The 449,618-nt window shown below is 67.9% G+C and carries 435 protein-coding genes, 5 tRNA genes, 1 pseudogene and 1 riboswitch (1 of these 442 running past the window's edge); of the genes and pseudogenes, 181 read left to right on the top strand and 260 right to left on the bottom strand.

Annotated elements, in window-relative coordinates:
• Positions 1-31: 31 nt before the first annotated feature.
• The 6 genes from AB0L70_RS00005 to AB0L70_RS00030 all read right to left on the bottom strand — a co-directional run bounded on the left by AB0L70_RS00005 (position 32) and on the right by AB0L70_RS00030 (position 10,644).
• A complete protein-coding gene (locus AB0L70_RS00005; RefSeq protein WP_363678237.1) occupies positions 32-2,545 on the bottom strand; it encodes a carboxypeptidase regulatory-like domain-containing protein in 2,514 nt (837 codons plus the stop codon).
• A gap of 2 nt (positions 2,546-2,547) precedes the next feature.
• The gene (locus AB0L70_RS00010) at positions 2,548-3,738 is read right to left on the bottom strand and encodes a hypothetical protein (RefSeq protein ID WP_363678238.1); all 1,191 of its coding nucleotides are present in this window, start codon (positions 3,736-3,738) and stop codon (positions 2,548-2,550) included.
• An 8-nt stretch (positions 3,739-3,746) separates the two neighbouring features.
• Positions 3,747-4,976 carry a S53 family peptidase gene (locus AB0L70_RS00015; protein ID WP_363678239.1) on the bottom strand — a complete coding sequence of 410 codons (1,230 nt, stop codon included), beginning with the start codon at positions 4,974-4,976 and terminating at the stop codon, positions 3,747-3,749.
• A 29-nt stretch (positions 4,977-5,005) separates the two neighbouring features.
• Positions 5,006-7,441, bottom strand: coding sequence for a hypothetical protein (locus AB0L70_RS00020; RefSeq protein WP_363678240.1), 2,436 nt, complete (start codon positions 7,439-7,441; stop codon positions 5,006-5,008).
• Positions 7,442-7,458: 17 nt separating this feature from the next.
• Entirely contained in the window at positions 7,459-7,608 is a 150-nt protein-coding gene (locus AB0L70_RS00025) for a hypothetical protein (protein WP_363678241.1), read from the bottom strand.
• A 99-nt stretch (positions 7,609-7,707) separates the two neighbouring features.
• Complete coding sequence (locus AB0L70_RS00030) at positions 7,708-10,644, bottom strand: AAA family ATPase (RefSeq protein WP_363678242.1); 2,937 nt, start codon at positions 10,642-10,644, stop codon at positions 7,708-7,710.
• Positions 10,645-11,349: 705 nt separating this feature from the next.
• Here AB0L70_RS00030 and AB0L70_RS00035 point away from each other — a divergent pair.
• The 8 genes from AB0L70_RS00035 (at position 11,350) to AB0L70_RS00070 (ending at position 16,018) form a co-directional block, all read left to right on the top strand.
• Positions 11,350-11,425, top strand: a tRNA-Pro gene (locus AB0L70_RS00035).
• A 92-nt stretch (positions 11,426-11,517) separates the two neighbouring features.
• Positions 11,518-11,591: transfer RNA gene (locus AB0L70_RS00040), tRNA-Arg, on the top strand.
• 2 nt (positions 11,592-11,593) lie between these two features.
• Positions 11,594-11,667, top strand: a tRNA-His gene (locus tag AB0L70_RS00045).
• Positions 11,668-11,781: 114 nt separating this feature from the next.
• A complete protein-coding gene (locus AB0L70_RS00050) occupies positions 11,782-12,228 on the top strand; it encodes an HNH endonuclease (protein WP_363678243.1) in 447 nt (148 codons plus the stop codon).
• 63 nt (positions 12,229-12,291) lie between these two features.
• Positions 12,292-12,364 (top strand) — tRNA-Gln (locus AB0L70_RS00055).
• 82 nt (positions 12,365-12,446) lie between these two features.
• Positions 12,447-13,592 carry an RtcB family protein gene (locus tag AB0L70_RS00060; protein WP_363679927.1) on the top strand — a complete coding sequence of 382 codons (1,146 nt, stop codon included), beginning with the start codon at positions 12,447-12,449 and terminating at the stop codon, positions 13,590-13,592.
• Between the two features lie 243 nt (positions 13,593-13,835).
• Entirely contained in the window at positions 13,836-15,770 is a 1,935-nt protein-coding gene (locus tag AB0L70_RS00065) for a heparinase II/III family protein (RefSeq protein WP_363678244.1), read from the top strand.
• 53 nt (positions 15,771-15,823) lie between these two features.
• Positions 15,824-16,018: a hypothetical protein gene (locus AB0L70_RS00070; RefSeq protein ID WP_363678245.1), complete on the top strand. Its 195-nt coding sequence runs from the start codon at positions 15,824-15,826 to the stop codon at positions 16,016-16,018.
• Positions 16,019-16,072: 54 nt separating this feature from the next.
• Here the strand turns inward: AB0L70_RS00070 and AB0L70_RS00075 are convergent, their stop codons facing one another.
• From AB0L70_RS00075 to AB0L70_RS00110, 8 genes are read right to left on the bottom strand one after another with little or no spacing between them, the layout of a single operon-like run.
• Positions 16,073-17,392 (bottom strand): alpha-L-fucosidase, encoded by a 1,320-nt coding sequence (locus tag AB0L70_RS00075; RefSeq protein ID WP_363678246.1) that lies wholly within the window; start codon positions 17,390-17,392, stop codon positions 16,073-16,075.
• A complete protein-coding gene (locus AB0L70_RS00080; protein WP_363678247.1) occupies positions 17,389-18,762 on the bottom strand; it encodes an FAD-linked oxidase C-terminal domain-containing protein in 1,374 nt (457 codons plus the stop codon). The genes AB0L70_RS00075 and AB0L70_RS00080 overlap by 4 nt, the downstream gene beginning before the upstream one ends.
• Positions 18,759-19,625, bottom strand: a complete 867-nt coding sequence (locus tag AB0L70_RS00085) for a U32 family peptidase (protein WP_363678248.1) — start codon at positions 19,623-19,625, stop codon at positions 18,759-18,761. Before AB0L70_RS00085 ends, AB0L70_RS00080 begins: the two co-directional genes overlap by 4 nt.
• Positions 19,622-20,941 (bottom strand): DUF2088 domain-containing protein, encoded by a 1,320-nt coding sequence (locus tag AB0L70_RS00090; RefSeq protein WP_363678249.1) that lies wholly within the window; start codon positions 20,939-20,941, stop codon positions 19,622-19,624. The genes AB0L70_RS00085 and AB0L70_RS00090 overlap by 4 nt, the downstream gene beginning before the upstream one ends.
• Complete coding sequence (locus AB0L70_RS00095) at positions 20,941-22,812, bottom strand: IlvD/Edd family dehydratase (protein WP_363678250.1); 1,872 nt, start codon at positions 22,810-22,812, stop codon at positions 20,941-20,943. The genes AB0L70_RS00090 and AB0L70_RS00095 overlap by 1 nt, the downstream gene beginning before the upstream one ends.
• Positions 22,809-24,260 (bottom strand): aldehyde dehydrogenase (NADP(+)), encoded by a 1,452-nt coding sequence (locus AB0L70_RS00100; RefSeq protein WP_363678251.1) that lies wholly within the window; start codon positions 24,258-24,260, stop codon positions 22,809-22,811. The genes AB0L70_RS00095 and AB0L70_RS00100 overlap by 4 nt, the downstream gene beginning before the upstream one ends.
• A complete protein-coding gene (locus tag AB0L70_RS00105; RefSeq protein ID WP_363678252.1) occupies positions 24,257-25,147 on the bottom strand; it encodes a fumarylacetoacetate hydrolase family protein in 891 nt (296 codons plus the stop codon). The genes AB0L70_RS00100 and AB0L70_RS00105 overlap by 4 nt, the downstream gene beginning before the upstream one ends.
• Positions 25,148-25,177: 30 nt before the next feature.
• A complete protein-coding gene (locus AB0L70_RS00110) occupies positions 25,178-27,925 on the bottom strand; it encodes a UxaA family hydrolase (RefSeq protein ID WP_363678253.1) in 2,748 nt (915 codons plus the stop codon).
• A gap of 117 nt (positions 27,926-28,042) precedes the next feature.
• Between AB0L70_RS00110 and AB0L70_RS00115 the strand changes: the two genes are divergently transcribed.
• The 3 genes from AB0L70_RS00115 to AB0L70_RS00125 are packed head-to-tail and all read left to right on the top strand — an operon-like array spanning position 28,043 to position 29,832.
• Entirely contained in the window at positions 28,043-28,747 is a 705-nt protein-coding gene (locus AB0L70_RS00115; protein ID WP_363678254.1) for a GntR family transcriptional regulator, read from the top strand.
• Positions 28,744-29,151 carry a hypothetical protein gene (locus AB0L70_RS00120; RefSeq protein ID WP_363678255.1) on the top strand — a complete coding sequence of 136 codons (408 nt, stop codon included), beginning with the start codon at positions 28,744-28,746 and terminating at the stop codon, positions 29,149-29,151. The genes AB0L70_RS00115 and AB0L70_RS00120 overlap by 4 nt, the downstream gene beginning before the upstream one ends.
• Positions 29,152-29,190: 39 nt before the next feature.
• Entirely contained in the window at positions 29,191-29,832 is a 642-nt protein-coding gene (locus AB0L70_RS00125) for a hypothetical protein (RefSeq protein ID WP_363678256.1), read from the top strand.
• A 3-nt stretch (positions 29,833-29,835) separates the two neighbouring features.
• Here the strand turns inward: AB0L70_RS00125 and AB0L70_RS00130 are convergent, their stop codons facing one another.
• Genes AB0L70_RS00130 through AB0L70_RS00155 form a run of 6 tightly spaced genes read right to left on the bottom strand, consistent with a single transcriptional unit; the run spans position 29,836 to position 36,432 of the window.
• Entirely contained in the window at positions 29,836-30,588 is a 753-nt protein-coding gene (locus AB0L70_RS00130) for an SDR family NAD(P)-dependent oxidoreductase (protein ID WP_363678257.1), read from the bottom strand.
• Positions 30,585-32,030 (bottom strand): ABC transporter substrate-binding protein, encoded by a 1,446-nt coding sequence (locus AB0L70_RS00135; protein WP_363678258.1) that lies wholly within the window; start codon positions 32,028-32,030, stop codon positions 30,585-30,587. Before AB0L70_RS00135 ends, AB0L70_RS00130 begins: the two co-directional genes overlap by 4 nt.
• Before the next feature lie 26 nt (positions 32,031-32,056).
• Positions 32,057-32,926: a carbohydrate ABC transporter permease gene (locus AB0L70_RS00140; protein WP_363678259.1), complete on the bottom strand. Its 870-nt coding sequence runs from the start codon at positions 32,924-32,926 to the stop codon at positions 32,057-32,059.
• Positions 32,923-33,873: a sugar ABC transporter permease gene (locus AB0L70_RS00145; RefSeq protein ID WP_363678260.1), complete on the bottom strand. Its 951-nt coding sequence runs from the start codon at positions 33,871-33,873 to the stop codon at positions 32,923-32,925. The genes AB0L70_RS00140 and AB0L70_RS00145 overlap by 4 nt, the downstream gene beginning before the upstream one ends.
• A gap of 22 nt (positions 33,874-33,895) precedes the next feature.
• Complete coding sequence (locus tag AB0L70_RS00150; protein WP_363678261.1) at positions 33,896-34,720, bottom strand: aldo/keto reductase; 825 nt, start codon at positions 34,718-34,720, stop codon at positions 33,896-33,898.
• Positions 34,717-36,432 (bottom strand): glycoside hydrolase, encoded by a 1,716-nt coding sequence (locus AB0L70_RS00155; RefSeq protein WP_363678262.1) that lies wholly within the window; start codon positions 36,430-36,432, stop codon positions 34,717-34,719. Before AB0L70_RS00155 ends, AB0L70_RS00150 begins: the two co-directional genes overlap by 4 nt.
• A 223-nt stretch (positions 36,433-36,655) precedes the next feature.
• Between AB0L70_RS00155 and AB0L70_RS00160 the strand changes: the two genes are divergently transcribed.
• The gene (locus AB0L70_RS00160; protein WP_363678263.1) at positions 36,656-37,336 is read left to right on the top strand and encodes a GntR family transcriptional regulator; all 681 of its coding nucleotides are present in this window, start codon (positions 36,656-36,658) and stop codon (positions 37,334-37,336) included.
• Between the two features lie 14 nt (positions 37,337-37,350).
• A complete protein-coding gene (locus AB0L70_RS00165) occupies positions 37,351-37,692 on the top strand; it encodes a VOC family protein (protein ID WP_363678264.1) in 342 nt (113 codons plus the stop codon).
• On the opposite strand, the gene AB0L70_RS00170 is transcribed toward AB0L70_RS00165, so the two are convergent.
• The 15 genes from AB0L70_RS00170 to AB0L70_RS00240 form a co-directional block, all read right to left on the bottom strand.
• Positions 37,689-38,885, bottom strand: coding sequence for a Gfo/Idh/MocA family oxidoreductase (locus AB0L70_RS00170; RefSeq protein ID WP_363678265.1), 1,197 nt, complete (start codon positions 38,883-38,885; stop codon positions 37,689-37,691). The genes AB0L70_RS00165 and AB0L70_RS00170 overlap by 4 nt on opposite strands.
• A gap of 78 nt (positions 38,886-38,963) precedes the next feature.
• Positions 38,964-39,638: a glycerophosphodiester phosphodiesterase family protein gene (locus AB0L70_RS00175; RefSeq protein WP_363678266.1), complete on the bottom strand. Its 675-nt coding sequence runs from the start codon at positions 39,636-39,638 to the stop codon at positions 38,964-38,966.
• Complete coding sequence (locus AB0L70_RS00180) at positions 39,635-40,951, bottom strand: ABC transporter substrate-binding protein (protein ID WP_363678267.1); 1,317 nt, start codon at positions 40,949-40,951, stop codon at positions 39,635-39,637. The genes AB0L70_RS00175 and AB0L70_RS00180 overlap by 4 nt, the downstream gene beginning before the upstream one ends.
• 2 nt (positions 40,952-40,953) lie before the next feature.
• Positions 40,954-41,766: a carbohydrate ABC transporter permease gene (locus AB0L70_RS00185; RefSeq protein ID WP_363678268.1), complete on the bottom strand. Its 813-nt coding sequence runs from the start codon at positions 41,764-41,766 to the stop codon at positions 40,954-40,956.
• Positions 41,763-42,713, bottom strand: coding sequence for a sugar ABC transporter permease (locus tag AB0L70_RS00190; RefSeq protein WP_363678269.1), 951 nt, complete (start codon positions 42,711-42,713; stop codon positions 41,763-41,765). Before AB0L70_RS00190 ends, AB0L70_RS00185 begins: the two co-directional genes overlap by 4 nt.
• Positions 42,710-43,522, bottom strand: coding sequence for an inositol monophosphatase family protein (locus AB0L70_RS00195; RefSeq protein ID WP_363678270.1), 813 nt, complete (start codon positions 43,520-43,522; stop codon positions 42,710-42,712). The genes AB0L70_RS00190 and AB0L70_RS00195 overlap by 4 nt, the downstream gene beginning before the upstream one ends.
• Before the next feature lie 97 nt (positions 43,523-43,619).
• Positions 43,620-44,318 (bottom strand): MgtC/SapB family protein, encoded by a 699-nt coding sequence (locus AB0L70_RS00200; protein WP_363678271.1) that lies wholly within the window; start codon positions 44,316-44,318, stop codon positions 43,620-43,622.
• A 19-nt stretch (positions 44,319-44,337) separates the two neighbouring features.
• Complete coding sequence (locus AB0L70_RS00205; RefSeq protein ID WP_363678272.1) at positions 44,338-45,357, bottom strand: 2-hydroxyacid dehydrogenase; 1,020 nt, start codon at positions 45,355-45,357, stop codon at positions 44,338-44,340.
• A complete protein-coding gene (locus AB0L70_RS00210) occupies positions 45,354-46,817 on the bottom strand; it encodes an FGGY-family carbohydrate kinase (protein WP_363678273.1) in 1,464 nt (487 codons plus the stop codon). Before AB0L70_RS00210 ends, AB0L70_RS00205 begins: the two co-directional genes overlap by 4 nt.
• A 243-nt stretch (positions 46,818-47,060) precedes the next feature.
• Positions 47,061-47,861 (bottom strand): DeoR/GlpR family DNA-binding transcription regulator, encoded by an 801-nt coding sequence (locus tag AB0L70_RS00215; RefSeq protein WP_363678274.1) that lies wholly within the window; start codon positions 47,859-47,861, stop codon positions 47,061-47,063.
• Entirely contained in the window at positions 47,858-48,475 is a 618-nt protein-coding gene (locus AB0L70_RS00220; protein WP_363678275.1) for a histidine phosphatase family protein, read from the bottom strand. The genes AB0L70_RS00215 and AB0L70_RS00220 overlap by 4 nt, the downstream gene beginning before the upstream one ends.
• A complete protein-coding gene (locus AB0L70_RS00225) occupies positions 48,472-49,839 on the bottom strand; it encodes an FGGY-family carbohydrate kinase (RefSeq protein WP_363678276.1) in 1,368 nt (455 codons plus the stop codon). The genes AB0L70_RS00220 and AB0L70_RS00225 overlap by 4 nt, the downstream gene beginning before the upstream one ends.
• Before the next feature lie 168 nt (positions 49,840-50,007).
• Positions 50,008-50,241, bottom strand: a complete 234-nt coding sequence (locus AB0L70_RS00230; protein WP_363678277.1) for a hypothetical protein — start codon at positions 50,239-50,241, stop codon at positions 50,008-50,010.
• Positions 50,242-50,530: 289 nt separating this feature from the next.
• Positions 50,531-53,161, bottom strand: a complete 2,631-nt coding sequence (locus AB0L70_RS00235) for a hypothetical protein (protein ID WP_363678278.1) — start codon at positions 53,159-53,161, stop codon at positions 50,531-50,533.
• 66 nt (positions 53,162-53,227) lie between these two features.
• A complete protein-coding gene (locus AB0L70_RS00240) occupies positions 53,228-53,461 on the bottom strand; it encodes a hypothetical protein (RefSeq protein WP_363678279.1) in 234 nt (77 codons plus the stop codon).
• Between the two features lie 168 nt (positions 53,462-53,629).
• Between AB0L70_RS00240 and AB0L70_RS00245 the strand changes: the two genes are divergently transcribed.
• Positions 53,630-55,042 (top strand): glycoside hydrolase family 43 protein, encoded by a 1,413-nt coding sequence (locus AB0L70_RS00245; protein WP_363678280.1) that lies wholly within the window; start codon positions 53,630-53,632, stop codon positions 55,040-55,042.
• On the opposite strand, the gene AB0L70_RS00250 is transcribed toward AB0L70_RS00245, so the two are convergent.
• From AB0L70_RS00250 to AB0L70_RS00265, 4 genes are read right to left on the bottom strand one after another with little or no spacing between them, the layout of a single operon-like run.
• The gene (locus AB0L70_RS00250; protein ID WP_363678281.1) at positions 55,014-58,808 is read right to left on the bottom strand and encodes a hypothetical protein; all 3,795 of its coding nucleotides are present in this window, start codon (positions 58,806-58,808) and stop codon (positions 55,014-55,016) included. The two genes, AB0L70_RS00245 and AB0L70_RS00250, sit on opposite strands and share 29 nt — an antisense overlap.
• A 2-nt stretch (positions 58,809-58,810) precedes the next feature.
• Positions 58,811-59,632 (bottom strand): carbohydrate ABC transporter permease, encoded by an 822-nt coding sequence (locus AB0L70_RS00255; protein WP_363678282.1) that lies wholly within the window; start codon positions 59,630-59,632, stop codon positions 58,811-58,813.
• On the bottom strand, positions 59,629-60,558 hold the full coding sequence (locus tag AB0L70_RS00260; RefSeq protein WP_363678283.1) for a sugar ABC transporter permease: 930 nt from the start codon (positions 60,556-60,558) through the stop codon (positions 59,629-59,631). Before AB0L70_RS00260 ends, AB0L70_RS00255 begins: the two co-directional genes overlap by 4 nt.
• A complete protein-coding gene (locus AB0L70_RS00265; protein ID WP_363678284.1) occupies positions 60,555-61,835 on the bottom strand; it encodes an extracellular solute-binding protein in 1,281 nt (426 codons plus the stop codon). The genes AB0L70_RS00260 and AB0L70_RS00265 overlap by 4 nt, the downstream gene beginning before the upstream one ends.
• A gap of 311 nt (positions 61,836-62,146) precedes the next feature.
• Here AB0L70_RS00265 and AB0L70_RS00270 point away from each other — a divergent pair, with 311 nt between their 5' ends.
• Together AB0L70_RS00270 and AB0L70_RS00275 are read left to right on the top strand one after the other, a co-directional pair.
• Positions 62,147-62,854, top strand: a complete 708-nt coding sequence (locus AB0L70_RS00270) for a hypothetical protein (RefSeq protein WP_363678285.1) — start codon at positions 62,147-62,149, stop codon at positions 62,852-62,854.
• A 136-nt stretch (positions 62,855-62,990) separates the two neighbouring features.
• A complete protein-coding gene (locus tag AB0L70_RS00275; protein ID WP_363678286.1) occupies positions 62,991-63,755 on the top strand; it encodes a hypothetical protein in 765 nt (254 codons plus the stop codon).
• On the opposite strand, the gene AB0L70_RS00280 is transcribed toward AB0L70_RS00275, so the two are convergent.
• Positions 63,715-64,443, bottom strand: coding sequence for a winged helix-turn-helix domain-containing protein (locus AB0L70_RS00280; protein WP_363678287.1), 729 nt, complete (start codon positions 64,441-64,443; stop codon positions 63,715-63,717). The genes AB0L70_RS00275 and AB0L70_RS00280 overlap by 41 nt on opposite strands.
• A gap of 65 nt (positions 64,444-64,508) precedes the next feature.
• Between AB0L70_RS00280 and AB0L70_RS00285 the strand changes: the two genes are divergently transcribed.
• Positions 64,509-65,642: an MFS transporter gene (locus AB0L70_RS00285; protein ID WP_363679929.1), complete on the top strand. Its 1,134-nt coding sequence runs from the start codon at positions 64,509-64,511 to the stop codon at positions 65,640-65,642.
• A gap of 159 nt (positions 65,643-65,801) precedes the next feature.
• Here the strand turns inward: AB0L70_RS00285 and AB0L70_RS00290 are convergent, their stop codons facing one another.
• A complete protein-coding gene (locus AB0L70_RS00290) occupies positions 65,802-67,382 on the bottom strand; it encodes a serine/threonine-protein kinase (RefSeq protein WP_363678288.1) in 1,581 nt (526 codons plus the stop codon).
• 95 nt (positions 67,383-67,477) lie between these two features.
• Here AB0L70_RS00290 and AB0L70_RS00295 point away from each other — a divergent pair, with 95 nt between their 5' ends.
• From AB0L70_RS00295 to AB0L70_RS00315, 5 genes and pseudogenes are all read left to right on the top strand, one after another.
• Complete coding sequence (locus tag AB0L70_RS00295; protein ID WP_363678289.1) at positions 67,478-68,038, top strand: sigma-70 family RNA polymerase sigma factor; 561 nt, start codon at positions 67,478-67,480, stop codon at positions 68,036-68,038.
• A gap of 44 nt (positions 68,039-68,082) precedes the next feature.
• The gene (gene dhaK, locus AB0L70_RS00300) at positions 68,083-69,087 is read left to right on the top strand and encodes a dihydroxyacetone kinase subunit DhaK (protein WP_363678290.1); all 1,005 of its coding nucleotides are present in this window, start codon (positions 68,083-68,085) and stop codon (positions 69,085-69,087) included.
• A 2-nt stretch (positions 69,088-69,089) separates the two neighbouring features.
• Positions 69,090-69,713 carry a dihydroxyacetone kinase subunit DhaL gene (gene dhaL, locus AB0L70_RS00305; protein ID WP_363679931.1) on the top strand — a complete coding sequence of 208 codons (624 nt, stop codon included), beginning with the start codon at positions 69,090-69,092 and terminating at the stop codon, positions 69,711-69,713.
• A pseudogene (dhaM, locus tag AB0L70_RS00310) lies at positions 69,710-70,090 on the top strand (dihydroxyacetone kinase phosphoryl donor subunit DhaM); the annotation flags it as partial. The gene dhaL and the pseudogene dhaM, both read left to right, overlap by 4 nt.
• 72 nt (positions 70,091-70,162) lie before the next feature.
• The gene (locus tag AB0L70_RS00315; RefSeq protein WP_363679933.1) at positions 70,163-72,019 is read left to right on the top strand and encodes an HPr family phosphocarrier protein; all 1,857 of its coding nucleotides are present in this window, start codon (positions 70,163-70,165) and stop codon (positions 72,017-72,019) included.
• Here AB0L70_RS00315 and AB0L70_RS00320 read toward each other — a convergent pair.
• Together AB0L70_RS00320 and AB0L70_RS00325 are read right to left on the bottom strand one after the other, a co-directional pair.
• Positions 71,998-72,654, bottom strand: coding sequence for a hypothetical protein (locus AB0L70_RS00320; protein ID WP_363678291.1), 657 nt, complete (start codon positions 72,652-72,654; stop codon positions 71,998-72,000). The two genes, AB0L70_RS00315 and AB0L70_RS00320, sit on opposite strands and share 22 nt — an antisense overlap.
• Positions 72,651-73,193, bottom strand: coding sequence for a GNAT family N-acetyltransferase (locus tag AB0L70_RS00325; protein ID WP_363678292.1), 543 nt, complete (start codon positions 73,191-73,193; stop codon positions 72,651-72,653). The genes AB0L70_RS00320 and AB0L70_RS00325 overlap by 4 nt, the downstream gene beginning before the upstream one ends.
• Before the next feature lie 152 nt (positions 73,194-73,345).
• Between AB0L70_RS00325 and AB0L70_RS00330 the strand changes: the two genes are divergently transcribed.
• Complete coding sequence (locus AB0L70_RS00330; RefSeq protein WP_363678293.1) at positions 73,346-73,948, top strand: sigma-70 family RNA polymerase sigma factor; 603 nt, start codon at positions 73,346-73,348, stop codon at positions 73,946-73,948.
• Positions 73,935-74,774: a hypothetical protein gene (locus AB0L70_RS00335; RefSeq protein WP_363678294.1), complete on the top strand. Its 840-nt coding sequence runs from the start codon at positions 73,935-73,937 to the stop codon at positions 74,772-74,774. The genes AB0L70_RS00330 and AB0L70_RS00335 overlap by 14 nt, the downstream gene beginning before the upstream one ends.
• On the opposite strand, the gene AB0L70_RS00340 is transcribed toward AB0L70_RS00335, so the two are convergent.
• The gene (locus tag AB0L70_RS00340; RefSeq protein WP_363678295.1) at positions 74,760-77,078 is read right to left on the bottom strand and encodes a beta-L-arabinofuranosidase domain-containing protein; all 2,319 of its coding nucleotides are present in this window, start codon (positions 77,076-77,078) and stop codon (positions 74,760-74,762) included. The two genes, AB0L70_RS00335 and AB0L70_RS00340, sit on opposite strands and share 15 nt — an antisense overlap.
• Positions 77,079-77,248: 170 nt before the next feature.
• Between AB0L70_RS00340 and AB0L70_RS00345 the strand changes: the two genes are divergently transcribed.
• A complete protein-coding gene (locus AB0L70_RS00345; RefSeq protein ID WP_363678296.1) occupies positions 77,249-78,223 on the top strand; it encodes a LacI family DNA-binding transcriptional regulator in 975 nt (324 codons plus the stop codon).
• Here AB0L70_RS00345 and AB0L70_RS00350 read toward each other — a convergent pair.
• Positions 78,212-78,685: a DUF1707 domain-containing protein gene (locus AB0L70_RS00350; protein WP_363678297.1), complete on the bottom strand. Its 474-nt coding sequence runs from the start codon at positions 78,683-78,685 to the stop codon at positions 78,212-78,214. The two genes, AB0L70_RS00345 and AB0L70_RS00350, sit on opposite strands and share 12 nt — an antisense overlap.
• Before the next feature lie 59 nt (positions 78,686-78,744).
• Positions 78,745-82,635 (bottom strand): hypothetical protein, encoded by a 3,891-nt coding sequence (locus AB0L70_RS00355; protein ID WP_363678298.1) that lies wholly within the window; start codon positions 82,633-82,635, stop codon positions 78,745-78,747.
• Positions 82,636-82,856: 221 nt separating this feature from the next.
• Between AB0L70_RS00355 and AB0L70_RS00360 the strand changes: the two genes are divergently transcribed.
• Positions 82,857-83,480, top strand: a complete 624-nt coding sequence (locus AB0L70_RS00360; RefSeq protein ID WP_363678299.1) for a hypothetical protein — start codon at positions 82,857-82,859, stop codon at positions 83,478-83,480.
• A gap of 42 nt (positions 83,481-83,522) precedes the next feature.
• On the opposite strand, the gene purL is transcribed toward AB0L70_RS00360, so the two are convergent.
• From purL to purS, 4 genes are read right to left on the bottom strand one after another with little or no spacing between them, the layout of a single operon-like run.
• Complete coding sequence (purL, locus tag AB0L70_RS00365) at positions 83,523-85,784, bottom strand: phosphoribosylformylglycinamidine synthase subunit PurL (protein WP_363678300.1); 2,262 nt, start codon at positions 85,782-85,784, stop codon at positions 83,523-83,525.
• Between the two features lies 1 nt (position 85,785).
• Entirely contained in the window at positions 85,786-87,873 is a 2,088-nt protein-coding gene (locus AB0L70_RS00370) for a hypothetical protein (RefSeq protein ID WP_363678301.1), read from the bottom strand.
• Positions 87,873-88,544: a phosphoribosylformylglycinamidine synthase subunit PurQ gene (purQ, locus tag AB0L70_RS00375; protein WP_363678303.1), complete on the bottom strand. Its 672-nt coding sequence runs from the start codon at positions 88,542-88,544 to the stop codon at positions 87,873-87,875. The genes AB0L70_RS00370 and purQ overlap by 1 nt, the downstream gene beginning before the upstream one ends.
• The gene (gene purS, locus AB0L70_RS00380; RefSeq protein WP_363678305.1) at positions 88,541-88,792 is read right to left on the bottom strand and encodes a phosphoribosylformylglycinamidine synthase subunit PurS; all 252 of its coding nucleotides are present in this window, start codon (positions 88,790-88,792) and stop codon (positions 88,541-88,543) included. Before purS ends, purQ begins: the two co-directional genes overlap by 4 nt.
• A gap of 116 nt (positions 88,793-88,908) precedes the next feature.
• Between purS and AB0L70_RS00385 the strand changes: the two genes are divergently transcribed.
• The 5 genes from AB0L70_RS00385 (at position 88,909) to AB0L70_RS00405 (ending at position 92,649) form a co-directional block, all read left to right on the top strand.
• Positions 88,909-89,430 carry a PadR family transcriptional regulator gene (locus tag AB0L70_RS00385; protein WP_363678307.1) on the top strand — a complete coding sequence of 174 codons (522 nt, stop codon included), beginning with the start codon at positions 88,909-88,911 and terminating at the stop codon, positions 89,428-89,430.
• Complete coding sequence (locus AB0L70_RS00390) at positions 89,427-90,110, top strand: ABC transporter ATP-binding protein (protein ID WP_363678309.1); 684 nt, start codon at positions 89,427-89,429, stop codon at positions 90,108-90,110. Before AB0L70_RS00385 ends, AB0L70_RS00390 begins: the two co-directional genes overlap by 4 nt.
• A complete protein-coding gene (locus AB0L70_RS00395; RefSeq protein ID WP_363678311.1) occupies positions 90,110-91,435 on the top strand; it encodes a hypothetical protein in 1,326 nt (441 codons plus the stop codon). Before AB0L70_RS00390 ends, AB0L70_RS00395 begins: the two co-directional genes overlap by 1 nt.
• Entirely contained in the window at positions 91,435-92,052 is a 618-nt protein-coding gene (locus AB0L70_RS00400) for a CDP-alcohol phosphatidyltransferase family protein (RefSeq protein WP_363678313.1), read from the top strand. Before AB0L70_RS00395 ends, AB0L70_RS00400 begins: the two co-directional genes overlap by 1 nt.
• Before the next feature lie 108 nt (positions 92,053-92,160).
• Complete coding sequence (locus tag AB0L70_RS00405; RefSeq protein ID WP_363678315.1) at positions 92,161-92,649, top strand: hypothetical protein; 489 nt, start codon at positions 92,161-92,163, stop codon at positions 92,647-92,649.
• Here the strand turns inward: AB0L70_RS00405 and AB0L70_RS00410 are convergent.
• Both AB0L70_RS00410 and AB0L70_RS00415 read right to left on the bottom strand, forming a co-directional pair.
• A complete protein-coding gene (locus AB0L70_RS00410; RefSeq protein WP_363678317.1) occupies positions 92,646-93,515 on the bottom strand; it encodes a phosphoribosylaminoimidazolesuccinocarboxamide synthase in 870 nt (289 codons plus the stop codon). The genes AB0L70_RS00405 and AB0L70_RS00410 overlap by 4 nt on opposite strands.
• Positions 93,512-94,597, bottom strand: a complete 1,086-nt coding sequence (locus AB0L70_RS00415; protein WP_363678319.1) for an FAD-dependent monooxygenase — start codon at positions 94,595-94,597, stop codon at positions 93,512-93,514. The genes AB0L70_RS00410 and AB0L70_RS00415 overlap by 4 nt, the downstream gene beginning before the upstream one ends.
• A gap of 53 nt (positions 94,598-94,650) precedes the next feature.
• Here AB0L70_RS00415 and AB0L70_RS00420 point away from each other — a divergent pair, with 53 nt between their 5' ends.
• Complete coding sequence (locus tag AB0L70_RS00420) at positions 94,651-95,232, top strand: TetR family transcriptional regulator C-terminal domain-containing protein (RefSeq protein ID WP_363678321.1); 582 nt, start codon at positions 94,651-94,653, stop codon at positions 95,230-95,232.
• On the opposite strand, the gene AB0L70_RS00425 is transcribed toward AB0L70_RS00420, so the two are convergent.
• From AB0L70_RS00425 to AB0L70_RS00465, 9 genes are all read right to left on the bottom strand, one after another.
• A complete protein-coding gene (locus tag AB0L70_RS00425) occupies positions 95,216-95,638 on the bottom strand; it encodes a hypothetical protein (RefSeq protein ID WP_363678323.1) in 423 nt (140 codons plus the stop codon). The genes AB0L70_RS00420 and AB0L70_RS00425 overlap by 17 nt on opposite strands.
• A 158-nt stretch (positions 95,639-95,796) precedes the next feature.
• Entirely contained in the window at positions 95,797-96,114 is a 318-nt protein-coding gene (locus AB0L70_RS00430) for a hypothetical protein (protein WP_363678325.1), read from the bottom strand.
• An 18-nt stretch (positions 96,115-96,132) separates the two neighbouring features.
• Positions 96,133-98,223: a glycosyltransferase family 39 protein gene (locus tag AB0L70_RS00435; protein ID WP_363678327.1), complete on the bottom strand. Its 2,091-nt coding sequence runs from the start codon at positions 98,221-98,223 to the stop codon at positions 96,133-96,135.
• A gap of 1 nt (position 98,224) precedes the next feature.
• On the bottom strand, positions 98,225-99,457 hold the full coding sequence (locus tag AB0L70_RS00440; protein WP_363678330.1) for a bifunctional glycosyltransferase family 2/GtrA family protein: 1,233 nt from the start codon (positions 99,455-99,457) through the stop codon (positions 98,225-98,227).
• Between the two features lie 63 nt (positions 99,458-99,520).
• Positions 99,521-99,913 carry a hypothetical protein gene (locus AB0L70_RS00445; protein ID WP_363678331.1) on the bottom strand — a complete coding sequence of 131 codons (393 nt, stop codon included), beginning with the start codon at positions 99,911-99,913 and terminating at the stop codon, positions 99,521-99,523.
• A complete protein-coding gene (locus AB0L70_RS00450; protein WP_363678332.1) occupies positions 99,910-100,266 on the bottom strand; it encodes a hypothetical protein in 357 nt (118 codons plus the stop codon). The genes AB0L70_RS00445 and AB0L70_RS00450 overlap by 4 nt, the downstream gene beginning before the upstream one ends.
• A gap of 3 nt (positions 100,267-100,269) precedes the next feature.
• On the bottom strand, positions 100,270-101,256 hold the full coding sequence (locus tag AB0L70_RS00455; RefSeq protein ID WP_363678333.1) for an LLM class flavin-dependent oxidoreductase: 987 nt from the start codon (positions 101,254-101,256) through the stop codon (positions 100,270-100,272).
• A 74-nt stretch (positions 101,257-101,330) separates the two neighbouring features.
• On the bottom strand, positions 101,331-102,767 hold the full coding sequence (purB, locus tag AB0L70_RS00460) for an adenylosuccinate lyase (RefSeq protein WP_363678335.1): 1,437 nt from the start codon (positions 102,765-102,767) through the stop codon (positions 101,331-101,333).
• Positions 102,768-102,800: 33 nt separating this feature from the next.
• The gene (locus AB0L70_RS00465) at positions 102,801-103,229 is read right to left on the bottom strand and encodes a glutaredoxin domain-containing protein (protein ID WP_363678337.1); all 429 of its coding nucleotides are present in this window, start codon (positions 103,227-103,229) and stop codon (positions 102,801-102,803) included.
• 54 nt (positions 103,230-103,283) lie between these two features.
• Here AB0L70_RS00465 and AB0L70_RS00470 point away from each other — a divergent pair, with 54 nt between their 5' ends.
• A complete protein-coding gene (locus AB0L70_RS00470) occupies positions 103,284-103,796 on the top strand; it encodes a TIGR04222 domain-containing membrane protein (RefSeq protein WP_363678339.1) in 513 nt (170 codons plus the stop codon).
• Between the two features lie 6 nt (positions 103,797-103,802).
• Here the strand turns inward: AB0L70_RS00470 and AB0L70_RS00475 are convergent, their stop codons facing one another.
• From AB0L70_RS00475 to purD, 3 genes are all read right to left on the bottom strand, one after another.
• Positions 103,803-104,732: a hypothetical protein gene (locus AB0L70_RS00475; protein WP_363678341.1), complete on the bottom strand. Its 930-nt coding sequence runs from the start codon at positions 104,730-104,732 to the stop codon at positions 103,803-103,805.
• Positions 104,729-105,301: a sigma-70 family RNA polymerase sigma factor gene (locus AB0L70_RS00480; protein WP_363678343.1), complete on the bottom strand. Its 573-nt coding sequence runs from the start codon at positions 105,299-105,301 to the stop codon at positions 104,729-104,731. The genes AB0L70_RS00475 and AB0L70_RS00480 overlap by 4 nt, the downstream gene beginning before the upstream one ends.
• A 143-nt stretch (positions 105,302-105,444) precedes the next feature.
• Complete coding sequence (gene purD, locus AB0L70_RS00485) at positions 105,445-106,722, bottom strand: phosphoribosylamine--glycine ligase (RefSeq protein ID WP_363678345.1); 1,278 nt, start codon at positions 106,720-106,722, stop codon at positions 105,445-105,447.
• A gap of 76 nt (positions 106,723-106,798) precedes the next feature.
• Between purD and AB0L70_RS00490 the strand changes: the two genes are divergently transcribed.
• The 3 genes from AB0L70_RS00490 to AB0L70_RS00500 are packed head-to-tail and all read left to right on the top strand — an operon-like array spanning position 106,799 to position 109,968.
• Positions 106,799-107,707 carry a sugar ABC transporter permease gene (locus AB0L70_RS00490; RefSeq protein WP_363678347.1) on the top strand — a complete coding sequence of 303 codons (909 nt, stop codon included), beginning with the start codon at positions 106,799-106,801 and terminating at the stop codon, positions 107,705-107,707.
• Positions 107,704-108,546, top strand: a complete 843-nt coding sequence (locus AB0L70_RS00495) for a carbohydrate ABC transporter permease (RefSeq protein ID WP_363678349.1) — start codon at positions 107,704-107,706, stop codon at positions 108,544-108,546. The genes AB0L70_RS00490 and AB0L70_RS00495 overlap by 4 nt, the downstream gene beginning before the upstream one ends.
• A gap of 15 nt (positions 108,547-108,561) precedes the next feature.
• The gene (locus AB0L70_RS00500; protein WP_363678351.1) at positions 108,562-109,968 is read left to right on the top strand and encodes an ABC transporter substrate-binding protein; all 1,407 of its coding nucleotides are present in this window, start codon (positions 108,562-108,564) and stop codon (positions 109,966-109,968) included.
• Positions 109,969-109,995: 27 nt separating this feature from the next.
• Here the strand turns inward: AB0L70_RS00500 and AB0L70_RS00505 are convergent, their stop codons facing one another.
• Complete coding sequence (locus tag AB0L70_RS00505; protein ID WP_363678353.1) at positions 109,996-110,673, bottom strand: hypothetical protein; 678 nt, start codon at positions 110,671-110,673, stop codon at positions 109,996-109,998.
• Between the two features lie 90 nt (positions 110,674-110,763).
• Between AB0L70_RS00505 and AB0L70_RS00510 the strand changes: the two genes are divergently transcribed.
• The gene (locus tag AB0L70_RS00510; RefSeq protein WP_363678355.1) at positions 110,764-111,621 is read left to right on the top strand and encodes an SMP-30/gluconolactonase/LRE family protein; all 858 of its coding nucleotides are present in this window, start codon (positions 110,764-110,766) and stop codon (positions 111,619-111,621) included.
• Here AB0L70_RS00510 and AB0L70_RS00515 read toward each other — a convergent pair.
• On the bottom strand, positions 111,551-111,859 hold the full coding sequence (locus AB0L70_RS00515; RefSeq protein ID WP_363678356.1) for a hypothetical protein: 309 nt from the start codon (positions 111,857-111,859) through the stop codon (positions 111,551-111,553). The genes AB0L70_RS00510 and AB0L70_RS00515 overlap by 71 nt on opposite strands.
• Before the next feature lie 2 nt (positions 111,860-111,861).
• Entirely contained in the window at positions 111,862-112,572 is a 711-nt protein-coding gene (locus AB0L70_RS00520) for a hypothetical protein (protein WP_363678358.1), read from the bottom strand.
• Positions 112,573-112,712: 140 nt separating this feature from the next.
• Between AB0L70_RS00520 and AB0L70_RS00525 the strand changes: the two genes are divergently transcribed.
• The 4 genes from AB0L70_RS00525 (at position 112,713) to AB0L70_RS00540 (ending at position 115,770) form a co-directional block, all read left to right on the top strand.
• Positions 112,713-113,588, top strand: a complete 876-nt coding sequence (locus AB0L70_RS00525) for an alpha/beta hydrolase (RefSeq protein ID WP_363678360.1) — start codon at positions 112,713-112,715, stop codon at positions 113,586-113,588.
• A gap of 133 nt (positions 113,589-113,721) precedes the next feature.
• Entirely contained in the window at positions 113,722-114,192 is a 471-nt protein-coding gene (locus AB0L70_RS00530; protein WP_363678362.1) for a hypothetical protein, read from the top strand.
• Positions 114,193-114,494: 302 nt separating this feature from the next.
• Positions 114,495-114,866 (top strand): FKBP-type peptidyl-prolyl cis-trans isomerase, encoded by a 372-nt coding sequence (locus AB0L70_RS00535; protein WP_363678364.1) that lies wholly within the window; start codon positions 114,495-114,497, stop codon positions 114,864-114,866.
• Between the two features lie 286 nt (positions 114,867-115,152).
• Positions 115,153-115,770, top strand: coding sequence for a hypothetical protein (locus AB0L70_RS00540; protein ID WP_363678366.1), 618 nt, complete (start codon positions 115,153-115,155; stop codon positions 115,768-115,770).
• Between the two features lie 36 nt (positions 115,771-115,806).
• On the opposite strand, the gene AB0L70_RS00545 is transcribed toward AB0L70_RS00540, so the two are convergent.
• The 5 genes from AB0L70_RS00545 to AB0L70_RS00565 form a co-directional block, all read right to left on the bottom strand.
• Positions 115,807-120,951: an AAA domain-containing protein gene (locus AB0L70_RS00545; protein ID WP_363678368.1), complete on the bottom strand. Its 5,145-nt coding sequence runs from the start codon at positions 120,949-120,951 to the stop codon at positions 115,807-115,809.
• Positions 120,948-122,111, bottom strand: coding sequence for a M48 family metalloprotease (locus AB0L70_RS00550; RefSeq protein WP_363678370.1), 1,164 nt, complete (start codon positions 122,109-122,111; stop codon positions 120,948-120,950). The genes AB0L70_RS00545 and AB0L70_RS00550 overlap by 4 nt, the downstream gene beginning before the upstream one ends.
• A gap of 67 nt (positions 122,112-122,178) precedes the next feature.
• Positions 122,179-123,069 carry an ABC transporter ATP-binding protein gene (locus AB0L70_RS00555; RefSeq protein WP_363678372.1) on the bottom strand — a complete coding sequence of 297 codons (891 nt, stop codon included), beginning with the start codon at positions 123,067-123,069 and terminating at the stop codon, positions 122,179-122,181.
• A gap of 3 nt (positions 123,070-123,072) precedes the next feature.
• Positions 123,073-124,110 (bottom strand): iron chelate uptake ABC transporter family permease subunit, encoded by a 1,038-nt coding sequence (locus AB0L70_RS00560; protein WP_363678374.1) that lies wholly within the window; start codon positions 124,108-124,110, stop codon positions 123,073-123,075.
• The gene (locus AB0L70_RS00565) at positions 124,107-125,174 is read right to left on the bottom strand and encodes an iron chelate uptake ABC transporter family permease subunit (protein ID WP_363678376.1); all 1,068 of its coding nucleotides are present in this window, start codon (positions 125,172-125,174) and stop codon (positions 124,107-124,109) included. Before AB0L70_RS00565 ends, AB0L70_RS00560 begins: the two co-directional genes overlap by 4 nt.
• A 110-nt stretch (positions 125,175-125,284) precedes the next feature.
• Here AB0L70_RS00565 and AB0L70_RS00570 point away from each other — a divergent pair, with 110 nt between their 5' ends.
• On the top strand, positions 125,285-126,106 hold the full coding sequence (locus AB0L70_RS00570; RefSeq protein WP_363678378.1) for a siderophore-interacting protein: 822 nt from the start codon (positions 125,285-125,287) through the stop codon (positions 126,104-126,106).
• 53 nt (positions 126,107-126,159) lie between these two features.
• On the opposite strand, the gene AB0L70_RS00575 is transcribed toward AB0L70_RS00570, so the two are convergent.
• The 3 genes from AB0L70_RS00575 to AB0L70_RS00585 form a co-directional block, all read right to left on the bottom strand.
• On the bottom strand, positions 126,160-127,371 hold the full coding sequence (locus AB0L70_RS00575) for an alginate lyase family protein (protein WP_363678380.1): 1,212 nt from the start codon (positions 127,369-127,371) through the stop codon (positions 126,160-126,162).
• A gap of 212 nt (positions 127,372-127,583) precedes the next feature.
• Positions 127,584-127,979, bottom strand: a complete 396-nt coding sequence (locus AB0L70_RS00580) for a PPOX class F420-dependent oxidoreductase (RefSeq protein ID WP_363678382.1) — start codon at positions 127,977-127,979, stop codon at positions 127,584-127,586.
• 25 nt (positions 127,980-128,004) lie between these two features.
• Positions 128,005-128,595, bottom strand: a complete 591-nt coding sequence (locus AB0L70_RS00585) for a TetR/AcrR family transcriptional regulator (RefSeq protein WP_363678384.1) — start codon at positions 128,593-128,595, stop codon at positions 128,005-128,007.
• An 89-nt stretch (positions 128,596-128,684) separates the two neighbouring features.
• On the opposite strand from AB0L70_RS00585, the gene AB0L70_RS00590 reads away from it, so the two are divergent.
• The gene (locus tag AB0L70_RS00590) at positions 128,685-129,389 is read left to right on the top strand and encodes an SDR family oxidoreductase (protein ID WP_363678386.1); all 705 of its coding nucleotides are present in this window, start codon (positions 128,685-128,687) and stop codon (positions 129,387-129,389) included.
• On the opposite strand, the gene AB0L70_RS00595 is transcribed toward AB0L70_RS00590, so the two are convergent.
• Positions 129,376-129,972, bottom strand: a complete 597-nt coding sequence (locus AB0L70_RS00595; protein ID WP_363678388.1) for a DJ-1/PfpI family protein — start codon at positions 129,970-129,972, stop codon at positions 129,376-129,378. The two genes, AB0L70_RS00590 and AB0L70_RS00595, sit on opposite strands and share 14 nt — an antisense overlap.
• A 111-nt stretch (positions 129,973-130,083) precedes the next feature.
• On the opposite strand from AB0L70_RS00595, the gene AB0L70_RS00600 reads away from it, so the two are divergent.
• Positions 130,084-132,093 carry a sialate O-acetylesterase gene (locus tag AB0L70_RS00600; RefSeq protein WP_363678390.1) on the top strand — a complete coding sequence of 670 codons (2,010 nt, stop codon included), beginning with the start codon at positions 130,084-130,086 and terminating at the stop codon, positions 132,091-132,093.
• Here the strand turns inward: AB0L70_RS00600 and AB0L70_RS00605 are convergent.
• Complete coding sequence (locus AB0L70_RS00605; RefSeq protein ID WP_363678392.1) at positions 132,086-132,406, bottom strand: DUF1330 domain-containing protein; 321 nt, start codon at positions 132,404-132,406, stop codon at positions 132,086-132,088. The two genes, AB0L70_RS00600 and AB0L70_RS00605, sit on opposite strands and share 8 nt — an antisense overlap.
• A 113-nt stretch (positions 132,407-132,519) precedes the next feature.
• On the opposite strand from AB0L70_RS00605, the gene AB0L70_RS00610 reads away from it, so the two are divergent.
• Complete coding sequence (locus AB0L70_RS00610) at positions 132,520-134,457, top strand: serine/threonine-protein kinase (protein WP_363678394.1); 1,938 nt, start codon at positions 132,520-132,522, stop codon at positions 134,455-134,457.
• 18 nt (positions 134,458-134,475) lie between these two features.
• Here the strand turns inward: AB0L70_RS00610 and AB0L70_RS00615 are convergent, their stop codons facing one another.
• Together AB0L70_RS00615 and AB0L70_RS00620 are read right to left on the bottom strand one after the other, a co-directional pair.
• Positions 134,476-135,756: an adenylosuccinate synthase gene (locus AB0L70_RS00615; protein WP_363678396.1), complete on the bottom strand. Its 1,281-nt coding sequence runs from the start codon at positions 135,754-135,756 to the stop codon at positions 134,476-134,478.
• 301 nt (positions 135,757-136,057) lie between these two features.
• Positions 136,058-136,543, bottom strand: a complete 486-nt coding sequence (locus tag AB0L70_RS00620; RefSeq protein WP_363678398.1) for a VOC family protein — start codon at positions 136,541-136,543, stop codon at positions 136,058-136,060.
• A gap of 63 nt (positions 136,544-136,606) precedes the next feature.
• Between AB0L70_RS00620 and AB0L70_RS00625 the strand changes: the two genes are divergently transcribed.
• Entirely contained in the window at positions 136,607-137,419 is an 813-nt protein-coding gene (locus AB0L70_RS00625) for a helix-turn-helix domain-containing protein (RefSeq protein WP_363678400.1), read from the top strand.
• Here the strand turns inward: AB0L70_RS00625 and AB0L70_RS00630 are convergent.
• The 3 genes from AB0L70_RS00630 to AB0L70_RS00640 form a co-directional block, all read right to left on the bottom strand.
• On the bottom strand, positions 137,406-138,611 hold the full coding sequence (locus AB0L70_RS00630) for an MFS transporter (RefSeq protein WP_363678402.1): 1,206 nt from the start codon (positions 138,609-138,611) through the stop codon (positions 137,406-137,408). The two genes, AB0L70_RS00625 and AB0L70_RS00630, sit on opposite strands and share 14 nt — an antisense overlap.
• A 152-nt stretch (positions 138,612-138,763) precedes the next feature.
• Positions 138,764-139,510 carry a 2-phosphosulfolactate phosphatase gene (locus AB0L70_RS00635; protein ID WP_363678404.1) on the bottom strand — a complete coding sequence of 249 codons (747 nt, stop codon included), beginning with the start codon at positions 139,508-139,510 and terminating at the stop codon, positions 138,764-138,766.
• Positions 139,511-139,553: 43 nt separating this feature from the next.
• Positions 139,554-139,961, bottom strand: coding sequence for a DUF3151 domain-containing protein (locus tag AB0L70_RS00640; protein WP_363678407.1), 408 nt, complete (start codon positions 139,959-139,961; stop codon positions 139,554-139,556).
• Positions 139,962-140,106: 145 nt separating this feature from the next.
• Here AB0L70_RS00640 and AB0L70_RS00645 point away from each other — a divergent pair, with 145 nt between their 5' ends.
• The 3 genes from AB0L70_RS00645 (at position 140,107) to AB0L70_RS00655 (ending at position 142,361) form a co-directional block, all read left to right on the top strand.
• Positions 140,107-140,556, top strand: coding sequence for an HNH endonuclease (locus tag AB0L70_RS00645; RefSeq protein WP_363678409.1), 450 nt, complete (start codon positions 140,107-140,109; stop codon positions 140,554-140,556).
• 12 nt (positions 140,557-140,568) lie between these two features.
• Positions 140,569-141,318, top strand: coding sequence for a GNAT family N-acetyltransferase (locus AB0L70_RS00650; protein ID WP_363678411.1), 750 nt, complete (start codon positions 140,569-140,571; stop codon positions 141,316-141,318).
• A gap of 68 nt (positions 141,319-141,386) precedes the next feature.
• A complete protein-coding gene (locus tag AB0L70_RS00655; protein WP_363678413.1) occupies positions 141,387-142,361 on the top strand; it encodes a type IV toxin-antitoxin system AbiEi family antitoxin domain-containing protein in 975 nt (324 codons plus the stop codon).
• A 61-nt stretch (positions 142,362-142,422) separates the two neighbouring features.
• Here AB0L70_RS00655 and fbaA read toward each other — a convergent pair whose 3' ends face one another.
• Together fbaA and AB0L70_RS00665 are read right to left on the bottom strand one after the other, a co-directional pair.
• Positions 142,423-143,448 (bottom strand): class II fructose-bisphosphate aldolase, encoded by a 1,026-nt coding sequence (gene fbaA / locus AB0L70_RS00660; protein ID WP_363678415.1) that lies wholly within the window; start codon positions 143,446-143,448, stop codon positions 142,423-142,425.
• Between the two features lie 180 nt (positions 143,449-143,628).
• Positions 143,629-144,348, bottom strand: a complete 720-nt coding sequence (locus tag AB0L70_RS00665) for a GntR family transcriptional regulator (RefSeq protein ID WP_131363764.1) — start codon at positions 144,346-144,348, stop codon at positions 143,629-143,631.
• Between the two features lie 139 nt (positions 144,349-144,487).
• On the opposite strand from AB0L70_RS00665, the gene AB0L70_RS00670 reads away from it, so the two are divergent.
• The 4 genes from AB0L70_RS00670 to AB0L70_RS00685 all read left to right on the top strand — a co-directional run bounded on the left by AB0L70_RS00670 (position 144,488) and on the right by AB0L70_RS00685 (position 147,758).
• Entirely contained in the window at positions 144,488-145,507 is a 1,020-nt protein-coding gene (locus AB0L70_RS00670; protein ID WP_363678418.1) for an SIS domain-containing protein, read from the top strand.
• Between the two features lie 93 nt (positions 145,508-145,600).
• Positions 145,601-146,020 (top strand): VOC family protein, encoded by a 420-nt coding sequence (locus AB0L70_RS00675; RefSeq protein WP_363678420.1) that lies wholly within the window; start codon positions 145,601-145,603, stop codon positions 146,018-146,020.
• An 82-nt stretch (positions 146,021-146,102) separates the two neighbouring features.
• Positions 146,103-146,534: a MerR family transcriptional regulator gene (locus tag AB0L70_RS00680; protein WP_363678422.1), complete on the top strand. Its 432-nt coding sequence runs from the start codon at positions 146,103-146,105 to the stop codon at positions 146,532-146,534.
• Positions 146,535-146,780: 246 nt separating this feature from the next.
• Complete coding sequence (locus AB0L70_RS00685) at positions 146,781-147,758, top strand: aldo/keto reductase (protein WP_363678424.1); 978 nt, start codon at positions 146,781-146,783, stop codon at positions 147,756-147,758.
• A 334-nt stretch (positions 147,759-148,092) separates the two neighbouring features.
• Here the strand turns inward: AB0L70_RS00685 and AB0L70_RS00690 are convergent, their stop codons facing one another.
• Positions 148,093-148,875, bottom strand: coding sequence for an IclR family transcriptional regulator C-terminal domain-containing protein (locus AB0L70_RS00690; protein WP_363678426.1), 783 nt, complete (start codon positions 148,873-148,875; stop codon positions 148,093-148,095).
• 134 nt (positions 148,876-149,009) lie between these two features.
• Here AB0L70_RS00690 and AB0L70_RS00695 point away from each other — a divergent pair, with 134 nt between their 5' ends.
• The 3 genes from AB0L70_RS00695 to AB0L70_RS00705 are packed head-to-tail and all read left to right on the top strand — an operon-like array spanning position 149,010 to position 152,844.
• Positions 149,010-150,200: a maleylacetate reductase gene (locus AB0L70_RS00695; RefSeq protein ID WP_363678428.1), complete on the top strand. Its 1,191-nt coding sequence runs from the start codon at positions 149,010-149,012 to the stop codon at positions 150,198-150,200.
• Positions 150,197-151,117, top strand: a complete 921-nt coding sequence (locus AB0L70_RS00700; RefSeq protein WP_363678430.1) for an intradiol ring-cleavage dioxygenase — start codon at positions 150,197-150,199, stop codon at positions 151,115-151,117. The genes AB0L70_RS00695 and AB0L70_RS00700 overlap by 4 nt, the downstream gene beginning before the upstream one ends.
• Complete coding sequence (locus tag AB0L70_RS00705) at positions 151,114-152,844, top strand: FAD-dependent monooxygenase (protein WP_363678432.1); 1,731 nt, start codon at positions 151,114-151,116, stop codon at positions 152,842-152,844. The genes AB0L70_RS00700 and AB0L70_RS00705 overlap by 4 nt, the downstream gene beginning before the upstream one ends.
• A 41-nt stretch (positions 152,845-152,885) precedes the next feature.
• On the opposite strand, the gene AB0L70_RS00710 is transcribed toward AB0L70_RS00705, so the two are convergent.
• The 3 genes from AB0L70_RS00710 to AB0L70_RS00720 all read right to left on the bottom strand — a co-directional run bounded on the left by AB0L70_RS00710 (position 152,886) and on the right by AB0L70_RS00720 (position 155,473).
• On the bottom strand, positions 152,886-153,074 hold the full coding sequence (locus tag AB0L70_RS00710) for a hypothetical protein (RefSeq protein WP_363678434.1): 189 nt from the start codon (positions 153,072-153,074) through the stop codon (positions 152,886-152,888).
• Positions 153,075-153,207: 133 nt separating this feature from the next.
• Positions 153,208-154,455, bottom strand: a complete 1,248-nt coding sequence (locus tag AB0L70_RS00715; RefSeq protein ID WP_363678436.1) for an alpha-amylase family glycosyl hydrolase — start codon at positions 154,453-154,455, stop codon at positions 153,208-153,210.
• Positions 154,445-155,473 carry an FUSC family protein gene (locus AB0L70_RS00720; protein WP_363678438.1) on the bottom strand — a complete coding sequence of 343 codons (1,029 nt, stop codon included), beginning with the start codon at positions 155,471-155,473 and terminating at the stop codon, positions 154,445-154,447. The genes AB0L70_RS00715 and AB0L70_RS00720 overlap by 11 nt, the downstream gene beginning before the upstream one ends.
• A gap of 49 nt (positions 155,474-155,522) precedes the next feature.
• On the opposite strand from AB0L70_RS00720, the gene AB0L70_RS00725 reads away from it, so the two are divergent.
• Positions 155,523-155,954 (top strand): MarR family transcriptional regulator, encoded by a 432-nt coding sequence (locus AB0L70_RS00725; RefSeq protein WP_363678440.1) that lies wholly within the window; start codon positions 155,523-155,525, stop codon positions 155,952-155,954.
• On the opposite strand, the gene AB0L70_RS00730 is transcribed toward AB0L70_RS00725, so the two are convergent.
• Positions 155,936-156,601: a TrmH family RNA methyltransferase gene (locus tag AB0L70_RS00730; protein WP_363678442.1), complete on the bottom strand. Its 666-nt coding sequence runs from the start codon at positions 156,599-156,601 to the stop codon at positions 155,936-155,938. The genes AB0L70_RS00725 and AB0L70_RS00730 overlap by 19 nt on opposite strands.
• 24 nt (positions 156,602-156,625) lie before the next feature.
• Here AB0L70_RS00730 and AB0L70_RS00735 point away from each other — a divergent pair, with 24 nt between their 5' ends.
• Positions 156,626-157,330, top strand: coding sequence for a DedA family protein (locus tag AB0L70_RS00735; RefSeq protein WP_363678444.1), 705 nt, complete (start codon positions 156,626-156,628; stop codon positions 157,328-157,330).
• 1 nt (position 157,331) lies between these two features.
• The gene (locus tag AB0L70_RS00740; RefSeq protein ID WP_363678446.1) at positions 157,332-158,075 is read left to right on the top strand and encodes a nucleoside phosphorylase; all 744 of its coding nucleotides are present in this window, start codon (positions 157,332-157,334) and stop codon (positions 158,073-158,075) included.
• On the opposite strand, the gene AB0L70_RS00745 is transcribed toward AB0L70_RS00740, so the two are convergent.
• The 6 genes from AB0L70_RS00745 to AB0L70_RS00770 form a co-directional block, all read right to left on the bottom strand.
• A complete protein-coding gene (locus tag AB0L70_RS00745; RefSeq protein WP_363678448.1) occupies positions 158,072-158,461 on the bottom strand; it encodes a hypothetical protein in 390 nt (129 codons plus the stop codon). The genes AB0L70_RS00740 and AB0L70_RS00745 overlap by 4 nt on opposite strands.
• Positions 158,462-158,593: 132 nt before the next feature.
• On the bottom strand, positions 158,594-161,575 hold the full coding sequence (locus AB0L70_RS00750) for a BTAD domain-containing putative transcriptional regulator (RefSeq protein ID WP_363678450.1): 2,982 nt from the start codon (positions 161,573-161,575) through the stop codon (positions 158,594-158,596).
• A gap of 220 nt (positions 161,576-161,795) precedes the next feature.
• Positions 161,796-162,641 (bottom strand): LemA family protein, encoded by an 846-nt coding sequence (locus tag AB0L70_RS00755; RefSeq protein WP_363678452.1) that lies wholly within the window; start codon positions 162,639-162,641, stop codon positions 161,796-161,798.
• 64 nt (positions 162,642-162,705) lie between these two features.
• Positions 162,706-163,407, bottom strand: coding sequence for a hypothetical protein (locus AB0L70_RS00760; RefSeq protein ID WP_363678453.1), 702 nt, complete (start codon positions 163,405-163,407; stop codon positions 162,706-162,708).
• A complete protein-coding gene (gene pyrE / locus AB0L70_RS00765) occupies positions 163,407-163,952 on the bottom strand; it encodes an orotate phosphoribosyltransferase (RefSeq protein WP_363678455.1) in 546 nt (181 codons plus the stop codon). Before pyrE ends, AB0L70_RS00760 begins: the two co-directional genes overlap by 1 nt.
• 31 nt (positions 163,953-163,983) lie before the next feature.
• Positions 163,984-164,601, bottom strand: coding sequence for a class E sortase (locus tag AB0L70_RS00770; protein ID WP_363678456.1), 618 nt, complete (start codon positions 164,599-164,601; stop codon positions 163,984-163,986).
• Between the two features lie 84 nt (positions 164,602-164,685).
• Here AB0L70_RS00770 and tdh point away from each other — a divergent pair, with 84 nt between their 5' ends.
• The 6 genes from tdh to AB0L70_RS00800 all read left to right on the top strand — a co-directional run bounded on the left by tdh (position 164,686) and on the right by AB0L70_RS00800 (position 169,666).
• Positions 164,686-165,735 carry an L-threonine 3-dehydrogenase gene (tdh, locus tag AB0L70_RS00775; RefSeq protein ID WP_363678458.1) on the top strand — a complete coding sequence of 350 codons (1,050 nt, stop codon included), beginning with the start codon at positions 164,686-164,688 and terminating at the stop codon, positions 165,733-165,735.
• A complete protein-coding gene (locus AB0L70_RS00780; protein ID WP_363678460.1) occupies positions 165,735-166,922 on the top strand; it encodes a glycine C-acetyltransferase in 1,188 nt (395 codons plus the stop codon). The genes tdh and AB0L70_RS00780 overlap by 1 nt, the downstream gene beginning before the upstream one ends.
• Before the next feature lie 40 nt (positions 166,923-166,962).
• Entirely contained in the window at positions 166,963-167,238 is a 276-nt protein-coding gene (locus AB0L70_RS00785; protein WP_363678462.1) for a ribbon-helix-helix protein, CopG family, read from the top strand.
• A complete protein-coding gene (locus AB0L70_RS00790) occupies positions 167,238-167,648 on the top strand; it encodes a type II toxin-antitoxin system VapC family toxin (protein WP_363678464.1) in 411 nt (136 codons plus the stop codon). The genes AB0L70_RS00785 and AB0L70_RS00790 overlap by 1 nt, the downstream gene beginning before the upstream one ends.
• A gap of 45 nt (positions 167,649-167,693) precedes the next feature.
• On the top strand, positions 167,694-168,779 hold the full coding sequence (locus tag AB0L70_RS00795) for a winged helix DNA-binding domain-containing protein (protein WP_363678466.1): 1,086 nt from the start codon (positions 167,694-167,696) through the stop codon (positions 168,777-168,779).
• Positions 168,780-168,841: 62 nt separating this feature from the next.
• Positions 168,842-169,666 (top strand): aldo/keto reductase, encoded by an 825-nt coding sequence (locus tag AB0L70_RS00800; RefSeq protein WP_363678468.1) that lies wholly within the window; start codon positions 168,842-168,844, stop codon positions 169,664-169,666.
• 4 nt (positions 169,667-169,670) lie between these two features.
• Here AB0L70_RS00800 and AB0L70_RS00805 read toward each other — a convergent pair whose 3' ends face one another.
• A complete protein-coding gene (locus tag AB0L70_RS00805) occupies positions 169,671-170,561 on the bottom strand; it encodes a LysR family transcriptional regulator (RefSeq protein ID WP_363678470.1) in 891 nt (296 codons plus the stop codon).
• Between the two features lie 346 nt (positions 170,562-170,907).
• Here AB0L70_RS00805 and AB0L70_RS00810 point away from each other — a divergent pair, with 346 nt between their 5' ends.
• Positions 170,908-171,807, top strand: coding sequence for a LysR family transcriptional regulator (locus AB0L70_RS00810; RefSeq protein WP_363678472.1), 900 nt, complete (start codon positions 170,908-170,910; stop codon positions 171,805-171,807).
• Between the two features lies 1 nt (position 171,808).
• Here AB0L70_RS00810 and AB0L70_RS00815 read toward each other — a convergent pair whose 3' ends face one another.
• Both AB0L70_RS00815 and AB0L70_RS00820 read right to left on the bottom strand, forming a co-directional pair.
• A complete protein-coding gene (locus AB0L70_RS00815) occupies positions 171,809-172,564 on the bottom strand; it encodes a hypothetical protein (RefSeq protein ID WP_363678474.1) in 756 nt (251 codons plus the stop codon).
• A 110-nt stretch (positions 172,565-172,674) separates the two neighbouring features.
• Entirely contained in the window at positions 172,675-173,442 is a 768-nt protein-coding gene (locus AB0L70_RS00820) for an SDR family oxidoreductase (protein WP_363678476.1), read from the bottom strand.
• 53 nt (positions 173,443-173,495) lie between these two features.
• Between AB0L70_RS00820 and AB0L70_RS00825 the strand changes: the two genes are divergently transcribed.
• Complete coding sequence (locus tag AB0L70_RS00825; RefSeq protein WP_363678478.1) at positions 173,496-174,137, top strand: pyrimidine 5'-nucleotidase; 642 nt, start codon at positions 173,496-173,498, stop codon at positions 174,135-174,137.
• 44 nt (positions 174,138-174,181) lie between these two features.
• On the opposite strand, the gene AB0L70_RS00830 is transcribed toward AB0L70_RS00825, so the two are convergent.
• Positions 174,182-178,366 carry a S8 family serine peptidase gene (locus AB0L70_RS00830; protein ID WP_363678480.1) on the bottom strand — a complete coding sequence of 1,395 codons (4,185 nt, stop codon included), beginning with the start codon at positions 178,364-178,366 and terminating at the stop codon, positions 174,182-174,184.
• Positions 178,367-178,535: 169 nt separating this feature from the next.
• On the opposite strand from AB0L70_RS00830, the gene AB0L70_RS00835 reads away from it, so the two are divergent.
• The 3 genes from AB0L70_RS00835 to AB0L70_RS00845 all read left to right on the top strand — a co-directional run bounded on the left by AB0L70_RS00835 (position 178,536) and on the right by AB0L70_RS00845 (position 182,386).
• On the top strand, positions 178,536-179,525 hold the full coding sequence (locus AB0L70_RS00835) for a helix-turn-helix domain-containing protein (RefSeq protein WP_363678482.1): 990 nt from the start codon (positions 178,536-178,538) through the stop codon (positions 179,523-179,525).
• Positions 179,526-179,633: 108 nt separating this feature from the next.
• A complete protein-coding gene (locus AB0L70_RS00840; RefSeq protein ID WP_363678484.1) occupies positions 179,634-180,338 on the top strand; it encodes an FCD domain-containing protein in 705 nt (234 codons plus the stop codon).
• 89 nt (positions 180,339-180,427) lie between these two features.
• Entirely contained in the window at positions 180,428-182,386 is a 1,959-nt protein-coding gene (locus tag AB0L70_RS00845) for a glycosyl hydrolase family 28-related protein (RefSeq protein WP_363678486.1), read from the top strand.
• On the opposite strand, the gene AB0L70_RS00850 is transcribed toward AB0L70_RS00845, so the two are convergent.
• A complete protein-coding gene (locus AB0L70_RS00850; protein ID WP_363678488.1) occupies positions 182,383-183,921 on the bottom strand; it encodes an MFS transporter in 1,539 nt (512 codons plus the stop codon). The two genes, AB0L70_RS00845 and AB0L70_RS00850, sit on opposite strands and share 4 nt — an antisense overlap.
• Before the next feature lie 111 nt (positions 183,922-184,032).
• On the opposite strand from AB0L70_RS00850, the gene AB0L70_RS00855 reads away from it, so the two are divergent.
• Together AB0L70_RS00855 and AB0L70_RS00860 are read left to right on the top strand one after the other, a co-directional pair.
• Complete coding sequence (locus AB0L70_RS00855) at positions 184,033-184,464, top strand: MarR family transcriptional regulator (RefSeq protein ID WP_363678490.1); 432 nt, start codon at positions 184,033-184,035, stop codon at positions 184,462-184,464.
• Between the two features lie 10 nt (positions 184,465-184,474).
• Complete coding sequence (locus tag AB0L70_RS00860; protein ID WP_363678492.1) at positions 184,475-185,626, top strand: pyridoxal phosphate-dependent aminotransferase; 1,152 nt, start codon at positions 184,475-184,477, stop codon at positions 185,624-185,626.
• A gap of 126 nt (positions 185,627-185,752) precedes the next feature.
• Here AB0L70_RS00860 and AB0L70_RS00865 read toward each other — a convergent pair whose 3' ends face one another.
• The 4 genes from AB0L70_RS00865 to AB0L70_RS00880 form a co-directional block, all read right to left on the bottom strand.
• Positions 185,753-186,358: a hypothetical protein gene (locus AB0L70_RS00865; protein WP_363678494.1), complete on the bottom strand. Its 606-nt coding sequence runs from the start codon at positions 186,356-186,358 to the stop codon at positions 185,753-185,755.
• Positions 186,359-186,446: 88 nt separating this feature from the next.
• Positions 186,447-186,797: an ArsC/Spx/MgsR family protein gene (locus AB0L70_RS00870; RefSeq protein ID WP_363678496.1), complete on the bottom strand. Its 351-nt coding sequence runs from the start codon at positions 186,795-186,797 to the stop codon at positions 186,447-186,449.
• A gap of 11 nt (positions 186,798-186,808) precedes the next feature.
• Entirely contained in the window at positions 186,809-187,363 is a 555-nt protein-coding gene (locus tag AB0L70_RS00875) for a hypothetical protein (protein WP_363678498.1), read from the bottom strand.
• Between the two features lie 67 nt (positions 187,364-187,430).
• A complete protein-coding gene (locus AB0L70_RS00880) occupies positions 187,431-188,033 on the bottom strand; it encodes a hypothetical protein (protein ID WP_363678500.1) in 603 nt (200 codons plus the stop codon).
• Positions 188,034-188,108: 75 nt separating this feature from the next.
• Here AB0L70_RS00880 and AB0L70_RS00885 point away from each other — a divergent pair, with 75 nt between their 5' ends.
• Complete coding sequence (locus tag AB0L70_RS00885) at positions 188,109-188,669, top strand: dihydrofolate reductase family protein (protein WP_363678502.1); 561 nt, start codon at positions 188,109-188,111, stop codon at positions 188,667-188,669.
• A 45-nt stretch (positions 188,670-188,714) separates the two neighbouring features.
• On the opposite strand, the gene clpB is transcribed toward AB0L70_RS00885, so the two are convergent.
• Positions 188,715-191,297, bottom strand: coding sequence for an ATP-dependent chaperone ClpB (gene clpB, locus AB0L70_RS00890; RefSeq protein WP_363678504.1), 2,583 nt, complete (start codon positions 191,295-191,297; stop codon positions 188,715-188,717).
• A 100-nt stretch (positions 191,298-191,397) separates the two neighbouring features.
• Positions 191,398-191,913 carry a carbonic anhydrase gene (locus AB0L70_RS00895; RefSeq protein WP_363678506.1) on the bottom strand — a complete coding sequence of 172 codons (516 nt, stop codon included), beginning with the start codon at positions 191,911-191,913 and terminating at the stop codon, positions 191,398-191,400.
• Positions 191,914-191,994: 81 nt separating this feature from the next.
• Here AB0L70_RS00895 and AB0L70_RS00900 point away from each other — a divergent pair, with 81 nt between their 5' ends.
• Positions 191,995-192,600 carry a TetR/AcrR family transcriptional regulator gene (locus AB0L70_RS00900; RefSeq protein ID WP_363678508.1) on the top strand — a complete coding sequence of 202 codons (606 nt, stop codon included), beginning with the start codon at positions 191,995-191,997 and terminating at the stop codon, positions 192,598-192,600.
• A gap of 1 nt (position 192,601) precedes the next feature.
• Here AB0L70_RS00900 and AB0L70_RS00905 read toward each other — a convergent pair whose 3' ends face one another.
• Both AB0L70_RS00905 and AB0L70_RS00910 read right to left on the bottom strand, forming a co-directional pair.
• A complete protein-coding gene (locus AB0L70_RS00905) occupies positions 192,602-193,249 on the bottom strand; it encodes a response regulator transcription factor (protein ID WP_363678510.1) in 648 nt (215 codons plus the stop codon).
• A complete protein-coding gene (locus AB0L70_RS00910) occupies positions 193,246-195,135 on the bottom strand; it encodes a sensor histidine kinase (RefSeq protein ID WP_363678512.1) in 1,890 nt (629 codons plus the stop codon). Before AB0L70_RS00910 ends, AB0L70_RS00905 begins: the two co-directional genes overlap by 4 nt.
• A gap of 167 nt (positions 195,136-195,302) precedes the next feature.
• Here AB0L70_RS00910 and AB0L70_RS00915 point away from each other — a divergent pair, with 167 nt between their 5' ends.
• The gene (locus AB0L70_RS00915) at positions 195,303-196,472 is read left to right on the top strand and encodes a glycosyltransferase 87 family protein (RefSeq protein WP_363678514.1); all 1,170 of its coding nucleotides are present in this window, start codon (positions 195,303-195,305) and stop codon (positions 196,470-196,472) included.
• Between the two features lie 79 nt (positions 196,473-196,551).
• On the top strand, positions 196,552-200,253 hold the full coding sequence (locus AB0L70_RS00920) for a S8 family serine peptidase (RefSeq protein WP_363678516.1): 3,702 nt from the start codon (positions 196,552-196,554) through the stop codon (positions 200,251-200,253).
• 68 nt (positions 200,254-200,321) lie between these two features.
• On the opposite strand, the gene AB0L70_RS00925 is transcribed toward AB0L70_RS00920, so the two are convergent.
• The 5 genes from AB0L70_RS00925 to dnaK form a co-directional block, all read right to left on the bottom strand.
• Positions 200,322-200,858 carry a GNAT family N-acetyltransferase gene (locus AB0L70_RS00925; protein WP_363678518.1) on the bottom strand — a complete coding sequence of 179 codons (537 nt, stop codon included), beginning with the start codon at positions 200,856-200,858 and terminating at the stop codon, positions 200,322-200,324.
• 249 nt (positions 200,859-201,107) lie between these two features.
• Entirely contained in the window at positions 201,108-201,563 is a 456-nt protein-coding gene (locus AB0L70_RS00930) for a helix-turn-helix transcriptional regulator (RefSeq protein WP_363678520.1), read from the bottom strand.
• Positions 201,563-202,741, bottom strand: coding sequence for a molecular chaperone DnaJ (dnaJ, locus tag AB0L70_RS00935; protein ID WP_363678522.1), 1,179 nt, complete (start codon positions 202,739-202,741; stop codon positions 201,563-201,565). The genes AB0L70_RS00930 and dnaJ overlap by 1 nt, the downstream gene beginning before the upstream one ends.
• Positions 202,742-202,771: 30 nt before the next feature.
• Positions 202,772-203,473 carry a nucleotide exchange factor GrpE gene (grpE, locus tag AB0L70_RS00940; RefSeq protein ID WP_363678524.1) on the bottom strand — a complete coding sequence of 234 codons (702 nt, stop codon included), beginning with the start codon at positions 203,471-203,473 and terminating at the stop codon, positions 202,772-202,774.
• Positions 203,470-205,332, bottom strand: a complete 1,863-nt coding sequence (gene dnaK, locus AB0L70_RS00945) for a molecular chaperone DnaK (protein WP_363678526.1) — start codon at positions 205,330-205,332, stop codon at positions 203,470-203,472. The genes grpE and dnaK overlap by 4 nt, the downstream gene beginning before the upstream one ends.
• Positions 205,333-205,593: 261 nt before the next feature.
• Here dnaK and AB0L70_RS00950 point away from each other — a divergent pair, with 261 nt between their 5' ends.
• Together AB0L70_RS00950 and AB0L70_RS00955 are read left to right on the top strand one after the other, a co-directional pair.
• Positions 205,594-206,064 (top strand): GNAT family N-acetyltransferase, encoded by a 471-nt coding sequence (locus AB0L70_RS00950; RefSeq protein ID WP_363678528.1) that lies wholly within the window; start codon positions 205,594-205,596, stop codon positions 206,062-206,064.
• Between the two features lie 122 nt (positions 206,065-206,186).
• Positions 206,187-206,549: a hypothetical protein gene (locus AB0L70_RS00955; RefSeq protein WP_363678530.1), complete on the top strand. Its 363-nt coding sequence runs from the start codon at positions 206,187-206,189 to the stop codon at positions 206,547-206,549.
• Between the two features lie 62 nt (positions 206,550-206,611).
• Here the strand turns inward: AB0L70_RS00955 and hutI are convergent, their stop codons facing one another.
• The 9 genes from hutI to hutH form a co-directional block, all read right to left on the bottom strand.
• Positions 206,612-207,775 carry an imidazolonepropionase gene (gene hutI / locus AB0L70_RS00960; protein WP_363678532.1) on the bottom strand — a complete coding sequence of 388 codons (1,164 nt, stop codon included), beginning with the start codon at positions 207,773-207,775 and terminating at the stop codon, positions 206,612-206,614.
• Positions 207,772-209,082: a formimidoylglutamate deiminase gene (locus AB0L70_RS00965; protein WP_363678534.1), complete on the bottom strand. Its 1,311-nt coding sequence runs from the start codon at positions 209,080-209,082 to the stop codon at positions 207,772-207,774. The genes hutI and AB0L70_RS00965 overlap by 4 nt, the downstream gene beginning before the upstream one ends.
• Positions 209,079-210,059: an allantoate amidohydrolase gene (locus AB0L70_RS00970; protein WP_363679935.1), complete on the bottom strand. Its 981-nt coding sequence runs from the start codon at positions 210,057-210,059 to the stop codon at positions 209,079-209,081. The genes AB0L70_RS00965 and AB0L70_RS00970 overlap by 4 nt, the downstream gene beginning before the upstream one ends.
• Before the next feature lie 293 nt (positions 210,060-210,352).
• Entirely contained in the window at positions 210,353-211,282 is a 930-nt protein-coding gene (locus tag AB0L70_RS00975) for an ABC transporter substrate-binding protein (protein ID WP_363678536.1), read from the bottom strand.
• 79 nt (positions 211,283-211,361) lie between these two features.
• Entirely contained in the window at positions 211,362-212,012 is a 651-nt protein-coding gene (locus tag AB0L70_RS00980) for an ABC transporter permease (protein WP_363678538.1), read from the bottom strand.
• Between the two features lies 1 nt (position 212,013).
• The gene (locus AB0L70_RS00985; RefSeq protein WP_363678540.1) at positions 212,014-212,670 is read right to left on the bottom strand and encodes an ABC transporter permease; all 657 of its coding nucleotides are present in this window, start codon (positions 212,668-212,670) and stop codon (positions 212,014-212,016) included.
• Positions 212,667-213,668 (bottom strand): ABC transporter ATP-binding protein, encoded by a 1,002-nt coding sequence (locus AB0L70_RS00990; RefSeq protein ID WP_363678542.1) that lies wholly within the window; start codon positions 213,666-213,668, stop codon positions 212,667-212,669. The genes AB0L70_RS00985 and AB0L70_RS00990 overlap by 4 nt, the downstream gene beginning before the upstream one ends.
• A gap of 136 nt (positions 213,669-213,804) precedes the next feature.
• Complete coding sequence (hutU, locus tag AB0L70_RS00995) at positions 213,805-215,460, bottom strand: urocanate hydratase (RefSeq protein WP_363678545.1); 1,656 nt, start codon at positions 215,458-215,460, stop codon at positions 213,805-213,807.
• Between the two features lie 16 nt (positions 215,461-215,476).
• Complete coding sequence (gene hutH, locus AB0L70_RS01000) at positions 215,477-217,096, bottom strand: histidine ammonia-lyase (protein ID WP_363678547.1); 1,620 nt, start codon at positions 217,094-217,096, stop codon at positions 215,477-215,479.
• A gap of 32 nt (positions 217,097-217,128) precedes the next feature.
• Here hutH and AB0L70_RS01005 point away from each other — a divergent pair, with 32 nt between their 5' ends.
• Genes AB0L70_RS01005 through AB0L70_RS01015 form a run of 3 tightly spaced genes read left to right on the top strand, consistent with a single transcriptional unit; the run spans position 217,129 to position 218,995 of the window.
• Positions 217,129-218,025, top strand: coding sequence for a GNAT family N-acetyltransferase (locus tag AB0L70_RS01005; RefSeq protein WP_363678549.1), 897 nt, complete (start codon positions 217,129-217,131; stop codon positions 218,023-218,025).
• Positions 218,025-218,213 (top strand): hypothetical protein, encoded by a 189-nt coding sequence (locus AB0L70_RS01010; protein WP_363678551.1) that lies wholly within the window; start codon positions 218,025-218,027, stop codon positions 218,211-218,213. The genes AB0L70_RS01005 and AB0L70_RS01010 overlap by 1 nt, the downstream gene beginning before the upstream one ends.
• Before the next feature lie 23 nt (positions 218,214-218,236).
• Positions 218,237-218,995, top strand: a complete 759-nt coding sequence (locus AB0L70_RS01015; RefSeq protein WP_363678553.1) for an IclR family transcriptional regulator — start codon at positions 218,237-218,239, stop codon at positions 218,993-218,995.
• 22 nt (positions 218,996-219,017) lie between these two features.
• Here the strand turns inward: AB0L70_RS01015 and AB0L70_RS01020 are convergent, their stop codons facing one another.
• Positions 219,018-220,013, bottom strand: a complete 996-nt coding sequence (locus AB0L70_RS01020) for a DUF5937 family protein (RefSeq protein WP_363678555.1) — start codon at positions 220,011-220,013, stop codon at positions 219,018-219,020.
• A 57-nt stretch (positions 220,014-220,070) separates the two neighbouring features.
• On the opposite strand from AB0L70_RS01020, the gene AB0L70_RS01025 reads away from it, so the two are divergent.
• A complete protein-coding gene (locus AB0L70_RS01025) occupies positions 220,071-221,045 on the top strand; it encodes an NADP-dependent oxidoreductase (RefSeq protein WP_363678557.1) in 975 nt (324 codons plus the stop codon).
• Positions 221,046-221,047: 2 nt separating this feature from the next.
• On the opposite strand, the gene AB0L70_RS01030 is transcribed toward AB0L70_RS01025, so the two are convergent.
• The 4 genes from AB0L70_RS01030 to AB0L70_RS01045 form a co-directional block, all read right to left on the bottom strand.
• Positions 221,048-222,469, bottom strand: coding sequence for an aromatic amino acid lyase (locus AB0L70_RS01030; protein WP_363678559.1), 1,422 nt, complete (start codon positions 222,467-222,469; stop codon positions 221,048-221,050).
• Between the two features lie 21 nt (positions 222,470-222,490).
• Positions 222,491-223,342, bottom strand: a complete 852-nt coding sequence (locus AB0L70_RS01035; protein WP_363678561.1) for a hypothetical protein — start codon at positions 223,340-223,342, stop codon at positions 222,491-222,493.
• A 65-nt stretch (positions 223,343-223,407) separates the two neighbouring features.
• Complete coding sequence (locus AB0L70_RS01040) at positions 223,408-223,653, bottom strand: type B 50S ribosomal protein L31 (protein WP_325024287.1); 246 nt, start codon at positions 223,651-223,653, stop codon at positions 223,408-223,410.
• On the bottom strand, positions 223,650-224,744 hold the full coding sequence (locus AB0L70_RS01045; RefSeq protein WP_363678564.1) for a GTP-binding protein: 1,095 nt from the start codon (positions 224,742-224,744) through the stop codon (positions 223,650-223,652). The genes AB0L70_RS01040 and AB0L70_RS01045 overlap by 4 nt, the downstream gene beginning before the upstream one ends.
• Before the next feature lie 124 nt (positions 224,745-224,868).
• On the opposite strand from AB0L70_RS01045, the gene rpmG reads away from it, so the two are divergent.
• Positions 224,869-225,036, top strand: a complete 168-nt coding sequence (gene rpmG / locus AB0L70_RS01050) for a 50S ribosomal protein L33 (RefSeq protein ID WP_363678566.1) — start codon at positions 224,869-224,871, stop codon at positions 225,034-225,036.
• 51 nt (positions 225,037-225,087) lie between these two features.
• On the opposite strand, the gene AB0L70_RS01055 is transcribed toward rpmG, so the two are convergent.
• Positions 225,088-225,930 carry a hypothetical protein gene (locus tag AB0L70_RS01055; protein ID WP_363678568.1) on the bottom strand — a complete coding sequence of 281 codons (843 nt, stop codon included), beginning with the start codon at positions 225,928-225,930 and terminating at the stop codon, positions 225,088-225,090.
• A 138-nt stretch (positions 225,931-226,068) separates the two neighbouring features.
• Between AB0L70_RS01055 and AB0L70_RS01060 the strand changes: the two genes are divergently transcribed.
• Complete coding sequence (locus AB0L70_RS01060) at positions 226,069-227,895, top strand: APC family permease (RefSeq protein WP_363678570.1); 1,827 nt, start codon at positions 226,069-226,071, stop codon at positions 227,893-227,895.
• 4 nt (positions 227,896-227,899) lie between these two features.
• On the opposite strand, the gene AB0L70_RS01065 is transcribed toward AB0L70_RS01060, so the two are convergent.
• The 6 genes from AB0L70_RS01065 to kdpF all read right to left on the bottom strand — a co-directional run bounded on the left by AB0L70_RS01065 (position 227,900) and on the right by kdpF (position 235,652).
• On the bottom strand, positions 227,900-228,577 hold the full coding sequence (locus AB0L70_RS01065; protein WP_363678572.1) for a response regulator: 678 nt from the start codon (positions 228,575-228,577) through the stop codon (positions 227,900-227,902).
• Positions 228,574-231,153: a DUF4118 domain-containing protein gene (locus tag AB0L70_RS01070; RefSeq protein WP_363678574.1), complete on the bottom strand. Its 2,580-nt coding sequence runs from the start codon at positions 231,151-231,153 to the stop codon at positions 228,574-228,576. The genes AB0L70_RS01065 and AB0L70_RS01070 overlap by 4 nt, the downstream gene beginning before the upstream one ends.
• 12 nt (positions 231,154-231,165) lie before the next feature.
• Positions 231,166-231,795: a potassium-transporting ATPase subunit C gene (locus tag AB0L70_RS01075; protein ID WP_363678576.1), complete on the bottom strand. Its 630-nt coding sequence runs from the start codon at positions 231,793-231,795 to the stop codon at positions 231,166-231,168.
• A gap of 31 nt (positions 231,796-231,826) precedes the next feature.
• Positions 231,827-233,839 carry a potassium-transporting ATPase subunit KdpB gene (gene kdpB, locus AB0L70_RS01080; RefSeq protein ID WP_363679937.1) on the bottom strand — a complete coding sequence of 671 codons (2,013 nt, stop codon included), beginning with the start codon at positions 233,837-233,839 and terminating at the stop codon, positions 231,827-231,829.
• Between the two features lie 62 nt (positions 233,840-233,901).
• Positions 233,902-235,563: a potassium-transporting ATPase subunit KdpA gene (gene kdpA, locus AB0L70_RS01085; protein WP_363678578.1), complete on the bottom strand. Its 1,662-nt coding sequence runs from the start codon at positions 235,561-235,563 to the stop codon at positions 233,902-233,904.
• Positions 235,563-235,652: a K(+)-transporting ATPase subunit F gene (kdpF, locus tag AB0L70_RS01090; RefSeq protein ID WP_131363646.1), complete on the bottom strand. Its 90-nt coding sequence runs from the start codon at positions 235,650-235,652 to the stop codon at positions 235,563-235,565. Before kdpF ends, kdpA begins: the two co-directional genes overlap by 1 nt.
• A 247-nt stretch (positions 235,653-235,899) precedes the next feature.
• Here kdpF and AB0L70_RS01095 point away from each other — a divergent pair, with 247 nt between their 5' ends.
• Positions 235,900-236,523 (top strand): hypothetical protein, encoded by a 624-nt coding sequence (locus tag AB0L70_RS01095; RefSeq protein WP_363678581.1) that lies wholly within the window; start codon positions 235,900-235,902, stop codon positions 236,521-236,523.
• On the opposite strand, the gene AB0L70_RS01100 is transcribed toward AB0L70_RS01095, so the two are convergent.
• Positions 236,520-237,329, bottom strand: a complete 810-nt coding sequence (locus AB0L70_RS01100) for a PhzF family phenazine biosynthesis isomerase (protein ID WP_363678583.1) — start codon at positions 237,327-237,329, stop codon at positions 236,520-236,522. The two genes, AB0L70_RS01095 and AB0L70_RS01100, sit on opposite strands and share 4 nt — an antisense overlap.
• 62 nt (positions 237,330-237,391) lie before the next feature.
• Positions 237,392-237,787 carry a RidA family protein gene (locus AB0L70_RS01105; RefSeq protein WP_363678585.1) on the bottom strand — a complete coding sequence of 132 codons (396 nt, stop codon included), beginning with the start codon at positions 237,785-237,787 and terminating at the stop codon, positions 237,392-237,394.
• A gap of 132 nt (positions 237,788-237,919) precedes the next feature.
• Between AB0L70_RS01105 and AB0L70_RS01110 the strand changes: the two genes are divergently transcribed.
• Complete coding sequence (locus tag AB0L70_RS01110) at positions 237,920-239,023, top strand: TIGR03118 family protein (RefSeq protein WP_363678587.1); 1,104 nt, start codon at positions 237,920-237,922, stop codon at positions 239,021-239,023.
• A 122-nt stretch (positions 239,024-239,145) separates the two neighbouring features.
• Here the strand turns inward: AB0L70_RS01110 and AB0L70_RS01115 are convergent, their stop codons facing one another.
• The 6 genes from AB0L70_RS01115 to AB0L70_RS01140 all read right to left on the bottom strand — a co-directional run bounded on the left by AB0L70_RS01115 (position 239,146) and on the right by AB0L70_RS01140 (position 243,980).
• A complete protein-coding gene (locus AB0L70_RS01115) occupies positions 239,146-240,024 on the bottom strand; it encodes a helix-turn-helix domain-containing GNAT family N-acetyltransferase (protein WP_363678589.1) in 879 nt (292 codons plus the stop codon).
• Between the two features lie 24 nt (positions 240,025-240,048).
• On the bottom strand, positions 240,049-240,534 hold the full coding sequence (locus tag AB0L70_RS01120) for a MarR family transcriptional regulator (protein WP_363678591.1): 486 nt from the start codon (positions 240,532-240,534) through the stop codon (positions 240,049-240,051).
• Between the two features lie 40 nt (positions 240,535-240,574).
• Positions 240,575-241,438, bottom strand: coding sequence for an NAD(P)H-binding protein (locus AB0L70_RS01125; protein WP_363678593.1), 864 nt, complete (start codon positions 241,436-241,438; stop codon positions 240,575-240,577).
• Between the two features lie 75 nt (positions 241,439-241,513).
• Positions 241,514-242,326 (bottom strand): methyltransferase domain-containing protein, encoded by an 813-nt coding sequence (locus tag AB0L70_RS01130; protein WP_363678595.1) that lies wholly within the window; start codon positions 242,324-242,326, stop codon positions 241,514-241,516.
• 176 nt (positions 242,327-242,502) lie between these two features.
• Entirely contained in the window at positions 242,503-243,066 is a 564-nt protein-coding gene (locus AB0L70_RS01135; RefSeq protein ID WP_363678597.1) for a cysteine dioxygenase family protein, read from the bottom strand.
• Positions 243,063-243,980, bottom strand: coding sequence for an amidohydrolase family protein (locus AB0L70_RS01140; protein WP_363678599.1), 918 nt, complete (start codon positions 243,978-243,980; stop codon positions 243,063-243,065). The genes AB0L70_RS01135 and AB0L70_RS01140 overlap by 4 nt, the downstream gene beginning before the upstream one ends.
• Positions 243,981-244,096: 116 nt before the next feature.
• On the opposite strand from AB0L70_RS01140, the gene AB0L70_RS01145 reads away from it, so the two are divergent.
• Positions 244,097-245,104 carry a LacI family DNA-binding transcriptional regulator gene (locus AB0L70_RS01145; protein ID WP_363678601.1) on the top strand — a complete coding sequence of 336 codons (1,008 nt, stop codon included), beginning with the start codon at positions 244,097-244,099 and terminating at the stop codon, positions 245,102-245,104.
• 178 nt (positions 245,105-245,282) lie between these two features.
• Here the strand turns inward: AB0L70_RS01145 and AB0L70_RS01150 are convergent, their stop codons facing one another.
• Together AB0L70_RS01150 and AB0L70_RS01155 are read right to left on the bottom strand one after the other, a co-directional pair.
• Positions 245,283-248,213: a M36 family metallopeptidase gene (locus AB0L70_RS01150; protein ID WP_363678603.1), complete on the bottom strand. Its 2,931-nt coding sequence runs from the start codon at positions 248,211-248,213 to the stop codon at positions 245,283-245,285.
• A gap of 274 nt (positions 248,214-248,487) precedes the next feature.
• On the bottom strand, positions 248,488-249,708 hold the full coding sequence (locus tag AB0L70_RS01155) for a hypothetical protein (RefSeq protein ID WP_363678605.1): 1,221 nt from the start codon (positions 249,706-249,708) through the stop codon (positions 248,488-248,490).
• Between the two features lie 319 nt (positions 249,709-250,027).
• On the opposite strand from AB0L70_RS01155, the gene AB0L70_RS01160 reads away from it, so the two are divergent.
• The 7 genes from AB0L70_RS01160 to AB0L70_RS01190 all read left to right on the top strand — a co-directional run bounded on the left by AB0L70_RS01160 (position 250,028) and on the right by AB0L70_RS01190 (position 256,842).
• Positions 250,028-251,326 carry a sugar ABC transporter substrate-binding protein gene (locus AB0L70_RS01160; protein ID WP_363678607.1) on the top strand — a complete coding sequence of 433 codons (1,299 nt, stop codon included), beginning with the start codon at positions 250,028-250,030 and terminating at the stop codon, positions 251,324-251,326.
• On the top strand, positions 251,245-252,189 hold the full coding sequence (locus AB0L70_RS01165; RefSeq protein WP_363678609.1) for a sugar ABC transporter permease: 945 nt from the start codon (positions 251,245-251,247) through the stop codon (positions 252,187-252,189). The genes AB0L70_RS01160 and AB0L70_RS01165 overlap by 82 nt, the downstream gene beginning before the upstream one ends.
• On the top strand, positions 252,174-252,998 hold the full coding sequence (locus AB0L70_RS01170; RefSeq protein ID WP_363678611.1) for a carbohydrate ABC transporter permease: 825 nt from the start codon (positions 252,174-252,176) through the stop codon (positions 252,996-252,998). Before AB0L70_RS01165 ends, AB0L70_RS01170 begins: the two co-directional genes overlap by 16 nt.
• Positions 252,995-253,627 carry a hypothetical protein gene (locus AB0L70_RS01175; RefSeq protein ID WP_363678613.1) on the top strand — a complete coding sequence of 211 codons (633 nt, stop codon included), beginning with the start codon at positions 252,995-252,997 and terminating at the stop codon, positions 253,625-253,627. Before AB0L70_RS01170 ends, AB0L70_RS01175 begins: the two co-directional genes overlap by 4 nt.
• A complete protein-coding gene (locus AB0L70_RS01180) occupies positions 253,611-256,085 on the top strand; it encodes a GH116 family glycosyl-hydrolase (RefSeq protein ID WP_363678615.1) in 2,475 nt (824 codons plus the stop codon). The genes AB0L70_RS01175 and AB0L70_RS01180 overlap by 17 nt, the downstream gene beginning before the upstream one ends.
• 17 nt (positions 256,086-256,102) lie before the next feature.
• Positions 256,103-256,288, top strand: a complete 186-nt coding sequence (locus tag AB0L70_RS01185; protein WP_363678617.1) for a hypothetical protein — start codon at positions 256,103-256,105, stop codon at positions 256,286-256,288.
• 398 nt (positions 256,289-256,686) lie between these two features.
• On the top strand, positions 256,687-256,842 hold the full coding sequence (locus AB0L70_RS01190) for a hypothetical protein (RefSeq protein WP_363678619.1): 156 nt from the start codon (positions 256,687-256,689) through the stop codon (positions 256,840-256,842).
• Positions 256,843-256,910: 68 nt separating this feature from the next.
• On the opposite strand, the gene AB0L70_RS01195 is transcribed toward AB0L70_RS01190, so the two are convergent.
• Both AB0L70_RS01195 and adh read right to left on the bottom strand, forming a co-directional pair.
• Positions 256,911-257,288 (bottom strand): DUF779 domain-containing protein, encoded by a 378-nt coding sequence (locus tag AB0L70_RS01195; protein WP_363678621.1) that lies wholly within the window; start codon positions 257,286-257,288, stop codon positions 256,911-256,913.
• 2 nt (positions 257,289-257,290) lie between these two features.
• Positions 257,291-258,814 carry an aldehyde dehydrogenase gene (adh, locus tag AB0L70_RS01200; RefSeq protein ID WP_363678623.1) on the bottom strand — a complete coding sequence of 508 codons (1,524 nt, stop codon included), beginning with the start codon at positions 258,812-258,814 and terminating at the stop codon, positions 257,291-257,293.
• An 84-nt stretch (positions 258,815-258,898) separates the two neighbouring features.
• Between adh and AB0L70_RS01205 the strand changes: the two genes are divergently transcribed.
• The 8 genes from AB0L70_RS01205 to AB0L70_RS01240 all read left to right on the top strand — a co-directional run bounded on the left by AB0L70_RS01205 (position 258,899) and on the right by AB0L70_RS01240 (position 267,985).
• Positions 258,899-260,350, top strand: coding sequence for a GAF domain-containing protein (locus AB0L70_RS01205; RefSeq protein ID WP_363678625.1), 1,452 nt, complete (start codon positions 258,899-258,901; stop codon positions 260,348-260,350).
• Between the two features lie 31 nt (positions 260,351-260,381).
• Positions 260,382-260,978: a TetR/AcrR family transcriptional regulator gene (locus AB0L70_RS01210; RefSeq protein WP_363678627.1), complete on the top strand. Its 597-nt coding sequence runs from the start codon at positions 260,382-260,384 to the stop codon at positions 260,976-260,978.
• A gap of 19 nt (positions 260,979-260,997) precedes the next feature.
• On the top strand, positions 260,998-261,342 hold the full coding sequence (locus AB0L70_RS01215; protein WP_363678629.1) for a DUF6204 family protein: 345 nt from the start codon (positions 260,998-261,000) through the stop codon (positions 261,340-261,342).
• A gap of 52 nt (positions 261,343-261,394) precedes the next feature.
• On the top strand, positions 261,395-262,327 hold the full coding sequence (locus AB0L70_RS01220; protein ID WP_363678631.1) for a hypothetical protein: 933 nt from the start codon (positions 261,395-261,397) through the stop codon (positions 262,325-262,327).
• Between the two features lie 110 nt (positions 262,328-262,437).
• A complete protein-coding gene (locus AB0L70_RS01225) occupies positions 262,438-264,585 on the top strand; it encodes a (Fe-S)-binding protein (protein ID WP_363678633.1) in 2,148 nt (715 codons plus the stop codon).
• 87 nt (positions 264,586-264,672) lie between these two features.
• The gene (locus tag AB0L70_RS01230) at positions 264,673-265,455 is read left to right on the top strand and encodes a hypothetical protein (protein WP_363678635.1); all 783 of its coding nucleotides are present in this window, start codon (positions 264,673-264,675) and stop codon (positions 265,453-265,455) included.
• A gap of 119 nt (positions 265,456-265,574) precedes the next feature.
• The gene (locus AB0L70_RS01235) at positions 265,575-267,146 is read left to right on the top strand and encodes an alkaline phosphatase D family protein (RefSeq protein WP_363678637.1); all 1,572 of its coding nucleotides are present in this window, start codon (positions 265,575-265,577) and stop codon (positions 267,144-267,146) included.
• Complete coding sequence (locus AB0L70_RS01240) at positions 267,143-267,985, top strand: hypothetical protein (protein ID WP_363678639.1); 843 nt, start codon at positions 267,143-267,145, stop codon at positions 267,983-267,985. Before AB0L70_RS01235 ends, AB0L70_RS01240 begins: the two co-directional genes overlap by 4 nt.
• Here AB0L70_RS01240 and AB0L70_RS01245 read toward each other — a convergent pair.
• Entirely contained in the window at positions 267,982-268,776 is a 795-nt protein-coding gene (locus AB0L70_RS01245) for an SDR family oxidoreductase (protein WP_363678641.1), read from the bottom strand. The genes AB0L70_RS01240 and AB0L70_RS01245 overlap by 4 nt on opposite strands.
• A gap of 132 nt (positions 268,777-268,908) precedes the next feature.
• On the opposite strand from AB0L70_RS01245, the gene AB0L70_RS01250 reads away from it, so the two are divergent.
• The 4 genes from AB0L70_RS01250 (at position 268,909) to AB0L70_RS01265 (ending at position 272,613) form a co-directional block, all read left to right on the top strand.
• On the top strand, positions 268,909-269,712 hold the full coding sequence (locus tag AB0L70_RS01250; protein WP_363678643.1) for a toxin-antitoxin system HicB family antitoxin: 804 nt from the start codon (positions 268,909-268,911) through the stop codon (positions 269,710-269,712).
• Positions 269,700-270,539 carry a DUF4097 family beta strand repeat-containing protein gene (locus tag AB0L70_RS01255; RefSeq protein ID WP_363678645.1) on the top strand — a complete coding sequence of 280 codons (840 nt, stop codon included), beginning with the start codon at positions 269,700-269,702 and terminating at the stop codon, positions 270,537-270,539. Before AB0L70_RS01250 ends, AB0L70_RS01255 begins: the two co-directional genes overlap by 13 nt.
• A gap of 122 nt (positions 270,540-270,661) precedes the next feature.
• Entirely contained in the window at positions 270,662-270,898 is a 237-nt protein-coding gene (locus AB0L70_RS01260; protein ID WP_363678647.1) for a hypothetical protein, read from the top strand.
• Between the two features lie 209 nt (positions 270,899-271,107).
• The gene (locus AB0L70_RS01265) at positions 271,108-272,613 is read left to right on the top strand and encodes a PQQ-binding-like beta-propeller repeat protein (protein ID WP_363678649.1); all 1,506 of its coding nucleotides are present in this window, start codon (positions 271,108-271,110) and stop codon (positions 272,611-272,613) included.
• 48 nt (positions 272,614-272,661) lie between these two features.
• Here AB0L70_RS01265 and dcd read toward each other — a convergent pair whose 3' ends face one another.
• Together dcd and AB0L70_RS01275 are read right to left on the bottom strand one after the other, a co-directional pair.
• A complete protein-coding gene (gene dcd, locus AB0L70_RS01270) occupies positions 272,662-273,237 on the bottom strand; it encodes a dCTP deaminase (RefSeq protein WP_363679939.1) in 576 nt (191 codons plus the stop codon).
• A 285-nt stretch (positions 273,238-273,522) separates the two neighbouring features.
• Positions 273,523-273,963, bottom strand: a complete 441-nt coding sequence (locus tag AB0L70_RS01275; protein WP_363678651.1) for a MarR family transcriptional regulator — start codon at positions 273,961-273,963, stop codon at positions 273,523-273,525.
• Between the two features lie 323 nt (positions 273,964-274,286).
• Here AB0L70_RS01275 and AB0L70_RS01280 point away from each other — a divergent pair.
• A tRNA-Gly gene (locus AB0L70_RS01280) sits at positions 274,287-274,360 on the top strand.
• Between the two features lie 263 nt (positions 274,361-274,623).
• Here AB0L70_RS01280 and AB0L70_RS01285 read toward each other — a convergent pair.
• Positions 274,624-275,205, bottom strand: coding sequence for a helix-turn-helix domain-containing protein (locus tag AB0L70_RS01285; RefSeq protein WP_363678653.1), 582 nt, complete (start codon positions 275,203-275,205; stop codon positions 274,624-274,626).
• A gap of 180 nt (positions 275,206-275,385) precedes the next feature.
• Between AB0L70_RS01285 and AB0L70_RS01290 the strand changes: the two genes are divergently transcribed.
• On the top strand, positions 275,386-277,470 hold the full coding sequence (locus AB0L70_RS01290; protein ID WP_363678655.1) for a hypothetical protein: 2,085 nt from the start codon (positions 275,386-275,388) through the stop codon (positions 277,468-277,470).
• Between the two features lie 86 nt (positions 277,471-277,556).
• Complete coding sequence (locus tag AB0L70_RS01295; RefSeq protein WP_363678657.1) at positions 277,557-280,073, top strand: polysaccharide lyase family 8 super-sandwich domain-containing protein; 2,517 nt, start codon at positions 277,557-277,559, stop codon at positions 280,071-280,073.
• Here the strand turns inward: AB0L70_RS01295 and AB0L70_RS01300 are convergent.
• Both AB0L70_RS01300 and AB0L70_RS01305 read right to left on the bottom strand, forming a co-directional pair.
• Entirely contained in the window at positions 280,051-280,527 is a 477-nt protein-coding gene (locus tag AB0L70_RS01300; protein ID WP_363678659.1) for a MarR family transcriptional regulator, read from the bottom strand. The two genes, AB0L70_RS01295 and AB0L70_RS01300, sit on opposite strands and share 23 nt — an antisense overlap.
• Positions 280,524-281,123 (bottom strand): DJ-1/PfpI family protein, encoded by a 600-nt coding sequence (locus tag AB0L70_RS01305; RefSeq protein WP_363678661.1) that lies wholly within the window; start codon positions 281,121-281,123, stop codon positions 280,524-280,526. The genes AB0L70_RS01300 and AB0L70_RS01305 overlap by 4 nt, the downstream gene beginning before the upstream one ends.
• Before the next feature lie 81 nt (positions 281,124-281,204).
• On the opposite strand from AB0L70_RS01305, the gene AB0L70_RS01310 reads away from it, so the two are divergent.
• Positions 281,205-281,645 carry a GNAT family N-acetyltransferase gene (locus AB0L70_RS01310; protein WP_363678663.1) on the top strand — a complete coding sequence of 147 codons (441 nt, stop codon included), beginning with the start codon at positions 281,205-281,207 and terminating at the stop codon, positions 281,643-281,645.
• Here AB0L70_RS01310 and AB0L70_RS01315 read toward each other — a convergent pair.
• The 4 genes from AB0L70_RS01315 to AB0L70_RS01330 are packed head-to-tail and all read right to left on the bottom strand — an operon-like array spanning position 281,642 to position 285,550.
• Positions 281,642-282,814, bottom strand: coding sequence for an MFS transporter (locus AB0L70_RS01315; RefSeq protein ID WP_363678665.1), 1,173 nt, complete (start codon positions 282,812-282,814; stop codon positions 281,642-281,644). The genes AB0L70_RS01310 and AB0L70_RS01315 overlap by 4 nt on opposite strands.
• Complete coding sequence (locus AB0L70_RS01320; protein WP_363678667.1) at positions 282,811-283,830, bottom strand: MerR family transcriptional regulator; 1,020 nt, start codon at positions 283,828-283,830, stop codon at positions 282,811-282,813. The genes AB0L70_RS01315 and AB0L70_RS01320 overlap by 4 nt, the downstream gene beginning before the upstream one ends.
• Positions 283,831-283,863: 33 nt before the next feature.
• Positions 283,864-284,382, bottom strand: coding sequence for an AAA family ATPase (locus AB0L70_RS01325; protein WP_363678669.1), 519 nt, complete (start codon positions 284,380-284,382; stop codon positions 283,864-283,866).
• A 16-nt stretch (positions 284,383-284,398) separates the two neighbouring features.
• Positions 284,399-285,550, bottom strand: a complete 1,152-nt coding sequence (locus tag AB0L70_RS01330) for an anhydro-N-acetylmuramic acid kinase (protein WP_363678671.1) — start codon at positions 285,548-285,550, stop codon at positions 284,399-284,401.
• Between the two features lie 137 nt (positions 285,551-285,687).
• Between AB0L70_RS01330 and AB0L70_RS01335 the strand changes: the two genes are divergently transcribed.
• From AB0L70_RS01335 to AB0L70_RS01345, 3 genes are all read left to right on the top strand, one after another.
• Positions 285,688-286,194, top strand: coding sequence for a SigE family RNA polymerase sigma factor (locus AB0L70_RS01335; protein WP_363678673.1), 507 nt, complete (start codon positions 285,688-285,690; stop codon positions 286,192-286,194).
• Positions 286,191-287,003: a hypothetical protein gene (locus AB0L70_RS01340; RefSeq protein ID WP_363678675.1), complete on the top strand. Its 813-nt coding sequence runs from the start codon at positions 286,191-286,193 to the stop codon at positions 287,001-287,003. Before AB0L70_RS01335 ends, AB0L70_RS01340 begins: the two co-directional genes overlap by 4 nt.
• 144 nt (positions 287,004-287,147) lie before the next feature.
• The gene (locus AB0L70_RS01345) at positions 287,148-288,059 is read left to right on the top strand and encodes an endo-beta-N-acetylglucosaminidase H (RefSeq protein WP_363678677.1); all 912 of its coding nucleotides are present in this window, start codon (positions 287,148-287,150) and stop codon (positions 288,057-288,059) included.
• Here AB0L70_RS01345 and AB0L70_RS01350 read toward each other — a convergent pair.
• A complete protein-coding gene (locus AB0L70_RS01350) occupies positions 288,056-288,571 on the bottom strand; it encodes a histidine phosphatase family protein (RefSeq protein WP_363678679.1) in 516 nt (171 codons plus the stop codon). The genes AB0L70_RS01345 and AB0L70_RS01350 overlap by 4 nt on opposite strands.
• A 109-nt stretch (positions 288,572-288,680) precedes the next feature.
• Here AB0L70_RS01350 and AB0L70_RS01355 point away from each other — a divergent pair, with 109 nt between their 5' ends.
• From AB0L70_RS01355 to AB0L70_RS01380, 6 genes are all read left to right on the top strand, one after another.
• Positions 288,681-290,540 carry an acyl-CoA dehydrogenase gene (locus tag AB0L70_RS01355; protein ID WP_363678681.1) on the top strand — a complete coding sequence of 620 codons (1,860 nt, stop codon included), beginning with the start codon at positions 288,681-288,683 and terminating at the stop codon, positions 290,538-290,540.
• Between the two features lie 264 nt (positions 290,541-290,804).
• Positions 290,805-292,022 carry a hypothetical protein gene (locus AB0L70_RS01360; RefSeq protein ID WP_363678682.1) on the top strand — a complete coding sequence of 406 codons (1,218 nt, stop codon included), beginning with the start codon at positions 290,805-290,807 and terminating at the stop codon, positions 292,020-292,022.
• Positions 292,019-292,684 (top strand): hypothetical protein, encoded by a 666-nt coding sequence (locus tag AB0L70_RS01365; protein WP_363678684.1) that lies wholly within the window; start codon positions 292,019-292,021, stop codon positions 292,682-292,684. Before AB0L70_RS01360 ends, AB0L70_RS01365 begins: the two co-directional genes overlap by 4 nt.
• The gene (locus tag AB0L70_RS01370; RefSeq protein ID WP_363678686.1) at positions 292,681-293,940 is read left to right on the top strand and encodes a hypothetical protein; all 1,260 of its coding nucleotides are present in this window, start codon (positions 292,681-292,683) and stop codon (positions 293,938-293,940) included. Before AB0L70_RS01365 ends, AB0L70_RS01370 begins: the two co-directional genes overlap by 4 nt.
• Positions 293,941-294,061: 121 nt before the next feature.
• Positions 294,062-294,832 (top strand): DUF4097 family beta strand repeat-containing protein, encoded by a 771-nt coding sequence (locus AB0L70_RS01375; RefSeq protein ID WP_363678688.1) that lies wholly within the window; start codon positions 294,062-294,064, stop codon positions 294,830-294,832.
• Between the two features lie 113 nt (positions 294,833-294,945).
• Positions 294,946-295,194 carry a DUF6458 family protein gene (locus AB0L70_RS01380; RefSeq protein WP_363678690.1) on the top strand — a complete coding sequence of 83 codons (249 nt, stop codon included), beginning with the start codon at positions 294,946-294,948 and terminating at the stop codon, positions 295,192-295,194.
• Here AB0L70_RS01380 and AB0L70_RS01385 read toward each other — a convergent pair.
• The 9 genes from AB0L70_RS01385 to paaN form a co-directional block, all read right to left on the bottom strand.
• Positions 295,184-296,968, bottom strand: a complete 1,785-nt coding sequence (locus tag AB0L70_RS01385) for an NHL domain-containing thioredoxin family protein (protein ID WP_363678692.1) — start codon at positions 296,966-296,968, stop codon at positions 295,184-295,186. The genes AB0L70_RS01380 and AB0L70_RS01385 overlap by 11 nt on opposite strands.
• A 292-nt stretch (positions 296,969-297,260) precedes the next feature.
• Positions 297,261-298,895 (bottom strand): hypothetical protein, encoded by a 1,635-nt coding sequence (locus AB0L70_RS01390; RefSeq protein ID WP_363678694.1) that lies wholly within the window; start codon positions 298,893-298,895, stop codon positions 297,261-297,263.
• 144 nt (positions 298,896-299,039) lie between these two features.
• The gene (locus AB0L70_RS01395) at positions 299,040-299,948 is read right to left on the bottom strand and encodes a carbohydrate ABC transporter permease (protein WP_363678696.1); all 909 of its coding nucleotides are present in this window, start codon (positions 299,946-299,948) and stop codon (positions 299,040-299,042) included.
• Positions 299,945-300,844, bottom strand: coding sequence for a sugar ABC transporter permease (locus AB0L70_RS01400; RefSeq protein WP_363678698.1), 900 nt, complete (start codon positions 300,842-300,844; stop codon positions 299,945-299,947). Before AB0L70_RS01400 ends, AB0L70_RS01395 begins: the two co-directional genes overlap by 4 nt.
• Positions 300,845-300,887: 43 nt before the next feature.
• A complete protein-coding gene (locus AB0L70_RS01405) occupies positions 300,888-302,168 on the bottom strand; it encodes an ABC transporter substrate-binding protein (RefSeq protein ID WP_363678700.1) in 1,281 nt (426 codons plus the stop codon).
• A gap of 194 nt (positions 302,169-302,362) precedes the next feature.
• On the bottom strand, positions 302,363-303,394 hold the full coding sequence (locus AB0L70_RS01410; RefSeq protein WP_363678702.1) for a zinc-dependent alcohol dehydrogenase family protein: 1,032 nt from the start codon (positions 303,392-303,394) through the stop codon (positions 302,363-302,365).
• Positions 303,395-303,403: 9 nt separating this feature from the next.
• Complete coding sequence (locus AB0L70_RS01415; protein ID WP_363678704.1) at positions 303,404-303,922, bottom strand: flavin reductase family protein; 519 nt, start codon at positions 303,920-303,922, stop codon at positions 303,404-303,406.
• A 13-nt stretch (positions 303,923-303,935) separates the two neighbouring features.
• Positions 303,936-305,318, bottom strand: coding sequence for a serine hydrolase domain-containing protein (locus AB0L70_RS01420; RefSeq protein ID WP_363678706.1), 1,383 nt, complete (start codon positions 305,316-305,318; stop codon positions 303,936-303,938).
• Positions 305,311-306,978, bottom strand: a complete 1,668-nt coding sequence (gene paaN / locus AB0L70_RS01425) for a phenylacetic acid degradation protein PaaN (RefSeq protein ID WP_363678708.1) — start codon at positions 306,976-306,978, stop codon at positions 305,311-305,313. The genes AB0L70_RS01420 and paaN overlap by 8 nt, the downstream gene beginning before the upstream one ends.
• Positions 306,979-307,050: 72 nt before the next feature.
• On the opposite strand from paaN, the gene paaI reads away from it, so the two are divergent.
• From paaI to paaK, 3 genes are read left to right on the top strand one after another with little or no spacing between them, the layout of a single operon-like run.
• The gene (paaI, locus tag AB0L70_RS01430) at positions 307,051-307,476 is read left to right on the top strand and encodes a hydroxyphenylacetyl-CoA thioesterase PaaI (protein ID WP_363678710.1); all 426 of its coding nucleotides are present in this window, start codon (positions 307,051-307,053) and stop codon (positions 307,474-307,476) included.
• Entirely contained in the window at positions 307,473-308,672 is a 1,200-nt protein-coding gene (pcaF, locus tag AB0L70_RS01435; protein WP_363678712.1) for a 3-oxoadipyl-CoA thiolase, read from the top strand. Before paaI ends, pcaF begins: the two co-directional genes overlap by 4 nt.
• Before the next feature lie 18 nt (positions 308,673-308,690).
• Positions 308,691-309,992 (top strand): phenylacetate--CoA ligase PaaK, encoded by a 1,302-nt coding sequence (paaK, locus tag AB0L70_RS01440; protein ID WP_363678714.1) that lies wholly within the window; start codon positions 308,691-308,693, stop codon positions 309,990-309,992.
• 4 nt (positions 309,993-309,996) lie between these two features.
• Here the strand turns inward: paaK and AB0L70_RS01445 are convergent, their stop codons facing one another.
• Entirely contained in the window at positions 309,997-310,686 is a 690-nt protein-coding gene (locus tag AB0L70_RS01445; protein WP_363678716.1) for a DUF433 domain-containing protein, read from the bottom strand.
• Positions 310,687-310,917: 231 nt separating this feature from the next.
• Here AB0L70_RS01445 and AB0L70_RS01450 point away from each other — a divergent pair, with 231 nt between their 5' ends.
• The 3 genes from AB0L70_RS01450 (at position 310,918) to AB0L70_RS01460 (ending at position 312,709) form a co-directional block, all read left to right on the top strand.
• A complete protein-coding gene (locus AB0L70_RS01450) occupies positions 310,918-311,454 on the top strand; it encodes a DinB family protein (RefSeq protein ID WP_363678718.1) in 537 nt (178 codons plus the stop codon).
• Entirely contained in the window at positions 311,451-311,948 is a 498-nt protein-coding gene (locus AB0L70_RS01455) for a DinB family protein (RefSeq protein WP_363678720.1), read from the top strand. The genes AB0L70_RS01450 and AB0L70_RS01455 overlap by 4 nt, the downstream gene beginning before the upstream one ends.
• A gap of 134 nt (positions 311,949-312,082) precedes the next feature.
• Positions 312,083-312,709: a TetR/AcrR family transcriptional regulator gene (locus AB0L70_RS01460; protein WP_363678722.1), complete on the top strand. Its 627-nt coding sequence runs from the start codon at positions 312,083-312,085 to the stop codon at positions 312,707-312,709.
• Here the strand turns inward: AB0L70_RS01460 and AB0L70_RS01465 are convergent.
• Positions 312,696-315,926 (bottom strand): BTAD domain-containing putative transcriptional regulator, encoded by a 3,231-nt coding sequence (locus tag AB0L70_RS01465; RefSeq protein ID WP_363678724.1) that lies wholly within the window; start codon positions 315,924-315,926, stop codon positions 312,696-312,698. The two genes, AB0L70_RS01460 and AB0L70_RS01465, sit on opposite strands and share 14 nt — an antisense overlap.
• Before the next feature lie 103 nt (positions 315,927-316,029).
• Between AB0L70_RS01465 and AB0L70_RS01470 the strand changes: the two genes are divergently transcribed.
• A complete protein-coding gene (locus tag AB0L70_RS01470; protein ID WP_363678726.1) occupies positions 316,030-317,379 on the top strand; it encodes a serine hydrolase domain-containing protein in 1,350 nt (449 codons plus the stop codon).
• Here the strand turns inward: AB0L70_RS01470 and AB0L70_RS01475 are convergent.
• The 5 genes from AB0L70_RS01475 to AB0L70_RS01495 all read right to left on the bottom strand — a co-directional run bounded on the left by AB0L70_RS01475 (position 317,376) and on the right by AB0L70_RS01495 (position 321,797).
• Positions 317,376-317,819, bottom strand: a complete 444-nt coding sequence (locus AB0L70_RS01475; RefSeq protein WP_363678728.1) for a VOC family protein — start codon at positions 317,817-317,819, stop codon at positions 317,376-317,378. The genes AB0L70_RS01470 and AB0L70_RS01475 overlap by 4 nt on opposite strands.
• Positions 317,820-317,887: 68 nt before the next feature.
• On the bottom strand, positions 317,888-318,703 hold the full coding sequence (locus tag AB0L70_RS01480) for an ABC transporter permease (RefSeq protein WP_363678730.1): 816 nt from the start codon (positions 318,701-318,703) through the stop codon (positions 317,888-317,890).
• The gene (locus AB0L70_RS01485; RefSeq protein ID WP_363678732.1) at positions 318,700-319,689 is read right to left on the bottom strand and encodes an ATP-binding cassette domain-containing protein; all 990 of its coding nucleotides are present in this window, start codon (positions 319,687-319,689) and stop codon (positions 318,700-318,702) included. Before AB0L70_RS01485 ends, AB0L70_RS01480 begins: the two co-directional genes overlap by 4 nt.
• 99 nt (positions 319,690-319,788) lie before the next feature.
• Complete coding sequence (locus AB0L70_RS01490) at positions 319,789-321,105, bottom strand: MFS transporter (RefSeq protein WP_363678733.1); 1,317 nt, start codon at positions 321,103-321,105, stop codon at positions 319,789-319,791.
• The gene (locus tag AB0L70_RS01495) at positions 321,102-321,797 is read right to left on the bottom strand and encodes a GntR family transcriptional regulator (protein WP_363678735.1); all 696 of its coding nucleotides are present in this window, start codon (positions 321,795-321,797) and stop codon (positions 321,102-321,104) included. The genes AB0L70_RS01490 and AB0L70_RS01495 overlap by 4 nt, the downstream gene beginning before the upstream one ends.
• A gap of 348 nt (positions 321,798-322,145) precedes the next feature.
• Between AB0L70_RS01495 and AB0L70_RS01500 the strand changes: the two genes are divergently transcribed.
• Positions 322,146-323,579: a S8 family serine peptidase gene (locus tag AB0L70_RS01500; protein WP_363678737.1), complete on the top strand. Its 1,434-nt coding sequence runs from the start codon at positions 322,146-322,148 to the stop codon at positions 323,577-323,579.
• 57 nt (positions 323,580-323,636) lie between these two features.
• On the opposite strand, the gene AB0L70_RS01505 is transcribed toward AB0L70_RS01500, so the two are convergent.
• Together AB0L70_RS01505 and AB0L70_RS01510 are read right to left on the bottom strand one after the other, a co-directional pair.
• A complete protein-coding gene (locus tag AB0L70_RS01505) occupies positions 323,637-324,467 on the bottom strand; it encodes a DMT family transporter (protein WP_363678739.1) in 831 nt (276 codons plus the stop codon).
• 66 nt (positions 324,468-324,533) lie between these two features.
• Positions 324,534-325,568 carry an RNA polymerase subunit sigma-70 gene (locus AB0L70_RS01510; protein WP_363678741.1) on the bottom strand — a complete coding sequence of 345 codons (1,035 nt, stop codon included), beginning with the start codon at positions 325,566-325,568 and terminating at the stop codon, positions 324,534-324,536.
• On the opposite strand from AB0L70_RS01510, the gene AB0L70_RS01515 reads away from it, so the two are divergent.
• Positions 325,550-326,263, top strand: a complete 714-nt coding sequence (locus AB0L70_RS01515; protein ID WP_363678742.1) for a DUF899 family protein — start codon at positions 325,550-325,552, stop codon at positions 326,261-326,263. The two genes, AB0L70_RS01510 and AB0L70_RS01515, sit on opposite strands and share 19 nt — an antisense overlap.
• A gap of 3 nt (positions 326,264-326,266) precedes the next feature.
• Here the strand turns inward: AB0L70_RS01515 and AB0L70_RS01520 are convergent, their stop codons facing one another.
• The 5 genes from AB0L70_RS01520 to AB0L70_RS01540 form a co-directional block, all read right to left on the bottom strand.
• Positions 326,267-327,217 carry an NAD-dependent epimerase/dehydratase family protein gene (locus AB0L70_RS01520; RefSeq protein WP_363678744.1) on the bottom strand — a complete coding sequence of 317 codons (951 nt, stop codon included), beginning with the start codon at positions 327,215-327,217 and terminating at the stop codon, positions 326,267-326,269.
• A gap of 133 nt (positions 327,218-327,350) precedes the next feature.
• Positions 327,351-328,697, bottom strand: a complete 1,347-nt coding sequence (locus tag AB0L70_RS01525) for a dihydrolipoamide acetyltransferase family protein (protein WP_363678746.1) — start codon at positions 328,695-328,697, stop codon at positions 327,351-327,353.
• Positions 328,697-329,674 (bottom strand): alpha-ketoacid dehydrogenase subunit beta, encoded by a 978-nt coding sequence (locus AB0L70_RS01530; protein WP_363678748.1) that lies wholly within the window; start codon positions 329,672-329,674, stop codon positions 328,697-328,699. The genes AB0L70_RS01525 and AB0L70_RS01530 overlap by 1 nt, the downstream gene beginning before the upstream one ends.
• Positions 329,674-330,741, bottom strand: coding sequence for a pyruvate dehydrogenase (acetyl-transferring) E1 component subunit alpha (gene pdhA, locus AB0L70_RS01535; RefSeq protein ID WP_363679941.1), 1,068 nt, complete (start codon positions 330,739-330,741; stop codon positions 329,674-329,676). Before pdhA ends, AB0L70_RS01530 begins: the two co-directional genes overlap by 1 nt.
• A gap of 431 nt (positions 330,742-331,172) precedes the next feature.
• On the bottom strand, positions 331,173-332,384 hold the full coding sequence (locus AB0L70_RS01540) for a phytase (protein ID WP_363678750.1): 1,212 nt from the start codon (positions 332,382-332,384) through the stop codon (positions 331,173-331,175).
• 165 nt (positions 332,385-332,549) lie between these two features.
• On the opposite strand from AB0L70_RS01540, the gene AB0L70_RS01545 reads away from it, so the two are divergent.
• Positions 332,550-333,488, top strand: a complete 939-nt coding sequence (locus tag AB0L70_RS01545; protein WP_363678752.1) for an EamA family transporter — start codon at positions 332,550-332,552, stop codon at positions 333,486-333,488.
• Positions 333,489-333,642: 154 nt separating this feature from the next.
• On the opposite strand, the gene AB0L70_RS01550 is transcribed toward AB0L70_RS01545, so the two are convergent.
• The 3 genes from AB0L70_RS01550 to hisC all read right to left on the bottom strand — a co-directional run bounded on the left by AB0L70_RS01550 (position 333,643) and on the right by hisC (position 336,507).
• Complete coding sequence (locus AB0L70_RS01550; protein WP_363678754.1) at positions 333,643-334,233, bottom strand: hypothetical protein; 591 nt, start codon at positions 334,231-334,233, stop codon at positions 333,643-333,645.
• A 472-nt stretch (positions 334,234-334,705) separates the two neighbouring features.
• Positions 334,706-335,431: an SDR family NAD(P)-dependent oxidoreductase gene (locus AB0L70_RS01555; RefSeq protein WP_363678756.1), complete on the bottom strand. Its 726-nt coding sequence runs from the start codon at positions 335,429-335,431 to the stop codon at positions 334,706-334,708.
• Positions 335,428-336,507: a histidinol-phosphate transaminase gene (gene hisC / locus AB0L70_RS01560; RefSeq protein WP_363678758.1), complete on the bottom strand. Its 1,080-nt coding sequence runs from the start codon at positions 336,505-336,507 to the stop codon at positions 335,428-335,430. Before hisC ends, AB0L70_RS01555 begins: the two co-directional genes overlap by 4 nt.
• 177 nt (positions 336,508-336,684) lie before the next feature.
• Here hisC and AB0L70_RS01565 point away from each other — a divergent pair, with 177 nt between their 5' ends.
• Positions 336,685-337,557 (top strand): arginine deiminase family protein, encoded by an 873-nt coding sequence (locus AB0L70_RS01565; RefSeq protein ID WP_363678760.1) that lies wholly within the window; start codon positions 336,685-336,687, stop codon positions 337,555-337,557.
• A 4-nt stretch (positions 337,558-337,561) separates the two neighbouring features.
• On the opposite strand, the gene AB0L70_RS01570 is transcribed toward AB0L70_RS01565, so the two are convergent.
• Both AB0L70_RS01570 and AB0L70_RS01575 read right to left on the bottom strand, forming a co-directional pair.
• Positions 337,562-338,170 (bottom strand): S-layer protein, encoded by a 609-nt coding sequence (locus AB0L70_RS01570; RefSeq protein WP_363678762.1) that lies wholly within the window; start codon positions 338,168-338,170, stop codon positions 337,562-337,564.
• Positions 338,171-338,183: 13 nt separating this feature from the next.
• A complete protein-coding gene (locus AB0L70_RS01575; RefSeq protein WP_363678764.1) occupies positions 338,184-339,773 on the bottom strand; it encodes a phage tail tip lysozyme in 1,590 nt (529 codons plus the stop codon).
• Positions 339,774-339,955: 182 nt separating this feature from the next.
• Between AB0L70_RS01575 and AB0L70_RS01580 the strand changes: the two genes are divergently transcribed.
• On the top strand, positions 339,956-340,624 hold the full coding sequence (locus tag AB0L70_RS01580) for a GntR family transcriptional regulator (RefSeq protein WP_363678765.1): 669 nt from the start codon (positions 339,956-339,958) through the stop codon (positions 340,622-340,624).
• Between the two features lie 29 nt (positions 340,625-340,653).
• On the opposite strand, the gene AB0L70_RS01585 is transcribed toward AB0L70_RS01580, so the two are convergent.
• From AB0L70_RS01585 to AB0L70_RS01620, 8 genes are read right to left on the bottom strand one after another with little or no spacing between them, the layout of a single operon-like run.
• On the bottom strand, positions 340,654-342,690 hold the full coding sequence (locus tag AB0L70_RS01585; RefSeq protein ID WP_363678767.1) for a hypothetical protein: 2,037 nt from the start codon (positions 342,688-342,690) through the stop codon (positions 340,654-340,656).
• Positions 342,687-343,901 carry an enolase C-terminal domain-like protein gene (locus AB0L70_RS01590; protein ID WP_363678769.1) on the bottom strand — a complete coding sequence of 405 codons (1,215 nt, stop codon included), beginning with the start codon at positions 343,899-343,901 and terminating at the stop codon, positions 342,687-342,689. Before AB0L70_RS01590 ends, AB0L70_RS01585 begins: the two co-directional genes overlap by 4 nt.
• A gap of 32 nt (positions 343,902-343,933) precedes the next feature.
• Positions 343,934-344,695: an SDR family oxidoreductase gene (locus tag AB0L70_RS01595; protein WP_363678771.1), complete on the bottom strand. Its 762-nt coding sequence runs from the start codon at positions 344,693-344,695 to the stop codon at positions 343,934-343,936.
• 10 nt (positions 344,696-344,705) lie between these two features.
• Positions 344,706-345,515 carry a carbohydrate ABC transporter permease gene (locus AB0L70_RS01600; protein ID WP_363678773.1) on the bottom strand — a complete coding sequence of 270 codons (810 nt, stop codon included), beginning with the start codon at positions 345,513-345,515 and terminating at the stop codon, positions 344,706-344,708.
• A complete protein-coding gene (locus tag AB0L70_RS01605) occupies positions 345,502-346,422 on the bottom strand; it encodes a sugar ABC transporter permease (protein ID WP_363678775.1) in 921 nt (306 codons plus the stop codon). Before AB0L70_RS01605 ends, AB0L70_RS01600 begins: the two co-directional genes overlap by 14 nt.
• Positions 346,419-347,702, bottom strand: a complete 1,284-nt coding sequence (locus AB0L70_RS01610) for an extracellular solute-binding protein (RefSeq protein ID WP_363678777.1) — start codon at positions 347,700-347,702, stop codon at positions 346,419-346,421. The genes AB0L70_RS01605 and AB0L70_RS01610 overlap by 4 nt, the downstream gene beginning before the upstream one ends.
• 16 nt (positions 347,703-347,718) lie before the next feature.
• A complete protein-coding gene (locus tag AB0L70_RS01615) occupies positions 347,719-348,426 on the bottom strand; it encodes an FCD domain-containing protein (RefSeq protein ID WP_363678779.1) in 708 nt (235 codons plus the stop codon).
• Positions 348,423-349,517: a DUF4185 domain-containing protein gene (locus AB0L70_RS01620; RefSeq protein ID WP_363678781.1), complete on the bottom strand. Its 1,095-nt coding sequence runs from the start codon at positions 349,515-349,517 to the stop codon at positions 348,423-348,425. Before AB0L70_RS01620 ends, AB0L70_RS01615 begins: the two co-directional genes overlap by 4 nt.
• 147 nt (positions 349,518-349,664) lie before the next feature.
• Here AB0L70_RS01620 and AB0L70_RS01625 point away from each other — a divergent pair, with 147 nt between their 5' ends.
• Both AB0L70_RS01625 and AB0L70_RS01630 read left to right on the top strand, forming a co-directional pair.
• Positions 349,665-350,051: a phage holin family protein gene (locus tag AB0L70_RS01625; protein WP_363678783.1), complete on the top strand. Its 387-nt coding sequence runs from the start codon at positions 349,665-349,667 to the stop codon at positions 350,049-350,051.
• A gap of 11 nt (positions 350,052-350,062) precedes the next feature.
• The gene (locus AB0L70_RS01630; protein ID WP_363679943.1) at positions 350,063-350,473 is read left to right on the top strand and encodes a low molecular weight protein-tyrosine-phosphatase; all 411 of its coding nucleotides are present in this window, start codon (positions 350,063-350,065) and stop codon (positions 350,471-350,473) included.
• Here AB0L70_RS01630 and AB0L70_RS01635 read toward each other — a convergent pair.
• Both AB0L70_RS01635 and AB0L70_RS01640 read right to left on the bottom strand, forming a co-directional pair.
• On the bottom strand, positions 350,464-351,675 hold the full coding sequence (locus tag AB0L70_RS01635) for a pyrophosphate--fructose-6-phosphate 1-phosphotransferase (protein ID WP_363678785.1): 1,212 nt from the start codon (positions 351,673-351,675) through the stop codon (positions 350,464-350,466). The two genes, AB0L70_RS01630 and AB0L70_RS01635, sit on opposite strands and share 10 nt — an antisense overlap.
• Positions 351,676-351,798: 123 nt before the next feature.
• On the bottom strand, positions 351,799-352,257 hold the full coding sequence (locus AB0L70_RS01640; protein WP_363678787.1) for an Lrp/AsnC family transcriptional regulator: 459 nt from the start codon (positions 352,255-352,257) through the stop codon (positions 351,799-351,801).
• Between the two features lie 63 nt (positions 352,258-352,320).
• Between AB0L70_RS01640 and AB0L70_RS01645 the strand changes: the two genes are divergently transcribed.
• Positions 352,321-353,229 (top strand): DMT family transporter, encoded by a 909-nt coding sequence (locus tag AB0L70_RS01645; RefSeq protein WP_363678789.1) that lies wholly within the window; start codon positions 352,321-352,323, stop codon positions 353,227-353,229.
• On the opposite strand, the gene AB0L70_RS01650 is transcribed toward AB0L70_RS01645, so the two are convergent.
• Positions 353,170-354,162 (bottom strand): acetamidase/formamidase family protein, encoded by a 993-nt coding sequence (locus AB0L70_RS01650; protein ID WP_363678791.1) that lies wholly within the window; start codon positions 354,160-354,162, stop codon positions 353,170-353,172. The genes AB0L70_RS01645 and AB0L70_RS01650 overlap by 60 nt on opposite strands.
• 284 nt (positions 354,163-354,446) lie before the next feature.
• Here AB0L70_RS01650 and AB0L70_RS01655 point away from each other — a divergent pair, with 284 nt between their 5' ends.
• From AB0L70_RS01655 to AB0L70_RS01680, 6 genes are all read left to right on the top strand, one after another.
• Positions 354,447-355,139: a response regulator transcription factor gene (locus AB0L70_RS01655; RefSeq protein ID WP_363679945.1), complete on the top strand. Its 693-nt coding sequence runs from the start codon at positions 354,447-354,449 to the stop codon at positions 355,137-355,139.
• A complete protein-coding gene (locus AB0L70_RS01660) occupies positions 355,136-356,755 on the top strand; it encodes a HAMP domain-containing sensor histidine kinase (protein ID WP_363678793.1) in 1,620 nt (539 codons plus the stop codon). The genes AB0L70_RS01655 and AB0L70_RS01660 overlap by 4 nt, the downstream gene beginning before the upstream one ends.
• A gap of 101 nt (positions 356,756-356,856) precedes the next feature.
• Positions 356,857-358,242: a trypsin-like peptidase domain-containing protein gene (locus AB0L70_RS01665; protein WP_363678795.1), complete on the top strand. Its 1,386-nt coding sequence runs from the start codon at positions 356,857-356,859 to the stop codon at positions 358,240-358,242.
• A 100-nt stretch (positions 358,243-358,342) separates the two neighbouring features.
• Entirely contained in the window at positions 358,343-358,849 is a 507-nt protein-coding gene (locus AB0L70_RS01670) for a DinB family protein (RefSeq protein ID WP_363678797.1), read from the top strand.
• 4 nt (positions 358,850-358,853) lie between these two features.
• Positions 358,854-359,552: a pirin family protein gene (locus AB0L70_RS01675; protein ID WP_363678798.1), complete on the top strand. Its 699-nt coding sequence runs from the start codon at positions 358,854-358,856 to the stop codon at positions 359,550-359,552.
• 46 nt (positions 359,553-359,598) lie between these two features.
• The gene (locus AB0L70_RS01680; RefSeq protein ID WP_363678800.1) at positions 359,599-360,501 is read left to right on the top strand and encodes a TIGR03620 family F420-dependent LLM class oxidoreductase; all 903 of its coding nucleotides are present in this window, start codon (positions 359,599-359,601) and stop codon (positions 360,499-360,501) included.
• 3 nt (positions 360,502-360,504) lie between these two features.
• On the opposite strand, the gene AB0L70_RS01685 is transcribed toward AB0L70_RS01680, so the two are convergent.
• Positions 360,505-360,834 (bottom strand): L-rhamnose mutarotase, encoded by a 330-nt coding sequence (locus AB0L70_RS01685; protein WP_363678802.1) that lies wholly within the window; start codon positions 360,832-360,834, stop codon positions 360,505-360,507.
• A 242-nt stretch (positions 360,835-361,076) separates the two neighbouring features.
• On the opposite strand from AB0L70_RS01685, the gene AB0L70_RS01690 reads away from it, so the two are divergent.
• Both AB0L70_RS01690 and AB0L70_RS01695 read left to right on the top strand, forming a co-directional pair.
• Positions 361,077-362,984 (top strand): penicillin-binding transpeptidase domain-containing protein, encoded by a 1,908-nt coding sequence (locus AB0L70_RS01690; RefSeq protein WP_363678804.1) that lies wholly within the window; start codon positions 361,077-361,079, stop codon positions 362,982-362,984.
• 108 nt (positions 362,985-363,092) lie between these two features.
• Positions 363,093-363,434 carry a zf-TFIIB domain-containing protein gene (locus AB0L70_RS01695; protein WP_363678806.1) on the top strand — a complete coding sequence of 114 codons (342 nt, stop codon included), beginning with the start codon at positions 363,093-363,095 and terminating at the stop codon, positions 363,432-363,434.
• 3 nt (positions 363,435-363,437) lie between these two features.
• Here AB0L70_RS01695 and AB0L70_RS01700 read toward each other — a convergent pair whose 3' ends face one another.
• Positions 363,438-363,851, bottom strand: a complete 414-nt coding sequence (locus AB0L70_RS01700; protein WP_363678807.1) for a PaaI family thioesterase — start codon at positions 363,849-363,851, stop codon at positions 363,438-363,440.
• Positions 363,852-363,908: 57 nt separating this feature from the next.
• Between AB0L70_RS01700 and AB0L70_RS01705 the strand changes: the two genes are divergently transcribed.
• From AB0L70_RS01705 to AB0L70_RS01715, 3 genes are read left to right on the top strand one after another with little or no spacing between them, the layout of a single operon-like run.
• The gene (locus AB0L70_RS01705; RefSeq protein ID WP_363678809.1) at positions 363,909-364,373 is read left to right on the top strand and encodes a GNAT family N-acetyltransferase; all 465 of its coding nucleotides are present in this window, start codon (positions 363,909-363,911) and stop codon (positions 364,371-364,373) included.
• A gap of 11 nt (positions 364,374-364,384) precedes the next feature.
• Positions 364,385-365,506 (top strand): DNA polymerase IV, encoded by a 1,122-nt coding sequence (locus tag AB0L70_RS01710; protein WP_363678811.1) that lies wholly within the window; start codon positions 364,385-364,387, stop codon positions 365,504-365,506.
• 37 nt (positions 365,507-365,543) lie between these two features.
• A complete protein-coding gene (locus tag AB0L70_RS01715; protein ID WP_363678813.1) occupies positions 365,544-366,386 on the top strand; it encodes an alpha/beta fold hydrolase in 843 nt (280 codons plus the stop codon).
• A gap of 3 nt (positions 366,387-366,389) precedes the next feature.
• Here AB0L70_RS01715 and AB0L70_RS01720 read toward each other — a convergent pair whose 3' ends face one another.
• The 7 genes from AB0L70_RS01720 to AB0L70_RS01750 are packed head-to-tail and all read right to left on the bottom strand — an operon-like array spanning position 366,390 to position 373,559.
• Positions 366,390-366,926: a DUF664 domain-containing protein gene (locus tag AB0L70_RS01720; RefSeq protein ID WP_363678815.1), complete on the bottom strand. Its 537-nt coding sequence runs from the start codon at positions 366,924-366,926 to the stop codon at positions 366,390-366,392.
• Positions 366,927-366,973: 47 nt separating this feature from the next.
• Entirely contained in the window at positions 366,974-367,813 is an 840-nt protein-coding gene (locus AB0L70_RS01725) for an amidohydrolase family protein (protein ID WP_363678817.1), read from the bottom strand.
• Positions 367,810-369,327 (bottom strand): sugar ABC transporter ATP-binding protein, encoded by a 1,518-nt coding sequence (locus AB0L70_RS01730; protein ID WP_363678818.1) that lies wholly within the window; start codon positions 369,325-369,327, stop codon positions 367,810-367,812. The genes AB0L70_RS01725 and AB0L70_RS01730 overlap by 4 nt, the downstream gene beginning before the upstream one ends.
• Positions 369,324-370,319, bottom strand: a complete 996-nt coding sequence (locus tag AB0L70_RS01735; RefSeq protein ID WP_363678820.1) for an ABC transporter permease — start codon at positions 370,317-370,319, stop codon at positions 369,324-369,326. The genes AB0L70_RS01730 and AB0L70_RS01735 overlap by 4 nt, the downstream gene beginning before the upstream one ends.
• Entirely contained in the window at positions 370,316-371,389 is a 1,074-nt protein-coding gene (locus tag AB0L70_RS01740) for an ABC transporter permease (protein ID WP_363678822.1), read from the bottom strand. Before AB0L70_RS01740 ends, AB0L70_RS01735 begins: the two co-directional genes overlap by 4 nt.
• Positions 371,386-372,477 carry a mandelate racemase/muconate lactonizing enzyme family protein gene (locus tag AB0L70_RS01745; RefSeq protein ID WP_363678824.1) on the bottom strand — a complete coding sequence of 364 codons (1,092 nt, stop codon included), beginning with the start codon at positions 372,475-372,477 and terminating at the stop codon, positions 371,386-371,388. The genes AB0L70_RS01740 and AB0L70_RS01745 overlap by 4 nt, the downstream gene beginning before the upstream one ends.
• Positions 372,474-373,559 carry a substrate-binding domain-containing protein gene (locus tag AB0L70_RS01750; protein ID WP_363678826.1) on the bottom strand — a complete coding sequence of 362 codons (1,086 nt, stop codon included), beginning with the start codon at positions 373,557-373,559 and terminating at the stop codon, positions 372,474-372,476. The genes AB0L70_RS01745 and AB0L70_RS01750 overlap by 4 nt, the downstream gene beginning before the upstream one ends.
• 121 nt (positions 373,560-373,680) lie before the next feature.
• On the opposite strand from AB0L70_RS01750, the gene AB0L70_RS01755 reads away from it, so the two are divergent.
• Genes AB0L70_RS01755 through AB0L70_RS01770 form a run of 4 tightly spaced genes read left to right on the top strand, consistent with a single transcriptional unit; the run spans position 373,681 to position 376,279 of the window.
• Positions 373,681-374,391, top strand: a complete 711-nt coding sequence (locus AB0L70_RS01755) for a GntR family transcriptional regulator (RefSeq protein WP_363678828.1) — start codon at positions 373,681-373,683, stop codon at positions 374,389-374,391.
• Between the two features lie 22 nt (positions 374,392-374,413).
• Positions 374,414-375,262: a fumarylacetoacetate hydrolase family protein gene (locus AB0L70_RS01760; RefSeq protein ID WP_363678830.1), complete on the top strand. Its 849-nt coding sequence runs from the start codon at positions 374,414-374,416 to the stop codon at positions 375,260-375,262.
• 33 nt (positions 375,263-375,295) lie between these two features.
• Positions 375,296-375,892: a class I SAM-dependent methyltransferase gene (locus AB0L70_RS01765; RefSeq protein ID WP_363678832.1), complete on the top strand. Its 597-nt coding sequence runs from the start codon at positions 375,296-375,298 to the stop codon at positions 375,890-375,892.
• Between the two features lie 9 nt (positions 375,893-375,901).
• The gene (locus AB0L70_RS01770) at positions 375,902-376,279 is read left to right on the top strand and encodes a VOC family protein (protein ID WP_363678834.1); all 378 of its coding nucleotides are present in this window, start codon (positions 375,902-375,904) and stop codon (positions 376,277-376,279) included.
• Here the strand turns inward: AB0L70_RS01770 and AB0L70_RS01775 are convergent, their stop codons facing one another.
• The 4 genes from AB0L70_RS01775 to AB0L70_RS01790 all read right to left on the bottom strand — a co-directional run bounded on the left by AB0L70_RS01775 (position 376,280) and on the right by AB0L70_RS01790 (position 378,253).
• Positions 376,280-376,663, bottom strand: coding sequence for a hypothetical protein (locus AB0L70_RS01775; protein WP_363678836.1), 384 nt, complete (start codon positions 376,661-376,663; stop codon positions 376,280-376,282).
• 83 nt (positions 376,664-376,746) lie between these two features.
• Positions 376,747-377,298, bottom strand: coding sequence for a histidine phosphatase family protein (locus AB0L70_RS01780; protein WP_363678838.1), 552 nt, complete (start codon positions 377,296-377,298; stop codon positions 376,747-376,749).
• The gene (locus AB0L70_RS01785) at positions 377,295-378,050 is read right to left on the bottom strand and encodes a CbtA family protein (protein ID WP_363678840.1); all 756 of its coding nucleotides are present in this window, start codon (positions 378,048-378,050) and stop codon (positions 377,295-377,297) included. Before AB0L70_RS01785 ends, AB0L70_RS01780 begins: the two co-directional genes overlap by 4 nt.
• Before the next feature lie 5 nt (positions 378,051-378,055).
• Entirely contained in the window at positions 378,056-378,253 is a 198-nt protein-coding gene (locus tag AB0L70_RS01790; RefSeq protein WP_363678842.1) for a CbtB-domain containing protein, read from the bottom strand.
• 31 nt (positions 378,254-378,284) lie between these two features.
• Positions 378,285-378,431, bottom strand: a riboswitch (cobalamin riboswitch).
• 79 nt (positions 378,432-378,510) lie between these two features.
• Between AB0L70_RS01790 and AB0L70_RS01795 the strand changes: the two genes are divergently transcribed.
• Positions 378,511-379,152, top strand: coding sequence for a LysE family translocator (locus AB0L70_RS01795; protein ID WP_363678844.1), 642 nt, complete (start codon positions 378,511-378,513; stop codon positions 379,150-379,152).
• Here the strand turns inward: AB0L70_RS01795 and AB0L70_RS01800 are convergent.
• Genes AB0L70_RS01800 through AB0L70_RS01815 form a run of 4 tightly spaced genes read right to left on the bottom strand, consistent with a single transcriptional unit; the run spans position 379,142 to position 382,241 of the window.
• Positions 379,142-380,518: an MFS transporter gene (locus AB0L70_RS01800; RefSeq protein WP_363678846.1), complete on the bottom strand. Its 1,377-nt coding sequence runs from the start codon at positions 380,516-380,518 to the stop codon at positions 379,142-379,144. The genes AB0L70_RS01795 and AB0L70_RS01800 overlap by 11 nt on opposite strands.
• Before the next feature lie 47 nt (positions 380,519-380,565).
• Complete coding sequence (locus AB0L70_RS01805) at positions 380,566-380,934, bottom strand: DUF1304 domain-containing protein (RefSeq protein ID WP_363678848.1); 369 nt, start codon at positions 380,932-380,934, stop codon at positions 380,566-380,568.
• Positions 380,935-380,949: 15 nt separating this feature from the next.
• Positions 380,950-381,858, bottom strand: coding sequence for a hypothetical protein (locus AB0L70_RS01810; RefSeq protein ID WP_363678850.1), 909 nt, complete (start codon positions 381,856-381,858; stop codon positions 380,950-380,952).
• A complete protein-coding gene (locus AB0L70_RS01815) occupies positions 381,855-382,241 on the bottom strand; it encodes a carboxymuconolactone decarboxylase family protein (protein ID WP_363678852.1) in 387 nt (128 codons plus the stop codon). The genes AB0L70_RS01810 and AB0L70_RS01815 overlap by 4 nt, the downstream gene beginning before the upstream one ends.
• Positions 382,242-382,303: 62 nt before the next feature.
• Between AB0L70_RS01815 and AB0L70_RS01820 the strand changes: the two genes are divergently transcribed.
• Positions 382,304-382,855, top strand: a complete 552-nt coding sequence (locus AB0L70_RS01820; protein ID WP_363678854.1) for a CGNR zinc finger domain-containing protein — start codon at positions 382,304-382,306, stop codon at positions 382,853-382,855.
• 23 nt (positions 382,856-382,878) lie between these two features.
• On the opposite strand, the gene AB0L70_RS01825 is transcribed toward AB0L70_RS01820, so the two are convergent.
• On the bottom strand, positions 382,879-384,567 hold the full coding sequence (locus AB0L70_RS01825; RefSeq protein WP_363678856.1) for a DEAD/DEAH box helicase: 1,689 nt from the start codon (positions 384,565-384,567) through the stop codon (positions 382,879-382,881).
• A 205-nt stretch (positions 384,568-384,772) separates the two neighbouring features.
• Here AB0L70_RS01825 and AB0L70_RS01830 point away from each other — a divergent pair, with 205 nt between their 5' ends.
• A complete protein-coding gene (locus tag AB0L70_RS01830; protein WP_363678858.1) occupies positions 384,773-385,315 on the top strand; it encodes a DinB family protein in 543 nt (180 codons plus the stop codon).
• Here AB0L70_RS01830 and AB0L70_RS01835 read toward each other — a convergent pair.
• The 3 genes from AB0L70_RS01835 to AB0L70_RS01845 are packed head-to-tail and all read right to left on the bottom strand — an operon-like array spanning position 385,302 to position 386,803.
• Entirely contained in the window at positions 385,302-385,970 is a 669-nt protein-coding gene (locus tag AB0L70_RS01835) for a TetR family transcriptional regulator (protein ID WP_363678860.1), read from the bottom strand. The genes AB0L70_RS01830 and AB0L70_RS01835 overlap by 14 nt on opposite strands.
• On the bottom strand, positions 385,948-386,352 hold the full coding sequence (locus AB0L70_RS01840) for a DCC1-like thiol-disulfide oxidoreductase family protein (protein WP_363678862.1): 405 nt from the start codon (positions 386,350-386,352) through the stop codon (positions 385,948-385,950). The genes AB0L70_RS01835 and AB0L70_RS01840 overlap by 23 nt, the downstream gene beginning before the upstream one ends.
• A gap of 4 nt (positions 386,353-386,356) precedes the next feature.
• Positions 386,357-386,803, bottom strand: coding sequence for a hypothetical protein (locus tag AB0L70_RS01845; protein ID WP_363678864.1), 447 nt, complete (start codon positions 386,801-386,803; stop codon positions 386,357-386,359).
• A 99-nt stretch (positions 386,804-386,902) separates the two neighbouring features.
• Here AB0L70_RS01845 and AB0L70_RS01850 point away from each other — a divergent pair, with 99 nt between their 5' ends.
• From AB0L70_RS01850 to AB0L70_RS01860, 3 genes are all read left to right on the top strand, one after another.
• Complete coding sequence (locus AB0L70_RS01850; protein ID WP_363678866.1) at positions 386,903-387,940, top strand: amidohydrolase family protein; 1,038 nt, start codon at positions 386,903-386,905, stop codon at positions 387,938-387,940.
• Positions 387,941-387,943: 3 nt separating this feature from the next.
• On the top strand, positions 387,944-388,300 hold the full coding sequence (locus tag AB0L70_RS01855; RefSeq protein WP_363678868.1) for a nuclear transport factor 2 family protein: 357 nt from the start codon (positions 387,944-387,946) through the stop codon (positions 388,298-388,300).
• 244 nt (positions 388,301-388,544) lie between these two features.
• Positions 388,545-389,888 (top strand): ankyrin repeat domain-containing protein, encoded by a 1,344-nt coding sequence (locus tag AB0L70_RS01860; RefSeq protein ID WP_363678870.1) that lies wholly within the window; start codon positions 388,545-388,547, stop codon positions 389,886-389,888.
• Here the strand turns inward: AB0L70_RS01860 and AB0L70_RS01865 are convergent.
• On the bottom strand, positions 389,854-390,951 hold the full coding sequence (locus AB0L70_RS01865) for an ionic transporter y4hA (protein ID WP_363678872.1): 1,098 nt from the start codon (positions 390,949-390,951) through the stop codon (positions 389,854-389,856). The genes AB0L70_RS01860 and AB0L70_RS01865 overlap by 35 nt on opposite strands.
• Here AB0L70_RS01865 and AB0L70_RS01870 point away from each other — a divergent pair.
• On the top strand, positions 390,848-391,513 hold the full coding sequence (locus AB0L70_RS01870) for a GNAT family N-acetyltransferase (RefSeq protein WP_363678874.1): 666 nt from the start codon (positions 390,848-390,850) through the stop codon (positions 391,511-391,513). The genes AB0L70_RS01865 and AB0L70_RS01870 overlap by 104 nt on opposite strands.
• The gene (locus AB0L70_RS01875) at positions 391,510-392,352 is read left to right on the top strand and encodes a hypothetical protein (RefSeq protein WP_363678876.1); all 843 of its coding nucleotides are present in this window, start codon (positions 391,510-391,512) and stop codon (positions 392,350-392,352) included. Before AB0L70_RS01870 ends, AB0L70_RS01875 begins: the two co-directional genes overlap by 4 nt.
• Here the strand turns inward: AB0L70_RS01875 and AB0L70_RS01880 are convergent.
• Entirely contained in the window at positions 392,349-392,924 is a 576-nt protein-coding gene (locus AB0L70_RS01880) for a TetR/AcrR family transcriptional regulator (RefSeq protein WP_363678878.1), read from the bottom strand. The two genes, AB0L70_RS01875 and AB0L70_RS01880, sit on opposite strands and share 4 nt — an antisense overlap.
• A 99-nt stretch (positions 392,925-393,023) precedes the next feature.
• On the opposite strand from AB0L70_RS01880, the gene AB0L70_RS01885 reads away from it, so the two are divergent.
• The gene (locus tag AB0L70_RS01885; RefSeq protein WP_363678880.1) at positions 393,024-394,238 is read left to right on the top strand and encodes an FAD-dependent monooxygenase; all 1,215 of its coding nucleotides are present in this window, start codon (positions 393,024-393,026) and stop codon (positions 394,236-394,238) included.
• Here the strand turns inward: AB0L70_RS01885 and AB0L70_RS01890 are convergent.
• Positions 394,180-395,076 carry a LysR family transcriptional regulator ArgP gene (locus tag AB0L70_RS01890; RefSeq protein WP_363678882.1) on the bottom strand — a complete coding sequence of 299 codons (897 nt, stop codon included), beginning with the start codon at positions 395,074-395,076 and terminating at the stop codon, positions 394,180-394,182. The two genes, AB0L70_RS01885 and AB0L70_RS01890, sit on opposite strands and share 59 nt — an antisense overlap.
• Before the next feature lie 87 nt (positions 395,077-395,163).
• On the opposite strand from AB0L70_RS01890, the gene AB0L70_RS01895 reads away from it, so the two are divergent.
• The 3 genes from AB0L70_RS01895 to AB0L70_RS01905 all read left to right on the top strand — a co-directional run bounded on the left by AB0L70_RS01895 (position 395,164) and on the right by AB0L70_RS01905 (position 397,655).
• Positions 395,164-395,760, top strand: coding sequence for a LysE/ArgO family amino acid transporter (locus tag AB0L70_RS01895; RefSeq protein WP_363678884.1), 597 nt, complete (start codon positions 395,164-395,166; stop codon positions 395,758-395,760).
• A gap of 121 nt (positions 395,761-395,881) precedes the next feature.
• A complete protein-coding gene (locus tag AB0L70_RS01900) occupies positions 395,882-396,841 on the top strand; it encodes an Abi family protein (protein WP_363678886.1) in 960 nt (319 codons plus the stop codon).
• A gap of 172 nt (positions 396,842-397,013) precedes the next feature.
• A complete protein-coding gene (locus AB0L70_RS01905) occupies positions 397,014-397,655 on the top strand; it encodes an MBL fold metallo-hydrolase (RefSeq protein ID WP_363678888.1) in 642 nt (213 codons plus the stop codon).
• Positions 397,656-397,667: 12 nt separating this feature from the next.
• Here the strand turns inward: AB0L70_RS01905 and AB0L70_RS01910 are convergent, their stop codons facing one another.
• Positions 397,668-398,579, bottom strand: coding sequence for an SDR family oxidoreductase (locus AB0L70_RS01910; protein WP_363678890.1), 912 nt, complete (start codon positions 398,577-398,579; stop codon positions 397,668-397,670).
• A gap of 50 nt (positions 398,580-398,629) precedes the next feature.
• On the opposite strand from AB0L70_RS01910, the gene AB0L70_RS01915 reads away from it, so the two are divergent.
• Positions 398,630-399,325 carry a TetR/AcrR family transcriptional regulator C-terminal domain-containing protein gene (locus AB0L70_RS01915; RefSeq protein ID WP_363678892.1) on the top strand — a complete coding sequence of 232 codons (696 nt, stop codon included), beginning with the start codon at positions 398,630-398,632 and terminating at the stop codon, positions 399,323-399,325.
• On the opposite strand, the gene AB0L70_RS01920 is transcribed toward AB0L70_RS01915, so the two are convergent.
• The 3 genes from AB0L70_RS01920 to AB0L70_RS01930 all read right to left on the bottom strand — a co-directional run bounded on the left by AB0L70_RS01920 (position 399,244) and on the right by AB0L70_RS01930 (position 402,241).
• Positions 399,244-400,176 carry a DMT family transporter gene (locus AB0L70_RS01920; protein WP_363678894.1) on the bottom strand — a complete coding sequence of 311 codons (933 nt, stop codon included), beginning with the start codon at positions 400,174-400,176 and terminating at the stop codon, positions 399,244-399,246. The genes AB0L70_RS01915 and AB0L70_RS01920 overlap by 82 nt on opposite strands.
• Before the next feature lie 35 nt (positions 400,177-400,211).
• On the bottom strand, positions 400,212-401,591 hold the full coding sequence (locus AB0L70_RS01925) for an MFS transporter (RefSeq protein ID WP_363678896.1): 1,380 nt from the start codon (positions 401,589-401,591) through the stop codon (positions 400,212-400,214).
• 80 nt (positions 401,592-401,671) lie between these two features.
• The gene (locus AB0L70_RS01930; protein WP_363679947.1) at positions 401,672-402,241 is read right to left on the bottom strand and encodes a DUF4865 family protein; all 570 of its coding nucleotides are present in this window, start codon (positions 402,239-402,241) and stop codon (positions 401,672-401,674) included.
• Positions 402,242-402,341: 100 nt separating this feature from the next.
• On the opposite strand from AB0L70_RS01930, the gene AB0L70_RS01935 reads away from it, so the two are divergent.
• Entirely contained in the window at positions 402,342-403,217 is an 876-nt protein-coding gene (locus AB0L70_RS01935) for a hypothetical protein (protein ID WP_363678898.1), read from the top strand.
• Here the strand turns inward: AB0L70_RS01935 and AB0L70_RS01940 are convergent.
• Genes AB0L70_RS01940 through AB0L70_RS01955 form a run of 4 tightly spaced genes read right to left on the bottom strand, consistent with a single transcriptional unit; the run spans position 403,204 to position 405,820 of the window.
• Complete coding sequence (locus tag AB0L70_RS01940; protein ID WP_363678900.1) at positions 403,204-403,596, bottom strand: GNAT family N-acetyltransferase; 393 nt, start codon at positions 403,594-403,596, stop codon at positions 403,204-403,206. The two genes, AB0L70_RS01935 and AB0L70_RS01940, sit on opposite strands and share 14 nt — an antisense overlap.
• A complete protein-coding gene (locus AB0L70_RS01945) occupies positions 403,593-404,363 on the bottom strand; it encodes a phosphotransferase (RefSeq protein WP_363678902.1) in 771 nt (256 codons plus the stop codon). Before AB0L70_RS01945 ends, AB0L70_RS01940 begins: the two co-directional genes overlap by 4 nt.
• A 41-nt stretch (positions 404,364-404,404) precedes the next feature.
• Positions 404,405-405,382 (bottom strand): pyridoxal-phosphate dependent enzyme, encoded by a 978-nt coding sequence (locus AB0L70_RS01950; protein ID WP_363678904.1) that lies wholly within the window; start codon positions 405,380-405,382, stop codon positions 404,405-404,407.
• A 3-nt stretch (positions 405,383-405,385) separates the two neighbouring features.
• Entirely contained in the window at positions 405,386-405,820 is a 435-nt protein-coding gene (locus AB0L70_RS01955; RefSeq protein WP_363678905.1) for a helix-turn-helix transcriptional regulator, read from the bottom strand.
• A gap of 47 nt (positions 405,821-405,867) precedes the next feature.
• On the opposite strand from AB0L70_RS01955, the gene AB0L70_RS01960 reads away from it, so the two are divergent.
• Positions 405,868-406,467, top strand: coding sequence for an ATP-dependent Clp protease proteolytic subunit (locus tag AB0L70_RS01960; RefSeq protein WP_363678907.1), 600 nt, complete (start codon positions 405,868-405,870; stop codon positions 406,465-406,467).
• On the opposite strand, the gene AB0L70_RS01965 is transcribed toward AB0L70_RS01960, so the two are convergent.
• Positions 406,403-407,554, bottom strand: a complete 1,152-nt coding sequence (locus AB0L70_RS01965; protein WP_363678909.1) for a PLP-dependent aspartate aminotransferase family protein — start codon at positions 407,552-407,554, stop codon at positions 406,403-406,405. The genes AB0L70_RS01960 and AB0L70_RS01965 overlap by 65 nt on opposite strands.
• 146 nt (positions 407,555-407,700) lie before the next feature.
• Here AB0L70_RS01965 and AB0L70_RS01970 point away from each other — a divergent pair, with 146 nt between their 5' ends.
• Complete coding sequence (locus tag AB0L70_RS01970) at positions 407,701-408,201, top strand: Lrp/AsnC family transcriptional regulator (protein WP_363678911.1); 501 nt, start codon at positions 407,701-407,703, stop codon at positions 408,199-408,201.
• On the opposite strand, the gene AB0L70_RS01975 is transcribed toward AB0L70_RS01970, so the two are convergent.
• Genes AB0L70_RS01975 through AB0L70_RS01990 form a run of 4 tightly spaced genes read right to left on the bottom strand, consistent with a single transcriptional unit; the run spans position 408,188 to position 411,478 of the window.
• Entirely contained in the window at positions 408,188-409,207 is a 1,020-nt protein-coding gene (locus AB0L70_RS01975) for an LLM class flavin-dependent oxidoreductase (RefSeq protein WP_363678913.1), read from the bottom strand. The two genes, AB0L70_RS01970 and AB0L70_RS01975, sit on opposite strands and share 14 nt — an antisense overlap.
• A 30-nt stretch (positions 409,208-409,237) precedes the next feature.
• Positions 409,238-409,765: an NAD(P)H-dependent oxidoreductase gene (locus tag AB0L70_RS01980; protein ID WP_363678915.1), complete on the bottom strand. Its 528-nt coding sequence runs from the start codon at positions 409,763-409,765 to the stop codon at positions 409,238-409,240.
• A gap of 34 nt (positions 409,766-409,799) precedes the next feature.
• Entirely contained in the window at positions 409,800-410,237 is a 438-nt protein-coding gene (locus AB0L70_RS01985; protein WP_363678917.1) for a hypothetical protein, read from the bottom strand.
• A gap of 8 nt (positions 410,238-410,245) precedes the next feature.
• Positions 410,246-411,478, bottom strand: coding sequence for a M4 family metallopeptidase (locus tag AB0L70_RS01990; protein WP_363678919.1), 1,233 nt, complete (start codon positions 411,476-411,478; stop codon positions 410,246-410,248).
• 155 nt (positions 411,479-411,633) lie between these two features.
• On the opposite strand from AB0L70_RS01990, the gene AB0L70_RS01995 reads away from it, so the two are divergent.
• On the top strand, positions 411,634-413,871 hold the full coding sequence (locus AB0L70_RS01995) for an AAA family ATPase (protein WP_363678921.1): 2,238 nt from the start codon (positions 411,634-411,636) through the stop codon (positions 413,869-413,871).
• On the opposite strand, the gene AB0L70_RS02000 is transcribed toward AB0L70_RS01995, so the two are convergent.
• From AB0L70_RS02000 to AB0L70_RS02010, 3 genes are read right to left on the bottom strand one after another with little or no spacing between them, the layout of a single operon-like run.
• The gene (locus tag AB0L70_RS02000) at positions 413,868-414,041 is read right to left on the bottom strand and encodes a DUF5808 domain-containing protein (protein WP_363678923.1); all 174 of its coding nucleotides are present in this window, start codon (positions 414,039-414,041) and stop codon (positions 413,868-413,870) included. The genes AB0L70_RS01995 and AB0L70_RS02000 overlap by 4 nt on opposite strands.
• A 21-nt stretch (positions 414,042-414,062) precedes the next feature.
• On the bottom strand, positions 414,063-414,647 hold the full coding sequence (locus tag AB0L70_RS02005; RefSeq protein WP_363678925.1) for a hypothetical protein: 585 nt from the start codon (positions 414,645-414,647) through the stop codon (positions 414,063-414,065).
• A gap of 25 nt (positions 414,648-414,672) precedes the next feature.
• On the bottom strand, positions 414,673-414,852 hold the full coding sequence (locus AB0L70_RS02010) for a hypothetical protein (RefSeq protein WP_363678927.1): 180 nt from the start codon (positions 414,850-414,852) through the stop codon (positions 414,673-414,675).
• A 373-nt stretch (positions 414,853-415,225) separates the two neighbouring features.
• Here AB0L70_RS02010 and AB0L70_RS02015 point away from each other — a divergent pair, with 373 nt between their 5' ends.
• Entirely contained in the window at positions 415,226-415,675 is a 450-nt protein-coding gene (locus tag AB0L70_RS02015) for a M23 family metallopeptidase (RefSeq protein WP_363679949.1), read from the top strand.
• Here AB0L70_RS02015 and AB0L70_RS02020 read toward each other — a convergent pair.
• From AB0L70_RS02020 to AB0L70_RS02045, 6 genes are all read right to left on the bottom strand, one after another.
• Positions 415,629-416,228: a hypothetical protein gene (locus AB0L70_RS02020; RefSeq protein WP_363678929.1), complete on the bottom strand. Its 600-nt coding sequence runs from the start codon at positions 416,226-416,228 to the stop codon at positions 415,629-415,631. The two genes, AB0L70_RS02015 and AB0L70_RS02020, sit on opposite strands and share 47 nt — an antisense overlap.
• Before the next feature lie 61 nt (positions 416,229-416,289).
• On the bottom strand, positions 416,290-416,943 hold the full coding sequence (locus tag AB0L70_RS02025; RefSeq protein WP_363678931.1) for a response regulator transcription factor: 654 nt from the start codon (positions 416,941-416,943) through the stop codon (positions 416,290-416,292).
• Positions 416,940-418,070 (bottom strand): histidine kinase, encoded by a 1,131-nt coding sequence (locus AB0L70_RS02030; protein WP_363678933.1) that lies wholly within the window; start codon positions 418,068-418,070, stop codon positions 416,940-416,942. Before AB0L70_RS02030 ends, AB0L70_RS02025 begins: the two co-directional genes overlap by 4 nt.
• Before the next feature lie 89 nt (positions 418,071-418,159).
• Entirely contained in the window at positions 418,160-418,513 is a 354-nt protein-coding gene (locus AB0L70_RS02035; protein ID WP_363678935.1) for a hypothetical protein, read from the bottom strand.
• On the bottom strand, positions 418,513-418,962 hold the full coding sequence (locus AB0L70_RS02040) for a YdeI/OmpD-associated family protein (RefSeq protein WP_363678937.1): 450 nt from the start codon (positions 418,960-418,962) through the stop codon (positions 418,513-418,515). The genes AB0L70_RS02035 and AB0L70_RS02040 overlap by 1 nt, the downstream gene beginning before the upstream one ends.
• Positions 418,959-419,603 (bottom strand): DUF998 domain-containing protein, encoded by a 645-nt coding sequence (locus AB0L70_RS02045; RefSeq protein ID WP_363678939.1) that lies wholly within the window; start codon positions 419,601-419,603, stop codon positions 418,959-418,961. The genes AB0L70_RS02040 and AB0L70_RS02045 overlap by 4 nt, the downstream gene beginning before the upstream one ends.
• 55 nt (positions 419,604-419,658) lie before the next feature.
• On the opposite strand from AB0L70_RS02045, the gene AB0L70_RS02050 reads away from it, so the two are divergent.
• Positions 419,659-422,253, top strand: coding sequence for an alpha/beta fold hydrolase (locus tag AB0L70_RS02050; protein ID WP_363678941.1), 2,595 nt, complete (start codon positions 419,659-419,661; stop codon positions 422,251-422,253).
• An 84-nt stretch (positions 422,254-422,337) separates the two neighbouring features.
• Positions 422,338-422,703, top strand: coding sequence for a VOC family protein (locus tag AB0L70_RS02055; protein WP_363678943.1), 366 nt, complete (start codon positions 422,338-422,340; stop codon positions 422,701-422,703).
• A 243-nt stretch (positions 422,704-422,946) separates the two neighbouring features.
• On the opposite strand, the gene AB0L70_RS02060 is transcribed toward AB0L70_RS02055, so the two are convergent.
• Both AB0L70_RS02060 and AB0L70_RS02065 read right to left on the bottom strand, forming a co-directional pair.
• A complete protein-coding gene (locus tag AB0L70_RS02060) occupies positions 422,947-423,177 on the bottom strand; it encodes a hypothetical protein (RefSeq protein WP_184800512.1) in 231 nt (76 codons plus the stop codon).
• Between the two features lie 206 nt (positions 423,178-423,383).
• Positions 423,384-424,151, bottom strand: a complete 768-nt coding sequence (locus AB0L70_RS02065; RefSeq protein ID WP_363678945.1) for an SDR family oxidoreductase — start codon at positions 424,149-424,151, stop codon at positions 423,384-423,386.
• A 94-nt stretch (positions 424,152-424,245) separates the two neighbouring features.
• Here AB0L70_RS02065 and AB0L70_RS02070 point away from each other — a divergent pair, with 94 nt between their 5' ends.
• Together AB0L70_RS02070 and AB0L70_RS02075 are read left to right on the top strand one after the other, a co-directional pair.
• Entirely contained in the window at positions 424,246-424,848 is a 603-nt protein-coding gene (locus tag AB0L70_RS02070) for a MarR family transcriptional regulator (RefSeq protein ID WP_363678947.1), read from the top strand.
• Positions 424,849-425,521: 673 nt separating this feature from the next.
• Complete coding sequence (locus tag AB0L70_RS02075; protein ID WP_363678949.1) at positions 425,522-425,887, top strand: VOC family protein; 366 nt, start codon at positions 425,522-425,524, stop codon at positions 425,885-425,887.
• On the opposite strand, the gene AB0L70_RS02080 is transcribed toward AB0L70_RS02075, so the two are convergent.
• Positions 425,878-426,699, bottom strand: a complete 822-nt coding sequence (locus AB0L70_RS02080) for a DUF3152 domain-containing protein (protein ID WP_363678951.1) — start codon at positions 426,697-426,699, stop codon at positions 425,878-425,880. The genes AB0L70_RS02075 and AB0L70_RS02080 overlap by 10 nt on opposite strands.
• Before the next feature lie 175 nt (positions 426,700-426,874).
• Here AB0L70_RS02080 and AB0L70_RS02085 point away from each other — a divergent pair, with 175 nt between their 5' ends.
• Complete coding sequence (locus AB0L70_RS02085) at positions 426,875-428,665, top strand: protein-arginine deiminase family protein (RefSeq protein ID WP_363678953.1); 1,791 nt, start codon at positions 426,875-426,877, stop codon at positions 428,663-428,665.
• Here AB0L70_RS02085 and AB0L70_RS02090 read toward each other — a convergent pair.
• A complete protein-coding gene (locus AB0L70_RS02090; protein ID WP_363678955.1) occupies positions 428,622-429,101 on the bottom strand; it encodes a GNAT family N-acetyltransferase in 480 nt (159 codons plus the stop codon). The two genes, AB0L70_RS02085 and AB0L70_RS02090, sit on opposite strands and share 44 nt — an antisense overlap.
• Before the next feature lie 105 nt (positions 429,102-429,206).
• Here AB0L70_RS02090 and AB0L70_RS02095 point away from each other — a divergent pair, with 105 nt between their 5' ends.
• The gene (locus tag AB0L70_RS02095; RefSeq protein WP_363678957.1) at positions 429,207-430,730 is read left to right on the top strand and encodes an LCP family protein; all 1,524 of its coding nucleotides are present in this window, start codon (positions 429,207-429,209) and stop codon (positions 430,728-430,730) included.
• On the opposite strand, the gene AB0L70_RS02100 is transcribed toward AB0L70_RS02095, so the two are convergent.
• The 3 genes from AB0L70_RS02100 to AB0L70_RS02110 all read right to left on the bottom strand — a co-directional run bounded on the left by AB0L70_RS02100 (position 430,731) and on the right by AB0L70_RS02110 (position 433,463).
• Positions 430,731-431,840 (bottom strand): lipase family protein, encoded by a 1,110-nt coding sequence (locus AB0L70_RS02100; protein WP_363678959.1) that lies wholly within the window; start codon positions 431,838-431,840, stop codon positions 430,731-430,733.
• A 71-nt stretch (positions 431,841-431,911) separates the two neighbouring features.
• The gene (locus AB0L70_RS02105) at positions 431,912-432,679 is read right to left on the bottom strand and encodes an SDR family oxidoreductase (RefSeq protein WP_363678961.1); all 768 of its coding nucleotides are present in this window, start codon (positions 432,677-432,679) and stop codon (positions 431,912-431,914) included.
• A 181-nt stretch (positions 432,680-432,860) separates the two neighbouring features.
• A complete protein-coding gene (locus AB0L70_RS02110; protein WP_363678963.1) occupies positions 432,861-433,463 on the bottom strand; it encodes a TetR/AcrR family transcriptional regulator in 603 nt (200 codons plus the stop codon).
• A 46-nt stretch (positions 433,464-433,509) separates the two neighbouring features.
• Here AB0L70_RS02110 and AB0L70_RS02115 point away from each other — a divergent pair, with 46 nt between their 5' ends.
• From AB0L70_RS02115 to AB0L70_RS02130, 4 genes are all read left to right on the top strand, one after another.
• Entirely contained in the window at positions 433,510-434,361 is an 852-nt protein-coding gene (locus tag AB0L70_RS02115; RefSeq protein ID WP_363678965.1) for a virginiamycin B lyase, read from the top strand.
• Between the two features lie 153 nt (positions 434,362-434,514).
• A complete protein-coding gene (locus tag AB0L70_RS02120; RefSeq protein ID WP_363679951.1) occupies positions 434,515-435,420 on the top strand; it encodes a UbiA family prenyltransferase in 906 nt (301 codons plus the stop codon).
• Positions 435,421-435,471: 51 nt separating this feature from the next.
• Complete coding sequence (gene pip, locus AB0L70_RS02125) at positions 435,472-436,419, top strand: prolyl aminopeptidase (RefSeq protein ID WP_363678967.1); 948 nt, start codon at positions 435,472-435,474, stop codon at positions 436,417-436,419.
• Between the two features lie 82 nt (positions 436,420-436,501).
• A complete protein-coding gene (locus AB0L70_RS02130) occupies positions 436,502-437,344 on the top strand; it encodes a phytanoyl-CoA dioxygenase family protein (RefSeq protein WP_363678969.1) in 843 nt (280 codons plus the stop codon).
• Here the strand turns inward: AB0L70_RS02130 and AB0L70_RS02135 are convergent.
• From AB0L70_RS02135 to AB0L70_RS02160, 6 genes are all read right to left on the bottom strand, one after another.
• Entirely contained in the window at positions 437,341-437,664 is a 324-nt protein-coding gene (locus tag AB0L70_RS02135; RefSeq protein ID WP_363678971.1) for a YdeI/OmpD-associated family protein, read from the bottom strand. The genes AB0L70_RS02130 and AB0L70_RS02135 overlap by 4 nt on opposite strands.
• A 259-nt stretch (positions 437,665-437,923) precedes the next feature.
• A complete protein-coding gene (locus AB0L70_RS02140) occupies positions 437,924-438,889 on the bottom strand; it encodes a WYL domain-containing protein (RefSeq protein WP_363678973.1) in 966 nt (321 codons plus the stop codon).
• 39 nt (positions 438,890-438,928) lie between these two features.
• Complete coding sequence (locus AB0L70_RS02145; RefSeq protein ID WP_363678975.1) at positions 438,929-439,438, bottom strand: SigE family RNA polymerase sigma factor; 510 nt, start codon at positions 439,436-439,438, stop codon at positions 438,929-438,931.
• Positions 439,439-439,475: 37 nt separating this feature from the next.
• Positions 439,476-440,240: a hypothetical protein gene (locus AB0L70_RS02150; protein WP_363678977.1), complete on the bottom strand. Its 765-nt coding sequence runs from the start codon at positions 440,238-440,240 to the stop codon at positions 439,476-439,478.
• A gap of 62 nt (positions 440,241-440,302) precedes the next feature.
• Positions 440,303-440,938: a hypothetical protein gene (locus AB0L70_RS02155; RefSeq protein WP_363678979.1), complete on the bottom strand. Its 636-nt coding sequence runs from the start codon at positions 440,936-440,938 to the stop codon at positions 440,303-440,305.
• Between the two features lie 215 nt (positions 440,939-441,153).
• A complete protein-coding gene (locus AB0L70_RS02160) occupies positions 441,154-441,999 on the bottom strand; it encodes an NAD(P)H-binding protein (protein WP_363678981.1) in 846 nt (281 codons plus the stop codon).
• 91 nt (positions 442,000-442,090) lie between these two features.
• Here AB0L70_RS02160 and AB0L70_RS02165 point away from each other — a divergent pair, with 91 nt between their 5' ends.
• Positions 442,091-443,023: an AraC family transcriptional regulator gene (locus AB0L70_RS02165; protein WP_363678983.1), complete on the top strand. Its 933-nt coding sequence runs from the start codon at positions 442,091-442,093 to the stop codon at positions 443,021-443,023.
• 39 nt (positions 443,024-443,062) lie between these two features.
• Positions 443,063-443,590: a putative immunity protein gene (locus AB0L70_RS02170; protein WP_363678985.1), complete on the top strand. Its 528-nt coding sequence runs from the start codon at positions 443,063-443,065 to the stop codon at positions 443,588-443,590.
• Here AB0L70_RS02170 and AB0L70_RS02175 read toward each other — a convergent pair.
• Genes AB0L70_RS02175 through AB0L70_RS02185 form a run of 3 tightly spaced genes read right to left on the bottom strand, consistent with a single transcriptional unit; the run spans position 443,587 to position 446,326 of the window.
• Complete coding sequence (locus tag AB0L70_RS02175) at positions 443,587-444,276, bottom strand: dienelactone hydrolase family protein (protein ID WP_363678987.1); 690 nt, start codon at positions 444,274-444,276, stop codon at positions 443,587-443,589. The two genes, AB0L70_RS02170 and AB0L70_RS02175, sit on opposite strands and share 4 nt — an antisense overlap.
• Before the next feature lie 25 nt (positions 444,277-444,301).
• Positions 444,302-445,132: an aminoglycoside phosphotransferase family protein gene (locus tag AB0L70_RS02180; protein WP_363678989.1), complete on the bottom strand. Its 831-nt coding sequence runs from the start codon at positions 445,130-445,132 to the stop codon at positions 444,302-444,304.
• A 9-nt stretch (positions 445,133-445,141) separates the two neighbouring features.
• A complete protein-coding gene (locus AB0L70_RS02185) occupies positions 445,142-446,326 on the bottom strand; it encodes an MFS transporter (protein ID WP_363678991.1) in 1,185 nt (394 codons plus the stop codon).
• Between the two features lie 158 nt (positions 446,327-446,484).
• Here AB0L70_RS02185 and AB0L70_RS02190 point away from each other — a divergent pair, with 158 nt between their 5' ends.
• Complete coding sequence (locus tag AB0L70_RS02190) at positions 446,485-447,387, top strand: LysR family transcriptional regulator (RefSeq protein ID WP_363678993.1); 903 nt, start codon at positions 446,485-446,487, stop codon at positions 447,385-447,387.
• An 11-nt stretch (positions 447,388-447,398) separates the two neighbouring features.
• On the opposite strand, the gene AB0L70_RS02195 is transcribed toward AB0L70_RS02190, so the two are convergent.
• Complete coding sequence (locus tag AB0L70_RS02195; RefSeq protein WP_363678995.1) at positions 447,399-448,229, bottom strand: SRPBCC domain-containing protein; 831 nt, start codon at positions 448,227-448,229, stop codon at positions 447,399-447,401.
• Entirely contained in the window at positions 448,226-448,786 is a 561-nt protein-coding gene (locus tag AB0L70_RS02200; RefSeq protein ID WP_363678997.1) for a helix-turn-helix domain-containing protein, read from the bottom strand. The genes AB0L70_RS02195 and AB0L70_RS02200 overlap by 4 nt, the downstream gene beginning before the upstream one ends.
• A 197-nt stretch (positions 448,787-448,983) precedes the next feature.
• Between AB0L70_RS02200 and ugpC the strand changes: the two genes are divergently transcribed.
• A protein-coding gene (gene ugpC / locus AB0L70_RS02205) for a sn-glycerol-3-phosphate ABC transporter ATP-binding protein UgpC (RefSeq protein WP_363678999.1) crosses the window boundary here: on the top strand, positions 448,984-449,618 show its 5' portion. It continues 445 nt past the right edge of the window; the window shows 635 of its 1,080 coding nt (coding positions 1-635); it begins with the start codon at positions 448,984-448,986; its stop codon lies off the right edge, out of view.

Here is a 449,618-nt window from a genome sequence, read left to right on the forward strand (position 1 = left end):
ACCTGGGGTCGCCGCCCGGCGGGGGGAGGGGTTATTTCAGGGTGAAGTCGAGGTGCGTGGTGCGGTCGACGGAGACCGTGGCGGTCATCGTCCGGGTGGCACGGCCAGGTGCGGAGGCTGTGAACTTCGGCTGGCCGACGGCCGTCGTGAAGAGCTGGTAGTAGCCGTCGCCAAGCTTCGGATCGTCCGGCGTCGCCACTGTGAGCGTGTGCTCATCGGGGTGTGTGACCCCGGCCACAAGCGCGCCGTTCACGGCACCCGACGGGCCGTTGACCTGACCGACGACGAGTCCGCCCGCGGGCGCTTCGCAGGTGCGGTTGCCGAGGAAGACATCGTCCACGGCCCACCACTGCGACCAGTTGCCCAGGTAGTGGAAGCGGACCTGCACCTTCTTCTGGTGAGCGGCCTGCGGCAGCGGCACAACTTGTACGCCGGTTGCCGCCGACATCCCGGTCCGCCGCCAGACCGTCGTCCAGGTACGTCCGGCGTCCGTACTGACGTCGACCGTCGCAGTCGAGTTCACCGCCGGCACCAGCTCGGTGCCGAACTGCAGCGCCGGCGCCGCACTGCTCGTCAGATCCGTGACCGGTCCGGTCAGCACCGTGTCCTGGACATGGGCCGGACCGCTGCGATCCGAGTCGACGATCGCGTAGTTCCCGGTGCCGCCCGTGCGGTTGGCACGCTGCCCCGGATTCGTGAACTGCCACCCTGGCTGATGGGCGTACCCAGACAGACCCGGATTCGCGTTGACAACGGTCCAGCCGGCCGGCGTGGTTTTACCGGTGAAGGACTGCGTCGTACCGGCGTACTTGGCCTGGTAACCCGGCGCCGCACAGCTCAGCGCAACCGCGACCCGGGAGTCGTGTGTCACGTCAGTAGTGCCGAGCGTGACCTTGTCCGAGCGACTCGAGTAGCCGGTACCCACGGCATTGATCGTCAGCGTGTAATCGCCCTCCTGCGGCAGCGTCAACCGGTAGCGCCCCGTCGCCGGATCCGTGTACGTCGTCGTACCGTCCGAGGCGGTCACCTTCGCGTACAGCGGCCAGCCGTGACCTGATCCATCGGCGACCACCCCACTGATAGTTGCCGTCGGCCTCAAAGTGAGGGTGAAGTCCTGCGTCACCGGACCGTTGGGAACAACCACAGTTGAGGTCACCGGCTGGTACGGGTACTTGGTCGCGGTGATCTGGAAGGTCCCCAGCGGAAGGATGAGGCTGTAGCGGCCGTCGGCATCGGTGTGCCCGACCGCCGAGCCCACGGTCACGTCGACCCCGGACACCGGCTTGCCGGTCGCGGCATCTGTGACCACGCCGGTGAGCTGACCGTGGTCATGGTGTTTGAACCCGTACTCGCTCAATGGGGTGCCCAGCCCGGTCGGACCGTCGTACCCCACACCGGCCGTGCACAGGTAGGACGCCGGGCAGGATCCATTGGACCCGACGGTCACGTCGTTCATGTTCGTCGGCTGCGCAACGGCGGTCTCGTACAGGTATGAGGCTGGATTGGTGTCGGCAACCGGCGGACCGGCCAGGGCGTAGACCGCGGCGATCAGCGGCGCCGATGCGCTCGTACCACCGAATACCGTCCAGCCACCCAACGTGCTGGTGTAGACCGCGACCCCGGTGCTCGGGTCCGCCACAGCGGAGATGTCGGCGGCGCTGCGCCGGCTGCAGCCGGTGTCGGTCTGCCAGGCCGGCTTCGGCTCGACGATCGAACAGCCGCTGCCGGCCCCCGCCCATGCGGTCTCGTAAACGCCCCGAGGGCTGAAGGGGTCCGTGAACATCGATGTTCCCCCGACCGCGGTGACGTACGGCGACGCGGCCGGGTACGACGTGCCATAACCAGAGTCCCCGGTGCTGGCTGTCACCGCGACACCTGGGTGGTTGAAATGATGGTCGACCTCGACCTCCGTCGGGTCCTCCGGAGCGCCGTAACTGTTCGACACATACTTGGCGCCTAGCTCGACCGCCTTGTCGACGGCGATTCCGAGACTTTCGAGCTCGGGGTCATCTGCCTCGACCAGCAGGATCGAGCAGTTCGGGCAGGCCGCGGACACCATGTCCAGGTCGAGGGAGATTTCCTGGGCCCAGCCGGCGTCAGGCGCCGGATAGTCGGTGCCACCGCGCTGATCCACCTTGCGGAAACACCCCGAAGCGCTCGTGCACGCAGGCAGTCCGAACTGGGCCCGGTACGTCGCCAGGTCCGACTCCGCGGTCTGGTCGTCGTACGCATCCACAATGGCGACCGTCTCGCCCATGCCTTGGGTGGTGCTGGGTAGGTTGTAGGCGCTCCACAGTTTGTCCGGACCGTAGCCCGCCGGAGTTGCGGCTACCAAGCCCTTCTTGGCCGCTACGTCGGTACGCCGAAGTGCCAGGCAGGACGCGACACCGGGCTTCGTCGGCGGCGGGCACACCTCGACCGACGGATGTATGACCGGACCGGACTGAGCTGCCGCGGGCAGCCGGGTTGGGCCGACACTGGCGACCACGGTCACCAGCGTCAGCACGACCGCGCCGGCTGTTCGGGAGATGGTTCTGCTGATCACGATTACCGTCCTCCGCAGCTCAGGTGGGCGATCTGTGCGCTGTAGTACGACGAGAGGTCGAAGATGGCACCGGTGGCCCAGATGTCGGCCGGCCCGCTACCGGCAATCGCGTTGTAGGCGTGGCCATAACCGACCCCTTGCGGACCAGGGACCGGTACCTTCGTCCAGGACTTGCCGTCCCAGTGCAGGAATCCGTCGCTCTGTGGGTGCGGCAGCCCGTACTGCGCTGTGACCCAGACGTCTGTGGGAGATGACGCGAAGGCCGCGGTCGCCTTTGCGTTGCCGACGTCGGGCAGATCCTCGACGGTCCAGCTGGTTCCGTTCCAGTGCTCGACCAGTGGCGCTGCCAGGCCGGGACTCCCCGGCAGCTGCTGCGAACCGACCGCCCAGACATCGTCGCCCGACCCGGAAACGCCGTAGAACGCCGACGGTGCCGCGGCGGCCGGCGCGTCGTTGACCCGCCACCGGGTGCCGTCGAAGTGTTCGGCGAACGGCACCGTCGTACCGTCACCGTCGAGCTGCCTGCCGACAGCCCAGATGTCGGATGCGGAGAAGGCGGTGATCGACTGCAAATACGTTTGTTCTTGTTCCGCCGCCGGGTTGTCCACGATCTGCCAGGCCGTGCCGTCCCAGTGCTCGATCAACGCGCCGATTGCTCTGAACTCGTTGTTCCGGTCGAAGTACCCGCCCACCGCCCAGGCATTCTGGGCGGACACGGCGGCAACGTTGTACAACCGCACCTGTTTCGTCTCGGGGGCCGGCGACACGGGCAGCGGCGTCATCGACCACCGGCCGCCATGCCATCGGTCCGCGACCTGCAGGTGCGCTACACCGAGCTCGAGGAGGTTCCAACCATCGGTGGCGGAGTCGAAGTCGGCTGCGACTTCCGGCGCAGGCGTCAGTGGACTCAGGGGTATCTGTTGTGCGGACAGGCTGAGCTTCTGGCCGTTCCACTCCAGCTGAGCGGGCGCGTCAGGGACTGCCAGGGCGCCGGGCAGGAACGCCTTCGTGGCCGAGAAGACGGCCGGTTTCTCCAGATATTCAGCGACTCCGAGCGGCAGTGGCGAGTCGACGAGCTTCCAGGTCGGGGTACAGGACTGGGCGGCTGGTCGTGCATCGGCCGTCGCCGGCGTGGTGCCGGCCACGAGCAGTGCCGTGACCGCGAGCGCGGCGGTGATTCTGCTGGTATGCATCACATCTCCTAGAAGGCGCCGATGCCGTTGGGGGTGCCGAGACCGGTGGGGCCGTCGTACTTCCGGACCGCGGTGCAGAGGTAGCTGCCGCCACAGTTGCCCGTGGCCCCTGTCGTGACGTCGAAGAGCCCGGTGCTGTGGGCGTACAGGCGAGAGCTGGTGTTGACCACTCCGGCGTTGCCGGCCAAGGCGTAGACACCAGCAAGGAGTGGCGACGCCGCACTGGTTCCGCCGAGCGCGATCCAACCGTTGAAGCCGAAGGTGTCGTAGACCGCGACCGGAGTGTGCGGGTCGGCGACAGCGGCCACGTCGGCAACCGTGCGCTTCCCACACGCCCGATCCTTCTGCCAGGCCGGCTTCGCGACGTATGCCGAACACCCGGAACCTGCCCCGGCCCAAGCGGTCTCGCTCCATCCGCGAGCGTTGGAGTCCTCGTACAGAGTCGTCCCACCGACGGCGACCACCGTGGACAAGGCCGCCGGTACTGCGACCCCATAACCGGAGTCGCCGGTCGACGCCAGGATCGTTGTGCCGGGATGGTTGTAGTGGTCGCCGGCCTCCACCAGCTCGGACGGGTACTCCGGAGCGCCGTAGCTGTTCGAGATGATCGTCGCCCCGAGCCGCACGGCCTCGTCCACCGCCGCGCCGAGGTTGGCAGTGTCGTTGTCGTCGGCTTCGACCAGGAGCAGCCGGCAGTTCGGACAGGCCGCCGACGCCATGTCGAGGTCGAGCGAGATCTCGGCCGCCCACTCGGTGTTGGCCTGCGGCGGAGTATCCCCGCCACGTTGGTTCACCTTGCGGAAGCAGGGGTTGTCGGCATCGCACGCGGGCAGGTTGTTCGCCGCCCGGTACACGGCCAGGTCCGACTCGGCGAACGGGTCGTCGAAGGCGTCGATGATGGCGATCGTCTGCCGGCCACCAAGCAGTGCGGACGGCAACTTGTAGGCGGACTGGAGGTCGGCCGCCATGAACGGATGCAGGTCGAGCGCCCGCGCCGCTGCGGGCGTCAGCGCCGCACCGTTCGCGTCCCGATCGAGAATCGCCAGGCACGCGGCGTGATGCGCCGCGGGCTCCGAGCACACTCGTTCAGGCTTGATCGGGCCGGCCTGGGCCGAACCGGACCGGGCGGAAGCAAGTTGTGGAGCGGCGGAGGCGACCAGGCAGAGCGCGGCCGCTACCACCAGCCCGTGGCCGAGCCGACGCCGGACGCGGTCTCGAAGATGATTGGTGTGCTGCATCAGAAGGCTCCCTTCGGGGCCATGACCGATCAGTTGGTCAGTGCGTAGGCGTGGATGTTCGTCTGCCGCACCGTGTTGCCGGCGGCATCGCGCGCGGTCACCCGGAGGGAGACGAACTGCTCGCCGTCGGTCCGGGCGGGATGCGTGATCGTCGTACTGAACTTGCCGTTGGCACCGGCCTCGGCGGGCTGTTCGGATGTCCAGGTCTTCCCGTCGTCGAAGGACGCGGAGACCGTCGCCGTGACACCCTTCGGTGCGGGCGCGTTCTGCTGGGCACCAACCCCGAACGCGATGCGGAACGGTACGCCCGCCTTCGCCCGGGACATGGTGTCGAGCGCCAGGTCGTAGCTGATGAAGAGCAAGGGCAGGAACGAACAGCCACGAGACCGGTCGGGTGCGCAGATCTCGCCCGCCGGCAGCGTGGAGGTGTCGGTGCGGGCGGAGTGGAAGGTCCACTGCGTCTCGCTGCGCTCGGTCTCGTCTCGAGCAGGGCTCGCCGTCCAGGCCAGCTCGTAGTCCGCCGGCTCCGCCAGCATCGGCAGCGGCAGGTTGCTCGGGTTCTGCGGGATGCTGAGCGCCAAAGTTCCGTTGCGAAAGAAGCGCACCAACGAGTTCGCCGCCGTCCGCTCGATCTCACCGTGGTGGCTCGGATCGGAGTCGCCGAACGGTTGCAGGAAGAGGAAGGCGTTGTCGTCCTGACGGCAGGCCGGGCACACCGTCGTGATCCTGTCGTTGAGGCCCGCTCCCTGCCCCGCCTCGTGGGCGGCGGCCACAGCCGGTGCGGGCGTATACGGAGCCCGGCTCCAGCTCTCGTCGAGCTGCTGACCGGGTACAAGGGCGCTACGGGCGCCGTAGATCCGCATGCAGTTCGGCGCGTCGTCGTACGCCGTCTGCCAGCGATCCAGGGTGGGGTCACTCGAGTACCGGTACTCGGTGTAGTCGCCCGGCTGAACGTAGTCGTACGGCAGAGTCGTCGGGGACAGGCTCGAGCCCCACGGCATCGTGATGACCGGGTGCAGGTCCGAGGCGTCGTACCCGCAGGCAGCAGCCGCGCCGGAGTGGTCGTAGACGTGGTGGTGCACCGTGGTGAGATCGGCGGCCCGCACTCGATAGCTCAGCACGGACGGCACCGTGCCGGTGTGCGGGAAGTTCAGGAAGTAGCTGGCCGGTGGGGTCGCCGGTTCGGCGTCCGAGCGGGCCTGGAGCAGTCCTGTGGTCACCGCGAAACCGAGCGATCCCTTGGTGACCGGTGTGGTCGTCGGCGTGGCCAGGAGCTTCGCGAACGGCCAGTTCGGCGCGCTCTCCGTGATCAGGCCCATCGTCAAGTTGAAGAGGTCGGCGCCGCCGAAGCCGCCCCCGGTCGCACTGACACGGCTCAGATCCAGCCGCTCCAGCCTGAGCCCGGGGGTGACATCGCGGTCCATCGTCACCTCGACCGGCTCGGCCGTCCGCGCGTCCAGAGTGATGGTCTGGTCGGACGTGACCGTGACCTGCGGCTTGACCACCAGTGCTGTGTCGATGCGATCGTCGTTCGCGTGCGGGGTCATGACGCTGAATGCGACGCTGTAGGTACCTTCCGGGACGCTGAAGCTGACCGGCCCGGAGTCGCCACCGACCGAGTTCCCGAACTCGGTGAACCCGGCGTTGGCGTCGTCGACGTTCTGCAGCCAGCCGGCCGCCGCCCCGGGATCGCCGTTCAGGTCGATGAAGTTCAGAGTGACGGTGCGGTAGCGGGCGCCTGCCTTGTGCGGTGTCGCCTGCGCAGTGCCCGCGCTCGGAAGTGCCGCCGGCAGGGGCGGCGCCGAGGCGGCCGGAGCAAGCTCGATCCGTCGGACGCCCTGCAGGTGGCCGGCCGGGACGGTGGACTTTCCGGTCCGGGTCAGTCGCGCTTGATCGGTCAGCAGTTGTCCCAGCTTCGGCGCCTCCGAGCTGATCACCGTCGCAGTGGCCGTGACTCCCGACCTGGAGATCACGTGGACTCCTGGCAGGGCGGGCACCGGTCCGCTACCGCTGTATGTGATCTTGATCGGAAGCGCGGCACTGTGGGCCTGGTCGAGACCGGCACGGACCAGGTAGCTCACGTCGAACAGCCGTGGATCCAGCGTCGTGTTGAGGTAGCCCACCGCCGCTGCGGGAACGGCGTACTCGTCCCCCGCTGAGGTGAAGTGGACGAGGTTCTCCCCCTGTCCTCCGGTGGTCACGCTCTGCGTGCCGGTCTCGTCGACGTCGAGCCGGACGTGGTCTCCGGTCGCGAGTACGACGTCGGACCTGTCGGGGAGCTTCATCTGCGCCGCCGGCCGGGCGCCGACACCTGATCCGGCGGGATCGTCCCCAGGTCCGGGGACTCGGACCGAGCCCGGACCGGGGGTGACAGCCCCTGGCGAACCGGTACTGGCCAGGACGTCGGAACTCGCGAGGACCGTCAGTACGGCGGCCACGGTGACGACTGCTATCCGGGTCTTCATGGATCTCCTCACTCGACCTAGAGGGGTTCGTACACGTCGGGCGACTCGGGCCCCGGGCCGGAGTCGCGGACGGGCGCGTGCTCCGTCCTGTCGGCAGCCGGTTTGTCGGCGCCGGGCTCGGGAGATGGTGCCGGCTCGTCCGGCGAGAGGGTGGGCGGTTCAGTCATCGGCTCTGCTCCGTGGGTCGCCTGAACCCGAAGTCTCGATCGGCCGATGCGGCGCTGACGATTGGTCAGATGATGGAATTAACTGCGCGAGTACCGGGTTTACCGCTTCCGGTCGGTCGTTCCGCGGCGGTCGAGGACCTCATCGCGTTCGACCACGGCGACGGCCAGAGCCGTCCGTGAGGAGACCTGCAGCTTGCGCATCGCAGAGTGCAGGTGACTGGCGACGGTCTGGACGGACACCACCAGCGCAGCGGCGATCTGGCGGTTGGTCAGACCGTCGATGACCAGGGCAACGACGTCCAGCTCACGGGGCGACAGCTGATCGCCGTAGCTGGGCCGACCGCCACGAGCCGGTCTCCGGGCAACGACGCCATGCTCGCGGAGATCGCGTTGCACGATCCCGGCCGCATGGGTGGCGCCCAGGTCAGACAGTTCCTGGTAGGTCTCGACGAGCGCCGGCAGTGCTGACTCGTCCTCGATGGCGAGTAGACACCTCGCTGCCCGTTGCCTCGTCAACGCAGCCTCGTAGGGCCGGGGCAACGAACGCCATGCTGTCGAAGCGCGGTGGAAGAGGCTGGCCGCCAGCGGATAGTTGCCTCGTCCTTCGGCCAGCATCGCCCGGCACACCACAAGTGCCGCAACCGGCGCCGGGGCGTGCCGCGTGCCCAGCCCATGGGCGAAAGATTCCACGGTACGCGCGGCCTCGTCGAAACGCCCCGCGGTCACCAGGGCCTGGACGCGGGCCGGCGCGAGATCCGCCGCCCAGACCCAGATGTGCTTGCGCGTCATCACGTCGATCGGTTCCGCGGTCACCGCCAGCGCGGCCTCGACGTCGCCCTCGATCAGCGCCAGCCGCGCCAGCCCTGCCGCCGGCGTCATCGAGGTCGACACCGCACCGCGCCGGCGCGTCTCACCCAGCACCGTCTGGAGAACATCCCGGGCCGGACCGAGATCACCGGTCGCCGAATGCAGCAATCCTCGCACCATAAGGGATTCCAGCCGATTCCCGGTCTGGATGTCTCGGTCGGCTGCGAGCTCGTCCACGCGCTCGGCCAGCCCGGTCCAGGCACCGGTGAACCAGTCCAGGGTGCCTGTGGTCACCAGAATCATGTCCCGGAATCTTCCGTACTGGTATCGCTCGGCCAGCTCCAAGGCCTGGCCGAGCCGTTGCCGGGCCTCGTCGTACCTGCCCCACATGATCGCCATGTCGCCGACGTTCAGGTGGAACAGGGTGAAGCAACGCCGTTCGCGCGCAGTCTCCTCGTCGGCGCGGATATGGTCCGCCTCGGCCCAACCGGCCTCGGAGCCGAGCATCAGGAGACCGGTCACCCGGTCCACGGCGAGCTTCGCCCGCTCGGCCGGCGGCATCTCGGCTGTGATGGTGGCCGCAGCCCGGTTCAGCCAGTGCTGGTGCCGCGTCGAGGGCCAGGACGTTCCGCGTGGCCAGCCGAGCAGAGTCATCGCCCGAGCCGCGACCACTGGAGTGTGGGCGAGATCGGGGATCGCCCGCTCGATCTCGGCGCGGGCCAGTTCGTGCTCGTCCATCAGCAACAGCACGCGGCCGAGCTGGAGCCGCACCTCTCCCTGTTCGGCCCGGTCGAGCGTTGCCGATTCCAGCACCGACCGCAGCGCGCGCACCAGGTCACCGAACCGGTCGTCGCCGGTGAACGAACTGAACGGGATCTTCCCGGCGAGCCGGACCAACGTCGAGGCAGGCAACTCAGCGTTGGCCACCAGGTCGTGCAGCAAGGTGGTGGCGGTCGCCTCGTCTCCCGAGGCAAGGGCGAGATCGGCTGCGGCCTCGGCGTACTGGCTCCAGTTCGCGATCTGTCCGGCCTCCCGATAGTGCCGGGCGAGCTGGGTGACAGGCTGCGGGCTGAGCGGCTCGAGCATCTGACCGGCGACCAGGTGCAGGGCACGTCGCTCGGGTCCCGGGATCGCGTCGTAGACCGCACGGCACGCCAGGACGTGCCGGAACGAGACCAGTCTGCCCTCGTCTTCCTGCAGCAGCCGGGATCCGAGGGCAGCCGTGAGCGCGGCGGTCCACCGTCGCGGTGGCAGGCCGGCGACAGTCTCCAAGGTGTCCTCGCCGGTCGGCGCGCTCGCGACCGCAGCCGCTCTCAGGACCGCTCGCGCGTCCTCGTCCAGCTGCCCGGCGCGCTCCAGAACCGCGTCCCGGACAGTCGGTGGGACATCGATGTCGACCAGGTGCCGGCGTACCCAGCTACCACCACGGTGGTACAGGTCGGCACGGTCGTGCATCAGCCGCACCAGTTCCTCGACGACCAGCGGGACACCGCCGGTCCGCTCGTGCAGGAACGACGCGAACTCGCCGGAGATACGCTCGCCACCAACCATCGACGAGACGAACGCCGCGGTCTCGGCGACGTCCAACGGGCTCAGTGTGATCCGGGCCTGAGTCCAGCCGCGAGCCGCGCGCGACGACAGCCGGAGCAGCAGCGAATCCGCCGCGACGTCTTCCGGTCGATACGTCAGCACCAGGCTAAGCGCCGCGGATTGCTGTGACACGAGGTAGAGCAGGAACTCCAGCGTCGCCTCATCCGCCCAGTGGAGGTCTTCCAGGACCAGCACGGACAACTCGAGGCGTTCGAGCACTTCCGCGATTGCGCGAAACAGCCGATGTCTGGCGGCGGTCGCGTCCTCGGCCGGATCCGGCAGCGGCGGCAGATCGGCGTTCCACTCGGGGAACAACGGCCGGAGCACTCCAGCGAGTGCGCTCAGCCCAAGTCGACCGACGTCGTCGGTGACCTGCCGCAGAGCGTCGACCACCGGGCCGAGCGTGTAGGGGGCGCGGAACGGCGGACAGGCAGCAATCACAGAGGTTTCGGGCAGAGTCTCGTGCAGCAGTCTGCTCTTCCCGATCCCGGCCTCGCCCTCGATCAGCACCAGGGCCGGTGGGCGGCCAAGGGCCTCTTGGAAGGCAGCCAGTTCGCGATCCCGGCCGGTGAAACCAGGCGACGAAATGGTGGGAGCCTGCTCCAGGCTCCCACCATTCTGCGCGGTCCCGCCGGTCATCCTGCCTCCCCGTCGAAGCGCATGTGTCTAGACCGCATTCTTGCCCGGACCTCTCATCTGTGACCAGCCCTTTGCCAGGGGTTACGGCCGGCGACGTGGGAACCTGCGTGGTTCGGCGTACGTCGGAGAATTGCGTCGGAACAAATGGTTGAGGAAATGCGTTGACGGAAGTGTGCGGGGTGGGTCAGACTATTTCCCGCAAGGACTACTGACTCTGGGAGACATCGTGTACGGGATGCGGAACGTGACAAAGGACTGGCGGCCTGAGCCGAGTGCTTTGTCGGCGTGCCTGCGAACTGTGGACGAGGACCGATTCCATCACCAGCTCGGTATTGAGCTGAGCCCGCGAACGGGCGGCCCACCTGGGTGATCTCCGCACGGGAGAGTCTCCCAGGAGCCGTCTGAGCCGGGTATCCGGTCGCAGGCGGCTCCTTTTTCTATGTCTCATGACACCACGTCGGTGCGCAATGGTTGCGGACCGGATTCCAAACCCGCGTCACGAGGGTTCGACTCCTTCCACCGATGCCTTTTCCGGTATTCACGAATATCGGTACGAACAATTGACAACTGGACATCAATTCGCATTTCTCCCGGGTTTCCGACAAGCCCGGGAGGACTTCCCTGCGGCGCCGCCCGTGCGCCGGGGAAGAGGCCCGGGCACGCCCCGGGCAGCCGTCCCCGGGGCCGCAACCCCGGGGACGTCGACCAGCTGTAGGCCAGCGGCCAGGCCGCCTCATTTGGGTTGAGGACAACGGAGGTTCGAGTCCTCCCAGCTGGACCAGGCGCCCGCAGGATGCTCAGCTACCGGCCGAGCGGGCGCCACGAACGTGCTCTGCGTCGGAAATCCGCATGACATCCGGCGCAGGGCGCTCTACGCCCGTGGCTCAACTGGAGAGAGCACCGGTTTACGAAGCCGGGGAGTGCAGGTTCGAATCCTGCCGGGCGTGCTGTGTCCGAAGCGGAAGTGGGCGATGCGCCGGGATGTGGACCCGGAGGAAGCGGGTTCGAGCCCCGCCGGACACCCGTTGGTACGACGACCAGCCGTACGACGACCGTCGTACGGGACGAAACCACCGACACCGAGATCACCGACCTGGCAGCGTCCGGTCGGGCACACTGGAGGGGAGGAGGAACCACATGAGCGGTGTGATCGTCCTGAACGCGTCGTACGAGCAGCTGCATGTCGTGTCGATCCAGCACGCCATCCGGATGCTCGTGCGCGAGGTCGCCGTCGTCGAGGAAGCACATGACGGCGCGAACATCGGCCCGTTCCCCCTCCCCCGCGTACTGCGCTTGGTCCGGTACGTGGTGACGAAGTGGCGGTACGCGTCCGGCCGGCTCCAGTACACGCGGGCTGGCGTACTGAAGCGGGACAAGTACACCTGTGCGTACTGCGGCAAGCCCGGCGCGACCACCATGGACCACGTGGTGCCGCGATCCCGTGGTGGCCGCGGCGAGTGGCTCAACGCCGTCGCCGCGCACGCAGCCTGCAACGAGAAGAAAGGCTCGCGTACGCCGGAAGAGGCCGGTATGCCACTGCGGTGGCAACCGTGGATCCCTTCCCGTGCCGAGATAGCGCTCTGACGCGACACCACTCCACGCGCGCCCAAAGGACGCGAGGGTGAACGGTGTCGCGGCGGCGCGCGATGCCAGGTGGGCGACGGTGACCCATCCTCGGTTCTGACCCGAGGCCTCGCAGGTTCGAGCCCTGCCCTGGCAGCCGCATGCACACAATCGAGGAGAGTGGGGAGATGAACGTGGAGTTTCCGGTGGAGCTGAGTGGGGCCAAGAGCTCCACCCTGATGTGGGCTCAGGAGTACGAGGTCGGGGCCCAGGCGCTCCAGCAGCTGCGGAACATTGCCGCACTGCCCTGGGTGCACGGCGTACGGGTGATGCCGGACGTGCACCTTGGCAAGGGTGCGACGGTCGGGTCGGTGATCGCGATGAAGCAGGCGGTGTCGCCGGCCGCGGTCGGGGTCGACATCGGGTGCGGGATGGAAGGTGTACTGACCTCGCTGACGGCCGCGGATCTGCCGGACGACCTGTCCGCGATCCGTTCCCGGATCGAGGCCGCCGTACCGGTCGGGTTCCGGGCGCACAACGACCCGGTCGGCGTACGGCGGCTCGGGCTCGACCCGCGGCCGTGGGACCGGCTGTGGGGTGGGTTCACCAGCCTGCACGACGGCGTACAGGACCGGGAGCGGAAGGCCAAGCAGCAGATGGGTTCGCTTGGCGGCGGCAACCACTTCATCGAGGTCTGCCTCGACGACGAGGACCGGGTCTGGCTGATGCTGCACTCGGGCAGCCGCAACATCGGCAAGGAGCTCGCCGAGCGGCACATGCGGATCGCCCGCGACCTACCGCACAACGCGGATCTGCCGGACCGCAATCTCGCGGTGTTCCTCTCCGGTACGCCGGAGATGGTCGCGTACCGGCGGGACCTCACCTGGGCACCGGACTACGCCGCCCGGAACCGCGCGGTGATGCTCGCACTGGTGATGCAGGCGGTGCGGGAGTCGTTCGCGCTGGAGGTGCGATTCGAGCAGCCGATCTCGTGCCACCACAACTACGTGGCCGAGGAGCAGATCGACGGGCTCGACCTGCTTGTCACCCGCAAGGGCGCGATCCGGGCCGGTCTCGGGGATCTCGGGCTGATCCCGGGGTCGATGGGGACCGGGTCGTACGTCGTCCGTGGGCTCGGCTCGGAGCGGTCCTTCTACTCGGCCTCACACGGGGCGGGCCGGCGGATGAGCCGCACCGAGGCCAAGCGCCGCTTCACCGTCGACGACCTGGTCGCACAGACGGCGGGCGTCGAGTCCCGCAAGGACGCCGGGGTGATCGACGAGATCCCAGCGGCCTACAAGGACATCGAGTCCGTCATCGCCGCCCAGTCCGACCTCGTCGAAGTAGTAGCCCACCTCAACCAAGTCATCTGCGTCAAGGGCTGAGGTGGCGGTTGTACCGAAGAACGGGGAGTAGTGGGAGCTGTCAGGCGTGATCGGACGACCGGATGGCCCGAAGAAGGCACCACTACCCGTTCTTCGGTACGCAAGACTACGGAGAGATACACACCACCTACTCGGCGAGGTTGTTGGGGCCTGGTGCAACTTTTTCTTACTGCTGACCATCGTGCGAGGTGACGGGGTTGATTACCGCCGCCGGGGGGCGCGGGTTAGTGGTGGGGGAAAGACATGGTTCGGTGGGTTTTGGTGCTTGCGCTGATCTCGGGCGCAGCGGTCGCACAAGGCGGGGTTGCGACGGCGGGGACGACCGAGACCCGGCCGGGCATCGCGATTGCCGAGGATCTGCCGGAGCCGGCCGGGGCGCAGTTCGTGCCGGGGGCAACGAATGTGATTCCGGCGGCCGGCAAGGCCGCGACGGACATCAGGACGCGCAGCGAGGCCAAGACCCTGGCTGCGGCCGGCACCTACACGTGTCCGGGGTTCAGCACAGTGGACGACGCGACGCCGTTGTCCTCGATCCTGCAGGACACCTACACCTGGGGTGGCTTCAAGCCGTACAAGGTCGGCAACGGCAGCGGAAACATCAACTGGAAGCTCAACCCGTACGGCAATCCCAGCTGGTATATGTGGTTCCACTCACTTCGTTGGCTGGGGCAAGGAATCACCGCGGCCGGCCAGGGTGACACCAACGCGCTCCAGCACGTGACCGCGATCGTGCATGACTGGGTGCTCGACAACCCGTACTCCTGGAAGGCGAATGTCGGCGCCTGGGAGTCGACGATGCACCGCACCAACGTACTCATTTGCACCCGGCAAGCAGTGCTCGCCGGACTGCAGGTCGACACGCTCCCGGCGCAGTACCAATGGCTCGACTCCGCCCTGCTCAACCACGCGACGTTCCTGGTCAACAACTGGAGCGGCGCCTGGAACCACGGCACCGATGAGAGCATCGCGTTGTTCGGAGTCGGCTGCACGCTGAGCCGTCAGGACTACAAGACGCTCGCCCAGCAGCGTCTCGCCGCCGGTATCACCACCGCGATCGACACCCAGGGCTCGACCAACGAACAGTCCACGGCGTACGCGCAGTTCAACTACTCCCTCTGGGGCCGTGCCGTCGACGTACTCAAGGCCTGCGGCGCAGACCCCGGTACGACGATCAACACCCGACGTGCCCTGATGGCGAACTGGCTCGCCCTGGCCACGAACTCCCTGGGCAACCTCCACCAGATCGGCGACTCCGAGGTCGTGCGTACGGCGCCAGTCGTCGGCACCCCACTCGAGTACGCCGGAAGTCTCGGAGCGACCGGGATCGCGCCGACCGATCGGGTCGGCATGTACTCCGCCGGCTACGTCTTCGGCCGCTCCGGCTGGGGCACGTTCGCCAACCAGGCGTCGTACAGCATCAGGTACGGCCCGGGACGGCAGCTGCACGGACACAGCGACCACACGTCGCTCACGTACACGGCCCGTGGGCGGGACATCCTGATCGACGGCGGCCATGCCGGCTACCAGAACGACGTCTGGCGAACCTGGGCGAAGGGTCCGTTCGCCAGCAGCGCGATGACGACCCCGCTGTCGGCCGACAAGCTGCCGGCGACGAAGCTGACCCGGTCGCTCCTGAAGCCGAACGCCGACTTCTACGAACTCTCCGACGTACCCGGGACCGGGATCAGCCGCGTCCGCGGCGTACTGGTCCTCAACAACCCGGACCTGATCGTCACGCTCGACCGCGCGTCGTCCAAGACTGCCCAGCAGTTCCAGACGCTGTGGCACCTGCCGGCGGACCAGAAGGCGACCGTGTACTCGCGGACCACCGCGCTGGCGGCCAAGCCCGGCGAGGACACCCGGACGATCCTCTTCCAGGTGCCCTACCGGCAGGCACTGCCGGCCGGGGCGATCCTGCTCAAGCAGGCGCAGACCAAGCCGATCCAGGGCTGGACGTACCCGAACATCAACACCCGGCTCTCCGCGCCGACCTTGATGTTCGCGCGGTCCGGAACGACAGCGTCGATCCTGTCGTTCATCGCGCCGGTGAAGGCCACTGGTGCAGTCACATACACCACGCGCTGGTCGGGGACGACGTACGTCGTCGACCTGAGCGTGGCCGGCGTTCGTACGTCGGTCGGAATCACCGCAGGCGGCTCACTCGTCCGCCTCGCCTGATTCCGAGCAATGATGCCTCAAGCAACTATCGGAACAAGAGAGGAGGACCGGCTATGGCCGACCTCAAGAACAGAAAGCGAGTGCCCGGCGGTAGGACCGGTGCTCCGGTCCAGCCAGGCCACTCGCTGCGCCGCGTACTGCTCGCCTGCGGGCACGTACAGCGCGATCGCATCGCCCATCCGGGTGATCACGTGTGGTGCGAGGCCGACTGCTCCGACTGGATCCGCGTGGTCTCGGTCGAGGAGTAGGCGGTCAGGTACGCCGTTCAGGTAGGCGGCGTACCGAACCCTCTGGTGACGGATTCACGCCGGGCCCTCCGAAGGCCCGGCTCCTGGTTCGACTCCGGGCAGGGGGACCGTCGGGTCGTGGTGCACGGTCAACTCGACCGGAACCTCGGCCCGGGACGACAAGATCCGGACGCGTACGTCGTCAGCCGTGGTCGACTCGGGCAGCGGCAACAGTCGCCGGTGCCCGATCGTCGTACCACCAGCGATCTGCGTCCACTCTCCCCCGACCAATGCGTCGACGGCGAAGGACTCGACCTGTTGTCCGGCCTCGATGTTCTCGCGCAGGGAGACCACGTTGAATGCCCCGGGCAACTCCACCGCGGTGCCGTAGTACTCCCGCACCGCCGCACCGAACTCGGTCAACCGCTCGACGTCGGGTGCGGCGAACAACCCACGCCGGTCCGGCGGGATGTTCAGCAGCAGGACCGCGTTCCGGCCGACCGATTTGCGATAGATGTCCAGAAGCTCCGGCAACGACTTCACCGCGGAGTCCTCGGCCGCGTGATAGAACCACCCGGGCCGAATCGACACGTCGACCTCGGCCGGATACCACCGGAGCTCGTCAGCCTGCTGCAACAGCGAAGGACCAGCCACGTCCACCGCCGTCTGCTCGGCAACCATCTGCCCGCCGGCGAACGGCACGACGCTCCACTCGGTCTCCCGCGCGAAGCCGTCCTCGTTGCCGACCCACCGCACATCTGGTCCGCCGACCGCGATCGTCGCATCGGGCGCGAGTCTCCGGATCAGATCGAACCAGGCGTCGTACGCGTACTCCTGAGCCGTGCTCGTCGGATTGGCGCCGTCCAGCCAGACCTCGGCCACCGGCCCGTACTGCGTCAGCAGCTCATGCAGCTGGTTGAGGTAGAACCGGTTGTAGTCATCCACCTCATAGGTGAACGGACCTATCTCCGACGCGACCACGGGACTTCCGTTGCCGTAGTACCCGCCATCAGCCTTCTCCTGGTACAGGTCCGCCGGCGACAGGTAGAACCCCAACCCGAGCCCCGCCGCCTGGCACGCGGAGGACAACGAAGCCAGGACGTCACCGCGATAGGGGCTCGCGGCAACAGTGTGCGACAGGAACCGGCTGGGCCACAGACAGAACCCGTCGTGGTGCTTCGCCGTCAGAATCACACTCTTGAAGCCTGCGGCAACCAACGTGTCCACCCACTGCGAGCAGTCGAGCGCCGACGGATTGAATACCGCCGGATCGTCCACACCGGTCCCCCACTCCAGATCGGTGAACGTATTCGGTCCGAAGTGCACGAAGGCGGTCAGCTCTTGCCGCTGCCAGGCGACCTGCCGCGGCGACGGCCGTACCTCCGAAGGCTTCACCGCAGCACCTTGCCCGGATTGAGCAGGTTGCCCGGGTCGAAGGCCTGCTTGATCCGGCGATGCAGGTCGAGACTGACCGGGCCGAGTTCGGTCTCCAGCCAGCGGGTCTTGAGCGTCCCGATCCCATGCTCGCCGGTGATCGTCCCGCCCAGCGCGAGCCCGAGCTCCATCACCGCACCGAACGCCTCCAGCGCCCGTGCCTCGGCGGCCGGGTCGTCCCGGTCGAAGACCACGGTCGGGTGCATGTTCCCGTCACCCACATGCCCAGGGCAACAAATCAGCACATCGTACTTCGCGCCGATCTCCGCGATCCCGCGCAGCAACGCGACCAGCTTCGACCGCGGGACGGCGACATCGTCGATCAACGTCACCCCGAGCGGTTCGAGCGCCGAGTTGACCAGCCGACGGGCCTCGAGCAGCATCCGCGACTCCTCCGCGTCCGACGCCTCGGCGACATCGACAGCACCGTGCGACGTGCAGATCGCGGCGATACGCGCGACGTCCTCCGCGGCCCGCGGGCCCCGGTCGGACTGCGCGATCAGCATTGACCCGACATCCTCAGGAAGACCCATATCGCGGTAGTTCTGGATCGCCCGCAGCGTCGGCCCGTCGAGAAACTCCAGCAGCGAAGGCCGCAGCCCGGACGCCATCACCGCCGCTGCGGCCGCGATCCCCTCCTCGATCGACAGGAAGGTCGCCGCTGCCGTCAACCCAGCCTCGGGCGCGGGACGCAGCGCGAGCGTCGCCTCCGTCACGACGCCCAACGTTCCTTCGGAGCCGACGATCAACCGTGTCAGGTCATACCCGGCGACGCCCTTCGCCGACCGGCGGCCGGTCCGAACGACCTCACCCGACGCCAGCACCACCTCGAGACCGCGGACGAAATCCGCGGTCACGCCGTACTTCACGCAGCACAAGCCACCGGCGTTGGTCGCGATGTTCCCACCGACCGTGGACATCTCCCAGGACGACGGATCCGGCGGGTAGAACAAGTCCTGCGCCAACACGGCCCGGGACAACTCTGCGTTCACCACGCCCGGCTGGACAACCGCGACCTGGTCCTCGACCGAGATCTCGAGGATCTGATTCATTCGCGCGGTCGACAACAACAGACAGCCATCAAGAGCGTTCGCCGCGCCCGACAAGCCGGTCCGAGCGCCCTGCGGCACCACCGGCACGCCAAACGAGCCGGCGGCCTTCAGTACCTCGACCACCTCGGCCGTCGACCCCGGTCGCACCAACACCCGCGGCACTCCAGCCGTGCAGAACGTCGCGTGATCGTTCCGATGGCTGTCCAGTACGTCGGGATCGTCGACAACCGCGCTGTCTCCGAGCGCCGAGCGCAACCGGGCTACCAGCGGATCAGTCATCCTTCATCCTGCTCGGCCAGCAGCCGCAGAATCAACTCCGCCCGACGGACCCGCTCCCGTCCAAGGGCTTCCGCCGTACCGGCGAGGTGTGCCCCGACCGGGTAGATGTTCGGCGCGTTCCGCAGGCCCATCTTCAGGTACACCGGCGCCGCGACCCGGACGATCTCCGGTACGTCGTAGAACCGGACGTGGCCGCCTTGATCGTCCGGCACCTCGATGTACATGTCGATCGGCACCGACGTCACCGACCGGATCTCCGCCAGAACCGGGACCGGCAGATCGGTCGACACGTTCAGGCTCGTCGCACCCAGCCGCTCGTACAGCCGGGCAGTCGGTGCGTTCGGCAACGGCATCAAGACCGAGGTCTTCAGCACGAGGTCCGAAGGCAGCTCCCCCTCGACCTTCAGCTGACCCAGCAACTCGAGTACGCCGATGTCGCCCACCAGCAGACTCCGTACGCCGAGCTCCACCGCGCGGTACGCATCACACAGCGACGCGGCAACCATCTCGTTGCCCCGCGCAACCCCACCGACCGCGGCCGACACCTTGGCCTGCCCACCGATGTCCCAAGCACCTCGGGGACCGAGGAACAGGCAGACCTCGACACCGTTCGACGCACCGAGCGAGAGCATCTCCTCGATCTCGGCGTCGGTCAGCATCATCACGCCACTGCCCTGCGAGATCCGGTCGATGCTCACACCACGGGTCTTCGCCTCCTCCAGCACCGCGGTCATCACCCGCGGCCCTTCACAGGAGGGGATCTCCACCCGGTACGGCGATCCGCCCGGGAACGTGGACGTGGACGTCTCGCCCGGGCGGAAGCCACGATCGGCCAGCAGTGCGCGTGCCTCGCGAAGGTTCATCTCTCACTCCAGGGTCCGAGCCGTCCGGCCGACGTCAGGTCCCGCGCCGTACCGGTGATCTCCAGGTCGAATCGGTCACTTGCCTCGGCCAGCAGGGCCGGCGTCACCATCAACTCGTTCGGGGACAGCGTGTCCTTGATCCGGGCCAGCCGGAGCTCGGACCAGTCCCGCCGGCCGCACATCGTCACGGCGGCGAGGACGGCGGCCTCGTCGTCTTCCATCACCATCGGCAACCGGGACCGGCGCGCTCCACCGGCGCCCGAGGTCAGTGCGTTCACGTAACTCGTCCGCAGGTCGATCTGGGACAGCATCTCGGCGGGGATCACGTCGGCCAGGCCCAGGCCGGACGCGTTCCCGTGCGAGGCCGGGGACAGCGAGTGCACGCTGATCGCCGCGATCGACGGCGACTCGAACTCCGGGATCCCGTGCACCCAGCACCGGCCGATCACGTTCGTGTCCATGCCGGCGCCGGACTTGTCCTTACCCATCTCGTCCACGACCAACACGTCCAGCTCGTCGAACGGCAGTCGGCCGAGCAGGCCGCCGGCCCTTCGCAGCAAGGCGTTCTCGGCCGGTCCGGCGATCCCGTCGGGCTCGAGCAACTCCACACCGGCGGTGTGCTCCTGCGCGTTCTCGAGGATCGCGAGGCCGCCGAGGATCTTGCCCTGCGCAACGACCATCCGGGCGGCCGCCTCGATGTTGCCGCCGAGCGACGGGATACCGCCGGCGTGCAGCGATGCAGCGCCGACATGGTTGCCGAGCCCGATCGCGAGAACCTTTGCGATCCCGCTCTCGATCGGGCCGCGGAAGTCGGTGTGCGGCTTGACCCGGTTCACCAGGAGTACGCCGTCCGCCTTGGCGGCGATCGCGTCGTGGTGGATCGCCGTACCGTCCTCGAGGGTCCCGATGAGGACGGTCTCCATGGTCGCCTCGATCGGGCAGCCGACCGACTCGGGCGTGATGCCGAGGCCGGCCAGCATCTCGCGCTGGCCGTCCGCGGTGGCGCCGCCGTGTGAACCCATCGCTGGTACGACGAAGGGTTGTGCGCCGATAGTTGTGAGCCAGTCGACGGCTGCCTTCACCACGGGGACGAGGTCGTGGATGCCTCGACTGCCTGCTGTTACGGCGATGCGTGCGCCGGGTTGGATGCGGTCGCGCAGGGGTGCGAGAGCTGCCTGCGCGTCGGCGTACGGGTCCTTCGAGGTCGGGAGATCCGAGAGCACCCGGCGGACCGGGGTGACCTGCGGGAGCACCCCAGACGGCCGCAACCCACGGATCGCCTCGAAAGGACCCCAGTCGGGGGAAGCAGCCGGCATCAGTGGCTCTGGCGGGCTACGGCTGAGCCGGTGCGGCCGATGAGGAAGTCGAGGTCGCAGCCCTGGTTGGCCTGGGTGACGTGGTCGACGTACAACCGCGCCCACCCACGATCCGTCGGCGGAACCGGCGGCTGCCAATCAGCTCGCCGCTTCTCCAGCTCCTCCTCCGACACATCCAGGTGCAACCGCCGCGCGGCGACATCGAGCTCGATCCAGTCACCCGTCCGCACCAGCGCCAACGGCCCACCAACAGCCGCCTCCGGCGTGACATGGAGTACGACGGTGCCGTACGCCGTACCGCTCATCCGCGCGTCCGAGATCCGCACCATGTCGTCGACACCGATCTCCGCCAGCTTGCGCGGGATCGTCATGTTCCCGACCTCCGGCATCCCCGGGTACCCACGCGGTCCCGAGTTCTGCAGCACGAGCACGGTGTCCTCGTCGACATCGAGATCCGGGTCGTCGACCGCCTTGTCGTACTCCTCGATGCTGCTGAACACCAGCGCCTTACCGCGATGCTGCAACAACCGCTCCGACGCCGCGGACTGCTTGATCACCGCACCGTCGGGAGCCAGGTTCCCCTTCAGTACGGCGGTCCCCGCACCACTGCCCAACGGGTCACCGACCGGGCGGATCACCGCAGTAGCCGGCTGACCCTCTTGCCCACTCCAGTCGGTCCGCTCGGCGTTCGCGACGTTCTCGCCCATCGTCTTGCCGGTCACGGTGATCGCGTCGGCCTTGATCAGCGGCAGGATCTCCTTCATCACCGCGGGCAGACCGCCGGCGTAGTAGAAGTCCTCCATCAGATACTTGCCCGACGGCTGCAGATCCACCAGCCACGGCACCCCACGAGCCCACTCGTCCATGTCGTCCAGCGTCAGGTCGACCCCGACCCGGCCCGCGATCGCCAGCAGGTGGATGACGGCGTTGGTCGAACCACCGATCGCCGCGTTCGCCCGGACCGCGTTCGCGAAGGCGTCCCGGGTAAGGATGTCGCTCGGCTTCAGGTCCTCCTCGACCATCTTAACGATCCGCTGACCAGCCTGCTGCGCGATCGAGTACCGGCGCGAGTCGACGGCCGGGATCGCTGCGGACCCGGTCAGTTGCAGCCCGAGTGCCTCGGCCATGCAGGCCATCGTGGACGCGGTCCCCATGGTCATGCAGTGTCCGTTGCTGCGGGACATCCCGGACTCGGCGGCCGCGTAGTCGGCCTCGGTCATCCGGCCGGCGTTGCGGTCCTGCGTGAACCGCCACACCGCCGTACCCGAGCCGATGTCGCAGCCGCGGAATTTACCGTTCAACATGGGACCGCCGGTGACCACGAGGGTCGGCAGGTCGACGCTGGCCGCGCCCATGATCGAGCCGGGCGTGGTCTTGTCGCAGCCGGTCAGCAGGATGGCGCCGTCGATCGGGTTGCCGCGCAGCGACTCCTCGACGTCCATGCTGAGCAGGTTGCGGAACAGCATCGCGGTCGGGCGCAGCATCGTCTCACCGAGCGACATCACCGGGAACTCGAGCGGGAACCCACCGGCCTGCCAGACACCGCGCTTCACCGAATCGGCCAGCCTGCGCAGGTGCGCGTTGCACGGGGTGAGCTCGGACCAGGTGTTGCAGATGCCGATCACCGGGCGGCCGTCGAAGACCTCCTCGGAGAAGCCCTGCGCCCGCATCCAGGACCGGTGGATGAACCCGTTCCGGTCCTTCTCACCGAACCAGTGGTCGAAACTCCGCCGCCCGATCGGCGCCTCGGGACGCCCCGGCTCACCGGTCGTCCCCGTCTTCTCCGGGGTCGGCTCACCGGTGGGGTCGGCCGTGAGACCGGCCGGTACGTCAGCATCGACGGGGTCGTTGGTCGGGGGCAGATCACTCATCGAGACACCTCACCTGTGGTCACGGTCCCGTTCACCCGGCGGCTGATACCGGCCGGGTTCGAGTCCTTCAGTACGTCGGGAAGCACGGCATCGGGAGCGTCCTGGTACGCGACCGGCCGCTGGAACCGGCGAGCCGCGGTCATGCCGACGCTGGTGTGGATCGAGCCGACGGTCGACGGGAACGGACCGCCGTGGTGCTGCGCCCAGGAGACCGCGACACCGGTGGGCCAACCGTTCCACAGCACTCGGCCTGCCCTTGCCGTCAGCAACGGCAGCAGCTCGCGGGCCAACTCGGCGTCGGATTCCTCGGCGTGCAGGCCGGCGGTGAGGTTGCCCTCAAAGGCTTCGACAGCGGCACGCAGTTCGTCGAGACCGTCGTACTCGACGACGATCGAGACCGGGCCGAAGCACTCCTCGAGGATCTCGTCGCGGCGGGCGAGCAGTTCGGGCACGGTGGTCTGGAGCAAGGTGGCCGCGCCGGATGACCAGACGCGGACGCCCTCGACCTTCTGCAGCCGATCGAGGCCGGAGCTGAAGCCGTCCTTGATCCGGTCGTTCAGCATCGGCGCCTCGGCGACCCCGCCGGTCGCCTCGGTCAGCTGCTCCTGCAGTCCGTGACCGGTCGGCAGGAAGAGCAGGCCGGGCTTGGTGCAGAACTGACCGACGCCCAGCGTGAAGGAACCGACGTACCCGGTGGCGATGTCCTTGCCGCGGGCATCGATTGCGGCCTGGGTGACGAAGACCGGGTTGAGGCTGCCGAGCTCGCCGTAGAACGGGATCGGTTCGGGCCGGGTGACCGCGATCTCGTGCAGCGCCTTGCCGGCCGGGACCGAACCGGTGAAGCCGGCCGCGGTAATGCGTGGGTCCTTCAGCGCGGTGACACCGACATCGAAGCCCTGGATCAGACCGAGCGATCCATCGGGCGCACCGGCTGTCCGCAGAGCCTCGATCATCACCTCGGCCGTACGCACGGAGAGGTCGGGGTGACCGGGGTGCGCCTTGACGATCACCGGGCAACCGGCCGCGAGTGCGGAGGCGGTGTCACCACCGCAGACGCTGAACGCGAACGGGAAGTTGCTCGCGGCGAACACCAGCACCGGCCCGAGCGGGACCAGCACCCGCCGGAGGTCCGGCCGCGGCACCGGCTTGGCCTGTGCGTCGGCGGTGTCGATGATGACCTCGAGCGCGGAGCCTTCTTCCAGCACCTCGGCGAACAACCGCAGCTGTCCACTGCTGCGCGCGACCTCGCCGCGCAGGCGGGCTTCGGGCAGCGACGACTCGCGCATCGCGATCGGCACCAGCTCGTCCGCGGCCGCATCGAGCGCGTCGGCGACAGCGCGGATCCAACCGGCCCGGACAGCGGGCTGCGAGGCACCCAGCGCCGGCGCGGCGGCGGCCGCGGCGACCAGAGCCTGCTCGAGCTCGGCGGGCGTGGTGTCCGGGATCATCGCTTGTCCTCCAGATTGTCGGTTGCCAGGAATGCGAACGGTTCCCGGCCGGTGGCGACCGTATTCGTCAGTGTGCCGACGTCGGCGATCGTGATCGTGATGACGTCACCCTCGGCCAGCGCGAAGTCCAGCTCGGGCACGATCCCGGTGCCGGTCGCGAGGATCACACCGTCCGGGAAGTCGTTCGGCAGGAACAGTGCGTCGATCAGATCCTGGAGCTCACGCACCAGCTTCGCGGTGGACGTCGTACCCGCGAACACCTCGTTGCCGGCGCGCTCGATCACCACGTCGATGGTCAGGTCCTTCGGGTTCTCGACCTCCCAGACTGGCCGGATACCGGCCGCAAGGGCACAGCCACCGGCGAATAGCTTGGCCTGCGGCACGTAGAGCGGGTTGACGCCTTCGATCGACCGCGAGCTCATGTCGTTGCAGACCGTGAAACCGACGATCTCACCGTGGCTGTTGGCAACGACCGCGAGCTCCGGCTCGGGTACGTCGTGGCCGGAATCGGTGCGGATACCGACGGGCTCACCGTCGACGACCACCCGCCAGGCCGGTGCCTTCTGGAACAGCTCGGGCCGATCGGCGGTGTAGACCTTGTCGTACACGGACTGCTCGGTGCTCTCCTCCATCCGCGCACCCCGCGACCGCTCATAGGTCACGCCCGCACACCAGACCTCACCACGCCCGTCGAGCGGCGGGAGGGACTTGACACCGACCACCGAGACCGGCTCACCCACCTTGAGGACCGTGGCCTTCAGCTCGTCCAACGTGAGCCGCAGCAGCTCCGCGAAGCTGTTGATGCCTTCGACCGGCGCCACCGTGTCATCGGTTCTGACACCGACCACCGGGCGGCCCTCTGGGGACTGGTAACGGACCAGGTGCATGTGTGAGCCCTTCATTTCAATGAAACACAGCTACATCGAGGTGCCGAGAAGACCACGGGTGATCTGGAAACCAACGTTGCCGGAAGCAACCGCCTTGGGGACGAGCTGGCGGCTGGCGACCGCCGCGATCGTCTCCAATCCGGTCCGCGCCTGCTCCTCGGCCGAGCCGGTCGCCACCGCGTCGAGGTCGTCGCCGTACGTCGCGACCGTGGACGCGTCGTTGCTGAACTCAACCACCGGCACGAACCGCTGCGCCGACAAGGTGCCACCGGCAACATGCGCAAGGATCTGCTGGACGCCGGAAGCCCCGAACCCGGTCGCCGTCTCCATCCAGTCCGTCCCCGGCATCCGCATCACGTGCCACCCGGGCTGGGCGAGCCGCTGCCCGTGCGCGATGGTCGGACCAACCTCGTCGGCGGACCCGAAGGCCGCCGTCCGGAACCCGGCGTCAGCGAGCAGTGCACCGCGCGACGACAGTACGACGGAACCGCCGGAGCCGACGATCTCCTGGCCGATCAGGGCCATCACCGCAGCCGTCTCATCGGTCAGTCGGCCGCGTGCCTCCAGACCGACGGTGAGGGAGCCGAGGTTCCCGCGCTGCTCGACCGGCTTGTCCAGGTCGAAGCTGTTGAACCAGTCCTTGACCTTGATGCCGACGGCATCGAGACCACCGTCGGCCTGGATGCTGGCCCAGCCGAACCGGGACGGATCCTTGCCTGCTTCGACCAGGCGCGAACGGAAGTAGTCGTTGTGGGTCTTCTCGCAGCCGTGCTCCAGCAGCAGAGCCATCCGCGTGTTCGGGTGCAGGAGGTAGCCGACCATGATGCGGGCGAACGTTTCCTCGGACGCGCCGCCACTGCTGCCGCACCCCTCGGTGTGCGGGAGGGCGACCATCCGGGTGACCGCGTCACCGGCCCATTTCTCCAACTCTGCCTGGGCTGCGAGTCGCAAGGCGATCTGCCCGGAGCACAGACTGGTCGGCAGGATCAGGCCGACCGCCTCGGGCACGAGCCGGTCGTCGACCTGCAGCAGCCGGGCTGAGGTCCGGCCCGGACCCACCAGGCCGGTCAGAGGAAGACCGTCGAGCGGTGCGTCGCTATCCTCGGCCGGCAGGTCGGTGAGCTTGCGGCTCATCCGGCCGTCGGTGGTGATCGAGATGCCCTCGCGCGGGCCGCTCTGCTTCCAGTTCCGCCAGATCGACACCTGGCTGTGTCCGGCCCGCTCCCCCGCACTCAGTTCGCCGGATGCGACCCGGACGGTGAGGTCGAAGGTTTCTGCGGTCAGGTCGGTCATCGGCGTACCGGTGAGGTACTTGCCCGCATTCACGTCCATCTCCGCGTGCAGGCGCTCGTACCGGGCGGTGGTCGTGACGAACTTGAGCGTCGGGACGAACGGGAAGTTGGTGATCGAGCCGTTCCCGGTGGTGAAGAAGATCAGGTTGCAGCCGCTACCGATCTGACCGGCCACGGACTCGAGGTCGTTGCCGGGGCTGTCCATGAAGATGTAACCGTTGCAGCGCCCTGCCTTCGGCCCCTCCCCATCCCACCCAGGCAGCAGTTCGCCGTAGTCGATCACGTGGTCGAGCCGGACCTCGCGCGGCAGCTTGCGAGCGGCACCGATCGACTTGAGGACGATGTTGTAGAGACCGCGGTACACGTTGCCGCCGGACGGGTTGCCCTCGGCGGTGTGGCCGTGCCAGCCGACGCGCTCCTTGAACGAGCGGACGATCGACAGGAAGCGCCGGGCAGTCGCCAGGTCGCGGACGTTCTTCAGCACGTACGGCTCGGCGCCGATCAGCTCGTCGGTCTCCGCGAGTACGGCGGCGCCGCCGTGCTTGATCACCTCCGCACCGACCAGACCGGCGAGCGGGTTGGCCGAGATCCCGGAGAACGCGTCGGACCCGCCGCACTGCAGGGCGATCTTCAGATCCGCGAGCGGAACCTCTTCGCGAGTCTGATTGTCGACAGTCGGCAGCCAGGGCTCGACGAGTGCGCCGGCCGAGGTCAGGTCGTGCTCGAACCCGGCCTGCCGGGTGAAGAAGGCATGCGGCACCTTGATCGACGGGTAGTCGTGCTCGGCCATGAAGTCCTTGATCGCCTGACCCGAGACCACGTCGTCCTCGGTGTCGACGATCAGAACCGCGCCGACGTTCGGGTTCAAGGTGAAGCCGGCCAGCGTGGCGAGCAGGAAGTGCAGGTTGTTCGGGACCTCGTCCTCGCCACCTTCGGTGTGAGCCACCGGTACGACGCCGTCACCGGCCGCAGCGCCGTCGAACCGGCGGGCAAGCTCGGTGACGAAGCCGCTGCTGCGCGAGCTGGTCGCCATCAGGACGACGTGGTTGCGGGTGCCGGCCGGTCCTTGCTCACGGGGGTAGCCGAGGAAGGTGCCGGGCTGTTCGACGCTGGTCACCTGCTGACCGAAGTTCAGCGCGGACTCGTCGAGCTCGTACGGGTCGAGGGGCTCGTTCGTCGCGGACGGCTCGTCCGGAAGGCCCTCGACACCACGGGCGGTGACGGCGGCGAGACTGGTCGGCGTACAGACGTAGTCACCTGGGACGAGGTCGCGGGAGGCGCGCGCGAACGGGGTGTTCCACGAGGTGAGCGCGTCGCCGGGTGCGACCGGGGCGATCACGAAGCGGTGCCCTTCGAGCACGGTGTGTGGCAGCGTGACCGCCGTACCGTCCAGGTCGATCTCGGTGCCGGCCTCGAGGCGGCGGGAGGCGATCGCGACGTTGTCCCCCGGCTCAGGCAGGACACCGACTTCTTCGAACCTCACCATTTCTGCCTTCCCGTAGCTTCGCCGGGGTCGAATCGTGCATGATGCATGATTACTAGTGCCACCCTGCCGAAACCCGACCGGCAAATCAAGACCGCGACCAGGATCCGGAGAGAGCCGATGACGGAACCCACGACTGCGCGTCTCGCTGGGACCGAGGCGGCGCCGGACCGGCGGCTGCTCCGGCGGCAGATGCTCGTCGACGACGTCTACGAGGCGATCAAGACGATGCTGATGGACCACGTCATCCGGCCGGGCGCGCGGATCTCCATCGACGGGCTGGCGCGCGACTTCCAGGTCTCGTCGACTCCGGTCCGCGAGGCGCTGGCGCGGCTGGAGTCGGAGGGACTGGTGGTCAAGGAGCCGCTCAAGGGCTATCGGGCCACGCCACTGCTCACGCTGGCGGAGTTCGACGACCTGTATCGCTTCCGGCTCCTGCTCGAGCCGTGGGCGGCGCGACGGGCGGCCGAGTTGATCGACGACGACGGGCGCGAGCGGCTGCGGACCGAGCTGGCGACCGCGGTCGAGCCGACCTCGGTCGACTACGCCGGCTACAAGTCGCTCAGCGTGCACGACACCCGGTTCCACTCGCTGATCGCCGGGCTGTCCGGGAGTGAGCAGGTCCGTTCGGCTTTCGAACGGACGCACTGTCACCTGCACATCTTCCGGCTGCACTACGAGCGCGAGATCGGCCCCGAGGTCCTGACCGAACACCACACCCTGGTCGAAGCCATCACGTCCGGCGACCCCGCGGCGGCCGAATCCGCGATGACAAGACACATCGAGAACTCGATGACCCTGCGGCTCCGCAAGATCTACGAGTGACCCGCCGTCCGTTCCCACTAGCCATCCCTCCGGAGCTGACGGCGTACATCCTCGATCTCCACTGGGACCTCGGCCTCCTGCACCGTCTGGACCTGCTCACGATCAGCGTCCGGGTCGCGGACCTGGCCCATCATCTGGACCGGCCGTTCTGGCAGTACGACGGCCGCCCGTTCCAGCTCACGCCACGGCAGGTCGCCGCCGATCCGGCCAAGTACCAGGACCAGTACGCGCGGACCTTGGCCGCGGACCTCCGGCATCCGTTGCACGTCGTACGCCGCTGGGACGGGCGGCTCACGATCCTCGACGGGGTGCACCGGTTGCTGAAGGCCGAGCTGGAAGGTCGTACGACGGTCGTCGTGCGGGTGTTGCCGTGGGAGGACCTGGACGAGATCGCCGTGCGGTAATGGCGTTTTGGAGTGCCGGACTGCGGGCACCTCGTTGATGTGAAGGCACTGGAGCTGCCCGCCCCGCGGCCGGTTCTCTGGCCGCTGCGACCGCTGGAATCGGCCGCCGTGTCGACCTCGTCGGACGAGAGCCGGACCATCGTCACGATCACACACGCGCCGCTCGAGCAGGTCACGCCGGAGATGCTGGCCTGGTGGTACGGCCACATCCCCGGGACGATGCAGTACGCCGGCAAGACCGTGCCGCGGTACCTCGTCTGGCACCCGCTGGACCACATCTCGTACGAGCTGATCGGTCCTGGAGAGGTGGTCACCCCGGGGTCGCTGGTGCGCCTGACCGAGGCTCCCGGACGTGAACTCGACAAGCTGGTCGACCTCGAGGTCACGGTCGAGACGATCGACAGCGAGGTCGCGATCATCACCAAACGCCTCCTGGGCAGTTCGATCGTGCGGTTGGAGAACGAGTTCACGCCGACCAACGTGGGCAGCCGCTACACGACCCGCCTGACTCTCGGCGATACCACCGCTCTAGGACGCCTCCTCCTCAACTCGGTAGCCCACAACCGTGCCTTCCCCACCCCCAAACTCACCGCCTGGATCCGCCACCACATCGAAGAAGTAGGCAACCTGGAGAACTTCCTCCCCGACCTGTTCCACTACCGCGCCGCCCACGAACCGTGAGGTCTAGTGCATGTAGAGGCCGCCGTCGACGTTGAGGGTGTGGCCGGAGATGTAGCCGGAGTCTTCGGAGGTCAGGAAGGCGATGGCGGCGGCTACGTCGTGAGGTTCGCCGACTCGGTTGACGAGGAGTTCGTCGACCATGGCTGCCCGGCGTTCCGGGGTTAGCGGGCCGCCCATGATGTCGGTGTCGATCGGGCCGGGGGCGACCGCGTTGACGGTGATCCCGTACGGGCCGAGTTCTCGCGCCAGTGCCCGGGTCAGTCCGATCACGCCCGCTTTCGCTACGGAATAAGGGGTTTTGCTGTAGGTGCCGCCCCCGCGCTGGGCCGAGATCGACGAGACGCTGACGATCCGGCCGTAGCCGTGGCGCACCATGCTTTCGGCGACCCGCCGGGTCACGTAGTGCACGCCGTTCAGGTTGATGTTGATCACCCGGTGCCACTCGTCCGACGTCAGTTCCAGGTACGGAACCGGCGAGCTGACCCCGGCGATGTTGGCGAGCGCCGCCAATGGTGGAAGTGCGGCCTCCAACTCGTCGATCGCCGTACGAACATCCTCTTCCTTGGACACGTCGGCTACGACCGCACAGGTTTTGACGTTGTGCTTCTCGGCGATCTCGTTGGCGAGTGCCTGGCCGCCCGCTGCGTCGATGTCGAGGATGCCGATGTTCCATCCCTTTTCGGCGAGCAGCATCGCCGTCGCCCGGCCGATCCCGCGAGGTGATGCCGCTCCGGTCACAACCACCGTACGGCTCATTTCGCGGCCCCGTAGTCCTGCCCTGGCTTCCAGTCACTGAAGACGTAGTCGGCCTCCGAGACCTTGGCCCCGGCCGCCTTCGCCTTCTGCAGCGCCTGGGCCCGATCGGCCGACGTGGCGTCGCTCAACTTCTTCAGCTCGGCCTTGAGATCCTTGATCGATCCGCCCAGATAGCCCTGGACGATGTTGCCGACATGCGGGGTGACCGGCTTGCGCAGTGCGTCCACCTTGGCCTGCGCCGGGTTCTTCACGATCGCCTGCGGCATCAGGAACACGTTCGCCTTACAGAAGTCGACGCCCTTCTTGTACGCGTCGGACGCGTTCGACGACGCGACCAGATCGAGGTTCAGCGGCGGCTGATCCATCGCCTCGATCATTCCCTTCTGGTAGTCGTCGGACATGAACGACGCGATCAGCTTCCCGGCCGCTTCGGGGTTCTTGCTGTCCGCCGACACGAAGTACCCCGAGCTCGGCCGACCGCGGTAACACCATGCATTCGCACCGGACTCCGGCACGAGCACCTGCCCGGAGGCGAGCTTGTCGACAATCGTCGGCGCCAGCGCCTTCGATCCACCGGCGCACCAGATCCCGTCGATGAACGTCCCGACCGCCCCGGACGCGTACCGGGTCCGGGCATCCACGACACCGAAGTTGTTCGAGCCGGGCATGATCAGCTTGGCGTCGTTCAGCTCCTTGAGGTACTCGATCACGGTGACGTACGCGTCGTGGTGATAGGCGTACTCGCCGGTGGTGAACTGCAGACCCTGGTAGCCGGGGAACCCAGCAGTCTGCGCCATGTCGTCCACTTGGTCACGGATCCGCCCACCATCAGCGCCGATCGCCAACGTCAGCGGCTGGATCCCCGCGGACTTCAACTTGTTGAGGGCGTCCTTGAAGCCCGCGTAGTCCTTCGGCACGTTGTTCGGATCGAGTCCGGCCTTGGACCAGTGGTCCTTGTTCACCCACACCAGCGTCGAGCTCTGCCGGAAGCTGAACATCGGGAACCCGTAGAGCTTGCCGTCCAGCTGGGTGATGCCCTCGGTGAAGGCATCCTTGGGAAGCTTGGCCTTGACGTCCGCCGGGATCGTGATCTCGTGCACCCATTTGCCGCTCACCAGAGCCGGCAACGGCAACCCGATCACGTTGGAGTAGATGTCCGGCATCTTGTTGGCCTGATGCGCCAGCTGGAACGCCTGCGGTGCCTTGGACGCGTCGTAGTACGTGTGGGCGACGTTGGTCTTGAGCGTGGGCGACTGGTTCTTCGCCCAGTCGTCGTTGAGTTTCTTGAACGAGCTGAAGTGATCCCACCAGTCCAGCGTTCCGGTGGCACCGCCACTCGCCGCGCTGCCGGCCTTGTCGCTCGAGCTGCTGCATCCGGTGGCGGCGCCGATGGCGGCGAGTGCCGATGCACCGAGCAGAGTGCGACGTGTCAATCCGGTCATGATCGTTTCCATTCCTTCGGGTGTTGCTAGGACTTGACTGCTCCGGAGATTCCCTCGACGAAGGAGCGCTGCAAGATGATGAAGAGGACCACCACGGGCACGATCGAGATCACGCCGGCCGCGGCCATCCCGGACCAGTCGGTAGCGGTCTCACCGACGAACGCCTGCATACCGACACTCACGGTCCGCAGCTCGGGCCGGCTGAAGGTGAACACCAGCGGCAGGAAGAAGGCGTTCCAGGTGGTGATGAACGTCAGCACCGCGACGCTCGCCGTGACCGGCATCGCCAACGGCAGCATCACCGAGAAGAACGTCCGGAAGAAGCCCGCGCCGTCGACGACCGCGGCCTCCTCCAGCTCCCGCGGGATCTGCCGGAAGTAGCCGTAGTAGATCAGGATCGCCGACACGTACGCCCCGCCGCTGAGCGCCAGGATCATCCCGCCCAGTGAGTCGATCAGGTGCAGCTGCATCGAGATCTTCACCACCGGGATGATCGTGTAGCCGGTGGGGACGAACAGCGTCGCGACCAGGATCCCCAGGAAGACCTTGGACCCGCGGAATCGATAGCGGGCCAGGACATAGCCGGCGGTCGCACACCGAATGGTGACGATCACGACGGTGATCACGGTGACCAGCACGGTGTTGATCAGGTACCGGCCGAAGTGCGCGTCGTTCCAGGCCCGCGCGTAGTTGGCCCAGACGAACTTGTCCGGCCACAGCTTGAGGCCGCCGGTGAACATCTCCATGTTGTCCTTGAGCGATGCCGACAGCATCCACAGGAACGGGAAGATCCACAGCAGCGCGATACCCACCAGAACGATCGCGGCGATCCACCAGGGCAGCCGGCGCAGCACATGCCGCTGCCGATCCGTGCGTACGGTCAGTTGCGCGGTCATCGTTGTTCTCCTCTGAGCCGGCGACCGGCGTACACGCCCCACAGTTGGACTGCGCCGACGATCGCCACGAGCAGCCCGAAGATCACCGCGGCCGCGGAGGCGTGCCCGAGTTGGGGGATCGGGGCGGCGAACGCCCACCGGTAGATGTAGATCTCGATGATCTCGGTGTGGAAGTACGGTCCACCCGCGGTCAGCGTGTACATCAGATCGAAGTTGTGGAACGTCTCCTCGACCGTCAGCACGCTGATGATGATCAGGAACGGCTTGAGCATCGGCAGCGTGATGTACCGGAACAGCTGCCAGGTGCCGGCGCCGTCGATCTTGGCCGCCTCGTACAACTCGTACGGGATGGTCTGCAGGGCGGCGAGCCAGTAGATCATCGTGACGCCGAAGAACTTCCAGATGTACAACACCGCGGCGGTCGGCAGCGCCAGGTGCTGACCTCCCAGGAAGTCCACGCCGCCACCGCCGAGCTTGATCAGCAGCGAGTTGATCGGGCCGGTGGCCGGATCAAGGATGAACCGCATCACCACGCCGATGATCGCCGTTGTGGTCACCACCGGAATGAAGAAGGCCGATCGCAGTACGCCGATCAGCGGCAGCTTCGGGTTGTTCAGGATCATTGCCACCAGCAACGTGAGCAACACCCGGGCCGGCACCACCAGCACCATGAAGATCAGCGTGACCTTGAACGAGTTCCAGAACAGCGGATCCGCGAACACCTCGCGATAGTTGCTGATGCCAACGAACTTCTGGTTCGAGTCGAACCCGTTCCACTCGACCAGCGAGTACCAGTAGCTCGCGATGATCGGATAGATGGTGTAAACGCCGTACAGCACCACCGTCGGCAGCAGGAAGATCCAGATCCAGGTGGTCTTCTGCCAACCGTGGCGCGGCAGCTGGTCGACGGCCTTCGAACGGCGGGTCTGCCGTCTCGTCAGTGGCACCGCTTTGATCGTCATCGCCCGGCTACCTGATCTGGCTGATCGCGAACGTGCGGGGATCGTTGCCGAGCCGGTTGCCGTTCTCCAGCGCGGTGATCGACGCGACCTCGTCGTCGGACAGGTCGAAACCGTCAAGGTCGAAGTTGGCGCGGATCCGCTCGGGATTCACCGACTTGGGGATGACGACGTGCCCGCGGTGCAGATGCCACCGCAGGACGACCTGGGCCGGCGTCACCCCGTGATCGCTCGCGATCGACGCCAGCACCGGATCATCGAGGTCGCCGCCCTGACCGAGCGGCGAGTACGCCGTGACCGCGATCGACCGCTCGCGGCACAGCTCGGTCAGTTCGCGCTGCTGATAGGTGGGGTGCAGTTCGATCTGGTTGATCGCCGGGACGATCTCACCCTCCTTCGCCAACCGGTCCAGGTGTTCGGGCAGGAAGTTCGACACCCCGATCGCCCGCACTCGTTCATCGATGTAGATCTGCTCCAAAGCACGCCAGCTGTCGACATAGCGATCGGCGGCCGGATTGGGCCAGTGCAGGAGATACAGGTCGGCGTAGTCCAACCCCAGGCGCTGCAGAGTTTCGTCGTACGCCGTCAGTCCAGACTCGTAGCCGTGCTCACCGTTGCGCAGCTTGGTGGTGACGAACAACTCCTCGCGCGGAATCCCGCTCGCCCGTACGGCGGCACCCACCCCGGCCTCGTTGTTGTACGCCGCCGCCGTGTCGATGTGCCGGTACCCGATCTCGAGCGCCTGCTCGACCGCGGCCTGGGTGTCGTCCGGCGGGACCTGGAAGACACCGAAGCCACGCTGCGGAATCTGTACGCCGTTGTTCAGCGTGATCACGTCGGCTCCACCATCAGTAACGATGCCGACGGCAACGGCAGGGAGACGTCCAGCGAGAGCTCACCGTCCACCTCGACCTGTCGTTCCGGCTCGAACTCCTCGAGACCCTGCCGGTCGTGGATCGCGGCCAGCTGTTCGGCGGTCGGGTCCTGCGGCGAACCGAGCTGCTGCCAGACGGTGAAGGCGTTGCTGTGGTCGGCGTCGATGCGCAGATGCCGCAGCCGGTAGGAACCGGCCGGCAGGTTGCGGATCGTCACGCTCGCCGGGGTCAGTTCCTCGCTGGTCTGATACTGGTCATCGATGTGCCGCCAGAGCATCACGGCGACACTTCCGTCCTCCGACCGCGAGGCGATCGCGTCGACTTCCTCCGGCATGCTGCTGCCGTCGGTGTGGTCAAGGTCGCCGACCTGCCAGGCGGCGTCCGACGTCGTACGCAGGCGCTCAGGACCGAGCAGCGACAGCATCCGATAGGCGTTGAGGAACGGCTTCTCGACACCACCGGCGGTGAGGAAGGACCGGGTGCCTTCGAAGTAGCGCTCGGCCTCGAAGTAGAAGCTCCACGAGGTGGCGTAGGCGACCTTGGCCGGCTCGGTGGCGTTCAGGTCGAGGATCTTCTTCATCAGCTTCGCCTGGAAGACCGGGTAGTACTCGGTGTTCTGGAAGCTGTAGTTGCGGTTGTCGTAGCGCCCGAAGTGTGCCGGTACCGCTGCGTCGCACTCGTCGACGATCACCGGGAGGTCGCCGTACGCGTCGTACGAACCGATCAGCCGGTTGAACTCGCGGAGGTCGTACAGCATCTTCGTCGACGACGGGCTGAGCAGCTCGGACGCCGGCTCGGAGAACGGCCGGTAGTCGCGGGTCGGGAAGTGGCAACCCTTGGTGTGGTACGAGATGAAGTCCAGCGGCTCGTCACGTTGCGAGGTGTAGTCGAGGAAGCCGCGCAGGAAGTTCAGTCCGCCGCTGGTGACAGCCGGTCCGCCGACCTTTGCCTCGGGCAACACGGCCCGGATCGCTTGCACCGTTGCGGTGTAGAGCTCGTTGTACTGCTCGAGAGTGCCACGCCAGTAGAAGATGTCCGGCTCGTTCCACAGCTCCCAGAGCCAGGTCTTCACCTCGTCCTCGCCGTACCGCTCGATGCAGTGCTGAACGGTGGCGCTGATCAGGCCGGCCCATCTTGCGTTGTCCTTGGGCGGGTATCCCCAGGCTCCTGCCTCGTAGTTGGTGTACGCGGTGGGACTGGATACGACGGTCAGTTCGTCGGCCTCGGGTGGGAGGAGGTCTCGTGGGGTGAAGCCGAGCTCGACCAGCAGGTGGTGGCCGGCGCCGACGATCGCGTCGTACGCCTGGTCCAGGAGCGAGAAGTCGTAGTACGGGTTGCCGTCGGCGTCCTCGTGGTAGACGTTGCCGGAGCTCCAGTGCGGGATGCCGAAACCGCTGCCGGAGCAGTACATGTAGTGCGGGCGGACGAAGTAGGCGGTGCCGGAGAAGTCGGCGAAGGTCTGCAGCAGCCGCTTCCCGGTGGGCATGTACGTCCAGTTGAACTCGTCGTACCCGAAGCTCTCCCAGATGCGCGCGAGCGGGCCTTCGCTCTGCGCGGCGTCGACCTCGATCGTCGCCGCGGTGACATGCGGTGCGTCGGGAATCCGGGGAGCGGCCGGCGGGAACGGGCCGAGGGACGTACGTCCGGTGTGAACCGCTGTCTCGGTGGTCATCGTCGTCGTGACCTCTCTCTGCCCTGGTGATCGGGCTGCCTCACGGTCGGCCGACATGGCGCCGGCGCTGTGCCGCTCTGCCTGAGTGGAGGTTCCGAGTCTGCTCTCGTCATTCATTTACTGTCAATGACTTACTGTTTACAATCTACAGAGAGGTGCGAGAGGGGTTAGAGTCGTCCTGCTTTCGAGTACTGGCGGTAACTGCCTTGAGGAGGTGGTCGGCATGAACTCCGACGACGCTGTGCCCGCGCTGCCGTCGCAGCGCGCTCTGGGCGATCTGGTGACCGACGTGCTCCGGGAGATGATCACCGGCTCCAAGTTCCAGCCCGGCCAGCACCTCAAGGAGACCGAGTTGGCCGAGGCCCTCAAGGTCAGCCGGGGGCCGATCAGGCAGGCGCTGTCGCGGCTCGAGGAAGAGGGTCACGTCGAGCTCCGCCGGCACCGCGGCGCGTTCGTCAGCACGCTGACGAAGACCGACGTGGAGGAGGTGCACACCCTCCGCGGCGCGATCGAGAGACTGGCCGCCGGCCGGGCGTGCACCCGGATGCAGGGTGATGGATTCGCCGAGATGGACGCGGTCCTCGAGCAGATGAAGAGCGTCGATACGAAGATCGCCCCGGAGGACGCCGTACGGCTCGATCTCCAGTTCCACGACATCATCTACGCGTACAGCGATCACGCCCGCGTGCAACGGGTCTGGGAGTCGATCCGGGGCCAGGTGACAGTCTTCCTGCGAGCCCGCAACGTCAACTTCCCGGACTTCCTCGACGTCGGCTACAGCGAGCACAAGGAACTACGCGACGCGTTGGCCCTGGGCGATCCACAAGCCGCCCAGGACGGAATCGACAAACACATCCTCGGCGCCTACCAACGCCTCAAGCGGCTGAACCTTCCGGACCGCTGACGTTACGATCGCGTATGGACCTGTTTGCCGGTATCTCGGTCAGCGACTACGACGTCGCCCTCGCCTGGTACGAGAAGCTCCTCGGCTCACCCCCGAGCTTCCTACCCAACGACATCGAAGCGGTCTGGGAGCTCGGTGAGCACCAGTACATCTACATCGAGGTAGTCCCCGAGCACGCCGGCCACGCCCAACACACCCTCTTCGTCGAGGACTTCGAGGGTGTGCTCGGCGCCATCGCGGACCGCGGCCTAGAACCCGCCGCCCGCGAAACCTACGAAAACGGCGTCCGCCACGCCACCTACTACGACCCCGACGGCAACGAAGTCTCCTACGGCGGTTCGCCCACGGACGGTTAGACGGGGGCGTCTCCGTGGTCGGGGATTTCTAGTTGTACGCCGCCTTGGAGGGCGGACTGGTGGGCGTAGATGCCGGGGAGGGTGTAGCGGGCTGATACCCAGGCGTTGATCGGGGGCAGAGTCTTGTCGGATACCGCGCGGACGAAGTCGTCCGCCAGGAAGTGGTGGGAGCCTTCGTGGCCGTTGTGCAGGCCGTCGAACTCGGCGGGGAGGCGGCTGCGGTCGTGGACCGGGGAGAGGCCGGAGCGGAACGCGTCGCGCAGCGCCGGGTCGACGTTCGCGAGGTCGGGGTCGTCGAGTGAGCCGCTGGGCTTGGTCTCCATCAGCTGGCTGACGTCCTCGACACCTTCTTTGGTCTGCCAGAGCGTGGTCGTCGCCAGCTGCTCGAAGCTGCCCTCGGTGCCGAACACCCGCAGCCGGGACTCACGGATGTGCGACGGGTACCCGACGCGGCGCATCTCGTTCGTCCGCATCACCCCGCCGTCCGCGAGCTTGAACAGCGCGGTCGCGTTGCTGAAGTCGTTGTCGAACTGGCTGACGTCCTTGTCGAACACCCCGTCGCCACGGTCGTCCTGCACACCGATGCAGGAGACATGCGTCGCGTGCTGCCCGGTCACCGAGAGAACGTTGCCCACGGCATGCGTCGGGTAGAGCATGGGCGGGAACGACGCGGTCTTCTTCCAGTCCTCGCCACCGCTGTACTGGTACGCGGCGTAGAACCCTAGATCCATGTCGTGGACGTAGTCACCCTCGGCGTAGAACACCCGGCCGAACGCACCGTCGGCCAGCTTCTGCCGGCAGTACACCGACGACGGGTAGTAGAAGCTGGTCTCACCCATCATGTAGGTGAGGCCGGTCTCCTCGACCAGCTCGATGATCCGCGCGATCTGGTCCGCCTGGATCGCCATCGGCACGGTCGAGTAAACGTGCTTCCCGGCCTCCAGCGCGCGGATCGCCATCTCGCCGTGCAACCACCGCTGCGTGAAGATCGCGACCGCGTCCACGTCGGACTCGAGCATCTCCTCGAACGACTGGTACGTGAGCGTGACCCCGTGCTTGGCCGCCATCTCGGCGGTCCGTTCGGGTACGACGTCAGTCAGCCGCACATCGGCGACATCCGGGTGCGCGGACCACAGCCGCAGGAACGAAGGAGCGAACTGGCCGGCGCCGACCACACCGATGCTGATTCCCATGAACCAAGGCAATCACACATTTATGTTCTACGGAAGAACAAATTCACACGTTGGAACGTGTGGCCGGGCGGCCAGGCGTCACGGGGCTCGCAAGAGATGCGGGTTGTCCGTCGTGACGCCGTCGACCTCCAGAGCGAGGGCTTCGGCGAAGGTCGACTGGTCCGGGACAGGCCAGGCGGTGACGGCCAGGCCGGCTGCGTGCAGGTCGGCGACCGCCGCCGCGGTCAGGTCGGCGATGCCGCAGAGGGATGCGTTGGCTTCGGCGGCCTTCGTACGGGCGATGACCTCAGCGGCAGGTGGTGTGCGGCCGATGATCAGACCCGTTGACGCGGCGGGGAACGCGGCCCGCATCGCCAGCAGCATCTCGGGGTGGAACGACGTGATCAGCGTCCGCTCGGCCAGGGCCGGATCGGACTTCAGCGACTGGGCCAGCATCGGAATCGCCTCGGCCGCCTTCACCTCCGCCTGGAACCGGATGTCGATCGCATCAACCGTCTCCGCCCACGTCGGGACCTGCTCGCCGAGACCGGCGTCGAGCGATCGGATCTCGTCGTACGTCAGGCCGGCGACCTCGCCGGACCCGGAAGTGGTCCGGTCGACGGTCGCGTCGTGCATGATGACGAGCTCGCCGTCGGCCGTGACGCGGAGGTCGAGTTCGATCTCGTCGCAGCCGTCGGCGACCGCGCGACGGAAGGATCGCAGCGTGTTCTCGGGTTCCGTCCCGAGCGCACCGCGATGGCCGGTGATGATCACAGCACCTTCTCCTCGTAGAGCCGTTTGACCTCGGCGCCGATCGCCTCGAGCCGCCGCGCGACCGAACCGAACACCTTCTTCGGGGCCGCGTTGTCCGCGTAGATCTGCTGCAGACCGGTGTAGATCTGCACGTTCGCGTTCCGCCCGTAGAGCCGGATCGGATCCTGCTGCCGCGCGTTCTCGAGCTGCGCGATCGCGACCCCGTAGTTCGGCTGCTCGGCGATCAGCTTCTTCAGCTCGGGATCCTCCCGCGCCGCATTCACGACCGGCAGATACCCGGTCTGCGTCGTCCACCAGGCCGAGTTCTCCGGCCGGGCCAGGAACGCGAGGAACTTCGCAGCCGCCTGCTTCCGCTCGTCGGAGATGTTTCGCAGCATGCCGATCCCGCCACCACCGGTCGCGAGCCCGGACGCCACCTCCGACGGAATGAACCCGGCGCCGACCTTGAACTTCGCCTTGCCGCTGATGGTCTTCATGCCACCGGTCGATTCCTGGATGACGCCGACCAGCCCGTTCGCAAAGTCCGTGCTCGGGCTGCTGGCCATGTACGCCGCCCCGAGATCGTGCACCATCGACCGCTGCCACTCCCCCGCCGCGACCGCGCCGGCCTCGTCGATGGTGACGTCGAGACCCTTCGAGTACGCACCGCCGAACTGCCACACGTTCCCCTGGAACTGCCAGTCGCCGTCGATCTTCGCGAACGCGATCGTCCGCAGCGAACGCCCGCCCGACTGCACCTTCGCCAACGAAGGCACCCAGGACCGCAGCTCGCTCCAGGTCCGCGGCGCGCGGTCCGGCAGCCCGGCCTTCGCGAACGCATCACGGTTGTAGTAGAGGATCGGCGTACTCCGGGCGAACGGAACCGCCCAGCTCTGACCCTTCACGACGTACTCACCGAACAGCTTCGGCTGGAAGACGCCCGGGCCGAAGCCGTCGTTGAAGTAGTTGTTCAGCGGCTCGAGCGCCTCGTTCAGGAAGAACCGCTCCCAGGTGACATCGGACAGGATGGCCAGGTCCGGCGCCTGCTTGGCGACCAGAGCGGCCGCGACCTTCTGGGCCACGTCGTCGTAGCTGCCCTGGAACTGGACCTCGACATACACGTCCTGCTGGGATTCGTTGAACTTGGCAACGAGCTTGTCGACCGCCTTGCCGTTCACCCCGCCGTACGACGTCCAGAAGACGACGCGGACACGGTTCGCGTACTGCTTCGGCACGGCTCCGGCCGGCTGGGAGTAGATCGCGTCGACCGAGCGATAGCCACAGCCCGCGAGCGAAACACCCACTCCGAGCCCAAGGAACATCCTGCGTCGCATCGTCATCCCTTCAACGCTCCCTGGGTGATACCGCCGACGATGTAGCGCTGGGCGATCAGGAAGATCAGCAGCATCGGCGCGAGGACGAGCAGCGTGCCGGCCATGATGGTGCCCCAGGCGGCCAGCCCTTCCTCGTCCTTGAGGATCAGCAGACCGACCGGCAGGGTCCGCATCGACGCGGTGTTGGTGACGATCAGTGGCCAGACGAAGTTGTTCCACTCCTCGACCGCGGTGATCACGACGACGGTGATCAGCATCGGCCGTGACATGGGCAGCACCACCCGCCACAACGTGCGCAGATGTCCGGCGCCGTCCACTGCGGCCGCATCGGTCACCTCCGTCGGCAACGTGAGGAAGTGCTGGCGCATCAGGAACGTCGCGAACGCCGACCCGATGCCGGGGATGATCAAGCCGGCATACGTGTTGATCCAGCCGAGTGTTGCCACGGTCAAGTAGTTCGGCAGCAACGTCACGTGGCCCGGCACCATCATTGCCCCGAGCACCAAGAAGAACAGCACCTTCTTGAACGGGAAGCGTAGATAAGCGAACGCGTACGCCGTGAGTACGGCGTTGGCCACCTTCAGCACCGTCCCGGCGACCGTGATGATCGTCGAGTTGAGGAAGAACCGGTCGAACGGCGCGGCCTTCCACGCCAGGCTGAAGTTCTCCCAGGTGAAGTGCGGCCACCAGGCCGGCGGCCACTGATAGATCTCGGCCGGCTGCTTGAACGCGGTCGACAACAGCCAGTACAGCGGTCCGAGGAAGACGGCCGCCACCCCGACCAGTACGACGTACTGCAACGCGCGAACCTTCATCGGTAGTGCACCCGCCTCTCCATCACCCGGGCCTGCACCGCGGTGACGACCAGCAGGATCACGAACATGATGATCGACAACGTCGCCGCGCGACCTGCGTTGAAGGCCTGGAAGCCCTCGTTGTAGATCGACCAGCTCAGCGTGGTGGTGGCATCACCAGGGCCACCACCGGTCATCACCGCGATCACATCGAAGGCCTGGAAGGTCCCGATGACGGTGGTGATGAGCAGGAAGAAGGTGATCGGGGCAAGTAACGGCAGCTTGATCGCCCGGAACCGGGTCCACGTCGAAGCCCCGTCGATCGCGGCCGCCTCGTCGAGCTCCTTGGGCAGTCCCTGCAGACCGGCCAGGTAGATGAGGGCGGCGAAGCCGACGTTCTTCCACAGGTAGACGATGACGAGGCCCGGGAGCGCCCAGTCGGAGTTGTTCATCCAGTCTGGCGGTTCGGCGCCGAACGGCTCGATCAGCGCCCGCATCAGGCCGTAGCCCGGGTCGAAGATGAACAGCCAGATGGTCGCGACCGCGGCACCGGACAGGATGTGCGGCGCGAAGGCGATCGTCCGGACCGCACCGCGTCCCTTCAACGGCAGGTTGAAGAGGAACGCGAGCGCCAGCCCGATCACCAGGCTGCCGACCACGATCAGGCCGGTGAAAACGATGGTGATCCACAAGGTCTTGTGGAAGGCGGGATCGGTCAGCGTCCGGCCGTAGTTCGCGAGTCCGACGAACTTCGGCCGGGCCGCGATCATGTTCCAGTCGGTCAGGCTGAGGAACGCGTTGTAGATGATCGGCCAGTACGCGAAGACGGCGATCACCAGCAGGTTGGGCGCGACGAGCAGGGCGAACAACCCGTACTCACGCCGCCGCCGGCGCCTTCGCTGATCATTGCCAACGGCAACCTTGCGTTCGTCCGGATGGGTCCGGACCGGCAGGTCCAGTGCAGTCACACCGGCCTCCTCGGGATGGGTTGGGAGAGCAACTCGGTCAGAGCAGAGGCCAGTCCGGGCTCGGCGGCCAGAACGCCTGCTGGGAAGGGAGTTCCGGGCCCGGCGATGACCTGGGCACCGGCCTCACGTGCGATCAGGGCACCGGCGGCGATGTCCCATGGCTGGATCACGTGTTCGTAGTAGGCATCCGCCGTACCGTCGGCGACCGAACACAGATCAAGGGCGGCGGACCCACCCCGCCGTACGTCCCGTACGGCGGGCAGCACGCGGCGAAGGTGATCGGCTTGTTCGGCGCGACGGTCCGACAGGTACGAGAAGCCCGTGCTCACCAACGCGGCGGCGAGCTCGACCTCCCGCGGCGGACCCAGTACGACGTCGTCGCAAAGAGCACCACCGTCACGGACCGCAGACCAGGTCGTGCCGGTGCGAGGCTGGTGAACCACGCCCACCAGTGCACCGGCTTCGTCTCGCACCGCGATGGAGACACACCAGTCGAGGCGGCCGTAGAGGTAGTTCACCGTGCCGTCCAGCGGGTCGATCACCCAGGTCAGGCCGGTGTCGGACGACCGTACGGCGCCCTCTTCACCCAGGAGGCCATCGCCTGGCCTGGCCGCGCTCAGACCGTCGGTGATCAGCTTCTCGGACGCCCGGTCGGCGACGCTGACCGGATCACTGGCAGAGGTCTTCGTCTCGACACCCGGGGCGTCGATCGACAGACTCGACCGACGGGCCATCAGTTCCTCGCCGGCCGCGATCGCCAGCCGGGTGGCCAGCGCGCGGAGGTCGGTGAGCAACGAAGAGTTCGGCACGTCGGTGAAATTATCACCGATTCATGGTGTCGTATAGAGAATCCGTGTGATTTTCTCATCGAAATCACACAAAGATCACATCCGGCCTGGGTGGGGCTCAGTCTTCATCGTCGTCGTTGCGCAGCCGGACGCCGGTGACGCCGTCGAGATCGTCGAGTGCGATCACAAGGTTCTGCAGCGGCGGCCGGCCGGTGAACCGCATCGAGGCGCGCACCTGCGGCCGCGCGCCGTCGCGATGGACCTCGGTGCCGAGCACCGAGGCCTCGAAGCCCATCGACGTCGCAGTCGCCAGGATGGACCGGAGTACGCCGGCGCCGTCGTCGTACCGCACTGTCACGATCCGCCGCCGGTCCGGCGACGGCAGGAACCGGCCCAGCCGGCTGAACGGACCGACCGCGATCAGATGCAGCAAGGTCGCGGCGACCGCGAGCACCGGCATCCCTGCACCGCAAGCCATCCCGATCGCCGCGGTCATCCAGATCGTTGCCGCGGTGGTGAGCCCGCGGACGACATCGCGGCGCATGAAGATCACCCCGGCGCCGAGGAAGCCGACGCCGGAGACGACCTGCGCCGCGATCCGGGACGGGTCGAGGTTGACATCCGTACCGAGGACGGCGTCGAAGCCGAAGCCCGAAACAAGCGTGAAGAGCGCGGCCCCGGTGCCGACCAGCGTGTGCGTCCGCATCCCCGCGCTCTTCTGCCGCACCTGCCGCTCGATGCCGATGACCATCGACAACACGAACGCGATCAGAAGCAGCAGCAGCTCGGTCCAGGTGGTGGATGTTGCCAACTTCATGGAGTCTCCTGTGCCCCGACTAGGCGGAGACCAGTCCTACCGGGTCCTTCCCGGCGAGGTACGCGGCAACCGCTTCGGCGGCGATCGAGCCGGCTCGAAGGGCGGTCTGCTTGGTTGCACCGGCCAGGTGCGGGGTCATCACAATATTTGGTGCCGTCAGCAACCGACTCCCCGCGGGCACCGGCTCGGCCGGGAAGACGTCGAAGGCGGCCGCACCGAGCTGGCCGGACTCCAGCGCATCCACGGTCGCATCGTAGTCGAGCAGGCCGCCGCGAGCCGTGTTCACGAGTACGGCGCCTCGTGGCATCAGCGCGATCTGGTCGGCTCCGATCATGCCGCGGGTCTGGTCGGTCAGCCGGGCGTGCAGGCTGACCACGTCGGACCTTCGCAGCAGGTCCTCGAGTTCGACCAGCTCGATACCTTCAGGAGCCTTGTCGACAAAGGGATCCGCGACGAGGACCTGCGCGCCGAAGGCAAGCATCACCCGGGCGACTCGTTGCCCGATCGCGCCGTACCCGATCAGGCCGACCGTCGAGCCGTCGAGCTCGAGGCCGCACTCGTCGTACGCATAGAGGTCACTGCGCCACTCCCCCTGCTCGAGGGTGCGTTGCAGCCGAGGGAGGTTGCGTAGGGCACCCATCGTCAGCGCGATCGCATGTTCGGCGGCGGCGGTTGCGTTGCGTCCGGGCGTGGAGGCAACCATGATCCCGCGTTTGGTTGCCGCCGGCACGTTGACGTTGACCGGCCCGCCGCGGCAGACGACCAGGAACTTGAGGTCCGGTGCGGAGCCCAGCACCCGCTCGGTGAACGGACCCATCTGGGTGATCGCCAACTCGACCCCGGCCAGGGCCTCGATCAACTGGTCCTCGGCATCACTCGCCTCGTCCACCTCGGCGACCCGTCCGTACGGCGTGAGCGGCCAGGGCAGCGTGACCTCGCGGAAGTCGAAGCTGACGTCCTCGAGGGAGGACAGCGCCTTGACGAGAAGTTCGTTCCGGACGAAGTGGTCACCCGCGAGCAAAGTCGTGACGGTTCTCATTGAACTCCTGGAGTAAAAGTGGGTGCTGGGTCGGACCAGCGCGGGCGGGCCGCCTCGATCCGGCGCAGGTAGTGGTCGTATCCCTCGGCGTAGAAGGCTGCGTGGGTCGGGTCGGGATCGACCTGACGGGTCTCCGCGATCCATCCCGGTCCGGCGCTGTCCGGGTCGATCGCGCGGCGGGCGCAGATCACTGCACCACGCGCGGCTACCTGCTCGGCCTCTGCAGTGTGGAGGGGCGCGTTGAGGACGTCCGCGAGGATCTGGGTCCATTCCTTGCTGCGGGCACCTCCGCCGCAGACGGTCACCCGGCCGGTCCAGCCCGCAGCGTCCAGGCAGTGGCGGGCGGCGTACGCGATGCCTTCGCAGGTGGCGCGGATGAGGTCGGCCGTTGTGGTGGAGACGGAGAGGCCGTCGATGGTGCCGCGAGCGCGGGTGTCTACGAAGGGGGCTCGCTCGCCGGCTTCGGAGAGGTAGGGGAGGACGGTCACGCCGTTTGCGCCGGGTGGGCTGTCGGCCAGGAGTTTGGGTAGGTCGTCGGTGCCGACCCCTACTAGGGCGAGAACTCGGTCGAGGGCCGCCGTACCAACCATGGCGGGCATGGCTCGGAGCCAGACGCCTGGGGTCCAAGTGCCTAGGAAGAGGCCGGCGGGTTCGTCGTCGACGGGTAGGTCGCGGGTGACTACCTGGCAGGCGAGGGTGGTGCCTACGGTCAGGAGGGCGTCGCCGGGTTGGTCGACGCCTACGCCGGCGGCCGCGGCCGGGAGGTCGTACGGTCCCGCGGAGACTCTGGTGCCTGGGGCCATGCCGGTTTGCTGGTTGCGAAGCTCGCCGACGGGTCCCGTTGGTGCGACGGGAGCCAGGAGGTGTTTGAGGTTGGCGAGGCCGGTTGCTGTCAGGGCCTCGTCGTCGTACTCGTTGGTGCGTGGGTCGAGGAAGGGCGCGGAGGCGTCTGACACGTCGGTTGCGCGGACGCCGGTCAGTTGTTGCATGACGACGTCTTTGCAGTACGCCGCGGTGCCGGCTCGGGCGATGACGTCGGGCTCTTCCGCGAGTACGGCGGCTAGGAGAGGGCCCGAGGCGCCGGGGAACATGCGGTTGCCGGAGCGCCGGAAGACGTGCTCGGCTACGCCATCGGTGGTCCAGCGGCCGAGGATGGTGCTGCTGCGGGCGTCCAGCCAGGAGATGGCCGGGCGGGTGGGGGTGCCGTCGGGGTCGAGTAGCCAGAGGCCGTCGCCTTGGGCGGTGATCGCCAGTACGCCGGGATTGGTTCCTACTGTGGCGGCCAGCTCGGCGATCACTTCGTTGACTGAGGCAACGACCTCCTGGGTGTCGTGTTCGAAGCGGCCGGTTGACGGGCGGACCAGGCGGGTGGGCCGGGATGCCTCGGCCAGTGGGCGACCGGTCTCGTCGAAGGCAACAGCTTTCGTGACTGTGGTGCCAACATCCACCCCAACGTCCATACGCCCCTCCTCCACTACCTCAACCAGCTGTCCGTGGGTTCACATGAAAGAAAGAAGAAGCCGCCTCGGAGGTAGCTGAGCTGAGCTTGCCGGGCGCAGAGGCGTGCGGCGAGCTGAGCTTGCCGGGCCCAGAGGCGGGCGGCGAGCTGAACTTGACGGGCCCAGAGACGGGCGGTGAGCCGAGCTTGCCGGGCCCAGAGGCGGGCGGTGAGCCGAGGCGATCTCGGGCGGGGTTGGGCGCGGTCATAGTTTGGCTACTTCTACGTTGGCGCCGGCGTCGCGTAGGGGGGTGATCAGGTCTTCGGGCGTTTTCTCGTCTACTACGACTACGTCGAAGTCCGTCAGCGGGGCCAGGCGGTGTAGGGCGGTGCGTTGGAGTTTGGCGTGGTCGACCAGGAGGACCTTGGTTTTGGCGGCTCGCAGCATGGCGCGTTTGACCAGGACTATTTCCTCTTCCTGGTGGAACGCATGGGTCGGCGACACCGCGGAGACCGAGCAGAAGAGAAAGTCGGTGTGCAGGGCCTCGACGGCTTCCGCGCACGGCATGCCGCCGAAGGAGTCGTGGGTTGGTGAGTAGATCCCGCCCAGAGCAAGGAGAGTGATGTCGCGGAGCTCGGCCAGCTTGCTGATCGCGGGGAGGAAGTTCGTTGCCACCGTCAACGGAGTGATGCCCTCGAAGAGCTCGACCAACGCGAGTGCACTGGTCGAGTCGTCGAGCATCACCGACATCCCGGGCTCGATCATCGCGCGGGCGTGCCGGGCCAGCGCCGCCTTCTCGGCGGTCGCGGTGTTCAGCCGGTACGCCACGTTGCTCTCGAACACGCTCGTCGGCTGCGCGCTCACCCCGCCGCGGTACTTGCGCACCACGCCTTGGCGCTCGAGTTCGTCCAGGTCGCGGTGCACCGTCATCACGCTCACCCCGAACGCCTCGACCAGATCGTTGGCCGAGACCGAGCCGTGCTCGACGACGTACGCCGCGATCTCTGCCTGCCGGCGGGCGGGTCGGCTCAGTTCGGTGGTGTCACCGTCGACATCCGATGTCATGCCAGGGTCTCCAAACGTCGTGCTGGAAGGTTGTACGCCTCGAGACCCACTGTGCCGTCCTGCCACCGGAAACGCACCAGCGCCGCGGGACCGAGCGCAGGAAGCAGTCTGCGGTAGTCGTTCAGCCGCAGCCCCAGCACCCTGCACACGAGCAGCCGGATGAGCGTGTTGTGAGCGACGACGAGCACCTTCTGTCCCTCGTGCCGGCGCCCGATCTCCGCGAACACCTCATGCGCCCGATCAGCCGCTTCGGCCGGATCCTCACCACCAGGAAAGTGGTCGCGGACCGGGTCGAGCTGGAACGCCTTCGCCACCGCCGGCGGCAGTTCGCCCAGCATCTTGCCCTCGGCCGAACCGAAGTCGACCTCCCGCAATCGCCCGTCGACGGTCGGCTCCAGGTCGAGCGCCCGCGCGGTCGGCGCGACACTCTGCCGAGCCCGGAGCATCGGTGAACACCACAACGCGTCCGGCCCGAAGTCGGCCGCCCACTCCCTCAGATGCTCCGCCTGCCGTACGCCGACCTCGTCGATCGGAAGGTCCGTGGAGCCGGTGTACCGGTTGCCGTGGTGCCATTCGGTTCGCCCATGCCGGGCCAGCACGATCGTGGTCCTCATCCGCGGTACCCCCGCCGGTCCAGCTCGGCAACGAACTCGCCGTACAGCTCATCAAGCGATTGTTGGCGCGGTTCGAGTACGTGATCCACGCGGACCATTCTTCTCGCCGTCTCGGTGAGCCCGGCGCCGGCAGCTGCGGCCAGGACGGCCATGCCGAAGGCCGGGTCCGGCACAGCCGGGAGCTCCACCGGTACGCCGAGGACGTCGGAGCGGAGCTGATTCCAGTAGCCGCTGCGGGTTGCGCCACCGGTCAGCGAGACCGAGCGGACCGGGTCGGCGCCGAGGCTGACCAGGTGCTCGAAGGCGAGTCGCTCGATGAACGCGACTCCTTGCAGCACACCGGCGTACGTGTGCAGGTCGTCAGGAGTCGCGCCGAGGGTGAAGCGTTCGGCCTGGGGTGCGACGAAGGGGAACCGTTCGCCGGTCTTGGTGATCGGGTAGATCGCCGCGTCGATCGGGCCCAGGGCGCGGGCTGCCTGGTCGAGCGCGTCGAGGTCGGCGCCGGGCAGGAGCTCGGTGAGTACGCCGGCGCCCGTGCTGGACGCGCCGCCGGGAAGCCAGCCACCGTCCGGGTGGCGGTGGCTGTAGACGGCGCCGGTGGGGTCAACGAGCAGGTCTTTACTGACGCCTTTGAGGACGAGTGTCGTACCGAGGACCGAGTTCCAGGCGCCGGGAGTGAGGGCGCCGGCGGCGATCTGGGCGGCACAGCCGTCGGTCATGCCGGCGTAAACCGGGACGCCGGCGGGGGTGCGGCCGAGTTCGGTTCCGGGGAGGACGACGTCGGGGAACGCGGTGCTCGGGAGACCGAGCTTGTCGAAGGCGGCGGTCGGCCAGGTGTTCGCGATCAGGTCGTACCCGGTTTTGAGCGCGTGACTGGTGTCGGTGGCGACCGGATGGCCGACGAGATGGGCTGCGACGAAGTCGGCGCTGTGAACGACTCGATGGTTCGCGAGGTCATAACCGTCCGCGACCAGGTCGAGGATCTTCGGGAGCGCCCAGGTCGGTTGCATCGCGGTCGCCCAGCGGTCCGGGTCGGCGTCCACGATGCGATCGCGACGGGCGGCCGCGCGGGCGTCGTCGTACATGAGTGCCGGGGTGACCGGGCGGCCGGCGAGGTCGGTCAGGAGGAAGGTGCCGGACGTGGAACAGATGGAAAGGCCCTCGATCGGGCCTGACGTAACCTCGGTGAGGAGCACATCGACGGCGTCGAGCCAGGACTGGGGGTCCTGCTCATGCCGTGCGCCGCCGCGGTGGCTGGTGAGTGGACGGCTTGCGTGCGCGAGGACGGCACCATCGACGTCGGCCAGTACGGCGCGCACACTTTGCGTGCCGAGGTCGATGCCGATCCAGCCAGGTCCCACCACGCAACGCCTCCCAGATCAGTGTTATCTACGCTGATAACATAACACCAGAAGACGATAAGAACGCGCCACCCTTCGACCGAACCCGGCCAGCCCCATCGCTACAACTACCCCGGACGTGGTTCGGCTCCCGCTGCTGGGTAGCAGGCGGGAGCCGAGGGAAGCGGTGTGTCAGGAGTGCATGAGGACCATGGCGGGATCGACGGCGGCGAGCTCGAGGCGGCCGGCGTCGACAGCCCCGTAAGCGCCGATCGGACCGATGGCCGGGCGACCGTTGCGGTTCAGCCAGAAGCCCCAGCCGACCGGCGCGTCCGGCCACTCAGGGTCGGGCTCCCAGCCCGGCGGCGGGCGCCAGGTGTCACTCGGCGGCTCAGGCCAGTCGGGTGGTGAGTTGAATCGGTGCACGAGCGGGTCCCTCCGGATTCCCCAGCGATCCGCTGATCGAGAACTGTCTGACAGATCAACGACCTGGCTCGCCGGGTGTTACGGCTAAATCTTCGTAAAGTTTCACCCGGCTCACAGGGACACATCACACCATCAGCATCGTGGTACGGCAAGCATCCGCTCACCAGGCGGACTGCACGTGCATCCGCATCGGCTTTCGTTGCCTCGTCCACAGATCACAGCGGTTATCCACAGATAAAGGGCATTCCGCTCGTTGCCTACGGCGTGTAACTGGAGCACATACCGCGCGTCACAGGTCTGCCAACCGATCGGCGACCCGGTGGTGATCGGTGAGCGCCTGGGTCAGCTCGTACCCCAAAGCTCGATAGGCCTCGAAGTCCCACTCGTCGTAGAACTGGTCGCCGGTGGTCCGCCGCGGGAAGTCCGCGTGCTCGACGGCGTACTGCTCCAGGTCCCACTCGAGGTGACCGGCCAGCACCGCCTTCACGAAGAAGATCTCGGTCTTGTACGGCTTCTCGTCACCGTCGACCAGCGGATGCGTCGCGATGCCGTAGGCCCAGGGCCGGTCCGCCCGCGGCTTCGACCCGCGGATCATCGGCGCCGGGTCGATGTCGACCTGGATCCCGTGATCCATCCGCGCGGTCGCGATCGCCTCGGCCAGTGCGGTGAACCGGTCCTCGGCGTCGTTCGACGCGTCGATCACGATCACCTGCGCGGGCTTGCGACGCAGCGCCTCGACCAGCCCGAGGTTGTCGTAGTGCCCGCCGTCGGTGACGTAGATCCGGCGCTCGTACATCGACGGTGAACCGACCGCCTCGTGCAGCAACCGATACGGACCGGGCTTGTCGATCACGCTTCCGACGTACCGGCGGATCTTCGGGAAGAAGCCTTGGACGTCGGGGAACGCGGGCTGGTCGTGGTTGTTCCAGTACGGGTTCGGCAGCCACACACCCAGCCGCGCATTCAGTACGGCGAGCAACAGCCGGACCGGTCTGGTCCGCCCGTTCACCCGACCGGTCAGCGGGCTGAGTGCGGCACCACTGATCGCCATCGCGGCCGGCACCGTCACTTCGCGCTTCAGTACGTCGGCCTCCCGCTCGTAATCGTCCGTGAGACGACGCCCACCGTCCGGCAGCGACCTGTCCCCCACGATCCCGATCCGCTCGGCGTCGAAGATGAACGGGACGCAGTCGCGCTGCGTCGGTACGAAATCCGCGTCCTCGACGTTCGCGACGCCGGCGATGACGAGCTGTGGACCGCCCTCGACCGGCTTCGCCCACTCCGAGTACCGCAGCCGCAGGTGATAGTCGAGCGCGACCGCCGGACCGTTCGGCTTCCGCTCGACCAGGAACGCCCGCGACAACCGCTCCCGATAGAAGGAGTGCAGCGAGGTCCGGTTCGCGTCGGTGAGCACCTTGATCGCGACGGCGATCCCGGCCAGGATCCAGGCGACGTTCCAGTCCTGGTACGTCGGGTCGATCGCGTAGCCGCCGGTCCAGCGCAGCAGAACGATGATCGCGGCGATCACGATGATCGCGCTGCCGGCCCATGGCGCGAGCTTGGTCCGCGCGAACGAGAGCAGCCGGGCGCGGATCCCGGTCGCCGCCTTCCCCTCGACCGCGAGCCCGTTCCACACCGACCGGCCGAGACCGATCAGGACGATGACCAAGGCACTGAACGACGCGACACCCTGTTTCGTTGGATCGACCAACGCCAGCAAGGCGGACGGCAGACTCGAGTCGCCGGGCAACTGGCCGAGCAGGTAGAGACCACCCGGTACGCCGAGCAGCAGGACCGCGACGGGTACGCCGTACTTGAGGGTGAAGTTGCCGATCGTGGTCAGGATCGTGCGGACGACATCGGGCATCCGCGCCCAGCGATCCCACACCTTCTCGATCACGAATGTCGCCGCACTGACCGCGAGCAGGAACACCGACAGGATGATGAAGGACCAGGAGCCGTCCGGCCGCCAGTAGACGTGGATCTCGGTGTACCCGCGGGTGATCACCTTCTGATCGGCGAGGAACCAGCCGAGCACCCACGCGATCGCGCGCAGCGTGATGCCGATCAGCAACAGGTTGACGACCAGTCCGAACAGCACCGACAGCGCGGCCCGGAACATCGCGCGACCGCCCGCCAACAGGTAGCGGGTCTGCCGCCGCAGCCTCGCCAGCTCTGGGGATCCGGACGAGAACGGATCCGTGCAGGTACGGCGCAGGACATGGAAGGCGGCCGCCATGTAACCGCCGCCGCTGACACCGATCACCGTCGATGCCTTGTCGTACAGGCCTCGCTCGCGGAGGAGCTGGAGTGCGCCGAGACAGAACGACGCCGACCGGATGCCACCACCCGAACACGTGATCACGAGCCGGCCGGTGTCCTTGCCGTCGATCGGAGGCCGCCGGAAGGTGGCCGGCGGCTCGGGCTCAACGCCGTACAACTTCTGCTGGCCGAGGCGGCTCGTCGCGAACAGGGACACCGCGAGTACGAGCGCACCGACCAGACCGAGCGCCCGCATCAGCCAGGTGATCGTGCCGATCGAGAGATCGGCGCAGGATTGGTTGAGGTCGTTCCACAGGGTGAGGTCTTCGACCACGTCGAGGATGGCGGCGGCGATGACCAGCAGCGCCCCGACTGCCGCGATTCGCTGCCAGGATTGGCGATTGACGAACTTGACGTACTTGTAGGCCCGGTACGCCGCGTAGACGTAGGCCATGATGAACAACCCGTCGACCAGCAGCGAGAGCCGACCGGGCACCTCACAGACGGCCCCCGGCACGGCTTCGTGCACTGCGGAGCGCATCGGCCATTGGACGACCGCGAGTACGACGGCGATCTGAAGGGTCCTGGTGAAGGTCCGGCGCCGGCCGATCTGCTCGATCGTCGCGTTGCCGGTGGTGCCGCCTGATTCCCCGAGCATCGCCCCATGATGCCGGTCGCTCACCCGCCCGGCCAGGGATCGCGCCCAGTAGTTGCCGAGCCTTGATCAGGCGGCGGCGGTCTGCGCGCTGATCCGGGCCGGGAGGGTGCCTGCGGCAAGCGCCTGGTCGAGGGCGGCCAGTTCGGTGCACGCCCGGGACAGCGCTTCGGCCTGCGTCCGGCAGCCGTCGGCGTACCAGAACGGGTCGTCGGGCTGACGGTCGTCAGCGTCGTCGATATCGGCATACCAGCAGTCGCGCCCCTGACAGTGGTAGTGCACGACCCGGACCTTGAGCTTCATGTGCCCTACGACGCCGGTCGGTGAGTGGCGGTTCCGCGGGGTGTTTCGATCCTGATGTGAAGGGTTTACAACGATGGTAAATGTGGCATAGAACAGCAAACCCAACCAACCCTCGCTTCACCCGGGGTGAGGGCTTGGACCGACGCCCCACGGTTCGAGAGGTGTGCCATGAGGTTTCTTCGCGCTGCTCTCTGCACGATGCTCGCCGTCCTGCTGACCGGCGTACTGGCCGGTCCGGCACCTGCCGTCGAACCACAGGAGCATGTGGTGGCTTCACAGAACTTCCGGAATCCGGTGAATCCGTCGGCGGATCCTTCGCTGATGTTCTACAACGGGAAGTACTACGTTGCGACCACTCGTGGCGACCGGATCGGGATCTGGTCCTCGACGAGTCTCGCGACGCTGCTGGTGCAGCCTGAGCAGGTGGTGTGGCGGGACTCGGACACGAGCCGGAACACGCAGATGTGGGCGCCGGCGTTCCGCCATGTCGGGAGCCGTTGGTACATCTACTACACCGCCTCTGACGGCGTTGATGCCAACCACCGGATGTACGTGCTCGAGTCGGCCGGCGACGACCCGCTCGGCCCGTACACCTTCAAGGCGAAGATCGCCGACTTCGGCGAGTATGCGATCGACGGCGAGCCGATCACCGTCAACGGGCAGCAGTACTTCGTCTGGACCGGACCGGGCCGTGGTCAGGGTGGACCGGCGCAGCTGTACATCGTCCGGATGAGCAACCCCTGGACGGCCACCGGCGACCGGGTCGCGATTCCGGCCGACGGCGGCTGCACCGAAGTGCGGGAAGGGCCGACTCCGCTGTACGGCGCCGCGCGTACGTTCCTCACCTACTCGACGTGTGACACCGGCAAGCCGGACTACCAACTGTGGATGAAGAGCATCGCGAACGGCGCCGACCCGATGGTCGCGTCGAACTGGGTCCAGCATCCCGGCCCGATCTTCTCGCGCAACGACGAGACCGGCGTCTGGGGACCTGGCCACCACTCGTTCTTCAAGTCGCCGGACGGTAGCGAGGACTGGATCGCGTACCACGGCAAGAACACCAGCACCTACACGTACTCGTACCGGACGACGCGCGTACAGAAGATCACCTGGAACGCCGACGGCACGCCCAACCTGGGCCGCCCGTTGGCAGCCGGCGCCACCCAGACCCTGCCCTCCGGCGATCCGGGTTCCTCCAACTACTGGATCAACGACACCGACGCGACGGTTGCGTACGCCGGTGCCTGGAGCTCCGGCTCGGGCTGCGGCAATCAGTGCTTCTGGGGCAACGACCACTGGAGCAACGCGGTGAACGCCACGGCAACCATCAGCTTCACCGGCACCCGGGCCGCCCTCCTCAGCGTCGCCGATGTCGGCAACGGTATCGCCGCCATCTCCGTCGACGGCGGCGCCGAGCAACGCATCGACTACTACAGCTCGATCCGCGTCGGCGAGCAGCTGATGTACATCACCCCGGTCCTGCCCGCCGGCCCGCACACCTTGAAGGTCCGCGTCACCGGCGACAAGAACGCCGCCTCCAGCAATACCGTCATCAGCCTCGACCGGATCGAGGTGTACTGACCAGCGCTACCGGGCCGAGCAAACCTGAGGTGGTTTGGCCGGGGAAGACGAAATGCGTCGGGCTGACGGCGTTCAGGTACGGCGCTGCGGTGTTGAACACCTCGATCGCGAGGGTGTGGCGCCCTGGGGTGAACGAGGTCAGATCGAAGGTGTACGGCGAACAGAAGCGGTCGCCTGCGCTCACCCCGTCCACGAAGACTTCGGCGGTTCCTCGCACCCGGCCGAGGTCCAGGTGGAGGGCTTCGGCGGTGGGGAGATCGACCTCGCGCACGTAACGAACACCGCCGCTGAACTCGGACAGGCCGTGGTCTTCCCAGTTGCCCAACGGCATCCTCCCTCGACCGACCGTCGCCCGGATCGGGCCGTTGAGGGCGGCCCCAGCTTCGTGACCGGGCGTGGTCAGGACCGTCAGTACGCAGACCTGACCACCGGCGCTCACCGCGGCGGTCAGCCGACCTGATCCGCTGGCCACCTGAGTCCCGTCGATCGCCAGAACGGCCTCGCCCGCGACGTCGAGTTCGACCGTGGTCGTGCCGGGTGGCAGGTCGAAGCGCAGGTGTTCGATCCGGTCCGGCGACGTCCGAGGTACGGCGAAAGTGACAGCCTCGACCGTGGAAACCTGCGGCTCGGTCGTGGTGGGCGTGGCGTCGAGCCAGGCGGCTGCGGGGAGTGGATGTGGGCGGCGGGTGAGGTACAGATCGGCCGGCGCGCGGTGCTGTGGCCGGCGTCGTACGGTCGGGAGGGCCGCGCTATCGACGGACGCCTGCCAGTCGTGGTCGGAGAACACCAGCCCGTCGACCAGGATCGGAGTTGGCCTGGTGACCTCGATCGTCACGGTGTTCTCGATCCCCGGTCGCAGCGCCGCGGCTGCGTCGTACCGGCGTACTCGCGGAGTCGTGCGCTCGTACGGCATGAAGCCGCCTTGACGGCCGACTTCCGTGCCGTTGACCAGCAAGCGGGCGGCGCCCCAAGCGGTGAGCGTCAGCTCGGTCTCCTCGGTCGGTACGACGGTAGTGCTGAAGCGGATCGCGGTTCCGGGGGCTGGTGGCTCTGCGGCTACGATCCATTCGGGCCGGCGGTAGGCTGCCGGATCGCGGACGAAGGCGACGTTGGCGCGCAGCGGGATGTCTTCCGAAGGGGTCAGCCGGAGTTCGAGCTGATGTATGCCGGCTCGAAGGTCAGTCTGGACCGAGCCGAAGTTGCCGCCCGCGTCGGAGATCGGCAGTGGCTGACCGTCGATCAGCAGCTCCTTGGCCGCGGGAGCTCCGACCACCACGGTCGACACCAGGTCCACTGCCAGCGTGAAGGTGGCAGTAAAGGAGACCGTGTTGCCTGCGGCAACCATACCGAAGTCCAGGAAGTCCTCCGGGACATGGCCCTTCGGTCCGAGGGCGTGGTGGTGGATGTGGTCCTTGTGGATTCCCAGCCGCTCGGAGTACTCCACCGGCTGACCCTCGATCAGACCATGCGGACCGAAGGTGGCCTGCGCCGGCAGCCAATCGGCTGATCCCTCGACTCGATGCTGGAGCGCCCACCGTTCGACGACAACCTCATCCGACGGGGACGATGCCGGCCAGGCGAAGTCACCCCAGGTGTTGTCCAGCGTGGGAATCAGCGCGACATCCCAGTCGCCATCCAGCGACGTCCGGCTCCACTCACCCGGCTCCTCGGCCACGGCCTCAGCGTTGCCCTCGGCAAACACGACCAGCGCGGCCGGACCAGCCTCAAAAGGCACGACGACCGACATGAACCCGCTATCCAGCTTATAGACAAGGGGTTTCGGTGTACCACCGAAGGGATCCACCAGAAGTGGCGGGCCTGGCGCGGCATCGACCCGGAGCGTCACCTCGCGGTGGTAGCGGTCGGGATCGAAGTCGTAGCCCACGCTCGCCCACTCGTGGCTGATCCCGCGTCCTACCGGTCCGCCGGCGATCCGGGTGGCACCCCACTCGGCGGCCGGCACGAACACGACCAGGGCGCCGTCGACCTCGCGGGTGAGGACCGGCACGTCCGCCTCGACCCGGCGCTGCACCCGGCTCAGCGCGGCCGGCACGTCGGCGGCCTCGGCCACCAGCACGACGTCGCCGCGATCCAGACGATCGGGAACGGTGCCGACAGCAACTACCAGACCTCCGGCGGCAACGAACTCTGCCAGCCGTTCCACCACAGCGTTCTCGAGAACGGTCGTCGCAGGCAGCACCACAGCCGAATAGGCCTCATCGGCAATGAACAACCGAGGTCCGTCGCCCACCTCGGCACCGGCCAGCGAGTCGTCATCGATCACGTCCGCGTCGATCCGCGCCCGATCGAGCACCCCGAGCTCGGGCGCGAACCAGGTGGCGTCGCCGATCAGCTCCCGGTACACCTCCTGCGCCCGCACACCGTCCGGGCCAGGCCCGTCCAGCCCGAGATCGGCCTGCGCCGTCGCGTTCGGGAACAGTACGGCGACCTCGCACACGTGCCGCCCCAACGACAGGGCAGCGCACAGCCGCGTCACGGCATCCGCGAACGACTTGTGGTGACGCCAGTACGGCTGTCGCCAGTCCGTCGAAGGCGGCGCCCACTCCCACCACCCGGCCCGGGTCGTGTAGTAGACCGCGTGCGGGTTGTAGAGCGTCGCCCCGGTCCGCAACCACGGCAACAGCCAGTCGAACGTCTCCTCCAGCGTCCCGCCCCACCCGGTCGAGTGGAACGCCTCGATCCACGTCCGCGGCCGCTCGTACAGATGGGCCAGGGACGAGTGGATCCGCGCATCCCCGTGGTGGTCCGAGCCCGGGGCACTGAACCACCGGTGCGTTCGCGCGTAGTCGGCGTACAGCTGGACGCCTTCGACCGGCCGCCCCGCCCGCGCCGGGTCCTGCTGGTCGCACCCGACGACCAGCCCGTGCTTCTCGTGCCACGCGTGCAGCGGCTGGAAGAACGCCTCCTCCGCCAACGCGGCCCGCAGCGCGTGATAGTCCCGCCGAACCTGACCGGCATCGGGTACGGCGGAATCCCACAGGGCGCCGAGCCGGTCCCGGAGGTCGTACCGGTAGCGGGTGCCGAACCGGTCGAGGAAGTCGGCCGACCAGTTCGGGACCGACGGTAGTTCGTCCTGGAACGACCCGACGACCACGCGGCCGAGCCGGTCCCCCAGCCGCCGCTCGAATTCCCCGTGCACCTGGTCGAGTAACGCCGTACAGGCTGTCGGGCTCAGGTAGTCGAACCCGTGGTCCGTCTCGTAGAACAAGGACAGCCGCGACTCCATCGGTGCCTCGCACTCCACGCCGTCGTCGGCGCAGGCCGTGACGGACGAAGCGCCGCCGTCCGTAGGCTCCAGCAACGCCGAGATCGCACGACCGCCGGCAGGACACCTCAGCTCCAGCCGCCCGGTCCCCGTCACGGTCAGCCGGTCGAGCCGTCGACCGGCGTACGCCGGCTGTCTGGCCACCAACCGTGCCTGGATGTCCGCGCCCGAGAACCCCAACTGGTCGTAGAACCACAGCGAGACGCCCAGCTCGGCCGCGTCGTCGCAGACCCCGAGGAAGATCTCCCACCACCGCTCGGAGAAGAACGCCGGATCGTCCGCGTCGCACCCGTGGTCTGTCCCGGCCGGCGCCAGATTCAGTACGACGAGTTGGTATACGCCACCCTCGACGAACCGCTCCAACTGCCACCGCAACCGCGCCGGGTCGAGTGGTTCACCGCTCCACCACCAGATCGGCGCGGGTGAGTATGCCCTGGGCGGATCGGCGAGGACCGCCGCCAGGCGGGGTGGGAGGGCCACAGTTATCCCTTCAGGCCACTGGAGAAGCCACGGATGACGTACCGCTGGAGGATCAGGAACACGACCAGGATCGGCAGGGCCGCGAGGACCAGGCCGGCCGCCACCAGGCCGTAGTTGGACGTGTATTCGTTGACGAAGGCAAAGACCCGGACCGGGACCGTCTCGCGGCCGGATCCACCGAGGTAGAGCAGTGGAGTGAAGAAGTCGTTCCAGATGTGAACGGCGTTGAGGATCAGCACGGTGCCGGTGATCGGGCGCAACAACGGGAAGATCACATGGGCGAACGCCTGCAGATGCGAGGCTCCGTCGATCAGGGCCGCGTTGGTGTAGTCGGCGGGCAACGAGCGGATGAAGCCGGTGTACAGGAAGACCGTGAAGGGCAGCTGGATCCCGGTGTAGAAGAGGATCATGCCCTGGTACGTCCCGAGCAGACCGAGGTTGTTGACCAGCTGGTACAGCGGAATCATTCCGAGCTGGAACGGCAGGATGATGCCGACCAGGAACAGGATGTAGAGGCTGTAGCTGAGCCGCGACGCCGTCCGGGCCAGGAAGTACGCCGCCAGTGAGCCGAGCGCGATCAGCACCAGCACACTGGTCACGGTGATCAACGTGCTGTTCAGCAGCGCGGACCCGAGGTCGGCCGACTGCCAGGCCTCGCCGAAGCTCCCGAAAGAAGGAGGCGAAGGCAACGACAGCGGCTTGTTCGCGATCTGTCCCGGATCCTTGAACGCCAACGTGACCAGCGCGTACACCGGGAAGAGGAACGCGATCGCCACCGCGATCATCAGGATCTCGAGTGCGAAGGTGCGCGGGCGGTACTTCATGCCGTCGTCTCCCTCGATCGCAGGTACCCGATCTGGATGAACGACACCGCCGCGACGAAGATCGCGAGTACGAGCGCGACTGCCGTGCTGTAGCCGAACTTCCCGAAGACGAAGGCCTGTTTGTACAGGACCGTCGACAGGGTGTCCGTCGCGTAGCCCGGCCCGCCGTTCGTCATCGCGATGATCTGCGTGAACAAGGTCAGCCCGCCCACCGTCGACAGCATCACGTTGATCGTCACCGCCGGTGCGAGCAACGGCCAGGTGATGTGCCGGAACCGCGCCAGGATCCCGGCGCCGTCCACCATCGCGGACTCGAGCAGCTCCTGCGGGACGCCTTCCAGACCGGCCAGGAAGATCACCATCGAGTACCCGGCGCACTGCCAGATCACCGTGAACGCGACCGACCAGATCGCCAGCGACGGATTACCGAGCCAGTCCTGTCGCAACGAGCCGAGCCCGATCGCGTTCAGCGCGGCGTTGAGCCCCGCGTCCGGAGCCGGGTTGTAGACGTACTTCCACAGGAACGACACCATCACCGGACTGACCACGACCGGCGCGAAGAAGATCACCCGCAACACCATCCGGCTCTTGATCCCGGTATGGACGCCGAGCGCGAGCAGCAACCCGATCCCGTTCTGGACGACGACGATCGCGATGGTCAGGAACAACGTGTTGCGCAACGCCCCGAGAGCCTGGTCGTCGTGGAACAACTGCGTGAAGTTGTCCACGCCGACGAACGAACGCTGGGCGCCGACGCCGGACCAGTCGGTGAACGCCGACCCCGCACCGGACAGCGCCGGATACAGCACCACCAGCGCATAGACGAGCAACGCCGGCACCGCGAACCACCAGGGCGGCACGATCCCGCTGCGACGCCGGGGGGCTTTGACGGCGTCGCGGCGTACGACCTGTGCGGTTGCCGTCATGCGGACTTCCGGTAGGCCTCGTCCATCTTCTTCAACGCACCCTGGACCGTGGTCTTGCCGCCGAGCAGCTCTTGTACGACGGCGAAGTGCGTCGGCTGTACTTCGGCATTCGGCCAGCGCTGGTCCATGAACGGAACGGCCTTGTTGTCCTTCAGATACGGCAGGAACGACGTCAGCACCGGGTCCACCTTGGCGTCACCCTCGGAGTACAGCGGCACGCACGCGACCGCTTCGGCCCAGGCATTGACGTTCTCCGGCTGTCCGCAGTACTCGATGAACTTCTTCGCCTGCTCGGCCTTCTTGCTCTTCGCGCTGACCGCGATCCCGACCACCACGCCGCCGGGGATCCAGTTGTCGGCGGCAACATCCGTCGCCGGGAACGGGAACATGCCCAGGTCGTCCGGCGTCGGCGACGCGGCCCGGAACGCCTGCAGGACGGCGGACACCTGGACGGCCATCGCGGCCTTGCCGGTGCCGACCATCGAGGTCGCCTGCTCGTACGTCGTACCGTTCGGGTTGTCGTTGAAGAAGCCCTTCTTCTGCAGCTCCAGGTACTTGTCCATCGCGTCGGCCCAGCCGGAGTCGGCGAACGACGCGCTGCCGGCGGTCATCTTGTCGTCGAAGTCGGGCGTCTTCGCATAGACCGTGCCGGGGACCAGCGCATAGTCGATCAGCTGCGTCACCCACGGCGTCTGTGCGCCGAGGGCGATCGGCACGATGCCCTTCTTCTTCAGCTTGTCGCAGACCGACAGCAGCTCCGACCAGGTCGTCGGGATCTCGACGCCGGCGCTCGCGAACGCCTTCTTGTTGTAGATCGCGCCGAGCACGCTGGTGCCGGGCGAGAAGATGAACGTCTTGCTGTCCTGCTGGAAGGCGCCCTTGAAGCCGGTCGGGATCTTCTGCGTCCAGGACTGGGAGCTGAGGTCGGCGAGCAGGTTGGCCTTGCTCAGCTGGACCATCGACATCGCGCTGCCGTTGCCCGGGTAGACCGCGTGCAGGTCGGGTGCGTTGCCGGCCGCGAGTTGTGCCCGGAGCGCGGTCTGCAGCTGGTCGGCGGGTGAGAACGAGAGGTTGAAGTCGAAGCCGGAGTTCGCCTTCTTGTAGTCGTCGAGCGCCTCGCGCAGGCCGGCCTCCTGGCTGCCGGCGCCGATCACCTTGAGCGTGCCGCCGGACGACGACCCGCCGTTGCCGCCGCAGGCCGCCAGTGTGCCGACCGCGGCGGCGCCACCCATGAGTTGGAGGAGACGCCGCCGGCTGACGGATTGATCGAGTGCCATGGTTCCTCCTGAGCGTCCAGCGCTGAGATACCGCCAGAGAGTGTGAAGTAACCGCGAGATCGTGTTACTTTTGTCACGCGGGACGCTACGGACGGCCCGGGAGGGTGTCAAGACCTTCTTGAAAGGATTCAGTCGGACTCGACGCGAAGACCGGCGTGTCCCGGTTTTTGGGCTCGTGCCCGCCTGGCCTGAGAAGATGGCGCCGTGCCCGTCACCGCCACTCTCGATCCGGCCAGTACGCCGTACCCCGTGCTGCCGACCGGCGGTCCCACCACGGCCTCCCCGCGTCCGAAGCAGGGAGCGGTGCCCAGGTGAAACGTGTACTCCTGACCGGCCTGCTCGTGCTGGCCGTCGCTCTTGGCGTTGGCGGCGGCTATTTCGCCGGCGACTACCTGGACCGCCCGCTCCCCAGCGCCTCCGGCGACGCCTCGCCCCTCGGCAACCCACCGACGCCGAGCCCCAGCGAGCCGTCCCTACCGGTCAAGACCCCCATCGCCAGCAACGTCCCACCCCTGGAAACCGGCCTCGACTACGTCCGCCACCTCTTCACCGTCACCCCGAAGGGCCAGCCATCGGTCCAGCTCTCCCTCAAAACCCCTGAAGGCTGGACCATCAGCCGCAACCCGAAGGAACCCGGCGAGGTCAAATACCTCGATCGACTGAAAGAACGCGGCGTCCGCGTCGAGGCGGTCGAACCACTGGCCCTGACCCCCGCGGCCGCACAGCAGAAGTTGATCGTCGGCCTGCGTCAGAGCCAGCCGCCGGAGAACGACCTGAAGATCCTCAGCCGGACCACCGAGGAGATCGAGGGCGAGGACGGCGGGCCCCGGACAGTCGCGACGCTGATCTACACCTACATCCCGATCCAGACCCTCCGCTACGTGGTCGTCCGCTGGATCGCGCTGCCCGGCGACGAACGTGCCGCGGTGGAGATGAGCATCACCGGCCTCCCCCAGGACGCCGACGGGCTCGCGGAGGTTCTGCGCGAGGCCACCACGACGGTTCACCCGACGGGCTGAAACCGGCGCGACGCCGACCGGGGCGGCCTGGGAGAATAACGTCGGGTGTTTGACGAAATTGTTACCTGGGCGACGCAACCTTGCCGGGGGCCCGAAGGTCAACTTGTCGTAGGGAAACTGGGGAGGTGGGGCAGGCGTGGCTCGTCGGGGGACTGTGGGCGCTTTGCTGACGTCAGGGCTGGTCGCGATGATCGCGATCGGCGGAGCCGGTGGGTACGGCGTCGGTCTCTTGACGACGACCGATCAGTCGGCGGCCGCGACGGGGACGGCGGCGGCACCGCTCGGGGGACCCGGATCCTCGAGCCCGACGCCGACCGCGACCCCCTCGCCGACACCGCCGCGCAAGGTGACGTACGACGACTCGCCGGCCCTGAAGGCGGACGACCTCAAGTACAAGACCCGGTCGTTCACCGTGAAGAACGTGGTGAAGTCGGCGGTCTCGGTGCGCGTGCCGTGGAACTGGGACTTCACCCAGCCCGATCCGCCGACGACCGGACGCTTCACCGACCCGACCCACAAGCGCTGGCTCCGGCTCGAGGCCGGCTTCACGATCAGGCGTCCGCCGGCCGAGTCGATGCAGGTCCGGATCGGCGAACTGAACCGCCTCCCCGCCGACCAGAGCCTGAACATCCTCTCCCAGGACGTCGAGGGCAACGCCGCCACGCTGGCCTACACCTACGTGCCACCCAAGGAGCAGTCGCCGGAAGGCGTCCTGCGGTACGTCGTGGTGCGCTGGGTCGCCGACGACAGCGGCAACTGTGCCGTCGAGATGAGCTCCACCGGCCTCCCGCAGGACAAAGAAGCGCTGCTGGCCGTCCTCGACCGCGCCGCCGACAGCGTGCGCCGCGAGGACAGCCCGCTCACAGCAGGTGGGACATCCCGGTTCGGCCAGCGTCCGTGAGGTCCACGGCTCGTTGGCGCGGCCTGCGACGTACCCAATCGCGTTCCAGCAAGGAATGAGCGACCGCGGCGCCGAGCCCGCCGGCCAGGTGGTGTCGTTGCTCGCTCCAGTCCACACAGAACCTCAGGAGCTTCCGGCGCGACCCCTGACTCGACAGGTCGACTCCCAGCTCACCGAAGACCTCTGTGGCTGAAGGGCCAAGGACATAAGGGCCATCGGGTAGTTGCTGGGCCAGCGGGTCGTCCGGGCGGCGCTCTGTTCCTGCGCCGCCATCCGTGCGCTTCAACGCGTTCCGCCGTACCAGGCCTTCCAGCAGGGTCACGCCGAGGCGACCGGCCAAGTGGTCGTAGCAGGTGCGGGCCTCGCGGAGGGCTGCGGCCTTGGTGCTCTGGCGGAGGGACTTGATCGGCTGCGGCCTCGCGATCCGGGCTACGGCCTCGACTGCTTCGGCTACCTCAGGTCCGGCGAGTCTGTAGTACCTGTGTCGGCCGGACCGCTCCATCTCGAGCAGTCCGCCGTCCAGCAGCTTGTGCAGGTGCGCACTGACCGTCTGCGGCGACACACCAGCCTCAGTCGCGAGCAGTGAGGCCGGCAGCGCCCGCCCGTCGGCCAGCGCGATCAGGACCTTCGCCCGCGCAGGCTCGGCCAGCAAGGCCGCCGCACGGGCTACATCGGCATCTCCGTCCATGACTCCATGCTCACACCACCACACTTCGACACAACCCGAAGTTTTCCGATGAAAGCGTGGAAAGCATGTTGCTCGCCCTGCTCTGCGTCGGAATCTTCCTGGTCCAGCTGGACGTGACAGTGGTCAACGTGGCCCTGCCGTCGATCCGGACCGGACTCGACACCAGCCTGGCCGGGCAACAGTGGGTCGTCGCCGGGTACATGATCACTCTGGCCGGGCTGCTCCTCGTCTGCGGTTGGCTGGGCGACCGGATCGGTCACCGGCGTGTAGTCCTCACAGGGCTCGCCGTCTTCGGTCTCGCGTCACTCGGCTGCGGTGCGGCCACGAACATCGAACTACTCGTCGCAGCACGCGCCGTACAAGGCGTCGGCGCCGCACTGCTCCTCCCGGGCACCCTGGCCGTCATCACCGACCTGTACGTCGACAGTGGGTCCAGAGCACGCGCGGTGGGCATCTGGGCGGGCGCAGGTGCCCTGGCACTCCCCTCTGGCCCGTTGCTGGGTGGCGCTTTGGTCAGTGGGTTGGGCTGGCGGGCTGTCTTCCTCATCAACCTGCCGATCATCGCCGTCGGGCTACCCCTCGCGTGGCGACTCGTACCTCATGCGCAGAAGACGCATCAGCAGGCCAGGACCCGACTGCGGATCGGTGCGGACTTCATCGGTGCCAATGTGATCGCCGGACTGATGAACTTCGTCGGCCTCGGCACAGTCCTCGTGCTGACGCTCTACTTGCAGGAACACCTTGCCCACAAGGCATTCCAGGCCGGTCTGGAGCTCATCCCGCTGTTCCTGCCACTCGCGATTCTCGGACCGGTGTCCGGCCGGATCACCGCCCGCTACGGGCCTCGGCTGCCGATGACGATCGGGCTGGCCCTTGGTGCGATCGGTTCGGCCGGACTGCTCGCCGTACGCGATGACTCTGGTTATGCGGCCGTCGTACCGGTGGAACTCGGGCTGGGGCTCGGCATGGGGTTCCTGACCGCTGCCGTCGTACACGCCGCGGTCGCCTCGCTCCCGCCGGACCGCGCCGGCCTGGCCAGCGGGGTGAACAACACCTGCCGCCAGGCCGTGGGCGCTTTGGGCGTCGCGGTGTACGGCGCGACCGTCAGCCAGCACATGGTCAGCGGCCTGCACACCCTCGGCTGGATCGGGAGTGGACTGTGGTTGGTCGGGCTGGCCACCACGTGGTTGGCCGTGTAGCTCAGTCGATCGGCCAGATGGCCCGGAAGATCGTGGACCGGAGGCGGTAGAAGCGCCGCCAGGCCGACTGGATCAGCGCAGGGGACGGCCGGAACCGTTCCGTCGGGATACGCACCAGGGATACCTCAACCGTGCTCGGGATAACTGGGCCGGCGCTCATCAACCAGTGAACCGGACCGATTCGGCGATCTCGACGGCGCGGGCGCTGTCGGTTCCCGGCATCAGGACCTGGATGAGCATCGAGCCGGTGGTCCCCGTGTCCACGACTCGTTGCAGGAGCATACCGTCACCATCGCCACAGCCAGTGAAATACTGATCTGTCAGGGTTCTGCCCTCGGCGTTCGAGACCATCGGGTTGCCCTTGCCCGCGCACTGGCCGGTGTCGACGCCGGCCGCGGCCTTGGTCTTCCCGGTCTCGAGGACGCCGACGAAGACACCCGGGGTCCGCGCCGACCAGTCCGCACTCTCACTGACCCGGAGTGCCGGGAACGCCTCGATGCTGCCGGGCGGCTGCCATTGCGACTCGGCCACCGACTTCACCCAGCCCCGTGGGAGCTCCAGCGAGAAGTTGCCGTACGAGACGCCGATCAGTTCACGCGCGGCCAGGTACCGCTGGCCGAAGAAGCCGGCGCCACCGCCGACGACGAGCGCGAGCAGCGCGGCGATCACCCACCGGCCGCGCCGCCGCTTCCGGGGCGGCGCTGGTGTCGCCGGCGCCTGAGCGACGGGCTCGGCTGTTGCGGCTGCTTCGACAGACGGCTCGACGGATGCCGCCTCGGCGCTTTCGGTGCTCGCGGCTTCAGTGCTTGCGGCGCTCTCGGTGATTGACGAGTCAGCGAACTTGAGGATCGTCGGCTTGTTCGCATCACTGAGTGCCGTGTTCTCGCCGTCGTCCTCTCCCTCGCCGGTCGGGACGGAGACCGTCACCGACTCGCGGATCGAGAGCGGGAAGTCGTGGGTGGTCTCGTCCAGCCCGCCGACGAGCTCACGGGTGAAGGACAGCACGTCCGGCCAGCGCTTCTCCCGATCCGGGTCGAGCGCGCGAACGATCGCGGCGTCGACCATCTCGGGCAGTTCGAATCCGAGCGAGCTCGGCGGCGGTGGGGCTGCGACCCGGCCCGCGGCGCCCAGCCCGTCGACCTGATGCGGTGACCGCCCGGTCAGAGCGGCGTACGCGACGGCTCCGAGGGAGTACTGGTCGGCGCGCTGGTCCAGCCGCTCACCCATGGCCTGTTCGGGCGCGACGTACGACGGGGTGCCGCCGGGCATTGTGATTCGTGACACCTCGTCGAGGGCCTTGCCCAGACCGAGGTCGGACAGTACGGCGCGCTCGCCGTCGTCTGTGCTGCGGAACAGGACGTTCGCCGGTTTCACGTCGCGGTGCAGCAGGCCGCGACGGTGCAGGGCCTGCAGGCCACGGCCGACCTGGACGACGACGTCGACGGCCTCGGCCAGCGGCAGTGGTTGCTTCTTCAACCGGTCGGCCAGCGTGCCGCGATCGGCGTACGTGAGCACGAGGAACGGGCGTCCGTCCTCGAGTTCGCCCACGTCGTGGACCTGGACGACGTGCTCGGACTCCACCCGGCGCAGGAACCGGCCCTCCTCGAGGAACCGCTGCCGGACCGAGTCGTCGTGGCCCCAGTTGTCCGCGAGGACCTTGATCGCGACCTCGGCATCCAGTTGCTCATCGTGAGCGAGCCATACCGTAGCGAAACCGCCAGAGCCCAGACGTCGTCGCACGACGTAACGGCCTAGTCTGGTTGGGACCCCCATAGAAGGCATTATGGAGTACTGGAGTGTCCCGTGCCGGGGGCCGATCGAGAGCAAAGGCGCAGATGAGCGAGAGCACCAGCCCGACCGACGACCTCGGAACCCTGGCCGAGCGGGCCCAGGCCGGCGACAAGCACGCGATGGACGACCTGCTGCGGCTGGTTCATCCCCGTGTTCTGCGAATCTGCCGCAGCGTCCTGCCGTACTCGGCGGACGCCGAGGACGCGGCCCAGGAGGCCCTGCTCAACATCGCCACCAAGATCAACACGTACTCCGGCCGGAGCAGCTTCTCCACCTGGGTCCACTCGGTCGCGGCGAACTCGGCCCGCTCGACGTACCGCAAGCTGAAGCGGACTGCCCAGGCCGCGCACAACCCCGAGGCGATGGAGAAGCCGGACCCCCGGACCACCAGCGTCATCGCCGGCACCCGGCTGGACCTGCTCGAGGCGCTGGAGACCCTGGAGCGCGACCGCCCACAGATGGTGACCCCGCTGGTACTGCGCGACGTCTACGGCCTCTCGTACGAGGAGATCGCCGCCGAGGTCGGCGCCCCGCTCGGCACGGTCAAGTCCCGCATCCACGACGCCCGTGAGGTCGTCCGCCCCCTGCTGCGCCCGAAGGACTGATCGAGGGACTCCCGTTCGGGTCGGGCGTGTGCTCAGATGGGGGCATGAAGAAGCTCATCAACGACCCTGGCGATGTTGTGAGTGAAGCGCTGCAAGGTATGGCGCTGGCGCATCCGGACCGGTTGCGCGTGGATCACGAGAACCGGATCGTGTACCGCAAGGACGCACCGAGATCCGGGAAGGTCGGGCTGATCTCGGGTGGTGGCTCCGGCCACGAGCCGATGCACGGCGGCTTCGTCGGCCTGGGGATGCTGGACGCCGCCTGTGCGGGTGAGGTGTTCACCTCACCGGTGCCGGACCAGATGATGGCCGCGACGAAGGCGGTCGACGCGGGTGCCGGCGTACTGCACATCGTGAAGAACTACACCGGCGACGTGATGAACTTCGAGATGGCCGCCGAACTGGCCGCGGCCGACGCCGGAACCGAGGTGCTGTCGGTGGTGACGAACGACGACGTCGCCGTCCAGGACAGCCTCTACACGGCCGGTCGGCGCGGTGTCGGCGTGACCGTGCTGCTGGAGAAGATCGTCGGCGCGGCCGCCGAGGAGGGCCGCCCGCTGCAGGAGGTCGGTGACCTGGCGAAGAAGGTCAACGACAACGGCCGCAGCATGGGCATGGCGCTGACGTCGTGCACGGTCCCGGCAGCCGGCAAGCCGACGTTCGACCTGGCCGACAACGAGATGGAGGTCGGCATCGGCATCCACGGCGAGCCCGGCCGGCAACGGTTGCCGCTGGCCCCGGCCAAGGAGATCGCCGCGATGCTCGTCGACCCGGTGGTCACCGATCTGCCTTACCAGCAAGGCGATTCTGTGATTGCCTTCGTCAACGGCATGGGCGGTACGCCGCTCCTCGAGCTCTACCTCATGTACAACGAGGTGGCCCAGCTGCTCGACCGGGCCGGTATCACCGTGGCCCGTTCGCTGGTCGGCAACTACATCACCTCACTGGAGATGGCCGGCTGCTCGGTCACCCTGCTGAAGGTGGACGACGAACTGGTACGCCTCTGGGACGCACCGGTGAACACCCCGGGCCTACGCTGGGGCGCGTGAGCATGGGAGTGGACAACTTCGTTGCCTGGTTGCGGGACACGGCCCGGTCGCTGCACGAGAACGCGGCGTACCTGACCGAGCTGGATTCCGCGATCGGCGACGCGGATCACGGCGCGAACATGGATCGTGGCTTCCAGGCGGTGGTCGCCGTCCTGGACGAGACCAGCTTCGCGTCGGTCGACGAGCTGATGAAGAAGGCCGGGATGACGCTGGTCAGCAAGGTCGGCGGGGCGAGCGGGCCGCTGTACGGCACGTTCTTCCTCCGCTTCGGGACCGCGCTGCCCGGCGCCACCGACGTCACCCCCGAGCAGCTCGGCGAGGCGTTCAAGGCCGGTGTCGGCGGGATCCTCCAGCGCGGCAAGGCCGAGCTTGGCGACAAGACCATGTACGACGCCTGGGCACCGGCTCTGGAGGCGTACGACGGGGCCGTGGCTGGCGGCTCGGATCTCGCCGGGGCGCTGACGGCCGCTGCGGAGGCAGCGGCCAAGGGCCGGGATGCGACCGTGCCGCTGGTGGCGCGGAAGGGTCGCGCGAGTTACCTGGGCGAGCGGAGCGCGGGTCACCAGGATCCGGGCGCGACGAGCACCACGTTGCTGTTGGAGTCGGCTGCTCGCACGCTCGCATGATCGGGATCGTGGTCGTCTCCCATAGTCACGCACTGGCTGTGGCGGCGGTGGGGTTGGCCTCCGAGATGGTTGCCGAGGACAACCGGCCGGTGATCGCGGTCGCGGCCGGGCTGGACGAGACCACGTTCGGCACGGACGCGATGGCGGTGTCGGAGGCGATCACGACCGCCGACAGTCCGGACGGCGTACTGGTCTTGCTTGATCTTGGTAGCGCGATCCTGAGCGCTGAGCTGGCCTTGGAGTTCCTCGATCCTGAGGTCGCGGAGCGGGTGCGGCTGTCGAGCGCACCGTTGGTCGAAGGGCTGGTGGCCGCTGCGGTGACCGCGTCGACGGGTGCTTCCCTTGATGCGGTGGTGGCGGAGGCTGAGCGCGGCCTGCTGGGGAAGCAGGATCATCTCGGAACTGGTGAGGCTGCGGGGCCGACTTCGGCGGTCGTAGCTGATCAGACCGTGGAAGTTGCTGTCGGCAACGAGCATGGGTTGCATGCGCGGCCGGCGGCTCGGCTGGTCGGGTTGGTGAATGGGTTCGACGCCACGGTCACGATCACTGATCTGGATACCGGGCGTGGGCCGGTGGATGCGGGCAGCCTGAGCATGGTTGCGACGCTGAACGCCCAGCAGGGGCATCGATTGCGGGTGGGTGCGAGCGGGCCGCAGGCTGCCGAGGTGTTGGAGGCGGTCAGCAAGCTCGCGGCGGAGAACTTCGGTGATGCGGAGACGCCGCCCACCGCGCCGACACCCGGTGGATCCGGTTTGGATGTGGCGATCGGGCCTGCGGTCCTGGCTGGGGAAGCAGTCGACCTGAGTGCGTATGTTGCCGGGGACGACGAGTTGGGCCGGCTCGACGAGGCATTGGCGACAGCTGGGGACGAGCTGCGTGGGCTGCGGGACAGCAGCCCGGATCACGGTGAGATCTTCGAAGCGCATCTCGCATTGCTGAACGATCGGAAGCCGCTCGACGAGGTGCGGGCCGCGATCTCCGCGGGTGCCTCGGCGGCGGACGCGTGGAAAGAGACCTACGACCAGCTCGCCGGTACCTTCGAAGGGCTGGATGATGCCTACCAGCGAGAGCGGGCGCAGGACGTCCGCGCTGTCCGGGATCGGGTATTGCGAGCGCTGACGGGTGCGCAGGAGCAGCTGACTGAGGGCATCCTCGTCGTCCCCGAGCTGGATGCGGCGACGGCTGCCACGCTCGACACCTCTCGCGTGACCGGGATCGCGGTCCGGGCGGCCGGGACGACGGGTCACGGTGTGATCGTGGCGCGGTCGCGCGGGATCCCCTTGATCACGGGGATCGGGGAGGTCGACGTACCGGCGGGGGCGACGGTCGCGTTCGATGCGCGGATCGGGTCGTTCGAGGTCGGGCCGGACGAGGACGTCGTACGAGCGACGATTGCCGAGCGGGAAGGTGAGCGGGACCGGGCGCTCACCCGAGCCGACGAGCCGGCCACGACCGTGGACGGGCGGACGATCGACGTGCTCGTCAACGTTGGCGTCGTACAGGATGCGGTGGATGCGCGGGGTGCGGACGGGTCCGGGCTGGTGCGGACCGAGGTACTGTTCGGCGATCGGCGGACCGCGCCGACCGTCGACGAGCAGGTCGAGGTGTTCCGGGCGATAGCACGGGCATTGGACGGTAAGCCGATCACGATCCGGACGTGGGACATCGGTGGCGACAAGCCGCTGCCGTTCCTCCAGCAAGCGCACGAGGCGAACCCGTTCCTCGGCGAGCGTGGGCTGCGGGTCTTCCGGCGGCGTCCGGAGCTGCTGCGCGATCAGCTCGAGGCCATCCGGCGGGTCGGGGCCGAGACGCCGGTGCACGTGATGTTCCCAATGGTGACGACCGCGGACGAGGTCGCGTGGGCCTTGGAAGAGCTCGGTCCGCGGGGAGACCTCGAGGTCGGCATCATGGTCGAGGTCCCGGCCGCGGCGCTCCGGATCGGCACCCTCACGGGCGACCTGGATTTCGTCAGCATCGGGACCAACGACCTCACCCAGTACACGACGGCCGCCGACCGCACCAACGCCGCGGTCGCGCCACTCGCCGACGGTCTGGATCCCGCTGTACTGCAGCTGATCGACCACGTGGTCCGCGCCGCCAACGTTCGCGTAGCCGTGTGCGGCGACCTGGCCAGCAGCCCGGAGGCCGCCGTACTGCTGGCTGCCCTTGGCGTGCAAGAACTCAGTGCGGTCGGTCCGCAGGTCCCACTGGTCAAGGCCCGCCTACGACAGGCAGACCTATCTCAGGTCAACACGGCCGCTGTGTTGGCGGCGCGAGACGGCGATCAGGTGCGTGGGTTGCTGTAGTAGCGCAGTTCGACCAGGTTGAAGCCGGAGGTGCGTTCGGGCTTGGTGGGGAGCGTGTAGGACTGGCCTGGCTCCAGGTAGGTGACGTCTGGGCTGGAGAGGTCTAGGTCGACCACCAAGGCTGGGTACGCGCCGGTGTGCCAGGTGTAGGACTCGCCTGCGTCGGGGGTGACGTGCTGCACGCGTACGTCGTCCTCGTCGACGACCACCTTGGCAGGGATCTCCCCGACCTGTTCGAACCCGGCTTCGGCCGGGACGCCCTGGACGGCGAAGTGCGGGTCGCCGGAGGCCTCCTCACCCAGGTCGAGGACCTCGATCAACCGGTTGAGGTACAGCGCGGCACCGTCGTTGGTGAGCATGTGTACGGGCGACACCGGCCGGTAGACCGAGCCACCGACGGTCTCACTCAGCTGCCGGGCCGGACTGCCGTCGAGCCAGTCCATGTGGCACGGAGACGTGGACAGGCACAGGACGACGTACGGGTTGTGGTGCAGGTGCCAGCCCTGCGCCTCACCTGGCTGCAGTGACACCTCCCAAACGCGGACACGGGAGTTCTTCAGCAGCACCCGGGTCCCGATCTCGCCGAGGACGACGTCGGTGCCGTCAGGAGCGGTCACGGTCGTGCCTGCAGTCATGCGGTCTCCTCCAGAGCTCGTTCCATCGCGACGCCACCGAGGATGACGCCGTCCGGCATGGGCAGTTCGACGGCCTCCACCTCGGTGAAGCCGAAAGCCTTGTACAGCGGTACTCCGGGCAGTGTCGCCATCAGTGCGAGCTGTGTGAACCCCTCCACCCGGGCGGCGTCCACACAGGCGGTCAGGATCGCCCTGCCGAGACCACGGCGGGTCCAGTCCGCCCGGACGAACATGGCCCGGATCCGGGCCGGCTCGGTCGCCGGGTCCAGCAGCCGCGTGTCAGCACCCGCCGTACTCGCGTTGAACAGCTTGTTCCGCCGGCTCCACCCACCGCACGCGACGATCTCCCCACCCGCCTCGCACACGTAGTAGGTGCCGTCGTCGATCAGCGCGGTGTCGAAGGTGGTGATGTGCTCGGCAGCACTCGCCGTCTGCACGTCGTCGTAGTACGCCGGGAAGATCTCCTGCACCGACCCGCGAGCCAACTCCGCGATCGCCGCCCCGTCTCCCGGAACCGCAAGCCGCAACCTAGCCTCCACGCCCCACAGGTTAGTTCACTGCCGGCCACGTGCTCTGGCCCAGTCGCGATTGTCGCAGCGGAGGCGGTCATTCAAACCACATGGAAAGGTGCGAGAAGTTGCAATGTGGGCGGGGTGAAATGGGTGGGCGGGGTGCTGGACATCTAGCGGGTATGACGTTGATTCCGATCGAGGCCCGGAGTGGGCCGGTGAGTGAGGGAGTTGTGCGCGGCTCACCGCCGTACGATCGCCGGCAGCGGTTCGAAGAGGTGTTCTCGGCGCATCGGGAGGCCGTGCTCGGCTACCTGCGGCGGCGGACCGACAGTGGGCACGACGCCGCGGACCTGCTCGCCGACACGTTCCTGGTGGCCTGGCGCCGGCTGGACGACGTACCGCTCGATCCACAGACCAGACCATGGTTGTACGGCGTAGCCCGCCGCGTGCTCGCGAATCACCGCAGAGGTGAGGGCCGTCGGCATGCATTGGCGACGAAACTGCGAGACGAGCTGGATAAGCCGGAGAGCTCGCTGCCGGACGATTCACCGACAGCCCGGGCGTTCAGTGCCCTGCCGGAACAGGACCGGGAACTGTTGTCCCTGGTCGCGTGGGAAGAGCTCGACACCGCTCAGATCGCCACCGTGCTTGGTGTCTCGCGCAACGCCGTACGGATCAGACTGCACCGGGCCCGGAAGCGGTTCGCGAAGCTGCTCACCGCTCCCCTGGCGAACCGGAACCTGGTCGCCCCGACCGAGGAGGCCTCTCATGAAGACGCATGACATCGACGCGGCCGTCCGCGACCTCGACCCGAACCGGACCGAAGTCCGGCCAAGCGACGCGGCCTGGGCCGAGCTCGCCGACGCGATCGTTGCCTCGGACACCGGTCCGGTGGTCGGCCTGGACCGCCGCCGTCGCTCGGCCCGCCCCCGCGTCCTCCTGGCCGCCGCCTGCAGCCTGGTGGTCGTGGGAGTGGTCGCGGCGGCGCTCGTGAACCAGTCCGGTCAGGACCAGCCACAGGCGCTGTCGTTCACCGAGCGTGGCGACAAGCTGATCATCCGCGTGGTCGACCCGAAGGCCGACCCGAAGCAGTACAACGCCGAGTTCAAGAAGATGGGCCTGAACATCAAGGTCAACGCCGTACCGGTCAGCCCGCCGTTCGTCGGCGTGATGGTCGACTTCTCGGCGCAGAACGACAAGCAGATGCAGCAACTGCACCTGCTCGAGCCGGGCGAGAAGTGCAACGGCACGCTGACCGCCGCGGACCCCGGTTGCCAGGAAGGCCTCGAGGTACCGAAGGACTACGACGGCAAGACCGTGGTCAACTTCGGTCGCGCCGCCAAGCCCGGTGAGATGTACCACCACACGTCGTCCTCGGCGACCGACAAGGGTGAGGTGCTCGCCGGACTGACACTGAAGAACAAGACCGTCGACCAGGCCCTGCCGCTGATCAAGGCCCGCGGCGTGCAGCGGATCACCTACCTCACCGGCGACGGACCGCAGTTCGACTCCAAGGACTCCGTGCCTGGTGACTGGTACGTCCACGACACCTCGACGTACGCACCAGGTGAGGTCAGCTTGTACGTCGGCCCGTCACCGGAAAAGTAGGTTCAGCACACCCCCGGAGAACGCCGGGCGCAGTACGGCCTCCACTCGGACGTACTGCGCCCGCACCGGCGTGAACGTCGTTGTGTTCAGCTCGTCGGTAGCCACGTCGTACGGCGTGGTGTTCTCGACCGGTCGCCAGGTCTCACCGTCGAGCCAGAGCGCCCGCCACGACTCCGGCACGCGACACTCGCCAGAGCCGGTGTCGTCGAACCAGTAGACCGACACCTCCGACAACGCACGGACCGCGCGCAGGTCGTACTCGATCCACTCCGTCGTCCCGCGCCGGTCCCACCAGGTGAAGCGCGGAATCGACGTGTCCGCAGACGATGCGGGGATGCGACCGTCGTCCACGGCCTCCAGCGAGTCCCCGGTGTTCACGTGCGAAGCGGTGATCCGGGTACGGCGAATCCACTCGGTGCCGTCCGGTGACACCTGCGGGAACGAGGCGATCCGGAGCCGGGCCGCACCCATCGGGATGAGCGTCACCGTCTCGACCGGCTCCACCGACCGGGCCGGACTCGGCTGCAGTTGGCGGACGACGTCCTCGGTGTCGGTCTCCCACTCCGGGATCCGCCGGGCCTGTGTGGTCAGAGCGACCGGTACTCCGTCAGTGGTGAACGGGTTGTCGCCGGCATCCCGCCGTACGACGTCGAACTCCGCATCGGGGAGCAGGCCGTAGTTCCACGGGGACTCCGGGTAGACGGCGAGCTCGGGCCAGTCCTCGGTGCCGCCGATGCGCTCGTAGCGCTCGTCGATCTGCAGCGAGTAGGTCAACGGACCGCGGTCGACGGAGATGGAGTCGTTGTTGTCGTTCCACACCCGGGTGCTGGTCCGCATCGGCAGCACCAGCTCGACGCGGTCGCCCGGATGCCAGGTGCGGTCCACCTTCATCCAGTCGCCGTCAGCCTCGACAGTCTGGCCGTTCACCTTCACCGTGACGTCCTGCGCCCAGCCGGGACGCCTTAAATACAAGGGGAATCGTGTCGACGCATCGACTGTGAAAATGATCGTGTCGGAGAACGGGTACTCGGTGTCCTGCGTGATGCTGACTGTCTCCCCCGCCCCGACCTGGGCAGTGACCTTGCTGGCGGCGTACAGCGAGGCGGCCAGGCCGTTGTCCGTCGTGGCCAGCCATAGCTCCTGCGCGTAGTACGGCCAGCCCATGCCGTAGTTGTGCGGACAGCACCGGTACTGATGGACGCCGTACTTATAAGCGAGCATGGCGAACGGGTTCTCGAACTGCCCGTGTTTCACCCGGTCGTCGAGCTGCACGCTGTTGGCACAGGTGATGTAGTGCATGACCTGCTGCTGCGCGTCGTACGACGCCGGCAACAGGTTGAACGCCAACTCCTCACACCGGTCCGTCCAGGCGATGTCACCGGTGAAGCGGGTCAGCAGCTCACAGCTGTGCATCAGCTCGACGATCCCGCACGTCTCGAACCCCTGCCGCGGATCATCGAATCCGGGCCGCGAGTTCTCGTCACCGGCGAACCCACCGCCGGGGAACTGGCCGTACTGCGCCATCACCGTCGCGTAGTTCCGGTACGTCGCCGCCCGGTGCTTCTCGTCACCACTCAGAAGCCAGTACTGCAACGGTTCGCGGAACCCCTGGGCCAGATTGACGTTGTGCCAGGTCGGAATACCGTCCACATAGTCGGCCGAGCCGGTGTGCATCTTCGTGACCAGATCCAGCAGCCACTCGTCGCCGGTCCGGTTGTAGAGCCAATACGCGCTGTCGATGTTGTCGCCCCACCGGAACGCACCCCACGAGCGGTTGAAGACCTCGGCGGGCTGCGTGTTCTGGAACTGCAGGTACGTCGTCATGAACGGAATCACCCGCTCGTCGCCGGAGTACTCGTACCAGGACCGGAACGCGGCCAGCAACGGCATCCCCGGCCAGAAGTCCGGCCCGTTCTCCAGCGAGGTCCGCAGCCGCCCCGGCCCGAACCAGCCGTCCGGAGTCTGCGTCCTGATGATCCCGTTCATCCACCGCTCGGTGCGGTTGAGTACGCCGGTATCCCCGGTGACGTAGCCGAGATCCCCGAAGCCGCGGAGCCAGTACGGCAGCTCTTCCCAGGCGCTCTGGGCCGGATCGACCCAGCCGTTGGTGTCGTAGCCGAGGAAGTCCGAGATCTCGTCGTACCGGCCGCAGAGGCCCTTGACCTGCAGGTCGAGCTGCTGCGCCAGCCACCCGCGCGGCTCGATCGCACCGGGCGGGAGCTTCTGGAACGGGACCGGTCGCAGCGGCGCGCGCTGCGGGACGTAGTGCCCACCGCGGGTGGCTTCGGGGAGGGAGTTGGGCATCGACGGCTGCCTTTCCGGGTGGGGGGCACGGAAAGACCGCACACGTTTTCCGTCGTGACAACGTAAGACACGAGGGCCGCTCGGTCAAGGCTGAACCTCTGGAATACAAGGAGATCTGCGATCGCCTTGATAGGCTGCCGCGACAGTCTCGAGGGACCCGGAGGAAACGGATGAGGACCCGGATCACGGACGTCGCCGCGCTGGCCGGGGTGTCCGCCGGGACGGCGTCGAAGGCGCTGAACAACACCGGTCAGCTCAGCCAGGAGACCCGCGCCCGGGTACGCCGTGCCGCCGCGCAGCTCGGGTTCACCCCGGACGCCCGTGGCCGCGCACTTTCGTCCGGCCGGACGTACACGGTCGCCCTGCTCACCACGGACAGCTCCGGGCGCTTCAGCATCCCGATCATGCGGGGTGTGGAGGACGTTCTCAGTGCGGGCGAGCTGGCCACCGTCCTCTGCGATACCCGCGACGATCCGCTCCGCGAGCAGAGCTACCTGCGCACGCTGGTGGCCCGTGGCGTCGACGGGATCGTGGTCACCGGTCGCCGGACCGAGCCCCGGCCGTCGATCGACGTACCGCTTCCCGTTGTCTACGCATTGGCCGCTTCAGCCGATCCCGCGGACGCATCAGTGATCGTCGACGATGCGTCTGGTGCCGCCGCTGCGATCACCCATCTGCTCGGACTGGGCCGGTCGAGGATCGCGCACATCACCGGACCGGCTGACCACAGGTCCGCCGCCGAACGTGCCCAGGCCGTCGCCACCACCGCCGGTCAAGCCCTCTGTGGCGAGGCGCTCTTCGGCGAGTGGAGTGAACGCTGGGGCCGGCAGGCGACCGACTTGGTACTGCGTCAGGACCCGGACGCGATCAGCTGCGGCAGCGATCAGATCGCCCGTGGCGTGTGCGACCGGCTTCGCGAACTGGGCCGCTCGGTTCCGGACGATATCGCCGTCACCGGCTACGACAACTGGCCGATGATGGCGCTGGCCAGCCGGCCACCGCTCACTTCGGTCGACCTCCGCCTCGAGGATCTCGGCCGTCGCGCGGCGAACCTCCTGCTCGACGCGATCGCCGGCTCCCCGCATCACGGCGTACTCGAGCTTCCGGCACAACTGGTGCCGCGGGAGTCGACGCTAGGTCCGTGAGCCCCGGCGAGCCCAGCGGTAGGTGAAGAACACCCACGCCAGCGCGGGCAGCCCGAAGATCGCGGCGGCTATCTCGCGGCCGAAGACCAACATCACCAGCCCGACCAGGGCGAACGGCAAGGCCATCCAGACGGCGCCGACGAACGCGGCCCACCGCCACTTGCCCGGTTTGCGCGGCTCAGGCTTGTACAGCGAAGGCGTCGGCAGCCCGGCGAAGATCGGCTGCAGCTCCGCATGCGTCACCGCCTCGTTCAGCCGGTCCACCCGCCGATGCAGCTCATTCTCGTCCAGCCGCCCGATCGCGAACTGCTCGGCCAACTCATCGGTCGCGACCCGCCGTTCCTCATCCGTCAATCGCAGCGAAGCCATCCGCCGCCGAGCCGCCGCAACCCGAGCCTCCTGCCCGGCCGCAGCCGCCATCCCCATCAGCTCAGACGGTTTCACCGGCCGCCGTTCCACCATCCGCCTCACCTCACACTCGTCCTTCGAGTGTGCCAGACCCCCGGTCATGCCCAACCCGCTCAGCCGCCGGCGCTAGCCCGCCGCCGCCCCACCAGCCCGATCACCTCATCCGCCAACCGCGCGAACCCGCCCGGATCCAGCCGTGCCAACGGCTCCAGCGGCACGTACCAAGGCCCGTCCACCAATGCCCGCGCCACCAGCCGCCGTGCCCGCACCGGCTCAGCCACCGCCGCAATTTTGCTCAGCGCCTCGGCACGATCGCCGAAGAGCGAGTACGCGCTGGTCGCGGCCGCGGCCTCCGCCCGGTCGAGCCAACCCGCAATCAGTCCTTCGCTCACCGCACGGTCCGCCGACCTGATCATCGCGCACCACAGCTCGACCGGGAATTCCGCCGAGTCGGCACGAGCGATGACGGTCTCGGCGAACTCGAAGTCCCCGGCGGTGGCCGCAGCCTCGACGACGGCGACGGCCGCATAGCGGGGGCGGTGCTCCGTCACCCGGCCGGCGAACTCGTCCGCCCGGCGATAGTCACCGGCCTGGGCCAGCTCGGCGGCCGCGTAACCCCACGCACGATCACTGGCGCGGTCACCCTCGAGCCAGCCGATCAGCTGTTCGATCGCATCCGTATCCCCGGCGGCGGCCACGTCCGTGACCCAGTCACTCACCACCCCGTCGCGATCCACTCCGTCGGTCATCCGATGGAACGTCGTCTGCGCCTCGGCCGTCCGGGACAAACGGCGGTAGCCGGTCACCAGGACGCCCAGCGCGCGATTGCGGACGGGGTCCGTCAGCGACGCCACTGCTGCCTCGATCCGCTCGAGGACGCCGGTCACCTGGTCCTCGAGATCCGCGGCGAGGGCCGCTCTGACGATCCGTTCCCAGGCAAGGACTCGGCTGTCGTCCGCATCGATGGAATCGGTGGTCGTGATCGCCTCCGCGAGTACCGCACCTGCCTGCTGCGCATCGTCGCTCGCGGCCTCGCGCGCCATCGCGACCAGCTCACTGACCCGCTCGGCCGGCCCGGTCACGCTGTCTGGCGGAACGAACACGTCAAGCAGCTCGCCCTGGTTCTCACGGGACAACGCGGTGGCAATCGCGTCGGCACGCGCCGCATCACCGACGCGATCCAGCACATAGCCCAGCACCCGGAGGCCGTGGCCGCCCGGGTAGTCGACGCTGCGTGCCGCGCTGCGCTGTACGAGGTTGGCCAGTTCGGCGGCCTGGTTCGTGCGGCCGATCTCGACACACAGCTCGGCCAGTCGCACGATCGACCGGTACAAGCTGCGCTCGTCGCGCACGAGCTGACCCGAATCGGCCAGGACTCGATCCGCGAGCCGCGACCACTCGTCGATGATCGCCTGAGCTTCGGCGTCATCACCCGCGCGATGCTTGCCCTCCGCGAGTCCGGTCAGGGCCTCGAGCCGGTACTCCCCCTCCGGTAACCGGTCGATGAGATCACGCGCGCGCGTCAGCTGCTGATGGCGGACGGCCGAGTCGACGACATCGAGCAGCAGTTCGGGTGGCACCTCGGCATCGTCGAGCCGGCTCAGCAGTCCGAGCGCGACCTCGAACTCCCCGCGGTCGGCAATCCGCATCGCGAGCAAGCTGACCTCGCGCGCCAGGTCGGTCCGGGCGAGCCCGAGACGAGCGCTGCCACTCTCGGCCAGCTCCCAGATCCGGGTGAAATTGCCGCGCGTCGCCAGAGCGTGTGAGACCCGACCGAGGGACTGCCAGTACGACGAACTGGTATCGAGCTGCATCAGTAGCGGCACGGCCCGGTCGATGAGTTGATCGATCTGCTCGGAGTCGTCATCCGAGAGAGACGCTGCCCTGTCCATGATGAACGCGATCAGCTCGCCGGGTTCCGTCGGCTCGGGAGGCGTCGGCTGTTCACTGTCCGCCGATTCACGATCGATCCAGGCCGGCCCAGCAACCGCCTGGTCCCGCCACCGTCCTCCGGCCCAGATCGACAGCTCGCTGAGCACGTCCCGCCGAGATCTGTCCGGGAGCTCGTTCGCGAGTTGCTCGACGTCGTCGGCCAGCCTGTCGGCCAGGTCCTGGTCGGGGCGATGGCGAGCCGCCCTGATCCTGCCGATCCCCGCGAAAGCACGCAGCAGCGGATCCCGCAGCATCCCCTGGACCCGCTCTGCTCCCGCGTCGTCGGTCTGCGCAACTGCCTGGACCGCGGTCAGGACGTCGTACCGCCATGTTGCCGATGGCAACAATTCCGTCATCTGCGCAGTCAGCGCCTCGACCCGCTCAGGATTCCCGGCCCGGCGGGCTACCGTCCACTGCGCCTCGAGCACCCGGAGCACCTGGTTCGGGTCGGCGCTGGTCCGCACGACCTGTTCGAGGCGTTGCTCGTCACCGGTCCGGATCAGTGCGTCGGTCATGCTTTCGACAGCGCCACGCCGATCACGCTCGGAGCTGAGCCCACGCGCGAGGGCGTCGGCCCGGTCGTCGTCACCGATCTTCACCCACAGGGCCGGAAGGTCGGTCGGCAACCGGGAGTTGCGTTCGTCGATGTACTCGCGGTGGAGGGCGAGCCGGGCCAACAGGCCGAGGTCCGGAGTGGCAACGGCCATGAGCGCTGCGGTGAGTTCGGCGATCTCCAGGCGGGCCGCGTGGTCGCCACCGGTGCTGGCGAACATGCGCTCGCGGCGAGTGCCGTCGGTCGCGACGTCGACGGCCTGATCGAGGTGACCGTTCTCGATCAGTTGGCCGAGGTACCCGCGGAGGAGGTATTCAGGGGTGGTCGAAGGCCAGCCGTCGGCGGCGACGGCGGCGGACCAGGTGGTGAGGGACTCGCGATACCTGGTCAGCGCGGACAGGTCGAGGGAGCGGAGCGTCTCACGGCGGAGCTCTTCGTGGGCAAGGCCGAAGGTGTAACGCTCGGTGCTGTGGCGCCAGCGGGCCGGGCGGCTGATGAAGGTGCGGCCCACCGATGACTCCACCAGTTGGCTGACCTCGTGGCGAGGACGCCGGGTCAGGACGGCGAGGTCGGCGATGCTCAGGCCGCCGCCGGCCGCCACGAGCAGACCCAGGACCGGGCGCCCGAGCGGGTCCGCGAGCAGTCGCCGCAGCTCGACCCGGGCGGTCGCCTCGTTCGCCAGCGCGTGCGCGGAGGCACTCAGCTGGTGGATGTTCCGGTTCTGCCGGAGCGGATGGTTGGCGCCGAGCTCCGCGGGCAGCGGCGGATGCGGGCGGCCGGCAACTATCACCTTCAGGCCGGCAACCGGCTCGACCGGGAGGAGAGCGGCAACCGTGTACGTCTCGGAGTCGATCACGACGCCCCGGTCCTCGTCGAGGCCGTCGACGACCAGGACGAGGTGGCGTCCGTTCTGGCGACTGAGTTCCGCGGCCTCGGCCAGCCGGGCCTGGAGATGACGCGCGCGGATCGGTGTCCGGTCGTCGTACGACGATCGCCGTCCGATCAGCGTGTCCAACTGCTCGGACACCGCCTCGATGAACGCGTCCCGGTTGCCGTGCGGGTTGAACCGGGTGGTGATGAAGAACGAGATGACGTCGGCGTTCTCGGGCGGGTGCAGAACGAACCAGGCGAGCAGGGCGGTCTTTCCTGACCAGGCGTCCGCGACCCATCGCCAGTACGACGAGTTGTCGTCGGAGCAGAACGCCGCCAGCTGCGCCAGTTCGTCCTCACGATCGCGGAGGACGGGCGGCGCGAGCTGGTCGACGTCTTCGAGATAGGGCATCCGGCCAGTCGGCGCCGCGGCGGGTGGCTTCGGTGGCTCGGGTGTTGGCGTGGCGGGCTGCCTGCGCCAGAGCAGGGAGACGACCACAGCGGCCACCGCGAGGACCCCGCTGATGATGCTGCTCAGCTTGTCGGCCTTGTCGAGGCCGACGGAGATCAGGTAGATCACGAGCGCGAGGATGATCACCGCGCCGAGGACAGCGAGCAGCCAGCGCACGATCCGGCGTCGCACAGCCAACCCGCCTCCCGATCCGGATACCTGGCTCCGCAGACTAGCCCAGATCCTGGGCCCATACCGGCCACCGCCCAGAAGAGGGTTGGACGCTGGCGTTCGCGTGGTTGGTTTGCCGGTCGGCCGGAGAGCTTGCTCACAAACTTTGCGCTCAACCTCGCAGGAGTGCCGAGCCATCTCAGGTCGCGTAGGGCCGAACGGAGCCCCTGACCACGAAGGAAAACACCATGAAGAAGATCTCTGCTCGTGTACTGGCCGGCACCGCGATCCTCGTGGCCGCGGGACTGCTGGTGGGCATCGCGCCGAGCGACGCCGCCGTACCGGCCCGGACCGTGGCCACCGCGCACGCCAAGCCCGCGCTGAAGCCGGGGAGCTTGTCGTACGGGTTCAAGTGCTGGGGACACGTCGGCAACTGCAATGTCGCGGTCCACGCGCCGAAGGGGTGGAAGTTCAGCAAGCTCAGCCTGCACGAGGCGAAGTTCACCGACAGCTCGAACACCTGGATGCTCCGGGTCGACGGCGGCCTGAGCGGCAAGAGCAGCACGGCCACGGCCGCGAACCAGCGGGTCAAGGCCCTGCACGGCGTCCGTGACCTGAAGATCGTGTCCCGGGCCCACGGCACCGTGAAGTCGACGGCGGCGGGTATGTCCAACACCGCTTACACGTCGCTCACCTACACCTACACCGACGGCGCCCGCGGCAAGCGACTGGTCTCCACCCGTTTCCTCGACATCTACGGCAACGGCCGGCACGCCTACATCGAGGTCACCGTCAGCGGCCGCCCGCAGGACCAGGCCGGCCTCAACAGCCTGATGGCCAAGGCGACGCAGACCGCCACCCTTGTCGGCTGACACGCGTTGACCCGGGCACGCGAGGTGCCCGGGTCATCGAAGTCAGTTGAGGACCGACGGGAGGGTCTGCGTCCACGCCGTACGAAGCTCGGTCAGCGGGACCTCGAACTGGTCCTGGACGTCGAGAGTGTCGCCGGTGATGACGCCGATCTTCGCGTGGGGAAAGCGGCGGGCGGTGCACATGTCGGTGAACCGGACCTCTTCGGTCCGCGGTACGGCGACCACCGCGCGGCCGGCCGACTCCGCGAACAGGAACAGGAACGGGTCGAGTCCGTCCGGAGCCCACACCCGCGCACCAACACCGGCGCGGAGAGCCGACTCGACCAGCGTCTGCGCGACACCGCCGTCACTGACGTCGTGCGCCGCGTCGATCAGACCGTCGCGGGACGCGTTGATCAGGATGTCGGCCAATTGCTTCTCCGCCTCGAGGTCGACCGCAGGCGGCCGTCCACCGAGGTGACCGTGGATGACGTGCGCCCACTCCGATCCGGACAGCTCCTCCTCGGTCTCCCCGAGCAGGTACAGCTGGTGGCCCTCCATCTCGGCGGTGAAACCGATCGGCGTACGGCGGGTGACGTCGTCGATCACGCCCAGCACACCGACCACCGGGGTCGGCAGGATCGGGGTGTCACCGGTCTGGTTGTAGAACGACACGTTGCCGCCGGTGACCGGGATACCCAGCTCGATGCACCCGTCGACCAGACCGCGGATCGCTTCGGTGAACTGCCACATCACGCCCGAGTCCTCCGGCGAACCGAAGTTCAGGCAGTCCGTCACCGCGGCCGGGCGGGCACCCGTGGTGGCCACGTTCCGGTAGGACTCGGCGAGCGCCAACTTCGCACCGGTGTACGGGTCGAGCTTGGCGAACCGCCCGTTGCAGTCGGTCGAGACCGCGACGCCGAGGCCACTGGTCTCGTCGACGCGGATCATGCCGCTGTCCTCGGGCTGCGCCAGTACCGAGTTGCCCAGCACGTACCGGTCGTACTGGTCCGTGACCCAGGACTTGTCACACAGGTTGGGCGAGGCAACCAATCGCAGCAGGGTGTCCCGCAACTCCGCACCCGTGGTTGCCCGCGGCAACTTCTCGGCGCCGTCGGCCTGCAGGTCGTCCTGCCAGTCCGGCCGAGCGTACGGGCGGTTGTAGACCGGGCCCTCGTGCGCGACGGTCTCCGGCAGTACGTCGACAACCCGCTCACCGTGCCAGTCGATCTCGAGCCGGCCGGTGTCGGTCACCTCGCCGATCACATCGGCCTGGACATCCCACTTGGCGCAGATCTTCAGGAACGCCTCGACGTTGTCCGGGGTGACGCAGGCCATCATCCGTTCCTGCGACTCGCTCATCAGGATCTCTTCAGGTGACAGCGAGGCGTCCCGCAGCGGCACCTTGTCCAGCGACACCCGCATGCCACCGTCGCCCGCACTCGCGAGCTCCGAGGTCGCACAGGACAGTCCGCCGCCGCCGAGGTCCTGGATGCCCTCGACAACGTTCGCGGCGAAGAGCTCGAGCGTGCACTCGATCAGCAGCTTCTCCATGAACGGGTCGCCGACCTGGACCGCCGGCCGCTTGGTCGGACCGCCCTCGGCGAAGGTCTCCGACGCGAGCACCGATACACCGCCGATCCCGTCGCCGCCCGTCTTGGCGCCGTACAGGATCATCTGGTTGCCGACGCCGGTCGCGTTCGCGAGGTGCAGGTCCTCGTGCCGCATCACGCCGATGCAGAGCGCGTTCACCAGCGGGTTGCCCAGGTACGTCGGGTCGAAGACGACCTCGCCGCCGATGTTCGGCAGGCCGAGGCTGTTCCCGTAGCCGCCGACGCCGGACACGATCCCCGGCAGTACGCGCTTGGTGTCCGGAGCGTCCAGTGGGCCGAAGCGCAGCGGGTCCATCACCGCGACCGGGCGGGCGCCCATCGCGATGATGTCGCGGACGATGCCGCCGACCCCGGTGGCCGCGCCCTGGTACGGCTCGACGTACGACGGGTGGTTGTGCGACTCCACCTTGAAGGTGACGGCGTACCCCTCGCCGATGTCGATCACGCCGGCGTTCTCACCGATGCCGGCCAGCATCTTCCCGGCCGGTGTCTCCTGCGGGATCTCGCCGAAGCGCTTCAGGTGCACCTTGGAGGACTTGTACGAGCAGTGCTCGCTCCACATCACCGAGTACATCGCCAGCTCGCAGCTGGTCGGACGCCGGTCCAGGATGTCGCGGATCCGCTGGTACTCGTCCGGCTTCAGGCCGAGCTCGGCCCAGGGCTGCTCGACCTCAGGCGTGTTGGTGGCGTTGGTAACGGTGTCGGTAGACACTTCAGGACTCCTGCACTAGGTGGGACTCAGGTGAAACGGTAGCGGGCTGCTGACTGGCCAGCAGATGCGCCGCCAGCAGTGGTAGGGCGAAACCGGCCATGATCGCGGGCAGTGCGACCCCGGCGTCGTTCAAAAGCATGCCGACCAGACCACAGGTCGACAGTGCGAGCAGAGTCGGCCGGACCATCGGCCGACTGGTGTAGAAGCTCCGGTACGCCGGGAACGGGACCCGGTCCGGCAGCACGGTGGCAAGCATGCACACCACGACCCCGACCAGCATCCCCCAGCCGGACGGACCGGTGAAGAACTGCACGGCCATCTGCAGTTTGCGGATCAGTACGTCGCTCACGTCCCCGTCCAGCAGCCGGGCGACGAAGGCGCCGAAGTGACTCCGCTGGTCCGGAGGCCGCAGGTAATCGAGGAACGCGACAGCAGACACAGCCAGTACGCCGACAACGCCCACGCCGATCAACGCACGCAGGGAGATGCTGCCGCGCCAGGTCATCCAGGCCAGGAGCAGCACAGCCGGGGTCAGCGCGATGATGCCGCCGAAGTCGGTCCCCCAGCCCGGTCTGCCGTCCACCACGATCGCAGCGCCGCCGATGGCAAGCACTGCGAGCGCAGCCTGCACCCGGCTCTTGTCGATCAGCTTCTGCGCGGCGAACCCGGCAAGGACGAGCGCTGCGACCGCCAGGGTCGCAAAAGTGGAGTTGCCGAAGCCATAGAACCGCCCACCGATCACAGGACCGTCGGCGAACATACTGCCGAACTGCAGCGGTGTCCCCAGTACGCCGTCCACCAGCAGGATCAGGTAGGCGGCTCCGGTGATCCCGAGGAACGCATAGCGCTTCAGAACCAGCTGCGACACCGCTGCGAACAAAGCGCTGATGCCGAGAACCACGCAGTACAAGGAGAATCCAGGCGACGGCCACCGCCACCACACTGTCGCGGTGGACAGGAACACCGCGATGAAGAACCCGCCCTGCGTCAGCAGCGTGAAGGTGAGGGTACGACGAGCCCGCGGGCTGCGGGTGATCCAGAACCAGGCCAGTGCGAGGAGCTCCGCGGCCAGGATCGTCATCGAGACCACGATCAGCATCGGGCGCGGCTGCTCGAACCGCTGGTTCGCATCCAGCCGATCCTCGATCACGGCCGCAGCATCTGTATGCAGGTCGCCGGCGAAGTGGATCTCGTTCCCGTCCAGCGGACCGGCCTTCTCGGCCCCGGCCGGATCAACCTCCGCGGCAGTGCGTCCGCGCAGGATCGTCGCCGTCACATCGGTCAGCTGGATCAGCCCGGGACGGCGGGTGCTGTCGCTGGTCAGCCAGCGCGGACCGTTGTCCGGCGGGAGCTGCATCGCGACCAGCGGCTCCTGATGCGAGTCGGCGAGCTCTTGGCTCACGCCAACCAGCAAGACCCAGCCTCCGGCCGCACGCGCCTGTGCGACCAGCTCCGCGACCTTCTGCCGGGCCTCGGCTCGGCCCTCGCGTGGCGGGAGTACCCCGGCGTCGACGATCGCGTCACCACAGTCGTTGCTCGCGAGTCGGGCCGGGTCGAACTCAGGCTGCCAGTTGGTCACCGAACCGTCGGTGCGGGCCAGCGCGATCGCCGCACCCGGTCCGAAACCGCACATCGGGTAGCCGGCCGCGCCCAGGCGGCCGATGGGTGCGCCGGTGTGGTGCTCGGCCTGGCGGTCGGCGTACGTCTGCCAGTTGGCGACCTTGCCGTCAGCAACCGCCGGCAGGGCACCGCAGGGCTCGTCGGGGACACTCCCCCACGACCGCGACCCGGCGCTGATCGTCAGCCAGCCGTCGACCGGGCAGGTGTGCGGACCGGCCGTCTTCACGCTGATCGAACCCACGTGCGACTGGTTCACCAACGCGGTCAGCTCCGGCGACGCCTTCACGTCACCCCAGGTCAGACCCGATACGCCGATCACCACGACCTTCGCGAGCAGCGACTGCGCCTGCGTCGGTGCGGGACCCGCCTGCGCCGGCACCGCGGTCACTCCGGCCGCCGTAGCAGTAGCCGCCACGACGATCGCGGCGGCACGGAGAAGTGCCCACTTCCCCGCCCGCAACAGCTTCATCAGCCGGCGACGACGGCCTTCAGCACCGAGGTGAAGAAGCCCAGGCCGTCGGTGCTCGGGCCGGTCAGTGTCTCGACGCAGTGCTCCGGGTGCGGCATCAGGCCGACCACGTTGCCGCGCTCGTTGGTGATACCGGCGATGTCGCGGTACGAGCCGTTCGGGTTCTCGGCCAGGTAGCGGGCGACCACGCGGCCCTCGCCCTCCAGCCGGTCCAGGGTCGCCTCGTCGGCGACGTACGAACCGTCCTGGTTCTTGAGCACGATGGTGATCTCGTGGTTGGCGTCGTAGTCACTGGTCCAGGCGGTGCGGTTGTTCTCGATCCGCAGCGGCTGGTCCTTGCAGATGAACTTACGGTGGTGGTTCTTGATCAGCGCGCCGGGCAGCAGGTGCGACTCGCACAGCACCTGGAAGCCGTTGCAGATCCCCAGCACCGGCAGGCCCTCGCCGGCCTTCTTGATGATGGTCTCCATCACCGGGGCGAACCGGGAGATCGCGCCGGCGCGGAGATAGTCGCCGTACGAGAAGCCGCCCGGCAGGACGACCGCGTCGACACCGTGCAGGTCGGCGTCGCCGTGCCAGAGCGCGACCGGCTCAGCGCCGGCGACCGCGGCCGCGCGCCGGGCGTCGACGTCGTCGAGCGAGCCGGGGAAGGTGACGACCCCGATCTTCACTGACCGTTCTCCACGTGCAGGGTGTAGTCCTCGATCACCGGGTTGGCCAGCAGCGTGTCCGCCGCCTTCCGGATCTCGGCGACCTGTTCCTCGGTCGCCTCACCGTCCAGGGTGATCTCGAACCGCTTGCCCTGACGGACATCGGCCACGCCGTCGAAGCCGAGCCGGCCGAACGCGCCGTGCACCGCCTTGCCCTGCGGGTCGAGGATCTCGGGCTTGAGCATGACGTCGACGACAACGCGAGCCACTGACTTACTCCAGGTCTGGTTCCGGGGTGACGCCCTGAATCCTACCGATGCGGGGCCAGAACACAGCATCGCACGACTATTCACTGAGTACATACACGCAGTGTATAGTTCTGGTCATGGCCACTGCAGAGCTCGTCCTCGGGCTACTTTCCGCCGGCCCGGCCCACGGGTACGACGTGAAGCGCGGCCACGACACGTGGTTCCCGGACAGCCGGCCGCTGGCGTTCGGGCAGGTGTACACAACCCTCGGGCGGCTGGAGCGGGACGGCCTCGTCGAGGTGGTCGACAAGACCTCCGGTAGCGGCCCGGACCGGACTGTCTACGCACTGACAGGCAAGGGCCGCGATCACCTCGCGGACTGGCTGACCGACCCGGTGCCACCGGCCTGGGGCAGTGCGGACGAAGTCCTGCGGAAGCTCGTGGCCGCGATCCGGACCGGTGGAGACGCGGCAGCGTTCCTGGCCCGGCAGCGCGCCAGCCACCTGCGCCGGATCCGCGAACTGCGGGAGACACCGGCCGAAGACGATCCGACCTCGCCACTCGTCCGCGAGTACATCGTGGCTCATCTCGACGCGGACCTGCGCTGGCTGGACAGCGCCCTCGACCACATCTCGGAGCAGAAGGAGGCACGGTTATGACCACGCTGCAGCCTGCGCTGGCCTTGGAGCACGTGAAGTACTCGTACCGCCGCAACACCGCGCTCCGAGGAGTCTCTCTACAGCTCAAGCCCGGTGAGGTGGTCGCAGTGACCGGAGCCAGCGGGTGCGGCAAGTCCACTCTGCTGCACTGTGCCGCCGGCATCCTCAGTCCGGACGAGGGCACGGTCCAGGTGGACGGTCAGGACCTGGCCGCCCTCCCGGAGGAGCAGCGCACCCGGCTCCGGCGTACGAAGGTCGGCATCGTGCTGCAGTTCGGTCAGCTGGTGCCGGACCTGCCGTTGATCGACAACGTCGCGCTGCCGCTGCTGCTGGATGGTCATGAGCGTGGCGAGGCCCATGTGGCCGCGCGGGACTGGCTGAAGCAGGTGGGGATCGCCGACGAGGCCGATGCGGTTCCGGCCGAGCTGTCCGGCGGTCAGACCCAGCGGGCCGCGGTGGCGCGGGCGTTGATCACCGGACCGGCCGTCGTACTCGCGGATGAGCCGACCGGCAGCCTGGACAGCCGGGCCGGGCAGGAGCTGCTCGAGGTGCTCCTGCAGGCCGCACGACACCGCGGCGCGGCCCTGCTGATGGTCACCCACGACAACCTGGTCGCCGCCGAGGCGGACCGGGAGATCCGGCTGCGGGACGGCGTGATCCAGCACGAGGTGACGCTCTGATGACCCTCGAGACGCTGGTGCGGTTGGCTCGCTCCCGGACCCCCGCTGACCGCGGCCGGATCCGGCTGGCCACCGCTGCGCTCGCGCTGAGCGGCGCACTGCTCCTGGGTGCGATCCGCATCACCCGGCTGGGCAGCGCCGAGCTGTCGGAAGACGTCTACAGCAACTACGTCGCCGAGAGCGGACTGCGCTCCGGACTGATCGCGATCCTGGTCATCCTCGCCACACTCACCGGAGGCCTCGCCGTCCAGGCGTTGAGGCTGGGTACGGCGGCTCGCGAACGGCGACTGGCCGCACTGCGACTCGCCGGGGCCTCGCGGAAGCAGGTGCGGCAGCTTTCGGTCACTGACTCGGCCATGGCCGGGTTTGCTGGTGGACTGCTCGCCGGCCCGCTCTACCTGCTGCTCAGCCTGCTCCTGGGACTGCTGCCGCGGATGGCCCAGATCCTGCCCGGCGCGGAGCTGTGGGACGCGCTCATCTGGATTCCGGTGGTGGTGACGATGACGGCGGCCGGTGCGGTGATCGGCAGCCTGCTGCACGGGGACGCACCGCCGGCCCGGGACGAGCGGCCGGCGGACCAGCGCCGTACCGGCATCATCGCCGGTCCGGTGATGGTCGTCCTCGGTCTGATCACGGCCCATGTGATCGGGTACGTAGGCTCGACACTTGTGGTCGTCGGAGTGGGACTGTCGATCCTCGGCCTCGGACCGGTGTGGATCGGGGCGCTCGGTCGTCGGCTCACGCGGTCCGGTGACCCGGCCAACCTGCTCACCGGGGTCCGACTGGTCACCGACGCCCGGCCGTCGGCGCGGATGGCGTCACTGCTCGGCTGCTGCGCGTTCCTGGTCGGCACTCTGGTCCAGGGGCTCGTGGGCGTGTTCGCAGAGCCTGGTGCCTACTACGAGACCGACTTCTACGCCGCCGGCTTCGCGATGAGCGCTCTTGGCCTGCTGCTCGTCGCACTGACCGCGATGGGCGCACTGATCGTCGGCGTGTCCGATCAACTGGTGGATCAGCGGCGTCAGCTCGCGTGCCTCACCGCACTCGGGGTGGACGTCCGATTCCTTCGTCGCGTCATCCGTCGCCAGCTGACCGCGATCGCCGCACCGGCGATCGCGGGCGGTCTACTGCTGGGCGGACTGCTCGGGCTCGGCCCGCTGATCGGTGGAGCCAACGATCCTTTCCAGGTGCGCATGCTGATCGCGGCCGTCGTACTGACTGCCGGCGGCTGGCTGCTCGGCCTGGTCGGTGGCGCTGCTGCCGGCTTCCTGCTTCGCAACCAACTCCGGGACGCACTGGATCCCGAGAATCTGAGGGCAGCCTGATGGCCCCGATACCTCTGTCCGTCCGGCCCGCTCTGCTGCTGGGCATCCCCAACCGCATCACGCTGGTCCGCACCGTCATCGCGATGGTGATCGCCGCGATCGCGTTCAAGACCGGCATGCTCAGCTGGCTGGTGATCGGGTACGCCGCCTACTGGTTCGGCGACATGGCCGACGGCGCGGTCGCGCGGCGCCGGAACGAGGAGTCGGTGGCCGGTGCGGTGTTCGACATCGTCTGCGATCGGGCCTGCTCGTTCCTGCTGGCGGCCGCGTTCATGGCGACGTTCCGGGAGACCATCGGGCCGCTGGCGATCTTCCTGGTGCAGTTCGGCGTACTGGACACGATGCTGTCGCTGGCGTTCCTGCTCTGGCCGGGGACACTCAGCCCGAACTACTTCTACAAGGTCGACCGGCCGATCTACGTCTGGAACTGGTCCAAGCCGGCCAAGGCGGTGAACACCGCGGCCGTGGTGATCTCACTGATCATCGCCCACCACACCGGCGCGCAATGGCTGCCGTACACGGTCGCGATCGCGGCGTGTGTGGTCAAGGTGGTCTCGGCCTGCCGGCTGAACTCGATCCTCCGCGGCCGGCGGCCCGCGGAACCCGGGCGGCCCTGACATGGATGTCAAGGGTGCGAGGGACCGTCCTGGGTGGGACCCTGGTTCACCCCCGGAGTGGGGCTGAGTTGCGTGGCAACGTTGCTGATGGCGCATAACCTCGAGGTCATGTGGGTGTGGCAGCTCGTGCTGGCGGTGGGCTTCGGAATCGGGTCCGCCGTCATCCCGGTGATGAACGCTGAGGCGTACGTCCTCGGCGTGGGCGTCTCCGGCGCGCTGAACCCGGTCGTCGCGGCGGTCGGGGTCGCGATCGGCCAGACCATCGGCAAGCTCGCGATGTTCCTCGCCGTGCGCTACCGGCCCGGGTACGCCGCGCGGAAGACGAAGGAGCCGAAGCCGGTCGACCTCGACACCCGCCGCGGCCGCCTGATCCAGTGGAACCGCGACATCAGCAAACGCCTCCTGGACGCCCTGAGCGACCGCAAATGGGGCATCCCCGTCACCTGGCTGAGCGCCTTCGTCGGCATCCCGCCCCTGTACGGCGTAGCCATCATCGGCGGCGCCTCCCGGATGGGCATCGCCACCTTCACCCTCTCGGTCCTGACCGGCCGAGCCGCCCGCTTCGTCCTGTTGGCCCTGGGCGTCGGGCTCTTCTAGAACTTCCGCCCGGTCAGCTGCTCGTAGGCGTTGATGTAGGCGGTTCGGGTGCGGTCGGCCACCTCGTCGGTGAGCGGCGGTGGGGCTTCGCCGGAGTGGCGGTCCCAGCCGGACTCGAAATCCAGCCAGTCGCGGACGATCTGTTTGTCGTACGACGGTTGCTGTTTGCCCGGGGACCATTGGTCGGCGGGCCAGAAGCGGCTGGAGTCCGGGGTCAGGACCTCGTCAGCCAGGACGATCGTGCCGTCCGCGCGGGCGCCGAACTCGAACTTCGTGTCGGCCAGGATGATCCCGCGCTCCTCCGCCATCGCCCGGGCCCGGGTGTAGATCGAGAGAGTCGTGTCCCGGAGAGCCGCGGCGATGTCCGCACCCACGGTCGCCACGACAGCGTCGTACGAGACGTTCTCGTCGTGCTCACCGAGCTCGGCCTTGCTCGCCGGCGTGAAGATCGGCTCGTCCAACCGGGACCCCTCGACCAGCCCGGTAGGCAACGGGATCCCGCAGACCGCGCCGGTCGCGTTGTAGTCGACCAGACCTGTCCCACTCAGGTACCCGCGGACGACGCACTCGACCGGGAAGATGTCGAGCTTCTCGCAGATCACCGCCCGGCCCGCGACCTCGTCCGGCACATCCGTGGAGATGATGTGGTTCGGCACATCCAGCTGCTCGAACCACCACAGGCTCATCGCGGTGAGCACCTTGCCCTTGTCCGGGATCGGCGTCTCCAGGATCCAGTCGAACGCACTCATCCGGTCGCTCGCGACCATCAGGAGATCACCGGACTCCAGCTCGTACAGATCCCGGACCTTGCCGGAGTGGAGGTGCTTCGCACCACGGATCTCGGGCGCCTGCGGAAGTGTGGTCACGCCCGCGATTGTTTCACCTGGGCCTTCGGCCGCCGCAGGGACATCAGCTTCCCGCCGAAACCGAACAGCCCGTCACGGATCGCGCGGATCACCGGATTCTCCACCTGCCCGACCCGCCCGATGCTCCGGGACCGCTTCACCAGCTTGGTCGCGGCCGGCCGCCGCTCGGCGTCGTACCGAGTGAGCGCGGCGCTCAGGTCAGGGCCTTCCTCCAGGCACCGAGCCAGTGCGCCCGCGTCCTCGATCGCCGTACACGCACCGCGCCCGAGGTTCGGCGTCATCGCATGAGCGGCGTCTCCGAGCAGGACGATCCGGCCGTGCGTGAACGGGACCAGCGGGACCGACAGGTCGTAGATGTCGTTCTGCAGCACGTCCTTCGTCGCGGCGAGGAGAGCCGGAATCGGATCATGCCAGTCACTGAAGGCATCCGGGCCGCTGCTCTGACCAGCCGGCTGGTTGGCGGTCGCGTACCAATAGATCCGCCCGTCGATCAGCCGCGCGAAGCCGAACCGCTCCCCCTTGCCCCAGGTCTCCCCGCCGCCATCCGTGGTCGCGACCTCAGCAATCCCCCGATACGCCGTATAGCCCGAATACCGAGGTCCTTCGTACGCCGGAACGAGCGCCGACCGGATCACGCTGCGGATCCCGTCCGCGGCGACGACCAGGTCCGCCCGGAGCTCGTCGTTGATCGTCACGCCGGCGTCGTCCTGACTGATCGTCCTGACCTGGTACCCGGTCCGGACCGTGATGGCCGGGCCGAACTCCGCGGTGATCAGGTCGTGCAACTGGGCTCGATGAATCATCACCGGCACCTCGACGCCGAGATCCGCCGCCGCGACGATCACGCGTCCGTCCGGCCTGCGCATCGAGGCCGGCGCGGACACCGCGGACGCCTTCTCGACGCCCTTGACCCCGAGCTGCTCGAGGACGGCGACCGCTGACGGCCAGACGGAGATCCCCGCTCCCACTTCGCCCAACTCCGGAGCTCGCTCCAGAACCGTGACCTGCCATCCGCACTGTTGCAGCGCGACGGCCGCCGTCACCCCGCCGATACCCGCTCCCACCACGATCGCCGTGTTCATGACCTAGACTCTACATCTGTAGAGTCGACTTGAGAAGTGCGAGACTGACCGCCGTGACGAAGCAGGTTCCGCTCGGCGCGGATCGCCGGGACGCCATCGCCGACGCCGCGATCCACCTGGTCGCGACCCGCGGCCTGCGCGGCCTGACCCACCGCGCGGTCGACACGGAGGCAGGTCTCCCGCCCGGCTCGACGTCGTACTACCTCCGCACCCGGAGCGCGCTGCTGACCGCCTGCGTGACCCGCATGCTCGCCCGGGACGTCAGCGGCATGCCGCCGAACGTGGATCATCCGCCGCTCGAACTCGTGGTCGGGATGCTCGTCCGTCTCACCGAGGATCGGCCGGACGATCTGATCGCGCGGTACGAGTTGTCGCTGGAAGCGAGTCGTCAACCCGAACTGCAGGCCGCGATCGTCGAGGGCGGGCGGCAACTGCGGACGATGCTGGCCGGGTTCCTGGAGAGTCTCGGCGTACCGGATCCGGCCGGGGCCGCGTGGCCGGCGGCGGCGATGATCGACGGACTGATGTACGACCGGGTCGCCGGGGCCGGGTCGACGCTCTCACCGGAAGCGTTCGAGGCCGCCGTACGGCGTTCTGTCACGGCATTGATCGAGGGGCTCAGAGCCGATCGGTGATCGTGACGAAGGTGAAGTAGCCGACGCCGACGACCATGCCGACATGACCCAGGACCGAGAGGCCGGCGCCGGAGCCCCAGGAATCGCCTTGGGTGTCCTCCGAGTGTTTGCCGCCGCTGGGCAGCCAACGGGCCAGAAGCAACAATCCGATCAGTGCCAGCAGCCACCATCCGGCCAGGGCCACGAAGGCGATCTCCCGCTGACCGGTGGCCAGGGCAACAATCCAGCCGAGCAGGGTGATCACCCCGACGAGGGTGTGAACTCGCAGCAGGGCAGCGGAGTACCCGTGTCTGCCCGCGCCGTGACCGGTGCCGTCGACCACGGTTCCGCCGAGGCGGACGCGCGTCAGCAGTACGACGACCGCACCGAGGGCGGTCAGGAACCAGGTGACGTTCGACCATTCCACGCCCCGATCCTTACCCCACCTCACCACCGCGCCAACCGTTGCCGCGTGTCGTAACGCTGCGTTGCCGAAATATCGAGGCCACTTGAACGATCCGGAGACAAGGGGCCCGGCGGGCCGAGTGTCCGCTCGGGGCCCGCCGGGCTGCTCTATCCAGTTGGTCAGCCCTGTCCCGGAACCGTGCCCTGCTGGCCATTACTGCCTTGGCCCTGCCCGAAGCCGTTCTGCCCGGTGCCGTTCTGCCCGGTGCCGCGCTGGCCCGGGAACTGACCGCCGCCGGGTCCACCGAACTGGTTCTGCTGAGTAGAGGTTCCGTCCCACGAGTGGCCGACTGCCATGCCACCAAGGAACGCGAGTACGGCGAGCACCGACCCCGCACCTGCCAGCACCACGGTGCTCGGCCGCTTTCCAACTGTTGCAGGCGCCGCGGTCGCGGAAGGCGATACAGGGCCGGGGTTGAAGGTGGGATTCTGCGTCATGGTCGTGTCTCCGATTTCTCAGCTGGTCGTGCTGGTGGTGAGGTCGTAGACGGTCGTACTGCCGACGGTCTGGGACTGGAAGTTCGCGGCCACCCAGGTGGCGATCTCGCTGGAGCTGCCGTCGCGGCCGCCCATCATTCCGCTGCCACCGCCGATGAAGTAGTGGACTTTGCCCTGCGCAACCAGTTCCTTGAACTCGGCAAGGGATGGCGCCGGGTCGGTGCCGTTGAACCCACCGATCGCCATGATCGGTTCACCGGACGCGATCTGTAGTGGTGCGGCTCCGTTCGCCGTCACCGCCGCGGCCGCCCAGGTGTAGCCCTTGGATCCGTTCTGCAGCAGGGTGACCAGCTCACTCGACACTCCACTGATCCCGCCACCGCCAAGGAACCCGCCAACACCGCCGGTCCCCATGCCGCGCCCGGTAGTCCCGTTCCCTTGCGTCCCCGTCGTACCGTTCCCAGTCCCCGGGGGCCCTGTCGTACCGTTCCCCGTCGTACCGTTCCCGGTCGTGCCGCCGGTTGTCCCGCCGTTCTGGCCAGGCGGTGTACCGAACCGGCCCATGCCACCACCGCCGGGTCCGCCGCCCATCCCACCGGCACCCGAAGGCCCGGCAGACGGAAGGGCTCCGGTGTGCGCGGCGTTGATCGTCGCCACCGAGTACGCCGTCGGCCCGGTCAGCGCGCTCACCACAAGCAGCGCACCCGCGAACACCCCGGCCCGCCGAGCCGCGGTCCGATGCAGCTTCAGCTCCGGCAGCAACATCAACGCACCCGCGCCGGCCACACCGCTGATCAGCACGATCCACCGCACCCACGGGTGCCACGAAGGAGTCGCGTTCAGCAACGAGAAGCTGAACCCGGCCGTCAGCAGGATCCCACCGGCTAGCGTTGCCCGTGGCAACCACTCTGCTCGCCGCCGCCACAGCACCGCCATCGCCGCACCGATCAGCGCACCGATCGCCGGCGCCAACGCGATCATGTAGTAGCTGTGGATGATCCCCTGCATGTAGCTGAAGGTCAGCCCGGTGACGACCAGCCAACCGCCCCACAGAATCGCGAACGCCCGAGTCTTGTCGGTCCGCGGGGCCTTGCCCGCAGCAACGACCAGCACGATGGTCGCCAGCAGCGCGGCCGGTAGCAACCAAGCGATCTGCGACCCGAACTCACCGCTGAACAACCGCTGCAGACCGGTCGCACCACCCCAGCCCATGCCACCGCCGTTGCCGCCACCACCGCCACCGACCGAGCCGGTCTCGTTGCCGCTCAACCGGCCCAGACCGTTGTAGCCCAGCGTCAGCTCGAGAATGCTGTTGTTCTGCGACCCACCGATGTACGGCCGGGCCGACGCCGGCATCAGCTCGACGATCGCGATCCACCAACCTGCGCTGACGATCATCGCCACCAGCGCGAGCACACTGTGCACCAACCGCTTGCCCAGCTGGGGCTTGCCGGCGATCAGGTACGCCAACCCGAAGGCCGGAAGAACCAGGAACGCCTGCAGCATCTTCGTCAGGAACCCGAATCCGACCAGTGCCCCGGCCAGCATCATCCAGCGAGCAGCATGTGACGTGGAGTCGATCGCCCGCGTCACCGCCCAAGCACCCGCGGCCAGGAGCAGGACCAGCAGCGCATCCGGGTTGTTGAAGCGGAACATCAGTACAGCGACCGGCGTCAGCGCGAGGATCGCGCCGGCCAGCAATCCGGCGTTCGCCGAGAACCACCGCCGTACCGACACATACACGAATCCGACGCTCGCGACGCCCATCAGCGCCTCGGGAACCAGCATGCTCCAGGTGTTGAACCCGAAGATCCGGCCGGAGAGGCCCATCACCCACAGCGCCGCCGGGGTCTTGTCCACGGTGATGAAGCTGGACGAGTCGAACGACCCGAAGAACCAGGCCTTCCAACTCGTCGACCCGGCCTGGACCGCGGCCGCGTAGTACTCGTTGGCGTAGCCGTTCTTCGACAGGCCCCACAGGTAAGCGATGGCGGTGAGGGCCAGCAGTCCGCCGTACAGGATCTTGTCGCGGCCGATCGTGTACTGGGTGGAGATCGACCGAGGGCCGGCCCGGCGTGATGCTTCGACGGGATCAGTGACGGTTGCCATATCAGTTGCTCCGGGTGTTCTCAAGAACCGGCGGTTCGAAGGCGGGCAGAGTCGGGGCGTCGTCGTCGAACACCCAGGCCTGGAAGAGGCTGAACCGGACCACGGTCGCGGCCAGGTTCGCGGCGGTGAGGATGGTGACCTCGACCGCCTGATGCGGTACGGCGACCGCGGCGTGCAGCAGCCACAACGATGCGGCGGTCAGGCTCCAGCCGATGCCGAAGGCAACCAGTCCACGTAGTTGATGGCGCCACCGGTTCTCGATCCCGCGGACCCCGAAGGTGACTCGCCGGTTGAGTGCCGTGTTGCCGACGGCCGTGACGAGCAACGCCAGTACGTTCGCCACCTGGGCCGGCATGCCCTGCCGCAGAACGAGATAGAGCAATGCGTACGCCGCTGTGCTCAACACCCCGACCGCGCAGAACCGCAGTACCCGCGCGGCCATCGCCGTACGAGGATCCAGGATGCGAGGGCGCCCGTACGCCTGCCGGACCGGCTCGAGGTCGATCCGGTCGCGCCCGAGATCGCGCATCAGTCGGGCGATCCCCCGCAGATCCTCGCCCACTGTCTTCGCGATCGCGACCCGCGAGTCCAGGTCGTCGACCCAGTCGACCGGGACCTCGTGGATCCGCAGGCCGGCCTTCTCCGCGAGGACCAGCAACTCGGTGTCGAAGAACCAGCTGGTGTCCTGCACCAGCGGCAGCAACTCCCGCGCGACATCGGCGCGGATCGCCTTGAAACCGCACTGGGCATCGGAGAAGTGCGCGCTCAAGGTTGCCCGCAGCATCAAGTTGTACGACCGCGAGATGAACTCCCGCTTCGGTCGCCGGACCACTCGCGAACCGTTCGACAATCGGGTGCCGATGGCAACATCACTGTGCCCGGCGAACAGCGGCGCGACCAATGGCAGCAGCGCGTTCAGGTTGGTGGAGAGATCGACGTCCATGTAAGCGAGCACGTCAGCGGTGCTGTCGGACCAGACCCGCTTCAGTGCACGGCCACGCCCGGACTGCTCGAGCCGGACCACCCGGATCCCGGACAGCTCGGTGGCGAGCAGCATGCCGATCTCGTAGGTCGCGTCCGTACTTCCGTTGTCCGCGATGCAGACCTCGGCCGGGAACGGGAAGGCGGTGTCCAGGAACTCCCGCAGCCGCCTGATATTCGGACCGAGGTCGTTTTCCTCGTTCTTGACGGGTACGACGATCTCGACCCGAGGATGGTGACCTGGAATCTGCATGTCACCGATGCTGTCCGGTGAACCTTGGGCAGTCCCTGTGCGTCGCTGGCAGTTACCTGGCAGTCAGCGAGTACGACGCAACCAGAGCAGACCGAGCACCGGCAGCACCACCGGAACGAAGCCGTAGCCCTGGCCGAAGTGCGACCACACGGTCGCGTCCGGGAAGTCGTCCGGTGCGGCGTAACTGAGCGCACCGATCCCGAGAACGCCGACGAGCTCGACCACGATCGCCGCTGTCGCCACCTTGCGGGACACCTTTGTTGCCTTGGCCAACGCATAGGTCGCCGCGCAATAGATCACCGCGGCGACCGCCGACAGGATGTACGCGATCGGAGCATCGCTGAACTTGGTCGCGATCTGCACGGCCGCCCGGCCGGTGGCCGACAGCGCGAACACGCCGTACACCGCGATCAGGATCCGCCCAGGACCGTGCCGCGTTTCCGCCGGATCGGTCATGCGGTCCACACCTGATACAGCCGCAGCTCGAGGATCGGGATCACGAAGCACGCGACGGCCAGCGCACCCGCACCCCATCTGCTGCTCTCCGCCAGCGCCCACAGCGCGCCTACCGGCAGCACGAGCAGCGAGCCGATCAGGTACCCGATGAAGAACGGTCCGGAGACGTCTCGCGAGGTCCCCGCCAGTTGCACGATCCCGATCACCAACTGGGCCAGCAGTCCGACCTCGACCACACCGAGCACGCCCAGCAACGTCCAGTTGATCCGCTTGTCCCGCGCGGCCAGCACGATGGCGAACACCATCGCCGCCAGCGACAGCGCAACGAGCGCCCAGGTAAGTGGCTCAAACACGAACTAGAGGATGTCACCGACCAGGCCGCGCCCGCTCGCCGGGTCCAGCACCTCGGTGGCGAAGCGCTCGATCTGCTCGGTCAGACGCGCCGGCGGGAACAGCCAGAGGCCGAGAGAATCCGCACCCGCGGCGAGCAGCGCCTTCAGCCGGGCCGCGACCTGATCCGGGTCTCCGGCAACGGCGAACTCGTCGACCCAGTGGTCCGGCACCGTCAACGACTCCCCCGGCGCCAGTGCGTCCACAGCCGCCCGGATTTCCTCGGCGTACGGCGATCGGCTGACCAGAGCGGACCGTGATTCCGCTTGCAGGAAGAAGGCGACCGGCCCACGGACCGCGTCCCGCGCGACCGACGGGTCGTCGTCGACAGCCGCCAGTACGTACGCCGTCAACGGCACCGACCCGGTCAGCTCTCGCGCCCAGCGGACGTAGCTCGGCCCGGCCAGGACCGACAGCAGTACACCGTCCGCGATCTCTCCCCCGGCCTTCAGCGCTCGCTCGTTCACCGCACCGAGCCAGAGCTCCGGCTCCTCGGCCGGCGGCAGATCGAGCTTCACCTGCTGGAACTCGTGCACTGCCGTCCGCCCGTCGACCACCTTCCCGGCCAGCAACTCCCGCAGTACGGCGATGGTCTCGCGGACGACCGTGAGCGGACGTTCCGGCAGCAATCCCATCTGCCGCAGCCAGTGCTCGTTGCCCAGTCCGACGACGGCTCGCAGTCGCCCGGGATGCATCCGCGCGAGACCGGCCAGCTCCATCGCCAGTACGGCGGGATGGCGCGTGACCGCACTCACCAGACCGAGCCCCGCGGTCGTCTGCTCGGTCGACGCCAGCAACTGCGCGACCCCGGACAACCCACCGCTGAAGAAGCAGTCCTCCGAGAACCACAGCTGCCGGAAACCGGCCCGCTCCGCTGCCCGGGCACCGCGTGCCAACTCCTCGGCGGGCGTGAGACTCCCGAACACGACCCCGACCTGCTGCTGCCAACTCATCTGAACGCACCCCACTAACCGGACTGTAGTCCCATTAACTTAATGGACCACGGTCCGGTTATCAAGGCGAGGAGTTAGAGGATGTCCCCCGGCGCATACGCGGCAGCCTCGGGGTAGCGCTTCGCGAGGTCGTCGATCTGGCCGACGATCGTGGCGACCTGGCTCAGGGCGGCACCGGTGAACGACAGCGGCTCGCCGACGATGCCGACGATCTGGTCCTCGGTCAGCCCGAGCCGGCCGTCGTCGCCAAGGCGGTGGAACAGGTCGTTGTCGGCCAGACCCTTGCGCAGGTCCAGTGCGGTCGCGACCGCGTGCTCCTTGATCACCTCGTGTGCGGTCTCCCGGCCGACACCGTTCTTGACCGCGGCCATCAGCACCTTCGTCGTGGTCAAGAACGGCAGGTACCGCTCCAGCTCGCGCGAAACCACCGCCGGGTACACCCCGAACTCCTCCAGCACGGTCAGGAACGTCTCGAACAGCCCGTCCAGCGCGAAGAACGCGTCCGGCAGGGCAACCCGTCGTACGACGGAACAGAAGACGTCACCCTCGTTCCACTGGTTGCCGGCCAGCTCGCCCGCCATCGAGGCATACCCGCGCAGGATCACCGCGAGACCGTTGACCCGCTCGCAGGACCGGGTGTTCATCTTGTGCGGCATCGCCGAGGACCCGACCTGGCCCTCCTTGAACCCTTCGGTGACGAGCTCGTGCCCGGCCATCAACCGGATCGTGGTCGCCAGGCTCGACGGCGCCGCGGCCAGCTGCACCAGCGCGGAGACGACCTCGTAGTCGAGCGACCGCGGGTAGACCTGACCGACGCTGGTCAGCGTCTTGCTGAACCCGAGATGCGTGGCGATCTCGGTCTCCAGCTTGTCCAGCTTCGCCGGGTCACCGCCGAACAGATCCAGCATGTCCTGCGACGTACCGACCGGGCCTTTGATGCCGCGCAGCGGATACCGCTCGAGCAGCTCCTCGATCCGCGCGATCGCGACCAGCAACTCATCGGCGGCGGACGCGAACCGCTTGCCCAACGTGGTCGCCTGCGCAGCGACGTTGTGCGACCGGCCCGTCATCACCAGCGCCGCGTGGTCGGCTGCCTTCTGGCCGAGTCGTACGGCGGTTGCCACCGCGCGATCCCGGACGAGCTCGAGGCCGGCCCGGATCTGCAGCTGCTCGACGTTCTCGGTCAGGTCGCGGCTCGTCATCCCCTTGTGGATGTGCTCGTGCCCGGCCAGCGCGCTGAACTCCTCGATCCGCGCCTTCACGTCGTGCCGGGTGACCCGCTCGCGGGCCGCGATCGACTCCAGGTCGACCTGGTCGATCACCCGTTCGTAGTCCTCGACAACGCCGTCTGGGACCGCGACTCCGAGCTCCTTCTGCGCCGTCAGCACCGCCACCCAGAGCTTCCGCTCGAGCACGATCTTGTGCTCCGGCGACCACAGCTGAGCCATCGAGAGGCTGGCGTAGCGGGACGCGAGAACGTTGGGAATCCGGGGCTTGCTGGGCTTCGACACGCCCCTATTCTCCCTGGTCCGGCGGAGTGGCTCCTAAACGGTCCCGGATCGCAACCGCTCGCGCACCCAGCGCGGGTCCGGGTTCACCCGGCTGTCGCCACCGGCCACCACCGTGGGAACCGTCTCGTTCCCCTGGGCGATCGCCCGCACTGCTGCCGCGCCCTCCGGATCGCGCCAGATATTCACCCACGAGGCCCGCCCCGCAAGCCCGAACGTCGTGAACCGCAGCCGCAGGCAGTACGGGCATCCGGGCCGCCAGTAGACGACCGGCTTCTCCCGTCTCGCTGCCTCGGCCGCGCTCACCGACCGCGGAAACAGCAACGGCGAGTAAATGAAGGCGAGTACGGCGAACAACACCAGCTCGGCGACCGCCGTCCCTCGCGATCCCCCCAGGGCCAAGAAGCTCGCAAGCGCGACCCCGAGCACCAGCATCGACAGGGCCAGTCTCCAACTCCGCAGCACGCCCCTATCCTCCCAGAAATCGCCAGTGACCCTCTGTGACGAGACGATGGCGCTATGAGTGGGCTGACGACGTACGAGACCGCCTATTTGGTGGGTGGCAGGGGCCGGGCGGCACTCGTCGCGTTCATCGCGCTCGCGGCCGACGGCCGGCTCGACGTCGCGTACGGCCGCCAGCGGGTGAAGGTGGCGCGCGATGAGGCGACCGACCGGATCGAGACCGCCGCGCTCGCGCTGGTGCCGGAGAGCGGGCTGACGGTGGCCGAGTTCATCGAGCAGGTGGCGGCGACCGAGCCCGTAAAGGCCCTGAACGCGGCCGTCGTGGCGAAGGGTCTGCTCCGGCCGCTGCGCTGGTTCAGCCCGGCGTACCGCGAACTTGTCGCCCACCCCGGCACCGGCCTGCATCGCGTGGCGGTGCTCGGTGTGCCGGGGATCGAGGACGAGCGCCTGCGCGACGTCCTCGAGCACCCTCGCCCGGAGGTGCCGAAGGTCGCGCGGCACAAGTCCGTGACAGACAACACGACCGACGGCACCATCGGGCCGAACCAGAACAGCTTCTACGGCCCGTAGCGCGGGTCAGCGCGCGACGGGATGGTTGTCCCAGGCCACCATCTTGAGGCAGTTCGCGGTCGACGTCGGCTTGGGCGACATGTAGTAGGCCAGCTCCCCGTCGGGGCCGACCCAGCACCTGGACCTGGCCTCCCTGACCTCTCCGAGGGTCGTGTGGCTGGTGTAGACCAGCGTGCCGTTGGCGTCGTACCCGCGGGTGACGTACGGCAGCGGTGTGCTGGACGGACCGCTCACGACGTCCTTCATCGCTCGCACCGGGGCGTAGTAGTACCCGTCGCGCAGGATCGCCTCGACCGGCTGACCACCATGCGGCGTGACGGTGATCCGGCGGATCGACTTGAGGTACATGCCCGTGCCCGTTGCCGACGGATCGACCACGCCGTACATCGGCTGACCCGGCCCCGCCTCCAGCCCGGTGACCCGCCGACCCTTCTGGTCGAAACCGCAGGCGAACCACTCGCCGACCTTCTTCTTGACCACCCACTGCGTCGCAGCGGCGTCCGTCGGCGCGTTCGTGTACCGGAAACCGTCGAGGATCTCCTGGTCAGGTTTCGCCGGTTTCGGATCGGCGGTCCTGCCCCCGCTCGTCACCCGGCCGGGGATCTTCTTCGTCTGGTCGAGCTCGGGGGCGCACTTGGCCGCGAGTTGCTCACGCTCGGCGGCACTCAACGGCTCGAGCTGCCAGCCCGAGGGATCGAGCCGACCGACGGCACCCCCGACCGGCGGCTGACCCTTGTCCGGGCGGAGCGCCGGTACGGCGATTGCGACGCCGGCGACGAGTACGACGGCAGCCGCAGCAGCCAGCGGGACCAGCCGACGGCTCACGGTCCTGGTCGTGGTCTCGTGCTCGAGAATCGCGATCAGCTCGTCGCGCTGACGCTCGCGGGTGGCCGGGCGGAGATCGCGGTCCGGCGGAATAGTGGGAACGGTGTTCACGGTCGGACCTCCACAGCAGAAGGATGATTCAGCTCACGCAGATGCTTGCGCGCGCGGGACAGGCGGGACTTCACGGTCCCGATCGGGACGTCGAGCGCGACGGCCGCCGCGGCCTGGTCCAGGCCGGCCCAGACGCACAACTCGATGATTTCGCGCTCGTGCCGAGGCAGCCGCTTCAGCGACTCCCGGGCGGCCTTGATCCGCTCGTCGTCGTCGATCCGGCCGGCCACCGCGTCCGCATGGTCGTCGACCTCGGCGTGCAACTGACGCGCGGCGGCCAGGGCCTTCCGGTAGCGCAGCTTCGACCGCCACTCGTTGCGCACCGTGTAGTCAGCCGTCCGGAGCAGCCAGGGCAGCGCCGAATCGCGGTCGAGAACGACCTCGGACCGCCGCCGCCACGCCTGCAGGAACACCGCCGAGGTCAGGTCCTCGGCATCACTCCAGGACGCGGTGCGCCGATGCAGGAAGTTGTAGACCGCGCGGGCATGCCGGTCGTACAGCTGCGCGAACGCGTTCGCATCGCCACCGGCGCCCCGGTCCCACAGTTCCTGGTCCGATCTCGGCGACACCCGTACTCCGTTCTGAACCGCCAGGAGGGCGCTCACCCGACCGGTCCTCTCGCCTCGCGACACATATGTGTTCCTTCCGACTCACGATTGGCCTGCAGTCGTGTTGTGTCGGGCGGAACGCGATGGTTCCCGCGAGGCGTGACCTAGACGGTGATCTCCCCGCGGGCCGCCTTCAGGGCGATGTCCGTGCGGTGCTGCGATCCCTTGATCCGGATCTGGCCGACCGCGGCGTACGCACGCTGCCGGGCCTCGTCGAGGTCCTTGCCGGTGGCGCTGACCGCGAGCACCCGGCCGCCCGAGGTCACGAGGTCGTCGCCGTCGAGCGCCGTACCCGCGTGGAAGACCCGGACCGTGTCGCCCTCGGCCTGGGCGACGCCACTGATCACGTCGCCGCTGCGCGGGCTGGCCGGGTACTTCTTCGCCGCCACCACGACCGCGACCGCGGAGGCGGTCCGCCAGCTCAGGTCTCCGTGATCGGCCAGCTTGCCGGTCGCCGCGGCGTACAGGAGACCGCCCAGCGGTGTCTTGAGCAATGGCAGCAGCGCCTGCGTCTCCGGGTCGCCGAAGCGGCAGTTGAACTCGATCACCCGGACGCCACGCGAGGTCAGGGCGAGACCGGCGTACAGCAGGCCGCTGAACGGCGTACCGCGGTGGCGCATCTCGTCGACCGTTGGCTGGAGCACCTTTTCGGTGATCTCCTCGACCAGGTCTTCCGGTGCCCAAGGCAACGGTGTGTAGGCGCCCATACCGCCGGTGTTCGGGCCTTCGTCGTTGTCGCCGAGACGCTTGAAATCCTGCGCGGGCTGCATCGGCAGCACGGTCTGGCCGTCGGTGATCGCGAACAGCGACACCTCGGGACCGTCCAGGAACTCCTCGATCAGGACCTGCTCGCAACCAGCGGCATGCGCGAGCGCCTCGTCCCGATCGGACGTGACCACGACACCCTTGCCCGCGGCCAGCCCGTCGTCCTTCACGACGTACGGCGGCCCGAACGCGTCGATCGCCTCCGCGGCCTGCTCCGGCGTCGTACACACGTACGCCCGGCCGGTCGGCACGCTCGCGGCGGCCATCACGTCCTTCGCGAACGCCTTCGAGCCCTCGAGCTGCGCCGAGTCCTTGGACGGGCCGAACACGGCGATCCCGGCGTCTCGCAGCGGGTCGGCCAGGCCGGCCACCAGCGGCGCCTCAGGCCCGACCACGACCAGATCGGCCTCGACCTCTTTGGCCAGCGCGACGACCGCATCGTGGTCGGAGATGTCCACCGAATGGCAAACGATCGTTTGCCCGTCGTACGCCGGTTGCAACACGGCGATGCCAGGGTTGCCCGGGGCCGCCACCACCTGCTCGACATCCTCGTCCTGGGCCAGTGCCCAGACCAGTGCGTGCTCGCGGCCGCCGGAGCCGATCACCAAGACCTTCACGGGCGCTCAGCCTAGCGTGCCCTGGTCCAGAAGGCCCCCGGCGGTGTAAGACTGCGCATCTACTGGAGGTAAGCGATTGACTACCCGAACCACAGCTGCGCGCCGCCCCACGCCCGCATCACTGCTCTCCTGGCTGATGCTCGTGCCGTGTCTGGCGGTGTTCGCGCTGTTCATCGTCTGGCCGCTCGGCAAGTCCGTTTCGCTGTCGCTGCACGGCTCCGACCTGTTCGGCCGCCCGGACGCGTTCGTCGGGCTGCAGCACTACCGCGACATGCTCGGATCCGGTGAGTTCCGGCACATCCTCTGGGTGACGTTCGCGTTCGTGCTGCTCACCGTGATTCCCGGCGTACTCGGTGCCCTGGTGGTCGTCCTGCTGCTCGAGCAGCACATCAAGGGGATCCGGATCTTCCGGACCGCGTTCGCGCTGCCGTTCGCGTTCTCGGTCGCCAGCGCGTCCGTCATCTTCGCGACCATCTACAACCCGGCGATCGGGCTCGCGAACGGCCTGCTCGGGCGGTTCGGGGTGGATCGGATCGGCTGGCTGACCGATCCGTCCTGGGCGCTGATCAGCGTCGCGATCACGACGGTCTGGATGAGCATCGGCTACAACGTGCTGGTCCTGTCCGCGGGCATCGGCGCGATCCCGACCGAGCTCAACGAGGCGGCCACGCTGGACGGCGCCGGCGGCTGGCGGGCGTCCTGGCACATCACCATCCCGCTGCTCGGCCCGCAGCTGTTCTTCCTGATCGTGATCTCGACGATCCAGTCGCTACAGGGCTTCGGGCAGATCAAGATCCTCACGCCGGAAGGCGGCCCGGAGCAGTCGACCAAAACGCTCGTCTACTCGATCTACCACACCGCCTTCGCGAACAACGCCAGCGACTTCGGCGCCGCGTCGGCCCAGGCGATCGTGCTGCTGGTGATCCTGCTGATCTGCACGGGGATCCAGTTCGGCGTGCTGGAGAGGCGGGTGCACTACAAGTGAGACCAGGCAGAGTTGTTACGTACGTCGTACTGATCCTGGCCGCGCTCGCGGTCATCTTCCCGGTGTACTACGTCATCGCCGGGTCGATCATGTCGCCCGGCCAGATCTCGTCGTACCCGCCGGACCTCTTCCCGCACGGGATCTTCACCGGCAACTACCAGCACGCGTCGTCGTCCGGGACTCCGATCGGGCAGCAGTACCTGAACTCGATCCTGCAGACGTCGATCATCACGCTGTCCCAGCTCGTCACCAGTGTGCTGGCGGCGTACGCGTTCGTCTTCATGAAGATGTGGGGACGGACGGTGCTGTTCGGGCTGTTCCTGGCCACGCTGATGGTGCCGTGGGAGTCGATCGTGCTGCCGAACTACCTGACCATCACCGGCTGGTCGCTCGGTGGTGAACGGCTCACCACGTCGTACGCCGGAACGATGATCGCGCTCGTCCTGCCGTTCCTGGCGAACGCGTTCGGGGTGTTCCTGCTGCGGCAGTCGTTCCTACAGTTCCCGGTCGAACTGCGGGATGCAGCCACGATCGACGGGTGTGGGCACTGGCGGTTCCTGCGCCGGATCCTCATCCCGCTGAACAAGCCGGCCCTGATGGCGGTCGGGCTGTACGTGTTCCTGTCCGCGTGGAACCAGTTCTTCTGGCCGCTGCTGATCGGCGACTCGGCCTCACGCCGGACCCTGCAGATCGGTATCAGTCAGCTCAACGACGCGGAGGCTGCCGATCCCGGGCTGATCCTGGCCGGCGTGACCCTGTCCATCCTGCCCACGCTGGCCATCGTCATCTTCGGCCAGCGCTTCATCGTCCGCGGGCTGACCGCGGGCGCGATTCGCTAAGAAAGGTTGGTTGTCATGCGCATCAAACAACGTACGGCGGCCGCTGCGTCCCTGCTGGCGGTGCTGGCTCTGGTCGCCGCCGGTTGTGGTGGAAACTCCTCGGACTCCTCGAAGTCCGGCAGCGGTGGTCAGGACGCACCCGACGCGAGCGCGCTCGACAAGGCGACCGGCGTCACCAAGATCACCTTCTGGCACGGCATGAAGGGCGCCAACGGGACGGCCGTCGAGAAGCTGGTGAAGGCGTTCAACGCCGCGAACACCGGCAAGATCGAGGTCACCGCGGTCTACCAGGGTGACTACGACGAGACGATCACGAAGTACAAAACCTCGGTGCAGCAGGGGAACACGCCTTCGGTCGTACAGATCTACGACATCGGGTCGCGGTTCATGATCGACTCCAAGCAGACCGTGCCGGTGCAGAAGTTCGCCGACAAGGACGGCTACTCGCTGGACTCGATCGAGCCGAACATCGCGAACTACTACTCGATCGACAACGCGCTGAACTCGATGCCGTTCAACACGTCGATGCCGCTGCTGTACATCAACAAGGAAGCCTTCGTGAAGGCCGGCCTCGACCCGGCGAAGCCGCCGACGACGCTCGACGAGATCATGACGGCCGCGAAGAAGCTCACCGTCGAGCAGGGCGGGAAGACGGTTCAGTACGGCTTCAACGCGGCGATCTACGGCTGGTTCCTGGAGCAGTTGATCGCGCAGTCGGGTTCGACGTACTGCGACAACGACAACGGCCGCAAGGACCTGGCCTCGAAGGTGAACTTCGCCGACGAGCAGGGCGTCAAGGTCGCGACCTGGTACCAGCAGATGGTCAAGCAGGGCCTGATGCCGAACACCGGCAAGAAGACCGACGACGCGCAGGCCGTGTTCAAGTCCGGTACGTCGGCGATGCACCTGGAGTCGACTGGTTCGCTCCGCGGTTACCTGGACGCGGCGAAGGGCAAGTTCACCGTACTCACGGCGCCGTTCCCGCACCTGACTGCGTCGGACAGCGGCGGCCCGATCATCGGTGGCGCCTCGCTCTGGGTCGACGGCCCGGGGCACTCGGATGCTGAGAAGCGCGCATCGTGGGAGTTCGTGAAGTTCGCGTCGTCGCCGGAGCAGCAGGCTGCCTGGCACACCGGCACCGGGTACTTCCCGATCAACAAGAAGGCGCTGGATCTGCCGGACGACAAGGCGTGGGTGGCGCAGTACCCGCAGTTCACCACCGCGATCACCCAACTCCACAACACCAAGCCCACCAATGCCTCCTCCGGCTGCATCCTCGGCGTCATGCCGCAGGCCCGGAAGGCGTCCGAGGACGGCATCGAGAAGGCAGTCCTGGGCACTGACCCGACCCAGGCCATGCAGGCCGCGGCCGACTCCATCAAGCCGCAGATCGACCAGTACAACAAGACGGTCAAGAAGTAGTCGCTGTTGGCGGGTGGTTGGGGTGGTTTACCCCACCACCCGCGCGTCCGCTGCGGCGAGTCCGGCGCGCATCGCCTCTCGAACCTCGGGGGCCCATGCGCCGGTGTTTGTCAGCGGGAGCTCGGTCATGAAGCGGCGGGTGGATTCGGGGAATTGGGTGACGACCAGGTCGGGGTTGTCGGCAACGGCCGCGTAGAGGTTCGGGCCGTCGACTCCGAACAGGTCTATTGCCACGAGACGCCCATCCGCCGCACGCATGATGTTGTCGGGGTTGTCGTCCAGCTTCGACCTGAACCACGGCAGCTCTACCCGAGCCTGTTCGTGGATCCGGCGTACAACCGCCGCCAGCTCAGCCACCTCCGGCGCTCGCTCGGCGATCGCGCGGTGAAACGCAACCGCCTCGGGCTCAGGCACCGGCCGGAGCCATTCGAGGATCTGGAGATCGCCTCCCCCGGTCAGACGACGGTGCGCGAACACCTCCGGGACCTGCCTGGTGTGCGCAGCCTCCCGGTACAGCGCCACCGCATACGGGCTGGCCGGATCGAACGGGCTGATCCGCGCCACCGCCGTACCCTCCGGGGAGCGAAGCGCGATCGCCCAATCACCAGCTCCGCAGCGGCTCCACCCAGCCGCCAGAAACGCCCGCTCCGCCTCTCGGTGATCCGCATGCGGCTCCACAAGCGCAGCCGCGTCCTCCGGTCTCATGCCGCCGAGCGTAGGCGACCGGTCCATGCCATTCGGTGTCGATCCAGGCCTGCTCCGTTCGTGTAGAGGTAAATGCGGAAGGAGAGCGAGATGCCTGAGGTACTGCTGACCGACCTGGTGATCGGCGAGTCTGCACGCTGGCACGACGGGCGGCTGTGGCTGTCCAACTGGGGCGCCCAAGGGGTCCTGGCGGTAGACGCGACGGGCAAGAGCGAAGTCATGGCCCACGTCCCCACCACCCTGCCGTTCTCTATCGACTGGCTGCCCGACGGCCGCCTGCTGGTCACGTCCGGGCCCGAGGGTCTGGTGCTCCGGCAGGAGGCCTCTGGCGAGTTGGTGGTGCACGCAGACCTCTCGGCGTACGGCGGTCTGAACGAGATCGTGGTCGACGGCCGAGGCAACATCTACGTCAACGGGGGTTGTGACTTCGATCCCGACGAGGGCGAGGCCCCCGGCTTCATCGCCCTCATCACCCCCGACGGTTCCGTACGCCGGGTTGCGGACGAACTGGCGTTCCCGAACGGCATGGTCGTCACAGCCGACAACTCGACCCTGGTGATCGTCGAATCGTTCGCCGCCCAACTCACGGCGTACGACGTCGGTCCCGACGGCACGCTCTCCAACCGGCGCGTCTGGGCACCACGCACCGGTGACGGCATCTCCATCGACGCGGACGGCGCCATCTGGGCCCCGAGCTGGACCGGCGGCCACCCGTCCTGCGAACGCATCGCCGAGGGTGGCGAGATCCTCGAGACCGTCCTCCTCGACCACGCCTGCTTCGCCTGCGCTCTCGGCGGTGACGACGGCCGGACCCTGTACATGCTGACCGCGGACTGGCACATGCAAGAACCGTTCAGCGACAACCTCGACCGCCTACTCAACGGCCCCCGAACCGGCCGCGTCTGGACCCACCGAACGACCACGCCGCGCCGACGAGCCAGCCGGTAACGCCAACCGCCAGCCCGATGGTCGCACCGACCCCGGTGGCACCGAGGAAGTAGCCGGCGAACGCACCGACTGTCGATCCCATCAGCAGAACCGTCACCAGCAAGAACGTCGCATCGCCCCCGACACCGAACTCGCGAAGACGCTTCCGCAACGGGACTCCGCGGTCCATGAGGACCAGAAGCTGCGCACTGATGAGACCTGCCAGGACAACCAGCAGCAGGTAAGCGACTGCACCCATGCTCAGTAGTGCCAGTAGTAGCGGCCGTCCGCGTTCCACGTGACCGGGACGGTGGTGCGGTTGGTAAACGCCATGCCGAGACCGCGGGCGATCTCGAGGGTGCGGGAGAGCTGCAGCGAGTACGGGTGCGCGTTGTCGTCCCACCACTGCTCGAACTGGGTGATGCAGGTCTGGCCGGACAGGTACGGGTTCGAACAAGGGTGTGGCGGCAACCATTTTTGCAGGTGCCGGAACTTGACCGTGGTGGAGCCGTTCGGCGGCTTGATCGTGCCGGACGCGTCCAGACAGTAGCCCTTGGCCGGGATGTTCCACTTGACGTAGTGCTGACGGCCGCCGGAGGACGGGAGGTCGGTCATGCCGTTGCAGCTGGCGTCGCCGATCTTCTCCGAGGTGACGCGTTGGATCTGCGTCAGTGGCCGGCCCGCGCCGTCGTTGTACCCGTCGAGCAGCACCCACTCGCCGTCGTGGACGAAGTGCTCGGCGGACTTCGGTGGCCAGGTCTTCGGGTCGCCCCAGGAGATGTCGGACTCGGTCGCACTCAGCGGGGTCCACGACCATTGACCGGCCGCCGCCTGACCCGCCCAGTACTGCCCGGCCGACTTCTCGAACATGAGCGAGTACTGCCCATAGTTCTCGGTCGTCGCACTCGCGTCGGACGTACGTGGAGCAATGACGGCGACGGCAGCGGTTAGGACCGCAGCCACTGTTGACACGACAGCGAGTTTCTTCACCACGAAGTGCGAGATTAGTGCCTGCTGGGTGCAGGTTGAGGTCCTGGTCGGGGCACCCGGGGCGGTCTAGGCTCTCGAACACGAGCCCAATCGAGGGGGATGGGCGGACCAGAGGAGCCTCCATGACGGACCCCATCACCCGCACGCTCGACGTACCCGGAGCCACCCTGACGTACGACGTTCGCGGCGACCTCACGGATCGGGACCAGCCGGTGCTGCTGATGATCGGTTCACCGATGGCTGCCAGCGGATTCCCGACTCTGGCATCGCACTTCACCGACCGGACAGTCGTCACCTACGACCCACGTGGCACGGAGCGGAGCGTCCGCACCGGAGAGCTGACCGAGGTGTCGCCGGACGATCACGCCGCCGACCTCGCAGCGCTGATCGAGGCGCTCGACGCCGGTCCGGTCGACCTGTTCGCCAGCAGCGGCGGCGCGGTCAACTCCCTGGCCCTGATCGCCAAGCGGCCCGATCTGATCCACACCCTGGTCGCGCACGAGCCGCCGCTGGCCGCGATCGTTCCGGACAGCGAGGCCGCGCTGGCCGTGGTCGCGGACATGTATGCGACCTACCAGCGTGACGGGATGGGCGCCGGGATGGCCAAGTTCATCGCGTTCGTCAGCTACGAGGGCGAGGTCCCGGCCGACTACACCCAGCAGCCGGCTCCTGACCCGGCCATGTTCGGTCTGCCGACCGAGGACGACGGCTCCCGCGACGACGCCCTACTCGGTCAGAACCTGCGCAAGTGCACGTCGTACCAGCCGGACTTCGACGCCCTCACCAAGGCCAGGGACTCGATCGTCATCGGCGTCGGGGAAGAGTCCGGCAACCAGCTCGCCGCGCGTGGGGGCAAGGCAACCGCCGCCCGTCTCGACCTCGAGCCGGTCGTCTTTCCGAGCAACCACGGCGGGTTCCTCGGCAACGAGTACGGCCAGCCCGGCAAGCCCGAGGAGTTCGCCACCAAACTCCGCGAGGTCCTCACCACCCGCGCCTAACACTCATCCGATCGCGTCTCGCAACGCCATCTCGCGTTGTACTGAGATCGCGCTGAATGCGGATTGAAAGTCGGTCCACGTTGACTGCTGGCGACAGCTCTTCGGAGCACTCGCTCGTCATTCGGGAGGACCGATGTTCAGCTCTTCAGCCGTAGTGAGGCGTTCGACCGGCCGCACGAAACGCGCGCTCGCAGCAGTTGCCGCCGTACTCGGGGTGACAGTCGGCGGTGCGGTCGTGACCGCGCCGCCGGCCAGCGCGGCGACCTGCAACTCGGGAAGCACTTGTTATTACTGGTACAACGCCAACGGCACCAGCACTCTCAAGCGCCAAGAAGCCGGCAACCTTTCAGGTCAGCTCCACCCCGGCAACTACGGAGCCTGGGTCTGGAACCACGGCGTCCGCTACCCCGGCGCCGACCACATCACGTTGACCACCAGCCTCAACGGCATGCGGTACCGCATCTGCCTGCACTACGGGGCCGTCAACTTCGCCCTCGGAAGCGGCGTCACCACTGCCGCCAGGATCGCGCAGGGAGAGATCGTCACCGGTTGGACCTGGCGCGGCGAGTGCGCACCCGGCGAGGACACCTGGGGCAGATACTGACCTGCCCGGGCCGCAGTAAGGGCCAATCGGGTCAGGTATTCACCTTGCCTGGGTCGCGGTAACGGCAACTGGGCCAGGTACTAACGCTGCCTGGGTCCTGATGAGGGCAGCTGGGCCAGGTGCCGACGCTGCCTGGGTCCTGATGAGGGCAGCTGGGCCAGGTGCCGACGCTGCCTGGGTCCTGGTGAGGGCAGCTGGGCCAGGTGCTGATCCTGCTTGCTGTGCGGTGGGCTGGGCTGATCGTGGCGTTGTCGGGTGGGTCCACGTGAGGTTGGCGCGGTGGGTCTGGTTAGCTGGAGGGTATGACTGAGAAGCCAGAGATCGACTTTCCAGACGGCCCGCCGCCGGCGGATCTGGAGATCACCGACATCACCGAAGGTGACGGCGACGAGGCCAAGGCCGGCTCGCGGGTGAACGTGCACTACGTGGGCGTGGCCCACTCGACCGGCGAGGAGTTCGACGCGTCGTACAACCGCGGCGCCCCGCTCGCCTTCCAGCTCGGTGTCGGCCAGGTCATCCAGGGCTGGGACACCGGCGTCCAGGGCATGAAGGTCGGCGGCCGGCGCAAGCTGGTCATCCCGCCGCACCTCGGCTACGGCGACCGCGGCGCCGGCAACGCAATCAAGCCAGGCGAAACCCTGATCTTCGTAGTAGACCTAATCAGCGTCAGCTAACCCGATCAGCACCAGCTGACCCGCTCCGGGTCAACTGACCTGATCAACGTCCGCCGACCTAATCAGCGTCAGCCGACCCGATCCACGTCAAGCGACCTGATCAGCGTCAGCTGGCCCGATCCACGTCAAGCGACCTGATCAGGGTTGGCTGACCGGTCTGGGGTCGACACGAGGGGTTGATGCTTCTCGGGGCCCCCGCGATCCGCCACAGTGGTGGATATCGCGGGGGTCCTTCGCGTAGTTGTACTCATCCCGCCTCGCCCAGCGGTCGGTTTGACTGGGAGGTATGACGACGATGGTTGCCACGACGGTCCCGGCCGCGCGGGTGAGCTGGGTGCGGTACGCCGACCTGGCCGCGAAGGTGCTGCTCTTCGGCTTGTTGCTCTCGGCCCTGATCTGGCCGGACCTCAGCGGGATCAAGGGAAAGGCGTCGACCGCCCGCCTGGTCGTCTACCCGATCGGGGCGATGGTCCTGCCACTGTGGTGGTGGGCGTACGGCCGCACCAGGAGCAAGCTGCACTCCAGCTTCCCGTGGCACGCAGACCTGCTGATGACGCTGCCGTGGCTGATCGATCTGATCGGCAACCGCCTCAACCTGTTCGACACGATCACCTGGTGGGACGACGCGATGCACTTCGTGCTCTGGGGTTTCCTCACCGCCGGCGTCCTGCTCGCATTCGCCCCGCGGAACCTCTCTCGCGGCCTCACCACCTTCGTAGCCCTCGGCTTCGGCGCCACCGCCGCCGTCGTGTGGGAACTCGGTGAGTACGTCGCCTTCGTCCGCAACTCGCCCGAACTCCAAACCGCCTACACAGACACCCTCGGCGACCTCGCCCTAGGCAGCCTCGGCGCCCTCCTAGCCGGCCAAATCCTCTACCAAGTAACCACCCGCAAAACCCTCTGACCCAACCGCCCGTCCGCCGAGGGAGCGGTCGGTCGGTTAGCTGTCGATTGGGCGGTGAAGGGCTTCTAGGAGTTGGGTTATGACTGTTTCTGGGGTGCGGATCCAGTCGGCGGATAGTACGTGGTGGACGCGCCAGCCGGTTGTGGTGAGGGCGCGCGGGTGGGTGGTCAGCCGCTCGAGGAGAGTGTCCGCGGCGACCCGCTCCCGCGTGTCCACGAGAACAGCAACCCGATGCCCCTCATCCTCAGGCAACTTCAACGCCAGATCACACCGAAACACCGATTCCCCTACAGCCGTATCCACCTCCACCCCACGAGCCTCCAACGCCACCCGGAGCTGCTCGACAACTGAACCGCTTACCCCCACCGAACTGCCCGTGGGCCTAGAGGAAACGGATGGGCCGACCAGGACACCCCCACCGGCTGAGGTGGTGGACATGGAGCCGGGGGTGGAACTAGAGGTGGTGGATGGGATGCGGGTGGTGGTGCGGGAGAGGTTGTAGGGGGTTAGGGCGGATTTGGCGGCGGGGTGGTTGCCTTGGGAGATGGCTGTGGCGTAGGTGAGGAAGCGGCGGAGGGTGTTGGCGCCGTCGTTGTAGGTGTTGGTGATGGACTCGGGTTCGATGCTGCTGACGACGACCATGTGCTGCCGGGCGCGGCTGAAGATGACGTTGAGGCGCTTCTCGCCGCCCGAGGTGTTGATCGGGCCGAAGTTCATCAGCATCCGGCCGTCGGGACCGGCGGCGTAGCAGACGCTCATCAGGATGATGTCGCGCTCATCGCCCTGCACGTTCTCCAGGTTCTTCACGAACAACCCGGCGTCCTGGTCGTCCTGCGTCCGGACCTGCTCCGCCTCGTACCGCGCCCCGAAGACCGGATCCGTCTCCGCCAACTCGTCGAGGGCTCGCTCGATCTCCCCCTGCTGGGCCTCGGAGAACGCAACGATCCCCAGACTCTGTCCCGTCTCCCGAGCAAGCAACTCCCGAACCAACTCCGCGATATACCGAGCCTCACCAGGATTGGTACGCCGTACATAAACACCGTCGACGAGCCGCACCGCCGTGATGCTGCCGGCGAGCACACCATCGCAGACGTCACCCACAGGCGAGTCGGACCGCACGGTCCACGGCGGCGCAGCAGCAGCCGGCAACCGATCCGGGATCGTCGCCAACCGCCCCTGATAGAACGCCGCGTTGCTGAACGAGATCAACGCCTCCGACCGACTCCGGTAATGCCACGTCAGCATCGAGGACGCCAACCGCAACGCACTGATCGAAAGGAAACTGTCCTCGGTCAGTACGACGCCAACCTGCCGATCATCCACTCCGGAACTCGACTCGACCGCCTCAGCGGCAGCCTCCGGATCCGTGCGCACCCGGAAGTACTGCATCGGCGGCAACTGCATCTGGTCGCCGACCACGATCACCTGCGGCGCCCGATGCAACGCCGGAATCGCTTCCTCCACAGGGATCTGACTCGCCTCGTCGTACACGACGACGTCGAACGCGTCAGTCAGCGGCAACGTATCCGACACCGACGACGGACTCATCAACCACACCGGCCGCAGCTTCGACACCACGGAACCCGGTGCCCCCGACGCGAGATCGCGGATCGACCGGTACCGCATCACCTTGCCGAACTCGTGCTCCAACTCCCGCCGCCCGGCAGCGAACGTCTTCTTCCGCTCCCGATCCTCCGGCGACATCCCGGTCACACTCTGCTCGGAGTGCGCCACCTCGACCAGGAACCGACGCCGCACCTGCGCAACGACAAGCTCAGCATTCACCGAAGTCAGCTCGTCGTAGACCACGCCCAGCTCACCAACGATCGAGTCCACCCGCGCCGACGAGAGCTGCAGCGACGCAACCGCCACGGACCGCGCCCACTCCGCCGCACACACGGCGTACTCCACCTGATCCGGCGAAGCATCCAACCGCCGCATGGCCGTCCACACCGACGCAGGCGCGTCCCCCAGCTCCCGCACCACCGGCCCAACAGCCCGTACGACGGCATCCGCGGACCCCAGCCGCTCCGCCAGCTCACGCACCCCATCGACCGTCAGCGACTCGTACTCCGGCGCCAGCAACTCCTCCGACGGCCCGGAAGCGCGATCCAACGCATCCGCCACCCGGGCCAACGCAGCCGGAGCCTCATCGTCCAAGACCAACCGCCAGTCCGGCAGCAGCGGATTCTTCCGCAATGACGCCAACTGCTCCGCGAGTACGACGGGATCGTCCGCACCCCAATGCCGCCGGGTCTCCTCGACATGCGATACGACCGCCGCCGACGCCGACTGCGCGGCCACCAATTGCGTCAGCAACTCGACCACAGACGGCTGCACAGCTCGCGTCGTACCGTCGAACCGACTCCGCACCAACCCGCGAACCCGTCGCCAATCCCCACTCAGGAAGGAGAACAACCCACCTTCCTTGCCCTGGGCAATCTTCAAGGCCGACTGCGCATCGGCCGGCTCCAACGGCTCACGCCACCCCGCCGCGGCCGACCAGGCAGTCCGCTCGGCCGCCACCAGTCGCTCCCGCTCGACGCAGGCAGCCTTCAACTCCTGCCCATCCCCCGACCGTGGCTGCAGCGCGTCCACCCGATCCCGCGACGCCAGCGGCGCAACCACGCGCCCAAGCTCGGCCAGTACGCCGACCTGTCGCACAGACCACCCGCCATCCGGGCCGTCGGCACCAACCTCAGCCACCGCAGACGCCACCGAATCCCAAGCAGCACGGACAATCCCAGCCCGCTCCGGCACATCCCCCGAACCCCACCGCTCGACCGCAAGGAACGCCAGCGGACTCCGCGCGAGCACCCCACCGGTCGCCGGATCAGCAGCGGCCAGTTCCCGCGCGATCGCCCGTACACCGGACCGCGACGACCACCACTCACCAACCGACGGAACGAGCAAAGGATCCGGCTCATAGCGATGATCCCGCAGCTCAGCCAGCCGATCCACGACCTCCCGAAGCCGAGGCTCGCCAAGGCTCAACCGCTGCTCGAACTCACCAACCATGTCCAGCAGCCGATCCACCCGACCGACCAACTCATCCCGTCGTACGGTCAACGAATCCAGATCGTCCTCAGCCGCGAGCCACGTCTCGTACGTCTCCCGCAACCCATGGACGAACGCCTTCTTGTCGGCCTGCGAGTCGTGGATCAACGCACACAACCCGTCCAGTCGCCGGCTCGCCAGCCGCGCATGGACAACATCCAGCGCAGCCCGCTTCTGACACACGAACAGCACCCGCCGCCCGCGTGCGACGAAGTCCGCGATCATGTTGGTGATCGTCTGCGACTTACCCGTCCCCGGCGGTCCCTGGATGACGAAACTCTCACCGCGCCGCGCCCGCGCGATCGCCGCCACCTGCGAACCGTCCGCCGGCACAACCACATGCCGATCGGCCGTCGGCAACTCCGGCGGCGCACTGCTGATCGGCCGCGGATGATCGGAGAACAGCTGGTCGAACGCGGCCGACGAGTCCCCGCTGACCAGCAGCTCGTCGTAGTCCCGGACCAACCCGAGCGTGCGGTAGTTGAAGTTCGCCAGCGAGACCGCGCACAGGTCGACGTCCCACGAGTACGGCCCGCCCTCGGTGTCGAGCGAGTACGTATCAGTCTCGATCGCTCCCGGCTGCCGCGGCGCCTCACCCAGCGCGATGCCGATCGGGAGCGTCTGCTGCGCGATCTGCGTCCGGAAGATCTGCACACCAAGCGGTTGATAGTCGGTACGCCGGTACGAGTACGCGTAATGCTTCCCGCCGAAGTCGCCGGCGAGGTTGCCGTGCTTGCGGCGTTGGTAGTTCCGCAGCTTGACCATCGCCCGCTGCCGAACCAGATCGATCCGCGGCTTCTCCCGCAGGTGCAGCCGCAGACCGGGCTCGGTCGCCTGGATCTCCTTCGCCAGCCGCTCATGCAACTCACGAAGGGCATCCGGCGATGACAGATCCACGGTCTCAGGCAGCGTGATCCCGTACAGCTGCCGAAGGTGCTGCCGCAGCGTCGGGTTGACCTCGGCGACCGGATCAGTGACCCGCAGCGTGTACGAGTCCCGCACACCGCGCTTCTTCGTCAGCTCGACCTTCGCCAGCACCAGCGGTGACGCCAGCCGGGTCTCCGGATCGTTCTTCAGGTCGTGCCAGCGAAGGAACGCCGGCACCAGCCGGAGCTGATCCTGCCCATAGTCGGCCCGATCCCGCCGAGCCGTCGCAATCAGCTTGTCCAACGTGTTCGCGGCGTACGGCGCCTCGTCGTACCGGACCCATTTCCCCAAGGGTTGCGCCTTGCCGAGGAGCTGTTTCACCAGGTCCTCACGCCAGGTGAAGAGGTGCTCGTCCCGGATCGTCCGGACGTCGAGCATGAGTGGCACCGACACCTCGGTGAGGTTCAGCGTCTGGGCGGTCGGGCGGAAGTTGATCAGCCGGTTCCGCCGGGACAGATCGAACAGCCGGTCGCGCAGTGCGCCGAGCACCGCCGTACGCCGGTCCGTCGCACCACGGATGATCGCTTCGACGTCGAAGTCGAGAGGCTGGTCGCGGTAGTTCTCGAGCTGGTCGATCAGCGAGTGCAGGTCCTGGGCGCGCTGACGCCGGTCCGGCTCGGCCATCTGGGCGGCGACCGACGCGATCACCGGATGCAGGCTCGGCCCGAGACGGTGGAAGTTGCCGTGGGCATCGATCAACTCGGCGAGGTCCGCGGTCCGGGAAAGGTCGAGTCCGCAGCCGAGCGCGACCAGCAGCTGGCCCAGGCTGAAGATGTCGGTGAGTGGGTCGTGATGGCCGACGACGTGTTCCCAGCTCTGCCAGCCGGGGACGTACACAGGAGCGGTGATCGCGTCGGGGACCGGCTCGGTGACGACGGTCGTCGCCCGGCCGCCGCTCTCGCCGAGATCGAGGTCGGTCTGCCGGTGCGCAACCACCTCGACCGCGGTCGGTCGCGAGCCCTGCCGGGCAGCAAGAGCAACCGGCGCAAACGTTGGCCGGGTAGCGTCCTCGGGCCCGAAGCCGAGCCGATGCTGCTCGTCGACGGTGATCCGATCGAGGCCGCGCAAGGGCGCAACCAGTCCACGCTCATGCACTTCGGCCGTCGCATGGAACAACGGCAACACCGCCGCCAGCAGGGCATCGTTCCCGAGCCCGCCCGTGGAGACAGCCAGAGCGACCAGATCTTCAGCGCTCATCCGACCACCTCATCGGCCGCACGCACGAACCGCGCGCGCTCCTTGTCTGTCCAGCCCAGCTCGTCGTCGGCGACATCGGCGTACCCAGTCAGGCCGGCCCGCCGGGCGACCACGAGGGCCGCGACCAGCCCGTCATCACCCGTCTCCGGATCGGTGGTGGCCAGGTCGAGCAGCAGGTAGGACAGGTAGCGCTTGGTGGCGTCGGTCAGCGGGCGCGGTCGGGGCAGTGGCGCGCCATCGACCGGCCGGATCGACAGCGGCTCGTCGAAGCGCACCGCTCCCCCAGGTACGCCGAGCGGCCCGGGCGGATCCGCGAAACCGGCAGCAGCCGTCGCAACCGCGTCCGTGCGCAGACCGTCGGCGTACGCGATCGCCGCAGCGAAATCACGGCTCAACTCGCGCAGCAGGGCCGCGTCGAGCAGGTCCGGCGCGTCTACGTCGAGTGGTCCGGTCACTAGCGCCTCAACGTTCTCACCGGCCAGCCAGTTCCGCAGTGCCCATGCGCGCCCGACGGCCTCCGGGTGCGTGGTCCCTCGACTGCCGGAGCTCAGATCGAGCCCGTCCGCCTGGCGAAGGTAGGCCTCCGGATCCGCAGTGCTCAGGCCGGTCTCGAGCTTCAGCAGCGCGCGGATCGCCGTACTCAGATCACCGCACGCCGTCAGCGCACCCCGATCGGCGAAGAGTTCAGTCGCGAGGGACCAGCGCCTGTGCGTCTCCAGATACTGCTGCGGCGTACGAGCGTCACCCGCGGCGGCATCGAGCAGCCGGTCAACCGCCAAGTACCCGCCGTCCTCGGCCAACCAGAGCAGCCGGTGAGCGAGCTCGTGCCCGATGACGGCGGTCAGCTCGTCCGAATCCAGCCGATCGAGCAGCGGTCCCTGAAAGACGATGACCGGCTTCTCCTGATGGAGATAGGCCGCGTTCGGCTCGCCGTTCACCTGGAAGTAGTCGATGTTCCCGTCCAGCTCGAGCGCCTCGGCCGCGCGCCGCCCAGCCGCGTGCACGTCCGGATGCGCGTCAGCCGACAGGCGGTACGCGTTCCGCAACAGTACGTCGCCGACGTCATCGACCGGTCCGCCCCCCAACGCCGTCCAGGCGTGCTCGTCCTGGCGGCGGACAACCGCGAGGACGGCTTGGTGGTACCCCAGGACGGACAACATGGCGCCACCCTAATCACCCCGACCGACGAAAACCGAGACCGATCAGCGATGCCTGTGGACAACCACCTCAGCGATCGGCAGGCCGGCAGATCCCGTTCGCCGCGGCGGAGGCAGCCAGCGCGGCCGCGGCCGGAGACGCCACGACCTTGTCGTTGCGGGTCGTATGGCGGCCCAGCGGCACGACCATCGGCGTACCGGCGACCGGGTCGGGGATGACCTTCACGGCCAGGCCGAAGATGTCGTGGACGACCTCCTCGGTGATCACCTCGCGCGGGTCGCCCTCACAGACGATCGCGCCGTCCTTCATCGCGATCAGGTGGTCGCCGAACCGGCACGCCTGGTTGAGATCGTGCAGAACCAGGACGATCGTCCGGTCGGCGGACTTGTTCAGATCGACCAGCAGATCGAGGACCTCGAACTGGTGGGTCAGGTCGAGGAACGTCGTCGGCTCGTCCAGCAGCAGGATGTCCGTCTCCTGCGCGAGCGCCATCGCGATCCACACCCGCTGCCGCTGTCCACCCGACAGCTCGTCGATCGGACGATCGGCCAGCGACAGCACGTCCGTCGAGGTCATCGCCTCCGCGACCGCCTCGTCGTCCGACTTGGTCCACTGCCGGATCCACCGCGTCCGTGGGTACCGCCCACGCCCGACCAGGTCGGCGACCGTGATCCCCTCCGGCGCGGTCGGCGACTGCGGCAGCAGCCCGAGCTTGGTCGCGACCTCGCGGGTCGGGATCGACTGGATCCCCTTGCCGTCCAGCAGCACTGTCCCGTGCGACGGCTTGAGCAACCGGGCAAGCGTCTTCAGCAGCGTCGACTTGCCACACGCGTTGGCGCCGACGATGACGGTGATCTTGCCGGTCGGGATCCGCACGGACAGGTCGTGAATGATCTCCCGCTGGTCGTAGCCCACCGCCAGGCTCTCAGCGGCCAAGGTGTGCTCCACAGAGTTCTCCATCTCTCAGCCACCACTCCCGACGCGGTTGGTCCGGGCCAGCAGGAACATCAGGTACGGCGCACCGACAACGCCGGTCACCACACCGACGGGCAACTGCATGTCGCCGAACGCGTGCTGCGCGATCAGGTCCGACAACGCCACCACCAGCGCACCGAGCAACGCGGACGCGATCATCGCGGGCCCCGGCGACCGGGTCAGCCGCCGCGCGATCGGCGGTGCGACGAACGCGACGAACCCGATCGGTCCGGCCGCCGCCGTCGCCACCGCGGCCATCAGCACCGCGATCACGATCAGCCCGAGTCGCGAGCTCTCCACCCGCAACCCCAGTCCGTACGCCGTCTCGTCGCCGAGCTGCAGAATGCGCAACCGGTGGACGAGGATCGCTGTGAGTGGCGCCAGTACGACGAGGGTGATCGCCAGCGACCGTACGTTCGACCAGTCGCGTCCGTTCAGGCTTCCGGTCAGCCAGATCAGCGCCTGCTGGGCGATCTCGACCCTTGCCTTGGTCAACAAGTACGACGTGACGCTGGTCGCGATCGCACCGATCCCGATGCCGATCAGGATCAGCCGGTAACTCGACACGCCATGCCGCCAGGCCAGTACGTACATGATGAACGCGGTCAGCACAGCACCGACGATCGCGAACGCCGACACCGCGACCCCGGTCACCCCGAGCGTGATGATGGCGAACACCGCGAACGCACTCGCGCCGTACGTGACACCGATGATGTCCGGACTGGCCAGCGGGTTGCGGGCGATGCTCTGGAAGATCGCACCGGACATGCCCAGCGCGGCGCCGACGAGCAGCCCGGTGAGTGCCCTGGGCAACCGAAGCCGGTTGACGATGAACTCGGTCGCCTTGTCGCCGCCACCGAATAGCGTCTTCACCACATCGAGGACCGGGATCTTGAAGTCGCCCAGCGACAACGAGACGCAGAACGTGACGAAGACGATGGCCGCGAGTACGACGAGCACGACCAGCGACCGTGCCTGCCGGGCCGCGCGGGCCCGCGCGACGATCTGGATCGCTTCGGCGGTCATAGATCCGCCAACTTCCGTCGCCGTACGAGCGCGATGAAGAACGGCGCACCGATGACCGCGGTGACGATGCCGACCTGCAGCTCACCGGGCTGCGCGACGATCCGGCCGAGTACGTCGGAACCGAGCAGCAGGATCGGGGCGAGCAGCATCGAGTACGGCAGGATCCAGCGGTAGTCCGGCCCGGTGATGAGCCGCGCGACGTGCGGAATCGTCAGACCGATGAAGCCGATCGGTCCCGCGGCTGCCGTGGCGGCACCACAGAGCACGACGACGACCACCGCGACGAACAACCGAGCCAGTCCGACTCGCTGTCCGAGCGACTTGGCCACCTCGTCACCGAGCGACAGAGCATTCAGCAGCCGCCCGGAGACCAGCGCCAGCGCGATCCCGATCAGGATGAACGGCGCGACCTGTCCGGCGATGTCCGAACCACGGCCGGCCAGCGAACCGACCGACCAGAACCGGAACTGGTCGAAGGTGTCGACATCGCCGATCAGCAAAGCGGTCGTGAGCGACCCGAGCATCGCCGTCATCGCCGCGCCGGCGAGCGCCAGCTTCACCGGCGTCGCGCCTTCCCGCCCGAGCGACCCGAGCAGATAGACGGCAACCGATGCAGCCGCGGCACCCACGAATGCGAGCCAGACGTACGCCGTCAGACTCGTCAGGCCGAACCAGTAGATGCCGCCGACAACGAACAGCGCGGCACCACCGTTCACGCCGAGGATGCCGGGGTCGGCCAGCGGGTTCCGGGTGACGCCCTGCATCAGCGCGCCGGACAGACCGAGGGCGGCACCGACGAGCAGGCCGATCACGGTCCGCGGCACCCGCAGCGAGCGGACGATCACGTGGTCGGTGTTGGCCTCGTTGTAGTGGCGCAAGGCGTCGAGCACGGTCGACAAGGGGATCTGCTTCGAGCCGACCGCGATGCTGAGCAACGTCACCAGCACCAGCAGGGCGAAGCAGACGATCAGCCCGAGAACGAGCGTGGACCGCCGGGTCCGGCGCGGGCGCGACCGGACGGCGGCATCAGGGCTGGCTTCAGCCACAGCACTGGGCGGGGGCATTGGACTTTGGGATCCTCTTAGGTAAGGCTAACCTCTAGACGCCTCACAATAACCCGGCCGTCCTCGGGTCCGCACCTGCGTCTCCGCTGAATAGTTTATGGAGAAACTTGATGACGACTGTGCTCGAGCGACCGATCGTGTTCGATTCGGTCCTCGCCACCGTGGCGGCCGTCGACGACCTCAGCCCGCACCTGCGCCGCGTGACCTTCGTCGCACCGCGGATCGCCGAGTCGGTGACGGCAGGGCCTGACCAGCGGATCAAGGTCCTGCTCACGCCGCCCGACGGCAGCGAGATCAAGCTGCCAACCGGCCCTGAGTGGTACCCGGAATGGTGCGCACAGCCGGTCGAGGAGCGTTTCATCATGCGGACCTACACCGTCCGCGCACTCCGTCCCGAGGTCGCCGAGCTCGACATCGAGTTCGTCCTGCACGGCGTCAACGGCCCGGCCTCCGCCTGGGTCAGCGAGGCGCAGCCGGGCGACCAGGTCGGCCTGCTCATCCCGTTCGCGGTCGACACCACCAGCACCAAGGGCCTGCTGCACTCCGGCGTCGACTACGTCCCGCCGGCAACGAGCGTGCGCCGGATCCTGGTTGCGGACGAGACCGCTCTGCCGGCGGTCGCGGGCATCCTCGAGCAGCTGCCCGCGGCCGTGCACGCCACCGTGTTCGTCGAGGTCCCGGACGCCGGCGACATCCGGCCGCTGCCGACCCCGGGCTCCGCCGACGTCACGTGGATCACCCCCACGAGTGAGCTGTCGTTGCTCGAGGCTATTGAATCCGCCGAGCTGCCGTACGACGCCGACTACGCCTGGGTCGCCGGCGAATCCTCGATGATCAAGTCGGTACGTCGCCATCTGGTGAACGCGGTCGGGATGCCGAAGTCCGCTATCTCGTTCCAGGGCTACTGGAAGCGCGGCGAAGCCCAGGTGTGAACTGCTCCGGGAGAGCTGAAGGGCAGAGTTCCAGCCCTCCCGGAAGCCTTGTGCTACGAGGGATTCTCGGCGTGCGTGAGGGTCTCCCACGCGACGAAGAGGTTGTTGGAGCCGGCCGGGCGGCGGGACTCCGTCAGGGCCTGGGTGTTCGCCATCGCGATCCCGAGCCGCGTGTGCAGAGCGTTGTAGCCGACCTCGGTGATCGGGCCGAGACCACGGTTGACCGCACCCTTGCAGAGCCAGGACGGCACCGGCTCCAGGTTGCGCTCCCAGCGCGACTGGAAGCCGAGCGCCTGCCGCAGCCGCTCCCCGAACTCCGGGTAGAGGTCGATGCCCTGGATCCGTGACGTCTCCAGCACGTGCGAGATCGACGAGATGCCGTAGCCGGTGTGGGTGAAGTCGCGACAGGTCTCCTGAGTCAGACCTGTCACGAACGTCCCCTGGCCCTGCCAGTAGCTGACGATCTTGTCCCGGGTGTTGAGGTTCTGGCTCGGCACCGTCTTCGGCAGCGCGCCGTCGGACTCCAGATATACGTACGCCGGAACCCGCAGCCGGTAGAGCGCGATCGCCTTGTCGTACACGGTCTTGTCCTCGAGGAACACACCGATGCCCTGGAGGGCTTCGATCATGCTCAACTCCCAGTTCCCGTTGGAGTTCGAGCCGTTGATCATCTCGGGCACGTAGACGTTGCGCAGCATGGTGGCGAAGCGGCCGGAGTTCGGCCAGTTGCCGTACACGTGCTTGATGATCTCCGCGGCCTTCGGCCACGAGGAGGACGCCCACGCGGTCTGCAGCGGCGCGTTGCTGTTGGTGTGATCGCGGATGGTGGCGGACCACGCATCCATCAGCTGGATCGCCTTCTGTGCATAGCGATCGTCACGGGTGATGTACCAGAGCAGCGCGTCGGTGTACGCCGCGATCGCATCCTCACGCTCGTCCGTGCAACCGAGGTTCGGATCCGAGTACGGGCCGCATTCCACCACCGCACGCGGTTTCGGCGTACGGGACAGGGATGCGTAGGCGCTGTTCTTGGCCTGGTTGAACGCGTTGGTCCACGGCTGGGCGCCGGCCTGCACCTTGGCCCGGACGAAGTCCAGCTGGGCCTGGCTCGACCCGACTCCAGGATGGGTGAATGCGGCAGGTGCGTTCACGGCGCTCGGCTCGGCTTTCGGTGCCGCGGTCGAGGCGGCGACTGCTGGGCTGCTGAGGGTCCCGGCGACCAGCGCGGCGCACGCGGCGGCCAGGACCAGGGGTTTGGCTCTCATCGGCGGATGTCCTGTCTTCGGGGGCGGAAGGACACTGCGCTCCCCCGCGTGCCGGAGCACTAGCGCAGGGTCTTTGCGAAAGTTTGACGACGGACGGTGAGCACGTCAATACCCCGACAACGACGGAACAATTGCGGAACTTCTCCCAGCTCAGTGGAACAAAGTGAGGATCTGTCCCATAAAGCGCCGAGCCTCAGAACTACCCAGCGTGACTAGTGGCCGAGCTGGCTGGTGATGCGTTCGACCAGGACGCTCGTGCTGAAGCGCTGCGTGCCCGGCGGCTCCACATCGGTCCAGTTGCCGGCGTACTTCGTCGCGATCGCCTGCTCCAGGACGTATTCCGGATCGGGCACCAGCTCGTCGATCTGACCGCGCAGTTCGATGTACGTCGTCGGCTGCGCGGGATCCATGACCACCACGGAGATGCGCGGGTTCCGCCGGAGGTTGCGGAGCTTCTGCCGACCGTCGACCAGGCTGAACCGGACCCGCTCGCCGTCCCACAGGAACCACAACGGCGTCACCTGGGGCTCGCCGTTCTTGCCGATCGTCCCGACCAGCGCGATCGCCTTCGAGGACAGCAGGTCATGAAACGTCGCCGGAATCTCCACACGGGGAGAGTACGTCGAAGTGGGCTCAGCCCAGCTGGCTTGCCAGCTCCCCCGAACGCACCCCGGCCGCATCCATCAACGCAGCCGCGGTGCTGACACCGAGACCAGCCAGCGGCTGCGCCCGCACGACGGCCCGCGCACTCGCGCCGTCGAAGACCATCGTCAGCTGGATCGCCAACGTACCCGGGTCGTCCGCGCCGGCCTTCACCAGCTCGCGGTGGAAGAAATCGGTCAGCTGCTGCTTGAAGTGCCGCGCCACCACCGACCCCGGGTGCTCCGGATTCTTCAGCTCGACCGCCGTACTCACATAGGGGCAGCCGAGGAAGTTGCCCTCAGCAACCACAGCGTCCTGCCGCTCGAACACGGTCAGGATCCGATCCCGGGCCGGCCGGTCGTCCGACGCGTCCGGGTGCAGCAGGGTCTGGTACGCCGGGCCGCGGCTGGCCAGGCTCTCCGCGATCAGCTCGTCCTTGGACCGGAACAGCTGGTACATGGACTTCTTCGACACCCCGGCCGCCTTGCAGAGCGCGTCCACTCCGATGTTGACGCCGTCGCGGTAGAAGAGTTCGCCCGCGGCGTCCAGGAGCCGCTCACGGGGTGTCGCCGAGGAGGTCATGAGACGAGGGTACCGGCTGGATTTGCTTATGGAAACCGATCGGTTTACTGTTCGATGAAACAGATCAGTTTCCTCCTTAGGAGTTTCACATGACCTCACTCGCAGGCGCAGTTGTCCTGGTCACCGGCGGACAGCGCGGGATCGGCCAGGCGTTCGTCAAGGATCTGCTCGATCGCGGCGCCGCCAAGGTCTACGCGACCGCCCGCGACCCGAAGCCGAGTTCCGACCCCCGCGTCGTCCCGCTGCCGCTGGAGATCACCGACCAGGCCTCGATCGACGCTCTGGCCACCGCAGCGCCGGACGTGACCGTGCTGATCAACAACGCCGGCGCCAGCTCACCGGACAACTACCTGAACGCTCCGGCCGAGGAGATCCGCGCGGTCTTCGACGCGAACTTCTTCGGTCCGCTCGAGGTGACCCGGGCCTTCGTGCCGATCATCGAGCGCAACGGCGGCGGCCACATCCTGAACGCCCACTCGGCCCTGTCCTGGGTCGCCCGCCACGGTGCGTACTCCGCGACCAAGGCCGCTTTCTGGCTGCAGACCAACGCGATCCGGCTCGAGCTGCTCGACCGCGGCATCGGCGTCACCGGCCTGCACATGGGGTACGTCGACACCGACATGACCACCGCGGTGACGGCTCCGAAGGTGCAGCCCGAGGACGTCGCCAAGCAGGCCCTCGACGGCATCGAGACGGGCGCCTACGAGGTGCTGGCCGACGACACCGCCCGCGGCGCCAAGGCCGCCCTCAGCGGTGACCTGACCGCGCTGTACCCGGAGCTCACCGCCCGCTGACGTGAACGTCGCGGTCACGGGTGTACTCCATCGTGGCCGCGATCCCGTCGGCCACTTCCAGGCCGTACTCGCGTTCGACGATGTACAAGGCCAGGTCGAGACCTGAGGTGATGCCGCCGGCGGTGATCAGCGTGCCGTCGTCGACGACGCGGTTGGTCTTCAGCTCGGCACCGAACGCTTCGAGCTCGGCCCAGGCGTTGCGATTGGTTGTGGCCGCGCGGCCCTTCACCAGCCCGGACTCGGCGAGCAGCATCGAGCCGGTGCAGACGGCGCCGATCCAACGCAGCGACGGGGCGAGCTCGGCGATCCGTGCGGTCATCACACCGCGCCGGGCCTCGGCCCAGGAGCCCCTCTCGGCCCGGTTCATCCAGCCGCCACCCGGGACGAAGAGTGCGTCCGGCGTACCGAGTCCTTCCGGGGCCTTGAACTGCAGGCCGTTCATCCCGGTCACCTCGACCGGACCGTCCAGACCGACCAGGGCGAGCTCGAGGTCGGTCCGCCGCGACGCGCTGCTCCACACCTCGAACGGACCCATCAGGTCCATCTCGTCCACACCGTCGAACACCAGCATCTCGATTCGCATGCGATCAACCCTCTCACCGCAAAGGTCCTGCCGTTGAGCGCATAACGCTCGTACCCGAGGTGAGGGATCGGCTACACCTGGTGGCGAGAGCCCGCCCCCAGGAGGTCCGTCATGCCTCGTCCTGTTCTCGTCCTCGCCACAGTCCTCTGCGCAGTTGCTGCCGGGACCGTGCCCACGAGTGCTTCCGCCGCAGCAGGGTGTGATGCGGCAGCGGCCGGTTTCACACCGGTCCTGCAGCTCGACCTGCCCCAGCAGGCCAACTACCTGAACACGACTCCGCCGTACAGCCTCGACCGGACCGCGGAGATCGGTACCAACTTCGACCGCGTCGGCTACTGCCTCGAGCTGAACGGCCCGAGCGGACCGCAGTGGGTGTGGACCGCGATGGAGCCGTTCAGTACCGACGCCCGCCGGATCGGACTGCCGACCCGGCCGGGCGAGCTGGTCCGCCAGCGCGTCGGTGATCTCGACGTGCGCTCCAACGTGCCCGGTGTGACCCAGGGCGCCAACCAGTCCGGCTATCTGGAGATGTGGCCGAACCAGTACGCGCAGACCGCCAGTGCGCAGGTGGCGAACGGATCGGCTTCGGCGTACGACGTCGACGACAGTCCGACCACGCCGCTCGGCTACGGCTCGTTCCAGGTCTCGCAGGTCGGGCCGACGCGGCCGTCCTCGGTGCCTGCCAAGCCGGTGTTCGCGATCAACACGTTCACGGAGGGCGGCGCCAATCCGCTGTCACTCGGCATCGGTACGAATCCCAGTGGTCAGCCGGACTGGACCTTCGCCGGCAATGCCGCCCAGTACACGCAACGCCGTCTGACCGCCTACGTCCGTACGTCGCTCGTCGCGCTGACCGAGTCACCACAGGACCGCCAACTGGTGCCCCGCGACGCCAAGGGTGGCGCGAACGTACCGGTAGCCGGGCGCGTCACCGATCCGCGGGTCAAGAGTGTCCAGCTCAAGGTGATCGGCAACGGCCGGACCGACACGTACACCTCGACGTCCAGCCAGTTCCGGTTCACACCGCGGATCACCGCCGGGCTGCACGAGTACACGTTCGAGCTACGTGCCCTTGGCCGGGTGGTGGCCCGTCGCGAGGGCATCGTCTCCGGTGACGTGTACGTCGTACAGGGCCAGTCCAATGCGGAAGCGTCGATGTACAACGGGGCGGCCAGTGGCGAGGAATCGCCGTACCTGCGGAGTTTTGGCAGTCCTGTGGCCGACGGGTCGATCTCCGGCGCGGACCATGTCTGGAACTACGCGACCGGCGATGTCTCGCGGGAGTCGGGCTCGATCGGGCAGTGGGCGATCCGGATGGGCCGGCAGATCGTCAACAAGTACAAGGTCCCCGTGGCGCTGTTCAACGGCGCGCACGGCGGCCAGCCGATCAGCTTCTTCCAGCGCAACGACGCGAACCCGAACGACCTCAACACCAACTACGGCAGGCTCCGGCAGCGTCTGGTCGCCGCAGGTGTGATCAGCCACCTCCGCGGAGTCCTTTGGTACCAAGGCGAATCCGACAACGACAACGCCGCCGTACACGTCAGTGGATTCACCTCACTGCTGCAGGACTGGCGCTCAGACTTCGGTACGCCGAGGTACTACGTCTACCAAGTCCGTACGTCGCCCTGCGGCAACACGACCGCTATGAACCTCCGCGAGGCCCAGCGCGCGATGGGCGACACCCTGGGCGTCACAGTGCTGTCGACGACCGGACTGTCCGGCCACGACGGCTGCCACTACGCGTACGCCGGCGGTTATCGCGACATGGGCGACCACACCTTCGCCGTACTCGCTCGCGACCTGTACGGCGGTCCCGCTGCCGGGGTGGCTCCGCCGAACCCGCGCACTGTGACCGCAAGCGGTTCGCAGCTGACTGTGCAGCTGCGGTCCAACGACCCACTCACCGTCGGCGCCGGGGTGGCGGCCGACTTCCGGGTCGACGGTGCCGCGGTCACAGTGACGTCCGTGGCCTACCAACCGGGCAAGCTCGTACTGACGCTGTCCGGGCCGCCAACCGGAGCCACAACCCTCACCTACCAAGGCCATCTGGGCTCAGGCCCCTGGATCACCAACGCCATCGGCACCGGCCTGCTCGCCTTCACCACACCGATCACGTGAGCACATCAGTCGCCTTGTGAGTGCGGTCGACTCCCTCGACGAAGATCACCACACCGTCGGAGTTCTCGGTGCGCAGCGGGAGGATCTTGCGGTAGTTCTCGGACTCGTACCAGCTGTACAGGCTGGTGCGGTCCGGGAACTCGATCACGATCGGAGCGCCCTCCCACTCACCCTCGATGGACTCCGGCTGGGCGCCGTGCACGATGAAGTGCCCGTCGTACGGCGCCAGCGTCTCGTCGATGCGCTCCAGGTACTCGACGATGTCCGCACCCATCCGGACGTTGCGCAGGTAGGCAATCGCGTAGTGCTTCATCTGTTTGTCCTCTCGGTTTCGATGCCCTCAGCTTCGAGCACGGGGAGAATTCAGACGATTACCTCTGAGGTCATCACGGTCGCTTGGTCTGCTGCCGACGTACCGTAGATGGCATGTCAGTCTCAGGGGGACCGCCTTCCACCGGCGTCGAGGAGGTGGAGGAGCGGGTCGGGCCGTACCGGTTGATCCGGCGGCTCGGTCAGGGCGGCATGGGTGTCGTCTACCTGGCCGAGGGATCGGAGCACCAGGAGGTCGCGCTCAAGGTTCTGCGTCCGCACATCGCGCACGACCCGACCGCACGGGCTCGGTTGCAGCGTGAAGCGACCACCTTGCAGAAGGTGAACCACCCTGGCGTCGCCGGCATCCTCGACCACGACCTGACCGGCGACCAGCCGTACCTGGTGACACGGTTCGTCCCGGGCCGGCCGCTGGACGAGCAGGTGGACGAACGCGGGCCGCTGACCCCGCGCAAGTGGTTGCCGCTGGCCGGCTGCCTGGCCGAGTCACTGCAGGCGATCCACCTGGCCGGGGTGATCCACCGCGACCTCAAGCCGGGCAACGTGATGATGTTCAACGGCAAGCCGGTGATGATCGACTTCGGCATCGCCCAGGCCGCTGACGACCTCCGACTCACCCAGACGGGCCTCGTGATCGGTACGCCGGGCTATCTTGCGCCAGAGCTGATCGAGGGCGAGACGGTGTCCGAGTCCGCGGACTGGTGGGGCTGGGCGGCCACTGTGTCGTTCGCCGCCACCGGACGCCGGCCGTTCGGCAAGGGACCCTTCGAAGCGGTGCTGCACCGGGTGCACACCGGTCAGGCCGACCTGGACGGTCTGGACCCGCGGCTGAAGTCCCTGCTCGCAGCGGCACTCTCACCCGCCAAGGGCGACCGTCCGACCCAGGACGAGATCATGACCGGCCTCAGCCGGTACGCCGAGGGTCGCGACGCCCTGCCGCCCCGCGAGACGCCTACGGTGGCGGCCGTACCGCCGACGAAGCTGGTCACCAAGGTCATGCCGACCGAGGAGCCCAGCGACCCCACGCCCACGCAGGTGGGTCAGCTGGTGCCACAGGTGATTCCGCCGCTGTCGGCCTTCTCACCGCTGCGCGACAAGCTTCGCGACGCGGCTGCGGCCAAGAAGGCGGCTGCGGCCGCTGCGGCTGCCACTCCGGTGCACCCCGCGCTCTACAGTCCGGCACCGAACGCCGCCGCGCCGGCCGCGATGCCGTTGCCGTATCAGTCTGGTCCAGTCGAGCCCTACCCCTACCAGGGCACCCCTGCTCCCTACCCGTATCAGCAGCACGGCCGGCCTGGCCAACACGTGCAACCTAGTGGGCAGCCTGGTCAGCACGGGCAGCCTGGGCAGCAGGTGCAACCGGCGAAGCCTGCGAAGGAGCCGCCGACCGGTCGCCGGACCGCGGTCATCATCGGTCTGATGATCGCCTTGACCGGTCTGGTCGCACTCTCCCCCGGACTAGGCGCTGCCATCGCGATCATCCTGCTGGTGATCGCCCGGACCGCTGACCGCACCAGCACAGCGCTGATGCGTCGCCGCCAGGTCCGTGGCCGGTCCGGTCGCTCAGACAGTCTGGTAGCCGTGGCCTCCAGCCCTCTGCAGCTTGCGACCGCCGCCTTGGTGACGCTGCCCTGTCTGATCCTGCCGCTCACCATGGCCGTGGTCATCGGCGGCATCGTGACCGGCGTGGCAGCGACGGCGTACGGCCTGGACTGGGAGCCACTGTCCGCGGTCGGCTTCGGCACCGCGACACTCACCGCACTCTTCACGGCCTGGTGGGGTCCAGGCGGCAGTTCACTTCGCCGCGGCGCTCACATCGCCGCCCGCAACGCGTTCCGCCCACAGTGGCTGTCCGCGACGCTGGCCGTCGTCCTGCTGGCCATCGGCGCCTTCACGTTCTACCAAGCGACGCAGGGCGCAGGCGCCGCATGGGCTCGCAACCCGATCGAGACCCCCAACATCGAGCGTCCGACGCTGGGCGACCTGCGGCAGGCCCCGTTCATCCGGGACCTCCCCATCATCGGTATCAACTGACGGGGAGGCCGGATCGGGTCAGAGCTGGACGATCTGGCTGCGCTCGGGGCCTACACCGATGGCCGAGATACGTGCGCCGCTGAGGGACTCGACAGCGCGTACGTAGGCCTGCGCCTCCTTCGGGAGGTCTTCGAAGTTACGGCAGCCGGTGATGTCGTCGGACCAGCCGTCGAACTCCTCGTAGACCGGGACCGAGTGGTGGAAGTCGGTCTGGGTCATCGGCATCTCGTCATGCCGTACGCCGTTGACGTCGTACGCGACGCAGACCGGGATCTTCTCGCGCCCGGTCAGGGTGTCGAGCTTCGTGAGGACGAAGTCGGAGACACCGTTCACGCGAGCGGCGTACCGGGCGATGACCGAGTCGTACCAACCACAGCGACGTGGCCGGCCGGTCGTCGTACCGAACTCGAAGCCCTGCTGCCGCAGCCACTCGCCGTCCGCGTCCAGGAGCTCGGTCGGGAACGGGCCTTCGCCGACGCGGGTGGTGTACGCCTTGACGACCGCCATCACGCGGTCGATCCGCGTCGGCGGGATGCCGGAGCCCGTGCATGCACCGGCTGAGATCGCGTTCGACGAGGTGACGAACGGATACGTGCCGTGGTCGACGTCCAGCAAGGTGGCCTGACCGGCCTCCATCAGCACGGTCTTGCCCTCGTCCAGCGCCTTGTTCAGCAGCAGGCTGGTGTCGGCCACGAGCGGCTTGAGGCGGTCGGCGTATTGGAGCAGCTCGTCCAGCACCTCGGAGATCTCCACCGCGCGCCGGTTGTACACCTTCACCAGGAGCTGGTTCTTCTGCTCCAGTGCGCCGGTGACCTTCTGCTCGAGGATCTTCTCGTCGTACAGGTCCTGCACCCGGATGCCGACCCGGTTCATCTTGTCGGCGTACGTCGGTCCGATGCCACGGCCGGTCGTCCCGATCTTGCGGCTGCCGAGGAACCGCTCGGCCACCTTGTCGAGGGTCCGGTTGTACGGCGGGATCAGGTGCGCGTTCGCGCTGACCAGGAGCCGCGAGGTGTCCACCCCGCGGGCGTCGAGGGCGTCGAGCTCCTCGAACAGCACACTCAGGTCGACGACGACCCCGTTGCCGATCACGGGGGTGACCCCCGGGGTCAGGATGCCGCTCGGGAGCAGGTGCAGCGCGTACTTCTCGGAGCCGATCACGACCGTGTGGCCGGCGTTGTTGCCGCCGTTGAACTTCACCACGTAGTCGATGACCTCGCCCGTGTTGCCGAGCAGATCGGTCGCTTTGCCTTTGCCCTCATCGCCCCACTGGGCGCCGACGAGCACGATTGCGGGCATCTCAGCCCTCCTCATCACGCGCCGGCACAGACGGCCTCACACCCCGTGGCGGCCGACGCTGGAAACGGTGAAGCCCGGAGACGTTCACCGGACATTCATCCGGCAACGCATCCAGGCTCTTGCGACCAAAGCCTACCGGACCTGCGGGCCGATGTTTCGGGCCTGTCCACAACGCCGAAACGATCATTTCAAGTGTCTGACGGGTTGCCATCCAGCGTGATCACGTGCACACTCTTAGTCAGCGGCCCGCCGAAACTGCCGCAGGGGACGGTTCCGGCGGGCCGCTGACCTATGTAATGGTCTACTCCAGACCCTCGGGGTTGGACGCGAGCCATTCCTTCACCCGGCGGTCCGCTTCCTCGCGCGAAACGTCCTCGACCTTGGTCAGAATCGCCCAGCGGTGGCCGAACGGATCGATGACCGTGCCGAACCGGTCACCGGTCATGAACGTCTGCACCTCTTCGACCGGCTTCGCCCCGGCCGCGACCGCCTTCGCGTACGTCGCGTCCACGTCCGGCACGTAATGCACCAGCGAGGAGTGCACCCATTCGCCGTTCGGCGCGCGCAGCCCGATCTGCGGCATCTGGTCGCTGAGCTGCAGCATCGAGTTGCCGAACTTCAGCTCCGCCTGCCCGACCCGCCCGTCCGGCATGTCCTGCCGGGTGATCACCTCCGCCCCGAACACCGACTGGTAGAACTCGATCGCCTTCGCGCCGTCGGGTACGGCGAGATACGGGGTCAGCGAGTGATAACCGTCGGGGATGGGGTCTACCGTGTTCGTCGTCATGACTCTTAGTCAACGCGCTGACCGCCATACCGGTCTTGTAAGAAAGCGACAGCCTCGGTGAGCATGCCGTCCGACAGCGAGAAGGGCATCCTGCACCCGCGGGAACAGGCCCGGCATCGCTCGCTGAGCCGGCTCGCTCCGGGGCCTGAGATCGGCCGCTTCGTGGAGTGGTACTGGATCGTCGAGTGGGACCTCGACGAGCCGTACACGGCCGAGGTGCTGCCGTTCCCCTCGGTCAACGTGACGTTCGAGCAGCCGGGCGGGGCGTTCGTGAACGGGGTCTGCACCCGCAAGTTCGAACGTGAGCTGGTCGGCCGCGGTCGAGCCTTCGGCGTGAAGTTCTGGGCCGGCGGGTTCGGTGCGGTGACCGGGCTGGACGTCGCGTCCTTCCGTGACGAGGTGCTGCCCCTGATCGCGGTCTTCCCGGACGCCGACCGGCTGGCGGACCTGGTGTTCGCCGAGGAGTCCGACGTACGGCGTCGTGCGGTGTTCGAGGCGTTCCTGCGTGACCACCTCGCGCCGCCGGATCCGTCGTACGAACTGGTCCGGGAGATCGTGACGGCGATGGCCGCCGACCACTCGGTGGCCCGGGTGGACCAGATCACCGAGCGGTTCGACATCCCGATCCGGACCCTGCAACGACTGTTCCGCCGCTACGTCGGCGTCGGCCCGAAGTGGGTCCTCCGGCGTTACCGGCTGCACGACGGTGCCGAACTCCTGGCCCAAGGCGAAGTTGCCGAGCTGGCGGAGCTCTCCGCGTCCCTCGGCTACTTCGACCAGGCTCACTTCTCCAAAGAGTTCAAACAGCAGATCGGCCTGACCCCGGCCGAATACGCAGCCAGAGCAGCCGCCGAACGCCAGATCACCTATCACTGACCTTCACGACCACAGCCATCGCAGTCGCGACGAGTGTGGCCAGTAGGGCTACAGCAAAGCCGTACTGGGCTGGGTGTGCGTCGACGATCCGGCCCGCGACGGCTGCACCCAGGGCGATGCCGGCGGCTGCACCTGAGTTCAGCCAGGTGAAGGCTTGAGTGAGTACGACGGATTCCACGGACGACTCGGCCAGCACCGCCGAGAGCGTCTGGAACGGCGCGATCGCCAAGCCAGGCAGGGCTAACGCAAGACCGGCTGTGAGTGCGCTGTTGGCAGCGAGCAGTGGAAGGCAGGTCAAGGTAAGACCCGCCAGCACGATCACCAGCTGAGTCGGCGCCGGTGTCCGCCAACGCCTTGCACCGTAGACGATTCCGGCAACGAGACCGACCGCACTGGTGATGCTGTACAGCGGTCCTGCCAGACCCGGCGTACCCCTCGCGACCGCGAAGGCAGTGACCGACACCTGCATGCTGCCGAAGAACAGTCCGATGCCTATGTTCGTGCCGATCAGACCCACGAAACGCTTGTGCAGCAGGCGACTCGAGCTCTTGTGCTGACCACGCTCGGCCGGCGGAGGCGCCGTACTGCGTTGTGCTGCCACCAGGAAGCCGCCTGCCAGCAGGAGGCTCGTGGCGAGCACAGACCCGGCCACCGGACTGCCTAGCGCACTGACTACGCCGATGAGGGCTGGACCGACCATGAAGGCGATTCCAGTGCTCAAGGACTCCAGTGCGAACGCTGAGGACAGCAGTGATGTGCCGCGCAGTGCATGCGACCAGCGAGCACCAGTCTGCGCGCCCAACTGTGGGAGCGATCCGCCCGCCAGAACCCCTGCTCCGATGAGGGCCGGTAGGGATGCGTCGCTGACTGTCAGGCTGATCAGCGTCGCTATGGCCAGAGCGTGGGCCAGGAGGGTGATGGGCAGCATCCGGGTCTGACCGAAACGGTCGATGAGCCGGGCCACTTGTGGACCGGCCATGGCTTCGGCGACTGCGAATCCACCGGTCACGCTGCCGGCTGCGGCGTACGAGCCAGTGGATCCGTGGACCAGCCAGACGATGCCGAGGCCGGTCATGGCGATACCGATCCGAGCCGGTGCCGCTGCTAGGTAGAACTTCCACGCCCCGGGCGTACGCAGGACCTCTGCGTAGGTGTTGATGGGCGTGCTGATCCGTCCGGTGAGTACCGGCACGGTGATACCTTCCGCTGCCCGAAGGGGCGGGGACCCGACCGTGGGCGTCCTGCTTCACCGGTCTGCCTGATCCGCCTACAACCGTCCATGTTCGGCAGGAAGCGGGGACGCGCGCCGCCTACCGGCTCTGTCAACGGGCAGAAACTCGCGCTTCAGGTTGACGCGCTCAGCTTACCGTCTTTCAGCACCGGCACGGAGGAGCTGCTGTCGAGCTCCGCCGCGATCGCCACGTCCTGCGCGAAGCCGTACTGGGTGAGTTCGCGGCCGCCGGCACAGTCGTGCAGCATCGCCGGGAGCTGTGGCTGGGCATCCCGGTAGGCCGCTGCCGCCGCGCGTGCTTCCGGCGAGAGGCTGTCTGATTGCAGCGCGCTGAGGAATCCACCGGCGCCCCAGAGATCCTCGACTGCTGGCCTGAGGGAGCCGTCCTTCCAACGCTCACCCGCTGCGATCGCGACGACCTTCAGGTCAGGGTCTGCGGCTAGTCGTGTGTTGACCCAGTCCGCGGCGGCTTGCCGGTTACGCAGGGATACCGCGATGACGGTGGCACCGCTGTCGCTCAGTTGCTGGGAGATGGTCGAGCCGTTGGGTGACGGGAGTACCAACCGCTCGACGCCTTGGGCCTGCCGGATGGTCGCCGGGGACAGGCTGATGTCGCCCGGGCCGGCCTCGGAGCGGCCGACCGCGAGGGTTGCGTCGTACTGCTTGGCGTAGGCAACGGCCGTCTCGTCGCGCCAGCGGTACGGGTACACATCGATGCCGAGGTCAACGGCTACCGTCACCGCGGTGGTGAAGGAGAGGACGTCGACGACGGCCACGATCGAACCGGGCACGGCGGCAGCACCCGTCGGACCCCAGTCGAATCCGACGCGGAAGCCGTCCTGCGCATAGGGGCTGGTCATTCGACGGATCCTTCCGTGCCGGGACCAGCCCCGCAACGAGGATTCAGCTCAGTGCGTCCGCCGCGGTCGGCGACGAGTCACGCAGGAACGTGGTGCAGCGCTCGGCCTCGTCCTTCTCATCGATCGCCGCGGCGGCCTTGCCGAGCACGGCCAGGCAGCGCAGGAAGCCGCGGTTCGGCTCGTGCTCCCACGGAACCGGGCCGTGACCCTTCCAGCCGTTGCGCCGGAGCAGGTCCAGGCCGCGGTGGTAACCGGTCCGGGCGTACGCGTAGGCCTCGATCGTCCGGCCGTCGGCCAGGGCGGCCTCGGCCAGCTCGGCCCAAGCCAGCGACGACGTGGGGAACTTGGCGGCGACGTCCACCGCAGCTGCCCCGGCGGCGAGTTCCGCCGCGGCCGGGTCGACTGGGAGTAGTGTCTCGGGTGGACCAGACAGCAGATTGTTCAATTCCATAGGCACATCTTCGCCGATCACGCAGCCGTACCGGCACGTGACCGTCTGACGAAATCCGTTGACCGTTCACCGACCGGCCACGGATGCTTGAGACCCTGCGTCAAGACCGCCGTGGTTCCCAGCTACGGCCGGAAGGAGGCACCGGATGAGCGTCATAGTCCTGAACGCGTCATACGAGCCGCTGCACACCGTCTCGATCCAGCACGCCATCCGGATGCTGGTCCGAGAGGTCGCAGTGGTGGAAGAGGCGCACGGAGAGCGGACGATCGGCCCTTTTCCGGTCCCACGGGTGCTGCGCCTGGTCCGGTACGTCGTCACCCATTGGCGCTACGCCGCCGGCCGGATGAAGTACAGCAAGCACGGTGTGCTCCGGCGGGACAGGTTCCGGTGTGCCTACTGCGGTCTCGAGAACGCCGACACCATGGACCATGTCCAACCCAGATCCAGGGGCGGCCGCACCGAGTGGCTGAATGCCGTGGCCGCCCACGCCTCCTGCAATGAGCGCAAAGGCAACCGCACTCCCGCAGAGGCCAACATGCCGCTCCTCTGGCAACCCTGGGTTCCAACTCGCGCCGAGCTCGTCATAACCACATGACGAGCTTTTTTGATGCCCCGACGTCCTGACGACCACCCCGTCGAAATCACCACCGTCGCCGCCCGCCCGGACCTCGCCGGCGCGGACGTCGACGCCGGCCCCTGGCCTGAGTTCATGCGCCACAACCGGGTGTCCGAGGCCTACTTCTGGCAGACCCTCGAGACCTTCCCGACAACCTGTCTGGTGGCGACCACCGCCGACGGCAAGGTCGTCGGCGACGCCCACGCCGTACAGCTGTCGGCCCGTCCGGAGCTGCCGACGGGTGGCTGGGAGCAGGCGGTTGTCTGGGCCTTCGCGGACGCCCGACGAGGGATCAAGCCAGACGTGGCCTGTGCACTCAACATCAGCGTCGCCCGGGACTTCCAAGGACAGGGCCTGGCAGGACGGCTTCTGGCTGCTCTGCGGGATGCCGCTGCGGACCTGGGGTTCGACTGTCTGGACGCTCCTGTGCGACCGACGTCGAAGCACGTCGAGCCACAGACGCCGATGACTGCCTACGCCCACCGGGTCCGCGAGGACGGGCTTCCGTTTGATCCCTGGCTCCGGACACATGTCAGAGCCGGCGGGGAACTCGCCGGCGTTGCGCCTGCCTCTTGGGTGATCGTGGGCTCGCTGGCGGAGTGGCGCCGCTGGACCGGACTGCCCTTCGATCGGAGCGGTTCGGTCGAGGTGCCCGGGGCGTTGGTTCCGGTGCGGTGCGATGTCGAGGGGGATTGCGCAACCTACGTCGAACCGAACGTCTGGGTTCGGCATCGGTTGTGATCCCCAGGTTCTCCACAGGTTGGAAATTGTTGGTCGAAGCGGGGGTCGATCGCGGCAGGTTCTAGGGCATGAATCCTCAACTGTCCGTGATGGCCTCGATCAGGGGTGGCGTGTTCACCCGTGCCGACGCGCGAGCCTGTGGCTACCCCGATCCGTACATCGATTCCCTGCTGGACACCGGCGGCTGGCGCCGGATCCGGCCCGGCACGTACGCCGAACGTCGTTCCCTGATCCTGATCACCGACGAAGTCCTCCACCTCCGGAAGGTGACTCGCGTCCTCCGCTCCGGCGGATCCAACGTCTACGCGAGCCACCAGTCGGCCGCGGCCCTGCACGCCCTACCGCTCTGGGGCCTCGACCTGTCGCGCGTCCATGTCACCGCACCTACCGGCCGACCGGGCTGCGTCGGCGGCGTGCACCGCCACATCCGCGATCCAGTCGGCCCGGGCATCCAGCTCTGGAACAAGCTGCGGATGGTCTCCCCCGCCCGCGCCGTCGCCGAGGTCGCCGCGACCGCACCCACCACCCCGGCCGTCGTCCTCGCCGACGCCGCCCTGTACGCCGGACTCGTCACCAGGCGCTCGTTGAAACGAGCGGCCCACGACCATGGCAACGAGCGTGCCGTCGAAGTCGTGGCCCAGGCCTGCACGGACTCGGGGTCGGTGGCCGAATCACGCCTCCGCTACATCCTCGCCGAAGCCGGCTTCCCACCCCCGTCTCCAGCACCGGTGCCAGACCTCAACGCACCTGCCCATGACCAGCCGGATACGACCTCACTGTGGTTCCCGGAAGAACGCACGGTGGTCGAGTTCGAGCCGCGTTTCCCCTTCTGGTGCGACGAATTCGAGCCTGACGAAGACGAGCCACCCGCACCCGTCCCACTCCCCGACCCGGCCGCGCCGCTACCCGTCGAGCATTGCTGGATCCCCTGGGCCGACCTAAATGACCCACCCGCGGTCATCGACCGCGTCCGTACCACCTTCACGCGGGCATCCCGCCGTACCGGCGTCCGCCAGTTCGACCTCGCCCGTGCCCGCATATGAGCGAGAGGCCCACCGCAGGTAGCGGTGAGCCCCTCGAAAGACCCCTTAGGAGGATCCGATGTCAGGCGTTCAGCGACGTGCCCGTGGAGCGGAGGCTCTCGCAGGCTTCGCCGACGCGGGCGGCCATGCCGGTCTCGGCGGCCTTGCCCCAGGCGCGCGGGTCGTAGGCCCTCTTGTTGCCGACCTCACCGTCGACCTTCAGCACACCGTCGTAGTTGGAGAACATGTGCGCCGCCGCCGGCCGGGTGAACGCGTACTGCGTGTCGGTGTCGACGTTCATCTTGATCACACCGTGGTCGACCGCGGCGCGGATCTCCTCCAGCGTCGAGCCGGAACCACCGTGGAAGACGAGGTCGAACGGGCGCTCCTTGCCGAGCTTGGCGCCGACCTGGTCCTGGATCTCCTTCAGGATCTCCGGCCGCAGCTTGACCGAGCCCGGCTTGTAGACGCCGTGCACGTTGCCGAAGGTCAGCGCGGTGATGTAGCGGCCGTTCTCACCGGTGCCGAGGGCCTCGACCGTGGCCAGGCCGTCCTCGACGGTGGTGTAGAGCTTGTCGTTGATCTCGTTGGCGACACCGTCCTCCTCGCCGCCGACGACACCGACCTCGATCTCCAGCACGATCTTGGCCGCGGCCGTCTTGGCCAGCAGGTCCTTGGCGATCTCCAGGTTCTCCGTCAGCGGCACCGCCGAGCCGTCCCACATGTGCGACTGGAACAGCGGGTTCTCGCCCCGGGCGACGCGCTCGGCCGAGATCTCCAGCAGCGGCCGGACGAAGCCGTCCAGCTTGTCCTTCGGGCAGTGGTCGGTGTGCAGCGCGATGTTCACCGGGTAGTTCTTGGCGACCTCGTGCGCGTACGCCGCCAGCGCGACCGAACCGGTCACCATGTTCTTCACGGTCGACCCGGACAGGTACTCCGCACCGCCGGTGGAGACCTGGACGATGCCGTCCGAGCCCGCTTCGGCGAAACCGCGGATCGCGGCGATCAGCGTCTGCGAGGAGCTGACGTTGATGGCCGGGTAGGCGAAGCGGTTCTGCTTGGCCTTGTCCAGCATCTCGGCGTAGACCTCAGGGGTGGCAATAGGCATGTCTCGCGGTACTCCTCACAACACAGTTCATGGGGGTTGAGCTCCAGTATGGCCACCGGCTACTTCGTCGGATCCGGCGGCCCGCCTGCCGGACCGGCCCTGTGGCCGGGGAGCAAGTGGCAGGGTTTCAGACCAGTTGATGAACAGGACAGATCCAGTTCATTGCGGTCTGGTGTCGGCTCAGGCCGACCCGGTTCTCGGGCCGCGGGGCGTCAGAGCCATGTGCAGCCGGTACCGATCGGCCCGGTAGGCCGACCAGGACAGCTCGACGACCTTGCGGCCGGCGAAGGTGGTGCGCTCGAGGACCAGCAGGGGTGCCCGCCTGGCCACGCCGAGCACCCGGGCGACATGACCGTCGGCGTTGTCCGCCCGGACGGTCTGCTCACCGGAGGTGACGACGACGTCGTACTCGCTGGCAAAGACGTCGTACAGAGTGCCGAGCTCGCGGCCGAGCAGGCCGGGGAAGAGCGCGGACGGGTAGTAGCCGACCTCGTAGGCCATCGGCGAGGCGTCCGCGGTGCGGAGCCGCTCGACCCGGATCACCTTGGTGCCTTTCGCGACCCGCAGGCCCTTCGCGGTCTCGTCGGAGGCCTCGATCTCGGTGGCCGACAGCACCACCGTGCCGGGCTCCAGGCCACGGGCCCGCATCTCCCGGGAGAACGAGGTGAGGTGCAGCTGGGAGTCGACCTGGGGGCCGGTGACGAAGGTGCCCTTGCCGTGCACGCGCTCCAGCGCGCCGGACTCGACCAGGTCGCTGATCGCCTGCCGGACGGTGACCCGGGAGACGTTCAGCTTGTCCACCAGGGCACGTTCGGACGGGATCGGGTCACCCGGGTGCAGCTCGACGTCGATCAGTCGTTCCAGCACCGATCGGACCTGGGCCCGCTTGGTCGCCACCATCGAATCTCGATCCTCCAGACCTGGGCGGGACTCGGGGGTGCCCCGGGACGCCGCTCACTGCTATCGTGCGCAGCATACCTGTTAAGACCAGATAGGACCAGTGATCGTAGTGGTGTCTGTCCCCGCGCACGAAACCCAGATGGCGCGCGAGATCGCCGAGCAGCCGGCCGCCCTCGCGGCCACGTTCGAGCAAGTTCTGCCGCTACGGCACGACATCACGCGGTTGGCCGCGGGTCGCCGGAACGTGATCTTCGTGGCCCGGGGATCCTCCGACAACGCAGGCGTCTACGGCCGCTACCTGACCGAGATCCACGCGGGCCGGCAGGCATCCCTGGCCGCCCCGTCGGTGGCGACCTTGTACGGCGCCAACCTCGACCTGTCGAACTCGTTGGTCGTCGCGGTCAGCCAGTCCGGTGCGACCCAGGAGATCGTCGACACGGCCGAGTGGGCCAAGCGCAACGGCGCCGCGGTCGTCGGCATCACGAACGACGGCAACAGCCCGCTGGCATCGACAGCCGACGTCGCCCTGATCACGCAGGCGGGCAAGGAACTCGCCGTACCGGCGACCAAGACGTACACCACCCAGCTCGCCGCGATCACCGTCGCGGTCGATGCGCTGGCTCAGCGTCCTGGGACGCTCGACGCGGACATCGCCCGGGTCCCGGACGCGGCGTCCAAGATGCTCGACGGGTCGGTCGAGGCCGCTGCGGACCTGCTGGCCGGTGCACACGATGTGCTCGCGAGTGGTCGCGGGCTCACGTTCGGGACGACGCTCGAGGTTGCTCTCAAGCTGGAGGAGACCTGCCTGCAGCCGGTCCGCGGTCTGTCGTACGCCGACCTGAAGCACGGGCCGATCGCGGTCGTCGACTCGGACCTGGTGACGATCCTGGTCGCAGCCGCCGACGGTCCTGCCCTGCCTGGCATGACCGAGCTGGCCGGCCTGGTCCGCGAGAAGGGCAGCAAGATCCTGGGCATCGGCGGCGACCCGACCTTCGCCTCCCGTTGCGACGTCGACCTCCCCGGTCCCGACCTCCCGGAGACCCTCGCTCCGCTCGCCCTCGTCATCCCGGCCCAGCGAGCCATCGAGTCCCTCGCCCGCAAACTCGGCCTGGACCCCGACGCTCCCCGAGGCCTCCGCAAGGTCACCCAAACCGACTGACAACTTCCCGATCAAAGTGCTCATTCGGTGAGCACTTTGACTGGAAAGGTGGTGGTCATCAACCGGGGAACACCGAGGAGAAGGACCACCACCATGATGCGAGGATTCGCCACTGTCAGCTTCTACGCCGCCGATGTGAAGGCCGCCCGGGAGTGGTACTCGAAGCTGCTCGGGATCGAGGCGTACTACGCGGTCCCGAGTGTCGAGGAGCCGGCCTACGTCGAGTTCCGGTTCGGCGATTTCCAGTGCGAACTGGGGATCATCGACGCGAAGTACGCGCCGCACCCGGTGGACAACGGTCCGGCCGGCGCGATCGTCTCCTGGCACGTCGACGACCTCGAGGGTCAGCTCGAGCGCCTGGTCGAGCTCGGCGCCACGGTCCTAGAGGGCATCGTCGAGCGCGGGAACAACACCGGCTTCCGGACCGCGTCGGTCGTCGACCCGTTCGGCAACATCATCGGCATCATGAACAACCCCCACTACCTGCAGATCCTCACCGACCTGAAGGCCTGACCAGCCGGGTTCGGTCGGGACGGTGGGGTGTTTTCGGAATGGCCTTGACTTGGAGTGCACTCCAGCAGGAAGTCTGGTGGGCGTGAACGATGAACCGGACGTGGAAACCTGTGGCATCGACGAGCTTGTCCCGGACGGCGACGGCCCGTTGCCGATCAGCCGGGTCGCGGAGCTGACCGGGCTGTCACCCGACACGCTCCGTTGGTACGAGCGAGTGGGTCTCCTGGAAGAGGTGACCCGCGACAGTGCCGGGCGGCGGCAGTACGTGCCGAGAGATCTGCGGCGACTGACGCTGCTGATGCGCCTGCGCGCGACCGGCATGCCGGTCAGCGAGATGCAGCACTATGCCCAGCTCGCGAAGGCGGGCGATCCCACAGAGCCGGAACGCAAACAACTACTGGAGGAGCACCGCAACCGGGTGCTGAGCCACATCGCCGATCTCCACCGCGATCTCGAGATCATCAACCGCAAGATCGCGAGCTACCGCGGTTCCCAGCGATCAGTCCCGGCGTAACGCCTCGCACCAAGTGGCGCACTCGGATCACGCAGCACCTCGCATCAAATGGCGCCTGGGGCCACGTGGCGCCTCGGACACGTAGTGGCTCGCATCAGTTGGCGCCCTCGGATCACGTAGTGCCTCGCATCAAGTGGCGCCACGGACCATGTGGGACCTCGCAATGCGTAGCACTCGGACCACGTGAGGACTCGGAGCAAGTGGCATCTCGGATTGCGTAGTGACTTCAAGGTAAGGGAGTAATTGATGCTGTACAGAACTATCGGTGGCCGGCGGACCGTCAGCGGGCTGTGCCTGGGGACGATGAACTTCGGTACGTCGACCGACCCGGACACGGCCGCCACCATCCTCGACCGTTTCGTCGAAGCCGGCGGGACCTTCATCGACACCTCCAACAACTACGGGCAATGGGGCAAGGAGGCCGGCCTGAGCGAAGAGGTGATCGGGCAATGGCTGCGATCGCGAGGCACCCGGGATCAGGTCGTCATCGCCACGAAGTGCGGCGCCCGGACGACCAAGCCGGGCGACCCGGGCGACGCCCATTGGGAGGGGCTCAGTGCGGCGGTCGTCGAGACCGCCGCCAAGGAGAGTCTTGGCCGGCTGGGCATCGACCGTATCGATCTCTTCTACGCGCACATCGACAACCGGGCTACGCCGCTCGAGGAAACAGTCGGCGCGTTCGGACGGCTCGCTGCCGAAGGTGTGGTCGATGTGATCGGCTGCAGCAACACCACTAGCTGGCGGGTGGAACAAGCGCGCCGGCTGGCACAGGACCAGGGCGTCGAGCAGTACTCGGTGCTTCAGCAGCGCTACACCTACCTCTGGCCGAGCCCGTTGCCGTTGACCGGTGTCGACCGCCTCGGCACTCCGCATTTCTCACACGCGGGGATCGAGCACTTCGACTACCTGAGCGAACACCGGGACATGACATTGGTTGCCTATAGCCCCCTTCTGGCCGGCGCGTACAGTCGTCCTGAACGGCCACTCCCGGCGGTCAGCGGCTATGCGCATCCCAGTGCATCCATGCGTTTCGAGGTACTTCGCCAGGTAGCACAAGAGCTCGGCGCCACCACGAACCAGGTCGTCCTGGCCTGGATGCTGCACCAGGACCCAGTCGTCATCCCGTTGTTCGGCGCCTCGTCCGTCGCGCAGCTCGACGAGGCCCTCGGCGCCCTCGAGATCGACCTGGACACCGACCTCCTGGAACGACTCAACAACGCCTAACAAGGACAACGCGCCGCGGACGCTGTCCGGTCACGGGATGCCGACGGATCCGGGTAGGACGCACGCTCGCGAGCACTCCAGAGCTCACGAGCCCTGGGGCATAGCCGACCTGCTCGCGAGCACTCCGAGGCTTGCGAGCACTCCGGGGCTCGCGAGCGCCGGGGGCCACAGCTGACCTGCCGTACTTCGCGGGATGCCGACGGATACGGGTACGACGTGTGCTCGCCAGCGCTCCAGGGCTTGCGAGCGCCGGGGCACAGCCGAGTTGTAGTGCTTCGCGGGGCGCTGGTGGGCTGGAGTTGGTTGTGCGGTTTACGACGGCGGATCGCGGTTGTTATAGGTGGCCGCGGTGGGTTAGGGCTGTGGTGATCTGATCAGCTGCAGCTTGGAGATGCGGCAGGACCTCGGCGCGCAGTGACGCGGGCGTCGAGCGAGACGCGTGAGCCGAGACGTTGAGGGCGGCGATCGTGCGCCCGCGGGAGTTCCGGATCGGCGCTGCGATTGAGCGGAGACCCAGTTCCAACTCCTGGTCGACCAACGCGAACCCGTCCACGCGGGCCCGGCTCACCGTCTCGCGCAGCTTGTCCGGAGCCGTGACCGTGCGGGCGGTGAGCGACTCGGCCTGAAGAGTCGCGAGGTACGACGTGAGTTCGTCGTCGGTGAGGTCCGCGAGCAGGACCCGGCCCATCGACGTCGGGTACGCCGGAAGCCGGGCGCCGACCCCGAGTGCCACTGTCATGATCCGGCTGGTCGGCACGCGAGCGACGTACACGATGTCGGGAAGGTCGAGGGTTGCGATCGAGCAGGACTCGCGCGTTTTGGCGCTGAGCTCCTCCATGAACGGACCGGCGAGTTCGCCGAGGTCGAGCGAGGACAAGTACGCCCAGCCGAGCGCGAGGACGCGCGGGGTCAGCGAGAAGCGGCGGGTGTCGCTGCGGACGTACCCGAGCTCCTCCAGCGTGAGCAGGATCCGGCGCGCTGTCGCTGGAGTAATCCCGACGGAGCGCGCGACCTCGCTCAAGGTCAGCGACGGTGCGTCGGCCGAGAATGCCCGGATCACCGCGAGCCCGCGCTCCAGCCCTTGCAGAAACGTCCCTGTAGACGCCTCACCCGCCATCGGCTAGCCTACTTTTCGTTGAAAGAAGAACTATTCGCTCAGCGAAATCCTAGCGGAGCAGCCCATGCCAGGTCCAGTTCCCCGTGCGTGCCTGATGACTGTCGCGCGCCGACGCGGGCCGCGGGAGGTACCAGATGCCTGAGTCGGAGTTCGTGCACACGTTTCTGCCCGGGCGGGTGGTGTTCGGGGCGGGGTCGCTGGATCGCGTGGCGGCCGAGGTCGAGCTGCTCGGCGTACGGCGGGTGCTGCTGATCGCGACCAACTCCGCCCGGGACGCGGCCGATGTGGTCGAGGTCGAGTTGGGCGACCGCTTCGCCGGGCGGATCGACGGCGTCGCGCAACACGTCCCGACGAAGGTCGCGGAGGACGCGCGGGCAAAGGCCCGCGAGATCGGCGCCGACGGGATAGTCGCGATCGGTGGCGGATCCGCCATCGGCCTGGCAAAGGCAGTAGCCCTGACAAACGCCCTCCCCGAGCAAGCAGCAAGCAACCCGCAGGCGGAAGCAGCAGGCGGGCTGCGAGCAGAAGCGGCAGGCAGCCTGCGGGCGGAAGCGGCAGGCGGGGTGCCGGAGGGAGCGGCCGGTGGGGTGCCGATCGTGGCGGTGCCGACGACGTACGCGGGGTCCGAGATGACGCCGGTTTGGGGTGAGACGTCCGGTGGGAGCAAGACCACCGGCACAGATCTGAACGTGCTGCCGAAGGTCGTCATCTACGACCCGGTGCTCAGCCAGCACCTGCCGCTGAAGGTGACAGCGGCGAGCGTCGCCAACGCGATCGCGCACTGCGTAGAAGCAGTCTGGACACCGAAGGCCGACCCCATCACCGAAACCACCGCAGTGGAAGGCCTACGCGCGCTATCGACGGGACTCACCAAGGTCCTCGAGAGCCCAACAGATCTAGATGCCCGAAGCAACCTCTTGTACGGCGCCTGCCTCGCCGGATCCGCCCTCGCAACAGCCGGCACCGGACTCCACCACAAGCTCTGCCACCTCCTCGGCGGCACCTACAACCTCCCGCACGCCGAGACCCACGCCGCAGTACTCCCCCAGGTGGCCCGCCTCAACGCCCCCGCCGTACCAAAAGCCAAAGCCCGCTTGGAAGACGCGCTGCAAACCGACGACCTGGCCACCGGCCTCTACGACCTGTTCACCACAGCTGGCGTCCCGACGAGCCTCCACACCCTAGGGCTGAGCGAGGAGCAGGCGAGGGAAGCGGCCCACGCCTTCCAGCCGACAGCGAACCCGATCCCCGTGACCGAAGAACTGGTGCAGGAGATTCTCACCCGCGCCTGGGCCGGCACCCGACCCGACAGCCTGGAGCTATGAGGAGCGACCGGATGGACCTGCAAGGCGACGCCCTGACCGACGCGGTCGTGGCGAGCTTCGACGGCAGCAAGGACGAGCGGACGAAGACGGTCATGAGCGCCCTGGTGCGTCATCTGCACGCGTTCGCGCGGGAGGTGAACCTGACCGAGGCGGAGTACTTCACCGGGATCGACTTCCTCACCCGTACCGGCCAGATCTCGACCGAGACCCGCCAGGAGTTCGTGCTGCTGGCCGACGTACTCGGGCTGTCGATGCTCACCGTCGGACTCGGCAACCCCAGTACATCGGGTGCCACCGAGTCGACCGTGTTCGGGCCGTTCTTCGTCGAAGGTTCACCCGGAGTCGAGCTGGGCGCAGACATCGCGAACGGCGCCCCCGGACAGCCGTGCCTGGTCAGCGGGCGGGTACTGACCACGAAGGGCGAGCCGATCGCCGGAGCGCTGGTCGAGACCTGGCAGGCCGACGAGGACGGGTTCTACGACGTCCAGAAGGAAACCGACGGCCCCCAGAACCGGGCCCATCTGACAACTGATGCTGACGGCAACTATTCGTTCTGGGCGGTGAAGCCGGTCGCCTACCCGATCCCGGACGACGGCCCGGTCGGCGAGCTCCTCCGCGCCGGTGGCCGCGGTCCGATGCGTCCGGCTCACATCCACTTCATGGTCACGGCTCCCGGGTACGCGCGCCTCATCACCCACGTCTTCGCTCAAGGCGACCAGTACCTGGAGAGCGACGCGGTCTTCGGCGTCAAAGACTCGCTGATCGCCGAGTTCACCGAACACCCGGCCGGCACCACAGCACCGGACGGCAGCACAGCACCGGACGGCAGCACAGCGCCGGATGGCAAGACCCCCGACAAGCCCTACTACTCCGTCAGCTACGACCTGGTGCTGGCCAGCGAGGAGACGCAGCAGTGATCACCACAGACGTGCTCATCGTCGGCAGCGGCCCGGCCGGCGGTGCCGCCTCCCTCTTCCTGTCCACGTACGGCGTCGACAACGTCGTACTGTCCCGCTACGGGTGGACCGCGAACACGCCCCGCGCGCACATCACCAACCAGCGCACGATCGAACTGATGCGGGACATGGGTATCGAGGACCAGGTGGTCGACAAGGGCACCGCGCATCACCTGATGGGCGAGACCGCGTTCTGCACCAGCCTGGCGGGCGAGGAGATCGGCCGCATCCGTACGTGGGGTACGCATCCGCGCCGGCTGGCCGACTACACCGAGGCCAGCCCGACCCTCCCCTGCGATCTGCCGCAGACCCTGTTCGAGCCGATCCTCGTCAGTACGGCGGCCAGCCGGGGCGCGCGACTCCGGTTCAACACGGAGTACCTCTCCCTGGAGCAGGACGAGGACGGCGTCACCGCCACGGTCCGGGACCGACTCAGCGGAGAGACCTTCCAGATCCGCGCGAAGTACCTGATCGGCGCCGACGGCGGCCGCAGCAAGGTGGCGCAAGACATCGGGTTGCCGATGGCGGGCGCGATGGACATCGAAGGCTCGATGAACATCGTCTTCGAAGCCGACCTGAGCCGGTACGTCGCCCATCGCCCGAGCGTCCTGTACTGGGTCCTCCAGCCCGGCGCGCAGATCGGCGGGATCGGCGCCGGCCTGATCCGGATGGTCCGTCCGTGGAACGAGTGGCTCATCGTCTGGGGCTACGACATCAGCCAGCCGGCGCCGGTGGTCGACGAGGCGATGGCGACCGAGATCGTGCACAACCTGGTCGGCGACGACACGATCGACGTGAAGCTGAAGGGTACGTCGGTCTGGAGCGTCAACCACATGTACGCCGAACAGGCCTCGAAGGGCCGTGTGTTCTGTATGGGCGACGCGATCCACCGGCATCCGCCGAGCAACGGCCTTGGCTCGAACACGTCGATCCAGGACGCGTACAACCTGGCCTGGAAGCTGGCGCTGGTACTCAAGGGCCAGGCGGCGCCCGAACTGCTTCAGACCTACGACGAGGAACGGACGCCGATCGCGAAGCAGATCGTGGACCGGGCGAATCTGAGCCGGACCCAGTTCGGCCAGATCTTCCGGGCGCTCGGGATGACACCTGACGCCCCCGCCGGGCGGACGATCGAGTCGCGTAAGGACGACACCCCGGAGGGTGCCGCCCAGCGCGAGGAGCTACGGACCGCGATCGAGCTGAAGGACTACGAGTTCAACGCCCACGGCGTGGAGCTCGGTCAGCGCTACCGCTCAGCGGCCGTCGTCCCGGACGGCACAGCCGCACCCTCCTACGATCGCGACGAGGAGCTGTTCTACCACCCGACGACCTGGCCGGGGGCCCGGATCCCGCACTGCTGGCTGACGCGCGGATCGGAGACGGTCAGCACGCTCGATGTTGTCGGGAAGGGACGGTTCACGCTGCTCACCGGGATCGGTGGCGAGGCGTGGGTCAAGGGAGCACAGTCCGTGTCCGAGCAGCTCGGCGTACCGATCGAGGCGTTCGTGATCGGCCCCGGCCACGAGCTCGAGGACCTGTACGGCGACTGGTCCCGGGTGCGCGAGATCCCGGACGGCGGCTGCCTGCTGGTCCGGCCGGATCAGCACATCGCGTTTCGGGCCTTCGCGCAGCCCGCCGACCCGACCGAGTCCCTCCGCCAGGCTCTCAGCACGTTGCTAGGCCGCTGAGAGCATGACCGTGCCCGCCCGCTGAGAGTGAGCGGGCACGGTCAAGCAGCGGAGGATTGCCGGTCCTCGCGGAGGATCTGATCGAGAATCGCCGAGATCTCGGCGGTCTCCGCGTCCAGCAACGTGATCAGGGCGACCCGGGACACCTCGGTCCGCGCCTCCAGGGCGGCGGCGCTCAAGGCACGCACGGTCCCTAACTCGTGAATCAGTTCGTCCCACAGCGCGTTCATCAACAACCCCCATGATTCCGTCACAAACCCGTACGACGTACTTGATGCACATCGAGCCCCCCGAGTTGGGGCTGACTTTGATCGAGAAGCCTCACTTCTGTCGTACGGGACAACGCGGCACCCGGCCCCGGGGTTACGGACGCGTCAGGAATCTCCAGCTGTGCGCCGGCACGAGCAGCGGGTCACCGACCGGCTCGCCGTCCTCCGGTTGCGCACCGACCGTCAGCCCGCTCGAGTCCACCGGGAAGCGCTCAGCCTGGTCCGAGATGTTGAGCAGCAGCAGTACAACGCCCTCGTCGCCGACCGTCCGTAGGGCGACCAACTGGTTGGTCAGGTGCTCGACCGTCGTCCGGCCCCGGGTCAGCCACGCGTTACGCCGCCGTACGCCGATCAACCGTTGATGCAACCGGTAGGTCGGCCAGCCGTCCGGTGACAGCTCGGCGGGCGCAGCCGGGAAGGCAGGCCGGATCGCGTCGTCCCCACCGATCCGGTCCTCCTTCAGGCCGCGGAACGCCTGCTCGTCGCCGTAGTAGATGCTCGGTACGCCGCCAACCGCGAACAGGATCGCGAGCGCGTGACCGAGGTGCCGCTCGTCCGCCAGCTGGGTCGCGATCCGGGTCACGTCGTGATTGCCGACGAACGTCTGCGGCACGAACGTGTCGAGCAGCTCGTCGTGCCGCCCGAGGGCGTAGGCGAGCTCGAAGAAGTTGCCGTCGTTGAGCGAACTCCAGATCGCCTTCCAGAGCTCGTACTGCGTGACCGAGTCGAGGCCGCTACCGGCGACGTACCCGGCGTAGTCGCCGTGGATGACCTCGCCGAAGAACCAGGCGTCGGGATAACGCTCGCGTGGAAGGACCGCCCGCCAGAACTCGGCCGGTACGGCGTACGCCGCATCGAGCCGCCACCCGTCGACACCGCGATCGAGCCAGTGGCTCAACACATCGGAAACGTACTGCGACACTTCGGGCCGGCTGTGGTCCAGCGCGACGAGCTGCTCATGCCCCTCGAAGGTGTCGAGCGTGCCGTCCGGGCGATGGCGGAACCAGTCGGCCGGACCGTTGAAGGACCGCGCGACATGGTTGAAGACGCCGTCGAGAGCGACCCGGAGACCGCGAGCGTGGGCTTGCGCCACGAGCCGGTCGAAGTCCGCGTCGTCACCCAGGCGCGGGTCGATCCGGAAATGGTCGATGGTGTCGTAGCCGTGCGTCTCGGAAGCGAAGACCGGGCCGAGTAGGAGCCCTGAGCAACCAAGCTCGATCGCGTAGTCGAGCCAGTTCTCCAACTGGGACAGGCGATGGACGACCGGCGTACGTGCATCCTTCTCCGCGCCGACGAAACCGAGGGGATAGACTTGCCACCAGATTGCGTGGTCAGCCCACATGAATTCTCCTTACAACACTGGGAATCAAGGCGATCGAGCAACCGAAGACGGTGTCGATCAGACGGTAGCCGACGGTGGACAGTGCGGGCGTGCGGCCGAGGTCGAGCAGGAGGACGAGGAGTGGCGTCATCACCGTTGCGTAGGCGGCGTAGTTGCGCACCTTGAGCAACGGTCGCGCTCCTGCCAGCAGAGCCACGATTGCGACGATCACCCAGGACGGGGGTACCCACAGGATCACCGCGGCGCCGATCAGTACGCCGATGCAAGTTCCGAGGCATCTTTGTGTTGCTCGTAGCAACGATCCGCCACCGCGCCGGAGAACGATCACTACCGCGACGGCGATCCAGTACGCCTTGTCCTGATGCCAGAGCACCCCGATCACCTCGGCCAGCGCCAAGCATGGCAGGAGTTGCGCCGGGTACCGCCATCCGTCTGCCCGGCGCAGGTTGCGCAGCCAGCGGCGCCGCAACGCCTCGTACGACGGTCCTGCCGCGCGACTCTGAGCCGACAAGAACGGCAAAGCGACCACGACAGCCCAGGCGGCGCCGATCGCGAACCACAGCGCGACTTCCGCCGGATCAGCCGCCGCGCCGACGCCGGTAGCAATCACCAGGAACGTGACGAACCGCGTCGTCACGTCAGCCGTCCATCGACTGAACCCACCAACCACACCAGCAACCGCGGCCAGCACCACCACCCCGATCGCGGTGACCCACCCACGCCCGCCCAACCAAGCCCCCGCGAACGCGGCCGCCGTCACGACCATCCCCACAACACCAAGCCGAACCGCCCTCCCACCAAAAGAGGAGAAGTGGCGCCAACCACCAGCCGACAACCCACTGGGGAGGGCGGTTGCCATGGCGCCTAGGGCGGCGTAGGAGGCGTGGACGAGGTGGCCGGAGAGGACGCCGTACGCGACCGGGGGTGCCATGGCGAGGGCGGCGGTGATGATCGCCGCGCGACCGACGGGTGGGTCGGGCGACCAGCGCAGGATGTCTCGCGGCGCCAGGACTGTCATAGTAAGCTTAGCTTAGCATTCACGAGCACGATGAGCGGAGAATTAGTAAGTGGAAGCTTATGACCCACAGAAGACCGCGGTGGCTCTGCGGCGGGCGAGCACGCGGTTGGCGTTGCGGTTGCGGGCCGAGCGGCCGACCGAAGGGCTGGGGAGCACGGGGATCGCCGTGCTGGGACAGCTACATCGGCGGGGTGAGCTGACAGCGAGTGAGATCGCGGCATCCGAGCGGGTGCAGCCGCAGTCGCTCACGCGGGTGCTGGCGAGTCTCGAAGAGCAGGAGCTGATCAGCCGGTCCCAGGACACCCGGGACCGGCGGCGGCACACGATCGAGCTCACGGCCATCGGGCGACAGCTGCTGAAGGACCACATGCAGAGCTCGGACGACTGGCTCACCGACGCGATCAGCGAGCGCCTCAACCCGACCGAGCGTGCAGTGCTCCAGCTCGCAGCCGACCTGCTGGATCAACTACTGGATGGCTGACCAAACGTGTGCCGGCGGATCCAAGCGTGCATGGCGATCGCCGCCGCCGCACTCGCGTTGATCGAGCGGGTCGACCCGAACTGGGCGATCGACAACACGTCCGTGCAGATCGCATGCGCCTCAGCGGTCAACCCAGGCCCCTCCTGACCGAAGAGCAACACGCACTCAGCCGGCAGATCGTAGGTCTCCAACGGAACCGAGCCCGGCAGATTGTCGATCCCGATTACGGGCAACGCCTGCGAACCGGCGTACGACGCCAGGTCCGCCAGCTGCGGGTGATGCCGCACATGCTGGTACCGGTCCGTCACCATCGCACCGCGCCGGTTCCACTTCCGGTTCCCGACGATGTGCACCTCGGCCGCGAGGAACGCGTTGGCTGTCCGCACCACCGACCCGATATTGAGGTCGTGCTGCCAGTTCTCGATCGCGATATGGAACGGGTTCCGCTGCTCGTCGAGGTCCGCGACGATCGCCGACAACGTCCAATACCGGTACTTGTCGACCACGTTCCGCCGGTCCCCGCCCGCCAGCAACTCCGGATCCAGCCGTGGATCGTCAGGCCATTCGCCTTCCCACGGCCCGACTCCGACCTCGGCCGGCCCGACCACATCTGCTCCGCGTAGATCATCGCCACTCAGCTCCTGCACAGCTGGGGACGCTACCCTGTCCGCGTGCTTCTACATGTCGTGATGCTGATGCCGAACTGGATGGACCCGGAGTACCTGCTGAACTGGCTGGGTGACTGGGCCCTCTGGGGCACGGCCGCGGTGGTGTTCATCGAGTGCGGATTGCTGTTCCCGATCCTGCCCGGTGATTCACTGCTGTTCGCCGTCGGCCTGTTCATCGCGGCCGGGACGATCGACGTCCCACTCTGGCTCGCCTGCGTGATCCTCACCGTCTCGGCGTTCCTGGGCAACGTGTCCGGTTACTACATCGGCAGAGCACTCGGTACGACGCTCTTCCGCAATCCGAACGCTCGTTTCCTGAAACCCAAGTACATCGAGCAAACGCACGAGTTCTTCGAGCGGTACGGCCCGCGGGCGCTGGTGCTGGCCCGGTTCGTCCCGATCGTGCGGACGTTCATCACGATCGTGGCCGGCGCGGGCAGGATGGATCCGAAGAAGTTCTTCCTCTGGACCGGGATCGGCGCCGTCCTCTGGGCCTGCGGTGTGACCCTGCTGGGCCACGCGCTCGGCAACGTCGACTTCATCCACAAGAACCTCGAGGCAGCGCTCGTCCTGCTGGTGCTGATCTCGCTGATCCCCATGGTCGTCGAGTACCTGCTGGCCAGGCGCCGCTCCCGCAACGCGACCGCGGAGAATGGCCCGAAGCACGCCGGTCCCAAGCACGCGGCCGCCAACAACCACAACGACTGACGTGCGGATCCCGCTCCTGGAGGACGACCTCACCGAGCCCGGGATCATCGATCCGGCGGACATCTACAAGGCGAACGGCGCACCCCGTCGCGCGGTCATGTGCTTCTTCGCCGAGGTGGTCGAGGCGGCCGACGGATCGGCTCACGCATCGCTGGGAGCACAGGACCGTCGTCCGATGTACGTCACCAGCTGGAAGGGCGAGGAGCTCGCCTACTTCTATCCGGGCCTGGGCGCTCCGGCGGCCTGTGTGGCGATGGAGGCCGCGATTGCCATGGGCTGCCGGGATTTCGTCGCCGTCGGCGGTGCCGGTGCGCTGATCCCGGAACTCGCAATGGGCGAGGTGGTCATCGCGGAACAGGCGCTCCGCGACGAAGGTACGTCGTACCACTATCTGCCGCCGGAACGGTTCGTGAGCGCGGATCCGACCGTGAGCGCCGCGATCGCCGCGAGTCTCGAGGCGGCGGACATGCCGTATCGGAGCGGTACGACGTGGACGACCGACGCGATCTTCCGTGAGCCGCGCACACGGCTGGAGCGCCGCGTGGCCGAAGGCTGTGTGACGGTCGAGATGGAGGCGGCGGCGTTTTTCGCGGTCGCCAAGTATCGCGAGGTTCGAGTGGGTCAGCTGCTCTACGCCGGCGATGCGCTGGCCGGCGACAAGTGGGACAGCCGGGGCTGGATGCAGGCAGAGGACGTTCGTACGGCGCTCTTCGACCAAGCGCTGGATGCAGCCGCGAGACTCTAGTGCCCGAACGGGAAATGCGCCTCTGACCAAACCCAGTCGGTGCTCAAGGAATCCAGGTCCGCGACCATGACCGGACCGCTGAGCAGCGCACCGACGACCTGACCGGAGCCGAGTGAACACGCCACCCGGATCTCGCCTGCCGCGTGGTACCAGACCAGCGCCCCCCGTGGCGCGGGCCCCTCGCGCAGCAGGGCGTGATGGTCGAGCCACTGGACCGCGTCGGCCGCGTCGTGCCAGCCACTGTCCTGGGCATAGCCGAACGCCATCCGCTGGAACTTCAGCGGCCAGTCCTGCCAAGCGGTCGAACCGACGCGTTCCAGCTGCCAGTTCAATGCCGCCTCAGCGTCCCGCGGGTTCGCGACCCGCGGGACATTTCGGCCCTCCACGACAACGTCCCCCCAGGCCATAGTTCTCCCCCGATTCCCCGAACCGCCGGCCTGTCCGCCGTCGTACAAGGAAGATCTTGACGCGGGCCGATACAGCCGCCGTACATTCAGAACGTCAACCACACCACGTGATCAGCCGGCTGCGGCACCCGCGTCGAACGCGGTCAACTCCCGCCGGCACTCGGCCGCCTTGTCGTCGTTGGCCGCCTGCTGCCAGACCCGCGCGGCGCGGTCGAGGGTACGCCGGGCCGAGTCGAGGTTGCCCGTGGACAGGTAGAGCCGGCCGAGCTGCTGGGCCGCCTGCCCCTCGACGCTGCGATCGCCCAGCCGGTGGCCGATGTCGATCGCGTCGAGCAGCATCTTCCGGGCCGCCGCGACCTCACCGCGAGCCATCAGCGCCTCGCCGAGATCGGTCCGCGCGTACGTCGCACAGTGGTCGTCGCCGATGCCGTTGAAGATCGCCAGCGCGGTCCGCAACTGCCGGATCGCCTGGTCGTACTGTCCTTGTTTGCTCCGGAGCGCCGCGATCCGCCGCCGCACCTTGGCCTCGCGGTGGCTGTCCACGCGCCGGGTGGCGAGCAGGAACGCCTGGGCCAGATAGCGCCCGGCCGTCACCGTGTCGTCGCGGGACAGCCAGACGTTCGCCGCCGCGGTCCGGGCCAGCGCTTCCGCGTTGGCGTTGCCGACCTCGACGAAGGCTTCGATGGCTTTCTCGTACTGCGCCAGGCCTTCGGCCAGCGAACTGCGTTCCCGCAGCCAGGTGCCCAGACCGACGGCCGTGATGCCCTCGCCGAGCCGCTCCCCGACCTCGGCGAACAGCGGCGCGGCCGCCTGGAAGTGCCGCCAGGCGTCGTCCCAGTCGTCCTTGTAGAGGGCGAGCTGACCAAGGTTGCGATGCATGATCGCCTCGGCCCGCCGATCACCGCAGGCGATCGCATTGAGCAGGCCCTGCTGGTGCGATCCGTTCCAGTCGTCGAACCCGGCCCGCATGTCCAGGTACGGCCCCCAGGCCGCGGCGATCCGCCAGGCGTACTCGTGCAGCCCGTTCTGCGCCGCGGCCCGGATCGCGGGCACGAAGGTGCTGCGCTCGCTGTCGAACCACGCGATCGCGTCGGTCTCGGTGAACGGCGACGGATCCGGCGCCGTCAACGGACCGGTGTGCTCGTGTACGCCGAAGTATTCGAAAGCCAGGGCCTTGTTGGCCCGGCGCATCTTGTTCAGGATCGCGTCGAGAACGATCTCCACATCGCGCACGGCCTGGGCCTTCTGGTCCGCGTCGCCGACACCGAGGGCGTGCAGCCGCAGGAGATCGTGAACCCGGTAGCGCGCCGTACCGCGCTGGTCGACCGAGCTGATCCGGACCAGGTTGACCTCGATCAGTCGGTCCAGACTCCGGCGTACGGAGGCTGGTGAGGCGACCGCTTCCAGGGCCCGAGCGGAGAAGACGCCGACGGCGAAGTGGCCGATGAGGCGGTAGAGCCGGGCCTCCTCCGGGCTGAGGGCGTCGTAGCTCAGGTCGGCGCTCGTACGGACCGCCAGCTCGCCGATGCTCAGCTCGTCGAGGCGGGACGACTCGTCACGCAACCGCCGGGCCAGCTCGCGTGCGCTCAAGTCGGGACGCTGGGCCAGCCGGCTGCCCACGATCCGGATCGCAAGCGGCAGGTTGGCGCAGGCGGCGAGGATCTCCTCGGCCTCGGGTGAGGTCCGGTCGACCCGGCCGGCCCCGGCCACCGATTCGAGCAGCGCGGTCGCTTCGCGGTCGTCGAACGTGTCGAGCGGCATGCTGTCCGCACCGGCCAGATCCATCAGCCGGTTGCGACTCGTGACGACGACCGCCGAGGCACCCGTACCGGGCATCAGCGGAGTGACCTGACCAGCCGTGGCCACGTCGTCGAGGATGATCAGCACCCGGCGGCTGGCCAGCTCGGACCGCAGCATCGCCGACCGCCGCTCCGGGTCGGTCGGGACCGCGTAGTCCGGCAGGTTCAGGCTGAGCAGCAGATCGGTCAGCGCGGCGGCCGGATCGCGCGGCTGGGTCGCGCCGTGCATGTCCAGATAGATCTGACCGTCCGGAAACGACTCCCGGACCAGATGCCCGAGTCGTACGGCGAGTGACGTCTTGCCGGTCCCGGGAGCTCCGGAGATGACCGCGATCGGCGGGCGCACCGGGTCGCGACCACAGACGAGGTCGCGCAGCTGCTCCAGGTGGTCGTGGCGGCCGCTGAAGTCGGGCAGGTCAAGGGGCAACTGGCTCGGCGGGCGCTGCGGATCCGTCAGCTCCGGCGCGGACATCGGACCGGGTTGTACTTCTGGCCCGGGGCGTTCCGTCGTACGCGCTGAGGGGATGCCCGGGTTCGGCCAGTTGGCGGAGCGGCCGTTCTCGGCGCGGGCGCCGGCGGCTTCGAGTTCGGGGCCCGGCTTGATGTCGAGCTCGTCGGCCAGGGTCTGTACGGCTTTGGTGTAAGCGGCGCGCGCTTCACCGACCCGGCCGGCGGCCAGCAGGGCGTCGACCAGGCGACGCCAGAGCTGTTCGTCGTACGGGTCGTCGGTGAGGCGTGCACTCAGGAGTACGGCGGCTCCGCTCGCATCGCCGAACTCGAGCCGCAGGTCGAGCAGGTTGTCGACCAGGCCGCGGTGCTGCGCCTCGAGGCGGGCGATCGTGCCCTCCCAGGCCGCCGGGATGATCAGGTCGTCCAGCGGGCTGCCGCGCCAGAGCGAGTGGGCCCGGGACAGCACCTGCATCGCCTGCCGGCCCTCACCGGCGTCGCGGAGGTGGCCACCTTCGGCGAGCAGCGACTCGAACAGGCTGGCGTCGAGCTCGTCGACCCCGACCTCGATGCTGTAGCCGGCGGCCGAGGTGTCGATCGGCGCGGGCAGTCCGGCCTCTTGCAGTACGCCGCGCAGGACGCGGACGTAGGTGCGGATGTTCGCGGTCGCGGAGCGCGGCGGGCTCGTCTCCCAGAGTGCGTCCGCGATCAGATCGGTGGAGACGAACCGGTTCGGGTGGAGCAGCAACGTGGCCAGCAACTGACGCGGTTTCGCCGCCTTCAGCGGCTGGCCCTGAGCGTGCACGAGGCGCAGAGGTCCGAGGATTCCGTACCTCAGACTGTCCACTCGTTCTCGCCTCTCCACTCTGGAACCGACCTATCGTGGCATCCGCCTACACCCGGCGGGAAGGCCGATGTACGCCGGATGTATCTCACTGCGTCAGGGTTGACATAGGTACCGGGGGGAGGGCAGGCCCGGTGGTGGCGACTTGACCGCCGTCACCACCAGGCCGGCACTGGTTGGGAGCTCTGGGTCGGGGGTCCTGGGCTACGGGGAAAACCGGTGCCTACTGGCCACCGGTGAACGGCGGTTGTCCGTCCTGCGGCGCGGGGGAACCCGCAGGCGGTCCGCCCACCGGTGGCTGTGCCTGCCCCTGGTATCCCTGACCTTGGTATCCCTGGCCCTGGTACGGCGGCTGCTGACCCGGCTGGCCCTGGTAGCCCGGCGGGATCTGCTGCGGCGGGTAGTTGCCCTGGTCACCCGGCATCTGCGGGTGGATCTGACCGGACGACGGCGCACCCGGCTGCATCTGCGGCGGCGCCTGCTCGCCCGCGACCGAGCCGATCGTGCCGAACGAGACCTGCGGGACCGAGCGGACCGCCTCGTCCTTCACCTCGAAGTAGCCGGCCTTCTCGAACTTGAAGCCACCGGCGATCAGGTTCGACGGGAACGCCTCGATCCGGGTGTTGTAGTCGCCGACGTTCGCGTTGTAGAACCGGCGGCCGGCCGCGATCCGGTCCTCGGTGTCGGTCAGCTCGCGCTGCAGACCGAGGAAGTTCTGGTTCGACTGGAGCTGTGGGTAGGCCTCGACCGAGATCATCATCTGCCGCAGCGCGCCGGACAGCTCGCCCTCCGCCGCCGCCCGCTGCTCCGGGTTCGCGCCCTGCACGTTGACGGCCTGGGTGCGCAGCCGGGCGACCTCCTCGAACACGTGCCGCTCGTGCGCGGCGTACGCCCGGACGGTTTCGACCAGGTTCGGGATCAGGTCGTACCGGCGGTGCAACTCGACGTCGATCTGCCGCCAGGACTCCTGAATCAGGTTCCGCTGCTTGACGAACCGGTTGTACGACGTGATCAGCGCGACGGCCAGTATCACGACGATCACCACGACCGCGATGATGACGAAAGTCATTCCCTGCTCCCGAGTGTCGATAATGCTGCTTGCGACTCTACGGGTAGCCAGGTCCGCCGGGTGGTTACTGCAGACGGGGATCCACGCCGGCGTAGTCGCGCCAGACGTACGGCGGGACCTGCAGGACGACCTGCTGGAGCAGGGCGAGGCGGTTCATCACCTCGGTGGGGTCATGGGCGCCTTTGTCCCAGCCGACGAGGGAGTTCCCTTCGATCCGCCAGCCGATCTCGCCGCGGGCCAGCAGGAGTTCCATCATCCGTGGCGTGACGACCGCGTGCCCGAACCGCTCGTCGTCGGCCTTCACCCGGAAGGCCCGGTTGAACTGGTCGCTCTCGAACTGGATGTCCCGGAAGCAGAAGGCGTTGGCCACGGCGCCGCCGAAGATCCCCTCATGGGTGACCTCCAGGTGCGGCAGTGTGCCCGGGAGCTGCAGCACGACCACGCCGAACTTGTGGGTCTGCGTCGTACGACGGCCGTGCGAGTCGGTCGAGTGGGTCTGGTAGCTGTAGTCGAAGGCAACCATCTGGTGACCGTTGAACGGACCGGAAAGCACGTTCTGGACCCGCCGGTTGTCACCGGTCTGGAACGGCGTACCGGCCCACTGGCCGGCCAGCATGTTGTTGGCCTGGACGTACGACCAGCCTTGCTGCGCGGCGAATCCGGCGAACAGCTCCCGCCGCTTCTTCGCGCGAATGTAGCTGAAGTAGAAGAGGCCGGCACCGACGAGGACAGCGAACAGAACGATCAGGACTGTGCTGCTCTGCATCAGCTGAGACCCAGATCCTCGAGCCCGAACACCGCCCGGTATTCCAGGCCCTCGGACTCCACCTTCTCGCGCGCGCCGGTCGCCCGGTCCACGATCACCGCGACGGCAACGACCTCTGCCCCGGCCTGCCGCAACGCCTCGACCGCGGTGAGCACCGATCCCCCGGTGGTCGACGTGTCCTCGACCGCGAGCACCCGGCGGCCCTTCACGTCCGGCCCCTCGATCCGCCGCTGCAGCCCGTGCGTCTTCTCGGCCTTGCGTACGACGAACGCGTCCAGCGCACGCCCGTCCTGCGCGGCCGCGTGCAGCATCGACATCGCCACCGGGTCGGCACCGAGCGTCAGGCCGCCGACCGCGTCGTACTCGAGGTCCTTGGTCAGCTCCAGCATCGCCGGACCGATCAGCGGCGCGGCCGCCGAGTCCAGCGTGATCCGCCGCAGGTCGACGTAGTAGTCGGCTTCCTTGCCGGAGGCCAACGTCACCCGCCCATGCACGATGGCCTTGGTCCTGACCTGCTCCAGCAACCCGTCCCGGTCGTAGCTCATGAGCGTTGAGCTTAGAACAAGGCCGAGCTCACTACTTCTTGCTCGCCTTCACCAGGTGCCCGAAGGCGACTGATCGGTCCGGGGAGTGGAAGAGGTCCTGGCAGGTGGTCAAGGTGATGACGGACTTGCTCGGCGTCTCCCGCGGCTTGCCCGGGACGGGGTCGAGGACCCAGCTGTCGGTGGGCTTGACCGTGAGGTCGCGGGGCGAGCCGTCGAGTTCGTAGGTGTAGACGACATCGGCGGTTTCGACCAGGACCAGGTCGCCTTTGCGCAGGTCGAGGAGCTTGCGGAACGGGGAGCCGTGGGTGACGCGGTGGCCGGCGATGGCGAAGTTGCCTGGTTGGCCCGGCATCTGGGTCTGGGGATAGTGGCCGATACCGCGGGACAGGTCGTCCTTGCCGACGCCTTCCACGACAGGCTTCTCCCAGTCCGCACCGAACTTGGGGATCCGCAGCAGGACGATCGGCGTACCGGTCGACGGCGGTGTGGTCAACGGGGTCTTCCAGTCGTCACGCAGGGACTTCTCCGCCTCGCCCATCTTCTGGTTCGAGGTGATGCCGGTGCCGAAGTACTGCCAGCCGGCCCACCCGAGCAGCCCGAGCCCCGCCACCAGCAGGACGATCCCCAACCCTCGTACCAGTCCCCGCATGCGGAACAGTATGCAGTTCAACTGCAAAGGCTGTGTACGACGTGTCGATGGACGGGTGTGGTTGCCCAGGACGACGATGTGGGCATGAAGGCGCTCGTGAAGGCCGAGGCGAAGCCCGGTCTGTGGTTGCAGGAAGTTCCGGAGCCGAAGATCGAGGCCGACGAGGTCCTGATCAAGGTGCTCCGGACAGGTCTGTGCGGCACCGACCTGCACATCCAGAACTGGGATCCCTGGGCGCAGAAGAACGTGCCGGTGCCGATGGTCACCGGGCACGAGTTCTGCGGCGAGGTGGTCGAGGTCGGCGTCGGCGTCCGCGATGTCGCGGTGGGCGACCTGGTCAGCGGCGAGGGCCACCTGGTCTGTGGCCGCTGCCGCAACTGCCGCGCCGGCCGCCGTCACCTCTGCATCAAGACGCGCGGCCTGGGTGTGCACGTGCCGGGCGCGTTCGCGGAGTACGTCGCTCTGCCCGCCAGCAACGCGTGGGTCCACCGGGACGAGGTCGACCTGGATGTCGCCGCGGTCTTCGACCCGTTCGGCAACGCCGTACACACTGCCTTGTCGTTCCCGCTGGTCGGTGAGGACGTGCTGATCACCGGCGCCGGGCCGATCGGCGTGATGGCCGCGGCGGTCGCGTTGCACGCCGGTGCGCGGAACGTGGTGATCACGGACCTGTCGGAGTACCGGCTGGACCTCGCGCGCAAGATCGGCGTGACCCGGGCGGTCAACGTCGACTCGGAGACGATCGCGGAGGCGCAGCGGAACCTGGGCATGCGCGAGGGCTTCGACGTGGGTATGGAGATGTCCGGTCAGCCGGCCGCGCTGCGGGACATGCTCGCGAACATGACGCACGGCGGGAAGGTCGCGATGCTCGGCCTGCCGTCGGACGAGATCTCGATCGACTGGAGCACGGTGGTGCTCAACATGCTGACGATCAAGGGCATCTACGGCCGGGAGATGTTCGAGACCTGGTACTCGATGTCGGTCATGCTGGAACGTGGACTGGACCTGACCCCGGTGATCACCCACCGGTTCGGGTACGGCGACTTCGAGCGAGCCTTCGACGTCGCACGCCAGGGGCAGTGCGGCAAGGTGATCATGGACTGGACGACCGAAGCACTGGAGGAGAGGCACTGATGTTCGGGCGGATGCGCGACGACCTGACGACGACAATCGGCGAGATCCGGGACGCCGGACTGTACAAGTCCGAGCGGGTGATCACCTCACCCCAGCAGTCGCTGATCTCCGTTGCGTCTGGCAACGAAGTGCTGAACTTCTGCGCGAACAACTACCTCGGCCTGGCCGACCACCCCGAGGTGATCGCGGCAGCCCGGGACGCCTTGGATCGTTGGGGTTTCGGGATGGCGTCGGTCCGCTTCATCTGCGGGACGCAGCAGATCCACAAGGACCTGGAAGGTGCGCTGAGCAACTTCCTTGGTACTGAGGACACCATCCTCTACAGCTCTTGCTTCGACGCGAACGGCGGCCTGTTCGAGACCCTGCTCGGCGCCGAGGACGCGATCATCTCCGACGAGCTCAACCACGCCAGCATCATCGACGGTGTCCGGCTCTCGAAGGCTCGTCGCTTCCGCTACAAGAACCGCGACATGGCCGACCTCGAGGCCCAACTGAAGGACGCCGCCGACGCCCGCTACCGGCTGATCGCGACCGACGGCGTCTTCTCGATGGACGGGTACGTCGCTCCCCTCGACGAGATCTGCGACCTGGCCGAGCGGTACGACGCGCTCGTCATGGTGGACGACTCCCACGCGGTCGGTTTCGTCGGCTCGGACGGCGCCGGTACGCCGTCGCTGTTCGGCGTGAAGGATCGGGTCGACGTCGTCACCGGCACCCTCGGCAAGGCGCTCGGCGGTGCGTCCGGCGGCTACGTCTCCGGCCGTCGCGAGATCGTCGAACTCCTCCGCCAGCGCTCCCGCCCGTACCTGTTCTCCAACTCCCTGGCCCCGTCGGTGACGGCCGCCTCCCTGAAGGCGCTCGAACTCATCGGCGGCTCGAGCGACCTCCGCGACAAGCTGGCCGCGAACACGAAGCTCTTCCGCACCAAGATGACCGAGGCGGGCTTCGACGTACTCCCCGGCGAACACCCCATCTCCCCCGTCATGATCGGCGACGCCGCCGAAGCCGGCCGCCTGGCCGACAAGCTCCTCGGCCTCGGCATCTACGTCATCGGCTTCTCCTACCCCGTCGTCCCCCACGGCAAGGCCCGAATCCGAGTCCAACTCTCCGCCGCCCACTCCACCGACGACGTCGAACGAGCCATCACCGCCTTCACCGAAGCCCGCGCCGCGCTCGCGCAAGCCTGATCGGTACCAGGTCTGGCACCGATAGCGGTACCATGCGGGTATGGCCACGAACCTGCGACTCAGCCCGGAGGTAGCTGCCGCCCTCCAGGCGGAGGCCGAGCGCACCGGAAAGTCACAGCAGGAGATCATTCGGGATGCCGTTGCTCGACATCTCCACCTGATCGGGCACGAGGCGCCTCTTTCGGACCGGGAGCAGGCCCGAGTGGCCGGCCTGGTTCGGCCGGCACGGGTGCCGTACCGGCGGGCGGCACCTCGGCTCCGCCTTCCGGAAGGTATGACCAGTCTCGAGCTGCTCGATCGAGAGGACCGGCTCTGATGCGTGTGTATGTGGACAGCAGCGCGCTCATCAAGCGAGTGGTCCTCGAAGACGAGTCCGACGCGTTGCTGGACTTCCTCGACGCGCATTACCAACAGGACGACCTGCTGACCTCGTCCTCCCTGGCCTGGATCGAGGTCTCGCGTGCCGTGATGGCTCGCGCCAGGTCGCCGATCGCGGCCGGCGACCTGATCGACGAAGCGATGTCCGGTATCGACGAACGCCCGATGACCGCCGACGTCATCAGCGTTGCGCGCCGCGTCGAGCCGCTGATCTTGCGCAGCCTCGACGCTATTCACCTCACTACAGCGGTCCTGATCGACGCTGACGTCGTCGTCACCTACGACGATCGCCTCGCCGACGCATGCCGGCGAAATTCTCTTGCCGTCGCATCACCCGGACGCGAGTAGACGCACTCAGCTGACTTTGTCGGTGGGGCGGGGGAGGATGCGGGCATGGCGGTTTTGAGTGTTAAGGCGGTCAATCGGGCTACGCTCGCGCGGCAACTGTTGCTGGAGCGGGAGGGCGCGACGGGGGTTGACGTCGTGCGACGGCTGGTGGGGATGCAGGGGCAGGAGCCCAAGCATCCGTACGTCGGGTTGTGGACTCGGATCACTGGGTTCGAGGAGTCGGAGCTCGATGACGCGGTCAAGGCGCGGGAGGTTGTCCGGGCGACGATGTTCCGGGGGACGTTGCACCTGGTGACGGCCGCGGACTATCTGCGGTTTCGGAGCACGGTGAGTCCGGTGCTCGAGGCCGGGCTGAAGGTGCTCGGCGATCGGGGCGCGGGGCTGGAGCCGGCGAAGGTGGTGGCTGCGGCGAAGAAGCTGCTGGCGAAGGAGCCGCTGACCTTCACCGAGGTTCGGGACGCCTTGCAGCAGCAGTTCCCCGAGGTGAACGAGCGCGCGCTCGGGTTCTGCACCCGAATGATGGTTCCGCTGGTGATGTACCCGACGGACGCGCGGTGGAGTTGGTCCGCGAACGCGCGCTTCACGCCGGCCGAGGACTGGATCGGCGGGAAGCTGATCGCCGAGTCGCTGGCAGCAGAGCTCGTCACTCGCTACCTGGCCGCCTTCGGCCCAGCCACCCCCGCGGACTTCCAGACCTGGTCCGGACTGCAGAAGGCGAAGCCACTGTTCGACTCGCTCGAGCTGGAGACCTTCACGGACGAGGCCGGCAAGACGTTGTACGACGTACCCGATGGGCCGCGGCCGGATCCGGACACCGCGGCACCGGTGCGCTTCCTGCCCGAGTTCGACAACGTGCTGCTCTCGCACGCGAAACGGGAGCGGATCATCGCGGACGAGCACAAGCCGGCCGTGTACACGAAGAATCTCCGGGTGAAGGCGACGTACACCGTCGATGGCCTGGTCGCGGGGCTGTGGACGGCGGAAAAGAAGCGGGGTGTGGCGACTCTCACCATCACACCGTTCGGGCGGACGCTGAAGAAGACGATGACGGAGCTGGAGCGGGAAGGCACCGCGCTGCTGGAGTTCCTGGAGCCGGATGCAAAGTCCTACGCAGTGGTTACGGGCAGTTGATGAGGTTGTTGTCACACGTCGGATGACTGGGCCAGAACCGCTCGGCCCGGTGGAATAGACAGATGAGCACAGTCCCCACCATCACTCTGGACAACGGCGTCGAGATCCCGCAGCTGGGCCTGGGGGTCTGGCAGGTCGAGGACGAGATCGTCGCCGACGTGGTCACGACCGCGTTCGAGGCCGGCTACCGGCACATCGACACCGCGGCCGCCTATCAGAACGAGGCCGGCGTCGGGCGCGCGATCGCGGCCGCCGGTCTACCTCGCGACGACCTGTTCATCACGACCAAGCTGCAGAACGGTGACCAGGGCTACGACAGCACGCTGGCCGCGTTCGACCGCAGCATCGCGCAGCTCGGCCTCGAGTACGTCGACCTGTACCTGATCCACTGGCAGTGCCTGAAGCGGGACAAGTACGTCGACACCTGGAAGGCGTTCGAGCAGCTGTACGCCGACAAGCGGGTACGCGCGATCGGCGTCTCGAACTTCCACGAGCCTGCCCTGCGGCGGATCTTCGAGGAGACCACGATCCGCCCGGCGGTGAACCAGATCGAGCTGCACCCGGCGCTGCCGCAGGACGAGCTGCGCGCGTTCAACGCGGAGAACGACATCATCACCGAGTCGTGGAGCCCGCTGGCACAGGGCCAACTGCTGGACCAGCCGGCCCTGCGGACGCTGGCCGACAAGCACGGCAAGACGCCGGCGCAGGTCGTCATCCGCTGGCACCTCCAGCTCGGCAACGTGGTGATCCCGAAGTCGAAGACCCCGAGCCGGATCCAGGAGAACATCGCCGTCTTCGACTTCCAGCTCGACAACGACGACATGGCCGCGATCGCCGATCTCGAGACCGGCGTACGCACCGGCGGCGACCCCGACGTCTTCGGCTGAGCCGCTAGACCGACTCGAGGAACCGGGCCAGGACAGGCGAACGGTTGTCCGGCGACCAGGCGACGGAGAGTTGCCAGGGTGGTAGGTCGTCGGACAACTCGCGATAGACGACGAAGTCCGGGTTCGACAGCGGAGCCGGGGTGATCAGCAGCGAGACCCCGAGACCGGCGGCGACGAGCGACACGATCGTCTGTACGTCGGCGGCCTCCTGCTCGATCCGCGGTGAGAACCCGGCCGCCCGGCAGAACCCGACGATCGTGTCGTGGACGGCCGGCCCACTCGGCCGCGAGTACAGCACGAACGCCTCCTCCGCGAGGTCGGCCAGCCGGACCCGCTTCCGTCGGGCCAACCGATGCTGCGCCGGCAGCGCCACCACGAGCGGGTCCGCCGACACCACCCGTGAGGTCAGTCGAGGCCCCAGTTGTACGGCGTCTGTCCCACCAGCCGACGCCGGCCGCAGCAACCCCACATCGATCCGCCCGTCCCGCAGCGCCTCGGTCTGGCGGATCGTGGTCATCGACTCCAGGTCCAGAATCACCTGCGGATAGGCCGCCCGGAACGGCCCCAGGATCCGCGGCAGCACCTCGAAGGTCGCCGACTGGACGAACCGCAGCCGCAGCGTCCCGAGCTCACCACGTTGGGTCCGCTGCGCCGTGCGTACCGCCTCGTCGGACCGCCGGAGCAGCTCCCTCGCGTCGGCCAGGAAGGTCTCGCCGGCCGCGGTCAGCACGAACCGTTTCCGGACCCGGGCGAACAGTTCCACCCCGAGATCGTGTTCGAGCGCGGCGATCTGGCGGCTCAGGGACGGCTGGGTGAGGTGCAGTTTGAGGGCGGCGCGGCCGACGTTCAGCTCCTCGGCCACCACGACGAACGACCTGAGCAGGCGCAGTTCCATACCGTCAATCATGCACCATGCGCATCAACTCTGCACTGAAGTTTCATTGGACGCATCAAGGGCCTCGTTCCTACCGTTGAAGGGACGAAAGGAACCACCGTGCAATACATCCCGTTCTCCATGATCAAGTCGATCCACGAACAGACCCATTCCGCCGAGCCCCATGCCCCGGTTCGCCCCTATATCCCGCCGCGCCACCCACTCCGCGCTGTGAAGCGCTGGCTGCGACGCTCGCGCCCCGTCCCGCCGGCGCCTGCCCCGCCGCTGCCTGCCCCGCCGCTGCGTGCCCCGCTGACACTGGTCTCGGCTGCAGAAGGTCCGGACGGGCTGTGCGAAGCTGAGGTCCGTGATCGAGGTACGACGCCTACGGGTGTTGCGCGCGCTTGCTGACCACGGGACTGTGACCGCGGCCGCCGAGGTGCTGCATCTGACGCCCTCGGCGGTCTCGCAGCAACTGGCCGCACTGGAATCCGAAGTCGGTCAGGAGCTGCTCGAACGCCGCGGCCGCCGGGTCGTGATCACCTCGGCCGGCCGCCTGCTCCTCGCCCACACCGACACCATCCTGGCCGAGGTCGAACGCGCCGAGGACGCGATGCGGCTGCACGCGAACGGCACCACCGGCGAGGTCCGGGTCACCGCCTTCGCGACCGCGATCAGCCTGCTCGTGGCTCCGACGCTGACCCGCCTCCGCGAGACCAGCCCCGGCCTCGACCTCGTCGTTCGCGACGCCGAAGGACACCAAGGCATCACCCAACTGCTCGACGGCGACGCCGACATCGCGATCGCCGTCGAGCACCGCGGCTCACCCCGCGCCGACGACCAGCGCCTGGTCCGAATCCCCTTGTACGCCGAGCCTTTCGTGGCGGTCCTGCCGCCGTCACACCCGGCTGCGGGACAGGACACTGTCGAGCTCTCGCTGCTCGCCGGGGACGACTGGGTGATGACCGCCCCCGGCAACCCGATCCGGGACGTCGTACTGCTGGCGTGCGAGCAGGCCGGTTTTCAGCCGCGCGTCGTCCATCAGTCCGACGACTTCCGGGCCGTCGCCGCTCTGGTCGCGGCCGGCGGAGGCGTCTCGCTCGTCCCACGCCTCGCCGTACCGACGCCCACTCTTGCGGTGATCCGGCCGCTCCCTGAGCCGGTGCCGACCCGGCGCGTGTACGCCGCCGTACGCCGCAGCCGGGCCGACCATCCGTTGCTCACGGCAACTCTCGGCGTGCTGACCGAGGTTGCCGAGAAGCTCTGACTCAGCCCAGGTGGCCGGCGGCGGTACGGGCCAGCGCCTCGAAGTGAGCGGGGGCCACGCCCTTGCCCATCTCGCGGAAGGCGAGGACCGAGACCACGTTGCCCTGGCGGGTCACGGCATACGGGAAGCCGCCGTCCTCACTCCCCGGGTCGCTCGGCAGCGGGTAGTCGTACCAGCGCAGGATCGTAGTGACGTTGCCGAGGGCAAGCGTGCGGTTCTCGGTCAGCTTGCGGGCGTGCGTCGGCGCGGGATCGAGCGCCTTGCAGGACTTGATCGTCGCCACGATCTTCTCGTACGCCGCCTTCGCCGCGGCCGGGCTCTCGTACCGGGTCAGGAACTGGCCGCCGGAGGCATCCAGGTCGGTCGTGAAGTTCCGGGCCAGGCTCCCCTTGACGCCGTTCCCCCGCGTCGACGCGGACCCACAGATCGGGTCGCTGCCGGCGTTCGTCACCACCCAGCCCCGCTTCGGATCCGCCGTTGCGACGTCCTTCCCGGTGAGCAGCATCCCACTGCTGAGCCGCGCCTCCGGCTGCTGCGACGGTGTCGCGGACGGCTTCGGCGTCTTCTCCACCACCGGCACCCCTCGCTCCGGCGTCTCCGCGGCCGTCGGCGTCGCACTCGGCCCGCCGGTCGTGCCCGTCGTACTCGTGCTCGTGGTCGATCCCACCGACGGCGAGCCACCGTCCGTTTGGTTGCCGCAGGCCACCAAACCCAGCCCGACCACTACCAGTCCCGCTGCGGCAGTGAAACGCCGCATCCCCCGTCCGTACATGGCTTTCCAACCCTTTCGCGACGCCTCGTTGAGTGAGGAGCTTGATCTGTGCTCCGTTGGACGCACCATCCAGCGGGTTGGTTGGCTGCGGAAATTCAGACCCGACGGCGGCCGTCCAGACCGACGGTGGACACACGGGCGATCAGAGCGCGCGGGATGTAGCGGGTGGCCGCGACGATGAGCTTGTAGCGGAGGCTGGGAATCGAGATCGCCTTCCCCTGCATCAGGTCCTTCCAGGCGGCGTCGACCAGCTCCGTCGCATCCAGCCACATGAACGACGGGATGATCGTCTTGTCCATCCCCATCCGCTCGTGGAACTCGGTCCGCACGAAGCCCGGGCACAACGCCATCACCGCGACACCTCGCGAATGCAGCTCGATCGCCAGCCCGGCGGTGAAGTTCGTGACCCAGGACTTGTGCGCGCTGTAGCTCCCCCGCTGCAGGAACCCGGCCACGGATGACACATTGATCACCGCGCCGGACCCCCGCTCGATCATCGGGAGTACGGCGGCATGCGTGAGCCGCAGTACGACGCGAACCAGCAGGTCGAACTGGTTCTCCTCGACGTCGATCGGGTTCGCCCAGAACGGCTTCTTCTGCCCGAAGCCGGCGTTGTTCACCAGCACCTCGATCGGCCCGGCCTGGAACCGCGCCTCCACCCTGGCCAGGTCGTCGGCATCGGTCAGGTCCGCGGCAAGCACCTCACACGCGACGCCGTGCAGGCGGGTCAGCTCGGTCGCGACCTCCTTGAGCCGCGTCTCGTCCCGCGACACCAGCACCAGGTCGTACCCTTCCAGCGCCAGCTTGTCCGCGAACGCCCGGCCGATCCCGGTCGTCGGCCCGGTAATGAGGGCAGTCGCCACGTCTCCAGTCCTCCCGTAGATGCCGCCACCCAGTCTGTCACTACTCTGGTCTGGTGCTGGCGGACATCGACACCTGGATCCTGGATCTCGACAACACGCTCTACCCCGCCGACTCGGCGCTGGCCGCGCAACTCACGCACGGCATCGTCTCGACGATCGCCGAGTACTACGGCACCGACGTCCCCGGTGCCCGGCAGATCCAGGCCGAGCTGGTGGCGCAGTACGGCACCTCGCTGCGGGGAGCCATGGTCACCGGCACGATCGACCCGCACGACTTCCTCAGCTTCGAGCGCCGGATCGACTACTCGGTGATCAGCCCGGACCCGGCGCTCGCCGTTGCGCTCACTGCGTTGCCGGGTCGCAGGTACGTCTACACGAACGGGTCGGCGTACCACGCCGAACAGGCGCTCCGGCAGCTTGGCCTGAGCGCCTGCTTCGACGGCGTCTTCGACATCCTCGCCGGTGATCTGATTCCGAAGCCCTACCCGGAGAGCCTGGACGCGTTCCTGAAGCTCTTCGACGTGGAGCCCGGCCGAGCGGCGATGTTCGACGACCTCGCCGTCAACCTCGAGCTGCCGCGGGCCCGAGGGATGGCGACGATCCTGGTCGACGGGACAGGGACGCCGTACGAACAGCTTGACGAGCGGCACTGGCGGGTGCGGGATCTGAAGGGCTTCCTGCACCTACTGCGGTGACGGCCCGGCCGGTCCCGGCACGCCCCCGGGACCGGCCGGACATCTCAGGTGACCGGCAGGCGGTATACGCCGCCGCCGGCGGTTCCGGCGTACAACCAGCGTCCGTCGGGTGACGTGGTGACGCTTTCGACGTCGAGGTTCGGCAGACCGTCGGAGATGTTCTGCCAGCTCCTGCCGCCGTCGCGGCTGGTCAGCACGCCCCGGCCGCCGACCGGCAAGCCGGCCGAATCGCTGTCCGCACCGGCTGCGGCGTAGAGCTTGCCGTTGGAGGCGAACGTCAGTGCGGTGATGTTCAACCGGAACCCGGAGGTCGCGGCAGCCCGGACGGTCCGGCCTCCGTCGCGGCTCTCGAACAACCCGTTGCCGCCCATGACCAGGTGGTCGGGATTCTTCGGGTCGCGCGCGATCACCGACACCGGCGTACTGGACACCCGGCTGATCGTCCGGCCGCCGTTGTCCGATCGGTACAGCCCTTGCGATCCACCGAGCAAGATCTGCTCCGGGTTGTGCGGGTCCGCGACGATCGTGGTGACGTCGACGGGCAGGTTGTTCTTCCGCCAGGTCTTCCCGCCGTCCCGGCTGACCACCACGCCCGGCCCGAGCAGGTCGACGATCGCGGCGTAGATGTAGTTGCGGTTCACCGGGTCGACGACGAGCTGATAGACGTACGCGTCGGTCTGCACGCCCAACTCCGTCTTCCAGGTCACGCCACCGTCGGTCGACTCGTCGATGGACGGACGGCTTTGCGCGTTCGCGACGGCCCGGAACATCCGATGCGCGTCCGCCGGATCGGTCGTCACTGCCGTGACCCGGTTGCCGAGGAGGCCGTCGGCACCGTTGGAGCCCCAGTCCCGGTCGGCCGGACCTGGTACGCGCTGCACCGGCAACGCGTGCTCGAAGGTAGAGAACGTCGTACCTGCGACCAGCGTGGCCTGGCCCGACTGGTCCTTTCCGACCGCGAGCGCGTGTACGTCGGCGGCCGTGAGACCGACCCGCTCGTACGTCGCACCATTGTCGTCGGTGACGAACACGCCGTTGCTCGCGGCGGAGATCACCAACCGACCGGCCTGCGGCGACGAGATGCGGTACACATCACCCGCCACCGGCACGGGGATCGTCGACCACTCGTTCACGCCCGGCCGATCGACGAAGATCTCCGACTCGGTCGAGGCGTACAGGTCGCCGTTCACTACATCCAGTGCCCGGAAGGTCTCGCCCACCGGCGCGGTCTTACTGGGTTGCCAGGTGACACCCTGGTCGTGCGAGACGTACAGCGCGTCCGGGGTGCTGAGCACCAACCGATTGCTGTCGCCGGCCACCTCCTCCACGAACTGGTCGCTGACGGTCGAGGTGAACAGCTTCCGGGCCGGCTCCGGCGTACCGTCGATGTTCCTGATCACGTACAGGACGCGGGCGACGCCGAAGTACAGGTCATGGCCGATCAGCCGGACCTGCTGGAGGTCGTCACCGGGCACCGGGTAGCTGTTCCAGGTCTGCCCCTTGTCGGTGCTCACGTGGATGGCGTTGTCGAAGCCCGGTACGACGAGGATCCGCCCGGTCGGGTCGATCGAGAGATCCCGTGGGCTCACGTCCGGGAACGGCATCGTCGTCCAGGTCTCGCCGGCGTCGTGACTGACCAGGAGCTTGCCCTGGTACGTCGGGTCCGGCTCGCCCTCGACCGCGAGGTACACGGTGCCCGGCTGGGTCGGATCGGCCGCGAGACCCATGTTCGTACCGCCGCCGATCGGCAGGTTCCGCAGTTCGTGCCAGGTCTTGCCGGAGTCGTCGGTCCGGAAGATGCCAGGCCGCGGCGACCGGTCCGGCAGCGCGTACATCCGGCCCGGCTTCGAGTCGTAGGCGACCGTCGTCGCACCCTCACTGGTCGGGCCGACCGACTGCCAGCCGTCCGCCCCCGATCCGTGCGAAGGCGCAAGCTGCTCGTACGTCGCCACCCCGTCGAGTCGGGCGCCCGAAGTCGTCCGGGCGACCGCCGCGATCGAGTAGGCACCGGCAGGTCCGGTCGGCACGGTGTACTTCCACCAGCCCGGCTGGTCCAAGGTCGCCGTACCGATGACCGGGCGGTGGGATCCCGGCTTGGTCACCGACACCTGCGGCGGCGCGGCCAGGCCGGCCTCGGAGTGGACGAAGATCGTGGAGCCGGCGATGGCCGGATCCGGGTTGGCGTGCAGGACGAGCGGCCGGACGGCGAGCGACCACGGCACGGTGAGGTCCGCGGACCCGTCGGTCTTGGCCCGCAGCCAGCCACTGAGGTCGGCGGCACCGGCCGGGCGGGCACCGGTCACCGTCACCCGGACGGTCACCTTCTGGCCCTTTCCGAGCCTTGCGCTGCGGGGAGACACGTCGACCTTCACCGCCGTGCCGGTCGCCGGCGTGGCGTCCAGACGAACGGTCCGCGTCGACGACGAGACGTTGGTCAACGTGACCGTGGTCGTGCCGTCGAGCGTGTGACTACCCAGGTCAGCGACACCGAGGTTCAGCGATCGGCGGTCGGGCAGCACCGACAACTTGTCGGACGCAGCTACGTCGAGACGGCCGGCTCCCTGAACGTCGGCGTCGTACCCGCTCAGTACGTGGGCGCCACCGGTGAGGGCGGCCATGATCTGGCCGACGGTCCAGTCCGGGTGTGCTTGTTTCAGCAGCGCGGCGGCACCGGCGACGTGCGGTGCGGCCATGCTGGTGCCGCTGTCGTCGGCGTACTGACCGCCGGGCCAGGTTGAACGGATCTCGACACCCGGTGCGACCAGGTCGGGCTTGATCGCGAAGCTCCCGGACACCGGGCCCTGGGCGCTGAACGACGCGATCTGGTCAGTGGCGTCCGTACCGCCAATGTGGATCCGCACCGGTCCCGCGGTCATCCACTGCTGGAGGTCCGAGGCTTCAGTCCCGTTGATCAGGACCGCGACCGCCGAACTCTTGCCGGGGTCTTGTGCCCTACCGGCAGCGAAGGCGGGAACCAGTAGGTGGCCGCCACCGCCCGTGTAGTAGTTGGGGGTTCGGAACAGTACGGCCTTCGCGCCGTGCTGTTCGGCCGTCGCCAGGATCTGTCCGTACTGCTGGCTGTTGTAGGCCACGATGACGGCCTTGCCGGTGGCATCGATCGTGTCGTAGGCGCTCGGATCGCCGCTCTTCGCGTCGACGACCTCGAGGTCCTCACCGTGGGCCGGCGGGTTCGCGGACAAGAACGTCCGCTCGGCGTTCAGCACCCGCCGGACCGGCGTGGTGACGGTGACCGTCGGCAGGTCGACGCCGGTGATGCTCGCGCCGACCGCGAGAACGTCGGGTGCCTCGGCCGGCGAGCCGACCGTCCCCGCTCCCGGGCCGTTGTTCCCGGCGGCGGCGACCACGACCACACCGTCGTGGACCGCGGCCTCGGTCGCCGCTTCGAGCGGGTCGTTCTGCTCCGGGTCACCACTCAGGCTCAGGTTCACGACGTCCGCACGGTAGGGGTTGTCCGGAGCGACCGCGGCCTCGAGCCCGGCGATGATCTTCGACTCCGGACCCTCGCCCTGGTCGTTCAGCACCTTGTACGCCGCCAGTCGCGCGGCCGGGGCGACACCGGTCCGCCCGTCCGGGCTGGTGCTGCTGCCGGCGATGATGCCGGCGACATGGGTGCCGTGTCCGTTGTCGTCCATCGGGTCGTCGTCGCCGTTGACGAAGTCGTACCCGGCAACGACTTTGTGTCCGCGCCCGAACCCGGCACCGAGGTCCGGATGGTTGTAGTCGATCCCGGTGTCGAGCACCGCGATCGTGCGGCCGGCACCGGTGACCGCCGTACCCTTGCTGTCTTTCGTCTGCCAGACCTGGGGTGCGTTGATCTGGGTCAGAGCGGCGTCGCCGCTGGAGTGCAACTGGCGGTCCGGAGACACCGCGAGTACGCCGGGCAGGGTCCGGAGCCGGGCCGCACCGGCCGCGTCTGTGGTGACTGCGTAACCGTTGAACAGCTGATTGAACTCGTGGGTGACGGTGGCCTGGATCCCCGCTGCTGCGAGGTTCTGGCGGAACGCGGCGTGCGCGGCCGCTTGTGGCTGGACCGCGGTTCCGGCGGTCAGAGTCGGGGCGCCGGCAAGCTGGACGATCACCTGGGTGGTGGCCGGTGCCGGAGTAGTCAGTGGGGTGGCGAGAGCTGGGCGGGCGGCGGCGAGGACCAGGGCGAGTGGCATCGCCAGTGCCACCGCCCCTCGCGCAGCACGATGCGGTACAGAAACCATGGGGGCACTCCCGATAGCAGGGCGAAATCGATCGGTGACGAATGCAGTCTGCGCAGGATGGCGAGCCGGCAGCCAGCGAATCGGGAGGCACGAAACAGTCATTGGCCTTCTCCGGCCATTGACCGAAATCGGCTGCGCCACGGCGGATTCCGCGCGTACGCTCGCCAGGATGTCCAGTCAGGAGAGCGACGACGCCGGCAAGCTCGCCGTCCTCGGCGTCTCCGCGATGGACGAGCGGCTGTACCGGTTGTTGCTCAACGCACCGAGTTCGACCTTGACCGAGTTGATCGCCGGGACGGACATCGGTGCGGCCCGGGCCAGGCTCGCCGTACGGCGGCTCGAGCGCTTCGGACTGATCAACCGGCGGCCCGGCACACCGGCCCGCTACCTGCCCGCGCCACCGGATGTCGCCGTCGGAGCTCTGATCGCCCAGCACCATGACGAACTGGAGCGAGCCAGGCTGACCGCGGAGTGCCTCGTCGACGACTTCCACCGCGGCACCCGCTACGAACACGCCTCGCAGGTCGTCGAGCTGATCGAGGGCCGCGCCGCCGTCAACCAGCGCGCCGTCCAGTTGATGCAGAGCGCCGAGCAGGAGGTGCTCATCCTCGACAAGCCGCCGTACGTCGGGGCCCAGGACAACCCGGATGAGATGGCCGCACTGGCTCGCGGCGTGCGTTGGCGGGCGATCTACTCCACCGAGTCGCTGACCGAGCCAGGACAACTGGCCGCGGTGACGGCCTTCCGCGACGCCGGGGAACAGGCCCGGCTGTCGCCGCTGGTGCCGACAAAGCTCGCGATCGTGGACCGCCGGCTGGCGCTGCTGCCGTTGAACAGCGACGGTCCCGCCGAGAGCGGGGTGCTGGTGCATCCGAGCTCGATGCTCTCGCTGATGATCACGTACTTCGAGAGTGTGTGGGAGCGCAGCATCCTGTTCGACCAGCACCTGCACGGCGGCCAGGCGCCGGCCCGGTCGGAACAGCAGGTGCTGCAGCTGTTGTCGGCCGGGCTCAAGGACGAGGCGATCGCCCGCCAGCTCGGCATCAGCCTCCGGACCACGCGCCGGTGGATCGCCCAGGTGATGGCGACCCGGGGCGTCACAACCCGGTTCCAGCTCGGACTCGTGATCGCCGGGGAGCTGGGCGGCGTCACTCCCTGACCTCTGACGACTTCTGGCAGCCAAGCGTCGGCTTGGTGGCTTCGGTCAGAATGTGACCGCAAGTGGTCTGAGGACTTACGCTGCAAGCCCAGATCGAGGAGGTGGCGAGTGGCAGCTACGGACAAGGCGTTGGCAGGCCTGCGTCAGATGATCGCGTCCGGTGAGCTCGGGCCGGGAGCCAAGTTCCCGCCGGAGCCCGAGCTGTGCGATCACCTCGGCGTGTCCCGCAGTTCGTTGCGCGAGGCGGCCCGCTCGCTGGCCGCGCTCGGCGTGATCGAGTCGCGGCACGGATCCGGTACGTACGTCTCCGCACTGGATCCCGCGGAGATCATCAGCCGGTTCTCGCTGTCGGTCCAGCTCATCCCGCTCGAAGGCGTCCTCCAGTTGCTCGAGGTCCGCCGCGTGCTCGAGTCCCACGCCACCGCCGCGGCCGCCGCCCGCCAGGACCCGGACCTCGAGTCCCGGCTGAGCGACATCCTCGACCGTCTCGAAGCGACCGAGGACGCGAGCGAGATCCAGAACCTCGACGCCGAGTTCCACGACACGATCTGTACGGCGGGTGGCAATCCGACCGTCACCGCGCTGACCGGCGTGATCCGTGGCCGGGGCGGCCACTACCGCATCTTCGAACCCGGCGCCGACTTCGACGCGATCAAGCAGACCAGCGACCGCGGCCACCGCGCGATCCTCGCCGCCATCGCCAACCGCGACCCGGCCGCCGCCTCCACCGCAGCCTCGGCCCACATCGCCCAAACCGAACTCTGGCTCCGCGCCCTCCGCCCCGAGCCGCAGCCAACCCCACCGGCTGACTGAGAGAATATTTCTTTCAACTGTCGAGATCTTGCGTAAGGTTGGTCGGGACCATAACCTCCAGGCAGCTTCGTCTGGGAGGGGATCCGCCAATGTCCCGATCGCGTCGGCGCTTGACCGCGCTTGCACTCACGACTGCCGTTCTCGGCTCACTGCTCACGTCGCAGGCTGCGGCCACCAGGCCTGCGCCGCGCATCACCCGCGCCGGCCTGGATCCGGCGCTGGTCGCCGGGCGAGGTGCGGAGGTGCCGTTCGTCGAGCAGGAGGCGGAGAACGCCTACTTCACCGGCGAGAAGATCGGGCCCGGCCGGGAGGCCTACACGTTGCCGGCCGAGGCTTCCGGGCGGACCGCCGTACGGCTGCAGGCCAAGCAGTACGTCGAATTCACGCTGACCAAGCCGGCCAACGCGTTGACGCTTCGCTACAGCATTCCGGACGCGCCGGGCGGTGGTGGGATCACGGCACCGTTGGAGGTGAGCGTCAACGGGAAGTCGAAGCGGACGATGACGCTGACGTCGCAGTACGCCTGGCTGTACGGGATGTATCCGTTCTCCAACGACCCGAACGTCGACCCGATCCCGGGCTGGTGGAAGCCAGAACCGGACCCGGTCGCGAAGCCGTTCCGGCCGAACCACTTCTACGACGAACAGCGCGTGCTGCTGGACCGGACGTACCGGGCCGGCGATCACGTCCGGTTCGCCGTACCCCGCAACTCTTCGGCTGCTTGGTATGTCCTCGACGTCGCCGACTTCGAGCTGGTGAAGGCTCCGCTGCGGCAACCCGCTCGATCCCTCGACGTGCGGCTGTTCGGCGCTGATCCCAGCGGTCGGCACGACGCCGCGCCGGCCATCGAGCGGACGATCGCCGCCGCCAAGCGGATCGGCTGGTCGGTGTTCATCCCGGCGGGGACCTACCAGGTCAACCGGCACATCGTCGTTGACAAGGTCACCATCCGCGGCGCCGGCAACTGGTGGACGATCATCAAGGGCAAGGTCCTGCCGCTGGCCCAGCCGGCACCGGACAAGTCCGTCCACAGCGCGCCCGGGTTCTACGGCAAGTACGCCGATGCCGGCGGCAGCACCCAGGTTCACCTGGCCGACTTCGCGCTCGAGAGCGACGTTCGGGAACGGATCGACACCGATCAGGTGAACGGGATCGGCGGCGCGATCGGCGGCGGCTCGACGATCGAGAACCTCTACCTGCACCACACCAAGGTCGGTATCTGGCTGGACGGCCCGATGGACGGTCTGCTGATCCGCAACAACGTCATCACCGACGCGATCGCCGACGGGATGAACCTGCATCTCGGCGTCTCGAACGTCCGCGCCACCGACAACTTCGTCCGCAACAGCGGCGACGACGGCCTCGCGATGTGGTCGGAGTCGAACCCTTCCGGCTTGGTCAACCACAACAACGTCTACGACCACAACACCGTGCAGACGCCCGTACTCGCGAACAACATCGCGATCTACGGCGGCCGGGACAACGCGGTCACCGACAACCTCGTCGCCGACCCGATCCGCGAAGGCAGCACGCTGCACGCCGGGTCGCGGTTCAACGCGACGCCGTTCGAGGGGACGCTGACCTTCGCCCGCAACACCACGGTCCGTGGCGGTCCGCGGGATCTCAACTGGGACATCGGGCTCGGCGCGATCTGGCTGTACGCGTTGCAGTCGACGATGGCCGGGACGATCGAGATCACGGACAGTTCGTTCCTGGACTCGACGTACAACGCGATGATGTTCGTGGTCGACTGGCCGGTGAAGGACGACTACGGGATCACGAACGTTGCCGTGCGCAACATCAAGGTCGACGGGACCGGGACCAACGTGGTCAACGCACGGGTCGGCGGCTGGGCCACGTTCGAGAACGTGGACGCGCGCAACGTCGGGGCTCCGTTCGTCAACAACTGCGGGACGTTCCACTTCGAAGGGCCGCCGGAGTTCGACGTACGCCTACTGGCCGGCAACGACGGCGGCTGGACCGGCGCGACGTGGTGCGAGGACCGCCCTGCCGTCGTACCACCGCCGCCGCCGTCCCCCTGGAGCTAGACCTCGACCATGGTCGGCGCTTTCTCCTGGACCGTCGCGATCCGGTGGCTGCCCCGGAACGCCAGGATCAGGACGATCGCGCCGACCAGCACGATGGCCGCGCCGACCAGGGCCGCGACGTGCATCGCGTGGATGAAGGCGTCGTTCGCGGCCTGCACCAGGTTCGGCCGGTTGAGCGTGCCGGCCACGTGCCGGGTCGCCTCGGCCGAGGTGCCGGCGGCCTGTGCGTTCGGCAGGCCGGCGAGCGTGGGCTCGATCCGGTGCTGGTACGTCGACGACACGATCGTGCCCAGGATGGCGACACCGAGAACGCTGCCGACCTGACGGAGGGTGTTGTTGACCGCTGACCCGGCTCCCATCCGGTCGAGCGGCAGGGCTGCCATCACGGCGGCCGTGGTCGGAGCGGTGGTCATGCCGATGGACAGTCCGACCACCTCGCCGACGACGCCGATCCACAGCAGCGGGGTGTTGACGTCGTACAACAGGTTCAGGGCGGAGCACGCGGCGAGTACGACGACCGCCGTACCCGAGATCCTGGCCACGCCGAATCGGGCCGCGAGCCGGGCGCCCAGCTGCGAGCCGATGATCACGCCGGTTGCTGCGGGCAACGACATCAGGCCGGCGGACAGAGCGCTCATCCCGCGTGCACCTTGCAGGTAGAAGGCGAGGTAGAAGCTCTGGCCGGTGAGCAGCAGGAAGACGACCGCGAGGGTGAAGTTGCCGGCCGCGAAGCGGCGGTTGCGGAACAGCCGCGGGTCGAAGCTCGGCTGCTTCTCCCGCCACTCGGAGAGGATGAAACCGGCCAGCAGGACGAGTCCGGCGGCGATGCTGCCCCACACCTGCCAGCGGTTCCAGCCACCTTGGTGGCCGCCTTCGATCAGTCCGTACGAGAGACCGAGCAGGCCGAGCGTGGACAGGCCGAGGCCGAGCGGGTCGAGCCGGCGACGCTGCGGGCTGCGCGGGTTCGGCAGCACCATCGCGGCGCCGATCAGGCCGAACGCGACGATCGGCAGGTTGATGGTGAAGACGGAACCCCACCAGAAGTGGTCGAGCAGCAAGCCGCCCAGTACCGGTCCGACCGCGACGCCGACACCGGCCGACGATCCCCAGACCGCGATCGCGGCGGCCCGGCGCTCCGGCGGGAACGTCCAGCCGATGATCGCCATCGACGGCGGCATGATCAGCGCGCCACCGAGGCCCATGGTCGCGCGGGCCAGGATCAGTGCGACCGGGTCACCGGCCCAGGCAGCCCAGGCTGATGAGGCGCCGAAGATCAGCAGGCCGAGCATGAGGATGGTCCGGTGCCCGAAGCGGTCACCGAGGGCACCGGCGAGGAACAGAGCGGTCGCGAACAGCAGCGAATAGATGCCGACGGCCCATTGCAGCTGGCCGGGCGTGGCGCCGAGGCCCTCGACCGGGTCGGCGAGGCGCTCGAGGGCGATGCCGAGGACGGTCGAGTCGATCCAGATCAGGACGGCCGACACGACCAGGACGGCGAGGATGCGGCGTTGCCGCGGGGGGTCGATCGAGGACACGAAATCTCCTATAATTGTCAGGACCCTGACGAGGTTTCGATCATCCTCGATTGACAGGAACCTGTCAATCTCCTTTTCGCGTCCTTCCACGGGCCGGGCAGAATGGGCAACATGGACCCCTACCAGGACGACGGCTGCGTGACCTTTCTCGTCCGTCACGCCTGGCTGAGCATGCGCTCGGCCCTCGCGGTGGCGCTCGACGAGCACGGACTGTCGGTGCAGCAGTACGGGACGCTGCTCTGCGTCCGGAAGGAGCCAGGACTGACCATCGCCGACGTCGGCCGGGTGGTCGGGACGACACGGCAGTCGGCGAACGAACTGATCGCCGGGATGGAGCGGGCCGGACTGGTCGAACGCCGACCGAACCCGAAGGACCGCCGTACGCAGCAGGTCCACCTCACCGAGGCCGGCGCGGGCAAACTCGCCGAGGCGGCACCGGCGATCCGCAAGCTCGAGGACGAGCTCGAGGCCGCGTTCAGCACCGCGGACCGCAGCACGGCCCGCAACTGGCTCACTCACATGGTGGAGACCGCCGAGGGTTAAGGTCGAACGCATGCGCGCACACGCTGAGCGGTTGACCGGCCTCGGTACGACGATCTTCGCTGAGATGTCCGCCCTCGCGGCCGCGACCGGCTCGGTCAACCTCGGCCAGGGGTTCCCCGACACCGACGGGCCGGACTCGCTGCTCGAGGACGCGATCGCGGCGATCCGGGCCGGCGCCAATCAGTACGCACCGGCTCGCGGCGTACCGTCGTTGCGGCAGGCGATCGTCGATCACCAGCAGCGGTTCTACGGGCTTCCTTACGATCCCGATACGCAGGTCCTGGTCACGACCGGCGCCACCGAGGCGGTCGCCGCCGCCCTGCTCGCTTTCGTCGAGCCGGGTGATGAGGTGATCGCGCTCGAGCCGTACTACGACTCGTACGCGGCCGGCATCGCCTTCGCCGGCGGGCGGCGGGTCCCGGTCACGTTGCGGGCACCTTCCTATCGTCTCGATCTGGACGAGTTGCGCGCGGCCGTGACACCTCGGACCAAGGTCCTGCTGATCAACTCGCCGCACAACCCCACGGGCACGGTCCTCACCGACGAGGAGCTGCGCGGCGTCTGCGCGGTTGCTGTCGAGCACGACCTGGTCGTCATCACCGACGAGGTCTACGAGCACCTCTTGTACGACGGACTCGAGCACCGGCCGTTGGCGTCGTACGACGGAATGGCCGAGCGGACGGTGTCGATCAGCAGTGCGGGCAAGACGTTCGCGGTCACCGGGTGGAAGATCGGGTGGGTCACCGGGAGCCCGGCGGTGGTGACTGCGGTGACGACGGCCAAGCAGTTCCTCACCTTCACCTCCGGTGCGCCGTTCCAGCCGGCCGTCGCGCATGCACTTGCTCTAGGCAACGACTACTTCGACGGCCTCCGCGCCGACCTGCAGTCCCGCCGCGACCTCCTCTGCGACGGCCTGGCCGCCCTGGGCTTCGAGGTCCACCGCCCGCAAGGCACCTACTTCGTCACCACCGACATCCGCCCCCTCGGCCACACCGACGGGATCGAGTTCTGCCGCATGCTCCCCGAACGCACCGGCGTAGTAGCCATCCCCCACCAGGTCTTCTACGACAACCAGTCCCACGGCCGCCCCCTCGTCCGCTGGGCCTTCTGCAAACAACCCACAATCCTCCAAGAAGCCCTAACCCGCCTCCAAAAACTCTGAAGCACTGTGGATTGGTGAGACATCGGTCGTCTCTTGTGGCAAACTTGAGGCAGCTCGCCAGGTGCTGCTTGGTGAGAAGTGAAGCTGGGATCCCCACCGGAGGATGGGACCCAGCTTTCGCGCTTTCTAGCGGACATTCACCTCATGCTCGGTCAGGATCTCCGACATCGCGAGCAACCACCGGGGTTCACCAAGTCTCGCGGCAGTGGCAGCACCCGCGACGGCATCGGGGATCCACAGCATCGGTTCGTCTCTCGGGCGCGCGAAACCGACTTTGAAACCGCGGGGAATGATGCCCTTGTCCCGCGCGTAGTCGACGAGACGCAGATCGCGCCGGTCGGGTGTCGCGGTGCGCGACTCCAGGCAGACCTCAGTCACGCCGATCAGCGCCAACTCGTAGTACAGCCGCTCGAGGCAGCAGCGCCGGGCTCGCTCCTGCTTCGAACGATGGACGGGCGATCCTGCGGTGATGATCGCCGACAGATCGAGCCGGGCAATCGCTGCCGCGATGCGATCCCGGCGCTTGCTGGACTCGTCGACCCAATGCAACCGACCGCCTCTGGTCAGAGTGAGGCCGCGCATGATGTCCCGCATCCCGCTCACTGCGGCTGTCTCGGTGATCGCGGCGGCGACGGTGTAAGTGCCGGCCGGTTGCCGAGGCCCCGCAACGATCACCGACTCGTCGACCCAGGCGGACAACGTGAACTCGCCGGGGAGGGTGGAATCAAACACCCGAAGGATTGTCCTGGAAATCGCCGCATCGCCGCTGGGTCTGTCCACAGGTTTGGTGGGGCAGGTTGGGGCAGGGCGGGGCAGATTGTTAGTCGAGGAAGGGGGCGAGGGAATCTGGGTCTCGGACGAGGGCTGTGGATTGATCGTCGGCGGTGAGGATAGGGCGTTGGATCAGGATGGGGTGGGCGATCATGGCGGCGATCCAGTCGGGGCGGTGGAGGTCGTCTCGGGGGAGGGACTGGAGGGTTTGGGCTTCCGGTTCGTTGTGGCGGACCAGGTGCCAGGGGTCGAGGTCCAGGCGGGTCAGGACGGCGGCCAGCTCTTCCGCGGTGGGCGGGTCGTCCAGGTAGCGGCGGACGGTGTAGGTGACGCCGGCCTCGTCCAAGGCCTTCGTGGCGGCTTGGCATTTGGAGCAGGCGGGGTTGATCCAGATCTCCACGGAAGGGTCCTTCAGCGGTGTTGGAACCAGAGTTTGGTGGGGGGTTGGAACATGAGGACCAGGAGGGTTACGTGGATGGCCAGGCCGAGGATGCCGGCGGGGAGGGACATGACGCCGCCTAGGACGCCCATGACTGCGACCCCGATGAGGACGTAGCGGGACCAGGCTCGGCGTTTGCGGAGGTAGAGGCCTGGGAGGGCGTAGAGGAGGGCGCAGAAGAGCGCGGCGGCCACCGCGGCGGGCTGGTTGTCTTTCGAGCCGGTGAGGACCTCGGAGATCTGCTCACCGGCGGACGTCAGCGCCAGGGCGGCCAGGAGAACGCACAGTGCACCCAGGCCGAGCGAGATGATCGTCGCGATGGTGACCTGCTTCGGCGGGTCCTGCTGATGGCTGTACGAGCCGGCGCCGTAGACACCGCCGTACGCTCCCGGGGCATCGCCGTACGCGCTCGGTCGGTCGCTGTACGGCGTAACACTCGGCGGCTGTGGCCCATTGGCGGAGCCGAAGACGCCGCGGTACGGGCCGGGCCTGTCCTCGGTCGAGTCGTCGCCGTGCTGCTCGGTCATGCGGTGAAGTGTTCCTTCCAGCTGCCCCTGCCCCCGATCCTCCCAGATCGACCAAACCTCGCCGGGTTCACGCTCCGATGACGGTGATGTCGAGATGCGGAAACACCAGGTAGGGCTGGAGGTCGGCAGCGGTCAACGGAGTGTCGCCCGTGCTGAAGCGCACTGTCGTGCCGGTGGTGCCGTCCGGGGCGATGGCCTCGAGGTCGGTGACCGGGATGCCGTGTTCGTAGCGTTGGGTCCAGGCGCCGTCGAGTCGGCGGTTGGTGTGCGTGAGCTGCGCACTGAGCGCGGCGACCACAGACATGCCGCGGCGTGGGTGACCGTCGGGGAGCAACGGCGCGGACGGGTCCCGGAAGAACCGCAGGTCCTCGGTCGCCATGACCGGCTTCTTCACCACGTTGCCGTCCTCGTCGACCCGGGTGTCGGTGCCACGACCGTTGTCAGCGATCGAGATCGATCCGTCCGGGTGGAACGTGATCGTGCAACTCCCCCGCCGACCGGCGGCCTCGGCCTCGTCCTCCGGGTGCGCGATGACCTCCAGAACGAGATGGAGTACGCCGCCAGGTGCGTAGACGTCGGCGTGATCACGGATGTGCCGCAGATGGGCGTGGTCGACCGAACCGGCCCAGTCGTGCGTGGTGTTGGCCCATCCCGCGCGTGGTTTCGTCACTGCCCTATTCTCCCCGATTCCTTTCGGGTGTGCAGCCGGTCTACAGGTAGTCAGTGCAGATTCTGGAGGGCCAACATGCGCAAGATCATCGCGTCGACGTTGATGACACTCGACGGTGTGGTGGAGGACCCGGGCGGCTTCGGCGGTACGCCGTTCGGCGGGTGGGCGTCGGCGTACTTCGATGCGGATGCGGTCGAGCGGTCGATCGAGAAGTTGTCGGGGTGCGACTACTTTCTCTGTGGGCGGCGTACGTACGAGATGTTCGCCGCGGCGTGGGGTGACGCGGAGGGACCGTACGCGGATCGGCTCCGGAGCCTTCCGAAGCTGGTGGCTTCCACCAGCCTCACCAACGACCTCACCTGGAACGCCTCGCTGCTCGAAGGCGACGCAGTGACCGAGCTGAAGCGGATCAAGCAGGAGCCGGGCGGCGACATCATGATGTACGGCAACCCGACCCTCCTGCGGACCCTGCTGGAGAACGGTCTCGTCGATCAACTCGACATCAGCCTGCATCCGCTGGTCCTCGGCACGGGCGCCAAGCTCTTCCCGGCCGGCACACCGCGGACCGAGCTGACCCTCGTCAGCCAAACGACCGTCCCCACCGGCGTCACGATCCTCACCTACCGCCCGGCCTGACAAAGCCGACAGCCGGGCCGCACGAGGCGACCCGGCTGTTGGGGATCAATTCCTGGCGACGTCCAGCGCGTCCTTGGACTCGTTGAGCGTCACGTTGACGGTGTCGCCGTCGCGGACCGACCCGTCCAGCAGGCCCCGGGCCAGCTCGTCCCCGATCGCGGACTGCACCAGGCGGCGGAGCGGACGAGCGCCGTACACCGGGTCGTACCCGGTCATCGCGAGCCACTCCATCGCGCCTTCGTCGACGTTCAGCGTGATGCGGCGGTCCGTGAGGCGCCGCTGCAGGGCCTCGATCTGGAGGGCGACGATCTTGGTCAGCTCCTCGCTCCCCAGCGCGTCGAACAGCACGATCTCGTCGAGCCGGTTGATGAACTCCGGCTTGAACGACTGCCGTACGACGGCCATCACCTGGTCACGCTTGACCTTGTCGTCGATCGACAGGTCCGCGAGGTACGCCGACCCCAGGTTGCTGGTCAGGATCAGGATCACATTGCGGAAGTCGACCGTACGACCCTGGCCGTCGGTCAGGCGACCGTCGTCCAGCACCTGCAGCAGGATGTCGAAGACCTCGGGATGCGCCTTCTCCACCTCGTCGAGCAGGATCACCGAGTACGGACGGCGACGGACAGCCTCGGTGAGCTGGCCACCCTCCTCGTACCCGACGTAGCCGGGCGGGGCGCCGACGAGCCGCGCGACGCTGTGCTTCTCGCCGTACTCCGACATGTCGATCCGGACCATCGCCCGCTCGTCGTCGAAGAGGAAGTCCGCGAGCGCCTTGGCCAGCTCGGTCTTACCCACACCGGTCGGACCGAGGAACAGGAACGAACCAGTCGGCCGATCCGGATCCGAGATCCCTGCCCGAGCACGGCGTACGGCGTCACTGACAGCCTTGACCGCCTCGCGCTGACCGATCAGGCGATGACCCAGCTCGTCCTCCATCCGGAGCAGCTTGCCGGTCTCGCCCTCGAGCAGCCGGCCGGTCGGGATGCCGGTCCACATCGCGATCACCTCGGCGATCTCGGTCGGCCCGACCTCCTCGTTGACCATCGCGTCCGGGCCGTCGGCGAGCTCGGGCTCCTCCGACGCCTCGTCCAGCTCCTTGGTCAGCTCGGGGATCTCGCCGTACAGGATCCGGGAAGCGGTCTCGAAGTCGCCGTCGCGCTGGGCCCGCTCGGCCTGGCCGCGGAGCTCGTCGATGCGCTCCTTGACCTCGCCGATGCGGTTCAGGCCGGACTTCTCCTTCTCCCAGCGGGCCTCGAGCGCGCGCAGCTCCTCCTCGCGGTCGGCGAGGTCTGCGCGCAGCCGCTCCAACCGCTCCTGGCTGGACGCGTCCTCCTCGCGCGACAGCGCGAGCTCCTCCATCTTCAGCCGGTCGACGGTACGCCGGAGCGAGTCGATCTCGACCGGGGACGAGTCGATCTCCATCCGCAGCCGGGACGCGGCCTCGTCGACCAGGTCGATCGCCTTGTCGGGCAGCTGCCGGCCGGAGATGTAGCGGTGCGACAGCGTGGCTGCCGCGACCAGAGCGGAGTCGGAGATCGCGACCTTGTGGTGCGCCTCGTAGCGCTCCTTCAGGCCACGCAGGATCGCGATCGAGTCCTCGACCGACGGCTCACCGACGAACACCTGCTGGAAGCGACGCTCCAGCGCGGGGTCCTTCTCGATCCGGGTCCGGTACTCGTCCAGCGTGGTGGCCCCGATCATCCGGAGCTCACCCCGGGCCAGCATCGGCTTCAGCATGTTGCCGGCGTCCATCGCGCCCTCGCCGGACGCACCGGCGCCGACGACGGTGTGCAGCTCGTCGATGAACGTGATGACCTGACCGTCGGACTCCTTGATCTCGGTCAGCACGGCCTTCAGCCGCTCCTCGAACTCACCGCGGTACTTCGCGCCGGCGACCATCGCGCCGAGGTCGAGGCTGATCAGCCGGCGGCCACGCAGCGACTCGGGCACGTCACCGGCCACGATCCGCTGGGCCAGCCCCTCGACGACGGCGGTCTTGCCGACGCCGGGCTCACCGATCAGGACCGGGTTGTTCTTGGTACGCCGGGACAGCACCTGGACCACCCTGCGGATCTCGGAGTCACGGCCGATCACCGGGTCGAGCTTGCCGTCCCGGGCCCGCTCGGTCAGGTCGACGCCGTACTTCTCCAAGGTCTTGGTGGTGCCCTCTGCCTCCGGGGAGGTGATCCGGCGGTTGCCGCGCATCTGGTCGAACGCCTGCAGCAGCGCATCCGGCGTCACGCCGAGCGCGGTCTTCGCGGTGCCCTCGACGGTGGCGAGCGCGATCACGAGGTGCTCGGTCGAGACGTACTCGTCCCCGAGACCCAGCGCCCGCTGCTCCGCCTGGTTCAGCACGTCACTCGTCTTCGGTGACAGGCTCGGCGCCTGCACGCTGCCACCGCTCGCCTTCGGCAACCGGCTCAGCTGCTCGGCGGTCTTCCGGCGTACGGCGTCGAGGTCTGCGCCGGCGGCCTCGAGCAGACCGATCGTCGCCCCCTCCGGCTGCGCCAGCAGCGCGGACAACAGATGAATGGGCTCCACGGTCGGGTTGCCCGCCGCGGAGGTCTGACGGATCGCGACCGACAGGGTTTCCCGGGCCAGCGTCGTCAACCGCTGAACGTCCATCTAGTTCCAGCCTTTCAAGCTCACGTAACTACTGTCACTAGACACAACTTATCCAAACTTGAGTCCATTCCACTCAACTCTGAGAAATCTCCGGGAAAACTCAGGGTTGTGGGGTGACGAGACCGGTCGCCAGGTCGTACACGTGACCGGTAACGCTCACCTTGGGTGACACCAGCGGTGAATTGCGTAGCCGATCGACGTCGACCCGCACGGTGACCTGCGGATCCGCGACCACCGAGGCCTCCAGCGCCGCCTCGGAGAGACCGGTCGCGGCCGCAGTCCGCTGCCGGAAGTCCGGGTCCGCGAGCAGGCCGGTCCCGCACTGCGTGTGGTGAATCACAGCGACCTCGAACAGCGTGTCCGCCCCACCACTCCACTGCTCGGCCAGGAATGCGAGGAAGGCGACGTCGTTGATCACGGCCGGCGTCACCCGCCCACCCGCATTGCGGATCACCGGAGCGTCACCGAGCTCAAGCCCGAGCACCCGAGCGGGATCAACCCGGTGGTCGAGGCAGGTCACCACTACAACCGGCACCGCCGGCAGGCCGAGCGTCGTCGGTGAGTAGGTCAGAGCGAATTTCTCATTGCGGTCGAGCAAGGGCGTCAAGCGAGTCATGGCTACTCCTTCGAAATCATGTGGACACTGTCCACAATAACAACAATGTGGACGCTGTCCACATCGGTTATCCTCGGGTGCATGACAGGCCAGGCGGGACGGCGCGCGCGGGGCGTGGTGCGCGAGGGTCTGGTCGCCGCTGGGCTCGAGCTGGCGCGGACCGGTGGACCCGAGGCGGTTCTGTTGCGAGAGGCAACGAGGGCTGTGGGCGTCGTACCGAATGCCGCCTATCGGCACTTCGCCGATCGGGACGAGTTGCTTGCCGCTGTGTGCACGGCTGCTATGCAGGAGCTCGCCGATCGGATGGCCGCGGGCGTGAAGAAGGTGCGCGGGAAGCATGGTGATGCCGCGGCCGCCGGTCGTCGGCTGGGCGCGATCGGCACCGCGTACCTCGCGTTCGCGCGCGAGGAACCAGGGCTGTTCGCAACCGCGTTCGCGGTGCCACAACAGCACGAGTACGCCGACTCCGATGGCTCACCCTTGGGTCAGCTGCGTGCCGTCCTCGACGAACTGGTCGACGCCGGTGTGCTCGACCCCAGCCGGCGGGACGGCATCGAGTACCCGATCTGGTCGACCGTGCACGGGCTCGCCGTACTGGCTGGGCAGGGGCCGCTGCGCGACGCACCGGAGGCCACTCGACGGCAGTTCGAGCAACTCACTCTCGCCTTCATCGCCGGCGGACTGTGAGTCACTTGCCGGCTGAGACCAGGCCGGCGTCGTACGCGAGGATCACCGCCTGAACGCGGTCCCGCAGGCCGGTCTTGGCCAGCATCCGGCTGACGTGGGTCTTGACCGTGTGCTCGGTCAGGTGCAGCTCGGCCGCGATCTCCGCATTCGAGTTGCCCTTGGCAACCAGCTCCAGGACTTCACGTTCCCGCGCGGTGAGTACGTCGAGTCGCGCCGCCACCGCCGGGTCGAGCCGGGTGTCGGCGAAGCGGTCGATCAGCCGCCGGGTCACCGGCGGTGCGAGCAGCGCGTCGCCGGCCGCGATCACCCGGACCGCGTTGATCAACTCGTCCCGCGACGACCGCTTCAGCAGGAATCCGCTGGCCCCGGCCCGCAGCGCGTCGTACACGTACTCGTCGAGATCGAACGTGGTCAGGATCAGCACCTTCGGCCCACCGGCCAGCCGCCGGGTCGCCTCGATCCCGTCCATCACCGGCATCCGTACGTCCATCAGTACCACGGCCAGATCGAGTACGGCGGCCGCCTTGGCGATCGCGTCCGCGCCGTCGACCGCCTGCGCGACCACCTCGATATCCGGCTGCCCGTCGAGGATCATCGCGATCCCGTCCCGGACGAGGTCCTGGTCGTCGACCACCATCACCTTGATCACTCGGCGACTCCGGGGATCCAGGCCCTGATCGTGGTGCCCGCACCTGGTGCGGTGTCGATCGACAGCGTTCCGTGGTGAACCCGCACCCGCTCGCGCATCCCGGCCAGACCGTGCCGTCCACCCGTGCCCGTCGCCAGGTCGAAGCCCACGCCGTCGTCTGCGACCTCGACCGCAATGCCCTCGTCGCGGCTCTCCACCGTCACCCGCACTCCCGTCGCCTTCGCATGCCGCACCGCGTTGGTCAGTCCCTCCTGGACCAGACGGTACGCCGTGAGCTGATGGCCGGCCGGCGGCGCCGTGGGGTCGCCGGACAGGTTCAGCGAGATCGGGAGCTGGTCGGACGAGACGTCGGTCACCAGCTGGCGCAGGTCCTCCAGCCCCGGCTGCGGAGCCAGCTGTGGATCCGGCACACCGTCGGCGTCCCGCAGGGCCGACAGCAACCGATCCAGCTCACCCAACGCACGCCGGCCGGCATCACCGATCCGCTGGAACCCAGCCAGTACGTCGGCTTCGCCGCGCCGGACCAGATCCGGCCCGGTCTCCGCCTGGATCACCATCAGGTTCACCGCGTGCGCCACGACGTCGTGCAGGTCCCGGGCGATGTGCGACCGCTCGGTCAGCACGACCTGCTCGGCCTCCCGCTCGACGACCTCCGCCTCCAGCTCCGCCTCGCGACGGGCCGCCTCACGGTTGCGCCCGTACAGCCGGACCGCGATGCCCGCGCAGACCGGGACGAGCAGGCTCAGTGACAAGCTGATCGGCCACTGCCGGTCGACCATCTCGTCGTAGGTCAGGTTCCGCAGCCGGTGCCCGAAGTCCCAGATGAACGGCTGCTGAGCGAGCTTCGGAAACAGGAGCACCATTTGCGGATACCGGATCAGGGCCGCGATCGCCGGCAGGGCGGCGAGTACGACGATCGCCGTCGGCACCGACCAGTACAGCGGAGGACGAGCGGTCCCGAGTGAGTACAGCGCGACCGCGAGCGCGAGCAGGATGGTCCAGAGCTCATCGGTCTGCCAGTACGACAGCAGGGCCGCGATCGCGAGAACCACAGTCGGGACAGCCGGCCACCGCCGTCGGACCACGAGCGTCAGCGGTGCGAACGCCACCGCGTAGGGCATCCAGCCAGGTGCGGTCCACCAGTTCCCATGCACTCGGTCCGCCCACAGCTCGACCAGGACCGGCGAAGTCAGCGCCACCCCGATCAGGACATCGACCGGTAGCGTGTCGGTCCTGCGCAGTAGGGCGGCCCGCAGGTCTTCCACTCGCTGTCCGGTGGTACGGCGTACGGCGACAAGCCCACGGTGTCGCCGCAGGACCATGACCGCGACACACCAGACCACGACCGCGACCGACACCCACCGCGGCCAACTGGCTGCCGCCACTCGCTCCCAGGCCACTCTGGCGAGCCCGAGGATGGTGGTGATCGATCCGTCCGGATGCTCGAAACGCACGTAGACGTGCAGGTACACGCGCCCCACAAGTGTCTCCCGGTTCACGTCCGCGAGAACCGGGACGGCCGCCAGCACCACCGTGAGGATCAGACCCGTCGCCGTACCCCAGCGGGTCGGGAGCGACCACACGGCCAGCAGACAGCCGACGAGCAGCGGCCAGGCGATTCCGCCGGTCAGCAGCGACCACCCGTACGCACCGGCGAGCAGGCCGGTGAGGGCCAAGGCCGGATCGATCCGGCGGACGGCGATCAACAGCGGGGTCAAGGCAACGAATCCGGCGATCAGCAGCGGCGCGTAGGCCCAGTAATCGGCGCGCTGCACGAGCCAGTACTGGGTCACCGCCAGCGCTCCCACCGCGAGCACGACGTCCGGCCAGGTGATCCCCGCGCCACTGGAACTCGTGGCCAGCAGGCTTCGCAGTCGATCCGTCACGCGTCCATTCTGACGGCCGGCAGGCCCGCCTGCCGTCACTCTCAGGAGTGACACCTGGGTCATTCGAAAGTGCCCTGGACCGGCGTACGACGTCCGTCCTGGCAGCGATCCAGGTTGACTCCAGCGCGCGATGTGGCGGGACGTGCTGCGCGGCGAGGGTCGAAGACATGACCATTGACCTTGTTCCGGCACGGGTCCGGCAGCGGATCCCTGTCCCGGTGTTGGTGCTGGCGGCAACGATCTTTCCGCTGCTCTGCGTACTGTTCTGGCGGCCGACCAGCCAGATGTCGGACCTGCGCGTGTACTACGCGGCCGCCCGCGGCCTGATCGACGGGCAGGACATCTACACCGTCCATCACCAGTACGCAGGCATGGGACTCGGGTTCACCTATCCCCCGTTCGCGGCGATCGTCCTGACACCCCTGGCCCTCGGCCAGGAGTTCGGTCGGCTGCTGATGACGCTGCTCTCCGGAACGGCATTGCTGGTGGTCGGCTGGAGTACAGCGAAGACTCTGCGCTGGGGAACTGCGACAGGTTTGGGGATCGCCTTCGCCGGGCTGCTGTTCGAGCCGGTGCGAACCACGTTCGGACTCGGCCAGCTCAATCTGATCCTGCTCGCCCTGTTGATGCTGGATCTGCTCGGACATGTGCCCCCGAAGTACCGCGGCATCCTCGTCGGTGTCGCCACCGGCATCAAGCTGACCCCGGGCATCTTCATCATGTTCCTGCTGATCACCCGCCAGTTCCGGGCGGCGGCGATCGCGGCCGGTACGACCCTCGTGACGATCGTGATCGGCTGGCTGGTGACGCCAGGCCCGGCCACTGACTTCTGGACCCGGTACATCTTCGATCCGGGCCGTCCAGGTCCGGCCCAGTACGTCGGCAATCAGTCGCTGCGGGGCGTGATCGCCCGTATCACCGGAGACTCGGCGGCGATCGTACCGCTGTGGTTGCTCGGGGCAACGGTCATCGGCGCGGCCGGGCTGCTCGCGGCACGGCGGTTGCACGCCCGTGGCGCTGTCTTCGAGGCTGTCGTCGTGACCGCGGTCACCGGATTGGTCGTGTCGCCGATCTCATGGACGAACCACTGGGTCTGGGCCCTGCCCGCGGCCGCGCTGCTCTGGGCACGCCGCCGTACCGTGATCGGCGCGATCTGGACGGTCGTGTTCATCGTGGGCCTGCCGTGGTTGATGCCGTTCGCGCACGACCAGGAATACGACTGGAACTTGGTGCAGTCAGTCGCGGGTGACGCCTATCTGCTCAGCGCGCTGATCCTGATTTACGGACTGAGCCGCAACTGTCAACCGTATGACGGCCGCCGGGGTTTCTACCTGTGACACCTCCTTCCGGTCACTGCCGGAAGGACCGCCCGGTTCAGGAGGACCTTTGCACCCCTTCCGCTGGATAACGCCCCTCGTGGGCCTCGGCCTGGCATTCGGCACACCCGCCGTCGCCGATGCCGGCACCCCACCATCGCCAAGACCCCAGGCCAAGGCGGCCTCGACCACACTCACGCTGATCACGGGCGACCGGGTCCGGGTCACCACCCCACCAGGTGGACGTGAACAGGTCACGTTCCAGCCCGGTCCGGGCAGTAGCTCGGACGCGGCGCTCACGAGCTACGTGAACGGCCACACCTACGTCGTACCGACCTCGGCTGCGGCCGACGTCACCGCCGGCCGCCTCGACCGGACCCTGTTCGACGTCACCACCCTGATCGCCGAAGGCGACGACGACACCAAGTCGTCCACGCTGCCGGTGATCATCGACTACTCCGGCAGCGCCAAGACCGCGCTCGGTCGGGCCCGCACCGCTGTGCCCGGTACGACGGGAGCCCGGGTACTGACCAGCATCGGCGCCCGCGCGACCCGGGTCCAGAAGAACTCGGCGGGCACGTTCTGGCGCTCGCTGACCCCTGGCAAGACAGCTCGGGTCACTGGCACCGTCGAGCGGGTCGCACTGGACCGTCGCGTCAAGGTCAGTCTCGACCAGAGCGTCCCGCAGATCGGTGCGCCGGCCGCCTGGGCGCGAGGCTTCACCGGCAAGGGCGTCAAGATCGCGGTGCTGGACACCGGCATCGACCCGACCCACCCGGACCTGGCCGGCCGTATCGCTGCCACGGCGAACTTCAGTGACGCCGAGGATGTTGTCGACCACTTCGGACACGGCACCCACGTGGCGAGCATCGCGGCAGGTACCGGCGCCGCGTCCGGCGGCAAGTACAAGGGCGTCGCCCCCGACGCCACACTGCTGAACGGCAAGGTGCTCGACGACCACGGCAACGGCTACGACTCCGGCGTCATCGCCGGGATGGAATGGGCGGCCGCGCAGGGTGCGTCGGTCGTCAATCTGAGCCTCGGCAGCGGCCCGTCCGACGGCACCGACGAGGCATCGCAGGCGGTGAACCGGCTGAGCAAGGACACCGGCACCCTCTTCGTCATTGCCGCCGGCAACTGCTACGACCCGACGCCGCAGCCGTACAACGTGAGTGCGCCGGCGGCGGCCGACGAAGCCCTTGCCGTAGGCAACATGCAGGACGACGGGTCGATGAACGGCTCGTCCTGCCGCGGGCCGCGTAAGGGTGACGGCGCGTTGAAGCCGGAGATCTCCGCGCCGGGCACCGACATCGTGGCCGCGCGCGCCGCCGGGACCACTCTCGGAGAACCGGTCGACGAGCACTACACCACACTGACCGGGACCTCGATGGCCACTCCGCACGTGGCGGGCACGGCCGCGCTGCTGGCCCAGGCTCATCCGGATTGGAAGGGCGACACCCTGAGGGCCAGGCTGATCTCGACCGCCGACCCGCAACCGGGCAGCCGTGTCGACGAACAGGGCGCGGGCCGCGTGGACGCCGACCAGGCCACGCTCACCGACGTCACGGTGGACACCGGAGAACTCGAACTGGGCAAGCTGGCCTGGCCGTTCCCGGCGAAGGACGAGGTCAGCCGCGTCCTGACGTACCACAACCCGACCGCGAGCCCGGTCACGTTGCAGCTCGCCGCCAGCGTCGACCCGGCCAAGGCGACACCCACGCTGAGTGCGGACCACCTCGTCGTACCGGCGAACGGTGACGCCAAGGTCACCGTCACCGCGGACCGCGCGTCGGCCGGTATCGGCACATACTCCGGTCGGGTCACGGCCACGGCCGAAGGGGCCGACCCGCTGGTCACCACCTTCGGCTGGTACGCCGAGCCGGAGCTGTACGACCTCACGGTCAAGGCCGTCATGCACGACGGATCGCCGGCCAACGGCGACCTCTTGCTGATCCGGCTCGACGGCGAACAGCCCGACCTCGGCCAGAACGGCACTGTGCCGATCGTCGACGGCGCCGGCAAGGTCCGCGTCCCGCCGGGCCGGTACGCCGCCTCGACGGTGCTCCAGACGGCGCCGAGCGACACCACCCCCAGCCGCTTCGACCTTGTGACGAGTGGCGAGACCGTGGTCAGCAAGGACACCACGATCACCCTTGACGCCCGGACGACGATCACGACCGACGTCGGTGTCCACGGCAGGGGCGATCTGACCGCCCGCGAGGCCGGAGTGCAGTACGTCCGAACGGCTCCGGGGGGCACGATGACCTCCGGAGTCTCGGCCACCGGGTCGAAGCGGGTCTTCGCGGCGACCAGGGAGTCCAAGCCGACGACCGGATCGGCCGAGCTCAGCTACGGCACCCGGCTGGAACAGGCTCCGTTCCTGGCGTCGATCATCGGCGGCCCGTCCTTCCCGGTGCTCGACTTCTACTTCGGTCCGCGCTTCACCGGCCGCAAGGACCTGTCGGTCTTCGACGGCGGCACGGGAACACCGGCCGAGCTGGCGGGGGCGACCGGGAAGCTGGCCCTGATCCGGACCGATGACAACTCCGGGCCGAACGGCGAGTTGACGAAGAACGCAGAGGACGCCGGCGCGGCCGCAGTGATCCTTTACACCGCGGACGTCCCCGGCGACGGGGCGGTGTACCCGTACTGGGCACTCGGCGACAACGGTGAGGCGAAGATCCCGGCGATGCGGACCTCCAGGGTGAGCGCCCGGCAGCTGCTCGACCGGCTGCACTCCGGTCCGGTCAGCGTCCGGATCACCGGGCAGGCGGTGACGCCGTACGTCTACGACCTGCTGGTGCCGTGGAAGGACCAGTTGCCGACGCATCCGGTGGTGAGTGTCAAACCCGATCAGCTGGCGCGGATCGACGAGACCTTCGGCGGCCAGGTGCCTGGCGTACCCGTCTCCGAATCCCGGACCGGGACGACCCCGGCGGGCGCCGAATTCGGCAGCTGGCTGATCCCGACGTTCCCCACCCCGGCCCAGCGGACTGCCTATGTGCTCGCCGACCGGATCAAGTGGACCCAGCAGTTGGTGCTCGACAACGGCAACGCCAACGTCGGTATGCGGGGCTTGCCGACGACATACCGCCCCGGTGAACGCTCCAGCTACCGCTGGATGGCGCCGGTCGCGAACAGCGGCCTGCCCGACTACGCCGGCGACCTCAACTCGATGGTCGGCCGGATCGACGGGGGCTTGAGTGTCGGGCTCAGCACCTTCGGCCACGGGCGGGACCAGTACATGCCGGCGGGGTTCGGTGGCGGCGACACCGCCCTCACCGTGACCCGGAACGGCACCGAGATCCTGTCCACGACCGACAGTGGCGGCTGGATCGACGATGTCCCGGCCGACGCTGCCGACTACACGATCGACCTGTTGGCCGGCTCGAACCCCGCCGTCTTCAAGTACTCCACGAAGGTGGCGACGACCTGGAAGTTCCGGTCCAGGGGTGGCGACGACGAGCGGATGCCGTTGGTGCTGGTGGATCTCGACGTACCGCAGGCGAACGTCGCCGGCCAGGTCAAGACCGGCAAGCCGGTCAGCATCGACCTCGGTCTGCGACACCAGGCGGGGTCGGGAACTACGGCGAAGCTGGCCAAGCCCACGCTCGAGATGTCGTACGACGGGACGCACTGGAGCACCGTGTCCCTGACCGCGACCGGCGCCGGCAAATACACCGCGAAGGTGACCCATCCGGTCTCGGCGGCCGGTAAGTCGCCCTCTCTGCGGCTGCACGCGGCCGATGCGGACGGCAACAGCATCACTCAGCAGATCACCAACGCCTACGGCGTGAAGTAGCCAACGACCGAGGCCGCCGATCTGTCAGTAGCAGCTGGCAGATCGGCGACCGGCCGGTTGCTCCTGGTTCACGGGCTGAACTCGGAGGCGCGGATGCGGTAGACCTGCAGGTTCAGGTCGTAGTACTTGTCGGTCTCGCCGACCCATTCCATCCCGAGGCGGCGGGCGGTGGCGATGGCGCGCTTGTTGTTCGGGCGAGCGACGGCGAAGAGCTCGTCGACCGCGCCGTCCTTGAACGCCCACGTCATCAAGGCCCGGCTGGCCTCGGTCGCGTACCCCTGGCCCCAGGCGCTCGGCCGCAACTGCCAGCCGATCTCCAGATCCTCCTCGTACGGCGGGAGCAGCCGGATGAGCAGAGCGCCGACCACCTCACCGTCTTCGCGGCGGGTGATCGCCCAGCGGCCGGCCGGTACGACGAAGTTCGGTTGGGCCTCGGTCCAGGCCTGCAGGATCAGGCGCATGCTCGCCGCGTCGGGGACCTTGTCGATCGCCGGCGACAGCCAGGGCGCCACATCGGCCGAGCCGTAGATCTCCAGCGCGGCGTCGGCGTCGTCTTCTTCCCAGTCCCGGATGAGGAGACGGTCTGTCTGCAGACTCACAGTCACCCAGCAAGGGTAGGCCGCTATGGGCCGCAGACAACATGTCCGGAGGATGAACGTGAGAGCCGCAGGGCGGTCCGGAAACGGACCACCCTGCGGGGGCCGAAGGGCGCTTGGGGGAAGCGCGCCTCCGGCTGTGGAGGCGTCGCGGGGGAACGACGGCCTCCACCGGAACCGGAGGTTCCGAGGGGGTGTCGGAACGCTCCGGTGGTCAGGTGTGAGCGGCTGACTCGTGGCCGGTGGTGCGGGCGCCGGTCAGCGCGGTCCCAGCTCGAGCGGCTGGGTCCGGATCCAGCGGGTCGTCGTCTGCTGCCGGCCCATGGCGATCACATCGCCGGCCGGGCCGGCCGAGAAGACCCGGCTGTTGGTGCTCTGTCGCGACACACCAACGCCGCGCTGGACTTCTGCCAGTAGCTGGTTGACCCGCTTGCGCAGATCTTCCACTTCCGACTGTAGCGCGAGGATGTGCCGAATTCCCGCGAGGTTGACGCCCTCTTCCTGGGACAGGTGCTGCACATAACGCAGCTTCGCCACGTCGTACGCCGAGTACCGCCGACCCCGGCCGGACGCCCGGCTCGGCGTGACCAATCCGAGCCGGTCGTACTGGCGCAGGGTCTGCGGGTGCATGCCGGCCAGCTGGGCCGCCACCGAGATCACGTAGATCGGGGTGCGGTCGTCCCAGGTCGGCACCTGGCTGAACGGGAGGCCCATCAGGAACTCCCGAACAGCCCGGCCCGCAGGTCAGGGTGTTCCGAGGCCGAGTTGAACTCCTGCAGCTTCGTGCGCTGCTCCTCGTTCAGCTCGTGCGGGACCTGCACCTCGATGGTGAGCAGCAGGTCGCCCTTCGAACCGTCCCGCCGGACCGACCCCTTGCCACGGACGCGCAGCTTGCTGCCGTTCGCCGTACCAGCGGGGATCCGGACCGTGACGGGCATGCCGTCCAGGGTCGGAACCTTGATCTCGGCGCCGAGCGCGGCCTCGGTGAAGCTCACCGGGACGCTCAGCGTCAGGTGCTCGCCCTGCCGGCCGAAGATCCGGTGCGACTTGACGTGCACGGTGACGTAGAGGTCGCCCGCTGGGCCACCTCGCTCGCCGGCCGCGCCCTTGCCCTTCAGCCGGATCCGCTGACCGTCCTGCACGCCCGCGGGGATGCGGACCTGCATGGTCTTGCTCGACTGGCCGCGGCCGGAGCCGTGGCAGGTCTCGCACGGCTCGTCGACGACCAGGCCGCGACCCTTGCACTCGGTGCACGGCTCGGTCATGGCGAACACGCCGCCCTGGACCGAGGTCTGCATGCCCGTGCCCTCGCACTTCAGGCAGACCTTCGGCACCGTGCCGTACTTCGCGCCGGTGCCCCGGCAGGTCTTGCACGGCTCGTCGCTGGTCATCCGCAGCCCGACGGTGACACCGTTCACGGCCTCGGCGAACTCGATCGTCGCCTCGGTCTCGATGTCCGCGCCGCGCCGCGGCCGCGCCGTCGACGAGGTGGTCGTGGTCCGGCCGCCACCGCCGAACATGCCGCCCAGGATGTCGCCGAGCCCGCTGCCACCAGCTCCGCCGGTGCCTCCGCCGCGGTTGAACAGGTCGCCGACGTCGAAGTTGAACCCGCCGCCGCCCTGACCACTGCCGCCCGGCATCCGGAAACCGCCGCTACCGAACAGCCGGCGGGCCTCGTCGTACTCCTTGCGCTTCTTCGGGTCGCCGACGACGTCGTACGCCTCGGAGACCTCCTTGAACTTGGCCTCCGCGGACGCGTCACCGGCGTTGGAGTCGGGGTGGTACTTGCGCGCCAGCTTGCGGTAGGACTTCTTGATCTCGTCGGCCTCGGCGGTCTTGGAGACGCCGAGAACCTTGTAGAAGTCCTTCTCGAGCCAGTCCTTCGTGCTCACCTGGCGCCTCCCCTCCCGTCGCGGTCGCTGTTACTCCGCGGACCTGTCCGCGTCTTCATCTGTACTCTCCACCGGTACATCGGCCGGTACGGCGTCAGCCGGTAGCTGCTCGGTCGGTTCCGAGACGGCCACCCGGGCCGCACGCAGCACCCGCTCGCCGAGGCGGTAGCCCGGCTGCATGACCATCGTCGCGGTCGGGCCGTCCACCTCGTCGGAGTAGTTGTGCAGCAGGGCCTCGTGGATGCGCGGGTCGAAGGTGTCACCCTTCTCGCCGAACCGCACCAGGCCGAGCTTCTCGGTGACCCGCTCCAGTGACTCGGCGACCGCCTTGAAGGCGCCCTCGAGCTCACCGGCCTCGCGGGCCCGGCCGACGTCGTCGAGGATCCCGAGCAGCTCGGTCAGCACGGAGCCGATCACCAGCTCGCGCGAGGCCTCGCGGTCCCGGTCCACCCGCCGCTTGTAGTTCACGTACTCGGCCTGCAGTCGCTGCAGGTCCGCCGTACGCTCGGCGAGCGCCTCGGTCAACAGTGCTTCCTGGGCCGACGGGCCGATCAGGTCGGACGGGTCCCGCGGCGGCTGTGCGCCCGGGGTGCCCGGCATTCCCGGCTGGGCGCCGGGCGCGGGAGGCTGCGAAGTCTCCCGCGCCGCGCCGGTGTCCGGGTCGATCCGGCGCTTGTCCCGGACGACGGGCTCGCCGTCGCCGAACTCGCTGCCAGTGGGTCGATCCGTCACTTGTCCTCCGTCTTGTCCTGCGGCCGGTCCTCGTCCACGATCTCGGCGTCGACCACGTCGTCGTCGTTGCTGCTGCTCGAGCTCTCGTCGGAGGTGTTCTCCTCGGAGGATCCGCCGGCGGCCTGGGCGTTCGCGTACATCGCGGCACCCATCTTCTGGCTGGACTGGGCGAGCTTCTCCGACGCGGTCTTGATCGCGTCGGCGTCGTCACCCTCGAGCGCCTTCTTCAGCTCGGCGACGCCGTCCTTGACCTCGGTCTTGACGTCGTCGGGGACCTTGTCCTCGTTCTCCTGCAGGAACTTCTCGGTCTGGTAGACCAAGCCCTCCGCCTGGTTGCGGGACTCCACGGCCTCGCGGCGCTGGCGGTCCTCCTCGGCGTACTGCTCGGCGTCGCGGACCATCTGGTCGATGTCGGTCTTCGGCAGCGCGGAGCCACCGGTGACCGTCATCCGCTGCTCCTTGCCGGTGGCGAGGTCCTTGGCGTTGACGTGCACGATGCCGTTCGCGTCGATGTCGAAGGTGACCTCGATCTGCGGCACGTTCCGCGGCGCCGGCGGCAGGCCGGTCAGCTCGAAGTTGCCGAGCGACTTGTTGTCGCGCGCCATCTCCCGCTCGCCCTGGTAGACCTGGATCATCACCGACGGCTGGTTGTCCTCGGCCGTGGTGAAGATCTCCGAGCCCTTGGTCGGGATCGTGGTGTTGCGCTCGATGATCTTGGTGAACACGCCACCCTTGGTCTCGATCCCCAGGCTCAGCGGGGTCACGTCGAGCAGCAGGACGTCCTTGACCTCACCCTTCAGCACACCGGCCTGCAGGGAGGCTCCGACGGCGACGACCTCGTCCGGGTTCACACCCTTGTTCGGGTCCTTGCCACCGGTCAGCTCCTTGACCAGCTCGGCGACCGCGGGCATCCGGGTCGAACCGCCGACCAGGATGACGTGGTCGATCTTCGCCACGTCGATGCCGGCGTCCTTGATGACGGCCTTGAACGGGGCGCGGGCGCGCTCGAGCAGGTCGTTGGTCATCTTCTGGAACTCGGCCCGGGAGAGCTTCTCCTCCAGGTGCAGCGGGCCCGACTCGGTCAGGCTCAGGTACGGCAGGTGGATCGTGGTCTCGGCCGCGGCGGAGAGCTCGATCTTGGCCTTCTCAGCGGCCTCGGTGAGGCGCTGCATGGCCATCTTGTCGCCGGACAGGTCGGTGCCGTTCTTGTTCTTGAACTGGGTCACCAGCCACTGCACGATCCGGTTGTCCCAGTCGTCACCACCGAGGTGGTTGTCACCGCTGGTCGCCTTCACCTCGAAGACGCCGTCGCCGATCTCGAGCAGCGACACGTCGAACGTGCCCCCACCGAGGTCGAAGACCAGGATGGTCTGCTCGGTGCCCTTGTCCAGGCCGTAGGCAAGCGCGGCCGCGGTCGGCTCGTTGACGATCCGGTGCACCTTCAGGCCGGCGATCTCCCCGGCCTCCTTGGTCGCCTGGCGCTGCGCGTCGGAGAAGTAGGCCGGCACGGTGATGACCGCGTCCGTGACCTGCTCACCCAAATACGCCTCGGCGTCCCGCTTCAGCTTCTGCAGCACGAACGCGCTGATCTGCTGCGGGGTGAACTTCTTCCCGTCGATGTCCACGCTCCAGCTCTCGCCCATGTGACGCTTGACGGAGCGGATGGTGCGGTCGACGTTGGTGGTCGCCTGGCGCTTCGCCACCTCGCCGACCAGGACCTCGCCGTTCTTGGCGAAAGCCACCACCGAGGGCGTCGTGCGCGCTCCCTCGGCGTTGGGGATGACGGTGGGCTCGCCACCTTCCAGTACGGCGATGACAGAGTTCGTCGTACCGAGATCGATACCGACCGCGCGGGCCATGCTTTACCTCCACGAAGTTGAGTGATACAGACTCAATGTTGCCTTGCCGACCGCCTCGGTTCAAATCCCCCGCCGGCGATTAGCTCGGCAAAGACGGAACAGCGTCGCAAACTTGAGTTCACTAGACTCAACATGACACACGGCCCAGGTCATTCCCAAGGTCACCCCCGGATTTCCGGGTTCCGGCCAGGGTTCACCCAGGGTGACCCCTCCCGGAGCAAGCGTTTTCCGTGGGAGGGTGACAGCGTGAAGCTCCGCCCAATGACCTCCGCTGACGATGCCGCGGTTCTTGCCCTCAATGCCGCAGCGGAAGGTCTGGTCGAGCCACTCGGACCCGACCGGCTGGACTGGCTCCGACTGATCGCTGCCCACGCCGTCGTGGTCGACCTCGACGGCCGCCCGGCCGGCTTCGTCCTCACGTTCACCCCGGGGTCGGCGTACGACGGCCTCGAGTTCGGCTGGTTCGCCCAGACCTACGCCGACCGCTTCCTGTTCATCGAGCGGATCGTGGTCGACGCCGAACACCGCCGCCAGGGCCTGGCCGCCTCGGTCTACCGCGCGATCGAACGAGCCGCCAAGCCCTTCGACCGCGTCGTCACCCGGATCATCTCCGACCCACCCAACGTCGCCGGCCTCGCCTTCCACAACAACCGCGGCTACTTCGAAGTAGCCAAACAACGCCTGGCCAACGGCACCACGACCGCCCTCTTCTCCAAAGACCTCGCCGATTAGGGGCGGACGCCCAACACTCACAAACCTCGCTTCAACTCACGCTGTCGCGCTCAACTCCAGTCGCGCCACGCGTCTGAGGCGTGGTTTCTCACCTGAGCGCTGCAGAGCACTGGGGGCTCGGAGTGATCAACCGGCCGACCCTCCCACACGTCACCCTCGAGCCGGGTCGCGTTCGACGCCGGACCGGGCTCCCGTGCACCCTGCACTGGGCATCGGTGCCGGCCCTGGACGATGTGACCACTCCCCTGCGCACTGTGCTCGACTGCCTTCGCACGCTCACGCTCGCTGAAGCACTCGAACACCACGGCACTCGCCGGGCTCTGGTGAAGGACTGCCGCCGGCAGGTCAACCTGGCCATCCGTGGCTGGTCGATCCTTCGGTTCAGCTGGGAGGACGTGATGTTCGACGGGGAGTGGGTGATGAGCGCAGTCGAACAGGCGACCGGACTCCAGCCACTCACTAAGCGCGTGTTGCGCGCGGCCTGACGAGGGAGCTGAGCGTGCGGACGCCAGCCGGAGCGAGGTTGGTGAGTGTGGGACGTCCGCCCTCACACAGGACGGCCGCTGACGAACGTATGGGAGACCAGGGGGACACCCGGGCGGTAGGAGAGGTGTAGGTGGGTGGGGGCTTCCAGGATGGTCAGGTCGGCCTGGGCGCCTGGGGTGAGGTGGCCGAGGTCGGGGCGACGGAGGGACTTGGCGCCGCCGGCGGTGGCTGACCAGAGGGCTTCGGCGGGGGTCAGCTGCATCTCGCGGACGGCCAGGGCGATGCAGAACGGCATCGAGGACGAGTAGCCGGAGCCCGGGTTGCAGTCGGTGGCCAGGGCTACGGTGACGCCGGCGTCGAGGAGACGACGGGCGTTCGGGTACGGCGAACGCGTCGAGAACTCGATCGACGGGAGAAGCCCCGCGACCACTCCAGCCGAGGCCAGGGCATCGATATCGGCATCCGTGAGATAGGTGCAGTGGTCGGCCGCGGCGGCGCCGACCTCACAGGCCAGTTGGACACCGGGGCCCTCGCCCAGCTGGTTTGCATGGACGCGGGCCTGCAGGCCGCGCTTCAGGCCGGCTTCGAGGATCGCGCGCCCCTGATCCTCGTCGAACGCACCCCGCTCCACGAACACGTCGATCCACTTGGCGTGCTCAGCGACCGCGTCGAGCATCGGCCCGGTCACCAAGGACACGTAGCCCGCCGGGTCGTCGGCGTACTCGGCGGGTACGACGTGCGCCCCGAGGTACGTCGTCTCCCCGGTGAAGTGCCCCGCGATCTCCAGGGCTCGCGCCTCGTCGCGGGCGGTCAGCCCGTACCCGGACTTGATCTCGACCGTCGTCGTACCCTGCCGGCGCATCTCAGCCACCAGCCGGGCGACGTTCGCGGTGAGCTGTTCGTCGGTGGCCTGCCGGGTCGCGGCGACCGTGGTCCGGATCCCTCCGGCGGAGTACGGCGTACCTGTCATCCGGGCCGCGAACTCCTCGGCCCGGTCGCCGGCGAACACCAGGTGGGAGTGGGAATCCACGAAGCCGGGGATCACCGCACGTCCGCCCACATCCATCGCGGAGTCGGCTTCCGGGGCTTCGCGTCGGGACCCAACCCATGCGACCTTGCTGCCCTCGATCACCAGGGCCGCGTCGTGCAGCTCACCGAGGAGATCACCGCGGGCCGGGTCGTTGGTCACCAACGAGCCGATGCCGGTGATCAAGAGAGAGGTCACCGGGTCACCGCCGCGATCGAGGCGGCCAACTCGCCGGCGACGTCCAGCTTCGCGTGCTTGCCGTCGACAACCAGGTGCTTGCCGGACACAACCACGTCACTCACATCGGCCGCCGACGCGGCGAACACCGCTGTCTCCACGGTCCCGCCCGTTCCCGCCGTACGGACGCTGTCCGGGCGGACGGCGACCAAGTCGGCGCGGGCACCTACAGCGATCGTCCCGGCGTCGTTGAAGCCGATCGAACGGTGACCGTCAACCGTTGCTGCACGCAACAATTCCGAGGCGGACCAATGCCCACGTTCCTGGGAAGCGAGCCGTTCGTCCAGTTCCACCGCGCGCATCTCTTCGAAGAGGTCGATCACCGCGTGGCTGTCCGACCCGAGCGTCAACGGCGAACCGGCGTCGCGGAGCGCCACCGACGGTCCGATCCCGTCGGCCAGGTCCCGCTCGGTCGTCGGGCACAAACACGAGTACGCCGATGAGCTGCCGAGCACACTGATATCGACATCGGTGAGGTGCGTCGCGTGCACGGCACTCGTCCGGCCGCTGAGGAACCCGGCCTCGTCGAGGACCTGCGCCGGGGTGCGTCCGTACGCCTCGAGGCAGGCAGCGTTCTCGGCGACCTGCTCGGACAGATGGATGTGCAGAGGTACATCGGGGAACGCAGAGGCGACCGCGCCGAGCTGTTCCTGCGGTACGCCGCGGATCGAGTGGGCGGCCGCGCCGATCACGACGTCGTCGGAGCCGGAGAGCAAGGAGACCCGCGTGGCCCAGCTGGCCGCGTCGCCGTCGCTGAAGCGTTGCTGCACTTCGTTGAGCGGCTGGTCGATCCCGCCGGCGATATAACACGTGTCCAGCAAGGTGATCCGGATCCCGGCGTCACGTGCGGCGGCGATCAGCGCCGCACCCATGGCGTTCGGGTCGTCGTAGCGGCGGCCGTCCTGGTCGTGGTGCAGGTAGTGGAACTCGCCGACCGCGGTGATCCCGGCGAGCAGCATTTCGCCGTACACGGCTCGGGCGAGGTCGTAGTAGGACTCGGGCGTGAGGGCTGAGGCGACGGCGTACATCTGGTCGCGCCAGGTCCAAAAGGTGCCGCGCTCGGTCTGCGTGCGGCCGCGGAGGGCTCGGTGGAACGCGTGGCTGTGGCAGTTCGCGAGTCCTGGGAGCACGAGCCCGTCGAGCCGTACAGCCTCGCCCGGCTCCGCGTCGACCTGGACGTCGGCGAACCGCCCGTCCGTGACGGTGACCAGGACGCCGGAGGCGAGGCCGGTCGGGAGGAGGGCGGTCGAGCACCAGTACGACGTCACTTGGCGAGGTCCTTCAGTACGGCGGCCAGAGCGTCGACGCCGGCGAGACAGTCGTCCATTTCGGCGTACTCGGCGGGTGAATGGGAGATGCCGGTCGGGTTGCGGACGAACAGCATCGCGGTCGGGATGCCGGCGGCCGAGAACACGCCGGCGTCGTGGCCGGCGCCGGTGGGGAGGACCGGGGCGCCGTCGAGTACGTCGACCAGGCGGTCGCGGAGACCGGCCGGGAAGTCGACGATCGGGGAGACGGACTCGGGGGTGACCTCGAGCGTCGTACCGTCGCGTTCGGCTCGCTCGGTGGCTTGCTTGGTGATTGCTGCGAGCAACAATTGCAGGGTGGCGTCGCCCGCGGCGCGCGCGTCGAGCCAGGCGGTTACCTGGGAGGGTACGGCGTTGGTGCCGTTGGGCTCGACCGAGAGCCGGCCGAAGGTGGCGCGGGCTCCGGCCAGGCGGGCTTGTTTGTTGGCGGCGAGAGCAGTCATCGCGTAGGTGAGCATCGGGTCGTGGCGGTCTTCCATCAACGTCGTGCCGGCGTGGTTCGCCTCGCCGGTGAACGTGAACCGGAACCGCCCGTGCGGCCAGATCGAACTCGCCACCCCCACGGGCGCCGTCAGTCCCCGCCCTTGCTCGACGTGCAGCTCGACGAACGTCCCCATCCGCTCGAGCAACGGCGACGGCCCGACTCCGGCCGGATCGATCCCCGCTTCCTCCAGAGCCGCCTGCAGCGAAACCCCAGAACGGTCCGCCAAGGCTAGAGCCTTCGACGCAGGCAACACACCGGCCGCCACCCGAGACCCCAAACAAGGCATCCCGAACCGCGACCCTTCCTCCTCCACAAACGCCCCGACCCCGATCGGCACAGCCGGGATGAACCCCTCGTCCCGCAACCGATCAACAGCCGCCAACGCACTCACAACTCCAAGCGGCCCATCAAAAGCACCCCCGTCAATGACGGAGTCGAGATGACTCCCCGTCACAACACCCGGCCGGAAAGCCGGCCCACCGGCCGGCTCCCCGCCCGGGGATGGAGATGAGAGAAGTCCCCCCAGTGGTGGAGGTTGGGTGAGGTCCCCGTCGTGGGGCGACGGGTTCCACCAGGCGATCTGGTTGCCGATGCCGTCTGATTCCAGGGTTAGGCCGCGGGCGGCGCACTGGTCTTCGAACCAGTGCGTCGCGTCGCGTTCGGACGGGGTCCAGCCGCCTCGGTGGTAGCCGCCGGTTTCGGGGCTACGACCAATGGCGGACTGGTCCGCCCACAGGGATTCGAAGCTCAAGACAGCGGGTTCTTCGACAGCCAGTCCTTGGCCACCGCGTCCGCGCTCTCCTTGCCGACGTCGATCCGCTTGACCAGGTCGGTCAGGGCGTCGGTGGTGAGCTTGGCGTCGACCGCGTTCAGCACCGAGGCGATGTCGTCCGACTTGTGGTCGGTCCGGATCAACGGAACGATGTTGTTCGGGGGCAGGATGTTCTCCGGGTCGTCCAGCTGGACCAGGCCCTGCTCCTTGATCACCGACTGGGTGGTGAACAGGTTCGTCACCTGGATCTGGTTGTCCTCGAGCGCCTTGATGCTCAGCGGGCCACCGGCGTCCAGCGTCTTGTACTCCTTGAACTCGACGCCGTACTTGTCCTTCAGCCCCTTCAGACCGGCAGACCGGACCTTGAACTCCGAGCTACCGCCCGCGACCAGGTCCTTGCCCACGGCCTTCAGGTCACCCAGCGACTTCAGGCTGTACTTGTCCGCGGTCGCCTTGGTCACCACGATGGTGTCCTCGTCGGCGGCCGGCGACTTGTCCAGCACCTCCAGGCCCGGCGTCAGCGCCTTCTTCAGCGCGTCGTACGCCTTGTCCGGGTCGGTCTCGGTCGAGGCCTTGTCGAAGTAGGCCAGCGCGGCACCGGTGTACTCCGGCACCAGGTCGACCGACCCGTCCTTGATCGCGGCCATGTAGGTCTCGCGGTTACCGATGTTCGGCTTCTTCTTGACCTCGATGCCCTTGGTGGCGATGGCCTGACCGTAGATCTCCGCGAGCAGCTGGCTCTCGGAGAAGTCGGCCGATCCGACGGTGATGCTGGTCACCTTGGAGGGCGCGGGCGAGGACCCCGCGTTGTCGCTGCCGAGCTGGTCGCCCCCACCCCCACAACCAGCCAGGCCGAGCACCGCCACCCCGGCGATCGCAGTACGGATGAGTGTGGATCTCAACACGAGAGCCTCCAGTGTTCTCGTTCAGCCACCGGCCGGTGCCGATGGACGCAGTGCAAGTTGATCAGGTACGTCGGACAGTTCAGCCCGCCCGCAGTCCTTCGGAGACCGTGAGCCGGCCGATCAGCGCGAACAGCGCGTCGAGCGCGATCGCGAGCAGGGCCACCAGCAGGGCGCCGGTGAACATCTGCGGGAAGTCGCGGAGCTTCAGCCCGTCGACCACGTACCGGCCGAGACCGCCGAGCGACACCAGTGCGGCGATCGTCGCGGTCGAGACGATCTGCAGGGTGGCGCTGCGCACACCGGAGATGATCAGCGGCAGCGCGATCGGGATCTCCACCTTGGTCAGGATCTCCCGCCCGGTCATCCCCATCCCCCGCGCCGCGTCGATCGTGGCCGGATCGACACCCGCCAGACCGGCGTACGTCGACGCCAGGATCGGCGGGATACCGAGGGCCACCAGCGCGATCAGCACCGGCAGGAAGCCGATCTGGTCGGTCAGCAGGACGGCGAGCATCAGCAGGCCGAGGCTCGGCAGCGCACGCGCCGCGTTGCCCAGGTTGATCGCCAGGAACGCGCCGCGCCGGGTGTGCCCGATCCGCAGCCCGATCGGCAACGCGATCACGACCGAGAGCCCGAGCGCGGCAAACGTGTACCAGAGGTGCTGGACGATCCGCGCCCAGATGCCCTCGTTGCCGGACCAGTTGAACGAGTCGCTGAGGTACTCCCACATGTCAGGCCACCTCTCCGACCGGGGTCGCGACCCGCGCCCACGGCGTCAGGACCCGTTGCAACGTCACCAGGATCAGGTCGGCGACCAGCGCCAGCAGCAACGACAGCACCACGCCGACCACCACCGGGGTGAGGAAGTCCTTCTGGAAGCCGAGCGTGAACAGCTCGCCCAGGCCGCCGATACCGATCACGGCGCCGACACTCACCATCGAGATGTTCGCCACTGTGACGACGCGCAGCCCGGTGAAGATGACCGGTACCGCGATCGGCAGGTCGACCGCGATCAGCCGGTGCAGCGGGCTGTACCCGACCGCGATCGCCGATTGCCGTACGTCGGTCGGCACGGAACGCAACCCGTCGATCACGTTACGGATCAACAGGGAGACCGTATAGATGGTCAGCGCGACGATGATGTTGGCCGTGGCCAGCACCTTCGTCCCCAGGATCGCCGGGATCACGATGAAGAGCGCGATCGACGGCAGGGAGTACAGCACGCCACCGAAGGCGATCAGCGGGTTCGCCAACCAGGAGTAGCGGGTGGCGACGTACCCGAGTGGCACCGAGATGATCAGCCCGAGCAGGACCGGCACGATCGCCAAATAGAGGTGTTCGCGCAACTGCTCCCAGATGAGCCCGGTGTTGTCACCGATCCAGGTCATGAGCGCAATGCTTCCGCGACCGTGCCCTGGTCGACCACGCCGACGGCACGCCCGTCGTTGTCGACGCAGACGCCCAAGCCGTTCGGGGACGTCAGTACGGCGTCCAGGGCCGCGCGCAACGAGTCACCCTGCTTGAACACAGCGCCGACCGGCAACAGCTCGTCCGTCGGGCTGCCGTTGCGCCAGCCGACCGGTACGCCGTCCTGCAGTTCGAGCTCGGACGGCACCGGCTTGATCGGCAGATCGTTGTGGATGAACGTCAGCGCGCGGTAACCGCGATCCTGCCCGACGAACCCGCGGACGAAGTCGTCGACCGGATGCGCGAGCAGCTCCGCCGGCGGCGAGAACTGGGCCAGCTTGCCGCCGACCTTCAGTACGGCGACGTTGTCACCGAGCTTGATCGCCTCGTCGATGTCATGGGTGACGAACACGATGGTCTTGCCGATATCGCGCTGGAGCCGGAGCAGCTCCTCCTGCAACTGGTGCCGCACGATCGGGTCGACGGCACTGAACGGCTCGTCCATCAGCATGATCGCCGGGTCGGCCGCGAGTGCGCGGGCCACACCGACTCGTTGCTGCTGGCCACCGGACAGCTGGGCCGGATACCGCTGCGCCAGCTTGAGGTCCAGGCCGACGCGCTCGAGCAGCTCCATCGCGGTGTCGCGGGTCTTCTTCTTGTCCCAGCCGAGCAGGCCGGGCACGGTGCCGACGTTCTCCACCACGGTCTTGTGCGGGAACAGGCCGGCGTGCTGGATCACGTACCCGATTCCGCGCCGCAGGGTGACCGCGTCCTTGCTGTTGATGTCCTCACCGTCGATCGAGATCGTCCCGCCGGTCCGCTCGATCGTGCGATTGATCATCCGCAGCGACGTGGTCTTGCCACAGCCGGACGGACCGACGAACACGGTGATCTGATTGCTCGGGATCCGCAGGGACAAGGTGTCGACGGCGACGGTGCCGTCCGGATACCGCTTGGTGACGTCCTCGAACTCGATCATGGCGCCCCTTCGCGCTGGTCGTCGGTCGCCCGAACGACCCTAGCGGAACCGGAGACCGATGCCACGTGATCGCACCGAATCTCGCTTCTTGGAAAGTGCACCATAGCGGTAGGCATTGCCACGGTCGCACTCTGTGTCAGTTCTCCCGCATCGGGATCCTGACGCCCTTCTCCTCCGCGACCTCGACGGCCTTGTCGTAGCCGGCGTCGACGTGCCGGATCACACCCATCGCCGGGTCGTTGCTCAGCACCCGCTTCAGCTTCTGCCGGGCCAGGTCGGTGCCGTCGGCAACCGAAACCTGACCGGCGTGGATGGACCGGCCGATGCCGACGCCACCGCCGTGGTGGATCGACACCCAGGAAGCACCGCTGGACACGTTCACCATCGCGTTCAGCAACGGCCAGTCCGCGATCGCGTCCGAGCCGTCGAGCATGCCTTCGGTCTCCCGGTACGGCGATGCCACGCTGCCGGTGTCCAGGTGATCGCGGCCGATCACGATCGGCGCCTCGAGCTCGCCGGAGGCAACCATGTCGTTGAACCGGACGCCGGCCTTATCCCGTTCACCCTGTCCCAGCCAGCAGATCCGGGCCGGCAGCCCCTGGAACGCGACCCGCTCGCCGGCCATCGTGATCCAGCGCCGCAGGTGCTCGTTGTCCGGGAACAGCTCCAGGATCGCCTGGTCCGTCTTCGCGATGTCGGCCGGGTTGCCCGACAGCGCCGCCCACCGGAACGGGCCCTTTCCCTCACAGAACAAGGGCCTGATGTACGCCGGCACGAAGCCGGGGAACTCGAACGCCCGCGAGAATCCGGCTTTCCGGGCCTCGTCGCGAATCGAGTTGCCGTAGTCGAACACCTCCGCGCCCGCGTCCTGGAACCCCACCATCGCGGCGACGTGGCGAGCCATCGAGGCCTGCGCGCGCTCGGTGAATCCGGCCGGGTCCTTCTCGCGGGCGGTGGTCCAGTCGTCGAAGTCGATGCCCACCGGCAGGTACATCAGCGGGTCGTGCGCCGAGGTCTGGTCGGTGACGATGTCGATCGGCGCGCCCAGCTCGAGCAGCTCCGGCACGATCACCGCGGCGTTGCCGAGGACACCGATGGACAGCGGCCGGCGGGCCTTCTTCGCCTCTTCGGCCAACCGGAGCGCATCGTCCAGCGACTTGGCGCGGACGTCGAGGTAGCGGTGCTCGATCCGGCGGTCGATCCGGGACGAGTCGACGTCGATGCAGATCGCGACGCCGTCGTTCATCGTGACGGCCAGCGGCTGCGCGCCACCCATGCCGCCGAGCCCGGCGGTCAGCGTGATCGTGCCGGCCAGCGAGCCACCGAACTTCTTGTCCGCGACCGCGCCGAACGTCTCGTACGTGCCCTGCAGGATGCCCTGGGTGCCAATGTAGATCCACGATCCGGCCGTCATCTGGCCGTACATGGTCAGGCCCATCGCCTCGAGCTTGCGGAACTCCTCCCAGGTGGCCCAGTCGCCGACGAGGTTCGAGTTCGCGATCAGTACGCGCGGCGCCCATTCGTGGGTCTGCATCACGCCGACGGGCTTGCCGGACTGCACCAGCATGGTCTCGTCGTCCTTCAGCGTGGTCAGCGTGCGCACCATCGCGTCGAACGAGTTCCAGTCCCGGGCGGCCTTGCCGGAACCGCCGTACACGACCAGTTCGTCGGGGTGCTCGGCGACCTCGGGGTCGAGGTTGTTCTGCAGCATCCGCAGCGCGGCTTCCTGCTGCCAGCCGCGGGCGGTCAGCGTGGTACCGCGGGGTGCGCGCACAGGACGGGGTCCGGACATGGGTGATCCAGCCTTTCTAGTTAAGGGGGCCGGTGACGGCCTCGGCGACGGTGATGTAGGTGCCGTTGGCAACGAGTTGGACGGAGTGCTCGAGCTCGGGGGCGAGATGGCGGTCGGTGCCCGGACCTTCGACGTACTCGCGGAGTGCGGCCACGACCGCGCCGGTCGCCGGGGACGGGGTCAGCGGCGCGCGCAGGTCGAGCGCCCGCGCTGCGGTGAGGATCTCGATCGCGAGCACCCGCTGGAGCCCGTCGATCGCCTTGCGCAGCTTGCGTGCGGCCGACCAGCCCATCGAGACGTGGTCCTCTTGCATGGCGCTGCTAGGAATCGAGTCGACACTGGCCGGTACGGCGAGCCGCTTCAGCTCGGACACGATCGCGGCCTGCGTGTACTGCGCGATCATGTGCCCACTGTCGACCCCGGGATCGTCCGCGAGGAACGCGTTCAGCCCGTGGTTGCGAGCGACATCGAGGAAGCGATCGGTACGACGTTCGCTGATCGACGCGACGTCCGCGACAGCAATCGCGAGGAAGTCGAGCACGTAGCCGACCGGCGCGCCGTGGAAGTTGCCGTTGGACTCGACCCGTCCATCGGGCAGGACGACCGGGTTGTCGATCGCGGCGGCGAGCTCGTACCCGGCGACCGTGGCCGCGTGGGCGGCCGTATCGCGCGCGGCGCCGTGCACTTGCGGGGAGCATCGGAGCGAATAGGCGTCCTGCACCCGGTTGCAGTCCGGCCCACGGTGACTGGCGACGACTCCGCTGTCGGCGAGGATCGTGCGCAGGTTGGCGGCGGACAACGCCTGACCGGGGTGCGGACGAAGGGCCTGCAGGTCCTCGGCGAACACGCGGTCGGTGGCGAGCTGGCCCTCGACACTCATCGCGGCGGCGAGGTCGGCGGTCTTGAAGAGCCGGTCGAGATCGGCCAGCGCGAGTACCAGCATGCCGAGCATGCCGTCGGTGCCGTTGATCAGCGCGAGACCTTCCTTCTCCGCCAGTACGACGGGCGTCAGGCCATGGGCCGGCAACGCGTCGCGGGCGTTCAGAAGGTTGCCGTCGGCATCTCTGACCGGACCTTCACCCATCACCGCGAGTGCGACATGGGACAGCGGCGCGAGGTCGCCGGAACAACCGAGACTGCCGTACTCATGCACTACTGGAGTCAGGTGCGCGTTCAGCAAACCGGCGTACGCCTGGGCGGTTTCGACCTTTACGCCGGTGCGGCCGGTGGCGAGGGTGGACAGTCGCAGTAGGGCAAGCGCTCGGACGACCTCGGTCTCCACCTCCGGGCCGGAGCCGGCGGCGTGCGAGCGGACCAGGCTGCGCTGCAACTGCGCACGCAATTCGGGTGCGATGTGCCGGGTCGCAAGCGCGCCGAAGCCGGTCGAAACGCCGTAGTGCGGCGTATCCGCGTGGGCCAGAGCCTCGATCGCGGCCCGGGACTTGGCGATCTCTTCGAGGGCTTGGTCGTCGATGCGAACCTGCGCCCCGTGCCGCGCTACCGCGACCACATCGGCCGCACTGAGCGGGCCGATGCCGACAATCACTGTGCTGGTCTCTTCCACCCGATCATTGCACCGCGCGCCACCACCAACGGACAGCAGCGCCGCCGACTTTCTGTCTCGGGTCTGAGACATCCGTGAACCCTCGGCCCGATTACAGTCTGCGCATGGTGTTCGAGATCCGGACGGCGGTACCGGAGGATGCGGTCGGGATCGCGAGGGTGTGGGCCGCGGTGATGCCGCACTTGGTGAAGACGGCCCGCGGAGTCGAGACCGAGCTCCGGTCCGGTACGAGCAAGGTCGTCCTGATCGCGGTCGAGGGTGCCGAGGTCGTCGGCTACGGCAACGTGTATCTGCCCCCGCCGGGCGAGCAGGCCGGGCGGCTGCGGATCACCGTGCAGGTGCCGCCGGAGTCGCGGCGCCGTGGGATCGGGAGCGCGCTGGCTGAGGCGATCTCCGCCGCGGCCGAGCAGGCCGGAGGCACTGGTCTGCTGGTCGTTGTCAGGGACGACGATGCGTCGAAGGAGTTCGCGATCAACCGCGGCTTCACCATCGGTCGGCAGATGAGCCATTCCACTGCGGAACTCAGCGGCGTACCGGAACCGCCGGCTGTTCCCGCGGGTCTACAGCTTGTGACTTACGAGCAGGTGGAGCCGCGGCAGGTCTGGCTGGCGAGCACGGCCGTCGCCGACGGTGATCCGAGTGGTTTGTCGGACTCACCGGCGTACGACGAATGGGTTGCGACGTGGTGGCATCACCCGGACCTGCGCCACGATCTGAGTACGGCGGTGCTCGACGGGGACACGGTGTTGTCGTTCGCGACCACCAGCGCGGATCCGGAGCGCGGGGTGATCTGGTCGAGCCTGACCGGGACGATCCCGGCGGCGCGCGGGCGTGGGCTGGCGAAGCTCGTCAAGGCCGAGGCGCTGACGCGCGCCCGGAACGCCGGGTTGACCACCGCACACACCGGCAACGACGCCGCGAACGAGCCGATGCTCGCGGTGAACGCATGGCTCGGCTACCACCTGGCGTCGGGCGCTTGGACCGCGGAGAAAGCTCTGTGATGCGATTCGCACTGACGTTGGCGTTCTTCGCAGGACTGTCCTTCGCCGTTGGCTTGCTGATGTCGGGCGAGGAATTCTGCGACTGGGGTGTCGCCGGCGGGCTGTTCGCGCTGGCCGTGGCGGGCGAGAGTCTGCGGTTCTGGTTGAAGCGGAGCCGCGCCAAGAACCGGCAATCGTCCGAAATCTGAGACGAGGCGGCTACGCTGCCGTTGTGAGCGGCAACGTTCCCGCCTCGACCCGCACCCTGCGGGTACTGACGTTCCTGGCCACCCAGCCCGGACCGGTACCGATGGAACGCATCGCGTCCGCGGTAGGCCTGCCGCGCTCATCGACGTACCACTTGCTGCGGGCAATGATCGACGAGGGCTTCGTCGTTCACCTGCCCGAGGAGAAGCGGTTTGGGCTCGGGGTGGCCGCCTTCGAGATCGGATCGGCTTATCTGCGGCACGATCCGCTCGAGCGGTTGGCTCGTCCGTTGCTCGTGCAGCTTGTCGCGGAGATCGGTCAGACGGCGCATCTCGGCGTACTGCATGGTCGTGAACTCGTCTATCTGCTGAAGGAACAGCCGCCCCGGCCGGTGACGCTGGTGACGGATGTCGGCGTACGCCTGCCTGCGACGCTGACCGCATCGGGGCGCGCTTTGCTCGCGGAGTTGCCGCCTGCGCAGGTCCGGGCGCTCTTTCCCGGTCCGGAGAGCTTCGTACGACGGACCGATCATGGACCGCAGTCCCTCACCCAACTCCGACGGCTGCTGGCGGACGAGAAGCGCCAGGGTTTTGCGGTCGAAGACTCCTACATCACCCCCGGCCTCGCCTCCGTGGCCAGCGCCGCCCTGGACCACGCCGGCCACCCGGCCGCCGCCATCTCCGTCACCTTCCGCACCGACACCATCCCCCCATCAGAACGCCCCCTCCTGGCCCACCGCATCCGCCAGGCCGCGACCGCTCTCACCCGCCGCCTTCACGGCTAAGAACCCTCCGACGCAGGGGGCGCTAGGGCGTGTCTCGGCTCCAGGGGTTCGCGAGTTGATCGCCCAGCCGGCTGCGGGAATAGAGGACGACGCGGCCGGAGCGGGCTCTGGTGACCAGGCCGGTGGAGTGAAGCGCGGACAGGTGCTGGGAGACGGCGCTCGGCGACACCTCGCGCCGGCGGGCGAGCTCGACCGTGGAGGTGGGGGCGGTCAGGTCGAGGAGGAGACTGGCCCTGGACTTCCCGAGAAGGTCCGTCAGCGCTCCGGGCCGGCGAGCCGGACGAGATTCCCACAGGGTCCCGACGCCGCGGGCCGGGTAGGCGACGGTCGGCGGCTCCGCCGGATCGACCGGACTGATCGCGTGCTTGGCGAAGAGGGTCGGCACCAGCCAGAATCCGCGACCGCGGACATCGGCGTCATAGTCCAGCTGGTACGACGACACCCTCAGCCGCAGCACGCCGTCCGACCAGCGAGCGCTCGGGTCGAGCCCGGTCAGCACGGCGGCCGCACCGTCCCGGGCGAGCAGCTGGGCGCGATGCACCATGTCCGCCTCCAGCAAGGCCCGCATCCTGGACCAGTGCGGCGCCATCGCCAGCTCCCAGTACGACGCCATCGCGGCACACACCCGATCACGCAGTCGACGCGGTGTGGCGCACAGTTCCTCGAGCACGGGCGGCAGTGGCCGGCCGCCGTACGCACGGATGACATCCGCAACCGCCCGCCGCGGGGGAGTCGCGCGAACCCTGGTCAGCTCCTCCTCGACGTCCGGTAGCGGCGAGGCCGGTCGAGGCGTGACGAAGTCCGGTAGCCACTGCACCTCGGGCGCGACGAGAGCGAGCAGCAGCTCACGCTCCGGCCGGTCCCGCAATGCGGCGCTCGTCTGCCGGATCCATGGCAGGTGCAGCACGTGCGCGGACGGCTCGGTCAACGCCCACAGACTCGTCGCCGTCTCCAGCAACGGCGAGCACGCGAAGCGCATATCCGCCAGGTCGTCGACCCCGAGCCGGTAGCTGATCATTAAGCTATATCCTAATCATCTGGCTCCCGCGGCCCAGGTCCCGGTTTCATTGACGGGATGAGACAGATCCACCTCACCGCCCGGCCGGACGGCGTCCCGACCAGCGAGCTGTTCGCCTTCGTCGACACCCCGGACCTCACCCCGCCGCCCGGCGCCGCGCTGGTCGAGAATCTCTGGCTCTCCGTCGATCCGTACATGCGCGAGATGATGGACGCCGGGTCCGAGCTGAACGCTCCGCTGGAGGGCCGGGCACTCGGTCGGGTGCTCTCCTCCCACACCCCGGAGTACACCGCCGGAGACGTCGTCTTCCACCGTGGCGGCTGGCGCACGCATGCGCTGGTGCGGCCGCAGGACAGCCGCCTGATCGAGCCGGTCGACGGCGTGCCGCTGTCCGCACACCTCGGCATTCTCGGCGGCACCGGCCTGTCCGCGTACGTCGGCCTGCGCCGCGTACTGGACCTGCAGCCGGGCGAGACACTCTTCGTGTCCGCGGCCGCCGGCGGGGTCGGCACGGCAGCCGCGCGGATCGCGAAGCTGCTCGGCGCCGGACGCGTCATCGGCAGCACCGGCTCCGGCCGGAAGGCGAAGCACCTCGTCGACACGGTCGGGTACGACGTCGCGATCAACTACCGCAACGGCTCACTGACCGAGCAGCTGGCCGCGGCCGCCCCCGACGGCATCGATGCGTACCTGGACAACGTCGGCGGCGACCACCTCAGCGCTGCGATCGACGTCCTGAAGCAGAACGGCCGGATCGCGTGGTGCGGCGCGGTGTCGACGTACAACCACCAGGCTTCCGCGGCGCCGGGCAATCTGTTCGACATCGTCGAGAAGGAGCTCCGGCTCGAAGGGTTCCTGGTCAGCAACAACCTCGATCTGAGGCCGGAGCTGATCGACTTCCTCACGCCGCACCTGCAGTTCGGGGCCGTGCAGTCGGACCAGACGGTCGTGGACGGGTTCGAGCACACGGTCGAAGCGTTCCTGGCGATGCTGCGGGGCGAGAACCTCGGGAAGATGCTGGTACGGCTCTGACCTCAGGCGGACTCGGCCGGGTGTTCGACCTGGCGGTCGCCCCATTGGGTCATCAGGCCTCGGGCTATTTCCAGGTCTTCTCGGAGGGAGCGGTCTGTCAGGTCGCCGGGGAGGGCGGTCAGGGCGTCGGCCAGCCAGGGGGCGATGGCGGCGGGAGTCAGGTCGTCGGGGGTCAGGGCGGCCAGGCGGATGGCTCGGACTGCGGTGACCAGCTCGCTGGCGAGGACCTCGCGGAGGGCGTCCAGCAGCTGGCCGGTCAGTACGGCGGCTTGGGGGGCGAAGCTGGCGTGGTGCTCGGCTCCTCGGGAGAGGGTTGCCGTGCCCAGGGTGGCGGGCTGGGCGGATGAACGGACCGAGGACAGGGCGTCGTGGGCGACGTACTCGATCATCATGACGCCGGAGCTCGCCTCGGCCCCGCTCGCCAGGAAGCGGCTGAGGCCGGTGAAGTCGGGGTCGACCAGGTTCGCGACGCGGGAGGTGGAGAGGGTCGCGACGCTGTGCAGGCTGAGGCGGAGTGAGTCCAGGGCGAGGGCGATCGGCATCCCGTGCCAGTTGCCGTTGTGGAGGACGGTGTCGCCGGCAACCAACGGGTTCTCGGCGGAGGCGTTGATGTCGATCCGGAGACTGTTGCCGAGCGCATCCACATGATCGACTGCCGGACCAAGCACCTGCGCAAAAGCCCTTAAGCCAAAGGGATCCTGGATCCTTGCGGGTGGAATCGGCAACCCGTCTAGCAGCCCGCGCATCCGGCGCGCGACCCGGACCTGCCCCGGCTGCGGACGAGCCTCGTGCACGCGTACGTCGTACACCTCGCCGTTGCCGCGCATCGCCACATGCGAGAGCGCCCCGACGATCGGTACGACGTTGATCAGCGTCGCGGCCTCGACGTACGCGAGGCAACACTCGGCCAGCGTGATCGCGTTGCTCGAGAGCAGCGGGAGCGCACTCGTCCCGTCGATGACCGGGCCGAGGGCTAGACCGAGTTCGGCCAGCGGTCCGAGGTCGCCGGTCCCGATCGCGCCACCGCGGTGCAGGTCGGGCAGGACGTCGTCGTTGAGCAGGGCAACGATCGCGTCGGCCACCTCGGGCTCGAGCCCGGAGCCGCCGGAGGCGAGTTGGTTGACCCGGATCAGCAGCCCGAGCCGGACCACATCCTTCGGGTACGACGTTGTGCCAGTGGTGGAATGCGATCCGAGCAACCGGGCGCCGTGCTCGGGGTCGGAGGTGAGCACGTCCCGGTTGGCGCCGACCCCGGTCGTCCGCCCGTACACCGGCCGCCGCAACGCGACCTCGGCCACCGCAACGGCCGACTCGTGCATCCGCTTCCGGGCGTCGTCAGTCAGTCGCACCGCCGTACGCCGTTGCCCGAGCGCAACGGCCTCGAGCGGCGTCAACCCGCTCCCGGAAAGCTCCACCGGCTCCATCCACCCAGTGTGAGACCGACCTCAGCCTCGGAGTAAGCGACTCGCCTCGTCAACCGTCTGAGATCCGAGACGTGCCCACTCGAGCACCAGCACAGTGAACGGCAGCACGGGATCGGGACGCCTGCCGAACTGAGCGTTGACCACCAACAACCGGTCACCCGCGAGGGCGAGCGTCGTGGGAGTCGCGAACCGCGGATCCGTGTGCTCGCCGAGAGGAATCGCACGACCGTCGGCGGTCAGACGCAGCATGGACAGGAAGAACTCGGCGGTCTGCGCGGTCTCACCGCGGTTGCAGACACCGATCAGCAGATCATCGACCAGGAGCAAGCCGTCGGCCGCGTAGTCGGTGGCGATGACGGCCGCCGACCCGTCGGGATCGATCCGCCAGAGGACCTCATCGCCCTGATCGGCCACGTAGAGAACGCCATCCTGCGCAGTGATGCCGTTGAGATAGCCGGCCCGCGGGAGCCTGATCGAGTCCGGCGGAGCCTCGATCGCGCGCAGATCGAACCGCCACACGATCGGCTGGCTCGAGTCGGTGACGAACGCGTGGTCGCCACTCACCCACACGTCGTTCAGGTAGCCGTCGACCGCCTGGCGGGCGACGAGTGCGCGGGTCTCAACGTCGTACGCGTGGAACAACCCGGTCTTCCCGCCACACACCAACAACTGCGACTCGTACGTCGTGAGCCCGAGAGCCACCGCACGGTCTGGGTCCGGTGGGAGCCACACCGAGGCCGTCTCTTCGGTCAGGCGGCCGCGGAAGATGGTGCCGTCGGCACTGCTCCCGACGAAGTAGTCGTCGGCCGGACCGAGGGTGATGCCCTCCGGGTAGACCGCGGCACCGGGGAGGGCGTACTGGGTGATCGGCATGCGCCGGACAGTACAAAGCCCACCCGGCTCCGGCAACGGAGTTCGGGTGGGCTCGAAGCCAGGTGTTACTTCTGGCCGTAGCGCTTCTTGAACTTCTCCACGCGGCCCTGGGTGTCCATGACACGCTGCTGGCCCGTGTAGAACGGGTGGCTGGCGGACGAGATCTCGACGTCGACGACCGGGTAGGTGTTCCCGTCGTGCCACTCGATGGTCTCGTTGCTCTCGCGCGTCGACCCGGTGAGGAAGCTGAAGTTGCCGGACTTGTCCCTGAAGACGACCCGGCGGTAATCGGGGTGGATGTCCTTCTTCATGCAGCCGTACTTCCTTCCAAGTAGGGAGCGAACGGATCGGTCAAGGGGTGGACCGCTTCATCCGCACGAAGGACACAACCATCCAGGCGCTCCCGTAATTCCCGCACGTCCAGGTCGATACCGGTGATGGACAGGTACGACGCGCGATCGCCGTACTCGGGGTGCCACTCGAGGGCCGAGCGGGCCTGGTGCTGCTGCCCGACGGACGGCCAGCGGTCGGCAGGCAGGTCGGCGAGCCACGGACCCAGGACGCCGATCGCGACGTTGGTGCCGAAGCTGTCCCAGCTGAGCCGCCTCCGGTGCTGGGTCGCGATCCACACCGTCCCGCGCCCGCGCGCCGTCCCGGCGACCAGATCCTCCAGCGCGTCATACAACCGCTCAGGATGGAAGGGCCGGTTCGACTGCCAGACGAGGGTCCGGACCGACCCGTCATCCGCCAGCGGCGCCACGATCGACCCCGGCTCGACGGCGTCGGGACCCTTCAGTTGTACGCCGATCAGCCCGGCCGGCGTCGTCTTCACCAGCAACTGTGGATTGATCGCCCGGATCAGGCCGCGGACCGTGTCATCGTCGCTGCTGAGGATCGCCGCGCCGGCGTACTCGAGCTGCCGGACGATCACTTCGGCGATGGCCCGGCCGTCCTCGACCGCGGTCGGGATGCCACGCTCCCGGATCAGCTGCTCGCCGGTCAGGTCCGCGATCACACTGCCCGTGTCGACCGTCGTGACGACCGCGTCCACCCGGAGCTCGCTACCGCCGTCCCGGGCGATCTCATCGGCGAGCGCCCGGGTGTCCCCGGCGGCGGGCACGTTCACGATCGCGACGTCGTACCGCTCGACCGCCGCGATGCTGAGCAGGAGCTGGACCAGCGAGTCACGCATCGCGCAGGAGACGCACGGGTGCGCCATCTCGATCACCTCGCGGTCGATGATCCCAGCGGCGGTCCGGGCGATCCGTACGACGGAGCCGTCGGTCAGCCCACTGACGTCGTACTCGATCAGGACCCCGGTCGGTCCGGCGGCGAGCAGATTCGCCGCGATCGCGTCCCGGAACCCCTCGTCGAGACCTGTCAGCAAGGTCACCGGCAGCATCCAGACTCCCGTCTTATTGAAAACGATAACCAATACAAGGTACCCTCCGAACCGGAATAGCGGCCACCCCGTCGGCGTTCTTCACAGCGAGGGTCACCCGCCAGGTGTCCCAGGAAAGGACAGTATGGCCAAGCGCAACGACCTCCGCCCGATCGTGAAGCTCCGCAGCACGGCAGGCACCGGCTTCACCTATGTAACGCGGAAGAACCGCCGGAACAATCCCGACCGGCTGGTGATCCGCAAGTACGACCCCGCCGTCCGGCTCCACGTCGACTTCCGCGAAGAGCGGTAAGACAGCACAACGACCCTCCGCGGTTCGCGGAGGGTCGTCGTACGTCTGGAGTCAGATCCGGTTGTAGGCCTTCAAGGTGCGGAGTGCGCCGACGCTGACGATGCCGCGGTACTCGAGCGTGGCCGCCGGACCGGGCGGCTCCCAGGTGATGGCCCAGCCGCCGTCGGCCTGCTGGTCGGCGACGAGCCGATCGAGGTGGCCCTCGAGCTGGGCGTCCGTGAACAGCGGCCGCCAGAAGCTGTCCGGCGTCGGCGCGAACTGCAGCGGAGTGACGCCGTCCGTCGGATCCGAGGCGTCGGCACGGAAATAGCCGACCTTGGGCAGCCAGTCCCGGACCCGGTCGAAGTCGACGTCGTCGGTGTGCTCGAGGAACTCGAGCGACTCGTGCAGGGAGTGGGCTTCGTCGGGCAGACCCTTGGCCAGCTCGGCCGCGCACCAGGCGCCGGCCTTGTCCCGCCACGGGTGCTCGATACCGAACTTCTGCAGCCGCCCGACCAGGCCGGCGGTCGGGTTGATGCTGGGCTGGTAGGTCCACTCGCTGATGTGCTCGGCCCGCGGGTAGCCCTCGACGGCGGGACCACACAGGGGTACGGCGCCGTCGGCGTTCGCGATCTGGCCCAGCCAGTCGGCGGCCCGGCGGATCATCGTCTCGTCCTGGGTGCCAGCTGCGAGCAGGGTGTCGAACGCGACCTCGACGTCGAGCGGGAGGCTGTCCGGGCAGCGCTTGTCCGGCTCGAGACCGTGCCCGAAGCCGCCGTCGGCGTTCTGATAACCGCGGAGCGCGTCGACCACGCCCTGCGCGTCGGCGTCCTCGAAGAGCGTGGCGAACAACCGGCGTTCGACCAGCCGAGCGTCCCGCCGGACGAAATCACGACCTGCGCTGAAGATGTCCATACCCCGACCCTCTCGCACTTCCACCCCCTGCGTATTGAACGAAACGGACGTGAGGCCGGCGTTGGAGATCACGGCGGCGGCATGAGGATGCTGTGAGGACCGGGTGTCGGATCCGGCCGCCGGCCTGAGGGTGGAGGCGTGAGCGGGGATGAGCGGCATCGGCTGGGTGTGATCGGTGGTTTGGCGGCGCTGTCACTGGACGCGATGGCGTCGGTGGCTTACGGGCCGGAGGCCATCGTTCTGATCCTCGCCCTCGGCGGGGCGAACGCGATCGGGCTGACGTTGCCGGTCACGCTGGCGATCGCGGGCCTACTGCTCGTGCTCGTCCTGTCCTACCGGCAGGTGATCGCGGCCTTCCCGAACGGCGGCGGTTCGTACGGCGTCTCCAAGCGCTACCTCGGCCGCCGAGCCAGCCTGGTCGCCGGTGCATCACTGGTGATCGACTACGTGCTGAACGTGGCCGTGTCGGTCGCAGCCGGGGTCGCCGCGCTGACTTCCGCCGTACCCGGTCTCTATGGCTATCGCGTGTGGCTGGCTCTCGCCGTCCTCGCGATCGTGACCGCGGTGAACCTGAAGGGCGTGGCGAACTCCGCGCGGATGTTCATCGTGCCGACGGCCGTGTTCGTGGCGGCCATCCTGACGGTGATTCTGGCCGGTCTGCTCCGCGGCGAACCCGCGGTCACCACCACGAGCGCGGAGCAGGCCGGTCAGATTCACGCCATCGGGGTTCTCCTGCTGCTGAAGGCGTTCGCCAACGGTTGCGCGGCACTCACGGGCGTCGAAGCGATCGCGAACGCCGTACCGAGTTTCCGCAAGCCGCGGGCGGTTCGGGCGCAGCGGGCCGAGCTCGTGCTCGGGGTGCTGCTCGCGACGATGCTGATCGGGCTGGCCGTGCTGATCAAGAAGTTCGAGATCAAGCCGGTCGAGGGCGTGACCGTGCTGTCGCAGCTCGCTGATGCCTCGCTCGGGCACGGATTCGGGTACTACGTCGTGCAGTTCTCGACCGTGATCCTGCTGGCGCTGGCGGCGAACACGTCGTACGGCGGACTTCCCGTGCTCGCGCAGTTGCTCGCCAAGGATCACTTCGTACCGCACGTCTTCAAGCTCCGTGGGCAGCGGCAGGTGTACCGCTACGGGATCGGGTTCCTCACGCTCGTATCGGCGGTCCTGTTGATCGCCGCGCGCGGTGACATGAATACGTTGGTCCCGCTGTTCGCGATCGGGGTATTCGTCGGGTTCACGCTGTCGCAGGCCGGGATGGTCCGGCACTGGTGGCACACGCGGCCGGGCGGGTGGCGGTTCAAGCTGGCGCTGAACGGGCTCGGGGCCGTTCTGACCGGGGTGGCCGCGGTCGTCGTCACCGCGACCAAGTTCACCGAGGGCGCCTGGCTGATCGTGATCGCCTTGCCGGCTCTCGTCGTACTGATGCAGGCCGTACAGCGGAACTATCGACGGATCGGTGTCCGGCTGGAGCTCGGCCGGGTCCCGGATCGTCCGAAGGCGCACCGGTCGCGGGTCCTCGTACCGGTGAACGGCGTCAGCAAGCTGACCCGGGACGCGATCTCGGTGGCGTCCGGGCTCGGGCATGACGTGGTGGCTGTGCATGCGGTGAACGCGAGCGACCCGGACGACGTGCGTGACTTCAACAAGCTGATCGCGGACTGGGAGCGCTGGAATCCCGGCGTACCCCTGGTCGCGTTGACGGACGATCGACGCAGGCTCACCGATCCGATCGTCCGATACGTCAAGCACCTCGAGATCGAGACCGTCTTCGTCCTGATCCCCGAGATCGAGCCCGAGCACCTCTGGCAACGCCTGCTGCAGAACCAGCGCGGCGCCCTGCTCGCGCACGCCCTCCGTCGCCACACCAACGCGGTCGTCTGCCGGATGCGTTTCCGCATCCCCGACACCGACCCGGCCACCGAGGTCGAGCCGACCCTGGTCACCATCAGCCGGAGCGCCTGATCGCCTACGGTTCGAAGCGGTAGCCCATGCCTGGTTCGGTCAGGAGGTGCTTCGGGCGAGCTGGGTCGGCTTCGAGTTTGCGGCGGAGTTGGCCCATGTAGAAGCGGAGGTTGCCGCTGGCGGATTCGTAGCCGGGGCCCCAGACCTCGGTGAGGAGTTGGCGTTGGGACATCAGCTTGCCGGGGTGGCGGACCAGGACCTCGAGCAGGTGCCACTCGGTCGGGGTGAGACGGATGTCCTCGCCGTTCTCCAGAGTCACCCGCTTCGCGGCCAGGTCGACGGTGGCGCCGCCGACGGTCACGACCGGCTGGTCCTGCGCGATGTTGGCGCGACGCAGTACGGCGCGCATCCGGGCCAGCAACTCGTCGATCCCGAACGGCTTGGTCACGTAGTCGTCCGCACCCGCGTCCAGCGCCTCGACCTTGTCGGTCTGGTCGGTCCGCCCGGACAGCACCAGGATCGGCGCCTCGGTCCACCCGCGCAGGCCGCGGATCACGTCGACGCCGTCGAAGTCCGGCAACCCGAGGTCGAGAATCACCAACTCCGGCGGGTGCTGGGCCGCCACCTTCAACGCCGACGTACCCGTGCCGGCCAGATGCACCTCGTACCCACGCGCCTTCAGGTTGATCTGCAGCGCCCGGACGATCTGAGGTTCGTCATCGATCACCAGAACTCTGGTCATTCGTCGACCTCCTGCTCGAAGCGTTCGCGAGATCCCGGCACCGGAGCGTCGACCGAGCGCACGGTTGCGGTCGGCATCGACACCACCATGGTCAGGCCTCCACCGGGAGTGTCCTCGGGCTGCAGCGTTCCGTGCATCGCCTCGGCCAGACCACGGGCCAGGGCCAGGCCCAGCCCGACGCCGACGGTGTTGTCGGTGTCGCCGAGCCGCTGGAAGGGCGCGAACACCCGATCCCGGTCTGCCCGCGGGATCCCCGGTCCTCGGTCGATCACCCGGATCTCCACGATGTCGCCGAGCGCGCTCCCGCTGATCAGCGGCGGCCGTCCGGGCGGCGAGTAGCGGATCGCGTTGGCCAGCAGGTTCGCCACCACCCGCTCCAGCAACGCCGGGTCGGCCTCGACCAACGGCAGCGTGTGCGGGATATCCACCGTCACCTTGTCCCCGTCGTCACCGATCTCAGCCAGTACGCCGGGCAGGACCTCGTCCAACGCCATCGGCCGAGTGAAGACAGGAAGTACGCCGGCTTGCAGTCGACTGAGGTCGAGCAGGTTGTCCACCAGTCGCGACAACCGATCGAGCGACTCATCTGCCGTCTCCAGCAGCTCCTCGCGCTCGGACTCGCTCCACTCCACGTCATCACTACGCAGGCTGGTCACCGACGCCTTCGCCGACGCCAGCGGCGACCGGAGATCATGGCCGACCGCCCGGAGTAGCGCCGTACGCAGCTTGTCGGCCTCGGCCAGCGGCTTCGCCTCAGCGGCGGCCTCACTCAGCCTGGCCTTGTCGACCAACGCGGCAGCGTGGGCGGCGAACGCTCCAACCAGCCGACGCTCGTCCGCGGCCAACTGATGGCCCTGAAGCACGAGGACCAGGTCGTCACGCGCCGGGATCTCCGCGTCGGCCTCCTCCGGCCGGGTGCACGTCAGCGTGCCGGCCGAGGCCAACGGCCGCCAGACCTCGGTCAGCTCATCGTCGTCCACCCGCTCCATCAGGCAGGCCCCGGTCATCCCGAACGCCTCGCGCACCCGTTCGAGCAGTGCGGGCAAAGCAGTCTCGCCACGCAACACCGAGCCGGCCAACGTCGCCAGCGTCTCGGACTCAGCCGCGGCCCGAGCCGCCTGCCGAGTACGCCGAGCCGCCCGGTCAACGACCGAACTCACCATCGCCGCGACCAGCACGAAGATCGCCAACGCGAGCGCGTTGTTCAGCTCGGCAATCGTGAAGGTCCGAGTCGGCGGCGTGAAGAAGTAGTTCAGTACGACGGTCCCGCCGATCGCGGTCAGCAACGCCGGCCAGAGTCCACCGACCAACGCAACCACGACGACCGCCAGGAGGAATGCCAGTACGTTGCTGGTCAGGTTGAGGTTGTCCCCACCCAGACCGAGCAGGAGCGCGAGCAGTGGGGGCAGGACGACGGCCAGGATGAACCCCTGCACCTTCCGCCTGCGGGACAAGCTTCCGCGCAACCGCGGCAACCGGCCACGGCCCATCAGCGAGTGGGTGACGATGTGTACGTCGATGTCCCCTGAGTCCCGAATCGTGCTGGACCCGATCCCCGGGCCGGTGAGCACCGACGACACCCGGGACCTGCGCGAACCACCGAGAACGAGCTGGGTGGCGTTCTCCGCGCGGGCGAACGTCAGCAGGGCGTCGGAGATGTCGTCACCGACGACCTGGTGATAGGTGCCGCCCAGGCTCTCGACCAGGTTGCGCTGTTCGGCCAGCCGTTTCGGGTCGGCGCCGGTCAGGCCGTCGGAGCGGGCGACATGGACTGCGAGCAGGTCTCCACCGGACGACCTGGCGGCGATGCGGGCGGCACGCCGGATCAGTGTCTCGCCCTCGGGACCGCCGGTGAGCGCGACGACGACGCGCTCCCGGGCCTCCCAGGTCGAATCGATGTCATGTTGGGCACGGTACTGCTGGAGACCGGCGTCGACCCGGTCGGCGAGCCAGAGCAACGCGAGTTCGCGCAGGGCAGACAGGTTGCCGACCCGGAAATAGTTGCCCAGGGCAGCATCTATCTTGTCGGCCGCGTAGACGTTGCCGTGCGCCATCCGCCGGCGCAACGCCTCCGGCGTCATGTCGACCAGCTCGATCTGGTCCGCGGCCCGGACCACCCGGTCCGGCACGGTTTCCTGCTGCGGTACGCCGGTGATCTTCTCGACCACGTCGTTGATCGACTCGAGGTGCTGGATGTTGACCGCCGAGATCACGTCGATCCCGGCGGCCAGCAGCTCCTCGATGTCCTGCCAGCGCTTCTCGTTCCGGCTGCCCGGCACGTTGGTGTGCGCCAGCTCGTCGACCAGGGCGACCTCGGGCCGCCGGGCCAGCACCGCGTCGATGTCCATCTCGGTGAAGCTCGCGCCGCGGTAGTCGAGGATCCGGCGCGGCACCAGCTCCAGCCCGTGGAGCATCTCCTCGGTGTGCTGCCGGCCGTGGGTCTCGACGAATCCGACCACCACATCGGTACCGCGAGTCACCCTGCGCTGACCCTCGCCCAGCATCTTGTAGGTCTTACCCACACCGGGCGCGGCGCCAAGGTAGATCCGCAGATGCCCACGGCCGCTCTTACTCATGCATCCATGCTCTCAGAGTGCAGCGAGAGCGTTGTTGAGCTTCACCACGTTGACTGCGGGCTCCCCGAGGAAGCCGAGCGTGCGGCCCTTCGTGTTGTCCTTCACCAACTGTTGCACCGTCGCCACGTCCAGACCACGCTCACGGGCGACCCGGTTGACCTGCAGAGCGGCGTACGCCGGGCTGATGGCCGGGTCGAGACCGCTGCCACTGGCGGTGACCGCGTCCGGCGGGACCTGCGCCGGGTCGACACCCTCGAGCTCCGCGACCGCGGCCCGCCGCTCGTCGATCAGCTTGACCAGATCGGCGTTGTTCGGCCCGTACTGCGAGGCCGCACTGCCCATCGCGTCGTAGTCGACCGCGGACGGCCGGGTCTGGAACCACTTCGGGTCCGCGACCATGATCGCGTTGCCGTCGTCGTCCTTCTTGCCACTGTCCTGGGTGTAGGCCTGGCCGATCAGGTCGGACGCGGTGTCCTTGCCGTCGACCTTGACGATCGAACCGTTCGCGTTGCCGTGGAAGAGGGCCTGTGCGACGCCGGTCATCACCAGCGGGTAGACGATCCCGAGGATCGCCGTGAACACGAGCAGCGCCCGCAGCGCCACCCCGAACTGCCGGACCGAGCCGGGCAGATTGCTTGCCATTGACAACTAGCCCTTCAAGAGTTGGACACTGTTAGCGGAGACCGGGGATCAAGGAGATCACCAGGTCCAGGAGTTTGATTCCGACGAACGGGCTGATCAGACCGCCGACGCCGTAGATCAGCAGGTTGCGGCGCAGCATCGCGGACGCGGACGAGGGCTTGTACTGAACGCCCCGCAGAGCCAGCGGTACCAGTGCCACGATCACCAGCGCGTTGAACACGATGGCGGACACGATCGCCGACTCCGGCGAGTGCAGCCCCATGATGTTCAGCTTGTCCAGCCCCGGGTACGCCGCCGCGAACAGCGCCGGCAGGATCGCGAAGTACTTGGCCACGTCGTTCGCGATCGAGAACGTGGTCAGCGATCCGCGGGTGATCAGCAACTGCTTGCCGATCTCAACGATCTCGATCAGCTTGGTCGGGTTGGAGTCGAGGTCGACCATGTTGCCGGCCTCCTTGGCGGCCGACGTCCCGCTGTTCATCGCCACCCCGACATCGGCCTGGGCCAGCGCCGGAGCGTCGTTCGTGCCGTCACCGGTCATCGCGACCAGGCGGCCACCCTCCTGCTCCTTCTTGATCAGCGCCATCTTGTCCTCGGGCGTCGCCTCGGCCAGGAAGTCGTCGACCCCGGCCTCCTCGGCGATCGCGCGCGCGGTCAGCTGGTTGTCACCGGTGATCATCACGGTCCGGATGCCCATCGCGCGCATCTGGTCGAACCGCTCCCGCATGCCTTCCTTGACCACGTCCTTCAGGTGGATGACGCCGAGTGCGCGCGCCTTGCCGTTCACGGTCTCGGCGACGACGAGCGGCGTACCGCCGGAAGCAGAGATGCCGTCGACCATCTCGCCGAGCTTCGGGTCGGTGGTCCCGCCGTGCTGGCTGATCCAGGCGTTGACCGCACCGGCCGCGCCCTTACGGACTTGCCGGCCGTCCACGTCCACGCCGCTCATCCGGGTCTGTGCGGTGAACTCCACGAAAGTTGCGTGCGGCAACTCTCCGGTGTGCCGCTCACGCAGTCCGTACCCGGTCTTCGCCAGTACGACGATCGACCGGCCCTCCGGTGTTTCGTCGGCCAGGCTGGACAGCTGCGCCGCGTCGGCGAGCTCGGTGTCGGTCACACCCTCGACCGGGATGAACTCCGACGCCTGCCGGTTACCCAGCGTGATGGTGCCGGTCTTGTCGAGCAGCAGCGTGTTCACGTCACCCGCGGCCTCGACGGCCCGGCCGGACATCGCCAGGACGTTGCGCTGGACCAGCCGGTCCATGCCCGCGATACCGATCGCGGACAGCAGCGCACCGATCGTGGTCGGGATCAGGCAGACCAGCAGGGCCACCAGGATCACGATGCTCAGATCCGTCTTCGCGTACGCCGCGAACGTCGGCAGCGTCACCGTGGCGACCAGGAAGACGATGGTCAGGCTGGCCAGCAGGATGTTCAGCGCGATCTCGTTCGGCGTCTTCTGCCGGGAGGCGCCCTCGACCAGGGCGATCATCCGGTCGATGAAGCTCTCACCGGGTTTGGTGGTGATCTTCACGACGATCCGGTCCGACAGCACCTTGGTGCCACCGGTGACCGCGCTGCGGTCGCCGCCGGACTCACGGATGACCGGGGCCGACTCGCCGGTGATGGCCGACTCGTCGACGCTCGCGACGCCCTCGACGACGTCACCGTCGCCGGGGATGATCTGCCCGGCCTCGACGACCACCAGGTCACCCAGCTGGAGCTGGGTCGCAGGGATCTCCTCCTCGCGGTCACCGGCCAGCCGGCGTGCGGTGGTCTCGGTCTTGGCCCGGCGCAGCGTCTCGGCCTGGGCCTTGCCCCGGCCCTCGGCGACCGCCTCGGCCAGGTTGGCGAAGATCACGGTCAGCCAGAGCCAGACCACGATCCACCAGACGAACACGCTCGAGTCGGTGAAGGCGAAGATCGTCGACGCGACCGCACCCACCTCGACCACGAACATGACCGGGTTCTTCACCATCACCCGCGGGTCGAGCTTGCGCAGCGCGTCCGGCAAGGAGGTGAGCAGCATCTTGGGGTCGAACAGACCCGACGCTGCGCGTTTCGGAGATGCCGCCGGCGTGGTTGCGGGCGGCCTTACGAGCGTGGTCACAGTCCCTCCGCGAGGGGTCCAAGAGTCAGTGCGGGGAAGTAGGTCAGGCCGGTCACGATCAGGACGGTGCCGACGAGCATCGTCACGAACAGGGCCTTGTGAGTGGGCAGCGTGCCCTGGGTCACCGGTACCGGTTGCTGCTGGGCGAGCGAGCCGGCCAGGGCGAGTGCGAACACGATCGGGACGAACCGGCCGAGCAGCATCACCAGCCCGAGGGCGGTGTTGTAGAACGGGATGTTCGCGCTGATACCGCCGAACGCGCTGCCGTTGTTGTTACCGGCCGAGGTGAACGCGTAGAGGACTTCGGAGAACCCGTGTGGGCTGTCGGTGTTGAAGATCGACGCCCGGGCCACCGCGAGTCCCATCGCCAGCGAGGCACCGACCAGTACGACGGTCGGCGTCGTCAGGATGTACAGCGAGACCAGTTTCATCTCGCGTGCGGTGATCTTCTTCTTCAGGTACTCCGGGGTCCGTCCGACCATGAGGCCCGCGACGAACACGGCCAGGATGGCGAGGATCAACATGCCGTAGAGCCCGGTCCCGGTACCACCCGGACTGACTTCTCCCAGCATCATGTGGAAGAGCGTCGTACCGCCGCCCAGTGGGGTGAACGAGTCGTGCGCCGAGTTCACCGCGCCGGTCGACGTACCTGTCGTCGAGGTTGCGAACAGGGCTGACGCCCATTCGCCGAAGCGGGTCTCCTTGCCCTCCATCGCGGCACCCGCGGCCTGGGTCGCCGTACCGGCGCCCTGGGTCTCGAAGAAGGTGGCGGCGAAGGTGAAGGCGGCCCAGAGGGTGCCCATCACACCGAGGATCGCGTAGCCCTGCCGCTTGTCCTTGACCATCAGGCCGAAGGTCCGGGTCAGGGCGACCGGGATGACCAGCTCGAGGAAGATCTCGAACAGGTTCGACAGGCCGTTCGGGTTCTCGAACGGGTGCGCCGAGTTGGCGTTGTAGAAGCCACCACCGTTGGTGCCAAGCTCCTTGATGACCTCCTGGCTGGCCACGGGGCCGCCGGGGATGGTCTGCGATTGGCCGACCACCGAGGCGACCTCGTGTCCGCCGGAGAAGTTCTGGACGACACCCATCGCGACCAGCGCGAGAGTGCCCAGGACCGCGATCGGCAGCAGCACCCGCAGCGTGGTCCGGGTCAGGTCGACCCAGAAGTTGCCGAGCCGGTCGGTCTTGGCCCGGGCGAAGCCGCGGATCAGGGCGACCGCCACGGTCATACCGACGGCCGCGGACAGGAAGTTCTGTACGGCGAGGCCGGCGAACTGGACCAGGTGGCCCATCGTCACCTCGGGCGAGTACGACTGCCAGTTGGTGTTCGCGACGAAGGACGCAGCCGTGTTGAACGCCAGCCCCGACTCGACGTTCGGCAGGCCCAGCGACAGCGGCAGCCAGTGCTGCAGGCGCTGCAACAGGTAGAGCAGTACGACGCTGAGCGCGGAGAACGCGATCAGGGACCGGGCGTACACGCCCCAGGTCTGATCGGCCTTCGCGTCGACGCCGAAGAGCTTGTAGGTCACGCGCTCGATCCGCAGGTCCTTGTCGGACGTGTAGACGCGGGCCATGTACCCACCCAGCGGCCGGTAGACGGCGGCCAGGCACAGGAGTAGGAAGCCGACCTGCAACAGGCCGGCCGCGGTGTCTGACATCAGAACCTCTCGGGGAAGATCAGGGCGGCGACCAAGTAGAGGACCAGGGCCACGGCGACCACCAGGCCGGCGATGTTCTCGGCGCTCACAACTTCTCCACTCCACGCAGCGCGTACCAGATGGCCGCGAACACGACGACGGTGACGGCGAGGTAGATCACGTCATGCATGACGCCACCACCTCGTGGCAACAGATGCTCATGAGTTCACTGCACATCGCTCGCTGCCCGATCAGGAGTGTTCTCGCAGGCCTCTCACACCCACTGACAGAGCTCTCACACGCTTCTCACATACTTACGCTGGCATTCCCACCAACAGACGAGGGAAGAACAAGCACGTGACTGAACTGGACATCCCCGCCCCCGCCGAGCAGTTCTTCTCCGCGGAGACCCGGGAGGCGCTGGTGGAAGCGAGCCGCAAGCTCGCCGAGCGTCTCCAGGCCCACACCGACGCTCTGCTCGCGATGACCGGCGAAGAGGAGCAGACCGCGCTCTACGAGGAGAACGCGGCGCTCGAGGAACTCGTCGAGGACTGGAACGACGCCGTCTTCGAACACACCGGTACGGCGCCGCTGCTGCTGGACGACGCGGTCGACGAAGAGGACGAGGAAGAGGCCGAGCAGGACCAGGTGATCAGCGTGGTGTCCCGGTTCGACCTGCGCGTGGTCGACCTGGACGCACTGCTCGAGGCCGGCCGGGCCGCGCAGGAACGGCACCCGGCCGAGCTGGACGAGACCGCCGAGCGGGAGCCGGTGGAATCGGCCGAGCAGGCCATCTACGAGATCAGCCGCGAGGTCGGCGAGGCGTGGTTCGAGCTACCGGGCATCGAGATGGTGGCCGGCGCCCGCGCGTACGTCGTACCGGAGGCTCCCTTCGAGCCGCTGGACGCGGACGCCGAGGACGTGGTGACCGAACTCGTCGCCCCGAACGGCGTAGCCACCCACGCCGAGACCTGGGCCTAGACCAGTAGTTGGCCGTCGAGCGTCGTGACGGCCTGACCGGTGAGCTGGACGCGGTCGCCGACGGTGGCGACACGGACGACACCGCCTCGGGCGGACGCCTGGTATCCGACCAGTTCGTCCCGTCCGAGGCGCTCGGCCCAGTACGGCGCCAGCGCCGTGTGCGCACTCCCGCAGACAGGGTCCTCCGGGATCCCGCTGGCCGGAGCGAAGAACCTGGACACGAAGTCGTAGCCGGAGTCCGCGGGGGCGGTGACGATCGTCCCCCGGTTCCGGTCGCGCTGATTGAGCGCCTTCACCCGACCCAGGTCCGGCGCCAACGCCCGGACGGCCGCTTCGTCGGCCAGTACGACGAGAACGTCGGACAACTCGCCCGTGCTGTGCACACTGACCGGCTCGGCACCCAGTGCCTCGACCAACCCAGCCGGCACCTCGGCCACGGCCGGTCGGTTGACCGGGAAATCGAGGGTGATCCACCCGTCGTCGATCGCGGCCGTGAGTACGCCGCTCCTGGTCGCGAAACTCACCTTCCCGCTGACCAGCCCGTCCGACACCAGGGCGTGCGTCGTCGCCAGCGTCGCGTGACCACAGAGATCGACCTCGATGGTCGGCGTGAACCAGCGGAGGTCCCAGTCCGCGTCAGCGCGCTCCGACGGACGGGCGAACGCGGTCTCCGCGTGCTGCATCTCGGCCGCGACGGTCTGCATCCAAGCGCCGTCCGGCCAGGCACCCGCCTCGAGCAGGCACACACCGGCCGGGTTCCCGGTGAACGGACGATCGGCGAACGCGTCAACGACCCTGATCCTCATGATCTCGACGCTAAGCCGTGCTGCGTTGCGGTTGATATAGCCACTCGGTGCCGAGTGGCCCGCTACGCCATCGCGACGGCGTCGATCTCGAGCAGCCAGTTCTCGGCGTAGATGTCGCAGATGATGACCGTGAGAGCCGGGGCGTGGTCGCCGAGGACCTCTTCGCGGATCTTCGAGTTCATCGCGCGGTACTGTCGGTCGGACAGGTGCGTGGTCACCTTGACCAGGTTGCCGATGCCCATCCCGGCCTCGGTCAGGACCGCGAGCACGTTGCGCCAGACCATCCGGCACTGCGCCTCGAACGTCTCCGGCACCCGGCCGTGTTCGTTACCCCACGGAACCTGTCCACTGACGAACACCATCCGCTGCGCGCCCTCTACCTGGACGCCGTGGGTGTAGTTCCCTGTCGCCGGCGGCAAGATCACCGGATTCAACGGCTCGATCGCAAGACGTGACATGTACTCCCCCTCCTACTCACCTACTGCTTCCCCACCCCGAGGTCGCTTCATGTCTACCTTGCCCGGATTGAACCGCCTAGCCAAACCGGCCGTGTCGATGGTGTTCCGCATCCCGACCGACAGGAAAGTGACATGTCACTTCGCTCGAACGGCCGTCCACTCGCTGTTGCGGCCGCACTCGTCAGCGGTCTCGCTCTGGTCGCACCCGCGACCGCCAGTGCTCATTCGAACCACGGCGGGCCGAGGCATCTCGCCGTACAGCAGGTCAACCTGGTCTCGGACCAGGCCGGCAAGGCCAGCCTGCAGGACGCCGACCTGGTGAACCCGTGGGGCCTCGCGCTCGGCGCGACCTCCCCGCTGTGGACGTCAAACCAAGGTACGTCGACCTCCACGCTCTACTCGTCCGCACCGGCCGCGACCGTCGCGACCAAGGTGCCCACCATCCGCGTGAACGTGCCGCTGCCGACCGGGCAGGTCTCGAACCCCGGCACCGGCTTCGTCCTCAGCAACGGGACCGTGAGTGGCCCGGCCCGGTTCATCTTCTCGACCCTGACCGGACAGATCGCGGCCTGGGGACCGCCGGTCTCGCCGTTGATGGGTGCGGCGGAGATCAAGGCCACGACTCCGGGCGCTGCCTACACCGGCCTGGCGATCTCTCCGACCGCCGACCGTCTGTACGCCGCCAACTTCGCGCAGGGCCGGATCGACGTCTTCGACAGCACCTTCGCTCCGGTGAAGCTGCCATGGTGGGCGTTCCGTGACTCCTCGCTGCCGAAGGGGTACTCGCCCTTCAACGCGCAGACGCTGAACGGGCACATCTTCGTCGCCTACGCCAAGGTCGACCCGAAGACCGGTCGCAACGCTGCCGGTCGCGGCCTCGGCTTCGTCGACGAGTTCACGGTCGACGGCAAGCTCGTCAGCCGGGTCGCCTCCCGTGGTGACCTGAACGCGCCGTGGGGTCTCGCCCTGGCCCCCGCCGCGTGGGGCCAGCCGGCCGGCACGTTGCTGGTCGGTAACTTCGGTGACGGCCGGATCAACATCCTGCAGCCGAAGTCCCACAACCGCTACAAGACCGATGGTCAGGTCCGCGACGCCAGGGGCAAGACCCTGAAGATCGACGGTCTCTGGGCCCTGCTCCAGGGCACCGCGACCACTGGCGGCACCGACGCCCTCTGGTTCTCGGCCGGCCCCGACCACGAGACGCACGGCCTGGTCGGCGTACTGCGTCTGTCCTGAACCCAGCCGCCTCCGCCCGCCGGCCGCTAAGGTCGGCGGGTGGAACGGACGGTCGAGCAACTACTGGGCGTCCGGGTGACCGACCGCGCAGACCTCGACAGCAGCGAACTGGCCCCGGCAGCTCAGGTGTTCAGGGGCTTTTCGAACCAGTGATGGGCGTAGGGCTCGGTGTTGAAGGGCGGGACCTCCTGGTACCCCGAGGCCCGGTAGAGCGCGATTGCCTCGGTGAGGTTGCGGTTGGTCTCGAGCCGTACGGCGGGAGCACCATGAGCGGCAGCCTCCCGCTCGAGCTCTGACAGCAACCGCCGCCCGACGCCGAGCCCTCTCACGTCCGGTGACACCCACATCCGCTTGAGCTCCGCCGGCTCGTCTCCGTGCAGCTTCAGCCCACCACAACCGACTGGCTCCGACCGAAGCGTTGCCATCAGCAACAATCCCGCCGGCAATGTCAGCTCGGCATTCCCCGCCGGGATACTGCGAGCATGGTCGAACCCGGCCTCGAACCGCCGGCCGAGCTCCTCGAAGTACGCCTGCAAGCAGTACTGCGCCTCCGGACGCCGCGGATCCACCACCTCGACCCGCACCATCGACGCCGTCAGCAACCGCGAAACCTCATCCATCGCGGCCACCAACCGCACCCGCTGCCGCTCACTCAACGGGGCCAGGATCGACGCGGCCAACTCATCGGACCGCTCGTCAAGCAGCCTTCGCTCGGCAACACCCTGCTCGGTCAGCCGGGCGATCCGCACCCGCCCGTCCCCGGCACTCGTCTCCACTCGGACCAGTCCGTCACTCTCCAACGAGCGCAGCAGTCGGCTCAGATACCCCGAATCCAGCTCCAGTTGGGCTCGCAGCGCCCGTACGTCACACCCGTCCGGACCGATCTCCCACAGGACCCGGTCCAGGCCCAACGACCGATCGCGGCCCAGGTAGGCCTCCTGCAGCACCCCGGCCCGCTGCGTGACGACCCGATGGAATCTCCTGACCTCGGCAACCTCCATTCGCTGACTTTAGTCAGAGAAGAGTCAGTTGGCGAGGTCGGCGGTGGCGGTGTGGCCGGCGGTGGCGGTGCGGCGGAGGAAGTCGACGAGGACTTCGAGTTCGGCGACTGAATAGTCGGCGAGGAGGTCGTCCATCGAGCTGTTCATGCCTGCGTAGAGGTGGAACACCTCACCGCTGCGATCGCGGACGGCGCGGACGGTGACCGCGCGACGGTCGGGCCCGTCCGGATCACGTTCGCGGACGACCCAGCCGCCGCGTTGCAAGCGATCGAGTACGCCGGTCATCGTGGCCGGATGCAGGCCCGCCCGCCGGGCCACTTCGCTCGGGCTCATCGGTCCGTGCCGCCCGATCAGTTCCAGGCAGTCCAGGTCGACGTCCTTGAGGGCGAGATGCGATCCGACCTGGCGATTGAGCATCGCGAGCTGATTACTCAGCTCCCGCAGCGAGTCCTTGATCTCGGTCGCCAGCCGCCGCCTGCTCCGACCCCCACCAGAAGCTCCCGAACTCATACCATCTGCTCCTCAGGTCGTACGACATCCGCACGACACCCTACCCAGCGGGCACCTGGAACGCGTCCGCATGATCCGCGACCCACCGCGTGAACGTACGAGCCTGGCGACCGAGAATCCGCTCCACCTCGTCAGTGACCTCGGCCGGCTTTCCGGCACCGCGCTCGTATCTGCCCATCAGCGCGGTGACGAAGGCCTCGGGCAGACCCCTCGCGACCATCCCGCGAATCGCCTGCTCCGGCGGCACCTCCTGGAACTGGAGGTCCCGACCGGTGACCTCGCCGATGATGCCGACCATCTCCTCGTGCGTCACCGACTGCGGTCCGGTCACCGGGATCCGGCGACCGTCGAGACTGTCGTCCACCAGCGCCTGGGCGATCACGGCCGCGAGGTCCATTTCGTGGATCGGGGCTTCCGCGAAGTCGCCGTACGGCGCTCTGAGGATGTCACCCGCACGAGCCTGCGCACCGAACAGGCCGATGGTGTTCACGGCGAACGTGCTCGAGCGCACCGCCACCCACGGCAGTCCCCCGGTGACGACCGCGTCCTCGACCTCTTTGTTGCGGTCACCGTTGGCCCGCGACGGCTGGTACGCCGGGTCGTCGTCGACATTCACCGCCGACAAGACGACGACCCGACGTACGCCGCTCTCGGCCGCCAACGCGACCAACTTCTCCGCGGCCTCGCCGACCGCTCGCGGGTGCACGAAGAGAACGTCAGCCCCTTCGAGAACACCCGCGGCCTCCTCCGGCCGAGCCAGGTCCGCCCGCCGGACGTCCACTCCGGCGGGCAGTGTTGCGGCGTCGGCCGACCTGGCTACCGCCCGTACGTCGAGCCCTTGATCCCTCAGCAGTGCGACCAACGGACGCCCGACCACGCCCGTCGCTCCCGTGACCACGATCATGCCCACTCCAATCCTGCGGTCCATATCGTATGGATCTCATATTATCTGGGAATGATCATGGCGCAAGAGGGATCGTCAGGCCCGCTGGCCGATGCCGAAGAGGAGGGAGCTGGATTGGACGAGCTCGGGATGTCGGTCCGCGAGGCGGGAGCACTCCAGTGCGGTGCGGAGTGGATCCGGCTCGCGGAGACTGTCGGGCAGCGGCTGACCTTGGTAGTGCGCGTCGATCATCACGGTGAGCCAGCCGCCCGGACCTGTCAGGCCGTGGATCGTGACGCCGCGCAGGCCGGAGTTCATCAGCTCGGACCTCAACTGGGCGACGGTGTGGTACGTCGTCTCCGCCATCCGCTCGTTCTGCGGACTGAACCCGTCGCGGAGGATCTCCGTGACCACACCCTGTCGCTGGATCAGCGTGTTGGCCAACGTCGAGCCGATCAGGTTGGCGGCCCGGTTGATCGCGATCACCGCGACGAACCCACCGAGCTTCGTCACCCGAGTCGCTTCTCGCAGCGCCAACTGCCGATCGGACGCCTCCCGCAGGTGATACATCGGGCCGGCCACAAACGTGCCGTCGAACTCCTCGTCGTCCCACGGCAGCTGCCGCGCATCCCCTTGTACAGCGCTGATCCCGGCCTCGGTCGCCTGGACGATGTGCCGCTCGATCGGGTCGATCAGCTGGACGTTGTACCCACGTTGCTGAAGCCAGCCCGCGTGCACACCAGGCCCACCACCGATATCCGCAACCGCCGCGGGCGGTGGAGGCAGATACCGCGTCAGCAGATCCTGAACCCGAGCCAGCTCGAGCCGCCCCTTGATCGACGCCCCCAACCGCCCCGCCTCGTCATACCGCTCCCCGTAATGCTCCTCTAGCTCCCCATGAATCGTCATGACAAGCAATCCTCACCACGGACCCCCGTCCGAGGCAGGCCAGATCAAGGGGCAACCCGGGGCAGATAGAGGATGCGGACCGCCAGCACTACACAACCTGCTCGAGAGCAGGATCCCTCAGGCTCACCGGAGGTGGCCTGCGGCACTTGATGAGTGCTGGCGGTCCGCTGTCCTACTCAGTCGATCGGGCGGAGTTCGTCGGCGTAGGAGACGGAGACCCGGCGGAGTACGCCGTCCTTGACGGAGTACTGGCCCATGCGCCACAGGGGTGGGCTGTAGGCGTGGACGGTGACGCTGCCCTTGTCGAGACCGGTGAGACGGTGGATGTGGTCGGGGCCGAAGCCGTACACGTCGCCGGCCTCGACCTCGGTCTCGATCGACTCGGTGCCGATCGCGAGGTTGTGCTCGACCAGCTTCCCGCGGGCAACGGCGACCGCACCGGAGGACACATCGTGGTCGTGCCAGCCGGTGTCGTTGACCGGAGTCCAGCAGATCAGCCACACATCGACGTTCGCGTCCCGATGCAGCGAGGCGAAGACCCGCTCCTCATCGCTGTACGCGACCTTGTCCTCCCACAGATGCGGTTGCGCAGCGAGCGAGGCGGCCAGCTCGGACAGCTCAGCGGGGTCCAGATCACGTCCCGGAAGGTTGTCCAGCGACAGACAGTCGTTGAGCTCCACGAGCCGGCTGGCCTGGCGCGCCGGCACGACGGGTACGTCGGTGATGGGCTGAGCAGTCACTGCACTCCCCTCTCAGGAGTTGCGTACCGGCCCTCGGGGAGACCCCCGAAGAGCAGCCGGTGCGGATTGTCGTGGCGGATCACCGCGGTCGCGGCGTCGCCTTGGCGTAGCTCGGTGATCCCGGCGTACGGCCGGTCGGTGCCGTGCACGACCTGGTCGATGCCGAGAACCCGCGCCACCGCGTCGATCCCCTGCGGGCCGTAGCTCGAGGTGTCGACGTACAGGTTGGGGTCGATGGTGCCGAGCCGGCCGCCGCGCGCGGCCAGCCGCTCGTGATGCACGGGCGCGAGACCCGCGGCGGCCGCGAAGCACAGCCGCAACTTCGGGTACGAACGTCGCCCGCCGAAGCAGTGCCACGCCCACCAGGCCGCCTGCAGCTGGGTCGTGTAGTCAACAACCGGCGCCCACCACCCGGGCGTCTCGCCGGCCGCGCCGGCCACACCCGGGTGAACGAGGATCGGCTTTCCTGCTCGTTCCATGAGCGCCAGCAGCTCACCCAGAACAGCCCAGCCATCAGGCGTGCCAAGCACATGCGCCGGCAACTGCACTCCAAGAAGCCCCTTATCCAGAAGGGATTCCAGCCCGGCAACGTCCGGCTCGGGCAAGCTCACCGCCGCCCACGCCTTGAACGGAGTCGGGAACTCAGCAGCCCCCAGATGCCACGCGTCGAGCAGCGCCGCATCCCCGAGATGCTCGATCCCGAGCGGGCTCGACAGCGACACGACGGCGAGCGCCGTACCGGAGTCCTGCTCCAGCGCGACCCGCTTGTCGACCGCGTGCGCCGCCGGATCCACGTCGTACGGCGCTTCGGACGCGGTGTGCAGCGTCCATCCGTCCAGGTACGGCGGCTCGCTGCGGGCACGGAGGCGGTCAATGAATTCGACCGGCCACAGGTGCTGGTGGACGTCGATCATCGGCCCCTCCTCCCGGCGATTTGATCAGATTGAAGCGCTTCAGGATGTCTAGAGTGAAGCGCTTCAATGGCCGCGTTGTCAAGTTTTTGTCCACGGACTGGCCTAAGGTCATGGGCATGCCGGGAACGAGCCGGAGGCCGACCCTGAAGGACATCGCCGCCGAGACCGGGCTCTCGATGGCTGCGGTGTCGTACGCGCTGCGCGGTCTGCACGGCACTCCCGAGACCAGACAGCGGGTCCAGGACGCCGCGGACCGGCTCGGCTACCAGGCCGACCCGGTGGCCCGGGCGCTCGCCTCCGGGCGCAGCGGCTCGGTCGGCGTACTGTGCGCTTCCCTCGAGGATCTGTGGCAGCAGCGACTCGCCGCCGCGCTCGGCCGGGAGCTCCTCGCGCCGAACCGGAACGCCTGGATCATCGACTCGGCCGGCGACGCCGACCGGCAGCTCGAGCTCGCCCAGCACCTGGTCGACCACCGCGCCGACGCGATTGTGGTGATCCCGATCAACCCGGCCGCGAAGGGCTGGATCGAGATCGCCGCGCAGGCGCCGGTGATCGCGATCGGCGACGCACTCCCGGGCGCGAAGGCGAAGTCCGAGGTCGTGCTCGACAACGAGACCGGCGTCAGCACGGCCCTGCGCCGACTCGCGGACGCCGGCCACCGGCAGGTCGCCGTACTCAGTCCGACCCGGCGCTTCGAAGTGGAGCGGCCCGCCGAGGAGATCGCTCAGCGGGTCGCCAGGGATCTCAAGCTGAAGGTCCGGATCCTGCAATGCCCGCACGACCTCGCCGGTGCGACCGACGTCGCCCGCGCGCTGCTGACCAGCAACTCGCGCCCGACCGGCATCCTCGCGCTCGCCGACTCGATGGCCTTCGGTGTGTACGCCGCCAGCCGCGAGCTCGGCCTCCGCATCCCGGACGACCTCTCCCTGCTCGGGTACGACGACCAGCCGATGTCCCAGCTGCTCACCCCGCCCCTGTCGACCTTCCACTGGCCGCTCGACGTCCTGGTCGACCACGTCGTCACCCGCGTCACCTCGGCCATCGACACCAACCGCCGGGTCCGCCGGACCACGATCGCCCCGACGCTGATCGAGCGCGGCTCGGTCGCCGCCCCGCCCACCTGAGCGAGACGACGGCCACTGAGCAGCAACATCCACACCGCGAAACTAGACTAATTCACTACACTTACTTCCCGATGCTCACCATGTGGACATCGCGTTCACCCGTGAAGACGCCGGAAGGCCGGCCGAGCGGGTGCTCGGCCGGCCTTCGCGGGGTGGTACTGGGTTACTTGGTACTGGGTTACTTGGTACCGAAGACCTGGAGTTCGGTCATGTCGGTGAACTGGCAGCCACCGAACGCACCGTCCGGGCAGTTGGTCGCGAAGTCCGGAACCTGCGGGCTGAGCATCCAGAACCGCACGTACTGAACCCCGGCGGAGTTGCCGGTCGGGGCGAGCAGGTTGTACTTGCCCCGGTTCGCGGCGCCGAACTCGCCCTCCTGAGCGGTCGCCCAGGTGGTGCCGTCGGCCGACGTCTCGATCCGGTACTTACCGGTCGCGGCGCTGCCCGGGTCACCACAGGTGTTCGACGGGTCGACGTTGAAGGCGCTGACGTTGACCTTCGCCGGCAACTTGATGTCGATGTGCTTGGCGATCATCGTGTTGGTCGGCGTGCCGTTGTCGTCACCGGTGGTGCTGCCCCAGCCGGTGCCCTGCGCGTTGTCGATCGCGAACGCCGGCCCACACTGCGGGCTGAAGTCCGGACCGTTGAAGTCCACTACCGAGCCGCCGCCGGATGCGGCCGCCCAGTTGCGACGCGGTGCGAAGTTGGACTTGGCGCCAGGCTTGACCGTGGCCGCCTGGACCAGCAGCTCGTAGCCCGGGGCCGACATGACCAGCTTCGGGTAGGTGCCGGGAGCGACACCGGTGATGGTGTAGTTACCCTTCGAGTCGGTCGAGGCGGCGTAGTCGCCGGCGTAACCGGACGAGTGTCCGCCGATGTAGACGAGCGCTCCGACCACCGGAGCACCGGTGTCCTTGTCCTTCACGGTGCCGCTGAGCGAGGTGGTCGCACCTGTCGGCGGCTTGTGGAAGTCCTCGGCCGGGAACGCGTCGCCGCCGTCGATGACACCGGCGTACCAGCCCATGCCACGGTTGGCGAAGACGGTCCAGATGGTGTCGGCGTTCTTGCCGCCGCTGGCGACCAGGTCGGCCTGCACGATCGCGTTGCGCATGTCGAGCATGGTCGGGTCGGCCGGCGACAGCTCCATCGCGCGGGTGATGATGCTCATCGCGTAGCTGCGGCCGAAGCGCTCCCGCAGGTCCCACAGCGTCTGGGCCCAGACCTCACCGGAGGCGTGCACCTCGGGCGTGCCACCGATGGTCGGGAAGTCGGCGTACGTGTAGCCGCCCTTCGACCCGTCGGGCTGGATGCAGTTCGGGCTGACCGCCTTGACCCGGCAGTCGAGCGCCTGCGTACGGAACAGCGCGCCGGCCGAGACGTACTTGCCCTCGAGGACCTCGCCGGGAGCGGTGGTGTCCTTCTCCAGGCCGTGCGAGACCAGGTAGTCCTCGGCGTAGAAGTCGCTCCAGGCCTCGCCCATCGAGCCGGCCTGGATGCTGTTCAGCGTCGAGTTGCCGGTCGGGTCGACGACCAGACGGTTGGACAGACCGTGGGTGTACTCGTGGTAGAGGATGCTCGCGTCGTTCGCACCGCTGGCCGGGACCCAGGGGTCCTGGGCGTCGGTCGCGCCCGGGGCGTGCCACAGGTACATCTGCATGGTCGGCGGGGTGCCGTCCGGCGGGGTGTTCATGTTCGCGTTGTCGATGTGGTTCGCGTCCGGGCCGCCGTTCGAGGCGGTGGCCGCGCCGTCGAGCGCGTTCAGGTGGACCGGGTCGCCGTCCACGGCGTCGAACGAGCCGGCCGCCGGGGTGAAGCTGATCGGCGGCTTGGCCAGCCAGTCGTGGAAGTTGCTGGCCAGGTAGAACGCGTTCGTGACGTCCTGGTTCATGTTCGTCTTCCAGGAGTCCGGCTTCGCCGGGTCCCAGGTGCAGATGAACGCGGCCGAGCAGAACGACGAGGAGTTGTTCTGGAAGGGGACCAGCTTGTACTGGCCGCCGGTCGGGGTGCCGGGCACCTTGACCGTCTCACCGGTGTTCGGCTGGTTGTCGTCGTTCACGTCCGCCCAGGCCGCGACCGACGTACCGTCCAGCAGCGTCTTGGCGTTCTTCGGCAGCCACTTGTTGTAGATCAGGTTCTCGACCCGCTGCGTGCCGCCCTTGGGGGCGCCCGGGTAGTTGTCCTGGACGAGCGCGTCGCCGTTGCCCGCGCTGGACAGGTCCCGGCGGTAGAGCAGGGCGCCGGTCTGGGCGTCGATGACGTGGGTGTAGACCTTCGTGCCGCCGGCGTTGACGTACGTCATCCAGCCCTTGCGCAGCCCGTCGGCGGTGTGGAACCACACCTGCTTCGCGGTGTCGCCGTTGCTGAACGTGGTGCTGACACCCGCGGTCTTCGCGGTCGCGTTCTTCGCCGTACCGCCGATGTCCTCGATCGCGACGGAACGCGCCGCGGGGGCCGACACCTTCGGAGTGGCGGTGGCGGACTTGGCCTGGGCCTGCGAGGCCAGTCCGGCCACCGGCGAACCCATCACCGAGATCAGCTGGCCGTTCTTGGTGACGTTGGCCTTCAGGCCGTTGCCGAACACCTCGACACCGTCGACCACCTGGGACCAGAACACGTGGTGGGTGCCCAGCTCGTCGACGTAGTCCTTGCGCAGCTTCAGCGTGCCCAGGTCGGCGTCGGAGAGCTTGAAGACCTCCGGGTGCGCCTTCACGTAGGCCAGCGCGATGTCCTTCGCCTTCTTCGCGCTCTTGCCGGTGAGGAAGCCGTTCAGCTTGGTCACCTGGGCCGGGGTCCCGGTGTTCGGGTCCAGCTGGACGACGCCCTGGGTGCCGAGCGAGTTCCGGAACTTCTCCGAGGCCGCGGTCTCCTTGCCGGCCACCTTGGCGGCGCGGTCGTGGGTGGTCTTGGCGTTCGGAGTACGGGCGTCGTAATTGCCCTTGCGCTCCTTGCCGCTGAGGTTCTCGGCCTGAGCTGCCTTGCCCTTGCCTTCACCAGGACCGGCGGTCTGGGCCGCGGTAGCGCCACCGGCGGCCGTCACGGCCAGCACAGTGGCGGCGGAGACGGCGGTGGTGACTGCCAGGAGCCCCCGCCCTCTGCGTGATGCTTTCACAGAAAAACTCCAGGGAGGTCGTTTGCGGGTCGCCCTCCACGACCCGTCCGGGGGCGACCTTAGGCCGGTCGGAGCTTCCTGGGAAGGGAAATCACCGGAATGACGTGGGGACGAGGGTTGTCCTTCGTGCCCGGAACAGTACTAGGAGCAACAGAAGAATGGTCGCACCCAGCCAGCAACCCGCCACGACAAGTGTCACGGCCCGCTCTGTACCGAGAGATGAACGGGCGGACCCCAATCGCGGTAGGGGTCCGCCCGTTCGCTTTGGAGGCCCTTAGAAGGCGCTGGCGCCGTTGGGGGTGCCGAGGCCGGTCGGGCCGTCCCAGCCGGTGCGTGCGGTGCACCACTGGACGGTCGGGCACGAGCCGTTGCTACCGCTGGTCACGTCGAACAGGGAGCTCGCGTGGCCGTACGGCAGCGCGTTCGCGTAACCGGTGGTGTTCCCGGACAGCGCGTAGACCGCCGCGATGATCGGGGCGGCCTCACTGGTGCCACCGAACTGCGCCCAGGTCGACGCGGTCTTGCTGGTCGGGTAGTAGATCGCCATCCCGCCCTTGCTCGGGTCGGCGGCCGCGGACACATCCGCCATCGCCCGCTTCGAGCAGCCGGTGCCGAACGACGCCGCCGCACTCAACGCGGTGTTGTACGTCGAGCACCCGGAACCGGCACCCGACCACACCGTCTCGCTCCACCCACGGGAGTTGCTGGCGGCAACAAGCGACGTACCGCCGACGGCCGTCGTGTACGCCGAGGACGCCGGGTAGCTGCCACCCTGGTAGCCGTCGTCACCCGTGGATGCGGTGACGGCGATGCCCGGGTGGTTGTAGTACTTGCCGTACGTCGAGTCGGACGCGTCACCACCGCCGTAGCTGTTGGAAATGGCAACGACCCCGGCCTGCTTGGCTGCGGTCTGGACCGCTGTGCCGAGGTCGGCGAAGCTGGCCGAGTTCGCCTGGACGACGACGATCTTCGCGTCCGGCGCCGCGGCCGAGACCGCGTCGACGTCGAGGGCCTGCTCGCCGGCCCAACCCACGTTGAACGTCGGCAACGTCGTACCGCCGGTCTGGTTGATGATCTTCAGGCAGCCGTTGGCCTTGGTACACGAGGACAGGCCGAACTGGGACCGGTAGACGCCGAGGTCGCGCTCCAGGCTCGGATAGCCGTACGCGTCGACGATCGCGACCGTACGTCCGGATGCGTTCAGACCGTTCAGCTTGTACGCGTCGCGCAGGCCGGACGGGGTGAGCCCGGTCGCTGGTGGGGCGCTGGCCGCTGGAGCGAAACCTTGCGCGTCGACCAGCTTGACCGCGTTGCAACTCGCGGTGTTCTTGGCCTTCGCGGTGGAACACACGCGGGCGGCGTGCTTCCCGGCGGTGTACGACGGGGCGGCGGCCCCCTGCGTGGGGACTGCTTGTGCGGTGACTGCTTGTGCGGTCAGCCCAGCGACGGCTAGTGCGCCGGCACCCAGGGCGGACACGAGAATCCGTTGCCTCACAGGACTCCTCGAGTTGAGCAGGCCACCGTCCCAGGACCGTTCGTCGGGGGGGCGGTGACCGGCGGGGTGGGGGTGCCGAAATCGTCCGTCCATCGCGGTGCTCGAATCCAGCGATCGGCCCCCTGACAAATGTCATAGGTGCACCCGTGACACCCGCCCCGATCCGACCGGATTTTCCGCGGGCTGACGGGGCCGCGCGGATCGGGCCGGACAGTGAAGGATTCCCCCTGTGTTTCGCGGGCCGCGGCCTTGACACGGTTTCGGCCACCGGGCCTATCCTTGCGAGAAATCGATTTCCCGCAATTGCCGGAGGCAACCGATGGATCCGTCCCCGCTCAGCCGTCGTACCTTCCTGCAAGCGGCCGGAGGTACGGCGCTCGCCGCCGCGCTGGCCGGCTGCGGGGGCAGCGACGACGGCGGCGGTGGGTCGTCGACGAAGGAGCTGTCGTTCGTCTACATGGGCACCGCCGAGCAGCAGGCCACCTGGAACAAGCTGTTCGCGAAGTTCAGCGAGCAGCACCCGGAGATCAAGCTCAAGGCCGAGGGCATCCCGCTGTCGAACTGGGGTGACTTCTTCAACAAGCTGTCCACCCGGCTGGCCGGCGGTCAGGTGCCGGACGTGATCCAGGTGGCGACCGAGGGGCAGCGGCTGTTCGCCTCGAAGGGCCTGCTCGCGCCGCTCGACGACTACATCAGCAAGGACAAGTCCACGATCGACGAGTACTACGCCGACATGGACCCGAACCTGATCGAATGGGACAAGAAGTACGCGTCCACGGACGGGAAGACCTACTACCTGCCGGGCGAGTTCAACACGATGTGCATGTGGTACTCGAAGGAGCTGTTCGCCAAGGCCGGCGTACCCGAGCCCAGCCCGAAATGGACCTGGGACGACTTCCGGCACGCGTGTGAGCAGATCAAGGCGAAGACCGGCGCCTTCGGGTACGCCGCCGGTCCGGAGTACTTCGCGGCGATCATGCCGTGGCTGCTGACCAACGGGACCAGCAGCTTCAACGACGACTGGTCGAAGCCGACGTACAACGATCCGGCGGTGATCGAGGCGGCCGAGTTCAACCGGAAGCTGGTCGCCGACAAGCTGTCGCCGCCGCCGGGTGGCACGTTCGACGCGACGACCGCGGCGGCCCAGGGCAAGCTCGCGATGTTCGGTGGTGGCCGGTGGCCGATCATCAGCATCCGCAACCTCAAGGCGACGGCGAAGATGGGCATCGTGCCGTGGCCGACCAAGGTGAAGCAGGGCTCACCGGTCGGCTGGAACGGCTACCCGATCATGAAGGCGTCGAAGAAGAAGGACGACGCCTGGACGTTCATCAAGTTCCTGATCTCCAAGGAGGGTTCGTCGTTCTTCGCCCAGCTCGGCGGCACGATCGTCCCGGCCCGTAAGTCGATCGCGAACAGCGAGTCGTTCCTGACCGACGCACCGAAGGGGACCGAGTACCTCTACCAGGCGCTGAGCTACGCGACCCCGATCCCGTCGCCGGACAAGGGTGCCGCCGTACAGAAGGCGGTCGAGGACGGGTGGAAGCAGGTGCTGACCGGGAACGCGTCGCCGGCCGACGCGCTCGGCAAGGCGCAGACCGCGCTGGAGGGGTTGGTCTGAAACCCCACCGCCGGGACTGGCTGCCGGGCTACCTGTTCATCAGCCCCGCGGTCCTCCTCTTCCTGGTCTTCGTCGCGGCTCCGCTGCTCGCCGCGTTCGGGCTGAGCCTGTTCCACTGGGACCTGCTGAGTACGCCGGAGTTCGCCGGCCTGGACAACTTCAAGCAATTGGTGACCGACGGCGCCACCGTCCGCGCGATCGTCAACACGTTCGTGTTCGCGATCTCCTCCGTCGTCACGCACATCGGCATCGGCATGCTGCTCGCGCTCGGCGTCCATCGGACCATGACCCGGGGAACGAAATACTTCGTCCGTACGGCGTACTTCTTTCCGTTCCTCGTCTCCTGGGCCGCGGTCGCGCTGATCTGGAAGTACGTCCTGGATCCGGCGTTCGGACCGGCGAACTACTACCTCTCGGCGACGACCAACTGGCTCGCGTCGCCGACCTGGGCGTTGCCGACGCTGATCGTGGTCGACTGGTGGCACACGATCGGATACACGTTCATCATCCTGCTGGCTGGACTGCAGACCGTGCCGGCTCAACTGCATGAGGCCGCCCGGGTGGACGGCGCGAACGCCTGGTGGCGGTTCTGGAGTGTCACGCTGCCGGTGATGTCGCCGACGATCTTCTTCGCGACCGTGATCACGTTCATCGGCGCGTTCCAGATCTTCGACCCGATGGTGATCATGACGCAGGGCGGTCCGGACGGCGCGACCCGGAGCATCGTGCAGTACACCTACGAGAAGGGCTTCCAGTCCTTCGAGGTCGGGTACGCCGCCGCCCTGTCGCTGGTGTTGTTCGTCGTGATCATGATCGTCACCGGGCTGCAGTTCCGGCTGAGCCGACGGTGGGTACACCAGTGAAGGGCAAGCTGCTCGACCTCGTCCTGGTACTCGGCGGGCTGCTGATGATCGCGCCGCTGGTCTGGTTGATCGTGAACGCGTTGTCCGAGCCGATCAACGCCTTCCAGTTGCCGCCGCAGTGGATCCCACGGCCGCCGACGCTGCAGAACTTCCAGCAGGTGCCGGACCTGATTCCGTTCGCGCAGATGGCGTGGAACAGCCTGCAGATCGCCGTACTCACGACTGCCGGTGCACTGCTGACCAGTGCGCTGGCGGCGTACGCGTTCTCCCGGTTGCGGTTCCCCGGGCGCGATCAGATCTTCTCGGTGCTGTTGGCGGCACTCGTCGTACCGGTGCAGCTGACCGTCGTCCCGATCTTCATCATGATGCGCTGGTTGCATCTGGTCGACACCACGGTGGCGATCTGGTTGCCGGCGCTGGTGAACGTGTTCGGGATCTTCTTCCTGCGGCAGTACATCGCGTCGATCCCACGGGAGCTGGACGAAGCAGCGATCATGGACGGCGCCGGGCATTTCTGGATCCTGTTCCGGGTGATCCTGCCGCTGGCCCGGCCGGGACTGACCGCGCTCGGGATCTTCGTGTTCGAGGCGTCCTGGAACAACTTCTTCTGGCCGTACATCTTCCTGTCGTCGCCGGAGAAGATGACGCTGCCCGTCGGCCTCGTGTCACTGCAGGGCGCGATGGGTGGCGGTCCGGCGGTCGTACTGTTCGCTGCGATCACGCTGGTGGTGCTGCCGATCCTCGTGCTGTTCCTGATCTTCCAGCGGTCCTTCATCGCCTCCATCGCATCGACGGGCCTGCGGGTATGACCGACCACCTACCCGCCGCCTTCCGCGCGCTGTGGCATGAGCTCCCGCTGGTCGCCGCCTCCGGAGTCCTCGTCTGTACGGCGTTCGGCCTGGTAGTGCTCGTCAGCCCGGGCCTGTCCCCCATCAGCGTGCTCCTTGGCGCACTGCTCGTCGGACCGGTCTGGGCAGCCGTCATCGCGACTACTGACTCGGTAGTACTCCGTCAACGCGGTGGCGTGCTCCTACTACTGGTGAACCTTCGTCGTTACGGACTTGCGGGCCTTGAAGTGGCCATCCTTCCTGCTGTGGTTGGCGCGCTCGCTCTGGTCAACCGGGACCTCTACACCGGTCCGGTCTTCGCGATCCCCCTGGCTGTCAGCGGTTGCTTCGGCGTTCTCGCCGTACTGGCTTCCTGCTACGCGTTCAGCCTCCGGGTGACTGGTGGGCTCCGCGGCAAGGCTCTCTGGCTCACCGCGCTCCACTTGGTCGCGCGTGCACCGCTCGTGCCACTCGGCGTACTCGCACTGGCTTTTGTCGCGCTGCTGCTCGGCACGTCGGTGACTGCATCACTGCTTCTGCTTGCCCCCGGCCCGGTGGCGTTGTTCGCCTCCGCTGGTACATGGACGGAGAATCATGCGCTACACCGGTGACAACCTTCGACACTTCGCACTGCCACTCGGCGGCCTCGGGACCGGTACGGTCGCGCTGGCCGGCAACGGCGCACTGCGGCAATGGCAGCTGCACAACATCGGCAACCACGAGGGGCATGTCCCGGACAGCTTCTTCGCTCTCCGGCTCTCCCGCGTCGAGCCGCCCGTGGACGAGGTCCGTTTACTGCAAGGGCCTCCGCTGACTCCGTCCGACACGCCTCTTGTCACCGACGACGTCGTACCGCCTGGTGAGTCGCGCCTGCACGAGCTCCTCAGGCCGGTCGGGACACCAACGGTGACCGCCACGTACCCCGGCGCTCGCGTCGACTTCGACACCGACCTCCCGATCGAGGTCAGCATGTCTGTCTTCAATCCGCTGGTGCCTTCCGACGCTGGGGCCAGCTCGCAACCGGTAGCCGCGTTCACCTTTGTTCTGCACAACCCCGGTGAGATCGCGGTGCACGGCAAGCTCGCAGGAGCGCTGCAGAACTCGGTCGGCTGGGACGGCGTCACCCCGATCGACGGCGTCTCCTGCAGCCTGTACGGCGGCAACACCAACCGGGTCCGGCGACACGGCGACTGGACCTCGCTCGTACTGGAGAACGGCTCGCTGCCCGCGGATCACCCCGGCGCCGGCCAACTCGTGCTCACGACCGACGGACCGCGTGCACTGACCTACGCGCAGTGGTCCCGGCCCGAGGAGTTCGTTGCCTTCCTCAACGGGCCGGCACAGCCCGTCGGCGGTGCTAGTGCAGCTGGCAGCACGTGGAACGGTGGTCTCGCGGTCCCCTTCGCGCTTGCACCCGGTGAGTCCGCTGAAGTGCAGTTCCTGATCGCGTGGCACTTCCCGAACCGATATGTCGACTTCAACCAGTTCGGACCGCACCCGGAGTACGGACACAGCCGGTTCTGGCTGGGCAACGACTACACCCGCCGTACGCCGGACGCCGTCGCCGCAGCCGAGTCCTTCATCGCTCGGTGGTCGGAGCTTCAGGACTTGACCACTGGTTGGCGTGAGGCGTTCGAGTCGAGCAGTCTCCCCGGTGAGGCCGGATCACGGCTGGCTGCGCTCGTGGCCGACGTACGCAGTCCTACTGTCTTCCAGGGTGCCGACGGCAACGTGCTCGGGTTCGAGGGGGTGCTCGGGGCGTCCACAGTGATGTGGGGCGGACGGTACGGCGGCTCGTGTCCGCTCAACTGCACCCACGTGTGGAACTACGAGCAGACGCTGTCCCGGCTGTTCCCGTCGTTGGAGCAGACCATGCGGGACACGGAGTACGACGTGATGCAGGCACCCGAGGGGTACATCCCGCACCGGGTCCGGGCGCCGCTGTACCACCGGCAGCTGTGGGACGTGCCGATCGGCGGGCCGGAGGAGCCTGCGCTGGACGGGATGCTCGGGACCGTCCTCAAGACGTATCGCGAGGTGCGTCAGGGGGCAGGGCTCGAGTGGCTGCGCGGCCGTTGGCCTGCTGTGGTCCGGCTGCTCGCGCACATCCGCGGGAAGTGGGAGAAGGACGGCGTACTGCTCGGCATTCAGCCCAGCACGCACGACATCGACCTGTGTGGCGTCAACTCGTTCATGGGCACTCTTTGGCTGGCCGCACTGCGGTCCGCGGAGGAGATGGCTCTGCTACTCGGCGAGGACTCCAAGGACTACCGGGATCTCTTCGAGCGCGGGAGTGCGGCGTACGACGAGCAGCTGTTCACCGGCGAGTACTACCGGCAGGTGCTGGCGCCGGAGGACACGCGGGACTTCCAGTGGGGTGACGGGTGCCTCGCGGATCAGTTGATCGGGCAGTGGTGGGCGCATCAGTTGCAGCTGGGGTACTTGCTTCCGGCGGACCACATCAAGACTGCGCTGCGGAACGTCGTACGACACAACCTCCGCACCGGCTTCCGCGACTTCGACCACCCCTACCGGGTTTTCGCCGACGAGGACGACACCGGCCTCCTGATGTGCACCTGGCCCCACGGCGGCCGCCCCGACATTCCGACCCGCTACTGCGACGAGGTCTGGACCGGCTCCGAGTACCAGGTAGCCGCCCACTGCCTGTACGAAGGCCTCATCGACGAGGGCATGTCCATTCTGACCGGCCTCTGGACCCGGTACGACGGCACCCGCCGCAACCCCTTCAACCCCATCGAATGCGGCGACCACTACATCCGCAACGCCGCCGGCTGGTCAGTCCTAGAAGCCCTGACCGGCTACCACCACAACGCAATAACCAACACCATCACCTTCGCCCCACTAGCCCTCGCCCGCTCCGGCGACACCTGGAGCACCCCCTTCGTCACCAACACCGGCTGGGGCACCGCCACCCGCACCCCCGAATCCCTAACCCTCACCTGCCAAGCCGGCCACCTAGCCCCAACCACCATCCACCTCGACGGCACCCCCTACCCGGTAGACACCCCCATCCACCCCGGAAAACCCTTGGTGATCCCGACAACCTGACGCCTACCGTCAATGCCATGTCGTTGGTCGAACGCGCGAAGGCATTACAGACCGAAGCCCAGGACCTCTTCCACCACCTGGATCTAGGCACCGCCTTCCCCTGGCCACCGATCCTCATCGGCAGCGCCCTGTCCGGCCTAATGGTCGACCGCGACCTAGACGTAATGTTCAACGCCCCGACGCCACCACCACAACAATCCTGACCGGCCTAACCACCCTCACCAACCGCGTAGAACTTCAAACAGTCGCCTTCCGCGACGAACGATCCACCCGCCGCCCCACCCCCGCCACAACCGACGAACGCTTCTACGCCATCCTCCAAACCCCCACCTGGAAAATAGACCTAACCTTCTGGCTCCACGCAGTCGACCGCCCCCACGTCCGGCGCGCGATCCAGCTCAGCCAGGCCAGCAGCTCGCAGCGCCTCGCCATCCTCGAACTGAAGCAGGAACGTCGCGCCGTGGAGAGCACTGAGATCTACGAGGCCGTTCTCCGCCACGGCGTCCGCACACTGGCGGAGCTCGATGCACATCTGGAGTCGAGCCAATGATCTCCCTGACCACGCTGTGGCTCAGGGATTGCGGGTTGGCGGGACCACGGGGTGGTCGACGCGGGCGACAGCCCGCTGATCGACGGCGACAGCCGGCGTGGGATGCACCGGCGACAGCCGGGGGTGGGTGGGAGCGCGCGTAGCTGGCTCGACGAGGAGCAGCGCGACGAGGAGGGACTGCGTAGCACGCGGGGGTGGACCACGTGAACGTGAGTTGGTCGGGGTACTGAAGAGTGCCGGCCGTCCGGCAACGCCGCCGGGCGGTCGGCACTCGGTCAGGGGAGGTCCAGGGTTGCGTACTCCTGGTCGGTGAAGAGGCGGGATCTGATCAGGAAGCGGATTCCTTCGGGGGCTTCTACGGAGAAGCCGCTGCCTCGGCCTTTGACCACGTCGACGGTGAGTTGGGTGTGCTTCCAGTACTCGTACTGATTCGCGGACATCCAGAACTGGATCGGCCGGTCCAGGCCGTCCACGACCAGGTCGCCGAGATGCACGTCCGCCGACCCCGTTCGAAATTCCCCGTCCGGGTAGCACATCGGCGAACTGCCGTCGCAGCACCCACCGGACTGGTGGAACATCAGCGGACCGTGCACCTCGGTGAGACGGCGGAGCCAGCCCGCCGCCTCGTCCGAGAGCAACACCTTGTCGACCATGGTCAGAAGAACCCGAGCTTGTTCGGGCTGTAGCTGACCAGCAGGTTCTTCGTCTGCTGGTAGTGGTCGAGCATCATCTTGTGGTTCTCGCGGCCGATGCCCGAGTTCTTGTACCCGCCGAACGCCGCGTGCGCGGGGTACGTGTGGTACGAGTTCGTCCAGACCCGCCCGGCCTGGATCTCCCGACCGGCCCGGTACGCCGTGTTGATATCGCGCGACCAGACACCGGCACCGAGGCCGTAGAGCGTGTCGTTGGCGATCTTCATCGCGTCGGCGTAGTCGTCGAACCTGGTCACCGAGACCACCGGCCCGAAGATCTCCTCCTGGAAGATCCGCATCTTGTTGTCGCCCTCGAAGATCGTCGGCTGGATGTAGTACCCGCCGGACAGGTCCCCGTCGAGCTCGGCGCGGTCGCCGCCGGTGACCACGCGAGCGCCTTCTTCCTTGCCGATCGCGAGGTAGGCAAGGATTTTCTCGTACTGGTCGTTGCTGGCCTGCGCGCCCATCATCGTCTCGGTGTCGAGCGGGTTGCCCATCTTGATCGCGTTCGTCCGCGCGGTCGCGTCGCCGAGGAAGTCGTCGTAGATCGACGACTGGATCAGTGCCCGGGACGGACAGGTGCAGACCTCGCCCTGGTTCAGCGCGAACATCGTGAAGCCCTCGAGCGCCTTGTCGTAGAAGTCGTCCCGCGAGGACGCGACATCGGCGAAGAACACGTTCGGGCTCTTGCCGCCGAGCTCCAGCGTGACCGGGATGATGTTCTCCGAGGCGTACTGCATGATCAGCCGGCCGGTCGTGGTCTCACCAGTGAACGCGACCTTGGCAACTCTGTTGCTTGAGGCAAGCGGTTTGCCGGCCTCGACGCCGAACCCGTTGACGATGTTGAGTACGCCGGGCGGCAGCAGGTCCTGGATCAGCTCCATGAACACGTGGATCGATGCCGGTGTCTGCTCGGCCGGCTTCAGTACGACGGTATTGCCGGCCGCCAGCGCGGGAGCCAGCTTCCACGTCGCCATCAGGATCGGGAAGTTCCACGGGATGATCTGAGCGACCACGCCGAGCGGCTCGTGGAAGTGGTACGCGATGGTGTCGTCGTCGATCACCGACACCGAGCCCTCCTGGGCCCGCAGCGCGCCGGCGAAGTACCGGAAGTGGTCGATCACCAGCGGCATGTCCGCGCCGAGCGTCTCGCGCACGGCCTTGCCGTTGTCCCAGGACTCGGCGACCGCGAGCAGCTCGAGGTTGGCCTCGACCCGGTCGGCGATCTTGTTCAGGATGTTCGCCCGTTCGGCCGGCGACGTACGTCCCCAGGCGGGCGCGGCACCATGGGCGGCGTCGAGTGCGCGCTCGACGTCGTCCGCCGTACCGCGCGCGATCTCGGTGAAGTTCTCGCCGGTGATCGGGGTCGGATTCTCGAAGTACCCGCCCTTGGCCGGTGGCACCCACTCGCCACCGATGAAGTGGTCGTAGCGCGATTTGTAAGTGACCGGGCTGCCATCCTGCCCGGGAGCTGCGAAGATCGTCACAGGTCCTCCTCTGGGAATCCAGACGTTTGCCCGAACGTAGGAGGATGGACGTTGCACGGACGTTGCACCGTGGAGTGAGGCGGAGTGGACACACCGGAGCAGGCCCGCCGACTGAGCGAGCTGTACGACGAGGTGCTCGGTGGCGGCCGTGCGCCGGACGCACCGCGCCCGCTCGTCGCTGCGTCCTGGGAGCGTTCCCTGGCGGCCTCGGTCGATCCGGAGCTGGACGCACCGCCGGTGATCATCGACTCGGACGCGATCGAGGAGCTCCGCGAGCACCATCCGCTCCGCGCCGTCCTCCCGGTGTTGCGGCAGACGCTCACCACGATCGCCGACGAGGCGTCGCACATCATGATCATCACCGACGCCCGGGGCACGATCCTGTGGCGCGAGGGGTCGTCCGAGGTCAAACGCCAGGCCGACCGGATCGCGCTCTCCGAGGGCGCGGTGTGGTCCGAGGACAACATCGGAACGAACGGCATGGGTACGTCGCTCGCCGTCGGAGCACCGGTGCAGATCCACTCGGCCGAGCACCTGGTCCGGCGGATCCACGAGTGGACGTGTGCGGCAGCGCCGGTCCACGACCCTGACACCGGAAAGCTGCTCGGTGCGGTCGATGTTTCGGGCCCGCTCAGCACGGTCCACCCTGCAATGGTCGCACTGGTCACCGCCGCGGCGCAGCTTGCGGAGGGTCAGCTGCGGGTCCGGATGGCCGCGGCCGATGAGATGCTGCGCGCCCGCAACATGCGCCACCTGATGGCATTGGGCGATGCGCCGGGTGCGCTGCTGACGCCGAGCGGACGAGTGCTCGCCGTACAACCGCTTGAATGGCTGCCCAACCGCCTGATCGTCCCGGACGGTGCGGACCGGATCGACCTCGGCGACGGTCGCGAGGGTCTGATCGAGCAGCTCGACGAGGGCTATCTGCTCCGCATTCCTGGTACGCCGGTACGCCGGACCCGACCGTCGCTGCGGTTGAAGCTCCTCGGAGCCGGTCAACCGATCGCGGTCGTCGCCGGCCGGGAGATCGCACTGACGTTGCGGCGAGCCGAAGTACTCGCGCTGCTGCTCCTCCACCCGGCCGGTCTCACCGCCGAGCAGTTGATGCTGCATCTGTACGGCGACGAGGGCAACCCGACCACTGTCCGCGCCGAGATGCACCGACTGCGGAACCTCCTCGGCGGCGGCGTACTCGACACCAAGCCGTACCGGATCATCGCCGACGTGACCGGCGACGTGACCGACGCGCAGCTCGCGCTCAGCAACGGCGACCTCCCGGGCGCCCTGGACCTGTACGCCGGTCCTCTGCTGGCGAGGTCGGACGCACCGGCGTTGAGATCCGAACGCGACGAGCTCGACGCGACGATGCGCCGGGCGGTCCTGGATGCCGACGACCCTGACCTGCTCTGGCGGTTCGCCCAGACCACCACCGGCGCCGAGGATCTGGAGATCTTCGAAGTCCTCGCCACCGGTCTCCCCGCGACCGACCCCCGCCACCCCGCGGTCGTCGCCCGTCTGGACCGGCTGGCCCGCTAGCCCCTGCTCCTCCGGGCCTAGGCTCGGGCGCGTGACGAAGCGAGTACCGCGAGCGGAGAGTCAGGCCCGGACCAGGGCACGCCTGTTGCGGGCCGCCGCCGAACTCTTCGCCGCGCAGGGCGTGAATGGCACGTCGGTGGAGCAGATCGCAGAGCGCGCCGGCTACACGCGCGGCGCGTTCTACGGGAACTTCGCCGGCAAACCCGAGCTCGTGGCCGCCCTGCTGACCGAGCGGACCCGCCGCGAGTACGACGAGGTACGCGCGATCGCCGAAGGACCGGACCCGGCCGACACGTTCCGGCACTGGCATCGGCGCCGGACCGCCCAGGAGCCCGACTGGCTGTCGCTGCGGCTGGAACTGCTGCTGTATGCGACCCGCGAGCCGGCCGGCGTCCGCGACCAACTCCGGGAGCGGGAACGCTTTGCCCGGAACGCGCTGGCGGCGGGCCTCGAGCGACTCTTCACCGAGCAGGGGAAGACCCCGCCCGCCGACCTCGCCCAGCTCGCGCTGATCATTCACGCCCTCGAGGACGGCCTGCTCATCCAGCGCGCTCTCGACCCGGACGCGGTCTCCGCCGAAGCGGTCCTCGACGCATATCTGCTGATCACGCGGGCATGGCTCGAGTAACTCAGATACAGTTGTGTATATGAATGCCGTACGGACCTACCGCGTCGTCGTCAGGGGCGAACTCACCGATGTGGACGACGACCAGCGCGCGACACTGCTCGCCGAGATCGACAAGCACGACCTGCTCGTCGCCGGCTACAGCGAGACCGGCGACCTGACGTACGACGAAAGCCTGCGCCCGTTCACCGTGCGCTGCCTGCTCGTGCAGCCGGCCGACCGGCCCGACCAGGACGCCGTCGACCATGGCCTGCTGACCGCGATCACCCTCCTCGAGTCCCGGGGGCTCGCCTACCAGCACCTCCGCGCCACCGCCACCTGCCTCGAAGACATCAAGATCCGTCGCCCCAGGCGCACCGCGAGCTGACCTCTGGACTGCCTACTCTCGGAATGACTTGTCCCGCCAGTAGGAGATGCCTATGCCCCGCAGGGCCGCCACCGCACAGTCCGACGGGCCCGTGATGGTCGAGGTACTCATGCTCGGCCGGAACGGAACCGTTCGTGTCGAGGTGGATCCGTCCGTCGAGCGGGCAACGATCGAGGTGCTGACCGACGACCCGTCCGGGCCGTCGGCCGACGCGGTTACCGAAGGTGCCGTGCACTGGGAGGCGCAGGGACGTGATCCCGAGCTCGTGGCGACCGGCAAATCCCCGACGGTCGAGCATCCGCATCCGGTGCCCGGCGGGCGGCTGGTGGCGCGGATCCAAACGCCCGGTATCGACCCGCGCGAGGGCTCTCGCGTCGAGGTCGTCGCGCGCGTACCGATCAACAGCGCGGTGGACGTCGACGCCGACACCGCGGATGTCGATGTACTGGTGTCCGGCGCTGCCGATCGCGAGGTCGGTGCTGCCGACGTAAGTGTCGCTTCTCGAGGCGGTGAGGTGCGGGTCGCCCGCTCCGCGTCGGTGTTCGCCGAAGGATCGAGGCACACCTGGGTCGGAGAGTCCGGCGAGGTCGCGATCCACGGGGGTGAGGGCAGCGTCGAGATCGGCAGAGTCACCCAAGGGCTTACGGTGCAGCGGGAGACCGGCTCGGTCGTCGTCGGGGATGTCGCGGGCGACCACAGCTCGGTGCAACTCGGCGACGGCGACATCACGGTGAACGTCAGCGGCTCCGGGGAGCACACCTTCAGGGCCCGGAACGGCCTGGTGACGGGCACCCGGACCGGCGACAGCTCGGTGCAGGCGACAGACTCCCGCGGCCCGGTCCAGCTCCACGACGCAGGCGCGGCCGAGGGAGCTGCGACAGGCGCCGCCGCGGCAGCTCCGGTGACCCCAGCCAAGGCCGGCGTGGCCTCCGTGAGGCATGGCAACAGCCCCGAGCAGCGCCTGCGCGGCACCGGGATCGGCTGACGGCAGTCATCCAGACGACCCTGTACCCGGTCAAGTGAGACGGGACACGCGGGCGTGAGGATTGCCGCATCCACATGACTGGCGAGTAACCGACCAATAACATCGCTGGTATGCAGATCCTCGCCATCGTCGTCTCGCTCGCGATCGCCGCTGTCGGTGTCGCGTTGTTCGGCAAGACGATCGGGCACATGGTGTCCGTCATCAAGCTCGGCCAGCCGGCCGGTCGTACCGACCACCCGGGGCAGCGGACCGCGACGCTCGCCAAGGAGTCGCTGCTGCACACCCGGATGCTGCAGTGGAGCCACATCGGCGTACTGCACTGGTTCGTCGCGTTCGGATTCATCGGGCTGTTCCTCAGCCTGGTGACGGCGTTCGGGCAGCTGTTCCACGCCCACTACGCACTCCCGGTGATCGGCCACTGGTTCGTCTTCGAGTGGGTCAGCGAGTTCCTGACCTGGACCGGCCTGGTCGCGATCATCGGGCTGATCGCGATCCGGTTGCGCAACCTGCCGTGGGGTGAGAAGGGCCGGTACAGCAGGTTCTTCGGCTCGACCGCCTGGCAGGCGTACTACGTCGAGTACACGATCCTCGGCGTACTGATCTGCATCCTGCTGCTGCGCGGACTCGAGTACCAGCTCGGCGCCGGGACCAAGTTCCACTTCCCCAGCACGTTCTTCGTCGGCACCGGCCTGTTCGGCGGACTGTCCGAGCACGGGCTCGAGAACGCGATCTACCTGGTCGCGATGATCAAGATCCTGATCTCGTTCGCCTGGATGATCACGATCTCGCTGAACGCGACGATGGGCGTTGCGTGGCACCGCTTCACTGCCTGGCCGAACATCTGGTTCAAGCGGAAGGCCGATGGTGGTACGGCGCTGGGAGCCCTCCAGCCGATCATGGTCAAGGGCGAGCCGATCGACTTCGAGAACATCGAGGAACTCGACGAGGACGCGGCGCTGGGTGTCGGCAAGCTCGAGGACTTCACCTGGAAGGGCTTGCTCGACTTCACCACCTGCACCGAGTGCGGCCGCTGCCAGTCGCAGTGCCCGGCCTGGAACACCGAGAAGCCGTTGTCGCCCAAGCTGATCATGATGAACCTCCGCGAGCACGCGTACGCCAAGGCGCCGTACCTGCTGGCCTCGTCCGACGACGACCGCAAGTCCCTGCCGGAGTTGGTACTCGCGGAACAGGACAAGCCGCTCGTCGGTCCGGCGGATGTCGCGGTCATCGACGAGGACGCGCTGTGGGCCTGCACCTCCTGTGGTGCGTGTGTCCAGCAGTGCCCGGTCGACATCGAGCACGTCGACGCGATCATGGACATGCGCCGCTACCAGGTGCTGATCGAGTCGTCGTTCCCGTCCGAGCTGAACGGACTCTTCAAGGGCCTGGAAAACAAGGGCAATCCGTGGAACATGAACCCGTCCGGCCGGATGGACTGGGCCAAGGACCTGCCGTTCGAGGTCAAGCAGGTCGGCACCGACGTGGAGACCCTGGCCGAGGTCGAGTACCTGTTCTGGGTCGGCTGCGCCGGCGCGTACGAGGACCGCGCGAAGAAGACCACGCAGGCCGTTGCCGAACTGCTCAACATCGCCGGCGTGAGCTTCGCCGTACTGGGTGATGGCGAGACCTGCACGGGCGACCCGGCCCGGCGGTCCGGCAACGAGTTCGTCTTCCAGCAGCTGGCGATGCAGAACGCGGAGGTCTTCAAGGAGACCGGCGCGAAGAAGGTCGTCTCGACCTGCGCACACTGCTTCAACACGTTGAAGAACGAGTACTCCCAGCTGGGCGTCGAGCTCGACGTCATCCACCACACCCAACTGCTGAACCGCCTGGTCCGCGAGGGCAAGCTGACCCCGGTCGCCCCGGCAGACAGCTCACTCAACGGCCAGAAGATCACCTACCACGACCCGTGCTACCTGGGCCGGCACAACCAGGTGTACGACGCCCCGCGCGAACTGCTCGACATCATCCCGGGCGCGGAGTACGCCGAGATGCCGCGGAACCAGACCAAGTCCTTCTGCTGTGGCGCGGGTGGTGCCCGGATGTGGATGGAGGAGAAGATCGGCAGCCGGATCAACCTGAACCGGACCACCGAGGCGGTCGAGACCGGTGCGGACAAGATTGCCACCGGCTGCCCGTTCTGCCGGGTGATGCTGTCGGACGGCCTGACCGCGAAGCAGGCCGACGGCTCGGCCCCCGAGTCGGTCGAGGTTCAGGACGTCGCCCAGCTCCTGCTCGCTTCGGTCAAGCGTTCCTGATTGCAATTAGCTGCAAAAGCCTTCCTCTCCAGGTGGTCCAGACCATAAGATCCGACGGCTTGGATCACCTGGGGAGGAATCAGCACCATGAAGTTCCGTGTCGCCGTGGCCGCCGTACCGCTCGTTCTCGGCCTGGCCGCCTGCGGCTCCGGCAACCCGCAAGCCACCGGCTACCGGCCGTCGGTTCCGGTCGAGAGCAACACCGCCGCGTCACTCAAGCCGGCGCCGGTCAAGCCGGCGCCCGTCGCGCACCTGAACCGGGCGAACCTGGTCCCCGCGATGAACGCCGCGCTGACCAAACAGAAGTCGTGGCGGATCGCCCTCGACATGACGGTCAACGGCACCACTCTGCTGACCATGAGCGGCATCCAGACCGCGAAGCCATTGGCCATGTCGATGGACTTCTCCGGGGCGGCGATCGGGAACAAGTCCGGCAAGATCATTCTGGTCGGCAAGACGCTGTACACGTCGATCCCGGGGATGACTCCGGCCGGGAAGTATGTGAAGGCCACCGGAGCCAACGCGGCCGAGCTTCGCTCGATGCTCGACGGTGGTGATCCGAGCAAGCTGTTCGCCTCCCTGTCCTCGGTGGCGAGCGTGCAGTTCGCCGGCACCAAGACCGTCGGGGCCGAGAAGCTGGACCGCTACACCGTCACGGTCGACACGGCGAAGGCGCTGAAGGCGATGAACCAGCAGGTGCCGTCCGGCGCACCGAAGACCATCGCCTACGAGATCCTGCTGGACTCCGGCCATCGGGTGCGGGAACTGCGCTACGAGGCATCCGGTTTGAGCTTCAGGACCTCGATCTCCGAGTACAACAAGCCGGTCCACATCACCGCGCCGCCGGCGAGCAAGATCGTCAGTCGCTGAGGCCGGAATCGGTCACTTCACACTGGTCTGTGAGAAGTTCTCGTAATCTGCTGTTAGCCAGGTAGAAGTTTACCTGTCCCTGAAGTGATCACAGCAGATGATCGAGTGGGCTGGTGCCGATGAGTAGTACGCGAAGAAGCTTTCTGACCGTTACCGGAACAGCAGCCGCACTGGCGCTGACCGGAAGTCTGCCCGAGATCGGGAGTGCGGCGGCCGGCTGGACCGGCCGCCCCGATCGGCGGGATCCGTTCACGCTCGGCGTCGCCTCGGGCGATCCGCTGCCCGACGCGGTGGTGATCTGGACCCGGCTCGCGCCGGAGCCACTCGCGCCGTTCGGCGGGATGGATCGCCGTCCGGTCGACGTCCAGTGGCAGGTCGCCGAGGACGAGCACTTCCGCCGGATCGTCCGCCACGGCGAGACGAAGGCCCGGCCGGAGTCGAGTCACTCCGTGCATGTCGACGTACGAGGGCTGCGGCCGTGGCGGCACTACTGGTATCGCTTCCGCGTGAACGGGCGGTTCAGCCCGGTCGGTCGCACCAAGACCGCGCCGCCGGCGGATGCGAACCTGCCCGAGTTGTCGCTGGCGTTCGCGTCCTGCCAGGCGAACTGGGAGGGCTGGTACACGGCGTACGCCGATATGGCGAAGCGGGACCACGATGTCGTCTTCTTCCTCGGCGACTACATCTACGAGTTCGGCATCGATCGCGGGATCCGGCCGGACTCGAACGAGCCGTACATCACCCAGCAGACCGTGACGCTGGACGAGTACCGGCAGCGCTATGCGGCGTACAAGCTCGATCCGGACCTGCAACAGGCCCATGCCGTCGCGCCGTGGATCGTCACGCTGGACGACCATGAGGTAGTCGACAACTGGGCCGACGACGCGCATCCGAGTGCACCGCCCGCGCAGTTCCTCGTACGCCGGGCCAACGCCTTCCGCGCGTACTGGGAACACATGCCGCTGCGGCTCGCGCAGTTGCCGAAGGGCCCGGACATGCAGCTCTACCGGCGGATCCAGTACGGGCGGCTGGCCGAGTTCAGCGTGCTCGACACCCGCCAGTACCGCTCGGACCAGGCGTACGGCGACGGCACCAAGGCACCCGGTCCGGAGACGAAGGACCCGGCCCGCACGATCACCGGTGACGCGCAGGAGAAGTGGCTGCTCGACGGCTGGACCGCATCGCGAGCGCGCTGGAACGTGATGGCGCACCAGACCGCGATCGCCCGCCTCGACACCAAGGACGGCCCGGACGTACTGGTCCCGATGGACACCTGGGACGGGTACGAGGCGTCCCGCGACCGAGTTCTCGGCGGCGCCGCGCAGCGCAAGGTCCGCAACCTGGTCTCGATCGCCGGCGATCTGCACCGCAGCGTCGCCTCCGACCTCAAGCTGGACTTCACCGACCCCTCGTCACCGACGGTCGGAGCCGAGTTCGTCGGTACGTCGATCACGTCCGGGATCGACGGCATGGACCTCGACCCGGGCGGCCAGACGCTGCTCAACGAGAACCCGCACATCAAGTTCGGCAACTTCCAGCGCGGCTACGTCAGCTGCACCATCACCCCGCAGCGGTGGATCTCCGACTACCGCGTGGTCGACAAGGTCAGCGTCCAGAACGGCACCGTCAGTACCCGGACCAAACTCGTCGTCGAAGACGGCGTCCCGGGCATCTCCGAGGAGCAGCGATGAAGATCCGCTGGCAGTCCGTCACCCTGGCCGCCGCCGTGGCGGCAAGTCTGACCGGCGCGAGTTCGGTGCCCCAGGCAACGAAAGACGTGGCCGTGAGCACCGATCCGCAGCAGCTCAGTGTGGTCGGCCTACCCTGCTTACCCGGCTATCTGAACCTCACCATGACCAACACCGGCAGCAAGGATCGGTACGCCGACCTGACGCTCGATCCGAGTGGTCCGTTGCAACTGTCCCGGGAGCTGTTCTCTTCCTGGCTCCCGGCCGTCGATCCCGACCAGCCGGTGTCAGCACCGGTCGAGGTCCGGGTGCCGCGCGACACCAAGCCCGGCAAGTACCAGATCGACCTCGAGGTCGACCGGTCCCGGCTGACCGTCCCGGTGACCGTGAATCCCCTGCCACCCAAGGGTCCTGGCGACAATCTCGCCCTCGGCGAGCAGGCGGCCGCGTCCTCGACGCACGGGAACTTCACCCTCTGCGGCGCGCTCGACGGCGACAAGGACTCCGAGCACTGGGACACGTTGACCGGCTGGAACGACGGCACCCGAGCGGTCTTCCCGGACACGTACGACGTTGCCCTGTCCCAGCCGGCCACGATCAGCCGCGTCGAGCTCTACACCTTGGACTCGACCAAGTACCCGGCTACCGTCCAAGGCCTGCGCGACTGGGACGTCCAGGTCCAGAACAACGGCGCCTGGCAGACGGTCGCCCAGGTCCGCGGCAACACCGTCGGTCACGTCACCTCGACCTTCACCCCCGTCCAGGCCACTGCCGTCCGCATCCTCTGCCTCGACGGCAACGACCACACCTACTCGCGCATCGTCGAGCTCGAGGTCTACTAACGCAGGTACGACCCTCCGTTGAAGTCCAGAACGGCGCCACTCGACCACCCGGCCTGCGGTGACGCGAGCCAGTAGATGGCGTCAGCAACCTCCTCCGCGGTGGCGGTGCGATTGAACGGGCTCTGAGCCCGAATCGCATCGCCACCCGGACCCGCCAGGAAGCTCTCAGTCATATCCGTGGCGATGAATCCGGGCGCGATTGACGTCACGGTGATGTCATGTGGCGCCAACGAAACAGCAAGTGACTGTCCCAACGAGTGCAATCCAGCCTTGGAAGCGCCGTACGCGGGCACATCCGGCTCGCCTCGGTAGGCCCCGCGCGATCCGACATTGACGATCGCGCCCCGCCGTACGCCCTCGGCAGGCTCCTTGTCGAGCATCTGCCGCGCCACGCACCAGGTCACGTGCGCCGCCCCTTCCAGATTCACCGCCAACGTACGACGCCACGCCGAAACCCACTCGTCGTACGACGTCTCCGCCAGCGGATGCCCGATCCGCCGGGACCCCGCGACCGGCTCGTCGACGAACATCGCCGCGTTGTTCACCAAAACATCGATCCGCCCGAGCAGTGTGGCCGATTCCTCAACCAGGGCAGGGATTGCGGCCGAATCACCAAGATCTGCAGCCACCACCGCGTGACCGTTTCCAGGCAGTCCGGCCCGGATCTCCTCGGCCCGGTCGACCGCCCCGCGGCAGTGCAGCACGACCCGATCGCCGGCCTGGGCGAACGCCCGCGCGGCGGCCGCGCCGACACCCCTGGACGCGCCTGTGACGAGCACTCCTCTGGACACAGTTCCTCCTGTCGACGACTGGCTCTCATTGTGCCGTGCCGCGGCCATGCCGCCACCGTGACGACGCCATGACATCAACTCTGACATCAGAGGGGTTGACAGTGACGTCACGATGACGTCATGCTTGCTGCCATGGAACTTGACCACTACCTCGAATCGGTCCGGCGGAGCGTGGAGAACGCAACCGCCCTGGCCGACGACCAGACTCGCTCCGTGGCACAGCGCCTCGGGGCCACGCTGGATGACGCGGGCCGCCTGGCCCTCATCTCAGCCCTGTCCGACGCCGCCGGGGAGATCAGCCGCGAGCTGTCCCCGGGTTCGGTCGAGCTCCGGATGGCCGGTGGCCGTCCCGAGTTCGTGGTTACGCCGGCTCCCAGCCAGCTGACCGGTCCGGACGAGACTGACGACGACATCGACGAGACCGACACCGAGGTCACCGACGAGGTGATCCCGGACGCCGACGAGCCGACCGCGCGGATCACCCTGCGGCTGCCGATGTCGGTGAAGAACAGGGCGGACGCAGCTGCCGCGGAGGACGGGATCTCCCTGAACGCGTGGCTGATGCGCACCGTGATGACCGAGCTGGGCGACCGCGGCCGCCGCGGCACACGCCCGCCCCGGCCACCGCGCCCGCCGCGCGCCGGTGTCTTCGGCCCGGACGGACCGCTGGGTCCGAACGGCCCGCTCGGCCCCGACGGGGTCTTCGGACCGAACGGCGTGTTCGGCCCGGGTGGCCCCTTCAGCGACGAGGGCGTGTTCGGATCCGACGACCGCGGCCGACGTGGCCGGGGTGACCGGGACCGGGCCGACCGGGACCGCCGGCGCGACGACCGCGACCGCCGCCGCGACGACAAGGAACGCCGGCGGGACGAGAATCAGCGCCGTGGCAATGGTGGCCACGGTCCGGGACAACGGATGACGGGATGGGTCCAGTGAGCTTCAGCAAGCAGATCGTCGAGGACGCGAGCAAGCTCGACCGGGTCCGGATCGAGATCGGCTCCGGCAGGGTCGAGATCGTGCCGGCCGACGGCACCGAGACCGTGGTCGACCTGGACGTCGACAGCGGCCCCGAGGACGACGTCGCCTTCTACATCGAGGACGGCGAGCTGATCGTCGAGGGTCCCCGCAACGTCCGTGGCCGCGGCCCGGAGATCCAGGTCCGGATCGCCACCCCGTCCACCCTGGAGGCGCGGATCAAGACCGGCTCCGGCGACATCGACGTACGGATGCCGTTGAGTACGGCGCGACTGTCGACCGGCTCGGGCGACGTCAACGTCGAGCAGGTCGAGGGCGACCTCGGGGTCAGCACCGGCAGCGGAGACGTCCAGGTCGGGCACGCCGGTGGCGTGGTCCGGGCCAGCACCGGCTCGGGGTCGATCGACATCGGCGAGGCTGCCGACGCGGTCGGGCTGAGCACCGGCTCCGGCGACGTCAAGGTCGGCGACGCGGCCGGTCCCACCACCGTCAAGGTCGGCTCGGGTGACATCACCATCGAGCGGATCCGCGACCACTCGGTCGCCACCTCCGGCTCCGGCGACGTGAAGGTCGAGATCGCCGACGGGCCGAGCGTCCAGGCCGAGACGGCCCGCGGCGACGTCCAGATCGGGGTCCCCGACGGCGTCCCGGCGTACCTGGACCTGAAGACCGTCACCGGACGGATCCGGTGCGAGCTGGAGCCCGGCGACAAGCCGGCCGAGGGCGACCGCACGCTGACGCTGCGGGCCCGGACCGTTTCGGGCGACATCACCGTCCTGAAGGTCTGACACCACTCACCCAGGAGGTCCCGCCGGCCGACGCCAGGCGGCGGGACCTGGGCGAAGCACTGCCGAAAACAGCCAGAAGACCCAGAAACATCACACGGGGACAAGTTGAGGGGAGCACGACCATGATCACCGAACACCAAGAGATCGCACGCTACCGAGTCGCCGAGCAGCTGCGGGCCGCCGAGGTCCGGGCCCAGAGCCGCGACGACAAGCCGAGCGGCACCCGACACGGCCTGGCCGCAGCGCTTCGCCGCCTGGCCGACCGCCTCGAGCCCGCCTCCCGGCGGCTGACCGAGCCCCAGCTCCAGGTCCAGCCGCAGCCCCGCCACCGTGGTACCGGACTCTCGGTCGTCCGATGACCGGCGTACCGCTGACCGGCCCAGCCGCCGCCCTGTGTGGTCTGCTCTGGCGGCTGGGACTGGTCCGGGCGGGAACGCAAGCACGCGGCTGACGGTGCAGGTTGCTGCAACCCCTGTGGATAACGGCGATCGGGACCCGCGAACACTGCTAGCGTTCAGGCGATCATTCTCGGTCGACCTGGGGAGAGTAACCAACGATGCTGCGTCCGATGGTCGCAACAGCCGCCGTCACCGCCGCCGTCGTCCTGCTGGCCGGGTGCGGCGGCAACGACAAGAAGTCCGACTCGGAGCCCGAACAGGGCGGCCAGTCCAACACCTCGGCCACGCCGTCCACCCCGACCGTCCCGTCCTTCGACCCGCCGAAGGCGTTCGCGCTCGCCGCGGCGTACCCGTCGGCCGACTACCAGGGACGCTCCACGCTTGACGAGTCCCAGGTCGGCATCGCCGGCCAGGTCGTGCTCGTCGGCGGCTGGGCCGGGCTCAGCGGGCACGATGTCGCCGACCCGACCAAGACCTGGACGATCCCGTCCAAGGCGGCCGAAACGACCGTGGTCAACGAATCGACCAAGCCGATGGTGGTCAAGGTCGACGGCAAGGACGTCGCAGTGGTCGCGTACGCCGAGACCGACAAGGGCAACGGCACGCAGAAGCCGAAGGGCCTGGTCCTGATCCAGTGGATCGACGTGATGTCCGGCCAGAAGGTCGCCGAGATCTCCACGCCGGTGAGCACGCTGGAAGGGACCGGCACCGACGCGATCGGCACCCCGAACCTGATGAACACGGCGTACGACCCGGACAGCGGCCAGGTCGCCGTCGGTGTGAGTGCCGCCCGGAGCATCAACGCGAAGCGGAACGACCTGACCGTGTACGCGGACCCGAAGACGCAGAAGGCCACGATCGTGGCGGGCATCAACCCGGCCGCCGTCCATGACGGCGTGGTGGCGGGTGCGAAGGGTGAACAGTCGGACAACGCCACCGACGGCACGATGATGCTGGTCGACGGTGCGAGCGGGAAGGTCACGAAGCAGCTCCCGTTGAAGCTGGCCTACCTGACGCCGGTCGCCGGCACCACCAAGCACGCGTACTTCTACGGCATGAAGTACATCGACTACGGCCAGGGGACCAAGACCGAATCCCTCTACGCGATCGATCTGTCCACCGGTGCCCTGGTGCAGACGGCGCCCGCACTCCCGCCGGAAGGCATCGGCGCCGGCGGCTACTCGTGCTTCCCGGACCAGACGACCTCGGTCGTCTGCACCAACGGCAAGGAGATCATCGGCCTCGACGACACGACCGGCAAGAAGGCCTGGGGCTTCAACGACAAGTCCGGCGGCCGCGTCGTACCCGACCTGACCGCGGCGTTCCACGGCGTCGTGTACGCGAAGACCGAGGCGCAGCCGGTGCTGCTCGATGCGAAGACCGGTCAGGACCTGCCGAGCGCGGCCCCGTCGGGCAGTCCTTCGTCAGGCGACACGCCCTCGACGGGTGACACGCCATCGACCGGCGATACTCCCTCGACCGGTGACACGCCGTCGGACAGCGAGTCCTCGTCCGGCAACCCGAGCCCCGGCAACGGTGACCTGGGCCTCTTCAACGGCAAGGTGGAGTCGCCGGTGGCTGTGTCTGCCTACGGAGGCGTCTACCGCCAGGAGGCGAGCGGCACCGACCAGATGGATCTCGAGTCGATCTGCATCTATCTCAAGCCGACCGCGTGAGTTGATGACAAAGGGCCCGGGATGATTCCCGGGCCCTTTCGTTTGCGCTCAGACGTCGGTGCGGTGGAAGTTCTTGTACGAACGTGACGGCGTCGGACCACGTTGTCCCTGGTAGCGGGAACCGTACTTCGCCGAACCGTACGGATGCTCGGCCGGCGACGAGAGCCGGAAGAAGCAGAGCTGGCCGATCTTCATTCCCGGCCAGAGCTTGATCGGCAACGTCGCGACGTTCGACAACTCCAGCGTCACGTGGCCGGAGAAGCCGGGGTCGATGAACCCGGCGGTCGAGTGCGTCAGCAGTCCGAGCCGGCCCAGCGAGGACTTGCCCTCAAGCCGCGCCGCGACGTCATCGGGCAGCGTCACCAGCTCGTACGTCGATCCCAGCACGAACTCGCCGGGATGCAGGATGAACGGCTCCTCACCGTCCGGCTCGACCAGCCGGGTCAGGTCGGGCTGTTCGTCGGCCGGATCGATATGCGGGTATTTGTGGTTCTCGAACACTCGGAAGAACCGGTCCAGCCGTACGTCGACACTCGACGGCTGCACCATCGCAGCATCGAACGGATCCAGCTCGACCCGTTTCGCATCGATCTCGGCCAGGATGTCACGGTCGGAGAGCAGCACGGGTCGCACGTTAGCAGCGTGCTGCTCATCCGCCCAGTCAGAGCCGTTGTCAACCGCGCGGGGATATCCCCGCGAGTTGTGCCTTCTCCCCCGGTATACGAGGGGAGAAGGCTCACGTGGAGGGGATATCCCCTCCACTGGCGATGCCTGTGTCGGCCCGGTCCGTTGGCTGGTGGTGGATCATCCGGAGCCCTCAGCTCTCCGGCGGGACGCACCACCAGACCTTCACGGGACTCGGTTCCGGTACCGTTGCGGCGTACCAGACCCGGGCCTTAGGCAACTAATTCAGCCTGACAGCTTGTTGAAGCGCGACACCTGGGTGGCGAAGGTCTTCACCTGCGCCGGCGACCAGTCCTTGAGCAGGTCCTCGATCACCTTGTGCCGCTTCTTCCTGGCCGCCGCCAGCTTGCGCTTTCCGGCCGCGGTCAGTGTCAGCAGAGTCGCCCGTGCATCCGACTTGTCGGCCGCACGCTTCAGCAGACCCTCTTCTTCCAGCCGTGCGCAGGCCCGGCTGACCGGACCCTTGTCCACCTCGAGAGCAGCCACCAGGTCGGCCATCCGCACCGGTGCCAGCTCCTCGACGTGGTTCAGCAACGCGTACTGCGCCGGCTCCAGGTCCGGATGCGCCTCGTCGGACAGCGTCCGCTGCAAACCGCGCAGCCGCCGTGCCAACGTGACGAGCTCCTTCTCCAGGTTCTCCAGCGCGTCACTCGTGTCTGTTGCCACCGTTCACCCCTTCATCCAGTTGCCCCGCAACCATCTTGTCCGGTCCCTGCGAGGACCGCATCCTCACGTTGCGTTCCAAATGTTGCCCCCGGCAACGCGTTCTAATCTGCCAGAAAGTACCGGACCTGCCCAGTCCTGAGCGTGCCCTTTGTGGAAAACTGCCCAAGAACCCCCCGCGCAAACCGCTGACAGACGCCTTTTCGATGCATTCGGCACCATCCGGCTGACGTCGCAACAACACGCCGCCGTTTCGACCCGCCCCCACCGTGCCTCGCCCGCACCGATCGGCTATGCTCTTCTCGCCTGTCGGGTTCCGTCGGCGCGCGGGTGTAGTTCAATGGCAGAACATCAGCTTCCCAAGCTGACAGTGCGGGTTCGATTCCCGTCACCCGCTCCAGATGTCACAGCCCAGGCCCGTATGTTCGGACCTGGGCTTTGTTGTGCACCGTCGCGGTGGGTCAAACGGTTGATCACGTAAGGTTTCGGTGCTGTCGCAAACCGTTGCCTTGGTCAACCGTTCGCAAACTCAGCTCCCGGCCGTGATCGGAACCGCTACCGCGGGAACCGCGACCAGCCCTCGCCGCACTCTCTTCATCGGATCTCTTTGGTTAAATCTTCGCCAACTTGTATTGGCCTCCGATATTCAACGCCACCTTGTCCTCACTCCTCACTTGAATAAGGAGCGAGCATCAGGTCGAGCTGGGCGGTCAAGAAGTTGGGGAGAGAGCCCCAGCCGTTGACCGACCAAACGTGGAGAGCACCGGTGAAGCAGACCAGGGTGTGACGGGCAAGGGCTGGTACGTCGGTGTCGGCGCGGAGCTCGCCGGCTTCGACAGCGGATTGGTACAGGCGAGCACAGCTGTCGACGATGGCCGCCGAGTAGGCCACGGCATGCTTCCGGAACTCGGGGTCGGCGACGTCGAACCCGAACCCGTAGCCGAGCTGCTCACGGTGCTTGATGTTGGCAACGGCCGACACCGCGAAGTCCCGCAGCGCGGCCAGCGGCGACGCATTCCTGTCCTCTGCTTTCTCGGCGGCACGCAGCACGAGCGATGGCGAGCGAGCAGCCGAGGCGAGCAGCAGCCCGCGTTTGGAACCGAAGCGCTGCATCAGCGTCGGCGGCGCGAGACCGACCCGCGAACCGACCGCCGCCAGCGTCAGTCTCACCGGTCCCAGTTCGGCCAGAACCTGGCGGGTCGCAGCCAGGATCGCGTCGTCGCTGACCAGCCGCGGCCGGGCCATCTCACCGCCTCCAAGTTTGTGAACGGCCATTCGTTAATTGATGAAACAGTAACAGATCCGTGTGCAGTCAGTTATTCAGTGTCAACGGAGTGAACACGGGGTCCGTTCGGGGTCCCGCGCGCATTTCGTTGCCCGGTCCACCCGCCGCGGCCCGGGCTCGTCGTACAACGGGAGCCTTTCATGCGTTTCGCCCGCACCGTCCTGGGTCTGCTGCTGACGTTGGCCGGCCTGGTCGTCACCGTTGCCGGAGCCCTGGCAGCCTTCTGGCTGGTCGGCCCGGACAACACGATCAGCACGCCGATCCGGCCGCTGAACAGTCAGGGACTTGCCGTCGTCACCGCGCCTGATCTGCTGGACCGGCACGGCCCGATCCTGCATGTCACCGCGACCAGCGACAAGCCGCTGTTCGTCGGCGTCGGGCAGGACCTCGACGTCCGCGACTACTTGACCGGTGCCGCGCACACCCGGCTGATCCGGTTCGACCCACCGGCGACGTACGGCACTCAGGACATGCGCGGTGGTACCACCAAGCTGACACCACCGAGCGAGCTCGACTGGTGGGTCGCGAAGTCCGGCACGGGCGAGCCGTCCGTCGAGTGGCCGATCCAGGACGGCCGGTACGACGTCGTCCTGATGAACGCGGACGGGAGTCCGGCCGTCGGCGCACAGGTCCGCTTCGGCGTCGAGCTGCACCGCGCGTTCGGGATCTGCCTGGTCGGTCTTGGCGCCGGCATCCTCATCCTCGCGCTCGGTCTGATGCTCACCTTCCGCCGGCGGCGTGCTCAGGTGACGACCGCCTCCCCGATCACGATCCCGCCGGCCCGCATCCAGCCGACGACGCCGGCGTACTCCGCGCCGGAGACCGCCCAAGCCGTCGCACCGATGCCCGCGGCACCTGAATCCGACGAGCCGGCATTCGCCACCTCCGCCACACCGTCCGCCCCCGCGCCGGAGCCCGTGTCGCCGTACGCGCCGGAGCGGGTCAGCCCGTTCGCACCGGCGCCGTCCGCGGTGCCGGCAGCCCCGATGTTCATGTCTCCCGCGGCAGTCGCCAAGGCGAAGTCCCCCGCCCGCCTGGTCGCCGTCGGCTCCATGCAGGACCACCGCAGTTACGACGCCCACACCTACGAGGACCGCTCATACGAAGACCGCTCCTACGAGGACCGCGCCTACGAAGACCGCGCGTACGAGGAGCCGACCGTGGAGCAGCCGGTCGTGGACGAGCCCGAGACCGTCTCCCTGGTCGAGTCGCCGGAGTTCCAGAAGAGCGACGAGGCAGTCCGCAAGACCGCCGCTCTCCTGGCCAGCGGCGCAATGTTGCTCACGACAACGAGTTGCGCGCTGCTGCCGGCCAAGAACACCGCCGAGCTGACCGAGACCCGCCCGGCCGTCACGCTCGCCGACGCACAGGCGGTCGTCCGGCGCTACAACGACCTGAACAACAAGGCCAACCAGACCCGCGACCCCAAGCTGTCCGAGTCGATCGAGGCGAACCCGACGCTGACCCAGACCCGGGCCGGCTATCTGATCGGCAGCAAGCTCGACACCACCGGCAAGGACAAGGACAAGCCGTTCACCTTCACCGAGCCGAAGATCGGGGCGCCCGAGTTCGCGTCGTACCCGATGCGGTTCGTGGTCGACTCCGGGATCTCGAACGCTCCGGACAGCCGCCAGCTCGGCGTCTGGGAGCGGCAGAGTGCGGCGGCCCCGTGGCTGCTGACGAACTCCGTCTACCCGTCGAACGCGGTCAAGCTCCCCTCGCTCGAAGGCCTGCGGAACCCGACCAAGGCCGACCTGGCCAAGCTCCACAGTGAGCCGTCCACGGTCGGCACCGACCTGGCGGCGTACCTGACCGGTGGCCTGAAGGCACCGCAGGCGAAGCTGTTCACGCCCTCCCTCGGTACGACGAAATTGCTCGAGCTGCGGGCAAAGTCCAAGGCCACGGACACCGCCGAGCCGTACATCGCCAGCGTCACCGACGCGTTCCTGCCGTCCGGCGAACCGCTGACCTTCATCACGGCGTCCGGCGAGGCCCTCGTGTTCCTCTCGCTCACCGAGCAGTACCTCCAGCGCGTCGAGCCGGGCTCGAACGCGTACTGGACCAGCGGCGAGGCGACCGCCTTCAGCAGCATGGTCAAGTACACGCAGACCCTGCACCAGGACTACCTCCACCAGGTCGCCGTGGTCATCCCGACGAAGGCGGCCGGCACTCCGATCCGGATCCTGTCGATGGATGGCCAGCTGGTCGGCGCGGGCGGCTCCTGACTCGTCAGCGGTAAGCGCTTGTCGAAGGATAGTTTCACCTGGTTGACTCCCGGGGTGAGGTTTTTCCCATTCGCCCGGGAGTATCAGTGGACATCACCCGTCGCCGCCTGCTGTCGTTCGTACCCGCCACCGCGCTGTTGACCGCCGTCAACCCCGCGCCGACCGCTCGAGCCGCCGACGCCGCAGCAGCCGCGGCCACCGTGGACGTTGACGCGGACCAGTTGCTCGCCAACACGATCGCGATCTACGCGGGTACGGCGGAGTCCAACGCGCGTCCGGAAGTCGCGGCGAAGCTCGCCGCCATGGACAGCACCGCCCGGACCTGGCTGGCGGCGCTGGACACCGCGGGCACCGGTGAGCTCTTCAAGGGCCTCCCGCTCGGTACCAGCGATCCGAATCTGAGTTCGTCGTACCAGCATCTCTATGAGATCGCGCTCGCGACCACGCGCCCCGGCCCGGCGTCCGACCTGCAGGGCAACGAGCAGGTGCGCGCCCGGGTGGCCGAGAAGCTGGTCTGGTTGCACGAGAACTACTACGGCGACCAGTCGAAGGGGTACTACGGCAACTGGTTCACCTGGGAGATCGGCATCTCGACGTTCGTGTCGAAGACGCTCGTTCTGCTCGATGCGCCGGCCGACCTCATCTCGCTGTACGTGCCCTCGATGGACGCCTACCTGCGCAACGGCAAGGACGGCGACGTCGACCTCGACTCGCGGTTCCACACCGGCGCGAACCTGGTCGACATCACCGCCAACCGGGTCCTGCAGGGCGCGCTGATGGGTGATGACGCGCGACTGCGGAAGGCACTGCAGGACCAGTTCACCGTGTTCGCGACCGTCGACCCGTACAACCTCCAGCACGGCGTCACCGATGGGTACTACGCGGACGGCTCGTTCATCCAGCACGCGTCGGTCGCGTACACGGGCTCGTACGGAAAGGGCCTGCTCAGCCGGGTCGTGCAGACCGTCAAGGTGCTCGCGGGGACGGAGTACGCGCAGGGTGACGACCTCGTCGGCGTGGTCCAGGGCTGGGTCGAGCACGGGTTCGCGCCGCTGATCTTCGAGGGCTGGATGATGGAGATCGTCAAGGGCCGCGCGGTCTCCCGGACAGCCACCGGGTACGACGATGTCGCGGTGGTCGTGGAGGCGATCGTCGACCTGGCCGACTACGCGACCGGCGCCGACGCGGGCAGGCTGAAGGCCTTCGCCAAGTTCACCGCCCGGCCGACGATCAACGTGAACAGCTTCGTGTCGCCGGTGAGCATCGGCCGGTACGTCGATATCAAGGCCGATCCCGCGATCGTCCCGGCCGACCTCAACCCGGCCGCAAGCAGTACGGCGTTCAACGCGATGGATCGCACCGTGCACCGGCGGCCCGGCTACGCGTTCGCGCTGGCGCGGAACTCGGAGCGGATCAGCAAGTACGAGTACATGAGCGGCGAGAACCTGATGCCCTGGTTCCAGGGCGACGGCGCGCATTACCTCTACCTGACCGGCCAGGACCAGACCCAGTCGTACGGCGTCGACTACTTCACGACAGTCTCGCCGTACGGGCTGGCCGGGGTCACCGCGCCGGTGGAGACCCGCAAGACGATCCCCGAGCTGTACGGGACGCAGTACTACGACAACCCGCCGACGTTCACCGCGTCGTCGGAGGAGCAGAACACCTACGTGTACTTCCCGACCGGGACCAACGTGCACTCCGGCGGCGCGACGCTCGGCCCGTACGGCGCGGCCGGGTGGGTGCAGTCGGACGACTTCGCGTACGCGTCGCGGGACAGCTTGCCGGACGACTTCGTGGTCTACCGCAACGCGTCGGCGACCAAGTCGTGGTTCCTGCTCGACGACGAGATCGTCGTCCTCGCAGCTGGGGTTGGTGATGCGGATCGCGGGGTGACCACGACGCTCGATACCCGGCTGGCGGCTCCCGGGGACGCTGTCGCAATTACCGGCGTACGGCGGGATGGGCGGGCGTGGACCGGGGCCGGGACGGTCGATCCGCGGTGGTTGCGGTACACCGATGGCCGGGTGGCGTTGGGGTACTACTTCCTGCAGCCGACCGCGGTGTCGGTGGGGCTGGAGCAGGTGACGCGGAGCCGACGGGTGGTGCGGGCGTCGAACCCGGATACCGCGGTGAGCAAGCAGGTCTTCGGGCTGACTGTTGCGCAGCCGGCCGGGACAACGCGGTCGATGGCGTACGCATTGGTGCCTAACGCAACGGAATTCTTGTTGCGGTCTTATCAGCACGGGCGGGTCGTGGTGCTCGCGAATACCTCGCGTTTGCAGGCGATCCAGCATCTCGAACTGCGGCTGACCGGCGCGAACACCTTCACGTCGGGCCATCACAACTTGCCGGGTCTGACCATCGACGGGCCCGCGTCCGTGCTGGTTCAACGACAGTCGAGCGCAGTCACGGTCGCCGTGTCGGACCCGACCACGAAGAGGTCCACGATTACGGTGAACCTCTGGGCCCAGTACCTGCGGCCGGCGTCGGCGACTCCCGGCGTACAGGTGGTTCGGACGCTGACCGGGACGCGGCTGACGTTCACGACCGCGCGGACCTACGGCCGCAGTCTGAGCGTCAAGCTTCTTCCAGCTTGGTGATCAGGGTCTGCATGGTGCTGAGCGTCGTACGGAGGTCGTCGAGGTCGACGGACTTGGCGAGCTCGGAGGTCCACGGGTGCTGGACCATGGCGATCCGCCGGATCGCCCAGTAGCCGGCCTCGGTGCAGGCGAGTAGTTTGGCGCGGCGATGCGCCGGATTCGGGCGGTACTCGGCGAGGCCGCGTTCGACCAGTAGGTCGGCGATCCGCTGGACCGCCTGCCGGCTGACACCCATGATCCGGCCGACGTCGGCGACGGACCGCGGTTCGTCGAGGACGCCGCCGAGTACCTGCCACCATGCGGCGGTGATCCCGCCCTGCGCGGCCAGGTCCTGGGCGGCCTCCATCAGCCGGGCGTTCAGCCGGAAGGTGGCGAGGACGACATCGGTCAAGAGCGCGCCACCTTCCGTCTGCCGCTTCGGCTTCGGCCAGTCTTCGCGCGGTGGAACCGTCATCCCACCAGGATCGGATAGGCGGCCGGGTCGGAGCGGTGGAACACGCCTTCGTACGCGTCCAGCTTCTGCTCGTCCGCGAGCCCGAGCCGCTGCAACGTCGCCCGCGCGAACTGCACCGGCGAGTCGGGTCCGGCCGTGATCACGTCGCCGCCGATCACGGCCCGCTCGTCCACGTAGTTGTCGCCGCCCTGGTAGCCGCTGGCCTGCAGGTACTCCTTCGCCGCACTGGTGTGCTTGCGGTCATCCAGTAGACCCGCCCGCGCCAGCCCGCTCGTCGCACCACAGATCGCCGCCACCGGGATCCCGTCGTCGAGGAACTTCCCGGCCAGCTTCGCGAACGCGTCCCCGCCGCCGTCGTCCCAGGTGGCGGATCCCGCGAGTACCAGCAGGTCGCCTTCATCGGGCTCCACGTCGACGATCGCAATGTCCGGGACGATCCGCAGCCCGCCCATCGTGACCACCGGCTCCGTCGACTCCCCCACCGTCACGACCTGCCACGGCTGCCCGGTGAACCGGCCCGTCCGCAGCTCGACGAGCAGATGCCCGATCTCCCAGTCTGCCCACGTCTCGTACACACCCACATAAGCTGTCTTCATGGACAACATGTTGTCATGTAGTCAACATGTTGTCAATAAACCAGCTGCTTTTTGGTACGCCGCGATGGGATCCTGTCGGGTATGGCCGTACGAAAGCTGACCATGGACGACTGGGCCGAGTTGTGGCCGCTGGTGAAGGGATTCGGCACCGCACTGGATGAACCGGACACCCGGGAGCTCTACACGGGACTGGTCGCCGACCCGCGCTGGGCAGCCTTCGGGTACGACGACAACGGCCTGATCGGCTATGCAGTCATCCAGGACTACGGCCCCCACCTCCGCGCCGGCCGTCATCACCAGGCGCGCCTGCACGACCTCTACGTCCACCCCGACAGCCGCCATACCGGCGCCAGCCGAGCCCTCATGACCGCCGTCATCACCTGGGCCTCCACCCGGGTCCGCCACCTCGAATGGCAGGCCAACGCCCAAACCGCAGCCCCCTTCTACGAACACCTGGGCCACCAAGGCGACCCCTGCCCCCAACCCGAGTACCCCACCTTCCAAGTCCACTTCCCGAACTAGTCGCGGATCTGTTCGGCAGTTGGTTTTAGGTGGAGTAGGGCCAGGGCGGCTAGGGCTGTTGTGGTGGCGGACAGAGCTAGGGCTTGGCGGATGGGGAGGGAGGCCAGGAGGTTTGTTGAGGCGATGAGCGGGACCGTTTGGGCCAGGGAGAGTAGGGACTGCAGGCGGGTCAGGTGGGATCTCGGCGTACTGCGGATGAAGACGGGCGCGACGTGTGAGGTGAACAGGCCGATGCCTAGGCCCTGGATCAGGGTGGCGGCGACCGCTATTGCTACCGACGGCGCCAGCGCGAGGCCTGTCATTGCGAGTGCTGCGAGGAGACAGCCGAGGCCGGCGGCTCGGCCGGCCTGATGGAAGGTCCCGTAGCGGGCTACCAGGAGTGTGATGGTGAGTCCGCCTGCCACGCTTCCGGCGACGACGAAGCCGGTTTGGCCGGCGGACCAGCCCTGGGACCGTGCGAGTAGCGGCACACATAAAGAGGTCACCGGTAGAACGAAGGCCGCTACCAGTGCGACCACTAACAGGACACGTCGCAGGACCGGATCCACCCAGGCGACCCGGAGACCGTCCAGCGCCGCGCGTACGACGGATCCGCGGTCGGTCGGAGGGCTCACGTCGTACGGCGGTTTGATTGCCAGCAGCACGCAGAACAGGACGGCGAAGGTCAGGCCGTCGAGTACGAGCGCACCTACCAGCCCGATCGTGGCGACGAGCAAGCCGCTGAGCGGTCCACCGGCAAGAGTGATGAGCTGGGTCAACGACGTACGCAGCGCCATCGCCTTTGCGAGGTCGTCGTCGCGGACGAAGAGGCGAGGCAGTACGCCGGCAGCCGGTAGCGCGAAGGCGTCGACGGTCCCGACGACTGTTGCGGTCGCCAGCAGCAGGCCTGCCGATACGCCGGCGGCGTGGACGACCAGGGCGAGGGCGAGGCAGCAGGTGCCGACGGTTGCGGAGGAGGCCAGTAGGAGGCGTCGGGGGCCGAGGCGGTCACCTAGTACGCCGCCGAGTAAGAGGAGTACGGCGCGGGGCAGGGTGAAGCCGGTCAGGACCAGCCCGGCCACGTGTGGGCCGATGCCCGTCGCTGCCCAGCCGAGGGCGAAGAACAGGGCGGTGTCGCCGAAGACCGAGAGTGTGGAGCCTGCCAGCCAGCCGTAGTAGGCCCGATTCACCCGTCCAGCCGGACGGGCATCACGAGAGTGGTGAACGTGCCCTGGTCGGCCGAGCGTACGACGACCGGACGGTCCTGCGCGCAGATCTCGAGGAGGACGTCGGGCCCGACGCTCGCTTCCAGTGCGGCGGCGAGGAGGTTCGCGGTGAACCCGATCCGCGCGGCACCTGAGCCGATCACCTCGAGGTTCACGTCGTCGTCGATCGAGAGGGTGTCCGAGGTGATGCTGAAGGCAACGACCTCCCGCCCATGCAGGGCGGTCAACAGCGCGGCGCGGTCCACGACTACCCGGCAAGCTGGTGGAGCGAGACCCTCGAGGATGGTTTGGTACGCCGGATACTCCGCATCCACAACCGCGATCTCACGGACCTCATCGCCACGTACGAGCGTTGCACCATCAGAGTCGATCTCCAGCCGGACGACGTCGCCCGCGGCGGCCCACCTCCCCAGCGCGGCAAGTTCCTCGGCCCGCACGAGCACGCGCGTCGCCGGCCCTTCGAACTCCACGGGTCGCACGGTCCGCACCGCCAGCCGATACCTGTCCGTCGCCACGAACGTGACCTCGTCCGGCGCCAGTTCTACCGACACGCACCCCAGAATCTCCAGCTCCTCGGGAGGTGCACTGCTGGCGGCGGGGGTTACTTGGCGGAGCGCGCTGGATAGTTCGGGGCCTCCCAGAGTGACTGTGGTTTTCGGGGCGAGGAGGTTCGTCAGCAGGTGTTCGGCGGCTGCCCGGGCGGCGGTGGTCTTTGCCTCGACGGTGCGTAGGTGAGCTCGGACCAGTTCCGCCAGTACGGCGGGGTCTGCGTCCAGGGCGACGCGGACGTCGGCCAGGGGGAGGTCGATCTCGCGGAGGTCGCGGAGGAGGTGGGCACGGGGCTGCTGGGACGGGGAGTAGTAGCGGTACCCGTTCGAGCCGTCCACCGACGCGGGCGGGAGCAGTCCGCAGTCGTCGTAGAACCGCAGCGCGCTCGGCGCCAACCCCACCAGCCTGGCGAACTCACTGATCGTCAACATGCACCGACCCTCACCCCTGCACCAACTCGAAGGTCAACTGCGGAGCCGTCCCCACAGGCTCAGGGTCTTGCCGAAGCGTTCGCCCCGAATCCAGTCGAGGATGCTCTTCGCGCACCGCTCCGGCGCCACATCACCCCGCACCGACCGCGGCACATGCTTGCGGAGCTCAGCCGCGTCCGCCAAGGCCTCCGCGATCTGCCCCGGCGCCCAACCACGCCCGGCCAGCCGTTTCCGCCGTACCGCGTCGGGACAGTCCAGATGCAACCACCGGCCCTCCGGCAACTCCGCGGGCAGCAGCGGCGACAGCAGCAGCACGGGGATCCCGGACCGCCGGATCAGCTCGGTGACACGCAACCACAGCGCGTTGTACGCCGGCCAGATCGGGGCCGCGGTCGGAGTCGTGATGTCGAGCCCGAGCAACCGGCCGTGATCGTCCAGTAGCTCGTCCATGTCCATCACAACCAGGTTCCCCGGATTCAACCGGACCAACTCAGGCACCACGGTCGACTTCCCCGCACCAGGTGCACCAGTCACCACGAACAACCTCGTCACAAGGACTAGTGTGCGGTCACTGCACCAGGAGGCGCACGGGAGGCTGCACGTCATCCGTCACGACGGGCAGCCCAGACACCCCCGGAGTGATCGACCCGAGCACGCTCGAGTGCCGTGCGCCCGTGCAGCTCGGGACCGTCCCGCCGAGCCCATGCATCGTCAGGAAGCCCAGTACGGCGAACGCGTACGCCTCCTTCGCCGCGGACGGGAGCCCCAGCTCGTCCGTCGTACGCAGCGGCACCCCCAGCTCCGACTCGAGCAGCTTCATCAGCACCGGGTTGCGGATCCCACCACCTGACGCGATCACCTCGGTCCCGCCGTACCGCCGGACCGCATCCCCGACGGTCCGCGCCGTGAGCATCGTCACAGTGGCGACCAGGTCATCGGCGGGGATCTCGGGCAGACCCTCCATCGCGTGGGCAAGGTACGAGAGGTTGAACAGCTCCTTCCCGGTCGACTTCGGCGCCGGCCGCCCGTAGTACGGATCCGCCAGCAACCGCTCGAGCAACGGCACGTGCACCTGCCCGCGAGCAGCCATCACCCCGTCCGCGTCGAACGGCCGCCCGGTCAGCTCCGTCACAACCGCATCGATCAGCGCGTTCGCCGGACCGGTGTCGAAGGCAACGGGCTCACCGTGCACCACGGTGATGTTCGCGATCCCACCCAGGTTCAACGCCACCGGTACGCCGGTCCGCCCGCGCAACCAGAGCACGTCCATGATGCTGACCAGCGGCGCCCCCTGCCCACCGGCAGCCACATCACGCGCCCGCAGATCGGACACCACAGACACCCCGGTCGCTTCCGCGATCCACGCCGGCTGTCCCAGCTGCAGAGTCCCGCGCACCGAACCGCCGTCGACCCAGTGGAAGACCGTCTGCCCGTGCGACACGATCAGATCGGCGGACCCACCACACAGCTGCTCGACCGCCTGCCGGGCCACCTCGGCGAACGCCTGCCCGATCCCGGTGTCCAGCCGGCACACCTGCTCGACCGTCGTACTTGCCGGTGGCAACGACTGGGCAACGGCAGCACGCAACTCGTCCGAGTAGGGCTGGCTGAGCAGGCCGAGCGGCGTCAGTACCAGCTGATCGCCGTCCAGCCTCAGGTCCGCCGCAGCCGCATCGATCGCGTCGTACGACGTCCCGGACATCAACCCGATGACTCGCATGACCAGGGATCCTCTTCCGTAAGTTTCTCGCACCCGCCACGACCATCTTCGTCCATTACTCACCATCAGCGCGACCCCCGGGATGCAACCATCCGCGCGCCGTTGGTGTTTTCCTGCTTGACAGAGAAGGAGGGACGATGGCGACTCGCGGTGAGGACTTCGACGAGTTCGTCCGCGGCAGCGCGACCCGGCTGCTCCGGACCGCCGTCCTGCTCACCGGCGACCGGCAGGCGGGCGAGGACCTGGTCCAGGAGATGTACGAGCGGATCTACGTGCACTGGCCGCGGATCCGGTCCGGCGCACCGGACGCGTACGCGCGGAAGACGTTGACCAACCTGGCGACGAACCGCTGGCGCACCCGGCGCCGCAGGCCCACCGAGGTGGAGTTCGACGCCGACCACGACCGGCCGACGCCGGACGGTTCCGACCGGCACGCCGTACGGGACGAATTGCTGACCGCACTGCGCGCACTGCCGCCGCGGCAGCGGGCCGTGATCGTCCTGCGGTTCTACGACGACCTGACCGAGACCCAGGCCGCCGAGGCGCTGGGCTGTTCGGTCGGCACCGTGAAGAGCCAGACGTCGCGCGCCCTCGACCGGCTCCGCCTGATCACCGAACCGACGATCCTGGAGGGACTGCGATGACCGATACCGAACTCAAGCACCGCCTGACTGCCGACGTGGAGGACATCGAGGCTCCGTCTGATCTGCTCGACCGCGTCCGCCTCGGCGGCGCCCGCCGTGTCCGCCGGCGCGGACTCACTGCTGTCGGCGCCGGCGCCCTGGCCGTGGCGGCGGTCGCGGCCGGCGTGGTCGCCGTACCCACACTTCGCGACCGCGCAGTGCAGCCGCCGGCCGCGACGTCGACTCCCTGGGTGGATCCGATCAAGGCCGCGCCGGACGATCACTACGCGATCCTGATGAAGCACGACACGGGCGGCGACCTCGCCGGTGACCGGGCGTTCCTCGACCAGGTCCTCGCGACCTGGCGGGCCAAGCAGCGAGCGGAGCATGGCAAACCCGGCAACCCGCTCTCGGGAAACGCCTGGGACGCGATGATCGGAGAGCCGAGGATCTACTGGGCCGGGACGACTCCGGTCGGACGGATGGCGATCGTCGTCCAGCACTACAAGGTGCCGCACCCGGACCCGAAGGTGAAGTACGGTCTCAGCGGCATCCACACGCTGGCCGGCCTCGTCCGCGACGACGGTCACGGACGGCTGATGGACGGCGGGATGGTGTTCCCCTACGACCCGAGCAGCTATCCGGTGTTCTCTGTGCGGGATCCGGGCAAGCCCAGCCTGGCCATCGTCCTGGGGATGGGGAAGCGGCTCGCCTGGGGGCTGACGCGCGACAAGCCCACGCCGATGAAGTTCACCGACGGCGTCGCCGTGAACGTGATACCGGAGGAGATCATCGAGCGGGTGCGGTTCTGGGAGCTTCCCGCCCGGTAGGCCCTTGACAGTGCCGAAGCATCGATCGATGATCGGGGTCGCTATACCGGTTTATCTTCCGTCGCCGCCTGGGGATGCCGCCAGGCGGCGAGGGGTACTTAACCGATATAGCGCACCGCCCACCTTTGACGAGGAGTCGATCGAATGAGTCCACAGCTCATGCGCAGAAGGACCCTGCTGTCAGCTCTCGCCGCCGGCACCGCCGCGGCCGCCACCGGCACCCTGCCCGCGCTGGCGCAGGACAAGCGCTGCAGAGGCCGGAAGACCGGTCCGGTCACGGTCGCCTACATCGAGGTCAACGACCACAGCATGCTGAGCGCCGGCAAGTACACGCTGGCCAACGGCGGCGCCCAGGTGATCGACGTCGCGGTGATCTTCGCGGCGAACATCAACTACGACGGCACCAAGGCCTACCTGTCCTGCAACGAGAACGTGCAGAGCGTGCTCGACAACGTCGCCACCCAGGTCCGGCCCCTGCAGCAGAAGGGCATCAAGGTCCTGCTGTCGATCCTCGGCAACCACCAGGGCGCGGGCTTCGCCAACTTCCCGACCCAGGCCGCGGCCGACGCGTTCGCCCAGGAGCTCGCCGACGCGGTCAACCAGTACGGCCTGGACGGTATCGACTTCGACGACGAGTACGCCGAGTACGGCAACAACGGCACCGGCCAGCCGAACGACTTCTCGTTCGTCTACCTGGTCCAGGCGCTGCGCCAGAAGCTGCCGGACAAGCTGATCACGCTCTACGACATCGGCCCGGCCGCGGATCGCCTGACCTACAACGGCCAGAGCATCGCCAACACCTTCAACTACGCCTGGAACCCGTACTACGGAACCTGGGGCGTCCCGAGCGGCCCGACCTCGAAGTCGCGCCTCTCCCCGGCCGCCGTGTCGTACACAGCAACCAGCTCCTCGACAGCAGCCAGTCTCGCCCAGCGCACGGTCGACGAGGGGTACGGCGTCTTCCTCACCTACAACCTCACCGAGTCCGACACCGCCTCCTACATGACCGCCTTCACCCAGAAGCTCTACGGCAGCGCGACCGTCTACACGCCCTAGACGTCGTACTCCCATCCTGGTTGCCAGTTGAACGGGGCCGTGATCAGGTCCTCCAGCGGAGCGTGGCTGCCCAGGAGGTGTTCGAAGGCCCAGCGGTTTGCCGAGTGGGCTACTACGAGGACGACCTGGCCGTTGTGCCAGCGTTTGAGGTCGGCCAGGAACGAGCGGGTGAGTTCGACCACATCCCAGTAGCTCTGGCCGGCGGGGAATGGTTTGTGGACCCGGTCGACGCGTGGTTCGAGGGCGTCGACCGGGGCGCCGTTCAGGTCGCCGTAGTCGCACTCGCGCAGTCGCCAGTCCTGGAAGTGCGGCACGGTCAGGTCGGCCAGCTCCACCGAATGCACGGCCCGCCGCAGGTCGGAGCTGAAGACGACGTCGACCTCGCGTCGCCGCGCCCCCATCGCGATCGCCTCCCGGATCCCCTCCTCCGACAGTTCGCCGGGCTGCCAGCCGGTCGCGATTCCGCGTTCGTTGTCGCGGGTGGTCGAGTGCGTCTCGTATATCAGCTTCATACCTCACACCCAATCTCACTTTGACCCCGTTACCGGCGGGTATATACTCAAGTTACTCGTGAGTATCACGCTGCGAAGAGGCCAAGCTTCCAAGAGGTAGGGGAATCCTGTGACCCACTACAAGTCGAATCTGCGGGACATCGAGTTCAACCTGCTCGAGGTCCTGGGCCGTGATGCGGTGCTCGGGCAGGGCCCGTACGCCGACATGGACGTCGACACCGCACGTGAGGTGCTGGCGGAGATCGACCGCCTGGCCAGGAACGAGCTCGCCGAGTCGTTCGAGGAGTCCGACCGGACACCGCCGGTCTTCGACCCGGCCACGCACGAGGTGCGGATGCCGGAGGCCTTCAAAAAGAGCTTCCACGCCTACATGGACGCCGAGTGGTACAAGCTCGAGCTCCCGCCGGAGCTGGGTGGTCAGCCGACGCCTCCGTCGCTGCGCTGGGGTGCGGCCGAGCTGGTGCTCGGGTCGAACCCGGCCGTCCACATCTATGCCGCCGGCCCGAACTTCGCGCACGTCGTCTGGCGCAACGGCACCGAGCGGGACAAGAAGATCGCCCACCACATGATCGACCGCGGCTGGGGCGCCACCATGGTGCTGACCGAGCCGGACGCGGGCTCCGACGTCGGCGCCGGCCGCACCAAGGCCACCCTGCAGGACGACGGCACCTGGCACATCGAGGGCGTCAAGCGGTTCATCACCTCGGGCGAGCACGACATGACCGAGAACATCGTCCACCTGGTGCTGGCCCGCCCGCAGGGTGTCGAAGGCGCCGGCGGCCCGGGCACCAAGGGCCTGAGCCTGTTCGTGGTCCCGAAGTACGACTTCGACCTGGAGACCGGCGAGCTGACCGGTGAGCGCAACGGCGCCTTCGTCACCGGGGTCGAGAAGAAGATGGGCATCAAGGTGTCCACCACCTGCGAGATCACCTTCGGCGAGACCGTGCCGGCCAAGGGCTACCTGCTCGGTGAGGTGCACGACGGCATCGCGCAGATGTTCCAGGTGATCGAGTACGCGCGGATGATGGTTGGCACCAAGGCGATCGCCACCCTGTCCACCGGCTACCTGAACGCGCTGGAGTACGCCAAGGAACGGGTCCAGGGCGCCGACCTGACCAACCCGGCCAAGGACGCCCCGCGGGTGACGATCACCCACCACCCCGACGTACGTCGGTCGCTGATGACCCAGAAGGCGTACGCCGAGGCGCTGCGGGCGCTCGTACTGTTCACAGCGACGTACCAGGACCGCGCTGAGCAAGCCCGGTACGCCGGTGAGCACGACCCCGTGGCCGAGGGTGTGAACGATCTGCTGCTGCCGCTGGTGAAGGGCTACGGCTCGGAGAAGTCGTGGACGCTGCTCGGGACCGAGTCGCTGCAGACGTTCGGTGGGTCCGGCTTCCTGCAGGACTACCCGATCGAGCAGTACGTCCGGGACGCGAAGATCGACACGCTCTACGAGGGCACGACCGCGATCCAGGGCCAGGACCTGTTCTTCCGCAAGATCATCAAGGACCAGGGCAAGGCGCTGGGCCACCTGGCCGAGCAGATCCAGGGCTTCGTCGCCTCCGAGGCGGGCAACGGCCGGTTGAAGGAAGAGCGGACGCTGCTGGCCAAGGGCCTGGAGGACACCCAGAAGATTCTGGGCGTGATGGGCCAGGCGCTGATGGCGAGCAACCCGCAGGCGGAGAACGGCGACCCGCGCAACGTCTACAAGGTTGGCCTGAACACCTCCCGGCTGCTGTTCGTGCTCGGTGACCTCGTCTGCTCCTGGCTGATGCTGCGTCAGGCGGAGGTCGCGCTGAACGCCCTCGGCGGCGAGCTGTCCCCGTCCGAGCAGGACTTCTACACCGGCAAGGTCGCGGCGGCCCAGTGGTTCGTCCGCTCCACCATGCCGACGGTCCGCGCCGAGCGGATCAAGGCCGAGCTCACCGACCTCGACATCATGGATCTGCCCGAGTCGGCGTTCTGACAGCTCCTCCGGCTCGGCCACTTGCGCGGGTCGAGCCGGAGGCCACCTCGGGGCAGATTGATCTGCCCCACGATCTGCCCTGGTGAGGACGCGGTTCATGTAGAAGCGTTTCTGCCCGTGGCACCCGCGACCCTGGCTTGGTCTCCCCTGTCCGAGCCAGGGCCGTGTCACGTCCGGGCAGGTCCGCGGCACCCCGGGAACCACGTGTCCAGGTCCCGCGTCCGTGTGTACGTGTCCACCTCCGGTCGTCGTACGCTGTCCGCGATGCCCGCCCGTTTAGTTGCCGTCGCCTTCGTACTCCTCACGTTCCTCCCGGTCCGTGCGGAGGCCGCGACCCCGACGCTGCCCGACCGGATCGCGGCCGCCTGGACGAAGGACCGGGTCTACGTCGACGAGCGGCTCGCCCCGGCGATGCCGGCCACCGAGCTGAGCCGGATCCGCACCGCGGCGTCCACGGCGGGCTTCCCCGTGTACGTCGCGCTCGTGCCCCGGACGCCGGACCTGCTGCCGATCCTCTACGACCTGCCGACGTTGCTGCAGGCACGCACCGGGCAGCCCGGGCTTTACATCATCCAGACGGTCACGGACGAGTACTGGTCCGGCGTGGAGGAGCTCTACCGGCCCGGCAACCTCGCCGGCCGGTCGCTGATCAGCGTGGAGAGCGACGACAAGCAGCGACTCGACATCGTGAACGACCGGCCCGCGCCGCACGTCGTGCGGACCATCCAGCAGGCAGGTACGGCGTACGACGGTCGCGCACTGCCCGCGGTCCCGGCCGGAGACCTGGAGCCGGAGCGTTCCGAACGCGGGATGTCCGTCACCGACAAGGAGAACCGGGCCGCCTACATCGGGCTGGCCGGTGGTGGGTTGGCCGGCTTCGTTCTGACGCTGTGGCTCGCACTCCGCCGGAAGCGACGCAAGCAGGACCCGAAGGGACCGTTCGGCCGGCCTTCCGTCGGTCTGGCGTCGACGAAGACCAAGGCGGATGCGCAGCTCCGGCGTGCCGACCAGGCGGTCGAGCGGCTAAGCAAGCGCGCCAAGCTGTCCGCCCACCAGCTCGACGAGCGTGACGACGCCACCCGTCGGCTGGACGCCGCCCACACCCTGCGTGAGCGGCACCCCGACGATCTCCTCTCGATGGTCGGCGCCCTGGTGCTGGCCCGGCAGGCTGAGCGGGTCGCCGCCGGATCGCCGGTCCAGCCGCCGTGCTTCTTCGACCCGACCCACCAGCCGGGGACCACCACGGTGACCTGGGACGACGACGTCGAGGTGCCCACGTGCCGGAACTGTGCCGCGGTCTTCGCCAAGGGCCGCCGGCCGCTCGGCCTGCGCGTACAGCGGAAGTCCGGTCGGCGCGGCCACGAGATCGTGCCCTACTGGACCCTGGACCCGGAGGACAGCCCGATGGTGGCGACCGGCTTCGGCGCCCTCTCCGACGACCTGCCCGAGCGGATCTCCGGGCGTCTGGACGATGTCCGATGAGACGCGCCGCGATGTTGCTACTGGCAACGATCTTCGTACTCGGCGTACCGGCCGCGGCCGCGGCCTCGGCCTCGGCCACCGTACCGGTGGATCCGCGCATCACTGCGGCGGTGGCCGCCTGGGCGAACGAGCCGCTGTACGTCGACCCGGACTACGCGTCGCTCGCGGATCCGGCGGCGATGCTGGAGAAGATCCGGTCCGCTCCTGTCCCGGTGTACGTCGCCGTGGTGCCGACCGGCGCCTGGTTCCAGGAGAAGGACGACACGGAACTGCTGGCCGGTTGGCTCGCGAACGCCAACAAGAAACCGGGCCTTTACGTCGTGATGGACGGCGACACCTCGAACGGCGCGGAGCACGAGATCCAGGCCCGCGCACTGGGCAAGACCTGGGCGAACGGGGCCAAGCAGGCGTTGAGCAGCCAGCTGTCCGACTACCTGGCCGAGGTCAAGGTCGACGACCGATACGAAGCCAAGCCGGCCCGGAGCACGCCGAACGCGCCGGAGCCACCGGACGAGTCCGAGCCGGAGCGATTCACCGTGGGCAAGGCGATCGGCAACGGACTGGGCGCGGGTCTGCTCGGGATCCTCGGCGGCGCGATCCTCGCCGGCGTGGTGGTGGGAGTGTCGGCGCTGGTCGCCGGCGGACGTGGAGGACGGTCGTGAGAACCCTGAAGGCCCTGGCCCTGCTGCTGGCCGCGCTGGTCACCGCACTGACGTTGACCGCGTCGCCCGCGCAGGCGCAGACCCCGGCGGAGAAGGCCCGCGAGATCGCGACCGCCCTCGGCAAGGATCCGCTGTACATCGACCCGGCGTACCAGTCGGCTCTGCCCGCGACCCTGCGCACCGACCTCAAGAAGAAGGCCACCGCGCTCGGCTACCCGGTCTACTCGATGGTGCTGCCGCTGAGCGCGAGCGACGCGTTCCAGGGCAAGGAGGAGAACGTCCTCACCCTCGTGATCGACGCGATGCAGAAGCCAGGCCTGTACGTCGTGGTCAACGGGGGCGAGCGGTTCCCGTACTACGAGGCGCACCAGTTGCCGCAGCTCGAGGACGATCGGCTGCAGGCGGTCCGCGAGCGAGCCCTCGACGACACCGGGTACGACGCGGGGCCGACCGAGGTGATGGCTCGGATGTACGAGTTGCTGGCCGCTCCCGCACTGCCGCCGGCGAGCCCGACCCGGTCGCCCGCGACCGGATCCAGGTCCGGGTCGGGGTCCGATGACGACCGGGACTCCGACGACTCGTCGACCGGGAAGGTCGTCGGGTTCGTCGTACTGGGTCTGGTTGTTCTGGTGGTGCTCGGGCTGGTCATCGGACTGGTCCGGCGTACTGGTGGTGGCGGGCCGCGGCGGGAGAAGCCGTTCAGCATTCCGCCGCACGTGGCGGCGACGGTTGCTGCCGAGCGGCGGAGGCGGCTGACGCAGGAGACTTCCCTGGAGCTCACCACGCTGGGGTCACAGCTGGCGGCACTCCCTGACGCCCAGGGTCTGGGGCTGCGGCATCAGCAGGCCGCGCTCGACGCGCAGCAGGCAGCCGGCAAGGTCCTCGACTCCTCGAAGGACCTGGTCGACGTGGTCGGCGCGATGGTCCTGCTCGACAAGGCGAGGCGCGAGTACGACGCGGCTGTGGCGGTCGCGGCCGACCGTCCGGTGCCCGACGTACCGGATCTGTGTGCCTTCAATCCCTTGCACGGAAGGTCTTCCGGGAAGCCGACCCAGGTCGAGGCCGACGGTGCGACGCTGACGCTGCCGTTGTGCGCTGCCTGCCGACAGGCGCTGAAGCGGGGCAAGGCGCCGGCCTCGCTGCCGGGCGACAACGGGCCGTACTGGTACGGCACCGATCTGTGGGCGCGGACCTTCTTCGGGTCGCTCGACGAGGACCTGGCCGGGGCTGTGGCCCGGGGCGAGTACCGGTCCTGACCCCGGCGATCCTCAGGAAACCCTCAGGGGCGTCTCGGGGGATCTGCCGGATCCTCCGGGACGGCTCCGCGGCCTACTGTCGAGCCGACAGCGTGGGGCGGGGCAGGAGAAGAGGCGGACGATGGCGGAGAGCAAGCAACTCGGGGCAATCCTTCTGGTGGCGGCGGCCGGGTTGGCGTTCTGGCAGTTCGGGGACAAGGACTCCGACGACAAGCATCAGGTCGACGAGAAGATCACCACCGTCCAGCTGGCCGCCGAGAGCGCCGACATCCGGATCGAGGTGTCCGACGACGACACCACGACGGTCCAGGAGCAGCGGCACTTCTGGCTCTGGAAGCACGGCGACGCCTACTCGGTGAAGGACGGCGTACTGAAGCTCGACGGCGACTGCGGCTGGCAGTGCAGCGCCGACTTCGTCGTCAAGGTCCCGCGGGGGACGAAGGTGACCGGCGAGAACGGCAGCGGCGACCTCTCGATCTCCGGCGTGAGCGGGGTGGACACGAAGTCGCGGTCCGGCAAGATCGAGCTCGACGACGTCTCCGGCGACGTGAAGCTCGACCTCACCTCGGGTGACGTGGAGATCGGAGACCTGGCCGGCAAACTGGACGTGACGGCGAACTCGGGCGACATCAAGGCGTCCGGCCTGAAGGGCGGCCCGGTGCACGTCGAGACCAGCTCCGGTGACATCGAGCTCCAGCTGGCCGAGGCGAACGACGTCCGCGCCAAGGGCACCAGCGGCGACGTCGAGGTGACCGCGCCGTCCGGCGGCTACAAGGTCGCCACCGACACCCACAGCGGCGAGGTCGACAACGAGCTGGGCAACGACCCGAACGGTTCGCACACCATCGACGCCACCACCGTCAGCGGCGACATCGACCTCAGCGCCAACTGACCACGTTTACGAGCCGGGTACCAATCGGGTACCGAGGACACTCGGTGGTTGATGGATTACGTGGTGATGGCGGAGTAGCGTCGTCAGTGTCGCGACTTCATGAGGAGGCTCGGATGAGCATCGGTGTCGGGATCTTTCTGATGGTCGTGGGCGCCATTCTGGCGTTCGCGGTCCGGGATTCGTGGGACGCGGTCGATCTGACGGCGGTGGGCTACATCCTGATCGTTGCCGGAATCGCCGGCATCGCCCTGTCCTTCTACATCACCAACCGGCGCCGGCGCGTCGACACGGACGCGATCGACCCCGCGGTCGAGGAGGAGTACCGGGTCGTCGAGGAGCACCACCGCGACATCAAGGAGTAGACGCTCCGGACAGCACCAGCTCGAGCCGGGCGGAGCCGTCCGGCGTGACGCGGACAGGCACGCCCCAATCCTGCCGGTGCATGTGACACGCGGGGAACTCGACCTCGGCCGAGTCGTCACACGAAGCAGCCTGTACGGCGACGTGCAGGACACCGTCCCCGACCCGCTCGTCGATCACGAGCCGGCGGGTCAGATCGGTCGAGTCGCCCGCGCCTTCGCGGAGCAGGCTCTCCGGGGTCGATGACACGAGCAGTCGCGTCGACGGGCCGTACCGCTCGTCCAGCTTCTGTCCGGGCGGCGGGGTGAACACGACGTCGAGCGTCACCTCGCCACCCGCGATCTCCATCGGTGGACGCTGCGTCCGGGTGCTGAACTCGTCCGCGGTCGCGGACGCACCCAACGGGATCCGGGTCAGCCGGTGCGCGGCCGACTCGACCACGAGCAGTTCGTTGCCCACGACAACAGCTCCGCTGGGCTCGGCCAGTCCGGTCGCCATCGTGTCGACCACCTCGGTGCGCGGGTCGAACCGGCGTACGGCGCCGTTGTAGGTGTCGGCGATCGCGATCGAGCCGTCCGGGAGCGCGGTCACCCCGAGTGGGTGCTGGAGCAGCGCCTCGCTCGCCTTGCCGTCGCGCAGGCCGAAGTCGAACAACCCGGTGCCGACGGCGGTGTGTACCTCGGTGTCGATCCAGCGCAGTGCGGAGATCTCCGCGTCAGCCAGCCAGAGGCGGTCGCCATCCACGGCGAGGCCGCTCGTCTGCGCGAACCACGCCCCGGCCGGCGGGCCGTCCTTCAGGCCTTCGTTGGTGGTGCCGGCGGCAACTTCTGTCACCTTGGTGAACGGGTCGTACGTCCACAACTGGTGAACGCCGGCCATCGCGATCCACACCTTGTCCTGCCACCAGGCGACGTCCCACGGTGAACTGAGGACGTCCGTCCCGTCGCCGTCCATCCATTGCTTGCCGGTGCCAACGAGTGTGGTGACTTCGCCGGACTGCAAGGCGATTCCGCGCAGCGCATGGTTCACGGTGTCCGCGACGACAACGTCGTACCCGAGTCGTGCGGCTACGTCGTCCGGCAGCAGGGTCAGCCCGTTCGGCTCGGCGAACCGCGCCTCGGACGCGCCGCCGTCGACGAAACCACGCTCGCCGGTGCCGATCCGCCGTACGACGGTCTCGGCGTCCGCTTCCAGTTCGACGATGCTGTGGTTGCCGGCGTCCGCGACCAGGAACCCGTTGTCCAGCGCAACGACCTTCGCCGGGAACCGCAGGTCGGTGGGCTCCGCGGCAGGAGCGACGTACGGCGATTTGCCCCGCGTCAGCGTGCCCGCCTTCTCGTGCTCGGCGATCAGCTCCTCGAGCTGTGCATCCAGAGCGTGGGCGTGGCCCTCACCCGAGTACTGCGCGACGATGTAACCGTTGGGGTCGACGAGAACGAGCGTCGGCCAGGCGCGGGCGGTGTAGTTCTGCCACGTCACCAGGTCGGGGTCGTCCAGCACCGGGTGGGCCACCTCGTACCGCTCGACCGCAGCCCGGACGGCCGCCTCTTCGCCCTCATGCGCGAACTTCGGCGAGTGCACCCCGACGATCACCAGCGCATCGCCGTACTTCTCCTCCAACGGCCGCAACTCGTCCAGCACGTGCAGGCAGTTGATACAGCAGAACGTCCAGAAGTCGAGCAGCAGGAACCGCCCCCGGAAGTCCGCGAGCTTCAGCTCCCGTCCCCCGGTGTTCAACCACCCACGACCCCTGAGCTCCGGCGCACGAACATGCATACCCCCATTGTCCGACGCCACTCAACGCCACCCATCACCCGCCCGCCATCCGGAATCCCGCCTGCCTGCAACAGCGGCGGTTATCCCCTGCCGTTGTGGGTTCTCCCTCCTCATATCAACAACCCCATGCCGCGAAGGGATATCCGGCCTCGTGTTCGATGCGTGGGGCGCTGTACCGACGGACGGGTAGTAGTCAACCGGACCGAGGATCTGGCGAGGGGTTCACGCTCGGCACTGGCCAGTCGGAGGAGGTTAAGCCGACCACTACCCGTTGGTCGGTACACGCCCCGGGTCAGCGGGGGAGGATGAGGGTGTCGGTGAGGAGTTTGGCGGTTTTGCGGAGGGTTGCCGGGGATGAGGAGAGGTCGGCGGCGAGGGCGTAGGGGGTGAGGGGTTCGCCGGGGCCGACCAGGCGGTGGCGGTGGGCGAGGAGCCAGACGATGGCTCGGGGCCAGGTGGAGAGGCGGGCCTTGGCGAGGAGCTCGGGGGCGTCGCGGACGAGGCGTTCGGCGATGTCGAAGGCGTCGGGGGCGTACGCGTTGCCGAGGGTCTCGCCGGCCATCAGCCAGGCGTGCGGGGCCAGGACGGAGAGCGTGGCGGCTTGGGACTTGTCCAGACCGTTCAGGTCCGGCTGCGGGGGTGAACCCAGGCCGGACAGCGCCCGGTAGGCGTCTTCCAGGTCGTTGGTGGTGTCGTCGAGGAAGACCCGCTCCCCCGGCTTCGAGCCGACCGGATCGATCATCGCGGCCGCTTCCAGCGCGGGCGACCACACATCAACGGCGTCGACCGCCTCCTCGATGGCGTCCAGCGGCAACTGCGTCCGCTCGCCGGCGAACTCCAGCCACGCCTTCACCACCTGCGGAACGGCTTCAAAATAAGTGCTATCGGCAAGCACCTTGCGTGGCAACCAGTGCGCGAGGAACAACTCCACCAGTACGGCGCTGACCCGCAACGGACCGCCGACGGTGTGATCCACCGCGTGGTCGATCCACAGCCGGACGATGTCGGCGGCATCTTCCGCCAACCCCATCGCATGCTGCGACGCCAGGAACTCCTCCACCAGCTGATCCCGCTGGCGAGGTGACAGCAACGGCCGGATCGGTGGTCGGACCGGGCGCTCCGGCAACTGGGTCAGCCGGTTCACCAGCAGTCCGGAGAAGAACTCGAAGTCCTCGCTCACCGGCGGATCGTCGTAGTCGTTGGTCTCGCCGAGCGCCTGCAGGATGATCCCGGCCGCCGTCGACGGACGCACGGTCCGGATCGTCACCCGGCCGCCGCGCTGATACGCCTCCAGCACCCGGTCCACCGGCGGCCCGACGAACACGTCCTTCACGATCGCGCCGAGATTGTTGTCGATGAACACCACCACGGTGTGCGGATGCTGCTCGTCGTCATAGTCGAGTACGACGCTCAGTCCGTCGCCGGTGATGTCCTCCGACACGATCGCGCTGGTCAGCCGGAACCCGGCGATCCGGCTCACCCAGTCCGGGACCATCGGCTCGGTCCGCACCCGGGACAGATGAGCCCGTTGCAGCGGCAACCGCCCGGCCGGCCCGACCGTCCGGGCCAGCGAAGTCAACAGCACAAAGGAATCCACGTCGTGGCGCTCACCGAGCACGCGGGCGGCGTCGGCCCAGAAGAATCGCTCCACCTCGCCGATCTCGTCCGGACGACCGGCCGGCCACAACTGGTCCGCCAGCATCGCCGCGGATCGCGCCACCGAGGCCTCCGCGATCACCGGGTGCAGCGCGCTCGGGGCGGCGGCGAGGTCGAGAGTAAGCGTTTCGAGCAGGGTCTCCAGCACGGCGACGCTCGGCGTGATGTCGACATCGACACCCGCCGTCGGTCCGTGGTTCGGGCCAGGAGTGGACCCGACCAGCCGTAAATGGCTGGGCCGTCCGTTCCGGCCGCGTGGAGACTTGGTCACCTCCGTGAGGTTACCGCCCAGCAGCAGTCCCCCGCAGTCCGCTGCGCGCGTCCTGTGGACAACTCGACCGGAACACGCCGTCACCGGACGGTTGCGGCCCGTGCTCATCACGAGCACGGGCCGCGGCAGAACGGCGTACCGGAGTCAGCCCTTGAGGGCACCTGCCATCAGGCCGCCGATGAACCAGCGGCCCAGCAGGATGTAGACCAGCAGCGTCGGGAACGAGGTGATCAGCGCGCCCGCCATGCTGGCCGCGTAGTCGACCTTCTGACCGCCGGACAGCGCGGCCAGGCCCAGGGTCACCGGGCCGTTGTTCTGCTGGGTGAGGAACAGCGCGAACAGGAAGTCGTTCCAGACCGAGGTGAACTGCCAGATCAGCGTCACCACGAACCCGGAGATCGAGATCGGCAGGATGATCCGGAGGTAGGTCTGGACCAGCCCCGCGCCGTCCACCCGGGCCGACTCGATGATCTCCATCGGAACGATGGTGGCGTAGTAGTTCCGGAAGATCAGCGTGCAGATCGGCAGACCGTAGATGCAGTGCGCCAGGATCAGCGTCGGCACACCCCGGGTCACGTCCAGCTCGGTGAACGTCGTCCGCAGCGGCAGCATCACCGCCTGGTAGGGGATGAACATGCCGAACAGGATCAACGCGAACACGATGTTCGCGCCGGGGAACCGCCAGCGGGCCAGCACGAACCCGTTGGCCGACCCGATCAGCGAGGAGATGATCGCGGCCGGGATCGCCAGCGACAGCGATCGGATCATGTACGGCTGCAGGACGTCCCAGGCCTTGCGCCACGGGTCCAGCGTCCAAGTCTCCGGCAACGACCACTGCGACGCGGCCGTGGTGTCACCGGAGGTCTTGAAGCTGGTGACCAGTACGACGTACACGGGGATCAGCACGAACACCAGGAAGAGCAGCAGCAGGAGGTAGCGCACCGTCCGGCTGCGCCTGGTCGATCCGTCCGCGATCACCCCGCGCTTCTGCGGTTTCCGGCGGATCGCCGCCGCGGCCTGGCCGGTCGCGGCAGCAGTGGCGTCGACGCTCATTCCTCACTCTCCTGCCGGACGGTGTACGCGATGTACGGGATGACGAGGACGGCGACGACGGCCAGCAGAACAATGGCTATCGCGGCCGCCTTGGCCTGGTCGCTGCGCAAGAGGGTGTTCCACATGTAGACCGAGGGCACCTCGGTACGGAACTGGTTCGGCCCGGTGATCGCGTAGATCAGGTCGAACAGCTTCAGCGACATGTGGCCGAGGATGATCAGCGCGGACAGCGCGATCGGCGACAGCTGCGGGAACAGCACGTGCCGGTACAGCTTGAACTCCGACGCGCCGTCCACCCGGGCCGCCTCGCGCAGCTCCGGCGGGATTCCCCGGAAGCCGGCCAGGAACAGCGCCATGATGTAGCCGGACAGCTGCCAGACCGCAGGGAGTGCGATCGACGCCATCGTCGTCCACCGGCTACCCGCGGTCCACCACGGATTCTCCAGGAAATTCAGGTGGAGAATCGAGAACAACCGGTTCAGCCCGCGGGCCTCGTCGCCCTGGGACGGGTTCAGCAACCAGCCCCAGACCACACCCGAGGCGATCATCGAGATCGCCATCGGGAACAGGTAGATCGACCGGAAGATCGACTCGCCGGGCACGCCCTTCTCCAGCAGCAGTGCCCAGATCAGGCCGAAGATCAGCGTGCCCACGATGAAGGCCACCGTGAGCACGCCGAGGTTCTTCAGCGAGTTGAGGAACCGGTCCTCGCCGAACAGGTGCGCGTAGTTCTCGAACCCGACGTACTCGGCCGGGCCCTTGCGGGCCGTGTGCCGATTGGTCAGCGAGGTGTTGAACGACCAAGCGATCAGCCCGTAGACGAAGTACCCGAGCAGAAGCACGGTCGGCAGCAGCACCAGGGCGCCAGGGCCCCAGGTGCGGATTCTTCCGTGCATGCTCAGCCCACCGTCCAGACAGCGATCCTCAACTCGACGCGCATCAGCTCGGCTTCGTCGCGGTGCCGAGCGCCGACTGCAGCTTGGCGACGTCCTGGCTGCCGCTGAACTGGCTCAGCGCGGACAGGATGTCGTTGTTCTGGCCCAGGGTGCAGGCTGCACCGTGCGCACAGGACGGCACGATCTTGTCCTTCTTCCAGTCCGCCATCGCCGACTGCTGGTACTTCGGGTAGTCAGCCGGTACGGCGTCGGAACGGGCCGGGATCGAGCCCTTCTTGGTGTTGAACGCCTTCTGGCCGTCGGCCGAGCCGGTGACCTTCAGCCAGCACTTCGCACCATCCGGGTCCGCACCGTTGGTCGGCAGCGTGAAGGAGTCCGACAGGTACTGGAAGTTGCCCGCGGTTCCCGGGGCCGGCCAGTAGGTGTAGGCCGTGTCCGCAACCTTGTTGGCCAGCTGCTGCGCGGCGACCCAGTCGCCCATCACGAAGTAGGCGGCCTGGCCCTTGTTCAGGTACTGCAGGGCGTCCGGCCAGTCGATCGCCTCGCGGTCGACGTTGGTGTAGGACAGCAGCTTCTTGTACTTGTCCAGCGCCGCCTTGACCTCGGCACCGTCCCAGCCCTCGCCCTTCCACAGGCCGGTGAACTTGTCCGGACCGAGCTCGGCCAGCAGCACGACCTCGAGCACCATCTCCTGCGCGAAGCCCTTGGAGATGGCCAGCGGCGTCTTCACTCCGGCGGCCTTCAGCTTGTCCATGTCCGCGATCCACGCGTCCACGCTCGCCGGACCGGTGGCCGGGTCGAGGTTGGCCTTCTTCATCACGGCCGGGTTCGTCCAGACCATGTTCGCCCGGTGCACGTTCGCCGGGATCGAGTAGATCTTGCCGTCGACGGTCAGGTTGTCGATCAGGTTCTGCGGGAAGGCCTTGTCCAGGCCGAACTCCTTGTACAGATCACTGATGTCGTCGACCTGGCCGGCGTTGATGTAGTCGCTCAGCTCGGCACCCGCGTGCGCCTGGAACGTGGACGGCGGCTTGCCGGCCTGCAGGTCGTTGGCCAGCACCTGCTTGGCGTTCGAGCCCGCACCACCGGCGACCGCGGAGTTGACGAACTTGTAGTCCTTGCACTCGGTGTTGAACACCGAGACCATGCCGTCCAGACCGGCCTTCTCGCCACCGTCGGCCCACCAGGTGAAGACTGTGACGTCTTTGTTCGCGGACGCGCCCCCACCGTTGCTTCCGCTGTCGTCGCTGTTCCCGCAGGCGCTGACCGCGAGAAGCCCCGCCGCGCTCAGCACCGCGAGGGTCTTACTCAGACCACCACGCATGTTCAATCTCCGATCACTTGGGTGGAGCCGCCCTGACAACGTTGCCCCCTTGACGGCCCCACTCTGGGGCGAGGCCTGCCGGGTGTCAACGTTCCGCGCAGGCGCGTTGCGCAGCCGTGACCCCGGGCACTTCAAGCGTGTGAGAGCGCGCACATCCGACGCCGGAAGGGTGCCGGCGAACACGTTCGCGCAGCTTAGGGGCGCAACATCACCTTGATCGCGCGTCGTTCGTGCATCGCGTTGTAGCCGTCGGCCACCTCCGCGAGCGGCAGCTCCGCGTCGAACACCTTGCCGGGGTTGATCTCCCCGGCCAGGACGTCGGACATGAGGTCCGGCAGATAACGCCGTACCGGCGCCGCTCCACCGGCGAGGCCGACATTACGCTGGAACATCGTCCGGATCGGCGGCTCCACGCCGTGCGGTACGCCGACGAAACCGACGGTGGCACCGGCCCTCGCGACCTCGAAGGCTGTCGTCATCGCCTGACCGGTCCCGACACACTCCAGTACTGCGTCCGCCCCGACCCCGTCGGTCAGTTCGAGTACGGCGTCCTTCGCCGCGTCACCACGTTCGGAAATGATGTCCGTGGCACCGAATTCCTTCGCCAGCTTCTGCCGGGGTTCGTGCCGCGACAACGCGACGACCCGCTCGGCACCCATCCGGGCAGCCGCGAGTACGCCGCAGAGTCCGACCGCGCCGTCACCGACCACGACGACCGTGTCGCCGGCCTTCACCCGGGCCGCGCGAGCGGCGTGCCAGCCCGTGCCCATGACGTCGGAAAGCGTAAGCAGAGAAGGGATGAGCGCATCGTCCGGCACCTCGGGCGTGGCCACCAGCGTGCCGTCGGCGTACGGGAGTTTGACGTACTCGCCCTGGCCGCCGTCGGCCTTGTCGGTGCCGTAGCCGACCATGTTCTGGCAGGCGGTCTGGTAGCCGGCCAGGCAGTGCGGGCAGGTGCCGTCACTGACCACGAACGGCGCGATCACGAAGTCGCCGGGCTTGACCGTGCGAACGTCGGAGCCGACCGCCTCGACCAGGCCGACGAACTCGTGGCCGATCCGGCGCGGCTTGGCGACCGCGGGGTCGCCGCGGTACGGCCAGAGGTCCGACCCACAGATGCACGAGGCAACTACTTTCACCAGCGCGTCCGTAGGTCCCTCGATGCTGGGATCCGGGACCTCTTCCAGCCGGACATCGAACGGCGCGTAGATCGTGGTGGCACGCATGAGCTGAGCTTAGATCGTCACGTAGCGTCCGCGGCGGTGGATCAGTGGGACAATCTCGTCCGCGGCGAGCTCGACGTGGGCGATCTCGAGTTGGACCTGGAGGGCCCAGCCGACTTCGGGCGGGTCAGGGGTGACCAGCGTGCAGCCGGCCCAGGTGCTGACGCCGACCGGGGCCGGGCCCCAGGACGTGTCGGTCCACTCCATCAGGCGGAACGGACCGCCGGGTGCCGGCGCGACGTAGCCGAACGCGTCGGCGACCTGTTGATGGGGCGCGCCGAGCAACGACACCACCGCGGTCCTTGCCTCCCGCAACGTTTCCCAGAGGTCCGAGTCCGGGTCGATCAGGCCGACGACGAATCCGGGTTCGCCGTCGGCGACCAGCATCGACGACACGGTGAGCCCGGCCCGCTTCCCGTCGTACGCCGTCGTCCACAGGCCGACCGGTGACGGCAGTCGCCCGCGGAACCGCCGGACCGGACTCCGCTCGGACTCGGGCGACATGAACGGGTGATCACCGTGGATCGTCATGACTGCACGGTACTTAGCGCACCGTCACCCGGTCCGGCAGGGTGAAGCGGTCGAGCGGGTACGCGCTGAGTCCCATCGCGTGGCGGACCGTCTCCGGCCTGCCCTCCGCGTCGAACGTGAACTGGTACCGCTGACCGTAGGCGCCGCTGTAGTCCTCGGTCACGAGCAGCGAGTCGCCGTCGACCTCGAGGCCGGTCGGCTGGTCCGCGGGATCGCCGCCGGTCGGGTCGAGCCCGTACAGGCGGCCACCGAGCTGGACGATGTCACTGACGCCCCAGAGATTGGCATACCGGCCGGTGAACCGGCTCAGGCCCGCCACGTCCGCCGGCCGGTCCTTCGACCCAGCCAGATCCAGCAGCTTGAAGAACCCCTCGGCGAGCTGCTGCGCCGGGCCGTCGATCGCGTTCGTGAGGACGGAGACCGCGATCCCGGCCGACCCGTCGACCAGGGACCTGGTGATGTGCCCGGGATAGCCACCGCCGTGTCCGAACAGCCGGCGCTCGCCGACCTTCGCGATCTGGAGACCGAGCCCGTACCTCGGCCAGTCCTTGTCCGTGGTCTGCCAGAGCGGGTGCTGCATCTCGCGCTTCGACTTGTCCGTGAGGAGTCGATCGTCACCGGGCAGGTGGGCGGAGAAGTAGGTCGCCAGGTCTCGCGCGTTGCCGAAGAAGCCGGTCGCGGCGGCCAGGGCACGGGTGTCGACGTGCTCGATCGGCACCCGTCGGTCGGCGTACGCCAGCGCGCTGTAGCCGGCGGCGTACTCGCTCGACCGTGCCGGGTCCAGCTCCGGCCCGAGCTCGGTCAGTCCGAGCTTGTCGACAATCGCCTGCTGGACGTAGGAGTTGTACGACGTCCCCGCCGCCGCCTCGATGATGAGACCGAGCAGGCCGTAACCGATGTTCGAGTACTTGAACCGCTCGTTCTCCGGAAGCACCGCCGACGACTCCTCCCGCAGGACCGCGAGCAGCTGATCCCGGTCCGGGAAGCTGGTGTCGAGCTGCCACCAGTCCGCCGCCACGCTGTCCCGGGTGATCCCGCCGGCGTGTGCCAGTAGCTCACGGACGGTCCGGTCACCAAGCGTCGTACCGACGATCTCGGTGACGTGCTGCGAGGCCTGGTCGTCCAGCCGCAGCTTCCCCTGCTCGACGAGCTGCAGCACCGCGGTCGCGGTGAACGTCTTCGAGTGTGATGCGATCCGGAACAGGTGCTGCTCGGTCAGCGGTACGTCGTTCTCCGCATCGGCCACGCCGTACGCCGCCGAGAACGCGACCGAACCCGCTGCGACCACCGCCACCTGCACGCCGGGGATGCGGAGATAGTGCTGATTGAACGCCAGCCAGCTGTCGTAGTAGGTGAGAACTTCGCGCAGACCGTCGGAATCCAGAGCTTCAGGCATGACGCCTAGATTGAATGACGCGGAAGCGACTCGCAACGTAGGCGCCGTCGGTGTAGGTCGCGTTGGCGGCCGGATTGGCCCCGGTGCCGTGGAAATCGCTGAACGCGGCCGACTGGTTCACGAACACCTGACCGGTGAGGTTCTCCGACAGTGCGACGCCGGCGTCGAGGGCGGCCTCGCGGGCCTCGTCGAGCACCTTCGTGTCGGTCGAATAGATCCCGGCGGTCATCGCGCCACCGTCGGTGACGGTCTTCTGGAAGAGGTCGATCGACTCGGCGGTATCGGCCGTCTTGACCAGGAAGGACACCGGCCCGAAGCACTCACGCCCGTACACCTCGGTGTCCTTGGCCTCGATCGCGACCAGCAGCGGGGTCCGGACCACGGCGTCCGGGAAGGCCGGGTGCTGGATCGCGCGCGACTCCAGTACGACGTCGCCGTACTCGGGGGCGAGCTCGAGCCGGCTGATCACGGCCTGGTTCACGATGCCGCCGAGGATCTCGACCGCGCGGGCGTCGTCGCCGAGCAGCTTGCCCATCGCGCCGGCGATCCCGGCGCCGACGTCCTCGAACGACTTGTGGCCCTCGTCGGTCTCGATACCGCCGGCGGGGATGAAGAGGTTCTGGGTGGTCGTGCACATCTGGCCGGAGTAGAGGCTCAGGGTGAAGGCGAGGTTGTTGGTGAGCGCCTTGAACGCGTCGGTGGAGTCGATGATGACCGCGTTGACGCCGGCCTTCTCGGTGAAGACGGTGGCCTGGGTGGCGTTCTGCTCGAGCCACTCGCCGAACTCGCTGCCACCGGTGAAGTCGATCAGCTTGACCTCGGGGCGCTGGGCGAGCGGCTTGGCCAGACCGTCGCCGGCCCGCTCGACCGCCAGCGTGACCAGGTTCGGGTCGAAACCCGCCTCGGCGAGCACCTCGCGGCACACCTCGACGGTGATCGCGAGCGGCAGCACGGCGAGCGGGTGCGGCTTCACGACCACGGCGTTGCCAGTGACCAGGGAGGCGAACAGGCCGGGCCAGGAGTTCCAGGTCGGGAAGGTGTTGCAGCCGATCACCAGCGCGACGCCGCGGCCGGTGACGGTGAACGTCTTCTCCATCCGGATCGGGTCGCCCTTGGCCGGCTTCTCCCAGACCGCGTCGGTGGGGTACCGGTTCATCTCCTCGTGCGCGTACGCGACCGCCTCCAGCGCGCGGTCGAGCGCGTGCGCGCCGCCGGCCTGGAACGCCATCACAAACGCTTGACCACTCGTGTGCTGGACCGCGTTGGCCAGCTCGAAGACCCGCTTGTGGAGCCGGTCGAGGATCTCCAGGGAGACGCCCGTACGAGCGTCGATCCCAGCGCGACGCCAGTCCGCCATACCCTTCTGCGCGGCCGCCAGGAGCTCGTCCAGGCCGTCCTCGACCATCCGGGGGTAGGAGACGTCCAGCGCGATCCCGAACGGCGATGCCTCGGTGACGACCGTGCCGCGTGATCCGGGGGTCTCGAGGGCGTACGTCGTACCCAGGTGGGCCTCGAAGGCGGACTTGCCGTCGGCTGCCGCGGTCTCGCCGTACACCCGCGGGCTCGGCGACTCCGGGAAGGCCGAGTAATACCCGCGGCCGTGGATGGCGGTCAGAGCGGCGTCGAGACGGTCACGATGAGCGGCGAGCAGATCGGTCATAGGGCGATGTTACAGTCGCTGATGTAACCGGCAATAGAGTGTCACAAGTCTCCTTCTCGAGAGGGCAGCTGGATGGGTGACGAACTGGCGGCGCGGGTGGCCGCGGCGATGTGGGCCGAGGACACCGCCAGCGCGGGCCTCGGCATGCGGCTGGTGGACGTCGGTGACGGTACGGCCCGGGTCGAGATGCCGGTTCGCGACGACATGGTCAACGGGCACGGAATCGCGCATGGTGGATTCGTGTTCTGTCTCGCCGACTCCGCGTTCGCCTTCGCGTGCAACTCACGCAACCAGGTCACGGTCGCCCAGGCCTGCGACATCGTCTTCGTCGCACCGGCCAAACGTGGCGACGTACTCGTCGCCGAGGCGACCGAGCGGACGCCGTTCGGCCGGAACGCCATCTACGACGTGACGGTCCGGCGCGGCGACGACGTGATCGCCGAGTTCCGCGGCCGCAGCCGCCAACTGTCCGGCACGATCATCCCGGAGGATTCATGACGCGTGAGGCGTTCCTGGTCGATGGCGTCCGTACGCCGATCGGACGGTACGGCGGTGCACTCTCGGCCGTGCGGCCCGACGACCTCGCGGCCCATGTCATCTCGTCGCTGCTGAACCGGACCGCGATCGACCCGGCGCAGATCGACGACGTGATCCTCGGGTGCGCGAACCAGGCCGGTGAGGACAACCGCAATGTGGCCCGGATGGCGGTGCTGCTGTCCGGACTGCCGGTCTCGGTTCCTGGTACGACGATCAACCGGCTGTGCGGGTCGGGCCTGGACGCGCTCGCCTCGGCGGCCCGGTCGATCATTGCCGGAGACAACGACATCGTCGTGGCCGGTGGGGTCGAGTCGATGTCGCGGGCACCTTTTGTGATGCCTAAGGCAACGACTGCGTTCTCGCGGCAAGCGGAGGTCTTCGACACCACGATCGGCTGGCGGTTCGTGAATCCGGCCTTGAAGGCGCAGTACGGGATCGACTCGATGCCGGAGACGGCCGAGAACGTTGCCGAGGAGTTCGGCATCTCCCGTGCGGATCAGGACTTGTTCGCGCTGCGGTCGCAGCAGCGGGCGGCCAAGGCGCATGCGAACGGGCGGCTGGCCGCGGAGATCGTTTCGGTCGAGGTGCCTGGCAAGCGTGGCTCCACGATCGTCGAAGTCGACGAGCATCCGCGGGAAACGTCGCTTGAGGCGCTGACGGGCTTGAGGACACCGTTCCGTCAGCCCGGCACTGTCACCGCGGGCAACGCGTCCGGGGTGAACGACGGCGCGGCCGCACTGCTCGTGATGAGTGGTGAGGCGGTCGAGCGGCACGGCGCTACTCCGTTGGCCCGGATCGTCGGTACGGCGGCTGCCGGCGTACCGCCGCGGATCATGGGGATCGGCCCGGCTCCCGCCACCCGCAAGCTCCTCGACCGCACTGGGGTTGCGCTGTCGGACATCGGCGTGATCGAGCTGAACGAGGCGTTCGCGTCGCAGTCTCTCGCCGTACTGCGCGAGCTCGGGCTGCCCGACGACGCCGAGCACGTCAACCCGAACGGCGGCGCCATCGCCCTCGGCCACCCACTGGGGATGTCCGGCGCCCGCCTCGCTCTCACCGCCGCCCTGGAGCTTCGCCACCGCGACGCCGGGTATGCGCTGGCCACCATGTGCATCGGCGTCGGGCAGGGCATCGCAACCCTGCTCGCTCGGCCCTAGCGTCTTTTAGGAGTCTTGATGTTCGGTGACGCGTGTCCCGAGGAGTTGCGTGACGCGGGCGAACGGCTGTCCGTGGACGAGCTCCGGTCCCGGCAGCTGTCGTTGCTCCAGTCAACCGTGCGGCGCGCCTACTCGCGGGTGCCTCACTATCGGGCCGCGTTGGACAGCGTGGGGTTCGCGCCGGAGGATCTGCGGGACTTGTCGGATCTGAGCCGGCTGCCGTTCACGGCCAAGAAGGATCTGCGGGACAACTATCCGTTCGGGATGTTCGCCGTACCGCGGACCGAGGTGGCGCGGGTTCATGCGTCCTCGGGTACGACGGGTCGGCCGACGGTGGTCGGGTACACACAGCGGGACCTGGACAACTGGGCGGACCTGATGGCCCGCTCGATCCGGGCGGCCGGTGGGCGTGCGGGCGATATCTGTCATGTTGCCTACGGCTACGGTCTGTTCACCGGTGGGCTCGGCGCGCACTACGGAGCCGAGCGGCTCGGGTGCACCGTCGTACCGGTCTCCGGCGGGATGACCGAGCGGCAGGTCGACCTGATCCGCGACTTCGGGGCGCGGATCATCATGGTCACGCCGTCGTACTTCCTGTCGATCGTGGACGAGATGGAAGCCCGCGGACTCGATCCGCGGGACACGTCGCTGCGGATCGGCATCTTCGGCGCCGAACCGTGGACCGAGCAGATGCGACTGGAGGTCGAGGAGCGAACCGGCATCCACGCGGTCGACATCTACGGCCTCTCCGAGGTGATGGGTCCGGGCGTCGCGCAGGAGTGTGTCGAGACCAAGGACGGACTCCACATCTGGGAGGACCACTTCTACCCGGAGATCATCGACCCGGTCACCGGCGAGGTCCTGCCGGAGGGTTCCGAGGGTGAACTCGTCTTCACCACGCTCACCAAGGAAGCCTTTCCCGTCCTGCGCTACCGCACCCGGGACCTCACCCGACTCCTCCCCGGTACGGCGCGCCCCGGCATGCGCCGAATGGAGAAGATCACCGGCCGCACCGACGACATGATGATCGTCCGCGGCGTCAACGTCTTCCCCACCCAGATAGAAGAACAAATCCTCCTGGTAGAAGGCCTGACCCCTCACTACCTCTGCGTCCTGACCCGCCCCGGCCGCCTGGACGAACTAACCATCCAGGTAGAAGCCACCCCCACCCTCACCGACCACGCCGCCGCCGCCGCGGTGCTGTCCCGCCGAATCAAAGACCGAGTAGGCATAACCGCCACCGTAGAAGTCCTGACCCCCCACGCCCTAGAACGCTCCCTAGGCAAAGCCAAACGAATAAAAGACCTCCGCAACAAGTAGCCCGCTAGATGAGGGAGTCGGGTTGGGGGTCTTGGGGGCGGGACTTGCGGAAAGTGGGTGGGCGGATGTGGGGGCGGATCAGGGCCTCTACCTCGAAGTCTTCCAGGTTGAACTTGGCGGCTATTTCGCGGTACGTCGCTCCGGTGCGGACGTTGTCCACCACGTCTTCTACGCGGACGTCCGAGCCGTCCACCAGCGGTTGGCCGGAGGCTCGGTACGGGTCCACGGTGACGTCGATGTCGTGGTAGATGACCAGGCGGAGGGTTCCGGCGTACCCGTCGTCGGACCAGCCGATGGCGGCTGAGCCTCGGCGGAGGAGGCCGGGGAGGCCGCCTTGGCTGTCGCGGATGCGTTCCCAGCCGGGCTCGCGGCCCTCGGCGGCGATCTCGATCAGGAGGTCGCGGCCGTCGTGGGCCAGTCCGGACCAGGCCAATGGGTAACGGCGGCCGGCGCGGGAGCGGAGCGCGATCGCCGCCTCGCCGATCGCCTGGAGGGACAGACCGGCGTGGCGGAGATGGCGGAGCATGTGGGTTTCGACCAGGCCGGCGAAGGTGATCGTGGGTTCGCCGCGGCCGGCGCTGCGGGACTCGAGCGCGCCTGATCGGAGCCAGTCGCCGAGCGTGGTCGGCGGGAGGCCGAGGTGGAGAGCCACTTCGGCCCGGGTGTAGAGCGGCAGGTCGAACCGTGGGTCCACGTCTCACCTCTTCGCGCGGTGCGGGCGCTGTCTCCCCCTAGAGTGCCAGACCCGACCGCCCGGAAACCCGGTGTCGGGCCGTGATCGGGTTGTGTAGGGTGCTGGTGCCGGCGGATCGACACCCCGGCAGCGGAGAGGAGGTGAGCGCGATGTCGAGTCAGACTGTCGTGCTGCCCATCCGCCGTACCCGCGGCTGAGAGCGGGCAGCTCCGTAGACACAGGAGCTTTCGAATGACCGAAGTAACACGTCCACCGCTGACCTCCGACGAGCGTACCCAGCTGACCGGATGGCTTGATCTGCAGCGTTCGTTCGTCCGGATGAAGTGCGCGGGACTCACCGAGGAAGATGCCCACCGCAAGCTTCTGACCACGTCACCGCTGATGACGATGGCCGGCCTGGTGGCGCACCTGCGCTGGAACGAGTACTCCTGGTTCCAGCTCAACCTGATGGGTGTCCCGAGCACCGGCCAGACCCCCTGGACCGATGACGGCCACCCCGACGCGGAGATGTTCGTCGACGACATCCCGGTGGCCCAGCTGCTCGACGAGTACGACGCCGAGTGCGCGCGATCCAACGAGACGATCGCCGGGCTCTCCCTCGACACCGTCGAGAAGGGCCCGTACGCCGAGCAAGGTGAAGCGGCCTCACTGCGCTACATCCTCTGTCACATGATCGAGGAGACCGCGCGCCATGTCGGCCACATGGACATCATCCGCGAACTCCTAGACGGTCGGGTCGGCTACACGAAGATGGCGGATCTCGAGTGAGTCCGCCGAAGACCGGTGACGAGCGGACACAACTGTCCGCCTGGCTCGATCACCAACGTTCACAGGTTCGTTCGAAGTGCGAAGGTCTGAGCGAGGCCGACGCGCATCGGAAGCTGTTGCCCGCCTCCCCTCTCACGACCGTGGCAGGCCTGGTCGCGCATCTGCGCTGGATCGAGTACTCGTGGTTCTCCGAGAACCTCCTCGGTACGCCGGACACCGGTCAGACCCCGTGGAAGGAGGGTGGCCATCCGGACGCGGAGATGTTCGTCGACGACGTACCGCTGGCTCAACTGCTCGACGAGTACGACGCCGAATGCGCGCGCTCCAACGAGATCCTCGCCGGGTTCACGCTCGACGACGTGGAGCGTCTTGTCCCCCGTGAGGCGGGCGCGGCGTCGGTGCGATACATCCTCTGTCACATGATCGAGGAGACCGCGCGACACCTCGGCCACCTCGACATCGTGCGGGAATTGATCGACGGTAAGACCGGCTAGCAACCGGGCTGACCACCCGGCCGGGCGGACTGATGTAAGAACGTTGCCAGTCCGCCCGGCCGACCCGGTTACGGAGGCACCGGGGGGTGGATAGGATGTCCGGCATCTGGCACGGGGTAGCGACAAGAGGTGTGATGAGGGAACCCTCCGTACGCCGTTATTCCGGGCGGTCCGTCGAGGAGTGGAAGGCTGCGCGCCGGGAGCGACTGCTCGCCGCCGCGCTGGAGTTGTTCGGGACCGAAGGCTATCCGGCGACCTCCGTGGAACGCCTGTGTACACAGGCGAAAGTGTCTACCCGGCACTTCTACCACGAGTTCCAGAACAAGGAGGCTGTGCTTCTCGCAGTACATTCGCAAGTGATCGAATTGGCGGTCCGGACCACCGGTGACGCGCTCGAACGGACCGCCGACCGGCCGGTGCGGGAACGGATCGCCGCCGCCGTCGACTCGTACCTGCGCACGATCATGGCCGACCTCCGCCGGGCCCGGATCTCCTTCGTCGAGGTGGTCGGCACGAGCCCTGCGGTGGAGGAGCAACGAATCGCGTTCCGGGAACTGCTGATCGGCAAGGTCCGCGATCTCGGCGACACCGCGGTCGAGCGGGGCGAGATCAAAAAGAAGGATTTCCGCTTTCTGGGGTTGGCGTTCTTCGGCGCGGTCAACACCGTGGTCTACGACTGGATGCTGGCCGATCCTCGGCCACCCGAGCAGAAGGTGCAGAAGTCCCTGCGGGAGTTGGCGGTCCAGCTCATGACGAGCTGACGCGTTTACGAAGCTCGGCGACCGCGTCCCCACGGGTCATCGCGGCGCCGGCTTCGTACGCAGCATCGAACGCTTCGTTGCCCAAGGCATCATGCAGCTGGTCGTAGGTGCTGCGTACGTCGGCATCCGGGAACGTCCGCATACCCCGCAGCGTCGCGGCCAGGCCGAGCATCCGCGCGGACTGCTCGGTCTCCCCGGCCACAAGGTCGACGTCCGCGGTGGTCTCGACGATGCTCGAGATCAGCGGCATGTCGTCCGAGCCGAGGGCGAGGTCCAGCGCGTGCCGGTTCAGGCTCTGGGCCGTCTCGAGATCATTCATGGCGGCATGCACGCGGCTCAGTTGGGCCGTACTCATCGCCCGGGCATGCGGCGCCATCCGCTCGGCCGGGTGGTTCAGCGCGGCCTGTGCGCGCTCGGCGAGGTCCTTCGCCTCATCCAGGCGGCCCTGCCGCCGAGCGATCCGCGACTTCGCCATGAAGACGAATCCCTGGCCGTCCCGCGACCCGGTCTGCTCGGACAGGCGCAGCGCCTCGTCGAGGTCCGCCTGCGCGCCCTCGATATCACCCAGCTCGAGCCGGCTGATCGCGCTCCCGCCGAGAAGTTGCCCAAGGCCCTCATTGGTGCCGAGCTCCTGGATCAACCGGATCGCTTCCTCGTGGGAGGCCAGCGCCGCCTGGTGATCGCCCTGGCTTCCTTGGTAGCTGGCCAGTCCGCGCAGTGCCAGCGACAGTCCCCACCGCTCGCCGAGCACCCGGAACCCGTCGATCGCGACCTCCAGGTCGGCCGCCATCTGTTCGACCTCACCGTCGTTCTCGTGGAACATCGCGGTCATCAGGATGGCCATGCTCCGGGTCCACGGATCGGCACTCTCGCGCGCGGACTGCAGTGAGTCGTACGCGCCGGCGCGGTCGCGGCGGATCATCGCCCAGATCGCGTTGGTGAAGTAGCCGATGAACGACTCGTCGACCTCTGTGTGCCGCCGGCACAGGTAGCGGACCCGGGCCAGGCCGCGGATCGCCCGCGGCATGATCTCCTCGGCATCCTCGCCACTGTTCAGCGTGCCCAGCGCGTGCAGCATCTCCACCGACGCCCGGTCCAGCGGTGCGCTCGGGCCTGGTACGGCGAGTGCGGCCCGCATCCAGCTGACCGCCTCGGCCGGGCGGCCGCTCATGTTCCAGAACTCGCCGAGCAAGGCGACCAGCTGAACCGCGGTCCAGGCCGAACCCGTGTCGATCGCGGCCCGAAGTGCGTCCAGCAGGTTCTCGTTGTCGGCCTTCAGCCGCGCGATCCACTGGATCTGTTCGCCGGTCCGCAGCCGCTGCGCCGCCTGCTGCAGCAGCTCGCTGAAGTACGCCGTATGCGCGTCCCGGAACTGGTCGCGCTCACCCGAGGCCTTCAACTGCTCAGCGGCGTACGCACGGACTGTCTCGAGCATCCGGTACCGCACCGAGCGGTCGTCGGCCGCGGCTTCGACGAGCGATTTGTCGACAAGCGACGCCAGTACGCCGAGAACCGCCTCGGCCGGGAGGTTGTCGTCACTGCAGACCTGCTCGGCCGCGTCCAGGGTGGCGCCGCCGGAGAACAGCGAGAGGCGCCGAGCGACAGCCTGCTCCTCCGGATCGAGCAGCTCCCAACTCCACTCCACGACTGCGCGCAGGGTCTGGTGCCGGGGCAGCGCGGTCCGGGAACCGCTGGTCAGCAAGCGGAATCGATCCGTCAGCCGGTCGACGATCTGCGGTGGAGTGAGCGCCCGCAACCGGGCGGCGGCCAGCTCGATCGCCAGCGGCATCCCGTCCAGCCGACGGCAGATCTCACCGACGGCCTCGCGGTTGGCGTCGATCAGGTGAAAGTCCGGCCGAACCGCGCGAGCGCGGTCGACGAACAGCTGGATCGCCGGGTACTCGTCGTCGACGCTGTCCTCGGGTGGCATGCCCAGCGGCCCGACCGGATGCAGGTGCTCACCGGGAATGCTCAGAGGCTCTCGACTCGTCGCCAGCACGCGCAACCGCGGGCAGTTGGCGAGCAGCGAGTCGACGAGACCGGCGACCTCCTGGACCAGGTGCTCGCAGTTGTCGAGGACGAGCAGGATCCGGCGATCGCCGATCACCTCGACCAGTCGTTCGGTCGCGGCGCGGCTGGTCGGGAAGGGCTTGGTGAACGTCGTCGGCGGCAGGTCGACGTACTCACTCGCGCCCAGCGCGGACAGCACCGCGGGCGCGACATCGGCGGCGTCGCCGAGTGGGGCGAGCTCGACGAACCAGATGCCGTCGCCACTCTGGTCCACGAGAGTCCGGCCGGTCTCCGTCGCCAGTCTGGTCTTGCCGGCACCACCCGGGCCGACCATCGTCACCAGGCGGGTGCCGTCGCTCAGCAGTCTGGTCAGCTCGGCGACGTCGTCGCGTCGTCCGACGAAGCTGGTCATCGGGGCTCTGAGGTTGCTGCGCGGGGCCGCCTTGGCGACCGGCGCCGGGGTCGCGGTCGCCTGCGGGTCGACGGTGTCGCCGCGAAGTACGGCCACATGCAGGTCGCGCAGCCGGGTGCCCGGATCCGCGCCGAGCTCGTCGGCGAGAGTGGTCCGGACACGTTCGTACGCCGCCAATGCCTCCGCCTGCCGACCGTCGGCGTACAGGGCTCTGATCAGGAGTTCGTGGAGACGTTCGCGGAGTGGGTGGGCGACGGCCAGGCCTTCCAGGTCCGCGACGACCTCACGGGCGTGGCCGCAGATGACGGCGGCTTCGGCCAGGTCTTCCGCCGCGGCGAGCCTGAGTTCGGCGAGGCGGTCGGCTTCGACGGCCGCGAACGGGAGGTCGCGCAGGTCGGTGAGGGCCTCACCGCGCCAAAGGCGGTCGGCCTGGGTGAGGAGTGTGTGGGCCTGCGCCGGGTCGGATGCGAGCAGGCCGCGACCACGCCGTACGAGCTCCTCGAACTGGAGGGCGTCGACGCAGTCCGGGCCGATGGTCAGGGTGTAGCCGGCCGGGCCGGACTGGACCGAGATGCTCGACTCGGTCGCCGGAAGGCCTCCGCGCAGCCGGGACACGAGTGACTGCAGAGCGTTCGCACTCGGGGCCTCGCTGCCCCAGAGACCGTCGACCAGAGTCTCGACGCTCACCGGACGGCCGGCACTCAACGCGAGACGTGCGAGCAATCCGCGCAGCCGGACTCCCCGGACGTCCAGCGGAGTCCCGTCGGCCGCCCACATCGCGAGAGGCCCAAGCACCGCTATGCGCACTCCACCAGCCTCGCACATCACTCCCACAATCCCCCTGCCTTTTGTCACTTGTCTCCCCAATGCCCCGATCCGAGGCTTAAGGTCGGACTTCGTGACCGATATCGCTGCCTCGACGCAGACCGCCCTCACCCGTCTCGTTGCCGATCGTCAGTCCAAGGGCCGGGTGCCCGGGGTGGTGGCCGGGGTGGCCCGCGCCGGGGCGCTGGCCTGGTCGACCGGGATCGGATCCGCGGATCTCGACCAGCCCGGCGTACCGCCGACGGCCGACTCGCAGTTCCTGATCGCGTCGCAGAGCAAGACGCTGACCGCGGTCGCGGTGATGGCATTGCGCGACGAGGGCAAGCTCAGCCTCGACGACACGATCGAGAAGCTGATCCCGGAGAGCAAGCACGAGGGCATCACCGTGCGGCAGATGCTCAGCCACGCGAGCGGGATGCAGCGCGAGCCGGTCGGCGACATCTGGGAGCAGCTGAAGTTCCCGGACCGCGCCGAGCTGGTGGCGGGCTGGAACGAGGCCGAGCGGGTCGGCAGGTCGCACGACCGGTTCCACTACTCGAACCTGGTCTACGCCTTGCTCGGTGAGATCGTCGCGCGACTCGACGGCCGGTCCTGGTACGACGCGATCAAGGCCCGGATCCTGGACCCGCTGGAGATGCGCCGGACCACGGTCGGGATGGACGGCGGTCCCGCACTGACCGGGTACTACGTGCCGCCGTTCTCCGACGTACCGGTGCGGGAGCCGCTGCTGGACCTCGGCGCCACGGCCGCCTGCGGAGGGCTTGCGAGTACGGCGGAAGACCTGGCGAAGTGGGCCATGTTCGTGGCGAACCCGGTCGACGAGGTGCTGTCGAAGGACACCATCGAGGAGATGTGCCAGGTCCAGATCATGGCCGACGTGGACCGGTGGCAGCTCGCCTTCGGACTCGGGTTCATGCTGTTCCGCCGCGGCGATCGCGTCTTCGTGGGTCACGACGGCGGGATGCCGGGTCACATCACGTCGACGTTCGTACACCGCGAGTCCGGCACCGCGGGGATCGCGGCGTTCGGCGCGACCTCGTCGCCCTCACCGAGCGCGCTGGCCACCGACCTGCTCATCAAGGTCCTCGAGGAAGACCCGCTGCCGGTCGACGCCTGGGTCCCGGGCACCGCCGTACCTCCTGAGCTGGAAGGCGTCCTCGGCACCTGGTTCTCCGAGGGTCACCCGTTCGACTTCTCGGTCAAGAACGGCGTACTCCAGGCCAAGGCCCCGGCCGCCGCCGAACACCTCGCCCCGGCCGTCTTCGAACGCATCTCCGAAGACCTCTACCGCACCGTCTCCGGCCGCGAACGCGGCGAACTCCTCCGCATCACCCGCACCCCCGACGGCACCCCCGAAAAGTTGCACTGGGCAACCTACCTCTGCACCCGCCAACCCCTCGGCTTCGCCGACCTCCAGGGCTAGACCACGCAGAAGTCGTTGCCTTCGGGGTCGGCCATCCAGAGGTGGTCGAGGGTGGTGGTGTTGTCTACGGGGACTTCGTGGACGATCGTGGCGCCGGCCGCGGTCAGGCGGTCGGCGACCGCTCGGATGCGTTGCTCGCGGAGGGGTTGGGGTTCGGCGCGGCCGCCGCTGACCTGGAGATCCAGGTGGAGGCGGTTCTTCGCCGTGCGGGGCTCGGGGACCTTGAGGAAGGAGAGGGCGGGGAGTACGCCGTTGGGGTCGGAGATCGCGGCGCCGTCGTTCCACTCCGCCTCGGGGACGTTCTGGGCAGTGAGGAACTCGTCCCAGCTGTCCCAGCCCTTCGGCGGATCCGACTCGACGTAGCCGAGCGCCGTACACCAGAAACGCGCCACCAACCCCGGGTCCGCGCAGTCGATCGTCATCGTCCACTTGGTCGTCATACCGTCCACTTTGACGGACAGCACGGACAAAAAAGGGGGCCGGGTTTCCCCGGCCCCCTTGCTGTTTCTCAGGTACGGCGGCGGTAGGCGCGGATCGCCAGTGGGGCGAAGACCGCGATCAGACCGACCATCCACGCGAGCGTGATCAGCAGCGGCTTCTGCAGATCGCCGCCCAGCATCAGCGCCCGCATCGTGTCGACCAGATACTTGACCGGGTTCACGTTGACGAATGCCTGCAGGAAGCCCGGCAGTGTGCTCGTCTGGACGAACACGTTGCTGCCGAAGGTGAGCGGGAACATCACCAGGAAGGCGACGCCCTGGACACCCTGCGCGGTCTTCAGCGTCAGCCCGAGCCAGACCCAGATCCAGCACATCGACAGCGCGAACAGCAGCACGATCACCAACGCCAGCAGGCCGTTCCCGACCCCGTTCTGGAACCGGAACCCGAGCACGAACCCGGTCGTCATCAGGATCACGATCGACAGCGTGTACCGCACCGCGTCACCGAGAACGGCCCCGATCAGTGGCGCGATCCGGGCGATCGGCAGGCTCCGAAACCGGTCGAACACACCCTTCGCGAAGTCGTCGTTCAGCGCCACTCCGGTGCCCATCGTGGAGAACACGACGGTCTGCACGAGTAGGCCGGGCAACAGGAACGGCAGGTAGTCGTGCCAGGTGCCGCCGTTGGCGATCGCGCCGCCGAAGACGAACAGGAAGAGCACCAGGAAGATGATCGGCTGGAACGTCACGTCCGCCAGGGCTTCCGGGTTCTGCCGGATCCGGACGATGTTGCGCCAGGCCAGCGTGAGGCTCTGCTGTGCCCAGGCGAACGGCCGCGTACGGCGGGCCACGTGGGCCGGTGTCTCAAGTGTTGCGGTGGTCATCGACCCGCTCCTTCCAGGATTGCGTCCTGCTTCTTCTCTTCGGCGGTGTGCCCGGTCAGCGCGAGGAAGACCTCGTCGAGGCTGGGCAGCCGCAGGGCCAGCTCGGTGACCGCGATCCCGGCTTCGTCCAGCCGCCGTACGACGACCGGCATCGACGAACCGTCCGCCACCGGCACGCTGACCAGCGTGTTCACCACGTCGACGGTCGGCCGGGTGCCGGTCGACTCGGCGACGATCGCGGCGACGCGTTCGATGTGCGCGGGCTCGGCCGGGCGGACGTCCAGCGACTGCTTGCCGGCCTGGGCCTTGAGTTCGGCCGGCCGCCCGGAGGCGACCACCGCGCCCTTGTCGAACACCATGATCGAGTCGGCCAGTGCGTCAGCCTCCTCGAGGTACTGCGTGGTGAGGAGCACCGTGGTCCCGTCGAGCACCAGGTTGCGGATCGTCTCCCAGACGCCGTTGCGGGCGTGCGGGTCCAGACCGGTGGTGGGCTCGTCCAGGTACAGGATGCTCGGGTGGCCGACCAGGCTGGCGGCCAGGTCGAGGCGCCGGCGCATACCGCCGGAGTACGTCTTCGCGATCCGGTCACCGGCGTCGGTCAGCTCGAACCGCTCGAGCAGTTCGGCCGCACGGGCCCGGGACTGCTCCCGCGAGTGGCCGAGCAGCCGGCCGATCATGATCAGGTTCCGGCGGCCGGACATGTCCTCGTCGACCGAGGCGTACTGCCCGGTCAGCCCGACGATCTCGCGGACCTTACCGGCCTGCCGGACGACGTCGTACCCGCCGACCATCGCCTGGCCGGCGTCCGGCCGGAGCAGGGTGGCGAGGATGCGGACCGCCGTCGTCTTGCCGGCGCCGTTCGGCCCGAGGACGCCGAGGACCGTGCCGGTCGGCACACTCAGGTCGACGCCGGCCAGGGCGGTGGTGTTGCCATATTTCTTGACCAAGCCGGTTGCCTCGATGGCGACCTGGTTCGTTGTGGTCATCGGTTCCTCCCAGTGGACTCACTTCACTGGGAATACCGTGCAACGCCGTACTGGCACCGCCCTGTCAGGCGGCTGTCAGCCCGTATCAGCCCGCTGGTATCAGCCTTTCAGCGGCACGATCTCGTTGGAGATCAGGGCCTGGTACGCCTCGGGGTTGTAACGGGCCAGGTGACCGCGGGCCTTGCGGCGGTACTTGAGGATCTGCCGGGTGCCGATCGCCCAGAGCACGTACTGGAAGGCCAGTGCGAACTTGAAGTCGTCGATCGTCTGCGGTGCCCCACCCGACGAGGTGTCGAGCAGGATGCCGACCATGCCGATGCAGAGCAGCGTCGCGATGAACCCACCGGTGTTGACCATCCCGTTGGCCGCGCCGAACCTGGTCGACGGGTTGAAGGTCCGCGCGTAGTCCAGTCCGAGCATCGAGCCCGGCCCACCAGCTGCCTGTACGACGATCAGCAGCAGGAGCACCGGCATCGGCGCCTGACCCGGCCACAGCAGTACGACGGTCCACATCAGCACCGAGCCCGCGATCACGGCCAGCACGATCCAGGACCGGTAGAACGGGAAGCGAGCCGCGTACCGCCCGACCAGCGGGCCGTAACAGAGCCCTGCCAGCACCGGGAGGATCAGCATCGCCGCAGCGGTCGTCGGAGCGACACCCTGCCCCTGGACGAGGAACGGGTAGCCCCAGAGCAGTCCGAAGGTGCTACCGGAGAAGCTGGTGGTGAAGTGCGTCCACAGTCCCAGCCGGGTCCCCGGCTCTTTCCACGCCCGCCGCAGGTTGTTCCGGACCTCAGTGAGTGACTGCTTGGTCCGGCGGAGCGGTTCGTCGTACGGGCTGTCCTTGATCAGGAACAGTACGGCGAGACCCGTCAGCAGGCTCAGTACGCTCGCACCGGCGAAGGTGCTCGTCCAGCCGAACGCATGGAAGGCAGCGGCCATCGGGACGGTCGAGATGATCGCACCGATACCACCGAGCATTCCGGTCGCTTGGGACATCACCGGCTGCCGCAACGCGGGGAACCAGGACATGACCACCCGCAGCACGCTGATGAACACCAGTGCGTCGCCCACACCCAGTACGGCGCGTGCTGCAAGCGCAGCTGGGTAAGAGTCGACCAGGCTGAACGCGGACTGCGCTACGAAGAGCAGACCGGACGCGGCGACCAGTAGCCGCTTGGAACCGTACCGATCGAGCAGGATGCCGACCGGCACCTGCATAGCGGCGTACACGGTCAACTGGACCACGGTGAAGCTGGCCAGCGCGGATGCGGAGATGTGGAAGCGTTCCGCGGCCTGTAGGCCGGCAACGCTCATGGAACCGCGGTGCAGCACGGTCACCAGGTAGGTGAAGACAGCAGTGGCCCACACCGCCCAGGCGCGACGTCCGCCGAGGGGGAAGAGGAGTTCGGTCACCGAGTGCTCCGCAGGTCCGCCGCGGCGGTGTCGATGTGGGCGATCACGAGCTCGCGGAACCGCTTCACGCTGTTGCCGCCGAGCGCCTCGATCATCTCCTGGTGCGCGGTGATCGACTTGTCCATCCGGACCGGCTGCATCTCGATGCCGGGCACACCCATCCGGACCTGGCGGTCGCGCAGGCTGTTGTAGAGCCGGGACAGGATTTCGTTGCCTGCAGCACCGACGATCGCCTCGTGGAACGCGCGGTCGGACTCCAGGAAGCTCTTGGTGTCACCGCTCTTGCGGTACGCGCGCATCTCGTCGACGCGATCGGTCAGGGACTCGATCAGCTGCTTGCGTCGCGGCCACACCTTGGCGGCAGCGTGCGTCTCGATCAGCTCGCGCGCCTCGAGGACGTCGTCGATCTCCTGCGGCAGCACCGGCAGGATCAGCACGCCCTTCTTCGGGTACAGCTTGACCAGGCCGGACTCCTCCAACCGCAGCAGCGCCTCGCGCACCGGAGTGCGTGACACTCCGACCGCGGCGGCCAGCTCGCCCTCGGTCAGCAGCTCGCCGCCCGGGTACGTCCGGTCCAGGATCGCGGCCTTCACATACGCGTAGACGCGCTCCGCCGCGGGGATCTTCTCCACCCCTGGCGCCGCCTCGACGACCACCCGCGCGATCTCCGCGGTCTCGTCGCCCAACTCCATCGCTGCTGCCTGAACTTGCTCTGGTACCACCCTCGCCGGCTCGTTCTCCGGCCACCCGCCTGTCACTGAACACCCACCCATACGACTCGTATCTTTGTTGTATCTATCTTACACACAACCTAATCCACCGCCCGGGCCGGGTATTCCCCAGCTTGTCCACGAGTTATCCACAGGCCGATCCACAGCATGTGGGCAACTGTGCGTGAACGGATGGACTCTCGGTAGTGACAAGTGCAGGGTTTCCCGTGCGTTGTGGAGGAAGAACTCCGCGGGTCCGGAATCCGTCCTAGAGTCTCGGGGTATCGAGCCCGGGCCCGTCCGCCCTGGCCCCTGTCCCGAGGAGGCAGCGTGTCCCCCACTTCTCGTCCCCGCCGATTGAGTGCCGGTCTCGCCGCCGTCGCGCTGACTCTGACGACACTCGGCGCCGCCACCGCTCACGCCGTACCGATCTCTGACTCCGCGACCGCGGCTACGCCTGGTCCGTTGATGAACTACGTGGTCAACACCAAGGCGTCCGCCGGGCATGTCCGGAAGGTCGAGCAGGCTGTGAAGGCGGCCGGCGGCACGGTGCTCTCGTCGTACCGGCAGCTCGGGGTCGTGGTCGCGCAGTCAACCAACGCGGACTTCCGCACCGATGTCCGCAAGGGCCACAACGGGCGCGAGGTGCAGTCCGTCGGCGCCACGCGCACGGCCGCGGTGAAGGAAGCGCCGAGCTCGGCGACCACCGCGGGTGCGAACTCGGTCGACGAGACGGAGGCCACCCCGGTCCTGGACCCCCGTGAGAGCGAGCAGTGGGACATGGTCCAGATCAAGGCGGACCAGGCTCACGCGAAGACCGACGGCTCCCGGCGGGTGCTGGTCGGCATCAACGACAGCGGAGTGGACGATACTCACCCTGACCTCGCGCCGAACTTCGACGCCCGGGACTCGGTCAACTGTGTGAACAACGGCGTACCGAACACGACGCCCGGCGCGTGGCGGCCGACGACCAGCTCGCACGGTACGCACGTCGCCGGCACCGTCGCCGCGGCCCGGAACGGCGTGGGCATCGTCGGGGTCGCACCGGGTGTGCGGATCGCGTCGGTGAAGGTGGTCAACGACGACGGGTTCATCTACCCGGAGTACTCGATCTGCGGCATCGTCTGGGCCGCCGAGCACCACATGGACGTCACCAATCACAGCTACTTCATCGACCCGTTCGAGTTCTGGTGCAAGGACAACGGGGACCAGGGCGCGGTGCAGGAAGCGGTACGGCGTGCCTACGCGTACGCGACGGGTCGCGGCGTACTGTCCGTCGCGGCGGCCGGGAACTCGAACTACGACCTGGCCAACAAGACCACCGACAACGGCAGCCCGAACGACACCACCCCGGTCCCCCGGACGATCAACAACGGCTGCCTGGACATGCCGACCGAGCTCCCCGGTGTGATCACCGTGGCCAGCACCACGCAGGCGCGCGTCAAGAGCAGCTTCTCGAACTTCGGCCTGAAGAAGATCGACGTCGCCGCACCTGGTAGCTCGATCCTGTCCACGCTCCCCGGCGGCGGCTACGGCCTGATGAGCGGTACGTCGATGGCGTCCCCGCACGTCACCGGCATCGCCGCCCTGATGAAGTCCGTCCACCCCTGGTGGGGCCCGCGGCAGCTGGAGTCCGAACTCCGCAAGGAAGCCGACGACACCGCCTGCCCGGTCACCCCCGACGCCCGCTGCACCGGCACCACCGCCGACAACGCCTTCTTCGGCGAAGGCATAGCCGACGCCCTCGACGCCGTACACCACTAACCCATTCCGAGTGGGGGTCACCCGCCCGGGACCCCCACTCATCCCCTCCGCGAATGCTCAGCCGGTGGTTATCAGGATGATGCCGGCTACTACTACGGAGGCGGCCAGGGCTCGTTTGGGGCCGAAGCGTTCGCCGAAGAAGAGGGTGCCGATGACGGCGCCGAAGATGATGCTGGTTTCGCGGAGGGCGGCGACGGCGGCGAGGGTGCCTCGGGTTTGGGCCCAGAGGACCAGGCCGTAGGCGGCCATGGAGACGACGCCGCCGGCCAGGCCGGACAGGACAGCACCGCGGGGCAGGTTGAAGACGCGGGGGCCGCGCCACCAGATCACGGCCAGGGGGAAAGCAAAGCCCTGGAGCATGAAGACCCAGCCCATGTAGGTTGCCACCGGCATCTTGTGGACCGCCACCCCGTCGACGACCGTGTAGGCGGCGATCATCAGCCCGGTGCCGAACGCAGCCAAGAGCGCCGGCGCCTGCCCGCGTCCCGGTCGTCCGATGAACACCAGCCCGATCAAACCGGCTGAGATCAACAACACCCCGAGCAGTTCGATCACGGCCAACTTCTGATGCAGTACGACGATCGACACCACGGCAACCACCCACGGCGACGTACCGCGGGCCAGCGGATACACCTGGCTGAACTGACCGAGCTGGTACGACGCCAGCAACCCAGCCAGATACGCCAGGTGCAGCAGCGCCGACGCGATGACGAATCCCCAGGTGCTTGCCGGCGGCAACCCCATCACCAGGACCCCGACCAGCCCGATGACCCCGGCCGCCAACTCGAACAACGCCAGCCCGGCGACCCGGTCCGGTGCCCCATGCGCCATCGCATTCCAGGTCGCGTGCAGAACCGCGGCCCCCAGCACCACTCCGATCACCAGCACCGTTACACCCTCTCACCGGAGCCGGCATCCGCCGATGTGATTTTCGGCAAGCAGACGCGGGCCCGCTCAGGCCTCGATACTCGCCGGCAGGCCGAACGCAAGAATGTGATGCGCCCCGACGAAGGCGTTGCTCTCCACGATGAAGCCGTTCTCGATCGTGAGTACGTCGACCACCGTTGCGTCGTACCAATCGCTGCCGGGTCGTCGGAGATAGCAGATCAGGGCAGGTCGCCCGTTCGCCGCGGACGGGAACGTGCGCCAGTCCATCGCCCGGCCCAGGAACTCGGCCGCTGCCTCTATCCCGCAGATGGCTGGGTCCGGCGGCATGGTGATGCGCACGTCCTCGGCCAGCAACTCCTTGAAGCTTGCAGGATCGACGGCTGCGGCGTAGCGACGCAGGACTTCCTCGTCCTCGGCCGTCAGCACCGGCCGGCGCCAGTGCCGGGAGTCACCGGGCGCGTAGTGCCGCAGCGTCTTCCGAGCCCGCTGGATCAGGCTGTTCACCGCGGGTACGGCGAGTTCGAGCGCGTCGGCGATCTCGGCCGGAGTCCAGCCGGAGACATCACGCAGTACGAACGCTGCCCGCTGGCGTGGCGGCAGGTACATCAGCGCGGCGATCAGCGCGAGTTCGACGGTCTCCCGGGCCACCAGGTCTGACGGCGGATCCTGGCCCAACAGCGCGTCGGGATATGGGCCGATCTCGGTGGACCATTCCATCGGATCGCCAACCGGCACGGTCCGCCGTGCCGCAGCCTTGCGCTGGTCGAGGTACACGTTGGTGGCGATCCGATAGAGCCAGGTCCGGATCGACGCCCGGCCGGCGTACTGCGTCCGGGAGCGCCAACCGCGCAGGAAGGTCTCCTGCACCAGGTCGTCCGCGTCGGCGACGTTCCCGGCGAGTCGGTAGCAGTGCGCATGGAGCGCGCGCCGGTGCTCCTCGAACGCGTCCTGAAACCACTCCTCGTCCGCGATCGGTCCACCTCCTCCGCCGTACCAGGGCCGTCGGCAAGAAAGTGCGATGACGATCCGCCCGGCCGCTCGTCGATATTCATAACACCATCCCGTACGACGAGGAGAACCCCGTGACCGTAGTACCGGCAACCCCGCAGATCGTCGACCGCGAGACCTGGAGTCGTGAACGCCGGGACCTCCTGGTCCGGGAGAAGGCCCATACCCGGGAGGGCGATGCGATCGCCGCGGCCAGGCGCCGGCTGCCGATGACCGAGGTCGACGGGACGGCGAAACTGGTCGGCCCGAACGGACCAGTCGCGTTCCTCGACGTGTTCGACGGCCGCGACCAACTCATCGCGTACAAGCACATGTGGCACACCGGCGCGGGGATCGAAGGCCAGTGCGAGGGGTGCACGGCAAGCATCTTCGACGTACACGACGCCAGCTACCTGAACCACCGCGGCGTCTCGTTCGCGGTCTTCTGCGACGGGCCGTGGGACGAGATCGCGCCGTTCCGCGAGTTCATGGGCTACACGTTGCCGTGGTACTCGATGCTCGGCGTCGAGGACCGCGGCGTCGGAGCCGGGCTGATCGACGAACCGGGTTACATCGCCTGCTACCTGCGCATCGGCGACCGGGTCTTCCTGACCAACGAGACGGTCGGCCGCGGCGTCGAAGTCACCATGCTGCAGGCCCACCTGCTCGACCTGACCGTCTACGGTCGCCAGGAGATCTGGGAGGACTCACCGGCAGGCTGGCCGCAGGATCGGACCCACACCTGGTGGAGGAAGGACGGCCGTCCCGTCCCACAATGGACCAGGCCTGCAGCGACATGCTGTCACTGAGCCTTACACCAGCCCCAGCTCCCGCAGGCTCTCAGCTGTCTCGAGGATGGTGGTTTCGGCCGGTCGCGGTTTCCAGCCGAGGACTCCGCGGGCGCGGTCGTTGCGGATGACAGATCCGGACCGCTCTGGCCCCGGCGCCTCCTCGGTGGGAGTCGGGACGCCCAGCCGGCGGTGCAGGAGCGCGGCGATCTCGAGGAAGCTGGTCTGCGGATCGTTGCTGACCGCAAGAAAGCGCTGCCCGGCCGCTTCGGGCGCGGCCATCGCGCGGACGTGCAGGTCGGCGACGTCGCGGACGTCGACCACCCTGAAGCGGGCCCGCGGCAGCACCTGTGTCGTCCCGTCGAGCATCATCTTGATCAGGTGCGCCGACGACCGCAGATCGGTGGTGAGGACAGGCCCGAAGATGCCGGTCGGATTGGTCACGACCAGCTCGGTGCCGGCGCCGCGCATCAGGTCCCAGGCAGCCCTTTCGGCGATCGCCTTCGAGCGTGGATACGGTTCGAGACCCGGCGTATCCGGGTCCGTCCAGTCGTCCTCGGTGTACACGGCCCCGGACTTCGGCGGGTACCCGACAGCGGCGAACGACGACGTCAGTACGACGCGCCGCGCACCGGCTGCACATGCGGCCCGGAGCACCCGCACCGTCCCGTCCCGCGCCGGGACGATCAGCTCGTCGGGATCCTTCGGCTGTGCAACCGGGATCGGCGACGCGGTGTGATGGACCTCCGCGCAGCCGTCCACAGCGGCCGGCCAGCCGTCGTCCTCCATCAGGTCCGCCTCGACGATCTCCAAGCGGCTGTCGTCGGCACCACCACGACGTACGGCGGCGCGGACCGCGGCGGCGCGTGCCGTCGAGCGCACCGTCGTACGAACCTCCTGACCGTCACGCAGGAGCCGCGCGATCAGGTGGGTCGCCACGTATCCGGACCCGCCGGTCACCAGCACCGGACTCACCGGAGCACCCCCAGTCCGTCTGTCACGACCTTCTTGATCGTGAAAACCGTCATGACGCCACGCTCACACACCTCAAGCGCTTGAAGTCGACGAGGGGCCCGGGCGACTGCCCGGGCCCCCTCGTCGAGTACCTCTAGAACATCAGTGCTCGGGCTGGGTCCTCGAGGATGCCGGCTACGTCGGCGAGGAAGGTGGAGCCCTTCTCGCCGTCGATCAGGCGGTGGTCGAAGGACAACGCGAGCGTGGTGATCCAGCGCGGGACGATCTCGTCGTCCACCACCCACGGCTGCTTGCGGACCGCGCCGAAGGCGAGGATTGCGGCCTCGCCCGGGTTGATGATCGGCGTACCGGCGTCGACGCCGAAGACGCCGACGTTGGTGATCGTGAACGAACCGCCGGCCTGGTCCGCCGGTTGGGTCTTGCCCTCACGGGCCGTGGCGACGAGGTCGTTCAAGGCCCCGCACAGCTCGGGCAGGGTGAGCGCGTCCGCGTTCTTGATGTTCGGGACGATCAGCCCGCGCGGGGTGGCCGCGGCGATGCCGAGGTTGACCGCGCCCTTGTAGACGATCTCCTGCGCCGGCTCGTCCCACGCCGCGTTGATGATCGGCGTACGACGAGCTGCCAGCGTGACCGCCTTCGCGACGATCAGCAACGGCGAGACCCGGAGCTCCCGGAACGCCTTGTCCGCCTTGAGCCGGTCGACCAGCTCCATCGTGGCGCTGACATCGACGGTGATCCACTCGGTCACGTGCGGTGCCGTGAACGCGCTGGCCACCATCGCCTGCGCCATCACCTTCTGCACACCCTTGACCGGTACGCGAGTGTCTTCACGCCCACTGACGACCGGCGCAGGCTCATAAGCCGGAGCCGCGACCGTCGAGTATCTCTCGACGTCGGCCCGGGTGATGATCCCACCCGGCCCGCTCGCCGTCACCGTGGCGAGGTCGATACCCAGATCCTTGGCCAGCTTCCGCACCGGCGGTTTCGCCAGTACATGAACGGATCCGACCGACTCATTGCTCTTGGCAACAACCGGCTCAGGCTGAGGCGCAGGTACGGGCGCGGCAACCGCAACCGGGGCCGGGGTAGAACCGGCGGAGGTTGCGGGAGTCTTGCGGGCGCGGCGCTTGGCTTCCGTGGTTCGCGGACCGTAGCCGACCAGGACCGCCGTACGACCGCCCGTCTTGTCCTCCTCGTCGGGGATCGTCGGGACCATGTCCTCGGCGGCCGCGTCGGCGGAGTCGGTCTGCACCGCGATGATCGGCGTACCGACCGGAACGGTCTCGCCCTCAGGAACGAGTAGCTCGGTGATGGTGCCGGCGAACGGGACGGGGAGTTCGACCAGGGACTTGGCGGTCTCGATCTCGACGACGGTGTCGTTGAGCTTGACCGTGTCGCCCGGCTTGACCTTCCAGCTGACGATCTCGGCCTCGACCAGGCCCTCACCCACGTCCGGGAGCCGGAACTGCTGGATGCCCATCAGTACCCCATCACCCGGTCGACCGCGTCGAGCACGCGGTCCAGGTCTGGCAGGTACTCCTCCTCCATCCGCGACGGCGGATAGGGGGTGTCGTAACCGCCGACCCGCAGCACCGGCGCCTCCAGGTGGTAGAAGCACTCCTCACTCACCCGCGCCGCGATCTCTGCACCCGGGCCGAGCGAGTACGGCGCTTCGTGCACGACGACTGCCCGCCGGGTCTTCTTGACCGACGCGTAGATCGCCTGCAGGTCGAGCGGCGAGATCGTCCGCAGGTCGACGACCTCGAGCTGACGGCCGTCCTCGACCGCGGCCTCGGCCGCCTGCAGGCAGGTCTTCACCATCGGGCCGTAGCAGAACAGCGTCGCGTCGGTGCCCTCGCGGACCACCTTCGCCTGGTGCAGCGGCAGCGCCGCCGGCACGGACTCGTCCAGCTCCGCCTTCTCGTGGTAGCGCCGCTTCGGCTCGAAGAAGATCACCGGGTCGTCGGACGCGATCGCCTGCTGGATCATCCAGTACGCGTCCACCGGGTCACCGCACACGACCACCTTGAGGCCGGCGACATGCGCGAACAGCGTCTCCGGCGACTCCGAGTGGTGCTCGACCGCGCCGATGCCACCGCCGAACGGGATCCGGATCACGACCGGCATCCGGATCTTGCCCATCGATCGGTAGTGCATCTTCGCGACCTGGCTGATGATCTGGTCGTACGCCGGGAACACGAAACCGTCGAACTGGATCTCACAGACCGGCCGGTACCCGCGCAGCGCCAGGCCGACCGCGGTCCCGATGATGCCGGACTCCGCCAGCGGAGTGTCGATCACCCGGTCCTCGCCGAAGTCCTTCTGCAGTCCTTCGGTCACCCGGAAGACGCCACCGAGCTTGCCGATGTCCTCGCCCATCACGACGACCTTCGGGTCGGCCTCCATCGCCGCCCGCAACCCCATGTTGATGCCCTTGCCGAGGGTGATCTTCGTCATCAGTTGGCCTCGCCTTCGAAGGACGCGGCGTACGCGACGAACTGTTCCTTCTGTTCGGCCAGCTCTGCCGTCTGCTCGACGTACACGTGGTCGAAGAAGTCGCTCATCTTCGGGTCGGGCATCGACAGGCAGCCGGCCCGGAGCTCGGCGGCGATCTTGTCGGCCTCCGCCTCGACCTCGTCGAAGAAGTCGTGGTCGACACCCGCGTGCCGGGTCAGGTACGCGTGCACACGCTCGATCGGGTCCTTCAGCTTCCAGTGCTCGAGGTCCTCGTTGAGCCGGTACTTCGTCGGGTCGTCGGAGGTGGTGTGAGCGCCCATCCGGTAGGTGTAGGCCTCGATCAGGGTCGGACCGCTGCCCTCCCGGGCCCGCTTCATCGCCTGCTGGGTGACGGCGTACGTCGCGAGGACGTCGTTGCCGTCGACGCGGACACCGGGGAAACCGAAGCCGGCCGCGCGCTGGTACAGCGGGATCCGGGTCTGCCGGTCGATCGGCTCGGAGATGGCCCACTGGTTGTTCTGGCAGAAGAACACGACCGGGGCGTTGAAGACCGAGGCCCAGATGAAGGCCTCGTTCACGTCGCCCTGGCTGCTGGCGCCGTCGCCGAAGTAGGCGATCGTCGCCTCGCCGTCCTCGGCGTCGCCGATGGCGTGGTCGCGCTGCTGACCCATCGCGTACCCGGTCGCGTGCAGCGTCTGGGCGCCGATCACGATCGTGTAGAGGTGGAAGTTGTTGTCCTTGGGGTCCCAGCCGCCCTGGTCGACGCCGCGGAACAGGCCGAGCAGGCGGAGCGGGTCGACGCCCTGGCACCAGGCGACGCCGTGCTCGCGGTAGGTCGGGAAGACCATGTCCTTGGTGTTCAGCGCGCGGCCGGAGCCGATCTGCGCCGCCTCCTGGCCGAGCAGCGACGCCCAGAGACCGAGCTCACCCTGGCGCTGCAGGGCGGTCGCCTCGGTGTCGATCCGGCGGACCAGGGTCATGTCCCGGTAGAAGTTCTTGATCGCCTCGTCGTCGAGACCGAACGAGTAGTCCGGGTGCTCGACGCGCTCACCTTCGGGCGTCAGCAGCTGGACGAACTCGACCTCCTCGGAGGCCTGCGGTGGACTGACCGGCGCCTCGACGGGCGCGAACACTTCCGGGGGTGTCCCGGGTACCGACTCACTCACATGCACTCCTCGGGTTCGAGCGCGGGATCGCCGCGACCGCAACGTTGCACGGGCCCGGCCCGTTGCGCCGGATGAGGCTTCGCAGGCAGGACCGCGTGGGATCCAGGGTTGATGCACTGTCAGGCAGTGGACCCCTCACTGGTCTCACTCCCATCTTGCCGGACACCGTACCCAGCACGTTGCCTGATCCGCTAACTGTCTGGACTCATGCGCGTACGGGGGTACCGAAACGGGTCCTGAGGTGAGACACCAGTCCATCCACTGGTCCTATCTCCGCGCTCATATTACAGAAATCTGCCACCCAAGCGACATCTGTCACAACTTCGTCTCGATCAGGGGAGTTTCTCGAGTCGGACGAGCTTGAAGTTGGTGCCTTCGCGGTCGCCGTCACCGGGTGTGTTCTCACCGTCATGTACGGCGAACAGTCCGTGCGGGAACCGCGGTCCGAGCGGCTGGGTCGTCACCGCCGCACCGTCACTGTGCTGTACGCCGTCCGCCGCCGGCCCGTCCACGACCTCGAAGCCGGCCCGGTAGACCAGTCGCCGTCCGTCCATCCGGTAGCTCGCGAACGTCGAGTCACCCTGGCTGGATGCGTACAGCGTCCGTACGCCGTGGTTGTACGCGATCGTGAGTCCCTCGGCATCGGCGTTGAGGTGCTTCCCGGCGTCCGGGCTGACCGGGCCGGACGGCTCGCACTCCTCGGTCTCCTCGTTGTAGACGGCCGGCTGACCGAACTCACGGACCTTCTCCAGCAGCTGCGGCTTCCCGTGCTGCGGGATCCGCCAGATACCGACGTCCTCCTGGGCGGCGTACAGGTCGTTGGTGATGCGGTCGAAGACCATGCCCTCGAGCTGCGGCCGGTCGCCGGGCTCCTCACACGGGGACCACGTGCTGCCGTCGGAGAGCTTGAAGCCGGTCGGAAGATCCACAGACCATACCGTTTGGTATGTCAGCTTGCCGTGCGCGGCCGGGACGATCCGCAGGAACCCGATCCGGGTCTCGCTGCGCCGCGTCACCGCGACGACCGGCTGACCGTTGATCTTGGTCGCCGCGAGGCCGTACGCGGTCCGCTGCTCCTGGACCTCCTCGGTGTCCTTGCTGAACACGAGCGGCGCCTTGGCACTCGTCACGTCGGTGAGTCGTCCGGCCTTGACGGCGTACATCCGGAGCTGGTCGCGGCCGCGGTCGGTGACGATCGCCAGATTGTCGACGATGTCGACGTTGTTGAACCGGCCCGGCTCCTGACCCGGCTCTGGCGCGGGCGGCGTGGCGAACCGCTGGACCTGCTTCCCCGTCAGGTCGAAGACCGTGAGGCCGCCGTTCTTGAGCGTTCCGAGTACGACGCTCCGCTCGGGGTGCCTGGAATCGACCCAGATCGCCGGATCGTCGGCGTTCGCGTTGCCGCCGGCGTCGTCGTCCCAGTTGGGCGCAGTCTCGGCGACCGCGGTCACCTCCGTCAGCCCGCCCGCATACGCGGGGTGAACTCCCGAGGTGACGGTCAGTGCCGCTGTTGTCGCAGCAATCAGAACACCCGTGATCCGCATCGAACCTCTCCTCACCATCCGGCCGTTGAGGCACCTTCCCCCGCGCTGATGGCCTGGCGGGAAACAGCGGATTGCTGACCGGAAACCGGCTTGCGCGGCGGATCGCGCCCGCCTAGCGTAATGATCGTTCCTGCAGAACACCCCTGACATCCCGAGGAGGCCCGGATGGCCGCTTCCGCTCCGGCCGCTGTGCCCGAAACCGGCGCCCGGCCGGCGTCCGGCGCGATGATCTGGACCGCGCTCGTGGTCGTGTACATCGTCTGGGGTTCGACGTACCTGGCGATCCGGGTGGTCGTGGACGCGGAGATCCCGCCGATGCTCGGGATGGCGACGCGGTTCCTGACCGCGGGCATCCTGCTGGCCGCGGCGCTGAGCCTGAAGTCGGGCTGGCGCCGGCTGCGGATCACGGCCCGCGAGGCCATCGGCGCGGCCACCGTCGGGCTCCTGCTGCTTGCCTTTGGTAACGGTGCGGTGGCGATCGCGGAGCAGACGGTTCCGTCCGGTCTGGCGGCTTTGCTGGTCGCCGCGATTCCGCTGTGGCTGATGCTGCTGCGGGTCGGCGGCGGTGAGCGACCACGCGCGCTGACCTGGGTCGGCGTACTGATCGGGTTCGGCGGGGCCGCGTTGCTGGCACTGTCCGGCGGCAACACCAGCGCCAAGCCGTTGTCGGTGGCGATCCTGGTGGTCGGCACGATCTGCTGGGCGACGGGATCGCGGTTCGCGCCGCGGCTCGGCCTACCGCGTGATCCGCTGGTGACCGCGCTGTACGAGATGCTCTTCGGCGGTACGGCGATGGTGCTGATCGGCGTACTGCGGGGTGAGCCGGGCCGGCTGCACTTCGACCAGATCCACGGATCCGGGTGGGTCGGGCTGGCCTATCTCGTCGTCTTCGGGTCGCTGCTCGCGTATTCGGCGTACTCGTATCTGCTGGCGAACGCGCCGATCTCGCTGATCGGAACCTACGCGTACGTGAACCCCGCGGTGGCTGTGGGGCTCGGCTGGCTGATCCTCGACGAGCACATCACCTGGCAGATCCTTCTCGGCGGGGCGGTGATCATCATCGGCGTCGCCCTGGTGGTCACGGCCGAACGCCGGCGCAACTGAAGAAGCCCGGCCCTCGCTGGGACGAGGAGCCGGGCAAAAGAGTGCGGCGCCGGGAGGAGTGAGGCTTGCTCCCGGCGCCGCGGATACTGCTACCGAATCAGTCACCCCACCGAGGTGACTCTTTCGGGTCCCGCATCACTGACCAGGGAGAAGGTCAGTTGTTCTGCGCGGAGTCCTGCTCGCAGGTCTTCAGCGAGTCGACCGAGTTGTTGTCGTTGTCCAGGCCGAGGATGCCGGACAGGTTGGTCAGCGGCACGTTGCCGCCGATGCCCGTCGCGGACAGCTCGTTGTGGCAGGCCTGGAACGGACCCACGTTGTTACGGCTCACGGAGACCAGGCCGTCGTTGCCAACCTTGTACCACTTGTGGTTGTTCTGCTCCGAGCCCTGCTCGCAGGTCTTGACTGCGGTCACCGAGTTGTTGTCGTTGCCCCAGCCGACGATGCCGACGACGTCGTCGACCGGCACGTTGCCGCCGATGCCAGTGCCGCTACCGAAGTTGTGGCAGGCCTGGAACGGGCCGAAGTTGTTGTCGTCGAGCGCAATCAGGGAGCCGTCGTTCTTGACCCAGCTCCAGTGCTTGCCGCCGTACGTCTGGCTGGCCAGCGACGCCGCGTCGGCCAGGCCGCTGTCCTGCGCCTTCTTCTGCGTGTCGTCGAGAACGTTCGCGCTCACAACGGTGGCCAGGCCCAGCGTGGCGACGGTCGCCACAGCCGCGGCAGCGGCGATCTTGCGAGTTACCTGCATTATGCCAGGTTTCCTTTCGGGTTTGACGGATTCGTCTTAGTGGTAACGACACCTGGCGTGGGCGGTTACAAACTTTTTTGTCAGGTATTCCGGAACGCCGTAACCTCATAGCCACGCGGTGATGAGTTAGCTGACGGAACAAGGAAATGTGCCTCTGACCAGGCAACTTCCCGGTTACCGGACGGTCTCGGCAGTGAGCGGAAGTTGAGACGAACCGAGCCGTAACCGACGCCGACGTACGTCGTTGAGTGAGCGCGGGTGACGGATGAAACCCGGTGAATCGGAAGATTGTTCTCGGTGGACTCGGTGGTCGCCGAAATGGCAATACCACGATGAATCGGAATATCGTTGGAACCATTGCCGGGTTTCGCGTCGTGTTTTTTCGGGGCACGCCGCGACCGGCGACCAGGACCCGCTGCCGCGCGCATCGGCAGCGGTGGGAGGCCCGGGCCCTAACGGACCCGGGCCTTTCCTATCTGCCGGGATCTAGGTCCCGGAGATCGAGGCAGGTGCCGCTCTCGAGCTCGCGGTCGAGCAGTGACCAGATGCCGGCCGCAGCCACGGCCGGACCGACCAGCGCTCCGGTCTGCTTGAGCGCCTGGAACCTGGCGACCGCCGGGAACGCGGTTGCGGGAGTCGCACGGATCTCGGACTGCATAGGGGTATCGACGACGCCGGGGGCTACGGCGATCACGCGGCAGCCGGACTGCTCGGCGCCGACGGTGCGGACCCACTGCTCAACCGCGGCCTTGCCGGCGTTGTACGACGACCACCCGGCGTACGCCGTCTTCGCGGCCCCGGACGACAGCATCACCAGGTGCCGTTCACAACTGAGCTGCGACGAGGCCCGAAGGAACGCGCTCCCGAGCACCTGCGGCGCAGCCGAGTTGAGCAGGACCGCCCGGGTATACGCAGAAGCGTCGACCGCATCGGCCGGCCCGATCGGCGTGATCGTGCCTGCGTTGTGGATGAAGACGACCCGATCACCATCGAACCCGGCCAGCTCAGCGACGAAGTGCTGCTCGACACGAACCCAGTCGGCCGGGTCGGAGAGGTCGACCTTCAGGTGTTCCGTCGTACGACCGCCCCGGCGCGACAGGTCGATCACGCGAGCATCCGGGTACGGCACCGCGTCAGCCAGCGCGGCGCCGACCCCGGATGACGCACCGGAGATCCAGACCAGCGTGCGTGAGCTCACTTGCGCCAGGCACGCGCCACATCGAGGAACAGATCGTTGGCCTCGCGCTCACCAACCGTGATCCGTGCACCCTCACCAGCGAACGGACGGATCGAGACCCCCTCGGCCTGCACCGCCTCCGCGAACGCGAGAGTGTCCTCTCCCAGCGTCAGCCAGACGAAGTTCGTCTCCGTCTCAGGCACGTCCCACCCAGCCGCGCGCAACTCCTCAACGACCCGGGTCCGCTCAACCACCAGCGCATCGACCCGCTCGAGCAGCTCGTCCTCGACCTTGAGCGACGCGATCGCAGCCGCCTGGGCAACGTGGCTGACCCCGAACGGCAGCGCACACTTCCGGATCGCCGAGACCACCGGCGGATGCCCGATCGCGTACCCGACCCGGAAGCCGGCCAGCCCATAAGCCTTCGAGAAGGTCCGCATGACCACGAGGTTCGGCCGGTCCCGATAGATCTCGATGCCCTTGGCAACATCCGGGACCCGGACGAACTCGCAGTACGCCTCGTCCAGCACGACCAGGACGTTCGACGGTACGGCGTCCAGGAACGCGAGCAGCTCGTCACGCCGGACCACCGGACCGGTCGGGTTGTTCGGCGAACACACCAGCACGACCTTCGTCCGCTCGGTGATCGCCGCTTCCATCGCCTTGAAATCGTGCCGGGCCTCGTCGGTCAGCGGGACCTGGACCGAGGTCGCACCGGTCAGCTGGACCGCGATCGGGTACGCCTCGAACGAGCGCCACGCGTAGACGACCTCATCACCTTCGGTGACTGTCGCCTGCAGCAGGTGGTAGATCAGTGCGACCGAACCGGTCCCGACCGCGAGATCGCTCACGGGTACGCCGAACCGGTCCGACAGCGCCTCGAGCAGGTCCACGGCACCCATGTCCGGGTACCGGTTCATCTGCGCGGCGGCCTCGGTGGCGGCGGCGAGCACGCCCGGCAACGGCGGGTACGGGTTCTCGTTACTGGACAACTTGTACGTCGGTCGCCCGTCGGTGCGCGCGGGCGGACGGCCGGGCTTGTAAGCCGCGACGTCGTCCAGGCAGGCGCGAAATCGAACCTCATGGTCAGGGGTCATGCCCGCAGGTTAGTCCGTACCCCACGCCAGAACCAGCCCGCTCCGGACCACCTCGAGACGTTCTCCGGCCAATCGTTTGACTCGGCGAACCTTCGGCCTCAAACTGACTGATTGTCGGACAATCAGGTCATATTCAAGAGGCCGCCACCAGGCCTCACCGGGTCGGGAGGGGTTGTCGTGGGTCAGTCGCTGGAGTGGGGTCGCCGGTATCTGATGGTCCGCCCGGACCACTTCCGGATCGACTACGTGATCAACCCGTACATGTCCACCCACGACCAGCCGGACCCGGCGCTCACGCTGAAGCAGTGGGACTCCCTGCGCCAGGCGATCATCGACGCCGGCGGCGAGGTCGAGGTACTGGCGCAGCGCGGCGACTCACCCGACATGGTGTACGCGATGAACCTCGGCCTGGCGACGGCGGACGGGCGGGCGATGCTCTCGCACATGCGCTTCGAACCGCGCCGGAAGGAGTCCCTCACCGCGGCCGTTTGGTTCACCGAGCATGGGTTCGCCCTGAGCCGCACCGGGACCGACGGGGTCGGACCGCACTTCGAATCCGGTGACGCCTTCGTCTTCGGCGACAGTCTGGTCGTCGGCTACGGCCCGCGCACCGAGGCCGAGGCACTCAAGCACCTGGCGACCGAGTGGAACGTCCGGGTGCGCGGTCTCCGGATCGCGCACGAGGGCATGTACCACCTGGACCTGCCGTTCTGCCCCGTCGACAGCACCCACGCGATGGTCTACCCACCGGCCTTCGACACCGCGAGCCAGGTCGAGCTCGCCCGGATCGTCCCCGATCCGATCGTGCTCACCGACGACGAGGCGTTCGCGTTCACGGCCAACTCGATCGTGGTCAACGACACGATCATCATGCCGTCCTGCTCACCCCGCCTCGAAACCGTCCTCACCGGCCTCGGCCTGACCGTCGTCGTCCTCGACCTCGCCGAGTTCCACAAGGGCGGCGGCTCGATCCGCTGCCTGACCAACCCCTTGGACTTCCCGGTCAGCGCCATCACCACGCCTGGCGGCGAGCTCGTGCTGCCGGCCTGAACGCCTACTGGGTGTAAATGAGCTCCAGGGTCTCGGGCTTGTACCCGTGGCCGGACAACCACTCGAGCGCGTACTTGCGGCCGTCGGGGTAGAGCAGCTTGATGTAGAAGGCCAGGCTCTCGGGGTCCTTGGGGTGGGCCTTCGAGACACCCTGGTTGATCGTGAAGCCGCGGCCGACGTACGGCAACTCCGCCAGCAGCGGATACTTCGCGGCGAGCCGCTGGTTGAGCTCGTCGAACCGCCGGCCGGCCTCGGCCTCGGCCTCGAGTTCCTGCTCGGGGTTCTTCGCCTCCCAGGCCCGGCCCTCGTCGCTGTTGGAGTAGAGGTACATTCGCGCGCTCAGCGGATCGCCGTCCTGGGCGGTGAAGGTGACCGAATGGCTCTGGAACCCTTTGCGCTCGCCCGTCAGGGTGTGCTCGCCGGCCTTGACCTTGATCTCGCCGTTGGCGGCGACCTGCTTCCCGTCGAGGGTCAGGGTGAGATCGTTGGGAATCGAGGTCACGGTCACCTTGGACTCGGGGCTGCCGCGAAAGAGCAGGAACCCGCCGATCACCACAAGTGCGACGATGACGACGACCCCACCGATCATCAGCCGCCGGGTGTCTTCCAGCATGATGCGTTGCTCCCTACTTCTTCAGCCGAGCGATGGCGTACGTCGTGCCGATCTCGTACGCGTTACTCGCCTCCGGCACGTGGCCCGGACCAGGAGCGTCGCCGTCCAGCGACGCGGAGGCCGAGTTGTGTCCATCGGCCCACGGTCCGACGAACAGGTAGGTGTGACCAGGCCCGATCAGGATGTCACCAGGTTCCAGCTTCGAGGCGTCCCAGTCGTCGTGCACGTCGTACTTCCCGGAGGTGCGCAGGTAGTTCTCCTGGGTCGGTGTGTACACGTCGGGGTAGTCGGGGTCGGCGCCGCTCATGTGCATGACCGTCGCGACGAACCGGCCGCAGTCGGTCCACCCCACGTCACCGGCGGCCTTGGCCGACTTGTTGTACTTGTAGAAGTTCGCCTTGTAGGCGTCGGTCGCGGCGTTCGCGTAGGGCATCGTGTCGTGTCCCGTGCTCGGCCACGCCAGTGACTTCGCCACCGCGGCGATGTTGCCGCTGCCGGCCCCGCAGGCGCTCGCACCGTCACCGCCGGTCGCCGAGCCCGCGTACTGGTCGAACGCCTGCTGGGCGTCGGCGATCCGCTTGCGCCAGTTGTCGGTGCCCTCGGTCTCATGCCCGCGGAAGGCCTCGAACTTGTGGCCGAAGGCATACGTCGCCTCGGCAACAGTCTTGGCGGCATGCAGTGCGGTGCCGGCCACTCCCTTCGCCATCGGGCCCTTGCCGTCGAGCTGGGTCTTGAGGAACTCGAGCTGGAACTCCAGCGACTCGATCGTCTTGTCGTCGGCGCCGGACCCACGGGCGACCTGGATCATCTGGCTGGCCGGCGTCCACTGCACCAGGCCCCAGCCCCCACCGCTGTTGGCGACCGCGTCAGGGTGGGTCACCTGCCCCGGCGAGTCCCCCTGCTTCATGGTCGGCTCGACGTACGACTCGGTCTGCATGTTGCCGATGACGCCCGCGGCCTGCTCCTTGGAGTAGCCGTTCGAGACGAAGTAGTTGAAGACCTTCTGCACGTTGTTGTTGCCGGACAGGTCGCCGCCGCCGCACCCGCAGCCGCCACCGCCGGTCGAGGTGGTGTCGTCGCCGAAGGTGCCGTCCTCGGGCCTGGTGTTCTCGAAGGTGCCGTCCTTGTCGATCCACAGCTCGAAGTGCAGGTGCTCGCCGCTCATGCCGCCGGTCTCGTTGCCGGAGCCCGACGTCCCGATCTGGTCGCCGCGCTTGACCTCGTCGTTGACCTTGACCTTGATGCTCTGCATGAACTTGTAGCGGGTCTCGACGCCCTTGTCGTGGCGGATGATCACCTGATTGTCGGCCACCGAGGTGATCTTGCCGTCGGCCACGGCGTACACCTTGCTGCCGGCCTTGACGTCGAAGTCGACGCCGTCGTGGGTGTAGCCGGTCTGGGGGTCGATCTGGGTGAAGTCCCGGGACACCTCCTTCAGATCGGTCGGCCAGCTCATCGATGCGCTGTTCTCCGGCGGCGGGCAGTTCTGCGCCATCGCGTCCATGCTGCCCATACCGCCGAGGATCAGCGCGATCACCACGATCAGCGGCAGGAAGCAGAACAGCAGCACGCCACCGAGGATCGGCAGGACTTTGTTAGCCACGGTCTGCTCCTCGTTCGCTCGGTGGCTCTTCACGCCGGGGGGCGGGAAGGGGCGGCCACTGAGGAAAATGCTGCCCTAAAACCAGGTCATTATGTCGAGAGTTATCCACAGGCGCGCACCGGGAGGGCTCCTGGAGCCGGGTCGGGCGCGACAACGGACCGCGACTGGACGAGAATCGCCCCATGTACGAACGGCTGCGGGTGGACCGCTCGACCACGGTGGACCGGGTGGTCGACGCACTCCGCGCCGCCCTGTTCGCAGGCGACCTCGAACCAGGTACGCCGTTACGCGAACAGCCGCTCGCGGAGGCGCTGGGGGTGGCCCGCAGCACCGTCCGCGAGGCGATGACCATGCTGGTCACGGAGGGTCTGGCGGTCCGGGAGCCGAACAAGGGCGTCAGCGTGGCGATCCTGCACCCCGCGGCCGTGGCCGACATCTGCAGGGCCCGCTTCGTGCTGGAGTCCGCCGGGATCCGGGCCTGGTTCGACGCGGACGAGACGGCCCGCGAGCGGGTGCGCGAGGCGATGCGGGTGTTCGCCGCGACCGCGAAGGACGGTGCGGACCCGGAGGCGATGACCGAGACCCACCTGGCGATCCATCGCAGCCTGGTCGCGCTGACCGGCAGCGAGCGGCTGATCGCGACCGCGGACTCGATCACGGGCGAGGCGAGACTCGCGCTCGCCCGCGTCGACGCGCTCCGCCAGGACGCCCGCCAGCAGGTCGCGTCCCACCGGAAGCTGGTCCGCCTGCTGGAACGCGGCGAACTGGACGCCTGCGTGGAGGAACTCCAGGCCCACCTGGACGGCGCCCAGGAGTCCCTCCTCGAGGCAATTGCCACGTCCCCCAGTTGAGTCACGACTCGTCGGACGCAGCGCAGGTCCTATGCGATCCCGTCCGCCGTGATGTCGTACGTCGTCGATCCGACCCGCAGGCCGGTCAGCCGCGCGTCGGGGTCGAGCGCCGCCACCTGCGGGTTCGCCGTCACCGTTCCGTCCAGTGCGACCTCTACGCCGAAGACGCCCTCCAGCACGAGGCTGACCCAGGATCCGGACGACGAGCAGGACCAGTCGATCAGGTACGGGAACTGCGGGGGCGACTTCTGAGCGCCACCTGCCATGGCCGGTTGAGCTTCCTCGACGAAGTGAGCCTGGCCGCACGGTCCCTGGTTGGCACTCTTGGCGAGACCCGGTAGCCAGTCGAGCGCAACGTCTCCACGGCCTAGCGCGAACAGCGCGCGGCCTGCGTCGGCCGGCCAGGCCGGGTAGGCGCCGTTCCACTGGTGATCCGGGCGGACGCTGAAGGCCGCGTCGGCGTCGTACGGCGAGAGCGCGCGCATCCAGGTGGGCGTCTGGAGTTCACGCTGGAAGAACGACACCATCTCGGCCCGCTGGGACTCGGAGAGGTCGGCGGCCATCGTCGTACCGATGATGTTGAAGTCGTAGCAGTGCCGGACCGGGACGAGCGAGCCGTCTGGTTGCCGTGCGTGCCAGAAGCCGGCGCCCTCGACGTACAGCTCGTTGACGTGACCGGCCTGCTCGTCCGCCTCCTTGCGGAGCAGCTCAGCGCGGTCGGTGTCGCCTGAGCGCTCCGCGACCTCGGCGGCGACGCGCAGGCACCACACGTTGGCGCCGTTGAAGCTCGCCACCTCATGGACGTAGCTGCTCACGCACTCCAGCAGGTTGTCGATACCGCCGTAGTCCGCGAGTGCGTGCTCACCGCGCAGACCGCGCCAGGCGGTCGCCCAGTCGTGCAGGTGCTCCGCCACCGGCTTCTCGCCGACCGAGGTGTCGAGGAAGCCGGAGTCTCCGGTGAAGCGTACGTAGTCGCGCACCAACCGCGTCATGGCGAAGTCGTTGACCGAGTACCAGTACCCGACGGGCCCACCGGTCAGCCATTCCGTCCCGAAGTGCTTGTGGGTGTCCAGGTCGATCCAGTGCTTGATGTGCTTCTGCATCGGCTCCGGGTCGAGCAGCGCATGGGTCAGCGAGGACAGGCTGTAGTCCCAGATGAACGTCGTGGTCTGCCAGTAGCGCGGCATCAACGTGTCGTACGTGCGTCCCAGCACACTGGCCGGGTTGTCCCGCCGGAACCAGATCACGCCGAGCACGCCCCACCAGTACAGCTTCCGCAGCGCCTCGTTCGACGTCTCCAGCACCGGCAGCGATCCGCTGAACCCGTCACTCGACGGATCGAACGCATCCGCCAACGCCTTGTCCCACAGGGACTCCGCCGCAGCGATCACCGCGGGTACGTCGGCCACACACGCGTCGAAGTGCTCCGTTGCCTCGGCCAACGATCCCGACAAGGCATGCACGTAGGAGAGCTGACCCTTGCCCGCGGCATCGAGAACAACCGTTGTCTCCAGCACCGAACGGTCGACAACGCTGGTCACGTCGAGCCCCTGGAGACTCACCGCGGACCCGGACTCCCCTGTCCCGACCACGCGGCCGTCGACCGCGGTCAGTGTGTTCGGCTCCGACGGTGGCTCCGGCTTCAACCATCCACTCCCCGAGCGCGTCGCCGTACTGTCCAGCGCGAACCCGAGCCGCACCGATCGTCCCGGCGCGCCTTCCACGGAGAGTTGTACGACGACAGCCGGCCGGCCCGGCGCACACGCGGTGACCGACCGCAGCGTCAGGCCGTCGACCACGGTGGACCGGACCACGTGGTCCGGCCGCCACACCACTTCAACGGTCCCGCCGTACGAGCGGGCCAGGCGGCCATCGATGTACAGCTGGCCGGTGAGGCAGTCGCCGTGCGAGTACGGCGGGAAGTTGACGCTGCGGATCGCAACCACGTCGTGGTCGACCTGCGCCGTACCCAGGAAGTTCGTCAGCCCGGGCGGGTTGAACATGTCGTCGTAGCTGTGGGTCAGGACATCGCTCGCCAGATCGGCGGAACGAGGGATGGTGGTCATGAGGGGTCGGCCCAATCGGTGTTCGGCAGCAGGGGGTACCAGTCCGGGCGGGCCGGATCACGGTCGTAGGGGTAGGGGCCGAGTTCGCGGAAGAGTTCGGCGTACTCGGCGAGTTTGTCGCGGTCGAGCTCGACACCGAGGCCCGGTGCGTCCGGGACGGCGATGGCGCCGTCGACGTACGGAAGCTTGCCGCCGACAATGATGTCGTCGCGGAGGTGGTGATAGTGCGCGTCCGCGGCGAACGAGAGGTTCGGTACGACGGCGCCCAGGTGCAGCATCGTCGAGAGCTGGATGCCGAGCTCACCGGACGAGTGCACGGCGACACCGAGCTGGAAGGTCTCGCAGACACCGGCGGCCTTGATGCACGGCCGGATACCGCCCCAGAACGTCGTGTCCAGCAGGATCACGTCCACCGCTGGGTCACGGACGTTGGCGGCGAGCTGCTCGAAGTTCACCACCACGGTGTTGGTGGCGAGTGGGATCGGAGTCTTCTCGCGGACCCGGCGCATCCCGTTCAGTCCGTACGTCGGGTCCTCGAGGTAGTCGTTGTCCAGGTCCTCGATCCCGCGGGCGAACCGGATCGCCTCCTCGACGCCGAACGCGCCGTTCGGGTCGAACCGGACGCGATGCCCGGGGAACGCCTCGGCCAGGGCCCGAAAGGCCTCGCGCTCGTAGTCGGGCGAGAACACCCCGCCCTTCAGCTTGTGCACGCTGAACCCGTGTTCGTCGACGAGCTCCCGCGCGTGCGCCACCAACTGATCGGCCGTCCGGATCTCACCGGTGCCGTCGTCGTTCGGGTGGCGGAAGAACAGGTAGCTCGCGAACGGCACCCGATCCCGGACCTTGCCGCCGAGCAGCTCGTGCACCGGTACGCCGAGCTCCCGGCCCTGCAGGTCGAGACAGGCGAACTCGATCGCGGCCAGCAGCTGCGTCCGGTTGTTGTACAGGCTCGCGGTCGGGTTGGCGAGCATCCAGCGGAGCGCCTCGGTGCGGGCCGGATCGTGGCCGACCAGGTACGGCTTCAGCCCGGTCACCGCGGCCTCCGCACTCTGCCCGCCGCCACCCATCTCGCCGAGCCCGATCAGCCCGTTGTCGGCCTCGACCTCGACGACCGTCCGGACGAACCGGCCCCAGTGCGCGCCATTGCTGTGCCGCAACGGCGCCTCGAGCGGCATCGTCACGGTAGTAGCGCGGATGTCGACAATTTTCATAGCTTTCCCCACCCCACCGCCCCAGTCAGGCTTCACTTGGCGTCCTCCGGCAGTACGACGGCCAGCCCGGCAGTCAATCCTCCATCGACCTTCACGTCCGCCCCGGTCACGAAGGCGGCCGCAGGTGAGGACAGGAAGTGGATGACCTCGGCAACTTCTCCCGGAGTCGCCACCCGACCGAGCGGATGCGACCGGCCCCACTCGGCAACGACGTCGTCAACAGGACGCCCGCCACCGAACTGCGCGGCCGAGGTCCGCAGCATCGGCGTGTCCACGGAACCGGGACAGACAGCGTTGACGCGGATCCCGTCCTCGGCGTGATCCACCGCCATCGCCCGCACCAGCGACAGCAGCGCGCCCTTGCCCATCGAGTACGCCGCGACGCTCTTCTGCGCCGCATACGCCTGCACCGAGGCGACCACCACGACACTTCCACCCCGCGGGATCAACGGCACGAACGCCTGGCAGGCGAAGAACACCCCACCGACGTTGACCGCCATCACCTCGTCGTACACGGACCACGAAGTGTCCACGACCGTCCCGTACCGCTGGACGCCGGCCGCACAGACGAGCGCGTCGACGTGGTCGACCTGCTGCGCGGCCGCGGCCAGAGCCTCACGATCTCCGACGTCCACGGTGATCCCGCGGACCCCGAGGTCCTTCTCGAGCCGGGCAAGCGCGTCGGCGTCCCGGTCGAGGGCCACCACGTCGTCACCTGCCTGGACAAACCGTTCGACAGCACCGCGTCCGATCCCGGCAGCACCACCGGTGACGACGACTGTGCGGCTACTCATATACGTCCTTTCAGAACTGACCGAGGGCGAGGCCCCGGGAGAAGAAGCGTTGGGCGGCAAGGAAGAGGACGACGGTCGGCAGCGACACCAGCAGGCCGCCCGCGAGCACGGTCGGTAGCGCGGCGCCGCCGTACGTGCTCTGCAGGCCGGTCAGCGCCGGCATGATCGGGCGGACCGACTCGGACTGGCTCAGCGTCAGGCCGAGCAGGAGGTCGTTCCACACGAAGGTCGCCTGCAGGATGAAGATCGCGGCCAGCGCGGATCCCGCCATCGGCAGGTAGATGCTGCGGAAGATGCGGAACAGGCCGCCACCGTCGACGATCGCGGCCTCGAAGACGCTGCGCGCGATCCCGGTGAAGAAGTTGCGCATCACGAACGCCGAGAACGGCACACTGATCGCGGTGTACACGATGATCATCCCGGCCCGGGTGTCGTAGAGCCCGGAGTTGGCGAACCCGGAGAACAGTGGCATCAGGATCATCTGCAGCGGGAAGATCGTCCCGCCGAAGATGAACACGAACCACAGGAACCCACGCCGCAACCGCAGTACGACGATCGCGTATCCGGCCGCCGCCCCGATCAGGACCGCGATCACCGGCGCCACCACGCTGTACAGCGTCGTCGCCACCAACGTGTCACCCAGCGCGGCCTTGCTCCACGCGTCCCCGAAGTTCGTGAACAACGAGAACCCGGCCGGCTTCCACACCGTCTTCGCGTCGTACCCGTCGGTCGACTTGGACGCGTTGACGATCAGCAGATAGACGGGCGCCAGCCAGATCAGCCCGAGTACGACGAGGAACGGAGTCTTAACCCTGCTCACGGGAATCTCCCAACTGGTAGCGGAGATAGAGGATCGACGCGGCGAACGTCACCAGGCTCAGGAACAGTGCGATCGCCGCACCCTGCCCGTAGTCGTTCAGTACGAACGTCTCCTTGTACATCGACAGCGCCAGCGTCTCCGACGAAGTACCCGGACCGCCCTGCGTCATCACCCACACCACGTCGAACGTCTTCAGACTGCCGACAATCGACAGCCCGATCACCACGGTCGTGATCGGCCGCAACTGCGGCCACAAGTGATGCAGGAACAACCGGAAACCCTCAGCGCCGTCGAGCCGAGCAGCCTCCAGCGGCTCGGCCGGGATCGACTGCAACCCGACCACGAACAGCAGTGCGTTCACACCGGCCGCCTGCCAGGTCACAGCCACGATCATCATCAGCGTGTTGCCCGGACCGGCCTGCAACCACCCGGTGTGCGCACCAGGCAGGCCGAAGAACCCGAGCACCTGCCCCAGCGCACCGTCCGGCTGCAGTACGAATCCCCAGATGACTCCGACAGCCACACCGGAGATCGCGTACGGCAGCAGGAACGGCAACCGCAACCACATACCCCACTTGTGTCCGTACGTCAGTACGGCGACCAGCAGCCCGAGGACCACCGGGAGCGTCACCATGCCGACGACCCACAGCAGCGTGTTGACCAGTGCCCCGACCAGGTCGGGGTCGCTGAACATCGCCTTGTAGTTCGCCAGCCCGGACCACACCGGCGAGGCGAGTCCGTCGTACTGGGTGAAGCTGACGTACGTCGTCCACAGGAACGGCAGGTACAGCAACAGGGCGACCACGGCCACGGCCGGCAGCCCGAACAGCGGCGCCATCCGGGCGCCGGTCCGGGCCGACCGTTGCGCCGTTGTCCGGGTCTTCGGCCGCTCGAGCAAAGCAGTCACTTCTGCTTGGCCCAGTACGCGTCCGCCTCGGCCTGGATCTTCTGCAGGCCCGGCATCGGGTCACCCGGCTTGGTCACGAACGCACCGAACACCTCGAGGGCCTTGGTCGCGATCGGCACCGGCGTCGCCTCGAACCAGCGGTTGATCAGCCGGAAGCCGTCACCGCCGACGTCCTTGTTCAACGTCGCCAGCCCGGGGTCCTTCACCTCGGCCTTCGGGTTGAACGAGAGGTCACCGCGGGAGTTCGCCCAGGCAGTCTGCGCGGCCGGCGTGACCCACCAGTCCGTCCACTTCTTCACGGTCGAGGCGTGGTCGCTCGCCGCGGCGGAGCAGACCGGGCCGGTCTCGAAGATCATCGAGGTCTTCGGCAGCGCCGGGTTCACGTTCGGGATCACGAAGAAGTCGTAGTCGGTACCGGCCTTCATCTTCAGCGTGTTCAGGTTGCCGCTGAACCAGGTGCCGAAGTTGATCATGCCGACCTCGCCGTTCTTCAACTGCGCCTGCGGCTCGGTCTTGGCGCCCGGGTCACTGAAGTCCCCGGCGTCGATCATCTTCTTCCACTCGTTCATCACCTCGACCACGCCCGGGTCGGTGTACTTGGCCTTGCCTGCGGCGAGAGCGTCGTACAGGTCGGGGTCCTTGCCGGCCAGCAGGGTCTCGAACCAGACGAACGAGAACAGGATGTTGGTCTGGTAGAACGGCTTCACGCCGGCCGCCTTGACCTTGTCGGCCACCGTCATCAGCTCGGCCCAGGTCTTCGGGGTCTGGGTGATGCCGGCCTTCTTGAAGACGGCCTTGTTGTAGTACATCACCCAGTAGCCCGCGTTCAGCGGGACGCAGTACTGCTTGTTGTCATAGGTGAAGTACTGCTTCAGCTGCTCCGGCACGTTGCCATCGGCAACCGCCTTGGTCCACTGGTCGGTGGTCTCGGCAACCAGCTTCTGGTCGACCAGGTCGCCCAGCTCCTTGCCGGTGTGCCAGGTGAACAGGTCCGCCTTCTCCTTGGTCCGGAACGACGACCGGATGAACGCGGTGTAGGTGTTGGAGTCGGAGTAGCCGACCGGCTCCATCCCGACCCCGATGTCCTTCTTGCTGGCCGCGCCGACCTGGGTGAAGGCGTCCTTCCAGCCACCCTTGTCGTTGTAGAACTTCAGCGAGTCGACCGGCTTGTCGTCGCCCTTCTTCGGGGCTGCGGCCCCGCCACCGCCACAGGCGGACAGTACGAGCGCGCCGGCGATCACCAGAGCCGCCAGCGCCTTCCGGTTGTTCTTGCGTTGCATGGTGCGTCCTTCCAGCTCAGGGATGCTGAAGCCTTTGGTTGATGACGGCCAGTACGCCGTCGAGGTGTTCTCGGGTGAGTAGTTCGGCGAGGTCGGGGTCGCCGGACCGGACCGCGTCGAAGATCGCGCGGTGCTCGTCCAGGTCGGCCTGCCGGTCACCGTGGATGTGCAGGATCTCCAGCTGCTCCCGTACGTTCACAACGGTCACCGACTCGACCACCTCGGCCAGGGTGGCGTTTCCGGACGCCTGCGCCAGCGAGCGATGGAAGTCCATGTTCACCTCGGCCAACCGGGCATGGTCGCCGGCGGAGATCAGGTCGGCGGCAGTGGTCAGGTCCTGTTCCATCTGTTCGAGTGCGGCCGCATCACGCGTCGACGCGGCCAGCGCGGCGACCGGTGGCTCGATCAGCGCGCGAGCTTGCAGGAGCTCGACCAACCGCTCGGCGCTCGGTGCCAACGCCAGCGGGTTCGCCAGGACGAGCCGTCCGACGTTCGGGCCGACGTACACACCGGAGCCGTGGCGGAGCTCCACGGCGCCGGTCGCCTCCAGCCGGCGCAGTGCCTCCCGGACAGTGGGTACGGCGACCTTGAACCGGTCGGCCAGCGACCGCACGGACTCGAACTGGTCGCCCGCGGACAGCTTCCGCTCCGCGATCAGTGCGAGCATCGACGTCGCCAGATCGTCCAGCAGACTCCGGCGTACGACGCCACCCGAAGCGCTCACTTGGCGGCTGCCAGGGTGACGGACAGGAACCGCGGGCGGTAGATGCTCACGTCGGCGTACAGGTCGTCGCTGACGAGGCTGTTCACGTTGTAGCTGACCAGGAGCGAGTTGCCGTGGCGCAGGTCCGGGTGCTCGTGTGAGTTGTAGGTGATGATGTTCCCGCCGGTCTCCGGCGTCTGGTACAGCTCGACCGGCTTCACGAACGGACCGGTCGGCGAGCAGGAGAAGTATCCGAGCACCTGCTTGCTGAACAGCTCCTTGGTGTTGTGCGTGACCAGCAGGTAGCCATCGTGGAAGCGCGTGACGCTGTGCTCGTTGGCGACACCCTCGAGCACCCGGGCCGACGCGGTCTCGTCAGAGGACCAGGCGGACCCAGTCCAGTACTGCCACGGCTTCGCGGTCAGGTCGTCACCGCGGACCCGCGCGACGTGCTGGTACTTCGAGGAGCCAAGGTCCTCGACGCCGTAGATGTAGGTGTAGCCGTGGTCGCGCAGCAGCCAGCCGGACCACTGCACGTTGGCGGCGGACGGGAGTGGCTTGAGGCTGCGCAGCTTCAGCGTCTTGCTGTCGAAGCGGGCCAGGTAGTTGCTGGTCCAGTGCCAGTCCCACTGGCCCGTGCCCGTCCGCTCGAATCGCAGTGCGACGACGTCCAGGTTGCGCCCGCCGTCACTGGTCTGCGCGGCTCCGATCCAGTACCAACCGTTGGCCGGCGGGGGCACGAGCGCCGTCGGGTTGCTCGGCGTACCTCCGGTGACGGTCTTCAGCTTGCCGCCCTGCTGGACGACGAACGAGTTGTTGATGAACGGCGCCGTGGTCGGCCGGCTGCCGTCCGGGTTGACCGGGCCGAGGAACGTGTCCGAGAAGATCCAGACGGTCCGGCCGCCGGAGAGCTTCACCGAGTAGGTGCTGTCCGCGCCGGTCCAGCCCTTGCCGGTGTCGGAGTACGCGTTCAGCAGGCTCTCCGGAGCGGCGTGGGGCTGGGTCTGAGCGGTCCAGTTCGTGCGTACGGCGTTGCAGCTCGAAGGGCTGGCCGAAGCGACAGGGACGGTGAGTCCGACTGCCGTAAGTGACGTCGCGACTACTGCAGCCAAGGGACGGAACATGAAAATGATCTGATCACTTGGTCATTCTCGTGTCAAGACCATCTTGTGCTCCCCAGCGGCGACGGCGAGGAATCAGGGTCGGATCAGGGCGCGTACCGAGCGTGGTGCTACCGGGCGGGTGGGAGGATCGATGGCATGAAGAACTTGATCATCAGGCTCCTCGCGAACGCCGTCGCACTGGCGGTGGCGAGCTGGATCGTGGCCGGCATCACCCTGACCGGGGCGACCACCGGCCGCCGGGTCCTCACGTTGCTCATCGTCGCCGCGATCTTCGGCATCGTGAACGCGATCGTGAAGCCGGTCGTGAAGGTGCTGTCGTTCCCGCTGCTGATCCTGACGCTGGGCCTGCTCACGTTCGTGATCAACGCCGCGATGCTGCTGCTGACCTCTTGGATCACCGGCAAGCTGGACGTGACGTTCCACGTCGACGGCTTCTGGAACGCGCTCTTCGGCGCCCTGATCATCAGCGTCGTCGGCATGATCCTGAACGCCGTCCTCCCCGAGAAGGCGGAAGTTCACTGAGGCACGTCGAGATCGTCTGCAGCGGCAACATCTGCCGGTCCCCGATGGGTGAGGTCGTGCTGCGCGCCAAGCTCGCCGAGGCGGGGGTCGACGACGTCGAGGTGACGAGCTCGGGGACGGGCGGCTGGCACGCCGGCGACCCGATGGATCCCCGGGCCGCGGCCGCGCTGCGCCGACGTGGGTACGACGGCAGTTCGCATCGAGCCCGCCAGTTCCGCAGCGCGTGGTTCGCGGACCGCGACCTCGTGCTCGCGATGGACTCAGGTCACCTGGCCGAGCTTGCCGGCGAAGCCCGCCTGTTCGCCGATGACGACGTACCTGATCCGTACTACGGCGAGGACGCCGGCTTCGATGAAGTCCTCGCCCAGATAGAGAAGGCGGCCGACCAGTGGGTCGGCCGCCTCAGCACCAATCAGCCCTGACCGATGTCCGACTTGAGGGCGACGAACCAGTCGACGGTGGGGTCGAATTCCTTGCCGCCGGCGATCCGGGGGAACTCGATCGCGCGGAGCTCGTCGCCGCGCTCCTCGTCGTGGCCGACGACGCCACTCTCGGCCCGCAGCGCGGCGTCCACCGCGTAGTCGGTGCACTCCTTGATCAGCGCGAGGTCGCGGTCGTTGGCCGCGGCCGAACGGCTGAAGTAGCCGCTCTTCTGCACCATCGTCTTCTCCGCGCCGATCCGCTCCGCGAACTGCTTGGCGAACCAGGCACCGGGGTTGATCGTGTCCAGCTTGACGTGCCCGAACGGATCGCGGCCGACCTCCTCGCCGCGCGCCTCCATCTCCGCCACGATCGCCGGCACGCCGGCACCCTCGGACAGGAAGATGTTCACGCAGTCCTGCTCGTCCATCACCTGACGCAGCCGGTCCGCCTCCGCGTCCAGATCGATCGTTGCCTCCGGCACGTACACCGCGTGGACGTCCCAGCCGCCCTGGTCCAGGCCGATGCCCGGATTCCACTCCTGCGTGGCCAGCCACTCCCGGTACGACCGGGCCGTTGCCGCGGTCAACCATCCGCAGTTACGGCCCATCACCTCGTGCACGATCAGCATCCGGGGGTTCGAGCTGTGCTCGGCGATGATGTTGCGGGCGAACAGCGCGCCCTGCTCGGCCGCGGTCCACGCACCCAGGCTCTGCCGGATCGGGATCACGTCGTTGTCGATCGTCTTCGGCAGGCCGACCACGGTGAGGTCGTAGTCGTGCTCGTGCAGGTACGCCGCCAGATCGGCCGCCGTGGTGTTGGTGTCGTCGCCACCGATCGTGTGCAGTACGTCGACACCGTCCGCGACCAGGCGCTCGGCCGCGACCTGGAGAGCGTTCTGCCCCTCGGCGATCAGCCCGCGCTTGACCAGGTCAGCGGTGTTGGTCAGCTTCACCCGGCTGTTGCCGATCGGGCTGCCACCGAACTTGTGCAGCAGGGCCGCCTTCTCCCGGACCTCCGGGGTCACCTCGACGAAGCGGCCGCTGAGCAGGCCGTGGTACCCGTTCAGGTAGGCGATGATCTCGACGTCGGGCGCCACCGCCGTGTAGCGCTCGATCAGCCCGCCGACGGCGGAGGACAGGCAGGGCGCGAGCCCACCGGCGGTGAGCAGTGCAACTCTGCGGACGGACTTGTCGGCAGCCATGGGTCAGGGTCCCTTCCGGAGGTCGCTGAAGTCGGCACCAGACTAGTGATGCAGACCACCGTCGGCGCTGGTTGGGGGCCACCCTTCGGACCCGGCGACCACGATCACGGCGTACGACGAAACCTAGAGCGGCACCGACCGTGGCGCCACCGGCGTCGAGACGATGAACGAGCTGTTGGTCTGGCCGTACGGACCGAACCGGTCGAGGAGGTCCTCGAGCTTGTCGATCGCCGGGACCTGGACCCGCATCAGGAAGCAGTCCTCACCCGAGATCCGGTGGCACTCGACCACCTCCGGGGTGCGCTGCGCCAGCTCGGCGATCCGGCGGACCTGACCCGGGCCGGGCTTCAGCCGGACCCAGGCGGCGACCGGGCGGCCGAGTGCGGCGGGATCGATGTCGAGCCGGTACCCGCGGATCACGCCGGCCTCCTCCAGCCGGGTGACGCGTTCGCGCACGGTCGGCGTGGACACGCCCAGCCGCCGAGCCAGCTCCGTGGTCCGCAGCCGCGGGTCCACGGTCAGCTCCTGCAGAATCCGGGAGTTGAGCTCATCCAGCAATTGGCTTCTCAGTTCGGTAAGCAAACCGACCTCCTTGGCTCCGTTTCATCATGGCATCTGGATTCGCGCCTTTCTACCGTTGAGCACATGAAACCCACCGCCCTCGGCGCTGCCGGCGTCACCGTCGTCCTGTGGGCCTCTGCCTTCGTGGCCATCCGCCACCTCGGCACCGAACTGTCCGCCGGGCCGCTGTCGCTCGCCCGGCTGCTGATCGGGAGTCTGCTGCTCGGGCTGCTGTTGCTGGTCAAACGGGAGCCGTTCCGGCTGCCGCGGCGCCGGGACTGGCCGCTGCTCCTGGGCTGCGGTGTGCTGTGGTTCGGCGTCTACAACCTGGCCCTCAACGCTGCCGAACGGCGCCTGGACGCGGGCACCTCGGCGATGCTCGTCCACATAGCTCCGCTCCTGGTCGCACTTCTGGCCGGGTTGACACTGGGCGAGGGATTCCCGCGGCAGCTGGTCATCGGCAGCCTCGTCGCCTTCGGCGGCGTCGCGTTGATCGGATTGTCCACATCCACCGGTCACGCCGAGACGTGGGGCGTAGTGCTGTGCATTACGGCCGCTGTGTCCTATGCGGTCGGTGTGGTCACGCAGAAGCCGCTGCTGAGCCGACTGCCCGCCGCACAGGTCACCTGGCTGGCTTGCGTAATCGGTACAGTCGTCTGTCTGCCTTACGCACCCGCACTGGTTCGAGAGGTCAGTACGGCGCAGCCTTCGACGCTCTGGTGGGTGTTCTACCTGGGCGCCTTCCCCACTGCGCTTGGCTTCTCGACCTGGGCCTATGCGTTGTCCCGGACCAGCGCGGGCCGGATGGGCGCGACGACGTACCTCGTGCCGATGGTGGCGGTCCTGCTCGCGTGGGCGTTGCTCGGTGAGACTCCGGCGACCCTTGCGGTCGTCGGTGGTGCGCTGTGCTTGGTCGGGGTGGCCGTCAGCAGGTCAAAGCGTGAGACCCCGCAGGTGCCGGTGGATGCCGTCGTACGCGTTGACCGGCGGTAGCAGGCGCTTCGGGACCTTGGTGACCACGCTGTAGTTGGCGTCGACCACGTTGGCCAGCGGGACCTCACTGACCTGGCTGAGCAGCTGGTACGCGTCCAGCTTGTCCAGTCCGTACAACTGACCGAGCCAGCCAACCATGTCGACCTGACCGGCCCGCCAGGCGTCCTCGAGTGGGCGACTCGACCCGACCACAGCCAGGTACTCGTCGTTCTCGATCCGCGGCCAGACCGGTCCGGGTGTCTTGAGCAGATCGACGATCAGTACGACGTTCATCGCGCCCTCGACCGCGGTCCCACAGGACTCGCCCTCGCCCTGGCGGTAGTGGCCGTCACCAACGGAGAACAGCGCGCCCTCCACGTTGACGTTGAGGTAGCAGGTCGCACCGGCCCGCATCTCCGGGGTGTCCATGTTGCCGCCGAACGAGTCGGGCACCAACGACGAGCGGACCTCACCAGCCGCAGGAGCCACCCCGACCGTGCCGAGCATCGGCTCGATCGGCAGTGCGATCTCCAGGTCACTGCCCTGGGCCTGGAAACCGACGGTCTGGTTCGCGGTGTCCACCTCGTAGATCCACGTGCGCTCGGGCAGCGGGTCCTGCAGGGTGGCGGTCCGGTCGGTGCTGGTCAGGCCGCCGAAGAACGGGATGGTCGCGGACGCACCCCAGCTCCGGGCCGGCGTGAGCTCGACGAAGTGCAGGACCAGGGTGTCGCCCGGCTCGGCGCCCTCGACGTAGAACGGCCCGGTCTGCGGGTTCACGAACGGCATGTTCAACGAGGCGCTCGCGAGGTCCGTCGTCCTGCGCAGTCTTCCGACGAACGCGTCCTCGGTCCACAGCCGCAGGGCAGTCCCCGGCGTGATCCGGCGTACGGGCGGGACCCCGCCGAAGGTCCAGGCAAGGTCATCGGGCTCAGGCGTGAATTCGAGGATGTCCACGACTCGTCAACTTAGCCTCTGTCCGTGTGCCCTGCCAGCCGCGAGCAGGTGCTCGGCGGAGTGCATCGCAAGGCGGAGGGCGAGGCTCGGAGTGGGGTTCTCCGTGCCTCGCCCTCCAACGCGGCGATGTGCCCGCCGAGTGCCGCGCAGCGCGGCAGGGCACACGGACAGAGGCTCAGGTGTGGAGGAGGTATTGGGGTAGTGATCAGCGGGTTCTCAGGCGATTCTCAAACTGACGGCCTACATTCACGATGATGGAAACTCGAGCGGAGCGGGAGCGCGGGATGCGGGTACTGGTGGTGGACGACGACCGGGCGGTCCGGGACTCGCTGCGCCGTTCGCTGGAGTTCAACGACTTCGAGGTGGTGACCGCGGCCGACGGCGCCGAGGCGCTCGCGGTGATCGGCAACGTCGAGCCGGACGTCGTGGTGATGGACGTGATGATGCCGCGCCTGGACGGGCTCGAGACCACCAAGGCCTTGCGGGCCGCGGGCAACAATGTGCCGATCCTGGTGCTGACCGCGCGGGACGCGGTCGCGGACCGGGTCGACGGCCTGGACGCCGGCGGCGACGACTACCTGACCAAGCCGTTCGCGCTCGAGGAGCTGCTCGCCCGGCTCCGCGCCCTGCTCCGGCGCAGCACCACGCCCGGCGAGGGCGGCCAGCGCGGCGAAGTGCTGCAGTACGCCGATCTCGTCGTCGACGTGGACGCGCACGAGGTGCATCGGGGCGAGGTCCCGATCCCGCTCACCCGGACCGAGTTCTCCCTGCTCGAGCTGCTGATCCGCAACCCGCGCCGGGTGCTCGAGCGTGCGGTGATCCTGGACGCGGTCTGGGGTTACGACTTCCCGACCACGGCGAACTCGCTCGAGGTCTACATCGGCTACCTGCGCCGCAAGACCGAGGTGAACGATCTGCCTCGCCTGATCCACACCGTCCGCGGTATCGGCTACGTGCTGCGAGACACGCCACCGTGAGCCGTGAACACCCGGACGACTTCCCGTCGTACGCCGACCGGCCGCAACCGGCCGGCCAGGCCGCACCACGACCGACGCCACAGCCCGTTGCCACCGGCAACGGCAACGGGAACGGGAATCGTGTCGTCGCGACCGCGGCCAGGACGCAGACCTGGTGGAACGAAACACTCCACCGGCTGAGCCTGCACGCCCGCGTCACGATGCTCGCGGCGGTCGCGGTCGGTCTCGCGGTCGCGATCGTGAGTGTGGCGGCGTACATCACCGTGCGCCAGCAGATGTACCAGAACCTGGACGACAGCCTGATCCTCCGGGCCGGCCAGGCTGCCCAGAAGGGCGTGCTGACCAACCTCACCAACCTGGAGAACATCTCCGCGGACGCGTTCGGCCTGAGCGACATCCGGGTGGGTGTCGTCGGTGCGGACGGTCAGCAGTGGGGCGCGCGGAAGAGCCCGCTGCCCCCGATGGGTGACGACGAACTCCAGATCGCCCGCTCCCAGGGCAACGAGGCGAGTCTGCGGACTGTCGGCGTACGTAACGGCGGCTCGCACTTCCGGGTCGTTGCCGTGCCTGCTCGCTACTGCCCGGCCGGGCTGAGCGAGGAGTGCAGCAACGACGACTCGCTCCTGCAGCCCGGGGCACTGGTTGTCGCCCAGTCGCTGGGGCCGATCGACCAGACGTTGCACAACCTCGGCATCGTGCTCTGGGCGTTCGGCCTGATCGGCGTGATCGGCGCGGCCCTGGCCGGCAACGCGGTCGCCAGGTCCGGCCTGCGGCCGCTGGCCCGGCTCACGGGTGCCGCCGAGCATGTCGCGCGTACGGAAGACCTGAAGCCGATCCCGGTCGCCGGCTCGGATGAGATCTCGCGGCTAGCGCAGGCGTTCAACGCGATGCTCGCGGCGCTCGCGCGTTCCCAGGACCGGCAGCGACGCCTGGTCGGCGACGCGGGGCACGAGTTGCGTACGCCGCTCACCAGCATCCGGACCAACCTCGACCTGCTCGCCCAGGCGGACAAACGCGGCGGCCTCCGACCGGAGGACCGGCAGCAACTGCTGGACGACGTACGCGCTCAGATGGACGAACTGACCACGCTGATCGGCGACCTGACCGAGCTGGCCCGCGACACCCCACAGGTGCGCAACGCGGAGCTGATCGAGCTGTCCAACGTGGTCGAGGACGCCGTGATCAAGGTACGGCGACGCGCACCAGGGCTGGAGTGGGACGTCCAGCTCACGCCGTTCCCGGTGTGGGGCGACGAGCGGCTGCTCGGACGTGCGGTGACGAACCTGCTCGACAACGCGGCGAAGTACAGCCTGCCCGACGGTGCGAGCCCGCCCAGCGACGGACACCCGCTCGGCCGGGTGACAGTCCGCCTGCTGGACGGCGTACTCACGGTGACCGACTCCGGGCCTGGTATCGCCGACGCCGACCTGCCGCACGTCTTCGAGCGGTTCTACCGGTCCAGTGAGGCACGGAGCCGGCCGGGATCGGGCCTGGGGCTCGCGATCGTGAAGCACGCGGCGGAGCAGCACGGCGGGATGATCTACGCCCGGAACGCGCCTGGCACCGGAGCGCAGTTCACGCTGTGGCTCCCGCACGCCGCGACCCAGACACGCTGAAGATTCCCTGACCGATCCTTCAGAGGATCTTCATGGAGTTCTTCGGTAGCTCCGAGCCGATCTTCAGGGGCTTCTCAGGTCCGGCGGACAAAGTACTCGTCATGACCGAGAACCAGCCGCCGCAGCAGCCGAACCAGCCCGGCCAGAACCCGCAACCGCAGGGGCCGGAGCGGACGCAGCAGTTGCCCCTCTACGGGCAACATCAGCAGCAGCAGTTCGCCCCGCAGGGTGGGCAGCCGCAGCGGCCGGGCCAGGGAGCGGGCCAGCACCCGTCAGGTGGGAGCGCTTACCCCCAGTTCGGGCCGGGGACGCATCAGGGGACGTCTCCGGGCTCGAGCTGGCCCTTCGGCCCGCAGCAGGCACCAGCGGCCGCGCCGGAGAAGCCGAAGCGGCGCGGCCTGGCCCTCGTCGCGCTGACCGCCCTCGTGGTCGGCACCGCGAGTGGTGTCGGCGGCGCCGCGGTGTACTCGGCGACCAACGACAACACCAGCAACGCGCCGTCCGTGACGGCCCCGCTGAACGGCAACCAGGCGGCACCCGCCTCGGCGCCGGACGGCTCGGTCCAGAACGCCGCCGCGAAGGTGCTGCCGAGCACGGTGAAGATCGCGGTCGCGAACTCGCAGGGCGCGGCGACCGGGTCCGGCATCGTGATCAGCAAGGACGGCCTGATCGTCACCAACAACCACGTGGTCGCTGGCGCCGGTCAAGGCGCCACGATCACCGTGATGCTGAACGACGGCCGGACCGTTTCGGCCACCATCAAGGGCACCGACGCGCTCACCGACCTCGCCGTGATCAAGGCCGACGCCACCGATCTCACCCCGGCGACGCTCGGCAGCAGCGGCAAGCTCGCGGTCGGGCAGGGCGTGGTCGCGATCGGCTCGCCGTTCGGCCTGGAGGCGACCGTGACGAGCGGTATCGTCTCGGCGCTGAACCGCCCGGTCACCTCGGGCGACGAGCAGCAGGACAGTACGACGGTCTTCCCAGCAATTCAGACGGACGCCGCGATCAACCCGGGTAACTCCGGCGGCGCTCTGATCGACCTCGCCGGCCAGGTGGTCGGAATCAACAGCGCGATCAAGACCGCCGGAGGATCGGGACAATCCGAGGGCGGGAACATTGGCCTGGGCTTCGCGATCCCGATTGACCAGGCCAAGCCGATCGTCGACGAGCTGGTGGCCAAGGGCAAGGCCACGCATGCGCGGCTCGGTGTGACGGTCGGCGACGCGCAAACCTCCGACGGGCTCACGAATGGGGCACGCCTCGGCGAGGTAACGTCCGGCGGTGCGGCGGACAAGGCCGGACTGCAGTCGAACGATGTGGTGACTGCAGTAGACGGCAAGGCGATCGCGTCAGGGGACGCGTTGGTCGCCGCAGTCCGTTCGCACCGCCCGGGCGATCAGGTGAAGGTCAACTTCATCCGGGCCGGCAAGGCCCAGTCCGTCACCGCCACCCTCGGCTCGGACAACGGGAACCCCACCGGCTGACCAACCGTCAATCAAACCGGGACTGCGCCGCCCACCGAGCGGCGCAGTCCCTTTTGTTTCGGGCAGCCGAACCGGCCTGGTGAGCCGCTAGGTTCGCGGCATGGACTTTTATCAGGCGCGGCCGGCGCTCGGGGCGGATGAGCGGACGCAGCTGGTGGGGTGGCTGGATTTGCAGCGGAAGCTGGTGCGGCACAAGTTGGCGGGGTTGCGGGCCGAGGACGAGCACCGGGCGGTGTTGCCGGACTCGCCGAGGATGACGCCGGCCGGGCTCGTGTCGCATCTTCGGTGGAACGAGCACGTCTGGTTCAACGTGGTCTTCCTGGCCGAGCCGGAGGCGGACAACCCCTCGTTCCAGAAGGAGCCGAAGGACGCGGCCTGGATCGTGGACGGCGTACCGCTGGCGCGGTTGCTGGACGAGTTCGACGCGCAGTGGGCGCAGTCGAACGAGATCGTGGCCGCTCATTCGCTGGACGATCTCGGCAAGCAGTCGGACTTCGCTCCGTCGCTGCGGTGGATCCTGATCCACATGGTCGAGGAGACCGCGCGGCACGTCGGGCATCTCGACACCATGCGGGAGCTGCTGGACGGGCAGAGGGGGTATTACTAGAGCCATGGAGATCCGGCGGGCGGGCGATCGGTTCGTGACCTCGTCGGAGTGGCTGGACTCGCGGCACTCGTTCTCGTTCGGGCCGCACTACGATCCGGCGAACGTCGGGTTCGGGTTCCTGCTGGCACACAACGACGAGACCGTTGCCTCAGGCACCGGATTCGAAACGCATCCGCATCAGGACCTGGAGATCGTCACCTGGGTACTGCGCGGTGCTCTGGTGCACCGGGATTCGCAAGGGAACAGCGGGGTGGTCTACCCGGGTCTGGCCCAGCGGATGAGCGCCGGCTCCGGGATCCAGCACTCCGAGTGGAACGACAACGGCGAACCGGTCCACTACGTGCAGATGTGGGTCCGACCGGACCGGTTCGACCTGCCTCCGTCGTACGAGCAGGCCGACCTCGACCTGACCACCGGCGAACTGACGCCCGTCGCCTCCGGCCTACCCCACCACGCCGCCACCGCCGCCATCCGCATCAACCAGACCGCAGCCGGCATGTCCGTCGCCCGCCTGTCCCCCGGCCAATCGATCACCCTGCCGGCAGCTCCGTACCTGCACCTCTTCGTCGCGACCGGTACGGCGACCCTCGAAGGAGCCGGCGACCTCGGTACGGCGGACGCCGTACGCCTCACCAGCACCGACGGCCCCCGGGTGACAGCAGGCCCGGCCGGCGCCGAACTGCTCGTCTGGGAGATGTCCTAGCTGTCACGAGGCAAAGCGGAGGCACCCTCCGCTATGATGTCAAATCATGACTGATCGAGCCAACGTAGTGGACGGTTTCTTACAGCGGGCCGGGCGGGTCGGGGTGTGGGTGCCGCCGCTGGTCCTGGATGCGACGCCGGGACCGGTGGTGTCGCGGACGGTCGGCCGGATCGACGACCTCGGGTACGGGTCCCTGTGGACCGGTGAGCGACTGGTCGGTGCGGAAGCGTTCGCACGGCACGGCCAGTTCCTCGCGAACAGCCGGCGACTCGTCGTCGGGACCGGGATCGCGAACCTGTGGGCCCGGGTTCCGGAGGCTATGCGCGGCGGGGCAGCGACCCTGGCCTCGGCATATCCGGATCGCTTCGTGCTCGGCATCGGCGTCAGCTCGGCGGCCGTCGTCGACCGGGTCGGCGAGACCTACGACCGCCCGCTGGCGCGGATGCGGGACTACCTGTGCCGGATGGGCGAGGTGGAAGGGCCGCCGGACGCGACGTACCCGCGGGTGCTTGCCGCCCTCGGCCCGAAGATGCTGGCGCTGGCCGCCGAACTGACCGACGGAGCACATCCGTTCCTGGCGCCGGTCGAGCACACCGCCTTCGCGCGCTCCGAACTGGGACCCGGCAAGTTGCTGGTTCCGGAGCTGGGTGTGGTCGTCACCGACGACCCGAAGACCGCACGGGAGACAGTTCGCGCGATGTTCGGAGGGCTGGCCAACTTCTCGAGGACCTCGGCGTACACCGCGAACTTCCGCCGGCTCGGGTACGGCCCGGACGACGCCGACCGGCTGTTCGATGCGCTGTTCGTCTGCGGCGATCCGGACACTGTCGCGGGCCGGGTGCGCGAACACCTCGACGCCGGTGCGGATCATGTGCTGGTCCAGCCGATCGCGCACGATCTGGCCGGCATCGTCGACCAGTTGGCGCAGGTGCGCTCCGCGTTGCCCTGACCGCTAGTCGGTTTGGTCGGTCAGGGTCCAGACGTGGCGGAGGGACTGGCCGGCTACGCCTTCGGGGTTCTGGGCGAAGCCTTCGACGAACTGGCTCATGTGTTGTTGCCAGCGCTGGTCGACCGGGTCGTTCTTCAGGTAGGCGACGGCGGCCTCGTAGTCGTCGGAGACGACCAGGTGGAAGAGGTCGCGGCCACTGCGCCAGATGGACCAGTCAGTGATGCCGGCAGCGCGCATCACGGTGATCAGTTCCGGCCAGACACGAGCGTGCTCGATCTCGTAGGCCTCTTCGGTACCGGCAATCAGCCGGCTGTGGAGAGCAAGGCGGGTCACAAGGGTGCAGAATACGCCCGCACCGGCCGAGCCGGAACGCGGTTCCACGATCCAGGTGGACCACCGATACGTTCCGGCTCTTGCATCGATTCACCCCGACGATCCGCCCGCCTGGCGCCAACTCCGGCGCCGGTCTGCGCGTCGTAGTTGCGTGGGTTGAGTAGTTTCGCCCTCGTGGTTGGGAAACCACACGCCGAAGACTGTCCCAGGTGTCCATCCGTCGTCGTGCGAGAGTTGGAAACGTGAAGCGAACCACTGCGATCGTCTGTTTGAGTAGTCTGCTGATCACCGCCGGATGCTCGGACAGTAAGTCCGGCGATGGCGGCAAAGCCGACCCGAACGACGAGAAGCAAGCCTCCGCGGCTGTGATCAAGCAGTTCGCCGACGCCTGGGTGAAGGCGTGGGCGCCGGACGGCAAGCCGGACGCGGCGGGCGCGCTGACCGACAACCCGACCGTCTTCGGCAAGCGGCTGGACGACGTGGACACCGCCCTGGTCGCCAGCACCGTCACCGTGACCCCGCAGGGCGACGCGAAGTGCAGCGACGGCAACAACTGCACCCAGGACCTCGCCGTCGAGGCGCAGCTCCGCGGTATCGGCGCGATGAAGTGGACCAGTACGGCGACCGCCGTGAAGACCGGCGACACCTGGAAGATCAAGGCCTCCGGCGACACCATCTACCCCGGACTCGGCGACGCGAACTACCTCAAGCGGGTCCGCGCCCTCCCCGCCCGCGCCTCGATCCAGGACCGCAACGGCGTCGCTCTCACCGCGAACCGCCCGGTCGTCATCGTCGGGGTCGCCTCGGGCAACGTGGCCACGCCCACGACGTACGCCGCTTTCACCAAGAACCTCGACGTGGACGGCACCAAGCTCGCCGCCCGCGCCAAGGCCGCTCCGGCCGGCCAGTTCGTTGACGCGATCACGATCCGCGCCGAGGAGTGGGAGGCGTTGCGGCCGACGATGGGGAAGCTGCCCGGCGTACTGACGATGGGCGGCACGCAATCGCTGCCGCCGACCGCGACGTTCGCGCGGTCGCTGATCGGCACGATGAAGACAGCGAACGCGGACACGCTGAAGAACGCCGGCACCGCCGCGTCCGCCCAGGACCAGGTCGGGACGACCGGCCTTCAGTACGCGTTCCAGCAGCAGCTCGCCGGTACGCCGGGCGGCACGGTCACGCTGCGGGACGGCAAGACCAAGCTGTCGATCAAGACCGTGTTCAGCCAGAAGGGCGTCGCCGGGAAGCCGGTGAAGACCACGCTCGACACGAACATGCAGAAGGCCGCCGAGGCCGCGCTGGCGACGAGCAAGCTGCCCGCGTCGCTGGTCGCCGTACAGGCTTCGACCGGTCAGATCCTGGCTGCGGCGAACGGTCCGACGGTCGCCAGCTACAACCGCGCGTTCCAGGGCCGGTACGCGCCGGGTTCGACGTTCAAGATCGTCACCTCGGCGGCGTTGCTCGGTAGCGGCGAGACCGCCACGACCGCGCTGCCGTGCACGAACACGATCAACGTCTTCGGCAAGACGTTCAAGAACTACGACGGACTCGCGGCGTACGGCGCGGGCACGATGCAGAAGGCGTTCAACGAGTCCTGCAACACCGCGTTCATCTCGCAGCACGCGCGGCTGCCGAAGGACGCGATGACCAAGACCGCCGCGCTGTTCGGCATCGGACGGGACCTCAACCTGTCACTGAACGCGTACGGCGGTCAGGTGCCGGCACCGAAGGACGACACCGCCGAGGCCGCGTCGATGATCGGCCAGGGCACGGTCACCGCGAGCCCGCTGGCGGTGGCGCTGATCGCCGGCACGGTCGACCACGGTACGGCGATGAAGCCGGTGCTCGTCCCGGGGAAGGACGCGGCCGGCGCGGCCGCCTCTCCGTTGCCTGCGGCAACGCTCGCGAACCTGCGGACGTTCATGCGGACGACCGTCACCGGTGGTACCGCCAAGGTGCTGGCCGGCAACGGCAATGTCGCCGCCAAGACCGGCACCGCCGAGGTCGTCCAGGGCGGCAAGGTCGTCACCAACGCGTGGATGGCCGGCTACCGCGGCGACGTGGCCTTCGCGGTCATCGTCGAGGGCGGCGCATCGGGCTCGCACACCGCCGGTCCGATCCTGAAAACCTTCCTCTCCAGCTTCAAGTAGAGGGTTGGTTGTGGAGGCCAACCAGTTGTCTGAGAGTTGGCCTCCGAAGTTCCTGAGAGTTGGCTGAAAGCGCGTCAGGGCAGGGATTTCGTCACTTAGGGTTGCTGGATGGAGAGCCTGACCTGTCCCAAGTGCCATGGCGCGATGCGGACGTACGAACGCAGTGACGTGACGGTCGACCAGTGCACCGAGTGCCGCGGGATCTTCCTCGACCGCGGTGAGCTGGAGCGGCTCGTCGACGCCGAACTGCGGTACAACGCGCCGCCGCCGCAGCAGCCGCGGTACGAGGAGAAGAAGCGGTACGACGACGACCGCCGGTACGACGACGACCGCCGGTACGACGATGACCGCCGGCGGCGCGACGACGACCGGCGCTACGACCCGCGGTACGGGAACCAGCAGTACCCGCGCAAGAAGAAGAAGTCCTTCCTGGAGGAGCTCTTCGACTGAGCGTTACCGGCGCAGGGCGATGACGGTGCCCTGCGCGATCGCGCACAGGGTGGTGGCACCGTCCTCGTCGACGGTGGACAGTTCGCAGGTGCAGGTGGCCTGCCGCTTGCCCGCGTGTACGACGCTCGCCGCAGCCCGGAGCACGGTGCCTTGGGCCGGGCGGAGGTAGCTGATCGTGAAGCCACCGGTCAGCACCTCGGGCCCAAGCGCCGTACCTGCCGCGAACGTGATCGCGTTGTCGGCGGCATACCCGAGAACTCCGCCGTGCAGATAACCGTTCTGCTGCTGGAGATCGGGCCGGATGTCGAGCTCGAGGGTTGCACCGCCGGCCCCGAAGGCGATCAGCCGGGTGCCGAGCAACACGCTGAAGGGCTGGGCCGCGAGGGTCTTCTCCGCCAGTTCGAGAGTCAGCTCCATGCCGACAGGGTAATCAGGCAGCGCCGGACTGGGGGTCGGGAGCGTTATCGTCAGCACGTGACCACGTCATCGGTGACTCTCCGCCCCATTACCGACACCGAGTTCGCGGACTGGCGGGACCGCGCTGCCACGATGTTCGCCGCCGGGGTCGGTCCGGCCCGCGGGCTCGACTCCGAGGAGGGGCTGAAGTTCGCCTACGCGGAGACCGACCGGCTGTTGCCCGACGGTCCTGCGACCGAGCACCACCTGATCTGGATCGCCCGGGACGGTGCGGAGCTGGTCGGGAGCCTGTGGATCGGCACCAAGCCGCGGATCCCGTTCATCTACGGCATCGAGGTGGACGGTACGCAACGCGGCAAGGGCTACGGCCGCGCGATCATGCTCGCGGGCGAGGAGGAGTGCCGCCGGCTTGGGTACAAGCAGCTGGACCTGAACGTGTTCGGCAACAACGCGCCGGCCATCGCGCTCTACGAGTCCCTCGGCTACACCGTCTCGTCGCAGCAGATGCGCAAGGAACTCTGACGGGTGCCGCGATGAGTTGGTGGATCCTGCACGTCGACATGGACCAGTTCATCGCGGCCGTGGAGATCCGGCGGCGGCCGGAACTTCGGGGGCTGCCGGTCGTGGTCGGCGGGTCGGGCGATCCGACCCAACCACGGCAGGTTGTCGCGACTGCGTCGTACGAGGCACGCGAGTTCGGGGTGCACTCGGGGATGCCGGTGCGGGCGGCGTACAAGAAGTGTCCGCAGGCGGTGTTCCTGCCGTCGGATCCTGCGACGTACGAGGCGGCGTCGACCGAGGTGATGGACACGCTGCGGTCGTTCCCCGTGGTGGTGGAGGTGTGGGGCTGGGACGAGTGCTTCGTCGGGGCGGAGACGGACGATCCGGAGCAGCTCGCGGCTGAGCTCCGCGCGGCCGTGGAGGCGCGGACGACGCTGACCTGCTCGGTCGGCATCGGCGACAACAAGACCCGGGCCAAGCTCGCGACGACCTTCGCCAAGCAGGCTCGTTCTCATGCGGGGTCGTTCGAACACGCCAGTACGGACGCACCCGTCGGGATCTATCGCCTGACCGGGGACAACTGGCGTCAGGTGATGGACCATCGGCCGGTGCGCGAGCTCTGGGGCATCGGCAGCCGGATGGAACGGAACCTCAACGAGCTCGGGTTCGTCACCGTCGCGGACCTGGCCGCAGCTGACGTCGAGACGCTGCAGAAACGCTTCGGCCCGAAGATGGGTGCTTGGTACGCCGCTCTGGGTCGGGGACTCGGCGACACGGAGGTCTCCGACGTACCGCGTGAGCCGGTGTCCCGCAGCAAGGAGGAGACCTTCCCCGAGGACCTGGTCGAGCGGGCCGACGTCGAGGCTGAACTGCGCCGGATCGCCGAGGAGGTCACGCGGGAGGTGGTTGCGGACGGGCGGCGTATCCAGCGGGTGTGGGTGAAGGTCCGGTTCATCAGCTTCTACACGCCGATCAAGAGCCGGAAGCTGCCCGAGGTCACGCAGGATCCGGAGGTCATCGCGAGTACGGCGCTGGCGTTGCTGGACAAGTTCGAACTGCGTCGGCCGATCCGGTTGCTCGGCGTACGGGTGGAATTCGCCGTACCTCCGGACTCCGCCGGCCCGTCCCGCGACGCTCGCCACCCCGGCGTGTGACCCATCCTGCCGGCGCGATGGCACCGAAGAGCTTCTCGTGATCACACGACGCGGATTGCTGACTGCCGTTGGGCTGGCCGGGTTGGCCGGATGCAAGGCCGCGCCGGCTCCGGCGCCTCAGGATGCTTCGACGGCCGTCCGCTACGGGTCGGACGAGGCGCAGATTGCTGAGCTGCATCTGCCACCGGGGACCGGGAAGGTACCGGCCGCGGTGGTGATCCACGGCGGGTTCTGGATGAGCGACTACGGGATGTCGCTGGCCAGCCCGTTGGCGGCTGACCTGGCGACGGTTGGCATCGCCGGGTACGCGATCGAGTATCGGCGGGTGGGGAACGGTGGCGGCTGGCCGGCCACGTTCGAGGATGTGGCTGCGGCGATCGACGAGCTCGCGAGTGAGCCGCGGGTCGACCTGTCCAAGGTCGTTGCTATCGGCCACTCTGCCGGCGGGCAGCTAGCGCTCTGGGCGGCGGGTCGGGGTGGCCTACCGCAGGACGCACCTGGCGCCTCGCCGCGGGTCTGGATCCGGGGCGCCGTGTCTCAAGCGGGTGTGCTGGACCTGATCTCCGCTTATCGCGAGCAGCTGGGCGGCAGCGCCGTACAGGACTTCCTGGGTACGACGCCGGAGCTCAACCGATCCCGGTACGTCCTGGCGTCGCCGTACGAGCGTCTCCCGCTCAAGGTGCCCGTCGCACTGGTCCACGGGACGCGGGACGGCGCGGTCCCGATCATCCAGAGCCAGCGCTACCGGGACGCCGCCCGCGCCGCCGGCGACGAGGTCACCCTGACCGAACTCCCCCACGTCGACCACTTCGAATTGATCGACCCCCACAACGAAGCCTGGACAACCTGCCGCGCCGAGCTCCTACGGCTACTCGACTGAGGACTATTCGGGGTCGTTGCCTCTCAGACCGTCGACGGCTTCGCGGAGTACGTCGGCATGACCGGTGTGCTTGAGGTACTCCTCCAGCAGGTCGATCAGGATCCGCCGACGGTTCGTCGCCCATTCGGGATCGCCCGTGTCGACCACCACGTCGAGGCCACCGTCGGCACTCAACTGCTCCCAGGTGGCCCGGGATCGGGCCGTGGCGCCGTACCACTGCGCATACAGCTCCTCCGGTGAGTCGGTGACCGCCGAGCCCCACACCCACTCGTCGTTGTCGACCCAGCTCCGCGCATCCCACGGAGCTCCGAGCGGCTGCTCCGCCGCCCGCGCCGTGAAACCGTCCTCCACAAACGTCATGTGCTTGACCAGCCCGGCCAACGTCATGGTCGACGGCGGATGTAGCTGTCTCAACCCCTCCGCTCCCAACCCGCCCGTCTTCCAAGCAAACTGCTGCCGAACCCGGTCTACGGCAAACCGCATCATCTCGGCCTCGTTGCCCTGCAGGCACTCTTCCTTCGGAAGATTTCTCCAGTCCATGCGTCGCAGGCTACTCATGCCCGGGGACAACCACTGGGAGCGAGAGGTTAGAGGTTGTACGTGCGGGTGGCGTTGGAGCTGAAGACTGCCTCGGATTCGGCCGGCGTCAGGGAGCTGGTGAGGGTTTCGGCGGTTTCTACTACCTGGGCGTACGTCGCAGCCAGGAGGCAGACGGGCCAGTCGGAGCCGAAGAGGACCCGGTCGGGGCCGAAGGCGTCCAGGACCGTGTCGGCGTACGGCTGGAGATCTGCGGGTTTCCAGGTGGTCCAGGGGGCCTCGGTGACCATGCCGGAGAGTTTGCAGGTGACGTTGGGGAGAGCGGCCAGCTGACGGAGCCGGGTGGCCCAAGGGTCCAACGGCTCGCCGATGACGGGCTTGGAGATGTGGTCGACGACGAAGGTGAGCTGAGGCAGGGCCTGTGCGGTCTGGATCGCCGCAGGGAGGTGAGGCGTCTTGGTGAGCAGGTCGTAGACCAGACCGGCGTCGGCGACGGCGGAGAGGCCGCGCTGTACGTCGGGGCGCAGGAGCCAGTTGTCGTCCGGTTCGTCGTGGACCTGGTGGCGGATGCCCTTCAGGTACGAGCCGTCCGGCCGTGCACGGAGACCGGCCAGCACCTCAGCGATGTCTGGCGCGGTGAGATCGACCCACCCGACGACCCCCGCGACCAGCTCGTTGCCAGCAGCAACCTCGAGGAATTCGACAGTCTCCTCGACCAAGCCGACGGTCTGGACCACCACAGTGGCGGTCACGTCCGCGGCCGCGGCGAGTGGAGCCAGATCCTCGATCGAGTAGTTCCGGCGGATCGGATCCAGGTCCGGACCCACCATCCAGCTCTGCTCGCGGACGGTCAGGTCCCAGACGTGATGATGGGCGTCAACTCTGCTCATGCGGCTGTCGTTCCTTCGGCGTGGATGAGTCGGATGACCTGCTGGCTCATGCGGTCGTAGTCGTGATCGTTCGGGAGCTCACCTTGGACCCGGTGATCCCGCATCACCACGACCCGGTCGGCCAGCGTGATCATCTCGGGCAGGTCCGACGTGATCAGGAGGATCGCCAGCCCGTTCGCCGCGAGATCCCAGATCAACGTGTGGAAGGCGTCCTTCGTGCGTACGTCGATCCCGACCGTCGGCTCGTCGATGATCAGGATCTCGGTCTGCGCGGCCAGCCATTTCGCCAGCGACACCTTCTGCTGGTTCCCGCCCGACAACGTCCCGGCGTACTGCTCAGGTGAGGCGATCCGGATACCCAACTGCTCGACGTACGACGCAACTGTCGCGGTCTCCGCCTTCGCCGGCACGTAGCCGAGCGCCTTGCGTAGTCGGTCCCAGATCGTGACCGCGATGTTCCGGCTGACCGACTGCTCGAGGAAGATGCCTTCCTCTTTGCGGTTCTCCGTGACGTACCCGATCTTGTAGTTCCGCAAGGCGTCCCGGACATTCCGGATCCGCACGGCGGAGCCCCGGACCCGCACCTCGCCCGCGGTGATCCGGTCCAGCCCGAGCAACGCCTTGGCCAGCTCGCTCCGCCCGGCACCGACGAGCCCGTACAGTCCGACGATCTCGCCCGGGCGCACGGCGAGATCCACGTCCGCGTGGCCGGTCGCCGTACTGACTCCGGAGAGCTCGAGCAGTGGCGCGGCTGTGGCGTCGACGGTCCGATCGGGCAGGCTGAGCGCCTCGTGCACCCGGCCGACCATCAAGTCGACGACCTCGTCCCGGGTGAGGTCCGACAGCGCGCCGCCCGTCAGCACGGAGGCGCCGTCCCGGAGCACGGTCACCGTGTCGCAGATCTGGAAGACCTCTTCGAGCTTGTGGCTGACGAACAGGACCGCGCGCCCGTCGTTCTTCAGTTTGTCGACAACCCTGAACAGCAGGGCCGCCTCGTTCGGCGTGATCGACGCGGTGGGCTCGTCGAGCAGCAGCACCCGGCTCTCCACCGACAACGCCTTGGCGATCTCCACCAACTGCGCCTGCGCCACCGACAACTCGGTGACCGGCTGGTCCGGGTCGATGTCCAACTCGAGCTCGGCCAGCCAGCGCGACGCCTCCGAACGGATCGCGGCCCGGTCCACCAATCCCCGCGAGGTCGGCAGCTTCTGGAGCAGGATGTTCTCCCCGACGGTGAACCCGGGGATCAGGTTGCGCTCCTGGTGCACGACCCCGATCCCCGCCGACGCCGACTCATGCGGCGAACCGAACGACACCTCCTGCCCGTCCAGCAGCAGCCGACCACCGTCCGGCCGGTAGAGCCCGGTGATCACCTTGATCAGCGTGGACTTGCCGGCCCCGTTCTCCCCGAGCAGCGCGTGGACAGAGCCCGCCTCCAACGCCAGCGTCACCCCGTCCAACGCCCGTACGCCAGGAAAGACCTTGTCCACCTGCTCAGCCTGGAACAGCGTCATGACACGCCTCCCGCCACCGTGGCATCAGGTGCCTTCACGACCGACCGCCGCTCCTGCCGCCGCGTCCGAACCTGCCCAAGCACCACCGATCCGAGTACGACGGCGCCGACCACGAAGTTCACCCACGACGGCTCGAGCGAGAACTCGGCCCGGGCAGTGTCCACGAACCGCACGATGAACGCGGCCAGCACCGTCCCGAGCACGACCGCCGAACCACCGGTCAGCAAAGCACCACCGATAATCGGCGCGGCGAACGACGGCAGCAGCCAGTCACCACCGATGCTCTTGTTCACCCCGGGCGAGGACGCGACGGTCAGGATCGCAGCCACGCCCAGAATCGCGCCGGACAGCGTGTGCGCGACGATCACGGACCGGTCGTTCGAGATACCCGACAGCCGAGCCGCGATCGGATTCCCACCGGAGGCGAGCAGCTTCCGCCCCGGAACCGTACGCCGCAACAGCACCGACAACGCACCGGCGACAACCAGCGCGACCAGGAAGATCAACGGCAGTACGCCGAACAACGCGAACGACCCGAAGTCCTTCAACCCCTGCGGATACGCGTCGACCGTCCGCGTGCCAACCAGCCGATACTGCACACCCAGCAGCACCGTCATCGTTGCCAGCGTCACGATGAACCCGTTGATCCGGGTCAGCACCACGACCACGCCGTTCAGCAGGCCCGCCAACGCGGCCAGCAGGAACCCGATCAGCAGCGCCAGCGGAACCGGTACGCCGTGATCGGCCATGAGCACGCCCATGGCGACCGCGGCGAATCCACCGATCGCGCCCACGGCCAGATTGAGTTGACCCACTGCGAGAACCACCATTTGAGCCAATCCGATCAGGACCGGCACGGCAAGGAACTGAAGTAGCACTCTCAAGGAATTCGCCTCGAGCAGGTCCCCGCTCGAGGCGATCACCAGGAACACGAAGAAGACCACGCAGATGACCAGCAACGTCATCTCGGTGGACCGCACGAACCGCCTCATCGTCGCCGCACCTCCTGCCGCTCGGACAGCACGGTTCGGACCCGGTCGGTGGACAAGGCAACCAACAGGATCAGGCCGAGGTAGATGTTCAGGCTCTCCAGACCGACGCCCAGCAGATCCAGACCCTTGCGGATCACAGAGGTCAGCGCCGTACCCAGCAAGGTGCCCCAGATCGAGACGAAACCGCCGGCCAGCAACGTGCCGCCGAGGATCGGACCGAGGAAGGACGGGAGCATGAACTCCTCGCCGATCGTCGCCTTGATCGACCCGGTGGACACCGCGAGCATGAAGCCGGCCAGCGCGGCCAGGCAGCCCGACATCGCATGCGCCACGATCACCCGACGCGCGGTCGGGATCCCGGACAGCTCAGCCGCTCGCACCGACGAGCCGGTCATCAGCAGCTCACGCCCGAGCCGCGTCCGCGCGTAAATCCAGCCGATCACTGCCATCGCCACCACTGCGAAGATCGCCAGCTGAGGCACGGCGGGAGACCCACAGACGTTCCCGATACAAACGTCAGCCAGCGAGTAGTTCCGCAGCTCCCGCATCCCGGCCGGCTTCGTCACGAACGCCGCGTTGTCCGTCAGCCCGGTGTAGACGAGCGGAATCAACCCCAGCAGCAGGAAGTCCAGCGCCAGTGTGACCACGAACGAGTTCACACCGGTCCGCGCGATCACCCAGCCCGCGAGCGCGCCGATCGCCGTACCGGCAATCAGTCCGACCAGCAGACCGGCGTACAGGCTGAAGTGCCAGAGGTCGTAGGAGATGCCGGTGATCATCATCGAGAATGCGGCCATCCGGCCCACGGCCAGGTTCATGTGGCCGATCGACAGTACGCACAGCTGCGCCAGGCCCACCACGGTGAACATCGCGATGTCCCGCAGCAGCGGGAACACCACGAGCTGCTGGTTGAAGAACGCGGGCCGCAGTACGCCGAACAACGCGGACAGCACGACCACCAGCAGGAGCAGCCCGATCCGCTGGTTCGCCCACCACGGTGCACCTCGTGGCGGCTTCTCGACCGGAGCGTCCTCCTGCAGAGCCTTCGTCGCGGTATCGGAGACGCTCATCCAACGCGCCGATCGTCGATCGCGTCGACGTCCCAATCGATCCCGAGCCCGGGCGTGTCCGGCGCCACCGCATGCCCGTCCGCAACAGCCATTTCGGACAACGTGATCGCCCGCAACTGCGGAATGTGCTCTACATAACGACCGTTCGGTACGGCGGCCGTGAGGCTCACATGCAGTTCCATCAGGAAGTGCGGACACACCTCGAGGTTGAACGTCTCGGCCAGATGCGCGACCTTCAGCCACGGCGTGATCCCGCCGATCCGGGCCACGTCGACCTGGACGATCCCGGCCCCACCCGCGGCGAGGTACTCCCGGAACTGCGAGATGGAGTACAGCGACTCCCCCACCGCGATCGGGATCGAGGTGGACTCCGCCAGCCGCACGTGCCCGGTCACATCGTCGGCCGGCAACGGCTCCTCGAACCACGACAGATCGACAGACTCGAACGCAGCGGCCCGGCGACGCGCCTCGGGATACGTCATCGACTGGTTGGCGTCGACCATGATGTCGAGCGCCGGACCGACCGCGTCCCGAACCGCCCGGAGCCGTTCGAGATCCTCGTGCACGCGAGGTTTCCCGACCTTCAGCTTGACCCCGGGCCAGCCCGCCTTCTGCGACGCCAACGCACCCGCGACGAGCTCATCCGTTGTCAGATGCAACCATCCGCCCTCGGTGTCGTACAGCGGCACCTGCTGACGGTACCCACCGGCCAGCCGCCACAACGGCTCACCGGCGCGCAAGCAACGCAGGTCCCACAACGCCGTATCGACGGCCGCCAGAGCCAGGGACGTGATCGCGCCGACCGTGGTCGCGTGCGTCGACCAGAACAGATCCGACCACAATGCTTCGACATTACGCGCATCCGCACCGACCATCCGCGGCAGCAGATTGTCCCGCAACAACGCGAGGACGGCGGTTCCGCCCGTACCGATCGTGTACGAGTACCCGAGCCCGGTCAGCCCGTCCGATGTCGACAAAGAGACGAAGATCGTTTCCTGCTTGAGGAACGACTGCACGGCGTCCGTGCGTACCGTCTCGACCTCGAGGTCGACCAGGAACGCCTCGGCGCGGGTGATCACCGTGTTCACTGGCAGCTCAGCTGCGAGGCGAACTCCGTCTGCAGTTCCTTGGTCTTCGCCTTGCGCTCGTCGTCGTACGTGGCCACGTTGGCCTTGGTGACGATGAAGGATCCGGAGTCCACGATCACACCGGGCTTCTTCATCGTGCATTGCTTGGACTGGAGCAGGGCGAGCAGCCAGCCACCGACGTACGCCTGACCGACCGGATTCTGCGTGACGGTCGCGGCGACACCGCCGGACTTGATCCCGGCCAGGATCTTGGCGTCGTCGTCGATCGCGACCACCTTGATCGGAAGCTTGCTGCTGGCAACACCGTCGGCCGCGGCCACGGCCGGGTTGTAGGCGGTCGTGACGATGCCGTTGATGTCCTTGCCCTTGGAGGCGAGCAGGTCGGCGACCGCCTTCTGCGCGGTGGACAGGTCCTTGTCGATATCGGTGATCACCGGCAGTTCGGTGACCTTGCCGTTCGTCTCGCCGACCGCCTTCTTCACGCCGGCGATCCGGCGCTGGGTGTTGGAGTCGACGTTGTTGCCGGTCAGGTGCACGATCGTGCCCTGGCCGCCGATCGCCTCGATCGTCGCCTTCGCCGCCTTGTACGCCGCCGCCTCGACGTCGGTGGACAGGCAGAAGTCGGCCGAGTTCGTGTCACCGGCCGGGCAGGAGGCCAGCGAACCGACCGCGAACCCCTTGGCCTTCAGGTCCTCGAAGGTGGAGTTGATGTCGGTCGGCGACACGCCGAAGATGCCGAACGCGTTGTACCCCTGGGCGGCCAGCGAGTTGACCACGTTGTTCTGCTTGCCCTGGTCCCATTCGCCGGTTTCGTTGAAGGTCACGTCGCCGAGCTTGAACTCGGACTTGTCCTGCTGCGCGGTGGTCTTCCACGGCTGGAAATACGGATGCGCGCCGCCCGGGATCAGCGCTAGCTTGACCTGCGATCCGTCCTTCAGCGTCACCGGTCCGGACGAGGTGGAGGTGGACGCGTCATCCCCGGTACTGGCGCCGCCGGAATCGTCGGCGTTCTTCGTCGTACAGCCTGCGGCGAGGGCGACGGCGGCCAAGAACACCGCGGTCGTCCGGAGATTGACGGTCATGGGGCGGCTCCAGATCCTATAGGATATTGCGTACCCGATGCTGCCGCCTCACACTGGACGCGTCAAGACTCGCCCAGGTAACGATGCGGGTCGGGCAGAATGGCTTCCGGGAGGAGCGACAGTGACGGATGCGCATGTGGGTCTGGCAGGGCAGCTCACGCGCCTGCCCCAGCGGCAGGTGCTGAGCGACGACGTCTACGAGACGGTCAAGGGCTTGATCATGGACAGCGTGGTCGAGCCGGGCACGCGGCTGAACATCGACGCGCTGACCCGCGAGCTGGGCATATCCCAGACTCCGATCCGGGAGTCGCTGGCCCGGCTGGAGTCCGACGGACTGGTGATCAAGGAGCCGCTGCGCGGCTACCGGGTGTCGTCCCGGCTGACCCTGGCGGAGTTCGAGGACCTGTTCGAGTACCGGCTGCACATCGAGCCCTGGGCGGCCGGTCGCGCCGCCGAGCGGGCCGCGGCCGACGACCTGGCCCGGCTCAAGGCCGAGATGCTGAGCTACACCGACGTACCGGACCGGCCGGCGTACGAGAGTTACCGAGCGATGGCGGCGCACGACCAGCGCTTCCACGACCTGGTGCTGGAGCTGTCCGGCAACGAGACGGCCCGGCTGTCCTTCGCTCGGACACACTGCCACCTGCACCTGTTCCGGCTGTACTACGGTGGCGGCATCGCGACGAAGGCGTTGCGGGAGCACAAGACGGTCGTGACCGCGGTGCGCAAGGGTGACCCGGAGGACGCGGCCGCGGCGATGCGGGCGCATATCGAGGCCTCCCGGGCCCGGCTGCGGCCCATCTTCGACCAGGACCAGTCCGGTAAGAGCTGACACCGCCAACAGGGAGACATCCGTGGAACTGCTGCGCCTCGGCGCGGTCGGTGAGGAGCGCCCGTACGTGCGCGCCACCGACGGCACCGTCCATGACCTGAGCTCGATCACCGCCGACATCGACGGCGCTTTCCTCGCCGCCGACGGCATCGCCCGTACGCGCGCCGCCCTCGACGCCGGTGAGCTCCCGGTCGCCGACACCGCGGGCCTGCGGGTCGGCGCCCCGATCGCCCGCCCGGGCGCGGTGGTCTGCATCGGGATGAACTACGCCGCCCACGCGGCCGAGTCCGGCTCCGAGCCGCCGAAGCAGCCGATCGTGTTCTTCAAGCACCCGAACACCGTCGTCGGCCCGGACGACGACGTACTCGTACCGCGCGGATCGACCAAGACCGACTGGGAGGTCGAGCTCGCCGTCATCATCGGCAAGCAGGCCCGGTACGTCGAGACCGACGAGGAGGCGCTCGCCTGCGTCGCCGGCTACGCGGTGTCGAACGACGTGTCCGAGCGCGCCTTCCAGATCGAGGTCTCCGGCGGGCAGTGGTCCAAGGGCAAGTGCTGCGAGACGTTCAATCCGCTCGGCCCGGCGCTGGTCCCGGCCGACGAGGTCGACCCGGACAACCTCAGGCTGAAGTCCTGGGTCAACGGCGAGGTGCGGCAGGACTCGACCACCGCGGACATGGTCTTCTCGGTGGCGGCGCTGATCCGGGACCTCTCGCAGTTCATGGTGCTGAGCCCCGGCGACGTCCTGAACACCGGCACCCCGGAGGGCGTCGCGCTGTCCGGCCGCTTCCCGTACCTGGTCCCCGGCGACACGATGGAGCTGGAGATCGACGGCCTGGGCCGTCAGAAGCAGTCCCTCGGCAAGGCCTGATTTTCTGTCGGCGCGGCCCTCTAGGGTCGCGCCATGACAGATCAGCTGGCTCGGATCTCCACGTCCTACGACACCGTCGCGACCTCGTACGCCGAGCTCGTGCAGGACGGTGCTGACTGGGAGGCCGAGGGTTTCGACCTGGTCGCGAAACTGGCCGGGTCCCGTCCGGTGCTCGACGTCGGATGTGGGCCTGGCCGGACCACCGGGCTGCTCGCGGAGCGCGGGCTTCAGGTGATCGGGATCGACCTGTCCCCCGGGATGATCGAGGTGTCGCGGCGGGACCATCCAAGGCTGGACTTCCGGGTCGGTTCGATGACCGCGCTGGACCTTGCCGACGCTGCGTTCGGTGCGATCGTGTCGTGGTGGTCGATCATCCATCTGCCTCGCGAAATGGTGCCGCAGGGGTTCGCCGAGTTCTATCGCGTGCTCGCGCCCGGAGGCGTGCTGCTGCTCGGCTTCCACGTCGGCACGGAGGTCACCCACAAGACCTCTGGGTACGGCGGTCTGCCGATGGACGTGCACGTTCATCGGTGGCTGCCCGAGCAACTCACCGAGATCGCGGTCGCGGCCGGCTTCACGGCGTACCGCGAGGTGGAAATTCCCGCGGACCGGCTCCTCTTCCAGAAGTAGGGTGCGACCATGACTTCACGCGTGCGGACGGTGACGTTCGATGCCCACGACCCTTATGAGCTGGCCGGTTTCTGGCTACAGGTGCTGAAGGCACCGCGGCCGGACGACGACCACCCTGAAGATCCGTACGCGGCGGTGGTGACGGACTCGATGACGTTGCTGTTCGAGCGCAACAACGACGAGAAGGCGGCCAAGAACCGCCTCCACCTGGACCTCGAACCAGACCGCCCGCGCGACGAAGAGGTCGAGTGGCTGCTCACCATCGGCGCCACCATCTACCAGGACCACCGCGAGCCGGACGGCACCGGTTGGGTCATCATGCACGACCCCGAACAGAACGAATTCTGCGTCCTGCGAAGCGCCGCCGAACGCGAAGCCACCAACTGATCAGAGGTCGTCGACGTAGGGGGTTTGGCCGGTGAACGTCAGGCGCCAGTCGTCGGCCGCGGCGTCTACGGTGAGGTCGTAGCCCTGGCGGCGGGCGCTGAGGTGGTGGTGACCGTTGGTGACGGGGGCTACCTCCACCTTCCAGCCACGGGCTTCGAGGGTCTCGGCCGCGAAGCTCATCTTGGCTTCGGTGTCGGGGGTCGCCGGGTCGCCGGTTTCGACGGTGATCGTGCACATGGATTCACGGCCGCGGTCGTCGGAGAGGGCGCCTTGGTTGGCCGGGCCGACATCCTGCGTCACAGCCGGCGTCTGGTCCGGTACGACGGTCGCAGCAACCTGAAGCAGCTCCGAGCGGAGGTGGTTGCGGGCTTCGGTCAGCGTCACTGTTCCGTCATACACCTTGCCGCCAACCCACGGCGACGTGAAGCCGCGATTCGCTTCTCCGGAAAGCGCATCCCGGCGCGGACTTAATGGAACGCCAACGACCAGGAACCGGCGTACGACGACAGCTTGATCGCGGCGAGTGGCCGGACATCCACGTGGCGGAGCGACTCGGCCGGCGCGTCCAGCACATAGAGAACGATCGCGCGGACCACGGCCGGGTGCACGACGGCGACGACCGTACGGCGGTCTTCGGAGAGCTGACCCAGGTCACCGAGCCAGTCGGCGACGCGCGCGAGTACGTCGTTCTCCGTCTCACCGCCCGGGGTCGCGGTGTGCGGGCGCTCGAGCCAGGCCGCTGCCCGCTGCGGGTCCGCCGCGAGCACCTCCTCGAGCCCACGGCCGGACCATTCGCCGTACTCACGGTCCCGCAGCGCGGGCTCGATCACCGGGGTCAGGCCGAGGGCCTCGGCGGTGCGTACGGCGGCCCGCTCGGGGCCGGCGTACACCACATCGGCGTCGAGCTTCAGCTCACGAGCAGCCTCGACACCCGCGGGATCCGGCTCGGCGTCGCCGCCGAGCCGGAGTCCACGAAGTGCGGGTGTGAGGGCGTGTGCGAGGAGGGTCAGCTCCGTCAAGCCGCAACCACTTTCTGTCGGGTCAGCCGGCGGTCCACGGTGGCGGCGTACCCGAAGCCGAGTAGGAGCCACAGCGTCGCCTGCGTACCGAGCGAGGCGAACCGGAACTGCCAGAGCAGCGTAGCGGGGAACGTCTCCGGAACCTCGTTGATTCGCGGCAGGATCAGGTACGCCGCCAAGACGGTGAGGACGAGTCCGATCACCCCACCGGCGAGCCGGGCGACGTCGCCGTACCGAGCCGCCCACCGGGACAGGGCGACACCGGCCCAGACCGCGAGCAGGCCGATCACCAGCGTGAGCAGGTAGGTGACCGTGCGCCTGGTGATCGTGTCCGGATCACCGACCGCGGGTGGATTCGGCGGGTATTTGAGGAACGGGACGAGCACGATGCCGACGAATCCGGCCGCGGCCAGACCCAGAGCGGCGTACGAGTCGTTCTCGGTCCGGAGCTTGCGCCGGAGCAGGGTGAAGCCGACGGCGAAGATGCCGCCGAGGGCGACGCCGTACAGGCTGGTGGCGAGGAACAAGCCGGCTTTCTGGCCGTCGCGGCTGACCAGCGGCTTCTCTTCGGCGGCCGGCTCGGTGCCGTCGCCATGATCATGGGTGTGCGCGGAGGAGGAGTTGGCCTCTTCGATCGCGATGGCCGCGTCGACACGCGGTTCGCCCATCACGGTGGCGAATGCTCCGGCCAGCAGGCCGGCGAAGAGTCCGACGATCAGTCCGCGCACCAGGAGCGATCCGAAGGTGCGCATGAGATCTAGTGGCAGGGAACGCCGAGTAGGTGCCGGCCGTCGTGCATCAGCTCGTGCAGGTACATCCCGGACTGGGAGACCGCACCCTGGTCGAACCCGACCAGGTAGGCGAGCAGAAGCATCAGACCGACGCTGAGCAGCGAGACGGCGAGAAGCCGGGGAGAGAGTGCCGGTACGGCGACCGAGCGGGCAGGAGCTGCCATCGTGACCTCCTGGGGAAGTGCGCGTCCCCTTCGAAAGGCTGCTGGTGCCCGAGCGTCCTGACTCACGAGCCGAAGCTCGCTCACAGTGGCGCGGCCGTGCCGGACTCTCACCGGCTTCCCTCATGGCACCGCAGTTTGTCCCTCGAACCGTAGGTGCACGGGCAGAGCCCGGTCAACGTGGTACGGCGCGCCGGTGATGTATCCCACCCTACGAACTAAGTAGTGCGGCGCGACGGTGTCGCATCTACTCTGACAGGATGCCGTCGGCTCATCACCTCATCGCGTTCGCGATCACGTCGTTCGTCCTCATCGTCATTCCCGGCCCGAGCGTGCTGTTCATCGTCGGGAGAGCGCTCGCTGTCGGGCGGCGGGAGGCAGTACTGACCATGCTCGGCAACACCATCGGCGCCGCGGTGATGCTGGTCGCGGTCGCCCTCGGCCTGGGCACGCTGATCGCCGCGAGCGCGATCGCGCTGACCGTGGTGAAGCTCGCGGGAGCGGCGTACCTGATCTATCTAGGTGTGCACGCGTTCCGGACCCGGAAGTCGCTGGTCGAGGCGATGACCAGAGGCGTGAAGCCCGGCAACAGCCGTAAGACGGTGCGACAGGGCTTCCTGGTCGGAGTCACCAACGCGAAGACGGCCGTGTTCTTCGCCGCCGCGCTGCCGCAGTTCGTGGACAAGGGCGCGAGCAGCCCGGCCTGGGTGCAGATCCTCATCCTCGGCCTGATCTTCATCCTGATCGCGCTCTGCTCGGACAGCGTCTGGGCCGTCGTCGCCGGCACGGCGCGCGAGTGGTTCGCTCGCTCACCGCGCCGGCTCGAACTGGTCGGCGGCACCGGCGGCCTGATGATCATCGGCCTCGGCGCCAGCATCGCCGTGACGGGCTCTAAGGAGTAGCGGTCCGCCGACCCGCCTGTACGCCGATCAGCGCGAACAGGGCCGGGAGTCCGAAAGCCACCAGGTACGCCGTCACCGCCGAGTGCGGCTCCAATGCGGCGAAGAGTGATCCACCGACGGCCAAGATCGTTGCCGTCGACAACGAGTCGCTGAGCTGCGCCGCGGAACTGTTGGTGCCTTGCTCCTCGCGCTCGGAGTACTCGAGCACGAGCACCGACAGCGTCGGGAAGACCGTCCCCATGCCGAGACCGGTCAGGCTCCAGCCGAAGATGGCGACCACGACCGGGACATGCGGGTTGAGGGTCAGCACGGCGGTCGCGATACCGAGCACGATCGAGACCATGCCCGCCTGCAGGAACACCCCGTGGGAGAACGGCTGCTTCGGCCGGCCGCGGTACCAGGACGCGGCGGTCCAGCTCAGCGCACTCACCGTCAGCACCAGGCCCGCGAGCGACGGCGACAGACCGCGCTCCCGGGTCAGCATCAGCGGCAGGAACACCTCGGACCCGAACCCGGCCGCGGCCACCAGCCCTCTCAGCGCGATCACCGACGGCAGCCCGCGGCCGAGGACGAACGTCCGGCGCGGAAGCAGCTTCGGCCCGAACACAACCACCGCGGCCAGTCCGAGCGCCAGCAGGACGACCTGGAGTACGCCGCGCTGCTGGCCGCCGTAGTAGAGCAGGCCGACCCCGATCGCGGCGGCGACCGCCCACATCGCCCGCTTGTCCCACAGTCGTCCCGTCCGTGGCTCGTGCGCGGTGCCGTGCGCCAGGCCGGGCCGCATCACGAGAGCGGCCGGGATCGCGATGGCCGGTACGGCGAGGAACACGATCCGCCAGCTGGCGTGCTCGACGATCAGCCCGGCGATCGCGGGACCGACGAGGGACGGCACGACCCAACCGGTCGCGAACGCGGCGAAGATGCGCGGGCGCAACCGGGCCGGATACAGGTGCCCGACGACGACGTACAGCGCGACTGTCAGCAGCCCGGAGCCGAACCCTTGGATGATCCGGCCGGCGACCAGGATCTCCATGGACGGCGCCAGGCCGGCGATGATCAGGCCGGCGAGGAACCACGCGGTCCCGTGCCAGAGCGGGCGGGTCGGTCCTTTGAGGTCGCTCCAGGTGCCGGAGACGACCATCGCGACGACACCGGACGCGAGTGGGCCACCGAACGCGAGGGCATAGAGGCTGAGTCCGTTCAGCGATTGGGCGACGGTCGGCATCGCCGTCGCGACCGCGAGGGCTTCGAAGGCGACCAAGGTGATCAGGGCAACCATTCCGACCGTCAGCGCCCGGTACCGCGGCGAGAGGACGCCGCCGGTGTCAGGAGGCAGGTCGGTGCTGGGCTCGGCAGTGGTGGTCATGCCTAGAACCCTCGGATATCAAGTGCACTTTAAGTCAAGCGCATTTTTCACAGCACCGCGGCGAGCACCAGCGCGGCGATCGGCGGGACGGCCTGGGTGGCCGCGGCCTGCAGCATCCGGCGGTCGGAGGCGACCAGGACGAGACCGGCACCCGCCATGCAGGCGCAGGCGAACAACGCGATCGCGTGCCCCTTGTCACCGCCCCAGATCAGCCCACCGAGCGCGCCGATGGCCAGGAACAGGTTGTAGAACCCCTGGTTGAACGCCCACGGCCGCGCCGCGGCTGCCTCGGTCTCGTCCTTGACCAGGAACCGCTTGTACGTACTCGGCTTCCGGAACAGCAGGCTCTCCATCACAAACACCGCGACATGGAAAAGCCCGGCAATCACCACGAAGATCTGCGCGACCACGTTCATGCGCGAAACCTACTCTCAGGCCCGCCAATCCGTGCTGAAGGCGCGCGCGGGGTTGACCCTGAAGACCGCGTCTGCGACGTCCTCACCCAGATGCCGGGCGATCCGCGGCCGGAGGTGCGTGAGCAGGTACGGGATGCCGGGGCCTTCGCCTGTAGAGGCACGAGCCCGCGCGGATGTGGTGTCGCCACCAAGAAGCAGCTGGTCGGCATAACCTCCGTCGACCAACGCGGCAAGGCAGTCCATCAGCCGCGGATCGGTCGCGTTGTTGGCCCGCGACGGCCCGTCGAACGCGAGCCAAGCACCCCGCTCAGCCAACTCGAGGTGCCGCCGGTAATCCGGGAACCGATTGAGATGCCCAAGGATCACCCCCGCCGGATGTACGTCGAGCTCATCGACGAGCAGATCCAGTACGGCGTCAGCCGCGGAACCGAGCTCGTGGTGAATCGCGATCGACGCACCGGTCGCGTGATGCGCCTCGGCCGCGGCACGCATCACCAGCTCCGCATGCGCATCCAGGATGTGGAACCCACCGGCCACCTTGATCAGTCCGGCCCGGACCGAACTGTTGCCGATGCCAACGGTCAGCTCCCGGACGAAGATCTCGGCCAGCTGGTCCCGCACCTTGTCGACGAAGCCGTCCGGATAGTGCTCGCGCCGATGCAACCCGGTCGCCGCGATCAGCGAAACCCCTGTGCTGGTTGAGATTCCGGGCAACAGCTCGGCCCGTCGACCCAACCCGTGTGGCGTCCACTGCACAATCGCCTGCCCACCCGCCGCCGCGAAGGCACGAACCTCGGCCACCGCGGCAACCTCGTCGTCGAGCTCCTGTCCCGGCAGCATCGCCGAACGGAAGAACAGGTGGTCATGCGAGTCGGTCACCCCCAGCGCCTCCGGCCGCAGGTCCCCAAGGACAGTCCGAATCACGATGCCTCCTCAGCGAACGCGGCGGTAGCGAGCCGGAGTCCCGCGAGCGCCTTGGGCACCCCGACGTACGGCGCAAGATGCACGAAGACCTCGGCGATCTCGGTCGGGCTCATGCCGATCCGCCGGCTGGTGCGGATGTGTCCGGCCAACTGGGGCTCGACACCGCCGAGCGCCGCGAGTGCGGCCAGGTTGATCAGTTGCCGGTCGCGCAGCGACAGTCCTTCGCGCTGGTAGGTACCGCCGAACAGGCTGGTCACGATCCAATCGGCGAAACCTGGCGCGACCTGCTCCAACGGAGCGAACGTGGCGTCAAGCAAAGCCGGGTCCTGCAACTGGTCGAGCAACTCGTGGCCAGCGGCCTGATCGAGTACGGCGTCCTGCATCGCATCCTCCTGTAACGGTTGAACCGTTACCAACGTAACGCCTGAAGCGTTACGATGTCCAGGTGGCAGATCGGATGGAGTTCAGGCTGGACTGTGGCGCGACGTGGCTGAACCTGCTCGCCACCCGGGGCACGCACTTCGGCGACAACCCGGTGGAGCGGATCCCGACGGTCGAGCGGTTCGCCGAGTGGCTGGACCTGGTCGAGCTGGGGCCGACCCGTCCGGTGCGAGCCGCGGACCTTCAGGCCGGATGGGACCTGCGCGAGATTCTGCGTCCGATCGCGCTCGCGACTGTCGACGACGCCGTGCCCGATCCGGAGCCGGTGGAGGCACTCGGCCGCTTCCTCGACTCCGATCCCGTCACGCTGACGGTCACCGACCGCCTCGTCCGCAGCCGCCCGGCGACCACGACCGCTGCCCTCAATCGGATCGCCCGGCAAGCCGTTGACCACCTGACCGGACCCGAGCGCACTTTCCTCTTCGCCTGCTCCGAGTCGGATTGCCGGGGCGTCTTCCTGGACACCACCGGCCGCCGCCGCTGGTGTCCCAACCCGGCCTGCGCAACCAGGGGCCGGGTCCGCGCCCACCGCGCACGAAAGGCCCAGTCGGTCTGACTGGGCCTTCGCGTGTCTGTAGGTCAGCGGGAGCGGCGGGAGGTGCCGGCGCGGGAGCCGGCGGAGAAGGCTGCTGCTCCGGCGGGGCGGGACGTCGAGCCTGGGGTGCTGGTGCTGTAGGTCTTCGAGCCGCTCGCGCCCGCGCGGGCCTTGGTCCGGCTGCCGCCCCGCGCTGAGCGGGACGAACCTGCCTGCGACCCGCGCTGCTCGGACTGCGACTCGGAGCCTGCGGAGCGGCGGCCGCGGTTGCCCCGGCCCGATCCACGCGCGCCCGTCCCGCGACCACCGGAGCCTCGACCGCCACGGGTGGCGCCGGCGCTCTCGGTCTGGACAGGCTTGACGACGGGCTCGACGTACGTGCGTTCGCCCGGGGCCAGCTCGGTCAGGAGCGGGTCGCCGGTGGTGAGCTTGGTGACGGTCGCCGCGATGCCGGCCTTGCGAGTCAGGTCGCGTACGTCGCGCACCTGGTCGTCGGTCATCAGCGTGATGACCGTGCCCTCGGCACCTGCCCGGGCCGTGCGGCCGGAGCGGTGCAGGTAGGCCTTGTGCTCGATCGGCGGGTCGGCGTGGATGACCAGCGCGATGTCGTCGACGTGGATCCCGCGCGCGGCGATGTCGGTCGCGACGAGGGTCTTCGCCGTACCGTCCGAGAACGCCTCGAGGTTTCGCGTCCGGGCGCCCTGGGACAGGTTGCCGTGGAGCTCGACCGCTGGGACGCCCTGGGCGATCAGCTTCTTGGTGAGGGCCTTGGCGCCGTACTTGGTCCGCGTGAAGACGAGCGAACGGCCGGGCGCGGCGGTCAGGTCGACGAGCACCGGGAGCCGGTTCGCAGCCTGGACGTGCAGCACGTGGTGGGTCATCAGCGAGACCGGCGACTGGGCCGAGTCGACACTGTGCGTGACCGGGTTGGTCATGAATCGCTGCACAAGCACGTCGACGCCGGCGTCCAGCGTGGCCGAGAACAGCAGCCGCTGGGCGGTGGACGGGGTCGCTTCGAGGATCCGGCGTACGGCGGGCAGGAAGCCGAGGTCGGCCATGTGATCCGCCTCGTCGAGCACGGTGATCTCGACGGCGTCGAGCTTCGCGTGCCCGGCCTGGACGTGGTCCTCGAGCCGGCCCGGGCAGGCGACGACGATGTCGGCACCCTTGCGGAGGCCGGTGATCTGCGGGCCGTGACCGACACCGCCGAAGATCGTCATCGTGCGCAGGTCGAGCGCGTCGGTGAGGGGCGTGATCGAGGCCTGGATCTGGGTCGCGAGCTCACGCGTCGGCGCCAGGATCAGCGCCCGCGGGTGGTTCGGCCGGCGCTTCGTGCGGCTGGCGGCGAGCCGGGCCAACACGGGCAGGACGAACGCGTAGGTCTTGCCCGATCCGGTCCGGCCGCGACCCAGAACATCCTTACCTGCCAGGGAATCCGGCAGAGTGGCGGCCTGAATCGGGAACGGCTTGAGCACACCGGTCTTCGCGAGCGCGGCGACCAGAGCATCCGGTACGCCGAGATCCGCGAACGTAAGGTTGTCGGGGACAACGATCGGTGCGACCTCGTCGTACGTGCCGGGGGTGGCGAGCGTGGCGGACTTGTTGCTGCGAGCAACAGTCTTGGCCGGCTCGTTGCGCCGGGCACCGGAACGGCGACGCCGGTTCGGTCGAGCAGAGGTGGTAGTGGTGGTCTGTACTTGGGGGGATGTAGACGTGGGGCGGCGGGCCGCCATGTGGTGCTCCAAAAAAGTCGGGGGTCGTCCTGCCCGGCGCGGCATTGTGGCCGCGGCGCGTGGTGGTCGACTGCTGGCGCAGTGTGTTTGCGCTCACCGGCCCGAGGCAGAACTGGGCGGGCCGTCACAGACAGTCTACGGCACGCAGGGTGAACCCGCCGCGAGAATGCACAGGATGCTCGTCACAACAGCTAGGTTTCTGCTCGTGACGGCACAGACACCTTCCCCGCCCAGCCACCCCGATCACCAGTTCCGGGTCGATCCGCCGACCGCGGCCGGTGAGCGTGAACTTCTGCAAGGGTTCCTCGATTACCACCGTGGCACGCTGCTCTGGAAGGTGTCCGGGCTGACCGGCGAGCAACTGGTCCAGCGCAGTGTGGACCCGTCGAGCATGTCCCTGATCGGTCTGGTCCGGCACCTGATCGAGGTCGAGCGGTACTGGTACCAGACGTGTCTCGGTCAGCAGACCGTGCAGCCGACGTACTGGACCGACGAGTATCCGGACGGCGACTTCGACCTCGTTGACCCGGTCCAGGCTGAACAGGACCTTGAGGACTACCGGGCGATCGTGAAGGTCTCGGACGAACTCGTGGCCGGCTACGACCTCGACCACACGTTCACCCGGCCGCGGCGCGACGACGCGTACTCGGTCCGCTACCTGCTCATCCACATGATCGAGGAGTACGCGCGCCACAACGGCCACGCCGACCTCCTCCGCGAACGCGTCGACGGCCTTACGGGCGAATAGCCCGGATCAGCCCCACGACGTCGTTCACGACACCCCGCACGCCCGGGATTCGGGTCAGCCGCAACAATCGATCGACCAACGGCACCGAGCGATCGATCAATGCCTTGGTACGGCGGAGATCCTCGCTGTCGTCGTGCACCCAGAACAGCACGATGCCCATCTGCAGCAGCCACAACAGCTCCGGCAACTCCGTCTTCAGGTCCGCCGCCAGCTTCAGGTCCGACCCGTCGACGACCTGCCGGAACACGTCGACACTCGCCTCTCGCGCCGGCTGTGACTGCTCGCTGAACGGTGACAGCGGGCTCTTCGGATCCGCCGCCGTCTTGAAGAACGTCCCGGCGAACTCGTGGTACGGCGCGGCCACCTCGAGCCACAGCCGCAGTACGCCGGTCATCCGCGGCACGAACGCCTTCTCGGTAGCCAGAATCGACTCGACCGCGTCCCGGTGCTGCACCTGCAGGTGGTCGTAGTACGCCTGCATCAGGTGCTCTTTGGAGCCGTAGTAGTAGTACGCGTTGCCGACCGAAACGCCCGCCTCCTTGGCGATCGCCCGCATCGTCGTCTTCCCGTACCCCTGCTCGCGGAACAGCCGCAGCGCGGTGGACAGAATCAACTCCCGCGTCTGCTCCCCCTTAGCGGTCGCATTCTCCGTCACATCCGTCAGCGTAATCACCACCACTCAGCCGGCGCAGCCCAGCGGCCGCCTGAACCATCACTCGCGCCACCGGCCGCATCGCCGGACTCGACAGCCGTACGGCGGTAGGCCGGTGCTCCCTCGTGGACCACAGACACACGATCCACGCCCGGTCGCCGACGTACACAGCCCCGTTGTCGGCGACCACCGTCACCTCGCGCAGCGTGGCCTCGTGGTCCAGCTCCGGATAGAGAGCCCGCGCGTACGTCGACCCCGCCGCGACGAACCGCAGTCGCACCTCTCCACCCTGCCCGTTCGGCGCCGGTCGCTGTGCCGCCAGCCACTCCTTGAACCGGCGACACAGTCCGCAGTGCGCGTCGTACAGAACGGTCAGCTCGCGCATGAACTCAGTAGCCGTACGGCATCGGCTGGTTGTCTGCGACCGGGAGGACCTGGTTGGGCGCGACTGGTGGGGTGGTCATCGCGGTGAGTTGGCTGCGGTTGCGGATCATGTTGAAGATCCAGACGTTGCCCAGGTGCAGCACGCCGAGGACCAGCATCACGATGCCGAGCTTCACGCTCAGCTGCTCGAACACGCCCCGGGTGTCCACGACCACCTTGTCGGCGCGCAGGAACAGGGTCACGAACCCGAGGTTCACCAGGTAGAACCCGACCACCAACAGCCGGTTCACCGCATCGGCGAAGTCCTCGTTGCCGTGGAACACGTCGACCAGGAAGATCCGGCCGTTGTGGCTCAGGGTCCGGGCCACCCAGACCGTCAGCGGCACGGCAATCAGCAGGTAGATCAGGTACGTCGTCACGGTCATGCTCATCGCTTCCTCACTCTTGAACACGTTCAACTTCTCGTCAAGACGACCGTACGCCGATCTTTTGAACATGTTCAAGTCGCGTCCGACGTGAGCTGGGTCTCCTGCTGAGGCAGGATGGCGAACATGACGACCTGGGTGTTCGAAGGGACCGTGCTGCCGGCCGGTGAGACCGCTCGCCTCGAGTTCGGCGGCCCCGGTGACCCGGACACGCTGCCCGGGCGCTTCGGCGTACCAGGGCTGGTGGACTCGCACTGCCACCTGACGATGGGGTACGGCGAGGACGGGCCGGCGATGTTCGGCGCCGACTTCGCGGACGAGCGGCTCGGCGAGCTCAGGGCGGCCGGAGTGAGCGCGGTCCGGGACGTCGGCGGCAACCGTGAAGTCACGCTCAAGCTCGCGACCACAGCGGATGACGGCCGGCCGGTCGTGCTGGCGGCCGGGCGCTTCTTCGCTCCGCAAGGGCGCTACTTCCCGCAGATGTACACGCCGGTTGACCCGGAGGACCTGCTGGCCGCGGTCGAGACCGAGATCGCGGCGGGCGCGACCTGGCTGAAGCTTGTCGGCGACTTCCCCGAGGTCGGCCCGGACGGCCCGATCCGCGGCAGCCTGATCGGTCCGACGTACGAGCTCGACCTGATCAAGGCCATGGTCGAGACCGCCCACGCCCGCGGCGCCCGGGTCGCGGCCCACGTGACCAGTGAGCTCGTCAGCGACCTGATCGAGGCGGGCATCGACTCGGTCGAGCACGGTACGTCGCTCAACGAGAACGACCTGGAGGCACTCGGCGCCCGCGGTGGCGCCTGGACGCCGACCCTGTGCGCCTCCGTCGGTCCGGAGCCCGGCCTCACGCCGGAGCAGGAGAAGCGGCGCCGGGCCCGGTCCGACTACCTCGCCGCGGTGCTGCCGCTGGCCGAGCGGTACGGCGTCCGCGTGCTGACCGGATCAGATGTCGTCGGGACCGTCGCCGGCGAGATCGATCTCCTCGTGCAGCACGGCCTGTCCGTCGAGCAAGCACTCGTCGCCGCCTCGACCGGCGCACAGGAGTTCCTCGGCCTGGCCGGCGACGGCAACCTCGTCACGTACGACGCCGACCCGCGCGAGCACCCCGAGGTCCTCGCCACCCCGGCGGCCGTCGTACTCCACCACCGCCGGGTCCGGTGAGTCATGAAGGAGAAGGACCTGGACAAGTGGGTCACGAAGTACCGGAAGGCGTGGGAGTCCAACGATCCGGGTGACATCGCGGCGCTCTGGACGGAGGACGCCGCGTGGTACCGGCGGCCGGACGAAGAGCCGATCCTGGGACGGGACGCGATCGTGCAGGCCTGGCTGGAGGTATCGGACGCTCCGGGCGAAACGATCTTCGAGTACGAGGTGCTGGGCTTCGGCGACGGAGTCGGGTTCGTCCGCGGCTGGACGACGTACCAGACCGATCCGCCGGGTGAGTTCAGCAACCTGTGGGTGATCCGGCTCGACCGGGACCGGGCGCACGAATTCGTCGAATGGTGGATGGAAAAGCCCTAGTCGGTTAAAGTCCCGGGTAGGCACTCAGGGTGCCACCGGTCCGCGGGAAGGGCTCAGCCCACCTGATGACGAGGTCGTACGACGCATGTTCACCTCCTTTCTCGCCTGACGACGCGGACAGCAGGCTCGTAGAGAGGAGGTCGCGACGCCGACCCGAAATCTCCCGGACGACCCGAACCTGGAGCACCTGCGCAACCAGGCCAAGGCCCTGCTCAAGCAGGTCCGTGACGGCGCACCGGAGGCGGTGGCACTCGCCGCCGAGTTCCATCCCGTCCAGACGCTGGCCGATGCCCAACTGGTGATCGCACGTAGCTACGGATTCCCCAGCTGGCCACGGATCGTCCGGCACCTCGAGCTGGTCACCCGCTACAGCCGCTCGCCGCATCGCCAGTCGGTCGGTGGGCCACTCGACACTCCCGAGCAGCGCGCGGACGAGTTCCTCCGGCTGGCGACATTGCACTACGGGCAGGACGATCCAGCCCGGCAACGGTCCGCCCGGGATCTGCTCGACCGGTTCCCAGAGGTTGCCCAGAGCAACATCTACACCAAGGTGGTGGCCGGCGAGCTGGAGGCTCTCAGGACAGACCTCGCAGATCAGGCGGCTGTCGAGGGTGGACCGTACCGGTGGGAGCCGTTGCTGTATCTCACCTACAACCGCCTCGACGCGCCGCATCAGGTGGAGATCGCGCGATTACTGCTGGAGAACGGCGCGGACCCGAACGCCGGCTACCTCTGGCAGGGGATGCCGTCGCCGTTCACCGCACTGACCGGCGTGTTCGGCCGCGGTGAAGGCGATCAGCCGCCGCATCACGATCGGGTCGAGCTCGCCCGGCTGCTGCTCGACGCGGGTGCCGACCCGAACGACAGCCAGACCATGTACAACTGCGGTCCCGGCTGTCCCCCGCCGTACGACGATGTGCACCTGGAGCTGCTGCTCGAATACGGGCTCGGCCGCGGCGACGGCGGTCCGTGGCACGAGCGGATGACGACCGCGCATCCGACGCCCCAGCAATTGCTCGAGGACGAGCTCGTGTTCGCATCGTCCGCCGGACTCCTGCACCGGGTCGAGCTGGTGCTTGCCCAAGGCATCGATCCGGAGGGGCGTGGTACGGAACACCCCACCTTCTGCGGGCACCGTGCGTACGAACTGGCCGCGGTCCAGGGGCACACGGAGATCGCCGAACTCCTCCGTGCCCGCGGTGCGGACGGGCTCGACGAGGTGCATGAGGTGTTCGCGGCGATCATGCGAGGCGAGACGCCGGACATCAGCCCGGAACTGGCCGCGCGCGCCGTGGCGCGCAATCCGCATCTGCCGATCCGGGCTGCGGAGATCGGCCGGACCGAGGCGCTGGAACCGTTGCAGAAGCTGGGTTTCGACCTGAACCACATGGCCGGCTCCGCGCCGATCCACCGGGCCGCGATCAACGGTCACCTGGACACGGTCAAGAAACTGATCGAGCTCGGCGCGGACCCCGAACTGCGGGATCCGTCGTACGGCGGAAACGCGTTGGGCTGGGCCGATCACAACCATCAGCAGGCGGTGATCGACTACCTCAAGGGCTTACCGCAAGGAACAGGAACGCGCTGAACACCATCAGGTGGACGGCGCCCTGCAACAGGGTGGCCCGGCCGGTGGCAAGGGTGAGCATGCTGGTCACGACCGTGAGCGCGAACAGCACCATCTCCTTGCCACCCAGGCCGAGCACGAGCGGTCCGCTCAACCAGATGGAAGCGACCGCGATCGCCGGGATGGTCAGCCCGATGCTCGCCAGGGCTGACCCCAGCGCGAGGTTGAAGCTGGTCTGAAGACGGTTCCGCAGTGCCGCGCGTACTGCGGCAACCGTCTCCGGCAGCAGCACCAGCAACGCGATCACGACACCGACCACGGCCAGTGGTGCGCCGGCGGACTCCACAGCGGACTCGAGCTTCGGCGACACCGTCTTGGCGAGACCGACCACCGCGATCAGGCAGACGAACAACAAGCCCAGACTGAACAGCGCGACCTTCCCGCTCGGCGCGTCGGCGTGACCGTCCCCGTCCTTGTCGTCGTCGGCAGTGACCGGGAGGAAGTAGTCCCGGTGCCGGATCGTCTGGATGAAAACGAAGACGCCGTACATCACCAGCGAAGTCACACCGGCGAACGCGAGCTGGGCCGAACTGAACCGTGGACCCGACGCGCTGGTCGTGAACGTCGGCAGCACGAGGCTCAGCGTGACCAGGGCGGTCATCACTGCCAAGGCACTGGTAGACGCCTGGATCCGGAATTCCTGCACATGATGCTTGATCGAGCCGACGACGAGCGCCAGCCCGAGGATGCCGTTGCAGGTGATCATCACCGCGGCGAACACGGTGTCACGGGCCAGCGACGCGGCCTTCTCCCCGCCGGACGCCATCAGCGTGACGATCAACGCGACCTCGATGATCGTCACGGCCAGCGCGAGGATCAGTGTGCCGAACGGTTCCCCGACTCGATGCGCGACGACCTCGGCGTGATGGACGGCGGCGATGACCGCGGCGCCAAGACCGGCGCAGACCAGAATCAGCAGGATGGCGCCGAGGTCCCGGCCCCAGGACAGCAGCAGGACAACGAAGGCGAGCGGGGGCACGGCCAGACTCCAGCGCGGCAGCCCTTGGATCACGGTGGTTGTCATCCCCAAACAGTCTATCGACAATCAACTTGGCATCCGGGGACGTCGGGGTGATGCTTCTCGCATGCAGATCAGGACCGCCACGGATGCCGATTGGGCGGCCATCTGGCCGTTCTTCCACGAGATCGTCGCCGCGCGGGAGACGTACACGTACGACCCGGAGCTCACCGAGGAACAGGCACGAGCGCTCTGGATGTCACCGTCGAGTGCCGCGCAGAGCCGGACCACGGTCGCGGTTGATGCTGACGGCACCGTTCTGGGCAGCGCCAACATGTACCCGAACCGGCCGGGTCCCGGCGCCCATGTCGCCAGCGCGAGCTTCATGGTCGACGGCGCCGCCCGCGGCAAGGGCGTCGGCCGCCTGCTGTGCGAGGACATGATCACCTGGGCCACCGATGAAGGCTTCCGGTCGATCCAGTTCAACGCGGTGGTCGCGTCGAACGAGCCGGCCGTCCACCTCTGGCAGGCACTGGGCTTCCAGATCGCCGGCACCGTGCCCGAGGCCTTCAACCACCCCAAACTCGGGTACGTCGGTCTGCACGTCATGTACCGTCCGCTGCCATGACCGACAGCCGGGCTCGCCGGATGTGGAAGGCGCTAGAGCCCTACCACGCCATCACGTACTTCTCCCCGGACACCAAGCAGGCGACCGACGCGCTCGGCCTCAAGGGCGGCTGGATGAGCTACTTCGCCTGCCGGGCAGCTCCCCTCGGCCCGGTCGGACCAGCCGTCGTCGCCGCGTCGTTCTACAGCTTCCACCCGGCGATGGTCGCGCGCGCCTTGCCGGATGCCTGGAGCTTCGCGAGCCCTACACAGTTGCTCGAAGCCCGGTTGAGCGCGGTAGACAACGCCGTACGACGTTTGCTGCCGGACGGATCGTTCGACCGGGCGGCCGAAGTGGCCCGTCGCGCGGCTGAGTTGGCGCCGGTCGCGGGAAGGCCGATTGCTGCGGCCAACGCGGCGCTGGAGTGGCCGGACGAGCCGCACCTGGTGTTGTGGCAGGCGACGACGATCCTGCGGGAGTCACGTGGCGACGGGCACGTCGCGGCACTCGTCGGCGCCGAACTTACTCCGTGTCAGGCGTGTGTGACGATCTCCGCCGACGGTGGGCCGTCGAAGCAGGTCTTACAGCTTGCGCGTCGGTGGAGCGACGAGGAATGGGCAGCCGCCGAGGAGGATCTGGCTGCACGTGGGCTGCTGGCTGACGGCGTACTGACGGAGGCAGGCCGCAGGCTGCGGCAGCAGGTTGAGGACACCACAGACGCGCTGGCCGAACAGGGGTGGCGAGCGCTCGGCGACGACCTCATCAGCGAGTTGCACGACCTCGTGCACCCACTGAGCGCGAGGTTGATGTCCGCCGAGCTTCTTCCGCCGGACAATCCGATGGGAATGCGCTGGGGCTAGAGGCGCTTCGCGACGAGTTTGATGGAGGCGGCCAGGTCTTCGCCGGTGGGTGCCTTGTCGGGGTCGAAGAGGTAAAGGGCGACGACCCCGAGCAGCAACGCCTGGAAGAACGCGCCGACCCGCTGAACCGTCTCCGGGTCCGAGTCCTCATCCACCCCACCGAACAGGTGGGCGACGCCCTCGCGAGCCTCACCCTGCAACTTCGAGAGCTCGGCGAGTAGCTCCGGCATGTGCGCGCCGAGGCTGAGCACCTCGAACTGCGTTGTCCACAACGCCTTCACGCCCGGGGCCGACAGGCTCTCGACCGCCTGCCTCCACGTCTGGACGAACCGCTCCTGCGGGTCCGCACTCGCCGCTCCGGCGCTCATCGTCTGCGCGACTTCGACGCCCCACTGATCCAGCGCCTCGCGCATCGCCTCGTTCAGCAGCGCTTCCTTCGAGCCGAAGTGGTACCCGATCGCCGCCAGGCTGACGCCGGCCGCGGTCGCGATGTCGCGCGCGGTGGTCCGGCTGTAGCCCTTCTCGAGCAGACACGTCTTCGCGCCTTCGACCAGCGCCTCCCGGTTTCCCATCCACAGAGCGTAGCACAGCCGTCTTATACGAATGTCTTGCACATTTGTCTAAGACCGTCGTACAGTCGTCGCATCAACCACTTCGGCAGGAGGCTTCTGATGACTACGGTTCTGATTTCCGGTGCGAGCGTGGCGGGTCCGGCGTTGGCGTACTGGCTGGATCGCTACGGCTATAAGACGACCGTGGTCGAGCGCGCTCCGGCGCCGCGGCCCGGCGGCTACGCGGTCGACTTCCGCGGCGCCTCGATGAAGGTGCTCGACCGGATGGGCATCCTCGAGGCCGTCCGGGCGAAGGCGACCAACATGGGCGACATCACCTACGTGAATGAGCAGGGCAAGCGCGTCGCGAGCACTCCGCCGAGCGCTCTTAGCGGTGAGTTGGAGATCCTCCGCGGCGACCTGGTCGAGATCCTGTACTCGCGGACGTCCGACACGACCGAGTACATCTTCGGCGACTCGATCGCCTCGCTCTCGCAGGATTCGGACGGCGTGGACGTTGTGTTCGAGAGCGGGCTGCGGCGTCGGTTCGATCTCGTCATCGGTGCGGACGGGGTGCACTCGAACGTACGGCGGCTGGCGTTCGGCCCGGAGTCGTCGTACCTGCAGGAGCTGGGCTACTACGTGTCGGTCAGTACGGTCGCCAACCACTTGGACCTCGATCACACCGGCAAGATCCTGAACGTGCCGGGCAAGACGGTCGGGACGTACAGCGCCCGTGGCAACGCCGAGGCGAAGGCGCTGTTCTACTTCGCATCGGACCCGTTGGACTACGACCGGCGTGACATCGAGTCGCAGAAGGCAATCATCGACGGGCAGTTCGCCGGGATCGGCTGGGAGGTGCCGACGCTGCTGGCGGGGATGCGGCAGGCGCCGGACTTCTACTTCGACTCGACCAGCCAGGTCAAGCTCGACAGCTACTCCCGGGGCCGGGTCGCGCTGGTCGGTGATGCCGGGTACTGCGCCTCGTCGCTGTCCGGGATGGGGACGAGTCTGGCGATCGTCGGTGCGTACGTGCTCGCCGGTGAGCTGCACGCGGCCGGCGGTGACCACGAGCAGGCGTTCTCGGCGTACGACGTACGAATGAAGGACTTTGTCGCGGCGTGCCAGAAGATGGCGCACGAGGGGGCGATGTGGTTCATCCCGGGGACCAAGTGGTTCATCAAGGTGCGGAACCTAACCTTGCGGATGATGCCGTACTTGCCGTGGCGGAAGCTGATCGAACAGGTGCCGCTGAAGGTGGGAAACTCGATCGAGCTCAGGACGTACTCGTCGTCCGAAGGCCGGCCTCGGCAGCCCGCAGCACAGCCGCGGTGAGGGCGTCGAGGATGCCGGACTCGAGCTTCCAGTGCTGCCAGTACAGCGGTACGTCGATGTACTTGCCTGGAGCAACTTCCACCAGGCGGCCGGCGGCCAGCTCGGGTCCGGCGACCTGGTCCTCGATCATCCCCCACCCGAGGCCGATCCGGACCGCCTCGTGAAACGGCGCCGAGGCCGGGATCGCATGCGTCGGAGGGTCCAGTTTGCGGCGGGTGACCTTGCGGATCAGGCGATGCTGGAGCACGTCCTTCTCGTTGAACACCACCATCGGCGCCTCCGCGAGTGCCTCGGGCAACGGCTTGCCTTCGAGCCATCGTTCGGCGTACTCGGGCGTGGCGAGGGCGAGGTAGCGCATCGTGCCGAGCCGTACGACGCGGCAGCCCTGGACCGGTCGTGGGTCGGCAGTCACCGCGGCGAGAACGGTGCCGTTGCGGAGGAACTCGGCCGAGTGTTCCTCATCCTCCTGGTGGACGAGGAATCTAGCGTTGTGGGTCTGGGACAGGTCGAGCATCGCGGGGAGGAACCAGTTGTTGAGCGAGTCCGCGTTCACCGCGAGCGGGATCCTCAGCGCGTCGACGGTGCCGCGGATTGCGGTGATCGCCTCGAGTTCGAGCAGCGCCACCTGGCGCGCGAGGCGGAGGAGCGCCTCGCCGGCCGCGGTCGGCCGGACCGGCTTACCTCGCATGACGGCGACCTGGCCGAGGCGGCTCTCCAGTGCCTTGATCCGTTGACTGACCGCGGACGGCGTCACCCGTAGCCGACGGGCCGCCGCGTCGAAACTGCCTTCGTCCACAACGGCGGCAAACGTCTCCAACTGCCCCGAATCAAACTGCACATGTCCTCCCTCCAGCTTTAGCAATCCTAATGGCGCGTGAGAATCTTTAGCTGGTTTGACGGAGTGGAGCTACCTACGGTCGAAGGTATGCCCCTCCTCGCCGGCTTCGCCACGACGCTGACTCTGATCGTCGCGATCGGAGCGCAGAACGCCTTCGTGCTGCGCCAAGGCCTACGCCGTGAGCACGTCCTATCCGTCGTACTGATCTGTTCGCTGTCCGACGCGTTGCTGATCTCGAGCGGCATCGCGGGCCTCGGCGCCTTGTTCGGCCGTAGTCCGCTCGCCCTCGAGATCGCGAAGTACACCGGCGCCGCCTTCCTCTACGCGTACGCCGTGGTCGCCGCGAGACGTGCCCTCCGCCCCGGCTCCATCAACCAGGCCGACCACACCCCAGCCGCCCTCCGCAGCGTCCTGCTCACCACGCTCGCCTTCACGTACCTCAACCCCCACGTCTACCTCGACACCGTCATCCTGCTCGGCTCCCTGGCCAACCAGCGCGGCACCGACGGCCGCTGGTTCTACGGCCTGGGAGCCGTCACCGCCAGCTTCACCTGGTTCTTCTCCCTGGGCTTCTTCTCCCGCAAACTCTCCCCCGTCTTCGCCCGCCCCAGAGCCTGGCAATACCTCGACACCGCCATAGCCCTCCTCATGACCTCCCTAGCCACCTGGATGCTCCTCCCCTGACCTATCCACAGGCCTCGGTTCGCGCCTCAAGCCCGATCGTCATCGGTGTATTATTGGTGGCAACACGGCCAGCCCCTCTGCCTCAAGGCACGGGCTGGTTTTCTTTTCCTGGGGGACCACCGTGACCACCTACACCAAGCCCCACCTCACCTTCACCGACCAGGTCAGACTGCTGAAAAGCAGAGGACTGCTCATCGACGACGAGGCCGAGGCGGAGCACCTGCTGAGCGTCATCGGCTACTACCGACTGAGCGGCTACTGGTACTCCTACCGTCGGCTCGACGGAGGTGTCCGTGCCGATCAGTTCGTCGAGGGCACGAGCTTTCGTCAGGTGGTTCGCCTGTACGACGTCGATCGCCAACTGAAACTGCAGGTCCTCGACGCAGTCGAGCGGATCGAGATCGCGGTTCGCGTGCTGATCGGCTTCACCCTCGGACGACGCGGTGCGTACGCGCACCTGGACGGCGGGCATCTCGACGGCCGATTCACACAGTCGAGCGGGAGCCGACCGAGCACCTACGACCGATGGTTGCGGAAGGTGCTGGCAGCCCAGACGAGGTCGTCGGAGGATTTCGTCGTGCACTTCCAGCACAAGTACGACGGACGCCTGCCGGTCTGGGTGCTGACCGAGATCCTCGACTTCGGCTCGATGAGCTATCTCTTCCAGGGGCTGAAGGCGTCAGATCGCAATGAGATCGCTGCCAGGCTTGACGTTCTGGACCGGCGCGGCGACGGCAACGGTGGCGCGCTGGCCAACTGGTTGCGGGTCCTCAACTACGTCCGGAACGTCTGCGCCCATCACTCTCGCCTGTGGAACAGGAATCTCGCCGACCAGCTCGCACCGAGCCATCTACGCTCGATCCCGGACCTGCGTCATCTGACCGATCATGAGGTGTCGCACTCCCGAATCTATTCGACGCTGTGCGTGATCGCATTCCTGCTGGCTCGCGTGGCACAGCGGCCCCAGTGGGCGACACAGGTCCGACAATTGATCGGCGAGGGGATCCCCGCCTGTGGGCGCGGGGTTCACGAGCTGGGGTTTCCGCACGGATGGATGGCTGAGCGTCCGTGGGTGAGGTGAGTGGAGGTTGTGGATGGACGTTACGGTTTTGTGTGATGCGGTGGGGGTGTTTCCGGAGGGGGTTGGGGACGCGTTGCCGGGGTGGGACTCGGAGCGGGCTGGGTGGACCGCGGAGGTTGCTCCGGGCAACGTTCTGGGTGAGGGGTGGTGGCTGCATTTCCATAGTTACTTGGTGACTGGGGATGCGGGGATTGTGTTGGTGGATGCGGGGGTTGGGCCGGCGGGCGGGGAGGCGGCCGAGTGGTTGGGGGTGGCGGGGCGGTTGCCTCGGTTGCTGGAGATGGCGGGGGTCGGGGTGGGCGAGATCGATGCGGTGGTGTTGACGCACGTTCATCTGGATCACGTGGGGTGGAGTGCGGAGGGGGAGCTGCCGCGGTTTCCGAACGCGGAGTACGTCGTACAGCGGGACGAACTCGAGCACGTCCGCGGCGGGACGACGTACGAGCGGATGATCCGGCCGATTGTGGATGCGGGGCAGTTGCGGGTTGTGGACGGGGAGACGCGGCTGCGCGGGATGCGGTTGGTGCCGACGCCGGGGCATACGCCCGGGCATCAGTCGGTGGTGACCGAGCGGGCCGTACTCGGTGGTGATGTGCTGGTGCATCCCGCGCAGGCGCGGTGGCCTGAGCTCACTTATGTGTACGAGCGTGATCCGGCGCTGGCCGTGACGTCGCGACGCGAGGTGCTCGCGATGGCTGCCGAGTTGGGTGTCCCGATCGCGGCCGCGCATCCCCACGCCGCCCTGTCAGCTGACGCCCGCCCGGTCGTCTCGGCGGGCGACGGCCTCACCGTCTGCCCGCCGTACAAGCTCTAGCGGTACAAGCCTCTAGCGGTAGCCGGCGGTGTCGGCGGGTTTGCCGGGGTCTTGGACTTCGACGATGTAGCGCCACGCGTCGGGGCGGCTGCCGTCGAGGTCGGTGAAGTTGTAGAGCTGGGCGAGTTCGCCGCTGGAGGTGGACTTGCCGTTCCAGCGGCGTACGTCGGGATCGGCGGCGAGGGCCGCTACCGCGCGACCGACGTACGACGGGCTTTCGGAGATCGCGAAATGCGGGATCTGCTCGGTCGCGTCGTGCCAGTTGTCCTCGGTCACGCCGAAGCCCTCGAGCATCGCCTCGGAGCGGAGCCAGCCGGGCGTGAGCAGTACGGAGGTTGCGTCGTACTTGTCGAGTTCGTGGGCGAGAGCGAACGCCATCCGGCTGACGGCACCCTTCGCGACGTCGTAGTAGAACGAGACGCGGTAGTTGTCGGCGTTGTACTCGTTCGTGCCGTCGGTCATCTCGATGACGAGCCCGCCGGGTGACTTGATCAGCAACGGCAGCGCGTAGTGGCTGGTGATCGCGTGCGTGTGGATGCCGAGTTGCAGCAGCCGCAGACCGCCCTCGAGGTCGCTCTCCCAGACCGTCTTGTCCCACTCGGGTTCGCCGTGCTGACCCCAGATGTCGTTCACGAGGATGTGCAGCGCACCCTGCTCGCGCTCGATCCGGTCGATCAAGTCGCGCACCTGCTCAGGCACGAGATGGTCGACCGGTACGGCGATGCCCTTGCCGCCGGCCGCGTCGATGAGCTCCGCGGTGTCCTCGATCGTCTCCGGCCGGTTCATCTCGGACCGACCGGCCCGGGTGCTGCGACCGGTCACGTAGACGGTCGCGCCCGCGGCGCCGAGCTGGACCGCGATCCCCCGCCCGGCCGCCCGGCTCCCGCCGGTCACCAGTGCCACCTTCCCCGCCAACGACTGCATACCCGCACTCTCCTTTTCCATACGCTGTATGTTTATGTACCATACGACGTATGGTTACAGCTGGCAAGCGCTCCGGGCGGCCCCGGGCTGGTGAGGAGCGGCTGAGCCGGGAGGCGATCCTGACCGCGGCACTGCGGATCGTCGACGACGAGGGCATCGACGCGCTGACCATGCGCCGGCTGGCCGCGACGCTCGAGGTCAACCCGATGTCGCTGTACCACCATCTGCCCAACAAGGCCGCGGTGATGGCCGGGCTGGCGGAGCTGGTGTTCGCCGATCTCGAGTACCCGGACCCGGGTGACTCGGTGCCTTGGCAGGAGCAGTTGAAGGACGCGGCTCGGGCCTATCGCAATGCGCTGCGAGCGCATCCGAATCTTGCGTTGCAGGTGCTGTCGGATACGTCGGCGGTGTCAGATGTCGTGGTCGTGACGGTCGAGCCGTACTACCGTGCGCTCGATCGGGCCGGGCTGTCGGCACGGCAGATCTTCGAGTCGGCCAACACGATCGTGGATTTCATTCACGGATTCGCGTTGGGCGAGGCTGCGGTTCGGGACGAGACGTTTGATCTCGCGCCCGACCTGCTCACGCGGGTCGAGGGGCTTCCGGCCGGCAAGGCGCCGACGTTGGTGCGGGTTGTGGGTGAGCTGGGCGCTGAAGGGCTCGCTTACGACTTTGACAGTGGGTTCGAATCCGGGCTGACGGTGTTGACCGAGGGCATAGCTGCGGTGGCTCGGCGGGGGCGGTAGCGCGAGATCGCTACGCCGATCAGGCAGAGCACACCGCCGCCGTACGCGAGTGGTGCCGGGCTCTCGTCGAGCAGGAGCCAGCCCAGGAAGATCGTTAGCGGGGGAACGAGGTACGTCGTTGCGCCCATGCGGCCGGCCGTGGTCCGAGCCAGGGCGTAGGCCCAGGTGGTGAAGGCGATCGCGGTGGGGAAGGCGCCGAGGAACACGACCCACCAGATGGTCGATGGGCGGGCGTCGGCGGTTTCCTTGACCAGGGTCGGTGCGAACGGCAGGCAGGCGACGGCGCCAATGAGACAGGACAGCCAGGTCACCTCGAGCGCCGGGAGTCGGGCGAGCAGCGGCTTCTGGGAGACGACGCCGATGGCGTACGCGGCGGCCGCTACCAGGCAGAGCAGGACGCCCACGGTCTCGGCTTTACCTGAGGATGAGGACAGGCCGATCAGTACGACGCCACCGAAGGCGGCGATGCTGCCGATCACCAGTTGGCGCGGGAAGCCCTCGTGGAGGAGTACGCCGGCCAGGAGGGCGATCAGGAGTGGGCCGATGTTGACGAGCATCGCGGTGGTTCCGGCGTCGAGGCGGTGCTCGGCTTCGTTCAGCGCGAGGTTGTAGACGCCGAACCAGAGCAGGCCGCAGACCAGGAGGAACTTCCAGTCCGACTTTGCCGGCCAGCGCCGTGGGCGGGTGAACACGAAGATGCCGAGCAGGAGGCTGCCGACCAGCAATCTGCCGAGGGACAGGGCACCGGCTGAGAACTCCTGGCCGACGTGGCGGATCGCGACGAACGCCGATGCCCACAGCACTACCGTCACCGCAGCCGCGCCGGCGGCCTGCATGCCCTGTTTCCTCATACTGTTGGAACGTCCTGTCTGCTCATGATGTGAGGCTAGGTGTCGGATGGTTCGGTGGGCACCGAATTGCGTGGTGCGGGGAGGGCGAACGGTACGACGAAGGCCGTCAGCAGCACCGGGATGGTGAGACCGGCGACCAGGATCGACATTGTGAACCAGACCGAACCCACCGCGAAGCCGGCGTAGACGGCGACGGCGAAGACCTCGGCGAAGAACCCGGAGACCGAGGTGACGGTCGCTCGGGCCGGCCCGGTGATCGAGTCCTGGAGGCGCGCTTCCGCGACCACGATCACCAGTTGCATCACGCCGTACCCGAGGGCGATCGGTAGGAAGCCCCAGATCGAGCGGCTCAACGAACCGGATGCGATCAGTACCGCGGTCGCGCCCAGTCCGATCGCGAAGGTTGCTGCTGGCAATCTATAGGCCGGTCCTGCGAGCGCTCCTCCAATGGCTTGAGCCGCTACCGTCCCGGCGATCACCAACGGAATCACGCCCGTGGCTGCGCCGGCTTCCCGAGCCAACAACGGGAAGTACTCGTCGAAGGCGAGAAACCCACCCAGCAAGGCGACCAGCCCAACCGCCCTGCGCACACTCCGGCTGGTCAGCACCTCCCCGACGCCTGACCGAAGCATGTGCAGGTACTCCGAAAACGCCTCCCGAGCAGGCGAGGAATCCTCTGGCTCCACTTCCCCCGCAGACCCACCAGCCGCTCCTGGTAATGGGGTGGGAGAAGTAGAAGAAGACCCCACCGAGCTGGTGGCCGGCGTCTCATCCGCCCCCACCCTGAACCCGGTCGGTGCACCTGGTGTGGAGGGGGTGGGAGGAGTTGCCGCCGGCATGGAGGATTCGGCTTCGTCGTCGGGGGCTGTTGTGGCTGGGGCTTCGGGGAGGGACCAGGCGACCGCGGCTTGGGCCAGGCAGCTGAGGATGCTTACTACGCCGGCGAGGATGTAGCCGCCTTGGTTGAAGAGGGGGGTGGCCAGGGCTGTGGCGGTCAGGTTGGTCAGGAAGGAGGCCGAGCGGGCTCGGCCTAGGAGGGTGGCGTAGCGGGAGGTGCGGTTGCGGGCTGCTAGTTCGTCGTACACGAAGGCTTCGAAGGTGCCGGAGATCAGGGCTGAGGACATGCCCCAGAGGACGAAGCCGAGCGCGAAGCCGGCGAACGACGGCAACGTGATCCAGGCGGCGTATCCGAGCCCGCTGAGCACGGCACCGAGCACCAGCAGCTTGCGTCGGGAGTACGTGTCCGCCCAGGCACCGGACGGGATCTCGAGCACGAACGTGGTCGTCGACCAGATGACGAACAGCGTCGAGATCTGGGCAGCCGACAGTCCATGGTCCGCGAACAGCAGCTGGTACAGCGGATACAGCGGGATGAAGTCCTGCAGCGCCTCGTAGGCGACGATGCGCGTGGACAAACCGCGCGGCAGGCGATCGGGTCGGTCAGAACGTCAAAGGTGCGGACTCGGATATCTCATGCCTAGAAGATACGGCGATTTCACCGTCCGAGCAGCGCCTTTGTTCCAGGTGTGGATAAGTGCAGCACCTGATACCGCGTCCCCGGCACCGAACCGGGCTCCGGATCGCTCCACAACGTGAAGAACACGAGCTCCCACCGCGCCGGATCCACCGCCAGCGCAGCCGAATGCACACCCTCAAGAGCCGCGGTCTGCCGAAGAGTCTCCACCGCGGACGCGACCGGCTCGGCCGGATCCACGTCCGGCTCCAACAGCACCGTGTGCTTCGTCGCGCTCACCCCCGGCTGGTCCACGTCCGGACCCGCCAGCGCCTCCACCCCGGACCAGTGCCGCACCGGCGGGCGTCCGAACGACGAACAGATCCCGGTGAAGAACCCGCCGCCCCACAGGAACTTCGCCATTCCGGCCTGGTCGTTCCACAGGTAGAACGGCGCGTACTGGTTCACCATCGCGCCGTTCGCGCGGTCCTGGATCAGGTACGCCTTCAGCCCCATCCCCTCGAAGTTGTCCAGCCGCGCCGCGTTCGTCTCGACCCGGCGCCGGATGATCCCCATGTCGTAGTCGGTCGGCAAGGTGATCTCGTACTGCATCGCGTCCACGGCACACCCTCTCGATCAGTTGCCGAACATACTAGTAGGTACAGAAGTAATTGACGAGCGATATGCACCGGAGTTCCGTCACAGTAGGGCGATGGGCGATGTGATCGAACGGTTCTGGGCGAAGCTGCCGGAGGGCAGCCGGGACGCCCTCGTCGACGGGCTCAGCCCGTCCGAACTGCAGTCGGTGCTGCTGGACGTGAGCCGCGAACGGGCCGCCAAGGTGACGCCGGCCCGGCTGCTGCAGCGCTGGCAGCAGGACCGGTTCGTACGACCGTCACCGGTCGATCCGCGCCGGCTCGTGAAGACGCAGCAGCTCCTGTGGGACCGCCTGCCCGAGAAGTTCACCGGCGTCCAGCTGTCCCCGGTCACCCCGCTCGGCACGTGCTCCGCGGTCGCGAACATCAACCAGCACCAGGTCCTCAGCACGATCCGTGGGACCGAGGTGGCCAGTGACCCGACCAACGAGCTCGCGATCGAAGCCGCCGTACGACGTCGTGCGGGGCAGGCGCGGGTCGACCTGGCCACGTGCCAGCGCGTCGTACGGGCGCAGCCGGTGGACGGACCGGGGATGACCGCGCACTTCGAGCTGTTCGTGCTCGTCTCGAGTGCGCGCGACACCGGCTCAGGGCGGACCGAGGCCGAGCTGCTGATCGACCACTTGCGCTTCTGGCACGACGTACTGGGTGACGGGGCCGATCTGGCGTTCACCATGTTCACACCGTCCGCTGTGCGAGAGCGGATCGACGACACGGTCCGACCGGCCTTGAAGGTTGACCTCAAGGAGGACGCCGAGCGGACCAAGAGCGCGACGTACTACACCGGTACGGCGATCGACATCGGCCGCGATGGCGAGGGCCTGGGCGACGGCGGCTTCACCACCTGGACCGCGGACCTGCTCGGCGACCAGAAGGAACGCTGCCTGACCTCGTGCATCTCGACTGAACGCCTGACGGCTATCGGAGCTTGAGCAGTCCCGCATCGGTCGGCCGGAACCCGATCGCGTCCTCGTAGAACGCCTTCAGGTGTGGTTCGTAGTCGACGTGCAGCCACTCACACCCGGCCGAGCGGGCCTCCTCGGCAGCCGTGAGTACGAGCTGCTTGCCGATACCTTGCCGGCCGTGGTCCGGGTGGACGGCGGTGTCCAGCACGAACGCGTGCGCACCGCCGTCCCAGCACACCTGCACGAACCCGACCAGCTGATCGTTGCTGAAGGCCCCGACCCACGTCAGAGCCCAACGCTGCAAGCGCTCCGCCCAAGGCTCCAGCACGACGTCACTCCCGAACGCCACCGCGTGCAACGTCGACAACTCCCGATCACCCACCGGAAACCGCACCACGTACTTCACCGCGCCTCCGCCGAGAGCAATCCCGCAGCGGCCTCCAACCGGGCGACCCACGCCGCGGCCGCCTCCGAGCCGTCCGGGTGGTCAGACATGCTGAGGTACCCCTGGACCATGGTCGACGGCATCACCTCGACCAGCCCCTGGCTCGTCCCGTACGCATCCACAGCCTCGCCCCACCGCTCTGGCTCCACCGACGACACCAGGAACCACGCCAGGTCCAGAACCCCGGGTGCTGCCGACACGTCCTCCCAGTCCAGCAAGGCGACCTCCCCGTCCGGACCGGTCCGCATGTGCTGTGCCGACGCATCACCGTGAACCATGGTCAGCGCACCGGCCCGCACAACGGCCCGGTCGGCTTCCATGACGTTCCCGACGAGCTTCTCCCCCGCCGCCCGCACCGGCGCGGACAGATCCGAGCGTGCCGCGAGAGCGGTCCAGGTTCGGTCGTACAGCGCAGCAACGAGGTCCTCGCCAGCGCCCAGCGGTCGTAGCCACGGCCACCGGACGTGCGCTCGCCCGGTCCACTGCTCGTGGAGAGACCGTAGGACCAGGGCGCCTGCCGCCGGCTCCGCGCCCGGTGCCCAGTCGGAGAGGTTCTCCAGCTCCAGCAGCGTTCCGTCGGCATTCGACTCGGCGACGTAGCAGGCAGGCACGCGGACCCCGACCTCCGGCGCGATCTCCCGGTAGAACCGGACTTCGGACTCGAACATGTTCAAGGTCTCGGCGATCGAGCCGGGCTCCGCCGGTGAGCGGCGTTTGATGTGGTGCATCTGGTCAGGCTAGGGCGAGCGCACGAGCGAAGCAGGTGCTTTTAGCCGAGCGACCCCTCGGTGCTGATCAGCACAACTGTGCTGTCGCCGGTCAGGTCCAGCCGATCGCGCGCCGCCCGCAGACCGGCCAGTGTGGCGGCTCCACTCGGCCCCGAGGAGATACCGGCCGCACTCAGATCGTCCACAGCCCGCAAGGCCGCTTCGTCGTCGACTGTGACCGCATAGTCGAGCCCCGAGCGCAGCACGGGCCAGGCGAGGGTGGACGGCGTACCGCAGTTCAGACCGGCCATCGCGGTCTTGCTGGTCGGGACAGTCACCAACTCACCGGCCAGGAGGCTGGTGGTGACGCAGGAGGCGGTGCTGGGCTCAACACCCAGGAGTGCAGGCGTGATCGGGCCGCTGCGGTAGTGCGTGACCGCGGCCTGCGCAATCGACCCCACACCCATCGGTACGACGACCAGATCAGGCTGTACGTCGATCTCCCGGAACAGAGTCGAGTACCCGTCCACGATGTGCCGCGGCACCACCTCGTACCCGGGCCACGCCGAGTCCTGGATCAACAGACCGCCGTACGACGCCGCCTCGGCGACCGCAGCGTCGTACGAGTCGGGTACGACGGTCACCGTGGCGCCCTCGGACCGGATTGCGTCGATCGCAGCGTCACTCACCACGTCCGGGACGAACACGTGCGCCGGCAGACCGAGCATCGCGGCTCGCCGTGCGACAGCGCGGCCGTGGTTGCCGTCGGTCGCGGTGACGAGCTCCAGCTGACCGGGCTGGTCCTGGAGCGTGCGGTGGATCGCCCACCACGCGCCGAGGGCCTTGAACGCGGGCAGGCCGAGCCGGCTGGACTCGTCCTTCACCAGGACCTGGCCGACGCCCAGCTCGGACGCCAGTGCCGGGACAGGGGTCAGCGGGGTCGGGCGGTACCCGGGGAGGCTCTGGTGGAACGCCAGTACCTCGGCCGGTGCAGGCGCCGTACGCCAGGCTCGTGCGCCTGGGTTCTCGTACCAGCGCACCAACTACGCGACCAGGCAGAACGCCTGAGCGGACGCGGAGTGGGCGTGCGGGGAGGTGGCGATGCTCTGGGGCGCCGACTGCTGGACCCGGATCGCGGCCGTCTGGAGGTGGATCGGCAGCGTGCGGCGGGCGACCGTGGCGAGGTCGAACTGCACCTCGGCCAGCAGGTCGGACAGCTCCAGCTCGAGCGCCCGGCAGATCGCGGCGAGGATCTCCGAGGACGGCTCCTTGCGGCCGCGCTCGATCTCGGACAGGTACGGCACCGACACCTGGGCCAGCTCGGCGAGCTCGCGCAGGGTGATCCCCCGCTCGCGCCGCAACCGGCGGAAGACGTTCCCGATTACCTGGCGTAGCAACACGTCGTGGCCCTCCTCGCCTGCGATGTCCTGTACCGAGTGTGCCATCTCGACGAGGTCTGCGGTGGGCAGATCTGCCACGGGCAGATTCCCGGGCCGATCCGGGCGGGCGCCCGCAGGCTGGATCCATGAGCGAGTTTCAACTGCCGAACAACCTGGACCACCACATCTACGAGCGGCTGCTGTGGCAGCGCATCGTCGTCCTCGGCGACGAGATCAAGGACGGGAACGCGAACGCGCTGTGCGCCCAGCTGATCCTGCTGAACGCGGAGGATCCGAAGGCGGACATCTCGCTGTACATCAACTCCCCCGGCGGCTCCGTGTCGGCCGGGCTGGCGATCTACGACACGATGAGCTTCATCAGCAACGACGTACGGACGTACGGGATGGGGCTGGTCGCGTCGATGGGGCAGGTGCTGCTGGCCTGCGGTGCGCCCGGGAAGCGGTACGCACTGCCGCACGCGCGGATCATGATGCACCAGCCGCTCGGTGGGATCGGCGGTACGGCGAGCGACATCAAGGTGCAGGCGGAACAGGCGATCAAGGCCCGTCAGGACCTGGCCCATCTGCTCTCCGAGCGCACCGGTCAGTCGGTCGAGCGCATCACCACGGACTTCGACCGGGACCGCTGGTTCACCCCGGAGGCCGCCCGCGAGTACGGAATCATCGATTCAGTGCTTGCAGGAGGTCCGCAACCAAGTCTTCAGGGTCTTCCAGCCCAAGGCTGAGGCGTAGCAGGCCGTCCGACGGTTTGGCGTCGGCCGCGACCAGGCGGTGGGTCAGGGCGGCGGGATGCTGGATGAGGGTGTCCACGCCGCCCAGAGAGACGGCGTGGGTGATGAGCTCCAGGCTGTCGGCGACTTGAGCAGCCGCCTGGTAGCCGCCGGTCAGGGTGAAGGACAGTACGGCGCCCGGGCCGGACTGCTGACGGCCGATCAGTTCCTGCGGATCCGACAGGCCGGGGTAGTACACCCGCTCGACGCCGGGCTGGGCGGAGAGCCAGTCGGCGACTTTGATGGCGGTGGACTGCTGCGCCCGTACGCGCACCGGCAGCGTCTGCAGTCCCCTGTGCAGTTCGTACGCCGCCAACGGGTGCAGCAGGCCACCGGTCACCGCGCGGATCTGCCGGAGCCGGCCGACCCACTCCACGCCGGCCGCGACGACGCCACCCATGACGTCACCATGGCCGCCGAGGTACTTGGTTGCCGAGTGCAACACCAGGCTCGCCCCGTGCCGAGCCGGTTGCTGCAGGACCGGGGTCGCGAACGTGCTGTCCACGAGCACGGGTACGTCGCCCGCCGCAGCGACAACGGCCGCGATATCCACAAGCTCGAGCGTCGGGTTCGCCGGTGTCTCCACGATCACGAGCCCGGTGTCCGGCCGGACCGCCGAGGCGATCTCGGAGACGTCGGCCCAGGTGACAGTTGTCCCCAGGAGGCCTGTGGATAACAGGTGGTCGGAGCCGCCGTACAGCGGGCGTACGGCGACGACATGCGGACGGCCCGCGGCGACTACCGCGAGGAGGCAGGCGGTGAGCGCGGCCATGCCGGAGCCGAACGCAACCGCGCCGTCGGTGTGCTCCAGTTCCGCGAGCGCGTCCTCGAAGCGAGCGACGGTCGGATTCCACAGCCGTTGGTAGACGTGGCTGCCGCCGTCCGGGCCGTTCCCGCCTGCGAGAGCGTCGTACGACGCTCCGCCCGTGTCCACCGAGGGGAGCGGGTAGGTCGTGGACAGGTCGATCGGCGGGACGTGGACGCCGAGCGCGGTCAGATCGTCGCGGCCGGCGTGGACCGACCGGGTGTCGAGCTGGGTCATCGGGGCCTCCTCGGCCGGTGCGGTGGGGACGAACTGGGACCGAGGATGGAATCTTCTGCGGATCAACCGCAAGAGTTCCGAAGAAAATTCATCCACAGGCTTCTCCACACGCTGTGGATTCTGTGGACGCGCTCTACAGTGGTGCCATGCCGAAGGATCGTCGGAGCCCTGGACCGGCTCCGCGGGCGCTCCCCGACGGACTCGACGAGGTCGATCAGGAACTGGTCCGGCTGCTCGCTGCCGACGGCCGGATGCCGAACAACGCCCTCGCCGAGGCGACCGGCATCGCACCGTCGACCTGTCTGACCCGCGTGCGCTCACTGCGCGAGCGTGGCGTGATCCGGGGATTCCACGCGGACGTGGACCTGGGCGCGGTCGGACGGCCGCTGCAAGCGCTGATCGCGATCCGGATCGGGGCACACTCGCGCGACGAGATCGATCGCTTCCGCACCAAGGTCCCGGCGCTGCCAGGGGTGCTGTCGCTCTTCCACGTCAGCGGCGCGAACGACTACCTGCTGCACGTGTCAGCCGCGTCACCCGACGGGCTGCGCGAGTTCGTCCTCGACCACCTGACCGCAGATCCTGCGGTCGTCCACGCCGAGACCAGCCTGATCTTCGAACACGTGCGTGGGACTAACGGGGCTTGAGGCCCCAAGCGTTGGCGAGTAGCTCGAAGGACTGGCGGCGTTCGGCGGGGTCGTGGATGTTCGTGGTGATGATGAGTTCGTCGGCGCCTGCGGATTGGGCCCGGCGGGTCAGGTCGGCGGCTACCTGGTCGGGCGTGCCGACGGAGACCAGGCCGGCCCACTCCTCGACGGCTGCTTCCTCGGCTTCCGACCACGGGTAGGACTCGGCCTCCTCCGGAGAAGGCAGCGGACCTGGACGGCCGGAGCGGAGGCGGAGCATCGAGAGTGCGTTGGCGCGGGCGAGTTGCTGAGCGCGCTCCTCGGTCTCGGCGACGATCGCGGCGAGGGCCAGCATCGCGCGGGGCTGTCCGTCGGGCTCGACCGGCTGGAAGTTCTCCTTGTACGCCGAGATGACGCCGGCCGGATCCAGGGTCCCGAAGTGACCGGCGTACGCGAAGCCTGTCCCGAGGGCGGCTGCGGCCTGACCGCCGTACGTGCTGGAGCCGAGAATCCACACGGGCGGGAGCGGTACGTCGTCCGGTTGCGCGGAGATCGGCTCGAACGGGTGGCCGGCCGGAAAGCCCTCGACGTACGCGCGGAGTTCCGCGTACTGCTCGGGGAAGTCGTCGGCGGTGAGCGCGTCGCGGCTACGACGGAGGGCGAGCGCCGTGCGCTGGTCGGTGCCGGGGGCGCGGCCGATGCCGAGGTCGATGCGGTCCGGGTACAGACCGCCCAGGACGCGGAAGGTCTCGGCGACCTTGAGCGGGGAGTGGTTCGGCAGCATGATGCCGCCGGAGCCGACCCGGATGGTCGAGGTGGCGGCGGCGACGGCCGCGATCATCACCTCGGGACTCGTGCTGACCACGCTGCGGATGTTGTGATGCTCAGCCAGCCAGTAGCGGTGGTAGCCCGCGGCCTCGGCGGTGCGGGCCAGTTCGAGCGTCTTGTGCAGTGCCTGGGACGGTCGCGTCCCCGTCGGCACCGGCGAGAGGTCGAGCACGGACAGGGGCATCGGCTCAGCGGTCACGATGAACCACCAACCGCTGGGTGCGCGGACCTATTCCGGGTACGGCGTGTTGGCGCGGGCGTCGCGGAGTGGGCGGGCCCACCAGGCGAGTTGGTGGAGGAGAGCGGCGGCGGCGTTCGGCGTGGTCTGATCGATCGGGTCGCCGGTGGGGGTGAAGTCGGTTTCGTGGAAGCCGAGGGTGTCGCGGATCGTGACGGCGTGGAGTTCGCCGAAGACGAGCCGGAGTTGCTCGGCGGCACGCAGTCCACCGGAGCGGCCGCCGTACACGACGAACGCGATCGGCTTGCCGTACCAGGGCCGGCGGACGGCGTCGATCGCGGTCTTCAGGTCGCCCGGGTAGGCGTGGTTGTACTCGGCGGTGACGATCACGACCGCGTCTGCGTCCTCGATCCGGCGCGGTAACGCGGCCAGCGGGAGGCTGCTCAGGTCGATCAGTTCGAGTTTGAACTCGTCGCTTCGCTCCACCTCGCGGGCGAACCACTCCGTGACCTGGGTGCCGAACCGCCCGGCGTCCAGGTTGCGCGTGAGTAGCGCCAGGCGGAGGGGATGAACGGTCACACAGACGACGCTAATACCTCAATAACGCTTGAGGTCAATCTCGTCTCATCGGTGGGTACGGCGGCTCCTCGAGCCGACGCGGGATGCGGGGAGCCGGCGGGGCGAGACGGAGGCCGGCGATCGCCAGCGCGACGGCGAGGGTGGCGGCTGCGAGGATCGGCCAGCGTACGTAGCCGGGCAGGAGGTTGGTGAGCAGGAACGCCAAGCCCCCACAACAGACGGCGGCCGCGAGGCCGGTGCCGAAGCCGGAGGCGGATCGGGCGATGAGCAAGGTCAGCGCAACCAGTGCCAGGCCGGCGATGCCGACGGCGGGGAGCATCATGAAGATCGCAACGTAGCCGTGCGGATCGCAGTTCGGACCGCAGGGTGCGGAGAGCATCGCGATCGGCTGGAGGATCGCAGCCGCGCCCATCACCACCACGGCTATCCCGTTGGCTAGCCAGAGCCAGCGCCAGCTTCGAGAGGTAGACAAGTCGCCGCTCACTCGCCGGTCGGGCGGGTCGGAGGTGGAGTTTCGGCGGTGGGTGGTGGGGCGGGGGGTGTGTTCGGGGGGAGGTGGGATTGGGCGGCCCGCATGAGGTCGGCTGATTCGTCGGAGGAGTCAGCCGGGGGCTCCGGCGGGTCGGAGGGTCCCGGGTCGGAGGGGTCGGGTGTCGGGTCGTCCGGGGCGGGTGGGGTTGCGGGGGTGTTGGTCGTCAGGACGCCGACGGTTTGCCAGGCTTGGGTGACTGCGGTCAGTTGCGAGGATCCGCTGCCGAAGAGTTGCTCGGCGATCCGCTGGGTCGCGTGCGCGAAGTCGACGAAGGTGGCCGAATCCGGCAGAGCGCCGGAGATCAGGGTGGTGTACCAAATCTTGCCGGCGGCGTCGTACGCGTTGCCGCCGATCGCGTCGGCGGTCAGGTAGAACGCGCGGTTCGGGATGCCGGAGTTGAGATGGACCCCGCCGTTGTCATCCTCGGTCTCGACGTACCCAGACATGTGGTCCGGCTGCGGATCCTTCCCCAACCGCGGATCGTCGTACGCCGTCCCGGGCGCCTTCATCGACCGTAGAGCCTCACCCTGCACACCCGGCAGGAACAGCCCGGCCCCGATCAGCCAGTCGGCGTCCGCCGCACTCTGCCCGAGCTGATACTGCTTCGCGAGCGACCCGAAAACATCGGAGATGCTCTCGTTCAACGCACCCGACTGACCTTCGTACGCGAGACCGGCGGTGTACTGCGTGACGCCGTGCGTGAGTTCGTGGCCGGTGACATCGATCGACGCGGTGAAGTTGGCGAAGATCTCGCCGTCCCCGTCACCGAAGACCATCTGCGCCCCGTCCCAGAAGGCGTTCGCGTACGCGCGGTCGTAGTGCACCGTCGACGTCAGTACGAGTCCTTGGCCGTCGATCGAGTCACGGCCGAAGCACTCGTCGTACATCGTCCACGTCGCGCCGGTCCCGTCGTACGCCTGGTTCACGGCGTCGTCCTGGACCGGATCCGCACCCTCGGCGCGGACCGCGCGGCCGGGCAGGTTCGTCTCGTTCTCCGCGTCGTACACGGCCCGTTGCAGGCCACCGGCCTCGGTCGCTCGAGCCAGCCCGGCGGAGGGACGTGACCGCAGTACGGCGTCATGCTGCAACGACTGGCGATACCGGGCCCGGAGGTTGGGGTCGTCCACGGTCCGCTCGAGGTGCTCGAGCAGGTACGGCGGGACGATCGAGTGGAGCACCATGCCCCGATCGTGCCGCACGCACTGATCAAGGGACAGACCACAGGTACAAGAAACCCATGAAGCGAGATAAACTCAAGGATTTGTTGGCCGCCATCAGAAATACCGAAATGTGGCGTGATAACCAACGGGCTGCATTTTAACACAAGGGGTTGGAATTGCCGAATCCGGTCCACGCCGAACAGGCGCACCTGACCACGTTCTACGCCGCACTCGACGCCGAGCGTGAGCGTACGGACGCGCGTGCGAACGACGAGCAACTGGTCCATACCCGTAACGCCCAGGCGCTGCACCAGCGCGACGGCCGGATCCGTGATCTCAAGCTCCGGCAGGCCCGGCTGAACGCCGCCGAGGAGGGCCTGTACTTCGGCCGCCTCGACGCCGCGGACGGCGACATCCTGCACATCGGCCGGATCGGACTGCACGACGCGGACTACGAACCGCTGCTCGTCGACTGGCGTGCGCCCGCCGCAAGACCCTTCTACATCGCCACTGCGGTGGCGAATCACGGCGTCGTACGGCGCCGGCATATCCAGACCCGGCTGCGGAAAGTGGTCGACATCCAGGACGAGCAACTCGACCTGGAACGGGACGCCGTGGATGCGTCCAAGCCCGGCACCGGCGTGATCGGTGAGGCCGTCCTGATGAAGGCGCTGGAGGCTCGCCGGACCGGCCGGATGGAGTCGATCGTGCAGACGATCCAGGCCGATCAGGACCGGATCATCCGCTCCGAACTGCCCGGAATCCTGGTCGTCCAGGGCGGTCCCGGGACCGGTAAGACCGCGATCGCGTTGCACCGGGCCGCATTCCTGCTTTATACGCACCGTGAACAACTGGAAAAGCGCGGAATTCTCGTCGTCGGGCCGAATGCGGCGTTCCTTCGGTTCATCGGTCAAGTGCTGCCGTCGCTTGGTGAGGACGGCGTACGACTCGTCACGATCGCTGAGCTGTACCCGGGTGTGACGGCCACCCGACCCGAGACGCCGGAGAGCGCCGAGGTGAAGGGCCGGCTGGTGCTGGCCGACGTGATCGCGAAGGCGGTCGCCGACCGGCAGTGGTTGCCGGATCGCCCGGTTCGCGTCACCGTCGACCGCACCGAGCTCACGCTGGATCCGTCGGTCTGCGAGGCCGCGCAGAACCGGGCCCGGAGCCGGCACCTGACCCACAACCAGACCCGGCCGTTCTTCCTGACCGAGATGGTCGACCACCTGACGAACCAGTACGCCGAACTGATCGCGACCGACCCGCTCGACGGCGAGATGCTGCTGGACGACTACGACCTCGCCGAACTGCGCAAGGAGGTTCTCGCCGAGCCCGCGATCCAGGCGCTGCTCGATCAGCTCTGGCCGCTGCTCACTCCGCAGAAACTCCTCGAAGACCTGTACGGCGACGAGGACCGGCTGGCGTCGGCCGCGCCACAGCTCAGTGCGCTCGATCGCGAACATCTGTTGAGGTACGGCGCCGACTGGAGTCCGTCCGACGTACCGCTGCTCGATGAAGCGGCCGAACTGCTCGGTGACGATGGAAGCGAAGCGGCCCGTGAGCGGGCGGCTCGGGCGCGGGCTGTTGCCTATGCGCAAGGGGCGCTGGATGTGCTGACTGGTTCGGGGTCGACGGACTTCGACGACGACGAGGAAGCCGAGGTTCTGACTGCGAAGGACATCCTCGACGCCGAGGCGCTGGCCGAGCGGTACGAGGCGGACGACGATCGCACGCTGGCGGATCGGGCCGGGGCCGATAGGCGGTGGACGTACGGGCACGTGATCGTTGACGAGGCCCAGGAGCTGACGCCGATGGCGTGGCGGGCGATCGCGCGGCGGTGTCCACTGCGTTCGATGACGGTGGTCGGTGATGTCGCACAGACCGGTGCGATCGGTGGCGGGACGAGCTGGTCGAGCGCACTCGGCGAGACCTTCGGTGATCGCTGGCGGTTGGCCGGGCTCACGCTGAACTACCGCACGCCGGCCGAGGTGATGGAGCTGGCTCAGGCCGTGCTTCGGGAAGTTGACCCGTCCGCGGCGGCACCGCGCTCGGTGCGGTCGACCGGCGTGAAGCCCTGGCACGCGGACGTGCCCCCGGCCGAACAGGCGCTCTACGTCGACAAGATCGCCGCGGAGGAGATGCAGTACGGCGAAGTCGGGATCATCACCTCGCGCAGCCGGCTCGAACTCGTCCAGGAGGCGGTCGCGAACCTCGACGGCGTGACCGTCCTGACCGCCCGCGAAGCCAAAGGCCTCGAGTTCGACTCGGTCCTAGTGGTAGACCCCGACGGCATCGTGATCGAGTCCCCGCGCGGCCTCCGGGATCTGTACGTCGCGCTCACCCGTTGCACGCAGCGACTCGGGGTGATCGGCGACCTCCCCGAGTTCCTGCAGGACTCTCCCGCCTGGAGCTAGCGCCGCCTGCCGAACAGGCGGGCGAGGTTGACATCCCATCCCCAGCCGACAACCTTCGGAGTGAACAGCCGGGGCTCGTCAGGATTCCACCAGCGTGACTTCGTGCGTTCCATCGTCGGACGTCGCCAGTCGTACGGGACGCCGAGAAACTTTCCGGTCTTACTGCCCATACCTCGACAGTAGCTCGCCCGTCAGTGTTCGGCGCAGCAGTTCTGCTGGTGCTGGAGTTCGACGGGGATGAGGAGGTTGTTGGCGGCGGGCTGGACCTGGAGGACCAGGCGGCCGTCGCGGCGCAGCGGACGGAGGAAGTCGAGGGTGTCGATCAGGGTGTCGTCGTCGACGGGTACGCCGCCGACACCTTCGAGCTCGTCGATACCGCAGCGGGTGCAGAGTTCCGCCGCAGGCAGTACGCCGTGTCCCTGTTCGTGACCGGGCCAGCGGACGACCCGTCCCGTCGTACCCAGGGCTGCTTCGACGGCGGCGACGTACGCGCCACGGACCAGGCGGCTGGGGCCGGCGAGTTCTGGTTCGGAGGCACCGTGTCGGGTGATCGCGAGACCAACTGCCCGATCCGCGACGGCGGTGCGGATCGGTTCGGCCAGGTCGGCGGCGCTGGTGAGCGACACGGCGACGTGGGGACGGTCGGTGTCCGAGACCAGGTGGGTGCAGGCGACGACCGGCTGGTCCACGCTGTTGAGCAGGTCGTACAGCAGGTCGTACAGCAGGTGGTCGGCTGCGGCCGTGTCCTTGCTGTCCGCATCGATCGCGACGATCATCTCAGCGACGTCCCTCAGGGTCTTGTCACCCGGGCAGCACCCAGATGGGATTGGTGTAGCACCACAGGTCGACCCACGGGTCGGCGTCTCCGACAACCCCGAGCTTAGGCCCGCCCAGATCCACCACCACACCGAGGTGGAAATCCGGCGTGATCATCACCCCGTCCCATGACCACCAGATGTTCTCCCGATGAACCGTGGACACCGCAGAACCCAGGGGTCTTCAATGGCGGCGCGGGGAGATCACGAATGGAGAGCTCTGTTCACACACGCGTTGTCCCAAGCCCGGTCACTTCAGTGACCAACACGGCACCATCCTTCCCGTGACGGGGAAGGGCTGGGCGGTATTTCTGACGTCGGCGGTGGTTGTCGCGGGCGGCGGGATCTTCGCGTTGTCGTCGGCGGGGGCGTTCGACCGGGCCGAGACAGTCTCCGTCCCGTCGCCGGTGACCAGCCGGACAACGACGCCCGTGCCGACCCAGGCGGCGACTTCTGTGGCGCGGGTTCGGTATGTGTTTCCGGTTGCGGGTTGTCGGGCGGTTGCGTCGCAGAGTCATCATGACTATCCGGCGTCGGATGTGTTCGCGAACGTCGGCTGCAGGTTTGTGTCGCCTGTCGATGGTCGGGTCGACGAGGTGACGCGCGTGGACAGCTGGAATCCCAGAACCAACGCAGCGCCTGACCGTGGTGGACTCTCGGTGTCGGTGGTGGGCGTCGACGGCGTCCGGTACTACGGGTCGCACCTCTCGGCGATCGACGCCGGGATCCGGCCAGGAGTGCAGGTCCGGGCCGGGCAGGCACTCGGGCGGACCGGCAAGACCGGAAGTGCCCGCTTCACCCTGCCGCATCTGCACTTTGCGATCAGCTGGCCGTCAGTCGCGAACGCGTGGTGGATCCGGCGCGGGAGCGTCCCACCACAGGCGTTCCTCAACAGTTGGCACGACGGTGGTCAGGCCTCCCCCGTCACGCTGGTCGCCCGGACTAGGCGCTCGTACGGCGTCGATCGCGGCTGTCGCTCGTACTGCTGACAAGTACCGGCGACGTACTGAACGCAAGCCCGAGCAGGAGACCGCCTATCGGCATCAGGTCCAGGTTTGCGCTGATCAGGACGAAACCACCGAGGAGCACCACGGGTGACCAGACGGGTAGGTGGTGTTCGAGGGTCAGGAGTACGGCGAGGGTCAGTAGACCGGCCAGGAAGAGGATCGGGCCGAGCGTTTGGAGTGGCTCGTAGATGCCGAGGTTGCCCGGCCAGCGGTCGTACTGGTTGCCGATGACACCCATCTCGGCGTGGTTCGCGGCGCGGAACCCGACCATCAAGTCGGTCAGGATCACGCGGACGAAGGCAGCCACGCCGACGAGCCCTACGACCATAGCCACGCTGGCGAGGGGGCGGCGGGTGGTCAGTGTGCGGCGGGCGAGCACGAGGACGGCGCCGAACAGGAGGAGGCCGACCAGGAACAAGAGGTGGCCGCTGGTCCAGGCGAGCCCAGGACCGCGGTCGCCGTTCGCTCCGTCGATCAGTCGAATGAGGCCGTAGGCAACGAATAGGCCGCCGGCGAGGACACCGAGTTTCTTCATACCTCAAGCCTCGTCGGCGCCGACCCGCCAGACATCGCCGACGAGAGGGAGGTTTCTGGCCCTACTGGCTCGTGGGAGTGATGAGCCCGGTCTCGTACGCCGCGATCACCGCCTGCACACGGTCGCGTAGACCGAGCTTGGTCAGCGTGTTGCTGACGTGCGTCTTCACCGTGTGCTCGCTCACGCTCAGCGCGGCCGCGATCTCGGCATTCGACAACCCCCGGCCGAGCAGTACGAGCGTCTCGCGCTCGCGGCTAGTGAGGACGTCGAGCGTGGCGGTCGGGCCGGGCCGCGGCCGATTCCGGGTCAGGTCCGCGATGAGGCGACGGGTGACGCTGGGCGCGAGGAGCGACTCACCGGCCACCACGACGCGGACCGCGTGAACCAGGTCGTCGCGGCGGACGTCCTTCAGCAGGAATCCACTCGCGCCGGCGTAGAGAGCGTCGTACACGTAGTCGTCGGAGTCGAACGTGGTGAGCATGACGACCTTCGTGGTGGTACTCGCGCAGATCGTGCGGGCCGCGGCCAGGCCGTCGACGCGAGGCATTCGGATGTCGAGGAGAGCGACGTCCGGGGTCAGCGAGCGGACCTGCGAGACCGCCTCGGCACCGTCCGCGGCTTCGCCGACGACCTCGATATCCGGTTGGGCGTCGAGGATCATCGCGAACCCGCTGCGGACGAGTTCCTGGTCATCCGCGAGCACTACCCGGATCATAAAACCCCTTTATTATAAGGCAGTCTGGCACGTACTTCGAAGCCACCACCGGCCAGCGGTCCGGCTTCCGCCGTACCTCCGCAGGCTGCGGCGCGTTCCCGGATTCCGACCAGGCCGTGCCCGCCCGAGGACACGTCTCCACCGACACCGTCGTCCGAGATCGACAGGTCCAGCTCGTCGGTCGACCAGTTCAGTCGTACGGCGACCTGCTGAGCGTGGGCGTGTTTGACCGTGTTCGTCAGCGCTTCCTGAACGATCCGGTAGATCGCGACCTCCGTGTCGGGCGGGACGGGACGCCGTACGCCGGACTCCTCGAAGTGCACGCCCGCCACGAGCTCCGGCAGCGACGCCAGGGTGGGTTGGGGTGTGCGGTCCTCGCCTGCCTTGAGTACGCCGAGGAGTCGCCGGAGCTGGACCATCGCGTCCCGCCCGGCATCCGCGATCGCGTCGAACGCGCGCTCGGCGCGATCCGGGTCCGTGCGGACGACCACCGGGCCTGCCTCGGCTTGGACGACCATCAGGCTGACCGCGTGGGCGAGGATGTCGTGCATGTCGCGGGCGACCCGGGCGCGTTCCTCGGCGGCCGCGCGGGCGGTCTCGGCGGCTCGTTCGCGCTCCAGTTGTTCTGCTCGTTCGCCAAGCGCCGCGGCGTGCTCACGGTGGCTGCGTTCGAGCGATCCGGCCAGGAACGCAGCAACCGGGAGCAGGAAGGTGAACGTGAACTCGGACAGGTCGTTGTGCTTCAGCAGCAACGATGCCGGCGGGAACGTGACCAGGATCAGCACGAGCAACCCGATCCGGTGCCAGCGCTTCCGGCCCAGGCTCGCGAGCGAGTAGATCGCGACCAGACCGCCGTACTGGAGGTACTGCCCCGGCCGGTGGTGCAGCGAGACCAGGGTCGCGGCCGCGCCGACGACGATCATCACCGCGAGCGGCCACCGGCGCCGCCAGAGCAGCGGGATCACCGTGCCGAGGGTGAACAGAACGCCGTACGCCGTGATCTCGCCGGGCGCGCGGCCGATGAACGGGACCGACGACGCGATCGCGACCCCGATCACCACGGCGACATCGATCACCCGGTCCACACCACGCGGCCCCGGGATACCGAGCCGCTCAAGCCCATCCACCACCCCAGTCTGACCCACCCAGACGGAGCGGACCTCGCTCCCACGACGGACATCAGCCCCCCGAACTCCGCCGTACGAGGGAGCTGTTGTCATTCTGGGCCGAAGATTTGGCGGATTTCGGATTCGCCTTCCCAGCCGGGCCAGGTTTGGCGGTGGAGGTCCATGAAGCGTTTGGTCCAGTCGATGACCTCGTCGCGGGTGGTCACGTCGTAGACGGCGTAGGCGCCGAGTGGGGCGTCGTCGTCGAACGGGCCGTCGGTAACGGTCAGCTCGCCGGCGCTGACCCCGACCCGGGTGGCCGTTGCGACGGGCAACAACCCGGCCGTGTCGACGAGGACGCCCCGGCGCGCGGCCTCCGCCCCCAACTCGGCGATCCCCTCCGCCAGCTCCGGCGGTGGGAACCCGTGCGCCTCGGCAGTCCGCAGTACGGCGATGAACCGCATCAGCGCGCCTTGCCTTCGCGGAGCATCCCGATCGACTTCTCGATCCGCCGATCCCGGGTCGCCTCGGTCTTCGCCGTTGTCACCTGCAGGACGTGCCACTGCTGCTTGCTGTAGCTCAACGTCTCCCAGAACGCCTGGGCCTTCGCATCCGCAGCAAGCGCCGACGCGAACTCGGCAGGTACGTCGAGCTCACGGGGAGCCGTGTCGAGTTCGACATCGACGTCGAACATCCCGCCAGGTGTGACTCCGGCCTCGGTACGCCGTTCCCCGCTGAACCCGAGCAGGTAACGCCCACCCATCCGGGCGATCGACGTACGGAAGGTGTAGCCGTTGACGGTGACGCTGACCTTCGGGTGACCACCGCCACCGAGGGACTCGACGACGTCGTCGGGGACCACGAAGCCGGCCGTGTTCTTGCCGGTGGACAGGAGTTCTGCGGTGAACTTCATCGGACCTCCTCCGTTCGAGCGTGCAGCAGCAGGAGGGTCAGCCAGACCCAGCCGAGGATCACTGCTACCGAGAAGCCTAGGTTCACGACCGCCGTACCGCTGCCACTGCCGATCCCCACCAGGCCGAGGAAGTAGACCACGCCGGTGATCAGCGAGAAGCGGGACCAGCGGGTGTTGCCCTCACGGCCGAAGCGGCGGGCGAGGACGAGGCAGGCGATGATCAGGCCGATGAAGCCGATCATCCCGGCGATGATGTGGCCGAAACTGTGCCAGGAGACCGTCTCAGGAACGCCGGGCGGCGTGCCGATCGGGAAGCCGTCCATCGGATCGGCCCGCATCAGGCCAGCGGCTGCGACACCGGCGCCGTACACCGCCAGGCCGCCGAAGGCCCAGCGCGAGCGGAGTCCTGCCCGGCGCAGGGCGAACGCGCCGACGACGGTGAGCAGGCCGGTCACGACCATCATCGTGGAGTGGACCCAACCGCCGGTCCCGTTGGCCAGGATGCTCAGCGAGTGCCGGCGGATATCGAAGCCGTCGCGGACGATCGCCTCGATGGTCCCGATCCCGACGTACAGCGGACCGGCGAGCGCGCCCGCGATGAGTAGTGAAGTGGGTGCGGATTGCTGCGTTGTGGTTGTCATGCAGCCACCCTGCAATTGGGCGCTTTAGAAACGCTTTGGCTCTACTGTGGCGGTCATGCGCTTTGGGGTGCTGGGACCGGTCACCGCCTGGACCGATGACGGGCAGGCGGTACGGCTGCCGGATCGGAAGGTGCGGGGGCTGCTCGCCGACCTGTTGCTGCACGCCGGGCGTCCGGTGTCCGCCGCGACGCTGATCGACGACCTGTGGGGCGACGAGCTGCCGGTGAATCCGACGGCAACCCTGCAGACTCGCGTGTCCCAGCTGCGCCGCGCGCTGGACGAGGCCGAGCCAGGAGCACGCGCGCTGATTCAGACAGGCCCAGCCGGCTACCTAATCTCGATCGCGCCCGAAGCGGTCGACTCGGGTCGCTTCCGTGCGCTGGCGGCGCGAGCCCGGCAGACGGGTAGCGCACAGATGCGAGCCGCGACGTTGGCGGACGCGCTGACGGTGTGGCGTGGTCCGGCGTACGCCGATGTCGCGGCAGACGGGTTCGCCCGGGCGACCATCGACCGGCTCGACGAGGAGCGGCTGGCAGTCCAGGAGGCGTACGCCGAAGCCCGGTTCGTACTCGGTGAACACGAGGAACTGGTCGCCGAGCTGGCCGAACTCGTCGCCCGCAATCCGTTGCGCCAGCGGTTGCGCGCCGTACAGATGAAGGCGTTGCATCAGGCTGGGCGGCAGGCGGAAGCGCTGGCCAGCTATGCGGAGCTGCGCGATCGGCTGCGGGACGAGCTCGGGCTGGATCCGAGTGCCGAGTTGGCCGACCTCCATCAAGCGATCCTGGCCGGACCACCCGCTGAGCCGCAGCCGAAGTCCAAGCTGCCGGCCGCGGTGACCGAACTGATCGGCCGTGATGCAGCGGTGGACGAGATCGTGGCGCGGCTCGAGTCCGCGCGGCTGGTGACACTGACCGGACCCGGCGGCGTGGGTAAGACGAGTCTCGCGCTCGCGGCCGCTCGACGGATCCCGGACGCCTCCCTGGTCGAGCTTGCCGCGCTGGAAGCAGAGGAGGTACCGGCCGCCATCGACCCCACCGGCATCGGGCTGCTCGTCCTCGACAACTGTGAACACGTGATCGGCGCCGCGGCGGACGCGGTGGCGAACCTGCTCCGGGAGTCGCCGGAGCTGCGGATCCTCGCAACCAGCCGGGAGCCGCTCGCGGTCGAAGGCGAACACCGTTGGCCGGTGCCGCCGCTGGACGAGACCACGGCCGTTGAGCTGTTCGTCGCACGCGCTCGGGCTGCCGATCCGCGGTTCGAACTGACGGCCGACAGCACCAAGGCTGTGCATACCTTGTGCCAGCGACTGGATGGGCTGCCGCTGGCGTTGGAGTTGGCCGCGAGCCGGGTCGGCGCGATGGATGTGCGTGATCTGGCCGACCGCTTCGACGATCGGTATCGGCAGCGTGGCCGGCCGGATCGCCAGCAGACGATGTCGGCGATGGTCGAGTGGAGTTGGGACTTGCTCGGCGACCAGGAGCGGGCGGTGCTGCGTCGGCTCGCACCGCATCCCGGCGGTTGCACCCTCGCCGCAGCCGAGGCCGTCTGTGCGGGTGACGACGTACCCGTCGCCGAGGTCGCCGAACTCCTGAGCCGACTGGTCGACCGATCCCTGGTCGTACGCGTCGACGGAACGTCGGGATCGCGCTATCGACTGTTGGAGACGGTCCGGGCGTTCTGCCTCCGACAGCTGGACGAGGCGGGTGAGGGCGAGGTGACGCGGCGACGGTACGAGCGCTACTTCGCAAGCCTCGCCCAGCACACCGAGCCACGGCTCTACGGCCACAGCGAGCTGTTCGCCTATCTCGGCGGCCTGTACGGCGAGAGCGCCGAGCCACGATCGTTGCCCGCGGCAACACGACCGCGGATCGAGACGGTCCTGTCGGCGGACAGTACGCCGATCGTCGTCGAGGTGTACGGCGACAGCGGCCCGGCGATCGTGCTCGTCGGTGGGGCGCTGAACGACCGGCGCACGTTCATCCCGCTGGCGAAGCGGCTGGCGAGCGGGTTCACGGTGGCGACGTACGACCGGCGGGGGCGCGGCGACAGCGGCGACGTGCAGCCGTGGGCGGTCGAGCGTGAGCTGGAGGACCTGGCGGCGGTGGTCGAGCTCGTGGGCGGATCGGCGTACGCGCTCGGAGTTTCGACGGGAGCCGTGTTCGCGGGCGAGGCGGCCGCGCGGGGGGTGGGAATCAGCGGGCTGCTGCTGATCGAGCCGCCATTCATCCTCGACGACACGCGATCCGTGCCGGTCGGCCTGGCGGGACGGTTGCAGGAGCTCGTCGAGCAGGACAGGTACGGCGATGCGACCGAGTTGTTCCTGGTCACGGCCGTGGAGATGCCGGCCGAGGTGATCGCGCCGATGCGTACGTCTCCGTTCTGGAAGGACTTGGAGGCGTTGGCGCCGACCCTCGCGTACGACGTTCTCCTGATGGGTGACTTCAGTCTCCCGGACCACTGGGCGACCGCGATCACGGTGCCGACCCTGGTGATCGACGGCGGGCAGAGCCGGGACTGGCGGCGGAACACCGCGCAGGTCGTGGCCGAGCTACTGCCCCACGGGCGGCGGTTGACGATGGACGGTCAGCCGCATGACGTCGACCCCGAGGTGCTGGGTCCGATCATCGAGGCGTTCGTCTTCGCGAAGTGATCGTTCGTCTTCGCGAAGTGATGTCGAGGTGGTCGCGGCGACTCCGACGTACCCGGTGATATCCGGAGGACAGAGGAGAGATCCGTGGCTAGGCCAGTTCTGAACAGCATGTTGCTCGGCAGCACCGACCCGGAGCGGTTGAAGGCGTGGTACCGCGACGGCTTCCAGGCGGAAGTGGACGGGTACGGCAACCTGAATCTCGGTGGCTTCGGTCTGGTGATCGAGCAGCGTGACGACGTCACCACCAAGACCGTCGAGCCCGGTCGGTGCATCGTGAACTTCGCGGTCGAGGACATCGAGGCGACGGCCGCGCACCTGCGGACGCTCGACGTCGAGTGGCTGGTGCATCCGGAGGATCGCGGCGTCGGCTGGTTCGCCACGCTGATCGACCCGGACGGCAACTACGTCCAGCTCATCCAGATGAGGCCGGAGTACTACGCCGGGCTCTGAGGTCGCCGTACCCACAAATCGTCCGCACCGGACTTGGGGACCCGGTGCGGACGATGGTTTGTTGTTGGTGTTTGTCAGGCGCATTGTGCAGGGGAGAAATGGCGGCAAGCGAGGAGCAGAGCGCTCGCGCTCGCTTGCCGCCCAATCGGTCCTTTGGATGATCGAGGTGAGGTTCTCGACCTGGCCGGGTTCCGCGTGGGTTGTCTGGTGAGTACGGAACGCGAAAAGGAACCGGATGTCTTCTCAGCGCGGTGCTACGTCCCACATGCGCTCGCCGGGCAGGGGGTCGGGGAGCCGGTCCACGGCGGGCATCGGGTCGTTGGTGACCCGAAGACCGGCGAAGCGACGGCTCATGGCGTGGGCATACCGCTCGGCCAACGCCGGCTCGGCGTTGTAGTCGGCGATGACGTGCTCACCGAACCAGACACGGACGCGTCGGCGCTCAGCTGTCTGGGTGGCGGTGGCGGTTGTCACTGGTCCTCCTGGAAACTTCCGTGGTGGTCGGCCTGGGAGCGCGGAGCGAGCGCGGTGTCGGTGCGCCGTGTGTTCACCGTCACGTCAGATCCAACGGAGGACTCCGACGCTAAGTCACGGCCCGATCGCAATTTGTCCGCCTTCGGGCAAACTCTTTCTGGACCCAGCGGTAACCAATTCTTCGAGCAGATCTTCGACTGTTCTGCTCAACGCTCGAACGGCCCGCGTACGGAGACTCCGCCGTCCAGCACGAGGCGCTGTCCGGTGACGTACGACGACTCGTCCGAAGCGAGATAGACAACCGCCGCGGCGACCTCCTCGGAGCGGCCGAACCGACCGACCGGGATCTCGTCGACCACCTCGGCCGCGACATTCGCGTTGGCCACCGCGGTCGCGATGGCGCCGGCCGCGGCGATGTTCATCCGGATGCCATCCCGGGCGTACTCCGCGGCGACCGTCCGCGCCAGGCTGAGCAGTCCCGCCTTCATCACGCCGTACGCCGCTTGCTCGGGAGCGGCCATGAATCCGGTCACCGAGCCGACGCTGACGATCGTGCCGGGGGTGCCCTGGTCGAGGAAGACGCGGAGCGCGGCGCGGACCGCGCGAGCGACGTACCGCAGGTTGACCTCGTAGATCGTGTCCCAGTCCTCGTCAGCCATCTCATGCAGCTTGACCGCGGGCACGAACGCGACCTGCCCGCCGACGACCGTGACGAGTACGTCGAGGCCGCCGAGCTTCTGCACCGCGGTGTCGATCATCGTCTGGATGTCGTCCGCCGAACGGACGTCACCGGAGAACGAGTACGCCGTCGCACCTCGCTCGCGCAGTGCCTCAGCCGCCTCCTCGGCCCGTCGCGGGTCGAGGTCGGCGACCAGCACCGCCGCCCCTTCGTTGCCGAAGGCCTCAGTCACCGCCCGGCCGATTCCTCCGCCACCGCCACCGATTACCAGCGCTCGTTTCCCAGTCAGCCGCATGCCCGCGAGGGTAGGCCATGTGGGTATCCAGATTCACAGGGTTTCCTCAGGAACGACACGCCGAGCTGTCGGATCCACTCCGTACGCTGGAGGCGTGACCATCGAAGACGCTGGAATCAAGCCTCCGTCCGTGGAAGGCACGGCTCTCGCAGTGCCTGAGCGAGTGATCGGCGGGGTCCTCCAATCTCCAGACCGGCCAGTTCCGTCCGGACTCGCCGCGGTGCAGACCGAGCAGCTGATCGGAGACGTCGGCGATGCACTGCGCCTGCTGGACGCGGTGGAACGCGTCCGCGGCCACGCGCACCCGCTGATCCTCGGTCTGCAGGACGCCGTCGGCATGAAGATGCCGGCCGCCTTGGTGCTGAACGCGATCGCGAACGGCCGCACCACCCCGGACGAGGTCGCCGACCAGGTCGGCATCACCCCCGGCGAGGCAGAGTTGGCGATCGTCGACCTCGAGGCCCTGGGCATGGCCCGCACCTCGCCGAAGCTCACGGTCACCGGCCTCGGTCAGGCCCGCCTGTCGCAACTCGACGGCCTCACCGTGCGGGTCCTCGACGTCATCACCGGCATCCTCGGCCCCACCGACGCCGCCCACCTGGTCCGCCTCCTGCACACCGTTGCCGACGGCCTGGAATCGGCCACCGTCACCGCCGCCGTCAACGAGGCGATCCCCCAGGCCGCCCTGCACAACTGACGCCACGCGGCCCCCTCGGTCCGCGGGGCGGTCGTGTCACTCCCGCGGGTGAGGCGGGCACGCGAGGGGATAACCCCGCGAGTACAGGCTTCTCCCCTCCCATACCAAGGGAGAACCCACACGCCGAGTAGATATCCCCTCGCGTGCTGCAGGTCGGTGGCGTCGCTGGCGGAGAGCGAGTGTCGCACCTGTGCTAACGGGGTGTCGGGCGTACTGGCGTGCGGGATCGCGGGGTAGTGGGTGCAGTTCGACAGGACGTATGGATCTACTACCCAGCGACTCCGCGCCTGGACGCGGGACGAAACCGGCTCGACCACCAGACACCTCCTGTCCAACTACACCACCACCCCAGGCTTGGTGAGACCGCTCGACCCCGTTGCGCGCGATGTCACCCGATCGCGGGACTGGCCGAACCGGAGCGGGGAAGTTTGTCCACCCCCAGCGGGGCAAAACCCTCCCCAGAGCAACCAAACTCTCCCCGGACCGGCTCAAGGAGGGCAGCCGCGGTACGACTTTGTGCACCGGATGTGCACTCGTGGCGGGCGGTGGGGGGACGGGGCGTCGGATGGTTCCTTGCGGACTGTGGTTGGGCGTTGGTGGCGGGCGGGGGTGTCGAGAACTTGGGGGTTGTCTCGACGTAGCTGGTGAAACGGGCTAGCTAGGAGGGCAACAGATGTTCAAGGACACGAAGACGTTCAGTGGATTCTCGACCGACGACGTTGCGGCCGCGAAGGCGTTCTACGGCGACACGCTGGGCGTGGACGTCAGTGAGGCCGACGGGATGCTGCATCTGAATCTCGCGGGCCGCAACTCCGTCCTGATCTACCCGAAGGACAACCACGTACCGGCCGAGTACACGGTCCTCAACTTCCAGGTGACGGACATCGAGGCGACCGCGCGCGAGTTGGCCGACCGCGGCGTCACGTTCGAGCGGTACAGCGACGAGCACGACGAGCTCGGTGTCTTCCACGGCGGCGGCCCGCTGATCGCGTGGTTCAAGGACCCCGCTGGCAACGTCTTGTCGATCATTCAGGAGTGAGGCACCGCGTCGTCGTACTGACCCAGGCGACCGGTGTACCGCACCCCGTTGAGATAAGGCCACGCGTACGGCGTGCAGCCGTGCAGACCCAGCGTCTGCTGCTGCATGACCGGCGCCGGCTGACCTGGTCCCGGGCACAGCTCGTGCCCGCGGCCGAGCCGGTGCCCGGTCTCGTGGTTGATCATGTACTGCCGGTACGCCGTCAACGAGGCACCGTAGTTCGGTACGGCGTGCGCCCACCGAGCGACGTTGAGCACGACGCGATCCCCGATCCGGCAACTGGTGTAGCGATCCGGCGCCGCACCACAGATCGCGTCGCGCGTCTCCGGCGTGACCAGCATCAACTTGAAGTCCGGGGTCTCCCCGGGCCCGACCTGCCGGAACCGCCACAACCCGTGTGACGCCCACCCCTGCGGTGCGCCGTACGTCGTCCGCACGAACTGCGCGAACGCGGCCCGATCGACGCCGGTGATCCCACCCTCGATCGCGATCTGGAAAGTCATCAGCTTCCCGGCCCGCCCGATCACGGCGGGGTTGCCGGGCAGGACGGCGTACGAGCGTGTCCCGCTGACCGGATACGCGACCACCGGCTGCGGAACGGCCGGCGGGTGGGCCGGTGTCGACGCGATCGTGGTCGGTGCGATCGCGGTCCGCTGCGCCACCGGCGACGGCATCCCGGCAGGCCCGGCGGTGGGCCGGCCCGGGTAGCCGTGGTGGGCGAACGGGCTGGCCGGGAGCTGGTACAGCGCTCCGATCGCGACCACCACCGCGATCGCCAACCCGATCGTCCTGACGACACTCCTGCGGCGCATCTGGTGAACTCCTCACACCGCGCCCCGGCGGGCGCGTCCTCACTGGGTACTTGCCCCTGTGCCCAGAAACCCTTCTCCCCCCATGGGTGGAGATCGGGTTTCCACCTCCTGGTTTTGATACAGGCGTGTTAGTTTGGCTCGAAGTAACACACCTGTATCAAATAGAGGAGTTCTCATGAAGCGCTGGATCGCGGGCCTTGCCGTCGCGACCCTGCTGGCCGCCACCAGTCCCGTCCTGACCGCGTGGGCCACGGCTCCGGGCGTCTGGCTGACGGCCGACGTGAATCGCGACGGCGTACTCACGGCCGCGGACGATGCCGGCAAGACGTCCTGGACCGATACTCGCGGCGCGATCTTCCTGCCCAACCTCGACGACGACGAACGCCGCTGCACAGTGGATCCTGCCGACCTGGAGACCCCCGGTCCGGCCGTCGACGCGAAACTTGCCGCCTGCAACGATGCGGCCGACGACCGGATCAACGGTCCGCGCGACACAGCTGACCTCGCGCCATTGAAGATCGATGCCCTCCGCAACGTCTCGGACGATGCGATCGGCACCGTGACGATCACTCCGGCCGACAAGGCTCGTGCCTTCCCAGCCGGCCCTCTCACTGCGCGCCAGCTCCGCCACGGCGTCCACCTCGCCCTCGAGGGCCGCGCCATCGTCCGCGATCCGGCGCAGTGGGACGGCCAGATCACCGTCACGCTCTCCGTCACCGACCGCGGCCGGACGAGCACGGACACGGTCCGGATGCGAGTGGCGCCGTTGATGCTGCAGAACGATCTCCAGCCGGCCCAGACCGTTCTCGCCGCCAAGCCGACCGACGGTCCCGGATGGTGGGACGACCGACCGCCGTACCAGCCCGGCGTCCCGGCGGAGTGGCGGCCGTTCGCCCGAAGCTTGCAGAAGGCAACGAAGGTGCGGTTCCTCACCGGTACGCCGCGGGGCTGGAAGGACATGTGGACCCAGGACATCTTCGAGCCGGCGACCGCGAGCATGCCGGCTGTCGGTGGTCCGCACACGATGCGCATCCTGATCCGCTCGGGCAACGTCTGGGACATCAACGGCACCGATACCCCACGCCTGGCCGGCCGGCTCATCTATCGCGACCTGCGCGGCCCCGACGTCGGCGTCGTCCAGGAGCTGAGCAAGACCGCCTCGCCAGGGCTGGATGACCTCTTGAACATGGGCGGCAACATCGAGTCACTTCCGCCGTACGCCGGATATCCGCACGGGCGGGTCCTCTACGGCTCGGGTGAGCGGCACCCCGACAAAGGGTTCATCACGATGGTGACGAGCCAGGGGTACCAGCCGTCGGTCGTGATCGACACGTCCTGGCTGATAGTCGGGCATGCGGACGAGACCACCCATGTGGTCCGGGCGGACAACGCCCGCGGCTGGACTCTCGCGGTTGCGGACCCACGGCTCGCTGTCCAGCTGTTGCGGGATGTGCAACGTCGAGGTGGTGGCTCTCAGCAACTGTTCGCCGACACCAACTTCCCCGAGAAGCCGACCGTCGACGAGGTACTGCGGACCGGCCTGGCGGACAACGAGGCGGCCGCGGGACACATCGACCAGCAGCTGAAGATCTTGCTCAAGGCAACCGGGCTGCGGGCCGACGAGCTGGTCCGGCTGCCGGTGCTGTTCGAGCAGGTGAAGGGGTACGGACTGCTGCGCGCGCTGTCGCCGGGGCTGGTCAACGGGCTCTCGGTCACCGATCGGCAGTTCGCCGCGCCGGATCCGCATGGGCCGGAGCTGAACGGCCGGGACGTCTTCCGCCAGGAAGCGGAGCGTGCACTCGGGCGGAACGGCGTACGCGTGCACTGGGTCGAGGACTTCTTCTGGGCGCACCTCGGCGGCGGTGAGGTGCATTGCGCGACGAACGCGCTGCGTGACACCAGCCGGGCGACGCCGTGGTGGGTCAGTCCCGGCGGTAGCGCAGCGTCGGGTACTGCGACTCGGTGAACCCGAGCTGCCGATAGAGGTCGATGCCGTAGTCGGTCGCGTGCAACTCGACCACGCCGATCTCGGTCTCGTCGCGGAACCAGTCCATCAGCGCGACCACGCATGCGCGGGCGAGTCCGCGACGGCGGAAGGCCGGCTCGGTACTGACGTTGTAGAGGTGACCGCGGAGCGTGGTCAGGTCGTTCGGGCCCGGTGGGTGGACGTAGACGTTCCCCACCGCGCTCGCGACCACGCCGGCCGCCGGGTCATCCACGACGTACGCCGCGAACGTCTCCGGGGAGGCGAGTTGCTGCCCGAACCACTCGAGGGCGATCGGTCGCCACGGCGCGTCCGGGCCGCCGACGTCCCTGCCCATCGCGTCGAGCATCAGTCCGCGGAGGTGAACCAGGGCCTCCGCATCGTCCGGCTTGGCCCGTCGTACCTGAATGTCGGTCACTTGAGGAATCATGCCAACTTTTTGCCGCGCCGGTGAATCGAAGGGGATGGACGCACACCGGGGATGCGTCCACCCTGCCCTGTCACCGGCCAATGAGTGGAGCCCATGTCTCCGAGCAGCAGAGCCCGTCGTGCCGGTCCCAGTCGCGCCCGCCGGATCAACCCCCGGCAGCGCTCGGCCTTCGCGGCGCTGGCGCTTGCGGTCGTCGGTGGGCTCCTGCCCGGTACGGCGTACCTGTTCGCTCGACGGCTCCGGCTCGGCACGGTCCTGACGATCGTGAGCATCGGCCTGTACGGCGCCGCCGCGTACGTCGGTCTGCGACGCCGGAACGACGTGATCACTTGGGCGCTGGATCCGAAGCTGCTGCTGTGGATGGTGGTCGGACTGAGCGCGCTCGCGCTGATCTGGGTCCTGATCCTGGTCACGTCGTACAAGATGTTGCGGCCGTTGACCGCTGGGCCGGGGTCGCGGGCGTTCGGGTCGGTGGTGATCGGACTCGTCTGCTTCGGGATGGCGGCCAGCACGGCGACCGGGGCGCAGACGCTGATGGCGCAGCGGAGCCTGGTCAACAAGGTGTTCTCGGGCGAGGAGTCGAAGAGTCAGACGCGGCCGACGATCAACAGCAAGAAAGACGTCTGGCAGCAGCTGCCCCGGGTCAATGTCCTGCTGCTCGGCGCGGATGACGGTGACGACCGGCAGGGGACGCGGACCGACTCGGTGATGGTGGCCAGCATCGACACCAAGACCGGTGACACCGCGCTGATCTCACTGACCCGGAACTGGATGCGGATGCCGTTCCCGGTGGACTCGCCGCTGCACAAGATCTATCCGACCGGGTTCTGGGATCCGAACGGACCGGCGGAGCAGTCGGAGTTCTACCTGGACGCGATGTACCGCAACGTCCCGAAACTGAACCACGGCGCGATCGGGCCCTCGGACAACGAGGGTGCCGACGTCCTCAAGCTGTCGGTCGGCGAGGCGCTCGGGCTGAAGCTGCACTACTACGTGCAGATCAACCTGGCCGGGTTCGCGCAGCTGGTGCAGGCACTCGGCGGGATCACCGTGAACATCAACTACAAGGTCCCGGTCGGCGGCAACGACGACAAGAAGATCCCGCCGAGCCGCTACCTCGAGCCCGGCCCGAACCAGCACCTGAACGGCGGCGACGCCCTGTGGTTCGCCCGCGGCCGCTACCAGGTCCCGACCGCCGACCTCGCCCGCCAGGCCCGGCAGCGCTGCACCGTCAAGGCCATCGTCGAACGCGCCACGCCACAGAACGTCCTCGCCAACTACCAGTCCATCGCGAAGGCCGGTGAGCAGCTGATCCGGACCGACATCCCGCAGAAGCTCCTCGGCGACTTCGTCACCCTCGGCCAACGCGTCAAGACCGCCAAGATCACCAACATCGACCTCGACAAGAAGAAGAACTACCCCAGCGGCCGGAACCCCAACTACGCCGCCATGCGCACCATCATCCAGAAGGCGCTCAACCCGGCGACCTCCACCTCGACGGTTCCCAAACCACGCCGCACGACCGCAACCCCTCGCAGGCCCACCACGACCAAACCCCCCGCAACCCCGGGCGACCTGACCTCGGAGTGCGCCTACCACCCGGGCCCACCCGGCTGATCAGCGGAAGCGATCAGCGGCCCAGGCAAGCGCTGACGCCGTGGCGGCGGGGACGACGCCGTTGTGGTCGGTGTTGGGGTAGATGGTGTAGGTGACCTTGGTGCCGGCCTTCTTGAGCTGGTTGACGGTGGTTGTCGTGGCGGGGGGATAGACGACGGTGTCGGTGGTGCCTTGGGCAACGAAGACGGGCTCGCGGTAGCGGGTGATCGGGATCTCCGCGTCGCGGTCGAGGAGGCGGAGGATGTGCGTCTGCTCACCGGCGTCCACGGCGTACACGTCATCGGCCGAGCGACCCGCCAGGGCGATCGCGGTGTCGGTGAAGCAGTCCGTAGTCTTCACCTTCGCGTAGACCTCTTGGCCGTACGGCGTGAGGTAGCGAGCCGGATCGAAGTTCCGGTACGACGCATCCAGCCCGGCCAGAACGTAGACCGCGAACGGGTTGGCCGCGCCGCCGGGACCGAAGGGCTTGTAGGCGGCAACGAGTTGCGGGTACTTCGAGGGCGGCGCGGTCGCGATCGTGCCGCGGTAGTCGAGTTCCGATGCATAGCGGTCCTCGATCGAGCCGACGAAGAGCGCGGCCTGAGCGCCCTGCGACTGGCCGACCGCGATCCACCGACGGCTGAGTGACGGCACCAGCTTCCGGGCGGCTCGGACCATGTCGATCGCGCCGTGGGCTTCCGACGTACCGTTCAAGTACGGGTGCTCGCCTGCTGTGCCGAGACCTTCGTAGTCCGAGGCAACGACCGCGTATCCGGCCCCGAGCCAGTGGCTGAGGTAGTCGACGTCACGTTGCGAACGGCCGGCCGTCGAGTTGGCGCAGTTGTCGGCGACACCGAGCGTGCCGTGGGTCCAGCTCACCACGGGCCACCCGTGGGCCGGCGCCGTACCGGCAGGCACGAAGACGGTTCCGCTGACGACCACGGGCTTACCGGTCGCCGAGGTCGAGGTGTACGTGAGCCGGCGGGCGTCCGCCGTACCCGGAAGCCAGAGTGCGGCCGGGAGTGCTTCGGCGCGTACGACGTCACCCGGGTGGTGAGCGGGGTGCGCAAGGGCGGGTTGGGCGGTGGCGGCCGAGAGTAGGAGGGCCGCGGCGATGAGTCCGAGTTTCATGCCGTTCAGTCCAACCGACCGCCGTCACAACGACATCGGTGTCGGCTACCTATTGCGGCTGCACGACCTACCTAGGCATAGCGGACACCGAGACCGCCGTCGACGGCCCAGTTGGCGCCGGTGACGAAGGCGGCCGCTTCGGAGGCGAGGAAACAGACGACCTCGGCAACGTTCTCCGGCGTACCGATCCGGCCGAGCGGGTGGACGCCGAGCGCATTCTCGCGTTCGCCGGGGATCGTGTCGAAGAACTCCTCCAGCAGATCGGTGGCGATGTAGCCCGGGCTGACTGCGTTGACCCGGACGTTGTGCGGCGCAACGTCGAGAGCCAGCGACCGGGTCATCCCGACCAGGCCGGACTTCGCCGCGGCGTACGGGAACATCCCCGCGGTGGTCAGCTGCGAGTGGATCGACGCGATGTTGACGATCGCGCCGTGCCGGCCCTCGATCATCGGCGGCAACACCTGCCGCGCCATCAACCAGGCACCCTTCAGGTCGACGTCGAACACACTGTCCCATTCGGCCACGGACATCTTGGTGGCATCGGCGTAGGCGTTCTTGCCGGCGTTGTTGACCAACACCGTGAACGCTCCCCCGAGCTCGTCGGTCAACTGCCCGACCGCCCGCCGCACCGACACCTCGTCGGTGATGTCCCCCACCGCGGCCGCCGCCTTGGCCCCAGTCCCGGCAATCTCTGCGGTCGTCGCGGTCAGCTGATCAGCCAGTACGTCGATGAGCCCGACCGCGGCACCCTCCTCCGCAGCCTTCACGGCCACCGCCCGGCCGATCCCCCGTGCGGCTCCCGTGACCAGCACGATTTCGTTCGCCAGCCGTCCAGTCAAAACAGTCTCCTCAACCTAGTGTCCTGAGTCGGAAGTTCGGCGAGAGATTTCGGTGGTCAGGTGCGTGCATCGCGGTGCGTGGTCAGTGGCCTCGATGCGGAGCATCGTGGGCGCTGGGCACGTGCCGTGAGGTGCGTGCCTGGGCGCCGAAAGCGCCGTCGAACTTCCGACTCAGGACACTCTAGGCGTGCTCCGACCTTAATCCGCCCCGGGCCGCGACGGCGGCGGCTCTTGCGTAATGGTCAGCGGTTGCCGGAGGCATCGGGCGCCGGAGGAGGACCAGTTGGTGGTAGATCGGTCCGGTCGCGGTCACGAGGAGTTGGTGGGGGTCGGTCGCGGCCGGGAGCTCGCCTCGGTCGATGGCGCGTTGGACGACGACGGCGCTGCGGGAGTAGCGGTCGGTCCAGAATTCGGTGAGGGCTTCGGCGGCTTCCGGCGTACGGAAAGAGGCTGCGATGACGGCCTGGGTGATGGATGGGTTCGCGGTGAGGGCTTCGTAGACCTCGCGATTGAGGGCGATCAGGTCGCCTTCGAGGGAGCCGGTGTCGGCGGGCACCCAGGTATCGTCTCGCCCGGCGTTCAGGAGGTCGACGAGCAGGCCGGCGACGGTCTTCCACCGACGATAGACAGTCGTCCGATGTACGCCGGACCTGACCGCGACCCCGTCGATCGTCAGGCCGTCGTACCCGTGCTCGGTCAGCTCAGCCTCGACCGCGGCGAGCACGTCAGCGCGGACTCGAGCGGTGCGTCCACCGGGTCTGGTTGCGGGTTCGGCGTCGGCCATGGCACCATCTTAATGCAACTGACGTCGCATTAGCGGAGGATTGCTGTTGTCTATCACTGAGTTTGTCGTTGCCGACCCGGGCGATGGTCCGTACGGCGTTGTTGTGGCCGACGGTGGGGTGTGGACGACGCTTGTCCGTTCCGGGGTGGTCGCTCGAATCGGCGAACCTGGCCGGCGGTTCGACCTCGGTGCACCAGGATCGCGGCCGAGTGTGATCGTGGCCGGGCCGGACGAGGCCGTTTGGTTCACACGCAACGGCGACGACCGGGTCGGACGGATCGGATACGACGGGGCTGTATCCGAGGTCACGATCACCGGGGCGCCGTACGGCCTGTGCGTCGGACCGGATGGGGCGCTGTGGTGCACGCTGATGAACACCGACGAGATCGGCCGGATCACGGTCGACGGTCAGGTGTCGACGTACCCGATCGGGACTACTGGAGCGTTCCCGGCGATGATCACGGCGACCGAGGACGCGCTGTGGTTCACGCTCAACCAAGGCAACGCAATCGGCCGCATGACGCTGACCGGCGAGGTCACCACCTATCCGCTGCCAACGCCAGCCGCCGGCCCAGTCGGCATCAACGCGGGCCCGTCGGGCGTGTGGTTCGTAGCGATCATCGCCGGCCTGGCCGGCCGGATCACGCCGGACGGGAAGATCGAGGAGTTCGCCTTGCCGAGCGGTTCCAAACCCCACGCTGTGGTGGCGACCCCCGGCGGCGGCTCTTGGATCACCCTCTGGGGAGCAGGCGCCATTGCCCGACTAGATGCCGACGGCAACGTAGCCGAGCAACACAACCTAGGCGAGGATTCAGAGCCCCACGGCCTAACCATCGACACCGACAACTCCATCTGGACCGCCCTGGAGAAGGGCTCCCTCGCTCACCTCCAACCGTGAGATGGCGGCCTTGAGCCGATGACCTAGCGCGCGCGTAGTGGGGGGACATCAACCGCGTGGGCTTCACCACAGTTCGGTTGGTGGGTGAGGGGGTTCACTCGCGGGAGGGAGGACGGGGGGCGCCTGTGGGAGGAGAGTGGGGTTGTGGCCACGATGGTGGGGGTGCGGGCGGCGGGGCCGCGGGTTCGTGATGTGTTGGCGGTGGGGCGGCCGGCGTTCTGGGTTGTGTCTGTGGTGCCGTATTACGTGGGGATCCTGCTCGCCACCCACCGACTGATCCCCCCGCTCGAGCACTGGCCACGTCTGATTGTCGGCGCGGTAGTCATGGGCCCACTCGTCTGGCTGGCCGTGCTTGCGGTCAACGATGCCTACGATCTCCCGGGCGACAAGCTCAACCCACGCAAGGCAAAGTCCCCACTCCTCGACGGCCGCATCACCCTGAGAGCTGCCAAGCGCCTAGCCTTCGCCGCCGCCGTAGCCGCAGTCGGCCTGAGCCTCAACGTTGGCATCGTCTTCGCCGGCGGCGTCCTACTAGCCGTATTACTCGGCTACGCCTACAGCGTCCCACCGGTCCGCCTCAAAACCCGAGCCGGCTTCGACGTAGCCGTCAACGCACTCGCACTAGGCGCGTTCGGCCCACTAGCCGGCTGGGCCGCGATCAACCCCGACCTGAGCGACTTCCCTTGGCTGATGGGCCTTCAAGGCACGCTCGCCGCAGTCGGCCTCTACCTCCCCACCACCCTCGCCGACCTGGAAGCCGACCGCACCGCCGGCTATCAAACGATCGCAGTCCGCTTCGGAGCGCGTACGACGTACCTGATCGGGTACGCCGCCTGGGTCGCGGCGGCCGCCCTCTCGGTGATCCTGGCCGCGACCGACACGATCATCCCGCGCAGCATGCTCGCGCTCGAACTGGTGATGGTCCCGGTGCTCGTCGCGGCGTACCCGAAGCTGATCGGACCACGCCAGTCGTTCAAGGGGATCATCGTCCTGGCGTCCCTCTTCCTCTTCCCCTGCGGCACCTTCGCCCTCACCTACACCGGCGTCCTCTCGATCTAACAGTGCTGTTACATTAGATCTAACAGTACTGTTAGATCTGGGGAGAGCAGCATGTATCCGGAGACCGAGCCGTACGACCACGGCCGACTCGACGTCGGCGACGGACACCTTGTCTACTGGGAGGTCTGCGGCAACCCGAACGGCAAACCGGCGGTCGTCATCCACGGCGGCCCGGGTTCGGGTGCCGGCTCGTGGTGGCGCAAGTACTTCGATCCCGCCAAGTACAAGGTCGTCCTGATGGACCAGCGCAACTGCGGCCGCAGTACGCCGGACGCCGCCGAGCCGGACGTGGATCTCAGCACCAACACCACCGCCCACCTGATCGCCGACCTCGAGCAACTCCGCCGGCACCTCGACATCGAGAAGTGGCTGCTCCTCGGCGCGAGCTGGGGTGCGACATTGGGTCTCGCGTACGCCGAGCAGCACCCGGAGGCGATCTCCGAGATCGTCCTGTTCAGCGTCACCAACACCACCCGGCGCGAGGTCGACTGGATCACCCGGGACATGGGCCGGATCTTCCCGGAGGAGTGGGCCCGCTTCCGCGACGGCGTACCCGCGGACCAGCGGGACGGCAACCTCGCCCTCGCCTACAGCCGGCTCCTGCACGACCCGGACCCCGCCGTACGCGATCAGGCCGCGAAGAACTGGTGCGCCTGGGAGGACACGCATGTACGGACGCATCCCGGCTGGCGGCCCGATTCGCGGTACGACGATCCTGTCTTCCGGCTGCGGTTGGCTCGGCTCGTCACGCACTACTGGGGTCACGCGGCGTGGTTGGAGGAGGACGTCCTGGTCCGTGAGGCAGACAAGCTCAACGGGATTCCCGGCGTACTGATCCACGGCCGGCTCGACATCAGCAGCCCGGCGGACATCCCGTGGCGGATGGCTCAGGCGTGGCCGGATGCCGAGCTGCATTTGGTCGAGCGCGAAGGGCACGGCGCCGGCGGAGACACCACCCGCGAGCTGATCCTCAAAGCACTGGACCAGTTCGCCGAGTAGCTGAATACGGCTAGGGCCGAAATGGAAAAGATTTGATCACTGATCTTTACATCGATAAAGCGCACGGCAACGCTTAGGTCCCATGACTGCGCTGGAGTCCTTCCCCGCCCCACCGCCCCGGTCGACCCGCCCGGAGCTAGAGACCGACTACACCCTCAGCCGGTCCGATATCGCGCACTTCGCCGAGCACGGCTTCGTCAAGCTGAAGAACGTGCTCAGCCCCGGCACCATCGCGGCGTACGAGCCTGAGATCACCGGGAAGGTGATCGAGCTGAACACGCAGGACCGGCCGCTGGAGGAGCGCGACACGTACGGGAAGGCGTTCCTGCAGGTGATGAACCTGTGGCAGGACAGCGAGCGGGTGCTGGAGTTCGTGTCGTCGCCGCGGCTGGCGCGGATCGCGTCGCAACTGCTTGGCGTTCCGTCGGTCCGGCTGTACCACGACCAGGCGCTGTACAAGGAGTCCGGCGGTGGCGTGACCCCGTGGCACGCGGACCAGTACTACTGGCCGTTCGCGACGGATCGGTGTGTGACGGTGTGGGTGCCGTTGCAGGAGACGCCGATGGAGATGGGGCCGCTGTCGTTCGCCGCGGGCAGTCATACCTTCGAGCACGGCCGGGACCTGCCGATCAGCGACGAGTCCGAGCGGGTCCTGCAGCAGGCGCTGGCCGAGCAGAACTTCGCGGAGGTCTCCGAGCCCTACGAACTGGGCGAGGTCAGCTACCACCTCGGCTGGACGTTCCACCACGCGCCGGCGAACCGGACCGACGTACCGCGCCGGGTGATGACGATCATCTACGTCGACGCCGCGATGGAGATCGCCCCGCCTGTCAACGGCTTCCAGGAGAACGACCTCGCCACCTGGATGCCTGGCAACGAGCCGGGCGAACTGATCTCGTCCCCGTTCAACCCGATCCTCTACTAGAGCGTCCGCTTCTGCGGGTAGATGGTCTCGCCCCGGGACAACTGCTCGACGAACTGCGCGATCTTCTTCGCCCTGGTCTCCGCGCGCTTCACGGTCGTGACCCGATGGATGACGGCGAAACGGTTCGCACTCGTGAGGATCTCGAACATCGCCAACGCCGCCGGCTCGGCTGCGAGGGCCGCGGCCAGATCCTCGGGTAGGTCGTGCCGGGAGGCGGCACTGCCGTACGCCTTGGCCCACCGCCCGTCCGCCTGCGCACGCTCGATCTCCGCACGACCGGCCGGAAGCATCCGGCCCTCGGCTTCCAATCGCCCGACCATGTCCACGTTGCGCTGGACCACATGCTGCGCGCGCGTCGCTGCGTGTAGCGCTGGATGAACGTCTGCTCGTCCCGGCTCTTGCGCTGCCCGTCGATCCACCCCTGACACAGCGCTTCCTCGAGCGCCTGGTCGTACGTGAGGCTCGTCGGCGTGGTCACGTTCTTCTTCGCGAGCACCAGCCAGACACCCTCAGGCTCGTGATGGTGTACTCCGAGCCACGCACGCCAGGCGTCGACATCCACGACGATCAGTTCCGCGGTCATGAGGCAGCCACCTGGTAGCGGGCGGCCAGCTGAGCGGCCGCGGTCTTGAGTTCCTGGGGTCCGACGAACTCCAGGTCGCACTCGAACATGCCGAACGTCGCGGCCAGCCCGGTCCAGGACCAGGCGGTGAGGATCAGCCGGCAACTCGTCGGTGTGATCTCCTCGACGATCGCCCGCCGATCGGCCCACTGGGCGATGTCCGACGCCTTCGCCTGCAGGATCGCCTCGCCTTGGCAGGTGAACTGGTCCTGCGACTTGAACCGGCTGGAGATGTACGTCGCCACGTCCGGCGCCGGCAACTCCCGCGGGGTGAACCGCGGACCGGTCGGCGTCTTCGGCGTCATCCGATCCACCCGGAACGTCCGCCAGTCGTTGCGATCCAGGTCCCAAGCGACCAGGTACCACCGGCCACCCCAGGTCACCAGGTGATGCGGCTCCACCTTCCGCGGCGGCACCCACTCCTCCGACGCACCCGGTGTCGTGTAGTCGAACCGCAGTACCTCTCGCCCGCGGACCGCCGTACCGATGGCGATCAACTGCTCCGAATCGACCTTCGTACGGCGGGTGTCGGCGTACCGATCGACGGTCGTCACCTGGAGTGCGTCGACCCGTTGGCGTAGGCGCGCGGGCATCACCTGACGAACCGTGGCCAGCGCGCGCAACGCGCCCTCCTCGATTCCCGCGACCGTCGTGGTCGCGGTCTGCAGCGCGACCGCGACGGCGATCGCCTGGTCGTCGTCGAACAACAGCGGGGGCAGATCCGCACCCGCATCCAGGCGGTAGCCGCCGTCCGGTCCCTTGGTCGCGCGGACGGGGTAGCCGAGGTCGCGCAACCGGTCGACGTCGCGGCGGACCGTACGCGGGCTGACCTCGAGGCGCTCGGCCAGGAGCTGTCCCGGCCAGTCGCGGCGGGCCTGGAGCAGTGACAACAGCGAGAGCAGTCGTGCTGAGGTCTCGGACATGCCTCCAGATTGCCACGAGTAACGGTCAGATCCTGGCCGCTACCGCACCGACTCGGCGGTGATGGCGGGATGGCCGCGGAGGGCGGCAAGACCACGACGGGCGTGCGTCTTGACCGTGCCGATCGAGCAATGGAGTACGTCGGCGACCTCTGCCTCGGTCATGTCATCGAAGTAGCGCAGTACCAGGACGACCCGCTGCCGTGCTGTCAGCGTCGCCAGCGCCGTCAGTACGGCGTCCCGCCGCACCAGCTCGCCCGCACGGTCCTCGTGGCCGCGATGTGCGGTCTCAGGCAGGAACGGTGTCAGCAACTGGGTGACGCGTTTGCGTCGGACCCGGTTCAGGTTGTTGTTGACAAGGGCTCGGCGGACGTACGCGTCGACATCGTCCCGAGCGATGTGCCGCCAGCGCGCGTAGACCTTGCTCAACGTGACCTGGACCAGGTCCTCGGCCTCGTGGAAGTCGCCGGTGAGCATCCGCGCGGTGCGAACCAGGCGCGGCCAGGCCGCGGCGGCGAACTCGGCGAAGTCGTCGGCGGGCTCGGAGGTCATGGGTCGGTGCTGGTCTCTTCCGGAGATCATCGGCTGGTCAGTGCAGATCGGTCTCGTGACCGACGCGCTGGTTGGCCGCGTTGTATTCGTCGACCGTGGAGATGGTTCGGCCGCTGGCAACAGGTACGGCGTAGGCGCGGTACTGCGTTCCGGCGAGCGGCTTCACGGCGGCTTGGAGCTGCTCGCCGTCGGTGAACGTGACAACAGCTCGGGTGACGTTCCGACCTGGGGTGCCAACGAGGACACGGCTGCCGGTCAAGCCCTTGCCGGTAAGGCCGAAGAAACCCGCGCCACCCTCGGAGCCACCCGACCGGCTCGTGAGTGAGCAGTCCGCCCAAGCTCCACCCTGGTGGTCCACACGGACGCCGCCGATGGTCACTCGGGTACAGAGCAGGCCTGTGCCCGGGGCGGAGGTGCCCATCTTGTCCCCTGGTTCGAAGTCGCTCGGTAGCTTCGCGTGGTACTCGAGCGTCACGGACCAGGGCTTGCCGTCGAGGGTGCCCGAGCCTGCTACCACCGACGTCGGTAGCGCGGCTGCCGGCAGCGTGGGCGACGGGGAGCTGCTCGTCGGGGGCTGAGTGGCGGTCCGTGAGACCGAGTTGGCAATGGGTACGGCCGCAGCCACCACCACGACAGCGCAGGCCGCGGCCAGCGCAGCGCGCTGCCGCACACGTCGTTGCCGGCCGCGGTGGAGGATCGCGGGAAGCGGCACCGGCGAGGGGACGAACTGCTGGTCCGTCCGTGTCATTGCGCCACGGAGATCGTCCTCGGCCTCATCTGGCGTGCTGTCCGGCAGAATCATCTGAGCTCCTCCGAGCATGGTCGCGGTGTGGCCGGCCGCCGGAACGACCGGCCACAGTGTGGTCAGCGCCAGTACGTGTCGTGACTGATGCGGGTCGCGCCGGCGTATTCGTCGACAGCGGCAATGGTCCGGCCGCTGCCGATGGCTACGGCGTACAGGTGGTACGGCGTGCCCGACAGCGGCTTCGCGGCGCCTTCGAGCTTCTTGCCATCGGCAAGGGTGACGACGGCTCGCGTGACCCCGTTGGTCGGCGTACCGACGAAGACACGGGTGCCGGTCAGCCCCTTGCCGGTGAGGCCGAACAGCCCGGCGCCGCCGCCAGCGCCACCGCTCGACAGCGCACAGTCGGCCCAACGACCGCCCCGCGCGTCCACGCGTACGCCGCCGATGGTGACGTGCGTGCAGAGCAGACTCGCCTTCTCCGTGGGGATCTGCACCTTGCCCGGGACGGTGAAGTCTTTCGGTACCTTCGCGTAGTACTCGACCTCGACAGACCAGGACTTGCCGTCGACCGTGCCCGAGCCGGCCAGTGCCTTCGACGGCGCGGAAGAAGCGGGCTTGGCGATGACGGCCTTCTTTGCGGGCACAGCGGTGGAGCCTGGACTGTTCGTATCCGCGAAGGCATGCGTCACCGTCGCTCCCGCGATCAACGCGGCAGCACCAGCGCCGGCCACCAGCAACTTCTTCATTGTCGTCATTGACGCTCCCTCAGTGAGTTCAGTTGTCATCAGGCGGCTCAACGCCGCCTTCAACTGACAGAACCCGCTTCAGCCGCGCAGGGATGACATCAGCCGGCTAACCCACATCGAGCCAGTGGCTCACGGACCGCCAGCACTCATCAAGTGCCTCGGACTCGGGTGTCTGAGCGTGCGCCCATCGGCGTAGCTTCAGTTGGTGAGTTCCGGTGGTTCGCTCAGTCTGCCCAGATTCCGGTGGTTGCGGTTTCCTGGGCCCAGTCGGCGAAGTCGCGGGGCTGGCGGCCGAGAACCCGCTCGACCCCGTCGGAGACGTACTCCGAGCGGTGGTTGCGGATGACGGCGAACAGGTCGCGGACAGCCTCGGCGTCCTCCTGGACGAGACCGTCCCCGATCAGCTCCTTCACGTGGTCCTCCGGCTGCAGATCGACGTACCCGATCGGGCGGCCGGTCGCGGCCGTGAGCGCCTCGGCGACCTCGGTCATCGTGAGCGGGCGCGGGCCGGAGATAGCGATGATCTGACCGGTGTACGCCTCGTTCAGCAGCGCTTCCGTCATCACGTCGCCCACGTCGTTGGTGTCGATCCAGGCCTCGCCCCCGGTGCCGGCGGACACCCGGATCTCGCCGCCGAGCACGTGGTAACGCAGGAAGTCCTCGCTGAACCCCTGGGCGAACCACGCCGGCTGGACGATGGTCCAGTCCGCACCACTCGCCTGTACGGCGTGCTCGAGGTCGAGCTGACCGTCGTACACGGCGAAGTCGCGACCCGGGCTGCCGACGCCGCGGCCGGAGAGCAGGACCACTCGGCGGAGACCTTCGTCGGCTGCCTGCTTGATGAAGCGGCCGGCTTGGGCCAACCCGGTCGGGCCGACCGGGGGCGCCAGGTACGCCGTGTCCGTGCCGGCGATCGTGGGTGACCAGGTGCTCTCGTCGTACCAGTCGAAGCGCTGTTCGCTGGAGCGGGACGCCAGCCGGTACGGGATTCCGCGGGCGTCGAGTTGGGCGGCTACGCGGCGTCCGGTCTTGCCTTTGCCGCCGAGGATCAGGATCGGTGTCGTTGTCATGGCTCAAGTTCATCGCGGTTCGATGAGTCAAACCATGGTTGTTCGACGCAATTCAATGTCTGTGGCGCTCATCGTGGGTTAGGGTTGGCGCATGGACGTACTCGACGACCTGCTGGCCGGGACGCGCGCCCGGGACGGGGTCTTCAACCTGACGATCATGGATTCGCCGTGGGCGATCGAGATCCGGGACGAGGCTCCGCTCGCGCTCGCGACGCTGGTCCGCGGGTCGGGCTGGGTCACCCGGCACGACATCGAGCCGGTCCGGATGGAGCAGGGTGACGTTGCGATCTTCACCGGACCTTCGCCGTACGTCGTGGGCGACAGCGTCAACACCGCGGCACAGTTGCGGATCCACCCGGGCGGCATCTGCGAGCCGTTGCCTGGGGCACCGGTCGACTATTCCGCCCGACTAGGGGTGCGGACGTACGGCGGTCGCGCGTCCGGTGAGGTGATGGTTGCCAGCGGCACCTATCAGGTACCCGGTGATGTCAGCCGGCGGCTTGTCACGGCGCTTCCGTCGGTGCTCGTCGTACCGGCCGAGGAGATCGCGGGGCCGGTGATGGAGATGGTGATCGCGGAGATCCAACGGGATGCGCAGGGGCAGCAGACGGTGTTGGATCGGTGGCTTGATCTTGCGTTGATCACTACGTTGCGGGCGTGGTTCGAGCGGCCGGAGTCGCAGGCGCCGGGGTGGTATCAGGCGCAAACGGATCCGGTCGCCGGCAGCGCATTGCGGTTGCTCCACGAGGATCCGGCGTACCCGTGGAACGTCACCGAGCTCGCGGATCGTGTCGGGGTCTCGCGCGCGTCGCTGGCCCGCCGGTTCACGGCGCTCGTGGGTGAGGCCCCGATGAGCTACCTCACCGGGTGGCGGATCACGCTCGCTGCCGATCAGTTGCGAGCGACAAAAGACACCGTCGAGACCATTGCCCGCCGGGTGGGTTATGCGAATGCCTTCGCGTTGAGCGTTGCGTTCAAGCGCGTCCGCGGTACGACGCCTACCGCCCACCGACGGGCAGCGTAGAAGCTTAAACGTTGGGGTTCAACGATACGATTGAGGCTCATGGGGTACGACGAAATACCGTTGAGCCTGGACGAACTCCGGTCGCTCAGCTTGTGGTCAGCCGATTCGGCCGAACAAGCCCTGCCGCTGTTCGAGGCGGTGGCTCCGGATGACCTGCGACCGCGGGCCGCGATCGAAGCCGTGCGGGAATTTGGTGCCGGGGGCAAGCGAACCAAGCAGATCCGCACAACCGCGTGGGGTGCGCTCAAGGCTGCCGGCGAGATCGGCGACCCAGCCGCAGAGGCGGCCGCACGGGCTGCGGTGGGTGCAGCGGGTTCGGCGTACCTGCATCCGTTGGCCGCTGCGACGCAGGTGAAGCATGTGGTCGCGGCCGCGCAGTACGCGGCGTATGCGCAGGAACTGGCAAGCGGGGATCCGGCCGCCGCCGACGCCGTCATCCGTGGGGCGGTGGAGCGGGTGCCGCCGGTGGTGCGGGAGGTGCTCCGGCGGTTCCCGCTTGGCTCGCCCGGTCGTAGTCGACTGGGCGAGCTGCATCGGGCTTTGGAGACCGCTCTTCGAGGCGACTAGGCGACGGTCGACTTCATGAAGGCGAGGGCTTGGGGCCAGGCGAGCTTGTAGGCGGCTGCGTTCACCTCGTTGTCGTGGCGGGACTTGTCGGTGAAGCCGTGGACCGCGCCCGGGAAGTACTGCGTGAACGTCGCGCCGGTCGTCCGTGCCTGCAGCGCAGTCTGCAGTGCCTCGAAGTCTGCGTTCGGTACGGCGGTGTCGGCGCTCGGGTAGCTCACCAGCACGGGGGCGGTGATCCCGGCTGCTTCACCGATCGCGTCGTACGTGTGATGCGGCGGCAGATTCGACGGCACGGTCGGGTGGAACGCGGTAACACTCGCCACCCGCTGATCCCGCGCGCCGAGCAGGAACGCGAACCGCCCACCCAGACACCAGCCGATCACGCCGACCTTGTTGCAACCGAGCTCGCCGGTCAGGTAGTCGAGCAACTCGGCCTGCTCCGCCAGTGCGGTGTCGTCATCCATCTGCTTGAGCAGCCCGCTGAGCTCTTCCCGCGTCGAGTTGTCGAGACTCCGCCCCTTGAATGGATCCCACACCAACGCCGTGATCCCCTCCCCCGCGAGCTCGTCAGCCCACTCCCGCACCTGCTCTCCGATGCCCGTAATCATCGGCAACAGCAACATCCCTGCCCGCCCCACCCGAGCCAAGTAAGCCGCCTGCTCCCCAACCTCCACAGTCACTCCCATACCCGCATCCTAGGAGCAGGGGGCATCAGTTGCAGTACTCGCGGAACACCGCAAGGTCGGTGTCCAGCCGGGCGATCCGGTCGAAACCCCACGTATCCACGCCCGGCCGATCGACTCCGCCGAGTACGCGAGCGGCCATATCCCGGAGGGCTCGGGACAGTAAGGCGTACTCGAGGTGATCCAGGTCGAGATCGTGAGCGCCGTACTCCGCGAGGAAGGGTCCGAGCTCCGGTCCTTCGGCGGCGATCCACACGTCGTGCTCGCGCGGCCCGATCACGGCCTGCTCCCAGTCGAGAATGGCCGCGACCTCGCCCGCGTCGTCCACGATCAGGTTGAGACCGCCGAAGTCGCGATGACAAAGGACTTCGCGTACGGGTTTGTCGCGCGCTCGTTCGATCACGCCGTACAGCCGATCGATCGCCGCAGCCACCTCATCCCGCCGGTCCACAATCCACGGATGATCGAGCCGCTGCGCCAACTGCTCCACATCCGGCTCGTCCAGCGTGGCGCGCGGTAGGTCCGGCCGATCCGTCACCTCATGCACCTGCTTGAGCGCTCGCGCGGTCACACGCCAGTCGTTACGGGTCGCCGTACGCCCTTGGATATAAGGAAAGACGGCATACGGCCGATCGTCGACCATCGCGAAGAGCTGCCCGTCCACAGTGGGCCGAGCCGTCACCACCGGCAATCCGAGCCCTCGCAACTCCTCCAACAAGCCCAGCCCGTCAGGCACCCCCGCCCGCTTCCACACCTTCACGAACCAGGCGTCGTCCGCCACCCAGCAATCACTCTCGAACCCACCCACATGCGGCACCAACGCACGGACACTCAGCCCGAAGTCCCGCTCGAGATCCACCAGAGCAAACTACCTGTGGGCGCGGAGCATGCGCAGTACGGCGGCGTTGACCAGGACCAGGATCAGGGCGGAGAAGATGAGGAGGGCGACGTCGGCCGGGAGGAGGGCGAGCCCCAGTCCGATCGCGAGTACGGGGATCGCCAGACCGGCGTACGCGATCAAGAAGAGGGCCGCGAGGACCTCGCCGCGGGAGGTCGGCCCGGCGAGCGACGCGGCGGTGGCGACGGCGCCGCGGAAGACGAGCCCAACCCCGACCCCGGCGATCACGCCGCCAACGATGAAGATCCACAGGCTCGGAAGCAACCCGCCGAGCGCAACGCCAATCAGACCAACCGACATCGCGACCAGCCCGACCCGCAACTGATGCTGCCGACTGAGCCGCACGAACACGATCTGACTGCCGGCACCCGCAATGAAGACCGCAAACGTCACGACCCCAGCCAGCACCCGTGACGTGTGATGCAGCGTCCCAGCCAGGAACGTCGGCGCCAGCGAGGTGAACAGCCCGAAGATCGCAAACGCAGCGAACGCACCGATCGCCGAAGCGAAGAACAACGGCTTGGCCGACGACGGCAACGCCACCCGCTGCGGTCGATAAGCAGGCCGTTCCTCCAACCGCTCCACGGTCTCCGGCACCACCGCGATCCCGATCGCACTCAGCACCAGCAGCACCAAGAAGATCTCGTACGGGCGCTCGAGCGGAGCGTCGACGTACTGGGCCAGCAGCCCACCCACCAGCGGACCGAACGCCAGCCCGCCGAGGTTCACCATGCTGGAGATCAGCGCCGACCGCCCCGGATCCTCATCCGGCCGCGAGACCTGTCGCAGCTCAGACAAGTGCGCAGTGGCAGTCGCGGTCAGCACCCCAACGCCAACCCCACAGATGAAGCGCGCGAGCAGCAGACCAGGCACGTCCTGCCACAACAGGAAGACGCCCGCCGACAACACCTCAGCGAGTACGGCGAGCAGCGCGACCCGCCGGCGGCCCAGCCAGTCACTCACATGGCCGGCCAGGTACAGCGACGCCATCACCCCGACCGCGTAGCTCGCGAAGATGATCGTGATGACGTACGTCGGGAATCCGTCGCGGTGCTGGTAGATGGCATAGAGCGGCGTCGGGATCGTGGAGAACGCCATCGTGGTCAGGAAGGCCGCGGCGATCACCCAGAAGCCTGGGCCGTGGGACAAGCGCACGCGTGAAGTCGATCCGAGCGCACGCGGACCAGTCAAGGTGGACATGTGTCCAGGGTGGCTCGCATCATCTATCGAGTCCAACGAAAGTTCTTGCACTGTCTTATCGAGAAGTACGATAAATGTAAGAAATCAAGAAGAGGTTGGGGTGGGGGTGGCCTGTGGACAGCAGACAGCTCGAGTACTTCGTCGCCGTCGCCGAGGAACTGAGCTTTACCCGGGCGGCGCAGCGGCTGTTCACGGTCCAGTCGAGCGTCTCGGCCGCCATCCGCGCGCTCGAGACGGATCTGAAGACGACCCTGTTCGACCGCTCGACCCGACGAGTGGCACTGTCTGCGGCCGGCGAGGCTTTGCTGCCGGAAGCAAAGGCTGCGTTGGAGGCGCTGGACCGCGCTCGGGCCGCCGTCGAGGAGGCGTCCGCCGGACTACGCGGCAACATCCGGATCGGCACGCTCGCACGGCTGCGCCTGGTCAACCTGGCCGAGCTACTCGGCGCATTCCACCGGAAGTATCCGTTGGTCGACGTACAGGTCGCCACCTCGCCGACCGGGTCGAGTGGGCTGGCCGACGACGTACGGCACGGTCGTCTGGACGTCGCCCTGGTCGGCCTCTCACGACCGGAGCTGTACGGACTCGAGATTCACGACCTCGCCTCCGTCCCGTTCGTCGTACTGCTGCCGGAGTCACACCCGCTCGCCGGTCAGCAGGGCGTCCGGCTGGAGGAGCTGAAAGGGGAGCGATTCGTCGACATGCCGCACGGGTTCGGCAACCGCAGCATGGTCGACCGCGCCTTCGAGAACGTCGGTCTGCCCCGTCGGGTCCGGGTCGAGGTGCCGGAACTGACCACGATCCCCGACTACGTCCGCGCCGGGCTCGGCGTCGCCGTCGTACCCGCGCTGGAACTGACCACCACACCCGACGTCGCCCAGCTCCCGATCGCCGGCACCGACCTGACCTGGACGTTGTCCGTGGTCACGATCAGCGGAAGGAGACCGAGCCGAGCGGTCACCGCCCTGCTCGATCTCCTCACCGACTCGATCCGGCCGGAGGACCCGTACTTCTAGGGCTTGTCTCCCTAAGCGACCCAGACCTGCCAGTCCTTCAGCTCGTTGAAGCGGCGCAGTCCCGCGACCCCGCTGAGCCAGCCGAGCCAGGCGCCGTACGGCGGGTTGGACTCGTCGAACCCGCTCATCACGAAGGTCAGCCGCGTCTTGCCCTCGGACTCGGCCAGCTCCCAGTGGCTGATCCCGTTCGGTCCCCAGTCGACGGACATCGCGCGGCCGTCGACCACCTCGACCACCGTCGCACCCGGGCCGGCGTCGAAGCCGCCCATCGCGAACCGGCCACCGGCGAACGGCTCGATCCCGATCGGGAATCCGAACCACGCGGACGCCTTCTCGGACTCGGTCAGCGACGCGTACACCTGCGCGACCGGCGCGTCGATCAGCGCCTCGCCGGTGAACTCGGCCGATGTGAAGTCCGGCCGCGTGGTCAGCTCGCGTCCTTCCAGGTGGTCGACCAGGTTGGCGAGAGCGAGCGACCAGAAGGTCTGCAGTACGCCGCGAATCGTCGACCCGCTGAGGGCTTCGGCGAAGTCGAAGTGGCTCTGCGCCACCCTGATCACGGTGGATTCGTCGCCCTCGGCAATCAACGAGATCTCCGTGGTCGTCTCCACGCCGTCGAGGGTCCACCCCAGCGTCAGCGTGTTGCCGTCGTACCCGACGACCCGCTGGTGCGGCGCGTCGCCCTCGGGGATGTAGCGGCCCCAGAACTCGTACGTCGCGGGCAGGTCGACAGTCGAGTGTTCACCGAGCCAGGCGTTGAGCGCCTTGGGATCGGTCAGCGCCTGCCGGGTCTCGTCGAGGCCGGCCCGGGCGCGAACTTGGAGGATGAGCGGTTCGGTCATGATTCTTGGTCTCCCTTGGGGTAGCACGCCACGGCCAGCTTGAAGGCGTCGCCCTCAGCTCCGCCGTAGCGCTCGAAGAGGTCCTGCAGCGTGCTGCGCAGGTCCTGGAAGAACTCCTGCCGCCGGTCCGGTGGGACCCGGATCTCACCGGACACCCCGATGGACGGCAGCTCCGGAGCCGACCGGTCCAGCGCGGCGATGTCGGTCTGGACCTCTTCCATCAGGTCCAGCACGTAGCCGAGACTGAGCTCGTCGCGGGCCCGCCGCAGGCTGCCGATGCGGCCGATCAGCCGCGGCGACAGCCAGTACGAGCGTGCCGTCGCCTGGTAGATGCCCTCGTGGACTCCGCGCACCTTGCGCTCCTCCACCAGTGTCACCAGACCGGCCTCGACGAGGCGTTTGACGTGGTAGTAGACGCGCTGCGGTGTCTGCCCGAGCTGCTCGGCCACCTCGCCACAGGTCTGTGGTTCGGCCAGCCGCCGCAGGACCTCGATCCGTTGCGGCTTGAACAGGGCCTCGGCCTGCTCGAGCTGCTCCAGGTGCATCACGTCTCGCATCACAAAAAAGAGTTTGTACATAAAAATTCTGCTTGTCAATGGACCGACAACTTCCATCACTCGGGAATGTAAATGGGAGGTCGCTCGTTCTTCCAGATGTCTTGGTGATGTGTCACCGAGGCAAGACACCCAACCCTGGGGGCCTTTGCTACGGATCGTCCGGCACGTTCCTGCCGGCGGAGGAGAGGAAGCGCGACATGGCAACTGTCTCGTTCAAGGGAGCCACCCGGGTGTACCCGGGTACCGACATCGCCGCGGTGGACAGGCTCGATCTCGACATCGAGGACGGCGAGTTCATGGTGCTCGTCGGCCCGTCGGGTTCCGGCAAGTCGACGGCGCTGCGGATGCTGGCCGGCCTCGAAGAGGTGAACGAAGGTTCCATCTACATCGGCGACCGGGACGTGACCAACAGCCCGCCGAAGGAACGCGACATCGCGATGGTGTTCCAGAACTACGCGCTCTACCCACATATGTCGGTCGCCGACAACATGGGCTTCGCGCTGAAGATGCAGGGCGTCCACAAGGACGACCGCGCCAAGCGCGTCGAGGAAGCGGCCAAGCTGCTGGGTCTCGAGGAGTACCTCGACCGCAAGCCGAAGGCACTGTCCGGTGGTCAGCGTCAGCGCGTCGCGATGGGTCGCGCGATCGTCCGTAATCCTCAGGTGTTCCTGATGGACGAGCCGCTGTCGAACCTCGACGCCAAGCTCCGGGTCCAGACCCGCACCCAGATCGCCGAACTGCAGCACCGCCTCGGCGTCACCACCGTCTACGTCACCCACGACCAGGTCGAGGCGATGACGATGGGCGATCGGGTCGCCGTACTGAAGGACGG

The organism is Kribbella sp. NPDC051952 (genome assembly GCF_040680855.1).
Lineage (GTDB): Bacteria > Actinomycetota > Actinomycetes > Propionibacteriales > Kribbellaceae > Kribbella.

Excerpts from the sequence above, each read along its gene's own strand:
- AB0L70_RS00805 (WP_363678470.1), bottom strand. The coding sequence starts at position 170,561 with ATGGAACTGCGCCTGCTCAGGTCGTTCGTCGTGGTGGCCGAGGAGCTG.
- AB0L70_RS00330 (WP_363678293.1), top strand. The coding sequence starts at position 73,346 with ATGACGTTGATTCCGATCGAGGCCCGGAGTGGGCCGGTGAGTGAGGGA.
- AB0L70_RS01595 (WP_363678771.1), bottom strand. The coding sequence starts at position 344,695 with ATGAGTAGCCGCACAGTCGTCGTCACCGGTGGTGCTGCCGGGATCGGA.
- AB0L70_RS00340 (WP_363678295.1), bottom strand. The coding sequence starts at position 77,078 with ATGCCCAACTCCCTCCCCGAAGCCACCCGCGGTGGGCACTACGTCCCG.
- AB0L70_RS01335 (WP_363678673.1), top strand. The coding sequence starts at position 285,688 with ATGGCGACTCGCGGTGAGGACTTCGACGAGTTCGTCCGCGGCAGCGCG.
- AB0L70_RS01100 (WP_363678583.1), bottom strand. The coding sequence starts at position 237,329 with ATGAGGATCAGGGTCGTTGACGCGTTCGCCGATCGTCCGTTCACCGGG.
- AB0L70_RS01935 (WP_363678898.1), top strand. The coding sequence starts at position 402,342 with ATGGGCGATGTGATCGAACGGTTCTGGGCGAAGCTGCCGGAGGGCAGC.
- AB0L70_RS01730 (WP_363678818.1), bottom strand. The coding sequence starts at position 369,327 with ATGACGCTGTTCCAGGCTGAGCAGGTGGACAAGGTCTTTCCTGGCGTA.
- AB0L70_RS01930 (WP_363679947.1), bottom strand. The coding sequence starts at position 402,241 with ATGCAGTACGAGATCACCTTGCCGACCGACTACGACATGGGGATCATC.
- AB0L70_RS00645 (WP_363678409.1), top strand. The coding sequence starts at position 140,107 with ATGAGCGTCATAGTCCTGAACGCGTCATACGAGCCGCTGCACACCGTC.
- AB0L70_RS02045 (WP_363678939.1), bottom strand. The coding sequence starts at position 419,603 with ATGACAACCACAACGCAGCAATCCGCACCCACTTCACTACTCATCGCG.
- AB0L70_RS00025 (WP_363678241.1), bottom strand. The coding sequence starts at position 7,608 with ATGACTGAACCGCCCACCCTCTCGCCGGACGAGCCGGCACCATCTCCC.
- AB0L70_RS02120 (WP_363679951.1), top strand. The coding sequence starts at position 434,515 with ATGGTGGGGGTGCGGGCGGCGGGGCCGCGGGTTCGTGATGTGTTGGCG.
- AB0L70_RS00080 (WP_363678247.1), bottom strand. The coding sequence starts at position 18,762 with ATGACTGATCCGCTGGTAGCCCGGTTGCGCTCGGCGCTCGGAGACAGC.
- AB0L70_RS00690 (WP_363678426.1), bottom strand. The coding sequence starts at position 148,875 with ATGGCGGGTGAGGCGTCTACAGGGACGTTTCTGCAAGGGCTGGAGCGC.
- AB0L70_RS01365 (WP_363678684.1), top strand. The coding sequence starts at position 292,019 with ATGAGACGCGCCGCGATGTTGCTACTGGCAACGATCTTCGTACTCGGC.
- AB0L70_RS01480 (WP_363678730.1), bottom strand. The coding sequence starts at position 318,703 with ATGACCACCGCAACACTTGAGACACCGGCCCACGTGGCCCGCCGTACG.
- AB0L70_RS00360 (WP_363678299.1), top strand. The coding sequence starts at position 82,857 with ATGAAGAAGATCTCTGCTCGTGTACTGGCCGGCACCGCGATCCTCGTG.
- AB0L70_RS01870 (WP_363678874.1), top strand. The coding sequence starts at position 390,848 with ATGGCGCCGAGGTCCCGGCCCCAGGACAGCAGCAGGACAACGAAGGCG.
- AB0L70_RS00835 (WP_363678482.1), top strand. The coding sequence starts at position 178,536 with ATGTCCAGTCAGGAGAGCGACGACGCCGGCAAGCTCGCCGTCCTCGGC.
- AB0L70_RS02130 (WP_363678969.1), top strand. The coding sequence starts at position 436,502 with ATGACTGCGCTGGAGTCCTTCCCCGCCCCACCGCCCCGGTCGACCCGC.
- AB0L70_RS01880 (WP_363678878.1), bottom strand. The coding sequence starts at position 392,924 with ATGGGAAACCGGGAGGCGCTGGTCGAAGGCGCGAAGACGTGTCTGCTC.
- fbaA (WP_363678415.1), bottom strand. The coding sequence starts at position 143,448 with ATGCCTATTGCCACCCCTGAGGTCTACGCCGAGATGCTGGACAAGGCC.
- hutH (WP_363678547.1), bottom strand. The coding sequence starts at position 217,096 with ATGTCTCAGACCCGAGACAGAAAGTCGGCGGCGCTGCTGTCCGTTGGT.
- AB0L70_RS01320 (WP_363678667.1), bottom strand. The coding sequence starts at position 283,830 with ATGTTGACGATCAGTGAGTTCGCCAGGCTGGTGGGGTTGGCGCCGAGC.
- AB0L70_RS02020 (WP_363678929.1), bottom strand. The coding sequence starts at position 416,228 with ATGAAGAAACTCGGTGTCCTCGCCGGCGGCCTATTCGTTGCCTACGGC.
- AB0L70_RS00265 (WP_363678284.1), bottom strand. The coding sequence starts at position 61,835 with ATGGCACTCGATCAATCCGTCAGCCGGCGGCGTCTCCTCCAACTCATG.
- AB0L70_RS01310 (WP_363678663.1), top strand. The coding sequence starts at position 281,205 with ATGGCCGTACGAAAGCTGACCATGGACGACTGGGCCGAGTTGTGGCCG.
- AB0L70_RS00390 (WP_363678309.1), top strand. The coding sequence starts at position 89,427 with ATGACCACGCTGCAGCCTGCGCTGGCCTTGGAGCACGTGAAGTACTCG.
- AB0L70_RS02065 (WP_363678945.1), bottom strand. The coding sequence starts at position 424,151 with ATGCGGCTGACTGGGAAACGAGCGCTGGTAATCGGTGGCGGTGGCGGA.
- AB0L70_RS01525 (WP_363678746.1), bottom strand. The coding sequence starts at position 328,697 with ATGGGCATCCAGCAGTTCCGGCTCCCGGACGTGGGTGAGGGCCTGGTC.
- AB0L70_RS01145 (WP_363678601.1), top strand. The coding sequence starts at position 244,097 with ATGCCGGGAACGAGCCGGAGGCCGACCCTGAAGGACATCGCCGCCGAG.
- AB0L70_RS01385 (WP_363678692.1), bottom strand. The coding sequence starts at position 296,968 with ATGCATGTTCGTGCGCCGGAGCTCAGGGGTCGTGGGTGGTTGAACACC.
- AB0L70_RS02085 (WP_363678953.1), top strand. The coding sequence starts at position 426,875 with ATGAAGCGCTGGATCGCGGGCCTTGCCGTCGCGACCCTGCTGGCCGCC.
- AB0L70_RS01750 (WP_363678826.1), bottom strand. The coding sequence starts at position 373,559 with ATGACCGTCAATCTCCGGACGACCGCGGTGTTCTTGGCCGCCGTCGCC.
- AB0L70_RS00665 (WP_131363764.1), bottom strand. The coding sequence starts at position 144,348 with ATGGTGGCGACCAAGCGGGCCCAGGTCCGATCGGTGCTGGAACGACTG.
- pyrE (WP_363678455.1), bottom strand. The coding sequence starts at position 163,952 with ATGAGCTACGACCGGGACGGGTTGCTGGAGCAGGTCAGGACCAAGGCC.
- AB0L70_RS00455 (WP_363678333.1), bottom strand. The coding sequence starts at position 101,256 with ATGAGTTGGCAGCAGCAGGTCGGGGTCGTGTTCGGGAGTCTCACGCCC.
- AB0L70_RS01825 (WP_363678856.1), bottom strand. The coding sequence starts at position 384,567 with ATGGCGGCCCGCCGCCCCACGTCTACATCCCCCCAAGTACAGACCACC.
- AB0L70_RS02200 (WP_363678997.1), bottom strand. The coding sequence starts at position 448,786 with ATGCGAGACGTGATGCACCTGGAGCAGCTCGAGCAGGCCGAGGCCCTG.
- AB0L70_RS01710 (WP_363678811.1), top strand. The coding sequence starts at position 364,385 with ATGAGTTGGTGGATCCTGCACGTCGACATGGACCAGTTCATCGCGGCC.
- AB0L70_RS01545 (WP_363678752.1), top strand. The coding sequence starts at position 332,550 with ATGGCCGCTTCCGCTCCGGCCGCTGTGCCCGAAACCGGCGCCCGGCCG.
- AB0L70_RS01695 (WP_363678806.1), top strand. The coding sequence starts at position 363,093 with ATGGAGAGCCTGACCTGTCCCAAGTGCCATGGCGCGATGCGGACGTAC.
- AB0L70_RS00675 (WP_363678420.1), top strand. The coding sequence starts at position 145,601 with ATGATGCGAGGATTCGCCACTGTCAGCTTCTACGCCGCCGATGTGAAG.
- AB0L70_RS00695 (WP_363678428.1), top strand. The coding sequence starts at position 149,010 with ATGCCTGAGTCGGAGTTCGTGCACACGTTTCTGCCCGGGCGGGTGGTG.
- dhaK (WP_363678290.1), top strand. The coding sequence starts at position 68,083 with ATGAAGAAGCTCATCAACGACCCTGGCGATGTTGTGAGTGAAGCGCTG.
- AB0L70_RS01910 (WP_363678890.1), bottom strand. The coding sequence starts at position 398,579 with ATGCAGTCGTTGGCGGGGAAGGTGGCACTGGTGACCGGCGGGAGCCGG.
- AB0L70_RS01945 (WP_363678902.1), bottom strand. The coding sequence starts at position 404,363 with ATGCACCACATCAAACGCCGCTCACCGGCGGAGCCCGGCTCGATCGCC.
- AB0L70_RS00155 (WP_363678262.1), bottom strand. The coding sequence starts at position 36,432 with ATGACCACCGAGACAGCGGTTCACACCGGACGTACGTCCCTCGGCCCG.
- AB0L70_RS01915 (WP_363678892.1), top strand. The coding sequence starts at position 398,630 with ATGGTTACAGCTGGCAAGCGCTCCGGGCGGCCCCGGGCTGGTGAGGAG.
- AB0L70_RS01475 (WP_363678728.1), bottom strand. The coding sequence starts at position 317,819 with ATGACGACCAAGTGGACGATGACGATCGACTGCGCGGACCCGGGGTTG.
- AB0L70_RS00070 (WP_363678245.1), top strand. The coding sequence starts at position 15,824 with ATGGCCGACCTCAAGAACAGAAAGCGAGTGCCCGGCGGTAGGACCGGT.
- AB0L70_RS01250 (WP_363678643.1), top strand. The coding sequence starts at position 268,909 with ATGGAACTTGACCACTACCTCGAATCGGTCCGGCGGAGCGTGGAGAAC.
- AB0L70_RS00900 (WP_363678508.1), top strand. The coding sequence starts at position 191,995 with ATGACAGGCCAGGCGGGACGGCGCGCGCGGGGCGTGGTGCGCGAGGGT.
- AB0L70_RS01680 (WP_363678800.1), top strand. The coding sequence starts at position 359,599 with ATGACTGATCGAGCCAACGTAGTGGACGGTTTCTTACAGCGGGCCGGG.
- AB0L70_RS00855 (WP_363678490.1), top strand. The coding sequence starts at position 184,033 with ATGGACCCCTACCAGGACGACGGCTGCGTGACCTTTCTCGTCCGTCAC.
- AB0L70_RS02035 (WP_363678935.1), bottom strand. The coding sequence starts at position 418,513 with ATGCGGTTCATCGCCGTACTGCGGACTGCCGAGGCGCACGGGTTCCCA.
- hisC (WP_363678758.1), bottom strand. The coding sequence starts at position 336,507 with ATGACCCCTGACCATGAGGTTCGATTTCGCGCCTGCCTGGACGACGTC.
- AB0L70_RS00215 (WP_363678274.1), bottom strand. The coding sequence starts at position 47,861 with ATGACATCGGATGTCGACGGTGACACCACCGAACTGAGCCGACCCGCC.
- AB0L70_RS01180 (WP_363678615.1), top strand. The coding sequence starts at position 253,611 with ATGCGCTACACCGGTGACAACCTTCGACACTTCGCACTGCCACTCGGC.
- AB0L70_RS01790 (WP_363678842.1), bottom strand. The coding sequence starts at position 378,253 with ATGGCAGCTCCTGCCCGCTCGGTCGCCGTACCGGCACTCTCTCCCCGG.
- AB0L70_RS01160 (WP_363678607.1), top strand. The coding sequence starts at position 250,028 with ATGGATCCGTCCCCGCTCAGCCGTCGTACCTTCCTGCAAGCGGCCGGA.
- AB0L70_RS01400 (WP_363678698.1), bottom strand. The coding sequence starts at position 300,844 with ATGCACGGAAGAATCCGCACCTGGGGCCCTGGCGCCCTGGTGCTGCTG.
- AB0L70_RS01110 (WP_363678587.1), top strand. The coding sequence starts at position 237,920 with ATGTCACTTCGCTCGAACGGCCGTCCACTCGCTGTTGCGGCCGCACTC.
- AB0L70_RS00635 (WP_363678404.1), bottom strand. The coding sequence starts at position 139,510 with ATGACCAGCCCCTATGCGCAGGACGGCTTCCGCGTCGGATTCGACTGG.
- AB0L70_RS02175 (WP_363678987.1), bottom strand. The coding sequence starts at position 444,276 with ATGGGAGTGACTGTGGAGGTTGGGGAGCAGGCGGCTTACTTGGCTCGG.
- AB0L70_RS00570 (WP_363678378.1), top strand. The coding sequence starts at position 125,285 with ATGACGACTGTGCTCGAGCGACCGATCGTGTTCGATTCGGTCCTCGCC.
- AB0L70_RS00205 (WP_363678272.1), bottom strand. The coding sequence starts at position 45,357 with ATGAGAACCGTCACGACTTTGCTCGCGGGTGACCACTTCGTCCGGAAC.
- AB0L70_RS02145 (WP_363678975.1), bottom strand. The coding sequence starts at position 439,438 with ATGACCTCCGAGCCCGCCGACGACTTCGCCGAGTTCGCCGCCGCGGCC.
- AB0L70_RS00510 (WP_363678355.1), top strand. The coding sequence starts at position 110,764 with ATGCCTGAGGTACTGCTGACCGACCTGGTGATCGGCGAGTCTGCACGC.
- AB0L70_RS01450 (WP_363678718.1), top strand. The coding sequence starts at position 310,918 with ATGACCGAAGTAACACGTCCACCGCTGACCTCCGACGAGCGTACCCAG.
- AB0L70_RS00015 (WP_363678239.1), bottom strand. The coding sequence starts at position 4,976 with ATGCAGCACACCAATCATCTTCGAGACCGCGTCCGGCGTCGGCTCGGC.
- AB0L70_RS00180 (WP_363678267.1), bottom strand. The coding sequence starts at position 40,951 with ATGCGACGCAGGATGTTCCTTGGGCTCGGAGTGGGTGTTTCGCTCGCG.
- AB0L70_RS01065 (WP_363678572.1), bottom strand. The coding sequence starts at position 228,577 with ATGACCAGAGTTCTGGTGATCGATGACGAACCTCAGATCGTCCGGGCG.
- AB0L70_RS01785 (WP_363678840.1), bottom strand. The coding sequence starts at position 378,050 with ATGCGCACCTTCGGATCGCTCCTGGTGCGCGGACTGATCGTCGGACTC.
- AB0L70_RS00345 (WP_363678296.1), top strand. The coding sequence starts at position 77,249 with ATGAGGACCCGGATCACGGACGTCGCCGCGCTGGCCGGGGTGTCCGCC.
- AB0L70_RS01635 (WP_363678785.1), bottom strand. The coding sequence starts at position 351,675 with ATGGCTGCCGACAAGTCCGTCCGCAGAGTTGCACTGCTCACCGCCGGT.
- dnaK (WP_363678526.1), bottom strand. The coding sequence starts at position 205,332 with ATGGCCCGCGCGGTCGGTATCGATCTCGGTACGACGAACTCTGTCATC.
- AB0L70_RS00590 (WP_363678386.1), top strand. The coding sequence starts at position 128,685 with ATGACCTCACTCGCAGGCGCAGTTGTCCTGGTCACCGGCGGACAGCGC.
- AB0L70_RS00780 (WP_363678460.1), top strand. The coding sequence starts at position 165,735 with ATGTTCGGGCGGATGCGCGACGACCTGACGACGACAATCGGCGAGATC.
- AB0L70_RS01645 (WP_363678789.1), top strand. The coding sequence starts at position 352,321 with ATGAAACCCACCGCCCTCGGCGCTGCCGGCGTCACCGTCGTCCTGTGG.
- AB0L70_RS01960 (WP_363678907.1), top strand. The coding sequence starts at position 405,868 with ATGAGCGAGTTTCAACTGCCGAACAACCTGGACCACCACATCTACGAG.
- AB0L70_RS00245 (WP_363678280.1), top strand. The coding sequence starts at position 53,630 with ATGAGGTTTCTTCGCGCTGCTCTCTGCACGATGCTCGCCGTCCTGCTG.
- AB0L70_RS01215 (WP_363678629.1), top strand. The coding sequence starts at position 260,998 with ATGAATGCCGTACGGACCTACCGCGTCGTCGTCAGGGGCGAACTCACC.
- AB0L70_RS01005 (WP_363678549.1), top strand. The coding sequence starts at position 217,129 with ATGGTGTTCGAGATCCGGACGGCGGTACCGGAGGATGCGGTCGGGATC.
- AB0L70_RS01720 (WP_363678815.1), bottom strand. The coding sequence starts at position 366,926 with ATGGACTGGAGAAATCTTCCGAAGGAAGAGTGCCTGCAGGGCAACGAG.
- AB0L70_RS01340 (WP_363678675.1), top strand. The coding sequence starts at position 286,191 with ATGACCGATACCGAACTCAAGCACCGCCTGACTGCCGACGTGGAGGAC.
- AB0L70_RS00655 (WP_363678413.1), top strand. The coding sequence starts at position 141,387 with ATGAATCCTCAACTGTCCGTGATGGCCTCGATCAGGGGTGGCGTGTTC.
- AB0L70_RS00200 (WP_363678271.1), bottom strand. The coding sequence starts at position 44,318 with ATGAAGTTGGCAACATCCACCACCTGGACCGAGCTGCTGCTGCTTCTG.
- AB0L70_RS00445 (WP_363678331.1), bottom strand. The coding sequence starts at position 99,913 with ATGACCGATCCGGCGGAAACGCGGCACGGTCCTGGGCGGATCCTGATC.
- AB0L70_RS02100 (WP_363678959.1), bottom strand. The coding sequence starts at position 431,840 with ATGAAACTCGGACTCATCGCCGCGGCCCTCCTACTCTCGGCCGCCACC.
- AB0L70_RS00800 (WP_363678468.1), top strand. The coding sequence starts at position 168,842 with ATGAGCACAGTCCCCACCATCACTCTGGACAACGGCGTCGAGATCCCG.
- AB0L70_RS01885 (WP_363678880.1), top strand. The coding sequence starts at position 393,024 with ATGACTACGGTTCTGATTTCCGGTGCGAGCGTGGCGGGTCCGGCGTTG.
- AB0L70_RS01300 (WP_363678659.1), bottom strand. The coding sequence starts at position 280,527 with ATGACGGTTCCACCGCGCGAAGACTGGCCGAAGCCGAAGCGGCAGACG.
- AB0L70_RS02075 (WP_363678949.1), top strand. The coding sequence starts at position 425,522 with ATGTTCAAGGACACGAAGACGTTCAGTGGATTCTCGACCGACGACGTT.
- AB0L70_RS00600 (WP_363678390.1), top strand. The coding sequence starts at position 130,084 with ATGCCTCGTCCTGTTCTCGTCCTCGCCACAGTCCTCTGCGCAGTTGCT.
- AB0L70_RS01195 (WP_363678621.1), bottom strand. The coding sequence starts at position 257,288 with ATGGTCGACAAGGTGTTGCTCTCGGACGAGGCGGCGGGCTGGCTCCGC.
- AB0L70_RS00540 (WP_363678366.1), top strand. The coding sequence starts at position 115,153 with ATGACGACGATGGTTGCCACGACGGTCCCGGCCGCGCGGGTGAGCTGG.
- AB0L70_RS00575 (WP_363678380.1), bottom strand. The coding sequence starts at position 127,371 with ATGAGAGCCAAACCCCTGGTCCTGGCCGCCGCGTGCGCCGCGCTGGTC.
- AB0L70_RS01805 (WP_363678848.1), bottom strand. The coding sequence starts at position 380,934 with ATGAACGTGGTCGCGCAGATCTTCGTGGTGATTGCCGGGCTTTTCCAT.
- AB0L70_RS02155 (WP_363678979.1), bottom strand. The coding sequence starts at position 440,938 with ATGACGACAATGAAGAAGTTGCTGGTGGCCGGCGCTGGTGCTGCCGCG.
- AB0L70_RS00020 (WP_363678240.1), bottom strand. The coding sequence starts at position 7,441 with ATGAAGACCCGGATAGCAGTCGTCACCGTGGCCGCCGTACTGACGGTC.
- AB0L70_RS01010 (WP_363678551.1), top strand. The coding sequence starts at position 218,025 with ATGCGATTCGCACTGACGTTGGCGTTCTTCGCAGGACTGTCCTTCGCC.
- AB0L70_RS00815 (WP_363678474.1), bottom strand. The coding sequence starts at position 172,564 with ATGCGGCGTTTCACTGCCGCAGCGGGACTGGTAGTGGTCGGGCTGGGT.
- AB0L70_RS00915 (WP_363678514.1), top strand. The coding sequence starts at position 195,303 with ATGACCATTGACCTTGTTCCGGCACGGGTCCGGCAGCGGATCCCTGTC.
- AB0L70_RS00295 (WP_363678289.1), top strand. The coding sequence starts at position 67,478 with ATGAGCGAGAGCACCAGCCCGACCGACGACCTCGGAACCCTGGCCGAG.
- AB0L70_RS01185 (WP_363678617.1), top strand. The coding sequence starts at position 256,103 with ATGTCGTTGGTCGAACGCGCGAAGGCATTACAGACCGAAGCCCAGGAC.
- hutU (WP_363678545.1), bottom strand. The coding sequence starts at position 215,460 with ATGTCCGGACCCCGTCCTGTGCGCGCACCCCGCGGTACCACGCTGACC.
- AB0L70_RS01970 (WP_363678911.1), top strand. The coding sequence starts at position 407,701 with ATGCCGAAGGATCGTCGGAGCCCTGGACCGGCTCCGCGGGCGCTCCCC.
- AB0L70_RS00235 (WP_363678278.1), bottom strand. The coding sequence starts at position 53,161 with ATGCTCGGGGAATCAGGCGGCACCACCGGCAACGCGACGATCGAGCAG.
- AB0L70_RS00555 (WP_363678372.1), bottom strand. The coding sequence starts at position 123,069 with ATGGAGAACTCTGTGGAGCACACCTTGGCCGCTGAGAGCCTGGCGGTG.
- AB0L70_RS01025 (WP_363678557.1), top strand. The coding sequence starts at position 220,071 with ATGAGACAGATCCACCTCACCGCCCGGCCGGACGGCGTCCCGACCAGC.
- AB0L70_RS01380 (WP_363678690.1), top strand. The coding sequence starts at position 294,946 with ATGAGCATCGGTGTCGGGATCTTTCTGATGGTCGTGGGCGCCATTCTG.
- AB0L70_RS02110 (WP_363678963.1), bottom strand. The coding sequence starts at position 433,463 with ATGGCCGACGCCGAACCCGCAACCAGACCCGGTGGACGCACCGCTCGA.
- AB0L70_RS01770 (WP_363678834.1), top strand. The coding sequence starts at position 375,902 with ATGACTTCACGCGTGCGGACGGTGACGTTCGATGCCCACGACCCTTAT.
- AB0L70_RS00255 (WP_363678282.1), bottom strand. The coding sequence starts at position 59,632 with ATGAAGTACCGCCCGCGCACCTTCGCACTCGAGATCCTGATGATCGCG.
- AB0L70_RS01590 (WP_363678769.1), bottom strand. The coding sequence starts at position 343,901 with ATGAAAATTGTCGACATCCGCGCTACTACCGTGACGATGCCGCTCGAG.
- AB0L70_RS02095 (WP_363678957.1), top strand. The coding sequence starts at position 429,207 with ATGTCTCCGAGCAGCAGAGCCCGTCGTGCCGGTCCCAGTCGCGCCCGC.
- AB0L70_RS00085 (WP_363678248.1), bottom strand. The coding sequence starts at position 19,625 with ATGAACCTTCGCGAGGCACGCGCACTGCTGGCCGATCGTGGCTTCCGC.
- AB0L70_RS01585 (WP_363678767.1), bottom strand. The coding sequence starts at position 342,690 with ATGACCACCATCCCTCGTTCCGCCGATCTGGCGAGCGATGTCCTGACC.
- AB0L70_RS01800 (WP_363678846.1), bottom strand. The coding sequence starts at position 380,518 with ATGACCACCACTGCCGAGCCCAGCACCGACCTGCCTCCTGACACCGGC.
- AB0L70_RS01700 (WP_363678807.1), bottom strand. The coding sequence starts at position 363,851 with ATGGAGCTGACTCTCGAACTGGCGGAGAAGACCCTCGCGGCCCAGCCC.
- AB0L70_RS00370 (WP_363678301.1), bottom strand. The coding sequence starts at position 87,873 with ATGAAGCTGTTGCGGGCGGGGAAGTGGGCACTTCTCCGTGCCGCCGCG.
- AB0L70_RS01875 (WP_363678876.1), top strand. The coding sequence starts at position 391,510 with ATGACCGACAGCCGGGCTCGCCGGATGTGGAAGGCGCTAGAGCCCTAC.
- AB0L70_RS01140 (WP_363678599.1), bottom strand. The coding sequence starts at position 243,980 with ATGATCGACGTCCACCAGCACCTGTGGCCGGTCGAATTCATTGACCGC.
- AB0L70_RS00140 (WP_363678259.1), bottom strand. The coding sequence starts at position 32,926 with ATGACCGCGCAACTGACCGTACGCACGGATCGGCAGCGGCATGTGCTG.
- AB0L70_RS02000 (WP_363678923.1), bottom strand. The coding sequence starts at position 414,041 with ATGGGCAGTAAGACCGGAAAGTTTCTCGGCGTCCCGTACGACTGGCGA.
- AB0L70_RS00100 (WP_363678251.1), bottom strand. The coding sequence starts at position 24,260 with ATGATCCCGGACACCACGCCCGCCGAGCTCGAGCAGGCTCTGGTCGCC.
- AB0L70_RS00285 (WP_363679929.1), top strand. The coding sequence starts at position 64,509 with ATGTTGCTCGCCCTGCTCTGCGTCGGAATCTTCCTGGTCCAGCTGGAC.
- AB0L70_RS00560 (WP_363678374.1), bottom strand. The coding sequence starts at position 124,110 with ATGACCGCCGAAGCGATCCAGATCGTCGCGCGGGCCCGCGCGGCCCGG.
- AB0L70_RS00065 (WP_363678244.1), top strand. The coding sequence starts at position 13,836 with ATGGTTCGGTGGGTTTTGGTGCTTGCGCTGATCTCGGGCGCAGCGGTC.
- AB0L70_RS00260 (WP_363678283.1), bottom strand. The coding sequence starts at position 60,558 with ATGACGGCAACCGCACAGGTCGTACGCCGCGACGCCGTCAAAGCCCCC.
- AB0L70_RS00885 (WP_363678502.1), top strand. The coding sequence starts at position 188,109 with ATGCGCAAGATCATCGCGTCGACGTTGATGACACTCGACGGTGTGGTG.
- paaN (WP_363678708.1), bottom strand. The coding sequence starts at position 306,978 with ATGACCGATCTGCTCGCCGCTCATCGTGACCGTCTCGACGCCGCTCTG.
- AB0L70_RS00350 (WP_363678297.1), bottom strand. The coding sequence starts at position 78,685 with ATGGTGGAACGGCGGCCGGTGAAACCGTCTGAGCTGATGGGGATGGCG.
- AB0L70_RS00950 (WP_363678528.1), top strand. The coding sequence starts at position 205,594 with ATGACCTCCGCTGACGATGCCGCGGTTCTTGCCCTCAATGCCGCAGCG.
- AB0L70_RS00980 (WP_363678538.1), bottom strand. The coding sequence starts at position 212,012 with ATGTGGGAGTACCTCAGCGACTCGTTCAACTGGTCCGGCAACGAGGGC.
- AB0L70_RS01350 (WP_363678679.1), bottom strand. The coding sequence starts at position 288,571 with ATGAAGCTGATATACGAGACGCACTCGACCACCCGCGACAACGAACGC.
- AB0L70_RS00895 (WP_363678506.1), bottom strand. The coding sequence starts at position 191,913 with ATGACTCGCTTGACGCCCTTGCTCGACCGCAATGAGAAATTCGCTCTG.
- AB0L70_RS01020 (WP_363678555.1), bottom strand. The coding sequence starts at position 220,013 with ATGATCAGCTACCGGCTCGGGGTCGACGACCTGGCGGATATGCGCTTC.
- rpmG (WP_363678566.1), top strand. The coding sequence starts at position 224,869 with ATGGCCAAGCGCAACGACCTCCGCCCGATCGTGAAGCTCCGCAGCACG.
- AB0L70_RS01655 (WP_363679945.1), top strand. The coding sequence starts at position 354,447 with ATGCGGGTACTGGTGGTGGACGACGACCGGGCGGTCCGGGACTCGCTG.
- AB0L70_RS00530 (WP_363678362.1), top strand. The coding sequence starts at position 113,722 with ATGTTCAGCTCTTCAGCCGTAGTGAGGCGTTCGACCGGCCGCACGAAA.
- AB0L70_RS01230 (WP_363678635.1), top strand. The coding sequence starts at position 264,673 with ATGAAGTTCCGTGTCGCCGTGGCCGCCGTACCGCTCGTTCTCGGCCTG.
- AB0L70_RS02160 (WP_363678981.1), bottom strand. The coding sequence starts at position 441,999 with ATGACAACGACACCGATCCTGATCCTCGGCGGCAAAGGCAAGACCGGA.
- AB0L70_RS00415 (WP_363678319.1), bottom strand. The coding sequence starts at position 94,597 with ATGAACACGGCGATCGTGGTGGGAGCGGGTATCGGCGGGGTGACGGCG.
- AB0L70_RS01255 (WP_363678645.1), top strand. The coding sequence starts at position 269,700 with ATGGGTCCAGTGAGCTTCAGCAAGCAGATCGTCGAGGACGCGAGCAAG.
- AB0L70_RS01670 (WP_363678797.1), top strand. The coding sequence starts at position 358,343 with ATGGACTTTTATCAGGCGCGGCCGGCGCTCGGGGCGGATGAGCGGACG.
- AB0L70_RS00405 (WP_363678315.1), top strand. The coding sequence starts at position 92,161 with ATGTGGGTGTGGCAGCTCGTGCTGGCGGTGGGCTTCGGAATCGGGTCC.
- AB0L70_RS00770 (WP_363678456.1), bottom strand. The coding sequence starts at position 164,601 with ATGCGGGGACTGGTACGAGGGTTGGGGATCGTCCTGCTGGTGGCGGGG.
- AB0L70_RS00990 (WP_363678542.1), bottom strand. The coding sequence starts at position 213,668 with ATGATCGAGTTCGAGGACGTCACCAAGCGGTATCCGGACGGCACCGTC.
- AB0L70_RS00220 (WP_363678275.1), bottom strand. The coding sequence starts at position 48,475 with ATGAGGACCACGATCGTGCTGGCCCGGCATGGGCGAACCGAATGGCAC.
- AB0L70_RS01540 (WP_363678750.1), bottom strand. The coding sequence starts at position 332,384 with ATGCGGATCACGGGTGTTCTGATTGCTGCGACAACAGCGGCACTGACC.
- AB0L70_RS00615 (WP_363678396.1), bottom strand. The coding sequence starts at position 135,756 with ATGCCCGCAATCGTGCTCGTCGGCGCCCAGTGGGGCGATGAGGGCAAA.
- AB0L70_RS02140 (WP_363678973.1), bottom strand. The coding sequence starts at position 438,889 with ATGTCCGAGACCTCAGCACGACTGCTCTCGCTGTTGTCACTGCTCCAG.
- AB0L70_RS00515 (WP_363678356.1), bottom strand. The coding sequence starts at position 111,859 with ATGGGTGCAGTCGCTTACCTGCTGCTGGTTGTCCTGGCAGGTCTCATC.
- AB0L70_RS00400 (WP_363678313.1), top strand. The coding sequence starts at position 91,435 with ATGGCCCCGATACCTCTGTCCGTCCGGCCCGCTCTGCTGCTGGGCATC.
- clpB (WP_363678504.1), bottom strand. The coding sequence starts at position 191,297 with ATGGACGTTCAGCGGTTGACGACGCTGGCCCGGGAAACCCTGTCGGTC.
- AB0L70_RS00185 (WP_363678268.1), bottom strand. The coding sequence starts at position 41,766 with ATGAAGGTTCGCGCGTTGCAGTACGTCGTACTGGTCGGGGTGGCGGCC.
- AB0L70_RS02165 (WP_363678983.1), top strand. The coding sequence starts at position 442,091 with ATGGACGTACTCGACGACCTGCTGGCCGGGACGCGCGCCCGGGACGGG.
- AB0L70_RS00625 (WP_363678400.1), top strand. The coding sequence starts at position 136,607 with ATGCCGTCCGACAGCGAGAAGGGCATCCTGCACCCGCGGGAACAGGCC.
- AB0L70_RS01550 (WP_363678754.1), bottom strand. The coding sequence starts at position 334,233 with ATGCAGGTAACTCGCAAGATCGCCGCTGCCGCGGCTGTGGCGACCGTC.
- AB0L70_RS01855 (WP_363678868.1), top strand. The coding sequence starts at position 387,944 with ATGAAGGAGAAGGACCTGGACAAGTGGGTCACGAAGTACCGGAAGGCG.
- AB0L70_RS00985 (WP_363678540.1), bottom strand. The coding sequence starts at position 212,670 with ATGACCTGGATCGGTGACAACACCGGGCTCATCTGGGAGCAGTTGCGC.
- AB0L70_RS02050 (WP_363678941.1), top strand. The coding sequence starts at position 419,659 with ATGCGCTTTGGGGTGCTGGGACCGGTCACCGCCTGGACCGATGACGGG.
- AB0L70_RS02005 (WP_363678925.1), bottom strand. The coding sequence starts at position 414,647 with ATGATCGTCGCGATCGATGCGGACAGCAAGGACACGGCCGCAGCCGAC.
- AB0L70_RS01850 (WP_363678866.1), top strand. The coding sequence starts at position 386,903 with ATGACGACCTGGGTGTTCGAAGGGACCGTGCTGCCGGCCGGTGAGACC.
- AB0L70_RS01580 (WP_363678765.1), top strand. The coding sequence starts at position 339,956 with ATGTACGAACGGCTGCGGGTGGACCGCTCGACCACGGTGGACCGGGTG.
- AB0L70_RS01920 (WP_363678894.1), bottom strand. The coding sequence starts at position 400,176 with ATGAGGAAACAGGGCATGCAGGCCGCCGGCGCGGCTGCGGTGACGGTA.
- tdh (WP_363678458.1), top strand. The coding sequence starts at position 164,686 with ATGAAGGCGCTCGTGAAGGCCGAGGCGAAGCCCGGTCTGTGGTTGCAG.
- AB0L70_RS01795 (WP_363678844.1), top strand. The coding sequence starts at position 378,511 with ATGCCGTCGGCTCATCACCTCATCGCGTTCGCGATCACGTCGTTCGTC.
- AB0L70_RS00650 (WP_363678411.1), top strand. The coding sequence starts at position 140,569 with ATGCCCCGACGTCCTGACGACCACCCCGTCGAAATCACCACCGTCGCC.
- AB0L70_RS00430 (WP_363678325.1), bottom strand. The coding sequence starts at position 96,114 with ATGACGCAGAATCCCACCTTCAACCCCGGCCCTGTATCGCCTTCCGCG.
- AB0L70_RS01125 (WP_363678593.1), bottom strand. The coding sequence starts at position 241,438 with ATGATCGTGGTCACGGGAGCGACGGGCGTGGTCGGGCGTCCGTTGGTC.
- AB0L70_RS00010 (WP_363678238.1), bottom strand. The coding sequence starts at position 3,738 with ATGCATACCAGCAGAATCACCGCCGCGCTCGCGGTCACGGCACTGCTC.
- AB0L70_RS00830 (WP_363678480.1), bottom strand. The coding sequence starts at position 178,366 with ATGGTTTCTGTACCGCATCGTGCTGCGCGAGGGGCGGTGGCACTGGCG.
- AB0L70_RS01115 (WP_363678589.1), bottom strand. The coding sequence starts at position 240,024 with ATGGAGGTTGCCGAGGTCAGGAGATTCCATCGGGTCGTCACGCAGCGG.
- AB0L70_RS00620 (WP_363678398.1), bottom strand. The coding sequence starts at position 136,543 with ATGACGACGAACACGGTAGACCCCATCCCCGACGGTTATCACTCGCTG.
- AB0L70_RS01495 (WP_363678735.1), bottom strand. The coding sequence starts at position 321,797 with ATGGAGTTGGGCGACGAGACCGCGGAGATCGCGCGGGTGGTCGTCGAG.
- pcaF (WP_363678712.1), top strand. The coding sequence starts at position 307,473 with ATGACGCGTGAGGCGTTCCTGGTCGATGGCGTCCGTACGCCGATCGGA.
- AB0L70_RS01415 (WP_363678704.1), bottom strand. The coding sequence starts at position 303,922 with ATGACGATCCACGGTGATCACCCGTTCATGTCGCCCGAGTCCGAGCGG.
- AB0L70_RS00135 (WP_363678258.1), bottom strand. The coding sequence starts at position 32,030 with ATGACCGGATTGACACGTCGCACTCTGCTCGGTGCATCGGCACTCGCC.
- AB0L70_RS01345 (WP_363678677.1), top strand. The coding sequence starts at position 287,148 with ATGAGTCCACAGCTCATGCGCAGAAGGACCCTGCTGTCAGCTCTCGCC.
- AB0L70_RS00090 (WP_363678249.1), bottom strand. The coding sequence starts at position 20,941 with ATGCCGGCTGCTTCCCCCGACTGGGGTCCTTTCGAGGCGATCCGTGGG.
- AB0L70_RS01865 (WP_363678872.1), bottom strand. The coding sequence starts at position 390,951 with ATGACAACCACCGTGATCCAAGGGCTGCCGCGCTGGAGTCTGGCCGTG.
- AB0L70_RS00720 (WP_363678438.1), bottom strand. The coding sequence starts at position 155,473 with ATGACAGTCCTGGCGCCGCGAGACATCCTGCGCTGGTCGCCCGACCCA.
- AB0L70_RS00335 (WP_363678294.1), top strand. The coding sequence starts at position 73,935 with ATGAAGACGCATGACATCGACGCGGCCGTCCGCGACCTCGACCCGAAC.
- AB0L70_RS00280 (WP_363678287.1), bottom strand. The coding sequence starts at position 64,443 with ATGGACGGAGATGCCGATGTAGCCCGTGCGGCGGCCTTGCTGGCCGAG.
- AB0L70_RS01070 (WP_363678574.1), bottom strand. The coding sequence starts at position 231,153 with ATGAGTAAGAGCGGCCGTGGGCATCTGCGGATCTACCTTGGCGCCGCG.
- AB0L70_RS01235 (WP_363678637.1), top strand. The coding sequence starts at position 265,575 with ATGAGTAGTACGCGAAGAAGCTTTCTGACCGTTACCGGAACAGCAGCC.
- AB0L70_RS00130 (WP_363678257.1), bottom strand. The coding sequence starts at position 30,588 with ATGAGCCGTACGGTGGTTGTGACCGGAGCGGCATCACCTCGCGGGATC.
- AB0L70_RS00860 (WP_363678492.1), top strand. The coding sequence starts at position 184,475 with ATGCGCGCACACGCTGAGCGGTTGACCGGCCTCGGTACGACGATCTTC.
- AB0L70_RS01240 (WP_363678639.1), top strand. The coding sequence starts at position 267,143 with ATGAAGATCCGCTGGCAGTCCGTCACCCTGGCCGCCGCCGTGGCGGCA.
- AB0L70_RS01330 (WP_363678671.1), bottom strand. The coding sequence starts at position 285,550 with ATGCGAGTCATCGGGTTGATGTCCGGGACGTCGTACGACGCGATCGAT.
- AB0L70_RS01485 (WP_363678732.1), bottom strand. The coding sequence starts at position 319,689 with ATGACCACAACGAACCAGGTCGCCATCGAGGCAACCGGCTTGGTCAAG.
- AB0L70_RS01130 (WP_363678595.1), bottom strand. The coding sequence starts at position 242,326 with ATGACGATTCATGGGGAGCTAGAGGAGCATTACGGGGAGCGGTATGAC.
- AB0L70_RS00795 (WP_363678466.1), top strand. The coding sequence starts at position 167,694 with ATGGCGGTTTTGAGTGTTAAGGCGGTCAATCGGGCTACGCTCGCGCGG.
- AB0L70_RS01045 (WP_363678564.1), bottom strand. The coding sequence starts at position 224,744 with ATGCTGCCGGTGACCTTGCTGACAGGTCTCGACGAGGGGTTCCGGGAC.
- AB0L70_RS00595 (WP_363678388.1), bottom strand. The coding sequence starts at position 129,972 with ATGCGAATCGAGATGCTGGTGTTCGACGGTGTGGACGAGATGGACCTG.
- AB0L70_RS01460 (WP_363678722.1), top strand. The coding sequence starts at position 312,083 with ATGAGGGAACCCTCCGTACGCCGTTATTCCGGGCGGTCCGTCGAGGAG.
- AB0L70_RS02135 (WP_363678971.1), bottom strand. The coding sequence starts at position 437,664 with ATGGTCGGGCGATTGGAAGCCGAGGGCCGGATGCTTCCGGCCGGTCGT.
- AB0L70_RS00170 (WP_363678265.1), bottom strand. The coding sequence starts at position 38,885 with ATGGGAATCAGCATCGGTGTGGTCGGCGCCGGCCAGTTCGCTCCTTCG.
- AB0L70_RS01225 (WP_363678633.1), top strand. The coding sequence starts at position 262,438 with ATGCAGATCCTCGCCATCGTCGTCTCGCTCGCGATCGCCGCTGTCGGT.
- AB0L70_RS01420 (WP_363678706.1), bottom strand. The coding sequence starts at position 305,318 with ATGCCTGAAGCTCTGGATTCCGACGGTCTGCGCGAAGTTCTCACCTAC.
- AB0L70_RS01530 (WP_363678748.1), bottom strand. The coding sequence starts at position 329,674 with ATGACGAAGATCACCCTCGGCAAGGGCATCAACATGGGGTTGCGGGCG.
- AB0L70_RS00535 (WP_363678364.1), top strand. The coding sequence starts at position 114,495 with ATGACTGAGAAGCCAGAGATCGACTTTCCAGACGGCCCGCCGCCGGCG.
- AB0L70_RS02150 (WP_363678977.1), bottom strand. The coding sequence starts at position 440,240 with ATGATTCTGCCGGACAGCACGCCAGATGAGGCCGAGGACGATCTCCGT.
- AB0L70_RS00500 (WP_363678351.1), top strand. The coding sequence starts at position 108,562 with ATGCGCATCAAACAACGTACGGCGGCCGCTGCGTCCCTGCTGGCGGTG.
- AB0L70_RS00790 (WP_363678464.1), top strand. The coding sequence starts at position 167,238 with ATGCGTGTGTATGTGGACAGCAGCGCGCTCATCAAGCGAGTGGTCCTC.
- AB0L70_RS01665 (WP_363678795.1), top strand. The coding sequence starts at position 356,857 with ATGACCGAGAACCAGCCGCCGCAGCAGCCGAACCAGCCCGGCCAGAAC.
- AB0L70_RS00845 (WP_363678486.1), top strand. The coding sequence starts at position 180,428 with ATGTCCCGATCGCGTCGGCGCTTGACCGCGCTTGCACTCACGACTGCC.
- AB0L70_RS00930 (WP_363678520.1), bottom strand. The coding sequence starts at position 201,563 with ATGGGCCTCCCGTTCAGCCAGGTGCCGACCTGGGACGACCGCACCCCG.
- AB0L70_RS00875 (WP_363678498.1), bottom strand. The coding sequence starts at position 187,363 with ATGACCGAGCAGCACGGCGACGACTCGACCGAGGACAGGCCCGGCCCG.
- AB0L70_RS00060 (WP_363679927.1), top strand. The coding sequence starts at position 12,447 with ATGTGGGCTCAGGAGTACGAGGTCGGGGCCCAGGCGCTCCAGCAGCTG.
- AB0L70_RS00095 (WP_363678250.1), bottom strand. The coding sequence starts at position 22,812 with ATGAGTGATCTGCCCCCGACCAACGACCCCGTCGATGCTGACGTACCG.
- AB0L70_RS01040 (WP_325024287.1), bottom strand. The coding sequence starts at position 223,653 with ATGAAGAAGGACATCCACCCCGATTACCGCCGGGTCGTCTTCAGGGAC.
- AB0L70_RS00160 (WP_363678263.1), top strand. The coding sequence starts at position 36,656 with ATGAACTCCGACGACGCTGTGCCCGCGCTGCCGTCGCAGCGCGCTCTG.
- AB0L70_RS01305 (WP_363678661.1), bottom strand. The coding sequence starts at position 281,123 with ATGAAGACAGCTTATGTGGGTGTGTACGAGACGTGGGCAGACTGGGAG.
- AB0L70_RS01625 (WP_363678783.1), top strand. The coding sequence starts at position 349,665 with ATGAAGAACTTGATCATCAGGCTCCTCGCGAACGCCGTCGCACTGGCG.
- AB0L70_RS01035 (WP_363678561.1), bottom strand. The coding sequence starts at position 223,342 with ATGCCGATCACCCAGTACGCCCTCCCCGGTGCCGCGGTCTACCCGGAG.
- AB0L70_RS00760 (WP_363678453.1), bottom strand. The coding sequence starts at position 163,407 with ATGCAGAGCAGCACAGTCCTGATCGTTCTGTTCGCTGTCCTCGTCGGT.
- AB0L70_RS00610 (WP_363678394.1), top strand. The coding sequence starts at position 132,520 with ATGTCAGTCTCAGGGGGACCGCCTTCCACCGGCGTCGAGGAGGTGGAG.
- AB0L70_RS00505 (WP_363678353.1), bottom strand. The coding sequence starts at position 110,673 with ATGAGACCGGAGGACGCGGCTGCGCTTGTGGAGCCGCATGCGGATCAC.
- kdpA (WP_363678578.1), bottom strand. The coding sequence starts at position 235,563 with ATGTCAGACACCGCGGCCGGCCTGTTGCAGGTCGGCTTCCTACTCCTG.
- AB0L70_RS00565 (WP_363678376.1), bottom strand. The coding sequence starts at position 125,174 with ATGCCCCCGCCCAGTGCTGTGGCTGAAGCCAGCCCTGATGCCGCCGTC.
- AB0L70_RS01990 (WP_363678919.1), bottom strand. The coding sequence starts at position 411,478 with ATGGTGCTCCACTCGATCGTCCCGCCGTACCTGCTCGAGCACCTCGAG.
- AB0L70_RS02025 (WP_363678931.1), bottom strand. The coding sequence starts at position 416,943 with ATGATCCGGGTAGTGCTCGCGGATGACCAGGAACTCGTCCGCAGCGGG.
- AB0L70_RS01055 (WP_363678568.1), bottom strand. The coding sequence starts at position 225,930 with ATGGACATCTTCAGCGCAGGTCGTGATTTCGTCCGGCGGGACGCTCGG.
- AB0L70_RS01405 (WP_363678700.1), bottom strand. The coding sequence starts at position 302,168 with ATGCGTGGTGGTCTGAGTAAGACCCTCGCGGTGCTGAGCGCGGCGGGG.
- AB0L70_RS01105 (WP_363678585.1), bottom strand. The coding sequence starts at position 237,787 with ATGTCACGTCTTGCGATCGAGCCGTTGAATCCGGTGATCTTGCCGCCG.
- AB0L70_RS01895 (WP_363678884.1), top strand. The coding sequence starts at position 395,164 with ATGCCCCTCCTCGCCGGCTTCGCCACGACGCTGACTCTGATCGTCGCG.
- AB0L70_RS00545 (WP_363678368.1), bottom strand. The coding sequence starts at position 120,951 with ATGAGCGCTGAAGATCTGGTCGCTCTGGCTGTCTCCACGGGCGGGCTC.
- AB0L70_RS00470 (WP_363678339.1), top strand. The coding sequence starts at position 103,284 with ATGAGTGGGCTGACGACGTACGAGACCGCCTATTTGGTGGGTGGCAGG.
- AB0L70_RS01725 (WP_363678817.1), bottom strand. The coding sequence starts at position 367,813 with ATGAGCAGAGTTGACGCCCATCATCACGTCTGGGACCTGACCGTCCGC.
- AB0L70_RS01285 (WP_363678653.1), bottom strand. The coding sequence starts at position 275,205 with ATGGCCCGGCCGCGGCTGGTCAGCGACGACGCGATCCTGGCTGCGACC.
- AB0L70_RS01260 (WP_363678647.1), top strand. The coding sequence starts at position 270,662 with ATGATCACCGAACACCAAGAGATCGCACGCTACCGAGTCGCCGAGCAG.
- AB0L70_RS00105 (WP_363678252.1), bottom strand. The coding sequence starts at position 25,147 with ATGCACCTGGTCCGTTACCAGTCCCCAGAGGGCCGCCCGGTGGTCGGT.
- AB0L70_RS02080 (WP_363678951.1), bottom strand. The coding sequence starts at position 426,699 with ATGCGCCGCAGGAGTGTCGTCAGGACGATCGGGTTGGCGATCGCGGTG.
- AB0L70_RS01675 (WP_363678798.1), top strand. The coding sequence starts at position 358,854 with ATGGAGATCCGGCGGGCGGGCGATCGGTTCGTGACCTCGTCGGAGTGG.
- paaK (WP_363678714.1), top strand. The coding sequence starts at position 308,691 with ATGTTCGGTGACGCGTGTCCCGAGGAGTTGCGTGACGCGGGCGAACGG.
- pip (WP_363678967.1), top strand. The coding sequence starts at position 435,472 with ATGTATCCGGAGACCGAGCCGTACGACCACGGCCGACTCGACGTCGGC.
- AB0L70_RS01075 (WP_363678576.1), bottom strand. The coding sequence starts at position 231,795 with ATGGCAAGCAATCTGCCCGGCTCGGTCCGGCAGTTCGGGGTGGCGCTG.
- AB0L70_RS01965 (WP_363678909.1), bottom strand. The coding sequence starts at position 407,554 with ATGACCCAGCTCGACACCCGGTCGGTCCACGCCGGCCGCGACGATCTG.
- AB0L70_RS00395 (WP_363678311.1), top strand. The coding sequence starts at position 90,110 with ATGACCCTCGAGACGCTGGTGCGGTTGGCTCGCTCCCGGACCCCCGCT.
- AB0L70_RS00605 (WP_363678392.1), bottom strand. The coding sequence starts at position 132,406 with ATGAAGCACTACGCGATTGCCTACCTGCGCAACGTCCGGATGGGTGCG.
- AB0L70_RS01120 (WP_363678591.1), bottom strand. The coding sequence starts at position 240,534 with ATGAGTTCGGGAGCTTCTGGTGGGGGTCGGAGCAGGCGGCGGCTGGCG.
- AB0L70_RS00320 (WP_363678291.1), bottom strand. The coding sequence starts at position 72,654 with ATGACTGCAGGCACGACCGTGACCGCTCCTGACGGCACCGACGTCGTC.
- AB0L70_RS01030 (WP_363678559.1), bottom strand. The coding sequence starts at position 222,469 with ATGGAGCCGGTGGAGCTTTCCGGGAGCGGGTTGACGCCGCTCGAGGCC.
- AB0L70_RS01175 (WP_363678613.1), top strand. The coding sequence starts at position 252,995 with ATGACCGACCACCTACCCGCCGCCTTCCGCGCGCTGTGGCATGAGCTC.
- AB0L70_RS00385 (WP_363678307.1), top strand. The coding sequence starts at position 88,909 with ATGGCCACTGCAGAGCTCGTCCTCGGGCTACTTTCCGCCGGCCCGGCC.
- AB0L70_RS01220 (WP_363678631.1), top strand. The coding sequence starts at position 261,395 with ATGCCCCGCAGGGCCGCCACCGCACAGTCCGACGGGCCCGTGATGGTC.
- AB0L70_RS01570 (WP_363678762.1), bottom strand. The coding sequence starts at position 338,170 with ATGCTGGAAGACACCCGGCGGCTGATGATCGGTGGGGTCGTCGTCATC.
- AB0L70_RS01395 (WP_363678696.1), bottom strand. The coding sequence starts at position 299,948 with ATGAGCGTCGACGCCACTGCTGCCGCGACCGGCCAGGCCGCGGCGGCG.
- AB0L70_RS00110 (WP_363678253.1), bottom strand. The coding sequence starts at position 27,925 with ATGGTGAGGTTCGAAGAAGTCGGTGTCCTGCCTGAGCCGGGGGACAAC.
- AB0L70_RS01290 (WP_363678655.1), top strand. The coding sequence starts at position 275,386 with ATGCGTTTCGCCCGCACCGTCCTGGGTCTGCTGCTGACGTTGGCCGGC.
- AB0L70_RS01360 (WP_363678682.1), top strand. The coding sequence starts at position 290,805 with ATGCCCGCCCGTTTAGTTGCCGTCGCCTTCGTACTCCTCACGTTCCTC.
- AB0L70_RS00210 (WP_363678273.1), bottom strand. The coding sequence starts at position 46,817 with ATGGACGTTGGGGTGGATGTTGGCACCACAGTCACGAAAGCTGTTGCC.
- AB0L70_RS01410 (WP_363678702.1), bottom strand. The coding sequence starts at position 303,394 with ATGCGTGCCACCACGATCTACGCGCCGTTCGATGTCCGGCTGGAAGAG.
- AB0L70_RS00670 (WP_363678418.1), top strand. The coding sequence starts at position 144,488 with ATGGCGCGCGAGATCGCCGAGCAGCCGGCCGCCCTCGCGGCCACGTTC.
- AB0L70_RS00715 (WP_363678436.1), bottom strand. The coding sequence starts at position 154,455 with ATGTGGGCTGACCACGCAATCTGGTGGCAAGTCTATCCCCTCGGTTTC.
- paaI (WP_363678710.1), top strand. The coding sequence starts at position 307,051 with ATGGGTGACGAACTGGCGGCGCGGGTGGCCGCGGCGATGTGGGCCGAG.
- AB0L70_RS00050 (WP_363678243.1), top strand. The coding sequence starts at position 11,782 with ATGAGCGGTGTGATCGTCCTGAACGCGTCGTACGAGCAGCTGCATGTC.
- AB0L70_RS01740 (WP_363678822.1), bottom strand. The coding sequence starts at position 371,389 with ATGAGCGTCTCCGATACCGCGACGAAGGCTCTGCAGGAGGACGCTCCG.
- AB0L70_RS00640 (WP_363678407.1), bottom strand. The coding sequence starts at position 139,961 with ATGGAATTGAACAATCTGCTGTCTGGTCCACCCGAGACACTACTCCCA.
- AB0L70_RS00585 (WP_363678384.1), bottom strand. The coding sequence starts at position 128,595 with ATGACCTCCTCGGCGACACCCCGTGAGCGGCTCCTGGACGCCGCGGGC.
- AB0L70_RS01815 (WP_363678852.1), bottom strand. The coding sequence starts at position 382,241 with ATGCAGGACGCCGTACTCGATCAGGCCGCTGGCCACGAGTTGCTCGAC.
- AB0L70_RS01765 (WP_363678832.1), top strand. The coding sequence starts at position 375,296 with ATGACAGATCAGCTGGCTCGGATCTCCACGTCCTACGACACCGTCGCG.
- AB0L70_RS01735 (WP_363678820.1), bottom strand. The coding sequence starts at position 370,319 with ATGAGGCGGTTCGTGCGGTCCACCGAGATGACGTTGCTGGTCATCTGC.
- AB0L70_RS02170 (WP_363678985.1), top strand. The coding sequence starts at position 443,063 with ATGGGGTACGACGAAATACCGTTGAGCCTGGACGAACTCCGGTCGCTC.
- AB0L70_RS02040 (WP_363678937.1), bottom strand. The coding sequence starts at position 418,962 with ATGAAGTTCACCGCAGAACTCCTGTCCACCGGCAAGAACACGGCCGGC.
- AB0L70_RS00115 (WP_363678254.1), top strand. The coding sequence starts at position 28,043 with ATGACGGAACCCACGACTGCGCGTCTCGCTGGGACCGAGGCGGCGCCG.
- AB0L70_RS00700 (WP_363678430.1), top strand. The coding sequence starts at position 150,197 with ATGAGGAGCGACCGGATGGACCTGCAAGGCGACGCCCTGACCGACGCG.
- AB0L70_RS00755 (WP_363678452.1), bottom strand. The coding sequence starts at position 162,641 with ATGACTTTCGTCATCATCGCGGTCGTGGTGATCGTCGTGATACTGGCC.
- AB0L70_RS01610 (WP_363678777.1), bottom strand. The coding sequence starts at position 347,702 with ATGCAACGCAAGAACAACCGGAAGGCGCTGGCGGCTCTGGTGATCGCC.
- AB0L70_RS00440 (WP_363678330.1), bottom strand. The coding sequence starts at position 99,457 with ATGCAGATTCCAGGTCACCATCCTCGGGTCGAGATCGTCGTACCCGTC.
- AB0L70_RS02195 (WP_363678995.1), bottom strand. The coding sequence starts at position 448,229 with ATGACCGAACCGCTCATCCTCCAAGTTCGCGCCCGGGCCGGCCTCGAC.
- AB0L70_RS00685 (WP_363678424.1), top strand. The coding sequence starts at position 146,781 with ATGCTGTACAGAACTATCGGTGGCCGGCGGACCGTCAGCGGGCTGTGC.
- AB0L70_RS00030 (WP_363678242.1), bottom strand. The coding sequence starts at position 10,644 with ATGACCGGCGGGACCGCGCAGAATGGTGGGAGCCTGGAGCAGGCTCCC.
- AB0L70_RS00785 (WP_363678462.1), top strand. The coding sequence starts at position 166,963 with ATGGCCACGAACCTGCGACTCAGCCCGGAGGTAGCTGCCGCCCTCCAG.
- AB0L70_RS00550 (WP_363678370.1), bottom strand. The coding sequence starts at position 122,111 with ATGTTGTCCGTCCTGGGGTACCACCAAGCCGTCCTCGCGGTTGTCCGC.
- AB0L70_RS00240 (WP_363678279.1), bottom strand. The coding sequence starts at position 53,461 with ATGAAGCTCAAGGTCCGGGTCGTGCACTACCACTGTCAGGGGCGCGAC.
- AB0L70_RS00165 (WP_363678264.1), top strand. The coding sequence starts at position 37,351 with ATGGACCTGTTTGCCGGTATCTCGGTCAGCGACTACGACGTCGCCCTC.
- AB0L70_RS00435 (WP_363678327.1), bottom strand. The coding sequence starts at position 98,223 with ATGGCAACCGTCACTGATCCCGTCGAAGCATCACGCCGGGCCGGCCCT.
- AB0L70_RS00525 (WP_363678360.1), top strand. The coding sequence starts at position 112,713 with ATGACGGACCCCATCACCCGCACGCTCGACGTACCCGGAGCCACCCTG.
- AB0L70_RS00710 (WP_363678434.1), bottom strand. The coding sequence starts at position 153,074 with ATGAACGCGCTGTGGGACGAACTGATTCACGAGTTAGGGACCGTGCGT.
- AB0L70_RS01265 (WP_363678649.1), top strand. The coding sequence starts at position 271,108 with ATGGTCGCAACAGCCGCCGTCACCGCCGCCGTCGTCCTGCTGGCCGGG.
- AB0L70_RS01840 (WP_363678862.1), bottom strand. The coding sequence starts at position 386,352 with ATGCGCGAGCTGACCGTTCTGTACGACGCGCACTGCGGACTGTGTCGC.
- AB0L70_RS01375 (WP_363678688.1), top strand. The coding sequence starts at position 294,062 with ATGGCGGAGAGCAAGCAACTCGGGGCAATCCTTCTGGTGGCGGCGGCC.
- dhaL (WP_363679931.1), top strand. The coding sequence starts at position 69,090 with ATGGGAGTGGACAACTTCGTTGCCTGGTTGCGGGACACGGCCCGGTCG.